We start from the raw sequence: 386,230 nt of genomic DNA on the forward strand, positions 1-386,230 counted from the left end.
CCAGCGTCAGCTATACGTCCCTACAAAAACTATAAGGGTTACGTCATGTCCAAGAAAGTTGCATTTGTCACCGGTGGTATGGGTGGTATAGGAACTGCCATTTGTCAGCGTCTGTCCAGAGACGGATTCATCGTTGTGGCCGGCTGCGGCCCAGATTCTCCTATCCGTACCGAATGGCTGAAAAAGCAAAAGAAGGCAGGCTTTAATTTCATCGCGAGCGAAGGCAATGTTGCAGACTGGGACTCCACGGTCAAAGCCTTCGACAAGGTGAAAAAAGAAGTTGGCCCGATTGATGTGCTGGTCAACAATGCCGGGACTGCCTGTAATGTCCTCTTCCGCGATATGGTTCCAGGTGACTGGCAGACGGTTATCGATACCAACTTGAACTCTCTGTTTAACGTCACCAAACAGGTCATTGATGATATGACCGCAAGGGGGTGGGGCAGGGTGATCAATATCTCCTCTGTCAACGCTCAGCTGGGCCACGTCGGTCAAGTAAACTACGCCACTGCTAAATCTTCTATCCGGGGTTTCACATGTGCTCTCGCCCGCGAAGTCGCAGCACGTGGCGTTACTGTAAACACCGTTTCGCCTGGATACATTGCCACCGCACGCTTGAAAGCAATTACTGAAAACGAGCGCATGGACAAGGTGATTCAAGACATCCCTGTTAAACGGTTGGGCACGCCTGAGGAGGTGGCCTCAATGTGTGCCTGGTTGGCATCGGAGGAATCAGCGTTCGCAACGGGTGCTGACTTTGCTATTAACGGCGGCCTACATATGAGCTGAGTAACCAGTTCGGCAGTAATAGCTTATAACAATTACAATGTTGCTTCGGAGATAACAATGCTGTCCATTCTTGGCTACGGCATGATCATCACATTTATGTCGTTGATCATGACCAAGCGACTTGCGCCATTGGTGGCGATGACGACCATACCCATCATCTTCGCCATGTTGGGCGGCTTTACGGGCGACATGGGCCTGATGATGATTGAAGGGTTACGCAAAGTCGCCCCGACTGCAGTTATGGTCATGTTCGCAATTCTGTACTTCGGCATGATGTTTGATACCGGGTTGTTTGACCCCGTTATCCGCACCTTCTTGAAACTGATCAAGGGTGACCCTGCCAAGGCAGTGCTCTTCGCCACACTGCTGGCAGGAATGGTTTCACTTGATGGTGATGGGTCGACGACCTACATGATCACGGTTACTGCGATGCTGCCGTTGTTTAAACGGTTAAAAATCAACCCGCTTATATTGCCCTGCGTGGTTATCCTCGCTGCGAGTGTCACGAATCTGCTGCCGTGGGGTGGCCCACTCGCACGTGCTGCCGCATCGCTTCAGGTGGAAACCACAGAGCTGTTCCTGCCATTGATACCCGCGATGGTAATTGGCTTCCTGAGTGTCCTGGCATTGGCCTTTTATCTGGGACTGCAAGAGCGTAAACGGCTGGGGACACTGACGCTTCCGGGTGATCCGCGCCGGCATGCGAGCGTTTCGGATGATGACATCAGCGACCTGCTCACTCTCAGCGATGAGAATGCAGAGCTTCGTCGTCCTAAGCTGTTCTGGTTGAACGCGGTACTGACTATCGCGTTGATGGGCTGTCTTGTTGTTGAGTTGTTGCCGCTGCCCATCCTGTTCATGCTGGCTTTCTCGGTGGCCTTGGTAATTAACTATCCAGGTATCGACGATCAGCGCCGACGGATCGCGGCGCATGCGCCAACAGCGCTGAATCAAATAGCCATTTTCCTTGCCGCAGGCATCTTCGCCGGGATCCTTTCGGGTACCGGGATGGTCAAGGCAATGTCTGAAACGCTGCTATGGGCTTTGCCGGATAGCTGGGGCGCATACCTGGCGCCGATCACGGCAATCATCAGTATCCCCGGTACGTTCTTCATGTCTAACGATGCGTTCTACTATGGCGTGCTGCCTGTTCTGGCGCATGCTGCCGAAGCGTATGGGATCAGTGCGGCGGAAATCGGGCGTGCGTCGATGGTTGGCCAGCCGGTTCACTTGCTCAGTCCATTGGTAGCATCGACCTATCTGCTGGCAGGCCTTGCGGGCGTGGAATTCAGTGACCACCAGAAATACACCTTTAAGTGGTCGTTGCTGCTTTGCCTCGTCATCATGGCCGCATCGATGGCGTTCGGGTTGTATCCTTGGTACTCCACGGCAGCGTGATCGTCTAATGGTTAGCAGGGCTCTTGTCGGCGTGACATGAGCCCTGACTTCCGGGGGAAGTGAAGCATCCATCTTTGCTATGGAAAATACGATGAGCGCGCTGTGGGAAGGGTGAAAATCAGCCATAACGGCTGAGGTACGCTCTCGCGTATACTGACGGGCGTCGCAGCCGATTGATGGCACATTCGGCCTTCTCCCCTTTCGGTTTACATGCATGACATCCAGTTCCCTCGTCCAGCGAATCGTCACTCAAATTCGGCACCGAATTCAATTTGGCGACCTTGTCCCTGGCTCGCATTTGAGCGCTCAGAAAGTAGGGGATGAATTCCAGGTTTCGCGTTCACCTGCGCGGGAAGCACTGACTCTTCTGGCAGAGCAGGGCGTCGTTGAACAAATCCCAAATCGAGGTTTTTTTGTAATTGGCATTGCCAATGCTCTTCAAGGGCCGATCGATGAGGTAACCTCGCTTGAAGAGCCTGAGGAGTATTACCAGCTTTCAGAGGATTGGCTGAACGATGCGATACCTCCCCAGGTCACTGAAAAATACCTGCGAGAGCGCTACAACCTGACTAAATATCAGGTGACCGACATCCTTAACCGGGCCGCGAAGGTCGGTTGGGCTGAGCCTAAGCCTGGCTATGGATGGCGCTTTCTCGACGTAGCCAAAACGCCTGAGGCCTTGGAGCAAATCTATAAGGTGCGTGCGTTGATTGAGCCGGCAGCGTTGCTGGAGAGCGATTTTCATCACGATCTGGAAATACTGGGGCGCTTGAAGAGAGAGCAGCAGGACTTGTTATCGGGAGGGATCGAAACGCTGCCAGCGGACGCCCTACTGAAGTCCGGCATTCGCTTTCATGAAGAGCTTATCAGCCTCTCAGGTAACCCCCACTACCTCTTGATCCTCAAGCAACTGAACAACATGCGGCGATTGATCGAGTATCGCGCGATGATCGATCGCAAGCGCATGTATGGTCAGTGCGCCGAGCACCTGCGGATGGTGGAACTGGTCGTCGAGGGCAACAACCTGGAGGCAGCACATCTCATGAAGCGCCATCTCAGTGGCTCATTTGCGCGCAAATCGCCGATCCTTGGCCTTCGCCCGAAGGTCGAAAAAACGCTGAAGACCCTGTGAGGCTTCCAGAGGAGTGATCCTTCAAGCCGTTACCCGGATCCTTCATCATTCTGTTCATGGCCTTCTTGGGCCAGCCAGCGTTTCAAAACGGGTTCCGCGCATACCATGACGACCACCAAGCGCATGATCTGCATGGCTGTTACCACTCCGGCGCCAAGGTGTAGCGCCTCTGCTGTCAGGTACATCTCGGTGCTGCTACCAGGCATCATTCCCAGTGCCATGGTCAGTTCTGGAAGGCCAGAGAGTGCTCCGAAGCCCCAGGCGAACAGAAACGTTCCCGCGATCATACAGAGAGTGAATATGACCACTTTCAGAAGATAGGCCGGCGATCTGCGGAAGAACGCCCTGTCGAAAAAACTGCCTAGAGCGCAACCGATCATCAGCTGACCGTATTCGCTCAGCTCGACGGGTAAGGCTGTACGCAGATCGAATGTCGCGGTCAGCAGGGCGCACAAGGCCATGGGGGCGAACATCCATGGGTTGGGCAGTCCCACCCGTTTCCACAGCAGGGCTGCCAGCACACCGCCGGCCAGCATGGGACCGAGCCATATCCAGTCTGCAGGCAGGCGGTCTTGAACTGAGTCGGCGGGTGAAAGGTGTAAGAGCAGAAACATGGCCGGCGGTACGCTCAGCACTATCAGCACCAATCGAATACTGTGGGCCGCAGCGATTTGACTGACGTCGGCCTTGTAGTGCATGCCCAGTTGAATCATCTCGGCAAAATTCGCCGGCATGAAGGCGAAATAGGCTGTGGTGAGATCCATGCCTTGCCGTCTCATGAAAGCGATACCTGCAAGCGCCAATATCAAGGTGAGGAAGGCGGCAGCGAGCATGAGCAGAAAATGACTGAAAATTTCTTGAGCTACCGGCTGGGTAAAATGCAGGCCAATGGATGTAGCAATCAGCCATTGGCCTGATTTTCGTCCATTCGGGATTTCCGCGATCAACCATCCAGAGCAACGGACAACGATCACGGCTAGCATCGATCCGACGATCCAGGGAAGAGGCCAGTTTGCGATTACAGCGAGGAGGGCTCCACCGATACCTATCAGAGGTGTAGCCCACCATTGCTTCAAGCTAGCTTGCATTTGACGGTCACTTAAGTGGGTAGAGACGGCGGATTTCGGCGATGTTCTCCGGCGTCAGCGTCCGGAACTTGTGCTGGAAGATAAGCAAAAACAGCCTTGCTGTAGCTTCAAGTTCTTCTGTCGCGTCGACTGCAGCGCTCAAGCTTGTACCTGCTACAACCGGCCCGTGATGTGCTAAAAGCATGGCGTGATGATTGCTGGAGAACGAGCGTACCGCAGCAGCCAATGCGGGGTCGCCAGGTGCGTAGTAGGGCACTAGAGGTAGCTTCCCGACCCGCATGGCGTAATAGGCGGTAATCGCTGGCAGCAGGTCGTCAGGATCAAGCCCTTCGAGCACTGACACAGCAACTGAGTGAGTCGAGTGAAGATGCACCACTGCGCCGCTATCGGGGCGCTCTTGATACATGGCGAGATGCAGTATCAGCTCCTTCGACGGTTTATCACCGCTAATATGGCGACCATTCCAGTCCAGTTTGCTCAGTCTGGCAGGATCGAGGCGGCCAAGCGCAGAGCCCGTAGGGGTGAGTAGCCAACCATCGTCAAGGCGCACACTGATATTCCCGGTTCCCCCATGAGTCAGCCCTCTGTCGTACATGGATTTACCCAATAGCACGATTTCTTCGCGCTGCCTGTTCTCATTCATGGTGCTAACTCCAGCGCTTTGGAGAAAAAGTCGCGGGAGCCGAAATTCCCAGATTTCAGCGCAAGGGCTATAGGGTAATCACCCGTGCCTGTCGTCCAGGGCACGCCTGGGTCGATAGGATCACCTATGCGTAGGGCGGTTATACCTAATGCTCTCACTACAGCCCCGGAGGTTTCTCCTCCGGCGACTACGAAAGCGTTGACTCCCGCGTCTCGTAAGCCCACTGCAATCTGGGACAAGGCGTGCTCAACTATCTCGCCAGCTGCCATGGCGCCTAAGCATGTCTGAATGTCTTTCACTTCTGCAGGTAATGCGCTTGCGTAAATGAGCACAGGCCCGCCCACAAGCAGAGGCTTTGCCCACGCCAAAGCTTCATTAATCTTGTCGTGGTTCTTTGCGAGAAGCAGTGGATCAAGTGCCAGGTATGGCCGGCCAGTGCATTTCCAGTGCTCGACCTGGTCGAGCGTTGCTTTGGAGCAGCTCCCCGACAGCACCGCTGCATATCCATCAACGTGTGAAGTGAGCGATGCTGCGCAAGTATCAGCGAGCAAACCCCGTCGTTGGAAGTTGCCCGGAAGCCCCATAGCGACACCAGATCCACCGGTCACAAGCACATGGTCGCTGGCTGCCTCACCTATTACCTGAAGATCATGGTTGCTGATTGCATCGACGACCGCATAGGTGAAGCCATCTTCTTGCGCGTTGGCGAATGCCTGGCGCACAGCTTCGGCGCCCTGTTGGATAACGGAATGATTGATCAAGCCAACCTTTCGCGCGGTCTGCTGTTGGAGCACGCGCACAACGTTGCTATCGGTCATCGGCGTAAGTGGGTGGTCGCGCATACTGGACTCGCTGAGCAGCGTTTCACCCACGAACAAATGGCCGTTGTACAGCGTTCGATGATTTTCGGGGAAAGCCGGGCATACTAGTGCGAATGAGAGGCCGAGGGCGTCAATCAGTGCATCTGCGATGGGGCCGATATTGCCTTGGCTAGTAGAGTCAAAAGTGGAGCAGTATTTGTAAAAATACTGGCGGCAGCCCAGCTTTCGGAGCCACGCAAGCGCAGCTAGCGACTCGTCGACTGCTTCGTCGGGTGGCATCGTTCTTGTTTTAAGTGCAATAACCACGGCATCGACGTTCGCATCGAGCGGCGTTTGAGGTACACCGATCACTAGCACAGTCCGCAACCCACTCCTGACCAGCATGCTTGCGAGGTCTGTTGCGCCTGTGAAATCGTCAGCAATGCAGCCCAGTAATACTTGACTCAAAGCCCAATCCTCCAATGCCATGCTCAAGCGCTCACGGCTTGAGTCAAGGCGTAGGTAAGTAAATGGAGCGCCGCTTCCTCCCGTACTGGCGCACCCTCGTGTGCAACATCGTTCTGCTAGCCAGAGATGGCCTGCGCGACGGCCGTGCCAAAGGCACGGCACCCGAGTTGGCCACCCAAGTCAGCGGTGCGGTTGGAGGGGGTTTCCAATATGGCGTCTACCGCTTGCTCCATCGCTGTACCTGCTTCATGCAGCACCGGCACACGATGATGCTCCCCCATCCACTGGAGTAGCATTGCAACCGAGAGGATCATCGAAACCGGGTTAGCGACATCCTTGCCTGCAATGTCGGGTGCTGAGCCGTGCTGGGCTTGAGCGCAGCAGTGGCTATCACTGGCCATGATCGAACCCGCTAGGCCGAGGCTGCCGGACAGCTCGCTAGCCAGATCGCTGATGATGTCCCCGTAGAAATTCGTCGCAACCACTACGTCGAAGCGCTCGGGGTTACGCACCAGATGAGCCGTTGACGCATCGACCAGCAGGTCGTCGAGCTCGACCAGGGGAAACTCTTGGGCGACATGGCGAACGCATTCCAGGAACAATCCATCGGTCATGTGAAAGCTATTGGCTTTGTGAATAGCGGTCACTTTACGGTTGCGCTTCATCGCTAACTCGAAGGCGCGACGGGCTATGCGTTCGCTGCAATGTCGCGTGATTTTGCGGGTTGAGAGTGCCATGTCAGGGGATGGCATGACCTCACCCCAGCCACGAGACATGTTGCGGTCAGGATAGAACCCTTCGGTGGCCTCTCGCATGATCACCAGGTTCATCGCCTTGCCCGGCTTCATGTTCGATTCAATAAACGGGCGTGTGCGTGCTGGGCGCACATTGGCGTAGAGATCCAGCCCGATGCGAAATCCTGCTGAGACGTTGCGACCACCTTTTTCTGGCGCCGGGTAATCAGCGTGGGACTGGGTACCTAGGATTATTCCGTCATAGGTTTTCGCTTTTTCGAGCACCTCATCTCGCAGGGTAGTGCCGTATTTGTCCAGGCTCACAAAGCCTACGTCGTCGTAGTCGAAGTGAAGACCGAGATTGAATTTCTGATTGGTAGCGTGCAGTACGCGCATCGAGGATTCAATGATTTCGGGGCCAATGCCATCGCAGGGAAGTACCAAAATCCGCATCACACTCTCCTTGAGCCAATAGGTAAAAGTCCAGCAGAACAAGCGGCTTTTGCATGCCTTCGGCATGTTCCAAGCGCGAAGGGGGCCTGCTCGCTTCTCGCAGACAAGCCAAATTCACCGAATAGGTTTTGGCTTCGCACGATTGCATTTTATTGCATTCAAATCCAATATGTGCAAGATTTGATTTTCCACTGACAAAACCAGAGCTGCCCAATGAGCGAAAAAACCACGGATTTATGCGACCGAGTGGGTACAAGGGCCAAAGCCCTCGCTGATCAGGGTTGGGCGGGTGTGTTGGTAAACGGATTTGTTCGCGATAAGGGTGTGCTGAAGACATTGCCGCTTGGCATCAGAGCGCTTGGGGTCATCCCGATCAAGTCGGTGAAGCGTGATGAAGGGCAGATCGGATTGAGCATCAGATTTGCAGGTCAGCTCATACAGCCCGGCGACATGATTTTTGTCGACGAGGATTGCATTGTGATTTTGAGCGAGGAATGTTGATGAGCGCGAATGCTGTAGGCCGAAAACGTATTTTCCTAATTCATGCAACGCCCTTGGCGGTGCCTCCAATCACCGATGCATTTGCTCGCCTTTGGCCTGAGGCGGAGCTCTGCAATCTACTGGAGGATTCACTCTCCAGGGACGTGAGTGTCGCAGGCCGCGTTACACCTGCGTTGGAGGGACGCTTCTTGAGCCTTGCGCGTTATGCGCAATCTGCAGGGGCAGATGCAATCCTGTTCACCTGCTCTGCTTTCGGAGGCGCCATAGATTTGTGCAAAGCCGCCCTCTCTATTCCGGTGCTTAAACCTAATGAAGCCATGCTAGAGGAAGCCTTGAGTTATGGCTCGCGAATTGCGCTCTTGGCCACATTTGCGCCATCTATCAGTTCCATCACAGAGGAAATCATGGAGGCAGCTGAGCGCTGCCAGCTGAAGGTTCGTGTCCAATCTGCCTCTGCGCCGGCAGCTATGGCAGCGCTCCAGGCTGGCGATATAGCGAGGCATGACCAATTGGTGAGTGAAAAAATTGCCTCGATCGCCGACGCAGACGTGATTTGTCTTGCTCAATTTTCTATGACCACAGCGGCGTCGCGCTGCATGAGCCTTACCGATAGGCCCGTGCTAACCACTCCAGAGAGTGCGGTCAGGAAGCTCCGTCATATCTTGGGGGAGGGCGATCAAAACCGTGATCTCCTCTAGGGAAAGCCCCTAAAAAATGTGCAGCTGCCTAGGCCTGGAAGAAAACGGCTCGGCCTGTAAAAGCACCGAGCCTAAGAGGGATGCAGTTACATCAAAGGAGCTTGAACCCTTTTTCGATGACCATGTCGCGGAGGTCTTTACGGCCACCCATGTATTCCATACTGGTCATGGAGTTGTGCAGAGCCCCTTTCCAGGTCTTCGGTGTCATTTTCTGCTGCGTGCGGAAGTCTTGGCTTGCCTGCTCATAGCCGTCCATGTAGTCACGGTAGCCTTCTTGGTTGTAACGGTTGTAGTGCAGAACTAAAGGTTGAGCAGGGCGTGGGCGGATCGCACTGGTGCGGCCTGGATCAGGATGACCCAGAGCCATGCCGAAGCTCACGAAAGCGTGCTCTGGCAGGTTGATGATATCGGCAAGATCCTTGGCAATGTTGCGCATGACCCCTAAGAACACGATACCCAGACCCATCGACTCGGCTGCCAACGAAGCATTTTGCGCCGCAAGTGTGGCGTCGACAGATGCCATCAGGAACGAGTCGAGGTAATCCAGAACGAACGGATCATCACCCAGCTCGCGGGTAATGCCTGCCGAGCGAGAAGCGTCTGCGATCCAGAGGAGAAGTGCCGGTGCTTCCAGGATCCAGGGGATACGGTCAACTTTCACTTCACGAGCAAGGGTGTCATGAATTTCTTTTTTGAGGGCCACATCAGTGACTGCTACCAAGCTCCACTGGTTGAGAGCGGAGGAGGTGGAGGCAGACTGAGCGGCAGCCACCATCGTCTCGATGGTACCTTCAGGCAGCGCGTCTGGAAGGAACGTCCGGACTGACTTGTGACGCAACATGGCCTCAACGACGGGGGTCATGATGATTTTTTCAGGTTTGACCTGGTTACCATAGCGTTGCTGAACCAAGTCAGCTTGTGCGTGATTAAGCTCAGTCATCTGAGGTCTCCTAGTAAGAGTGGCCACAGAATAGCGCTCTAAAAGGCCAAGATAATCCACCAAAAGCCGACTACATAATTCACCTGTGTGGACAATCAATGTGATAGGAATAATATCTGGAGATGGATCATTTAACGTCAATTCGCGCATTCCAACGGATCGTGGAGACTCGCTCATTCACCAAGGCGGCGGCTCATTTGGGCATGCCACGCTCCTCCGTGAGCAAGGCTTTGCAAGAGCTTGAGCAACACCTCGGCACCAAGCTGTTGCAGCGCACTACTCGCGCGGTCACGCTGACGATGGAGGGGGCTGAGTATTATCGAAAGGTCAGCCAATTGGTTGCTCGACTAGACGAAGCTGAGATCAACCTGCGTGATATGGGGGCTGCTTCTCGTGGAAGGCTTCGCGTCGATATGCATTCGTCGCTGGCTCAATTCATTTTGATTCCACTGTTGAGCGAGTTCAGGGGGCGTCACCCTCAGATCCAATTGGCGCTCGGGATCAGTGACCGCCCTGTGAATCTGATTGAGGAAGGTGTCGACTGCGTGATTCGTGCTGGTCAGTTAGCAGATTCCTCGTTGGTGGCGAAGACTCTTTTCAAGGACAAACTGGTGACCTGCGCGAGTCCAGGTTATCTGGAGCAATACGGTATACCAGCAACCCCATCAGACCTGGACAATCACTTGCTCGTCGGTTACTTCAGTGCCTCGAACGGTGAGGTCTGGCCTTTACGTTTTCGCAAGCGCGGAGGAGAACACCTCATCTCTCGTTACGATGTCGCTGCGAATGACAGTGCCAGTCAGATTAGTATGTTGGTGAATGGTCTTGGTATTGGACAGACACATGCCACTGTAGCGGCTCATCTTTTTGAGACAGGAGCGCTCGTCCCGATCCTCGAAGATCACACCAACGCCAATATCCCAATCTCGGTCATTTACCCCCCAAACAAACAGTTGAATGCTCGCGTGCGCTTGTTCGTTGATTGGATCGTTGAGCGTCTTTCCGAGCATCCATGACGAGGAGAGGGGCTTTGATCAAAATCGGGCGGGGGTAAGTGGTTCGTCTAGGAACGCGTTGAAGTCTTGCATGGGCATGTCTCACTGTTCCACCAATAGGACAAACTAACGCATTTTTGCCTCCTTATCAGCTATTGATCTCCCCGGTAGGATTCTCTCCATCGTGATCGCCCACTGGCGCGGTCTTCAATCACAGGAGAGTCCCATGAAACTGTTGCACATCGATTCGAGCATCCTGGGCGACAATTCCGCCTCCCGCCAACTGAGCCGTGAAGTGGTCGAGGCCTGGAAAGCCGCCGACCCGAGCGTAGAAGTGGTTTACCGTGACCTGGCCGCTGACGCCATCGCCCACTTTTCCGCCGCCACTTTGGTTGCTGCTGGTACCCCGGAAGACATGCGCGATGCTGCCCAGGCGTTCGAAGCCAAGCTGAGCGCAGAAACCCTGGAAGAATTCCTGGCCGCTGATGCTGTGGTCATTGGCGCGCCGATGTACAACTTCACCGTGCCGACCCAGCTCAAGGCCTGGATCGACCGCGTGGCCGTTGCTGGCAAGACCTTCCGCTACACCGAAGCGGGCCCGGAAGGCCTGTGCGGCAACAAGAAAGTGGTGTTGGTTTCCACCGCCGGTGGTCTGCACGCAGGCCAGCCGACAGGCGCTGGGCATGAAGACTTCCTGAAAGTGTTCCTGGGCTTTATCGGTGTCACTGACCTGGAAATTGTCCGCGCCCATGGCCTGGCCTATGGCCCGGAGCAGCGCAGCCAGGCAATTGACGCTGCACAAGCGCAGATTGCCAACGAGCTGTTTGCAGCTGCCTGATGGTAAACCCGGGGCCCGTCAGGGCCCCATTGCCGGCAAGCCGTCAGGCGACCTGAATACTCGGATCGGCCGCCGCCAAGGCTGCTGCACGATCAGCCGCTGGCGGGTAGATCCACATCGAGTTGATCTGCGATTTAAGCGCTTTGGCCTCGGCCTTGTCCTCCGGCGGCGCCACCGTACGCTCCCACCCTTCGGTATACACCGCGCCCCAGGCGCCCAGGTCCAGGCAGGTCACATACTTGGGTTGGCTGTACGTCATCGGTGCCACGCCAATCAGTTCGGCCGCTGCATTGTTGCCCGCATAGCGCCCCAGTGGAATCGCGTGCTGGCAGGACATCACCGCGTAGTTGCCAAGCTCATCGCAGGCGGCGTAGGCCACATCACCGGCCGCATATACCGCATCATTACCCTTGACCTTCAGGTTGCCATTCACATGCAAGCGGCCCTGGCGGTCGCGCTCGCCGCTGATCTGCCCGGTGAGCGGGTTGGCCTTGAATCCCACCGTCCAAACCACCGTACTGGCATCGATGCGCTGACCGTTGTCCAGCAGCACGCCGGCAGGGTCTACCGAGGCCACCGTGGCACCGCAGATCCATTCCACGCCTAACGCCTCGGATGCCTGTTCGATGGCTGGGCGAATGCCTTCGCCCAAGGCTGCACCGATATTTGCAGCGCGGTCGACCACTACCACGCGTAACGCTGCGTCTTCACCAAGGATGTTGCGTAGCCGTGCTGGCAGTTCGGTTGCAGTCTCGATGCCGGTAAAGCCGCCCCCGGCCACTACCACGGTGTTGCGTGCCGGTGTGTCGGGCTTGTTGGCCAGTGATTTCAGATGGGCTTCCAGGCGTGCGGCGCTGTCGATCTTGTCGACATCGAAGACGTGCTCGATGCCGACCATGTCAGGCCGGTTGAGCACACTGCCGCAGGCCATGATCAGGCGGTCGTAGGGCAGGGCGCACTGGGTGCCGCTGGGGGTGCGGTAGCTGACCCGCCGGGCGGCTTCATCTATGTGGAATGCCGTGCCTTGCACGAAGCGGACGTTGACCGCATCGAACAACGCTTGCAGTGGCGCGGCCATTGTGTGTACGTCTGGTTCGTAGAAGCGTGGGCGCACCTGCAACTCGGCCTGGGGCGCGAGCAAGGTAACCTCGATGTCCTTGCTGGCGCTGAGGTCAAGCTGGCGGATGGCGCTGAGTGCGCTCCACAGGCCGGCAAAGCCTGCGCCGATGATCAGGATCTGCTTCATGTTTTCGCTCCTTTTCAAGTTCGGTTAACAAGGTAGACCGTGTTGCGGGTCAACGGTGTTACGAGCGCCTGCAGGAGTGCTTCAGAATGTTGGCGGTGTGATCACCTGGTTTACCAAGACGGACCGCATTCGCACTTCGCACAGTAACAGTGGCACTGTTGCGCAACCCTTGGCCACAACTGTGCTGGTCCCTGCCGAAGGAATAGCCTTATGCTGTAACGAAATATGTCTAGAAAGCCTGAAGAAGGAAGCCGCAATGCCGCTCAAGGACCTGCTGATCGCCCTGGTGGTGATTGTCGCCTGGGGAGTCAACTTCGTGGTCATCAAGGTTGGCCTCGAGGGCTTGCCGCCGATGTTGCTGGGGGCATTGCGCTTCTTGTTGGTGGCGTTCCCGGCGATCTTGCTGGTCAAGCGGCCCAAACTGCCGTGGCGCTGGTTGATCGCCTACGGTGCGACCATTTCGCTGGGCCAGTTCGCGTTCCTGTTCCAGGCCATGTACAGCGGCATGCCGCCAGGGCTGGCCTCGTTGATCCTGCAGTCGCAAGCCTTCTTCACCCTCGGTTTCGCTGCGTTGTTCCTTGGTGAACGGCTGCGCCTGGCCAGCGTGCTGGGGCTGCTTGTAGCGGCCTGCGGCCTGGCACTGATTGGCAGTGAAGACGGCGGCCATGTGCCCCTGCTGGCGCTGGTGCTGACCCTGTGCGGCGGTGCGATGTGGGGCTTGGGCAATATCATCACCCGGCGGTTTGGTTCGGTTGACCTGGTGGCGCTGGTTATCTGGGGCGGGCTGATCCCGCCATTGCCGTTTCTGGCGTTGTCCTGGTGGCTGGAAGGCCCTGAGCGCATTGGCCATGCCTTGGTCAACATCAGCTGGAGCTCGGTGCTGGCGTTGGTGTACCTGGCCTTTGTCGCCACCATGCTTGGTTACAGCTTGTGGAGCACACTGTTGTCACGCCACCCAGCGGGCAAGGTGGCGCCGTTCTCGTTGCTGGTGCCGGTGATTGGCTTGAGTTCGTCGGCATTGCTGTTGGGCGAGCGGCTGACCGCCATCCAGGGCTGGGGCGCATTGCTGGTCATGGCCGGGTTGCTGGTGAACGTGTTTGGCGCTCGGCTTGGCCTGCGCTTGCGCGCGGCCAACGCGTAAAGCCCATCCATCTGCTGGACTGCGCTCTGTTAGAATCGGCCTCTTTTGCCAGGCCAGCGGAGCGCACCCATGATCATTTCCACCACCAGCCAGCTTGAAGGCCGCCCGATTGCCGAATACCTGGGCGTGGTCAGCTCCGAATCAGTGCAGGGCATCAACTTCGTGCGTGATTTCTTTGCACGCTTTCGCGATTTCTTCGGCGGCCGTTCGCAAACCCTGGAGAGCGCGCTGCGCGAGGCGCGCGAGCAGGCCACCGAAGAACTCAAGGCACGGGCACGGCAGTTGCACGCCGATGCAGTAGTGGGTGTGGATTTCGAGATCAGCATGCCGTCGGTACAGGGCGGCATGGTCGTGGTATTTGCCACCGGTACGGCAGTGCGCTTGAAGTAGAGCGCTCTGCCACTGGTCGGCTGCCGGGATCTTGTCCGGGCGGTCCGCAAATGACCAGCTAGTCTCATTTTCACAGGCCGCGTTTCCTGGGCAGCTCTTCTGGTTGCCGACGTGACCGCCACTGGAGGGAGACAGGGCATGAGCGAATCCTTTTTCGAAGACCTGAACGATGCGTTCCCGATCAACAGCCAGGTGCGTTGCGGCCAGGCGGCCTTCCGCCTGGGGTTCGCCCACATGACGCTGGATGATTCCGAACAGCTCCAGCCTGCACACCTGCAGCGCAGCAAAAAAGGCCGCTTCATGCCGCGGGTTCCGCTGAAGAAGTGATCCCGCCCCAGTACATGACCCCGCCGAATGGCGGGGTTTTTATTGCGCTTTGTTGATCCGCCTCATGGCATTGCCGGGTAGCACTCGCCGGCTGGCCGAGGTTGTGGTTTTCTGGCGGGGCATTCCAGTAACGGAGGATTGAATGCTCATGCGAGTCAGGGAACAGACCTATTGGCAATGGGCCGACGCACAGCTGCACAGCCGCAGCCACGATGAAGCCCTCAGTGATGGCACCACGCTGGATGTGCAGGTGCGCCTGTCACGTCTGGGGGCTACCCAGTTGTTTTTGGGGTTGTACGCTGAAGATGGGCGCGCTTTGCTGGAGGAGTACTACCCAACACGGCCGGGTGAGACCATGACCCGCGCCCTGGTGTGGGGCGTCGACCGTGCCCGGGCGATGGCAACCGGTGCCTTGCCCTTGCCAGAAACCCGCAACCAGCTGCGCCATGCATGAAAAAGCCCGGCCAAAGTGGGCCGGGCTCAGGTAAAGGCGGGAACCCTCAGTTAAGCGGTTCGATCACCTTGACTGCCTGCTGCTCACGGGCAGCGGGCCATTCTTGTTGCAGGGTCTGCAGCACGCGGCCAACGAACTCGGTGTCGGCGGCGGCCTTCTTGCCAACGTAGCCTTGGCCACGGCGGTAGACCTTGAAGCGGGCACGCATGCTGGGCAGGTGCTCTTCAAATTCATCTTCGATGGTGTTAGGTGGCAGGCGGTCGAGGCGCACTTCACCGGTTTGGCTGACCCACAGCAGGTGGTCGTCAAGGCTGTCTTTGCGTACGGCGAACAGCTGGGCCAATTGGTCGATAGTCGGATTGTTGTTCAAGTTCATCATAAAGCCCCCATTACCCATTCGTAGGTGATTTTCACAGTTGGCGCTACACGGTGTAGCGCACTACCAAGGCTGCTACAGCAGCATCGCAACAGGGGCTTTCTCACGCTGCCTTTTGGACAGTTTCCCTCTCCACGGACGGCCTGCGTTACCGCGCAGGCCGTCTGGAACACCCTTGCCACCGCTCCCGATCGGGGAGACGGCTTCATCATGCACAAGGGCGATGAACGGCGTCAACCATTTTGTAGTGAATATTTTCTGGCACTACATTTCTGTCGTTTTGTTCGACAATCGCTGCTCGCACTACAGTCCGGACAGTATCTCGAAGGCGGCGCGCACCCGCGCTTCGTTCGGGTAGTTTCGATTGGCCAGCAACACGACAGCCAGCTGTTCGGAAGGCACGAACGCGGCGTAGGCACCAAAACCGTTGGTTGAACCGGTCTTGTTGTACCACGCAGCCGGCTGGGCGGGCAGGGTCGGTTGCAAGCGTGTGGTGGCTTGCGGTTCACGGATCAGCCGCGGGCTGTTGCCATCGACCAGCGTGGCCAGCGTTACCGGGTAGGGGTAGCGCTCCCAGCCCAGCCCCTGCGTCATGGCGCCGACCTGGAAGTAGCCCTGTTGGGTGATGGCGGTGGCTGACGCCAGTGCCGGTGGCAGGCCCTGCGGCTGCATGTGCAGGCGCACATAGCGCAGCAGGTCGCTGGCACTGGTCTTGATGCCGTAAGCCTCGTCGGCGTAAGGGCCAGGGCCGACGCGCACCGGTTTGTCGGTGGCGTCGTAGCCCTGGGCATAAAGCCCTTGGGCACTGGCCGGGACGTGCAGGTAGGTGTTTTCCAGGCCCATCTTCGGCAGCAGGCCATCGGTCATCAGCGTGGCGAACGGTTGATGCTGTGCGCGGGCTGCAAGGTCGCCGAACAAGCCCAGGCTAGGGTTTGAGTAGCAACGTTGGGTGCCTGGTTTGGCACGAGGCTGCCAATGGCGGAAGAAATCGACTACCTGCTGCGGCGTCTGCACGTCGTCCGGGAACTGCAACGGCAGGCAGTCGGCGCTGTAAGCACCCAATTCCAGTACGGTCGCGTTACCGATAGGGGATCCGCCCAGTGCCGGGTGATAGCGCTTGGCCGGGGCCTCGAAGTCCAGTTGGCCCTCGGCACTGGCCAGTGCGGCCAGGGTGGCCGTGTAGGTCTTGCTCAGTGAGCCGATCTCAAACAGCGTGTCTCGGCTAACCGGCACGTTCTCGGCCTTGCTGGCAACGCCGTAGCTGAAGTAGTGCGCGTGGTCGCGTGCGTAGATCGCCACCGCCATGCCGCTGATGCCTTGCGCCTGCATCAGTGGACGGATGATGCGGTCTACCTTGGCTTGCAGCTGGTCGTCGGCCTGGGCGCTGGCATGGCCCAAGGTGAGGGTAATGGAGGCCGCAAGCGCGGTCAGGCGGGAGAGGGGCATGGAGGGGGCCTTTTGTGGAGCATGTCCGTTGAGCGATACCGCTGGGCGTTCCGGCGTTAGCGGCGAGAAACCAAAGACCTTATCGTCCCCCCTTGCACAATGACAAGATGGACACAGTGATGAAGTATTTGCGCATGTTATTCGACAATTTCACCCTGGCCTTGCTCGGGGTGGTGCTTATCGCCAGCGTGCTGCCTTGCTCGGGCGACGGCGCGGTGTATTTTGGCTGGCTGACCAACCTGGCCATCGGCCTGTTGTTCTTCCTGCATGGCGCCAAACTGTCGCGCGAGGCGATCATCGCCGGAGCCGGGCACTGGCGCCTGCATCTGCTGGTGTTCTCCTGCACCTTCGTGCTGTTCCCATTGCTGGGCCTGGCGTTCAAACCGCTGTTCGTTCCGCTGGTGGGCAACGAGCTGTACCTGGGCGTTCTGTACTTGTGCGCCCTGCCGGCTACCGTGCAGTCAGCCATTGCCTTTACCTCGCTGGCGCGTGGCAATGTGCCGGCGGCCATTTGCAGTGCGGCAGCGTCCAGCTTGCTGGGCATCTTCCTGACACCGTTGCTGGTGATGATGTTGCTGGGCGCCAGTGGCGACACCGGCTCAGGTCTGGATGCCGTGCTGAAGATCACACTGCAACTGCTGGTGCCCTTCGTAGCTGGGCAGGTTGCACGGCGCTGGATTGGTGCCTGGGTCAAGCGCAACGCGCGCTGGCTGAAGGTTGTGGACCAGGGCTCGATTTTGCTGGTGGTCTACACAGCTTTCAGTGAGGCCGTGGTGACCGGGTTGTGGCACACGGTGTCGCCGCAGCACTTGGCAGGGTTGTTCGCGGTGTGCGGGATTTTGTTGGCGGTGGTGCTGTTCGGCACCCGCCTGCTTGGCAAGGTGCTGGGCTTTGACCTGGAAGACCGTATCACCATCCTGTTCGCCGGCTCCAAGAAGAGCCTGGCGACCGGCGTGCCGATGGCCCAGGTGCTGTTCGTGGGCAGTGGCATTGGTGCGATGATCTTGCCGCTGATGCTGTTCCATCAGATCCAGCTGATGGTCTGCGCGGTGCTGGCGCAGCGTTATGCCAGCCGAGAGCTAGCAACTGAAGAGGCTTCGGTGGCGTCCTGACAGGGCCCTATCGCCGGCAAGCCAGCGCCCACAGGAACTGCACAGGGCTCAGGCCTGTGAGCGTCCTGTGGGCGCTGGCTTGCCGGCGATGGGCTGCAAAGCAGCCCCATTCCTACCTGGCTTGGCCTGAAGCGCGTTCGCGCAGTGCCTTGCCCACCTCGGCCTCGATCTTGTAGGCCGGCCCCTCCAGGTCGTCGTAATTGCGCGTATAGCGCCGGGCGAACTCATCCACGCCCAGTTCCTGATACTGCTGCACATGCTTGAGCTCATGTGCCCACAGGGCCACGTTATCTTCGGCATCTTCGGCATCTTCGGCATCTGCGGCCCGGCGGAAGATGATCGTGTCGATCAGCGTCACAGCGTTCACGTCAGGGTTTTGCAGCAACGCATTGGCTGCGCTCATCTGTTGTTCATCACCCACCCGGAAGCGCGCTGCGTCGAGCACGGCAAAGTCGTACCAGGGCTCGAGTTGCGCCCGGATATGCAGCGGGATTGGCTCGACGCCTTCGGCGGTGGCCTCATCCCTGGCCTGGCGCAAGGCGAACGTCAGGCTGGACGACGCCATGACCTCCACATCCTTGAGAATCTGGCCGGCCTGCCCAGGGTCTATCGGCGCACAAAAACACCCCATCAGGCACACTTGATATTGCCCGGGTGGGCACGCTTGTTCGGCAAGCACAGGCAGCGCCAGCGTGACGCCTAGCAGCAGGCTAATCCGCTTCATGCAGGGCCTTTTCGACAAACTGGCGGCTTGCGTCCAGCACCTGCGACTGAACGTGTTCAGTGGCTAGCATGCGCCCGACCATCAACGCACCGACGCATTGGCTGATCAGTACCCACGCCAATTGCTCATCCTCCAGGGTCGTGCTCCAGGCCTGGTGCAGTTCGACCAGCCAGTGCTCGGCCACTTCACGTACCGGTGCTCCGGCCCGGGCAATTTCCACCCCCAGCGGCGGCAGTGGGCAGCCACCCTCGGCATTGTGCAGGTGGGCCAGGCTCAGGTACTGCTGCAGGCAGCGGCCAAGCCGCTCGCGGCTTGCGCCCGAATTGGCCAGGCGTGCCAAAGGGCTGTTGCACAGCTCCTGGTGCACCACTTCAGTGAACAGGTCGTCTTTTGACGGGAAGTGGTTGTAGAAGGCGCCGCCGGTCAGGCCGATCGCTTTCATCAGCCCGGCCACGCCGGTGCTGGAAAAGCCACCACGCTTGGCCAGCGCGCCGCTGCTGGCCAGCAGCCGCTCGCGGGTTTGCTGTTTATGTTCATTGGAATAGCGCATTCACATGCCTCTGCGGGCGGGCTTGACGATGACCGTGATCTTAACATAGCGTTCGTTTACTAAACGATCATTCACCAATGGAGGCGAGCATGGCAGAACAACAAAAAGTAGTGCTGGTGATCGGTGCGGGCGACGCCACCGGGGGCGAGATTGCCAAGCGCTTCGCCCGGGAGGGCTATGTCGCATGCGTGACCCGGCGCCAGGCGGAAAAGCTGCAACCGCTGCTGGATGAAATACGCGCCGCGGGCGGCCAGGCGCACGGTTTTGGCTCCGATGCACGCAAAGAGGATGAGGTGGCGGCGTTGGTAGAGACCATCGAACGCGATATCGGCCCGATCGACGCTTTTGTTTTCAATATCGGTGCCAATGTGCCTTGCAGTATTCTTGAGGAGACCCCGCGCAAGTACTTCAAGATCTGGGAAATGGCCTGCTTTGCCGGTTTTCTCACCGCTCAAGCGGTTGCCCGGCGCATGGTCCAGCGTGAGCGCGGCACTATCCTGTTCACGGGTGCCACCGCAGGCACCCGTGGTGCGGCAGGTTTCGCGGCTTTCGCCGGGGCAAAGCACGGCTTGCGTGCCCTGGCCCAGAGCATGGCTCGCGAACTGGGGCCGCGGAATATCCATGTCGCGCATGTGGTGGTGGACGGGGCCATCGACACCGCCTTCATCCGCGACAGCTTTCCCGAGCGCTATGCCCTCAAGGACCAGGATGGCATCCTCGCCCCGGCGCACATTGCCGACAGCTACTGGTTCTTGCACGCCCAACCGCGTGACGCCTGGACATTCGAACTGGACCTGCGCCCCTGGATGGAACGCTGGTAAGCCCCTCTCACCAAGCAAGGACCGAGACCCATGCACAAGACTGTCGATTTCTATTTTGACCTGGGCAGCCCGGCCAGCTACCTGGCCTGGACACAACTGCCGGGCCTGTGTGCTCGCCAGGGTGCGACTCTGCGCTACCGGCCAATGCTGCTGGGAGGGGTTTTCCAGGCGACTGGCAATGCTTCGCCGGCCATGATCCCGGCCAAGGGCCGCTACCTGTTCACCGACCTGGCGCGCTTTGCAGCACGTTATGGCGTGCCGTTCGGCATGCCGCCGGGGTTCCCGATCAATACGCTGAGCTTGATGCGCGGCGTGATGGGCATCCAGTTGCATTCACCGGAGCGGTTCGAGTCATTGCTGTCGGCGCTGTTCAATGGGCTGTGGGCGCAGCGCCGCAACCTTGGCGACAGCGCCGTTCTGGATGAAGCATTGACCCAGGCAGGCTTCGATCCGCAGGCGTTTCATGCACTGACGGCTGACAGTGAAGTGAAGGCGGCGCTCAAGCACGCGACCGAGGCGGCAGTGGTGCGTGGCGTGTTTGGTGCGCCGACCTGTTTTGTGGGTGAAACGATGTTCTTTGGGCAGGACCGACTGGATTTTGTCGAGGAGGCGTTGAGTCAAGGGGCTAGCAGCTTTTCCAGCTGAGTGCGTTCCCACAGGCTGAGCAGGTCGACCGGGTTGGTGCCGTAGCGCTGCCAATCTTCGAGCCCGGCTTGCTGGCCGTCCGGGGCCTGGCAGTGAGCGCAATGTGCAAGGCCTTCGGCATCCAGGGCCAACGTCAATCGCCAACCTTGAATGCTCACATCGACCAGGCTATCAGCGTGGCGTGCACCCACTTCAAGTACATGCACGCCCAAGGCTGCGCTGCGCAGGCATTGATAAATGTCGCGCGTGTTCAGCGAAGCCCGTTCCGTCAAGGTCAGAAATTCGCCGGTGTGTTGGCGCTGATGATTTCGGCCTCGTCCGGGCCTATGTTCTTGAAGCTGTGCGGCAGGGTGGTGGGGATGTAGTACCCATCGCCCGAACTCAGCACGCTGACCTGGCCGTCTACCCACAGCTCCACGGTACCCCGGGTGACCAGGCCACATTCTTCGCCCTCGGCGTGCACGATTGGCTCGCCCGAGTCGGCGCCGGGCGCATACAGCTCACGCAGCATACGCATCTGCCGGCCTTCGACACTGGCACCGACCAGCAGCATGCGCAGGCCGTTGCGGCCCAGGTCTGGCTGTTCGCCGCCACGGAATACAAAGCGCTCCTCGCGCACCGGCTCGTCGAAGCTGAAAAACTCCGCCAGGCTCATCGGGATGCCTTCGAGCAGTTTTTTCAGGGAACTGACCGAAGGGCTGACGCGATTCTGCTCGATCTGCGAGATCGTCGAATTGGTCAGCCCGCTGCGACGGGCCAGTTCCCGTTGGGAGAGGTTGTTGCGTTCACGCACCAGTTTGAGTCGCGTCCCCGTGTCCATAGCCGCCTTGTAATCAGAGGTGTCAATAATAATGAGCGATGCGCATTAAAACACACTCTGCGCGCTTGCGCGCTGTGCTTGTCAAAGCCGCTGATCACGCGGCATCGGCCACAGCCCGACCAGCAACAACAGCGCGGCCACGGCCAGGAATGGCAAGCGCGGATCGAGGGCATACACCAAGGTACCAGCCAGCGGCCCGATCACGGCGCCCATGCCTTGTGCCGCGCCAATGGAGCCGGCTGTAGCGCCTTGTTCAGAAGCCTGCATGGCATTGGCCGCCAGCGCTGAGAACGACGGGAAGACAAAACCCATGCCGGCTGCCGCGACGAAGTAGCAAGCCCATAGCCAAGGTGCGGTAGCCGCGAGCGAGCCGCAGGCGAAGCCTATGGCCGAAACCGTGGCGCCTACCCGGATCATTTTCAGCGGCGGCCATTCCAGCTTGCGCAGCAGTATCTGCGACAGCATCAGTGCCACGCCTACGGTCGTCAGCGCGATGCCAGCGGCCTGGGCAGCTTCTGCGGGGCCCAGGTGCAGACGGTCGAGGGCGAAGAAACCGACGACGATCTGCGACACGGTGACACTGAGCATGGCACTGAATGCCACCAGCAAGGGCCGGCGCAGGCGCGGGTCGCTTAGTCGCACCGGGCTGGGAGCATGGCTGTGGGGCAGAGCCTGCGGCTTGAGGGTGAAAAGCAGCACAAGGAAGGCGGTGGCCGGCAGCAGCGACATGATATGAAATGGCAGGCTAAGGCTATGCCGTGCCAGTAGCGCTGCCAGCGCCGGCCCGACCACCAGGCCGACGGCGTTGGCAGCCCCTAGCGAGGCCATGGCCCGCGCGCGCCGTTGCGGTTCGACATGGTCGGCGATCAGTGCGTTGCCGCCCACCGGGATGGCGGCATAGAAGGCGCCGATGCAGCCGCGCGCGACCATCAGGCCGAAGAAGGCCAGGGTCGCCCCTGGCATGAAGCGCAGTGCACCTTCGATGAACAGGCACAGCAGCCAGTAGGCCAGGGTGAAGCCGGCAGTGCCCAGCAGCAGAATGCGCCGGCGGCCCAGGCGGTCTGCAGCACGGCCCCAGGGCCGGGCCAGCAACACCCAGACCACGCCGGCCACCGTTACGGCGGCGCCGGCCTGCCAGGTGGCCATGCCGAGTTGGCGGGCAATCGGGCCGATCAGGGCGACGAAGGCCATCATCGACATGGTACAGGCCATGTTGGCCAGCAGCAGTGGGCGTAAGTCCAGCGTGCTGGCAGGTAGAAGGGTTGCAGGATCCTTTGCGACGTTCATGGGCAGTCCAGGGTAGTGCGGCAAGTAAAAGCCGATCTTATTAAGAATCATTATTGCTTGTCGAACCCCTGGGCAGCTTCAGATCATTCGCTGCGACGCAGGGGGCCAGGCCACATGCTACGCAACACGCCGTCGCGGCGCACCCACGCGTGCATCAAGGCCGCAGCCACATGCACCAGCACCGTGGCGAACAGCAAGTAGCCGGCCCAGCCATGGGCCTCGCGCAGCACGGCATACAGCTGCAGGTTGTGCGGTGCGATGGCGGGCAAGCCCAGTGGGCGAGGGTAGTCGCCGGCCGACAGCATGGCCCAGCCCAGCAGCGGCATGGCCAGCATCAGGCCATAGAGCAGCAGGTGCGAGGCCCCGGCGGCCCAGCGCTGCAGCGTTGGAAGGTCGTGCGGCAGCGATGGATGGGGAACGACCAGGCGTACAGCGATGCGCAGCACCACCAGTACCAGCAGGGCCAGGCCGGTGGCCTTGTGCAGGCCGACAAGCACGGGGTGGCGCAATGACAGGTCGGCGACCATGCTTACGCCGATGAATAACATGGCCAGGATCAACACGGCCATCAACCAGTGCAACAAGCGGGCGAACGGGTGGAAGGCTTCGGGTTTCATGGCTGGGCTCCGGTGCTGAGTGACTCGCGGCTGCGGCGATTGAACGATTCCGAATAGGCGGCGGAACGGGCGGCGAGGATCGGGTCGCCTGACGCTTCGATGCCGCGCGGCAGGATCAGCGGGTCGAAGTTGAGGTCGCGGCAAGCCCCCTGTTCCGGGGCGTCGACCTGTTCCAGCACCAGGGTGCCGGCGTCCACGCTGCGCCGCTCGGCGGGCCAGGGGCGGGCAGGATCGTCCACTGCATCGCCCGGGTCGGCCAGCACCAGGCGCAGTGTCCAGCGCAGTGGGCCTTGGGCCAGTCGCTGCTGCAGGTCGTGTTGCAGGAACTGCTTGTCATCTACCTGGGCGGGTAACGCGGCAAACGCGGTTTGTGGCTCGAGCTGCCAGCGCACCGGGTGGGCCACCCCGGCGGCGTCGATCAGGCTGAAGGCATTGATGCTGTGGTATTGCGTGCTGGCGAAGCTGTCGCTGGGCTTGTAGCTGGCCGCCCATTGGCGAAACGCCGCGCTTTCCGGGTGGGCGGCGAAGAACGCCTGCATCTTGGTTGGGTCCGGTTTGCCGGTGGCCGGATCGGGTGCGCCTGCCAGTACTTGTTCATAGAACCCTTGCGGCGTGCTGATCGCCAACACCGATGGGTTGTTCATGCCGGTGCGCCAGACTTGGCCGTCGTCGGTGCTCAGCTGAATGGCCAGGCTGCGTACTGGTATGCCGGTATCCGGGGCAAACGGGTTGGCACCGCCGATGGCGAAACGGCCGATAACCGGCACGCGCGCCTGGCTGAATACACGCGCGGTGGACAGGTTGGCGGCCTGCCCGCTGGCCTGGAAGTAGCCACTGACGCACAGGCCTTTTGCGTGGTTCTTGCGGTAGCCCGGGTAATGCCCGGCCTGGGCTTCGAAGGTGTCAATGATACGCTGCGGCGTCAGCCGGCTTTCGCCAAGCCAGCCGGCGGCATAAGCAAAGCCGGCGCCTGCGGCCAGCATCACGGCGCCGATGGCGGCCAGGCGCAACGCTTTGGCCGGGCCGTGCAAGGATGAGTTCATGGTCATCGTCCGGTTGGGTGAATGTGCCGGTACGACGGCGCAGGGAAAAACTTATTCCATCGGTGGGAATAGAATTTCCTGGTGGGCGTCTGCCTTTTACACTGACAACCTTAAAGGCCGGGACTTTGCCATGCACGATCTGGACGACCACCAGTGGCGCGAGCTGCTGGCCCGCCTGCGCCGCTTTGCCGTGTGGCTGACCCGCGAGCCGGGCAGCGCCGACGATCTGGTGCAGGCCACGGTCGAGCGGGCCTTGAGCCGGCGCGACCAGCAACGCGACGCCGAGGCGTTGCGGGCCTGGCTGTTTACCATTCTCTATCGCCTTTTTCTCGACGGTAAACGCCGCGACCGGCTGCATGCTCGCTGGCTGTCCTGGTTTGGCCGTGGCGAGCGCGAGGATGAGCCCGTGGGTGGCAACCTGGAGGCCATCGCGTTGGCACAGGCTGACCTTCAGGCGTTTGCCCTGCTAACGGCCGAGCAGCGTGCCTTGTTGCTGCTGGTGAGCATCGAAGGCTTGAGTTACAAGGAGGCCGCCCAGGCCTTGGGCATCCCCATCGGCACTGTGATGTCGCGCCTGTCGCGCGCGCGCAATGCCTTGCGCGAACTGACCGAGGGCACCCCCCAGCCCCCGGCCTTGCGGAGACTGAAATGACGCGCCTGATCCCCAGCGAAGATGAATTGCATGCTTATGTCGATGAGCGCCTGGAGCCTGTGCGCCGGGCCGAGGTGCAGGCCTGGCTGGCGGCCAACCCGCAGGCGGCGGCACGGGTAGAGGGCTGGCGCGCCGATGCCCGTCGGCTGCGAACGGCGCTGGCCGGGTTTGGTGAAATGCCCGGGGCGGCGCAGCTGGACCTTGGGCAGTTGCACCGGCAATTGCGCCAGCGTCGGCAACGCCGTTGGGCCGCGGCAGCGGTGGTGATGCTGGCATTGGGTGTGGGAGGGCTGGGCGGCTGGCAAGTGCGCGATGCGACCCTGGCGCGCGTCGAACTGCCCATGGCCGATGCCGTCCAGGCGCACCGCTTGTTTGCCGACAGTCAGGCGCTGGATATCCAGGCCAGCGACCCGGGGCAGTTGCGCGACTGGCTGGGGCGGCACTTCAATCGCGTGGGTCGATTGCCGGATTTGGCGGGCTATGGCTTCAAACCGGTGGGCGCGCGCTTGCTCAGCAACGAGCAAGGGCCGGCGGCGCTGCTGGTGTTTGAAGATGGCCAGGGGCAGCGCATCAGCCTGTTCCTGCGTTCACCTGGCGAGCTTTATCGGCGCATGCCGGACGGGCAGCGGGTCGATGGCCAGTTGGAGGCGCGGTATTGGTCACATGGGGCTTACAACTTTGCCCTGGTCAGCGCGGCGGACGATGTGCGCGGGGCGGGGGTGGGGGAGGCGTTGCGGTTGGGGTTATAGCAGGCGTTTGCAGGAACACTGTGGGAGCGGCTTTAGCCGCGAACACCGGCGAAGCCGGTGCCATCCACCGCGCTGGCTTCTTCGCGGGTGAACCCGCTCCCACAGGTGCGGTGGTGGCTGCTGATGAGGCTAAACGCCCCTGACGATCAGCTCAGTTCCAGCCAGATCGGCGCATGGTCCGACGGCTTTTCCATCCCGCGCAGTTCATAGTCCACGCCCGCTGCCTTGATCCGTGGTACCAACTGCTGCGAGGCCATGATCAGGTCGATGCGCAGGCCACGCTTGGGGTCGTCCTCGAAACCACGGCTGCGGTAGTCGAACCAGCTGAAGCGGTCGGTGACATCCGGGTAAAGGTGACGGAAGCTGTCGACCAGGCCCCAGCCCTTCAACCGCGCCATCCACTCACGCTCTTCCGGCAGGAAGCTGCACTTGCCGGTCTTCAGCCAGCGCTTGGCGTTGTCCGGGCCGATGCCGATGTCGCAGTCCTGCGGCGATATGTTCATGTCGCCCATCACCAGCAGCGGCTGGTCGTTGCGGAACTGGCCTTCCAGCAGTGCCTGCAGGTCGCTGTAGAAGCGCTGCTTGGCCGGGAACTTGGTGGGGTGGTCGCGACTTTCGCCCTGGGGGAAGTAGCCGTTCATGATGGTGATCGGGCTGCCATCGGCATCGGCGAAGGTGCCCCAGATAAAGCGGCGCTGGGCGTCTTCTTCATCGGTGGCAAAGCCTTTGTGCAGGCTAAGCGGCGCCTGGCGCGACAGCAGGGCCACGCCGTAGTGGCCTTTCTGGCCGTGGTAGTGCACGTGGTAACCCAGTGCCTGCACGTCGGCCAGCGGGAACTGATCGTCGCTGACCTTGGTTTCCTGCAGGCCGATCACGTCCGGCTGGTGCTTTTCGATCAGCGCCGCCAGCTGGTGCGGGCGGGCCCGCAGGCCGTTGATGTTGAAACAGACGATCTTCATCGAAAGACAATCCTGGTAAAAGGCGCGATGCTAGCCGACATCGCCCGTCATCACCAGCGTGGCGGCCAAGCGAACCTGCTGCTAACGTGCTGGTGGGGGTGAACGAAGCGCGCAGGGACCCCTCCAAGGCACTGTACGCCCATTCCAGGAGGTCTGCCCGCAATGCCCGATACCAACGCCGCCCCGGCCCGTGTCTGCCTGCTCGATGATGGTTACAGCCGCGAGGCGCGTTCGCTGCTGTACAACGCCTACCGCCATGAACCCACCTTTGCCTATATTTTCGAGGCTCAGCGCCCAGGATATGAGCGGCGCCTGCGGGTGATGGTACGCGAATGGGTGCGCCAGCATTTCTATCTGCAGTTGCCTGCCATCGGCCTGCTGGTGGAGGATCGCCTGATCGCCCTGGCCCTGATCGTGCCGCCGCTGCGCCGGCTGGGTGTGGCCGACAGCTGGGCCTGGCGCCTGCGCATGATCCTGGGTACGGGCCCGCGCTGCACGCGGCGCTACATGGACTACCAGGCCGCGCTGGCTACCTGCCTGCCCACTGACCAGGTGCATGTACTGCCGTTGTTGGGCGTACACCCGCAGTTCCAGGGCAAGCATTACGGTGAGCAATTGTTACAAGCTGTGCACGACTGGTGTGCGGACGACCCAGGCACCCAGGGTGTGGTGCTGGACACCGGCAATGAGCACTACCTGGCTTTTTACCAGCGTCAGGGTTATGAGGAAATTGGTGAGGTGGCTGTAGGACCCATTCGGGAAAGGGTGTTCTTCCATCCGAATCCGGTCTCTTCAAATTCCGCTTTTGCCTGAACAGGCTGCCAGGCGGCTCCCTTGAGCGCCTGGCTCTGGTAGCATTCGCCGCATGACGTATTCAGGAAGATTGACCTGGGGCCTGGTTTTCTGGGCCGCCAGTTTCGCAGCATGGGGCCAGAGCGAGTTGCTGGTGAAGGTAAAACCGGCCAACAAGGCGCTCAAGGCCAATGTCGAAGGCTATATAGGCACTTTGGGTGACCGCGATGAAGAAGCGCTTTTACGCTTCAGTCGCGGGGCAGAGGAGCAGGCGCGCAAAGCGGCGCAGGCACTTGGCTACTATCAGGCGCAAATCGATACCGAGGTCAAGCCCGCCAGTGACGCTGACCATTCCCCACAACTGATCATCCGCATTGGCCCTGGCGAGCCGATTCGCCTGCGTAACGTGACGGTGCGCATCGAAGGCCCGGCCAGTGAAATGAAGGCCTTCCGCGTTCCCGACAGCAAGGCGTTGCGTGCAGGTGAGCAACTTAACCATGGCCATTACGAGGATGCCAAGCGCCTGATCCAGAACCAGGCATCACGCTACGGCTTCTTCAGCGGCCGCTTTACCCGTCAGCGCCTGGCGGTCGACCCGCAGGCCGGCGTGGCCGATATCGAACTGGTCTACCAAAGCGGACCGCGTTATCGCCTGGGTGCCGTCACCTTCGGTGGTGACACGCCACTGGATGACGACCTGCTGCACCGCATGGTGTCGTTCAAACCGGGCACCCCCTACGATTCTGAACTGATCGCCGAACTGAACAATGACTTGCAGTCGAGCGGCTATTTCGAAGGTGTGCGCGTGGACGCAGCGCCCACCGCCGCTGTGGGCGAAGAAGTCCCGGTGGACGTGCGCCTGGAAACCCGCAAACCCCGCACCATGGGCCTGGGGCTGGGCTTTTCGACCGACGTCGGGCCGCGCGGCAAGGCCAACTGGACCCGCCACTGGGTTAATCCGCAGGGCCACAGCTACGGCTGGGAAACCGAACTGTCGGCGCCTCGACAGAACGTCGGCCTGTGGTACGACATCCCCCTCGACCCGCCGCTGACCGACAAGCTGCGCTTCGCCGGTGGCTACCAGAACGAGGAACTTGCCGGTACCGACACCCTCAGCAAGCTTTTGACGGTGGGCCCCGAGTGGCACAGCAAGCTGCCCAGTGGCTGGCAGCGTGTGATATCGCTCAAGTACCAGCGCGAGGAATATCGCCTGGGTGACGACTCCGGGCTGAGCAACTTGCTCATGCCTGGCATCAGCTATTCCTTCCTGCGCAGTGACAACCGTATTGACCCGCATAACGGCTACCGCCTGCAGTTCGATGTACAGGGGGCCAAGGAAGGGCTGGTTTCCGACACCAACCTGTTGCACGGCAACGTGCTGCTCAAGGGCCTGACCACGCTCGGCCACAACCACCGCTTGCTCGGTCGCGTGCAGTTTGGCGGCAGCGCGACCAATGGCTTCAAGAACAACATTCCACCGTCGCTGCGCTTCTTCGCCGGTGGTGACCAGAGCGTGCGTGGCTACGACTACCAGACCCTATCGCCGAAAAACAGCGACGGCGACCGTATTGGCGGGCGCTACCTGGTGGCCGGCAGTGTCGAATACCAGTATTCGCTGGCCGAGAAGTGGCGGGTTGCGACGTTCATCGACCAAGGCAACTCGTTCAACAACCTGGAGCTGCCCAGCCTCAAGACCGGGGTTGGCTTTGGTGTGCGCTGGGTGTCGCCGGTCGGGCCGCTGCGCCTGGACCTGGCCAAGGCGCTGGATGACGAAGGGGGCATTCGCCTGCACTTTTCCATGGGGCCCGAGCTTTGAAACGTGTAACCAAATACATTCTGTTGGGCTTGCTTGGGGTAGTCGCGAGCCTGGGCTTGGCGCTTGGCCTGCTGTTGGGTACCGAGGCGGGCAGCCGCTGGGTACTGGGCAAGGTGCCTGGGCTTGAAGTGACCGATTTTCAGGGGCGGCTGGTGGGCAGTTGGCAGGCCAGCAGGCTGCGCTGGGCCGATGGTGGCAGCACCGTAGAGGTGCAGGCACCGCTGCTGGCCTGGTCGCCTGTGTGCCTGATGCGTTCCACCCTGTGCATTGACCAGTTGCAGGCACAACGCATCGACATGGTCTTTGCTCCAAGTGCCGAGCCGGCCGACAGTGGCCCGCTGCAGTTGCCCGCGCTGCGCTTGCCGCTGGCCATCGAGCTGGGTGAAGTCAAGGTCGGCCAGCTGCGGTTGGATGGCAGTGACCTGCTGGGCGACTTGCAACTGGCGGCACACTGGACCAGCACCGGCATGCGCATCGACAGCCTGCACTTGCAGCGTGATGACCTGAAACTGGCCCTGCAGGGTGACTTGCAGCCCGAGGGTGATTGGCCGCTCCAACTGCAGGCACAGCTGCAGTTACCTGCAGTAGAGGGCAAGCCCTGGCAGCTGGCGCTGACCGCCACCGGCGATTTGCAGAAGACCCTGAAGCTCGCAGGCACCAGTAGCGGTTACCTCGACGCCACGTTGAGCGGGCAGTTGCAGGCGTTGGCCGAGCACCTGCCAGCGACCTTGCAGGTCCGTTCCGAGGCGTTCAAACCGGCGGGCGCGTTGCCTGACACTTTGCAGTTGAACCAGCTCAAGCTCGATGCCAAAGGTGACTTGCTCAAAGGTTATCAGTTGTCGGGCACGGCCAGCCTGCCGGCTGAACAGTCGCCGATCGCCTTGGCCTTGTCCGGCCTGGTCGACAGTAAAAGCGCCAGGCTCGATGCCCTGGAATTGACCGCCAGTGACAGCCAACGGGTCAAGCTGCAAGCCACGGCCAACTGGCAGCAAGGCCTGAGCGCCGATGCGCAACTGGACTGGCAGGACTTCGCGTGGTTGCGCCTGTATCCACTGGAGACGCCGCCCCAGGTTACGCTCAAGCGCTTCAATACCCAGGTGCATTATCGCGATGGCAATTATCAGGGAACCTTCAAGGGCGACCTCGACGGCCCAGCGGGGGCATTCAGCGTGGCCAGCCCGTTCGAAGGTGACCTGAGTCAGGTGAAGCTGCCACAGTTGGCGCTGACCGCCGGCCAAGGCAAGGCCGCCGGCAGTGTCGCCGTGCGTTTTGCCGACACGCTGGCCTGGGATGTCGACTTGCAGCTTTCGGCGCTTGACCCTGCCTATTGGCTGGCCGAACTGCCGGGCACGCTGGCAGGGCCGCTGCGCAGCAAAGGCGAGCTGAAAGGCGAGGCGCTCACCCTTGACGCCCAACTTGACCTGAAAGGCCGTCTGCGTGGCCAGCCGGCAGTGCTCAAGGCCGAGGCGCAGGGGGCAGGGCAGAGCTGGACGCTCGGCGCACTGGCTATCCAGCTGGGTGACAACCGCATCAACGGCAGTGGCAGTTTGCAGCAGCGCCTGGCGGGGCGAGTCGACCTCGACTTGCCGCGCCTGGGCCAGCTGTGGCCAAGGCTGCAAGGCCAGGTCAAGGGTCGGCTGGATGTCGCCGGCACCTTGCAGGCCCCGCAAGGCACGCTGACCCTGCAGGGCCAGCGCCTGGCCCAGGCCGAAAACCGGCTGCAACAACTGGACCTGGATGCCCGCCTGGACAACGCCCAGCGCGGGGTGATCGAGCTCAAGGCCACTGGCATCCATTTGGGTGATACGGCATTGGGTTCGCTGCAGGCCAATGGCAAAGGCGACATTCGCCAGCAAGCCATGACCCTGGCGCTGGATGGCCCGCAACTCAAGCTCGACCTTGGCGTGGATGGCCAGTTGAGCAAGGGCGACTGGCGTGGGCGCCTGGCCAGCGGGCGCATCCAGGCTGGTGGCCAGGACTGGCAGTTGCAAGCACCGGCACGCCTGCAGCGCCTGGCGAGCGGCCAACTGGATTTCGGCGCCCATTGCTGGCGCTCCGGCCAGGCCAGCCTGTGTGGTGACGACCAGCGCCTGGCGCCTGAGCCGCGCCTGCGCTATCACCTCAAGCAGTTCCCGCTCGACAGCTTGGCTCAATGGCTGCCAAAGGACTTCGCCTGGCAAGGCCTGCTCAATGCCGATATCAACCTGGATATCCCGGCCAGTGGCCCTAAAGGCAGCATTGTCATTGATGCCAGTGGCGGCACCTTGCGCGTGCGGGACAAAGGCCGTTGGGTCGATTTCCCTTACCAGGCCCTGCGTGTGGACAGCACGTTGGCCCCACGGCGCATCGATACCCGGCTGGCCTTCCGTGGTGAGCGCCTGGGCGAACTGAGCGTCAACACCCGGCTCGACCCGCTGGGCAAGAACAAGCCTCTGTCCGGTGACTTCCGCCTGGCCGGGCTGGACCTGTCGGTAGCCCGTCCGTTCGTACCGATGGTCGAACGCCTGGCCGGGCAGCTCAATGGCAGTGGCCGGCTTTCTGGTACGTTGCTGGCGCCGCAGGTCAACGGCAACCTGATGCTCAGTGGTGGCGAAGTCAGCGGCGCCGAGCTGCCGGCCAGCCTTCAGGACTTGTCATTGCAGGCGCTGATTGCCGGCGAGCAGGTGCAGCTCAACGGCAACTGGCGCAGTGGTGAGGCAGGGCGTGGCCAGTTGAGCGGCAACCTCACCTGGGGCCAGGCGCTGGGCATGGACGTGCGCTTGCAGGGCCAGCAATTGCCGGTCACGGTCGAGCCCTATGCCACGCTGGAGGTTGCTCCGGACCTGACCTTGCGCCTGATCGACGACAAGCTGGCGGTTACCGGCAAGGTACAGGTGCCCAAGGGCAAGATCACCGTTCGCGAGCTGCCACCGTCCACCGTCAAAGTGTCGGATGACACGGTCATCGTCGGCCACCAGACGGAAGAAGGCAAACCACCCATGGCAATGGCCATGGACATCGACGTCGAAGTGGGGCGCGACAAGTTGTCGTTCAGTGGCTTTGGCCTGACCGCCAACCTGCTTGGCCATGTGCACATCGGCGATAACCTCGACACGCGTGGCGAACTGAGCCTGGCAGACGGCCGCTACCGCGCTTACGGCCAGCGCTTGACCATCCGCCGTGCGCGGCTGCTGTTCGCCGGCCCGATCGACCAGCCGTACCTGGATATCGAAGCCATCCGCACGGTTGACGATGTGATTGCCGGTATCCGCCTGAGCGGCAGTGCCGAGCAGCCGACCACCAAAGTGTTCTCGGAACCGGCCATGAGCCAGGAGCAGGCGCTGTCATACCTGGTATTGGGGCGGCCATTGGGCACTTCTGGCGAAGACAACAACATGCTCGCCGAGGCGGCCTTGGGCTTGGGCCTGGCGGGTAGCGCCGGCATTACCGGCAGCCTGGCTTCGAGCCTTGGGATTGACGATTTCCAGCTGGACACCGAGGGCTCGGGCAACGCGACCAGCGTGGTCGCCAGCGGCAATCTCACCGAGAAGCTGAGCCTGCGTTACGGCGTGGGCGTGTTTGAGCCTGCCAACACCATTGCGTTGCGTTACAAGCTAAGCAAGAAGGTGTACCTGGAAGCAGCCAGCGGGCTGGCCAGCTCTCTGGACATTTTCTACAAGCGCGATTTCTGAAGGGGGAGCGGGGCGGCCGTCAACGGACGGTGGCGGCCTCGATGAACTCATTGGTGTCGGGTGAGGGCGGCGGGGCGGGAGCACGTACCGGGACAATCAGGCTGGTGTATTCCTCGATCAGCCGGTTCAGTGCCTCGGGTGGTTCGCTGGCCTGGAACTGCATGCGTATCTGTACTTCGTCAGGGTCACGGCTGTCACCCTGGCGGCCCTGGCCGCCGATCGTGACCTTGAAGCTGGCGGCCTTGTTCTCACTTGACGTCAGCAGTGCCTGTTGCGCTTCAGTACCTTTGACCCGCACCGACAGGTCGACCTGCATACGCTCCAGGGCCAGGCCCTTGGGTGACACCAATGCAAACAGAGGAACGCGCATGATGTGCTGGCCGTCCATCGCCACCTCGACCATCTTGGCTTTCATGGGGGCGCCCAACGCCTCGGTGTCGCATTCGAAAAACTGGTCGAACAGGTTGATGTACTGCTGTGCAATCAAGCTGTTGGTGGCGCTGGCGGCTTCTTGCAGGCCACGCGTGATTTCGCGCAGGTCGATGGAGGTCATGGGGGCGGGGGGCTTTTGCAACGATTCGACTCCTCAAGCCAGGTGGTGCCCCTCCCGTTGCGGGCAGCAGGGGCTATCGAGTGAAGCTCAAATGCCTTACGGGACCGGCGGGCCTTCAGGCTTGGGCCCTTTCAGGGTATCTGCCTGGGAAATCTCGTCCGGGCTTTCCAGTGCGGCGGTTCTGACAACGGTTGGCTTGGTCGCGGCGTCCGTCAGGAACTCGATCACCCTCATCATCGCTTCGGGCGGCTCCTGGCGCTTCAGGGTGGTGTTAAAGGCATAGCGGGCGCGTGTATCCGTCTTGCGGGTTTGCGTGGACTTGTGGCTGACGCTGCCTTTCACATTCAGCTTGAACGGCCCCCAGCCCAGTGAGCCGGTCGCTTCTGCGTTCATGTCCTTGCTGGATGTATCTTCCGACATCTGGTTGATCACCAGTTCGAACTCTACGTTGCCCTCTTCGATAGAGATGTTCGGGTGGGTAATGGCTGCCAGCAGCGGCACTTTCATGGTCTTGCTGACCACGCCTTTGTATTCGCCCTGTTCATCGACGATGGTTTCGTCGTAGTCGAACTGGATGGCGACCGCCTTGCCATCCTGGACGCACACCTGCATCAGGAAGTCGGCGTACGATTTGCTGGCAGTTACCTGCGCCTGGACCATGGCCTGCAGGGGGCCGGCGATCATGCGGTCCATCGGCAGGGCATTGATGACGGAGCCAATAAGGCTGTTGTCTATCGACATATCGGGATGCTCTTTCTAGTGGGGTAAGGAAGCCGCCAATGGCGGCCACGGAACAGGGGTGTCAGCGAGCGCAAGGCTCCTGGCGACGGATGTTGCCGATCTGGCGCAGGCTCAGACCGTACTTGTTGGCCAGCAGGCTGCGGGACAAGCCGTTGGCGCTTTCCTTCTGGATCTGCTGGTTGCGCAGCTGGCGCAGGAAGTGGTCAGCTTTGGGGATCTCCAGGGCGACCCCGGCAAAGCGCTTGATCAGCGCGTCGAGCGCATCCGCCGGCAGCACGTCGGCGAGCTTGGTACGCTCGCGGTGCTTGGGGATGTACTTGGGCCTGCCACCAAAGGCGCAGGTCAGCTGGTAGGCGTTTTCGATGCCGATGCAGTCGATCAGGGCCTGTAACGAGTGGGGCAGTTGGCTGATATCGATCTGGCTCAAGTCTGGCATTTGCATATGGCGCTCCTTCGGGATGGGTGGGATGTGCGACCCGATCACCCGCGGCGGTATGTCGAAGGTGTGAGCAAATTCTGTGCGACAGCCAAGGCGCATCGCTAGGCGGCATAGGGGTTGAGGGTTGTAGCTTCGGTGAACAGGTTTTGCAGGCAGCGATATCCGGCGCTGTAGGAAATGGCATCGACATTTGGCTGTGCCTGGTGATTTCTCATCTGGTCATTCCCATTGTTGCGGGATGGGGCCGGCAACCCTCACTCGCACGGATAGCTGCTCAGCAGGCTGGCGCTACTCAGGTAGGCTTGAGGGGTGGCGTGCATGCCTTGGGGCAATGTGCGCCAATCAACCAGCAGGCACAGCGCATGCAGCGGTTGGCCGTTGCGCTGGCCAATGACCTGGCCGGCAAAGGTGCGGCGGTACAGGGCCTGGGTCTGTCGCAGCGCCTGTACCTGGTCGGCCTGGGCCAGGGTTTGTCGGGCCAGGTCGGGTAACCGGGCCGTAGGCACGCTGAAATGCACCGGCGCAGCATGGGCTTGCAGGTACCCGGCCTGACGCACGCGTTGCCACAATTGTTGCCATTGGCTGCTACCCGCATGGGCGGCCAGCGCGCGACCCAGTTCGAGCAGGTGCTCGGTGGGTGTCTGCCGGGTGTCCAGCGCATGAAGGGAAACGGGGGTCAGAAACAGCGAAGCGAACAGCAGGGGTTTGTACATGGTGCCTCCGGCATGGGTGCTTGGGAGCCTCATGCTTTCAGGCTGGCTCCGCCCCACCCAGCAGGAAATGCAGCGCCGGGGGCGGTGGCCGTTGTATCATTGCCGCGGCTCGTTGCGAGCCATTTGCCCCTGATGTTGCAAGGAACCTTCGATGACACATGTGCAGCGCCTGAAATATTCCCTTTTGATCATCCTGGTTGTACTGGGCCTGATGCTGGGCCTGTCCCACCTGCAGAAGCAGGGCACGATCAGTGAGCAGACCTTCCAGATGCTGGCCATTGCCATTGCTGTGGTGGTCGTGGTTATCAATGGCATCCTGCGGCGCAAGGTCAAGCCCTGACCTGTGCGGGCCGGCCAGGTCTGGCCGGCCGTACGCTCAGCGCAGGGGCGTTTGCTCCAGTACGGCGCGGGCCTGAGGGTTCAAGCTGTAGCACTTGTCGCTACCCAGCTGGATGACGCCTTCGGCGCAAAGGCGCTTGAGCACTTCGCGCACGCTGAGGAACGACAGCGGGATATCCAGCTGTTCCAGTTGGGCGTGCACGCCGCGCACGCCAATGCTGCGGCCATTGCGGTCGGCGGCGTGCAAGGCGTCGATTACCTTGAGCCGGATCAGGCTGGTCCGCAGGCCGAAGGTGCGTAGCAGCTCGCGGATCTGTTCGTTGCCGATGCGTTCTTCAGAAAAAACGTCCTGTCCGTTGGGCGCTTTGCCTGGGACGCGCCCGGCGTGAGTCGAGGGTTGCGGGTTGTACATCTGAATGCTCCTTTTCGTGGACGAACCCGAAATGTGGTTGCCTCACTTACTAGGACGAATGAGAACGCAAAAACTGCAACCCACTCGTGAAAAAAATGCCTGTTTCTCATCAAGACGTTCCACCGCCTTGTAAAACGTAAAATTTTCATCTGGCCATTCGTCTGATCGGGATGACCCCCGAATCCGAGGAGTGCCCGTGTTTACAGTTTCCCGTCCCATGACTTGCGCTGGCCTGGCCGCTGCGCTGGTGGCCTTCAGCGTTAGCGTTCAGGCGCAGCCCGACCTTGATGCCAGTGCGCAGATCCGTCGAACCAGTTACGCGGTGCCGCACATCGTGGCCAAGGATGAGCGTGGTCTGGGCTATGGTGTCGGCTACGCCTACGCGCAGGACAACGTGTGCCTGCTGGCCAACGAGGTGCTGACCGTGAGCGGCGAGCGGTCACGCCATTTCGGTGCCAAAGGCAAGACCCTGGAACAGCGTGACAACCTGGCCAGTGACCTGTTCTTCACCTGGCTCAACAGCCCGGCGGCGGTCAGCGCGTACTTGCAAGCGCAGCCTGCGCCGGTGAAGGCACTACTGGAGGGTTATGCCACTGGCTACAACCGGGCCTTGGCTGAGCGCCGCAGGCAAGGTTTGCCTGCCGAGTGTGGCAATGGCGAGTGGGTGCGGCCCATCAGTAGCGAGGACCTGGTCAAGTTGACCCGTCGGCTGCTGGCCGAGGGCGGTGTCGGGCAGTTCGTCGAGGCGCTGGCGGGGGCGCAACCACCTACGCAGGCCCGCCAGCAGGCGCCAGCGAGCTTCGCCGCTGCATTGGCGAGGCAGGAACGCTTCGCGACGGAGCGCGGTAGCAATGCCGTGGCGGTAGGCGCGCAGCGTTCGGCCAATGGTCGCGGCCTGTTGCTGGCGAATCCGCACTTTCCGTGGATGGGCGGCATGCGCTTTTACCAGATGCAACTGACTATCCCCGGTCAGCTCGATGTGATGGGGGCGGCGTTGCCGGGGCTGCCGATGATCAACATCGGTTTCAACCGGCATCTGGCCTGGACGCACACCGTCGATACGTCGAATCACTTCACCCTGTACCGCTTGCAGCTTGATCCCAAGGACCCGACCCGTTACCTGCTCGATGGCAAGTCGCTCCCATTGGCTCGGCAAACCATCCGCGTTGCGGTCAAGGCTGAGGATGGCAGCCTGAGCCAGGTGGAACGGCAGGTCTACAGCTCGCAATTCGGCCCGGTGGTGCAGTGGCCTGGGCGCCTGGATTGGGATGCACAGGCGGCCTACAGCTTGCGCGATGCCAACCTGGACAATACCCGGGTGCTGCAGCAGTGGTACCAGATCAACCGTGCCGACAGCCTGGCCGCGTTGAAAGGCTCGGTCGAGCAACTGCAGGGCATCCCATGGGTCAATACCCTGGCGGTGGACCAAGGCGGCCGGGCGTTGTACCTGAACCAGTCGGTGGTGCCATATGTGGATCAGCCACTGCTGGACGCCTGCAGCAACCCGAAAGGGCAGGGGCGCCTGGTGGTGTTGGATGGTTCGCGCAGCGCATGCCAGTGGAAGGTCGATGCACAGGCCGCGCAACCGGGCATCTTCCCCGCGCGGCTGCTGCCGAACCTTGAGCGCGAAGACTTCGTGCAGAACTCCAACGACCCGGCCTGGATGGCCAACCCGGCGCAGCCGCTGACCGGTTACTCACCGTTGGTCAGCCGCAATGACCAGCCGTTGGGCATGCGCGGGCGCTTTGCCCTGCAACGCCTGCAGGGCACGGCAAAGCTGGGCGTTGATGACCTGCAGCGCATGGTGACCGACGACGAGGTGTACTTGGCCAGCCTGGTGCTGCCAGACCTCCTGCAATGGTGCAAAGGCGCAAGCGCCGATGTGCAGCCCGTGTGCAGCAGCCTGGCGGCCTGGAATGGCAAGGCCGACCTGGACAGTGGCATCGGCCTGGTGCATTTCCAGAACCTGTTCACTGCCCTGGCCGAGCACCCGGAAAGCTGGCGGGTGGCCTTCAACCCGGCCGATCCGCAGCACACCCCGCGAGGCTTGGCAGTAGAGCAAGCGGCCGTGAGCAAGCTGGTGCACGAGGCTGCGCTGGCTTCGCTCAAGCAGGTGAATGAAAGCGGCGTGGCGGGTGAGGCGCGTTGGGGGCAGGTACAGCAGGCGCTCGATGGCACACCGGTGCCGGGTGGCCCACAGGCGCTGGGCGTGTATAACGCGATGTACAGTGTGCCGCACGGTCAGGGCAAGCGGCTGGTGGTGAGCGGTACCAGCTACCTGCAACTGGTCAGCTTTACCGACAAGGGGCCAGAGGCTCGTGGGTTGCTGGCGTTTTCCCAGTCAAGCGAAGCAGCTTCGGCGCATGCCAGTGACCAGACCAAGGCGTTCGCGGCCAAGCAACTGGCGGTGATTCCGTTTACCGAGGCGCAGATCAAGGCTGATCCGGAATATCGGGAAGTGCTGATCAGTGAAAGGGACAAGGGGGGAGTGGCACAGCAGTAAGGCATGCCGGCCTCTTCGCGGGTAAACCCGCTCCTACAGGATTTACGCGTCCGTTGTAGGAGCGGGTTTACCCGCGAAAGGGCCGGCCCGGGCAACCCTGCACACTCAGGAAAACTCGAAAGGCGCCAGTTGAAACCCTTGCTCATCCACCTGCAAGGCCCAGCCCCGGCGGTCCCAGTCCCCCAGCACGATACGCCGTGCCGGCTGCCCATCGACCACCAACTTGTGAATTGCTGGCCGGTGGGTATGGCCATGCACCAGCGTACGCACGCCATGCGCTGCCATCACCTTGGGCACTTCATCCGGTGTGACGTCGACAATCTCGGTAGACTTCATCCGCGTTTGCGTGCGGCTTTCGCTGCGCAGCTTGCGCGCCAGCTTGTAGCGGGCCGACAGCGGCAAGTGGCGCAAGATCCACAAACTCAGCGGGTTGCGCAGTAAACGGCGCATCTTCATGTAGCCCAGGTCGCGGGTGCACAAGGTGTCGCCATGCATCAGCAGCACCTGCTCGCCGCCCAGCTCGATCACGCTGGGGTCGCTCAACAGCGTGCAGCCTGCTGCGTCGCAAAAGGTCTGACCAATCAGGAAGTCACGGTTGCCGTGCATCAGGTAGATGGCCGTGCCGCTGTCGCTCAGCCGGCGCATGGCCTGGCAGATCGACTGCTGGAAGGGCGTCATGGCATCGTCGCCGATCCACGCTTCGAAGAAATCGCCAAGGATGTACAGTGCCTTGGCGTGCCGGGCACGACCGTCGAGCAGATCAAGAAACGCCCGGGCAATGTCCGGGCGTTCTTCTTGCAAATGCAGATCGGAGATCAGCAGTATCACCCAATGATCTCGGCTTTCTCGATGATCACGTCTTCTTTCGGTACGTCCTGGTGGCCGGATTTGGAACCGGTGGCGACCTTCTCGATAGCGTCGACCACTTCACGGCCTTCGATCACTTCGCCGAATACCGCGTAGCCCCAGCCCTGCACGTTCTTGCCGCTGTGGTTGAGGAAGTCGTTGTCCGAGGCGTTGATGAAGAACTGCGCCGAGGCAGAGTGCGGCTCCATGGTGCGGGCCATGGCGATGCTGTACTTGGCGTTTTTCAGGCCGTTGTCAGCTTCGTTCTGGATGCTGGCACGCTTGTCACGCTTTTCGTTCATGCCTGGCTCGAAACCGCCACCCTGGATCATGAAGCCCTTGATCACACGGTGGAAAACGGTGTTCGAGTAGTGGCCGGCTTCAACGTAAGCCAGGAAGTTGGCAACGGTCAGCGGGGCTTTTTCGGCGTTCAGTTGCAGGACGATGTCGCCGTGGTTGGTGCTCAGTTTGACTTTGGACATGCTGAAATTCGCTCTTTCAAGGCATTTTGGAATCGGGTGCACAGATGCGCGTATTGTCACCTGACGCAGGATCGGGCGACCGCGACACACAGGCGCGGTGGCCATTTTGCCAGGCTGCGGCAAAAAGCCGTGATAAATCACGCCAGTTTGTCCGGCCCCGGCTGTCAGCAGCTTGACTGCTTCGGCTATGATAGGCCCTTTGATTCAATCGGCCTACCCAGGCTGGACACATGCATTCAAGGATCCTATGAGCAAGCCCACTGCCGACAACGCGCCCAACGCCGCTGCCAAAGGCGCCCCCGCTGTCCCTGCGAACTTCCTGCGGCCGATCATTCAGGCCGACCTGGACTCGGGCAAGCACAGCAGCATCGTCACCCGTTTCCCGCCGGAGCCCAATGGTTACCTGCACATCGGCCACGCCAAGTCGATCTGCGTCAACTTCGGCCTCGCCAAGGAATTCGGGGGCGTCTGTCACCTGCGTTTCGACGACACCAACCCGGCCAAGGAAGACCAGGAGTACATCGACGCCATTCAAAGCGACGTCAAATGGCTGGGCTTCGACTGGGCCGGCGACGTGCGTTATGCGTCCAGCTATTTCGACCAGTTGCACGACTGGGCGGTCGAGCTGATCAAGCGTGGCAAGGCCTATGTCTGCGACCTGACCCCTGATCAAGCCAAGGAATACCGCGGCAACCTCAAGGAGCCGGGCAAGAACAGCCCGTTCCGCGAGCGCAGCGTGGAAGAAAACCTCGGCCTGTTCGCCCGCATGAAAGCCGGCGAGTTCAAGGACGGCGAGTGCGTACTGCGGGCCAAGATCGACATGGCCTCGCCGAACATGAACCTGCGCGATCCGATTCTTTATCGCATCCGCCATGCCCACCACCACCAGACCGGTGACACCTGGTGCATCTACCCTAACTACGACTTTACCCACGGCCAGTCGGACGCTATCGAGGGCATTACCCACTCGATCTGCACCCTGGAATTCGAAGGGCATCGTCCGCTGTACGAGTGGTTCCTCGACAACCTGCCGGTGCCGGCGCACCCGCGCCAGTACGAGTTCAGCCGCCTGAACCTGAACTACACCATCACGTCCAAGCGCAAGCTCAAGCAGCTGGTTGATGAAAAGCACGTCGACGCCTGGGACGACCCACGCATGTCGACCCTGTCCGGCTTCCGTCGCCGTGGCTACACCCCGGCATCGATCCGCAATTTCTGCGAAATGATCGGCACCAACCGCTCCGACGGCGTGGTCGACATGTCGATGCTCGAATTCAGCATCCGTGACGACCTCGACCGCACCGCACCGCGTGCCATGTGCGTGCTGCGCCCGCTGAAAGTGGTCATCACCAATTACCCTGAGGGCCAGGTCGAGCAGCTCGAACTGCCGCGCCACCCGAAGGAAGACATGGGCGTGCGTGTGCTGCCGTTCGCGCGCGAGCTGTACATCGACCGCGACGACTTCATGGAAGAGCCGCCGAAGGGCTACAAGCGCCTGGAACCGGCTGGTGAAGTGCGTCTGCGTGGCAGCTATGTGATCCGCGCCGACGAGGCCATCAAGGACGCCGACGGTAACATCGTCGAGCTGCGCTGCTCGTACGACCCGGACACCCTGGGCAAGAACCCTGAAGGCCGCAAGGTCAAGGGCGTGATCCACTGGGTGCCGGCCGAAGGCAGCGTCGAGTGCGAAGTGCGCCTGTACGACCGCCTGTTCCGCTCGCCGAACCCGGAAAAGACCGAAGAGGGCGGTAGCTTCCTCGACAACATCAACCCGGATTCGCTGCAAGTGCTCAGTGGTTGCCGTGCCGAGCCGTCGCTGGCCCAGGCGCAGCCCGAGGACCGCTTCCAGTTCGAGCGTGAAGGCTACTTCTGCGCCGACCTGAAAGACAGCCAGCCGGGCCGCCCGGTGTTCAACCGCACTGTCACCTTGCGTGACTCCTGGGGCAGCTGAGGAAACGCCGTGCTTACCATCTACAACACCCTGAGCAAAGCGAAGGAAACCTTCAAGCCGCTGGATGGCAACAAGGTGCGCATGTATGTGTGCGGCATGACCGTGTACGACTACTGCCACCTGGGCCATGGCCGCAGCATGGTGGCCTTCGACCTGGTCACCCGCTGGCTGCGCAAGAGCGGCTACGACCTGACCTATGTGCGCAACATCACCGACATCGATGACAAGATCATCAACCGGGCCAACGAGAACGGCGAAACCTTCGACGCCCTGACCGCCCGCATGATCGACGCGATGCACGAAGACGAGCGCCGCCTGAACATCCTGCCGCCAGACCAGGAGCCGCGTGCCACCGACCATATCGCCGGCATGCACGCGATGATCCAGACCCTGATCGACAAGGGTTACGCCTACGCCCCGGGCAATGGCGACGTGTATTACCGCGTTGGCAAGTTCGTCGGCTATGGCAAGCTGTCGCGCAAGAAGATCGAAGACCTGCGCATCGGTGCACGCATCGAGGTCGACGAAGCCAAGCAAGACCCGCTCGACTTCGTACTGTGGAAAGGCGTCAAACCGGGCGAGCCGAGCTGGGAGTCGCCATGGGGCCCGGGCCGTCCGGGCTGGCACATCGAGTGCTCGGTGATGTCCACCTGCTGCCTGGGCGAGAGCTTTGACATCCACGGCGGTGGCAGCGACCTGGAGTTCCCGCACCACGAGAACGAGATTGCCCAGAGCGAGGCCGCCACTGGCAAGCAGTACGCCAACGCCTGGATGCACTGCGGCATGATCCGTATCAATGGCGAGAAGATGTCCAAGTCGTTGAACAACTTCTTCACCCTCCGTGACGTGCTGGAAAAGTACCACCCGGAAGTGGTGCGTTACTTGCTGGTGGCCAGCCACTACCGCAGCGCGATCAACTACTCCGAAGACAGCCTGCGTGACGCCAAGGGCGCGCTGGAGCGCTTCTACCACGCCCTGCGCGGCTTGCCACGAGTGGCAGCCAAGGGTGGCGAAGCGTTCGTCGAGCGCTTCAGCGTGGCGATGAACGACGACTTCGGTACCCCTGAAGCCTGCGCCGTGCTGTTCGACCTGGTGCGTGAGATCAACCGCCTGCGCGACAGCGACCCGGAGGCCGCTGCTGGCCTGGCTGGCCGCCTGCGCGAGCTGGGTGAGGTGCTGGGTGTCCTGCAACTGGAGGCTGATGACTTCCTGCGTGCCGGTGCCGAAGGCAAGGTCGATGCGGCCGAGGTTGAAAGCCTGATTCAGGCGCGCTTGCAGGCACGTACCGACAAGAACTGGGCCGAGTCGGACCGTATTCGCGACCAGCTCACCGCCATGGGTGTGGTGCTGGAGGACAGCAAGGGCACCACTACCTGGCGTCTGGCTGACTGATCGGTGTAAATGGGGCTGCTTTGCAGCCCCAGCTTTTACTTGGCTAGCCCCGCCAGTGGGCAATGCAGCACTAACTTCGCCCCACCCAACTCACTTTCTCCAATCTCCAGCCCGAACCCGTGCAGGTCGACGATCGCCGCAACGATCGACAAACCCAGCCCGAACCCGGCATGGCGATGGCCTTCATCGCTGCGATAGAACCGCTTCAGCACCGCAGTCCGCTCTTCTTCGGGAATACCCGGCCCGCTGTCCTCGATGGCCAGGTGCACGCCGGTCTCGTCCTGTGTCGCGCAAATCCGCACTTGCCCACCTTCGGGCGTGAACTTGATTGCATTGCCCACCAGGTTGGCCAGTGCCTCGAACAGCAGTTCGCGGTCACCGTGCAGAGCCGGCAGCTGCGCGGGCTGGTGCAATTCCAGATGAATACCACCATCTTCGGCCAACGGCAGGTAAAAGTCGTGCAGTTCGACCAGCAAATCATGCGGGTCCAGCTGAACGAAGCCGGCCCGGCGCTGGCGATCTTCCAGCTCGCTGATGCGTAACAATCCGCGAAAACGTGCCATCAGGGTGTCGGTTTCGCCGATGGCCTGGTCCAGTGCCTCGGCTTGCGCAGAATCCACATCGCTTTGCTGGCGAATGCGGTACAGCTGGGCGCGCAGGCGGGTGAGCGGAGTGCGCAGGTCATGGGCAATGTTGTCGCACACGCCCTTGACCTCATGCATCAGTCGCTCGATACGGTCGAGCATGGCGTTGACGATGGCTGCCAGCATGTCCAGCTCATCGCGCCGGGTCGACAACGGCAGGCGGTGGGTCAGGTCGCCAGCGACGATCAGCTCGGCCTGGGCCTGGATCGCGCGGATACGCTTGAGCGGCCTGCGCCGCAGCAGATACCAACCGGCAAAACCGGGGATCAGGGTGAGCGAGATGCCCCAGAGCAGGGCATGCAGGATGATCCGGGTAACCACGAACAGCGAGCCGTTGTCACGTACCAGTACCAGCCAGCGGCCATCCTGCACCTTGATCGCCACCGCGTCGCAGCTGTCGCGGGGCATGCGTGGGTCGTCGGCATCCAGGCAGCGCTTCAGTTCATGGACCTTGCCGTCCAGGCCAAGCTCTGCAGGCAGTGTGCGTACGCTCCCGCCGAGCGGGTTGAGCTGGCTGTCGAACAGGCCGTAGGCGTCGAAGCTGCGATCTTCGAACGCTTGGCTGGCGACCAGTGCGTCGTCCAGCTGCTTGCCGCTCATGTGCGCGAACAGGTGCTGGCGTTGCAGCATGGAGTGGCGGGTGAGTTTGTTCAGGTAGCTGGATACCTCGAAATACAGCACCCCCATGAGGATGCTGCTCCAGGCCACGAACAGAAAGCTGTACAGCGCCAGCAGGCGGCTGGTAGACGAGCTCCAGCCTTTAGACGGGTTCAGCAATGGCATAGCCGGAGCCCCGTACCGTACGGATCAGCGGCGACTGGCCGGGAGAGTCGATTTTCTTGCGCAGGCGGCCGATGTGCACGTCGATCAGGTTAGTGCCCGGGTCGAAGTGGTAGCCCCAGACTTCCTCGAAAATCATCATCCGCGTGATCACCTGGCCGCTGTGGCGCATCAGGTACTCCAGCAGCTTGTACTCGGTGGGCAGCAGGTTGAGGGTGTTATCGCCGCGGCGTGCCTCGTGGCTGATCAGGTCCAGTTGCAGGTCGGCGACCTGCAGGCGGGTCTGGGTCATGGGCACGCTGTTGCGGCGCAGCAATACCTCGACCCGCGCGGCCATCTCGTCGGAGGCAAACGGCTTGGTCAGGTAGTCATCACCGCCGGCACGCAGGCCACGCACCCGCTCATCGACGTCGGAGAGGGCGCTGATCATCAGGATCGGCGTGGCGATCTTGAGGCTGCGCAGGGTGGTGACGATGGTCAGGCCATCGACCTCGGGCAGCATGCGGTCGAGTGTGATCAGGTCGTAGCCGCCGGCAATGGCTTTGGCCAGGCCTTCACGGCCATTGTCGGCCCAATCCACGTCCAGGCCGTGGCTGGTAAGTTCGGCGACGATTTCCTGGCCGGTGACGGCGTCGTCTTCGATGGTCAGTACGCGAGGCATGCTGGTTCCTGGGCATCTAATAGAGATTTGATTGTGCCAAAGAATAGACAACCGGCGATTTAAGAAAAATTCATCTAGCGTGCGCCGATACCCTCGGCATGCATGATCTGCGCGATGATCGGCACCGGGGTCATCAGGTGCGAGCGCATCATGGCGCTGGCGCGCTTGGCGTCGCGGGCGAGGATCACCTCCACCAGTGCCGCGTGCTCTTGGCGCTTGAGCTCCAGCGCCTGTTCGGAAAACACCGTCTGCGTCAGCCACAGGTGGCGGTAGCGCTCGGCCTGGTCGAACAGGTAGGTGCGCGCTTGCAGCAGGTGCTTGGAGCCGCAGCCCGAAGCGATGGCGGTATGAAACGCTTTGTGCCGCTCATCCCACACATCCAGGCGCTGCTCGCGGGTTTTGACCTCCACTACCTTGGCCAGTGTATGCGAGTGGGCCAGCACGGACGCCTCCCAGGTGTCATCGCCGCGCTCGATGGCCAATGCAATGATCATCGCTTCCAGGTTGGCGCGGGCATCGTAGATGTCGTTCATCTCGTCCAGCGACATGGGTGCCACCCGATAGCCCTTCTGGCTGATCGCGTTGACCAGGTGCTCGGCCACCAGTTGTGACAGTGCTTCACGCAGCGGGCCCACGCCGAGGTCGTAGCGTTCCTTCAGGGTGCTCATCAACAGTTTTTCACCCGGCTTGAACACGCCACGGATGATGTCCTTCTTGAGCCTCTCATACCCGCTGAATGCTGAGTTTTGTCGGGGGGCGAGCGCTTCCAAGATCCTGTTCCTCAAAACGTTTTGGCGATCATACCGAAACCGTCTGCTGACGAAAAACAATGGACAATCACGGTCAATGGCTACGAAATATAAAAATGTAGACATTTTGCGTGAGTGGCGATATTTTTAGCTCGCCCGCACTGATCCAGGTCACCACCTGGCGGCGCCAACCACCTTTTTTTGCCAGGACACTGCCATGAACGCCTTTACGCAGATCGACGAACTTGTGATGCCGCTGCCGCTCGAACCGCGTGGTTACACCATCGCCCCCTCGAAACAGTCGCCGCGCCTGCTGGAGCTGACCTTTGCCCGCGAAACCGTCGAAGCGTTCGTCCAGGCCGTTGCCCAATGGCCGGTGCAGGCGCTGGAGTACAAGTCGTTCCTGCGTTTCCGCCTAGGCGAAATCCTTGATGAGCTGTGCCAGGGCACCTTGCGCCCGGTGCTGCTCAACACCATCCTCGACCGCGCTACAGGTGGCATGCTGATTACCCCGCTGGGCCTGGACGACGTGAGCCAGGCGGAGGACATGGTCAAGTTCACGACCGCCTGCGCCCACCTGATCGGCCGTTCCAACTACGACGCCATGAGCGGTCAGTTCTATGCGCGCTTCGTGGTGGTCAACACCGACAACTCCGACAGCTACCTGCGCCAGCCGCACCGGGTCATGGAGCTGCACAACGACGGCACCTTCGTTAACCAGATCACCGACTATGTGCTGATGCTGAAGATCGACGAAAAGAACATGGAAGGTGGTAACTCGCTGCTGCTGCACCTGGACGACTGGGAGCAATGCGAGGAATTCTTCCGCCACCCGATGGCACGCCGCGACATGCGCTGGACTGCGCCGCCGAGCAAGAAGGTTGCCGAGGACGTCTTCCACTCGGTATTCGACACCGATGCCGAAGGCCGCCCGACCATGCGCTACATTGACCAGTTCGTGCAGCCGGAAAACTACGAAGAAGGTATCTGGCTGAACGCCCTGTCCGATTCGCTGGAAGGTAGCGAGAAGAAGGTGTCGGTACCGGTGGGTGTAGGCAGCTTCTTGCTGATCAACAACCTGTTCTGGCTGCATGGCCGCGACCGCTTCACCCCGCACGAGGGCCTGCGCCGTGAACTGATGCGTCAGCGTGGTTACGTCGCCTTCCCCAAACCGCTGTACCAGCGCGGGCAATAATGACAGGGCGCAGGGCGGGCGCCCGCCCATGCGCCTTTGCACAAAACGATGCCACCAGGGCCCGCGCGGGCCTTGGTGAGCCAGCCAGGCAATGCCTGCGTGTGAGGTAAGGTTGTGTACGATTTCATCATTATTGGCGGTGGCATTGTGGGCATGTCCACGGCCATGCACCTGATCAAGGTCTACCCGGACGCGAAAATTCTCCTGCTGGAGAAGGAATCCGGCCCGGCCCGCCACCAGACCGGCCACAACAGCGGCGTGATTCACGCTGGCGTCTATTACACTCCGGGTAGCCTCAAGGCGCGCTTCTGCCTGGAAGGCAACAAGGCCACCAAGGCCTTCTGCACCCAGCACGGCATCCGTTTCGATGAGTGCGGCAAGTTGCTGGTGGCGACCAACGACCTGGAAATGCAGCGCATGAAGGCGCTGTGGGAGCGTACTGAGGCCAATGGCCTGGAGCGCTACTGGCTGTCGGCAGACGAGTTGCGCGAGCGCGAGCCCAATATTGTGGGAATGGGTGGCATCTTCGTGCCGTCCAGCGGCATCGTCAATTACGCCGAAGTTACCGCCGCCATGGCCGCGGAATTTCAGCGTGCCGGTGGCGAAATCCGCTATGGCGCCGAAGTGGTCGGTTTGCAGGAACAGGCTAGCGAAGTGATCGTACGCACACAGCGCGACGAATTCCGCAGCCGCTTCCTGGTGACCTGCTCTGGCCTGATGGCCGACCGCGTGGTGAGCATGCTGGGCCTGCGCACCGAGTTTGTCATCTGCCCGTTCCGTGGTGAGTACTACCTGCTGCCCAAGCAGCACAACCAGATCGTCAACCACCTGATCTACCCGATTCCCGACCCGTCGATGCCATTTTTGGGCGTGCACCTGACCCGCATGATCGACGGCACCGTCACCGTCGGCCCGAACGCCGTGCTGGCGATGAAGCGCGAGGGCTACCGCAAGACCGACGTCAGCCCCAGCGACCTGTTCCAGACCCTGACGACCCCCGGCATTCTCAAGGTGCTGGCGAAGAACTTCCGCCCGGGCCTGATCGAGATGAAGAACTCGCTGTTCAAGGGCGGCTACCTCAAGCAGGTGCAGAAGTACTGCCCGAGCATCACCAAGGCCGATCTCACCGCTTACCCGGCCGGCGTGCGTGCCCAGGCGGTGTCGCGCGACGGCAAGCTGATCGACGACTTCCTGTTCGTCAACACTGCGCGCAGCGTCAACGTGTGCAACGCACCGTCACCGGCCGCCACCTCGGCCATCCCCATCGGCGCCTACATCGTCGAGAAAGTGTGTGAGCAGGTCAGCCTGCAAGGGGGCAACTTCCCCAAGGCAGATCGTGCAGCCCGCCAGCGGGCTGCCAGCTGACGCACCCGTAATACCTCTGCGGTTTCGTTTTACTCAACCCGAACTGCCCTACTCACCATTTAGGGCAGGGCGGGCTTTTTCGCGCCTGCGTCGGTGATCGTGCAGCCGACGGCCCCTGCGTGGGCAAGACAAAAACAACAAGGTAGTGCCATGCAAACCCACAAGAACAATTTGAGTCATGGATTGAAATCACGGCATGTCACCATGCTGTCCATTGCCGGCGTGATCGGTGCCGGGCTGTTCGTTGGCTCTGGTCGTGCTATTGCTGAAGCGGGGCCGGCCACCATTCTGGCCTACATCCTGGCGGGTGGCCTGGTGGTGCTGGTGATGCGCATGCTGGCCGAAATGGCCGTTGCTTCACCAGATACCGGTTCGTTTTCCACCTACGCCGACCTCGCCATCGGAAAATGGGCCGGCTACACCATCGGTTGGCTGTATTGGTGGTTCTGGGTGTTGATCATCCCGATCGAAGCCAACATCGCCGCCACTATCATCAATTCCTGGGTCCCGCAGATGGAGATCTGGGTGTTGTCGTTGGTGATTACCTTGTTGCTGACCGCCACCAACCTGTTCAGCGTGAAGAACTACGGCGAGTTCGAGTTCTGGCTGGCACTGGTAAAAGTGGTGGCGATTGTCGCTTTCATTGCACTGGGCGTGTGTGCCATTTTCGGCCTGCTGCCTGGCTCCGGTGTCAGCGGTGTTTCGCGCCTGTGGGAAAACGGCGGCTTCATGCCCAATGGTTTCGGTGCGGTGCTGAGCGCCATGCTGATTACCATGTTCTCGTTCCTCGGCGCCGAGGTGGTAACCATTGCCGCTGCTGAATCGGATGAAGCGGGCAAGCACATTTCCAAGGCCACCAACTCGGTAATCTGGCGGATTACCTTGTTCTATATCCTATCGATCTTCATCGTTATCGCGCTGGTGCCGTGGACCGACCCGCGTCTGGCCACCGAGGGATCCTACTTCGCAGTGCTGGACACCCTCGGCGTGTCGAATGCCAAGGCCATCATCGATTTCGTGGTACTCACATCGGTGACCAGTTGCCTCAACTCGTCGCTGTACACCGCTTCGCGCATGGTCTACTCGCTGAGCCGTCGTGGTGATGCACCGGCCTGCGCCCAGGTGACCAGTCGCAGTGGCACGCCCGTGGTGGCTGTGTTGCTGTCCACCGGCGCAGCGTTTTTGGCGGTGATCGCCAATTACCTGGTCCCGGCCAAGGTGTTCGGCTTCCTCATGGCCAGTTCCGGCGCCATCGCACTGCTGGTCTATCTGGTCATCGCCATTTCCCAGCTGCGCCTGCGCCAGCGCTTGACCGCGCAAGGCAAGACCCTGGATTACCGTATGTGGTTGTTTCCGTGGTTGACCTGGGGTGTGATCCTGTTCATCAGTGGCGTGCTGGTACTGATGCTGTTCCGTCCGGATCACCGGCTGGAAGTGGTATCGACCATGGTGCTGGCGGTGCTGGTGGTGTGCTCCGGCTTGCTGGTCACGCGCCGCCGGGCACGTGGGGTACCTGTGCGCAGCGTAGGGCAGGGCGCCTGACAAGTCTGGTCTGAAGACAGACGAGCAAGTCGCATCCGGCTGTGAGAGGATGACCACCAATCACAGCCAGGACCCTGAACGCAGCCTGATGAAGACACCCAAAAGAATCGAACCCCTGATCGAAGACGGCCTGGTCGACGAAGTATTGCGGCCGTTGATGAGTGGAAAAGAGGCCGCCGTGTATGTGGTGCGCTGTGGCAGCCAGGTACGTTGCGCCAAGGTCTATAAAGAAGCCAACAAGCGCAGCTTCCGCCAGGCCGCCGAGTACCAGGAAGGCCGCAAGGTACGCAACAGCCGCCAGGCCAGGGCCATGGCCAAAGGCAGCAAGTACGGCCGCAAGGAAGCCGAAGACGCCTGGCAGAACGCCGAAGTGGCGGCGCTGTTCCGCCTGGCCAGTGCGGGCGTGAGGGTGCCCAAACCCTACGACTTCCAGGACGGCGTGCTGCTGATGGAGCTGGTCACGGATGCTGACGGTGATGCGGCCCCACGCCTGAATGACGTGCACCTTGAAGCTGAGGAAGCCCGCACGTTCCACGCCTTTGTCATCCGCCAGATCGTGCTGATGCTGTGTGCCGGGCTGGTGCACGGCGACCTGTCCGAGTTCAACGTGCTGCTAGGCCCTGACGGGCCGGTGATCATCGATTTGCCGCAGGCGGTGGATGCGGCGGCCAACAACCATGCCTTCAACATGCTGCAGCGCGATGTGGACAACATGGCCCACTATTTCGGGCGCTTTGCCCCGGAGCTGAAAAGCACGCGGTATGCGCAAGAGATGTGGGCGCTGTTCGAGGCTGGTGATTTGCTGCCCGACAGCCCATTGTCTGGGGTGTTCGAGGATGACGAACATGAAGCTGATGTAACGGGAGTAATGCGCGAGATCGATGCAGCCCGGATGGATGACGCCCGCCGCCGAGCAGCGCGCGTCGAAGCCGAGCATGGGCCGGCCAAGGCTGAAGAGCCGACGCCACCCTGGCTTCAGTAACCGGTCACCTCTACGCGGGCACGCCCGCGTAGAGGCCTGCACAGGCAAAACATGGCCATTGCCATTGACGCAAGACACTATCTCGTCAATTGGCCTTTTCACTGGCGCGTGACAGGCATAAGGTATACGCCGTTCAAAATGCCCTGGAGCTGTCATGTCCAACCAATTCCCGTCCGTTCGCCCCCGCCGCCTGCGCCAGAACGAGTCCCTGCGCACGATCTTCCAGGAAACCGAATTCCGCCTGGAAGACCTGATCCTGCCAATCTTCGTCGAAGAGGGCATCGATGACTTCGTGCCGATCACCAGCATGCCCGGTGTCAATCGCATCCCCGAGAAGCTGCTGGCCCAGGAAATCGAGCGCTACGCCCGTGCCGGCATCAAGTCGGTGATGACCTTTGGCGTATCGCACAACCTGGACGCTGTCGGTAGCGATACCTGGAACGAAAACGGCCTGGTTGCGCGCATGTCGCGCATCTGCAAGGACACCGTGCCGGAAATGGTGGTGATGTCCGACACCTGCTTCTGCGAATACACCAGCCACGGCCACTGCGGCGTGCTGCATGACCACGGTGTGGACAACGACGCCACCCTGGCCAACCTCGGCAAGCAGGCGGTCATCGCCGCCGCTGCCGGTGCCGACTTCATCGCCCCGTCGGCGGCGATGGATGGCCAGGTACAGGCTATCCGCAGCGCGCTGGATGGCGCGGGTTTCCACGACACGGCGATCATGGCCTATTCGACCAAGTTCGCCTCGTCGCTGTATGGCCCGTTCCGTGAAGCCGGCGGTACCGCGCTGAAGGGCGACCGCAAGAGCTACCAGATGAACCCGATGAACCGCCGCGAAGCGGTGCGCGAGTCGCTGCTGGACGAGCAGGAGGGGGCGGACGTGTTGATGGTCAAGCCGGCCGGCGCCTACCTTGACGTGATCGCCGACATCCGCGCCGCGTCGCGCCTGCCGCTGGCGGCGTATCAGGTGAGCGGCGAGTACGCGATGATCAAGTTCGGCGGCCTGGCCGGCGCCATCGATGAAGGCCGGGTGGTGCGTGAAAGCATTGGCGCAATCAAGCGTGCCGGTGCTGACCTGATCCTGACCTACTTCGCCATGGACCTGGCCCGCGAAGGTATCTGACGCCAAGCCCTCAGGTATGAAAAAGCCGCTGCATGTGCAGCGGCTTTTCTTTGCAAGCGGCGGCTTTTACAGTGCTGCTGCTTCCTGCAGGCTCATCGACTTGGTCTCGGGTGCCAGCACCAGCGACACGGCCAGCCCCAGCATGGTGATCGCCGCTGCAGCGAACATCGTGTTGGCGATGCCGTAGTGCTCCAGCGAAATCGGTACCAGCCAGGTACCGATGGCCGAGCTAAAGGCAGCCAGGGAGGCGCCCATGCCCACCGCGAATGCGCGGATTTCGGTGGGGAACAGCTCGTTCGGGTAGACGAACTCCAGCACTTGCGCGCCGCCAATGAACAGCGCGTAGGCGCCGAACAGCGACAGCACCACCCAGCCCTGTGCATCCGGGAACAGACCCAACCCCAGTAGCGCCAGCCCCGACCACAGGAAGCTGTGGAGGATGATCGTGCGTCGGCCCAGGTAGTTGATCAGCCAGGTGGCGATGATGCAGCCCAGTACCAGAATCAGGGTGATACCCATCGAACCGTAGGCGGCCAGGTTGCCGGTCAGTTGCAGTGCCTGGAAGAGCTTGGGCACGAAGGCATACACGGCGAACAGCGGGATCACTGCGCACGCCCAGAACATCACCACGAACAGGATGCGCTTGCCGTAGCCGGCGCGCAGGGCGCCGATGAACGACATGGCCTCGCCCGAGGCACTGTCATCGCTGATGTTGCGCAGCGAAAAGTCACGCCCATACACCTTGCGGATGACGTGCTCGGCTTCTTTGTGTCGGCCTTTGCTCAGCAGCCAGCGTGGTGACTCTGGAGTACCCAGGCGGGCCAACAGCAGCAGGCCGGCAATGATGGCCGGGCTGGCCATGACGGTACGCCATTGTTCGGGACCTGCATCAGCCAGCATGAAATTGCCGGCAATATAGGCCAGCGCGGCACCGACAAACCACAGCACGGTCAGCAACGACAGCCGCGAACCCCGGGATTTCTGCGGAATGAACTCGGTCAGCAGCGAACCGGCGGCGGTGTATTCGATGCCGACCGCAAGCCCGCACAGCAGGCGAAGCACCGAAAGGGCCAGTGGGTCCTGGACCCACAGCATGCCGACCGACGACAGCATGACGATGGCCGGGGCAACGAAGAACAGCTTCTGCCGGCCCATGCGGTCGGTCAGCCAGCCGCCGAAGAAGCCGCCGGCGAATACGCCGAGCAGGGCCATGGCGGCGACCATGCCTTGCCAGAACCCGCTCAGTTGCAGCGAGGCCGACATGGGAAGGGTAGCCACGCCGATGATGCTGAGGATGTAACCGACCATCACCCAGCCCAGCCCGGTACGCAGGGTGAGCAGTTGATGGAAGCTGTTGATTTCAACGTCGTCGATCATGACGGGTTGGGCAGTGGAACGCATGATTTTCTCTTGATCTGGTAATAATGCAACGCAAGGCAGATGGCGGGCCTGGTAGCCCGCGTGGTCAGACTTCCAGGCCGGCGCGGAACTGGCCCCACTTGAGCACCGAGTTCACGCCAATGGATAGGAATGGCTGTGGCGGGGTCTTGTTCGGGCCTGGCGACGACAGCAGGAAGTCGATGTGCTCGTTACGTTCGCCAGCCAGCCAGTCGGCCAGCAGCTTGCCGGTGGCGGTACCGCGGGTGATGCCCAGGCCGTTGCAGCACAGCGCGCCGTACACGTTCGGTGCCAGCTGGCCGAAGAAGCCTTCGTGGTTTTCCGACAGGCAGATGGCGCCACTCCAGGAGTATTCGAACTCGACATTCCCGAGCATCGGGAAGCGTCGCTCGAACGATTTGCGATGGGTCGGCAAATGGCTCTGCAGGGCGTTGGCGCGTGGGCGGCCGTCCGGGTAGAAGTTGAAGCTGTTGCGGATCAGGATGCGGTTGTCGGCAGTGCGGCGCACGGTGCTGCCGAACGGGTGCGCGGGGATCACGCCCCAGACCGGCTGGCCACCCAAGCGGGCTTGCTCTTGCTCGGTCAGTTGGCGGCTGAGGCTGGCGTACAGGAACGTCGGCAGCAGGCGGCCCTTGAGGAAACCGAATGCCGAGGCAAAGCCGTTGTTGGCCAGGATCAACTTGTCGGTGACGATGGTGCCACGGTCGTGCACCAGGGTGATCTTGTCGCCCTGCTCGATCGAGGTGATCGGCGTGTGTTCGTACAGGGTGACGTTGGCCGGCAGGTTGTCGGCCAGGCCCTTGACCAGCGCCGATGGCTGCAGCAGCAAGGTGCCGGGGATGTGCAGGGCCTTTTTGTAGTACGAGGTGCCGATGTGTGCGGGCAGGTCCTGCTCGTCGATCAGGGTGGAGCTGCAGCCGATTTTCTCCAGGCCACTGCGGTAGGCCTCAAGGATGGCAATGCCCTTGGCGCCGACGGCAGCCTGGTACTTGCCGGAGTCGGACATCTGGCAGTCGATGCCGTTGCGCTCGACGATGTCGCGCAGGTAGTCCTGACCGAGGGTATTCAGGCGCAGGATCTTGGTCGCGACGGTGACGTCGCCGATGTAGTCCTTGGCGCCGATGTCATGCGGCACATCGATGGCGAAACCGGCATTGCGGCCGGCGGAACCAAAGCCGACTTCCTGGGCTTCGACCAGCACGATCTCTTCATTGGGGAAGTTCAACGCCATCTGGCGCGCCGCTGCCAGGCCGGTCAAGCCAGCGCCGATGATGGTCCAGCGCGCTTCCTTGCGACCCGAATGGCCCGGGCGCGGCTGACGCTTGGGGCTGGTGTGGTACCAGCCCGGACGGGCGTCATCGCCAGGCAGCGAAGTTACTTTTTGCATTTATCTACTCCGGTTAACGATCTTGCACGGTGGCATGCCGCAGGCGGCACATCGGCCGTCGAGTGCGACATTTTGTCATTGTCTATCTGCATTATACAAATTGTCTACTATTCGTTTTTGCAGATCTGTTCGCAGCTGATCCGGCTGCTACAGGTACGCCGTGGCACTGGCGGCCTCGGAGATCAAGGACGTGCGAAAGCTGCCGCAGGCGCAGCACGGCAACTCAGAGCAGAAGATAGAGGGCATCGACGCGCAGATCGTCGAGCAGAAGGCCAGGCGCAAGGTGCTGGCGTAGCAGCACCCATGCAGCGAGTCGTCAGCGAGGCATGTAGCCGCGCTGCCAGGCGCGCGGGATGAAGCGCGATACCAGGGCCAGCACACACGCCAGCGCGCAGCTGCCGGCCAGTGCCTGCAGGCCCAGGTGTTGTTGCAACCAGGCGCCGAGCGCGGCCCCCGACAGCATGCCGGCCCAAGGCACCAGCTGCACCCGCCAGCCGTTACGCCGCTCGCCCAGCAGCCAGCGCCCCAGGCCACGGCCGAAGCGGGACAGGGCGCCAGTAACGTAGGTCAGGCCGATGGGCAGGCCGTTCACCTGTTCGACCACGGCATTGATCATGCCCATGGCCAGTGTGGCGGCCAGTAATGCCGGGAAGGTGGCTGCCAACGGCCACACGGCCGCGAACCCCAGCAGTGCGGCGACCACCAGCAACACGGGCCAGGCCCGGCGGTGAAAACCGCGCGCCAGCAGCACGCCCAACGCATTGCCGGCGACAAAGCCCAGTACGGCGCCACTCAGGCGCAGCATCAAAGCCAGGTCGGCTTCACTGATGGCCACCGCCAGGCGCGTGGTGTTGCCGCTCATGAATGACACGAAGTCACCCAGCGCCAGCAGGCCAATGGCATCGGTCATGCCAGCCAGCACCGACAGGGCGGCGACCAGGCCGAGGCCGACACGACCACGCAGGGTTTGCAGCCGCAGCCGCCTGGCCGTGCGAGCGGGGAGGGCATTGGGCAGCATGTGCAGGCCTCAGGGCAGTGGTTTTTCGCGGGCCAGGGTGCCTTTGATGGTGCGCTCCACCACATCGACCAGCACCATGGTCTGGTGATCGACCTCGATATTGAGCAGTTCGCCGGCCTTGTAGCGGGCAAAGGTGGTCTGGCGCAGGGTTTCCGGTATCAGGTTGATGGTGATGACATTGTCGTCGACATCGGCGACGGTCAGGCTGCAGCCGTTGACACCGATGAAGCCACGCGGGAATACATACTTGCCCCATTCGGGTGGCATGCGGAACTTGATGAACGCGCCGGTTTCCTTGATCGACAGCTCGACGATTTCGGCCGTCGTGGCGATGTGGCCGGCCATCAGATGGCCGCCGACTTCGGCGTTCATTTTCGCCGAACGTTCGATATTGACGCCTTGGCCGGCCTTGAAATTACGCAGGTTGGTGCGTTCGAGGGTGGCGTTCATGGCGTCGAATTTGACGTGGGTACCGGCGATTTCAGTGACTGACAGGCAGGTGCCTTCGACACTGACGCTGGCGCCAATCTTCAGTTCGTCGAGCAGTTCGGGGGTGAGGTCGAGGGTGAACTGGTTGTGGCCCGGGTAGGTGGTCACATCAAGCAGAGGGCGGACGGCCTGGACGATGCCGGTGTACATGGTGTTGCTCCTGGGCACAAAAAGAAATCACCCGAACGCTATGCCTCTGGCGCTTCAAAATCAAGGTCGGCCTCTTCGCGGGGTTACCCGCGACAGGGCCAGTGCCGCTTTACAAATACCCGCTGCTGTTGACGATCCGCAGGCACAGCGCCTCGTACGGGTCCAGGTTCACCAACAGGCGCCCATCCTCGGTCAGGTCGCCCTCGACGGTCTCGTTGATCATGTCCACCACCGGCCCCGGCGTGAACCCGGTCAGTTGCAGCTCCTCCGTAATCACTTCCTGGCCAAAGTTCAACGCGCTGATCTGGATACCGCGCCCGGCCGGCAGTTCATGCACCATCACCAGCAACCCCGGGCTGCTGACTTCAGGCACCAGCACCTGGCGGCTGGTGGCGATGCCATAGGCCTGACGTACTGCCAGCAGCTTCTTCACCTTGCAGGCAAACGAATCGCCATTTTCCAACTGGCTGTCAAGGCTGCCATACAGGGCCTGGGCACGGGGCATGCCGCGCACCGATTCCTCGGCCTGCGGGTCGAGCCCGGCCAGGTCGTAACCGCCCCGGTGAATCCAGCGGGTGTCGCCATCGAGCATGCGTTCGGCAACCGCGTCGGCGGGCAAGGGCAGGGCGCCGACCAGGTCCCAGCCGGACAGCGCGACCACTCCGGGCTGCATGGCGTTGTACATGACCAGCAGCAGGTGCAGCTTCTGAATCTGTTCGATTTCTGCCGTACCGATCTGCTCAAGATCGCGGATGCCCAACGCTGCGGCGATCAGGCTGACTGTGGTACAGGCGATGCCATTGGTGACGAAGCGCAGGTTGTAAGGCGCATGTTCTCCCGACAACCGTTCGTAAATCTCTTCTCGGATATGCTCGCGCAGGATGCTGCCCGGCAAGGTCTGCCCCTTGTAGAGGTACATGTCATGGGCGTGCAGGGTCCAGAAGTGCACCAGCTCTACGGTCAGCTCGTCGTGGTTCTGCAGGGCATGGATCAGCGAAGCCGGATCGATGCCGAAGGCGTGCATTTCCTTGAGCATCAGGCGCAGGAACTCGGTGTCACCCGTCAGCAGCGCATGCTGACAGGCCGGTCGGGTAATGAAATCGTAGGACAGGTCGGCCCCGCCCTTGGACATCTGCGCGATGTCGTCCAGAGTGAGGTTGAGCTCCTGGAAGCTGAAGCCGCCGGCCTTGCGGATCATGCCGCCGATCAACTGGTTGCCGACAAGCGACAAGGGATGGCTTTCCGACCAGGCCGTGCCGCTGGCGCGTGTTTCCACGCCGAGAAAGCCGTTGGCGTCCAGGCGCAGGCCTCGGGCGCCCAGGCAGTCCAGGGCGTGCAGGGCATCGCCAATGATCATTTGCTGGGCGGCGAAGGTTGGGTCCAGCCAGTTCAGCGACGGCTGGCCTTCCTTGAAATAGTGCAGGTACACCCAGCGCCGAGTCTTGCCGTCGACACCGGTAACCGGTGGCGTGGCGCTCCAGTCGGTTTCTTTAACCCCCGGCTCGAAGAAGATGACACGTTGCAGTTGGCCGACGATGTAATGGCGGGCCTTGAGCTCGTCGCACTGGGCCGGCAGCAGGTTGACCGCGTCACGACCGGCGGGCACCTCTGGCAGCAGCGGCCAGTCTTCCTCGCGAATTTCGACCATGTGGTACAGCCCCGGGTAGGGCCCGTGGGCCATCTCGGCCAGGCGGAAGTCAGCACCCTTGCCGGTGTGCGAGGGGATCAGGTCGTCAATGGTCACGGCGTTGTGTGCAGCGGCCATACGGCTCATCTGGATCAGTTCCTGCTCGCTGCCATACAGGGGGTCGATATCGAAGCTGATGCGGTCGAAGTTGCCGTCCACGCTGGGGGTGAGTTCGCGACCGCGAATGCCGCCGGACAACTTGATCGGGCCGGTGTGCAGGCCCTGGATGCCGATATCCGACAGGCGCTTCCACAGCGCTTCGTGAGCCAGGGCGCCGAGCACAGAACAGCCTTGCGGGGCGATGATGGCGTCGGGGTAGACGGTCAGCCAGACCGAGGCGATTTCGGTGGCGCGGCGGGGCTGAGCTTCGGCGTACGGCTGTTGCCACAATCGGGATTGGCCTGAATACAGGCTGGCGCGTGTCTGGGAGGCCTTGAGCATGGCGCGGTCTTCGAGCCATTTGACGTATGACGGGTCGGGCGGGGTCATTTCGCGTCCTCTTTGCGTGTCGGCACCGGCTCAGGTTATGACGGCATTGTTGCCTGATCGTTCGGCTGGGACCTGCAAACCTAGGCTCAACGCCGCGCCGACAACTGCTGCGGCGCCAGAAACGCATCATGAAAGTAATTGCGCAACGCCTGCATCGCCGGGCTGAACGCCCGCTCCCGGTGCCAGGCCAACCCAACGCTCATCGGCGTAACCGGGTCGTTGATGGTCACTGTCTCGATACGTTTGCCCTCCAGCGACCAAGGCCGGTGTACCAGGTCCGACAGGATTGCCACACCGCTGCCATTGGCGACCATGCTGCGCACGGCCTCCACCGAACTGGTCCGCACCCGTACGCTTGGCTTTTGCCCGGCCTGTTCCCAGTAGCGCATGGCGCTCTGCTCGGCTTCGTCCACGGTCAGCAGAATGAACGGCTCACAGGCCACATCGGCCAGGCTCACCGACGAGCGCTCGCACAGCGGATGGTGGCCGGGCAGCCATAGCCGGCGCTCGGAGTTGAACAGCGTCTCCGAGACGATATCGGGGTGGGTGAGGTTGGCGGTGAGCACTACCGCCATGTCGAAATGCCCCTCCAGCAAGCCTTGCTCGATGGCGCTGCGCTCTTGCTCGTAAAGTTCCAGGGTCACGTCCGGATGCCAGTGTTCCAGGCGCTGCAGGTGGTGGGGCAGGAAGTAGCCGATCACGGTGTAGCTTGCCGCCAGGCGCAGCAGGCCGCTTGCACGCACGTTCGGCAGCGGGCTGTTCAACGCGTCATCGACACTGCGCAGAATCACATAGGCGCGGTTCAGAAAGTGCCGGCCAGCCTCGGTCAGGTTCATGCCCTGGGCCGAGCGCTGGAACAGCAGCACGCCGAGCATGGCTTCCAGTTCCTTGATGGCCGTGGTTACCGCTGACTGGGAGATATTCAGGTGGATCGCTGCCTGGGAAATCTGGCCGATTTCGGCGGTTGCGACAAAGTAGCGGACCTGGCGCAGGGTCAGTGACACGGTTGGCTCCTGTGGTATCTGATTTTCCGAAGACACCCTATCTGTTTATAGATCTTCCCAAGGGGGTGTGGAGAATCTAACGTGGCTTGCATGCAGTCACAAGCGCCAGGAGAGACAGTCATGCAGGTGGTGGATTTCAACTCGGACATGGGGGAGGGTTTTGGCCCGTGGACCATTGGCGATGGCGTCGACAACGAGCTGATGGGCTACATCAGCACGGCCAACATCGCCACGGGCTTCCATGCTGGCGACCCCGGCACCATGCGCCGCACCGTAGAGCGGGCCAAGGCCCTGGGCGTTGCGGTGGGTGCGCACCCGGGCTTCCGAGACCTGGTCGGCTTTGGCCGCAGGCATATCAACGCGCCTGCCCAGGAGCTGGTCGACGACATGCTTTACCAACTGGGCGCACTGCGTGAAATTGCCCGGGCCCAAGGCGTGCGCCTGCAGCACATCAAGCCGCACGGTGCGCTTTACATGCACCTGGCGCGTGACGAAGAAGCCGCGCGGTTGCTGGTGGAAAACCTGCGGGTGATCGAGCCGGAACTGTTGCTGTACTGCATGCCGGGGTCGGTGATCTGCCGCATTGCCCAAGCGCTCGGCCAACCGGTGGTTCGCGAGTTCTACGCCGACCGCGAGTACGACCTGAGCGGTTCTATCGTATTTACCCGCAATGTGCGTGGCTACGACCCCAAGGCTGTTGCAGAGCGGGTATTGCGCGCTTGCCAGCAAGGCGTGGTGCGTACGGTCGAAGGCCAGGACCTGGCCATCGTGTTCGATTCCATCTGCCTGCACAGTGATACCCCCGGCGCGCTCGACCTGGTAGAAGCCACGCGCAAGGCGCTGGACGCGGCCGGTATCGTGGTGCGTGCGCCGCGCTGAGTTCGTGAGGTATCCGGCAGGCACAAGCCGGAGCCCGTGCATTTTGTTTTCGCCTGCCTTTCTATAAAGATTCCAAGAAAAGGAACAGTCATGGCCGAACCGCTTGCTACAACCCCGATCCGCTACAGCTTCGGCGCCGACGAGCACCTGTTTGCCGAAGTCAGCGACAGCATGTCGCTGGAAGCCTTTTTCAAGGGCATGGCCGTCACCCGCGCCGTGGAGCGGTTGGCCCTGGATGGCGTGCTGGACGTATGCCTGGCCAACGCCTCGTTCCAGATCCGCTTCGACCCGGACCGTATCGCCCCCGACGCGCTGCTTGAAGCCGTGCGCGGTGCCGAGGCGCAGGCTATTGCCGAGCGCTCGTTGCAGACGCGAATCATCGAGATCCCGGTGCTGTACAACGACCCCTGGACCCATGAAACCCTGATGCGGTTCCGTGACCGCCACCAGGACCCGGACAGCACCGACCTGGAGTACGCGGCGCGTATCAACGGCCTGGCCGACGTCGATGCATTCATCGCGGCGCACAGCGGCGCGCCGTGGTTCGTGTCGATGGTTGGCTTCGTTGCCGGCCTGCCGTTCATGTTCCAGATGGTCGAACGCGAACGGCAGTTGCAGGTGCCCAAATACCTGCGCCCGCGTACCGACACACCCAAGCTCACGCTGGGCCATGGCGGTTGCTTCGGCTGCATCTACTCGGTACGCGGGGCAGGGGGCTACCAGATGTTCGGCGTCACCCCGGCACCGATCTACGACCCGCAACAGACCTTGAACTACTTGAAGGCGCACATGGTGTTCTTCCGTCCGGGGGACATCGTGCAATTCAAACCCATCGACCGTCGCGCCTATGACCAGGCCGTGGCGGAGGTTGAAGAAGGCCGCTTCGACCTGCGCATTCGCCAGGTGGCGTTTTCCCTGGACGCCTTCCTCGACGACCCGGTCGGCTACCCCAAATCGCTGCAGGAGGTATTGGCATGATCAAGGTACTCAAACCGGGCCTGGCGACGTCGGTGCAGGACTTGGGCCGCGAAGGCTACTACCACTTGGGTATCCCGCCGTCAGGTGCCCTCGACCAGTATGCCCTGAGTGCGGCCAACCACCTGGTGGGCAACCCGGCCGGCGCCGCAGGCCTGGAGTGCGCGCTGGTGGGGCCGGAGCTGGAGTTCCTGCAGGACGCACTGGTGGCCGTGTGCGGTGCCCAGATGCCAGTGTTGCTCGAGGGTCGCGAGCAGCGCCCGGATACGGCCTTTGCCGTACGTGCTGGCCAGGTGTTGCGTTTCGGCTTTCCCACCGCAGGCGCGCGGGCTTACCTGGCGGTGGCCGGCGGTATCGATGTGCCCGAGGTACTGGGTAGCCGTTCCACCTACGCGTTGGGGGCGCTGGGCGGCTTCCAAGGGCGAAAACTGATGGCGGGCGACCTGCTGCCGGTCGGCATGCCCAGCGGCAAGACCCGCGCGGGTGCAAGCCTGCCCATGGCCCTGCGCCAGGCCTTGGGTGGCGAAGTGGTGTTGCGGGTAGTACCAGGGCTGTACTTTCACCGCCTGACCGAAGCCGCAGCGCAAAGCTTCTTCACCCAAGCCTGGACCGTCGGCTCCGAAGCGGACCGTATCGGCTATCGCTACAAAGGCGGCAGTGCCTTGAGCTTTCAGCCGCGGGAACAACCGTTTGGTGCGGGGTCGGATCCGTCGAACATCGTCGACAGTTGCTACCCGATCGGCTCGATCCAGGTGCCGGCAGGGTTGGAGCCGATCATCCTGCACCGCGATGCTGTGTCGGGTGGCGGCTACGCGATGATCGGAACAGTGATCAGCGCCGACCTGGATCTGATCGGCCAGATGCAGCCCAACCAACAGGCACGGTTCCTGGCGGTGAGCCTGGACCAGGCGTTGGAGGCGCGGCGCTCGTACAAGAAGAAGCTGGCTTGCGTTGCCAGGCTATTCGCCTGAGCGTGACAGATGTTGGCGCCCACAGTACTCGAACAATGCTGTGGGCGATTCTAGGGTTTTTGCCACGCTTCAAGCGGCCTTCTTTTGGTGTACGCACCTGCTTTTGAGCAGGCCGTTCCTACACCGACCGCGTTGACGTGCTGATTTGCTTGCCAGCCTGGGAGGCGACTTCAAGGGCCTGCCCGTCCCGTTGCTTGCCCTGGCGTGCAAGGCCTTCGAGCTGTGGTATCAGCATGCCTTCCGGCAAATGCCGCCAGAACCGCCCGGGCATGTGCAGGCGCAAGGCGTTCGGGTTGAGGCGGGCAGGGTTGAACGTATGGCGGTAATAGGTACGCCACAGTTCGGCGCCGGGGTCTTCGGCGTTGCGTGCCCATTGCTGCCAGTGTTCGGGACACTGGCGTTGGTAATCGAAAACCTGGCCGTCGAAGCGAATACCCTCCTGCGGCGTGGCGATCAACCAGCGTAAACGCCCCAGACGGTCTGCAAAATGGGCGCTGGCGCTTTCCAGAATGTCATGCGCGGGTTCGTGATAGGCCACCAGATCCAGTTGCAGGCGATCAGCCAACGCCTCTGGCAACGGTACGAAGCGCACAAAGGCATGCAGGTGATGCGCTTCGCGGGTGACTTGCTTGATGCGCCGGTGCAATTCGCTACCCAACCGGTCACCCGCCAGCATGGCGGTGCGGTCGCCGTGGGCCACCCGCCAGAGCACTTCGTAGAGCAGGTTCCAGCGCTGTTCGCCACGATAACGGGCAGCCTGCTCCAACTGGCTCAGCAGCGCTGCCGGGACTTTGGCACGAAAGGGGCCGGGGCCTTCCGGGGGGGCTTTCGGTACTGCCAGCAGGTCCGCCATCGGGCCTTGCGACCAGGTGACCGCCGACGGGTCGATACCATGCCCCAGCAACCGCCTGGCCTGATCACGCCAAATGGCGAACTGGTCATCGCAGTCGAGTGCAATCATCCCCACAACCCCATCTGCACTGGCGCCTGCGGCTCACGCAAACGCGCCCGTAGCAGGCCACTGCGCAGCTCGGCCTGGGCTGGGCGGTAATCGCTGGTGACGATGAACGGCCGTGCCTTGTCCAGCACGCAGCGCAGCTGGATGAGATCGTCATAGCGAATACGCCGTTCCCGACGCAGCGCGACCAGGCGCTGCACGCTGCGCAGGCCGATACCGGGGATGCGCGCCAGCAACGCAGGTTCGGCGCGGTTCACATCCAGTGGAAACACATCGCGATTGGCCAGCGCCCAGGCTAGTTTGGGGTCGATGTCCAACGCCAGGTTGCCGCTTTGACCCAGCAGCTCGCCCGCCTTGTAGCCATAGCCACGCAGCAGGAAGTCGGCTTGATACAAGCGGTGCTCGCGCAGCAGCGGAGGAGCAGCCAGTGGCACGCTGCCTGGGCTGTCGGGGATCGGGCTGAAGGCGGAGTAGTACACGCGCTTGAGGCCGTAGCCTTGGTACAGCGACTCGGCATTGCGCAGCAGGGTGCTGTCATCCGTGCTGTCGGCACCGACGATCACTTGCGTGCTTTGGCCGGCAGGGGTGAAGCGCGGCGCCTTGGGCTCGTTGGCCACGGCTTGTTGGCCCTGATGGATCACCCCCATGGCCTGACGGATGGTATGCGCCTGTTTTTCCGGTGCCAGGCGCTTGAGGCTGGCGTCGGTGGGCAGCTCGATGTTGACACTGAGGCGGTCGGCCAGGCGCCCGGCCTCTTCGATCAGCAGCGGGTCGGCATCGGGGATCGTCTTGAGGTGGATGTATCCGCGGAAGTTGTGCTCTTCGCGCAACAGCCGGGCGACCCGAATCAGTTGCTCCATGGTGTAGTCCGCCGAACGGATGATGCCGGAGCTGAGGAAAAGGCCACTGATGCAATTGCGCTGGTAGAAATCCAGGGTCAGGCGGACCACTTCCTCAGGGCTGAAGCGCGCGCGTGGCACATTGCTGGAGCGGCGGTTGACGCAGTACTGGCAGTCGTACAGGCAGAAATTGGTCAACAGCACCTTGAGCAGCGACACACAGCGGCCGTCGGGGGTGTAGCTGTGGCAGATGCCCATGCCGTTGGTGGCGCCCAGGCCGTCCCCGCCGCGTGAATTGCGTTTGGGCGCACCGCTGCTGGCGCACGAAGCGTCGTACTTGGCGGCGTCGGCGAGGATGCCGAGTTTGGCAATGAGCTGCATGGGGCTGACTCTTGATACTGAATATTCATACAGTATTTTGAGAGTCCATGAATTGCAAGGGGCATAAAGCCCTGGATTGCACATACCCGAGTAAATCCGTCAGCTAAGCTTGTACTGGACTAACGGACAGCAACGAGGCACGGGAGAGGTTATGAAGATCACCATCAAGCCGGAACTGGCGTTGGCCGGGCTGGCCTTGGCATTCAGCATGCTCAATGCCCAGGCTGCGGAAACCAGAAAGGTGGATGTCATGCTGGTGGGCGGCGGCATCATGAGTTCTACCCTGGCCATCTGGCTCAACGAACTGGAGCCGGGTTGGTCGATGGAAATGGTCGAGCGCCTGGACAAGGTCGCCGAAGAAAGCTCCAACGGCTGGAACAACGCCGGCACTGGCCACTCGGCTTTGGCCGAACTCAACTACACGCCTGAGAAAGACGGCAAGATCGACATCAGCAAGGCGGTGGAGATCAATGAGTCGTTCCAGGTCACCCGACAGTTCCTGGCTTGGCAGGTGAAGCAGGGCGTCCTGAAGAACCCGCATTCGTTCATCAACACCACCCCGCACATGAGCTTTGTCTGGGGCGATGACAATATCCGCTTCCTGAAGAAGCGCTACGAGGCACTGCAGGCCAGCCCGTTGTTCAAACCGATGCAGTACTCTGAGGACCACGAGCAGATCAGCAAGTGGGTGCCTTTGATGATGGAAGGGCGCGACCCCAACCAGAAGCTGGCCGTGACCTGGACGCCGATCGGCACCGACGTCAACTTTGGCGAGATCACCCGGCAGTATGTGAGTTACCTGCAGACTCGGCCGAATTTCGACCTCAAGCTGTCGAGTGAGGTGCAGGAAATCACCCGCAACGACGACGGCTCCTGGCATGTCGAGTACAAGAACCTGAAAGACGGCAGCAAGGCCGCCACCGACGCCAAGTTCCTGTTCATTGGTGCTGGCGGTGCGGCGTTACCCCTGCTGCAGAAGTCGGGTATCGACGAAGCCAAGGACTATGCAGGCTTCCCGGTCGGCGGCTCGTTCCTGGTCACTGACAACCCCACCATTGCCCAGCGCCACATGGCCAAGGCCTATGGCATTGCCGCGACCGGTGCACCGCCGATGTCGGTGCCGCACCTGGACACGCGGGTGCTCGATGGCAAGCGCATGATCCTGTTCGGGCCGTTCGCCACGTTCTCGACCAAGTTCCTCAAGCAGGGTTCGCTGCTTGACCTGCTTGCCAGTACCAGCGTGCACAACGCCTGGCCGATGGTGCGGGTGGGGGTGCGCGAGTTCGACCTGGTGCAGTACCTGATCGGCCAGGTGCTGCAATCTGACAATGATCGCTTCGAAGCGCTGCGCACCTACTTCCCCGAGGCGAAGAAGGAAGACTGGCGGCTGTGGCAGGCCGGTCAGCGGGTGCAGATCATCAAGAAAGACGAGGCTTTGGGTGGCGTGCTCAAGCTCGGTACTGAAGTGGTCACGTCCAAGGACGGCAGCATCGCCGGGTTGTTGGGGGCCTCGCCAGGTGCTTCGACCGCCCCCCCGATCATGCTCGATGTGCTGAACAAAGTGTTCAAGGACAAGGTGGCAACACCGGAGTGGCAAGCCAGGATCAAGCAGATCATCCCGTCGTACGGCATTCGCCTGAACGACCACCCGGACCAGGTACAGAAGGAGTGGGCCTACACCAACGAAGTGTTGCAGCTCAATCCTCCGGCGCCTTAGCCCAGGAGAAACGGTAGACGTGGTTGGGCGCTGCGCTCTGGCATTGGCCGTTGTCGGCATCGGCGCCAACCACATACCATTCGGCCCGAGAAGTCTCGCCCAGCTTGCGGGCCTTGTCGGCACTGAAGCAGTGGCCCAGCTGCGTGGCCGGAATCAACGCGAAAGCCGTGGGGTGCTGGCGCAGCCAGTAGGCCGCCGCATCCGCACTGGGTTGGCCGGTGAAGCCGAAATGCACGATGGGTTGCCGGGCAAACAGCCAATGCCCCTCGCGCCAGCTCACCAGCACCAACGTTGCGCCATCGGTAGCGCGTTCCGCTTCGCTCATTAGCGTCTCATGCGGGTTGGGGCCTTCCTTTAGCGGCTCGACAAAGCCGCGCGCGAACCACAGGGCGAACCATACCAGGGCTACGGCAGTGAACGCCTTGCGCCAGGCGGGACGGCGCTGCAACCAACGTTTGAGCAGCCACGGCACCAGCGGCGCCATGGCCAGCACCAGGCCCGGCAGCGCCGGGAAAATGTACAGCTTGCGCTTGCCACTACTGAGGCTGAAGAACAGCAGCACCAGTGCCACCCAGCCGAGCAGCAACAGAAAGCGCCCATCGCGCTTTTGCAACTGCCGACGCCAGGCGGGAACCAGCCAGGGCAGGGCGAGGATCAGCGGCAACCAGTATTTGGGGATGACCTTGACGAAGAAGTACCAGAACGGCTCGCGATGGTCCCAGGCGTTGGCATAGCGGCTGGCGGTCTGGCGCAGCAGGATTTCTTTCAGGTAGGCCAGTTCCGCCGCACCACCGCCATGGGCAATCGACATCAACAAGGGCAGCAGCCACACCGCGCAACCGGCCAGTAACCACAGCAGCCCCAGGCTCCAGCGCCAACCCTGGCCAGGCATGGCGACTACACCTCGCCAGCGCTGGCGCACCGCCCACGCATAGGGCAGCAGCATCAGCAACGGGACAAAGCCGACGCCTTTGCTGATGATGCCCAGCCCCATGGCCGCGCAGGCCAGGTAGAACCACCCCCACGCCGGCCCCAGCAGCAGGTGGCGCACCATGCCGTAAAAGCCCAGCGCCACCCACAAGCACAGGAAACTGTCGATCTGCCCCGTACGCAGGATGCTGTAGCTCTGGTAGGTGGCCAGGAACAGCAAGGCAGCGATTACGCCGATGCGCCGGTTCCACAGGCGCCGCCCGAGGTCATGCAGCACCCAGGTGATGGTCGCCGCCGACAGCAGCCCCGGCAGGTAGAGGGCTGTCTTGGGCGAGCCGGTCAGTTGGCTGAACAGGGCCACGGTCCACATGAACAGCGGCGGCTTGTCGCCGTAGATTTCCGCTGCCCGGTGGGGGATGAACCAGTTGCCGCTCTGCAGCATTTCCAGGGCGACGCCAAGAAAGCGCTCTTCGTCCACATTCATCGGCTGGCGCCAGCCAATTCCGGCGCCCACCAACAGAACTGCGAGGGCAATCAGGGCCAGGCGTTCGGCCCCAAGTGTCTTGAACCTGGGCAAGGGTTATTCCTTCTGTTCCTGATGGCGGGCGATGAGTTGCAGGTTGCGCAGATAAACCAGGAAGCCGAAGCTCTGGCCGATGATGAATACCGGGTCCTGGCGGTAGATGGCGTAAGTCAGCAGCAGCGCGCTGCCGAGCATGCTCAGGTACCAAAAACCTACCGGGATCACGCTGCGGCGTTTGAACTCGCTGTACAGCCATTGCAGCACGAAGCGCCCGGTGAAAACGGCCTGGCCGGCGAAACCGATGATCAGCCACAGGGTTTCGCGGGTCATCCTTCAAGTTCCTGCGGCAGGCTGCCCAGGCGGGTGCGGCGGATCAGCCACCACACCCCGAACAGGTCGAGGATGCCGACCAGTGCGCGGTCCAGGTTGCCATATTTCGACACCCCGGCATGGCGTGGTCGGTGGTTGACCGGGTGCACCAGCATGCGGCCGTTGTGGCGCAGGATCAGCGCTGGGATAAAGCGGTGCATGTGGTCGAAGTAGGGCAGGCGCAGGAAGGCTGCGCGTTCGATCAGTTTCAGCCCGCAGCCGGTGTCGGGTGTGGCGTCCTTGAGCAGGCGGCTGCGCAGCCCGTTGGCAAAGCGCGAAGCCCAGCGCTTGCTGGCGCTGTCGCGACGGTTGACCCGGTGCCCGGCCACCAGCTTCACACCGCCGTCCAGGTCTTGATTGGCACGCACCAGAGCCAGCATAGCGGGGATGTCTGCCGGGTCGTTCTGGCCGTCGCCATCGAGGGTGGCCAACCATTGGCCGCGAGCAGCCTGCGCGCCATGCCACAGCGAGGTGCTCTGGCCCAGCGAACGGTCGTGACGCAGGATGCGCAATTGCGTGTAGCCTTGGCTTTTCAGGCGCTGCAATACGCTCAGGGTGCGGTCGCTGCTGCCGTCGTCGACCACCAGCACTTCATAGTCTTCTGTCGCCAATGCGGCGCGAATTTCCATCAGCAGTGACGGCAGGTTGTCGACCTCGTTCTTGGCGGGTATGAGCACCGAGAGGTCAAGTGGATCTGTCATGAGGTTACCTGTGATTTTGTTGTGATTGCGTCGCTCAACCCAGGTAGAAATCCCGGTACCAGCCAACGAAAGCGTTAACGCCGTGTTCCAGCGACGTGCCCGGAGTGAAGTCGATCCAGCGCACCAGTGAGCCCACATCGGCCCAGGTCTCCAGCACGTCACCCGCTTGCAGTGGCAAGTAGTGACGCTGCGCCTTGATGCCCAAGGCGTCCTCCAGGCATTCGACGAAATGCAGCAGGCGCACGGGTTGGCCGCGGCCGATGTTGAACAGCTGGCAGGGCGGTAGTCCTTCGCCAGGCTGTGGTGGCTTCAGGCGCAGTCGCAGGATGCTTTCGACGATGTCATCGATGTAGGTGAAGTCGCGTCCCATCAGGCCGTTGTTGTACACCTCGATCGGGCGGCCTTCGAGCATGGCGCGGGTGAATTTGAACAGCGCCATGTCGGGGCGGCCCCAAGGGCCGTAAACAGTGAAAAAGCGCAGGCCGGTGGTGGGTAGCCGATACAGGTGCGCGTAGCTGTGAGCCATCAGTTCATTGGCCCGTTTGCTGGCGGCATACAGCGACACCGGCTGCTCAACCGGGTCGTCGACGCTGAACGGTAGCTTGGCGTTGGCACCGTACACCGAACTACTGGAGGCATAGATCAAGTGGCGGGGCGGCTGCTGGCGGCAGGCCTCGAGGATATTGAGAAAGCCGACCAAGTTGGTCTGGCCGTAAACGCCAGGGTTGTCCAGCGAATAGCGCACCCCGGCCTGGGCTGCCAGATGGATGACTTCGGTGAACGCCTGCTCAGCGAACATCTGCTGCAACCCGGCCGGGTTGGCAATATCGAGGATCTGGAAGCGGAAATTGGCATAGCCGACCAGTTGCTGCAGGCGCGCACGCTTGAGCTCGACGCTGTAGTAGCCGTTGAGATTGTCGATACCGACCACGTCGATGCCAGCCTCGCACAGGCGGCGCGCGACATGGAAGCCGATGAAACCGGCCACGCCGGTAATCAGTACGGGCATGCTGTCTGCACCTGGCCACGGCCAATGCCGTAGTAAGTCAGTCCGGCGGCGGCCATGTGTTCGGGCTCGAACAGATTGCGCCCGTCGAACACCACCCGGTCGGCCAGCAGTTGCGGCACCTTGTCCAGGTTGAGCACACGGTAGTCCTGCCACTCGGTGACGATGACCAGCGCATCGGCCCCCTCCAGTGCATCGTCCTTGCAAGGCACCAGTTGCAGGTCGGCACGCGGGCCATAGTGCCGCTGGATTTCCTCCATCGCCTGAGGGTCGTGGGCCTGTACCCGTGCGCCAGCGGCCCACAACGCTTCCAGCAGGACCCGGCTGGAGGCCTCGCGGATGTCATTGGTGTTGGGCTTGAACGACAACCCCCACAAGGCAAATACCTTGTCCTGCAGGCCACCCGGATAGTGCCGCTGGATCTTGCTGAACAGCCGGCCCTTTTGATGTTCGTTGACCGACTCCACCGCACGCAGCAATTGGGGCTCGAAACCCTCAGCCTCGGCGCTGCGGCGCAGGGCTTGCAGGTCCTTGGGGAAGCACGAGCCGCCAAAGCCGCAACCGGCATAGATGAAGTCGTAGCCGATGCGTGGGTCCGAGCCGATGCCACGGCGCACCATTTCGATATCGGCCCCCAGGTGCTCGGCCAGGTTGGCGATTTCGTTGATGAACGAGATCTTGGTCGCCAGCATGCAGTTGGCCGCGTACTTGGTCAGTTCGGCGCTGCGCGCATCCATCACCATGAGTTTTTCGCGGTTGCGGCTGAACGGCAGGTACAGCTCGCGCAGCAGCTCCACTTCGGCCGGTTCCGCGCCGCCAATGATGATGCGTTCCGGGCGCATGCAATCCTCTACGGCAGAACCTTCCTTGAGAAACTCGGGGTTGCTGATGACCTGGAAGCGACCCGTTTCGGCGCCGACCTGGGCGATACGCGCCTTGATGCGGTGCACCGTGCCGACCGGCGCGGTGGATTTGTTGACGATCACCTTGGGGCCTTCGGCATGTTCAAGGATGCTGTCGACCACGGCGAAGACATGCTTCAGGTCGGCGCTGCCATCGGCTTGTGGCGGTGTGCCGACTGCGATGAACTGCAACCTGGCGTACTTGGCTGCTTTCCCGGCATCGGTGGTAAAACGCAGGCGACCGCAGGCCAGGTTTTTCTCCAGCATTGGTGCAAGGCCGGGTTCGAAGATCGGGCAATGGCCTTCATTGAGCGTGGCAACCCGCTCAGCGTCGACGTCCATGCACAACACTGAGTGCCCCACCTGGGCCAGGCACACTGCCTGGGTGAGGCCGACATAGCCGGTACCGAAAACCGTGACCTTCATCATTCAGCTCCTTGATAAGAAAGCTGAAAAAAAATGTCACATTGTTGTTTAGGAATTGTTACCTGATGGATGAATTCAACGGCTATGTAGCCTGGATCCCGTTTCATCCGGGCAGACGATCTAAACTTACCAACAGCGCGCGGTAACGCGCTGTACCGCGAGCCCAAACCCTTGAACCGACCACCGCCTCCCCGGAGCGGACATCCCTCGCTGGCGATGGCCTTCTTGCAGAGGAGGGCAGGTCATGGACGAGGCAAGGCTTCATGATTTCATGGGCAAGCTGGTGGGCGACATGGGCGCCGCGGCGACCCTGGCAAATGTCATCCTGGGCGACGAGCTGGGCCTGTACCGGGCCATGGCTGACAGCCAACCGACCACGCCCGAAGCACTGGCGGCGAAGACCGGCTGCCACCCGCGGCTGGTGCGCGAATGGCTGAACGCCCAGGCAGCATCGGGCTACATGACGCATGACAAGGGCCTTTTTGTATTGCCCGAAGAGCAGGCGATGGCGCTGGCGCTGGAGGACTCCCCGGCTTACATGGCCGGTGGGGCGGCAGTGGTCGCGGCGCTGTTCCATGACAAGGACAAGCTGGTGGCGGCCATGCGCGGTGATGGCGGGCTTGCCTGGGGCGACCACCACCCGTGCATGTTCAGTGGTACCGAACGGTTCTTCCGGCCGGGGTATCGCACTTTCCTGGTGCCTGAGTGGCTACCCGCGCTGGACGGTGTGGTTGCCAAGCTGCAATCCGGTGCAAAGGTCGCGGACGTGGGGTGCGGGCACGGCGCTTCGACGCTGGTCATGGCCCAGGCGTTTCCGGCGTCGTCGTTCGTGGGCTATGACTATCACGGGCCATCGATCACCACCGCCAACGAACGCGCGCGCGAAGCGGGGCTGGCGGAGCGGGTGAGTTTTCAGCAGGCCAGCGCCAAGGATTACCCAGGGCATGACCATGACCTGGTGTGCTTCTTCGATTGCCTGCATGACATGGGCGACCCGGTGGGCGCAGCCAGGCATGCCTACCGTGCATTGAAGCCTGACGGTACGGTGATGCTGGTAGAGCCTTATGCCGAGGATTCGCTGGACGGTAACCTGAACCCAGTCGGGCGGTTGTTCTATGCAGCGTCGACATTTATCTGCACGCCGAATTCGTTGTCGCAGGAAGTGGGCTTGGGGCTGGGCGCGCAGGCCGGGGAGGCACGGTTGCGGGCGGTGTTCGAGGAGGCTGGGTTCAGCCGGTTCCGGCGGGCGACGCAGACACCGTTCAACCTGATTCTGGAGGCCCGCAAGTAGGGCGTAATCCTGTGCTGGCCTCTTCGCGGGTTTACCCGCGAAGAGGCCGGGCCTGCAAAAGTAGAGGGGGCGCCATATTGGCGCCCCCTCACTCTTGCTGCTTAGGCTTCAGCGTCCCAAGGACGATCGCCTTTATCATCTTTGACGCGGGTCGGCAGGCCCATCACGTCCAGCGCCTTGAGGAACGGCTCGGCTGGCAGCTCCTCGACGTTGACCATGCGTTTGGCATCCCACTCGCCACGCGCAACCAGCAGGGCGGCGGCCACTGGCGGTACGCCGGCAGTGTAGGAAATGCCTTGGCTGTCGGTTTCGGCGTAGGCTTCTTCGTGGTCGGCCACGTTGTAGATGAACACTTCGCGCGGCTGGCCATCCTTGGTGCCTTTGACCAGGTCACCGATGCAGGTCTTGCCGGTGTAGCCAGGGGCCAGCGAGGCCGGATCCGGCAGCACGGCCTTCACGACCTTCAGCGGTACCACTTCCAGGCCTTCGGCGGTTTTCACCGGTTGCTCGCTGAGCAGGCCCAGGTTTTTCAGCACGGTGAACACATTGATGTAGTGCTCGCCGAAGCTCATCCAGAAGCGCACGTTCGGCACGTTGAGGTTCTTCGAAATCGAGTGAACTTCATCGTGGCCGGTCAGGTACAGGTTTTGCGAACCGACCACCGGCAGGTCGTCGGTACGCTTGACCTCGAACATGGTGTTGCTGGTCCACTGGCTGTTCTGCCAGCTCCACACCTGCCCGGTGAACTCGCGGAAGTTGATTTCCGGGTCGAAGTTGGTGGCAAAGTACTTGCCATGCGAACCGGCATTGACGTCGAGAATGTCGATCGAATCAATGCGGTCGAAATACTGCTGCTGCGCCAGCTTGGCGTAGCTGTTCACCACACCCGGGTCGAAACCGACACCAAGAATGGCAGTGATGTTCTTTTGTTGGCACTCTTCGAGGTGTTTCCACTCGTAGTTGCCGTACCACGGCGGGGTTTCGCAGATCTTGCCCGGCTCTTCGTGGATGGCGGTGTCCAGGTAGGCGACACCGGTATCGATGCAGGCACGCAGCACCGACATGTTGAGGAAGGCGGACCCCACGTTGATCACGATCTGCGATTCGGTTTCGCGGATCAGTGCCTTGGTTGCCTCGACATCGAGGGCGTTGAGCGAGAAGGCCTGGATGTCGGCGGGTACCTTGAGGCTACCCTTGGCCTTGACGCTGTCGATGATGGCCTGGCATTTGGAGATGTTCCGTGACGCAATAGCGATACGACCCAGTTCGTCGTTATGCTGCGCGCACTTGTGGGCCACCACCTTGGCGACACCTCCTGCACCAATGATAAGAACGTTCTTCTTCAATTTACCTTTTGCTCCTTACTTGGAAAGCCGGTCTTACGACAGGCTGGAAACGTAGTCTTCGAAACCAAACTCGCGAACGACTTCGACGCTGCCGTCGAGTTGCTTGACCACGATGGAAGGCATTTTCAGACCGTTGAACCAGTTTTTCTTGACCATGGTGTAACCCGCCGTGTCGACGAACGACAGGCGATCGCCAATGGCCAACGGACGATCGAATTGATACTCGCCGAAGATGTCACCGGCCAGGCACGACTTGCCGCAGACCATGTAGGTGTGCTCGCCGTCGTTGGGGGCCATCTTGGCGTTGAGGCGGTAGATCAGCAGGTCGAGCAGGTGCGCTTCGATGGAGCTGTCGACCACGGCCAGGTGCTTGCCGTTGTACAGGGTGTCGAGCACGGTCACTTCCAGCGAGGCGCTGTTGGTGATGGCCGCTTCGCCCGGCTCCAGATACACCTGCACGCCGTATTTCTCCGAGAAGGCCTTGAGGCGCGCGCAGAAGGCGTCTACCGCATAGTCTTCACCGGTGAAGTGGATGCCGCCACCCAGGCTGACCCACTCGACCTTGTGCAGCAGGTGGCCGAAGCGCTCTTCGATGTGCGTGAGCATCTTGTCGAACAGGCCGAAGTCGCCGTTCTCGCAGTTGTTGTGGAACATGAAGCCGGAGATCTGCTCGATCACCTGTTCGATCTTGGCCGGGTCCCATTCGCCCAGGCGGCTGAACGGGCGGGCCGGGTCGGCCAGCAGGTAGTCGGAGCTGCTGACTTGCGGGTTGACGCGCAGGCCACGCACTTTACCTTCGGACTGTTCGGCAAAGCGCTGCAGCTGGCCGATCGAGTTGAAGATGATCTTGTCGCAGTTCTCCAGCATCTCCTCGACCTCGTCGTCGGCCCAGGCCACGCTGTAGGCGTGGGTTTCGCCGGCGAACTTCTGGCGGCCGAGCTTGAGCTCGAAGAGGGAGGACGAGGTGGTGCCGTCCATGTATTGCTGCATCAGGTCGAAGACCGACCAGGTGGCGAAGCACTTGAGGGCAAGCAGCGCCTTGGCACCGGAGTGTTCACGCACATAGGCGATCTTCTCCATGTTGCTGAGCAGCTTGGTTTTATCGATGAGGTAATACGGCGTCTTGATCATTTAAAGGCCCCCGGCCAGGCCGGCCAAAAAAAGGACACGCATTGTGCCTTCACTTGCCGCAGACCGAAAGGGTGCGATACGCATTTCGTCAGGGTTGACGCCGTTGCGAGGGCATTTTTCGGGTAGCGGCGGGCTTAGTAGATCAGGTGCATGTGACTATCGTAATCACCACCGACGGGTGGCTGGCCTCATCGCCGGCAAGCCAGCTCCCACAAGTCCTCCACTGGAAAGCAGAAAACTTGTGGGCAATGCGATCGGTGTGGGCGCTGGCTTGCCGGCGATGGGCGGCAAAGCAGCCCCAATAATCACCCCAGAGCCGGGGTGCGCGGCGGGATCATCCGGCGCGAGCCGGTCGCCTCGAAGGCGGCACCAAAACTCAACAGTGCATTGTCGCTATACGCGCGCCCGGCGAAGGTAAGCCCCACCGGCATGCCGATATCGGCCATCACGCCCATCGGCACGGTGACGGTCGGCACGCCCAGGTGACGGATTGCCAGGTTGCCGTTGGCCACCCAGATACCGTTGCTCCAGGCGATGTCTGCCGAGGCCGGGTTGACATCGGCATCCGCCGGGCCTACGTCGGCCACGGTGGGGAACAGCACCGCGTCCAGGCCCAGGTTGTCCATCCAGTCCTCCAGGTCCATCTTGCGGGTCTTTTCCAGGCCACGCAGGCCGTCTGGCAGGGTCTCGATCTGGTCCCAGGTCTTCAGCCCGCGCTTGGCCATATTGACGTACTCGTCCATGCCGGCAGCCAGGTCATCCTCACGGTTGGGCAGGGTGCCCGGGTCGTGGGGGAAGATCTGTGGGCCATCGACATCGGCCAGCCGGTTGAGCTTGGGGTCGTCGTTGGCGCGCAGGAAGTCGTCGAAGCCCCAGCCCGACAGCTCCCACAGTTCGTCATGCAGGAATTCCTTGCTGACAATGCCACGGTTGTAAACAGTCGGTGCGCCCGGGCGGTCGCCCTCGCAGTTGGACACCAGCGGGAAGTCCACTTCCAGCACTTCGGCACCGGCCGCTTCCAGGGCCTGGCGTGCCTGCTGCCACAAGTCGATCACCGTGGCGCGGGTGTTGATGCGCTGGCCGGTCGGGCCGCCGATGCCCGGCTTTTCAGAGGTGCCGGCTTCGGTATCGGCATTGATGTACATGCGCGGCACGCCAAAGCGCTTGCCCTTGAGGGTGCTGGCATCCACTGCCAGGTCAAGGTACGACGCAGGGCGCACCGTCGACGCTGCCGGGATCGGCACCCAGGGTTGCAAGCGCCACAGGTCGCCGCGCTTGTCAGCGTCATCGGCTACCACCACGTCGAGGATTTCCAGCAGATCGGCCATGGTGCGGGCGTAAGGCACCACCACGTCCATGGTCGGGGTCAGCGGCCAGTTGCCGCGCACCGAAATCACCCCGCGTGATGGGGTGTAGGCGCACAAGCCATTGTTGGACGCCGGGCCACGGCCGCTGGACCAGGTTTCCTCGGCCAGGCCGAAGGCACTGAAGCTGGCGGCGGTGGCGGTGCCGGCACCGTTGGACGAGCCCGAGGCGAAGGGCGCGGTCAGGTAGTTGGCGTTGTAGGGGCTTTCGGCGCGGCCGTACACGCCGCGCTGCATGCCACCGTTGGCCATGGGCGGCATGTTGGTCTTGCCCAGGCACACGGCACCGGCGGCGCGCAGGCGCTCGATGGTGAAGGCGTCGCGCTGGGCGACCAGGTCCTTGAACGCGGGGCTGCCGGAAGCAGCGGTCAGGCCTTTGACCAGGTAGCTGTCCTTGGCGGTGTAAGGGATACCGTCCAGCGGGCTCAGCACCTGGCCTTTGGCTCTGCGGGCGTCAGAGGCCTCGGCTTCTTTCAGCGCCTCTGGGTTGCGCACTACTACGGCGTTGAGGGCAGTAGCAGTGCCGGCGCCATCGTAGGCGTCGATGCGCGCCAGGTAGGCTTTGACCAGCTCGACCGCCGTCGTGCGGCCCGACTCGAGCGCGTCGCGCAGCTCGGCAATGGAAACCTCGGTTACCTCGATCATGCGTTCACCAAAAAATGTGCAGGTGGGGGCTAATGCGAGGAGTGTACAAGAAGGGCTTGACGGACGCAGGTTTGCGCGGGGGCAAATGGTTTTATGCAGGCGGGCATTGTTGGGGTCGCGCAGCGACCCCGGCTAGCCCTCAATCCAGGTCTGCCGCGCAATGCCGCTCCGGCACCTGGCTGCCTTCATCCCCCCAGGTCCGATTCACCCGGGTACCGCGCTGCACCGCCGGACGCAGGGCAATTTCCTCGGCCCAGCGCTGCACGTTGGGGTATTCATCAACCGCCAGAAACTCCGCCGCGCCATACAGGTTGCCGCGCACCAACTGGCCATACCACGGCCACACGGCGATATCGGCAATGCTGTACTCATCGCCACCCAGGTAGCGGCTTTCGGCCAGGCGGCGGTCGAGGACATCCAGCTGGCGCTTGGCTTCCATGGTGAAGCGGTTGATCGCGTACTCGTATTTTTCTGGCGCATACACATAGAAGTGGCCAAAGCCGCCGCCCAGGTAAGGCGCTGCGCCCATCTGCCAGAACAACCAGTTCAGGCTTTCGGTGCGTGCAGCCGGCAATTTCGGCAGCAGGGCACCGAATTTGTCAGCCAGATAAAGCAATATCGAACCCGATTCGAACACCCGCACAGGCGGCTCGACGCTGCGGTCGAGCAGGGCAGGGATCTTCGAGTTGGGGTTTACCTGGACGAAGCCACTGGAAAACTGGTCGCCCTCGCCGATGCGGATCAGCCAGGCATCGTACTCGGCACCGCAATGGCCCAAGGCAAGCAGCTCTTCAAGGGCAAGGGTGACCTTGACGCCATTGGGCGTGGCCAGGGAATACAGCTGCAGCGGGTGTTTGCCCTGCGGCAGATCCTTGTCGTGCGTCGGGCCTGCAACCGGGCGGTTGATGCTGGCGAACTGGCCGCCGGACGCTGCGTCGTTGCGCCAGACCTTAGGTGGCACATAGGCGGGCTTGCTCATGCATGAATCTCCTTCAAGGGCGCGAAACGGTCACATAAAGACGTTGACCTGCATCTATGCCACGCGTTCGGCGTCATGCGCAAATGCATAAGGCGCACACGCAACCTGCATGACGAGGGTTTCATCCAGTTTTCATCCGGTTGTGGCCAGGCCGGCTCTATGCTGGGCTATCGCTTCGCCCTGCAAGGAACCGCCGGCCGATGACCCTTCCACGCTGCATGTTGGCACTGGCTCTGCTCGGCAGCCTGCTGGCCCACGCCGAGGCTGCTCCCTGGGTGGCCGGCCTGCACCACATGACATTGGCCGACCCGGTCGACAACCGGCCAATGCAAGCGCTGGCTTTTTACCCAGCCGTTGGCAAAACCCATAGCAGTCGTATTGATGGCTATCCCATCGACGTGGCTGAAGAGGCACCCGTTGCCATGGGTCAGTTTCCGTTGCTGGTGTTGTCCCACGGCAATACCGGCAGCCCGTTGGCCCTGCATTACCTGGCCACGTCCTTGGCGCGCCAGGGGTTCGTGGTGGTAGCGGTCGTGCACCCGGGGGACAACGCCCGCGACCACAGTCGCCTGGGCACCTTGAGCAATCTTTACGGCCGGCCACTGCAAGTCAGCGCTGCCATCGGTGCTGCCCGTGACGATGCATTGCTTGGGCCTTACCTGAATGAAGGCAAGGTCGGCGTGATCGGCTATTCGGCCGGCGGCGAAACTGCGTTGATCCTGTCTGGCGCGCGCCCCGACCTGGACCGCCTGCGCCAGTACTGCCTGGAGCGCCCGAACGACACCGATGCCTGCAAAACCCACGGTATTCTGATTGCCGACCGCAGCGAACTGGCACCGCAGGCAGACCAGCGGGTGGGGGCGGTGATGCTGATGGCACCATTAAGCCTGTTGTTCGGGCGTCATGCCTTGGCCGGGGTACAGGTACCCGCCCTGATCTATAGCGGTGACAGCGACCAACTGGTGGCTGTGGACCGTAACGCTGAAGCATTGGCCCGCAAACTGCCGGTCACACCGGATTACCGCCTGTTGGCCGGCGCTGGTCACTTTGTGTTCATGGCCCATTGCGACGCCGAGCAGTACGCGCGGATGCCCGCGCTGTGCAAAGATGCCGAGGGCGTTGATCGCCGCCATATCCATCATTCGCTGGAACGGGAAACGGCGGCGTTCTTCAGCCAGGCGCTGGGCGCACCGCAGGTAGGCGAACGGTCAGCCGAGGCGGGCGCGACGCGACAGCAACAGCGTTAGGCCTACCCCGGCCAGGGCCAGCAGGGCCGCTACGCAGAAGATCGAGGCATAGCCCAGGTGCACGGCCACTGCGCCCATCACCGGCCCGGCAATGGCCAGGGCTATGTCAAAGAACACCGCATAGGCCCCTAGCCTCGCGCCACGGCTGCTGCTGGGGACCTGTTTGATTGCTTCGACACCCAGCGCCGGGTACACCAACGACAGCCCGAAACCGGTAAGCCCAGCGCCGACCAGTGCCCAGGCCGGGGAAGGCGCCAGCCATAGCAAGCTCAGGCCGAGCACTTCGGTGGCCATGCAGGCGACCGCAACGTTGTAGCCACCAAAGCGGTTGACCGCATTGACGAACAGCAGCCGCGAAATGATGAAGCACACACCAAACGCACTCAGGCACCAGGCGGCGCCGGCCCAGCCGCGCTCAAGGTAGTACAGGGTGACGAAGGTGGTCAGGGTGCCATAGCCGATCGAGGCGAGGGTCAGGCCCAGGCCACACGGGGCGACACGGCCGAACGCGGACCAGAAAGGCAGGCGCTCGCCACGCACCACTACCACGTCAGGACGTTTGCGCAGCACCAGCAGGGCGATTACCGCCAGTACCAGCAAGGCTGGCCCCAGTACGCTGAAGTCCAGCCCGTCCACGGCCAGTACGCCCAGTGGGGCACCGATCGCGATGGCGCCATAAGAGGCGATACCGTTCCACGAGATCACCCTGGCGGTGTGTTCGGGGCCGACCTGGCTGATACCCCAACTCAAGGTGGCCACACCAATCAACCCCTGGGCGATGCCCAGCAGCAAACGGCCCGTGAGCAGCAACGCCAGGCTCAGCAGAGGCAGCGTCAGGGTCCAGGCCGACAGCAGGGTCAACACCCCACAGCCGGCAATCCCCAGCAGGCCGAAGTGAATGGCCTGCTTGCCCCCAAGCGTATCGGCAACGCGCCCGGCAAACGGGCGGCTGAGCAAGGTGGCCAAGTATTGCAGGCCTATTGTCACCCCGGCGATCACCGCGCCAAAACCCAGCTGGTCGTGCACATAGCTGGGCAGTACCGCAATCGGCAGGCCGATGCAGAGGAAGGCAATGAAGGTGTAGAAAACGATCGACAGGATCTGCAGGGTGATGTGCAGAGTATTGCTGGTGGGGGCGGGTTGTTGCGCGGTCATGGGCTCTTTCGCGGGCGGGCGGTTGGGCGTGGTTCCATGATGGCTGTTACAGGAAGGAAATGAAAGCAGGCTAACGAATTATTCGTCGGGTTGTGCAAGCCTGTGGGGTGGCGGCAGGTTCTTCGCGGGTGAACCCGCTCCCACAGGGCCCCTGCAATATTCGAGGCATGTAGAAATCCTGTGGGAGCGGGTTTACCCGCGAAGAGGCCGGCCCAGCCATTGCAAATGGCCGGGCCCTTACGCTTCAATCAGACCAGCACACCCTGGCTACGCAGGTAGTCATCGTAGGTGCCGCTGAAGTCCACCACGCCATCCGCCGACAGCTCGATGATGCGCGTGGCCAGCGACGAAACGAACTCGCGGTCGTGGCTGACGAACAGCAGGGTGCCCGGGTAGTTTTCCAGCGCCAGGTTCAGTGCTTCGATCGATTCCATGTCCAGGTGGTTGGTCGGCTCGTCCATCACCAGCACGTTCGGTTTTTGCAGGATCAGCTTGCCGAACAGCATGCGACCTTGCTCACCACCTGAAATCACCTTCACCGACTTGAGAATCTCGTCGTTGGAGAACAGCATGCGTCCCAAGGTGCCGCGGATCACCTGCTCGCCGGAGGTCCACTGGCCCATCCAGTCGAACAGGGTCATGTCGTCTTCGAAGTCGTGGGCGTGGTCCTGGGCGTAGTAGCCCACTTCGGCGCTGTCGGTCCACTTGACCGAACCTGCATCCGGGGTCATTTCGCCGACCAGGGTGCGCAGCAGCGTGGTCTTGCCAATACCGTTGGGGCCGATGATTGCAACGCGCTCGCCTGCTTCGACGGTAATGTCGAAGTTCTTGAACAACACCTTGTCGTCGAAGGCTTTGGCCATTTTCTCGACAACCACGGCCTGGCGGTGCAGTTTCTTGGTCTGTTCGAAACGAATGAACGGGCTGACACGGCTGGACGGCTTGACCTCGGCCAACTGGATCTTGTCAATCTGCTTGGCGCGCGAAGTCGCCTGTTTGGCCTTCGAGGCGTTGGCCGAGAAGCGGCTGACGAAGGTCTGCAGCTCGGCGATCTGGGCTTTCTTCTTGGCGTTGTCCGACAGCAGTTGCTCACGCGACTGGGTAGCCGCAGTCATGTACTCGTCATAGTTGCCCGGGAACAGGCGCAGTTCGCCGTAATCCAGGTCAGCCATGTGGGTGCAGACGCTGTTGAGGAAGTGTCGGTCGTGGGAAATGATGATCATGGTGCTGTTACGCGCCGTGAGGATCGTTTCCAGCCAGCGGATGGTGTTGATGTCCAGGTGGTTGGTCGGTTCGTCGAGCAGCAGCACGTCCGGGTCCGAGAATAGCGCCTGGGCCAACAGTACACGCAGCTTCCAGCCCGGTGCCACTTCGCTCATCGGGCCGAAGTGTTGCTCCAGTGGGATACCCAGGCCCAGCAGCAGTTCACCTGCACGGGATTCGGCGGTGTAGCCGTCCATTTCGGCGAATTCGGTTTCCAGCTCGGCGACGGCCATGCCGTCTTCCTCGGTCATTTCCGGCAGCGAGTAGATGCGGTCGCGCTCGGCCTTGACCTTCCACAGTTGACCGTGGCCCATGATCACCGTATCGATCACGGTGAATGCCTCGTAGGCGAACTGGTCCTGGCGCAGTTTGCCCAGGCGGGTGTTCGGCTCGAGCATGACCTGGCCCCCGGATGGCTCCAGGTCACCGCCGAGGATCTTCATGAAGGTCGACTTGCCGCAACCGTTGGCGCCGATCAGGCCGTAGCGGTTGCCGTTGTTGAATTTTACGGAAACGTTTTCGAACAGCGGCTTGGAGCCGAACTGCATGGTGATGTTAGCGGTGGAGATCAAAGGGCTTACCTATCAGTAACTTACGACGCTGGGCTTTCAGCTGATACCGATTTGATACCAATCTTGAGCTTTTCCAGCTCGCTCCAGTCGGAGCTTGAGTTAAGCCAACGGGCATACGTCGACAGCAGCATCTGAACGCTGTGACCCAGCTGTTGGGCGATAAATGCGGGGTTGAGGCCGGACATTGAGCGTATTGTCGCATAGGTGTGACGGCAGTTGTATGGGGGGCGACGCCTGATCCCCAATTCATTCTGCGCCGGCATCCACTGTTTGTGTCGGTCGGAGGTCTGTTTTACGTACTCGGCGTTCTTCGACGGCGGGAATGGGAACGGGGCTTCGGTCACCGCTCCTTTGCCATCGCTGCGGCGATCCGCGTACCGCCAATGCCTCCGGCAGCCGGAGGCCGGTGAAGAACATGAACTCGTACAGAGCGGCATAGATCAAGCTAGGCCAGTGCTTATGCTGGTACAGCGTGTTGATGATTGTGTTGGCTTGCGCCTGCGTGAACGGATCGATCTCCTTCTTTGGCCGCCCTGGTAGCTCAACCAACTCAGCGGGATTCTTGCTCACGGGTGGCTGCCGCCAGGATGGTTGACAACCTGGTGATTGCATTACGGTTCTCGGTCGCATCGATCATGGCTTTTCCATGCATTCGCCACCCTCGCCGGGGAGGACGTCCGAGACGATTACCAACGGGATGAGTCGGGAGAATTAGTCGCACGATATCGAGTGGTTATCGAGACGGCGATGGAGGGAAGTGGCTCTATCGCCTGGACAAAACAAAAAATTGACCGATGATGTGGTCCCGGCCTCGCCTGAGTGGCGCGCTCAAATAAGGGTGAGATTCGGGAACTAGGCCATAAAGACTTCATGACCAATTCAGGGGGGAACATGGAAGCGTTGAGAGAAGAATTCACGAGAGCCATTGAAGAAGCCATCGAGGAATGCCACAGGATTAAATACAATCCGACCACATGGGAAAGGATGAACAGGCAGCATGGCGCTGTTGAGGCAGCCGTCAGACTTGTTACGTCAGGGGATTTCCAGGCTGGGCTAAAGAAATTACTCGCAGAGAATCGGCCTGAGCTCACTGTCGAAGCACATGTGTTGCAACCACGATTTTCTGCTCTTTTTGATCGCCGGTTGATTGAGCTTGCCCAGTGGCGCTTGGACAACGCACATAGGTAGGGCGGCCCGGTTTACATCAATGGCAAGGAAGGGCAGTTGAAGAAGTTCAACGAGAACTACTTCGAAGCCAAGGGCGGCGGTGTGACTATCTCGCTGTCGATCAACCCGGGCGGTTCTCCGAGCGTTTCCTATACCAGGAAGAATCGCGCCAATGGGATCTGCCAGGTGAAAAGCGAAGGCGCTTGAGGCTCTGGCGGATCAGGCTGGGCCCGTAAGAGGCAGCTGCACCTGAGCGTGATCGACTGCGCCGGCAGGGCGAACAGTGTTGAACCCGCTCTCTACTGCCCCTAAGGCCTCTATCCAGGAGCCTTATAAACTCGACATTGCGCTCGGCTTCACGCTCGGGTGTGGCCTGCCGAAGAGCATTCGAGCGCCGCCAGCAAGCCAGCATGCAAACTGCCCTTGCGCCGCGCTCGATGAAACGCGACCCCTTGCCTAGTTCGCGGGCAAGAGGATCACGAAGTTCTTCTTCATGTCTTCCAGCACAGTCCATTTGCCCTTGGCGCCCGGTTCGATAATGAACGTGTCGCCAGCGGCCAGTGTGATGGGGGCGCAACCCTCAAGCTCGATGACGCAGCATCCACTCAGGACATGGCAGAACTCCCAAACTTTGTAGTCGATGCGCCACGCTCCGGTGCTGGCTTCCCATTCTCCGGAAATGCGACCTTGCTGCTCATCGTGATAGTACTTGGACGTCAGCGTATGAGGGGTGCCTTCCACGACCTCTTCAAAAAAGGGAAGGTCGCGCACCGGTTGGATATCCAGTTCGCGGAATACGGTCAGTTTGTTGTTCATGGTGTTTTCTCGAGCACGTTGTGGGTAGGGCGATACATCAAATAGGCTTCACCGGTCACGCCAAGCATCGGGTGCGGAACGATCTGGCAGGTTTTAACAATCTGAAAACCGTGACGTTCGTAGAAGCGGCGTGCACCGTGGTTTTCTGCATAATCGATCAGGCACAGTCCATCCAGGCCAGAGTCCTCTGCGCGCTGCTGGGCGTGGCGAAGAAACTGGACGCCCAGCCCCTGACTGCGCCAGGCCTCATCCAGGGCCAGGCCTCATCCAGGGCCAGGCTGGATATGTACAAGGTGTCGGGTATTTCCATGTCGGAATAAGGCGCGAGGACCGGGTCTGTCTCGACAGGCCTGTCAGGGGTCTCGCGCAAGGCATAGCTATGCATCATGCCGATGACGCGCCCTTCGAAAGTGGCCATCAGGCAGTTCTTGTAGGAAAAGTCGCCCTGTTCCCTGGCATAGCGAGACGCACCGACACTCAGCAATGTTTCCCCAGGTGCGGCAAGCTTGCTCCATATGTAATCGGCCATGCCCTCCGATGTCAGTTGAAAGAAGCGCGCAATATCGTGCGCGTCCGAGGCTTGAGCGGGCCTGAAGTCGATAGGCATGTACAGTGCTCCCATGGGATCGGGTGGTTATTTTTCAAGGATTACGCCTTTGACAGGGGGCAGGGTAGGCGGGTTGAACGGTTCCCATCATGCTCTGGGCGAACACCGTCAGCACGACGTGCGACGCTCCATGCTCAAAGGCACATGGCGGTCTAATGGCTCAGGTCTGGGGAGACGATCGTGCAGTCGATTTGCGGTGATGAGAATTGGATCTGCACCGCTTAGTCGTCCGCTCTTCGTCACAAGCGCAAAGACCTGCTCAATTGCGGAGTGTTATCCTTCCGTACTTATCAGAACAGGGAGCGTGATGATGAGCTTGCGAGAACGGCACAAAGCGTTGCAGCGCTGGCTTACACCAAGGCGCAGGCGTCGTATTGGCGGGACGGTGATGGCCGCTTGGGCGATTGGCGTGGTCGTGCATCCAGGCCAATACCTGCTTTATGTAGCAATAACCGGGGTAATCATCCTGATGGGAGGTTGGCAGTTCGTGCCAGAGTCCAGGCGGTGAGGTGCGAGCAGCTAACGCTGCATTGCTTTAATACGGCGCTGGAACAGGAATTGCTGAAACCCTGAGACATTGATCATGCGGGGTACGCAGAAATGACTCAGGATGACCGCTATTACATGATTTTCAGCGTGGTGGCTGTGCTGGTACTGGACCTGGCGGCGACTTATGTGTTTCTCCATGCCATATCCTGACCCCGGTTGTGGGGCACGCCATACGCGTAATCGGGGCCAACCGCTACATGAAACCTTGCGTGGAAGATGACCAGCGGCTTGCGCCTGCCTGAACATCCCGATCGAGTGCGGTCCAACGTAAGCAAGCTTTGGCTTCGCTTGTCGGAGGTACGCACATGAAACGCAAGACTGCATGGGTTGTGGTGTTGTCTGGTTTGCTGCTACTCAGTGGCTGCTGGCCGTACTGGCATGACGGTCGCCATCACCGCCATTATCATGACGGCGATCGTGGCGGGCAGGAGTACCGTCGCTACTGATGGAGGGCGAGAGGGGACACACCGAAATCCATATAGCAAACAAACCTAATGCCTGATCGCCCTCGCGCAGTAACATGGGCGCACGATAACCAAAAAAGGGGCGGCTGCCTGGTAAAACTTTCCCGGTTTCTGATGGGGTAACAGGCGCGTGTCGCGTGAAGAGCTCAACATCGCTAGCGGGCGCAATACTTGTGTCCGGGTTCGCCACGTTGTTCATGGCAGGCTGCGCACAACACCCTGATGTGCGAGACAGCCACGATTACACCGTTGGCAGTACAGCGAAAAGCCCACCCGTGTATCTGGGGTGCGTCAAAAACGAACTTCAAGGAAATGTGAAAACCTATGAAGTCGAGGGCGATAACTCGGTCAGGCTGTTCATCGAAAGCACCGACCCCGACAAGGCGGAGGGGCTTGTAGAGTTGCGGGGCACGGGAACTCAGCGCCAGTTCACGGCTTATCAACGTGATGCCTGGTACGACCATGGCAGGTTGCTGGACGCCGCATTGATGTGTTCAAAGGCTTGATTGATTGGCACCAGAAAACACAAAAAGCCCGCTGTTGAGAGCGGGCTTTTTGCATTTGCGGGTCACCGCCGCAATAATCCAGGTATTTGGAAGGAGAATCGCGTGTGGAAGCAAGAAGCGTTGTCGCAGAAATGTTCATTGGAATCCCGACGCATTTCTGGGTGTTACCCGTTGCAGGGCTGGTTGCGTACTACGGCTTGAAGTGGTCCGCCAGATCCAGCAATCGCGCTACCCTGCTGCAAGCCTCGACTTATCTGTTGCTGCTGGCGCTGGCTGTGCTGCCCAACGGCTTTTATGCGTTGTTTCCCCCCGCGCCCGACCCGGATGTGCTGTTGAATAACGCACCGTTGCCCAACTATGCCGGGCGCTTCTACCTGGATGCGTTCTATGTCTTCGGTGGTTGGGCACTGAGCAAAGTGGTGAAGCTCAAGTTCAGCTGAGCCGCTGCTCGGGTAGCGGATGCGCTGGCTGGAACGGTAATTGCTTTTACCCTTTCAAACCGGCGCATTTTGGGGATACGGCAATGCTTCCTGAAGACCTGTATGTAATGTTTCTGTTTGTCGCCAGCGTGTTGGCCCTGGATGTCGCAGCCATCGTGTTGTACCGGGGAGCCAAGCCCTGACCCGCGTTTTTGGGGGGCTGGCACCCTGAACCGGGTAGACCGTCACGGTAAGGAATGGATTAACCAGGCAAACCAAGGCGATTTCCAGGCTGTGAAGTCACTCAGCAAGCGCCTTCAATGTCGTCGATTCTTGCGGCGACAGAGCGCAATTCGTCCGCAACCACATCGATGGACTTGATGTGCGCCGCAACATCCACCTCGCTCTGCGAGCTACCGCGCGCCGCCATGAACCTGGCGTGGCCACTCATGGCCTGACTGAGCTGGTCCAGGTGATCGGCTGTTCTGACCAGGTCTGACTTGATGCTATGAAGCGTTTCCATTGTGATAACGGCCTTCCTTGTCGGTTGCTTCAACGGGCCTGTGAGCATCGCCTCAGGGCAGGGTGAAACGCAACCGATTTGTGGAAGGCGCTTTCTCGCCCAAGCCCGGAAAAGCGTGTGCGATCTTTGCTGGAGCCTCGGAGCGGCGCCAAGGTTTCAGGTTTTGGTCTGCACCTGCAGTACCGAACCCATCGTGTCCGTCATATAAATTCCGCTGGTGTGGTTACCGTCTGATTGTTGCTCGGCAAGTGGCACATCCGAGTGGCGAAAGATGCTACGGTTCTGTTCGCCGGTTTTAAGGGTGATGAGTTTGCCATTCTGATAGAAAAGAAGTGTTTTGTTGGCGCTAGTTTGCATTGCATAACTCCTTGCCGACTTGTGAATTGACCCCTTTACTGTCGCAGCCTCTACCTGCTCACGCTACTGGCAGAATTATCAGGTGCTTACTGTCGAGCCCTGCCTGGCCTCATCCAGGCGCGCGCTATCGCTGTGTCAATTGCGCGAAAGCCTGCAGCGAGACCTTGGTTGATTAGTAACTCGGCGCAACCCCCGTTAGAATGCAGCGTATCCCTAACGGCCAATTGCAAATGCCTACTTTTCGTATCTTGATCACTTCTGCGTTAGTCGCCAGCCTTGCTGGCTGCGCAACCCCCGGCAAACCCACTGCCAGCAAACTGACCAAAAAAACGCCGCAGCAGTACGCCGCCTGTGTCCTGCCTAAGTGGCAGGCACTCGCGCCCCAGGCTACGCAGAAGTCGATAGCCCACGGCTACCGGCTAACGGCGCCCAGTGCCGTAGCGAGCGACGATGTGCTGGACGTGGTCGATTCTCGCGAAGGCAGCCGCGCTACGTTCTACAAGGGCAGCTTCCTGTCGGGCGATAAATTGCGCCAGGCTGCCAGAGAATGCCTGGACTGAGTCAGTAACCCGAGCCGCTTGAGCCGCCCATGCTGGGCAGGCGGGCCTTGTGCTGGGCATTGCTCCATTCGGCGCAGGTCATGAAGGCGGTCTTGTCCACCTTGCCGCTGCCGTCGAAACTGACGCTGTAGGGTTGCCGGTTTCCGGCCTTGGTCAGCAGGTAGTCGAAGCAAGTGCCGGGCACCACGGTGCGTTCGGACTCGGCATCAGGTTTGCCGCCTATTTGCACGACCTGGTCTTTGCTCATGCCGGTATCGACCTTGGCCACCAGCGGCTGGTCGTGGTACAGCGCAGAGCTGGATGAACAGGCAGCAAGTGCTGCCAGGGTGAAAAGCAGCGCGTAATGGGGTTTGTTCATGGCATTGCTCCAGTACAGGGCAGTACGCCACATCATCAATCCGCTCGGCTTTTCATCATACGCCTGTACTGCCTTACCCGCAGCAATGTGCAGCCTTGCTCCAGCAACAAGGCGCGCAACGGTGACGCGTGGGCCTTGGGCTGGCTGCCTGCTGCCAGCCGGCGCATCTGTAGCTTCACCAGGGCCATGTACGCCAGTGCGGCAAACGCCTTGCGCTTCCAGCGAATCGGCTTCAGCTCGGCGCTGGCTGTCGCCTCGCCGTTGTGCCAGCGCCGGGGTAGGCCAGGTTCGACAGCCAGCGCCGTAGCGATGCCGGCCATGGCCACGCCACTGGCGAGCACCTGTTCGACCACCTGCAGCCGGCGAATACCGCCGGTGACCATCACCGGCATCTTCGCGATGGCAGCGATATCCCGGGCAAACTCCAGAAAGTAGGCTTCGCGGGCCAAGGTGCGGCCGTCGCGCGCATCGCCCTGCATGGCCGGTGCCTCATAGCTGCCGCCAGACAGTTCCACCAGGTCCACTGGCAGCGCGTTCAGCCATAGCACCACTTGGCGGGCATCTGCAGGTTCGAAGCCACCGCGCTGGAAGTCTGCCGAATTCAGCTTCACTGCCACGCCGAAACCGGGCGAAACGACCTCGCGCACGGCCTTGACGACTTCCAGCAACAGCCGCGCGCGGTTTTCCAGGCTGCCGCCCCAACGGTCCTGGCGCTGGTTGCTCAACGGCGACAGAAACTGGCTCAGCAGGTAACCGTGGGCGGCATGTATCTGCACGCCACTGAAGCCGGCCTCTTCGGCCAGCGCTGCGGTACGGGCGAAACGCTGGATCAGTGCGGCGATCTCGGCTTCGTCCAGCGCCTTGGGCAGGGGGAACAGCCTGGACAGGCCGCCCATGTCCAAGGCCACGGCCGACGGCGCAACGGTGGGTTGGCCAAGGTTGGCCTGCATCTGCCTTCCCGGGTGGTTGATCTGCATCCAGAATTGCGCGCCATGGGCGCGGCCGACATGGGCCCAGTCGCGAAAGCGTTGCAGCGGCTGGCTGGCATCGAGCATTACCCCGCCTGGGCCGGTCATCGCGCTGGGGTCGACCATCACATTGCCGGTCAGCAACAACCCGGCACCACCTTCGGCCCAGGCCTGGTACAGGCGCAGCAATGAGTCGGAAGGGGTCTGGTCGGGGTTGGCCAGGTTTTCTTCCATCGCCGCTTTGGCGATGCGGTTGGGAATGACGCTGCCATTGGGCAAATGCAGCGGCTGGAACGGTGTCATGGCGATCTCCGGACAGGGCTACCACGCATCGGTTACTGACCGCGTGGGCTAGGTTGCAGAGAAGGCTAAGGTTAAAGTCAACTTTAAGGTCAATAGGGAAAGGACAGTGAAATGAAAATTGGTGAGTTGGCGCGACGCACGGGCCTCAGTGCATCGCGTATCCGCTTTTACGAAGCCAGCGGGCTAATTGCCGCCCGACGCCTGGGCAACGGCTACCGGGACTACCCGGAGCAGGTCGTGCGGACGCTGGAGGTCATTACCTGTGGCCAGCAGGCGGGGTTCAGCCTGGATGAAATGCGCAAGCTTACCGACGCGTCCGGGGCCGCTCCGGGTGATCATGGTGTGTTGCTGGCTAGCCTCAAGCGCAAGGTGGCAGAGATCGAGGCGATGCAGCAACGGCTGGCGCAGAACCGTGCTCAGTTGCTGGCGGTGATTGCCGGTATCGAAGGCAAGCCACAGGGGATGGACTGCGAACAGAACGCCCAGCGTTTGCTTGCCGGTTGGCAAGCGGTTGAGGCCACAGGCGCTTGACCCCGGGTGGGGCGGCCTTGGCATGGTTCATCCCAGCTCACCACGCTTGTTCATCTGCTCGCACTGCACCTGCGCATCCGTCCTGCTCGGGTAGCTCGGCTTGAGCCGCTCCTTCACCTGGTTATCGTAAATGTCGAACCCTCCACAAACGGTAGCGGCGTAGTAGCGGCTGCCCATGCGGAACGACTCCTTTTCGATCGGCACAGCGGGAACGATAACGAATCTTGGTTGCATGTTTCGTGCCTCCCCAGGCAGAGACTTAAGTATTAGTCTCGCCATGGATAAGCATCAAGCAGGCTCATCAATAAAACGGCGTTCATGCAGGGCAGGGCGACGATCGCGCTGTCATCAAATGAAAACCGGCTGTCGTCCGATGCGAAGCACCCCGAAAGCCAAGGGCATACAGTCCAGTCATCCAGAACTGACGCCAGGCGTCCAGATCGATGAGTGGAGAGACAAGCATGTCCAAAGTCGTACGTTTCCATCAGACAGGTGGCCCCGAGGTGCTGCGCTACGAGGATGCCGAGGTGGGCGAGCCCGGCCCGGGCCAGGTGCGTTTGCGCCAGGTGGCGGTGGGCCTGAACTACGCCGACACCTACTTCCGCAATGGCACCTACCCGATCCCGCTGCCCAATGGCATCGGTGTGGAAGCTGCCGGGGTGGTAGAGGCCGTGGGCGAGGGCGTGACTCAGGTGAGGGTCGGTGACCGTGTCACTTATACCGGCTTCCTCAATACCCTGGGTGCTTATTGCACCGAGCGCCTTATCCCCGCCGCTGCACTGATAAAACTGCCGGAGACCATTGCCTTCGAGACCGCTGCCGCCATGACCATGCGCGGCCTGACCTCGGCCTACTTGCTACGCCGGCTCTATGACTTCAAGCCAGGTGACAGCGTGCTGCTGCATGCCGCTGCTGGCGGGGTGGGCCTGATTGTCGCGCAGTGGGCGAGGCTGTTGGGGCTGAACGTGATCGGCACCGTATCCACCGAGGCCAAGGCTGAAGTGGCCCGCGCCCATGGCTGTAACCACATCATCAACTACAGCGTCGAGGACGTGGCCAGCCGCGTGCGTGAGCTGACCGACGGGGCAGGGGTGAACGTGGTGTTCGACAGCGTTGGCAAGAACACGTTCATGGGCTCGCTCGATTCGCTCAAGCGCCGTGGCCTGATGGTGTGCGTCGGCACGGCGTCGGGCGGCATCCCGCCGTTCGACCCGCAATTGCTGGCGATCAAGGGTTCGCTGCAGCTCACCCGCCCGGCACTGGCCGATTTCATTGCCGACCCGGCAGAAAAGGCCGACCTGGCCGGCGAACTGTTCGACCACGTCAGCAGTGGGCGCATCCGTATCGAAATCAACCAGCACTACGCCCTGCAGGATGCCGTTCAGGCCCACCGTGACCTGGAAGCCCGCAAAACCACCGGTTCGTCGATCTTCGTCATCTGAAGAGGGCAACAGCATGCACATCGAACAACTGACCTGCGCGATCGGTGCCGAGGTAAGTGGCGTCAACCTGGCCGACGCGATTCACGATGATGACCTGTTCGCCCAGCTGCGCCAGCAGTTGCTCCAGCACCGTGTGCTGTTCCTGCGCGACCAGCACTTCAGCCGTGCCGAGCATGTGGCCTTCGCCCGTCGCTTCGGCGAACTGGAAGACCACCCGGTGGCGGGTAGCGATCCTGAGCACCCAGGGCTGGTGCAGATCTACAAGCGCCCGGACCAGCCCAACGACCGCTATGAAAATGCCTGGCACACCGACGCCACCTGGCGCGAGGCGCCCCCCATGGGCTGCGTACTGCGCTGCGTCGAGTGCCCCCCGGTGGGCGGCGATACGATGTGGGCGAACATGGTGCTGGCCTATGAAAACCTGCCAAGCGACGTAAAGGCCAAAATCGAAGGCCTGCGCGCCCGCCACAGCATCGAGGCCAGCTTCGGTGCCGCCATGCCGCTGGACAGACGCCTGGCACTGAAGGCGCAGTTTCCCGATGCCGAGCACCCGGTGGTGCGCACCCATCCGGAAACGGGCGAGCAGGTGTTGTTCGTCAACGCCTTCACCACCCATTTCAGCAATTACCACACCCCGCAGCGGGTGCGTTTCGGCCAGGACGCCAACCCAGGTGCCAGCGACCTGCTGCGTTACCTGATCAGCCAGGCGTACCTGCCCGAGTACCAGGTGCGCTGGCGCTGGAAGCCCAACAGCGTGGCGATCTGGGACAACCGCAGCACTCAGCATTACGCCGTCATGGACTACCCGCCGTGCCACCGCAAGATGGAGCGCGCCGGGATCAAGGGCAGCCGCACGTTCTAAGCCTGTCGCCGTCACTGGCGGCAACCGCACAATAACAATAGCGAGGACTACAGCATGCAATTCTTCGACGATTCGTTGCACCCGGAAAACATGGAAAAGGTGGTGATCACCGTGGCCCCCTATGGCCCGGAGTGGATGCCCGAAGACTTCCCTGAAGACATTCCGCTGACCATGGACGAGCAGGTGCAGAAGGCCGTCGACTGTTACGAGGCAGGCGCCACCGTGCTGCACTTGCATGTGCGTGAACTGGACGGCAAAGGCTCCAAGCGCCTGTCCAAGTTCAACGAGCTGATCGCCGGGGTACGCGAAGCCGTCCCGGACATGATCATCCAGGTTGGCGGTTCGATTTCCTTCGCCCCGGAAGGCGAAGGCGAAGCGGCCAAATGGCTGTCGGACGACACCCGGCACATGCTCGCCGAGCTGACGCCGCGCCCCGACCAGGTGACCGTGGCCATCAACACCACGCAGATGAACATCATGGAGTTGTTGTACCCCGAGTACCTCGAAGGCACCTCGCTGGCCAGCCCGGCAATCCATGCTGCCTACAGCGAAATGACCGTGCCGGCCGGCCCGGCCTGGGTCCGCGAACACCTGCGCCGCCTGCAGGCCAGCAATATCCAGCCGCATTTCCAGCTGACCGGCATGCATGCCCTGGAAACCCTTGAGCGCATCGTGCGCCGGGGTGACTACATGGGCCCGCTGAACCTGACCTGGATCGGCATTGGCGGCGGTTTCGATGGCCCCAACCCGTTCAACTTCTTCAATTTCATCCACCGCGCACCGGACGGCTGCACGTTGACCGCCGAATCGCTGCTCAAGAACGTGCTGCCGTTCAACACCATGGCCCTGGCCATGGGCCTGCACCCGCGCTGTGGCAACGAAGACACCATCATCGACCAGCACGGCAAACGCTTCACCTCGGTGCAGCAGGTCCAGCAGACCGTGCGCGTGGCGCATGAGCTGGGTCGCGAGATTGCCACTGGCAAGCAAGCACGCGCGATTTATCGCATCGGGCAGCAGTACGACAGCATCGAGCAGACGCTGAAGGCCAATGGCATGGCGCCAAACCGCCAGCCGGGTGTGAAGGGGGTGCCGCAGCGTACCTGAACGGCAGGCCCGGCTTCTTCGCGGGCAAAACCGCGAAGAGGCCCGCAAGAGCAACATCAGTTCTGGCTGTTACCCATAACAACAAAAACAACACCCAAGCCCCATACCCAAGGAGGCAACATGGCCACCTATCTCGCCAGTGCCGACGACGCCGGCACCGACTCCGTTCACAGCGTCCCCCGGCGTTATGCCTGGGTGGTCTTTGCCTTGACGTTTGGCCTGTTGATCTCCGACTACATGTCGCGCCAGGTTCTCAATGCGGTGTTCCCGCTGCTCAAGGGTGAATGGGCGCTCAGTGATGGCCAGTTGGGCCTGCTCAGCGGCATCGTCGCGCTGATGGTCGGCCTGCTGACCTTCCCGCTGTCACTGCTGGCCGACCGTTTCGGCCGGGTACGCAGCCTGGTGCTGATGGCGGTGCTGTGGAGCCTCGCTACGCTTGGCTGCGCCATGGCGGAAAACTACCCGCAAATGTTCATTGCGCGTTTTCTGGTCGGGGTCGGTGAGGCCGCTTATGGCAGTGTCGGCATTGCCGTGGTGGTCGCCGTGTTCCCCCGCGACATGCGCTCGACCCTGGCCGGTGCGTTCATGGCTGGTGGCATGTTCGGCTCGGTGCTGGGCATGGCCCTGGGTGGTGTATTGGCCCAGCACCTGGGCTGGCGCTGGGCATTCGCCGGTATGGCACTGTTCGGCCTGGTGCTGGCGATGCTCTATCCCATGATCGTCAAGGAAGCACGCATTGCGCCCAAGTGCGCGCAGCAGGCACTGGATAAGCCCTGCCGCCCGCTGCGCAGCTTGTACAGCAGCCGCTCGGTCATCGCCGCTTATGTCGGCAGCGGCCTGCAACTGTTCGTTGGCGGTACATTGATTGTGTGGATGCCCAGCTACCTGAACCGTTATTACGCCATGGGCACCGACCGCGCCGGGGCGATCGCCGCTGTCATCGTGTTGTGCAGCGGCATCGGCATGATCCTCTGCGCCATGCTCTGCGACCGCCTGGGGAGGCAGCGCCCGGACCGCAAGATCAGCCTGGCCATCGGCTACTGCCTGGGCAGTTGCATGCTGCTGAGCATTGCCTTCGCGCTGCCCGCTGGGACTGCGCAACTGGTGTTGATCTGCCTGGGCATGATGATTGCCGCCGGCACCAACGGCCCGTCCAGTGCCATGGTTGCCAACCTGACCCACGCGTCGGTACATGGCACCGCATTCGCCACCCTGACCCTGGCCAACAACCTGCTGGGCCTGGCGACCGGGCCGCTGATTACTGGCCGGGTATCCGACCTGATCGGCCTACAGGCCGCATTACAGCTGGTACCGCTGACAAGCATCGCGGCGGCGGCTGTGTTCTTTTTCGCTAAACGTCATTACCACCGCGACATGGACTGTCTGCGCTCCAGGAGTTGAAACCGTGAAACAGCTGTTGTCCGTCGAGGTGTTCTTCGATTTTGTCTGCCCCTGGTGCCTGATTGGGCAGCGGCACCTGCAGGCGGCCCTGTTGAGGTTGCAGCGTGAGCAGCCCCAGGTGGAGGTGCAGGTGCACTGGCAGGGCGTGCAGTTGCTGCCTGGGCTGCCTGCCAATGGGGTGCCGTTCAATACGTTTTACCTGCAACGTCTGGGCAGTGAGCAAGCGGTGCGCGAGCGCCAGGCCCAAGTGCGCGCCGCCGCCAGCGCGGTGGGCGAAGATATCGATTTTTCGCGCATCCGCCGCATGCCCAATACTGGCAATGCGCACCGCTTGATGCAGCGGGCCGGCAGCCTGCTCGGTGCACCACAACAGGAGGCGTTGCTGGCGCGGTTGTTCATTGCCTATTTCCACCAGGGCTGTGACCTGGGGGACCGCGGCACCTTGCTCGGTATTGCCCAGAGCTGTGGGTTGCAGGCTGCACAAGTGGTCGACTGCCTGCGTGACGACGGTAGCCCGTTTCTTGATGGGGCAGGGCGCGCAGGCAGTGCCGTGCCACGCTACCGCTTCAATCAGGGGCCGTTGATTGCAGGCGTGCGGCCAGCCGAGGCGCTGTTCGCGGCCATGAGCGACGCCTTGCAGGAGGTGGCGCAGGCATGAAGCGGCGTATGGCATTGCTCCCCAATCAAGTACCGGAACGCAACGGGCGGGTGCTGTTGGACCTTGAGGGCCACAGCGTGGCCTTGTTCAACATTGCCGATTCGCTCTATGCCGTCGACGACGGTTGCCCGCACCAAGGGGCATCGCTGTGCGGCGGTCGCCTGGAAGGTCGCGTCATCCAGTGTTGTGCCCACGGGTTGCGTTTCGATCTGGCCAGCGGTTATCTGCAGAACTCCACTGCGCTCAAGCTGAACACATACCCTGTCGAGCGCGAGAAGGGTGAAGTGTTTATCGTCATCGATGAGCCCGCAACGGGCTGTTAATGCAGCTGCCCATTGTGTTGCGCGCGCCAGTTGGCCGGCGGCATGCCGTACTGGGCAATGAACCAGCGGGTGAATGAGCTGGGCATCGAATAACCGAGCATGTCGGCAATACGCCCCAGCGAATAGCTGGGGTTTTCCAGGTAGCGCATCACCAAGTCGCGGCGCACGCTGTTGATCAGGTCCTTGAAGGTCAGCGCGTTCTCTTCCAGCCGCCGCTGCAGGGTGCGCACGTTCATGCCTTGGGTCTGCGCCACTTGCTCGATGGTGGCACGACCCATGGGTAACAGCAGGTAGATGGTTTTGCGCAGCTCCAGTTCCAGCGACGGTACGCCGCTGGCCGGCAGGGTGTCCAGGTAGCGACGCGCCAGCCGGGCCATGGCCTCGTTGGCCTGCGGGCTGGCACTGTCGAGGTCGGCAGCGGGGCAGACGATGCCGTTGAATTCGCTGCCGAACACCAGTGTGCAACCGAAGATGCGTCGGTGAATGGCGAGGTCGGCAGGGGCCGCGTGGGTGAAGTTGGCACTGATCGGGTGCCAATGGGCGCCCAGCAGCGCCGCGCACAGGCGCATCATCACGCCGATGGCCAGCTCGGTGGCCTGGCGGCTGCAGGGCGCACGCTCGTTGATCACCTCTTCGCGAATGACCACGGTCTTGCCGGCTTCCTCGATATGGATGGCCAGCGCGTCATTGAGCAGGTGGCGGTACTGCACGATCACCTGCAGCGCATCGCGCAGGTTGCGTTGGTGGCTGAGCAACAGGCTGATTTCGCCAAAGTCCGACAATTGACGCAATTCGGCCATGCGCAAGCCAAAGCTTTCACACTTCGTGGCGCTGGCAGAGGCCTCCAGCAAACTGATGACGCTGGCCACCTGGATACGCCGGTTGGGATCGTCGAGCAACGCGGCGCTCAGGCCAACCTGTGCCAGCAGCGCATGGGGGTTTAGGCCCAGGTGGCGGGACACTTCCAGGTAGTTGGTCAAGCTGGCGGCACGGACAAGAGCAGGCATTTTTTATTGTTGTCCCTAAAGCACGGGGTTTGCAGGTCCACTGGTTTTATAGCCTGCGTGTCATCAATTGAAAAGCAAAGCCCTGTTTTGGCCAGTGTCATCAAATGAAAAGCGCCTGACGCCCAATGTAAAGCACCTGGGGGGAGGCCTGTTTACTGTGACCTTCAAGCGCTACATCGCACATGAGGTTCACCGTGGAAAAATTGCAAACCACAGCCACCGTGCTGATCGTCCCCGGCCTGCGCGACCACGTCGCCGAACATTGGCAAACCCTGCTGGCCGGCCGCCTGGCCAAGGTGCGCAGCGTACCGCCGTTGCAGGTTGACGGCCTGTGTTGCAATGCCCGGGTCGAGGCGATCCAGCGCGAGCTCGACCAGATCGAAGGTGAGGTGATCCTGGTAGCACACAGCGCTGGTGCACTGATGGTTGCCCATTGGGCGGCACGCTACCAGCGGGCGATCAAGGGCGCGTTGCTGGCTGCCCCGCCGGACCTCAACGCCCACTGGCCAGCGCATTACCCAAGCCCGGCCAGCCTGGCCGAGAAGGGCTGGTCACCGCTTCCGCCCACGTCGCTGCCATTCCCAAGCATTGTCGCGGCCAGCAGCAATGACCACCTCGCCAGCTACGCCGCTGCGGGTGAAATGGCCCGGCGTTGGGGAAGCGAACTGGTCAGCCTGGGCGCCGTTGGCCACCTCAATCCGGCCTCAGGCTTCGGCCCCTGGCCGTTGGCCGAGGCCCTGATCCGCCGACTGGACGCAAACCTGCAGTAACGCATGGACGCCCCAGCCACGCCCGCAGCAGACGGGCGGCGTAAAAAACAATAACAATACGTGGAGCCATCGTAATGCCAGAACACCACATTCACCGTGCTGTGAAGCCACAGCGCTGCCTGCTCGCCTGCGCCATCGGCCTGCTCACGCTGCCCGGCGCACAAGCCTTCGAAGTCGATACCGGCCATGAAGACTGGGCCGTGCGCTTCGACAATACCGTCAAGTACAACTACGGCGTGCGCACCGAAAGTGCCGACAAGCGCCTGCTGGGCACGCCCAACAGCAACGACGGCGACTACAACTTCCGCAAGGCCGGCACCAACATCACCAACCGGGTCGACCTGCTGACCGAGTTGGACGTGGTGTATCAGGGCAACAGCGGCTTTCGTGTCAGCACTGCCAGCTGGTACGACAAGGCTTACGACAATACCGGCTCCAACAGCAACCCGTTCATCAACGGCAACGGTGAACAGTCGGGCATCAACCCCAGCCTCAATGGCCTGCCGGGTACCGGCATACCGCTGGGCGGTCCGCACCTGAGCAACTATGCGCAGCGCTATTACAGCGGCCCCTCGGGCGAAGTGCTGGACGCCTTCGTGTTCATGAGCCGTGATGTGGGCGAAGCATCACAGGTCAGCGCCAAGCTGGGCCAGCACAACCTGTTCTGGGGTGAAACCCTGCTCAACCCGGTGCATTCGCTGAGCTACGGCCAGTCTGGCCTGGACCTGGCCAAGCTGGCGGCATCGCCGGGCACCGAGGCTAAGGAGCTGTTCGTGCCGCGTAACCAGCTGTCGACGTCGTTTCTGGTCAATTCCGAGCTCACCTTGGGTGCCCAGTACTTCTTCGACTGGGACGCTGCCCGCCTGCCGGAAGCCGGTACCTACTATGGCGGCTCGGATGTGGTAGGCGAGGGTGCGCAGAGCTTCCTGCTGGGCCATACCGGCACCCCGGGGCTGATCCCGGTGCGTGGCGCGCTGACCACCCTGCGCCGTGGTCATGACCTTACCCCTGGCAAAAGCGGCGACTGGGGCGTCATGGCCAAGTGGTCGCCGGAGTGGCTGGGCGGTACCCTCGGTTTCTACTACCGCAAGACCTCCGAGATCTTGCCCCAGGCCTGGCTCGATGCGCGTGGCATGACCGTGGCCAACGGTCCGTTCGGCAACCCGCCGGGCAGCCGCCAGGGCGCGGTCGGCAACCTCTACAACTCACTGCAAAGCACCACTTATCAGTTCGCCTACGCCGACAACATCGACATCTATGGCCTGAGCCTGTCCAAGGATGTGGCAGGCATCAGCGTCGGCAGTGACCTGAACATCCGCCACAACATGCCGCTGGCGAGCATCCCGGCTATCGTCAGTGCCCCCGGCCAGGCAGGCCTGGGGGGCGGCTTCGGCCTGCTACCGGCGCGCCTGCCCAGCAGCGGCGTGGTCTACGACGTGCCCAAGGACGGCGACAGCCTGAGCGCCACCGGCGACACCCTGCACTTTACCCTCAATGGCCTGATGACCATTGGCGACACGCCATTGTTCGATGCCGCAACCCTGCTCGGCGAGCTGTTCTACAGCAACCTGCTCAAGCTCGATGGCCACAACGAGGCTTTGTACAAAGGCAAGAGCAGCTACCGCGGTATCGACAAGGCCACCCGCGACAACTGGGGCATCGCCGTCAACTTCACCCCCACCTGGTACCAAGTGGTGCCGGGCATGGACCTGAGCATGCCGCTGTCGGTCAACGTCGGCATCGACGGGGTATCCCCGGTGCAGGGCGGCGGTGCCGAAAACACCGGCAACTACGCGGTGGGCGTAAGTGCCGCGATCTACAACCAGTACTTCGTCGACCTCAAGTACGTCGACAGCTTCGGTGAGACCAAGGCCTGCAAGGACGGGCAGACCGACGGCAGCACCCCCAATGCCCTGGACGGCGAACAGGATTACACCTGCTACGGCGGCGGCTATGCCTCCTTCTCCGGTGGTGGTGCCACCACCGAGGACCGTGGTGCCCTGTACCTGACCGTCAAGACGACCTTCTGAGTCATGTTTCCTACCGCCTACACAGGAAGACAACCATCATGAATTTCGTACATACCCTGCTGGCCTCGTGCCTGTCGCTGGCCGCGCTCAACGCCGCCCAGGCCGCCGTATCCCCTGACCAGGCTGCACACCTGGGCACCAACCTGACCGCCATCGGCGCAGAAAAGGCCGGCAATGCCGACGGCTCGATCCCGGCTTACCAGGGCGGCTTGCAGACCCCGCCGGCCAGCTACCAGCGTGGCGCCAGCATGCGCCCAGACCCGTTCGCCAGCGACAAGCCGCAGTTGGTCATCGATGGCAAGAACGCTGATCAATACAAGGGCCAGCTGACCGCCACCACCCTGGAACTGCTCAAGCGTTACCCCAGCTACCGCGTCGACGTGTACCCGACTCACCGCAGCGTAGCGCTTCCGCAAGCAGTGCTGGACAACACCCGCAAGAACGCCACCGGTGCCAAAAGCCAGGAGGGCGGCACGGCGGTGGACAACGTGCTGCCGGGCATCCCGTTCCCCATTCCGCAAAACGGCGCCGAGGCCATGTGGAACTTCCTGCTGCGCTACCAAGGCGTGAGCATGACCGCCAAGTACGATTCTTGGAACGTCGATGCCGCCGGCAAGCCGTCGTTGTCGACCACTGGCCAAGCCAACATCAGCTACCCGATCTACGAGGACATGGCCAAACCGATCGGCGCAAAGGACACCTACTACCAGATGAAACTGGTGTACACCGGGCCCGCGCGCCGTGCCGGCGAAGCCATGATGCTGCGTGACGCCGCCAACCCCCTGGTGCAGCCACGTAGCGCCTGGCAGTACCTGCCCGGCCAGCGCCGGGTCAAGCTGGCACCGAACCTGGCCTACGATACGCCCAACCCGGGCACCTCAGGCTCGGGTACCTACGATGATGTGTTCGTCTTCAATGGCGCACTGGACCGCTACGACTGGACCTTGGTCGGCAAGCAAGAGATGTATGTGCCCTACAACACCTACCCGCTCACCTACAACACCGACGTCAAGCAACTGATCACCCCCAACCACCTGGCACCGCAGTTCGTGCGCTGGGAAAAACACCGCGTGTGGGTGGTGGAAGGCAAGCTCAAGGACGGCGCTCGCCACATCTATCACAAGCGCCGCTTCTACCTTGACGAAGACAGCTGGATCGCCCTGGCCTCGGACCAGTACGACGCCCGTGGCCAGCTGTACCGCGGCTCGTTCGCCTTCCTCACCCAGAGCTACGACAAGCAGACCCCGGACGCCACGCCCTTCATGATCTACGACCTGATCGGCGGCACCTACAACCTCAATGGCGTGGTCGGTGCCTACGGTGGCATCCGCTATATCGACCCATTGTCGAAAACCCAGTGGTCGCCCGAGTCGCTGGCCGGCAATGGCATTCGCTGAGCGCATGGAGCAGAGGTTGCCTATGTCTGTCTTCAAACGATGCAGCGTGGTGATGCTGGCCCTGGCCGCGCTGCACGGCGCGGCCCATGCGGCGCCGTTCACCGATGTGCTGGATGTGCCCGCCATGCCCAGCGCTCTGGCCGCCAGCAGCGCCTTACGCGATGTAACCCTGGCCGGGCAGCGCCTGGTGGCGGTGGGCCCGCGTGGGCACATCCTGTATTCCGATGACCAAGGCGCACACTGGCAGCAAGCCCAGGTACCGGTCAGCGCCGACCTGAATGCGGTGAGCTTCGCCACGCCTGAACTGGGCTGGGCGGTTGGCCATGACGGTGTGGTGCTGCACAGCCGCGATGGTGGCGTGCACTGGCAGAAACAGCTGGATGGCCGCGTGCTGGCCGAGCAGTTGCCAGCGGCAGCCACCGACAATGCCTTGCTCGACGTGTGGTTCAGCGATGCCCGCAATGGATACGCGGTGGGTGTGTTCAACCTGCTGTTGCGCACCCTCGATGGCGGGGAGCACTGGCAGCCTTGGCTCGACCACAGCGACAACCCTCAAGGCCTGCACTTGACCAGCCTGGCGGCGGTGGGTGACGACTTGTTCATCACCGGCGAGCAGGGCCTGCTGCTGAAGTGGGACGGCGAGCGTTTCAGCCGCGTCGAGACACCTTACGCCGGTACCCTGTTCGGCGCCGTCGGCAAGCCAGGCGTGCTGCTGGTTTATGGCTTGTGCGGCCACGTCTACCGCAGCACCGATGGTGGCCAGCAGTGGCAACCGGTCAATACCGGCATCAATACCAGCTTCACTGCCGCTGGCATCGACCGTGATGGCCAGCTGTGGTTGGCCAGCCAAGCCGGCGACCTGCTGCTCAGTCGGGATGACGGCGCCAGCTTCAGTCCGGTGCCGCAAAACGCCCGTGGCCCGGTGGCGGCGCTTGCCAGCGACACCGGCAACGGCCTGGTGCTGGTGGGCGAGCGGGGCGTGCGCAACCAGGCTGGCAACCCCACGCTACACCCATAACAAGAGAAGACCCTGATGGCCGCTACCCGCCAAGATACCCTTCCGGTAATTCGTAACCTTGCCGACTTCGACCCGCGCTCGGGCAATGGCCTGGAACGCCTGGTGTTCAACCACCGCCTGCCATTTCTATTGTGCATGCTGTTGGTGACGCTGGTGTTGGGCTTCATGGCGCTGACCCGCCTGGAACTGCGCCCCAGCTTCGACAAGATGCTGCCGCAGAGCCACCCCTACATCCAGCATTACCTGGAGAACCGCACCTCGTTGCGCGGCCTTGGCAATGCGGTTCGGGTAGTGGTAGAAAACACCCAGGGCGACATCTTCGACCCGGGCTACCTGCAGACCCTGCGCCACATCAACGACGAGCTGTTCCTCAGCCAGGGTGTGGACCGGGCCTGGGTGAAGTCGCTGTGGAGTCCGGCGGTGCGCTGGACCGAGGTCACCGAGGAAGGCTTCCAGGGTGGCCCGGTCATGCCCGACGGCTATCAGGGCGCGGCCGGCGATATCGAACAGCTACGGCAGAACATCGAGCGCGCCAACATCGTCGGCAGCCTGGTGGCGCGCGACTTCAAGTCGAGCATGCTGGTGGTGCCGCTGCTTGACCAGGATTCGGCCACCGGCAAAGGCCTGGACTACCATGCCTTTTCGCAAAAGCTCGAACAGTTGCGCAGCCAGTACCAGGCCAGCGGCCAGTACCGCATCCATGTGATTGGCTTCGCCAAACTGATGGGCGACCTGATCGACGGTTTGATCGAGGTAATGGCGTTCTTTGCCCTGGCGGTGCTGACCAGCCTGGTGATCATCTACTGCTATACCCGTTGTGTACGCAGCACGTTGCTGGTGGTGCTGTGTTCGCTGACGGCGGTGGTATGGCAACTGGGTATCGTCGCCTGGCTGGGCTATGCCATCGACCCGTACTCGATCCTGGTGCCGTTCCTGATCTTCGCCATTGGTGTGTCGCATGCCGCGCAGAAGATGAATGGCATCCTCCAGGACATCGGCCGCGGTACCCACCGGCAGATCGCCGCCCGCTATACCTTCCGCCGCCTGTTCGTGGCCGGGGTGACTGCCCTGCTGGCCGATGCCGTGGGTTTTGCCGTACTGATGCTGATCGATATTCCAGTGATCCAGGACCTGGCGATTACCGCCAGCATTGGTGTTGCGGTGCTGATCTTTACCTCACTGCTGTTGATGCCGGTGGCACTGTCCTATGTCGGTGTAGGCAGCAAGGCCGCCGAGCGGGCGCTGCGTATCGATGCCCGCGCAGCGCAGCACCGTGGTTTTGGCCGGCTGTGGGACCTGCTCGACCGCTTCACTGAGCGCAAGTGGGCCAGTGCCGCTGTGCTGGCAGCCCTGGCCTTGGCGGCCCTCGGCATCTGGGGCAGCCTGCAACTGAAAATCGGTGACCTCGACAGCGGCGCCCCCGAACTGCGCGCTGATTCGCGCTACAACCTCGACAACGCCTACATCACCCAGCATTACGCACTGTCCAGCGACACGTTTGCGGTCATGGTCAAGACCGCTCCCGAAGGTTGCCTGCAGTACCAGACCTTGATCCTCGCCGACCGCCTGGCCTGGGAACTGCAGCAACTGCAGGGCGTGCAGACCACGGTGTCGCTGGCCAACGCCGTGCGCCAGATCACCGCCGGTACCTACGAAGGCAACCCGCGCCTGAACAGCCTGCAACGTAATCAGGACGTGCTCAACTACGCGGCCCAGCAAGCCTCGGTCAACGCCCCGGAGCTGTTCAACAACGACTGCTCGCTGATGCCGGTGATCGCTTACCTCAAAGACCATCGCGCCGACACCCTGGCCGAGGTGGCTGCCGTGGCCGAACGCTTTGCCCAGGCCAACAGCAGTGCCGAGCACCAGTTCTTGCTGGCCGCTGGCAGCGCCGGTATCGAGGCCGCCACCAACGTGGTGGTGCGCGAGGCCAACCACCGCATGTTGCTGCTGGTCTACCTGGCGGTCACGTTGTTCTGCCTGGTCACCTTCCGCAGTTGGCGCGCAACGCTGGTGGCGATCCTGCCGCTGATGCTCACCTCGGTGCTGTGCGAGGCGCTGATGGTGGCCATGGGTATTGGTGTCAAGGTTGCCACGTTGCCGGTGATCGCCCTTGGCGTGGGCATCGGCGTGGACTACGCGCTGTACCTGCTCAGCGTACAGCTGCACTACCAGCGTGCGGGGCTGAGCCTGGCCCAGGCCTACCAGAAAGCCGTGGCCTTCACCGGCCGAGTAGTGGGGCTGGTCGGTATTACCCTGGCGGCCGGCGTGGTCGGCTGGGCCTGGTCACCGATCAAGTTCCAGGCCGATATGGGCCTGCTGCTGACCTTCATGTTCCTGTGGAACATGCTCGGCGCACTGGTGCTGATCCCGGCGCTGTCGCACTTCCTCCTGCGTGGCCAGGCCGCCCCGGCAGCCGCCGAAGCCCAGGCCGCAGCTCATTCGCAAACCCAAGAAACCGAGTGTTCGCCTCATGTCTGATTACCTTCCGCCACTGCGCGACATGGATTTCCTGTTCAACGAAGTGTTCGACATCCCGGCCTGGTGGGCGCAAACGCCCGCCCTGGCCGAGCAGGTCGACGGTGACACCGCCCGGGCCGTGCTCGAACAGGCCGGCAAGCTGATTGCCGAACGGGTGGCACCGCTCAACCGCAGTGGCGACGAGCAAGGTTGCCGCTGGGAGGCTGGCCAGGTGCGTACCCCCGATGGCTTCGCCGACGCCTACCGGGCCTTCGCCGCTGACGGTTGGGTGGGTGTGGCCGGCGCCCCGGAATACGGGGGCATGGGCATGCCGAAAGTGATCGGCGCCCAGCTCGAAGAAATGCTCAATGCCGCTAACCTGTCGTTCGGCCTGTACCCAATGCTTACGGCCGGAGCGTGCCTGTCGCTGCTCAACCATGCCAGCGAGCCGTTGAAGGCGCTGTACCTGCCGCCCATGTACCAAGGCCGCTGGACCGGTTCGATGTGCCTGACCGAGCCGCACGCCGGCACCGACCTGGGACTGATCCGCACCCGCGCCGAGCCAAGCGCCGATGGCCGCTACCGCATCAGCGGTACCAAGATATTCATCACCGGCGGCGAGCAGGACCTGACCGAGAACATCATCCACCTGGTGCTAGCGCGGCTGCCGGATGCGCCCGCTGGGCCCAAGGGCATTTCGCTGTTCCTGGTGCCCAAGGTACTGGTCGACAGCGACGGTGTGTTGGGTGAGGCCAATGCGGTGAGTTGCGGCTCGATCGAGCACAAGATGGGCATCAAGGCCTCGGCCACCTGCGTGATGAACTTTGACGGCGCCGTCGGCTACCCGGTCGGTGAGCCGAACAAGGGGCTCAATGCCATGTTCACCATGATGAACTACGAGCGTCTCGGCGTGGGCATCCAGGGCCTGGCTTTGGGCGAGCGTTCCTATCAGGGGGCCATCGCCTATGCCCGTGATCGCCTGCAAGGCCGTGCGCCGACGGGCGCCGAAGCACCGGCGCAGTATGCCGACCCGATCATCGTCCACCCGGACGTACGCCGCATGCTGCTGACCATGAAAGCGCTGAACGAAGGTGGTCGGGCGTTTTCCACCTATGTGGCATTGCAACTGGACGTGGCCAAGTACAGCGACGACCCGGCTGCGCGTGCTCGGGCCGATGCCAAGGTGGCGTTGCTCACGCCGGTGGCCAAAGCCTTCCTCACCGACATGGGGCTGGAGACCACCGTGCACGGCCAGCAGGTGCTGGGTGGCCATGGCTATATCCGTGAATGGGGCCAGGAGCAGTTGATCCGCGACTGCCGCATTACCCAGATCTACGAAGGCACCAATGGCATCCAGGCCCTCGACCTGGTGGGGCGCAAGCTGTTTGGCGATGGTGGTGAGGCGTACCTCGGTGTGTCCGATGAACTCACCACCTTTGCCGAAGCGCTGCCCGCAGCATACGCCGAGTTCAGTGCGCCGTTGCTTGCTGCCGTGCGCAACCTGGATGAGCTGAGTGCCTGGTTACTCGACCGTGCCCAAGGCAACCCGCGCGAGCTTGGCGCGGCGGCGGTCGAGTACCTGCAGGTGTTTGGCTACACCTTCTACGCCTACCTGTGGGCGCGCATGGCCGTGGTGTGCCAGGGCCATGCGGCACCTGAGCCGTTCCACCTGAGCAAGCTCGGTACCGCGCGCTTTTACTTTGCACGCCTGCTACCACGCATCCATTCGCTCAGTGCCAGTGTCAGGGCCGGCAGCGACAGCCTGTACCTGCTCGAGGCCGAACAACTGTGATGGCCGCTAACATGACCACGACTCGCATCATGCCCGCAGCCGAGCAGGCGTATGCCTACCCGCTGCTGATCAAGCGCCTGCTGCTGTCGGGCGTGCGCTACCAGCCCAGCCAGGAAATCGTCTACGCCGACAAGCTGCGCTACACCTACACCGTGTTACTTGAGCGTATCCAGCAACTGGCCAATGTGCTGACCGCAGCCGGGGTCAAACCCGGCGATACGGTGGCCTTGCTCGACTGGGACAGCCACCGGGCATTGGAGTGTTTCTTTGCCGTACCGATGCTAGGGGCGGTACTGCATACGGTAAATGTGCGGTTGTCCAGCGAGCAGATACGCTACACCATGAGCCATGCCGAGGACCGGTGGGTGCTGGTGCATGACGACTTCCTGCCACTGATGCAGCAGCTACAGGCCGACCTGCCGACAGTCGATGGTTTCATCCGCCTCAGCGATGGCGCTCCCGCCGCGCAGGGGGTGCCTTTGCTGGGCGAGTATGAGGCCATGCTGGCAGCTGCCGAGCCCCAGTTCGACTTCCCGGACTTCGACGAGCATTCGCTGGCCACGTTGTTCTACACCAGCGGTACCACCGGCAACCCCAAGGGCGTTTACTTCAGCCACCGGCAACTGGTGCTGCATACCCTGGTCGAGCAGGGCACCCTGGCTGCGTGCGGCGAGGTACCGCTGTTGCGAACTGGTGATGTGTACATGCCGATCACGCCCATGTTCCATGTGCACGCCTGGGGTGTGCCCTATGTGGCCACGGCGCTGGGCATCAAGCAGGTTTACCCTGGGCGCTACGATCCCAACCGCCTGGTACGTCTTTATCGCGACGAAGGCGTGACCTTTTCCCATTGCGTGCCCACGGTGTTGCAGATGATGCTCGACAGCGAGCAAGGGCGCTGCACCGACCTGACCGGCTGGAAGATGCTGCTGGGCGGCAGCGCGCTGACCTTGGGCCTGGCCCAGCGGGCCAGCGAGCGCGGCATCAGCGTGCATTGTGGCTATGGCATGTCGGAAAGCTGCCCGCTGCTCAGCATTACCCACCTGAGTGCCGACCTGCTGGCACAGCCCATGGCGCAACAACTGCCACTGCGCATCGATGCCGGTGTGCCGATTGCGTTGGTGGACCTGCGTATCGTCGACAGTGAGGGTAGGGAGGTGCCACATGATGGCGAAAGCCTGGGCGAAGTGGTGGTGCGCGCGCCGTGGCTCACCCAGGGCTACCTGCACGAACCGGAGCAAGGCGCTGCGCTGTGGCTGGGGGGCTGGATGCACACCGGTGACCTGGCCTGTATCGATGCAGCGGGCGTGGTGCGCATCCGCGACCGGATCAAGGATGTGATCAAGACAGGTGGCGAGTGGGTCAGCTCGGTGGCGTTGGAGAACCTCATCAGCCAGCACCCGTCTGTCACCTCGGTGGCGGTCATCGGTATTCCTGACCCACAGTGGGGGGAACAACCTTTAGCCCTGGTGGTCTGTTGTGACGGTGTGCAGCTCGACCAGCCGGCATTGGCCAGGCACCTGCAGCCGTATGTAGACAGTGGGCACCTGAACAAATGGGCGATACCACGGCAGCTACGTTGTGTGGCCGAGATCCCCAGGACCAGTGTCGGCAAGATCGACAAGAAGCGAATTCGCCAGGCTGAAATCTAGATTTGGCTTGCGATTTCCGGGGGCGCAAAGCGCCCCAAGACCCCGCCAGACAAGGGAATGGCGGTTGACCAACGTTCAGCCAGGTAAAGTTAGGTAAAAGCGGCCACGGCATATACAGGGATCAGTATTGTGGTTTGTACGGTCCACTCAAAGATGCCATTGATGAACACACTTCCGTCGCAGCCAAGCGCTGAACGCGGGGCGTTCTCCAGTTTCGAGGCGTGTCGCAACACCCAGCAGGGCCCCGTGGTGATCCTTGCCTCCGGCGCTTCTGCCAAGCACTTTCCGCTGGGCGAGTTCGCGCATTTGCCCATCATCGCCATGAACGGCTCGGTCGCCATGACCGCCGAACACGGCATCAATCCGTTTTTCTATGTGTGCACTGACAAGAGCTTTTGCCAGCAGCAGCCGGCCTTGTTTGCCACCGCCTTGCGCGACAGCGAACGCCTGGCACTCTGGCCCGAGCAATATGTCAGTGCCAATGTGCCTGCCAGCACCGAGCGATACACCCTGCACAAGGCCGATACCCCAGGCCTGCTGGACGGTTTGCGTGGCCACGGTGACAACTGTGTATGCAACCGTGCCCTGTGGAGCAAGCGCACCCGCTCGATCGCCTTCAGCAAAGACTTGGCATATGGTTTTTTCGACGCCCGCACCGTGGCCTATGTGGCCCTGCAGCTGGCGTATCACCTGGGCTTTGAAGAGGTGTTGCTGGTAGGGGTGGATCTGGACCAGACGGTGGGGCGCTTCTATGAAAACGGGCAGGGCCAGTGTTCGCCGTGCGGGCTCGACCAGCACTGGGACAGCCGCATCCTGCCGTCGCTGACGCTGATGGCGCGGGAGGTGGTGAACGAGCATTTTCACGTCTACAACCTGTCGGCAACCTCGCGCATACCCGCCGAGCTGATTCCCAAGGTCAACCTTAACGAAGCGCGGCGGATTGCCGGTTGTGCAATTACCTGAGCAAGAAAGCGGATGCGTACAGGGCTGTGGATGCGTACAGTACGCCCATCGCAAACAGGCAGGTAAACGCTTATGTCCAGCGCATTCACCCTCATGCAGTCGCCCGTCGGCACCTTGACCCTGGTGGCTCGCGGTGAGTGCCTGGCAGCCGTACTGTGGGAAGAGGAACGGGAAAACCGCGTTCGTCTCGGCGACCTGTACCGTGACGACCAGTGCCCGGTGCTGCTGGAAACTGCACGACAGCTTGGTGAGTACTTTGCGGGTAAACGGCAGCGCTTCGAACTGGCGCTGGATTTTGCCGGCACCGAGTTCCAGCGCCAGGTATGGGCCGCGTTGCTGGCGATACCCTTCGGTGAAACCCGCAGCTACAGCGACATCGCTCGGCAGATCGGCAACCCCAACGCGGTACGGGCGGTAGGCGCTGCAAACGGCCGCAACCCGATCTCGATCATCGCCCCGTGCCACCGCGTGATCGGTGCTTCGGGCAGCCTGACCGGTTTTGCCGGAGGCTTGGCGGCCAAGCAATACCTGCTGGCGCTGGAGGGCCGGGAAACCCTGGCGCTGGGCCTGTAAGGCGTCAGCTGAACCCGCTGGCGACCAGGCAGGCCAGTGCGGTCACTACCGACCCGGCGATCAGGGTGTAGCGTCGGTGGGCCCGCCGTGCATGGGGCCTGACCTCGCGCAGGTACTCGCCGGGTGTCGGTGCATCTGGCCGATGGCGCAACCCTTCGGCCACATCGGCAAGCTGGCCCTGGATCAGCAGGCCGACCAGGTAGTAAGTGCAGCCGTAACTCAGTAACACCAGCAAAACGTAGATCATGCCGGAGGTGGGTCCAAGGGCAGCGCCATTGCGCTGGCATTGGCAGTGTCCAGCAAGATCAGCCCTTCGCTGCGGTCATCCAGGCTGGCCAGCAGGCGCCCTTGGCTGTCCCACGCTGCCGAACCGCCGGCACCGATGAAGGTGTCGGCCGGCCCCACGCAGTTGGCCATCAGCACCGGCATGCCCAGTTCACGCGCCACTTCCGGGTAATGCACATAGCCTTCGCGGATGCCCTTGGCCGTTTTCGCCACGCTGACCAGATAAAGGTCGGCACCGCGCTCGCGTGCGGCGGCCGCGTGCGCCATGAACATCGATTCGTAGCAGATCGCCGGTGCCACTCGGTGTTCGCCGACTGGCAGCAGCAATGCCTGGTCGCCTGGGGTGAAGTAAGGCAGCTCGTCCTCATGCAGGCGCCGTTTGGCATAGGCCTGGCGCGGTGCCCCAGGGCTGAAGATTGGCATGCCGATGCGTATGCCGTCGGGCGTTGGCAGTGGCAGGCCCACGGCAACGGTGATACCCAGGCGGTCACAGGCTGCCTGTAGAGGATTCAGCCGCGTGGAAGTGACGGGCAGGGCAGCCTGGCGTGCCAGGCTGGGTTCATAGCCGGTCAGCGACAGCTCGGGGAACACCACCAGTTCGGCGCCAAGGGCCACAGCCTGCTCGATGCAGGCCAGGTGGCGCTGGAGGTTTCCTGCCAAATCGCCTTTGAGCGACGCCAGTTGTACGGCGCACAATTTCATGAAAACCCTTCCCTGGTACAGGTTGAAGGACCGAGCATACTACCGGCGCCAACACCTGTACCAGTGAAGGGTTTTTCAGGTTGCCGGGTGCGCGGCGAAGCGCTGGCGAAACCAGTCGTTGAGCATGGCTTTCTCGGCATACAGGCGGTCGCTGCTGCTGGCGACCCGACCCGGGCGGCTGAGGTACATCTTGTCGCTGACCCGCTCTTGCACTTGCTGGGCGGGTTTGCCCGGCTGACTGAGGGTGTAGGTCAGGTCGATCGTCGGCCAGGTGATCTCGCGCATGAAGCGCACATCGTAGGCCTGGCTGTGCCAGGGCTCGAAGCGCCCGGCCAGGTCGATATCGCGGATGTCGATGACCAGTTGCTGGCCCGGTTGCAGGTAACGCTGTCCGAGCTTCTGCAAATACTGGGTAAGGGTTTTCATCACATAGTCATCGGCGCCACGCTCATAACCGTGGCTGTCCAGGCTGGCATCGCGGAATTTTTCCGGGTGGTCGAAACGCACCTCGACCTGCGCGGCCGGGGCACCTTGTGCCATGCTGTCCAGTGACAGCGCCATGAGCACGGCACACACGAGGGCGGTACGCATGATGCACCTCCGGGGTAGAGTGGGGTGCTTCCATTTTACGCCTGCCATGGCGCCACCAGCAGAGGAAGATTGTAATGGGACGGTTTCGGCGGTTGCTCGCCAATATCCGGGGGCGGGACCTGGCCGTGGGGGATATCCATGGTCACTTCCAACGCCTGGAGAAATGCCTGGAAACGGTGGGGTTCGACCCGGCCGTGGACCGCCTGTTCAGCGTAGGTGACCTGGTCGACCGAGGGCCGCACAGCGAGGCCGCATTGGAATGGCTTGCGCGGCCATGGTTTCACGCGGTGCAAGGCAACCATGAGGCGCTGGCAATCACCCGCGTGCGAGGGGGGCGGCTTGACCTCGACATGTACCGTGCCGCCGGGGGCGAGTGGTTTCTTGAGCTGCCACGGGTTGAGCAATTACGTTTCGTGGAGCGTTTCGAGCAGTTGCCGATTGCGATAGAAGTGGAAAGTGCGGATGGCCTGGTTGGCCTGCTGCATGCCGACAGCCCATTTGCCGATTGGGCTGTATTACGGACCTGGCTGGAACTGGATGACGATCCCAAAGTGCGGGAAGTGTGCCAGTGGTCGCGCCGGCGGCTGAAGGAAGGCAATACCGAACCGGTGCAGGGCCTGCGTGCCTTGCTGGTGGGCCACACGCCGGTGCTGGAGGCCAAGCAGCTCGGCAATGTCTGGCACCTGGACACGGGGGGCTGGGCCAGTGGCCATTTCACCTTGATGGACATGCGGACGCTGAAGTTGGTCAGCCCCGCGCCAGATGCAGCATCAACACTGCCGCCAACAGCACCAGCATGACCCCCGATGCCCGCTCCAGGCACGGCAGGCTGCGGGCGAAACGCCTTAGCACCCGCTGGTTGCCGATGGCCACTGCGACCAGCAAGTCCCACAGCAGCACGATGCTGAACATCCACAGGGCGTAGGCTGCTTTCCAGCTGTCGCTGGCACTGGCGACCATGCTGGCCAGGCTGGCGTAGAACAGCGCGTTCTTGGGGTTGAGGATGCCAGACACGAACCCCATGCCTAATCCCCGCCACCAACCTTGTCCAGCCTGCTTGCCAGCGACCGCACCCAGCGGGTTTTGCCCGGCATGGCGCAGGAACAGCACGCCGATGTACAGCAGGTAGCTGGCACCCGCCAGTTGCAGGGTGGTGAACAGCAAGCTGCCCTCCTGCAGCACCGACAGACCGGTGAACGCCATGGCGATGAACGCGCCATTGGCCAGGGCGATGCCCAGGCAGGCACCGCTGGCGATGCGCCAACCGCTGCTGATCGAGGTGCGCGCAACCAGGAAGAAATCCGGGCCGGGTGAGAGCAGGGCGAGGAAGTGGGCGAGGGCAATGATCAGGAACTGTTGCATGGGGAAGGCTGCTCTGCGAAAAAAAACGCAGTCTGCTGCCGGGCCTGTCAGGCGTATTGAACAATATTGCAAACCCGGTCGGCGGGCCTTCAACGCCCTCGGTACTGCCCAGGCGTCACCCCCACATGGGCCTTGAACACCCGCTGGAAGTGGCTCTGATCGGCAAACCCGAGCTGGTAGGCCACCTCCGCCAGCGCCGCCCCTTCACCCAACAGCTGCCGCCCGCGATTGATTCGGGCATTGAGCAAGTAGGCATGCGGTGTGAACCCGGTAGCCGCACGAAACGCACGGATCAGCTGGTAGCGCCCAAGCCCTGCCTGACGTGCCAGTGCTTCCAGGCTCAAGTGCGACGGGTCTTGGCCCTCGATGCGCCTGAGCAACCCGCCAAGTGCGTTTGCCTCAAGGGCGGGGGCAGCGGATAGCGTCGGCTGTGTTGAGACGTCCAGATCCCCCAGAAAGGCAATCAGCGCTGCCTCCTTCTCACCGTTGCTGGCACGGGAAAACAACAGGCCGTTCAATTCGCAGAACTGACGATACACCTGCGGTTCCCGGCAGATACGCGCCGGTTCGCCAGCCCCGGCGCCGCTCAGCCCCGACTCCAGACGCAACTGCGTCAGCCACTCGGCATCCACATGCAGCATCTGGTAGCTCCAGGCCTGCCCGGGCGCGGGATTGCAGGCATGTACGCGGTGGGCCGGGACAAACACCAGCGTGCCGGGCGTCAGGCGTTCCTGCCCGTCGGCAGCCCCGGTGAAATGGCTGTTGCCAGCATCCACCGCACCGATGGAAAACGTGGGGTGACTGTGGGCCTTGTAGCAGGCCCGGCTATGGCAGGCGCGGCGGCTTTCCACATGCGCAAGTGCCGGGTTGCGCCATAGCGCGGCGTGGGAACGGGGCATCACAGGATCCTCGGTTTCGCCAGCAGGGTAACAGCTGCCGCGCACCCGTACAGTTTTTATCGCTGGCTGTAACTTGACCGCAAAGCCCGGCACCCGCCGAAATAGACACCTGTTGCCAAAGGAAAACAAGAATGGACCTTTCAAGCCTGCTGCTCTTCATCCCTGCCTGCTTCGCCCTGAACATGGCGCCGGGGCCAAACAACCTGCTGTCGCTGCACAACGCCAGCCGTTACGGGTTGCGCACCGCCTGCGTGGCGGGGGGCGGGCGCATCCTGGCCTTCAGCGGCATGATCGCCCTGGCGGCCATGGGCCTGGCGGTGGTGCTGCACACCAGCGAATACCTGTTCCTGACCATCAAGGTGGTGGGCGCGGCCTACCTGTTCTACATCGCCTGGCAACTGTGGCGCGCACCGGTGGGCGAGGCCGTGGTGGCAACGGATCACCCGCGTGGTACCTGGCGCCTGGCGCGTCAGGAGTTCTGGGTGGCGGCCGGCAACCCAAAGGCCATCCTGATTTTCACCGCCTTCCTGCCGCAGTTTGTTTCGGTCGGCAGCGCCACTCCGGTGAGCGAGCAGTTCCTGTGGCTGGGCGTGCTGTTCCTGCTGCTGGAATGGGCAGCCATTGCCATTTACTCAGGCTTGGGCGCCTACATGCAGCGCTGGTTCAGCCAACCCGGCCCACGCCGTCTGTTCAACCGGGTCAGCGCTTCCCTGCTGGGCTGCGCTGGCGTCGGCTTGCTGGCTGCGCGTCGCTAGAACTGCCAGCGCACGCCCAGGTTCACGCCGCTGGCTTCCTGCTGGCGGCTGTCCAGATTGGCGGTGTACTGCACGCCGCCATGCAGGCTTAGCGCTTGGTTGACCTGCGCCACCACGCCGCTCTCCAGTTGGACTGAGGTATAGCGGTAGTCGGTCTTGATCTTGTCTACCTCATCGAAGATAAGGGTGTCGCGGCCGCCGTCGCCATGCCACAGGCTGGCCTGTGCATAGGGCTGTAGCAGGCGCCCGCTGCTTCCCGCGAACGCGCCCTCCAGGCGTACGCCCAGGCGGCCGGTCAGTTCGACCTGGGCGTCATGACTGACGCGAGAGACGCTGTCGCTGGCGCTGTCGAGCGAGACCTTCTGCGCAATCAGCTGGGCTTGTGGCTCCAGGGTCCAGCGTTCGGACAGGGCGATGGGGTAGCCAGACTCAAGCGAAGCCGTCCAGGCGTGGCCGTCGATGTTCAGCTTGTCGCCACGGTCGGAGCGGGCCCGGCCATCCAGGCGGGTGTACTGCAGTACCGCATCCAGGTAGGCGCCTTGCGGCCCGACCAGTGTCCAGTAGGTGCCCACGCTGTCTCCGTCGAGCTTCAGATCACCCACACTGCGGTCCTGCTCGGCCAAGGCGAAGCCTTTGACATCGGCATCCAGGCGGCTATGGCTGACGTAGATACCGACATGCTGGCGATAACCGCTGTCGCCAACCTTGACGTACAGGTCCTGGCCCACCTTGAAACCGTACAGGTCGCCGTCCAGGCTCGGGCTGACCGTACCGCTCCATTGCTGGCGCAATGTGCCACCGTAGGCCTGGCCCCAGCTGGCGGGCAGGGCGCCTTCAGCTTTGAGCAATTGCTGGTCGCCCTGACGTTGGTGGAAGGTGCCTAACGCCTGGCGGGCGATGATCGCGGCGCCTCGTGGGGCCGCGGCGTAAACCGGGACTTCCGGGCGGTACAGCGGCAAGCTCTCGCCTTGCACAGGGGCGGGCAAGTCGACCTGACCGGGGGCTGGTGCTGCAACCGGTGGCGTAACGGCAGGCGCGATCACTGGGGGCTCCCCCGGCTCCGTTGGTTGGGTTGGCGCTTCGGGTACAGGGGCCGGGGCAACCACGGTTGAGCGCAGGTACCAGCTGTTCTCGCTGCCAGCGGTTACGCCGCCTTTGAACAGGCGGTAATCGTAGGCGCCAACCGACAGCGTCTGTGTCTGCACGAAGGCAGTGGCAGTACTGGTGGCGCCGTCCCGGGCTTCGACGACCTGGATACCATTCTGAGTCGTCGCTGCACCCGCGCCATTGAGGTTGTTGATGAGCAATTGGGTAGCGCCGCTAATGGCGCCACGGCTGACTACCAAGCGGTCGGATGCGGCGCCATCGCCCGCCAGCACGCTGTTCAGGCGCAGGCTACCGTTGTTGCTGGTGTAATCGCCCTGGATGGTCAGGCGGCCCTGGGCGTCATTACCACGGCTCAGGTCGATGGTGCCGGCGTTTACAACCGATACCTTGTTGCCACTCTGGATACTGACGATGCTGCCCAGGCGGCTGATCAGCGAGCTGCTCGCATCAATTTGCAAGGTACCGGTGCCCGTGGCAGGGATGACGCGTGGTTGGTCGGCGCCCAGATCTCCCAGGGTGAGGGTGTCGTCGAGGGTCAGCTGGCTGCCTTGTTTGAGGTTGATGCTCTCCCAGTTGGTGTACAAGGCACCTTTGCCGACCTGACTCTGCTCGACAGAAAGCGTGTCCGTGCCGGTGCCGCCGTCCAGGATAACGGCCGAGTTGCCGAGGTCGAGGGTGCGGACAGTGGCCGTGTCATTCCCATTCTCCAGGATGACTCGTTTCCCGATCTGACCGCCCGACCAGGTGAACACATCATCGTCATTGCCAGTGCGTATTTCGCCTTTTAGCGTACCGCCACTGATGGTGATCTTGTCTACGCCGCTACTGGTGCTGATATCACCGCCGATGGTGCCACCGGTCATGGTGATCGTGTCATTGCCAAGCCCACTGACGACGTTGCCGATAACGCGGGTTTCAATCCCAAGATTCTGGGAAATATTGAGAATGTTGTCAGCAAGCTTGAGATCTATCCGGCCAATGCTGCCGCCCTGGAAGTCGGCGATGTCACCATCTTCAAATGCGCCCGTGATAGTCCCGCCGGTCATGGTGAACGTGTCCATGTCACCCCCCTGGTTCAGCGACCCCAACGTACCGCCAGACATGGTGAACGTGTCTTGGCTATTGCCTTGCTGCAACGACAGAACCGTGCCGCCGTCGATGGTGAACGTGTCGGCAGCATTCGTCTGCACAAGGGCACCCAGATTGTCACCGGGTGAAACGCTCAGGGATTCAGCGTGAGCCAGCAACGGCAGGGTAAGCAGGGGGAATGCGGCAGGCAGCAGCAACCGGTGGCAACGCATAGGCAGGTCTCCGTGTCCATTGAAGGGTCCACTACCTGAAGCGTTGCTTCGGCCCTGCCTGTGTTTTATGTAATGTGCAGTGACGGGACAACTGGCAGAAATGCCAGGTGGCCCGATGCTATTAATCGCGGTAGAAGGTTTGCACCAGGTGATAGCCGAACTTGCTCTTGATCGGCCCATGCACCACGCGCAGCGGTTTCTTGAAGATCACCTGGTCGATGGCGCCAACCATCTGGCCTGGACGGACTTCGCCCAAGTCACCACCGCGCTTGCCCGACGGGCAGATAGAGCATTTCTTGGCGAGCACATCGAAAGCCTCGCCGTTGGCGATGCGCTGCTTGAGCTTCTCGGCTTCGTCAGCAGTCTTGACCAGGATATGGCGGGCTTGGGCTTTCATGGGGCTACCTGTGCATCGGGAAAAAGGGCGGCATTATGCCTGCTCGCGCAATTCCACGCGATCTCGAAACTGTTCCAGTGCCTCTGGGTTGGCCAGGGCATCGGTGTTCTTCACCGGCAAGCCATGCACCACATTGCGAATCGCCAGTTCCACCAGCTTGCCGCTGATGGTGCGCGGAATATCGCTGACCTGGGCAATCACCGCCGGTACATGACGGGGCGTGGTGTACTGGCGGATCACCTGGCGAATGCGCTGGCGCAGGGCTTCATCCAGTTGCAGGCCGTCGTGCAGGCGCACGAACAGCACCACCCGCACATCGCCGTTCCAGTCCTGGCCGATGGCCACGCTTTCCAGCACCTGTTCGACCTTTTCCACCTGGCGGTAGATCTCCGCCGTGCCAATGCGCACACCGCCCGGGTTGAGCACGGCGTCGGAGCGACCGTGAATCACCAGGCCCCCGCTGGCACGCTGCTCGGCATAGTCGCCCTGGGCCCACACCCCCGAATACTGGCTGAAGTAGGCATCGTGGTAACGGCGACCGTCCGGATCGTTCCAGAACCCCAGCGGCATCGAGGGGAAGTTGTGCGTGCATACCAGCTCGCCTTTTTCGTCCAGCACGGGTTGGCCATGTTCGTTCCACACTTCCACCGCCATGCCCAGGCCCTTGCACTGGATTTCGCCACGGCGCACCGGCAGGACCGGGTTGCCCAGCACGAAGCATGAGACGATATCGGTACCGCCGGACATGGACGCCAGGCACAGGTCTGCCTTGATCTTGCCGTACACATAGTCATAGCTGTGCGGTGACAGCGGCGAGCCGGTAGACAGCAGCAGCCGGAGGCTGGCCAGGCTGTGGCTGGCTGCGGGCTCAAGGCCCGCCTGTTCCAGTGCTGCCAGGTACTTGGCGCTGGTGCCGAAGGCGTGGATGCCCTCGGCGTCGATCAGGTCCAGCAAACGCTCGGGGCCCGGGTGGAAAGGCGAGCCGTCGTACAGCACCAGCGTTGCGCCAACCGCCAGGCCACTGGCCAGCCAGTTCCACATCATCCAGCCGCAGGTGGTGTAGTAGAACACTGTGTCATCGGCCTTCAGGTCGTTGTGCAGGCCGTGTTCCTTGAGGTGTTGCAGCAACACGCCACCCGCACGATGGACGATGCACTTGGGCACGCCGGTGGTGCCACTGGAATAGAGAATGTACAACGGATGGTCGAACGGCAGCGGGGTAAAGCGGGGCTCGCCACCCGGCTGGTAGAAGTCATCCCACAGGCTGACGCGTTTTGCGTGGAATTCGTCGGTATGGGTACCGCTGCGGGTGTGGGGCACCACGATCAGCTGTTCCAGGCCTGGGAGCTGCGCGCATACCTGGTTGACCTTGTCCACCTGGTCGATGTTCTTGCCGGCGTACTGGTAGCCGGCGCAGGTGATCAATACCTTGGGTTCGATCTGGCCAAAACGGTCGATGATGCCGTGCACGCCGAACTCGGGTGAGGAGGTGGACCAGACTGCGCCGAGGCTGGTGCAGGCGAGCATGGCAACCAGTGTTTGCCAAGTGTTGGGCATCACGGCGGCCACACGGTCCCCCGGGACGATACCTACGGCCTTGAACGCCGTTTGCAATCCGGCTACCTGGGCAGCCAGCTGTGCGTGGGTGAACACCTGGCGGTGGCCGTCTTCGCGTACGGTGACCACGGCCGGGCGGTCGTCGCGGCGGCGTAGCAGGTGTTCGGCGAAATTCAGCGTGGCGCTGGCGAACCACTGCGCATCCGGCATCTGCGGCCCTTCGCTGAGCACCTGTCCCGGCGGGGTATGCCAATGAACCTGGAAATAGTCGGCAAGGGTTTGCCAGAAGGCAGGCCGCTGTTCGATGCTCCAGCGGTGCAGCGCCTGGTAGTCGTTGAGCTGCAGGTTGTAGCGCAGGTTGACCCGTCGGCGGAAGGCATCCATCCGACTGGCCTCGATCTGCGCCGTGGAGGGGCGCCAGAGTACATCGTTCATGCCGAACCTCCTGTTACTGCCAGCATATGCTAGCCACTGTGGAAGCGGGCAAGCCCACTCCCACAGTGGCCGCGCAAGCGGTCAGATGTCGAGCAAGGCCGTGTTTACTCTACTTTAGCCTTTTGCACGTCCTGCGATGCCGACCACACGCGGTAGCGCACTTCGACATCCTTGGGCACATACACCACCACCGGCAGCTTGCTGTTGTAGCGCAGCAGGAAGCCATCACCAACCACCGGCACGAAGGCGTCGGTCTTCTTGCCATCCGGGCAGGCCATCAGTGTGCTGGCCGGGCCGCTGACCTTGTCCAGGCGGTAGTAGTTGTAGCCCCAGCCTTCCAGGGTGCGCTCTTCCAGGCTGCCGCCCAGGCGTTGGCGATTGCAGTCTACCTGCAGCGTCTTGCCGGCGAGGATTTCCAGTTTATAGGCCGACTCATCGGCCTGTGCTGGCAGGTGGATCACCTGCCGGGTGAAGCCTTTTTCCGCCTCGGGGTAGGGGGCGACGTCCTTCAGGCTGGCAGCCATCGCAGGGGCTGCGGCAGCCAGGGTCAGGGCCAGAATCGCGGTCATCGGGGTAGGGCGCATAAGGCCTCCTTGCAAATAATCGAATGCGAGACCACCGCCAGGCCCAGGCCGCCCGTCACTGGGCCAACCAGCCACCATCGACGTTCCAGGCGGCGCCGCGAACCTGGCTTGCGGCCTCGCTGCACAAGAATAGTACCAGCTCACCCAGGTGTTCGGGGGTGACGAACGCCAGTGATGGTTGCTTCTCGGCCAGCAAATCATGCTGTGCTTGCAGCGGGTCGCCACCGTTGGCAGCACGGTCGTCGATCTGCTTATGTACCAGCGGGGTCAGCACCCAGCCTGGGCAGATGGCATTGCAAGTGACATTGCTGGTGGCCGTTTCCAGCCCGACTACCTTGGTCAGGCCGACCACACCATGCTTGGCCGCCACATAGGCTGCCTTGCCAGTCGAACCGACCAGGCCATGTACCGAGGCGATGTTGATGATGCGCCCCCAGTTGCGCGTGCGCATGCCTGGCAGCGCCAGCCGCGTGCCATGGAACACGGCCGACAGGTTGAGGGCGATGATCTTGTCCCAGCTTTCCTGCGGGAACTGCTCCACGGGCGCTACATGCTGGATGCCGGCGTTGTTGACTAGGATGTCGACGCCACCGAATTCGCGCTCGGCCAGGGCGAACAACGCTTCAATCTGGGGCACTTCCGACAGGTCGGCCGGGTGGTGAACGGCCTTCACCCCGTGCCGGGTGATCTCGGCCAGCGCTGATGCCGGGTCGCCAAAGCCGTTGAGCACGATGTTGGCGCCCGCGCGGGCCAGCACCTGGGCGATGCCCAGGCCTATGCCGCTGGTGGAACCGGTGACGAGTGCAGTCTTGCCTGTGAGGGTCATGCAAAGCTCCTTGTCATGTAAAGGCAGGTCTGGCCTCTTCGCGGGTAAATCCCGCGAAGAGGTCGGGCGTGAAAATTCACCCTCGGGGATCAAACGCTTCGCGCAAGGCATCCCCGATAAACACCAGCAATGACAAGATCACTGCCAGCGCGAAAAACGCGGTAAAGCCCAGCCACGGCGCTTCCAGGTGTTGCTTGCCCTGAGTCACCAGCTCTCCCAACGAAGCACTTCCGGCCGGCATGCCAAACCCGAGAAAGTCCAGTGCAGTCAGGGTAGTGATCGCCCCGGTCAGCATGAACGGCACATAGGTCAGCGTGGCATTCATGGCATTGGGCAAAATATGTCGCAGCATCACCTGGCTGTCCGGCAAGCCCAGCGCCCGGGCGGCCTTTACATACTCCAGGTTTCGCCCACGCAGAAACTCGGCACGCACCACATCGACCAGGGTCAGCCAGGAGAACAGCGCCATGATTCCCAGCAGCCACCCGAAGTCCGGTTCGACAAAGCCGCTGAGAATGATGAGCAGGTACAGCACCGGCAACCCCGACCACACCTCCAGCAGTCGTTGGCCAAGCAGGTCGACCCAGCCGCCGTGGTAGCCCTGCAGGGCGCCGGCCACCACACCGACAAGCACGCTGACCACAGTCAGGGCAAAGGCGAACAGCAGCGATACCCTTGTGCCGTACAACACCCGCGCCAGCACATCGCGGCCCTGGTCGTCGGTACCCAGCCAGTTGCTCGCACTCGGCGGGCTGGGGGTGGGTACCTGCAGGTCATAGTTGGGCGTATCGGCACTGAACGGGATTGGCGCGAACAGCATCCAGCCGCCTTGGTCCGCGATCAGTTGGCGCACATAGGTACTGCGGTAGTCAGGCTGGAACGGCAACTGACCGCCAAACTGCTGTTCGGTGTAGCGCTTGAGCGCGGGTACATACAGCTCGCCTTTGTAGCCCAGCAGCAAGGGCTTGTCGTTGGCCACCAGCTCAGCGCCCATGCTCAACAGCAACAGACCGGCGAACAGCCACAGCGAGACCCAGCCCAGGCGGTTGCGGCGAAAGCGTTGCAGGCGACGGCGTGAGACGGGGGAAAGCATCAGTGCGCCCTCGTATCAAAGTCGATGCGCGGGTCGAGCAGGGTGTACGACAGGTCACCGACCAGACGGATCAACAGGCCCGCCAAGGTGAAGATGAACAGCGTGCCGAACACAATCGGGTAATCCCGCGACACCGCTGCGTCATAGCTCATGCGGCCCAGTCCATCGAGCGAGAAAATCACCTCGATCAGCAACGAGCCGGCGAAGAACACGGTGATCAGCGCCTGCGGCAGCCCGGCCACCACCAGCAGCATGGCGTTGCGCAGTACATGGCCATACAGCACCCGGCGTTCACTCAGGCCTTTGGCCCGGGCGGTGACCACATATTGGCGGGATATCTCGTCAAGGAAGGCGTTCTTGGTCAGCAGGGTGAGGGTCGCGAAACCGCCAACCACCAAGGCTCCGACCGGCAGTACCAAGTGCCAGAAATAGTCGGCCACCTTGCCCAGCAGGCTGAGCGCTTCGAAGTTGTCCGAAACCAGGCCGCGCACCGGGAACCAGTTGAGCGAGGTGCCGCCGGCGAACAGTACGATCAACAGCAAGGCGAACAGGAACGAGGGCAGCGCGTAGCCGACCACGATCAGTGCGCTGCTCCAGGCATCGAAGCGGCTGCCGTGGCGCACTGCCTTGCGAATGCCCAGCGGGATCGACACCAGGTAGGTGATCAGCGTGGCCCAGAAGCCCAGCGACAGGGTGACCGGTAACTTGTCCAGGATCAGGTCAGTGACCTTGGCGCCGCGGAAAAAGCTGTTGCCGAAGTCCAGCCGGGCATACTGGCCCAGCATCAGCCATAGCCGCTCGGGGGCGGATTTGTCGAAACCGTACTGGCGTTTGATCTCCTCGATCAGTTTCGGGTCCAGGCCTCGGGTGGCGCGGGACTCGCCGTGCACCACGTCGGCCCGTGCACCGGGTGCGCCGCCGCCAAGGCCTTGCAGGCGCGCCACGGCCTGCTCCACCGGGCCACCCGGCGCCGCCTGGACGATGGCGAAGTTGACCAGCAGGATTGCCAGCAGGGTCGGGATGATCAACAACAGACGGCGCAGGATGTAGGTGGTCATGGCGAGGACTTCCGGCGTTCGGCCATCTGCACGTTGGTCAGCGGGGTGGGGCTTATCTCCCACCAGGTGTCGAGGCCTTCGTCATAGGCCGCCTGGACCTTGGGCAGGCCAAAGCGGTTCCACCAGGCGGTGGAGCTACCCGGTGGGTAGTAGTTGGGGATCCAGTAGTAGTTCCATTGCAGCACCCGGTCCAGGGCTCGGGCGTGCTGCAGCATGTCGACCTGAGTGTCGGCACGTACCAGGCCGTCGATCAGGCGGTCCACGGCCGGGTCCTGCAGGACCATCAGGTTGTTCGAGCCAGGGTCGTGGGCAGCTGCCGAACCAAAATAGTTATACAGCTCGGCGCCCGGCGACAGGGTAACCGGGTAGCCGGTGACGATCATGTCGTAGTCGCGGGCCATCAGCCGGTTGACGTACTGGGCCGAATCGACGTTGCGGATGTTCAGGGCCACACCGATCTGTGCCAGGTTGCGCTTCCACGGCAGCAGCAAGCGCTCCATCCCCGCTTGGCCATTGAGGAAGGTGAACGCCAGCGGTGTGCCGTCGCTATTCACCAGACGGTCGCCTTCGGGGTGCCAGCCAGCTTGTTCAAGCAGGGCCAGGGCCTGCAACTGCTGCTTGCGGATGATCCCCGAACCATCGGTGACCGGGGCGGTGAACACGGCAGTGAAGACTTCGTCAGGTACATTACCACGCAGCGGTTCAAGCAGCTTCAGCTCGCCGGCATCAGGCAGGTTGCGCGCCGCCAGCGGGGTGTTGGAGAACACGCTCTGTTGGCGGATGTACATATTGCGCATCATCTGCCGGTTGCTCCACTCGTAGTCCCACAACATGCCCAGCGCCTGGCGCACACGGCGGTCCTTGAACTGCGGCTGGTCGAGGTTGAACACGAAACCCTGGGCCACCTGCGGCTTGGCCGGGCCCAGATGGGCACGCTGCAAGCGGCCGTCGTCCAGTTGCGCGCCGTTGTAGCCCAGGGTGTAGGCGGTGGCGGAAAACTCGCGGTTGTAGTCGTAACCGCCGCCTTTGAGCACTTGCCGGGCCACTTCGGTATCGCCGAAGTACTCGATGCGCAGCTTGTCGAAGTTGTAGCGGCCACGGCTGGCCGGCAGATCGCGCGCCCACCAGGCCGCATCGCGCTCGAAGGTGATGCTGCGGCCATTGTCGATGCGCCCGATGCGGTAGGGCCCGCTGCCGACCGGCTTGTCGAAGCCGGCACCGTTGGCGAAGTCGCGCTGCTGCCAGTCGTGCTCGGGTAGCACCGGCAGGCTGGCGAGGTCCAGTGCCAGGGTGCGGCCGTGCTCGGGCTTGAAGTCGAAGCGCACGCTGTGTGGGCTTTCCACGGTCACCCCGACCACATCGGCGAACTGGGTGCGGTACTTGAGGCTGCCCTTGCTCATCAACAGCTCGAAGGTGAAACGTACGTCCTCGGCGCGCACGGGCTTGCCATCGGCGAAGGTGGCACGCGGGTCGATGTTGAAACGCAGCCAGGCATCGTCGGGGCCGCGCTCCATGCTGTGGGCGATCAGACCATAGACGGTGTAGGGTTCATCGAACGCGCGTACGGCCAGTGGCGCATACAGCAGGCCATCGACTTCGCTGACGCCGATGCCTTTGTCGATGTACGGCAAGATGTGGTCGAACTGGCCGATCTCGATCGCTGAGCGGCGCAGGATGCCACCTTTGGGGGCGTTGGGGTTGACGTAGTCGAAGTGCTGAAAACTGGCGTTGTAGCGGGAGGCTTCACCATAGACGGTGAGGGCGTGGGTGGGGGCGGCGTGGGCCGTCAAGCCCAAGCACGAAAATACAAGCCCCCACAATACTTGTGGGAGCGGGTTTAGCTGCGAATGCGTCGGAGCAGGCAACGATGTTGTCTGATCTGGCCTCTTCGCGGGTAAACCCGCTCCCACAGGGGGGCTCATCACCGGGAAGGATGAATCAATCCTGGCGGCTGGTCACTTCCAGCAGGTGGTAGCCGAACTGGGTTTTCACCGGGCCTTGCACGGTGTTGACCGGGGCGCTGAACACCACGGTGTCGAATTCCTTGACCATCTGGCCTGGGCCGAACGAGCCCAGGTCACCGCCCTGGCGGCTGGACGGGCAGGTGGAGTTGGCTTTGGCGATTTCAGCGAAGTCGGCGCCTGCTTCGATCTGGGCTTTGAGTTCGTTGCACTTGTCGATGCTGGCGACCAGGATGTGGCGGGCGGTTGCACGGGCCATGGATACTGCTCCTTGGGGTAAAAAGGCAAGCCTAGCGCACTTGCTTGGGGTATGTCTCGCCAGGCTTGCAACCTTCGGCTTACAGTTTTTGTGCCGCTTCGCGCAACAGGGTTTCGGTCGAGGCCCAGCCCAGGCAGCCGTCGGTGATCGACACGCCGTACTTCAGTGCCCCCTTGCCCAGCGCCTGGCAGCCATCGAACAGGTGCCCCTCGATCATCACGCCAACGATCGAGCGGTCGCCGGTCAGGCGTTGCTCCAGCACATCGTTGAACACCGCTGGCTGGCGCGCCGGGTCTTTGCCGCTGTTGGCATGGCTGCAATCGACCATGATCCGCGCCTGCACGCCAACCTTGGCCAGTGCCTGGCGGGCCATGGCGATGCTGTTGGCATCGTAGTTGGGGCCCTTGTGGCCACCGCGCAGGACCAGGTGTGTGTCTGGGTTGCCCAGGGTTTCGATGATCGCCGGGTGGCCCTGTGCATCCATGCCGAAGTGGCGGTGCGGGTGGGCGGCGCTGCGCATGGCGTCGCTGGCGATGGCGATACCGCCGTCGGTGCCGTTCTTGAAACCGACTGGCAGCTCCAGGCCACTGACCATTTCCCGGTGTATTTGCGATTCTGTGGTGCGTGCGCCAATCGCGGCCCAGGCCAGCAGGTCGTCGAAGTAGCCGGCGGCCATCGGTTGCAGCAGCTCGGTGGCAACCGGCAGGCCACGTTCGATCATGCTCAGCATCAGCCCACGCGACAAGGCGATGCCCGAGTGCATGTCGTCGCTGCCATCAAGGTGTGGGTCGTAGGCCAGGCCTTTCCAGCCCACGGTAGTACGCGGTTTTTCGACGTAGGCGCGCATCACCAGCAGCAGCTTGTCTTCGACTTCGCGGCTGAGGGCGGCCAGGCGGTCGGCGTATTCCAGGGCCGAGCGGGGGTCGTGGATCGAGCAGGGGCCGACGATGACCAGCAGGCGCGGATCACGGCCTTCGAGGATGTCACGGATGGCCTGACGGTGGGCATGGACTTGCTGGGTAAGTTCGCTGGACAGCGGCATTTGCTGCTTGAGCAGGTGCGGGCTGGGCAGGCGCTTGCTGACGGTGGTGTTGGCTGCTTGCGGCTGGGTCAGGGGCAGTGCGAGGTTGGAGGCTTGCATGGCGTTTTTTCCCTGGGCGGACGGCGGGTTCAAGCCCGCGTGGTCGGCCCTATCGAGGTGTTCGACAAATCGTTGAATGCGTATTGGCTGCTGTATTGCCACCTGTGGAAGACCGGTCGGAGGCGGCAGGCTGGCCCGAACGGAATTGGCTAAATCGCCAGGCATAGGTGTTTGCGTAGTAATAAGTGGCGTAGTTCATGAATCTGTCCTCAATGTGAATCGGTGTTGTTCAAAGGCCTGAAAAGCAAAACCCCCGGTCGGGGAGCCGACCGGGGGTTTGAGTATTCTCATGTTCGGCGGCCCCTCGAAGGTGGGCGCCGTGTGGGTATCGGCGCCTAGTGGCTAAACCAATACCCAAAGTAATAGCTGGCAGGTGCCACGCAGCCGGCAACGGCCAGCACTGGGCGCAGGGTGCGGCCGGTGTGGTTGGCGTGGTTGCAGGTGTGTTTCGGCATGTTGCTCTCCAGTGAATGAGCCCGAGCTTACTTCAGTTTGGTCGGGCCATTCAATGGATAAATGCTATGGGGTTGATCATTTGTTTTTGTACTGGTTGGTTCAATGGCCGTAACGCCCCACCAGCGTCTGCGCCCCCAACGCGTGGCCTTGCAGCAACTGCAAAAGGCCGCTGCGGTCCAAGCCCTCGGGCAGGGTGCCCAAGGGTAGGTCGGTGGCGATCACGGTCAGTGCGTAGTGATGCGGGTTGTCGCCGGCGGGCGGGCAGGGGCCCCGATAGCTGAGGGTGCCCCGCGAGTTGCGCCCTACGGTCAGGTACTGCCCGCTGACACCCGCCGTGCCTTCCTTGAGCCCGTCCTGCTCCGGGTCGATGTTGTAGGCGACCCAGTGCACCACGCCGATACCCTTGCCGCCGTCCGGGTCGAACATGATGAGTGCCAGCGACCGGGTACCGATGGGCAGGTTGTCCCAGCTCAGTTGCGGGGTGCGCTCTTCACCGGCGCCGCAGGCCGGGTCCGGGCCGACCTGCTGCAGGGCGATCACGCCGCCATCGGTAAATGATGAGGAACTGATCGACAGTGCGCCTTGATTGCTGCTGTTGGCCAAGGCCGTGCAGGGCAGCAGGGCGGCGAGCAGCCAGGGTTTGAGGTTCATGGCGAATCCTTGGCGGGCTTTGCGGCGCAGTGTAGCCCAGGCCAAACAAATGGGGCCGCAAAGCGGCCCCTGGGATCAATGAGATTCCGATCGCTGTGCTGGCGCCGGGTTTTCTACCGGCTCCAGCGGCGGATGCTCCTGCGCAGCATGCATCAGGTCTTCGGTCACCCGCAGCTCGGCGCCGGTTGGCGAGAAGGTGGTCGAAGCCGTGAACGGTGCCGGGTGCTCCGCCGCCGGGCGTTTACCGCGACGCCACATGAAGAAGCACACCATGCCCAGGTTGACCACGGCAAAGGCCCAGAACAGGCCGGCCTCGCCAAACTCGGTCATCATCGGCGACATGGCGACCGGCGCCATGGCCGAGCCCAGCGAGTTGATCAGCAGCAGGCCTTGAATCATCGGTACCAGTGCATCGGACGGCGCCCGGTCGGCCGCATGGCTGACCGCCACCGGGTACAGGGTGAACACACCACCACCCAGCAGGAACAGCATGGCCGGCAGCAGGAACGAGTCCGACGGCAGGAACACCGTGACCAGCGACAGCACCACGCACAGCGCGGCCAGGGCGATCAGCACATCCTGGCGGTCCTTGCGGTCGGACCAGCGCCCGACCGGGTATTGCAGCAGCATGGCGCCGAGGATCACCCACGCCATCATGTTGCCGACCTCGCCCACCTCCAGGCCGATGCGCTGCAGGTACAGCGGCAGCAGGGAATAGATCCCGGCAATGGCCACGCCCGAACCAAAGCAGCCCACCAGGCCCGACGGTGCCACACCCAGCAGTTGGCGGGGCTTGAGCGGTTCGACCTGGTCCAGCAGCGGCGATACGCGTGGAAGAATCACGATGGGCAGCACTGACAGGGCTGCAAGCACGCCAGCCAGCATGAAGGGGGCGGTGTCGCCAAGCTGGGTGATTTCGCCAAGGCCTGCCTGGGCGATTACCCCGGCGCCGTAGAAGGCGATCATGTACAGCGCCAGCAGGCGGCCGCGGATCTTGGCGTCGCCGGCCAGCAGCAGCCAGCTTTCGATCACCAGGAACACGCCGACCGCTGCCCAGCCGTTGATCAGGCGCAGCACAGACCACCAAGTGACGTCGTAGAACAACCCTTGCAGCAGGATAGTCGCGGCGATCAGCGAGGCGAAGCTGGTGTAGGCGCGGATATGGCCGATTCGCAGGATCAACCGGTCGTTGAAGATGGCACCCAGGGTCAGGCCGATGAAGTAGGTCGACGAGACAATACCGATGGTGGTGGCTGATTCACCGGCAGCGCCCAGGCGCAGGGTGGTCAGCGAAGACATGAAGCCGTTGCCCAGGGCAATGATGAACAGCCCGAGCAGGGGCGCCAGCGCCATGGCCAGCAAACGCGGAGACATATGTACCTCTAGTTGGATGAGCGGAATGAGCGCCTTCTCGGACGCGCACACCGGCTCGACCCGACAAGGGACGAGTGGCTACACGGATGCGACCTGGGCAAGACTCAACCGCTGGGCCCTTTGGGAAATGGGCCGTGCGGGGAGGGTTGAGCCTATTTCACATGTGCGTTCATGTGTTCAGGCACGGACTCTGTCATTGCTGCCGGTTGCCACCGTTCAAGGCGACGGGCGAAAAGGAGGCGCGATTCTACGGGCTTGCGCGGTTTTGCCCAAGGGGCATTGGCGTGCGACGAGACGCCGCAGTCTGCGGGCGACATGAATATGTCTGTGACAGACAAGCCGTGGCTGCAACGCAGCCCTGGCAATCCATTCCTTATCTTGCAACTGCCAACCTTGACGGGTCAGCACCATCGCCCGGGTTTCTTTAAACGGTGTGTCATGAGCACAGGCCGTTGTCTGCAGGTAGTCCACTGGCTTCAAGACTCAGAAATCAACGCTGGCCGACAAGCGCAAAACGCGTGGGGTACCTTGGGTCAGGTAGTTGTTGGAAGTCGACGCCGACGCCCAATACGCTGTGTTCGCCACGTTCTCCACATTGGCGCGCAACGTCACCTGCTTGTCATCGACCTTGAAGCGATAGCGCCCGCCCAGGTCCACCCGGGTCCAGGCCGGGATGCTCAGGCTGTTAGCCGCGTTTACATACTGGCCACCCGTGCGCAGTACCCTGGCGCTCAGCGCAGCACCTTCAAGGCCTGGCACGCCCCAGTCGGCACCCAGGTTGTACTGGAAGCGTGGTACACCGGCAGCCCGGTTGCCGTCGTTGCTGCCATAGGCGGTGTTCTTCTGTTCGGTGTGCATGAACACTGCACCGGTCAACAGCCGCAGGCCGTCCACCGGTTCACCGAACAGGTTCAGTTCTACACCCTTGTTGACCTGTTCGCCGTCCATGCTGAAGGTGTCCTGCTGCGCCCCGGGTGCGCGGTAGGTGACGCTGTTGGGCTGTTCGATACGGTATACACCCAAGGTGGCGCCAAAGCTGTTCCAGTCCAGCTTCACCCCGGCCTCGACCTGCTTGCTGCGCTTGGGCGGGAACACTTCGTTGGCGTTGGTGACGCTGGAAGGCGCGGTCGGGCCCTGGGCCAACCCCTCGATGCGGTTGGCATAGAACGACACATGCTCCCAGGGCTTGATCACCAGGCCATACACCGGGGTGGTGATGGACGCGTCGTAAGGCGTGTTGCGCGCACCGGTACCGGTCACCCAGCTGTCGACGCTGATCGATTGCCGCCGTACACCCACGGTCAGCAGCACACGGTCATCAAGAAAACCCAGTGTGTCGGACACCGCGACACTTTTGTTGCGGTTTTTACCGACAATGCGCGGGTCATGCAGGTCGCTGCCGAAGTAGGTATCGGTCGGGCGCGGTACCTTCACCAGGTTGTACAGGTTGCTGTCGTAGCGCTTGGCCGCAGCCAGCGCCTCATAAGCGGAACGTTGCTCACCCCACATACCCGACAGGCCAAAGTTGACTCGGTGGCTGACCGGGCCGGTGGCAAAGCGGCCATTGAGCCCGGCGACGGCGCTCTTGTTGTCCTCGTCGTGGGGGGAATAGAGAAAGCCACCGCGCGCGGTGCCGTTGGCGTCGCTGACGTACAGCGAGGAATACTCGCCATTTTCGCGGGTGTGCTTGGCGCCAGCACCGGCGTACAGCATCCAGTTGTCGTTCAGGTCGTACTCGGCGTTGACCATGCCGTAGGTATCTTCGAGTTGTGACCAGCTCCAGTCCTGCGAGTAGTTGTCACGCGCCGATGGGGCGTGGGGTACTTTGCTGCCGGTGGGGTAGATCACCGCGCGGCCCTGGTTGATGCGCTCTTTCTGGTAACCCAGGTCGGTGGACAGGCGCAGGCGTTCGCCTTGGTAGTCCAGGGCCACGGCAACCAGGGTGGAATGCTGGGCTTCGTCGTCGACGCCCGTGCCGCCGTCATGTTGGGCCAGGTTGATGCGTGCGCCGAAGCGGTTGTCTTCACCAAAGCGATTGCCCAGGTCCAGGTGGCCACCGCTGTTGTCGCCAGTGGCGTAGTCGAGTGTGACATGGCGCGTCGGGGTATCTTCGGCGCGCTTGGGTACCAGGTTGATGGCCCCCCCAATGCCGCTGCCTTGTGGCGCGACCCCGTTGAGGAAGGCACTGGACCCTTTGAACACCTCGACCCGTTCGAGCGCCTCGGTGGTCACGATCTGCCGTGGCAGCACGCCGTACAGACCGTTGTAGCTGATGTCGTCGGTGTTCAGCGGCAAGCCGCGTATGGTGAACACTTGCGAGAAATTGCCGAAACCCGCCGACTGGCGCACCGCCGCGTCATTGAGCAACACATCACCCAGGGTGCGGGCTTGCTGGTCGGCGATGGTCTTGGCGGTGTAGCTGGTGACGCTGAACGGCACGTCGCTGATTGCCTGGTCGCCGAGCACGCCCAACTTCGCGCTACGCGCCACCTGGCCGCCTTGCCAGGTATCGCTGCTGGCGGCCAGGTCGCTGTTGATGGTGGTCGCGCCCAGTTCCAGTGCATTGCCCAAGTCGACCGTCGGCGCCAAGGTGTAGCCGCCGCTGTCGGTGGTTATCAGGCTGTAGCCACTGCCGACCAGCAGACGGGCGAAGCCTTCCGGGATGCTGTAGCTGCCTTCGAGGCCTTGGCTTTGCACGCCCTTGAGCAAAGCCGGGTCGAACGACAACGGCACCCCGGCGCTGACGGCGAAGCGCGCCAGTACATCGGCCAGCGGGCCGGCGGACAGATGATAGGTGCGCGGGGTGGCGTCGGTTGCCATTGCCACAGGGGCTGTGGTGGCGATGGCAATGGCGAGACTCAGGGCCTTGAAAGGCAAGCGGTACGGCTGGCAGGGCGTCATGCGAGGGTCCTGTGGGTGCAGAAGATGAAGGTTCTGCACTCATCACCGGACGACGCAGGAAAAGGTATCACTGAAACATTCACGGTCCTGCCGGGATCGCGTCAGCTTAGCGGCTCCACGGTCACCCAATAGCGCGACAGGCCTTGGAGGGTAATTGGCAGGGTGTCGCTCAGCAGCTGAAGGCTGGCATCGGTGTCTGTCAGCGGGAAGGCGCCAGATACCTTCAAATGGCGCACCGCCGGGTGGCAGCGCAGCACACCAGGTCGGTAGCGGCCCAGCTCCTGCAGCAAATCGGCCAGGCGCATGTCGCGCGCCAGCAGCATGCCGTGCTCCCAGGCCAGGTCGCCGGGCTCCAGCGGTGAGGCAGGCAGTACGCGCTCGGCATCGAAAGCGCTGCGCTCGCCTGCCTTGAGCAGCAGGCCGCCGGTGGCGTGCAGGGGGTGGGTATCGACTACGCCTTCAAGCACGGCTACCCGGGTCAGTGCGCCATCGATGCGCACGCTGAAGCGTGTGCCCAGCGCAGTCGCCTGCCCCTGCAAGGTGCGCACTAACAGCGGCCGCGCCGGGGTGGCAGGGTCCTTGGCGCTGGTGAGCAGAATTTCGCCTGCCAGCAGATCGATGCGGCGTTGTCGGGCGTCGAAGGTGATATCAATGGCTGTGTCGGTGTTCAGCAGCACCTGGCTGCCGTCGGCCAGCGTCAACGTGCGTTGCTCACCCACCGCTGTATGTGCATCGGCAGCCCATTGCTGCCACGGCGTTTCGCGCCAGGCCAGCCAGGCTGCGGGTGCGGCCAGCAGCCACAACCCCAGGCGATGCAAGGCCTGGCGGCGGCTGACCGCACCGTTGCGGCTGAGCCGGCGCAAGGTTTCGCCGGTCACCGGCGTGGGCAGGCGGCGGAAGTCGCCCAGAATGGCCTCGGCCCGCTGCCAGGCCTGGGCGTGCTGGGCGCTGCGCTGGCACCAGGCCTGCACCGCTCGGTGGTCGTCTTCGGTGGCAGTGCCCGACTGCAACTGCACCAGCCAGTCGGCGGCCTCACCGAGAATCAGCGGGTCGATGCGTGGCACCATCAGTCGATGCTCAGGCAGGCGAGAAAAGCGGTGCGCATATCGCGCTTGATGGTAATCAGCGACACCTGCAGTTGTTCGGCGATTTCTGCGTAGGTCAGCCCGTCCAGCTGCGACAGCAGGAACACCTGGCGCACCCGGGCTGGCATGTCGCGCAGCATGGCATCGACGCGGTGCAGGGTTTCGAGGATCAGCCAGCGTGTTTCCGGTGAGGGCACTTCGGTTTGCGGCAAGTGGGCGATGGCCTCCAGATACGCGCGCTCGACATCCTGGCGGCGCCAGCGGTCGACCACCAGGCCCTTGGCAATGTGGGTGAGCAACGCCCGGGGTTCACTGCCAAAATAGCTGCTGCCCTGGCGGCTCAGCAGGCGCACGAACGTGTCATGCGCCAGGTCGGCGGCATCGCAGGCATTTCCCAGTTTGCGCCCTAGCCAACCCTGCAGCCAGCCATGGTGCTCGGTGTACAGCGTCTGGACCTGCAGGTTGAGAGTAGGGTCGGCGGGCGGCATGGCAGGCGCGAGGTTCCGGGAGAGGGGGGCAATTAAGAATTGATCGCATTCTAAGCCTCTGCCTGGAACCTGGCAATGCGCGCTTTTACAAGGCCTTGGCCAAAAACGCCGCTGTGCGGCTTTCGGCACATTCAGCCACCACCTGTGGCGTGCCACTGACCACCACCTTGCCCCCGGCATCGCCGGCACCCGGCCCGATATCGATCACCCAGTCGCTTTGCGCCACCACGCGCATGTCATGTTCGACCACCACCACGCTGTGCCCGCTTTCAACCAGGCGGTTCAGTTGCACCAGCAACCGGTCGATGTCTTGCGGGTGCAAGCCGTTGGTGGGCTCGTCCAGCACATACAGCGTTGCCCCGCGGGCCATGCGTTGCAGCTCGGTCGCCAGCTTGATCCGTTGCGCTTCACCACCGGACAGTTCGGTAGCCGGTTGGCCCAGGCGCAGGTAGCCCAGGCCGATGTCCTGCAACACTTGCAGGCATCGCCGCGCTGGAGGCTGTTCGGCGAAAACCGCCAGGGCTTGGTCAACGGTCAGTTGCAGCACTTGCGCAATGTTCATGCCTTGCCAGCTCACCGCCAGGGTTTCAGGGTTGTAGCGGGCGCCATGGCAGGTCGGGCAAGGGGCATAGACGCTGGGCATGAACAACAACTCGACGCTGACGAAGCCCTCGCCCTCGCAATTGGCGCAGCGGCCCTTGGCAACGTTGAAGGAAAAACGCCCGGCGTCGAAGCCCAGCGCCTTGGCCTGCTCGGTGGCAGCGAACAGCTTGCGCACATGGTCGAACAAGCCGGTGTAGGTGGCCAGGTTGGAGCGGGGCGTGCGACCGATCGGCTTCTGGTCGACCTGCACCAGGCGCTTGATGCTATCCAGACCGGCGCTCACATGCCCGCTGCCGGTCTGCTCAGGTTCGTCCTCCAGGCTCTGTTCTTCGGTCTCGCTGCGTTGCGCTGCATGGCCCAGGTGCGTCCCTATCAGCTCCAGCAGGGCCTGGCTGACCAGGCTGGACTTGCCCGAGCCGGAAATACCCGTAACGGCGGTAAAGCAGCCCAGCGGGAAGGCGGCGCTGAGGTTGTCGAGGTTGTTGCGGGTAATGCCTTCAAGCGTGAGCCAGTCTCGGGCCTGGCGTGGCGCATGTGCGGCCCGGGACTGGGCATCGAACAGGTAGGCGCGGGTGCATGATTGCTCGACCTCGGCCAGGCCTGCGGGCGGCCCGCTGTAGAGGATGGTGCCGCCATGCTCGCCAGCAGCCGGCCCGACATCCACCAGCCAGTCGGCGCGGCGCATGGTGTCCAGGTCGTGCTCCACCACATACACCGAGTTGCCCGCGTGCTTCAGGCGCTGCAGGGCTTCGAACAACGCTTCGCTGTCGGCCGGGTGCAAACCGGCCGAGGGCTCGTCGAGCACATAGATCACACCGAACAGCTGTGAGTTGAGCTGGGTGGCCAGGCGCAAGCGTTGCAGCTCACCCGAGGACAAGGTGGGGGTGCTGCGTTCCAGGGCCAGGTAGCCGAGGCCAAGGTCGAGCAGGGTATCGATGCGTTCGAGCAGCTCGTTGGCGATGCGTTGTGCCGCCAGGCGCTTTTCCAGGGTCAGGTCGTCTTGCGGTTGCGTCAGATAGTCAGCTGCCGCCACGTTGCGGAATACCTCGGCCAGCGCCTGCAGCGACAGGTGCGACAGTTCGGCGATATCCAGGCCGGCGAACGTCACGCCCAGCGCCTCGCGCTTCAGGCGCTTGCCCTGGCACAGCGGGCAGGGGCTGGGGCGCATGTACTGGGCCACGCGCTTGCGCATCTGTGCGCTCTGCGAGTGCATGAAGGTATGCAGCACATAACGCCGGGCCCCCATGAACGTGCCTTGGTAGCTAGGCTCCTGCTTGCGCTTGAGTGCGGCGCGGGTCTGCGCGGGCGTCAGGCCGGCATAGACCGGCGCGGTGGGTGTTTCTTCGGTGAACAGGATCCAGTCGCGTTGCGCCTGGGGCAAGTCGCGCCAGGGGATATCGACGTCATAGCCCAGTGTTACCAGAATGTCGCGCTGGTTCTGCCCCTGCCAGGCCATCGGCCACGCCGCCACCGCGCGTTCGCGAATGGTCAGCGACGGGTCGGGGACCATGGTCGCTTCGGTCACCTCGAAGACCCGGCCCATGCCATGGCACTCCGGGCACGCGCCCTGGGGCGTGTTTGGCGAAAAGTCTTCGGCGTATAGCATCGCTTGCCCGGCCGGGTAGTGGCCGGCCCGCGAGTAGAGCATGCGGATCGAGCTGGACAAGGTGGTCACGCTGCCCACCGAGGAACGGGCACTTGGCGTACCGCGTTGTTGTTGCAGGGCCACGGCGGGTGGCAGGCCTTCGATGGCATCCACATCTGGCACGCCAACCTGCTCGATCAGGCGCCGGGCATAGGGCGCCACTGATTCGAAATAGCGGCGCTGGGCTTCGGCATAAAGCGTGGAAAAAGCCAGCGAGGATTTGCCCGAACCGGACACGCCAGTGAATACCACCAAGGCATCACGCGGGATATCGACATCGATGTTCTTCAGGTTGTGCTCGCGGGCTCCACGGACGCGAACAAAACCCGTTAGCGAGGCAGGGCGTTGATGCATGCGGCGATCCTTAATCGTTTGTGGCATTGACGTTAAGGTATCAATACGCGTGGGGTAATGGTTCCTTTAATGAGACCTGAGAGTTTTTGCGCTTTGGGTCGGCGAATAAAGTGGCCTCGCGAAATAATGATAATTCGGAGGTAAAAATGCACCATTCGTTACCCGGCACTACACGGCGCCGCGACTTGACTCACAGGAATACAGAGCGGGCTGAGCGCGTGTATTCGCCTTACGGCTTTGGCAGGCGACAGGCCGACAGTGTGTTGGGTTTTGCCGGATACGTCAGCGCGTTGAAGGGTGATTGCTATTTCTTGGGCAATGGTGCGCGCATGTACAACACCCAGTTGATGCGGTTTCACAGCCCGGATAGTTTCAGCCCATTTGGCCGTGGAGGGTTCAATGCCTATGCCTATTGCGCGGGAGACCCCGTGAATCAGATAGACCCGGATGGGCATTCGCCGGTTTCTGTAGTAGGCAAAGTACTATGGGCTACCGCGTGGGGAGCGGATACGGTGACATCGGTGGATGCGGCAGCTAAAAGAATTCTCCACCGATCGATCCAGAAGATGAAAGGGCGGCGTGTGCCGCCGATGAATGGAAAAAGATGTCGAGGGAACGAGGCATTGATTAACGTCGGAACGACGGGTGCTATGGCCGGGTACAACGTGCCGGATTTGTTCATGGAATCGTTGACGACGTTGGGTCCTTTCAAGGAGAACCTACTTAACGGGTTTACGGGGCTCGGCGCTGTGACGGCCACCGTGGGCAAGGCAACAAGGGCGTTTCGTAAAGTCCAGCAAACTAATGCGCTGGCCAAGAAGCACAACTTTTCGCGGCCGAAGCTTTTGTGGGAGGCTGTAAAAGAGGCTTACGGATGGAATCTGCTGCGTGGTAACGAGTCGGCTATCCTCGAACCACGCGACAGAACGATCGTGTTGCAAATTGATGGACTTGGAGTTCCAACGGGAAATTACATCAGGAACGGCAAACCGATTTTTGCTTCCCCGGCGTGAAACCGCATCCATTTCCGGCAGAGCGGAGGCACGCACTGGTCTTTTCGCGGGCAAGCACAAAGCGCTGCAGGGTGTTACTGGCCTTCCCGAAACCCGCTAGGGCTTACCCCCGCATGTTTGCGAAAGAACCGGCTGAAATACCCCACATCGGCAAACCCCAGCTCATGGGCGATTGCTTTCACACTCAGGCTTGAATGCCCAAGCATGCGCTTGGCCTCCAGCACCAAACGGGCATTGATCACGCTCATCGGCGTCATGCCCAGGTGCTCCTGGCACAGCCGCCCCAGCGTAGCCAGGGTCATGCCCAGTTCGGCCGCGTAGTCCGCCAGCGGCAAGTGCGAGCGGTAGTGCATGTCCACCCGCTCGCGAAAAGCGGTCAGCTGCTGGCTGCGCCTTGACACAGGGCGTTGCTCACCCTGGGCGACGTGCGGTTCATGACGCAGCACCTGGATCAACAGCGTCAGTAACAGTGCCATGCTGCTGGCCACATGTTCGCGAGCGCGGTTGTGGTATTCCTCGTGCAGGGCTCGGCACAGTGGCAGCAACGGGTCCTCATCGCCTGCCCAGTGCGGCAGGGCGATCACCTGAGGTTTGCGCAGATGCGCCAGCAGGCCGGGTGCCAGCACCTGGGCGATGCTCTCCAGTGGGTGCTGGGCCGCCGTGATCACCTGGCCCTCGACCTGGCCCGCCCAATGGAAACCGTGCACCACCTGCGCCGGCACATACACCACGCAAGGCGCCTGGACCTGCAACCGCTCACTGTCGAACAGCACCTCGCCGCCACCGCTTTGCAGGTACAGCATCTGCAGCAGGCCTTCGTGACGGTGCGCGGCGATCTCCCAGTTGTGTGCGCCTGAGCGCTTGGAAATTCGCTCCACATGCAGGGCTTCGTGCCACACCGGCTGCGCGGTTTCACCGTACAGGGCGTAATTGGGGATCTTGTTCATCTTGTTGTAATTGTTCTGTTCTGTACCTGGCTACTGTGCCACAGCTGCACACGGGCATCAGGGCGTAGCAGGAAAATTGACGGGAATGTGAGGCGGGTTGCACGTTTTGTCCATTCTGCAGCTGTGCCTGCCGGCCCTAGGCTGTTGCCCAGAACAAGCGAAACTCTGGAGAGCAGCATGCATAACAACAAGATCCCCTCTCAGTGGCTGGGCCTGGACTCGGCTGTATGTGTGGTCACCGGCGCTGCTGGCGGCATTGGCGCGGTACTGGCCGCTGCCCTGGTAGAGCAGCAGGCCCATGTGGTGCTGCTGGACCGCGACCTGGACAAGTGCCGCGAACTGGCGGCCACCCTGGGTGAGCACAGTGCTGGCGAAGTCAGCGCCCTGGCCTGCGACATTGCCGACCCGGCCAGCGTGGAGCAGGCGGCTGCGCAGGTTCAGGCGCTGCATGGGCGCTGTGATGTCCTGATCAATAACGCCAGCGTGCTGCGCCCCGGCGCGCTGGACTCGCTGAGCCTGGACCTATGGAACCAGGTGCTGGCGGTCAACCTCAGTGGCTACCTGTTGTGTGCCCAAGCCTTTGGCCGTTCGATGCTGGTCCGCGGCCAAGGCCGTATCGTGCATGTGGCCTCGATCGCTGCCCATTACCCGCAACCCAACAGTGGTGCTTACAGCGCGGCGAAGGCCGGCGTCAGCATGCTGTCGCGGCAAATTGCCGTGGAGTGGGGGCCACGCGGTGTGCGCAGCAATGCGGTGTGCCCGGGGTTGATCCGCACGCCATTGTCGGCGGCTTTTTATGCCGACCCGCAGGTGGAGCGTCAGCGTTGCGCCATGACCGCCAACCGGCGCATTGGTGAACCGCAGGATATCGCCGAGGCTGTGCTGTTCCTGGCCAGCCGCCGCGCCGACTACATCAATGGCGCAGAACTGACCGTGGATGGCGGCCTGGAGAGCATGCCCATGGCACTGATCCCGCGCCCGGGCTTCGAGGGGGCAGGCCAATGAACACGCGCAACTGCGATGTACTGGTGATCGGCGCAGGCGCTGGCGGCCTGGCGACAGCCATCACGGCGAAAAAGCTCGGCCTGGATGTCATCGTCATCGAAAAGGACGACTGTTTTGGCGGCACCACGGCATTTTCGGGTGGCGTGTTGTGGGTACCGGGCAACCGGTACGGGGCCAACGACAGCTACGAGGCTGCCATGACCTATTTGCGCAACGAAGCCGGTGCCTGCTTCGATGCGGCGGGGGTCGAGGCCTTCTTGCGCCACGCACCGCAGATGGTGGCGTTTTTCGAGCGTGAAACGGCGGTCAAGTTCGTGCCCACGTTGTACCCCGACTATCACCCGCAGGTGGAGGGCGGCGTCGATGTGGGCCGCTCGATACTGGCCGCACCTTACGACATCCGTGGCCTGGGGCCCGACATGGCGCGCCTGCGCCCGCCCCTGAAGACCATCACTTTCATCGGCATGATGTTCAATTCGTCGAATGCCGACCTCAAGCATTTCTTCAATGTCACCCGTTCGCTGACCTCGTTCGTGTATGTGGCCAAGCGGCTGATGACCCATTTGAAGGAGCTGGCCCTGTACCGACGCGGCACCCAGGTTACCAGTGGTAATGCGCTGGCGGCGCGGCTGGTACGCTCGGCGCTGGACCTGGGCATCCCGATTCTCACAGGTACCCCGGCGCGGCAGTTGCTGCGCGAAGGTGAGCGGGTGGTGGGCGCCCTGGCCGGGCAGGGCGGCAACGAGCTGCGCATTCAGGCCCGGCGTGGGGTGGTGCTGGCCTGTGGCGGTTTCTCCCATGACTTGCAACGGCTGCGCCAGGCCTACCCGCATGTGCGCCGTGGTGGCGAGCATTTTTCGCCGGTGCCGGCAGGTAATACCGGCGATGGCGCGCACATGGCCGAGGCGCTGGGGGCCAAGGTCGATATCCGCTTGCAGGCAGCTGCAGCCTGGATGCCAGTGTCCAAGGTGCCGGTGGGAGGCGGGCGGCATATTGCCTTTCCGCATTTGCTCGACCGCTACAAGCCGGGGGTGATCGGCGTGCTGCGTTCGGGCCGGCGTTTCACTAACGAGTCGAACGCCTACCATGACGTGGGTGCGGCGCTCATCGAAGCCTGTGCCGACCAGGCAGAAACCGCCATGTGGCTGGTGTGCGACCGCCGCACTTTGGCCAAGTACGGCCTGGGTTTTGCCAAGCCTGCACCAATGCCGCTGGGGCCATTGCTGCGTAACGGCTACCTGCTCAAGGGCAAGACCCTGGCCGAGCTGGCGGGCAAGGCTGGTATCGATGCGCAAGGGCTGGAGCGGACGGTGCGCGAGTACAACCTCGGCGCGGTCCACGGCGAAGACCGCCAGTTCGGTCGCGGCAGCACCTGCTTCAACCGCTACTTGGCCGACCCGCAGCAACAGCCCAATCCGTGTGTGGCGCCGGTGGGCGAGGGGCCGTATTTTGCCGTGAAGGTCATCATGGGTGACCTGGGCACCTTCGACGGGCTACGCACTAGCGTGGTCGGTGAAGTGCTGGCAGCTGACGGGCAGGCCATCGACGGCCTGTATGCGGTAGGTAACGACCGCGCCAGCATCATGGGCGGCAATTACCCCGGTGCGGGTATCACCTTGGGGCCGATCATGACCTTTGGCTACATCACCGGGCGTCACCTGGCGGGTGTCGAGCAGGGGCTGTCGGCTGCGGGCAACACACGCGAGGTGGCGTGATGGACAAGCCCGTCGTCGACCACCGCATCTACACCATCCGCCCGCGCTGCATGGTGGCCTTCCTCGAGGCCTTCGACCAGTTGGCAATGCCGATCCTGCTGCGCCACCTCGGCGTCCCCCTGGCGCTCTACACCAGCAGCATCGGGCCGTTGAACCAGGTGGTGCACTTGTGGGGCTATGACAGCCTCGATGATTTCGAGAAGCGCAGCGCGGCAAGGGATGCCGACCCGGACTTTGCCGCCTATCTGCACGCCACCCGTGATCTGGTGGTGGCGCAGGAGACGCGCATCATAAGGCCTGTGCGCTTACCCAGCCTGGGCTGAAACACCGTCATAAAAACAACAACAGGTGATACCCATGAACAACAACACGCTCGACGTGCGCCAATTGATCGACCAGCAACCCATAGGCCATTACCAGAAATGGGTGGTGTTCCTCGGCTTCCTCATCATTGCACTGGACGGTCTGGACGTCGCCATCATCGGCTTCATTGCCCCACAACTGAAAAGCGACTGGGGGTTGGGTGCACAAAGCCTGGGCCCGGTATTGAGCGCCGCGTTGATCGGCCTGGCCCTCGGTGCGCTGATTGCCGGGCCCCTGGCGGACCGCTATGGGCGCAAGGCGGTATTACTGTGCAGCGTGCTGCTGTTCGGCATCTGGACCTTGGCCTCGGCTTTCTCCCCCAACCTGGAAACCCTGGTCGCCCTGCGCTTTCTTACGGGGTTGGGGCTGGGCGCTGCCATGCCCAATGCCAGCACGCTGGTCAGCGAGTACGCCCCGGCACGCAGCCGCTCACTGCTGATCACCCTTGCATTTTGCGGGTTCTCACTCGGCGCGGCGGCCGGTGGCTTCGTCAGCGCCTGGATGATCCCCAACCTTGGCTGGCGCAGTGTCTTGGTGTTGGGCGGGGTGTTGCCGTTAGTGGTCTTACCGCTGTTGTACTGGCGTCTGCCAGAATCGGTGACCTTTCTGGTCAGCAAAGGTGCGGACCGCCAGCGCATTCTGGCCATCGTCCGCCACTTGGCCCCTGATCAGGTGAACGACGACAGTACCTTTGTCATGCCTCGGAAAACCCAGGCTGCCGGCGGTGCGATTGGCACCATCCTCTCGCCACGCTATCGCTTTGGTACATGCATGCTTTGGGGCGGCTATGTGCTGGCACTGTTTCTGGTTTACCTGTTCAGCGGCTGGCTGCCGACGCTGGTGAAAGAGGGCGGTGGTTTTTCGGTAGCCGAAGCCGCCATCGTCACGGCCTGTTTTCAGATTGGCGGACCGGTGGGGGCAATTTCGGTAGGTTGGGCCATGGACCGTCACCCAGCGCAACGTGTACTGGTGCTGACGTTTCTGTTCAGCGGTGCGGTGATTTTTGCGATCGGCCAGGTCGCCACAGACTTCGCCTGGCTGTGCGCGGTCGCGAGTGCCGCGGGCTTTGGCCTGAATGGGGCCAGTGTTGGCATGAATGCGCTGGCGGCGGCTTTCTACCCGACTGAAGCACGGGCGACCGGGGCCAGCTGGATGAGCGGCATCGGGCGAATAGGGGCGATCCTCAGTGCTTTTGCCGGGGCGCAGATGCTGGCATTGGGCTGGAGCTTCGCCCAAGTGTTCGCTTCGCTGCTGTTGCCGGCCGGGCTGGCGGCCTTGGCGATGTGGCTGCAAGGTTGGCATGCTGCACGGCAGCTTAGCGCTCCAGGCTGTACATCCGGCATTCTGCCAACAACGCCAACAGGTTCGGCTCCCGCTCCCGCGCCTTCAAGAACACCACACCAATATGCTGCTGCAAGCGATATTGCGGCTTCAAGGCAATCAACCTGACGCGGTTTTCGTATACCGCCGCGATGCGCCCGGGCAGCAGGGCGAAGCCCACGCCCGAGCTGACCATGCTCAGCAGGGTGAAGATATCGTTCACCTGCATGGCCACCTTCGGTTCGAAGCCGGCCTGCTGGAACACCCGTGCGCCATCGCGGTGGGTGGCGAAGCCCTGGGTCAGGGTAATGAACGTGGAGTCGGCGAGGTCGGCCAGGTCCACCTCGTCTTGCCCGGCGAAGGGCGAGTCGGTGGGGACAGCGAGGAAGATGTCGTCGGAGAACAGCGGCAACTGCTCGCAGGCCGGGTCGCTGACGCTTTCGTCGAGGGAGACCAGGATGGCTTCCAGTTCGTGGTTCTTCAGGCGTTGCAGCAGGTCGACGTTGGAGCCCAGGGTCAGGTCGATGTTCAGTTCGCTGCGTCGCAGTTTCAGGCCCATGACCAGCTTGGGCACGGTCTTCACCGTCAGCGAATAGAGTGCGCCCAGGCGGAAGCGCTCGGCATAGAAGCCGGCGGCTTCGCGGGTTTGGCGCACCATCTGCTCAGCGTCCTGAATCAGCTGGCGGGCTTTCTTTTCCAGTACATAGGCACTTTCCAGCGGGATCAGCTGGCGGCCTTCGTGCTTGAACAGCGGGCAGCGCAGGGCGCTTTCCAGCGAGTGGATGGCGCGATGTACGCTGACCGCGCTGGTAGACAGCTCGGCAGCGGCGCGGCCGAGGTTGCCGGTGCGCATGAAGGCGAGGAAGGTTTCCAGCTTTTTAAGCGTCAGTTCTTCGTCGATCAGCATGGGCGGCCTTGAGTGGTCATTGCATGGACTCGATCAATGCCCACAATGCCGGCTCATCGAAGTCATTCACAACCAGCCCAGCCCCCGCTGCCAGCAACCGCTGCGGCGTCTGAGTGGTGGCCACGCCCACGGTGAAGATCCCTGCTGCACTGGCCGCCGCCACCCCTGGTAATGAATCCTCGAAGGCCAGCGCTTGCGCGGCTTTGGCGCCCAGCCGCTGCAGCCCGGTGAGGTAGGGCAGCGGGTCTGGCTTGGGCCGTGCCAGTTCCTCGGCCACCAGCACATGCTCGAAGCGCTGGCCAAGGCCCATGGCGTTCAGCATGTGCTCGGCGTTCAGCCGGGGTGCGTTGGTGACCACGCACATGCCGATGTTGCGCGCCTGGGCATGTTCCAGCAAGCGCAGCAGGCCCGGCATTGGCTCAAGGGATGGCGACATGTCGCGGAACAATGCCTCCTTGCGGTCGGCCAGCGCCTTGCACTGTTCGGCACTGGCACCGCTGAACAGCTCGGCGAACAGCTCGCCGTTGGCGCGACCGCTGACCTGGGCATCGAACTGCGCCTGGCTCAGCGCGCGGCCATCATGCTCATGCAGCAGCTGTCGAAAGGCCTGCAGGTGCAGGGTATCCGTGTCGGTGAGGGTTCCGTCGAGGTCGAACAGCAGGGCGGTCAGCATGGGATATCCAAATCAAAAAAACACACGCCAGGGGATCATAACCAAAGCTGACGACGAAGGGGGCTGTTCAGTGTGCTCCGAAAAGAGTACAAATGTGCTCCATGGACAATCTTACCCCCAAACGCCGCGCCATTTTCGAATTCATTCGTGAGCGCATTGCCGACCATGGCCAGCCGCCAAGCCTGGCCGATATCGCCACGCGCTTCGGTTTTGCCTCGCGCAGTGTCGCGCGCAAGCACATCACTGCCCTGTGCCAGGCCGGTTACATCGATGTCACGCCGAACCAGGCGCGGGGCATTCGCCTGGCCGAACCACTGCGCCGGCCAGAAATCCTCGAAGTACCGGTGCTGGGCCAGGTGGCGGCAGGTGCCCCCATCGGCCCGGACCTGGGCATCCACGAACAGTTGCTGCTCGACCCCAGCCTGTTCCGCCGTACACCGGATTACCTGCTGAAGGTGCGTGGCGATTCGATGATCGACGACGGCATTTTCGACGGTGATCTGGTTGGCATTCTTCAGCAGGCCGACGCCCGCGATGGCCAGATCGTGGTGGCGCGCCTGGATGGGGAAGTGACCATCAAGCGCCTGCAACGCAAGGGCAGCCATTACAGGCTGTTGCCACGCAACCCGGCCTATGCGCCCATCGATGTGAAGCCTGAACAGGAATTTTTCATCGAAGGCGTGTTCTGCGGCTTGCTGAGGCGTGACTGATGGGCGCGGTGGTCGACCTCGACAGGCTGCTCGACCAGCGCCGGATATGGCGCGGCCGGCAGGCCCTGGCGCGGCCACTCGGGTTGCAGCCCACAGGCCATGCGGCCCTCGACGAGCGCTTGCCGGAAGGCGGCTGGCCAGCGTCCGCACTCAGCGAGCTGTTGCTGGCCAGCCCCGGTTGTGGCGAATTGCAGTTGTTGTGGCCAACCCTGGCCCGGCTGAGCGCTGAAGCCAGCCGGGTGGTGCTGGTGGCACCGCCGTTCATTCCGTATGCACCGGCCTGGCAGTCGGCCGGGGTGGACCTGCGCTGGCTGGTACAGGTGGATGCCGAACCTGCCGATGCCCTGTGGGCTGCTGAACAGTGCCTGCGTTCGGGCAGTTGTGCGGCGGTACTGTGCTGGCCGGCGCGTGCCGATGACCGCGCCCTGCGGCGTTTGCAGGTGGCCGCCGAAACCGGCCAGGCGCTGGCCTTTGCCTGCAGGCCACAGCAGGCGGCGCACAACCCTTCACCGGCAGCACTGCGCATTGCCGTCGACACTCGCCCGGCGCAATGGCGCGTCTTGAAAAGCCGTGGCGGCATGCCGCCGGCGCTGCCCATTGCCTGCCCGGGCCGGGGCTGATGCACCATGCTCTGGGCCTGCATACTGCTGCCGCAGCTGGCGCTGGACACCGTCCTGCGTGAGCGTGACGCCCCTGATACGCCTCTGGTGCTTATTGGCGGGCCAACCCCGCGGCGTGTGTTGCAGGCAGTCAACCCGGCGGCCGCTGCACTTGGCTTGCGGGCCGGGCAAACCCTGACCGCAGCGCGTGCCCTGGCGGATGGCTTCACCTGCGTCGAGTCCGACCCGAAGCGCATCGAGCAGGTGCAGCAGTTGCTGGCAGCCTGGGCCTACCGCTTCAGTGCCCAGGTCAGCGTGCATTACCCGCGCGCGCTGTTGTTGGAAGTGGGCTCCAGCCTGAAACTTTTCGGCCCGTGGCCCTTGTTCGAGGCGCGCTTACGCCAAGAGCTGGCAGACCTCGGATTGCGCCAACGTATCGTCCTGGCCAGCAACCCAGTGGCGGCACGGATGCTCGCCAATGGGCACGACGGCTTGGCGGTGAGCGATGCCGATGCAACCCGCGCCGCATTGCTGGGCATGCCCATCACGCGAGTCGGCTTGCCGGCAGAGGCTGCCGAAGCCTTTGCCCGCATGGGCTTGCGCCAGCTGGGGCAGGTATTGGCCTTGCCGCGCGAGACATTGGCCAGGCGCTTTCCGGCCCAGGTACAGCTGCACCTCGACCAGTTGCTCGGCCTGCGCAGCCTGGGGCTGGACTTCTACCAGCCACCGGACCGCTTCGAAACCCGGCTGGAACTGAATTTCGACGTTGAATCACACCAGGCGCTGCTGTTCCCGCTGCGGCGCATGCTCAACGACCTGGCTGCATTTCTCGCCGGGCGCGATTGTGGTGTGCAGCGTTTTTGCCTGCATCTGGAGCATGCAGAAGGGCCGGATACTGTGCTCAAGGTGGGCCTGCTGGCGGCCGAACGCGATGCAGCAATGCTGTTCGAACTGGCCCGTGGGCGGCTGGAGCCGCTGCGCATACCCGCACCGGTGCGCAACCTGCGGTTGGTCGCCGAAGACCTGCCGCCCTTCGTGCCGCAGCATCAGCCGTTGTTCGACCCACGCGCACAACAGGCCCAACCCTGGGAGCAATTGCGCGAGCGGCTGCGCGCCCGCCTGGGGGATGAGGCCGTCAAGGGGGTGAGTGCAGCGGCAGATCACCGCCCTGAATGCGCCTGGCAACTGGCAGAGCAGGGGGCACAAGGCAACATGCCGGTTGCCCCGGGCAGCCGCCCTGGCTGGCTACTGCCAGCACCGATGGCACTGGATGACACCGGCTATCGGTTGCAGGGTTATGCTGAACGCATCGAATCAGGGTGGTGGGATGGCGGCGATGTGCGCCGCGACTACTACCGCATCGAAACCCGTGACGGCCTGCATGGCTGGGCCTACCGCGACCTGAGCGAAGCCGGGCCTATGTGGCTGCAGGGCTGGTTCGCATGAACACTTCGGGTTATGCCGAGCTGCATTGTCTGTCCAACTTCAGCTTCCAGCGCGGTGCATCGAGCGCCGAGGAGCTGTTCCGTCGCGCGCGAGAACAAGGCTATCAGGCTTTGGCGATCACCGACGAATGCACCTTGGCCGGTATCGTGCGCGCCTGGCAGGCCGCCAAGGCGCATCAACTGCGGCTGATCGTCGGCAGCGAGGTGCAGTTGCAGGACGGCCCCAAGCTGGTGCTGCTGGTCGAAGACCTGGCCGGCTACCAGAACCTGTGCGCACTGATCACCCGCGCCCGTCGGCGGGCAGAAAAGGGTGAATACCAGCTTTTTCGTGACGACCTGCCGCTGCACGGCCAGGGCCTGCTGGCCTTGTGGGTGGCCGATGACAGTGACGATACGGCCACCGGCGAGTGGCTGCGCAGTGTGTTCGATGAGCGCCTGTGGCTGGCGGTGCACCTGCACCGTGGCCACGACGATGCCACGCGCCTGCTACGCCTGCAGTCACTGGCGGCCGATGTGGGGATCCGCGCCGTGGCCTGTGGCGACGTTCACATGCATGTACGCGGCCGTCGTGCCTTGCAGGACTGCATGACTGCCATTCGCCAGCATTGCCAGGTGGCCGAGGCCGGGCGCTTTCTGTTTGCCAATGGTGAGCGGCATGTGCGCAGCCTGGCACAACTGGGCGAGTTGTACCCGGTCGACCTGCTGGCCGAAACCCTGGCCATTGCCCAGCGCTGCCAATTCGACCTCAGCGAGTTGAAGTACCAGTACCCGCGCGAACTGGTGCCCCAGGGCCACACCCCGGCAAGCTGGTTGCACGAGCTGTGCGAGCAGGGCTTGCCATTGCGTTGGCCGCACGGGCCAAGTGACAAGGTGCGTGATGTGCTGGCCAAGGAACTGGCGCTGATCGAAGCGTTGGGTTACGAAAGCTACTTCTTGACCGTGCACGACATTGTCGCCTTCGCCCGCAGCCAGCGCATCCTGTGCCAGGGCCGCGGTTCTGCCGCCAACTCGGTGGTGTGTTTCGTGCTGGGCATTACCGAACTCGACCCCATGGAGCACCGCCTGCTGTTCGAGCGTTTCCTGTCGCGTGAACGCAACGAGCCACCCGATATTGACGTGGACTTCGAGCACGACCGGCGCGAAGAAGTGATCCAGTACATATTCCGCCGCTATGGCCGGCACCGTGCCGCGCTGACTGCGGTGGTCAACACTTACCATGCTGCGGGTGCGGTGCGGGATGTGGCGCGGGTGCTGGGCTTGCCGATGGATCAGGTGGATGCCCTGGCCAAATGCTGTGGCCGCTGGAGCGACCGCATGCCCGATGACCAGCGACTGGCAGAGGCCGGCTTCGAGGCCAGTAGCCCTTCGTTACGCCGGGTGCTGGTGCTGGCGGGTGAGCTGATTGGCTTCCCTCGGCACCTGTCGCAGCACCCGGGTGGTTTCGTCATTTCCCAGCAGCCGCTCGACCAGTTGGTGCCGGTGGAGAATGCGGCAATGGCGGAGCGCACGGTGATCCAGTGGGACAAGGACGACCTGGACATGGTCGGTTTGCTCAAGGTCGACGTACTGGCGCTGGGTATGCTCAGCGCCTTGCGCCGCTGCTTCGACCTGCTGCAACGCCACCGGGGCCGGCAGCTGACCCTGGCGACCATCCCCAGCGAAGATCCGGCCACTTACGCAATGATCAGTCGCGCCGAGACCATGGGTGTGTTCCAGATCGAATCGCGTGCGCAGATGGCCATGCTGCCTCGGCTAAGGCCCCAAACGTTCTATGACCTGGTCATCGAGGTGGCTATCGTCCGCCCCGGGCCGATTCAGGGCGACATGGTTCACCCTTACTTGCGCCGGCGCCTGAAACAGGAGCCCGTCACTTACCCGTCGCCGCAGCTCAAGGAAGTCTTTGCGCGCACCTTGGGCGTGCCGTTGTTCCAGGAGCAGGTAATGGAACTGGCCATGGTCGCAGCCGACTACACGCCAGGCGAAGCCGACCAGCTACGCCGCAGCATGGCGGCCTGGAAACGCCACGGCGGCCTGGAGCCGCACCGTGAGCGGCTGGTGCAAGGCATGCTGCGCAACGGTTACGAGCTGGCGTTTGCCGAGCGCCTCTTCGAGCAGATCAAGGGCTTTGGCAGCTATGGCTTCCCGGAGTCTCACGCGGCCAGTTTTGCCTTGCTGTGTTATGCCAGCAGCTGGCTGAAGTGCCATGAACCGGCAATCTTCACCTGCGCGCTGGTCAATAGCTGGCCCATGGGCTTCTACAGCCCTGACCAGTTGCTGCAGGAGGTGCGCCGCCAAGGTATCGAGGTGCGGCCAGTCGACGTTTGCCATAGCGAGTGGGACTGCACCCTCGAGCCTGATGCGCTAGGTACATTGGCCATTCGCATGGGCTTGCGGCTGGTGCGTGGTTTGGCCGAAGCCGATGCCAGGCGCGTGCAGCAGGCGAGGGCGCAACGGCCGTTGCGAGACGTCGAAGACCTTTGCCTGCGCGCCGGCCTCGACCCACGCGCCCGTGCCCGCCTGGCCGATGGCGGGGCACTGCGCGCCTTGGCCTGCGACCGGCATCAGGCACGCTGGCAGGTGGCGGCGGTGCAGCCGCAACTGCCCTTGTTTGCAGAGGTGGAAGCGGTGCCTGAAACTGCAGTTGATTTGCCTGTGCCCACCGTGGGTGAGGATCTGATGGCCGATTACCAAACCTTGGGCACCACGCTCGGGCCGCATCCACTGACCCTGTTGCGTTCACGCCTGAGGGCGCTGGGATGTCGCAGTTCGAGTGAGCTGCAAGGTGTCGCGCATGGCGACACCATTGCCGTGGCCGGGCTGGTAGTAGGCCGCCAGCGGCCACAGACTGCCAGTGGGGTCACCTTCGTCACACTGGAGGATGAGTACGGGATGATCAACGTGGTTGTGTGGCGGGAGCTGGCCGAGCGGCAACGGCGGGCGCTAGTGGGTTCGCAACTGCTGAAGGTCAGTGGGCGGCTGGAGCAGGAGGAGGGCGTGAGGCACCTGATTGCGCGGCGGCTGGAGGATGTTAGCCCACTGTTGCAAGGGCTGGACGTGCGCAGCCGGGACTTCCATTGAGCGATTGGGGCCGCAACGCGTCCCCAAATGGCTCAAGGCTGGGGGTTACACCATTGCCAATCGCTGCTTGCGGGTAGGCGCCGGGAGCACCCGGTCGATCGCCCGCAGGTCTTCACGGGTCAAGGTCAACGTCCCTGCGGCAGCATTCAGCCGCACATGCTCAGGTGTCACGGCTTTGGGGATGGCGATCACCCCGTCATTGCGGGTCACCCAGGCCAGGCTGACCTGGGCCGGCGTGGCGCCATGGCGCTCGGCGATTTCTGCCAGCACGGGGTGCTGCAACAAGCGCCCGGCCTGGGCAAGTGGACAGTAGGCCATGGTCGGCAATGCGCGCTTCTCGCACCACGGCAGCAAGTCGAATTCGATGCCACGCTGAGCCGGGTTGTACAGCACCTGATTGGTGGCACAGTCTGGGTTGTGCAGTTCGCGCAGGTCGTCTACGTCGAAGTTGGACACGCCCCAGCGCTTGATCTTGCCTTGCTCGCGCAAGCGCTCGAAGGCATCGACGGTTTCTTCCAGCGGGTGCTGGCCACGCCAGTGCAGCAGGTACAGGTCAATGCAGTCAGTCCCCAGACGTGTGAGGCTGCGCTCGCAGGCAGCTGCCATGCCGCGTGCGCTGGCATTGTGCGGGTACACCTTGCTGACCAGAAACACCTGGTCGCGGCGCCCCGCAATGGCCTGGCCAACCACTTCTTCAGCCCCGCCTTCGGCATACATCTCAGCCGTGTCGAGCAGGGTCAGGCCCAGCTCGATGCCCTGTTGCAAGGCCGCCACTTCTGCCGCTTTGCGGCCAGGGTCTTCCCCCATATACCAGGTGCCTTGGCCAATGGCCGGAACACTCGAACCTGCCAGTTTCACATAACGCATGTCACCTCCGGGATCCGGGTATTGGAATGCAGAACCTCAAGCAGCGCCTGCGCTGCGGTGGAAAGCTTGTGTTCGCTGAGGGCAATCACGCCGATACGCCGCTCGACCGTTGGCGCCACCAAGGTTACGCAGCGGGCGCCCAGCTCTTGCATCTGATTGATGCACAGCGCCGGCACGGCACTGACCCCAAGGCCGCTGGCGACCATACGGCCGATGGTCGCCAACTGGTGGCTCTCGAAGGCCACGGCCAGTTTCCCGTGCTGGGCCGCCACATTCTGCTCCATCAGCAGGCGTACCGCCGAAGGGCGTTGCAGGGCGACGAAGTCTTCGGCCATCAGCTGTGCCCAGCTCACTTCGGGCAGCAGTGCCAGGGGCGAATCGGCAGGGACCACCGCGACGAAACGATCCATGTACAACGGGTGGAAGTCCAGCCCGTCGATGTTGTCCGGCTCGAAACCGATGCCCAGTTCGACGCGACGATGGCGCACCAGTTCCTGCACCTGTTCATTGATCACGTCATGCACGGTGACGTTGACCTTGGGGTAGCGTTGACGAAACACCTTGAGCGAGTGAGGCAGCAGGTTGCCGGCGAAGGCCGGCATGGCCGCCACCGACACGCGACCCAGTTGCAGGGTAAAACGCTGGCGCAGCATCTCTTCGGTGTCATCCCAGTCGGCCAGAAGCCGCCGCGCCAGTGGCAGCAGCACTTCGCCTTCGGCGGTCAGGCTGACGCTGCGCGTGGTGCGGCTGAGCAGGGCGCCGCCGAGGTTTTCTTCCAGGGCCTTGATGGTCAGGCTCAAGGCGGGTTGCGAGACATGCAGGTGCTCGCCGGCCTGGGCAAAGCTCTGGTACTTGGCCACGGCGACAAAGGCACGCAATTGCTTGACGTTCATGACAGGCCCGCCATTTGTTTTGTAAAAGTTATTAATCGATGACGAAAACAAAATTAACAAATCAGTCGCTTGCGGTGAAGATGTCTGCACACGCTCACCGACAGCCTCGTCGGTTCAACAACTACAAAAGGCGGATCAGCATGGCCGGACTGGACAAGCGCGTTGCAACCTATGAACAGGCCCTTGAAGGCCTGACCGACAACATGACGGTACTGGCCGGTGGCTTCGGCCTGTGCGGCATCCCGGAAAACCTCATCAGCGAAATCAAGCGGCGTGGCGTCAAGGGCCTGACCGTGGTTTCCAACAACTGCGGCGTCGACGGCTTCGGCCTGGGTGTACTGCTGGAAGACCGGCAGATCCGCAAGATGGTCGCCTCCTATGTGGGCGAAAACGCCGAGTTCGAGCGCCAGTTGCTGAGCGGCGAGCTGGAGGTTGAACTGACCCCGCAGGGTACCCTCGCCGAGAAAATGCGCGCGGGCGGTGCCGGTATCCCGGCGTTTTACACTGCCACCGGCTACGGCACCCCGGTTGCCGACGGCAAGGAAGTACGCGAGTTCAAGGGCCGCAAGTACATCCTCGAGGAGTCCATCACTGGCGACTTCGCCATCGTCAAGGGCTGGAAGGCCGACCACTACGGCAACGTGGTGTACCGCAACACCGCGCAAAACTTCAACCCGCTGGCGGCCACCGCCGGCAAGATCACCGTGGTCGAAGTAGAAGAAATCGTCGAGCCCGGCGTGCTGCTGCCCAGCGAAATCCACACCCCGGGCATCTATGTGGACCGCGTCATCGTCGGCACCTTCGAAAAACGCATCGAAAAGCGCACCGTCAAGGCCTGAGCGCCATCCACCCGAACAACAAAGAGATCCTGACCATGGCACTGACCCGCGAACAGATGGCGCAACGCGTTGCCCGTGAACTGAAGGACGGCTACTACGTCAACCTGGGCATCGGCATTCCGACCTTGGTGGCCAACTATGTACCCGCCGACATGGATGTCATGCTGCAATCGGAAAACGGCCTGCTCGGCATGGGCGAATTCCCTACCGAAAGCACCCTTGATGCCGACATGATCAACGCTGGCAAGCAAACCGTCACCGCCCGCCGCGGTGCCTCGATCTTCGATTCGGCGCAGTCGTTCGCCATGATCCGTGGCGGCCACGTCGACCTGACCGTGCTGGGTGCTTTCGAGGTGGACGTGCAGGGCAACATCGCCTCGTGGATGATCCCGGGGAAATTGGTCAAGGGCATGGGGGGGGCCATGGACCTGGTGGCCGGCGCCGATAACATCATCGTCACCATGACCCACGCCTCCAAGGACGGCGAGTCCAAGCTGCTGCCGCAGTGCAGCCTGCCACTCACCGGTGCTGGCTGCATTCGCAAGGTGCTGACCGACCTGGCCTACCTGGAAATCGAAGACGGCGCTTTCATCCTTCGCGAGACCGCGCCAGGGGTGAGTGTCGAGGAAATCATCGAGAAAACCGCCGGCAAGCTGATCGTGCCGGATGATGTGAAGGAAATGACCTTCTGAGGTATCACGCGACTCTACCCTGTGGGGGCGGTTTCACCCGCGAATGCAACAGCTGAAAGGGCTCTCAGGCTTGGCGTCAGCTTTTAGACGCGTATCATGGCGGCTTCAGCCTGGGAAGCCCGCGTCACATGTCTATCCGATTGAAACTGCTGCGTAAGAAACTGGGTATGACCCTGGAAGTGCTGGCCGAAAAGACCGGTATGACCAAAAGCTACCTGTCCAAGGTCGAGCGCGGCCTTAACACCCCCTCGATCGCAGCCGCGCTTAAGCTGGCGCGGGCGCTGAACGTCAATGTTGAAGAGCTGTTCGCCGAAGAACAGACAGGGCCGAGCCGCTACAGCCTGGTGCGCCATGGCGAACGCCAGGCTTTGGTAGGCGATGGTCAAGGGCCGGGGTATGCGGCCCTCACCAGTCAGGTGGGGCAGCGAAGCCTCTTGCCGTTCCTGATTCAACCGCCTTCCGAGTTCAGTGACCCCACGTTCAAGGAGCACCAGGGCGAAGAGTTTCTGTTCGTGCATGCCGGCCAGGTAGAGGTGGACTTCATGAACGAACGGGTGCTGCTGGAACAGGGCGATGCCCTGCATTTCAACGCCCAGACACCGCACCGGCTACGCTCAGTGGGCGCGCAGCCGGCGCAGTTGTTGGTTGTGGTTCACCACGCAGACGAATGAAAAGCAGGGGGCACGGTACGCCCCCATGCGTTCTTTCGCGTAGAACGCAGCCTTCATCACGACAATGCCTCGCTACACATTCTGCGTGTCGATATTTTGACTATATCGCCCATCTCCCATTGAATTTTATTATGGTGTCGGATCATTGACGTAGTGTCATTGTGCCCATAAGCTCAGTTCAACAGCGAAACAACTCCCGCCACACCGCGCCAATAACTAATTGATTTTCCTGTTTTTAGGAGGGGCGTATGCGCACGACTCTGATTATCAAATCGATGTTTTTGCTGGTGTTGCTGAGTGGTGCCGCTCGCGCAGCAGATTCGTATGTAAATCAAAACAGTATCATTCCTGTTTCAACCGCAGGCTGGTTGATGGCATTTGCCGTTGTTGGCTTTGTGCTGGTGGCCAACAGAAGAAAAATCTGAGACCGATCAGCCCCTCTCAGAAGTGGGCACTGGTTGTCGCAAGCCCGGGGCCCGGCTTGTGAATTTCCCAACCGTTGCTATATTCCCAGTAGCCCAAGAAGGCCCGAGATCGCAGGGCGTTGCACCCCAGGTCACAGCGTCAAGGTAAAGGCCTCCAGGAAGGTCGAGGCCATCGCGGCGGGTATAGGCTGCGAAGCGGAGCGAGAGTTGGTGTGCTGTTCTCATTCAGTGCTCTTTGTCGGGCCATTTGGCCGGAGGGACCCTCATGAAGCGTTCATTGATTGCTGCATGCTGCATGCTGACGGTGTGGTCGGGTGTAGGCAACGCTGACCAGAACAGTGCGGCTTACCTGCTCAGCCCTGGTGATGTCGTCATGGTTTCGGTGTGGCAGGAAGACAGCCTGCGTCAAGAAGCCACCGTACTACCCGATGGCAGTATTACCTTCCCCTTGGCCGGGCGCATCGATGTTGCCGGGCTGGATGTAACGGCAGTTGAAAAGCAGGTGGCTGCCAAACTCGAAAAATTTCTCCCCGACCCGAACGTCAGTGTTGTCGTCAAGAGCATTGCCGGCAACCTGGTCTATGTCCAAGGCAAAGTGATCAAGCCGGGCCCGGTGCAAATGGCAGGCCCTACGGCGGTGCTTCAGGCCCTGAGCATGTCGGGCGGCCTGGACAAGTTTGCGGACGAAAGCGATATCAAGGTAGTCCGTGGTACCGGCGCTTCCCAAAAGATCCTGCCCGTGCGATATAAGGACCTGGTGTCTGGGCGGGACATGTCCACCAACATCCAACTTCAGGCTGGCGACACGCTGGTCGTTCCTTGATCTTGCCTTTAATAAGAACATTTAATGCCTCTTCTTAGAACAACACGCATTGCAACGGCAATCTTGGTCTTGCCGTTTACGGACGCGGTCCTGGCGGCAAATTGGCAGTCTACGGTGGTGGTACCGACATCCGTCGAATACGACAGCAACCCCTTGTTGCTGACGTCGGGGGAAAAGGGCATAACGCGCACGATCATCGCGCCGAACTACACCCTGATCGGTACCTTCGATCGTGACGAACTGAGGTTGGGGTTGGGCATGAATGTGTTGCGCTCATCCGACACGGACGTGGTCGATGATCGGGAAGACCCTGACCTGAGCCTGGGCTGGCAACGCACGACCGAGCGCGGGCGTTTTGGCCTGGTAGCACGCTACAACGAAAGCTCGACCCTGTCGGGGACAGTGCTGGACACTGGCGTGATCACCACCGATGGTACGCAAAAGCTGTATACGCTGACCGGCAACTGGAGCCAGGCGGTTACCGAGCGCAGCACCCTGAGTAACGAAACCACCTACAACCGTGCCCGTTATGACATCAGTACGCTGACGGGTTACGACGAATTGGCGAACGTCTTTACCTGGACCTACGCCTGGAGCGAGCGGGCTGATCTGTACACCCGTTTTGGTGCGCGGCGGTATGAGCCCGAGCAAGACCTTACCGCGACAGCGTCCAACAGCTACACCCCGGCGGTAGGGGTCAAGTATCAATTGTCCGAGCGCCTGAGTGCCGATGCGCATGTAGGCGTCAACGAAGTGTCCGGTGACGAAGGCGGCCGGCGCGGGGAGGGCGGCCTATCGCTGCTTTACACCGGTGTACGGGCCGATGCCAGCTTTACCGCCGAACGCAGCACGGTGGCCAGCGCCGAAGGCGGCTTCGCCGAGCTGGACCAGTTACGCGGTGTGTGGAGTTACGCGGTCAGCGAGTTGAACCGGGTAGGTGCGGACGCGGCCTGGCAAGACAGCAAGGGGCAGAGCCCCAACACACTACAGACTTACAGCGTATGGGCCAGCCGCCAGTTTTCGCCGTACTGGGACCTGCGCCTGTCGCTGATGTACAAGGAACGGCAGCAGGACCATGTAGCGGACGCAACCGCTACGATCGTTGGTTTGACGTTGACGTACAGGTACCCCGACATCTGAACTTCAGGCAGGTGGCCCCATGAAGTCTGACTACGAACTCTCCCTCAGGGATTACATCGCCATTATCAAGGACAGGGCCCTGGTTTTAGGGGTGAGTGCCGCAGTCATTCTTGCCGCGACCGTGGCCGTCGCGTTGATGGTGCCGCCGATCTACCAGTCGACCGGAACCATCCTGGTGGAGTCGCAGCAGATTTCGCCCGAGCTGGTGTCCACCAACAACACCAGCTTTGCCGATGAGCGTATCGAGGTGATCCGCCAACGGGTGATGACCCGTGAGAACCTGCTGCGCATCATAGGCAAATACGATTTGTTCGCCGACAAGCGCCTCAGCGAAAGCGACAAGATCGACCAGATGCGCAATGCCATCGTGGTCGAAACCCTCACCACCTTCGTGCGTGGGCGTGGTGAAGCGACCGTGGCGTTCAATGTGTCTTTCGAGCACAAGCAGGCGCAGGTGGCCAAGGAAGTGGCCGACGAACTGGTGACGTTGTTCCTCAACGAAAACCTCAAGCAGCGCACCGAACGGGCCAACGAAACCACCGAATTTCTCACCCAAGAGGCCAACAAGCTGGGTGCCGAGCTGGCCAGCCTGGAGAACCAGCTGGCCGACTTCAAGCAGGCCCATGCCAACGCCTTGCCCGAGCACCAGACCCTGCGCATGAACATGTTGTCGCGTTCTGAGCTGGAGTTCCGTGAAGTCGACCGTGACTACAAGGCTGCCCAGGAAGAGCTGCGCTACCTGGAGCTGGAGTTGTCTGCGGCCAATGCCGGCTTGGCCACCAAGGCTACCGAAGGCAGCAAGTCAGCGAGCGCCGACCAGCCTGAGGACTTGCCGAGCCTGAAGGCTGAGTACGCCCGCTTGCTGACCCGCTACAAGGACGCCCACCCGGATGTGGTGGCGATCAAGCGCAAGATTCAGGCGCTCGAAGCCACCGGCGGTCGCACGGCAGCGGCGTCTACGGTGAGCCTCGACGTCGCCCGTGTTCGCGCCAAGATGAGTGCAGCCCAGGAGCGGATCAGTTCGCTGGCCGAGCAGAAGCGCGAACTGACCAAAAAGATGGAAGGCTACGAGGCCGAGATCCTCGAAGCACCGCAGGTCGAGCGTGGCTTGGTGACCTTGATGCGCGACCACGACAACGCGCGCAAGAAGTACGAAGAAATCCGCGCCAAGGAAATGGGCGCGAAGATTACCGAAAGCCTGGAACAGGAAAACAAGGCCGAGCGCTTCGTGCTGCTGGAACCACCGTTGATGCCAGAGAAACCGATCAAACCCAACCGCAAGAAGATCGCGGCCCTGGGCCTGGTGCTGGCACCGGCAGGCGGGGGTGCGTTGGTGATGCTGCTGGAAATGCTCAACCAGCGTGTGCGCGGCGTCGGCGCCCTGGAAAACCTGCTGGGCAAACGCGTGCTAGTGGCGTTGCCGTACATCGATACCAAAGCGGATGTGGCCAGGCGTAAACGCTGGCGTAACGGGCTGATCCTGGCGGCGCTGGCACTGGCGGCTATCATGGTAGTGCTGGTGCACGTGTTCTACATGCCACTGGATGTGCTGTTGTTCAAAGTCATGTCTCGGTTTGCATAGGGAAAGCAGTGATGGACAGGATCAAGCCGTCTGTTGGCAATAACGTTCACCAGGTGACGCCGGGAACTCCCCAGGCCTTGTCACCTGCCCCGGGGACGGCGCTGGCGGAAGTGCCTGGCCTGTTCGACTATGTGAACACCAAGGTGGTGCCGTTGCGCGCGGAACACCTGGAGCGCCACCGCATCGTGGCCTACAACAAGAACTCCAGCATGAACGGGCCAATCGACCTGCTGCGCACGCAGGTAATCAGGGCGATGGACGAAAACGGCTGGCGAACGCTGGCCATCACCTCGCCCACACCTGAAGCGGGCAAGACGGTGCTGGCGATCAACCTGGCCATGAGCATCGCCCACCACACCACGAAGACCGCGCTGCTGGTGGACTTCGACCTGCGCCGGCCCAAGGTCGGCAGCAGCCTGGGCCTGCCCATGGAACAGGCGCTGAACGAGTTTTTGACGGATAAGGCCGAGCTGCAGGAGTGCCTGGTCAACCCGACCCTGCCACGCTTTGTGGTGCTGCCTACGCGGGTACCCGTGCCATTGTCGACCGAGATGCTGTCTTCGCCGAAGGTGAACAACCTGATCAGCGATTTGCGTAACCGCTACGAATCGCGCATCTGTATTTTCGATTTGCCGCCGTTGCTTAGCTCTGACGATGCGATCACCGTGATTCCCAAGTTCGACTGTGTGTTGCTGGTGGTGGCCAACGGGATGAACAACAAGAAGGAAATCGAGGATTGCTTGCATCACCTGGGGCAGGTGAACCTGATCGGGACCGTGCTGAACAAGGCTGACGAGCAACCGCGGACCTATTATTGAGGCAGAAAATCAAACCATTGGGGCCGCTTTGCGGCCCCAATGATGTCAGCCTTGCCGCGTAGTCCAGGGATACTGCAACTCCCACTGCCACGCATGCCGCACAATCTGCTCCAGCGATACAAACTCCGGCCGCCAACCCAATACGTTGATTGCCTTGCCGGCATCCGCCACCAACCGGGGCGGGTCGCCGGCGCGACGTGGGGCGTCGATTACCTGGATTTCCCGCCCAGTCACCGCACGGGCAGTATCGATCACCGCCTGCACTGAAAAACCATGGCCATTGCCCAGGTTGAACGCCGTACGCTCGCCACCCGCCAATAGATAATCCACCGCCAACGCATGTGCCGTCGCCAGATCGGCCACATGCACATAGTCGCGTATACAGGTGCCATCCGGCGTGTCGTAATCCCGGCCAAACACCGTCACCGCCTCACGTCGGCCCGAAGCAGCCTGCAGGATCAGCGGGATCAGGTGGGTTTCCGGTTCGTGGCGCTCTCCCAGCTGGCCTTCCGGGTCAGCGCCTGCCGCATTGAAATAGCGCAGGCAAACTGATTTCAAGCCATAGGCCCGGTCGAAGTCCTCAAGAATCTGCTCAACCATCCATTTGCTCAGCCCATACGGGTTGATTGGTCCTTTGGCATGCGCTTCATCGATCGGAATATAGAGCGGATTACCGTAAACGGCCGCGCTGGAAGAAAACACCAGATGCTTGATGCCGGCATTCACCATGGCCTGCAGCAGGCTAAGGGTGGCCGCGACATTATTCTGGTAGTACTTGCCAGGCGCGCTGACCGACTCACCTACCTGGATGAACGAGGCAAAGTGAAAGACGGCATCAAAGCGGCACACGCCAAACAACACATCCAGTGCGGCCTCGTCAGCGATGTCCAGCCTGGCCCACTGAACGCCAGGCGCAGGCGCAACCAGGTCCGCCACCACCACCTCGTGGCCGGCCGCGAGCAGGTGCTTGACCATGTGCGAGCCAATATAGCCGGCGCCACCGACAACCAGGAACTTCATCCGCACCTCCTGTGACCTGCTGTTTTACAGACGCAGTGAACCGTCCCTGAAAAGTACAGGTGAGTGGGCCAGCTACAGGTGACTTGAGCGTAGATGGCCAGATGCCCTATTTCAAGAACAGCCAGTTGGACATGTAGTTACTGTCGAACGTAATGACGTAATGCCCGTCCTTGTATGTTGCCGGCAGTGGTTTGAGTTGTGCCTGTGCATCCCGGGCGAACAGTTTCAGCCCGGCGGGCGCCTTGATCGTCAGGCTGCCTTCCAGCGGTTCGACGTTGAACGGCGTCTTGTCGTCGGCCTTAGGCACGGCGCGGGTACCCAGTGATAGCAGCAGCTCACGCGACTGGCCCAAGGGTTTGCCGTCCAGGCTCTGCACCGCGACACTGGCGTAAGGCGTTTTCGTTTGCACCTGGACGGCGCTCAAGCTGATTGCACGGCCTCCCAGCCAGCCGGTGGCAGCCTGGGTCAGCGGTGTGTCGATGGTGTAGATGCCTTGCTGCCAGTTGCGCTTGAGTTCGCCAGTGTCGGTCACCGACTCGGTGGCATCAGCGGCCAGCAGCGATTGCCCCGGGTCTTGCAGCACTTGCGCACCCGCGGGAATGACGGCCGGCTTCAGCCACGGCAATTCAGGTGTTTTCGGCAGGGCAATCTGCAGTTGGCCCTTCTCCATGGCTGTGCGCAACAAGGGTGAATTTCGCGGGGTGATCTCTTGGTTGTACAGGGTGGCGGGCGTCGGTGCGAATACATAATGGGTGGTGGCAGGCTTCACATCGGCACGGCGATAGAGCAGGGCGGCTGCGGGCAGGGTGGCGATCATCGCCGGGTCGTTGTAAGCGTGCCAGTTATCCGCTGTGCGCCAGCCCGGGTTGAAGCCCTGCTGGCTGTAGGCATATTGCATCAGGGCATCCCAGCCTTGGTGGCTGGCAGTACCGGCCACATACAGCGGCAGCGAGTGGCGGTCGGGCAGTGGGAAAGGCTCGGCGTTCCATTCGGTGACGGTCAGCGGTTTGCCCACTACCTGGGCGGCGGCGATCCAGTCGATCATGCCGTCGCTGGTCAACGGGTTCTTCTCCAGTTGGCCGATGGCGCCGTAGCTGTGGGTATCGACGACATCACCTGCGGTCAATGCCGGCAGTGCGCTCAGGCCATTGCCACCCCAGGTGCTGGTGGTGGCGATCGGCACTTTCACACCCAGGCTGCGCAGGTGGGCGATCATGTCGGCGTTGAAACGCTGCTCCAGGTCGTTGAGGAACAGCTTTGACGGGCCGTGCTCCCAGGCACGCCAGGTGAGGTCTTCGGGCAGGTCGTATTGCCTGGCGAAGGCCTTGGCCGCCTTCATGTAGCGCTCGCTGTGGAGCGGTACATCCTTGTTCGGCATCAGGGCGTTGCCGTAGTGCTGGGTAATGTCGTTTTCGTTGGTGATCAGCACGGCGGCGATGGCCGGGTCGTCCTTGTAGGCAAGGCGCGTGTATTCGTTCACATGGGTCAGGTACTGCTCGGCAAAGCGCTTCATCGCCTGTTGAATACTGGTGTTCACATAGGCGTAGCCTTTCAGGTCTACGCGGTCCTCGCCTTTGGCCAGCTCTTTGAAACCGTCGATGCTGTCATTGGCGGTGAGTGCACGCTGTACATGCATGTCCAGCCAGATGTAGATGCCTTCGTCCTTGAGCGCCTTGATCCACACGTCCAGCTTGCGCAGCGACTCGGCGCTGAGCTGCTGGGTATCGCGCACCAGCGTGCCGTCGCCAAATACGTTGGGGCTGACCCAGGGCGAGTCGTGGTGATGCAGGCGCACCAGGTTGAAGCCCAGTGCTGACAGGCGCTTGGCCTGTTGGCGAATTTCTTCGTCGGGGCTTTTGAACAGCGAGTAGGCGGACAGGTTGGTGCCCCAGAAGCGCACCGGGGTATTGTCTTCGAACATCAGCTGTTCGCCGACCGCCTTGACGAACCCTCGCTTGCCGGCGGGCTTTTCCGCCGCGTTGAGGAACGACAGGTCCACCGGCGAGGTGCGCCAGTCCAGCTGGTCATCAGGCCAGCTGGCGGGGTCGGCCAGGCCGAAGCGCTCAGTGGGCGTGGGCCCCAGCTCGATGTCGCCGGTCACGTTGAGTACAGCCTTGAGTTGTTGCTTGCCAGCGCTGATCGGGTCTTTATAGAGGAACGCACGTAACTCGGATGGGTTGCCACGCTCGAAATACACCTTGGCCAGTGGCGGGTCGAAGCGCATCTCGATGCGCCGGCCTTGGTCAGCCTTGCCCCAGGACCAGCCGCGATTGTCGGCCAGCAGCTGCGGAGCGCCCATATCGCCAGCGATTTGCGCCGGGTCGAACTGGAACACCATGCCGCCACCCATCACACCGGCCTGGCGGCTATGGGCGTCCAGGTCGAAGGCCCAACTCAGGGTTTGCGCCTGCTCCTTGCGGATATCCGCCGCCAGGTCGAAGTCCAGTTCCTTGTTCTTGCCCCGCAATGTGTAGTGATAGGGGCCATTGACCTTGAAGTCGGTATAGAAGCCAGTCCAGCTCCAGTTGGCGGCCCAGAAGTCGAACTTGGCCTTCATCACCGGGCCACCGCCATGTGTCACGGTGGGCAGGCCATTCTGTTCATCGACGCTGACCTGCCAGCCGGAGCCCCAGCCGGCCAATGGCAGCAAGGCAAGGCCGGCAATGGCCGACAGGCGCACGAAAGGACGCAGCGAAAGCACGTTCATGAACATTACCTGGGTTGTAGGCCGGGTTCGGCCAGTTCCATGGCCTGGCTGTCGTCCAGCCGGCGAACCATCTGGATGTAGGCCACGCCCAACCCGGCGATGGACCAGTACACCACCGGGATGAAGGTGATGCTGCTGACGGTGAAGATGATCACCAGAATGCCGATCAGCGTTGCCAGCAACACCCGGCCGAGCTGCCGTCGTTCGTCGTCCTTGTCGGCGAAGCTGAGCATGGCCCTGCGGATCCCGCGCAGCACCACGGCAAAGAACGCCACGAACAGGCCGAGCCCCACCAGCCCAACCCGCAGCGCCAGGTTGATGTAAGTGTTGACGATGTCGATGATGCCTTCGCCCTGGATCATCGACTGCATTTCCGGGGTGTTGCGGAAGTCGAACGAGCCGAACAGCGGGTTGCGCTGGATGACGATCCACGCGTTGTCCATCAGTCGCTCGCGGTAGGTGATGTTCTCTTTTTCCAGGTTGCCAATGAAGGGCAGCAGGTCCAGCACCTTTTCGCCACCCGGCACGATGGTCAGCAAGGGCAGGGCGAGCATGCCGGCCGCCGCCAGCAGGGTCAGGCGCTTGATAGCCCCTTTTCCCAAGGCAATGAACACCACCACGATGACTACCACGCCGATCCACGGGCCGCGAGACAACGGCGCGAACAGCCCGGCGGCCAGCAGCAGGGCGCCCATGGCCCTGTGCAGCGGGCGTTGCACATAACCCTGGACGAACAGGAACAAGCCGATGGCCACGCTCATCACATAGCCCAGGGCAATCGCCTGGCCGGTGGTGACGCTGGCACGCAGCGCGCCGCCGCGGCTGAGGTAACCCGACATGCTCCAGGGCACGCCCATGGCGTCGACCAAGGCGCTGTACAGCAGCCAGTGGCGCACATATTCGGCCACGGCGATCAGCGCCATGACGAAGGAGGTGAGCACGAAGGCCAGCATGGCGTCCTTGAAGTCGCTTATCTGGCGCAGCCCACGGCTGGCCACGTAATACGGCAGGAATACGTCGACATACAGGTACAGCGCCTGGCGCAGGGTGTCGGTGGGGGTGGTTTCACGCAAATACAGCACGCTCATCAGCAGCAGGCCGGCCGCCAGCAGCTTGTCGGCCCAGGTACGGCCAAAACGCAGGGTGTCAGCTTGACGGCGTAGCTGCAGCGCGGCAGGCAGCAGCACGCACAGGGTGAGCAGGCGGATATGGTTCAGGTCGACCAGGTAGTTGACCACGCCAAACCCGGGCACCTGCACCGACGCGGGCGGGATGAGGAACAGCAGCATGTAGAACAGCGCCATGGGGTTGTGCTCACGGCGCCCGGCAAGCAACAGGATGACCGCGCCCGCACCCAGGTACAGCCAGAAGCTGTGCGAGGCAAAGGCCAGCAGGGTCAGCAGGAACCACAGATTGCGCCGGCGCTTGTAGTCGCTGAGCGGAATCAGGTCGGTAGCGGGCCGCCGCGCCAGCAGGAAGACCACACTCGCCAAAAACAGGATGACGATCAACGCACGAAAATGTTCAGGCATCGGCTATGTACACCTTTCCCTCGGTGGGCAACGGCTAGCATCGTGGCTAATTGAAACTATAGTGACTTTTAGCCAATCAGTCAGAGATTGAAGTCATGCCGGCGATTGATGTGTCAGCCACCGCGAGTCTGCGCAAGCGGGCCCTGAGGGCCGGGTCGTGGAACCTGGTCTCGCAGGTGGCTTCACAGGTCATGCGCCTGGGCGGCAATCTGATCATGGCCCGCTTGCTGCTGCCGGAAATGTTCGGGGTAATGGTCATTGCCACCACCGTTTCCATATTGCTGCATCTGCTTTCCGATGTCGGCCTGCGGCAAAACATCATCCAGAGCCACCGGGGTGACGACCCGGACTTTCTCAATACCGCCTGGACCGTACAGATCATCCGCGGTTTCGTGCTGTTTGCCCTGACCTTGCTGCTGGCCCTGGGTGCCTGGTTGGCCCAACTGGCCGAACTGTGGCCGGCGGACTCCACCTATGCCGCACCTGTGCTGCCCATGGTGCTGGCGGTGACCGGGTTGTCGGCCGCCATCTGGGGTTTCCAGTCCACCAAGATCGATGTGGCTGTACGCACGTTCCAACAAAAGCGTGTGGTGCTGGTCGACCTGGCCTCGCAGGTAGCCGGCCTGGTGGTGATGCTGGTGCTGGGCTTGCTGACTCACTCGATCTGGGCGTTGGTGATTTCTGGCCTTGTTTCGGCGGTAGCCTGGACCGTGTTGGGGCATACCGCCCTCGAGGGGCCAAACAACCACCTGCGCTGGGACCGTACGGCACTGACCGAGCTGATCGTGTTTGGTCGCTGGATCCTGTTGTCGTCGATGGTGGGCGTGCTGGCCATGTACGGGGACCGCATCTGGTTCGGCGCCAGTATGTCGGCAGCGCAGCTGGGGGTCTATTCGATTGCCGTGCTGATCCTTGGCGCGGTGCAGACAGCGTTGATGAAAATTGTCGGGGCAGTGGCGCTGCCCGCCTTCAGCGAAGCAGCCCGGGCCGACGACAAGGAGCGCCTCAAGGCGCTGTATTTCCGCTTCCGCTTGCTGGTCGACCTGCTGGTGCTGTTCATCTGTGGTGGCTTCCTGACTGCCAGCCCACTGCTGATTGGCTGGATGTATGACGATCGCTACCGCGAAGCTGGGCCGATGCTGGCAATTCTTTCGCTCTCGTTCATCGTATTGCGCTATACCTTGGCTCATCAGGTGTGGATTGCCTTGGGGCTGACCAAGTATCAGGCCATGGACAACATCATCCGCCTGGTCTCGCTATGGGGGCTGCTGCCGTTGTTGCTGGCGATTGGCGGCGTGGAGTGGGCGATCTGGGGCGTCGCCCTGCATGCCGTGCCGACGTTGGTGCTGGTCATTTATGTGAATTGCAAACTGGATATCTTCAGCCTCAAGCGTGAGCTGCTGGTGTTGCCGATGCTTCTGGTCGGGGCGCTGTGCGGGTCATTGCTGACAAGCTTTTTCAACTGGCTGTAGTTCGGCCGGCTGAGTGAAACATTCATGGGGACAGGGCGCGCAATCATGGGGAAGCTCACTTTTTGTTCTGGGCAGTTAGGGCGTAGAGGCTTTCTCCAGAGTTGTGTCTTGCTGGGCGCAGGCAGCGCGATGTTCGGCGTTTCTGCAGCTGACGCGGGCAAACCTGCCGAAAAAACCGGGTTCGTGGTAATCAACGGTTGGGTATTGCCGTCCCGCTACTTTCGGAACGAACACGCATGATCAAGGATTATCAACAGCAGAAGGCGCTGCGTGACCATTACGATTTTTGCATCATTGGCGCAGGGCCGGCAGGCATCACCCTTGGCCTTCGCCTGGCCGCAGCAGGCTGGAGCGTGCTGCTCGCCGAAGGCGGAGGGCGTGAGTACTCGCCGCACTCGCAAGGCTTGTATGCCTGCGCGTCCACAGGCCTTGAACTGTATGCCGAGGAAACCCGCCTGCGTTACCTGGGCGGCACTTCCAACCACTGGGCAGGGCGCTGTCGGCCATTCACGCCCTCCGACTTTTCCATCCCTCCGCCAGGCGACCTGCCTGGCTGGCCTATTGCCTATTCGGAGATCGAGGGTTACCTGCCTGCGGCCATGGATATTGTCGACCTGCAGCCCGGGTCGGATTTTCGCGCAATGAATACCGGCCTCAATGGCGGGGACTTCGAGCCCGATCGCTTTCTGCTTAGCCCACCCACGCGTTTTGCGCAGAAGTACGCCACGGCCCTCGAACAAACCAAAGGCCTGGACGTGTTCATCAATTGCAACTGCGTGGACCTGGAATTCGACAAGGCTTCCGGGCACCTGGCCGCCGTGCTCCTGTCCGACTACGAGCACAATCGGCAGCGCCTGGTGGCAAGCAACTTCATTCTGGCCACAGGTGCCATCGAGAATGCCCGGCAGTTGCTCAACAGTGAGACCTTGGTGGGCGCGGGCGTGGTGAGCAAGGAAGGGCTGGTCGGTGGGTGTTTCATGGAGCACCTGAACATCGACCTGGGCACCTTCATCCTCAAGTCCGGGCAGGACCCGGAGCCGCGCCAGTACTACACCACCGATGCCTTCGTCGACGAGTACAAGGCCGGCAAGGGCAATGTCACGGCGGCCTTGCTGGCCGACGTGCAAACCTATGGTCGTACCGCCGAGGTCAAACATTTTCTCGAAAACCTGGCCTGTGACTGGGGCGTTGCCAGCAAGGTAGCGTTCGTGGCCAAGTTCAGCTGCCCCGGTGACGGCGTGATCAGCACGATGATCGAGCAGTTCCCCAACCTGCACAGCCGCATTTCGCTGCTGGACGAGAAGGACGCCCTGGGCGTGGCCAAGGTCAATGTCAACTGGGCGCTGAACGCCGATGACCGGCACACCATCAAGTGCATTGGCAGCGAGCTGGCCAAGCAGTTCGCCGAGATGGACCTGGGTTTCGTCAAGCTCAACGACTTTGTCTACGACACGTCGATACCGCTGAAGATGGCACCGCATGCCCATCATATGGGCACCACGCGCATGGCCGCCTCGCCGCAGTACGGTGTGGTCGATCCCAACTGCAAGGTGTTTGGTACAGAAAACCTCTACGTCGCCGGCAGCAGTATTTTCGCCAAGGGCGGCGCCTCCAACCCGACCATGCCGCTGCTGCAGTTTGCCGTGCGGTTGGCCGACCACCTCAATGCCAAGATGACGGCGGCCCGAGGCGCCGTGGCATGAAGCATGTTGTACATGGGTTGAGTGCGCTGCGGTCAGCACCCAGAAGAACGAGACCGGAACGCCTCAGGGATACTCCAGATGGTTTTGATCGCGAGGCCAAGCAGTATGAAGGGATGGATACGCAAGGCAGTGGCGCATTATGCGCATGCAACCGGTCGGGGAGGCACGTTCTACAGGCGCTTCTGCAGGCCATCAGGGCTTGAATGGGGCGCCTACCTCACCCGCTGGGGCAACTTTCACTCGGTCGGCACCAACTTCTTCGTCAACACAGGCTGCAAGTTCCTCGACCCGTCGCTGGTGCGCATCGGCAACAGCGTGGGCCTGTCCGACTGCACGTTGATCGGTCATGACGGGGTGGTATTGCTGATCGAGCATCGCTTCGGCAAGCACCTGGATTCGGTCGGGTTTATCGATATCAAGGACAACTGCTTCATCGGCCACGGCGCCATCATCATGCCCCGTGTGACCATCGGGCCGGAGTCGATCGTGGCGGCAGGCGCGGTAGTGACCAAGGATGTACCGCCAGGCACCGTCTACGGTGGCAACCCGGCTGAATTCATTTGTACCACCGAACAATTGATCAAACGGGTCGAGGCGCGTTGCGAAGCGTACCCGTGGATTGATCTGGTCAAGCAGCGTAATGGCGCCTACGACCCGGAAGTGGAGCCGCTGCTGATGGCGCAAAGGCGCCAGTATTTCTTCGGGGACAGCAAACATGGCTAGCAAACCTGTGGATGTCATGGTGGTCAACTTCAATACCGCCGGGCTGCTGCAGCCGATGTTCGATGCGCTGCGCCGGGCCGACAGCGAGCGGCTGGCCAGCTACCTGGTGGTGGACAATGCCTCGCGTGATGACTCGGTGCAGCGCATGGCCCAGGTGTGCCCCGAAGCACTGCTGCTGAGCAACCAGCAGAACGTGGGTTTCGGCCGGGCCAACAACCAGTTGCTGGCGCACCTGAAGGGCAAGTATGCCTTGCTGCTCAATACCGATGCCTTCGTTGCCACCGACTCCCTGCAGAAAACCCTCGATTACATGGATGCCCACCCGGAGTGCGGCGTGCTGGGCGTGCGTCTGGAGGGGCGCGATGGCGACCTGCAGCCGAGTTGCCGCTACTTTCCCACCCCGCTCAACGTGTTTGTCGGGCGTACTGGGCTGGGGCGGTTCTTCCCAGGGTTGAAGATGGTCGACGAAATGAATTGGGACCACGCATCAGTGCGCGAGTGTGACTGGTTGCCCGGCTGCTTCTACCTGGTACGCCGCGAAGTGCTCGACAAGGTAGGCCTGTTCGACCCGCGCTACTTCCTTTATTACGAGGAGGTGGACCACTGCAAGCGGGTGAAGGAGGCAGGCTGGAAAGTGGTGTTCTACCCGCATACCACGGTGGTGCACATCGGAGGCGAAAGCTCCAAGTCGGTAGCGGAGCTGGAGGCGGCCAGCCGGCAGATTTCGTCCTACCAGATCGAAAGCGAGTTGCTGTACTTCCGCAAGCATCACGGGGTGTCGGGGCTAGCCCTGCACATGCTGCTGGTCACCCTTGGCGACCTGGTGCTGGCACTCAAAGCGCTGTTGAGGCGACGCGGCTGGGGCGCGATTCAGGCCTGCTGGCGTCATTGCCGGGCGACCTGGTCATTGTTGTTCAAGACCCGGTACGCCAGCCAACCGACAAGGTAGGTGGAGCCATGTTCGAGAATATTCGTGCCGACCTTCGGGCCCATGGCGGCGACTGGGGCGCCCAGGGCTTCTGGGTGCTGCTGGTGTACCGTTTCGGCCGCTGGCGTTACAGCGTGCGCCCGGCCTTGCTGCGCAAGCTGTGCTCGCTGATCTACAAGGTGTTGTTCAAGTTCGTGCAAATCATTACCGGTATCGAGCTCCCATGCGAGGCGGTGATCGGTCGTAACTTCGTCATCGACCATTTTGGCGGCATCGTTGTCAGCGGCTATGCCCGTTTTGGCGACGACTGCCGCATCCGCAACGGCGTGGTGGTGGGCTTGAAGAATGTCGATGAGCCGATTGCCCCAGTGTTCGGCAACAACGTCGATATCGGCACCGGGGCCAAGATCCTGGGCAGTATTCGCATTGGCAACAACGTGATCATCGGTGCCAATGCCGTGGTGCTGGTGGATGTGCCGGACAACTCACTGGCAGTGGGTGTGCCCGCGATCATCAAGGCCCGGCAACCGGCCGCGATGGCGCCTGTCGAGTGAGGCCTATGGCAACGGTAATCGGCGTGGTGGTGATCGGCCGCAATGAAGGCCAGCGCCTGGAGCGCTGCCTGCGTTCGCTGGCGCAGGGTGCGGACAAGGTCATGTATGTCGACTCGGGCTCCACCGACGGTTCGCTGCAGCTAGCCAGCAGCCTGGGGGTGGCCGTGCTGGCACTGGACATGACGATTCCGTTCACCGCTGCACGTGCCCGCAACGAAGGCTTTACCGCCTTGCAGCAGCTTTTGCCAGCGATGCAGCGGGTGCAGTTCGTCGATGGCGACTGCGAGGTGGATGCCCGCTGGCTGGCCACGGCGCAGGCGTTTCTTGACGACCACCCGGGTGTGGCGGTGGTGTGTGGGCGCCGGCGGGAGCGCTTCCCTCAGCGCTCGGTGTACAACTTGCTGTGCGACCTGGAATGGGACACCCCCATCGGTGAGGCCAAGGCCTGTGGCGGCGATGCGCTGATGCGCGCAGACGCTTTTGCCGCAGTTGGCGGCTTCCGCCCCGACCTGATTGCAGGAGAAGAGCCTGAACTGTGCGTGCGCTTGCGCGCCAACGGTTGGAAAGTCTGGCGCCTGGCCGCCGAAATGACCCTGCACGACGCCGGCATGACCCGTTTCAGTCAGTGGTGGCGGCGGAGCCTGCGTGCCGGGCACGCCTATGCCGAGGGCGCCTACCTGCATGGCAAGCCACCCGAGCGGCACTGGCTGCGTGAGTCGCGTCGGGCCTGGTTGTGGGGGTTGGGCATCCCTGTGGTGATCGTGCTGGCCTGCCTGCTGTTGGGTGGTTGGGGCCTGCTGATGCTGTTGATCTACCCGCTGCAGGCCGTGCGTCTGGCGCGCCGTGGCGGCAAGTCGGCGCGCGAGAACTGGCTGCAGGCAGTGTTCCTGGTGTTGGGCAAGTTCCCCGAAATGCTCGGCCAGCTCAAGTTCCTGCGCCACCGCCTGGCAGCCGGAAAATCGGCTTTGATCGAGTACAAGTGAGAGAGACCCATGATGCTCGGCACCCTCGTGAGAAGCGTGTTTACCCTGCAACCGGGCTATTCGTTGCGGGCGTTGAACAACAAGTACAAGTTGGCCCGGCAGATTGCCAGGCAGTGGCCTGCGTTGAACGCCTTCATGCAGCGCATGACAGCCGCGTTGGGCCAGCAAGAGTTGCAGCGGCTGGGCGTCGATTGCATTGGCGTCGTGCAATGGCCCTACATCAGCCAATGCTGGGAAGCCCCACAGCGTCTGGATGTGGTGGCGTCGCACTTTGAGTTGGTGGCCGGGCAGTTCCCGGCGCTGTTGCTGCTGGGGCGCGACGAAAGCCTGAAACTCTGCGACCTGGCCAGCCATTCGCCGGGTTGTAGCCTGGTGCTGGACCGGCCGATCTGGTTCAAACGTGAAGGTGAACTGGTGTTGAACCTGTTCCAGGGTGACCTTCGCGTGGCATCGCTGGCATTTACCCTGAGCCGCAGCCAGGGGCAGCTGCAACTGTTTGTGGGGGCTGTGCAAGGCATTCACAAAGGTATCGACAGTGAAACCTCACTGGCCATCTACCGCGACCTGACCAAGGACTTCGAGGGCCTGCGACCGCGTAGCCTGCTGCTTGAAGCGCTGAAGTACCTGGCCAGGGCGTTGGGTGTGACGCAGCTGTATGCCGTGAGTGATGCCTGCCGGCACCATCGCCACCCTTATTTTGGCCGCGACAAGGGCCAGGACTTGGCGGCCAATTACGACGTGATCTGGCAGGAGCACGGCGCCACGGTGTCTGACCGTAAGGATTTCTTCACCTTGCCGCTGGCCCCGGCGCAACGGGCGGAAGCCGACATCCCGGCGAAGAAGCGGGCAATGTACCGCCGCCGCCAGGCGATGCTCGATGATGTTTTTGCACGCTTGCAGGCAGCATTGCCGGGCAGTGGTCACAACCTTGGACTACAAGGAAAACAGGGGGATGCATTTGCTGTGAGTGCATCGGCAGTAGACAGACCATCCATAGTCGACAGCCTGAAGTGAAGGCTGCCAGGGACGGTAGGTCATCAAGCGGGTTTGGATCTGGATTCATATGCGCATTGCTTACTTCATCAATCAGTACCCGAAGGTCAGCCACAGTTTCATCCGTCGCGAAATCCTGGCGCTGGAGCGCCAGGGTGTGACGGTACAACGCATTGCTCTACGCGGATGGGACGCCGAGTTGCAGGATGCCGAGGACGCGACTGAACGGGACAAGACCCGTTATGTGTTGCAAGGCGGCGTCAAGGGGTTGCTGTCGCCTACGTTGCAGGTGCTGCGTGCGCAGCCGGGGCGCTTCTTCCAGGCCTTGTGGCTGGCGATGCGCCTTGGTCTGCGTGCCGACCGTGCGTGGCCCTACCATCTGGTCTATCTGGCCGAGGCTTGCCAGGTGCTGCAGTGGTTGCAAGCAGGGGAGGCCGAGCATGTGCATGCACACTTCGGCACCAACTCCACCGAGGTCGTGATGCTTGCCAACCTGCTGGGCGGGCCAGCCTACAGCTTTACCGTGCACGGGCCGGAAGAGTTCGACAAACCGCAATTTTTGCACATGGGCGAGAAGGTGCGGCGTGCCGCCTTTGTTGCGGCAGTGAGCTCGTACGGGCGCAGCCAGCTGTTTCGCTGGGTGGAGCACGAACATTGGGCCAAGGTGAAGGTGGTGCATTGCGGCCTGGAGCGTGGCTTCCATGATGTGGCGGCGGTGGCTGTACCTGCTGCTCCGCGCCTGGTGTGCGTTGGCCGTTTGTGCGAACAGAAGGGCCAGTTGCTGCTGCTTGAGGCTGCGCGCAGGCTCGCCGCCCAGTCGATCCGTTTCGAGCTGGTGTTGGCAGGTGACGGCGAAATGCGCGGGCAGATCGAGAAGCTGATTGCCCGGCACGGTTTGCAGCAGCACATACGCATTACTGGCTGGATCAGCAGTACTCAGGTGCGCGAAGAAATACTTGCCGCCCGGGCACTGGTGTTGCCTAGCTTTGCCGAGGGCCTGCCGGTGGTGATCATGGAAGCCATGGCCTTGCGCCGGCCAGTGCTGACCACCTATGTGGCGGGTATCCCCGAGCTGGTGCGCCCAGGCGAAAACGGCTGGCTTTTCCCTGCTGGCGCTGTCGAAGAGTTGGCTGACGCCATGGCCGAGTGCCTGTCCCAACCGACCGAGGTGCTGCAGCGCATGGGCGAGGCAGCCTACCAACGTGTGCTGCAGCGGCATGATATCGACACCGAAGCGGCCAGGCTGGCCGGTTACTTCAAGGCATCCGCATGATAAGTGTATTGAGTGGGTTACTGGGCCTGTTGGCGGTCATCGTCCTTGTGCCCGTGTCCATATTTTTTGTTCAGATGCTGCTGGCATGTCTGCCGCCGCGCTCGCCGCCCTTGGGCCATAGCCAGCGCCCCCGGGTGGCGGTGCTGGTGCCAGCCCACGATGAGGCTGCGATCATTCGTGCAACGCTGGCGAGCATTGCCCCGCAATTGCTTGAGGGCGACCGCTTGCTGGTGGTGGCCGACAACTGCTCCGATGATACGGCGCAGCTGGCCCGTGAGGCCGGTGCCGAGGTCGTGGAACGCTTCGATTCGGCGTTGCGTGGCAAAGGCTATGCGCTGGACTTCGGCGTACGCCATCTGGCCGAACGGCCGCCCGAGGTGGTGATTGTGGTGGATGCCGATTGCCAGGTGGGTGAAGGGGCGATTGACTGCCTGGCGCGTCGTTATCACCAGGCCCAGTGCCCGGTACAGGCACTGTACCTGATGCGCGCACCCATGGGGGCCGGGCTGAAAGTGCAGGTTGCCGAGTTTGCCTGGCGGGTGAAAAACCTGGTGCGTCCGCGTGGCTGGGCGCGGCTGGGGTTGCCGTGTCAACTGATGGGCGCGGGCATGGCATTCGGCTGGCACGATCTGGCCTTGATCAATCTTGCCAATGGCCACCTGGTGGAGGACGTGAAACTGGGCCTGGACCTGTGCCAGCAGGGCAAGCCTCCGGTGTTCTGCCCTGAGGCATTGGTCACCAGCCAGTTTCCTGCCAGCCAGCAAGGCCTGAACAGCCAGCGCACCCGTTGGGAGCATGGTCATCTGGGGTTGATGCTGGCCGACGCGCCCAAGCGTGCGCTGGCCGCTTTCACCCAAGGCAACGGCAGCCTGCTGGCGATGACCCTCGACTTGTTGGTACCTCCCTTGGCGTTGCTGGTGCTGACCTTGCTCGGCCTCAATCTGGTGGCCTGGCTGGCGTACTTGCTCTTCGATATCGCTGCGCCAGCGTGGATCGCCCTGGTAGCGTTGGTCATGTTGAGCCTTGCCGTTTTGCTGGCTTGGGCACGCTTCTGCCGTGAGCTGATCCCGTTTTCCGTATTGCTTTACGCACCGTTCTACGCCGCAAGGAAAATCCCCTTGTACCTGGGGTTTCTGATCAAGCGACAGGTCGAATGGGTGCGTTCAAAACGGGATGATGACTGATGGCGCAGTGGCAATGGCAAAATCGCTGGCAACGCATAATCGACACGCTTGAGGTGGTCCCTGACAGCGGCGCGGCGCAACGCCTGCTTGACAGGCTGGCTGCCCCGCAATCCCCGACCGTGCTGGGCTTCGTCAATGCCCATGCGATGAACCTGGTGGTGCGTGACGGCGCCTATTGCCAGGCACTGTCGGCAGCCGACGTGCTGCTGCGCGACGGCTCCGGCATGGCCATCCTGTATCGTCGTCTGGGCCTGGAGCCCGGCTTGAACATGAACGGCACTGACTTCATTCCCAGGCTCATGGCCGCTTACCGTGGGCGCAAGGTCGCCTTCTGGGGGACCCGAGAACCCTACCTGAACCAGGCTGTGCAGCGGTGTGAAGCCGACTTTGGCGTAGTACCGGTGTCGGTCCATGATGGTTTTGCCAGCCTCGAAACCTACCTTCAGCTGGCCCATGACCAGCAACCCGAGCTGATTGTGCTGGGCATGGGCATGCCCAAGCAGGAGGCGGTGGCGGCCAGGCTGGCAGCCGTTGGCGGGCCGTGCCTGATCGTGTGTGGTGGGGCAATCCTGGACTTTCTCGGCGGCAAGGTCAGCCGGGCACCGCACTGGCTAAGGCGCCTGGGGGGCGAGTGGGCCTACCGGCTGTTGCGCGAGCCAAAACGTCTGTTCATGCGCTATGTGGTGGGCAACCCGTTGTTCTTGTTGCGCACTCTGCTTCACCGCAAGGCCGTCGATTCGGCCAGGGGCACCGTATGAATCGGCCAAAATCCGCCCTGATGGCGGGTGGCTGCTACAGTGAGAGCAGTGGCTTGGGGGCTGCACGATCTTGCTGATCTGGCGTTGTACACGCTGTTTTCAAGACTCGATGCTTGATGGAAGGCACTGGCTACGCTCACACAGATGAGGTCTGAAATGGTTTTCGAACCCAGAAGCAGTCGTTCCTTACTCCAGAGAAGAAGCAGCGTAAGTAACGCCATTCAGGCAGGGCTCGATGGCATTGCAGTCACCGGTATTGCCTGGTATCTCATCTACGACCAGTTTGGTTACATTACCTCCGATTATGTGATCATGCTGTTGTTGCTCATTGGCTCGCTGGCCGTCATTTACGACCATTATGCGATCTACCGCACCAACGTCGGCCTTTCGATAAAAGCGTTCCGTTTGTTCAAGGCGTGGTCGGCAACCTTCTGTTTCCTGGTGGTCATGGCTTTTTTGACCAAACAAAGTGAAACCTACTCACGGCTGTTGGTCGTGCAGTTGTTCGTGATTGGCTATGTTGCGCAGCTGTTTCTGCACTTTGCTGTCCGTGAGCTGCAAAAGCGTTTCACAGCCCATGCGCGGCTGGATAATGCCCTGATTATCGGCAACGGTGATCTGGCCAATTTCCTTTATCAGAAAATCAGCAACAACCCTTGGTTTGGCGAGCGGGTATTGGGTTGCGTGTTGCTCGACAAGGCCGGTGAGCAGGCGCGTGACAGTACCGAGGGCAAACAGCGCCTGCCTGTGCTCGGGCACATTGCAGAGCTGGATGAGATCATTGCCCGGCACGGTATTCGTACTGTGTACCTGGTCACCCCGCTGGGCGGTTCTGAAGTCATCAACGAGGTGTACTTCAAGCTGCTTGACAAGTGCATTGCCGTGAACTGGGTGCCGGATATCTTCTCGTTGCGACTGATTAATCACAGCGTGCGGGAAATTGCCGGTATCCCTGTACTGACGTTGTCTGAAACACCGCTGACGGGTATGAGCCTGTTTCTGAAAAATCTTGAGGACAGGGTGTTGGCGGCGCTCATTCTACTGTGCGCATCACCCGTATTACTGTCTGTCGCGCTGGCCATCAAACTCACCAGTCGCGGCCCTGTGTTCTTCCGCCAGGAACGCACGGGCTGGACCGGCGAATCGTTCCGTATCTGGAAGTTCAGAAGCATGCACGTTCATCAGCCGGACAATGGCGTGGTCAAACAGGCGCAGAAGAATGACCCGCGATTGACCAGGATTGGTGCGTTCATCCGCCGTACCAGCCTCGATGAATTGCCGCAGTTGTTCAACGTATTGACCGGGGAAATGTCGCTGGTAGGGCCACGGCCGCATGCGTTGCAACATGACACCCTGTATTCGCAGGACATCGTTGATTACTTTGCCCGCCACAACATCAAGCCCGGCATGACCGGTCTGGCGCAAGTGCGCGGTTTCAGGGGCGAAACCAAGGATATCGAACAAATGATCCAGCGGGTGGACTCGGACATCGAGTACATCAACAACTGGTCTCTGTGGCTGGATTTCGTGATCCTGGTGCGCACCCTTAATGCCTTTACCGGCAAGCAGGCTTATTAAGCTGGAACAGTTGCTTCCCTTGCGCATCAAACCATGGGATGCAACTCCCTGAACCCCCGCGCTTCTTCCACCAGCCAGTCATGCACCGCGCGTGCCCCCGGCTGGTTCAACCCGCCTGGCGGGTAATGCACCACATAGCGTTTGTGGTTGGCGATCGGCACGCCGAACGGAACGATCAACGCGCCGCGTTCCAGTTCGTCATTCAGCAGTGTGCGCCGCGCAATCGCTACCCCGATACCGGCGATGGCTGCTTCGATGGTCAGGTGGTTGCGGTTGAACGTATGTCCACGGCGTACATCCAGGCCTGTGGCGCCAATACCCTCCAGGTAAAACTCCCACTCTGCATATTCCGAACTGCCGCGCCAGGCCGTGATGTCGTGCAGCAGCGGGTAGTGTGCCAGGTCCGCGGGCCCATGCAGCGGCGGGCGTCCGCGTAGCAGAGTCGGTGAGCACACCGGAAAGATCTGCTCGTCCAGCAGCGGTGTCGAGAGCATGCCAGGGTAGCTGCCATCATTCAGGTCGATCGCCAGGTCGAAATCGCCCAGGGTCAATGCTTGCGCGCTGTCTTCGGCCACCAGGCGCAACTCGATGTCCGGGTAGCGTTGCTGAAAGCGTGGCAGGCGCGGGGTGAGCCACTTGGCCAGGAATGACGGGATCGAGCGCACGCGCAGGGTGCCGCGGATTTCGCCCGCGTCCAGGCGCAGCAGTTCAGCCTCGATGCTGCCGTAGGCCTCGGCCACCGTCTGGGCCAGGCGTTGCCCTTCAGCACTCAACTCCACGCCACGCGCCCGGCGCAGGAACAACCGGTAACCCAGGCGCTCTTCCAGCTGGCGCATCTGCTGGCTGACCGCGCCTGGGGTGATGTGCAGCTCTTCGGCGCAGCGGGTGAAGGACAGGTGCCGGGCTGCGCAGGCGAATACATGCAGCCAGACGAACATCTGGCCATTGAGTTGTCGTCGCATTGTTTAGTACCACTAAAGCCTTGCTTAGAAAGATTCGTTGGTCATTCATGAGTCAGCACGTCAGTATCGCGCAAAATCGCAATACCGCTCAATTTCTTCAGATAACCGTGCTGTGGATTCATCTCAGGGTACGGTCAGGCATTAGCATGGCTATCAGTGTTTTCGACCTTTTCAAAATTGGCATCGGGCCGTCCAGCTCCCACACCGTTGGCCCCATGCGGGCAGCGGCGACGTTTGCCCAGGCACTGCGTGAGCAGGGGCTGCTGACTCGGGTAACGCGTGTCGAAGTGCGCTTGTATGGCTCGCTGTCGGCTACCGGGGTTGGCCATGCCACCGATCGCGCCTGCCTGCTGGGCCTGATGGGCCAGTGGCCAGACCGGATCGACCCCGCCACCATCGAGTCGCGTATCGGCCAGGTGCTGCAGGAGCACTGCCTGATGCTGGATGGCAGCCACCCGCTGGCCTTCGAGTACGACCGTGACATGTTGCTGCTCGACGAGAACCTGCCTTACCACCCCAATGCCATGCGCCTGGAAGCCATGGACGGGCAGGGCGGCCTGTTGCGCCAGACCTACTATTCGGTTGGCGGCGGCTTCATTGTCGAGCAGGCCGAAATCGATGCCCCGGCAGCCGAAAGCAATGCAGTGGTGCTGCCGTATGAGTTCGACAGTGCGGCCCAGTTGCTGGCCTTGTGCAAAACCCATGGCTTGAGCGTGGCGCAACTGATGATGGCCAACGAGTGTGCCTGGCGCCCGGAAGCCGAAGTGCGTGAAGGTTTGCTGCGTATTTGGGCGGCCATGCGGGAGTGCGTTGATAATGGGCTGCGCAACGAAGGCATCCTGCCTGGCGGGCTGCATGTCAAGCGCCGTGCTGCGCGGCTGCACCGCAGCCTGCAGGAGATAGGCAAACCCAACGTGATTGGCTCCACCCTCAGCGCCATGGAGTGGGTGAACCTGTTCGCCTTGGCTGTCAATGAAGAGAACGCCGCCGGTGGGCGCATGGTCACTGCACCAACCAACGGTGCAGCCGGCATTATCCCGGCGGTGCTGCACTACTATATGAAGTTCAACCCCAGTGCTAATGACGCGGATGTGGTGGACTTCCTGCTCGGCGCCGCCGCGGTCGGTATTCTGTGTAAGAAAAACGCGTCGATCTCCGGGGCTGAAGTCGGTTGCCAGGGCGAGGTGGGCTCAGCGTGTTCGATGGCCGCTGCCGGCCTGGCCCAAGTGCTGGGTGCGACACCGCCACAACTTGAGAACGCAGCCGAGATTGCGCTAGAGCACAACCTCGGGCTGACCTGCGACCCGGTCGGTGGCCTGGTGCAGGTGCCGTGCATCGAGCGCAATGCGATTGCTGCGGTAAAGGCGATCAATGCCGTGCAGATGGCGTTGCGTGGGGATGGCGAGCACTTTATCTCGCTTGACCGGGTGATCCGCACCATGCGTGATACCGGGGCGGACATGCATGCCAATTACAAGGAAACCTCGCGCGGCGGCCTGGCTGTAGCGTTTGTCGAGTGCTAGTGGTGCAATGAAGTATCGGTGCAGGAGCGGGTAAACCGCTCCTGCACGCCAACATGTATCGGACTTAACGGGCTTTCTGCTTGGCTGCCAGGAAGCTCGCACGCATGTCTTTCGCCCAACCATCGAGCACTGGCTTGACGTCATTCAAGGTCAGCTTCTGGGTATCGTTCTCCAGTTCCTGGCCCGTACCTTTGCGCACCACCTGGGCCAGCACCTTCTGGCTGCCACCATCGAGGAACGCTGCTTCCACGCCAACATCCACTTCCTGATCACGGCCGCCCATCGCGGTGTTCACGCCTGCCGAAATCAGCGCGATGGGGATGACCTCGTAAGGCTTGAGGCCTTCGTTGCTGGTCGACACCGCTGTAATTGCCGGGCGTACCACGATCACACCCGGGCCAGGGCCCTTGGCCAAGGGCATTACGCTGCCCATTTCACGGCGCAAGGCTTCATTGAAGTAACGGGTGATTTCTTGCAGCGTCTGCTGTGAGATAACCGCCGTTGCCTGTGGCTTGGGGTAGAACTGGCTGGGCTCGATGAACACCTGGCTGTACTGGTTGACGTTAACGTTGGGGTCGATCCAGCGCATCACCGGGTCACCCGAAGGGCTCTTCGCTTCTTGCAGGCGGCTGTAATCCTTGAGGAAGCCGGAATAGTCCTTGGGGTCCACGCTTTTGCTGGAGCAGGCGGCCACGGCAAGCAGCGCGGCGCACAACAGGGTAATGCGGGGCAGTGATTTCATAATGGAGGCGCATCCATGAGAGGTCGGCCAGAACAACGCTAGCAGGTGCGCGACAGTTGGCCAGCGAAGGCGTTCAATCTGTTGCGACAGCCAGTACGGCAGTCGGTCCTGGCCGCATCGCAAAATCCTACAAAGCCATCGGAAGCGGCTGGCTTTAGCTTTGTTAACGCTCTTGGAAAACTATGCCCGTTACGGGTATGGTTAGAGGCAACTCATGGAGATCTTCAAGCGCAAGGATTTCGCGCGCTGGCAGGCGACGCAAAGGCTTACGGACGAATGCTGTGCCGGGCAGTAGACGAGATGCGAAAAGGCCTGGTCGATGCAAGCCTGGGTGGCGAACTGGTCAAGAAGCGTGTGGCAGCACAGGGTACGGGCAAGCGTGGTGGTTATCGAACCTTGCTTTCGGCCAAAATCGGAAATCGATGTGTTTTCCTGCATGGCTTCGCCAAAAGTGACAGGGTAAATATCACGCTGGAAGAACAGAAAGCGTTGAGATTCGCAGGCAAGGTCTTTCTGGATTTATCACCGCAGGCGCTTTGTCAGGCGATGCAGGCGGGCGTATTAATGGAGGTCTGCTGTGAGCAGCAAGCTGGTTGAATCGTTACGTGAGGACCTCGTTGCCCTCCATGAGGTCGGGGCCATTGGCAAGGTTACCCTTCGGGCTTATGACGCGCTGTGTCCCGCGCCGGTAGTGGACTTCAGTGCGCTGGATATACGCAGGTTGCGTGAGGCACTCAATTTCAGCCAGCCGGTCTTTGCAATGCATCTGCATACGAGCCCGTCAACGGTGCGTAAATGGGAGCAGGGAGAAACACGACCCTCAGGGCCAGCCTTGAAGTTGTTAAATGTTATAAAAAACAAGGGCTTACAGGTTATTCTTTAAGTAGTTTTTAGCTGAATAAGAAAGACGTATAGATCAGTTTCTGAATGGATGAATTAAGATTCTGGTTGATGTTGGCTTGGCATGTGCAGTCGCCTCCAGCCAAGCTGCGACTGCACACGCAGCACCTGAAGTCTGGTTAACCCAGCGCTTCACGCAACCGGTACCACAGCATACCCAGTGCCAGCAGCGGCGAGCGCAGTGCCTTGCCGCCGGGGAAGGTCAGGTGTGGCACGGCGCTGAACACATCCAGGCCATGGCTGTGGCCGAGGGCAATGCTTTCGGCCAACAGTTTCGCTGTCCAGTGCGTTACGTTCAGCCCATGCCCGGAATAGCCTTGGGCGTAATACACGTTCGGATACTGGCTCAGGCGCCCAACCTGGGGGAATCGGTTGGCGGTGATGCCAATCATGCCGCCCCACTGATAATCGATGCGCACATCGGCCAGTTGGGGGAACACCTTCAGCACCTTGGGCCGCATGTAAGCAGCGATGTCCTTGGGGTCGCGTCCGGAATAGTGGCAGGCACCGCCGAACAGCAGACGGCGGTCGGCGGTGAGGCGGTAGTAGTCCAGGCCGACCTTCTGGTCGCACAGCGCCATGTTCTGCGGGATCAGGGTGCTGGCCAGCGCCTCGGGCAAGGGCTCGGTGGCTATCACATAACTGCCGGCCGGCAGTACCTTGCCGCTCAGGCGTGGCTCCAGTTCATCGAGGTGGGCGTTGCATCCCAGTACCAGGCTGCTGGCCCGCACCTTGCCGCGGGCTGTGTGCAGGGTCACGCTGGGGCCATGTTCGATGCGTATCACCGGGCTCTGCTCGAACATGCGTACGCCTAAGCCGTGCGCGGCGCGGGCTTCGCCCTGCACCAGGTCGAGCGGGTGAAGGTGGCCCGAGCCCATGTCGACCAGGCCGCCAGCATACTGGTCGCTGGCAACAATCTCATGCAGTTGCCCGGCGCCGACCAGGCGCGTTTCATGGCGATAGCCCAGCGCCGCAAGGTCGTCCTGCTCGTCCTTGAAGGCAGCGAACTGGGCAGGGGTATTGGCCAGTTCGCAGAAGCCCCAACGCAGGTCGCAGGCAATGCCGTAGCGGGCGATACGCTCGGCCACCAGCGCCACTGAATCGATGCCGGCTTGTTTCAGGTAACGCACGCCGTCCTGGCCAACATGCCGGGCGAAGCCGCTGACATCATGGCCAATACCGCGAATCAGCTGGCCGCCATTGCGCCCACTGGCGCCCCAGCCGATGCGCCGGCCTTCCAGCAGCACCACCGAAAGGCCACGCTCGGCCAGCTCCAGGGCGGTATTGACCCCGGTCAGCCCGCCGCCGACCACGCATACGTCAGCCGTTAGTTCGCCGTCCAGGCTGGGGTAGGGTGCCGCATCGCGCGCCGTGGCGGCGTAGTACGAAGCGGCGTGTTGAGTATTGAAAGACATGGGCGTTCTCGACTCAGCGGTTGGACTTGATCTTGCTCCAGGAGCGGGTCATGACGCGCATGATCTTCGGGCTCGGGGTGCTGGAGATGTACAGTTTGTCCAGCACGTCCTGGGGTGGGTAGATCTCAGGATTGCTGACCAGCGATGCATCCATGTAGGCCTTGGCGTCCGGGTTGGCATTGGCATAGCCGACGGTTGCGCTGACCTTGGCGATCACTTTGGGGTCGAGCAGGTAGTTGATGAATGCCAGGGCCTGCTCGGGGTTGCTGGCGTCCTTGGGGATGGCCAGCAGGTCGAACCACAGGTTGCTGCCTTCCTTGGGAATGCTGTAGGCCACTTTCACGCCGTTCTTCGCTTCCACGGCACGGTTGGCGGCCTGGAACACGTCGCCGGAGTAGCCGAAGGCCACGCAGACATCGCCATTGGCCAGGTCGGAGACGTATTTGGATGAATGGAAGTAGGTGATGTAGGGGCGCAGCTCCAGCAGGCGGGCTTCGGCCTTGGCGTAGTCGGCCGGTTTTTCGCTGCGCGGGTCCATACCCAGGTAGTTGAGCATGGCCGGGAACAGTTCGTCCGGCGAGTCCATGAACGCCACGCCGCATTGCTTGAGCTTTTTCAGGTTCTCGGGCTCGAACAGCACCGCCCAGGAATCGATATGGTCAACGCCCAGTGCTGCCTTGACCTTATCGACGTTGTAGCCAATGCCATTGGTGCCCCACAGGTACGGCACCGCGTACTGGTTGCCGGGGTCATTCTGTTCAAGCTGCTTGAGCAGTTTGGGGTCCAGGTGCTGCCAGTTTGGTAGCTTGCTGCGATCCAGCGGCAAGAAGGCGCCGGCCTGAGCCTGGCGGGCGAGGAAGTGGTTCGACGGCACCACCACGTCATAACCGGTGCGCCCGGCCAGCAGTTTGCCTTCGAGGGTCTCGTTGGAGTCGAACACGTCATACACCACCTTGATCCCGCTGCTGGCCTGGAAATCGGCCAGGGTGGTGTCACCAATGTAGTCGGTCCAGTTGTACACGCTGACCGAAGGGTTGGCGTGGGTGGTGGTGGCGAACAGCAGGGTGAATGCAGCGGGGATCAGGGCTTGCAGATGACGCATGGGAACACCTCGTAGGTCTTGTTCTTCGAATTCGGTGCAGAGGGGGGCCAAGCCCCCCCAAGGTGGGTCAAACGCTGAGCATCAGGAACTCACGCTCCCACGAGCTGATCACGCGTTTGTAGTTCTCGTGCTCGGCCCGCTTGACCGCCACATAGCCCTGCACAAACTGCTTGCCCAGGTACTGCTGCACGGTCTCGCAGTCTTCCATGTGCTGCAGCGCATCCTCGATGGTGATCGGCAAGCGCAGGTTGCGCCGCTCGTAGGCACGGCCCTGTACCGGTGCACTGGGGTCGATCTGCTCGACCATACCCAGGTAGCCGCACAGCAGGCTGGCGGCAATCGCCAGGTACGGGTTGGCATCGGCGCCCGGCAGGCGGTTTTCCACGCGCATTGCCTCGGGGCTGGAGGTGGGCACACGCAAGCCAGCGGTGCGGTTTTCTTCGCCCCACTCGACGTTGACCGGCGCCGAGGTGTCCGGCAGGAAGCGGCGGAACGAGTTGACGTTGGGCGCGAACATCGGCAGCAGCTTGGGGATGTACTTCTGCAGGCCACCGATGTGGTGCAGGAACAGCGGGCTCATGCTGCCGTCTTCGTTGGCGAAAATCGGTTTGCCGGTGGTGATGTCCACCACGCTCTGGTGCAAGTGCATGGCACTGCCCGGTTCGTCGGTAATCGGCTTGGCCATGAACGTGGCAGCAACGTTGTGCTTGAGGGCGGCCTCGCGCATGGTGCGCTTGAACACGGTGATCTGGTCGGCCAGGTCGAGCGCGTCGCCGTGGCGGAAGTTGATCTCCATCTGAGCCGGACCGTCTTCGTGGATCAGCGTATCGAGGTCCAGGCCCTGGATCTCGCACCAGTCGTAGACGTCTTCGAACAGCGGGTCGAATTCGTTGGCGGCATCGATCGAGAACGACTGACGGCCGCTTTCGGCCCGGCCAGAACGCCCCAGCGGCACTTGCAGTGGCAAGTCCGGGTCTTCGCAGCGCTTGGTCAGGTAGAACTCCATCTCTGGCGCGACGATCGGCTGCCAGCCCTTGTCGGCGTACAGCTTGAGCACTTTCTTCAACACGTTGCGCGGCGACAGCTCGATGGGGTTGCCTTGCTTGTCGAAGGTGTCGTGGATCACGATCGCGGTCGGCTCGATCGCCCACGGGATCTGGTACACAGCGCTTGGGTCGGGGCGGCAGACCATGTCGATGTCGGCGGCGTCGAGCAGGTTGTAGTAGATGTCATCGTCAACGTAGTCGCCGGTGACCGTCTGCAGGAGCACACTTTCTGGCAGGCGCATGCCACGTTCGTGGAGGAACTTGGCGGTGGGCGCGATCTTGCCGCGGGCGATGCCGGTCAGGTCGCTGATCACGCATTCGACTTCGGTGATGCGGTGTTCTTTCAGCCAGGTGTACAGCTGATCGAAGGGGGCGTTCATACAGACCTCTTGGTTGGGTTTTTGTGTAGGAGCGGGCAGCTGTTACAGGGCTTGCAAGGCGTACCGCTTCCCAGGTGACGCGCTGGAGACTATCTTGGTCGCAGCCCCCGGGGCCGATCTATCCATTTTATCCGGCAAGGAACGCACCAAAAGAGTGCGACTAGGATCTCGCGTGACAACGCCCAATGCGCTGCAAGTCCAGGCTTTCCATACCACCGATGTCACTGAACAAGTGCGTGCTACCCCTGGCTGGCAGCAGCAATACCGGCAGATGTCGCCCGGGCATTTCAGTGGTGAGCTGCGTTGGCTGGGCATGGACGGCGTGGAGGTGTACGAAGAGCGGCTGAACACCCGAGTGGAGCAGTTTTTCCGGGCACCGAGCGGTTCACTGGCGTTCTGCTTCGACCGCAGTGAAAACAGCCTGTACTTGCTGAACGAGCAAAGCCGCAATATCTGGATCACCCCGGAGAACTACCAGGAAGTGGCAGTGGTGTTCGACCAGGCCTTCCTGGCCCGGCATGGGCTTGACCCGCAACGCCTCGAAGGGTTGTTCATGGTGCCGCTGGGCAGCGGGCAGAACGCGCTGTTTGGCAGCTGGCTAAGCGCTACGCTGACCCGTCTCGGGCAGGCCGACTGCCCATTGCAGGGGCAGGCCCTGGCGGAGCAACTGCTGGAGGATTGCCTGTTCATCCTCGACAACGCCAGCCATCGCCTGCAGGGCTTGGCCTTGGGGCGGCGCGATGAAGAACGGGCGATCATGCGTCGGGTCAGCGAGTGGGCGGCAGATTGCCCCGAGGAGACCTTGAACCTGATGGAGCTGGCCGGTGTTGCAGGTGTCTCGTTGCGCCAGTTGCAGCAGGCGTTCAAGGCATTCACAGGCATGCCACCGGCGCAATGGTTGCGCTTGCGCCGGCTGAACGGCGCGCGGCGCGACTTGTTGCGCGGTGGTGGCGTGACCGTGGCCGAAGTGGCGATGCGCTGGTCATTCTGGCATTTGGGAAGGTTTTCAGAGAGTTACCGGCAGTTGTTCAAGGAGTTTCCCAGCGAGACATTGAAGCGGGGCAGGGGTTAAACCCAGCATTCCATACTGAAAGTTGCTATCGTGCCGCCCTGTTTCCACCCGAGGTGCCGATGTTTTACCTGCCTTTGCCCAGCGACCAGGCCGACCGCCTCGCCAGCGAGCCCAACACCGACTTTTTCATCACTGCCTGCGTGCTCGACGCCGCCGCGGTGTTGTTCGTGCAGAACCTCCCACGCCAGCCCGGCACCGCTTCAGCGGATGCGCAGGAGCGGCGTTTTGCCGAAATCGTGCGCATCGCCAACGACGTCGAAAGCGCTGCGCCCGGGCGCTTCCAGGGCCAGGTGGCGCAGCACTTCGATCGCGAAGCCTTTGCCATGGGCCTTGGCATGCTGGGTGAAAACGGCATTGCCCTGCTGTCGGCTGAGGTGAAGTACACCGCAGACGAGCTGCTGGATGCCGAAGGCCAGTGGAGTTTCCAGTTCGCAGACACCTACCGCCAGCGGGCCACACCGCTGCACCAGGTGTACTTGCCGTCCCTGGCCAGTGACCTGATGCTCAGCGACCAGCAGAACCGCCTGCTGCGCGAGTTTCTCAGTGGCATAGACGAGTCGGTGGCCGTGCAGGGCTTCGCCGGCACCGGCAAGACCTTCCTGATTCACCAGTTCGCCCGGCTGCTGGAGCCACAGCGCACGTTGCTGCTGGCACTGACCGAGGGCCAGTTGCGCGCCCTGCAGGCGCGGGTCAAGGACGCCGCCGCCTATACCGCACTGACCTTCGGCCAGCTGGCAGACGAGCTGCTAAACCGCGACCTCACCAGCAACGGCTGGCGCCTGCGCGACCCGTACCGCACCAAGCTGTCCTGGCGCCCGCAGGACGCGCAGGTGGTGCGCTGGCTGGCCATTCCCGACATCGGCCCGCTCGCCGCGCGCGACGTAGTTGCCTTGTGCGTTCGCGCCGTGCGCACGTTCTGCCACAGTGCCGACACCCAGCTGCAGCTGCACCATCTGCCATGGGCCGGGCCGGGCACCTCGCCGCTGGACCAGGAGGTGCTGCTGGAAAAGGCGAGGCTGTACTGGCAGCAACTGATTCGCCCGTCGGCACGAGAAATCCAGCTACCTGTGCGTGACTACCACCGTGTAAAGCTGCTGTCACTGACCGACTATGTGATCGACAGCCGCTACACCCACGTCATCGTCGACGAGGCCCATGAGCTGTCGGCACCGATGCTTGCCGTGCTTGATCGCAGCCCGCAGTCGATCATTGCCCTGGGGGACGAGTTGCAGAACCTCAACGGCCTCAGCCCGCACCATGGCGGTTTCATTCGCCAGCGCTGCATCGACCATTCACTGCGTGCCGGGCCGGCGATGGACAATGTACTGAACCCGCTGATTCAAGCGCACCCGGCGGCGATCCAGGCGGCCTTCAGTGGCAGTGCCGAGCATTACACCCGGGTCAGTTTCTTCGATGCCGTAACGGTGCCGGAACAGCCCACGGCGCTGATCGTGGATGACGAATGGGGCCTGTTTGGCTGGTTCCAGCGCCTGACGCACCAAGGTGTGCCATTCGTGCTGCTGAAAAGCGCGCGCAAGGACTTCGAACTGTTCGTCGAGGACTGCATCGAGCTGTACCGCTATGGCACCCGGCCGCGCCACCCGATGTTGTTCCGCTATGCCAGTTGGCAGGCGCTGGAGCAGGACAAAGGTGATGACATGGCGTTCATTGCTGTGTCCAACATGCTGCGTAAAGGCTATACGCCGGAGCATTTTGCCAAAGCCAAGAGCCGTTACCGTTGGGACAAGGCGCCCAAGCTGTTCCTGGGGCGGGTAAGGGACGTGAAGAACATGGAGTTCGCCCGGGTGATGGTGTCGCCGGAGCTGATGGTGGCGCCACAGGTGGCGGGTAACCGCAATGAGCGGGCGCGGATGCTGGCGGGCTTGTATACCGCCTGTTCGCGGGCGCGGCACGAATTGATCGTGCCGGGGGGGATGCTGGACTGGGTCAAGGACCAGGTTCGGGATTGAGATTTTTGGGGGCCGCTTTGCGGCCCCCATTTACAAAATCAGTTACGGTCCAGCCACACCGTCTGGGCATTGGTGAACTCGCGCACACCAAAGTGTGACAACTCACGCCCGAAACCGCTCTTCTTCACGCCGCCAAACGCCACGCGGGGGTCGGATGCGCAATAACCGTTGATGAACACGCCACCCGTATCCAGTGCCGCAGTCATGCGCTCGGCCAGCGCATAGTCGGCGGTGTAGATGGTCGCGGCCAGGCCGAACTCGCTGTCGTTGGCCAGTTCCACCGCATGATCGGCATCACGGGCAGTGATGATCGCGGCCACTGGCCCGAACAGTTCTTGCTTGAACGCAGTCATGTCCGGGGTGACGTTGGCGAACACGGTTGGCGCGTAGAAGTTGGCCACGCCCTCGACCTTGTTGCCGCCCAGCAGCAGGGTGGCGCCTTCGGCGAGGGTCGCTTGCACCTGGCCGTCCAGCTCGTCGCGCAGGTCGTAGCGGGCCATCGGGCCAATGTAGGTGTCGTCTTCCAGTGGGTTACCGACCTTCAATTCGCGAGTGGCTTCAACGAACTTGTGGGTGAATTCGTCAACGATGCTTTCTTCGACGATCAGGCGCTTGGCTGCAGCGCAGACCTGGCCGGTGTTCTGGTAGCGGCCGATGACCGCAGCCTTGACGGCGGCATCCAGGTCGGCGTCGGCCAACACGATGAACGGGTCGGAGCCACCCAGTTCCAGCACGCACTTCTTCAGCGCGGCACCGGCCTGGGCACCGATCGCCATGCCAGCACGTACGCTACCTGTCAGGGTCACGGCGGCGATGCGCGTGTCGTTGATGGCGCGGGTGACACCCTCCGGGGTCACGTTCAGCACTTCGAACACGCCCTCAGGCAGCCCGGCGTCTTTGAACAGTTCGCCCAGCAGGTAGGCGCTGCCCATCACGTTCGGCGCGTGCTTGAGCACATAGGTGTTACCCGCCAGGATTGCCGGCACGGCGCCGCGCAGTACCTGCCAGACCGGGAAGTTCCAAGGCATCACGGCCAGGATCGGGCCAAGCGGGCGGTATTCGATACGGGCTTTTTCAACCTGGGTCGGCTCCGGCGCGAGCATGGCCGGGCCGTGTTCGGCATACCAGCGGCACAGGCCGACGCACTTGCTGACTTCGCCACGGGCCTGGGCGACTGGCTTGCCGATTTCACGGCTGATCATCTGGGCGAAGGCTTCGGCCTTGGCTTCGAGGGTGCTGGCCAGGGCGAGCAGGTACTCGCTGCGCTGACCCAGCGACACTTGGCGCCACTGGCGGTAGCCAACCTTGGCACGTTGCAGCGCCGCTTCCAGTGCGGCGTCGGTGTCGAACGGGTAGGCGCCGATCTGCTCGCCGCTGTACGGGTCGAGGGAGATGGCGTGGGTCAGGCTGCTGATCGCGCTCATGGCGGACACTCTCGTTGTTGTTAATCAGTAACGCCAGACTAGTGGGCTATGGCTTTAATGAAAACTGAATAATAATGAGCGAAACATTCACGTTTGGAGAAAGGCTGTGGACCTGGTGCAACTGGAGATCTTCAAGGCCGTGGCAGAGCAGGGCAGCATCAGTGCCGCCGCGCAGCACATCCATCGGGTGCCGTCGAACCTGACCACGCGCATCAAGCAGCTGGAGGAAGACCTGGGCGTTGAACTGTTCATTCGCGAGAAGAGTCGCTTGCGCTTGTCACCTGCCGGTTGGAATTTTCTCGAATACACCCGGCGCATTCTCGACCTGGTTCACGAGGCGCGGCTGACCGTGGCCGGTGAAGACCCGCAGGGCACCTTCGCCCTGGGTTCGCTGGAAAGCACGGCAGCCGTGCGCATCCCGGCGTTGCTCGCGGCGTACAACCAGCGCTATCCCAAAGTTGACCTGGACCTGTCTACCGGCCCTTCGGGGACCATGCTCGAAGGCGTGCTGTCTGGTCGCCTGGTGGCGGCGTTCGTCGATGGCCCGGTGCTGCACCCGACACTGGAGGGCATGCCCGTGTTCGAGGAAGAGATGATGGTCATCGCGCCGCTCAACCATGCCCCGGTCACCCGTGCCCAGGACGTGAACGGGGAAAGCATCTACGCCTTCCGCGCCAATTGCTCCTACCGCCATCACTTTGAAAACTGGTTCGTGAAGGACCAGGCCGTGCCGGGCAAGATCCACGAGATGGAGTCGTACCACGGCATGCTGGCCTGCGTCAGTGCTGGAGCTGGCCTGGCCATGATGCCGCGCAGCATGCTCGACAACATGCCCGGGTGCAGCACAGTCAGTGCGTGGCCGATGTCGGAGGATTTCCGCTACCTGAAAACCTGGCTGGTATGGCGCCGGGGTACGGTATCGCGCAGCTTGAGCATGTTCGTGAAGTTGCTTGAGGAAGCGCGCACAACCTCCTGATATACATATAAATGTATGTTCGACTGATGAGTTAGTGCCGAATATCACTATGGCAGCCGCCTATCGGCACGAACACCGGTACGCCTGAAGGATCAGATACTAGGTAAGCCATCCTCGAAAGGAGGGTCGTACCATGCGTAACCATCACTATGCCCTAGGCGCGGCACTGCTGGTCGCCTTGGCCATGCCATGGACCTTGGCTGCCGCCGCCAACCTCAATGCCCCCATCGATATGCAGGCCGTTCAGCTGCAACCTCAGGAACAGAACGGCGTGCACTTTCTCCAGGGAGGCATCGGCCAGGATGAGGCCAATGCCCTGCGCAAGACCCCGGGCTATGACTTGCATGTAGAGCTTTCTACCGGCCCGGAAGGCAAGTTCCAGAGCGGTGCCAATGTCGATATCCAAAGCGCTCAAGGCCAGCCGGTGCTTAGTGTGACGGACGCCGGGCCACTGCTGTATGTGCAACTGCCTCCTGGCAAATACAAAGTCACCGGTAACGCTCAAGGGCAGACGGTACAGCAAATGGTGACTGTTAACGGAAAGGCTCCTACGACAGTGAGCCTTAACTGGCGTTAATGGATAACGGGCAGGAGTACATATGTGCTCCTGCTTGGTCGGAGCACATCACCATGAGCCTGAGCCATCAACTGGAGATGCTGGACGAGCGGGGTTATGTATTGATCCCGGATGTGCTCGAACCCCTGCGTATCGCTTTGTTACGCTGCGCCATCGATGACCTGCAGCCGATCCACTGGGATTACCAAGGGCTGCTGGAACACTACAAATGCGTGTTCAACCGCAACCCGTTGTGGTTGCCTTTTCTCGACCTCCCACCATTGATCGCACTGGCTGAAGCGTCGCTGGGTGCTGATTGCCATGTCATTGGGCAAACCGCCTGGCGCAGCCATCCGGGTTACCCGGGCATGCCCTTGCACCTCGACCATTTGCCCATGCAATTGCCCGGCTGGCTCAGTGAGCGTGGTGACTTCACCCAACCCGCGCAGATTCTGACGGCACAGTTGTACCTCAGCGAGATTGATCACGGCATAGGGCCGACCTGGATCGTACCTGGCAGCCATCACGCCGCGCGCCCTCCGCAGGCGGGTGAGAACCATTGGCAGGGCCGCGAAGCCCAGCCGGTGCTGTGCAAGGCGGGCGACGCGCTGGTGTTTCGCAGCGATGTCTGGCACAGCGCCGGGGCCAATTGCAGCCAGGCGCGCGAGCGCGACATGCTGCAAGTGCACTACGGCCGGCGCATGGTGGCGCAGAAGTTTGCGCCCTACTTGATCTGGCGTTTCAACCCGCAGGTGCTGGAGGAAGCCACCCCCCGGCAAAGGCGCTTGCTGGGCGAACATGAAGAAGCGGAATACGACTGAAACCCTGTGCACGGCAAGGCACATCTTAAAGAAGCGAATGAGCCAATAGTGGCAATTCACTTTCAACTTTCTGATTATCTGGACAATAATCAAAAAATCATTACTTCGTGTGACCGGCCGGGATGCGCCGGGCACCGCATAAGATCGAGGGGCTCAAGCCCCCGCTTGCCGTGTAGACCATCAGGAGAGTCGTTGATGAAAACCCGTCTAGCAGCATCGCTGGCCGCTGCAGTGCTGGCCTTTGCAGGGGCCAACCTGGCCCAGGCCGCGCAGGTGTCCGGTGCCGTTGGCGCCACCGGCCAAGGCGACATGACCTACCGTATTGGTATGTCGTTCGACTGGGACAAGAAATGGCTGGAAAGCAGCACCGGGTATCTGAGCGGGTATTGGGACGCTGCCTACACCTACTGGGAGGGCGGGGACGCCAGTGGTGCTCATTCGCTTTCGTTCAGCCCGGTGTTCACCTATGAGTTCAGCGGTTTCACCTACACGCCGTACATCGAGGCTGGTATTGGCCTCGCGGCGTTTTCCAAGACCGACGTGGGCGATCAGCGCATGGGTTCGGCAGTCAACTTCGAAGACCGCGTCGGCTTTGGCTTGAAGTTGCCGGGGGAGCAGAAGGTGGGGATCCGTGCGATGCATTACTCCAATGCGGGGATCAAGCAGCCTAACGACGGGATCGAGTCGTACTCGCTGTTCTACAGCAAGGGCTTCTAGAAGTATGGGGCCGCCAAGCGGCCCCACACCTGTCAGAAAGTATACGAAACCCCAGCCTGCACTGTCCGAGGCGCCCCCGGATACACATAGCTGTTGAACGCCCCCTCGTCATAGCCTTTGTTGAACACGTTCTTCACATCCAGGTTCAGACGGACGTGTTCGTTGACCTGGTAGAAGCTTAGCAAGTCGACCACGGTGTATTGCTCCATGGTGTAAGTCGTCGCGGCGGTCTGGCCTTGACGATCATCCACATACTTTACGCCAACGCCCAGGCCCAGCCCCTTGGCCAAGCCATCCTGGAATTCATACATGTTGAGCAGGCTGAAGCTGTTGCGCGGGATGTTTGCCAGGCGCGTGCCGGTCGGCAGGCTGGTGTCCTTGGTGACTTGGGCATCCACATACGAATAGCCACCAATCACCCGCCACTCAGGCGTGATGTTGCCAGCAACGTTGATGTCCAGGCCACGGCTGCGCACTTCGCCGGCTGCGATCTTGTAGGTGCCGGTAGGGTCGTTGGGATCGTTGGCCAGCACGTTTTCCTTGACGATGTGGTAGATCGCCGCGTCAACGCTCAACTGGCGATCAAGTGCCTCCCATTTCACACCCAGCTCGTAGGACTTGCCTTTCTCGGGGTCGAAACCACGCCCTGTTGCACCGGCAGGCGCGCCACTGTTGGGCTTGAATGAGCGTGCGGTGTTGGCATAGACCGCGACGGTATCGGTCAGGTCATACAGCAGGCCGAACCGCGGGGTTACACCGTTCTCGCCTTTATCGAAGCCTCCCGCACTGTTGAGCTTGTTGACATAGTCATGTTCAAAGCGTTCAAAGCGCACACCTGCCAAGGCTTTAAGGCGCTCGGTCAGGGCTACCTGGTCCTGAACGAAAAATGCCCAGGTTTTGAGGTTTTCCTTGTCATGGGTGGTGGGTGTACTCAATAGTGCTGGGCGAGACTGGTCATATACCGGATCGAAAAGGTCGATTGGATAGGACGTTGGAGTGGTGGCCGAACGCTGGATGATCGAGTTGTAGTCGTAGTCTTCGTACTCGACACCTGTAAGCAGCGTATGGCTGAAACCACCGGTGTCAAAATGCCCGGTCAGGTTGAGCTGGTAGTCGCGGTCGCGCCATTCCAGCTTGCGGTAGTTGAAGTTACGCCCCAGGGTCCGGCCATCGGCCTGCAAGCGGTTGGCCTCGATGGCGTTACCCTTGAGGGTACCGTCCAGCCACTGCATGCCGCCGCCCAGGGTCCAGTCATCATTGAGCGCGTGCTCGAAACGCAACTGCGCCATGTTGTTATCGTTGTGCAGCATGTTGTCGCTGCCTTTGCCCCAGATGTTGGTATCGCGCGAGGCGCTGCCAGCCTGGTTGGTGTAATGCGTCAGGCCGCGGTCAAGCGGGTGGTTGTTACGCATGAAGTCGCCTTCAAAGACGATTTTGGTCGCATCGTTCACCTGCCAGCTCAGCACCGGCGCGACGTCGTAGCGTTCGCTTTCGACGTTGTCGCGGAAGCTGTCGCCACCTTCACCCAACACATTCAGGCGATAGGCCAGGCTGCCGTCCTGGTTCAAGGCACCGGTGGCGTCGAGGGTGGCGCGGTGCATGCCCTGATCGTCGAGCTGGCTGCCCAGGGTTACCTGCTGTTCAGCCTGCGGCTGCTTGGTAACCACATTGAAGGTGCCGCCGGGGTCGCCACGACCGTACAGGCTGCTGGCCGGGCCGCGGATCACTTCCAGACGCTCGACACTGTTGGCATCAGGCGCATTCGGGTAACCGCGGTTCATCGGAAAGCCGTTGCGGTAGTACTCGCCAGTGGTGAAACCGCGGACAGTGACCGTGGTCAGGCCCTGCCCGCCAAAGTTGTTGGCGCGGCCCACGCCACCGGCATAGTCCAGGGCGTCTTGCAGGCGGGTGCTGGCCGTATCGGTCAACACGTCCTTGGGCACCACGCTGATCGACTGCGGCGTTTCGTGCAGCGCCGTGTCGGTGCGGGTGGCGCTGGCCGAGCGCGTGGCCTTGTAGCCAACGACCGGGCCATCGGCGCGTTCGCTGTCGGCGTTGCTGGTGATGTTCAACGCCTGGAGTTCAATCTGGGCAGGGTCGCTGAGCGGTTCGGGCTCGGCAAAGGCCAGCGGGGAGACAGCATGAAGCACACAAAGCGAAACGAACGTGCGACGCATCGACGGTACGATCCTGGAGTAAGGCGCTGAGGGAGAGGGTGGGGAAGCGTCGCGAAATTACTACGAATCATTATCAAATGCATTCTTTTTGTGTGGTACTGGTGTACCAAATACCAAACCCTGAAATACACGCCGATCTCTACGCGGGTAAACCGCTCCCACCTTTGATATCCCTGAGGGAGCGGGTTTGCCCGCGAAGCGGCCGGTTCAGGTATGCCAGAACTCAGTGAACGGCCTTGATCGCCAGCACATTACACAACGGATGCTCCAATACATGCGCCGTGGTCCCGCCCAGGAACGTTTGCATCGCGTCATGCCGGTGGCTGCCCATGACGATCACGTCGGCCCGGCTGTGGCCGACGAACTGGGCAATTGCTCTGGTCGCTGCGCCCTCCAGGAAATGCCTGCGCTCCAGTGGAATCTGGTGATGGTCACCCAGGCGGTTGAACGCTGCCCGTTGCGCGGTACGCACGCTGCTGTCGAAGCCAGGCATGGTCACCGTGCCCGCTCCAAAATCGGCGATATGGGTCTTGGCCGCATCGCACACATGCAACAGGTGCAGCTCGGCGTTGCATTGCAGCGCCAACGCATGGGCACTCTGTATGACCTGTTCATCCAGGTGCTCACCTGCACCGTGGCTGTTCAGGTCCACCGCTGCGGCAATCTGCCGGGGCAGGGGCAGGCGGATGTCGCTCACCAGGTGCACGGCGACCGGGCTGTCCTTGAGCAGTTGCCAGTCCAGTGGCGTGACCAGCAGGCGTTTGAGCACCGGTTCGTGCTGCACGTCCTTGACCAACAGGTCGCAACCCAGCCGCTCGACCCGTTCCAGCACACTGCCCAGCGGGTCGCGGGTCAACAACAGCTCGGTGGACACATCCAGGCCGGCATCGCCCAGCTGTTCGGCCTCGTCCGCCAACCATTGGCGGTTGTCACTGAGCAGCCGCTCACGTTCGCGACCATCGCTCATCAAGCCAAAGGTGTCGACATCATCGACGAACACGTTGATATCCAGCAGTGCACCGCTGGACTCCGCCAAAGCCGCTGCGCGTTGCAGCGCGGGCGTATGGCGCATTTGCGGGCCGAGCATGACGAACAAACGCTTGAACTGGCTCATCTCACACCTCCACGTGTGGCAGCCCCCCCGGTGCTCTGGTCTTGTTCAGTCTAGTTCGCCTTAGGCTGCATGAGCGGCAGGCTGGCGATGCACGATGTGTCGGGTATGATGCGGCCCCTAATCATTGTCCTGAGGCCGTCCCATGTCCCTGAGTGCTGAACAGATCGGTGAATTCCGCACCTTCGCCGAGCAGCTGGCCGATGCCGCTGCTGTGGCGATCAAGCCTTATTTCCGTGCCAGCCTGGATGTCGAGGACAAGGGCGGGCGTTTGTACGACCCTGTCACCGTGGCCGACAAGGCGGCCGAGGACGCCATGCGCGAACTCATCCAGGCCCGCTACCCCGACCACGGTATTCTGGGTGAAGAAGCGGGTGTGGCCGTCGGCAGCAGCCCGCTGACCTGGGTGCTCGACCCGATCGACGGCACCCGTGCCTTCATCACCGGCCTGCCGCTGTGGGGGACGTTGATTGCCCTGAACGACGGCGTGCGCCCGGTGGTTGGCGTGATGAACCAGCCGTTCACCGGCGAACGCTTTGTCGGCACACCTGAAGGTGCCTGGCGCAGCGGCACGCCACTGAAAACCCGTGCCTGTACCGACCTGGCTGCGGCCACGCTGATGTGCACCACGCCGGACATGTTCGATACCGTCGAGCGCAAGGCGGCGTTCGAGGCCGTTGCCGGTCAGGCGCGGTTGATGCGTTATGGCGGTGATTGCTATGCCTACTGCATGCTGGCTTCGGGCTTTGTCGATGTGATCGTCGAGGCCAGCCTGCAGCCGTATGACGTGCAGGCACTGATGCCGATCATCGAGGGGGCAGGCGGGGTGATGACGGCCTGGGATGGTAGCTCGGCGCAGCATGGTGGTTGCGTGGTGGCGTGTGGTGACCCGGCGCTGCATGCGCAGGTGGTGGAGATGTTGCGCCACGCCATGTGATTGATGCGTCGACTGTACGGGCCTCTTCGCGGGCTTGCCCGCGAAGAGGCCCGTACAGGTCGCCACTAATCCCAGCCACCGCACTTTTTCCGATTTCCGGGCTCTATGCTTGGCCAGGCTGCTCTGATCCCCAATGCAGCCGCCGAATATCGACCCGGTGCCGATGGTTGCAGGCTATCCAAATTTCCTCTCCCGCCTGCTGCTGACAGGCGCCCTCACTTGCCTGTGCGCCTGCACCCAGGAACAAGGCCGCGATATCGTCAGCCAGTTCGGCAACGGCAAGCCCAGTGAGCTGTTCCAGACCAGCGTTGACCGTTTGGCGACGCTGTCGATGCGCGACAACTTGCAAAGCCTGTACCTGCTGATGAACAAGTTGTACCTGCGCAACCCCAACCAGTGGAAGATGTCGGGCTATGTGGATGCTGCCACCGCCGAGCGGCAGATCCGCTTGGCCATCGAACAACGCCAGCCTCTGCCACAGCTCGGCAACCGCCGTGACCTGGCAGCCTTGAGTTATGCGCTAAGCCCCGAGTTTCGAGGTGATCGGGTGGGTGCCTTCATCTACGCCATCGGCAGCATGCTGATCACCGCGCATGGCGGGCGTACCGAGTTCTACATGACCGATACCATCGACCCTTTGTTCGTCAACAACGCAGCGCGCAATATCGAGAAGGCCACCTGGATGCTCAGCCAGCGGCAAGATGCCAATGGCGTTCTGCTGCTGTTCTCCAATGAAATCTCGGAAGAGGGCAGTAACCTGAGTTTTGCCGTGGAGTTCGGCAAAATCGTGGCGCGGCTGGATCTGCTGGCAGAGTTGCTGGATGAGCGCTATCGGCGAATTGGTTTGAACTACGCTCAAAGCCTGCTGTTGATGAATTTCCTGCCCGTGCAGTAAACAGGGCGACACCATAAACGCGCTCATTGGCTACGTAACGATTCCAGCAACGGCTGAAACTCATCCAGCAACCAGTCCCGCAGCCGCCGGCAGCTGGACTCGTGCTCTTTGTCTTCATTGAACGCCAGAAAGTGGAAGGTATCCTTGAGCACCAGTTCCTCTTCCACCGGCCTCACCAACAGCCCCTGCGCAACCAGTGGTGCGACCAGATGGTGCCAGCCCAGCGCTACACCCTGGCTGCCCAGTGCCAGCTGCACCAGCAGGTTGTAGTCATTGGCATTGAAAAAATGTGGCGCGGTGTTGGCGCGGCTTTTCAGGTCGATGTCATGGAAGGCCAGCCACACGTTCCAGTCCACATGTTCGGCCACCTGCGAGCGGCCATAGGGGCTGAGGTTCAGCAAGGTGCCATCACGTAGCCCTTGCAGGGTGCGTATTTCGGGGTGCTGCGCCAGGTAGTGCGGCGTGCACACCGGGTAGATCACGTCATGGTTGAGCGGGTGCGAGCTGTAGCCCGCCTGCACCTTGCCGATTTTGGTGATGTAGATGTCCGGGCGCACCCCAGGCTCCATCGACAAAAAGTTCTGCGTGGTCACCAGGTTGATGTCGATGTCCGGGTTTTCGTCGAAGAACTTCGGCATGCGTGGCCCCAGCCACAACGCGGCAAATGCCGGCGAGCAGCACAGGGTGACCACATGCTTGGTGTTGGTGTTGCTGCGGATACGCTCGGCCGCCTGGGAGATGTTGACGAACGATAACTGCACAGCATCGAAAAAGATCGAACCGGCCACGGTCAACTCCACCGCACGCCCCACACGGCTGAACAGCTCGGCGCCCAGGTAGGTCTCCAGCTCACGGATCTGCCGGCTGACTGCGGCCTGGGTTACGCACAGCGCCTCGGCGGCGCGGGTGAAGTTCTGGTATTTGGCGGCGGCGACGAAGACTTTGACCGCGCGCAGCGAGGGCATCTTGATCAGTGTCTGATCGGGTTCGGAGTGTCTGACCATGGGGTAGGGGCGAGGTCCTTCGTCTAGCCAATCGGATCACTCTAGCCTGTTGTGCGCCTGCGGGTAAATGCGCAGGGGCTCTGCTGCCAGGGTTGGCGCTCGATTGATAACTTCAGGTAATGGTTAGCGCCATGCAAATGTCGTTGGACCCGCTCTGGCGCAGGGCCTAACGTTAAACCCACGGCGCGACATTCGAGACATCGATGTCGGATAACTTTTTGAAGCAGGACATTCTGCGTGCCGGTTTTGACTCACGTTCGAATTTGAACGGACTGCCAAGCGTACTCGCACTGATCTCTACCCGCCTTATTGAAAGTGCGATGTTGAAAGATTGGTTAATAAGCATAATAAAGAGGGTCGTATGAGCCATGCCGATGAGATTCTTTCGGTAAAAAATATCTTCAAGGTGTTCGGTCCCAACCCGGACATGGCCATGGAGATGCTCCGCAAGGGCGCCGACAAGAACGAAATCTTCAGCAAGACCGGCCACGTCGTCGGCGTGTTCGATGCAAGCTTTTCCGTCAAACGTGGCGAGATCTTCGTCATCATGGGCCTTTCCGGCTCGGGTAAGTCGACCATGGTGCGGTTGTTCAACCGCCTGATCGAACCTACCTCCGGCAGTATCCACCTCAACGGCAAGGAAATCACCGGGCTCTCCGACAAAGCCCTGCTGGACGTGCGCCGCAAGGAAATGGGCATGGTGTTCCAGTCCTTCGCATTGATGCCGCACATGAGCGTGCTGGAAAACACCGCGTTCGGCCTGGAAATCGCCGGCGTGGCGGAAGCCGAACGCCACAGCCGCGCCCGTGAAGCCTTGAGCCAGGTTGGGCTGGCCGGCCACGAGCACAGCTACCCGCACCAGTTGTCTGGGGGCATGCAGCAGCGCGTGGGCCTGGCCCGGGCGCTGGCCAACGACCCGGCCATCTTGCTGATGGACGAGGCGTTCTCGGCCCTCGACCCGCTGATCCGCAGCGAAATGCAAGGCGAGCTCATCCGCCTGCAGGCCGAGCAGCAACGCACCATCATCTTCATTTCCCACGACATCGAGGAAGCCATCCGTATCGGGCATCGCATCGCGATCATGGAAGGCGGCCGCGTGGTGCAGATCGGCACCCCGCAAGAGCTGATCAACCAGCCCGCCAACGATTATGTGCGCACCTTCTTCAAAAGCTTCGACAGCTCAAGGGTGCTCAAGGCTGGCGATGTGGCCAGGTTCGACCCTGCCGTGGTGTGCAAGGTCAACGGCAAGGCCCCGAGCTTCCAGGCCGGCGTGCCGTTCGGCTATCTGGTCGATGACCGCGGGCAGTTGCTGGGCGTGGTCGACACCGACGCCAACGGCGCATCCGCCAGTGACCGCTACAGCCTGCACGAGCAGTGCCCGGTGTACACCGACACGCCGCTGCACGAGGTGCTGGGCATTGCCGCCGACCTGCCGTACCCGGTCCCGGTGCTCGACCGACAAGGTGCCTTCAAGGGCACGCTGTCGAAGAACGAGCTGCTGCAGACCCTGAGCCGTCACTAAAACAAGAAGCGCTCGCAGCGTTTACTAGAAGAGGTAAGCCCTCATGTCCGAATTCAGCCTTCTCGACCCGTTCCAGGTGGCCACCATCCCCTTGGGAGACTGGGTCACCGCTACCCTGAACTTCCTGGTGCACAACTTCCGCGAGGTGTTCCGCGCCATTCGCTGGCCGATCGACCAGGTACTCAATGGCATCGAGTTCACCCTGCAGAGCATTCCGCCCACCATCGGCATCATCCTCTCGTCGTTGCTGGGTTGGCAGTTGGCGGGCAAGCGCATGGCCTTGCTGTGTTTCGTCACCTTGACCCTGCTGGGCCTGATCGGTGTGTGGGCCGAGTCGATGACCACCCTGGCGCTGGTGCTGACCTCGGTGTTCTTCTGCGCGCTCATCGGCATCCCGCTGGGCATCCTGTGTGCCCGCAGTGACCGGATGGAGCGGGTTATCCGCCCGCTGCTCGATGCCATGCAGACCCTGCCGGCCTTCGTTTACCTGGTACCGGTGGTGATGTTGTTCGGCATCGGCAACGTACCTGGGGTGCTGGTGACCATCGTGTTCGCGTTGCCGCCACTGGTGCGCCTGACCAACCTGGGCATCCGCCAGGTGCCGGAAGACAAGATCGAGGCCGCCCGCGCCTTTGGCTGCACCCCACGGCAGATGCTGACCCGCGTGCAACTGCCGCTGGCCACCTCGACCATCATGGCCGGCCTCAACCAGACCTTGATGCTGTCGCTGTCGATGGTGGTGATCGCCTCGATGATTTCGGTTGGCGGCCTGGGCCAGATGGTACTGCGCGGCATTGGCCGCCTGGACATGGGCCTGGCCACGGTTGGTGGCGTGGGCTTGGTCCTGCTGGCGATCTTCCTCGACCGCCTGACCCAGGCCATGGGTGCCCGCACCAGCGCCGACCCAAGCCTGCGCTGGTACCACACAGGCCCCGTAGGCGTGGTGATGCGCCTGTGTGGCGCAGGGCAACCGCAAGGGCGGCGCAAGACCGCCTGAGCACAGCAAGACTTTTGAGACGTTCGATCTGCCGCACTTGAAGATAAAAATCAGAAGAAGGTAAGCGACGATGTACGAATCCAAGTTCTCCCGCAGCATCCTCAAATGCGCCACGGCGCTGACGCTGGTAGCCGCAGCACTGGGCGCCCACGCCTCGGCGGAAAAGCCAGGTGATGGCGTGAAGGTAACGCCCATCTTCCCCTCCATCGCTGAAGAGCGCTTCCGTGGCGAAGTGGCCATGGAGGGCCTGCGCGAGCTGGGCTACAAGGTCCAGGAGCCGAAGGAGACCGAGTACGGCGTGATGATGGTGGCCCTCGCCAATGGCGATGCCGATTTCACCGTGCACCTGTGGGACAAACTGCACAACCAGTTCTACCAGCAGGCCGGCGGTGACGACGTGATGGTCAAGACCGGCGACATTCTGCCGGGTGTGGCACAGGGTTACCTGATCGACAAGAAAACCGCCGACCAGTACAACATCAAGTACATCACCGACCTTAAAAAGCCTGAGATCGCCAAGCTGTTCGATACCGACGGTGACGGCAAGGCCGACATGACCGGTTGCAACCCGGGCTGGGGTTGCGAGTTGGTGATTGCCCACCACATGAAGGCCTACGACCTGGACAAGAGCATCACCGTCAACCAGGGCTCGTACTTCGCGCTGATGGCCGACACCATCACCCGCTACAAGGAAGGCAAGCCGATCTTCTACTTCACCTGGGTGCCGCAATGGATCGCCAGCGTGCTGGTCGAGGGCAAGGACGTGGTCTGGCTGGAAGTGCCCAAGACCGACCTGCCGGATGGCAAGAATGATGTCGATACGATGTACCACGGCAAAAACCTCGGCTTTGCCATCGACAAGGTGGTGGCCGTGCTCAACAAGGACTTTGCCGAAAAGAACCCGGCGGCGCAGAAGTTCCTGTCGCTGGTGCAGATCAGCACGGACGACGAGAGCAACCAGAACCTGAAGATGCAGCAGGGCGAAAAGAAGCCTGCCGACATCACCCGCCATGCCAAGGAATGGGTTGCCGCCCACCGTCAGCAGTTTGACCAGTGGCTGCAAGCTTCGCGTGACGCTGCGGCCCAGGCTGGCAAGTAACCTGATCCATCAGCGTTGGTTTCTTCGCGGGCTTGCCCGCTCCCACAGGTCCGCCACAGGTTTTGAAACTGTGCAAGGCCTGTGGGAGCGGGCGAGCCCGCGAAGAAACCAACGCGATTTCCGCTGTTGAGTTAAGACCATGAGCCACTTCGAAAGCATCCTCAAGAACACCAACCTGGCCCACCTGGACCCCGCCTTGCGCACCTCGCTGTCAATGCCGTGCCAGCGCGTGGCCTTCGTCCTGCGCGAGTACTTCTCCATGATGGCCTTCACCGCCGCCATGGACAGCCTGGTCACCGCCAACCTGATGAGTGCCACGCCGTTGTTCCAAGTCCAGGTGGTGGGTGAAGGGGCCCAGGTGATGAGCGACCTGGGGATCGCACTGCCAGTCACCACCCAGTTGGCCGACCTGGAGGTACAAGGCCTGGACTGCCTGCTGGTGTGTGGTGGCTTTCGCGTGCGCCTGGAAACCGCGCCGCAGCTACGCGCCAAACTGCGCCAGGCTGACCAGCACGGTTGCCAGCTGGGCGGGTTGTGGAACGGCGCTTACTTCCTGGCCGAAGCCGGCTTGCTCAACGATCACGACTGTGCCTTTCACCCCGATGGCCGGGCGATGATGAATGAACTGTTCCCCAAAGTGCGTATCAGCCGTCAGGCCCACATACTGGACCGTCGCCGCATGAGCTGTGCCGGGGCCAGCAGTGCGCTGGACATGATGCTGGCGCTGCTCGAACACTGCGGTGGCGTGCCGTTGCGACGGGCGGTTGAGCAGATGCTGGCCTGTGACCGTTCGCGGGTAATGAACGACGCACCGGCCAGCGCACCGGAAATCGACCCCAGCCTGCCCAAGGGCGTACGCTTGGCGTTGGAATTGATGCACGCCAACATCGAAGACCCGATTGGCATCGATGAAATTGCCGAGCATGCCGGGTTGTCCCGTCGGCACCTGGAACGGTTGTTCCGCCGCCATGTACAGGCCACGCCGCCACGCTATTATCTGGAGCTGCGCCTGACCCATGCGCGGCAGTTGTTGCAGCACACCAGCAAGTCGTTGACGGAGGTGGCTGTGGCCAGTGGGTTTGTCAGCTTCCCGCATTTCTACCGTCGCTTTCGTGAACTCTTTGCGATTGCCCCGCGGCAATTCCGGGCGCGGAGCCAGGGGTGGGTAGGGCGGCAGGAAAATACTGTTCGATAACCGAACACATTGATCATCCTCACTGTCCGCTATCCGCCCATCCATTGCCAAAGCCGCATTGCCCAACCCCCGCCTTTTTGCTGTAGTGTGCCTATCCACCGGTTGTCACCTGCCCTCATCACCCCACAACCGGCCCGATAGAATGACCGTGACGACCGCGACCACAGCCCACAAGGCCGTAGGAAGCGGCGACCAGAACAATAACGATACCGAGTGCCTTGCCTATGGAAAGCCGCCTGCTGAGCGAGCGCAGTAGCGTGTTTCATCACGCCGACCCCTATGCTGTGTCCGATTATGTGAACCAGCATGTAGGCCAGCATTGCATCGGTCTGTCCCGCACCACCCATCCCCAAGCCAGCCTCAGCCACCGCAAGTTCGCCGAACTCGACCTGTGCCGCATCAGCTACGGCGGCAGCGTGCGCGTTACCTCACCGGCGCTGGAAACCATCTACCACCTGCAAGTGCTGCTCAACGGCAACTGCCTGTGGCGCGGGCACAAGCGCGAGCAGCACCTGGTGCCGGGCGAGCTGCTGCTGATCAACCCGGATGACCCGGTTGACCTGACCTACTCGGAAGACTGCGAGAAGTTCATCCTCAAAGTGCCTACCCGGCTGCTCGATTCGATCTGCGATGAACAGCGCTGGCACCGGCCAGAAGGCGGCGTGCGGTTCCTGCGTAACCATTACCGGCTGGATGAACTGGACGGGTTCGTCAACCTGCTGGCCATGGTTTGCCACGAAGCGGAAGTGAGCGATTCGCTGCCGCGCGTGCAGGGACACTACAGCCAGATCGTCGCCAGCAAGTTGCTGACCCTGATGAGCACCAATATCCGCCGCGAAAGCCTGAGCGCGCCGCAGGCTGGCCTTGAGCGCATTCTCGATTACATCGAGCGTAACCTGAAGCTGGAGCTGTCGGCTGAGGTGCTGGCGGAGCAGGCCTGTATGAGTTTGCGTTCGTTGTATGCGTTGTTTGATCAGCACCTGGGCACCACGCCCAAGCATTATGTGCGCCAGCGCAAGCTGGAGCGGGTGCATGCATGCCTGAGTGACCCAACTTGTGGTGTGCGCAGCGTGACAGAGCTTGCTCTGGATTACGGATTCCTGCATTTGGGGCGGTTTTCCGAGGTTTATCGGCAGCAGTTTGGAGAGCTGCCTTCGCAGACGTTCAAGCGGCGGGGATGAGGCGCGCCAGCTTGGGCACCTGATATTTCTGCCAGTTGTTTGCATTTCATGGGCAAGCCACCCTTGGCTTTATCTCGGGTAAAGGGTAGCAATCATGCCGACTTCATTGCAGTACACCGTTTATGGGCACGATGGATGTGACCAGTTCGCACCAGTGCTGCGCTTCAGCGGGCAGAGAAGAGAATATGCCACAGGGCACTATCTGCTGGGGAATGGATATCGTGCTTTCAGCTCTGTCTTGATGCGATTCAATGCGCCTGACAGCTTGAGTCCTTTTGCGCAAGGAGGACTGAATGCATACAGCTACTGTGGGGGTGACCCTGTGAACAGAAACGACCCAACAGGGCATAATTGGCGGGCATGGCTGACGGGCCGAGCTCGTAGCTCAAGCACTGCTGGAAATACGCGGCCAACCTCGCACAATGTCATCACCACTGCAACATCAACAGAACAGAAGCAGTTCAACCAGAGGATGAGCAACAAACTGAAGCAGCACAACGCAACGGTATCTGCGCCAAGCCCAAGCTTCAAGGAAGGACTTGCTTATCAAGGCAGAGACACGGGTGAAAGAGTCCAAGTGATAAGCGAGGCGAGCAGTTGGTCGTTCAACGATCATGTTTTAGTAGAAGCCGCTGCAGTCAGTTTGACCAGAGATTATCCAAACAGTTCCCATTCTCCGGAATTCCGGAAGCTGTTCGAAAACACCGTAGCCCTAGAAACTAAGATTAGGTCTGCTCTACCAGCCAACGCGAAGTTATATCCTGATGCAAAATGGCTGCTTGATGAAGACCGCCACCAAATCCGCGTAGCTGGATAGCACTCTGCACAATCCGGATAGTCCCCCGCCAGTCGTCTCCCTAACCTGACCAGGTCTAAACAATAACAAGGGAGACCCTGGCCATGTCCCTGGGATTCGACTACCTCAATGCCATGCTCGAGGACGACCGTGAAAAGGGCATCTACCGCTGCAAGCGCGAGATGTTCACCGACCCACGCCTGTTCGACTTGGAGATGAAGCACATCTTCGAGGGCAACTGGATCTACCTGGCCCATGAAAGCCAGATCCCCGAAAAGAACGACTTCCTCACCCTGACCATGGGGCGCCAGCCGATATTCATCGCGCGCAACAAGGACGGTGAGCTCAATGCCTTCCTCAACGCCTGCAGCCATCGCGGCGCCATGCTCTGCCGGCATAAGCGCGGCAACCGTTCCAGCTACACCTGCCCATTCCATGGCTGGACCTTCAACAACAGCGGCAAACTGCTGAAGGTGAAAGACCCGAGCAACGCCGGCTACCCCGACAGCTTCAACTGCGACGGCTCCCACGACCTGACCAAGGTGGCGCGCTTCGAGTCGTACCGAGGCTTTTTGTTCGGCAGCCTGAATGCCGATGTGAAGCCGCTGGTAGAACATCTGGGCGAGTCGGCCAAGATCATCGACATGATCGTCGACCAGTCGCCAGAAGGCCTGGAAGTGCTGCGCGGTGCCAGCTCGTACATCTATGAAGGCAACTGGAAGCTCACTGCCGAGAACGGCGCCGACGGCTACCACGTCAGCTCCGTGCACTGGAACTACGCCGCCACCCAGAACCAGCGCAAGCAGCGCGACTCGGGCGACGAGATCAAGACCATGAGCGCCGGCTCATGGGCCAAGCAGGGCGGTGGTTTCTACTCGTTCGACCACGGCCACCTGCTGCTGTGGACCCGCTGGGCCAACCCGGAAGACCGCCCGGCCTACGAGCGCCGTGACCAGCTGGCTGCCGACTTCGGCCAGGCCCGTGCCGACTGGATGATCGAGAACTCGCGCAACCTGTGCCTGTACCCGAACGTGTACCTGATGGACCAGTTCAGCTCGCAGATCCGCGTTGCCCGGCCGATTTCGGTGAACAAGACCGAAATCACCATCTACTGCATCGCGCCCAAAGGCGAGAGCGCCGATGCCCGTGCAAAACGCATTCGCCAGTACGAAGACTTCTTCAACGTCAGCGGCATGGCCACCCCGGACGACCTGGAAGAGTTCCGTTCGTGCCAGACCGGCTACGGCGGCGGCACCGGCTGGAACGACATGTCGCGTGGCGCGAAGCACTGGGTCGAAGGCGCCGATGAAGCCGCCAAAGAGATCGAGCTCGCGCCGCTGCTGTCTGGCGTGCGCACCGAGGACGAAGGCCTGTTCGTGCTGCAGCACAAGTACTGGCAGGACACCATGATCCAGGCCCTGAAGGACGAACAGCAACTGATCCCTGTGGAGGCCGTGCAATGAGCCTGTATGAGACCGTGCGCGACTTCCTCTACCGCGAAGCGCGCTACCTGGACGATGCCCAGTGGGACCAGTGGCTGGAACTGTACGCCAGCGATGCCAGCTTCTGGATGCCGAGCTGGGACGATGACGACACCCTCACCGAAGACCCACAAAGCGAAATTTCGCTGATCTGGTACGGCAACCGTGGCGGCCTGGAAGACCGCGTGTTCCGCATCAAGACCGAGCGCTCCAGTGCGACCGTGCCGGATACCCGCACCTCGCACAACATCAGCAACATCGAGATCGTCGATCAGGGCGAGGGCAGCTGCCAGGTGCGTTTCAACTGGCACACCCTGAGCTTCCGCTACAAGACCACCGACAGTTACTTCGGCACCAGCTTCTACACCCTCGACCTGCGCGGCGAGCAGCCGCTGATCAAGGCCAAGAAGGTGGTGCTGAAGAACGACTACGTGCGCCAGGTCATCGACATCTACCACATCTGATACTGGGTTTTACGAGCGCTACCCGGTGCGTCCTGCGACGCGCCGCGGACCGGCTCGCCCGCGAGGTGCAACATGAGCTACCAGATCGCACTGAATTTCGAAGACGGGGTTACCCGTTTCATTGAAGCCACCGGCCATGAAACCGTGGCCGACGCTGCCTATCGCCAAGGCATCAACATCCCGCTGGACTGCCGCGATGGCGCTTGCGGCACCTGTAAATGCAAAGCCGAATCCGGCCGCTATGACCTGGGCGACAACTTCATCGAAGACGCCCTGAACGAAGACGAAATCGCTGAAGGCTATGTGCTGACCTGCCAGATGCGCGCCGAAAGCGACTGCGTCATTCGCATTCCGGCTTCGTCGCAGCTGTGCAAGACCGAACAGGCCAGCTTCGAGGCCGCCATCAGCGATGTTCGCCAGCTGTCCGCCAGCACCATTGCCCTGTCGATCAAGGGCGAAGCCCTCAGCCGCCTGGCCTTCCTGCCGGGGCAGTACGTCAACCTCAAGGTGCCGGGCAGCGAGCAGAGCCGCGCCTATTCATTCAGCTCGCTGCAGAAGGACGGCGAAGTCAGTTTCCTGATCCGCAACGTGCCGGGCGGCCTGATGAGCAACTTCCTGACCAACCTGGCCAAGGCCGGTGACAACATGAGCCTGGCGGGACCGTTGGGCAGCTTCTACCTGCGACCGATCCAGCGCCCGCTGTTGCTGCTGGCTGGCGGCACCGGCCTGGCACCGTTCACCGCGATGCTGGAAAAGATCGCCGAGCAGGGCAGTGAACACCCGCTGCATCTGATCTATGGCGTGACCAATGACTTCGATCTGGTCGAGCTGGATCGGCTGCAAGACTTTGCAGCGCGTATCCCCAACTTCACCTTCAGCGCCTGCGTAGCCAGCCCGGACAGCCAGTACCCGCAGAAGGGCTATGTGACCCAGCACATCGAGCCGCGCCACCTGAACGATGGCGATGTGGACCTGTACCTGTGCGGGCCGCCACCGATGGTCGAGGCGGTGAGCCAGTACGTGCGTGAGCAGGGCATTACCCCGGCCAACTTCTACTACGAGAAGTTCGCGGCAGCGGCCTGACAGCTCCCAATTATTCCAAGCAATACGCCGACCCTGTGGGAGCGCAGGCTTCAGATTGGAGCAAGACAGTTGCTTCCACAGGGGCTATTGCGAACCGGAGATTTGCATATGAACAACAGATTCCAAGGCAAGGTCGCCCTGGTCACCGGTGCCGCTCAAGGCATTGGCCGGGGCGTGTGCTGGCGGCTGAAGGCCGAAGGCGCGCAAGTGGTGGCGGTTGACCGCTCGGAACTGGTCCACGAACTGGCCGGCGAGGGCATGCTCACCCTCACCGCCGACCTGGAACAACACGCCGACTGCGCCAAGGTGATGGCCAGTGCCGTAGAAACCTTCGGCCACCTCGACATCCTGGTCAACAACGTCGGTGGCACCATCTGGGCCAAGCCTTTCGAACACTACGCAGTGGAGCAGATCGAAGCCGAAGTGCGCCGCTCGCTGTTCCCCACCCTGTGGTGCTGTCACGCCGCGCTGCCGTACATGCTCGAACGCGGCAGCGGCGCCATCGTCAACGTTTCGTCCATCGCCACTCGCGGCGTCAACCGGGTGCCCTACGGTGCGGCCAAGGGGGGCGTGAATGCGCTCACTGCGTGCCTGGCCTTTGAAACCGCTGGCCGTGGCATCCGCGTCAACGCCACCGCACCCGGCGGCACCGAAGCGCCACCCCGGCGCGTACCGCGCAACAGTGCCGAGCAAAGCGAGCAGGAAAAGCACTGGTACCAGCAGATCGTCGACCAGACCCTCGACAGCAGCCTGATGCACCGCTACGGCAGCATCGACGAACAGGTGGGCGCCATTCTGTTCCTCGCTTCCGACGAAGCCTCGTACATCACCGGTGTGACCCTGCCAGTAGGGGGCGGCGACCTCGGCTGAGCAGTCCCCAAAGGCAAAGAGCTTTCTCTCACAACAAAAACAAGAGCGACAGATGCCATGCGAACCCTTGACGTACACCCGATCATCGATAATGCGCGCTTTACCTCGTTCCACTGGATGGTCATGGCCTGGTGCGGCCTGCTGTTGATCTTCGACGGCTATGACCTGTTCATTTACGGCGTAGTACTGCCGGTCATCATGAAGGAATGGGGGCTGACCCCGTTGCAGGCCGGCGCGCTGGGCAGCTATGCGCTGTTCGGCATGATGTTCGGCGCCCTGGTATTCGGCAGCCTGGCCGACCGCATCGGGCGCAAGAAGGGCATCGCCATCTGTTTCGCCTTGTTCTCGGGGGCAACCATTCTCAATGGCTTCGCCAGCAGCCCGAGCGAGTTCGGCATTTACCGCTTCATCGCGGGCCTGGGGTGCGGCGGCCTGATGCCCAACGCCGTGGCACTGATGAACGAATACGCCCCCAAGCGCCTGCGCAGCACGCTGGTGGCGATCATGTTCAGTGGCTATTCGCTGGGCGGTATGCTGTCGGCGGGCGTGGGGATCTTCATGCTGCCGCGCTTTGGTTGGGAGTCGATGTTTTTCGCTGCCGCAGTGCCACTGTTGCTGCTGCCGGTCATCCTCTACTACCTGCCGGAATCCATCGGCTTTCTGGTGCGCCAAGGCCGTAGCGAAGAAGCGCGCAAGCTGCTCAAACGGTTGGACCCGGACTGCGATGTGCACGCCGATGACGAGCTGAAGGCCGCTGACCGCAAAGGTGGCGGGGCGTCGGTACTGGAGCTGTTCCGCAACGGCTTGGCGATCCGCACCTTGGCGCTGTGGCTGGCGTTCTTCTGCTGCCTGCTGATGGTCTACGCATTGAGCTCGTGGCTGCCGAAGCTGATGGCCAATGCCGGCTACAGCCTGGGGTCGAGCTTGTCGTTCCTGCTGGCACTGAACTTCGGCGGCATGGCGGGGGCAATTCTCGGCGGCTGGCTGGGTGACCGCTACAACCTGGTCAAAGTGAAAGTGGCCTTCTTCATTGCCGCCGCGCTGTCGATCAGCCTGTTGGGGGTGAACAGCCCGATGCCGGTGCTTTACCTGCTGATCTTCATTGCCGGCGCCACCACCATCGGCACGCAGATCCTGTTGTATGCGGGCGCTGCGCAAATGTACGGCCTGTCAGTGCGCTCCACCGGCCTGGGCTGGGCCTCGGGCATCGGTCGCAATGGTGCCATCGTCGGCCCGCTGCTGGGCGGCGCGCTGATGGGCATCAACCTGCCGCTGCAACTCAACTTCATCGCCTTCGCCATCCCTGGCGCAATCGCTGCGCTGGCCATGGCCGTGCACCTGGCCAGTGGCCGTCGGCAAGCCCAGGCCGTAGCGGCGCAGGCCTAACCCGAAGAACAAGCGCCGGGCACCGAGCCCGGCCAATGCCTTGCCAGAGGTGCCATGAAAACCCTGATCAAGGACAGCTCGCTGTCCGCCATCGTCGCCGGCTGCATCGCCACGATGATCTCCTACGCAGGCCCGCTGGTGATCATCTTCCATGCCGCCGAAGCTGCCGGCCTGTCCCATCAGCAGTTGTCTTCCTGGGTCTGGGCCGTGTCCATGGGCAGCGCGGTGCTCGGCGCGCTGCTCAGCCTGCGCTATCGGGTGCCGGTAGTGATCGCCTGGTCGATCCCAGGTTCCGCGCTGCTGGTCAGCGCCCTGCCGCAACTGGGCCTGGAGCAGGCCGTGGGCGCCTACCTAGTGGCTAACCTGGTGCTGTTGCTGATCGGCATCAGCGGGGCCTTCGACCGCATCATCGCGCGCCTGCCAGGCTCCATCGCTGCCGGCATGCAGGCAGGCATTCTGTTCAGCTTCGGCATCGAAGTGTTCCGCGCCTTGCCGGTGCAACCGCTGCTGGTACTGGCAATGTTCACAACCTATGTGCTGATGCGCCGGGTACAGCCACGTTATGCAGTGGCTGCGGTGCTGTGCGTGGGCACCGTGGTGACTGTGGCCAGTGGCGCGTTCCGCAGTGACGCACTGGTGCTGGAACTGGCTTCGCCACAGTGGGTCACGCCGCAGTTCAGTCTTTCGGCGGTATTCAGCTTGGCCTTGCCAATGGTGCTGGTGGCGCTGACCGGGCAGTTCATGCCAGGCATGGCGGTACTGCGCAACGCCGGCTACGTCACACCCGCCAGCCCGTTGATCAGCGCCAGTGCCCTGGCCGGAGCACTGCTGGCGCCGTTCGGTTGCCACGGGCTGAACCTGGCGGCGGTTACCGCCAGCCTGTGCACTGGCCATGAAGCCCATGAAAACCCACGCCGGCGCTATGTGGCGGCGGTCGCTGGCAGTGCGCTTTACCTGCTGCTGGGGATTGCCGGTGCCACCTTGATGTCGCTGTTCGCCGCCTTTCCTGTTGCGTTGATCGCCGCCCTGGCCGGTCTGGCCCTGTACGGCGCCATCAGCGAGGCACTCGCGCGCAGCCTGGCAGAACCGGCCGAGCGCGATGCCGGGCTGTTCACCTTCCTGGTCACCGCTTCGGGGGTGGCTTTCCTGGGCCTGTCGGCGGCGTTCTGGGGGCTGCTGTTCGGCCTGCTGGCCCACGCGCTGCTCAGGCTGCGCCTGCCACGTTCCCGGGAGGTGCTGCGCCGTACCCCATGAACTGCCGTGTTCCCAACGCTTTACCCATAAAAACAAGATCAAGAGAGCTTCGGAATGAATCACACCCCTTGTGTCGCCCTGGGACTGACTTTGCTCAGCCAACCACTGCTGGCTGCCGAAGGCGGCTTCTTCGAGGATTCGAAGGCTACCCTGAGTGCCCGCAACTATTACTTCAGCCGCGATTTCTCTGACATCGTCGGGGCCAACAAGCAGTCCAAGGCCGAGGAGTGGGCCCAGGGCTTTATCCTCGACTTCAAGAGTGGCTACACCCCGGGTACGGTCGGCTTTGGCGTGGATGCCCTGGGCCTGCTGGGCATCAAGCTCGACAGCAGCCCCGACCGGGCCAATACCGGCCTGCTGCCGGTGCATGGCGATGGACGTGCCGCCGATGAGTACAGCCGCCTGGCGCCCACCTTCAAGGCCCGCCTGTCGAAGACCGAGCTGCGCTTCGGTGAGCTGCAACCCAACCTGCCGGTGCTGACGTTCAGTGATATCCGCCTGCTGCCACCGACTTACCAGGGCGCCAGTTTGAGTTCGTCCGAAATCGATGGGCTGACCTTGCAGGCCGGCCACCTGAGAAGCACTCACCTGCGCAACGAAGGTGGCGACGGGAAGATGAACGCCATGCTCGGCCATGTGCCGATGCGCCAGGCCGAAAGCGATGCCTTCAACTATGTGGGCGGTGATTATGCGTTCAATGCCAACCAGAGCAGTGTCAGCCTGTGGTATGGGCAGTTGGAAGACATCTATGAACAAGGCTTTGTCGGCCTGAAGCACAGCAAGCCCGTGGGGAACTGGGTGCTTAGCGCCAACCTGGGTTACTTCACCGCACGCGAGGATGGCGATGCCTTGCTGGGGAATATCGACAACCAGGCGTTCTTCTCGATGTTCACCGCCCGCCATGGCGGCCACAGTTTCCATGCCGGCTACCAGGGTATCTATGGCGACAGCCCGTTCCCTCGGGTTTTCGCCAACATCTCGCCACTGGGTAACGAGGTGCCGACCTACGAGTTCGCGTATACGGACGAGCGCTCGTACCAAGTGCGATACGACTACAACTTTGCCGCCATGGGCGTCCCAGGGCTGACGGCGACCGTGCGCTACATAACCGGTAACAATGTCGATACCGGGCTGGGTTACGAAGGGCGAGACCGCGAGCGTGACCTGGACATTGGCTATGCGGTGCAGAGTGGGGTGCTGAAGGGCCTGGGGATTCGTGTGCGTAATGCCATGGCGCGCTCCAACTACCGCAGCGACATCGACGAGAACCGCCTGACGCTGGTGTACACCTGGCAGCTGTTCTGAGCCAACCAAGGGAATTGCGCATCAGGGGCGTATGAAGGTAGCTTCCGGAAACGATTCCTTCAGGAGCGCGACCCTTGGACTCCATCACCCAAGCCGTACTCGGCGCCGCGCTGCAAGGCACCCTGCTCGGTCGCATCCAGGGCCGCCGCTCGCTGTTGTACGGCGCGGCGCTGGGCACGCTGCCCGACCTGGACGTGATCATCCGCTACGCCGACCCGGTGTCGCAGATGACCTACCACCGTGGGTTCTCCCACTCGCTGTTCGTGCTTACCGGGCTGGCCTTGCTACTGACCTGGCTGGTCCATAAATGCTGGCCTGGCAAGGGTTACACCTTGCCCAGGTTGTTCGTGGCGTTCTGGCTGGTGCTCATTACCCACCCGTTGCTGGATGCCTTCACGGTTTACGGCACGCAGTTGTTCTGGCCTTTGCAAACCACCCCGCAAAGCTGGGCAGCGGTGTTCATCATCGACCCGGTCTACACCTTGCCGCTGCTGGCGGCGGTTATCTACGCCATCTTCATGGGGGTGACTGCAAAGGCGACACGTCTGCTCACCCTGGCGCTGGTGTTCAGTACCGCTTACTTGGGTTTCGGACTTGCCGGGCGCATGGCGGCGGAGCAGCGCTTCCAGGCGGCGCTGGATCTGCAAGGCATTGTCGTCAGTGAAGTGCGCGCTGTGCCGATCGCTTTCAATAGCCTGGTCTGGCGAGTACTGGCCAAGACCCCGGAGGGTGATTACTACGAGGGCATCAGCAGCGGGTTCGACCGCCAAGCGCCTGAAATGCAGCGCTTGCCGCGTAATCTGGAGCTGGCGAAAGCATTGGCCGGAAGCCCTTTGCACCAACGTTTGCGCTGGTTTACCGATGACTGGCTGCGCTACGACCAGGTGGGCGACGCGCTGGTGGTGACCGACCTGCGCATGGGCATCCCTGGCAACTACACCTTCCGTTTCAACATGGCCCACCGTGACAGCCAGGGCCACTGGGTTGCCGATGTACCTTCGCGGTGGCAAGGCAGCGGGCCTGGCTCGATGTTCAACGGTGATGACCTGCTGTTGATCTGGCGACGTATTGTCGACCAGCAGCCACCACTGCCATTGGCCACCTGGACGGACGCGTACATGAGGCCAGCCCCGAGCACGCCCTAGCCAGCCTGTGGCCTTGCATTAGCTGGCATCGGCCCCATTTATGCCGGTTCGATGACTCCAGGAACCCGCTCATGGAACCCAACCGCTTCGGCGACATTGCCGCTTTCGTCAGCGCCGCGAAGGCTGGCAGCTTCACCGCTGCCGCCGCCAGCCTTGGCCTGACCCGATCGGCGGTAGGCAAAAGCATCGCTCGCCTGGAGGCACGCATGGCGGTGCGCCTGCTCAATCGCACCACGCGCAAGCTGAGCCTGACCGACGAGGGCCTGGTGGCATTCGAGCGCTGGCGGCAGATTCTGGATGACCTGGACGAGGTGGAAAGCACCATGGCCCAGCGCCGTGGCAAGCCTACGGGTACCCTGCGCCTGACCGCACCGCTGTCTCTCGGCCAACGCCATGTATTGCCAATCCTCGACCAATACCTCAAGCAATGGCCCGAACTGCGTGCGGACATTCGCTTCACCGACCGCTTCGTCGACCTGGTCGAGGAGGGCGTTGACGTTGCTGTGCGCATCGGTGCCCCCAAGGAAGACTCACAACTGCTGACTCGGACAGTGGCCTGGCAGCAGTTCGTGACCTGTGCATCGCCTGCCTACCTTGAAAAGCGTGGCGTACCGCAAGTGCCAGGCGACCTCTATGGCCACGACAAGATCGCCTTCCTCGCAGGCGAAAAAGCCATGCCCTGGCGCTTTCACACCGAAGCCGGGCTGCACCTGTGCGAAGACCCCGGGCGACTGAACATAGACAGTTCCGAAGCCATGCTGGACGGCGCCCGGGCGGGTTTCGGGCTGATTCACCTGCCCACCTACATCACCGGTGACGACCTGCGCGCCGGCACGTTGGTGGAAGTGCTGCAAGCCTACCGGCCACCGGCAGACCCGATCCGCATCGTCTACCCAAGCAAACGTCATTTGTCCCCGCGCGTACGCGGCTTTATCGACTTGTTGGTGGCCAGTTGGGAACCGGGCGTGCCTTGGGAGTACTGATTGGGGAATACCAGGCCCCTATGCCGGGCCTGAAGCCGGGTTTATCGCTGGCGGCGCAGCAGGGAAACTGGCAGCCACTGATAATCCCTCTGGAGACCCCATGACTGCACTGTCCGTACTGGATCTGGTCATGATCGGCGAAGGCAAGACCTTCGCCGACGCGATCGAAGAATCCCGCCAGCTGGCGCGGCATGTCGAGCAACAGCACTACAGCCGTTACTGGATCGCCGAACACCATGACATGCCGGGCATCGGCTCGGCGGCCACTTCGCTGGTGATCAACGAAGTCGCCAACGCCACCCGGCACATCCGTGTTGGCGCGGGTGGCATCATGCTGCCCAACCATGCGCCGTTGGTGGTGGCCGAGCAGTTCGGCACCCTCGATACCTTGCACCCGGGCCGCATCGACTTGGGCCTGGGCCGCGCGCCTGGCACTTCCGGGCCGACAGTACGGGCCTTGCGCGGTGCTGCGCCAGAGCGTGATTTCAGCCAGGACATCGCCGAACTGCGTGATTACCTGGCCGACAACGGCAAACGCCGGGTGCGTGGCGTACCGGGTAGCCACGATGTACCTGTGTGGATCCTTGGCTCCAGCCTGTTCGGCGCTGACCTGGCAGCGAAGCTGGGCCTGCCTTACGCCTTCGCCTCGCACTTTGCACCGCGTTACCTGCTGCAGGCGATTGCCCATTACCGGGCCAACTTCCAGCCTTCGGCGCAGTTGGCCAAGCCTTATGTGATGGTGGGCATGAACCTGTTCGCAGCTGCCAGTGATGCCGAGGCGGATTACCTGGCCAGCTCCCATCGCAAGTGGATGCTGGACCTGCACGTCGGGCGCTTTGGTTTGTTGCCCAAGCCGCAGGAGGGTTATGTGCAAAGCCTGCCTGAGCATGAGCGCGCAGTGCTGGAACAGGTGATGGCCTGCACCGTCGCGGGTGGGCCTGAGCGAGTGAGGGAAGGGCTGCGCTCGCTAATCGAGCAGACCGGGGCGGATGAGCTGATGATCGATTGCCGCATCCATGACCCGCTGGCGCGGCAGCGGTCACATGCCTATGCGGCTCAGGCCTTGGCCGAACTGGGTTGAAGCGACTGGCCTCTTCGCGGGTAAAACCGTGAAGAGGCCAGCATTGGCAACAAAAAACGGGAGCCCATATGGGCTCCCGTTTCTGCATCAAGCCTGCTTCAGGAACGGATAATCCGTATACCCTTCAGGCCCGTTGGCATAGTCGAACTGCGCCCGGTGTTCGTTCAACGGCGCTTGCAGCCGCAGCCGCTCCACCAGGTCCGGGTTGGCGATGTAGCTGCGCCCGAACGCCACGGCATCGATCAAGCCCCGCCCGATCAGGTCTTCGCCTTTCTCGGCGGTGTAAGCACCGGCCGCGATGATCACGCCCGGGTAGGCAGCGCGGATTGCCTGGCGGAATTCGTCACGCAACGGCTTGCCACCCGCCCAGTCAGGCTCGGAGAGGTGCAGGTAGGCAAGGTTGCGCTTGGCCAGCTCGCGGATCAAATAGAGGCCGGCGGCTTCCTGGTCTTCGCCATTGTCCACGCCATTGAAGCCACCCAACGGGAACACCCGGATGCCGACGCGCTCGGCGCTCCAGTTGGCAACTGCCGCGTCCACGGCCTCCAGCACAATACGTGCGCGGTTTTCGACGCTGCCGCCGTAACGGTCTTCGCGCTGGTTGGCACTCGGGGTAAGGAACTGGTGCAGCAGGTAACCGTGGGCCGCATGCAGCTCGATGAAGTCGAACCCGGCTTCACGGGCGTTGATCGCGGCCTGGCCGAAGTCGGCAACGATACCGGCAATTTCCGCTTCGCTGAGCGCCCGCGGCGCGGAGGTTTCCACGCGCACCAGGTCGCCTTGCTCGTCACGCAGGGTCGTGCGCGCACCTGCCGGCAGGGCCGAAGGGGCCACTGGCGCTTCGCCGCCAGGTTGCAGTGAAGTGTGTGACACCCGCCCGGTGTGCCAGACCTGTACGGCGCTGTGGCCGCCATCGGCATGAATGCCTTCGTTGATGTGCTTCCAGGCAGCGATCTGTTCGGCGCTATGAATACCGGGCGAGCCCGAATAGCCCTTGGCCTGGAAGGAGATCTGCGTGGCTTCAGTGATGATCAGGCCAGCACTGGCACGCTGGCGGTAGTACTCGCCCATCAGCGTAGTGGGTACATCACCCGGCTCCAGGCTGCGCAGACGGGTGAGGGGCGCCATGAAGACACGGTTGGGCAAGGTGAGGGGGCCAATTTGCAGCGGTTGCAAGAGTTTCATTGCAGCTCCAGAGGTGGAAAACCAATGGTGCGCACGATACCGGGGTGATTGGGGAAAGGGGGGACCGGGAGCCCGGCGCAGGGCTCCCCAATGCGTCAACTGCGCGCCAACCGCCCACTCACATAATGCGCCACATCATTGAACCCTGGCGTGGATGCATGCCCCGGTGTCACCAGGGAGTCGATGAAGGCCTCATCCTCCGCCGTGATCTTCACCGCCAATGCACCGCCATAGGTGTCCCACTGCTCCTCGGTGCGCGGCCCGACAATCGCCGAGCTCACCAGCTGGTTATTCAGCACCCAGGCAATGGCGAACTCAACCATTCCCACGCCCTTGGCCTCAACGTAGGCCTGGATCTTCCGGGCGATGGCCAACGACTCCTGGCGCCACTCCACTTCCATGATGCGCTTGTCCTGGCGCCCTGCGCGGCTGCCAGCATCCGGCACCGCACCCGGCGCGTACTTGCCACTGAGTACGCCACGCGCCAACGGGCTGAACGGCACCACACCCAGGCCATGGGCGGCGGCGGCAGTGAGCTGCTCTGGCTCGGCCTGACGGTTGACGATGTTGTACAGCGGCTGGCTCACCACCGGCCTGGGCACCCCGAGGCGCTCGGCAATGTGACAGACCTCGGCAATGCGCCAGCCACGGAAGTTGGACACGCCCCAGTAGCGGATCTTGCCTTGGCGCAGCAGGTCGCCGATGGCCTGTACGGTCTCTTCCAGCGGTACCTTGTGGTCTTCGCGGTGCAGGTAGTAGATGTCCAGATAGTCCATGCCCATGCGGTTGAGCGTGGCTTCCAGAGCATTGAAAACGTGCTTGCGCGACAGCCCGGTGCGGTTGGGCAGGCCATCGGCCGGGCCGAAGCCCACCTTGCTGGCGACGATCCAGTCGTGGCGATGGCGTGCCACCGCTTCACCGACGATTTCTTCCGACCGCCCGGCGTTGTACACGTCGGCGGTGTCGATGAAATTGATGCCCTGGTCCCAGGCCTTGTCGATGATACGCAAGGCGTCCTCGGTACTGGTCTGCTCGCCAAACATCATGCTGCCCAGGGTCAGGGCGGAAACCTGCAGGCCACTGTGGCCGAGGGGGCGGTAGATCATGCGCTTGGGTCCTTTTGCAGATGAGTTGATCTGACTGTTTTACACGCGACGGAAGGCCATTGAAAGGTAGGGCGCGAATCGGGTGCCACCTGACATTTCTGTCAGTAGGCCGCTGGCAAAGAACACTCTATTGTTTGGCGCATACCGGATTGGTTCAAAGGAAAATGCCCCCATGGCAAACCATCAACAAAGGCGCCTCTATACCCCTTATGGCTATGCCCCAGATGATGCGGGGTACATATTTTCAGGGTTTAATGGGCAATACTTGGATCTGTGCGTGATGGGCTATCCACTCGGGCAAGGCAAACGGATTTATGCTCCGGCGCGAGGACGGTTTAACACGTCTGACCCGCTAAGCCCATTTGGGGGAGGTGGGATCAACTGCTATGCATACTGCGAAGGGGACCCAGTGAATTTTACCGATCCATCAGGGCTGGTACGCAGCCGAGTTAGCTCGCTTGGGAGTGCTCCGTCCACTCGACGCCGTCAACCACCACCATATTCTGCTCATTCCAATAACAAGCGAGTTGCTTCACCAATTGATCGCAAGGTTTTACCACCGCGTTACACAGAGAGTGACTATACTGAACGGCCCCCAGCTGGTGATCCGCCACCTTTATATTCTCCAGCCCATGGAAGGCGGATGATTAATTATCTAAGAAACCTGGGTAAAAAACCGTCAGCCGAATCCTTCTCCAGGCATGTAAAGCTTGTCGAAACGGCAAGGCCAGATAGCGCTGAATCAATAGATGCCGCGCGCCGTGGGCTTGCCAGTGATATCTATATACCTCAGCAATCCCGGCTTTCAGCGTTTAAGTGGCGGGCTATTACCGTTGGAGGAGCGATTTTTGGCCTTGGTCTGGTAGCCCTGCCAATAATCCTCTCCGAAATCCGTAAGGACGATTGAGCGTTAAAAACCGAGGGCCGCAATGGCCCTCGGTATATATCAATCGGTAGAGCGCGCAACGGTCAAGGCACCAGCCCGCGTTACCCGCAAGGCCACCACGCTCCCCAGCACGATCAACGCCGCCAGCGAATACAGTGCGGCATCAGTCGAGCCCGTCTGGTCCTTGATGAACCCCACCAGGTACGGGCTGAGGAACCCCGCCATCTGGCCAACCGAATTGATGATGGCCAAACCTGCCACAGCGGCACCGGCGCTGAGCAGCGCGGTGGGCATGGGCCAGAACATTGGCAAACCGGTCAGGGCGCCCATGGTGGCGATCGACAGGCCAAGAATGGCAATGGTCGGGTTGCTGGCGAAGTTCACCGCGATCAACAGGCCGATGGCGCCCATCAGCATCGGTACCACAAGGTGCCAGCGGCGCTCGTTGCGCAGGTCGGCCGAGCGCCCGCACAGGATCATGAACACACCGGCCAGCAGGTACGGAATGGCGCTGAGCCAGCCGATCAGCAGCGGGTTGTCGTAGCCCATGTTCTTGATGATCGACGGCAGCCAGAAGTTGATCGCGTACACACCGCTCTGGATGCAGAAGTAGACAAAGCCGAAGGTCCAGATCAGCGGGTTGGTCAACACGGCGAGCACGCCATCACCCGTGGTGGACGGCTTGCTTGCGGCGTCGGCCTCCAGATCAGTGGCGATCAGCTCGCGTTCGGCCGGGCTCAACCAGGAGGCTTTCTGGTAACCGTCGCTGAGCAGGAACACTGCCAGCACACCCAGAACAACGGTCGGCAGCCCCTGGATCAGGAACATCCACTGCCAGCCGGCCAAGCCGTGTTGGCCGGCGGCGAAGTGCTGGAGGATCCAGCCAGAGAACGGCCCACCCAGTAAGCCCGACACCGGGATCGCCGACATGAACAGGGCCATGATGCGCCCGCGACGGGCCGCAGGGAACCAGCGCGAAAGGTACAGCACCACACCCGGGAAGAAGCCGGCTTCGGCGGCACCGGTGAGCAGGCGCAAGGTGTAGAACTCGGTGGGGGTGGTGACGAACAACAGGCAGGTGGAGAGACTGCCCCAGGCGATCATCATCAGCGCAATCCAGCGCCGAGGGCCAAAACGGTTGAGCGCCAGGTTGCTTGGCAAACCGCACAGTACGTAACCGATGAAGAAGATGCCGGCGCCGAGGCCGTACACCGTTTCGCTGAATTTCAGGGCGTCGAGCATCTGCAGCTTGGCAAAGCCGACGTTGACGCGGTCCAGGTAGTTGAACAGGTAGCAGATGAAAATGAACGGAATCAGCCGCACGGTGATGCGCCGGTACAGCGCGTTGCGGGTGGTGTCCGTGCCTTGGTCAGGGGCGGGGCTGTGTGCCATGATCGGGTTCTCTTTTGTTATGGTTGTCGCCGCGTCGCCTGTGCCGGCGCTCGCCATGACGAGTCTCGGGGACTGCGGCGTGCCTGTCTTTGTGCTTTTGCACAGTGCTTGAGTCAGGCTGCTGTGCCCGGGCCCAAAAAAGCCTGACACCCAAAGGACCCTGCAATGTTCGAACTCGACCATGACCTGGCACAGGATATCGTTGACCGGGCGATGGCCATTCTGCCGTGCAACGTCAACGTCATGGACAGCCAGGGCTTGATCCTGGGCAGTGGTGAGCCGGAGCGCATCAACACCCGCCACGAAGGCGCGCAACTGGTCCTGGCCAATGGCCGGATCGTCGAGCTGGACGTAGATGCGGCCAAATGCCTGAAGGGCGTGCAGCCCGGGGTTAACTTGCCGTTGATGCTCGATGGCCGGCTGATGGGTGTGCTGGGCCTGACGGGTGACCCACAACAGGTGCGCACCTATGGTGAGCTGGTGCGCATGACCGCCGAGATGCTGCTGGCCCAGCGCCATTTGCAGGCCGACCAGCAATGGCGACGGCAACGCTGTGACGACCTGCTGGCCCTGTTGCTAGGCGGCAGCGGCGACTCGCCACGCTTGCTCGACGAAGCCCGGCAACTGGGCCTGAAGCCGCAGCTGCCACGGGTGCCTTGCCTGTTCGAGCTGGCCTCGGGGCCGCCCGCCGAGGCGCTTGCTGCATGGTTACTGAACCGCTACCCAGACAGCTGGTGTGTCAGCCCGGCACGCCAGTCATTGCTGTGGTGTCGGCCCGCGGGTGTGACGCTGGATGAGCCGCGCCTGCTCGAGCGTCTGCAACGCCACGGTTGGGGTGTGGAGCGGCTGGCTTTGGGCAGTACTGCGCAGAGCCTGGAGCAACTGCGCCGGGGTTATCGCCGGGTGCGAGACTTGCTGGCCTATGGGCGCGAGGTACTGCCCAGCGAGCGCTTGCTGAGCCTGCAACGCTACCGGCTACCGGCGCTGCTGTGGCGGCATCGCAACGATGACGCGCTGGATGAACTGCTGGAGCCGTTGCAGCGCATTCGCGCCAAGGACAACAGTGGGCAGTTACTCACCACCCTGCGCGCCTGGTGTGCCCATGACGGCCAGAGCCAAGCCTGTGCCGATGCCTTGGGGATCCACCGCAACAGCCTGCGCTACCGCCTGGAACGGATTGCCGAACTGGGTGAGCTCGACCCACTGCGCATGGAGGGGATGCTTAGCTTGTACTTGGGGTTGCAGCTGTTGCCTGCGGATTGACGCGATGCCTGCAGGCACAGCCACGAAGGCATCTGCCCAAACAACCCGCCCGGCGCTTTGTGCATTTGACCGAGGCCACCTTGGCGGCCACCTGTCAGCATACCGCTCATCAGGACAGGAGAATCCCCATGAAGATCGTCATTGCCCCCGACTCGTTCAAGGACAGCCTTGATGCTGCCGGTGTCGCCCGTGCCATCGCTGCTGGCCTGAGCGAGGCGTGGCCGGACGCAGCCTTGGTCGAGTGCCCGATGGCCGACGGCGGCGAAGGCACCATGGAGGCGATCCTGGCCGCCAGCCACGGCGAACTGCGCCGCCAGGCGGTGCGTGGGCCATTGGGGCACAGCGTCGAAGCCGGTTGGGGGTGGCTGCCACAAAGCCGCACGGCCATCATTGAAATGGCCCAGGCCAGTGGCTTGCAACTGGTGCCAACCGACCAGCGTGATGCGTGCCGCAGCAGCACCTGGGGCACCGGCGAGTTGATCGCCGCCGCCTTGGCCGCCGGCGCGCAGCGGGTGGTGCTGGCCATCGGTGGCAGCGCCACCAACGATGCGGGCAGCGGCATGCTGCGCGCGCTTGGTCTGCGCCTGCTGGATGCCGACGGGCAAGCGCTGGAAGAGGGCGGCCTGGCGCTGGCGAGGTTGGCGCGGATCGACGCCAGTCACCTCGACCCGCGCCTGGCCGAGGTGCAATTTGAAGTCGCGGCGGATGTCGACAACCCGCTGTGCGGCGCCAACGGCGCATCGGCGATTTTCGGCCCGCAGAAGGGCGCCAACCCGCAGCAGGTGCAGGCGCTGGACCAGGCGCTGGGTCATTTTGCCGACCATTGTGCACAGCTGCTGAGTGAAGATGTGCGCGACTACCCTGGTTGCGGCGCTGCAGGTGGCATGGGCTTCGCTGCTCGTGCGTTCATGGGTGCACAGTTCCGCCCGGGGGTAGAGGTGGTAGCCGAACTGGCGGGGCTCGACGCCTTGGTGCAGGGCGCGGACCTGGTGGTGACGGGTGAGGGGCGGTTCGATGCCCAGACACTGCGTGGCAAGACGCCGATGGGGGTAGCCCGGGTAGCCAAGCGCCATGGCGTGCCGGTGGTGGTGCTGGCCGGCACCTTGGGTGAGGGCTACCAGCAGCTGTACGCCCATGGGGTCGATGCTGCATTTGCGCTGGCCAGCGGGCCGATGAGCCTGGAGCAAGCGTGTGCCGATGCTGCGGGGCTGCTGCAGGCCCGGGCTTGTGATATTGGACGGCTATGGCGCTGCGCTGCGCGCGCCTGATCAAAGCGCTTTCGCGCTTTCGAACATGGCAATGAAGTTGGCCAGCGCAGGCGAGGCATTCTGGGCGTTCCATTTCATGTACAGGCCGATACCTGGCGCGGATTGTGCGTCAATCGGGCGGATCGAGCAGAACTGTACGCGCTCGCGCGGGGTGGAACGGGCGAATGAGGCCGGTACCAACGCCACACCAAAACCACAGGCGACCAGCCCTAGCAAGGTATGAATCTGTGCGGCTTCTTGAACCACCCGAGGGTAGAAGCCGGCCGACTCGCACAGTGCAATCAACTGGGCATGGTAGCCGCCGCCCAACGCTTGTGGGGTGAACACAAAATCTTCACAGGCAAACTCGCGCAGGTCGACGTCGCCCTGTTGCGCTTTCGCATGGCCGGTGGGCAACGCCATGACAATCTGCTCGTCAAGCAGCAGCCGTGACTCCAGCGTACCCACCGGCAGCGGTAACCGGCGCATGAACCCGACATCCGCCTCGCCGGCCAGCAGCGCCTTGGCCTGCGTCGCTGACGGCATCTCGCGGAGGGTCAGCTGCACGTTCGGGTAAGTCTCGCGAAAGCGCCGCAAGCTGTTGAGCAGCGAGTCGTAATAGGCGATGGAAATGGCCGTGATGGTCAGTTTTCCGCTAACGCCTGCCGATACATTGCGAGCGTACTCGATACCCTGCTCCAGCTCGGCAAGTGTACGGTAAGCGGTATCGAGAAAGGCTGAGCCAGCCGGCGTCAGGCGCACCCCGCGCGTATTGCGCAAAAACAGGCTGAAACCGAGCTTTTCTTCAAGGCGGCTGATTGCCTGGCTCAGCGGCGGTTGCGCCATGTGCAGGCGCTCGGCGGCCTTGTGAAAGTGAAGCTCTTCGGCCACGGCGATGAACTGCCTGAGCAAACGTGTCTCGATCAATCAAGCATTCCTTCAAAGCGGCGACACAGCGGTGATATCCAAGAGATATCAAAGTTGCATGCTTTTAATATTAAGTCATTGAATTTTTTGTTGTTATCGTAAAAAGGAGAATCGAAGGTAGCCAGAAATGCCCGTTACAGAGCCTTTCCACAACGAAGTTGCGGCCATCACCGATGCCGCACAGGGCCTGGGCTTGGCCTATGGCATGGGGCTGGCCGAGCGATGGCCCCGCATCAAGGAATGCAGCTGCGTGCCCGTCAAGGTCGCCAATACGCGCGCCGACTTGGGCGAAAGCCTGGTCTGGGATGCGCGTAACGACGCGTTGTACTTCATCGATATTTCGGGCGGGCGCATCAACTGCCTGACGCCTGAAGGCGACGTCGAGAACCTTTACGCGTCAGCCGCGCGCATTGGCGCCCTGGCGCTGACCGACCGGGGCAACCTGATTTTCACCGAAGATGCCAGCGTGGCCATCTTCGATGTGCCTGCGCGTAAAGTGCGCCAGCATTCGGCATCGGTCCATCCGCGCTCGACCTACCGCTTCAACGACGGCGCCTGCGACCCGCAAGGGCGCTTCGTTACCGGGTTGATGGACGATGCCCTTAGCGGCAATACCGGGGCGCTGTTCCGTTTCGACGGGCAGTTGAGCGACGAGGTCATCCACGACGACATGGCCTTGCCCACCGGGCTTGCCTGGTCGCAAGACGGCCAGACGGTGTACTTCGTCGATTCGGCGGCGCGCGCCATCTATCGTGGCGAGTACCTCGTTGAAGGACGGCTGGGCACCGTTACGCTGTTTGCCGAAACCCCTGCCGAACTGGGGCGGCCGGATGGCCTGGCGCTGGACCGCGAAGGCGGGCTGTGGGTGTGCCAGTACCATGGCAGTTGCCTGCTGCGCTACGACCGCCACGGCCACCTGACCGATCAGGTACTGATGCCGGTACCGTGCCCCACCAGTTGCTGCTTTGGCGGGCCCGGGATGAATACCTTGTACATCAGCACCGCGCGTTTCGACATGAGCCCCGAAGACCTGCACCATTACCCGGATGCTGGCGACCTGTATGCCATCCACCTGACAATTGGCGGTGTCGCCCGGCACAGCTTCAAGGAATAAGCGCTTGGGCCTGGCTTGCCGGTAACACGGCCAGTTCGCCAAAGCGCTGCGCCGAGTCGATGTAGCGCAGCGCCGACTTGGCGTCTTTCCAGCCCACATAGCTCATCAGTGATTTCAGTTCCCAACCATTGGCCGTGGCCCAGGTGGCAAAGCCACGCCGTAGCGAGTGGCCGGTATACAGCGCCGCCGGTACCCCGGCACGCTCCAGCATGCGCCGCAGCAGGCCGACCAGGCTGTTGCTGTTGAGCGCGCTTTCGCCGAGATTGCCCCAGCGGTCAAGCTTGCGAAACACTGGCCCGTGGGCAATGCCGGCAACTTCCAGCCATTGCAGGTAGGCCGTTACCGGGCACAGGGCCTTGAGGGCAGGGGTGCGGTGCTGCACGCCCAAGGCTTCGCGGTCGCCCTTGCTGCGGGGCAGGAACAGCGTGATACCGACACCGACTTCGGCCTGGATATGTTCGATGCGCAGGCGTGCCAGTTCATCACCGCGAAAACCACGCCAGAAACCCAGCAACAGCAACGCGGTATCGCGGCGTGCCCGGCGCAGGGCGGCCAGGTCGTGGTGTTCGCGGGCCTGGCGGGCCTCCTCTTCAAAACACGCCACGGCGGTTTGCAGGTGTTGCAGCAACAGCGGGGCAGCCTGCTTGGGCGGCGTCGGGTGCAGGGTGCGGATGCCGCGTAGCACCTGACGCACCAGCGGCGCCTTGGTCGGGTCGGGGAAACCTTGGGCGACGTGCCATTGACTGAGCGCGGCAAGGCGCTGGCGCAAGGTACTGACGGCGTGGTGTTCGGCGTGCTCCACCAGATAGCGGGCAATGCTCTCGGCGGTGGCCGGAAGAAAGCCGCCCCAGTGGCTTTCGAAGTGCTCGATGGCGGCCTGGTAGCTGCGCCGGGTGTTGTCACGGGTGGCGGCGCGAAGGTAGCGCTCGATATCGGTCATGGTGCGGCTGTCGGTGGGTGATGGGCACACGATAAACCGAAATCCCAAGACAAGCACCTAATGCTGCGTCGGGGCAAGTTCGTCCTGCCAGACCGATACCTGCCCGTGGGGATCGTGAGAGGCCTCAATGCCGTTGAAGTGCGGGTAGTCGCGCAACTGCGCCGGCGACAGGGGCCGACTGAAGTGATAGCCCTGGGCAATATCGCAGCCCGCCAGTTTCAGGCACACCACCTGCTCACGGGTTTCCACACCCTCGGCCACCACTTCCAGGCCCAGGCGTTTGGCCAGGATGATGGTGGAGGACACGAGCGGGCTGTCGTCATGGCTGTTGGACAAGGGGGCGATCAGCGAGCGGTCGATCTTCAGCTTGCTTAGCGGCAGCGAGTGCAGGTGGGCGAAGCCGGCGTAGCCGCGGCCGAAATCGTCCAGGCTGACGCCCAAGCCAGCGCTGCGCAGGGTGTGCAGGTGCGCCACTGCCGTACTTTCGGGGTCGAGGATGCTGGTTTCAGTGATTTCCAGCTCCAGCCGCTGCGGCGCAATCGCATGCTGTTGCAGTTCGTTCAGCAACCGCGTAGCGAAGTCGTCCTGGCGCAGCTGCAGGGCGGAGACATTGACCGCCAGCCGCGTCTCTCGGCCTTGGGCGTCCCACCCCGACAAGGCCTCGCAGGCCAGGCGCAACACCTCCCAACCCAGCTCGACAATGAAACCACTGCGTTCTGCCAGGTCGATGAAGCGGTCCGGGTACAGCAGGCCGAACTCGGGGTGATCCCAGCGCACCAGCGCTTCGTAGCCCAGTACTTGCTGGGTGTCGAGGCGAATCTGCGGCTGGTAGTGCAGCACGAACTGGCGCTCGGCCAGGGCACTGCCGAAGGCCTGTTCGAGGGTGAAGGCCTGGATGTCGGCCAGGTTCAGCGAGGGGTCGAAGAAGCGATATTGCGCGCGCCCGGCCTGTTTGGCCGAATACATCGCAGCGTCGGCACTGCGGATCAGGCTGTCGATGTCCTGGCCATCACGGGGGCAAATGCTTACGCCCACACTGGGGCTGGTGTTGACCTCCTGGCCGTCCAGGGCATAGGTGGCCGACAACCGCTGGACCAGTTCACGAACCCAGGCATTGATCTGTTCCTCGCTGCGTTCGCCCGCCAGCAGCACCACGAATTCGTCACCGCCAAAGCGCGAGGCTTCGTCACCAGGGTCCAGAAGGCGCTGGATGCGCCCGGCCACAGCCTGCAGCAGCAGGTCGCCAATCTTGTGCCCGAGCGAGTCGTTGATTGACTTGAAACGGTCCATGTCGATGAACAGGATCGCCATCAGCCGGCGCTTGCCCCGTTGCCGGGTAAGCGCCTGGCCAGCCACCTCGACGAACTGACGGCGGTTGTGCAACCCGCTGAGGTGGTCGGTGGCGGCGGCATGGCTGCTGCGCCGGTGTTCGTCCTCAAGGCGACCAATTAGCTGCTGGTTGACCTGTTGGGCCTGCTCCAGTGCGTTGAAAGCCTCCTGGTGCTTGCGCAGCAGGCGCAAGGTACACAGCAAACTGCCGAGGATCAGCAGGGTCATGCTCAGGTTCAGCCAGAACTGCCGGGAATAGGGCGATGCCGAGGGGGCAGACTGGCCAAGCCCGCACGCCGGGTGGGCGTTTACGGAGGGGACGTGCAGCCCCCAAAGAAAGGCCAGGGTGGCTGCACACAGCATCAGGATCAGCAGCCGCAAAAGGCTGGTGGATGAAAGCGAACGGCGAATCACTGCTGATAGTTCCCGACCCTGGGCGATGGTCGAAAAATACGACAATAAGATGACAGGGTCATGACCGATGGCAAATTGCCTTTAAGGGTTTCCTGTGTCTGCCAAGGGCGCTTGCAGGCGTGCGGTTTCCTCCTCGATGTAGCTCATCAATGCGCTGACTTCGGTATCGCCCAGGCGCATGTTGGGCATGGCCAGGCGGTTGTACTGCTCGTACAGCAGCATGGCCAGGGGGTCTTTCTCTGCCAGCATGCGGTCGGGCTCTTTCAACCAGCGGGTCAGCCAGTTGGCATCACGCTGGCGGGTCACACCCAGCAGGTCGGGGCCTATACCCGGTTGTCCCGGCTCGGTATTACCCAGCGTGTGGCAGGATGAGCAACGGGTGCGGAAGATCTGCTCGCCACTGCTTGGCGGACGTACTTCGGGGGCTTGAGCGTAGTCATTGTTCATGGCACTGGCCTGCTTCCAGTTGTGCAGGCTGTTGCCCAGGCGATCGGCGAGGATGTAGGGGCTTTCGAAGGGCGAGGCTTTCATCCAACGGCCAGTGGCCTGGTTGCCGATGATCAGGCTCAGGTTGTGGTCCTTGGAGCGGCCGTTCTCCAGGCCATCGATCCACAGCCCCAGGCTACGGCGTAACGTTTCAATGTCGCTGGGCTCGCCGGTAAGCAGCGTCCAGCCAGGGCCGATGCCGAACTTTTCGGCGTAGCGCTTGAGGGTGGCCGGGGTGTCGTTGTAAGGGTCGATACTGATGGAGTAGAGGAAGATGTCCTTGCCGACCCGGTCGCCAAGAATCTTCTGCACCTGGCGCAGGCGTGCGGTCTCTACCGGGCAGGAATCGGAGCAGCCGGTGAAGATGAAGTTGATGGCGACCACCTTGTCCTTGATCAGGTCGTCGAAGAAATGCACTTGCTCGCCGTCCTGGGTGAGCAGGGGGATGTTGGGGAAGTAGTCGGCACCCCAAGGGCTTTCAGCTTCTTTGGCCACCCGTTGTTGCGGCTGCAACGGCCAGAACGGGATGCTGGCGGCGAACAGCGCGAGCACCAGCAGGAAACGCCATGAGCCGGACATGATGCGGTCCTCATCGGTTGGCAATGGGGCCGCGTAGCGGCCCCCGCCTTGCACTCACTGATACCTGACAGGCGCCGTCACGGTCTGCCCCAGCGCCGACTTCACGGTAACCGTCGCCGGTGTGGCCGGGCCGAAGCCGGTGGTGGTCACCGACACTCGCCAGCGGGCACCGGTGGTCGTGACGGTCAGCGTGGCGTTACCCAGGCTTACCGGGCCGCCGGTGGTTGCTGCGGTCACACTGATGCTGTTGCCTGTGGCCACCGTGGTCGTCCCCTGTACATCCCAGGTGAAGCGGTTACCGCTGCGCACCTGCACCGTGGCACTGGTGACCTGGATCTGGTCGACCGCTGCCGCCTGGCTCACCGCGATGCTGACCGTGGCCGGGTTCACCGACTCGGCTCCTTTGGCATCCCGCGCCGTGTAGTTGAAGCTGGCGGTGAACGGTGTGGCGACCGTGGCCGGCGGGGTGTAGGTCACCGTGGTGCCATTGGTGCTGGCGCTACCCTGGCCGGAGTCCGGTTGGGTCAGGCCGACGACGGTCAACGGCAGGTTGCCTTCCGGATCAGTGTCGTTGGCCAGCACGTTCAGGGTGATCGGCTTGCCAGCGGTGGTTGCCGCACTGTCGTTGGCCGCGACCGGCGGTTTGTTGGCCGCGTCATCGTTGTCGTCCTTGGCTTTGGTGCGGAAGGTCGGCAGGCCCACCGAGGCCATGTACTGCACGCCATCCCAGCCGGGTAGCGGGGTCGGCATAACCTGGAACTGCCCCGGATGTTCAATGTCCCAGCGCAGCAGCATCGACGAGTCTTCGTGCTGGGTGTTGTGGCAGTGCTCCATGTAGGTACCGGCGAACTCGCGGAAGCGGATGGCCATTTCCACCTCTTCCGACGAATCGGCATCCGGCCCGATGCGGTACACGTCCTTGCGTGCCCATTTCTCCCATTCTGGCGGCGCCTTGCCGTCGCGGCTAAGGATCACACCTTCCTCGAAGTGCACATGCACCGGGTGGCTCCAGCCATTGCCGCCGTTGACGATCTTCCACACTTCCAGGGTGCCGTCACCGCTGAAGCCCCCGTCGGTGGACTGTTGGGCCAGTTGTGGTGCAGCACTGATGCGCCGTGGGTCCATGCTGTAACCGAAGCCCCCGTCAGTCTTGATGGTCCAGGGTTTGGTATCGGTACCGTCAGAGCGGCCAAAGATGAACTCGCGGTGGCGGGCATCCTTGATCTTGGCCTGGTCGGCGGCCGAATTGCGGTCAATGGGCAGCGGGAGCATTTTCAGGCCTGCGGCCTTGCCGGGTTTGGCCGGTTCGTAGGCCACCGGGTCCATGCTCACGTCCTGGCCGCTGTAAGGCTGCACGATCAACTGCAGGAACTTGCCGACCAGCGGGTCGCCGTTATCCCACTGCGGGCCCTTGCTGGTCTGTTTGATCACTGCCTTGTACTTCTCCGACAGCACGTCGGCCAGCGAAATGGCACCTTCCGGGCCCTTGCCGGTGCGGTGCTCCTCAATGTTGACGAAGTACAGCTTGTCGCCCACCTTGATGCCATTCTTGGCGAAGTTGATGATGATGTCATAGCGCTCGGCAATGCCTTGCAGCGGCAGGATGCCGTTGTTGTCCTGCAGGTTGCCGTCGCCGTTGAGGTCCATGGTGCCGTCGAATGGCACGGCGTGCTCCATGATGTTGCCGTCGTTGGCAATCATGTGGAACGGCACCCGCGCATACGACACGTTGGAGCCGGATGGTCCCTTGAATTCGCCGCTGGTCCCGGCAATTTCACGCACGACTGCAAATTTGAAGTAGCGGGATACCGAGCCGTTGAGCAGACGGAAGCGATAACTGCGTGCACGCACCTTGAGCTTGGGCTGGTACTGCCAGTTGACCAGCATCTGGTCGCCAAGGAAGCCATCGGTGTTGAACGGGTTGAACCACAGTTGGCCGTTGGCATCCCAGGCCTTGTCGGCCATCACCAGGTTGACGTCATAGTCGCGGTTACCCCACGGCATACCCGAACCGCTGGGGAAACGCAGGTTGACGCCATCCTGAATGGCCTCGTTGCCGCGGTCCAGGGCGCTGTAGTAGTTCATCATCACGGCGTTGCCTTTGTAGACGTTCTGCGCCGTGAAATCCATCATGTGGTCGTGGAACCAGTGGGTGCTCATGGTTTCGCGCCAGTCACCGCGAATCTTGATGCTGCCGTTCTGGCAGGTTTTCAGCCCTGGCGAGCCGTCATTGACGAACAGGGTTTCACCCGGTGAGCAAGGGAATGCGGCACGCGGGTCTTGTGCGCGGGTGTTGATGGTGTCGTAACCGGCCAGTTGCACCGGCCAACGGTAGTCATAGTACTGGCCGGGGAAGAAGTAGGCGTTGGCGAAGCCGTCACTTTCGGCCGGGGAATGGCCGTTGTGCTCGTGGGTCGAAATGGTGTGCAGGCCGAAACCGCCGTTGGCCGAAGGGTCGATCGGCAGGGCATTGTAATGGCGCATCAGCACTGGCTGGCCGTAGCGCACCATCAGCAACTTGACCGGGAAGGTGCCATCGAACGTCCACAGCGACTTGTGGTTCTGCAGCGGCATGTTCGGGTGGAAGCGGGTGTCGATGCCCTTGGTGGTGCCCAGGGTAGTCGGGATGTCGGAGGTCTGGTAGTACAGCCCGCCCGGGGCGAATTCACCGACCGCATAGTTGTGCAGTTGCTTGCGGTCGCGCAGGCCCTGGTTGATGCGCGCGCCGGCTTGCGCGGTCTTGAACGCAGTCTGCGGGTAAAACTCGTTCCAGCGCTGGTGTGACCAGCCTTTTCCTGGTGGACGGCCTTCGGCTGGGGAACCGACGGGTTGGCGGTTGAGGAACATTTCAATCTGCGCCTTCCACGGGTTGCGGTCCAGCACATTGGAAAACTGGGTCGGGAACGGGTACAAGCCCGGTTGTTTGAGGAAGGCCTCCAGGGCAGTACCACTGGGGCCACTGCGGGCCACCACGTTGGGGTCCTGCGCAGGTGCAGCGCCCAGGGTGGGCACCGGGAAGGTCAGGCTGGGCGGCGGCAGGGTAGGGTCGAGCTTTTCCGTGCCGAATTCTTCGAACAGCAGCAATTGCTGGGTAAATGGCTGCGCACCGTACAGCGGGCTGGGCTTGCCGTTGGTGGGGTACCTGTCCGAAGTTTGCAGGGCAGGCGGCAGCACGTTGTCGGTGCGCACCGTGTTGCGGTCACCATACACACCATTGGTCAGCTCCAGCGAACCCCGGTTGGCTTCTGGCAAGGTCTCCAGGTTTAGCAGGGCCGGGGTCGGATCGGCCGGTTGGTCGGTGTAGGCGGAAGGGTCGGTTGGCGGCGGCGGGCTGTTATCGTCGAGGGGGGCTGCTGTGACCGTGATCAGCCCAAGGCTGAGCATCAGCGCGGTGACGGTGGACAGCTGGAATGCGTGCCTAGCAGGGTGGATCACGGCAGGTGTTTTCATTGCCTTGTGCCTCGCTCGCGGCTGTATGGCTTACTGCCTTCAATGGCGTTTTGCCTGGTATATGGCCTTGAGCAACGGTTGTGCCAACCGATCTTTCAGTAATGCTTTGTTAAACAAATCCTTGACACGCCTAGGGTGCGCTAAATAACGGGGCGTCAAAAATGGGGCTATGTCCCCACTAGCGGGTCACCCATTGCCCGCATGTTTGGGCCTGTGGGTAGTGACAGCACCGTCGCCCTGGGGTATACCTGAGCGCCACCAAGGGGAGCCCGGCAACGGGCTGAGAAACCGCTGAACGCTGCAGCGCGGTGACCCTTCGAACCTGATCCGGATCATGCCGGCGAAGGGATGGGGCTTGTTACCTGCCTTTTTGCCGGCCTCACTGCGAGGCCCGTCCATGCCAACTGCCAAGGTCTCGCTGTCACCCTCATCAAGGACAGCAACATGACCGAACGTTTCAGCCAGTCCCTGCGCCGCCAGAATGAGCCAACATGGTCGGCGGCCGTTGGCCACCGTTTCGTGACCCAATTGTGCGACGGCAGCCTGCCAGACCCGATCATGGTCGACTACCTGGTGCAGGACCATCGTTTCCTCGACAGCTTCCTGACCCTGCTAGGCGCGGCCATCGCTACCGCTGACACGTTCGAGGCCCGCCTGCGCTTCGGCCGCTTCGCCGGGATGATTTCCAGCGACGAGAACACCTACTTCCTGCGCGCTTTCGACGCTCTGGATGTAAGCCCGGCGCAACGCACTGAACCGACCGACACTGTGCCAACGGCAGGTTTCAAGGCGATCATGCGCGAAGCGGCGGCAACCCGTTCCTATGCGGCGGCGCTGGCGGTGCTCAATGTTGCAGAAGGCCTGTACCTGGACTGGGCGCTGAAGGCGCCCAAACCCATGCCGGACAATTTCGTCCATGCCGAGTGGATCACCTTGCACGATAACCCGGCCTTCCAGGCCTTCGTTGCCTTCCTGCAATCCGAACTGGACCGCGTCGGCCCGCAGGAAGCCGCACTGGCCACTGACTTCTACCAGCGCACCGTAGCGCTGGAACTGGCCTTCTTCGATGCCGTGTACCCGGAGGGCAAATGAGCATGGACATCTTCGAGCGCCTCAAGGCTGCTGCCTCGCTACAGTGGAACAGCTATGTCGACCATGACTTCGTGCGGCAGATGGGCGAGGGCACGTTGAGCGAAGAAGCATTCCGGACTTACCTGGTGCAGGATTACCTGTTCCTTATCCAGTTTGCCCGTGCCTGGGCGCTGGCGGCTTACAAGAGCCGCCGCCCGGCCGACATCCGCGCTGCGCAGGCCGGGCTGGCGGCGATCCTGGATGAAACCGAACTGCACCTGCGCCTGTGCGCGCGCTGGGGGCTGACCCAGGCCGATATCGAAGCTGCGCCCGAGCACCAGGCCACGGTGGCCTATACCCGCTATGTACTGGACTGCGGTGCCGCCGGCGACCTGCTGGAACTGCATGTGGCACTGGCGCCTTGCGTGATCGGCTATGCCGAAATCGGCCGGACCCTGGCGGAACGGATCGGCGATTTGAGCAACCACCCGTACCGCGAGTGGATTGGTGAATATGCCGGGGAAGGCTACCAAGGCGTGGCGGCGGCAGCGCGCAAGCATCTGGATGAGCTGGCGGCGCGGAGCATGACCGAGCAGCGCTTTGCAGAGTTGGTGGGGATTTTCGGGCAAGCTTCCAGCCTGGAGGCAGACTTCTGGCAGATGGGGTTAAACGGAGGCTAATCTGCACCTTTGAGCGAAGCCCTCGACAAGGAGAAACACCATGAACATTGTCAACGCACGGCTGCGCGGCAAACCTGGCCTGTTCCGGATCGAACTCAGCGGCGAGCACATCGCCGCCATTGTGCCTCAGGCCGATGGAGTGGCACCGTGCGCGGGTGATGATCTGGACGCTGGGCAAAACCTGGTGGTGGCGCCTTTTGTCGAACCGCACATTCACCTGGACGCCACGCTGACCGCCGGCGAGCCGAAGTGGAACATGAGCGGCACCCTGTTCGAAGGCATTGAGCGTTGGGCCGAGCGTAAAGAAATCACCACACGCGATGACATCAAGACCCGCGCGAAAAAGACCATCGGCATGCTGGTGGACCACGGTATCCAGCATGTGCGCACGCATGTCGATGTGACCGACCCGAAACTCACTGCGCTCAAGGCCATGGTCGAGGTGCGAGACGAAGTGCGCGCACGGGTCGACCTGCAGATCGTCGCCTTCCCGCAGGAGGGTATCGAGTCGTACGCCAACGGGCGGGCGCTGATGACCGAAGCGGTGGCCATCGGTGCCGATGTGGTGGGCGGTATTCCGCATTTCGAGAACACCCGTGAGCAGGGCGTTTCGTCGCTGAAGTTCCTGATGGACCTGGCCGAACGTACCGGTTGCCTGGTGGACGTGCACTGCGACGAGACCGACGACCCGCAGTCGCGCTTCCTTGAGGTGCTGGCCGAAGAAGCCCGTGTACGCGATATGGGCGCTCGGGTGACGGCCAGCCATACCACAGCCATGGGTTCCTACGACAATGCCTACTGTTACAAGCTGTTCCGCCTGCTTAAGCTGTCGGGCATCAACTTCGTGTCGTGCCCGACCGAGAGCATTCACCTGCAAGGACGCTTCGACAACTACCCGAAACGGCGTGGCGTCACCCGCGTGGCCGAGATCGACCGCGCCGGCATGAACGTGTGCTTTGGCCAGGATTCCATCGTCGACCCGTGGTACCCGTTGGGCAATGGCAACATCCTGCGCATCCTCGAAGCCGGTCTGCACATCTGCCATATGCTCGGTTACGAAGACCTGCAGCGCTGCCTGGACCTGATCACCGACAACAGCGCCCGCACGCTGAACCTGGGCGAACGCTACGGAATTGAGGTGGGGCGGCCGGCAAACCTGTTACTGCTGTCGGCGCCTGACGACTACGAAATGGTGCGTAGCCAGGGGCATGCGCTGGTGTCTGTGCGCAATGGCAAGGTGCTGATGCGGCGCACGCCGGCGCAAGTGCAGCGTTTTCTCTGACGTTGCTTCAGCCTCGGCCCAGGGTGCTGGGCCGAGCGCTCCGCTCCAGGGCCTGCGTCAGCCGTTGATCAGTTCCAGCACCTTGTCGGGCTCCAGTATCGGTAACGGTAATACGATGTAGGCCCAGTAGTAGTACCCGTCGTCTTTCGTCACATCTTTAGCCAGCAGGACAGTGAACGGGGTTGGCTGGCTTGAGGCCGGAGAGAACACGCCGTTGCTATCAACGTTGCCATTGCCCGCAATGCGAACCCACTGGGTATTCGCGGCACTCACCTCGATGGGCGTGGTAGCGCCCCATTTGGTATACCACATTACCAGGCGCACTTTGCCTGAAACCAGGTGCGCCTTGAAAAAGTGCGTTTCAGGAATGTACTGGGTCAGGAATGTCGACGTTGCCTTTTGACCAGCTGAAGTAGCATTGATCACGTCGGCATAAAGAGGGTGCTCCAGATCTGCCTTCAATGCCGCAGGTACATTGGTCTTGTTGTTTGGCTCGAGCGTGGCTGCAGGGGTTAGCGGGGGTGGCGGGTAATAGAACCGGTTGCCGTTCTCGTTCTGAAGGCTTCCTACAGAGGGGCCGTCGAATGCCCATTGTGCGTTGGCGTTCGAGGGTTCAAGGGTGAGTGCCTGCTTCTCGTCACCAGGATATACCTGCCGCAGCAAGGGTGTAATCGATGGTTTCTGTGCCGCCAGGGCGGCAGAAGCTGGGGCGCTGAATGCGCTCCGCAAATAGAACTGAGCAGCATAGTCATGCGCTTCGGGAAGGTAGACTCCACTGGTTAATACAGCATTTTCATTTGGCACAAATAGGGACAACGCGCAGTTCATATCCTGGGGGGGCTTATTTTGAGCTATCTCGGGAAACGCATCTTCGGAGAACCTGATGTTGATAGGCATCGATGTCGTTGGCTCAGCGAAAGTTTTGGCGTCAGCGACCATCCGAGACTGGCATGCGTCGAACCCAATTACCCTTCCCAATCCATCTTCTGAGAACTGACCTATCAATTCGCCGCGCAGTGCTCCAGTCGGCGGGGAGGCATCAGGCAGGTGTATCCCATTTTGCTTCTTCAAGTGCTCTATGAGCAGGGCGCTGTCGTAGCCACTCCCCACGGTTTCAATGCTTGTGCCCTTGGACAATAGCAGCATGAGCTTTCCGTCATCGGCAATGTAAAAATGTACCGGGTTATCAAATAACCGTAGTTTGACGGTCAGTTGCGCATCTACCGAAGGGAAACGTTGATGAGCCTCCCACACACGCTCGCTTGAGGACCCGGCCAGTCTGCGGGTTCTAAATCCTACATCATGGAGCACGGGTGCGTTAATGAGGAGATCACGCTCATGAAAAACCAGCCAAGCACTGCCGAGGTCGATGGCGCCAAATTTCCAGTCTCCGTTATTGACGGGTTCCTCATAAGTTATTTTCTCACTGACCTGACCGGTATCACTACTGCGATAGCGGTCCCAGTGAAGGTTAAGTGTTTCTCTTAAGCAGTACATCCGAATAGGCGTATTGAGCGACTGGTGACGCGCTGCCTCATCAGGGCCTTGTTCGTTTTCAATGGGGTGCTTCATTTCCGACCTCCTGCCCAGTTGACGTGCACGAGGCTGGATTTGAGCACAGGGTATGGTCTCGTACACCTGGCAGAAATAACAGGTGCCTGCCCACAGCTGATTGGCTGCTTTTTCACCTGTCACATTCGATAAGCCGTGATTATTCTTCCTGAGGAAACGTTTGCAGGTGCGCGCTGTTATCGCCATAATCGGTATGTAATTACATGTTACATAACACAGTACAAAATTGTAGGAGCACGCATGGCCCGGGGCGGTATCAACAAGGTGGTGGTTCAGCAGGCACGTCAGGCGTTGATTGCCCGCGGCGAGAACCCCAGCATCGATGCCATACGTATCGAGCTGGGCAATACCGGCTCGAAAACCACGATTCACCGCTATCTGAAGGAATTGAACGGCCAGCAACCCGTGGCCTCCGAAGGAGGCGCTGCGCTGAGCGATGTGCTAAGCCGCCTGGTCGGGCAATTGGCAACCCAGCTACAGGATGAGGCCGACCTCAAGATCGAGCAGGCCGAAAGCACCTTCACTCAACAGCGAGAAACGCTTGAGGCTCAGCTGGAAATCGCCCAGCAGGCCCTGGCGGCGGCGCTTCAGCAACATAAGATCGATGCGTCGGCTTTGGCCGACGAGACGGAAAAACGGTTGACCACACAGAGCACGCTGCAAGCCGAACAGCTGCGCAGCGCCAGCCTCAACCAGTCGCTAGGTGAATTGCAGGTGCGTCTGGCCGACAAGGACGAACAGGTGAAGTCACTGGAGGACAAACACCGCCATGCCCGCGATGCCCTGGAGCATTACCGCAATGCCAGCCGTGAACAGCGCGAGCAGGAGCAACGCCGCCACGAAGCACAACTGCAGCAGATGCAGGTGGAAGTACGTCAACTGCAACAAGGCATGATCGTGAAGCAGGACGAGCTGACCCGCTTGCACCGCGATAACGAGCGTTTGCTGGGTGAGCACCGCCAAGCCGCCAGCGAGTGCCGGGCGCAGGACGAGTTGCTGGAGCAACGCGATGCGCAGATTCAGGGCTTGCGGACGATCCTGGCCCAGGCCCAGGGCGCCAGCGAAGAAATGCGCCGCCAGCTGGATGTGCAAGCGCAGCATCTGGAAACCAGGCGAGACGTGTGCGCGGAACAGGCGCGGCAGCTGCTGCGGTATGAAGAGCAGCTAAAAGAACGCGATGAGGCATTGGCGCAATGCAGGGCACAACTGCCTGCACATGGAGAGTGACGGGCCGTCTAATGATCGACGTAACGGCGCATCGCACAACGATCAGTGAGGCCATGTGCACGCTCATTGGCCAGGATTTTCCGCAACCACGGGTTCAGCAGCCGCTCATCGAGCACCTCGAACCCGAACCGAGCATAGAAGGGCGCATTCCAGGGCACCTTGGCAAAGGTGGTCAACGTGAGCTCGCGCAGGCCTGCGTCACGCGCGGCATCAGCCACCTGCTGCAGCAAACGCCGTCCCACGCCTTGCCCTTGAACCGCCTGGCGCACCGATATCTCATAAAGGTGCAGCGCGTGCCCTTCACGCCGGGCACAGGCAAAACCGGCGACGCGCCCAGTATCGTCTTCGGCCACCCAGCTACCGCCCGCCTGGACGAAAGCCCTGTGCGCAACGCAATCCATCACATCACCTTGCGCCAGCCAGGCCAGCGCCGGCCAGTCGGCAAACGCTTGGGCCGCCGAACGCTCTACGTCCGGCAGGTCTTGAATATCGCGCTCAAGGGTAGGGCGGATACGCATGCAACACTCCTGTTTTACTAATCCGCTGCCAGCACCTGCGGCTGCAATTGCCAACGCACCGAGCTTACACCTTTCTCCAGGCTTACCCGGCTGACCAGCCGCTCCAGTTGCGCTGGCGCCTGCGCGGTACCCAACAGCTCTGCGCGTACTTCCAGGCGCGCCGGGCTCTCAAGGTCCTGGCTTTGCAGTGACTGCAGCCGCAGCTGCGGATCGCCCAGGCTATGCAGCATCAAGCTGCGCACCTGGATCTCGTCCTCGGCGCGGCAGACGATACGCACTTCGAAGTGCTGCTCCACCTCGCTGGCCGGCACCACGTCCTGACGGTCCAGGCGCTGAGCGATGTCGCGTAGCAGGATATTGGCGCACAGCACCACCAGACTACCCAATGCCGCCTCCGGCAGCAGCCCAAGGCTGCACAGCACACCGACCGCCGCTGTGCACCACAAGGTAGCGGCGGTGTTCAGGCCGCGTACGTTGAAGCCGTCACGCATGATCACTCCGCCACCGAGAAAGCCGATGCCCGACACCACATAGGCGGCGACGCGCGACGCATCGGCAGGTGCCATGCCTGGCACCACCTGGGTCATCAGCACGAACAGGCAGGCACCGGTGCTGACCAGTGCATTGGTGCGCAACCCGGTCAGGCGTTGGCGCAATTGCCGTTCGGCACCGATCAACGCCCCCAACAGCAAGGCAATGCTGACGCGCAGCAGAAATACTTTCCAATCCATAGCACACCTCTTCCGCAGGCATACGCCCACATGAACGCCATCAGTTGGCGCGGTTGAAAACCAGAAAAATGCGCAGGACCACAAGGAGGGGAGGAAAAGCGGGGTTACAAGAAACCACCGTCTTGCCAGGGCGGCCAGACAGTGCAGGACACTGCCGGGCTAGCGCGCCATGTGGGCCTGTCGCAAGCGACTGGGGCTACTGTCCAAGGCAGGTCTCCTGTTGAGGAAGGCAAAATTGCGTCGCGGACCATACGCCGCGTGGCAGAGCAGGTCAAGGGCGAAAACATGACAATGGCTTCATCCTTGAATGGCCTGCAGCCGGTCACGCCCGCATGGAAAAAAACCTGGGCAGCCGGTACCCTTGCGCCTCCCTTTGCCATCACCCGGACCGTTCCATGCTGTTCAATCTCGCCGTATTGTTCGGCACCCTGGTGGCCATGGAGGGCGTTGGCACGCTGGCTCACAAGTACATCATGCATGGCTGGGGTTGGTGGCTGCACCGCTCGCACCATGAGCCACAGCTGGGCATGCTCGAAACCAATGACCTGTACCTCGTGGCCCTGGGGTTGATCGCCACGGCGCTGGTAGCGCTGGGCAAAAGCGGTTATGCGCCATTGCAGTGGGTGGGCGGGGGTGTGGCTGGGTACGGGGTGCTGTATGTAGTGGCCCATGACGGTTTCTTTCACAGGCACTGGCCGCGCAAGCCACGGCCGGTCAACCGCTACCTCAAACGCTTGCACCGGGCGCATCGGTTTCACCATGCGGTGAAGGGGCGCACGGGGAGTGTGTCATTCGGCTTCTTTTATGCGCCGCCACTGAAGGTGTTGAAGCAGCAGCTGCGCAGCAAGCGCAGCCAGCAGTGACAACCTCAACGGGCCTCAATTCACCGTTTCGCCTTCGGGCTGCGCCGCCACATGCCCACGGCTTACCCACCAGCCAAACCCCGCTGCCGTAAAGAACATGATCAGGCTATACAATGCCGCCGGCACCGCCATGGTCGCGTTGTTCAGCAACGAAGGGCTCAACGCCAGGGCAATGGCCAAGGTCCCGTTATGGATGCCGATCTCCATGCCGATGGCAATTGCCTGGCGCTTGGGAATATTCAGCAGACGCGGCACCCAGTAGCCCACCGTCAGGCTCAGCAGGTTGAACAGCAGCGCCGCCAGTCCCACCACCGGTGCGTATTCGAGCACGGTCTGCCAGTCCTTGGCCAGGGCCAGGACGATGGTGAAGGCCAGGAACAGCGCGGCCACCAGCTTCATTGGTTTTTCCATGCGCGCAGCGAAAACCGGGGCGAAATGGCGAATCAGCATGCCCAGCGCCACCGGCAGCAGCACAATGGCAAACACCTGCATCACCTTGGCAAACTGCAGCGGGATGGCCTGGTCCGAGGCCATGAACCAGCTCAACGACAGGTTCACCAGCAATGGCATGGTCAGGATCGCGATCAGCGAATTGACCGCTGTGAGGGTGATGTTCAGCGCCACATCGCCATGGGCCAAGTGGCTGAACAGGTTGGCCGTGGTGCCGCCTGGTGAAGCGGCCAGTAGCATCAGCCCCACCGCCAGAGCCGACTCCAGGCCGAAGCCGTTGGCGATCAGGAAACACACCAGCGGCAGCAGCAGGATCTGGCAGGCCAGGCCCACCACCACCGGTTTGGGGTATTTCACGACACGAGCGAAGTCCGCCAGGGTCAGCGACAACCCAAGGCCGAGCATGATGATGCCCAGGGCAAGCGGCAGAAAGGCAGTGAGCAAGGGCGAGGCAGTCATGGGCGGTCTCTTGGGCGAAGGATCTCGAAGAGTGTAGGCGGGCGCTGATTGATAGCTAATTGCAAAGGGCCAGCGCTTGGTAACCGATTGTTACCAAGCGCAGTGGCTGGCAAGGCTGCATACCGCGTTGCAGTGGGCCTGCAGGCGCAGTAGCATTCCTGTTTTTACCGAGGATTAGCCTGTCATGCCGTTCCAGCAAGGTCTGCTTGCCAACCCGGTGCCGGCCCACGCCCGTCACCTGTTCTTCACACTGCAGTCGCCCGAGGCGTTGCCTGCTGCCCTCGATGCCTTGCTGCCGCAGGTCGATGGTGAACAGTTGCTGCTCGGCATCGGCGCCCCTCTGGCCAAGGCCTTGGGCCGTGAAGTGCCAGGCCTGCGCGCCTTCCCGCTGCTGGATGCCGCCGTGGAGAACCCCAGCACTCAGCACGCCCTGTGGCTGTGGTTGCGGGGGAGCGAGCGTGGCGACCTGCTGCTGCGCGCCCAAGCCCTGGAGCAAGCGCTGGCGCCGGCCCTGCGCTTGGCTGACAGCGTTGATGGCTTCCTGCACCGTGGTGGCCACGACCTGACGGGCTACGAAGACGGTACCGAGAACCCGGTGGACGAGGATGCGGTGCAAGCAGCCATTGCTGCCGATGGTTCCAGCTTTGCCGCTTTCCAGCTGTGGAAGCACGACCTGGAGTACTTCAAGTCGCTGCCCCAGGCCGACCAGGACAACATCATCGGCCGCCGCCTGAGCGACAATGAAGAGCTCGACGACGCGCCCGAGTCCGCTCACGTCAAGCGCACCGCCCAGGAAAGCTTCGAACCCGAGGCGTTCATGGTACGTCGATCGGTGGCCTGGGCTGACCAGCGCGGTGCCGGCTTGGCCTTTGTCGCGCTGGGCCACAGCTTCGATGCATTCGAGGTACAGCTGCGGCGCATGAGCGGCCTTGAGGACGGCATCATCGACGGCCTGTACCGCTTCAGCCGGCCACTGACGGGTGGCTATTACTGGTGCCCGCCGATGGGCGATGCGGGTGTCGACCTGAGCCAGCTACTGCAGGCCTGATCACCCAACTGCCGAGGACAAGTACAAGACGACTGACAGGCGCACCAAATAAGGCTCCACTGCTTATTTAACGCCACCTGTCCGAACCCGTCGCAATAAACCGAATCCCCCGATATGGCCGAACTCACAACCTGTGTACGGCAAGGTGCCGTGCACATCCCAGTCATACGAGGTTTCAAGACCATGGCCAATAAAGACAACAGCCGTACCGGCAATCAACAAGGCAGCCAGGGCGGTAGCAAGAACCCGGGCAACTTCGCCAATGACCGTGAAAAGGCCTCCGAAGCCGGGCGCAAGGGCGGCCAGTCTTCGGGCAGCAATATGCCGCACGATCGCGAGTCGGACCGCAAGGGCGGCCGCTCGTAAGTGACCGAAGCGCAGTGCCGGGGCGACCTGGCACTGCAATGAGCCGGGGGTTTGCAATTACCCAAGGTTGGCCGACAATGGCGGCGCCCCTTGCAGCCACCCGGAACCACCTGCTCCATGATGCTGATCAAGCAATTCCCTGACATTTCCCTTGAAGATACGCTATTCGTCTTTGCCCTCGAGGCCGAGGCTGGCGATGTATTCACCCAGGTAACCACTGTGTTCACCGGCATTGGCAAGGTCAATGCTGCCATTGCCCTGACCAAGGCCATTGCCGCGCGTAGGCCAAAACTCATCGTCAACCTCGGCTCGGCGGGTAGCCAGCGCCATGGCAAGGGCGAGGTGGTGTGCTGCAGCCGCTTCGTGCAGCGCGACATGGACGTGACCCCATTGGGCTTTGCCCGTTATGAAACACCGCTGTCGGACATTCCGGTGGTACTGGAGCACGGCACCGTAATCCCTGGCCTGGCGCTGGAAACCTGTGGCAGTGGAGACAACTTCGAGACCCATCATGGCGATGCGCCTTATGACGTGGTCGACATGGAAGCCTATGTGCTGGCATTGATCGCACGCGACGAGAGCATTCCGTTTGTATGCCTGAAGTACATTTCCGATGATGCCGGCAGCGACGCTGCAGATGACTGGGCGGTACAGGTGCACCTGGCGGCCGAGGCGTTCAAGCGGGTGCTGTTCAGCCAGGGGTGACGGCCCTTGTCAGGTCTGGGCGGGCTTTTCAGTTGCTTTGAAAGTGCGACCGGTGCTGTCTGCCCGGGGTTCAGCACGCATGACCAGCGGAAAAGGCTGATGTCGGGTTGAACTTTGCGGTGGCTGACGTTTCCACCGCATACACGCCAAGACCCAGGAATGACCTGCCTACCCTGGAGGCAAAGATGGCACGACATATCATTCATTTCACCGGGCCGATCAACTCGTCCACCTGTGGCAACCTCATCAATACCTGCTCTCGGGCGTTGCAGCAGGGAGCCGAGGTGCTGCAATTGAACATCGCCAGCCTGGGTGGCGAGTGCAGTTATGGGTTTACCTTGTACAACTTCCTGCGGGCGTTGCCGGTCGAGGTGCATACACACAACCTGGGCACGGTGGAGTCCATGGGCAACATCCTGTTCCTCGCCGGTGAACGGCGCACGGCATGCAGTTTTAGCAAGTTCTTGTTCCACCCGTTTCATTGGACCTTGCATGGCTCGGTGGACCATTCACGGATGGCCGAGTATGCAATGAGCCTGGATTATGATTTGCGGCTGTATGCGCAGATTGTCGCCGAACGGACTGCTGGGGCGACCGAGGTGCTGGATGTCCCACGTTACCTGATGGCCTATCCGCGAATATTGGGGCCTCGGGAGGCGCTGGAGAACGGGATGATCCATGCCATTGATGAAATGCCAATCGAGGTGGATGCGGTTCAGTGGAGTGTGCACGCCTGATGGGTTATGGGTTCCAATTGTTCGACAAAAATTTGAATTATCTGGCCATGACCGAATCAATCTGGTTGTCATCCATGGAGAAGAGGAGGCCCCCTGCGATGCCTATCCCACAACTGTACATCATCGATTACCAACTGCATGGCCAGCCGCGCAGTTTCATCATTCGTCTGGAGCGGTTGGACAATGCCGAGGCCTGGCATTGGGCAAGTTGCGATGCGGGCATCGGCATCATTCCCAAGTTCGGGCGCGAAAAGATCAGGAAGATCAGCCGGCCCATGGCCGAGCGCTACGGGATTACCGCCGTGACTTGGCGGATTTCGGGGAGCAAGCCAAACCAGTCGGTGGGGGATCCGGCAGCGATGGTTTGATGCCACACGCGAAGCTGGCGGCGACTTCGCGGTTGAACCCGCGAAGTGGCTGCCAAGGTCAGTCCATCATTCAGGCTGCTTCAGCACCAAGGTCAGGATGTCATAGCTGGCCACCAGCTCACCCAGCTGGTTAGTCACTTCGACATCCCACGCCACCACACCCTGCGGCTGGCCCAACGGGCTGGTCTTGCCCTGGTCGATCTTGCGCTTGCAGGTCAAGCGCGCCTGAATGGTGTCGCCAATGCCCACCGGGTTGATGAAGCGCAGGGTATCGAGGCCATAGTTGGCCAGCACCGGCCCGGCGCCCGGCGACACGAACAGGCCGGCCGCCGCCGACAGCACGAAGTAGCCATGGGCAATGCGCTTGCCAAACTGCGATTCCTTGGCCGCGATTTCGTCGAAATGCATGTAGAAATGGTCACCCGACAGGCAACCGAAGTTCACCAGGTCGGCTTCGGTCACGGTGCGACGGTGGGTAAGCAGCGACTCGCCGATGCGCAGCTGCTCGAAGTAGCGGCGGAACGGGTGCACTTCGGTCTCGATCACTTCAGCACCGCGCACATACTCGCCGGTAACCGCCGTGAGCATGCTTGGCGAGCCTTGTACGGCAGCGCGTTGCAGGTAGTGTTTGACCGCACGCAGGCCTCCTAGCTCTTCGCCGCCGCCAGCGCGGCCCGGGCCGCCGTGCTTGAGTTGCGGCAGTGGCGAACCATGACCGGTGGATTCTTTTGCGGCTTCACTGTCGAGCACCAGCAGGCGGCCATGCCAGGCCGCCGCCACCGGAATGGCTTTGGCCGCCACGCTGCGGTCGGCGGTGACCAAGGTTGCCACCAGGCTGCCTTTACCACGTGCGGCCAGCGCCAAGGCTTCGTCCAGGTCGTCATAGGCCATCAGCGTACTGACCGGGCCGAACGCTTCGATATCGTGGGCACCGCCTTCAGCATGCGGGTCGCGGGCCTGCAGCAGGGTGGGCGCGAAGAAGGCACCCTCTGCCACGCCTTCACCACGCGGGGCGAAGCCGTCGCTGGCGCCGAACAACTGGTCACAGCTTTGCAGCAGGCTGCGTACCCGCTCCGCCACGTCGTGCTGCTGGTCGTGGGAGGCCAGGGCGCCCATGCGTACGCCTTCCAGCGACGGGTCACCTACCACCACCTTGCTCAAGCGCTCACGCAAGCGCGTGGCGACCGCATCAATGTGCTTGGCCGGCACGATGGCGCGGCGGATGGCGGTGCATTTCTGGCCGGCCTTGGTGGTCATTTCCCGCACCACCTCTTTGATGTACAGGTCGAACTCTTCGCTGTCCGGGGTTACGTCCGGGCCAAGGATGGCGCAGTTCAGCGAGTCGGCTTCGGCGGTGAACGGCACCGAATTGCGCACCAGGTTCGGCGTGACGCGCAATTTGGCGGCGGTATCGGCGGAACCGGTGAAGGTCACCACGTCCTGGCCTTGCAGGCGGTCGAGCAGGTCGCCAGTGCTGCCGATCACCAGTTGCAGGCTGCCTTCCGGCAGCAGGCCGGAGGCGTTCATCAAGCGCACGACGGCTTCGGTCAGGTAGCTGGTGGAGGTCGCAGGCTTGACGATACACGGCATACCGGCCAGGAAGGTCGGCGCGAACTTCTCCAGCATGCCCCAGATGGGGAAGTTGAACGCGTTGATGTGCACCGCAACGCCCGCGCGCGGCACCAGGATGTGGCTGCCGGCGAAATGGCCTTGTTTGCCGAGCGCAATGGCGGGGCCTTCGTGCACCAGGTTACCCGACGGCAGCTCACGGCTGCCGATGCCGGCATAGGCGAACAGCGTGGCGTTGCCGCCCTCGATGTCGATCCAGCTGTCGGCACGGGTAGCGCCGCTGTGGTGCGACAGGGCGTAAAGCTGTTCCTTGCGTTCGGCAAGGTACAAGGCCAGTGCTTTGAGGCGTTGGGCGCGCTGCTGGAAGTCCATGGACATCAAGCTGGCCAGGCCATGGGCTCGGGCGTAGTCCACGGCTTCGGCAAAGTCCGGGCGCTCTTCATGGCTGTAGGCGAGCACATGGCCGTCGAGGGCGCTGCGCAGGGCTTGGGCGCCGTGCTGGCCCAACCAACGGCCGGCGATGAAGCTTTGCAGAGTAGGGGCGGCAGACATGCTGTTCTCCATGCTGTTCAAATGTAGGGGGCGCTGTTACCACAGCGCCACGGTGTAGCCGATGATCAGGCGGTTTTCGTCCACGGCGTTGGTCAGGCCATTGCCGGAACGGAAGGTGACGTTGCGCCAGCGCAGGCTGACGTCCTTGAACGGGCCGCTCTGGATGACGTAGGTGATGTCGGTGTCGCGCTCGCGCTCGCGGCCATTGCTGACGGTGGCGGTTTCAGCGTGGCGGCCGTCGGTATAACGGGTCATGAAGCTCAGGCCGGGGATGCCCATCGCGACAAAGTCGTAGTCATAGCGCACTTGCCAGGAGTCCAGCCCGGCGCGGGTGAAGGTGTTGTAGGTCACCAGGTTGACGGTGAACGGGTCGCCGCCGTTGACGAACGGGAAGGCACTGTCGCCCGACATCTGTTGCCAAGTGGCCGTGAACTTGTGCGCCCGCACGCCGAGGGTGAACATGGCGTTGAAGTTGCGGTTATCGATGTTGCCGGCACGTTCGGCACCGTCGTTGCGGCTGTCGAAGTAGCGCAGGTCGCTGCGCAGGCTAATGCCTTCGCTCAATGGGCGGGTGTCGATCAGGCCGACGAACTGCTGGCGGTAGATATCCTCGAGCTTGGCGTAGTAGTAGCTGACACTGGTTTGCGGGGTGATGGCGTAGCTGCCACCGCCAAAGTCCAGGTGGTCACTGCTGGCAGCGCCATAGCCGATGTCGTCACGGCCCGAAGAATCGCGCAGGTTGGCCTTGGTCAAGCGGCCGGCGTTGAAGGTGAGGCCATCGACATCCTGGCTGGTCAGCAAGCCGCCCTGGAAGGTGGACGCCAGCAGGCGGGTGTCGTTGTAGACCACTACCGGCAAGATTGGCTGCAAGGTGCCCAGGCGCAGGGTGCTCTTGGAAACCCGTACCTTGCCGGTCAGGCCCAGTTCGCTGTAGTCATCGACCGGTTCATGGCTGTTGGGGCCGAAGGGCAGCAGGCCGGTATTGCGGCGATCGCGGCTGGAGTCGAGCTTGATGCCCAACTGGCCCATGGCGTCGACGCCAACGCCGACCGGGCCCTCGGTGAAGCCCGATTCCAGCTTGGCGGTAAAGCCCTGGCCCCATTCCTCGGCCTTGGCCTGCGGGGCGTTGCTCTGGCGGAAGTCGCGGTTGATGTAGTGGTTGCGCAGCTCCAGGCGTGCGTGGCTGTCGCCGATGAAGTCTGCCATCGCTGGCAAGGGCAATGCGAGGGTGGCCAGCCAGGCAGCTGACATGAAGTGCGAGCGGTTCATTGTTGTTGTTTTACCCGACATGGTTGTTCGTCCTTGAAGTCAGTGCTTGCTGGCGCCGGCAGCGCCGATACCGGTCATGGAACGGATGAACTGGGCCAGGTAGCGGCCGCGCTCTTCAGTGGCACGCTCGGAGCTGTCGGTAACCGAGAACACCCAGGCACTCAGGAAGGCCAGGCTCATGGAGAACAATGCCGGGTTGCTGTAGGGGAACAGCGCTTTTTCGTTGTGCAGTACGTTGACCCATACTGCCGGGCCCAGTACCACCAGCAGCACCGCAGAGGCCAGGCCGGCCATGCTGCCGCACACCGCGCCACGCGTGGTCAGGCCTTTCCAGAACATCGAGAGCAGCAGCACCGGGAAATTGACCGAAGCGGCCACTGCCAGCACCAGGCCGGAGAGGAAGGCAATGTTCTGCGACTCGAACATCAGGCCGAGCATCACCGCCAGCAAACCGATCAACAGGGTGGCGATACGCGAAACGCGCATCTCTTCCTGCTCGGTGGCCTTGCCTTGACGGAACACACAGGCATACAGGTCGTGGGACACAGCCGACGCGCCAGACAGTGCCAAGCCAGCGACCACGGCCAGGATGGTGGCGAAGGCCACGGCCGAGATGAAGCCAAGGAACAGGTTGCCACCGACGGCCTGGGCCAGGTGCACGGCGACCATGTTGCCGCCACCAATGATTGCGCCAGTGGCATCGCGGTAGGACGGCTCGGTGCCAACCATCACGATGGCGCCAAAGCCGACAATGATCAGCAGCAGGTAGAAGTAACCAATGAAGCCGGTGGCGTAGAACACGCTCTTGCGTGCTTCCTTGGCATCACTGACAGTAAAGAAACGCATCAGGATATGCGGCAGGCCAGCGGTGCCGAACATCATGCCCAGGCCCAGCGAAATGGCATCTACCGGATTGGACAGCAAGCCGCCGGGTGCCATGATCGCCTGGCCCTTGGCATGCACGGCCACGGCGCTGGCGAACATCGCCTCGGTGCTGAAGCCGAAGTGCTTGAGCACCATGAAGGCCATGAAGCTGGTGCCCGACAGTAGCATCACCGCCTTGATGATCTGCACCCAGGTGGTGGCAAGCATGCCGCCGAAGGTGACATAGGCAACCATCAGCACGCCGACCAGCATCACCGCATACAGGTAGCTGATACCGAACAGCAGCTCGATCAGCTTGCCGGCGCCGACCATTTGCGCCACCAGGTACATCAACGCCACCACCAGGGTGCCGAATGCCGACGTCAGGCGCACCGGGGTTTGTGCCAGGCGATAGCTGACCACGTCGGCAAAGGTGTACTTGCCCAGGTTGCGCAGGCGCTCGGCGATCAGGAACAGGATGATCGGCCAGCCGGCCAGCACGCCCAGGGCATACAGCAGACCATCGTAGCCGTTCATGAACATCATGGCTGAGATGCCCAGGAAGGAGGCGGCACTGATCATGTCGCCCGCGATCGCCAGGCCGTTCTGCATACCGGTCAGCCCCCCGCCGGCGGTATAGAAGTCGCTGGCCGAGCGGGTGCGCAGGGCAGCCCAGCGGGTGACCAACAGGGTAAAGCAGACAAACACCATGAACATCGAGATGGCTGTCCAGTTCATTGTGCGCACTCCTGCTTGACCTTGTCGTTGAGCGGGTCAAGTACGTTGTTGGCACGATGTACATAGATACCGGTCAAGGCGAAGGACAGCAGCACCATCAGCACGCCCACCAGCATGCCGACGGTGGTCACACCGCCGCTGAGGGATTGGCCAAGGGTGCTGGGGGAGAACGCCACCAGCAAGACGAAGCCGTAGTAGATCACCAGCATGGCCAGGGTGAGGCTGCCGTTGAGGCGACGTTTGCGCCGCACCAGGTGCTGGAAGTCGGGGTGGTTGGCGATGCTTTCTATGCGTTCGGGTGTCATGGCAAGCGATCTCTTGGTGTTGTAATTGTTTTGTTGAGGTCACGCAGGTGTTGCGGTGTTGCTCAGGGCCTCTTCGCGGGTTTACCCGCAAAGCAAGCGCCGCGGTCTTAAAGCTGGTCGAAGTCGAGCACCACCTTGTCGCTCACCGGGTAGGTCTGGCACGAAAGCACATAGCCAGCCGCGACTTCGTAGTCCTCCAGGGCATGGTTGCTGTCCATTTCCACTTCGCCTTCGATCACCCGGCACTTGCAGGTCGAGCACACGCCGGCCTTGCAGGAGTAGGGCAGCTCGGCGCCGATGGCGTTGCCAGCGTCCAGCACGTTCTGGGTGTTACGAGGAAGGTCGAAGGTGAGGGCGCGGCCGTCGCTGATCACGGTGATATGGCTAAGCGCCGAGTCCACCTGGCGCGCAGCCTCGCGGGCCTCACGACGCGTTTCGCTGCCGGCAGCAGCAAACAGTTCGAAATGAATGCGCTCCTTGCCCAGGCCATTGGCCTGCAGGCTGTCGCGCACCGTTTCGGTCATCGCCTGGGGGCCGCAAATGAAAGCTGCGTCCAGGCCGGGAACGTTTAGCCAGCGCGAGAACAGTTGCCCGCACTTGTCGGCGTCGATGCGACCGTTGTACAGGTCGACATCCTGCTGCTCGCGGCTGAACACGAAAATCAGGTTCAAGCGGTCGAGGTAGCGGTTTTTCAGGTCTTCGAGCTTGTCGCGGAATAGCGCACCCGAGCTGGAACGGTTGCCGTACAGCAAGGTGAAGCGGCTGTGCGGCTCACTGTCGAGGGTGGTGCCAATGATCGACAGTATCGGGGTGATGCCGCTGCCGGCGGCCACGCCCAGGTAATTGCCCTGGCGGGCAGGGTCCAGCGGCACGAAGAAGCTGCCCGATGGCGGCATCACGTCCAGTTGCTGGCCGGCTTTGAGCACATCGTTGGCAAACGCCGAGAAACGCCCGCCTGGCACGCGCTTGACGGCCACGCGCAGCTCGCCATCCTGTACGGCACTGCAGATGGAGTAGGAACGGCGGACTTCTTCGTTGTCCAACTGGGTACGCATGACCAGGTACTGGCCCTGAGTGAAGCGGAACTGGTCCTGCAGGTGATCGGGCACCTCGAAAGCAATCGACACCGCATCACGGGTCTCGTTGCGCACTTGCTTGATGGTCAGGCTGTGAAACTGGCTCATGGTGTTCTCCACGGCTCAAATGCATTTGAAATAGTCGAACGGCTCCAGGCACTCGCGGCAGCGGTACAGCGCCTTGCACGCGGTGGAGCCGAACTGGCTGAGCAATTCGGTATGCGCGCTGCCGCATTGCGGGCAGCACACTTGGGGCACCTCACCGAGCAGGCTGCGCTTGTTCGCGCTGCCGTGTGGCGGCGCGATGCCATAAGCCCGCAGGCGCTCACGGCCCAACTCGCTGATCCAGTCAGTGCTCCAGGCCGGGGTCAGCCGGCGCTCAAGGTCTGGCGCGGCAAAGCCGGCCTGCTCCAGCGCTTGGCGGATATCACCCTCGATCACCTCGGTGGCCGGGCAGCCGGAGTAAGTAGGGGTGACCACCAGGTGAAGGTGGCCGGCGCGCCAGTCGAGGCCGCGCACGATCCCCAGGTCCACCACACTAACCACCGGCACTTCCGGGTCCATGACCTGGGCCAGTACCTCCCAGGCCCGGGCCAGGTCGTCGCCGCGTGGCGCCCGCGCGCCACGGTCGCCGGCAATCAGCTCACCAGGTTGCATCGGGGTAAGCCCTTGGCAGGAACTGCATCTCGGCCAGCAGCAGGCCCAAGTGCTCGGTGTGCAGGCCTTGGCGACTGTCCAGGTAGAAGTGGCTGGCAGCCTTGGGCAGCGGCAGCTCGACCGAAGCGAAGGTCTCGCTCACCTGTTTCAGCCAGGCAGCACCCACGGTGGCCGGGTCGGCGGCGATCCCCACTTCGGCCAATTGCACCTCGTTGTCGCTGGCGGCTGTCAGCTCGACGGTGAAGCGCCACAGGGCCGCAATGGCGGCGAGCATGCGTTGGCGGCTTTCTTCTGTGCCGCCGCCCAGGCGCTGCACCCACTCGCTGGAGCGGCGCAGGTGGTAGGTGACTTCCTTGAGTGCCTTGGCGGCGATACCGGCAATACGCTCGTCGCTGGACCCGGCCAAGCCCTGTAGCACGGCGAAGTGCCAGGCGTCGTAGAGGAACTGCTTGGTCATGGTGACGGCGAAATCGCCGTTGGGTTGCTCGACCAGCAGCAGGTTGCGGTAGGCCCGCTCGTCTCGGCGGAAGGCCAGGGCGTCGGCGTCGCGGCCGTCGTCAAGCAGCTCGGCGGCGTATTCCAGCCAGTTGCGCGCCTGGCCGACCAGGTCGAGGCCAACGTTCATCAGGGCCAGTTCTTCTTCGATGGCAGGGGCGTGGCCACACCATTCGCAGAGGCGCTGTCCTTGTACCAGGGCACTGTCGCCAAGCAGCAGCAGGTAGGGGATAAGGGTTTCGTTGTGCATGGCCAACCTCACATGTGTCCGACTTCGTCGGGAAGCTCGTAGAAGCTGGCATGGCGGTAGACCTTGTCGTCCGAAGGGGCGAACAGCGGGTCTTTTTCGTCGGGGGAGGAGGCAGTGATCAGCGCCGAAGGCACCACCCACAGGCTGACACCCTCGCTGCGACGGGTGTAAAGCTCGCGGGCATTCTCGATGGCCATGGCGGCATCGGCGGCGTGCACGCTGCCGACATGCTTGTGGTTAAGGCCGTGCTTGCTGCGCACGAACACTTCGTAGAGGGTCCAAACAGACATTTTCGATCTCCGCATCAATCGCCGCTCAGGCGGCGTTCTTGTTCTGTTGCTTGCGCGCGTAGGCCACGGCGGCCTCGCGAACCCAGGCGCCGTCCTCGATGGCCTTGCGCCGGGTGGCGACACGTTCCTGGTTGCACGGGCCATTGCCCTTGATCACTTCGTAGAACTCGTCCCACTGGATTTCGCCGAAGTCGTAGTGACCGCGCTCGGCGTTCCACTTCAGCTCTGGGTCGGGGGCGGTACAACCGAGCAGCTCCAGTTGCGGCACGGTCTGGTCAATGAAGCGCTGGCGCAGTTCGTCGTTGGTCTGGCGCTTGATCTTCCAGGCCATGGACTGAGCGCTGTTGGGAGAGTGTTCGTCGCTGGGGCCGAACATCATCAGCGATGGCCACCACAGGCGATTGATGGCGTCCTGCACCATGTCGCGCTGGGCCTGGGTACCGTGGCGCATCATGGTCAGGAGGATTTCGTAGCCCTGGCGCTGGTGGAAGCTCTCTTCCTTGCAGATACGGATCATCGCCCGGGAGTAGGGGCCGTAGGAGGTACGTTGCAGCACCACCTGGTTGACGATGGCGGCGCCATCCACCAGCCAGCCCACTGCGCCCATGTCGGCCCAGCTGAGGGTGGGGTAGTTGAAGATGCTCGAGTACTTGGCCTTGCCGCTGTGCAGCTTGGCGATTTCTTCGTCGCGGTCGGCACCCAGGGTCTCCATGGCGCTGTACAGGTACAGGCCGTGGCCGGCTTCGTCCTGGATCTTGGCCATCAGTTGCAGCTTGCGCTTGAGGCTGGGGGCGCGGGTGACCCAGTTGCCTTCGGGCAGCATGCCGACGATTTCCGAGTGGGCGTGCTGGGAGATCTGCCGGATCAACGTCTGGCGGTAGGCCTCGGGCATCCAGTTCTTGGCTTCGATCTTGATTTCTGCGTCGACCTTTTCCTGGAAGTTGCGTTCCTCGGGGGACATTTCTTCCAGCGATTTGACGCGCTTGACTCCGGTTTCCACGAGCTGTGCATACATGTGCTGTGACTCCTGCTAAGGCATGAGTCATTTGTAAGCGATACAAAACATAACGTCAAACAGTTTTATATGTATCGAATGCGAATTATGTATCGCTTTCGGGCCTCTTCGCGGGTAAACCTGCTCCCACAGGGATCGCGCGCACCTGTGAGAGCGAAAAAAACGCAAAAAAAAGCCCCGGACCAAGCCGGGGCCGAAAAGGCAGCCGAATGAATCAGCTGGCCAACCGTTTGTCGTACACATGGCACGCTTTGCCCTCTGAACGCTTGAGCGTGCCACAGGGCTGCAGGTGCACTTGGGTGCTGATGCCGATGTAGGTCTTGATCTGCTTGCTCAACTCCCCGATAACCAGCTTGCGCTGGCCTTCATCGAGGTGCTGGCACTCTGCACGCAACTCAACATGCACCTCGACACTGTCCAGGTTTCCATTACGATACAGATGAATCTCATACAACTCAGAAAGCTGTTTTATTTTTAATACTTGCTCCTCGATCTGGGTCGGGAACACGTTGACGCCGCGAACGATCAGCATGTCGTCGCTGCGCCCGGTGATCTTGCCAATCCGCCGCATCGGCCTGGCGGTGCCGGGCAGCAGGCGGGTTAGGTCGCGCGTGCGGTAGCGCACCATCGGCAATGCCTCCTTGCTGAGCGAGGTGAACACCAGCTCGCCCAGCTGGCCGTCTGGCAGAACCTCTCCGGTAACCGGGTCGATGATCTCGGGGTAGAAGTGGTCTTCCCAGATGGTCGGGCCGTCCTTGGTCTCGATGCACTCCATCGCTACCCCGGGGCCCATGATTTCCGACAGGCCATAGATGTCGAGGGCATCGATGCCCAGGCGCTGCTCGATCGAGCGGCGCAGTTCATCGGTCCATGGCTCGGCACCGAAAATGCCCAGACGCAGCTTGAGGTCATGCGGGTCGATGCCCTGGCGCTCGATCTCGTCCGCCAAATTGAGCATATAGGACGGCGTGACCATGATGATGTCGGGCTGGAAGTCGCGAATCAGCTGCACCTGCTTCTCGGTCTGACCACCGGACATCGGGATTACCGTGCAACCCAGGCGTTCGGCACCGTAATGCGCGCCAAGGCCACCCGTGAAAAGCCCATAGCCGTAGGACACATGCACCTTGTCACCTTTTCGCCCGCCGGCTGCGCGGATCGAGCGCGCGACGACGTTGGCCCAGGTGTCGATGTCATTCTGGGTGTAACCGACTACCGTCGGCTTGCCTGTGGTGCCGCTGGAAGCGTGCAGGCGCACCACCTCTTCCTGGGGCACGGCGAACATCCCGTAAGGGTAGTTGTCGCGCAGGTCGCTCTTACCGGTGAACGGGAACTTCGCCAGGTCTTCAAGGCATTTGAGGTCGTCGGGATGGGCGCCGCACTCGGCAAAGCGCTTGCGGTACAGCGGCACGTTGTCATAGGCGTGCTTCAGGCTCCAGCGCAGACGCTCCAGCTGGTGCTGGCGCAGGGCATCGACGCTAGCGGTTTCCATCGGGTCCAACAGGGCACGATCGGCATCATGGTACATGTTCATGGCTTCACTCGAATTGTTCTTGTACGCCGCGAGGCCCGGTTGCAGGCCGCGCGGTGAGTGTCATGAGCGCAGCATATACGGCTGCGTTCGGTTCGGTAACAGGCGGATGGTCTGATCCGCTCAGAGGCGCTCGATGACCATGGCAATGCCTTGGCCAACCCCGATGCACATGGTGCACAGGGCATAGCGCCCGGCGGTTTCTTCCAACTCGTGCAGTGCGGTTGTAACCAAGCGGGCACCGCTCATGCCCAGCGGATGACCGAGGGCGATGGCACCGCCATTGCGGTTCACTCGTGGGTCGTCGTCGGCCAGGCCCAGTTCGCGCAAGACCGCCAGGCCCTGGGCCGCGAAGGCCTCGTTGAGTTCGATGACGTCCAAGTCGGCCAGCGACAAACCGGTGAGCTCAAGTACCTTGCGGGTTGCCGGCACCGGGCCTATGCCCATCAGCCGGGGCTCGACCCCGGCCACGGCCATGCCGACGATACGGCCGCGCGCTTTCAGGCCATGCCGGCGGGCAGCGGCGCTGCTGGCCATCAACAGTGCGCAGGCGCCGTCATTGACGCCGGAGGCATTGCCCGCTGTAACGCTGCCACCTTCGCGGAACGGCGTTCCGAGCCGGGCCAGTTGCTCCAGCGTGGTGTCGCCGCGCGGGTGCTCGTCATGCTCGACCACTGTTGCCGGGCCTTTGCGTTGCGGGATTTCGACCGGCACGATTTCTCGGGCAAGGCGACCGCGAGCCTGAGCTGCGGCCGCCTTGTGCTGGCTGCGCAGGGCGAAAGCATCCTGGTCGGCGCGGGAAATGCCGAACTGTTCAGCTACGTTCTCGGCCGTTTCCGGCATAGAATCGGTGCCGTAGGCAGCCTTCATCAGCGGGTTGACGAAACGCCAGCCGATGGTGGTGTCGAACAGCTCGGCCGCACGACCGAATGCCTGCTCCGACTTGCCCATTACAAATGGCGCACGCGACATCGACTCCACACCACCAGCCAGCATCAGCCCAGCTTCGCCACAGCGCAGGGCGCGGGCCGCATTGCCGATGGCATCGAGGCCGGAACCACACAGGCGGTTGATCGTGGTCCCCGGCACTTCGAGTGGCAGCCCGGCCAGCAGGCTGGCCATGTGTGCCACATTGCGGTTGTCTTCGCCGGCCTGGTTTGCACAGCCGAGGATGACGTCATCGACAGCTTTCCAGTCCAGTTCGGGGTGGCGCCGGATCAACGCCTTGAGCGGGATAGCGGCGAGGTCATCGGCACGCACGCCGCTCAAGGCCCCGGCATAGCGGCCAATGGGGGTGCGCACGGCGTCGATGATCAAGGCATCGAGCAGGGTGTGTTCAGTCATCTTGCGTCTCCTGCGCCAGCACGGTGCCGCGCACTTTGTAGGATTTGCCATGGAACATCGCCACCAGCTCATTGCGCTGGTTGTGGATGCGCACGTCGTACAGGCCGGTACGGCCTTTGCGGCTGACTTCGCTGGCGTGGGCGGTGAGCACGTCATCGCGTAACGCCGGGGCCAGGTAGTCAATGCTGCAGCCCAGCGCCACGGTTGCCTGGTCATAGCTGTTGCAGGCGAAGGCAAATGCCGAGTCGGCCAAGGCGAACAGGAAGCCGCCATGGCAGGTGCCATGGCCCTGGATCATGTCGGCATGCACTGACATACGCAGGCTGGCCCGGCCAGGGCCGGCATCCAGCAGGCTTATACCCAGGCGCTGTGTGGCAGCGTCGCGGGCGTACATGGCGTCGGCACAGGCTTGTGCCAGTTCCACGTCAGTCATGTAGGGTGCCTCCTTTGGCTTCACAGCGGCGTAACAGCAGGGAAGGGCGGTAACGGCTCTCGCCGTAGCTGCGCTGCAGGTTGTCGAGCACGCGCAGGGTTCGGGTAATACCTATGTGCGCGGCCCAGGCCAGCGGGCCGCAGGGGTAATTGACCCCGGCGCGCATGGCCAGGTCGATGTCGGCGGCGCTGCCGACGCCCTGCAGCACAGCATCGGCGGCTTCGTTGGCAAGCATTGCCACGGTGCGCAGCACTACCAGGCCTGGCAGGTCGGCGACCGCAGTGACCTTGAGGCCAGCCCGCTGAAGCAGGGCCACAGCTTGGTCGCGTGCGCTTTCGGTAATGTCAGCCGACCAGCTGATGGCTATTCGCGTGGCCGTGCTGTAGTCCAGCGCAAGGTCGAGCAGCACCAAGTTACGCAGGCCGTCTTCACGGGCCCGCTGGCTGGCCAGGCGGCCGTCAGACAAGGCCAAGGTGGCATCGCCCACCTGGATCAGGCCATTACCAGCGCGCTGGGTTACGGTAATGCCGCAATGGCGCAGGCGTTCGACCAGTGGCTGCAGCACACCCAGATGCCCCTCGACGGCGCACGCATCGGCGCTCGCAAGGCTACGCAGCTCGGACGGTTTGGGACGTTCGGCGCCTTCTGCATAGCTATAGAAGCCTTGGCCAGTCTTGCGCCCGAGACGGCCGGCATCCACCAGCTCTTTTTGCACCAGTGAAGGCTGGAAGCGAAAATCTCCGTAGAAAGCATCGAATACCGAGCAGGTGACGGCGTAGTTGATGTCGTGCCCGATCAGGTCAGTGAGCTCAAACGCACCCATGCGGAAACCACCGGCATCACGCAGCAGGGCATCGAGGCTGGCGCAATCGGTTGCACCTTCTTGTAACAGGCGCAGGCTTTCGGCATAGAAAGGCCGTGCCACACGGTTGACGATGAAGCCTGGGGTCGAGCGCGTGTGCACCGGCTGTTTGCCCCAGGCCTGGGCGGTATCGTAGATGCATGCAGCCACCGCTGGATCAGTGGCCAGACCCGACACCACCTCGACCAGCGCCATCAGCGGCGCCGGATTGAAGAAGTGCATGCCAACGACTTGCTGGGGGCGCTCAAGGCCGGCAGCGAGGCTGGTGATGGATAGCGACGAGGTATTGCTGGCGAGGATGCAGTCTGCAGTGCAAAACGTTTCCAACTGTTTGAACAACGCCTGCTTCACCTGCAGGTTCTCGACGATGGCCTCGATCACCAGGCTGGCATCAGCCAATGCTTCAAGGGTATCGACCGGGCCCAGGCGGGCGGTGATTGACGCGTGCTCAGCGGCCCGCAGTTTGCCTTTTTCCACTAGTCGGGCCAATTGCCGATCGATGCCTGCCACTGCCTGGGCCGCAGCGCCCGGGCGGTTGTCGTAGAGTTTTACCGGGTGGCCGCCCTGGGCTGCGATCTGGGCGATACCAGCCCCCATGGCGCCGGCACCGATTACCGCCACCTGCGCGTTACTTGCAAGTGCCCCCATGTTCAGCACCCCTTGAAGTCTGGCGTGCGTTTGTTCATGAAGGCGCTCACGCCTTCGCGGTAGTCCTCGCTGCGCCCAGCCAGGCGCTGCAGGTCGCGTTCCAGCTCCAGTTGCTCATCGAAACCGTTGTCGAAGCTGACATTGAGGCTGCGCTTGATCAGGGCCAGACCATAGGTGGGCTGAGTGGCAAGCTGGCGGGCGAGGGTGAGGGCCTCGTCACGCAGTGCAGCATCGTCCACCACACGATGGATCAGTCCCCATTGCTGGGCCTGCTCGGCGCCCAGGCGCTCGCCCAACATGGCCAGGGCCTTGGCCCGTGCCATGCCGACCAGGCGCGGCAGCAGCCAGGTTCCGCCAGAATCCGGCACCAGACCGATCTTGCAGAACGCCTGAATGAAGCTTGCAGAGCGGGCAGCCAGTACCAGATCGCAGGCCAGCGGTATGTTGGCACCGGCTCCAGCGGCCACGCCGTTGACCGCACAGATCACCGGCAGCGGCAGGTCTCGCAGTGTGCGCACCAGAGGGTTGTAGAACTTGTCGATCGACTCGCCCAGGTCTGGCATTTCGGCACCTGGGGCAACGTTGCGGTCAGACAGGTCCTGGCCGGCGCAGAAGCCACGGCCTTCGCCTGTCAGCAGCAGCACCCGTGCATCACTGCTCTGGCGTACATGCTTGAGCGCCTCGCGCACTTCCAGGTGCATGGCGGTGTTGAAGCTGTTCAGTTGCTCGGGGCGGTTAAGCGAGAGGAGGGCGACGCCGTCCTCGATGGAAAACAGAATGTGCTGGAAAGTCATGACAGACTCGCTCCGTCGGTCGAGGGAAGGATGATCAGCGGCCTTGGAAACGGGCCTGGCGCTTTTCCTGGAATGCCCGGATGCCTTCATCGCGGTCGGTGGTGCCGGCAAGCAGGGTGAAAGCGTGGCGTTCGAAACGCAGCCCACTGGCCAGGTCGGTATCACCGGCCTTCAGTAACGCCTCCTTGGCCAAGCGAACAGCCAGAGGCGCCTTGGCAGCGATGCTGCGGGCAACCTGCAAGGCGCGCTCCACAGTGAATTCAGGCTGAGTGACTTCGCTGACCAGGCCGGCCTGCAAGGCGTGGCGGGCGGTGATCGCTTCACCCGTCAGAACCATCTGCATGGCCAACGGCTTGCCGACTGCGCGCAACAGGCGCTGGGTTCCACCAGCGCCGGGGATGATGCCGAGGTTGATTTCCGGCTGGCCAAAACGGGCGTCGGTGCCGGCGATGACGATGTCGGCGCACATCGCCAGTTCGCAACCGCCACCCAGGGCATAGCCGTTCACTGCTGCAAGCAGCGGCTTGGGGAATGCGCCGATGTTTTGCCAGTGGACTACGCGAGGGTCGTTGAGAATGCCGACCAGATCGCGCTCGGCCATCTCGCGGATGTCTGCACCTGCAGCGAATGCCTTGCGGCTGCCGGTGATCACTACGGCATGTATCTGCTCGTCGTCCCCGGCAACCTGCAGCGCAGCAGCCAGTTCTGCCAGTAGCTCGGTGCACAGGGCATTCAACGCCTCGGGCCGTTGCAGGGTAATGAGCTGAACACCGCGTTCGGGCGCCTGCACATCGAGATATCGCGGCATGTCGGGTTCCTCTGGCTACACGCACGGCACATCGTGGCGCCGGCATTTCTTGGAATTATTTTCAGGGGCGTGATGCTGGATCACGACCATGTGCAGCAAGTATATGCATCATGCGATACATTAATGCAATCAGTAAAATTGTTTCATGTATCCCTTTATAGAGATCCAGACCCTGCTGAAAGCGAGCATTACCGCTCAGTTAAACGTTTCATCTAGGTTCTTAACGACTAGAAAGCCAGAAATTACCTAATTGACCATACCCACGAGAAGCGATACAGGATTGACTACCAGGAGGAATGTAATACAAGATTTATCGGCATTTAAAATCATTTCAGGAGTGTTTCCATGCCTTGCTATCGACTGGACGGCCTGACGCCCGTGGTACATCCGTCAGCCTATGTGCACCCCAGTGCAGTGCTGATCGGCGATGTCATCGTCGGCCCCCGTTGCTACATAGGCCCATTGGCTTCGCTACGAGGTGATTTCGGCCGCATCGTGCTGGAGGAGGGTGCCAACCTGCAGGACACCTGCGTAATGCATGGTTTTCCGGGCGGCGATACAGTGGTCGAACGCAATGGGCATATCGGACATGGCGCCGTGTTGCACGGTTGCAGAGTGGGCGAGGACGCCTTGATCGGCATGAACGCGGTGGTGATGGACGGTGCGCATATCGCACCCCGCTGCATTGTTGCGGCTACCGCGTTCGTCAAAACCGGCTTCGAATGTGAAGCTCAAAGCCTTGTAATGGGCTCGCCAGCCGATGTGAAGCGGCGCCTGAGCGAGCAGGAGTTGGCCTGGAAGCAACGCGGCACGACGCAATACCAGCAGCTGGCGCAACGCTGTATGAACACCATGGTCGAATGCCCACCACTGGCCGAAGCCGAACCGGGAAGGCCGCGCATGGAAGATAGCGGCGTCAGGCCCAAAGGCCAGGCAACGGCATGAGCCTGGTAGCGTCACGCAATGGTCAGGCGACCCGCCGTGCAGGTATAGTCGGTGCTTTATCCGTGCACAGTTCGCCCATGAGCAATCTTGCCCCACTGAACAACCTGATCACTCGCTTTCAGGAGCAAACGCCGATCCGCGCCAGCTCCCTGATCATCACCTTGTACGGCGATGCCATCGAACCCCACGGCGGGACCGTTTGGCTAGGTAGCCTGATCAACCTGCTGGAACCAATCGGCATCAATGAACGGTTGATTCGCACGTCGATCTTTCGACTGACCAAAGAGGGTTGGCTCACCGCTGAAAAGGTTGGACGGCGAAGTTACTACAGCCTGACGGGCACGGGTCGCAGGCGCTTCGAAAAAGCGTTCAAACGCGTCTACAGCCCAAGCCAACCCGCTTGGGACGGGGCCTGGACGCTAGTGTTGCTGTCGCAACTGGAGGCAGGCAAACGCAAGGCCTTGCGTGAAGAACTGGAATGGCAAGGGTTTGGCATAATGGCGCCGAACCTGTTGGGTTGCCCACGGGCAGACCGTGCCGACCTGGCTGCCACGTTGCGCGAACTCGAGGCCAGCGACGACAGCATCATCTTTGAAACCCACACCCAGGAAGTCCTCGCGTCAAAAGCCATGCGCGCCCAGGTGCGGGAGAGCTGGCGTATCGACGAACTGGGGCAGCAGTACAGCGAGTTCATCCAGCTGTTCAGGCCGCTGTGGCAGGGGTTGAAAGAGCAGCCGCTGCTCGACGCACAAGATTGTTTCCTGGCGCGCACACTGCTGATCCATGAGTACCGCCGTTTGTTGTTGCGCGACCCGCAACTGCCAGAGGAGTTGCTGCCAGGGGATTGGGAGGGAAGGGCCGCACGACAGTTATGCCGCAACCTCTATCGGCTGGTGTTTGCAAAGGCAGAGGAATGGCTGAACGCAGCACTGGAGACGGCTGACGGTCCATTGCCGGATGTTAACGATAGTTTCTACAAACGGTTTGGTGGATTGGCATAAGCGCAGAGCGCTGGCATTTATCGGCCATTTTATATAACTACGCTAAATGACTATTTAGTGTAGTTAACGGCCAAAATTAACCAGATTTTCTCTATCTTTTAGAAAAATAGCCCACCTTGCGGGGATTATTCGCAAGACTAAGCCTCCGCCGCATGCGTGAATGGAGCAGGCGGCGTACTCTGGATTCCCAACAACCAGTCGCAGTAGCGGGCCACGCCTTGCTGGACTGTCAATGTTTGTGCCTTGTACCCGGCAGCGCGCAAGCGCTCGAGGTCGGCACAGGTAAAGCACTGGTATTTGCCACGCAAATGATCAGGAAACTCGCAGTACTCCAGCACACCCTCGAACAAGGCCATCTCAAGTGACAACGGGGGTTGGTCTTGTCGATCACGCAGCTGATTGATCACGGCCAAAGCAACGTCATTGAATGGCTGGGCGCGACCGCTACCAACATTGAAGATACCGCTCAATTGTGGGTGATCAAGGAAGAACATATTAACCTTGACCACATCATCCACAGAGACGAAATCCCGCAGATGGCCACCGCTGGGATAATCTCCATATCGGCCGAACAGCGTCACTTTTCCGTGGGCCTGGTACTGGTTGAAGCAGTGCAGGGCCACTGACGCCATGGCACCTTTGTGCTGCTCATGGGGGCCATACACGTTGAAATAGCGCAGGCCGACGATCTGGCTGCGTGCTGCAGTCAACGCCCGACGCACCTGTTGATCGAAGAGAAATTTGGAGTAGCCATAAACGTTCAGCGGGCGCTCGCATTCGCGCTGTTCGCGAAAATCCCGTCCTGCACCGTATACAGCCGCCGATGATGCATATAACAGCGGAATTTGCTGATGCTGCGCAGATACAAGCAATTCATGGCTGTACCGGTAGTTGTTATCCATCATGAAACGACCATCAGCTTCCACGGTGCTTGAGCACGCACCCTGATGCAACACTGCGCGAACCTTGCCAAACTGACCACGAGCAAAGCGATCGAGAAAATTGTCCTTGTCCAGGTAATCAGCGATTTCACTGTCGGCCAAATTGCGAAATTTGTCGCCATCGGTCAGGTCATCGACCGCGATAATTTCCGTTTCGTTACGTTGGTTCAGCGCCTGGACAAGATTGCTGCCGATGAAGCCTGCGGCGCCGGTTACGATGATCGTCATGCCAGATTCCGCGTAAGGGTGCGTAGCCCGCATTTTAATCATGGCAACCTGAGCCAACCTTAACCTGGATCAACGATTGTGCCCGTAAGGATGAAGTAGGCGCTTGCGCTGGCTTAACATCTGGCCGCCCACGGCGCCGTGCGGATATTCAATGTGCCCCATAATGCATATTATGTTAAATCATGTATTGGGATTCCTCTCTAATAGGTGTTCATTTTCACGATCCTGTGAGCTTTCTACCAAAAACCTGTGTTCCCTTCAGATTCATAGGCCTGCGGTGCACCTCTCTCGTCTAGTCTAGATCCACATTTCGGAAACCTGTGTGGGCTAAGGAGACGCGTCTTACCGGCTACAATCTCTAGTAACTGCACAATTTTACGATGCTGGTGCCCCGCATGGTGTCGCCGTTTGTCCCTTTTCCGATCTTCTGCCCGTACGACCAATGGCGTCCAATTGGGCTCAGTCAATTTCCTGAAAATACCGATGTGACGGCCAAGCTTGAGGATGTGGTGTCATCTAGTCTCCCATTCATCAGCGTCTGGTACTGTCAGCGTTACCTTGCCTGGCTTGCACATAGCTGGAGACCAGAGCAAGCTAATGAGGCGTATTACTTCGAAACCATTCACCTTGAGCGCTTGTTGAACTGGTGCTTCTCTCAAGGGCTATCGCTGCTGGATCTGAAGCCCCTCGAGATCGAGCGTTATGTGGCATTTTTTTGCAATCCACCTGCTAGCTGGTGTTTGCCGAGTTCCAGTTTAAAGTTTCTGCCAAATCCACTGCTGAATTACGGAGCTTGGCCAATAAACCAATACTGGCGCCCATTCTTATCAGCGTCTCGCGATGTTTCACGCCAACTGGGCTTCGCTCAGATCGTGATCAACCGTTTTTATAAATTCTACTATCAAGACGTCTCAGTTCTTGAATTTGAGCCTGCGCTTACAGGCTTGTTTGCTAAGCATAAGCCGAATTTCAAAAAAATGACTGAATTTGAAATGGATTGGTATATGAATAGCCTCGCGCATCTCCCATATGGTGAAAAATACAAGCTCATCGCTATGGTGTATTTCGCACTTGCTAGGTATTCACGAAATTCAAGAAGGCGCTTAATGGGAAGCACTAGAAGCCCTGGGCTACTAAACCAATTTTATAGAAATTCCGCAGGCGAATGGATCGAGACACTGCCTAGCGGCTCATCTCGAGCTTTAGGAGGTCAATTTAAGCTAATTTTTGAGCAGTATCTCATGCATTTGGAGCTGGATCCCGAAAAGCCCTTACCTCCTGTCAGGCTTTTCGCAACCTCTCCAGAAGGGAAATTTGCAAGAAAATGCCGCGTAAATTTGGTAGAGCTTGCTATGGGAACTGGCGACCCAAGGGTTAGAGACGCAGTCGAAAAATACCAGAGGATTTCTTTTTCGACCTTGCGTAAGTCGTCAGTTATAACTCCAAGAGGTGACCCCAGAGGGTGGTTGTTCTGAATAGCGCCAGACGAGCTCTGCGCTTTTCATATTCCGCAGGCACAAAGAGGAAGGCGTGCGCCCTCCTCTTTGCTAAGGTCGTGAGCCTTCAGCTCTTTTTGAAGAGCTGCTCGAACTCTTCAGTCGACATTATCTCCACGTCCGAAATAGGTTTCAGGGCGCGTAGGTTTGTCTGCTTCATGAGCATTGACTTCGAGACCTTGTGAAAAACAGATTCTATTTTCCCGCGCGATTGCTTAAGACGATTGGAGGGCTGAGTGATTTCAATCCCCGCTTCTAGGGCCATTTGCTTAATCCGTGCAGACGTAAAATCGTGACCCAGATCAAGCTGGAAGATATGGTAATCGTTGCTTCCATTTCCTCCATCATTATGACCATGCACAGCCGAATCTAGCGCATCGGTCAAAGCATCGACCTCTACAACTTCTTGATTGCCAGCAAATGAAACGGCGCTTCCAAGGACGGTACCAGAGGTGATATGGGCGACGACAGCTACTAACGGGCGAACAACTGAGCCGTCATCCCTTTGAACCAACTGATCCACTTGCATGCTGTCAATAATCGCCGTGACGTCCGCGGCTGGCTTGACTTCCCTCAAGATCAATCCAGATCGGCCAGCTTTTGCATGAGTGAGCAGCACATCGATTTTCTGAAGCTCAGCGTCCGACGCGATGCTCTCCAGTGATACTTCAGCATGGACGTGCCATAAGCGACGCGCTTCCCAGATTGGCTCATAAAATGAAAGGCGCTGGCCAAGGCTGAGCTTGTAGCTCGAGCGCCAATCTGGCCCGAGGTGCAATCCCTGTGGCGGACTATTTGTCAAAGCTGCGATTACTGCGCTGATGCCATTACGCTCAAGGTAAGCGTCCACGCTTGGGAGAACCTGAGCTGGCAGGCATTCCTCCAGCGCCGCGATGCACGTGGGCAGCATCTTACCTGGGAGCTCGAACAGCTCAGCTGCCCGGCATTCGCCAAGCTCCTGGTGGAGGACGATGAATTCTGCGTCGGACAGATGGTGCTCAAGATCTTGATCATCCTCTTCGAGTTTGAGTGCCCTGTAGGTTTGGTAGCCAAGGAGTGCAGCCAGGACTTCCTGAAGTTTCGCGTGTCCCACTTCGATGCCCGCAGCGAGAAGTTCCGCTTTAGCATGTCGAGCAGCATGGGTAAGAATGTTGGCCATCTCATGATCCTCAATCACTGCCTTTGCTGCTGGTCGCTTTATCTGTCGCAAGACAGCTAAGTCACAAGATGTTGGAAGGAAGTGATGGGTGAAGAACCTCTTTGAGTCGACCAGAGCTGAGGTGAGGCAACCTTGATTAACCGTAGTACAGAGGTTGGTCTGACCACGCAGTCGCCGACGGGCGGAATTTGGCTGCAGGCCCTTCAATCATCTAAGATCAGCCCCCGCTCAACTCAGCCACGAGGCAACTTGCGTTATGAACTTCATGTTTCGTATCTGGAATTTCCTCTTTCCTGATCGTAGGTCTGAAGCCGAGATAAGGCGTGAGCGCGAATTCATCGAGGCTGTTAACAAGCTTAAAACGCTAAGGGTCGAGCGTGGTGTGATGTCGATCGATCCGGAAGAAATCCGTGACCAAGTCTTGCGGAGCCGTGAAGCTGCGAAGCATTTGGTGGATCCTGCGCACCGAAAGCGCTCAAGAACAGGGGCTGAGGACTGACAGCCTCATCAGCACCCTACCCTAATTGCCCTCTTTTAGCGTGCCCCAACGGGGCCGGCTGTTGTGAACCAAGCCACCGCTAGGCGGCCGTCTTGGCCCTTCGGGCTGCCATCCTCACGCCTTTGGCCGTAGGCCTGCGCGCTCCGCTTGCGCGGTGAATAGATATTCTTCTCGTGGCATCTGCCACCTTTAGCAACGATATGTGAACGGAGCAATCGCTGAATTTCAAATTTAATTACGGCTCACGCGGTCAATCCAAATGTTCTTTATACGGTACACGAAGCTATTTCCCGTACCGTATAAGTAACACTACGTTGCTCTAGAGTTTTTGTATTCGCCTGTCGCTGGGTGAGACTCGACTTGTATCGAGTTTTTAGTAGTAGCAGTTATGCTATCTTGCTGAGCGTTAATGCGCGCCGTTATCTAAGCCCACTTTATGCGCGCAGCTCAAAATTACTGCTTGTTGAGACCTTATGGCTTCTAATCACCCAACATTCCAGATCTTCAGCGGCACCGACGATACTAGCTGCATCTGTATGCCGCAAAACCACCTTGCTTCCACGCTCTACATGCATCAGGTACACACACTGGCGTCCAACCTCGAGAAATTTTCGGCCGACCCTGCCAAGGCACGCGCCCAATACCCATGGGCGATCCGATTCGCCATGGGTCATCCCCTCGCCCCCTGGCAGCGGCCGGCTGTATGGATAGACGAGCAGAAGGTCAGGTTCATTACCTCGATTTGGATGGGGGCAGACCTTGGCTCGTACCTCGTCAATGAGTGGTATGCGTATGCCGATCGCACTGGAGCGTTTGCGATCAATAGTGAGGTGCTGCTGGACGGCCAACAACGCCTTACCGCTCTAGAAGGTTATCTGCTTGGGGAGTTTGGCGTGCCCGATGCCCTAGGCCAGGTGAGGTTCTGGTCTGAGTTGGGCAATGCAGAGCGCCGGCGATTCCTCAACATGCCTTTTGCCCAGGCCCGGGTGCACTCGGATGATGAAACGGCGCTCAGACAGGCCTACGATCTTAGGGCGTTTGGTGGCACGCCTCACACCGAAGACCAGCGAGCATCTGCATAACCGGTCTCAGCTAAACAGAGGGCTCCAGCAAGGGGCCCTCCTTTTGATCTCCAATGCCGCCGCTTCCCGCGCGGCCAGAGATCATCAGCCAGTCCGGCAGGCCTCACCTAAAGCTGCCTTTGGAACGCTGTGCCAACGAATCGACCTTCCGTTGACCTCCCACGTCCTGTGCTTCAGAACGAAGGCTGCGCGTGCTAGCCCGAGATACAGCAGCTCTACCTGTGTCAGAGATAGTTGGTGATGCGATTCCCCCAGCTCGAGTTCAAATTCATCCTGCTGGGTGACCTTGATGAAGACGACGTTCTTCGGATAATCAGGATCCTCGCCCTCACCCTCATAAAGCCAACCCATCGCAAGAAACTTCACGTCTGTGAAATCGGCTGATCTCACTTCACTCACACCGAATTTGTTTGATTGAGGCGCGCTTGTGAGGGTCACTGATTCAACCTGGTGCTCTGCCCAAGGTGTGACGGTGTCCGCTCCTGATCGCAAAGCGGCTTCGTAAAGGCTTGATGCAAGCGCGTCTGCTTGTACCGCGGAGAGATCGTAGCACTCGCCCCCAAGCGTCAAGGAGATACGGTTTCCATCTGATGTGTGTACCGCTGGCAGCGATGAGTCGTTGCACGATTCGATCGGTTGGGCAGGGTCGATTTTTGAAGGTGATGCGGTGGTTTGATCAGTCAAGCTACCAGTCTCGATTTAGAGGTCTTCACTACAAAAACGGTACAAAATCGCGAAAACTTTAGCCGGACTGGCAACTTTTTTGATTGGATGGAGCGGTTCAAGTGGTCAGGGTTCCCAGACCGGCAGAGTCGACTTGCCCGGCTTGTCGATCACGATTGCAAGGCTCTGCTTTGCGCGTGTTGCAGCGACATAAAATGCGGCTGCAGAGGTGGCTTCGAGGCAGGCTCCCTTCTGAATGAAAGCCGTGATTGGCCCTGTGGGTACGACTAGCACACGCTCGAACGTCGCGCCCTTGGAGACCTTGAAGTTCATATAGTCGAGGGCAAACTCCTTGCCGGATGCTGCCATAGCACGAAGGCATTGCGGTCGGTACTGTTGAACGTATTGGTCAACGTGCTTTGAGTGCACCAGGAACACACCGTCATGGTCTGAGACCTCGTGGTTTTCTGAGGTGGTTCCAGGAAAACCCCACGATGCATCAAAAATGGTGTCAGAGAACGTTGCAATCTCCGTTCGACAGCGATAGGTGACTGTCGCGTAGTTAATGCTCAACAGCCCTCCTTGCTCGCGTTCCTGGAACCATTCAAGAGCGCCGGCGTAACCATATTGCTTATTCTTCTGGCCTCTCGGGTTGGTCGACAGCACGGCCTGGCGAACATCACCGACCATGCGAACGTCGATTCGAGATTGCAGCAGATCATGGATGATCTCCCAGTCGTAACCACTCAGATCCTGAACCTCGTCGATCAGAATCTCGTCGTAGAGATGCTCCAGGCGGCGAAGCAACGCAGGTGTTGCAGCCATTAGCTCGCGCGCCAGGCGGCCGAGCTCGCAGCCGTAAACCTGGTTGCTTCCGTCCATGAATCTTTGCTTGCCCTTGGCGAACCTGTAGGGGCGCCCTTCGAAATTGAAGCCCCCTACCCGTTCACCGGGAAATTTCACCGGCAGGAACGGCTTCGCAAAGTGGCGAAGTAAAAACGTGTACCAACCCAGCACCTCGATGTTGTGGAGATCACCAGCCTGTGCTCGAAGCCGATGGGAAAGCTCTTGCTGATTTGTCTGGGTAAACGTGGCGACAAGGACGCGGCGATCACTGGGCAGACCTTTGCAGTGATCTACGAGGCCTTGGGTTTTTCTCCCTCCGGCGACCGCCAGGGTCAGATGGTTAGGCATTGTGAATGAACTCCGCCGCGGCCTTCATATAGGGAGGTGGGCTGAGGGCTTCGTCAGACTCGGCAATTCGAATCGCCCCCTCCGTTTTCTCACGTGTCATCCACGTCGCCAGGTTAGCTGCATCGGTGATGCCGAGGGTCTTGCGCAGTTGAGGCTCGCCATTGGCAGTAATGAGTTGAGGCTCAAGAGTCGCGCCGTCGGCTACCTCCCCAATGAAGAGATCTCTGCGCTTCGCTTCCAGCCATTGCTCAACTGGTTTACGGAGCTCAGTCGGGTCAATGCCATCGTTGTCTCGCATTACGGCGACCGGCTTGTTGATCGCAGCACAAAGCTCTAAGCACCGAGCCAGTGCTAGCCCGCGCATGCTGATGACATCAATGCCATGGGCCATCGGGCGAGCCCCGTACAGATCCTTATAGACACGCTCGAAGATGATCTCATCGGATGGCCCCTCAACCAGGACGACCTTTTTCGCTAGCACGAGACGGAGGGTGTCGTAGCCTGGAAGCTTTTGGAAGTAGCTCACCGTTGTCGGATCGAGCTCCGTGATCTTGGCCGCGCTGTTACGGTGGAGTAGTAGCAACGCATTGAGGCCAAGCCGGTTCAAAACGTAGGTGCTGTGGGTAGAGATGAAGAGCTGCTGCTCCTCCGTGGCCAGGTCTTCAATACGATCGAGCAGTGTCGTTAGGCTGGTGTGTGAGAGGTGGTTCTCCGGCTCCTCTATCATCACGATTTTCACGCTTGAAGAATGCCGTTTCATCGCGAGAGAGATCTTGATAGCGGCTTGCTGTCCTTGGCCGGCCATCGCGAATGGGAGGCCATCGACGTGTGGAGTGACCACGCTATCCCAGGATGTACGGGACGTTTGATCCATTGCTAGCGCCATAGGCTCAGACTGCAGGGCAGCACCAAGACCCTCGAGGCGCTTGTTCACCGGCGCCAGCGCTCCTTCAGTCATGGATGCTTTGACGCCTCGATAGTCCAGCGAGATTTGCGCCTTCTCAGCTGGCTCCAGGTGATCGCTCAGAATTTGTCGTAGGTGATAATCAACCCCAGCAGCGGACTTGACCGTCCGAGAATCGATCGTGGCCACCGAAAGCGCCCGCGGGCGCCGAGTGAGCTCGTTGTCAGCAAACGACCGCCATTCATAGGTGTAATACTCAACGGGCAGCAGGGGTGACGGATCCTTGAGCCACTGATCCAGCTCATCCTGGTATTCCTCGTTCGGGAAAATGGAGAGGAATACCCCCGGACACACGTTGGTCGGCACGTCCGCATTCACTGCACCGAGTAGCACCTGCAAATCGGCTACATCTTGCAGATAAAGCTCAATCAGGATCTCCGGGAGCTTAGGCGTCTTCCCTGCGTCCCGTAGGGCCAGAAACTCAGCCACCATTTGAGTGTTGAACCAGTGTGGGTTCAATTCTTCGAGAATCCCTCGCCCACCTATCCGGCCGTTCAGCGCCAGCGAGATGGCCTCCATCAATGTGGACTTCCCTGCGTCATTGTCACCGACGAGGATGTTCACGCCCGGGTTGGGTTTAAGCTCGAAATCTTTGTAGATGCGGTACCCACGGATGCGGATTTTTGTGATCACAGTCGACATTCCTTGGCGAAGTGCTTTTGTATGGCGCTTTGATGGCCGTGTGGCCTGATGCTATAAGCGAAGCGCTAACGTTGTCGACTCCGTCACGTTCCGTACGTCCCTCACCACTCCTTCCGGCACTCCACGCACAGGATCTGCGTATGACTACTCCTTACTACCCAAGCCGCAAAGCGTTCATAGAGTCCTTGGGGGCGACGTGTAACAACTGGACTTGGAGCTGGTCGTTTGTGAATCACCAGGAGCGCAAGATCATTTTTGGCGCATGGGATATCCACATAAGTGGCGGTCGTTCGCTCATCCTCAGCGAGGATTGGGAAATCGAGAATGGGCGTCGCAATCATGGTTACTCGCAGAGCGTCGAGCATCTCAGGTTGGTTGGAGAGGAAAGATACGAACTCTATACGTTCAAGATTACACACTCGGATGAGCGCCAGGATGAGGACGGTGCTGGCCCTGCAAAGATCAAAGATTCTGAGCGCTCCATCACGCGTAAATGGCTATTGAAGCAGGATGGCGACTGGTTTGCGTACGACGAGCTGCCGATGCCTGCACTCCCTGAGGAGGTCAGTCAGCCCGAGTTATACATTGAGGGCGCTGTCCGAGAGGTAACGGTTAATGCCTATGAGCGTAGCGCTCAGGCTAGGGCTGCATGTATTGATCACCACAAGGCGGTTTGCGCTGCGTGCGAATTCGACTTCGGACTGGTTTACGGCGAGGTTGCCGAGGGGCTTATCCATGTCCACCACATCGTTCCTTTGAGTACGATCGGCGGAGAGTACAAGCTTGATCCAATAAAGGATTTGATCCCGCTGTGCCCGAATTGCCATGCGGTGGTGCATCGTGGATCGGAGGTTATGAGCATTGCGAAGCTTAAAGAACACCTGGCTGAAGCAAAGAGGCGCTCCGCCCCTGTGGCTTGATCTCATGGTTTGTAACGCGGTTTTTGGAATGTAACGTGGTCGACGTTACATTCCAGAAATTACGTTACAACCCCCAAGCCTCGGGCCTCTAAGCCTATTCGTCAGCCATCGCTGCGAGGTTTCCGGCGAAGTGCGATTAGCACGCGGTGATAGAGAGAGGCGCTTGCAGATGGTGCATTGCTCTGAAAGTACGCAGAAGCGATGAACTCGTAACCTCTCTACTCCTGGAAGACAGCTACCGCCTCATGGGCGCCAGGGCGGAGATGAGAGAGAGCCTACGCAGCTGTCTGAGTTGGCGCTCTCGTTTAATCAGGCCGGGCATGGTCTACTCCTCCCTCTGCCCGGCTTTCGCCTGGTTGGCTTTGATAGCTTTTGCCGCTGCCTTCCCTCCTCGCTTGGTAAGGTCAATGCCGATGACCTTGATGTCGGCTACGTTTGGATATTTAGGGGCCAAGGACTGCCATTCATCCTGCAGTGCCATGACGAGCTCGTCAAAAGCTAATCGGCCCTTCGGTGTCTCCCAAGTTCCTCTGCCTCCTTGATTCACTACTAAGAATATCCCGCAGCTAGAGCGCGTGTCGCGCAGGTAGTCTCCGCCCAGCTGATTCTCAAGTCGCTCGAACAACCGCGACCCAGGCCATTTGTCAGCAAGCTTAAGCTCGATAGGCACTGGCCCATCGAATCGGCTGCTATGCATTCTGAAGTCCGGGCGTTTGTCATCTGCGAGCTGCTCCTCCTGCGGAATGACGTAGCGTGCGCCCGCACGATCTCTACACCAGTTTCCGATATATTTGCGAAGGGCAGTCTCTTGGTTAGCGAGCAGCAGGATTTCCGCAATGCTCGAGTCTCCATTTTCGAGGTCATGCTTCAAATCGTGGAGGCGGTCAATCGCAAGGCTCCATAGCTCGCGGTGGTTAGCTGGTGCCTTTTCAAGTTGGTTTTGGAAGTCGACTACATCCGCGGGTTCCCAAGGCGAAGATTTTGAATCTGCAGTGGCTCTTTGCTCCGTGTAAAACGCGCTCCAGGCTCGTAGACGTTGTGCTGGATGTTCAAAAGCAATTTTCTCGAGTGCGAGAAAAGCTTCATGTCCAGAGGTGTCCCGAATGATGTTTAGGAGACCATTTCTTACGTCCTGAGCGTCATCGCGCAGACCAGGCGAGTAGACGCCCTTTCCTAGGCGGTCGATATCATCTTCAACTCGTATGTACTTGCTGGCCAGTAGATACAAATCCGCAGCTTGCTCAGGGGCTTTGTACTGTTGACGGCAGCGGCTACCGTTGCGGTTACCTGCAATAACCGTCAGGCAGAGCATCATGAGTTTTGTCTTGTCCTCCTCAGATGTCAGTGCTTCGAGGTATTGCGCTAGAGCCGGGATTGCAACGATTGGCTGCGTCCCGATCCAAGCAGCAAACCATGTGGCTGCTATCTCAGGCGCGCTACTGGGGAGAGCCATCACACTGGCCAACCTCGAAATCGCGTCATCAGCAATGGACGAATCATTCAAGATGCTCAGCGCCAGCTGAAGACCGGCGACGCTTCCGAGTGGTTTCTCCAGCCGCGAGATGAGTGACGGGGTGATATGGTCGGACATACAAGCGCCACCCCTTCGCACCTTTTCTAATATGCAGTGGTGGTGCAACTCACCTGGAGCAGCACTGAGTTCGCTCTCAATCTCCTGGAGAGCGAGTCCCGCAACGGCACCAGGATGGTAAGAGAACAGGTTCGATAGCCAAGTCGGGAAGCCGAGATCGAGCAAGCCAAAACGCGCCGCTATGTCAGCCTCGGCGACGGTCATAAGTGAAAAGAGATCTGGCTGTTCTGTGGTCTCTATCGCGAGTCCAGTTAGGCCGAATGATACAGTCGCTGATGGTACAAAGGCGTGCCCTCCTTCGCTCGGTAACTTCTGAGGCGCAGTCCTCCAAAACCTGATGGCGCCTTCTCGGAAGGCCTTAGCAATTGGTTCTCCAAACTCTGGAATCAGGGAAGCCCAGTCACCCTGTGAGCTCTTGCCTGTGCCTGTCGCCAGTGAGCGCCTCTTGCGATCAAGAGTATGTTGGGCGTTGGTGATAGCGCCTGGTGTGGAGGAGCCAAGCAAGCATGCGAGATTTCCGGCTAAACCCTCTTTCCAAGATTGCCACTCTGCTTGCTCCTTGGCCTCTCGACGTTCCTGCTTCTCCTTCAGCTCCGCTTGACGACGCTCAAACTTAGTCATCTCGCTCGACTGAGGCTTGCTAAGGGACTCCAGCTTTGAAAGGAGCTCCAGACGCCCCCCACACGAGGTTTCAAGTTGCTCGGGCCAGGTCGCAGGACGACCAGCTTCCTGGTAGATGTGAAACGCCAGACTCAATGCCATGAGCTGATCATCGAGTTCTGTCTTCTGTGTAATGTCAGCGCATGCACGCTCAAAATTTTGGGTGTTGTATGTCCATAGATGCCGGAAACCGCCGAGATCCCAGGTGTCGGCAATAGCCTTCTCCGCGCTTTTGCGCGTTTCGATGACATCATGCCAGAACAGTAGATGATCCATTTCGGGCCAAATCGGCACGAGCTCCCTCACTTCCGTGATCGCATTCCTGTCGGCAAGGTCGTTGTAGCTGTCTAAGCGAGAAAGCTTTCGCAGTACAGACAGCACGCGCGGCTCCATAGCCTTCGCATCTTTGGATTTCAGGAGGCGCAGCGCGGCCTGAGCGGCGGGTTCTGCCAACCAGGAAAAGCGTTTAGAGATCTCGCAGTAGCCGCGATCAATTGCGGGAGCCTTATCAAAAAGCTCATCCACGCCTTCAAGAAATAGATGAAGGAGCTCTGTTGGGGATGCGTCCACGACGTCCGAGATCGCGAAAGCGAGCTCATCGCTGCTGCTGTAGCTGGGCTTACGTGCAGAACGTGACAGAGAGTCTATAAGCCACCGAATCCACACCTCATCCATCGGGAGGTTTTCTAGAAGCTCTGCCAAGCAGTCACGCCCGAATTTGGAGGTTCGCGCCAGCATTTCTATTCGCAGGCTAGCGAAGTCATCTGCAGAACCTGCCTCTTTGACTGCACGGATCGCAGCCACCTTGACACGGTTATCTTTGGTGTTAAGTGCGTATTGCACTGCGTCAGGAACCACAGCGATCATCCTGGCCTGGGCAACCATATCAAGCAGAAACGAAACGATGTGGCTCTGGTCGCGATATTCGGCAAGGAGCTCATTTACGACTTCCGCAAGGTCAGTGTGCGCGAACAACTGAACAGCCGTGTGCTCAGTGACTGTCCAATCGTGTGCAGGCCGGGCCAGCGTCTTACACACTTGCCGGAGAATTACACGCCGCGAGTCGCTCGGGAGATGCCTAGGATCACCGTCCTCGAAGAAAATCTCCGGAGCGACACGGATAGCTCGTTCCCGGATGCGTTCATCAAACAATGCGAGCCATGGCAAAACAGGTCGCATCGTTGGCTCTATGACCTCACGGCCGTAATGCGTCTTGAAAAAGAGGCCTTCAACCCTGGCACGCGAGGCTTCGCTTAGGATTTGATGGTGTAGCCACTCTGCAGTGAGGTACTCCCTTACTGAGCGATGGTGAAAGCGCGTGGTGCCATAGATTCCTTCATCGAAAATAGGCCGGCTGAGCAAGGCCTCGCATTCGACCTCAGTCCAATCACCGAGAATTCCATCTAGCGGCATCCCTCTAGTGTTTCGGTTTCCATCAGGGATCCGAATAGCGGACGTTTGAGCCAACGTAGTAGCCAGGGCAGCCAGTCTTGCTCCGTGGCGGAGTTTATTGGGAGCTATCGGCTTGGCATGTGATCTGTTCGTATCATGCTCCTGGAGCCGCCGTTCAATGCTGCTACGCATCAGGTCGTAGCGAGATCCAATCTTTCCCTGAGATTTCCAGAAGAGGACGAGTTCAAGGAAGTCCAACGGGCGGGTTGTGAGCCCGTTCGCTTCGGTTCGCTCAATAGCAGCTTTGAAGCTATCCACGTCCTCAACGCCGTTAGCTCTCAAGAATGTGTCAATTTGCTCCCCCTGGATGTCGTCCAAGGTGACCAGCATGAAGGGGCCTGCAGTGTCTGTGCCTTCTGCTGCATCACCGGAGCCGGGTGCGAACGGAAACTCTCTTTGGCACAGCGCAAGATCAGTTTTGGGGCGCCAGGCAGAAAGCCTACTGGTGATAACGATGTGAGCATTGTCACCTACCTTCTTTGCATACAAGCCGAGCTTACGTATGGCCACCTCAAAGTCGAGCGGGCTTCGCAGCTTCGCTTCATCAACTGAATCCATAAGGATCCAGCCTTCTGTACCCGAGCTGCACCAGGTGATGAATTCATCGTGTGTACCTTCTTCAAATGCGCCTTCGAAGAAGTCTTTGATGTGCTCAATTCGGAGAAAAAATGCTGGCTTTCCTTCACCCCGGAGCTGTCGAGCGACATTCCTGATCTCTTCAGTCTTACCTGAGCCTGCCTCGGATAGCAGGATTACGCGGTGATGGCTCAACAGGTCAGGCCAGAAGAGTTTTCCTGCTCTGTTGTGTCTGGCGTTTAGGTCTGCGTCGTCGTCGATATCTGCATCGAGGACGATTTTGGAGAAGGTACGATTGAGTTGAATGAAGGCGTCCGAATGCCCAGTCATAAAAGGATCTCAAGCAGGTCAGGTACAGGCCCGAGATGGGCCGCAGATGCCCTGCAATCCTACCTGAAACACAGCGCTCACCGGCGGCTTGTACCCAGGCTATATCTAACCATCGAGCGCCAACACGCGCGATGAAATCTCATGTGCCGTGAGTCTTGCTTCGCGGTGCAGCAGATACGAGCCGGACGTTCCTTTCCAAGTTGGAGGGTGCTCGAGCAAGCATCACGTTGGACAAGCTCGAACAGGTGAGTCAACGCCTGGAGTTGAGTCCACTGAGCATACTGACCCTCTCCCTGAGCGAGCAGACCGGTAGGCCTCCAATGGATCTCATTAACAGCCTGCGCTGCGAAATCGAGCACCTGCAAGGTGATGGCGGTGTACCTGGGCTGGACATTGCTTCCGATGGCCACTCTCGTTCCAGACTTCAGCCTTCCCCTCGCTGCGAGGGCGAAGCAAGATGAGATTCGCTCCCCTGCCCTATAGCTGCGCGACAGTTCGTCTGTGCGGTGGATTACTCTGATGATTCAGGGCAGACGATCAGAGCAATCAGCTCAGGAACCAACGCGCGCGCATCCTGCTCGTACCCTTCCCGCCACCGGTGCGACCAATCTTGAGGGGATCCGTCCTGCTCCCACTCGGCCAAGGCAAGGGCATTGAGGATCTCCATCTCAAACCAGAGGGCCTGCCACCCTTCTCCATCTGTTACCAAGGCGGGGTGTTGCCAGACGAATTCAGTCTGCGCCACGAAGCGCGACCAGCTCATCAGATCTTGAGGTGCTTCATGAGCCAGTATCCTTAGCGCCGAAAATGTCAGCACGAGTTTCCCCCAGAGAAAACGAACACACTACTCTGCATCCTGCCAGAGAGAGCGCTTTCTTCACGATCTCTCCCTTTCGCATGGCTATCCCATACGGTGCCATGCCAGCATGGCGCAACCCAAGCAACGTAAGCCAAGGAAGGAGAGTCAATGAAGAACGTCAGGCTGATACGCCACGGCGAGAGCGCCGCCAACGCTGGCGAGCCAACTAGGGATCACGCAAGCATTCCTTTGACGGCGAAAGGCCTCGAGCAAGCCGGCAACGTCGCGCAGTCGATCACCAGCGCCCCAGGGCTCATTCTCGCCTCATCGTTCCTTCGCGCCCAAGCTACCGCGCTGGCCACCACGGCACTCTATCCCGATGCTGCTTTCGAAACTTGGCCGGTTCACGAATTCACCTACCTGGCGCCAGCACGCTGTGTAGATACGACGGTCGCACAGCGGCGGGGTTGGGTCGAGGCTTTCTGGCAGAGATCAGATCCTGCCTTTTCGGACGGTGTAGGAGCAGAGTCTTTCCATGATCTCGTGGCCAGGGCTGTGCATTTCCTTGACCTAATCGCAGAACACTCGGCCAATGAGATCGTGGTGTTTTCGCATGGTCAGTACCTTAACACCGTGCGCTGGCTACTCGAGAAAAAGCCGCAGGTGATTGACGGTGAAGCAATGCTGGATTGGCGTGAGTACGAGATAGCGAACCATATCCCGAATTGTCAGGGGTTCTCGCTCAGCCGGCATACGGACGGAAAAAACTGGGCTCTCGGTCGTTGAATACGTCAACTACGAACGTCAGCTTTTTGCTGACCTTATCTTCACGCCCTTTTTACATGCGATGCCTGCTCGAGCAGTTGGTCAATCGTCTCATTCCACTGTTGGAGCGGTGAAATGTCCGGTGCGCCATACCGTGCAGCTAGCTCCGACTGAGCATTGGTTGTCGTGTGAATCCTCCAAATTAAGACGAAATATCTTCGTCTGAGCGCCAGCTCAGCGCTCTCCATAATGATCCCTTTTGGGATCATTAACCCCTCAAAACGCCCTTAATTTTCCCATATGGGATCATTACGCGGGGCGTTGCTGAAGGGGCCGTTTTCCTCGACGAATGAGTTCCAGAAGGGGAAAATAGGTGGGTTATCGACTTAACGATAATGGCAACAGAGACGTACCCTGCCCCATGAATTCTAAGGTTCTCCAGTTACCGAAAAATCTCCACGGTCGTGACTTTGTAGTCGGAGACATCCACTTCAAAATCACAGACCTCCACCGCGGGCTGCACGCATTGGACTTCGATAAAGCTAAGGATCGGCTGATCGCTGTGGGCGATCTGATTGACCGCGGGCCTGGTGTATTGGATGGGCTGAAGCTGCTCGGCGAGCCTTGGTTCTTCAGCGTCCAAGGCAACCACGAGCGAATGCTGATCGACGCTTATGAGGCTAATCCCAACGCTCGCTATTCTGCGCATGGCGCGGGCTGGTGGATGACGATTGCTGATGAGTCCAAAGCGATGATCATTGGGAAGCTCCGGAGCTTGCCGATCGCCATTGAGGTTCAGTCGGATCGGGGTGTTGTGGGTGTCGTGCATGCAGATGTGCCGGCGGGCATGGCCTGGTCGACCTTTCTGGAGCAACTCGAGAATCCAGCAATGGAGGAGATCGCCCTGTGGGGGCGAGATCGGATCGTTAAGCACCATCGTGAAGGCGTACCTGGAGTGTGGCGGGTCTGTACCGGCCATACGTGGATTCCGCGTCCGTTGAGGTTAGGCAATGTGCTAGCGCTGGACGTCACCGGTGGCGCCGACGGCTCGTTGGCCATCTACAGCATTCAGGAAGACAAAATCTTCATTGATGGTGTTGCTACCTCTATCGACCAGGCTGATTGCCTGAGCGAGCAGCTCCAGGAGCTTGAGCGGCGTGCCGGGGCTCTCAAAACGACGGTGAACAGTAACAAGCTCATCGAGACGCAGGTAATGGCGGCGGAGCTGGAGTCAGTTGCGAAGCTGGTCAATTCGATGTGGCAAGACGTTCGCGAAGGTGTTGAGGAGCAACAACGGCTGGTAAACGCGCTGCATGGGCTGAGCCTTGCGACTGGTGAGCTCCGGGGCGCCAAGCTCGACGAACTATGTGCTAGGCATGAGAACACTCAGGTCGAAGCGCTTCTTCGACGGTTGTTAGGTTGAGAGGTTTTCATGGAGTACGTGATGAGCATTAGCCAGGCGCGTCGACGTTTTCGTCGTGTGCTCAAGCTCGCAGAGAAAGGCAACACGTTCATTCTGACAAGGTGCGGCAAGCCGGTATGTCGGCTTAAGCTCTACGAATAGGTATCTCGAGCATTTCTGTGCGTGCCCGTTGGGTCGGCTCTCGTGAACCAAGCCGCCCGCTTCGCATTCGTCTTGGCCCGGAGGGCTTCGATCCTCACGCCTCGCGCGCTCCGCTTGCACGTCAGGAAATTCCAAATTTCTAGTGGAGTGCTAGAGCTCTGAGCAGAAGCGCAGACCATTTGATTGAGTCATAAACTAAGGCGTTGATGACTGGTTTGGTACCGTGTACATCGCCCATGTCTGATCTCAGCTTCTGCATGACAAATGCGGCTTGATTCAGCGATCCCTCGAGGTTACTGGCGAGTGGCTTGTAGTCAGCATCAGACCAGCCGATGTCCACTAACTCTTGAACCAGGCGGTTCTTCACATTTAGCGCATCCACGGATCGCTTCACTCTCTCTTGGAATGACGCCTTGTTAGGATCACCCAAGTTACAGATAGAGTAGATATCTGCAGTCACTGAATCCAAAGCCCCACAGGCAGCCGAGAGCGCCCCACTGAGGTCACCATCACGGAGCCTACTGGACGCTTTCTGGATGTCCGCCCTCGCCTGTTCAGGGATCGAAGCTAGATCTGCTACGTCAAAAATGTCCACTGGAATGAGGGTTGTTCCAGAAAACTTCCATCCGATTCGGCTGAAAACGCGCTCCAATTCCTCAACCACATCAGCTTTACGCCGCATCATCTCTTCGCAACAGATGGAGACAAAAGCTCCGCGATCGGCTTCACCCATCGCTCCAACCTGCTTGTCGATCTCACTCAGCAGTTGGGATTTTGTAGCGCCATTTTGTTGCCTCTGCTCCAGATGCGCTAATCGGGACATATCGAGATTCCCGTATCCCACGATCTGTTTGATGTCACCGAAACTGAATTTTTCTATGAGCGTGGAGCGAACGGGGCTCCAAGGAATCGAGCTGCTTTTGATCATGAGGGATCTCGATGATTTGCGAGGTTGCCAATATGAGAAAGCTAGATAGTACGAAGGAACCGCAAACTCGATTTCAGCCGCTGAATGATGCTGGAACGGTCAGGATGGTGCTTCGCCTCCAATCGCTGAATTTTCGAGATCATTCTCACGATGCTTTCCCTTGCGCGCTGCCGACTTCCTGTCCTTTTCATTGGTGCCTCGAGTTGGGGTGGATGGCGTCCCGCAGGCTTCACCCTAGCATTTTGCAAAACGAAGCGCCTACCCCTGGCAGACGCAAGAAAGTACGCTACCCAGTCTTGCTGTACATGCATACAGTATTAATTTTTTCTCGGTTAATTGGGCACCCAGAGCACGCTCCCGTCTCATAGCTGTCCAGAAAAGACAGTCTGGTAAGCATGGAAGGCCCGTAATCAGGGGCTTTCGAGAAACTATTGGCTTCGTCGGATTCGCCTGCTGCGTGCTGGTAAACCAGGCACATTTGCTCAATTGGTATGCGTTCCACCGCGATGCATATGAGCACTGTATGCATATACAGTCATCTTGAGTCTCTCTCTCGACCTGAGCGTATTGCTGGTCGCCCCCCATCGCACCAGTGCTCTGATTTGCTGGGATCTACGCAAGTTGAGTGATGAGCGGAGTGCGTCCCAGTCCTTCGGGTCGTATCTGTCTTAGCGCCAGCCGGTTTTCTGGACATTTGTGCGACTCTTTTCCAGCTCTGATGCCCTGCTCATCGCCATCACGCAATGACCTCATGTGTGGGCTCGGGTAAGCTCGAGTGAAGCGAATTCCAGGACATCTCAATGCCCCTCAGTACCGTCGTTAAGCTGTTGCAGGAAGCAAAGCACGTTGTCATTTTCACCGGCGCCGGCGTATCCGCTGAAAGTGGAATCCCAACGTTCAGAGATGCATTGACTGGTCTCTGGTCTCAATTCGACCCTGCTCAATTAGCGACAGCCGAAGCGTTCCGTGCGGATCCTGAGCTGTGCTGGGGTTGGTATGAGTGGCGTAGGTTGAAAGTGCTCCAAGCGCAGCCGAATGCAGCTCATCTCGCGATAGCAGAACTCGCTAAGCACGTCCCTAAGCTGACCGTCGTGACCCAGAATGTGGATGACCTGCATGAACGGGCTGGGAGCCAGGACGTGATTCATGTTCACGGTAGCCTTCATTCACCTAGGTGCATTGACTGCGGCAATGCCCACATAGCGCCCCTTCCTTCTGATGACTTACCCGCGGATGGTTGCCGTCTTGAGCCACCTCGGTGCGATGCATGCAACGGATACATCAGGCCTGGAGTCGTATGGTTCGGAGAAATGCTTCCGGACGCAGCCTGGAGTGCGGGTTTTGCTTCCTCAGGTGCTTGTGATTTGTTCTTCTCGATCGGTACGTCCGGTGTCGTGTATCCAGCCGCGGAGCTGCCCCTACGTGCGTTAGGAGCAGGCGCGAAGGTCATACACGTCAATCCTGCTCGTGTAGAGGTCTGCAGCCAGGAGCTTTGGCTCCAAGGTTCGGCCGCAGACATGATGAAAGCACTCGTTGAGCAAGCTTTTGGATGATGCGTGTACGACGCTTATCCTCCGGTCTGCAGCGTAGGGTAAGTCTACAGAGACTCTATCGTTTCAGACGCCCAGGTCATCATCAATTCGCCTCCCCACCAGTTCACGAGGGAGGACGTCAGCGGGCACTAGCAGCAAGAGACGGTCTGCGAGGTAATCGCTGTAGCACGCCAGGATCGTAACGCTATTGGGCAAATCGTCCGGGCCTGGCGCTTCGATGCCCGCCTCCACCTGAGCGCTCTTAACTATCCTGAGAATGTCCTCGCCTAGCCATTGCCGTTCGAGATACTCCCTTTGGCTGCGGGTGGGTTTCGGCCCGAACGAACGCAGCAGATCAGCCACGGTTTCGAGAAGTCCTTGGGGGCCCAGGTGTTCCAGCGCAGCCTTCCAGAGCATTCCTTCTTGAGGCATCGTGAGTCGTTTACGAAGCATTGGTAGTACAGGATCCTTCTGATGAGACTTTTTCTAGATTGCGAATTCACGCGGCTCAACGCCACAGCAAAACTGATTTCGCTGGCGCTGGTAGCAGAGAACGGCAGGGAATTTTATGTCGAATTGCTCGACACATGGCACCTGGACGACTGCAGCGATTTCGTAAAAGAGATCGTGCTCCCTCAGCTGTGGGGTGGCGACTATAGCTGCCCCATGCTCGACGCCCGGGACAGGCTGCTGGCGTTTCTACGCTCATTCGACTGCATGACTACAGTGGTGACTGATGCCCCGGAGTACGATTGGGAGCTGTTCTGCGAACTCGCGTACTACGAAGGTAAGTGGCCGCAGAATGTTTATCCGGCGCCAACCAATGCACTCAGCCTTGAGCCACTTAACGATGGATCAGACCTTCCGCATCATGCGTTGCTCGATGCTCGGATCATCGCCGGGATGTTTGTCCCGAAAGCCAGTGGCTAGAGACTACCTGCTTGCGCTGACCTTGTGACTAAGCCAAATACCACCCCAGGATGGCGTGACAACTTGTGAAGATCTAGCGAAGGGTACATTTGTAATCCTGGCCTCAGGGTGTGATCGAGATGTCAAATACCCACAAAAAAATCAGGCTTATTTGTATGCTATTTGGCTGCAAAAGCAAGCTGAGGGCCTTGCAGGCCCCAAAGAGGCGACGATCGTTCGTGCGGGCATGGACACAGTCAATTTCCTCAAGATTTACCTTTGAAAATGATCAAGAAGTCGCATCGCAGTAGATCAAGTGCAAAAAAGCCAAAGAACTGCCGTGCAGGCCAGCTCTATCTGGCGGGTTGAGAGGTGGTAGTGACGCCGCTGCTTTGCTTTTGAAAACAAACAAAAGAACTCCGTTTTTGAATTTTTGATTCAAGGTTAGCCCTCAAAAAATGTCGTTTTCTTGATAGAATTGACGCATTTACGACATTTGCTGCAATGCAGAGCGATGCCATTTGGCACAAATCCATTCCTGGTTATAAGGGAATGGCGGATCGCTCGACCTCTGGTTTGAGATGCTCAGGCATGTTATTCGCGACGTTCAGGTCAACCGGTATGCCCAGCATTTCCTCAAGGGCCGACTCGAGCTCCATAATGTCGAAAAGTGAGATCCTCCCTTCCCAGTCGGCTGGTATGGTCACGAGAAGATCAAGGTCGCTCCCGTCAACGTCGTCACCGCGGCAAGCGGAGCCAAAGACTCTGACGTTAACGAACCCGTAGGCCTCTACTGCCTTGCGGAGCATGTCGCGTTTGCCTCGAATAGCCAGAGATGGTTTCACGGCTTGCCCTTCTGGTTGACCGACGCGATGTCCCGCTCTTAAGACACTCAAGTACGTGAACACGAATGAGGGAAAAGATTTGTGGTGAGTGATGATAAACAGATCACTCACCACCAAACGATCACTGCCTGTAAGAATCAGTCGCCGAACAACGTCTTCAGAATTGAGGAGGCGAAGGGAATCGCGGCCAGGCCTAAGAGTGCGGTCTTGAACTCTCCCAGTTGCTGCCAGGTGATTTTTCCTGCAACGAGCCCGCCGACAATTACGAAAGCTACAAATGCCGGCCACGCTCTGATAAACAGCCGCAGAAGACCCGCTTTCGTAAGGGAGGCGCTGATACGTGGAAAGGCCCGGCGATAGTCCGTACCGATGTAGGCAACATACAGGCCTGCAGCCGCAAGGATACCTACGAGCACTGACGCGCTCACGTTGACGGTCGACAGTCCCCAGAAAAGCGCCAGCAGCTTGCTACCCAGCCAGCCGAGCCGCTTGATGTACTCGTTGGCGGTTTTCATCTCAGGGATGGGGAATCGAGGGTCGTATGATGATCCGAACATGTGTGTTCCTTTTATTCCGGCGAGCCCCGTGCCCGCATTACGCCCATCGTAAGGGTGTAGAACTCTTTCACCTAGCCGAAACGAGCCGTTGAAACTCAGCTGTTTGGTACGGAGCACTTCTCTCACGAGGATGCTCTTCATCGGCTTCGGATTGACAGGACTGAAGGCATGAAAAATAGTGGCAAAGTGACAGTCTCACACCTCTATCGTTTGCCGCTCTCAGAATCGGGACTGCCCTCACCCTTCCTCTGCTTACTAGGACGTAATGATGCAGACCGAGCCAAAACCCCTTACTTCCGGATCTCGTTGGCTTCGATGGGATCCTCACGTACATGCCCCAGGTACGCTGTTCAACGACAATTTCAGGGGTGATTGGGACGGATACCTGAAGGCCCTTGAGGAATCATCCCCCCAGATCAGCGCGATCGCAGTAACTGACTACTACCTGCTCGACACATACAAGCAGCTGGTTGAGCATAAGCAGTCAGGCAGGCTCCCAAACTGCGAGCTCCTTTTTCCTAACGTAGAGATCCGCTTTGATGTTGGGACGGCGAAATCATGGATCAATGCCCACTTATTGGTGTGTCCGGATGATCCGGATCATCTGGACGAGCTGGAGCGTTTTCTCGCCTCGCTGTCCTTCAAAGCCTTTGAAGACGAGTTCCGATGCACACCCAGTGATCTGAGGCGGCTAGGGAAAAAAGCCAAGCCTGAGATAGTCGATGATCGTGCTGCATTGCGACATGGCGCTGAGCGATTCAAGGTGTCATTCCAGGAGCTTAGGGACAAGTACAAGCAAAGCCAGTGGGCGCGAGATAACTTGATAATCGCTGTAGCGGCCAAGCAGAACGATGGTACCGCTGCTTTGCAGGACGGCGCCGATGAAGTTCTCAGGCAAGAAATCGAGCGCTTTGCACATGTCATATTCGCTTCGAATCCCAATCAACGTGAGTTTTGGTTGGGGCGCAAAGGGCTGTCAGCAGCAAGCCTGGTTGAGCGGTACAACGGTCTGAAACCATGCCTTCACGGAAGTGATGCTCACCAAACTTCCAAGGCCGGTGCGCCCGACGAGAAGAGATACAGCTGGCTTAAGGGTAGTCCTACCTTCGATACGCTTCGACAAGCGTGTATTGACCCTGGTGGGCGAGCCTTCATTGGAGAAGAACCGCCTCCCTATGGTAACTCTTCTGAAGTGATTGCTCAGGTCGACATAACCAATGCGCCGTGGCTCACCACACCTTCTCTCGAACTCAATCCCGGCCTGATTGCCGTGATTGGCGCCAGGGGTTCTGGAAAAACAGCGCTAGCCGACATCCTCGCTGCGGGATGTGAAGCGCGAGGCAATGCTATCACTGGACATTCATTTTTGGTGAGGGCGCGCGAACACCTACAGGATGCTGAGGTAAACATCACCTGGTGCAATGGTGAGGCCGAATCTAGCCCGCTCAGCCAAACAACCGACGACGATTTCGTGTATCCCAGGGCTCGATACCTATCGCAACAGTTTGTTGACGAGCTCTGCTCTGCTGATGGGATGACTGATGGATTGCTGACTGAGGTTGAGCGAGTCATCTACGAGTCCCACTCCTCAACAGAGCGTGAGGGTGCAATCAACTTCAATGACCTGAGAGAAATCAAATCCGAACGCTATCGCGAGGCCCGGCGCCGGGAAGAGGAATCCTTGGGTAGCTTGTCAGAGCGTATCAACATTGAGTTCGAGAAGCGCAGCTTAGTACCGCAGTTGAAAGCTCAGGTACAAGAAAAGGACGCCATGGTTGCCAGGTTGACCGAAGACAGAAGCAAGCTCGTCGCAAAAGGGTCAGAGAGTAGGCTGGCAAGGTTGCAAGCTCTGACAACTGCCTCAGAAAAGATCGCTGGTTATGTCAGACACTTCAAAGCCCAGGAGCAGCAGGTTCTGCTGATGCAAGATGAGGTGGGTAACATCCGCCGTATTGTTGCCCCCAGCGATCTTCGTGAAATCCAGGCTCGCCATGCGGCCAGCGGCTTGGGTAGTGATGAATGGGGGGCATTCTTCCGGGATTACAAAGGCGATGTCGACGCCATTCTGTCCGGCATGCTGCTCAATGCAAGGGGAAACAGGGATGGTTGGCTTGGTGTGCCTCCTGCGAAGCAGGAAGACGTTGAGGCCCCTTACATTGATGACGCCACCGACCTTGACCAATGCAGCTTGGCTCAACTGCAGGCAGAAATTGCTCGATTACAGCAATTGGTGAGCATTGATCAGGAAACCACGAAGCGCTTCAAGGAGCTTTCGACCAAAATCACGACAGAGTCGGAGCTGTTGCGGGCTAGCAAAGAGAAGCTGGCCGACCACGAGGGGGCAGCCGAGCGCCTTCAGAGCTTGCTCAACGAACGCAATAATTCCTACAAGCGCGTGTTTTCAGCCTTGGTGGCTGAGGAGCGTGTACTGCAAGAGCTGTACTCACCGATCAAAGCGCTTCTGGAGAGCGCTCAAGGCACGCTGAACAAGCTGTCGTTCTCTGTTGCGCGCACGGTGGACATCGACGCCTGGGCTGAAGAAGGAGAGTCACTACTCAACCTCTCAAAGAAAGGCCCATTCAGAGGTCGAGGGACATTACGCGAGAAGGTACTTGAGTCACTCAATACACCGTGGCTACAGGGTGACGAAGACACCGCGCTGGCGGCGTTGAAGGAGTTCATCAAAACCTATCAGGAGCAGCTGCTTGAGCACTCCCCAGTAGCTGCATCCGACCTTGCCGAGTACCGCCGATGGACAAAGCGGCTTGCCCAGTGGCTCTATGGCACCGACCATATCTCCGTCCGATACGCTGTCAATTACGATGGCATTGAGATTCAGAAGCTCTCCCCTGGGACGCGAGGGATTGTACTGTTGTTGCTCTACCTTTCCCTTGATGGGAATGACAGTCGACCGCTGATTATTGATCAGCCTGAAGAGAACCTTGACCCAAAATCCATCTATAACGACCTCGTCCCATTGTTCATGGCTGCGAAGGCTACTCGTCAAGTCATCATGGTGACTCACAACGCCAATTTGGTCGTGAACACAGACGCAGATCAGATCATCATCGCCGAATGTGGCCCGCATGTGCATGGTCAATTACCACCAATTACCTACCATTCGGGCGGGCTGGAAGATCGAACGATTAGAGAGCGTGTATGTGACATTTTGGAGGGTGGCGAGACCGCATTCAAGGAGCGAGCTCGCAGGCTGAGGGTTCGGCTCTCGCGATAGATTTGCAGCCTGCTTAGCGGAGTAAAAACCGCTAAGCAGGCAGTCCCTCGGGCAGTCTCACTTGGCTTAATCTCGCCTCTACGTGCACATCTGCTGAGCGTCCACTGCAACGAGCATGGTTGAGGCCATCCAGCTAGGGGCTAACGACCTCTGCTACACACTTGGGCGCAAGGCCTGCCCTAAGCCCTGGACTCGTCAGACCAGACTTTCAGCTTCTGCCCAGCCATTGATTCCTGGCTAAAACCGGTGCGAAGATCCTTGAGGAGGCACGCCAATGGATGACCTGACTTGAGCAAGCCATCCATCATGTGCGCCTGGGTCATGTAGTCATGGGGCTTATCCAGCTCCTTTGCTTTCAGCTCATGTAGCCCGTCAAGCGTGCAGCTTACAATCCCACAGCAACTGGCAGCGTTTAAGCTGTTGGCCAACCCCTGAGGATCGGTGTCTGGGAAGTAGTACACGTTCGGAGTCGCTTTAGCCAAGGCTGCAGCTGACGCGATTGAAAATTGTGGTGACCCTCTAAATACCCAGGGTGCACCCACCAGTTCTGCCGGCACTTGGTAGAGGTGTGCTTGCAAGAGAACCTCAAGGTTTTCGATCATGACGAAACAATCGAGCCCAGCTACGAGATCTGCAGGGATAGCCAGTGAGCCGCCTTTAGGAATCTCATACTGGCGCTCAGCCAAGACCACCTTACCCTCTGGGCTGCTAACCAGTACCAGGTTTCGGCTGATGACCTCGTTAGATGCCTTCTCTACCCGAGAGCGGCCGGCGAGCTCTATCCTTGAACCCTCAACCTTCCTTGCCTCAATGGGATCCCACTTGGCTTTATCGATCAGCAAGTTCCTGAGTGCTTGGCGATCAGCAGGACTTAGCAATAGCTTGCTACCACTGATCTCACCGACTCCGTAGTGTTGATGAATCGTCTTCCATAGTTTGCCCAACCCAACCCTGCCATGCCCCACGCGCACAAGTGTGCTGATCATTTCAATGCTTCGCTTGCTGCGTAAAACGCTGTGGTCACTCATTCGCCGCGTCTCTTGATACGTAGGGTTAGGTCAGTCACTACCTGGTTCGCGATACCTCTCGCCATGGGCTCAGCTACAGGTTCGAGCACATATCGCAGTGGCTTTTCAGTCTTTTCCGCAACGACCACAAGGTTTCGATAGTAGGCATCCAGTGCGTACAGCCATACGTTCACCCCGTACTCTCGCTCAGCATTACCCTCCCAATAGCGGCTGGCGCTCTGAGGTGTGCGTTGCTCCTTCAACCTCGCAAGCATTGCCTCCAGATGTGGCTGCGCAAACGGAACCGGGGCCTCGACAACCTCCAGCTCTGTTGGGACTACCCGCGCTGCCGGCCTAGTCTTAGGATCATCCACGGCCTTTCGCACCCTTGGAGCGGGTAAGGCGTGGATGAGTAGTGCCATGTCGTCGATTGCTTGCGAGTCTTCCACCGCAGGGTGTAAGTAGCCTCCGATGGACAAAGGTGAAGCGCATGGCCATTCCGCGGCGTCTGCCCGATCCAGGATGCCGTCCAGCTCCGGCATGTTGCCAGCTTGAATCCAGCTTTCGACTGCCAATACGACTTGGCGCATGCGGTTGCGCTTTCTTACGGTTACGCCAAGTTGGTCGAGCCTGGTGATCAAGTCACCTAGCCGAGTGCGCTGTCTCATGATTGCGCTGTGGAGGGTAGTCAGCAGCAGACGACGAAGCGTCCTGTCACTCTGACACCAACTCCATAGCTTCGTGTACTCAAAAGCATCCAGCGTTTTAGCTAACCGCTCCAGACGCTCCACGGCTTGCCGGATGTCTCTAAGACGGTCTTTGAAACGAGGAGAAAAACCGTAACGGCCTTCTATGAATTCAGTTGTTGCGCGATGCTCATCCCGAAGGTGGGTCACGACCTGGCGTACCGCCAGCCAGATTGTTCGCTGCTCTTTTTCAGCCTCAGCTAACGAGACGTCCTTTGCAGACAGGTAGCGTTCACAAGCCTGCTCGATCTTGACCAGCAACTCCTGGAGATCGGGTGCGGACAATTCGAAGCGTTGCGAGCTGATCCGTACACCAAGGTCAATCAGGAGAGACGAGGGATGAAGGCTGCCTTCAAATTCATCCACCAGATGCTGTTTGATCAGCCACATAATGCCCTGGGTCATGATTTCCGGCTTGCTAGCGCCCTCCTCATCCGCCTGGACTATGGACTCTAGCGTTGTGGCATTTGCGACCAGATGCTTACCTAGTGTTGCCCAATCTTCTGCTCTCACAGGATCAACTCGCTCTGTGTGTCGCTCGCTGCATCGCTCTCATCTTCAGGCACCAATTTCTGGTGTTCGACGATCCAGGACATAGCACGATAGAGGTAGGCCATTTTACCTGTAGCAACATAAATGGATGATGCAGCCCCCTTCCTAACCAGAAAACCTTCCTCCTCCATGGTCTTGAGGACGACTGACAGCTTGTCACTGTGGCTCTCACCTCGCTTGGACTTGCGGAAGAAGGTATGACCCGCAAGGTCGCGCAACTGGTCTGCACAAATCGAGCTGTTTTCAACCTGAGTCAAAATTTCCGCGGTATGCACCTCCTCCCCGGGCGCCAGGCAAGCGTCGCCTCTGCCAGCCCTGGCGCATAGCTGAATGAATTCAACCACTGGCCAGATCGCGTCACGGATATGCCTGAATTCTTCTGAGGCCGCGGCCCGATCATTCGCATTGGATAGGTTGACGAAGCGTGAAAAGAAAGCGCTTGGCTGCTCAAGACTACCCAGCCAGCCAAGCGTCCTACCTAATGGCTGCAGTGCCTGCTCGATTGCACGTGCATAGCTGGCGCTACACAGCTGGTTGTAAAGTTCTGGCGCCGAGTAGCGGCAAATAAAGCGACCCGCCAGGAGGTTTTCGAGGGCATCTCTCATGCGAATGCCTCCATTTCGTCATCGAGTTCAAGCTCATCATTCAGCTCCGCGAGCCTGTCAGTTTCCGGAGCTTGGTACTGCTTGACGTAGACCGCCCCAGACGGTCGGCGGTCAAGCGCGTAAAGGTGTGTGAAGTGACGAATGAGCTCGGGGGCACCGCCAGGGAAACCAAGCATCAGCTGGGAGTTTCGAGCGTTGAAGTATTTGAGCAATGTATATGCGTTGTTCACATCAAGCTCCAGCGCCTCATCAATCGGCAGGAGCAGATCGAAGTCAGCGTCACGTCGAATGAGCTCAAAAAGGGCCTGGTAGATCATTCCGACGATGATTTTGAGTTGGCCTGTACTGAGTCCATCGCCGAGGTCTGCAGTGTTGAAGGCAACCCTTTGAGCCCCATTGACCATCCAGCTCAACGATACGTCGAAGCAGTCCGCAAGTTTTGTTGAGAGCAAGCCGCCGGCTTTCATTCGTCGCTGCATGGCCATCAGTCGTTCGTTGAGCGCGTCTGTTGGAATCTCACCAGCTGGCTTAACGCGCCAGCGATTGTATTGCTCTACCAGCCCGTCGATCTCGTCCCAAGCGCTTATGTCGTGAATTCGGGAGACCACGCGAAACTCGAAATTAGTGAACTGAGGAAACGCTGTCAGCACTTCAGTCACTTTCTTGGTCGCCTTCCGCCCGAGATCCTGGATGGCACGATGGAGGCCATTGAGGACTGATTGGTTTTCGGAGACTTGAGTGCAAAGCGTCCTGACACGCGTGATCAGCTTGCTGCGCTGCACGTCGTGCCCCTCTGCCATGTAAATCTGCAGTTCAGGCGTGGCATGGAACCATGCACGCTCGCCAGTGGCATCTGCCTGGCGTGCTCGTAAAGCGATATCTTGAATGGCATCGTATTCAGCAGTGTCACGCGGGCCTGCCATAATGCCCATTTCGATCTTTCTGAAAAGGCTGCGCCCCTCATCCCGCTGACCATTCGCATCACGATGTAGGCGCCCTACCTCAGCTTCAATGTCGGCAGGGGTGAGCTTCCGCAAGCTATCTAGGTCTGAGTTCACAACAGGAGTGTTCTCTAGGCGCTTCAACACCGATGTCAGGATCACTAGCTTCCCTTCAACGACAGACTGGCGCTCCGTAAGCAATGCTTGGGCTGCTTTGAAGGCCCTCAGTTGCTCACTCCTTGCCTCTTGGAACAGCCGTACCTCATGCTCAATACGGCTTGTGGCTTCGGAAGCTTGCAGGCGCGCGGCTTCAAGCGAAGGGAGCTTGGGTAGATCATCCTTGAGCCACAGTTGATAGTTCCGGATGTCTGACAGGTGTTTACTAAGGGTCGCGAGCTTCGCCCTGATAGTAGCGATCTCTGCTTCAAGCTTTTTGATGGCGCCAGAATCAACTCCCGCATCTGTGAGTTCATCGATTCGCGCAGACGTATAGGCATGAAGCTTGTCGATTTGCTCTCGGTCAAGGGCACTGAGGGCAACCTCCTTCAAGCGCTCAATTTCTGCCAGCTGAGCCGACGTTTCTTCCCTGACTTCCTTCACGATGCCTTTAAGATTAGCAAGATGGGCTTGTTGAGAGTTTCTCAGCTCTTGAGACTGGGCGACATGGGCATCGTGACAGCGCAAGGCTTCAGCCACCGCCTGAGCGCATTGGGCTCGCGCTTGTGCGATCTTGTCCTTGCCCTCTTCCTCTAATGTTGTGATCAATCCTTGCAGAGCTTTGACATTCTCTTGGTGCTTGTTCTGTCGCCCAAGAATCTCTGCCAGCACTGACTGATGCTGCCTACGTTGGTCGAGCAACACGGCGGTTTTACGGGTCAGTTGCTGCTGTTCATCCTCAATCTCAATCAGATGCTGGTTCGCTATTGCCAGGCTCGATTCGATTACTTCCTTATCAGCTTCCGATACAGGTTGAAGTCTGTGGAGATCGAGGTGAACCCCAAACAACCCTGAGGATTCGAGCGTGCCCGAAGGAGACAGGTCAGTCCGCATCAGTAACCCGGGGTTAATGACTCTGCCAATGGATTGATCCCACCCTGGGCACTCAGACCGCAGAAAGGCCAGCAATGTGTCTTCACCTGGGTTGAGCTGACGGCTTAGCTTTTCGACCTCGGCACGCAACTCCTCCCGCCGGCTTACGAGGATTTGTTGCTCACCTGCAATTGCTTGCTGTTCTGCAGTGAATCTACGCTGCTCAGCATCGTGTCCGGCGACTTCGGACGTAGCCTTGTCTAATTCTGTACGTATAAGCTCAATCGCTCGTTGCTCGGTCTGGATTGCCTCTGTGGTCTCTGGCAAGAATCGAAGCGTATCCAAGAAAGCTGCCCGACTCTGAAGATCTGTCAGTGCAGTGGCCAGTACGGTGTTTTTCTTCTGATGATCCTCAAGTTCGCTAGCATGCTGATTGCGGGCAGATTCGGTCTGGAGCTCCAGTTGATCCAGCTGATCCTGGGCTTTCACACGGATCTCTGCCTGCCGGGTATCAGACTCCTGAACACGCTTTTGTTTACGTTCTAACACTGAGCGAACTAGCTCTGTCTCAAGCTTTTCGTACCGGTTCTGGATTCCCTGCCCTTGCTCTACTAGGATTGAGTGCTCTGCTCCTAGTGCCCGCAGGCCCTCCTCAAGCGCGGGCATTGAGGCATAATCGGCCATCAAGGAAGGTACGATGCTTTGATCAAACAGTTGCTTTTGATTGATCAGATCCTGGACATCTCTCACAGCGTCTTTTTCTGCGCGACGCGCGTTCCCTAACCGATCCTGAAGAGCTTCATTTTTTTCGTTGTGAGTCTCAGTCGCCATGAATTCGAGTTTTCGGGCCTCATCAATCTCCTCCTGAACGGTCTTCTTGGCGCCCTGAGCGTCGTTCAGTTGATCAGCTGCAATTCGCTTGAGCCGCCCCTGCTGCCCCTCATTGGCCACGAGTCGAGGATGCAGCTCAGATAGACGATCAATAATCGGGCTGATTTGCCTCTCCATGATCAAATAGCTTGTGCGACTATCGACCGCTCCAGTGAAAGCGCCTAAATCCATTCCGGAGAGATCTACGCTCTCAATGCCGGTCTCCTGTTGGAGGATTTCTTTCATGGCCGATTTCATGGAGTCAAAGGTGCCTTTCGACTCGAGAAGCGAGAACATCAGGTTGTCGATGCCCCCAAAGTGATGACGCAGTGGTGCTAGTGAATAGGTGCGGCGAAGCGCGGCAATCATCCGTTTGCGGTCAACGGAATTGATGCCCTCTAGATCTGCTAGGCCAGTGTTGTACTGGATGACCCTAAGGTAGTCGCGTGGAGTGAGCTCCGGAGTGCAGTCGATTCGCATATTCGCAGCACGACGCTGTAGACTGCTCGGCTCGACTAAAAGCCCAATGGTTTGATCTACGTACAAAAGCTCGGCATCCCATGGACTGCTTACCAGGCGATACGCGTACCCTGAAGAGGAGCGATGAAGCACTGCACATCGCGGCACATTCTCATGATTCAAGTACTCAAAAACGATGTAGCTAGTGAAGCTAGGCAGATAGTGGTCGGCAAAGCTGGATGTGTTTGTCCCCGCCTTGACCATCCTGCCGGCGCTGGCTCCGTAGAAAAGTGGGATGAGCTTCAGAAAGGTCGATTTACCGATGCCATTGGTACCTGTCAGGCAGGTATTGGCATCAACAAGCACTTCGGCCTTGTCGCCGGCACAAAGAGAGTCAATCAGAACGATGCGGAGCAAACGTGACATAGCAAACCTCTGAGGAAGGAGTCACATGGCGCGCGTACAAGCGATCAGCTAAAATGAGCGCCACTAGAGATCATAAAGATCTTGTGCTTGGACGATAACGATCCCGGCGCAAGCTTGCAACTGAGGTTTTATACAGTGAGTTCGACCGAAGAACTTCCGGAGCTGTCGCAGAAACAGCGCGATCGACTGGCTTTCATCGAGCTCCAGGCGTGGTTTTGTGGGGCAGTCTCGCGCCAAGACATCGTTCAGCGTTTTGAGCTACAGACAGCTGCAGCCACTCGTGACTTGGCGCTTTATCGGCGATTAGCCCCAGAGAACCTGACTTTTGATACCCGTACGAAGGCCTACACGCCGGTCGATGATTTCAAGCCGATTTTTGAGTTCACCTCAGAGCAGGTGCTCACCTGGGTTAGTCGAGGGTTTGGTGATGCAGAGCCATCCACCTGGACTCCAGGCATCCCTTGCCTAGCTCAACCACAGCTCGCGAAGCCGCGGTTAGACACTCTTGCATCCATTTGCCGAGGGATTAAGCGTGGGCACGCGGTGAGGATTGAATACGAGTCCCTGCGTGAGAAAAGCGAACGGGAGTTTGTTCCGTATGCGCTGTTCGATAATGGCCAGAGGTGGCATGTGCGCGGATTTGATCGGAAGAGCGGTCAATTCAGGGATTTCGCGATCACTCGTATTACGGGTGTGCGCGCGGTTGAGGGGGCTGTACTCCCTCACGAGCAAATGGATGAGGATGATCAATGGAATCATCGAGTAGAGCTGGAGCTTGTGCCTCACCCCCAGCTCGAGAGGCCAGAGACCGCTCTGCTCGACTATGGAATGGATGAAAGCGCTACGCTGAAAATTCGGCTCCGCTCTGCTGTAGTCGGTTATGCCCTCCGCCAGTGGTCAGTTGACTGCAGTCCTGATCACTCTCTCAATCCACTTGAGTTTCGTCTCTGGTTGAAAAATCCATTGGCACTTTATGGAGTCCATAACCTCGAGTTGGCTCCTGGCTATCCTCGTAACGATTGGAAGTAATGCTAGGGAGGCGCAGTCTCATGATTGCTCTGCGCATTGAGCTGCTGACCTAGGTTTGGGCCCGCCCACCATCTATGAGCTCAAGGCAATGTCAGCAACATTGCCTTGCAGACCTATGGCCAGCCAGCCTGGCGCTGAGTGCTCATACCGATGCAAGCGCCTTCTCGACCTCCTTGATGGGTGCATTACTCCAAGCAACCCCAGCATGGAATAAGTTTTTACTGCTTAGGGCGCTAGCGATCGGGGTCGTCAACTTCCTTGGCGGTACGGTAGGTGCTGAGCTCCGCTTCAGCTTCTTCAAGCCTTTTGACCAATTCGCTTTCTCGCTGCTGGCCTGCTGTAGCATCCGATCGTACGTCGATTACTTCCTTGCCTTTCGCCTCCAATTGCTGTGTCAAAAGCTCCTTGGCGCCTTCGCCTCGAGCAATTGCTGCGTTGGCGATGCCGAGATCTCCTTTCAAGCGCTCGAGAGCATCTCGCTGCTGCGCAACCTCTTTGGTCTGCTGGCGACTCTCGCCAATCAATCGCTCATTGTCACGAATGAGTCGACTGATCTCCTCTTGCTTGACCATTAGCGTCCGCTGGATGACTGTCAGCTCTTGCTGCATCTGATAGACCTGGGATTCATGGCGGCTCAGATCCTGGTCTCGCTGCTCCTTAACTGAAGCACGATAGTGTTCGAGGGCCTCCCGGGCGTGCGTATGCTTTTGCTCCAAGGACTGGATCTGCCCATCCTTCTCTAGTACCCGCACCTCTAAATCAGTGCAGCTCTGGCTCAGCCTAGCGTTGCGCGTGATCTCAGTCTGCAGTGTGGACTGAGTGGTTTTGAGCTCTTCAGTTTGAGCAGCCAAAGCATCCCCCTGCTCCCTGAAACGGAGCTTGAGTTCATCGAGTTCGTTCTCAAGTGCCTCGGCTCGGGTGACCAGTAGCTTGCGCTCGTGCTCGAACTCTGCTCGTGCCTCAAGAAAGGCCTGGCTGCCCTCCTCCTGGACTTGATCCAACAAGCTTTCGACGACCCCGCGCAGCGCGCCGCTCATGCGTTCACGAGGGTTCGCTTCTGATCCTGGTGACTCCAGCTGCTTTAGATACCGAGCGATCGTGGTCTTTGAACCCGTATTTCCAATCTCCACCCGGACTGCATCAATGCTGGGGTACACACCACGCATAAGCAGGCTGTTCCGCGCCTTCTGCACCACCGCTAGGTTAACGCCGCCACGCGCCATATGCCCTCCGAACAATTTCGTGTCATGTCACATGTCATGCAATTACATAATACGAAAATGCTTTAACTTGCTGGGAATTTGCCGACAACTGGCAAGATATAATCGAGATTTATAGCTTGTTAGCCCTTTGAACAGGGGTAAAATGCTCCGAGAGGCGGTACAACTGGCCAAAGCGAGTCACCGAAGACTCAAATCGGGGAAATCAGGTGGTAGAACTGGTGAGCAAGGCAGATAGGTACCTAGAGGCGAGCGTTCGTCAGAACACGTCGAAAAGCTATGCGGCCGCCCTCTCCCATTTCGAAGTCACCTGGGGCGGATTTCTGCCCACCACCACTGAGTCCGTTGTGCGCTACATCGCTGAGTACGCCGACCAGTTGGCGCTTAGCACGCTGAAGCAACGCCTGGCCGCGCTCGCAAACTGGCACCAAAGCAACGGCTTCCCTGATCCCACCAAAGCCCCCAAGGTCAGGCAGTTGCTGAAAGGCATCCGGGCGGTACACCCCGTGCAGCAGAGGCAAGCAGCTCCTCTCGCGTTACTGCACCTCGAAAAGGCAGTGGCGCACCTGGAGGATGAGGTTGATCAAGCAAGGGCCACCGGCAACATGGCCGCCCTTCTCAAGGCGACCCGCGACATCGCCTTGCTCACCATTGGCTTTTGGAGGGGATTCCGAGGAGATGAACTAGCCAAGCTCACGATCGAAAACACGCATGCGGAGCGGTACGTCGGGATCAGGTTCTATCTTGGGTCATCCAAAGGAGATCGTCAGAACATTGGCCGTGAGTACAGGACACCATCGCTGAGCAAGCTCTGTCCGGTCGAGGCGTATCTGAACTGGATCGAAGCTGCCGGCCTAACACGCGGCGGTGTGTTCAGGGGCATTGATCGCTGGGGGAACATCAGCGATCACCCTCTTGCCGCCCATAGCCTGATTCCCCTGCTTCGCGACATCCTGGGGCGGTGTGGTTTGCCGTCCGAGATCTACAGTGCTCACTCTATCCGGCGTGGCTTCGCCACGTGGGCGGCAAGCTCTGGCTGGGATATCAAGACGCTCATGGAGTACGTGGGCTGGAGTGACATGAAGTCAGCGTTGCGCTACGTAGAGCCCGCACAACAATTCGGTGGGCTCATTAGAAAACTGGAGTAGTGAGGTAGCCGGGCCTGGCGGAGAGTGCGTGGGATTGTTTGAATACTCTGCCGGGTTTCGGCGAAAATATTGACAAAGCGTGACCACGAATGGAGTCGTAAATGATCTGCGCCTACTGCAAGCAAGAAGCTCCAGCCACTCGGGAGCACGTGATCCCAGCCTTTATCTACCGTTTCCAGAAGCAGCTCGAAGCCAACGTCATTGGCTGGAACGAGGTCGCCAAAAAGATGGTCGGCGGTGAGCACCAGGTAAAGGATGTCTGTGGAGCCTGCAACAGTGGCGTGTTATCCAGTCTGGACGCCTACGGTAAAAGCTTCCTCACTTCCAATGGATTCCTAACTCAGAATTATTCCAAGCTCTACGCAGAGCTCACCTTCGACTATGATCAGCTGGCACGTTGGCTATTGAAAATTTCTTTCAACTCAACCCGTACCGATCGTGGCCACAGCCACTTGTTTGAGCGATTTATCCCCTTCATTCTTAACGGCGCCCCTGCCCCCTCAAAGGCTGACTTCGCAATCGTGTCGACATTAGCGGCGCCGCTGACCATCAAGCAGCTGAAAGGCGACTATGAGGCGCTGCAGAACTTGGCTGATCAGGATGGACGAGTGAATCCATTCTTCATGCGAATTGCGTATGGGCCCGATACGTACAACACGTTCACTCTGCGGGTAGTTATGTTCGGCCCACTAACGTTCTTTTTGCTGATGTATCTGCCGGGCGTACCTGCAGGTTCAATCGCCAATGAAACCAAGCGTCTTCTCAAGGACATGGCAGGCTTGACCCTTTTGCAACCAGGTAGCACGAAAGCATTTCTGACAGCTGGCCCAGCATCCTGGATGGACTACTATGCGGCTCAGATTATGAGAGTAAAAAACCTTGGGGCTTATCATCCCTAAGGCTATTCAAGGGCAGCAAGCAACATCTGGCATCTGGACGCAAGCGAAGGTGTAGGCGAAGCTCACACTCGCAGAGCCTAAAGGTAGTATTGAGTGCCGTTTTCTGGATTGCTGTGGCGCCATCTTCCAGCAACTTAGTGGAGATAAGGTGCTTCCCAAGCCAGCTAGGAAACTCTTACAGAAGTCGACCTAACTGGAGGCGCCAATGCACAAAGCCATGTGAGTACCTTAAATATCTCAATTATCTATTTCGCAAAGCCTCAAGCCTTTACCTCGATGCGTTTCAATTCGAGTAGATGAACCCAATGCTAGAAGCACTTTGCGCAAGTAATTTAGTTGCACTTCAATTCGCTTGGTTCCAGGATCAAACTGGAAACCCCAAACATTTTGAAAGATATTTTGTCGGCTGACTATGACGTCAGCATTACTCACCAGCAACATAAGTAGGCGAAAAGAAGTCCCCTTAACCACTACCCGATTGTCATTGCAGATGGCTTGGCGCTGATGGACATTCAGATTTAGGTCAGCGAAGGTAAGATCATTCATTATGGTAGGCCTGGATCTCATACCAATCCCCAGAGCACAGGGGAGAATTTGGCCTTTTCTCTGGATGCCCATCGAATCACGATCTCTACATCATGGTCACGTGTCAAAGGGCCCGAAGAAGCGGCCAAACTGAAGATACAGTGATCAGTCATGTGCAACCATTGAGAAAAATCGAAGAAACGATTCATTTTCTGCATCGCAGGCCTGTCTCCCACCCTCCTCATTCGACGGAGTTAATCTCTCTCCAGCCTGTACCTGTGCAGCGCCACTTCTGATTGTTTCCCATTAAGCTAGAGCCAGAAATTGCGTGACGACTCAGCACTCACGACTCTTGGAAAGTATTTGCAGCAAATTGGCTGAACACATCACCTAAGATACAGAGAGAGGGCTCTAAAATTATCGCTATTTTATGAGCGTGCGGTGTTGCGTGGAGTCTCTTGCCTCGTCGAAGAAAAAGATCGTCAGCAAAAAAAGCTCGCAAATCTCTTAATGTATTACTAATGGCGGGCTGTGAAACACCTAGCATTGCCGCAGCGGCGCTTGCACTCCTTGACCTGTAGACGGCAATGAAGACGACTAATTTATTTAGATCCAAGCGCCGCAATAGTTTCGGATCAAATGAATCAAGCCCAACCAAAAAAATCTCCTGTCGTTAATCTTTTAAAGCCGACATGCAAGGACTCAAATCGCTATCACGATATTTTGCGATGCTTCAGCCTCAAAGAATCCATGAAAAAACTAAACTGATATTTTTAGGCTACAGGCACTACCATCAGACGACAATTTTTTATTGTGGAATCAAATTCCATAATGCTTGGAATTCAAGGAGGGTTATCTGAAGTGGTAGCACGCGTATCTTTCTCTGATTAGCGCAACGGAGCGCATCATAGAGAGATCATCATGAGTTCACTTTTTTCGCCCTTTACCCTGTCAGGTCTTCCCTTGAAAAATCGCGTCGTGATGGCACCTATGACTCGCGCACGTGCAGAGTCAACGGTGCCAGATGAGCTGACCGTTCTGTACTACCAGCAACGTGCGGGAGCCGGGCTTATCATCACTGAAGGCGTGCCGGTTTCTTTGCAGGGGCGCGGCTACCTATTCAACCCCGGGCTTTACACTGAAGAGCAAGTCGAGGGCTGGAAAAAGGTTAACGACGCCGTTCACGCTGCTGGAGGAGCGATCTTTGCTCAGTTGTGGCATGTGGGACGGGTTTCTCACAAGACATTGCAACCAGGCGGCGAAGCGCCCGTATCCGCTAGCGCTAAGATAGCCGCTAACTCAAACACTTATGCTTATGATGAGAATCGTCAGCCTGGCCCAGTTCAAGCCAGCAAGCCACGGGCTCTATCAGTCCCAGAGATCGCAGATATCAAGGCTGACTTCGTCCGAGCTGCTGAACGAGCCATCCAAGCGGGCTTCGACGGTGTAGAAATCCATGGCGCAAATGGCTATCTCTTTGAGCAATTCATCAATCCTACCGTCAACGACCGCACAGACGAGTATGGAGGATCGATTGAGAATCGAATCAGGCTCCTTCTCGAGACGATCGATGCGGTCGCAGCGCAGATCGGCCGCGATAAGGTAGGCGTCCGTATCTCCCCATTTGGACGGCTGTTTGACATGGCGCCGTTCGTAGATGAAGCCGAAACATGGGTTGCGGTTGCAACGGAACTGCAGAAGCGGAACATTGCTTACGTGCATCTTAGCGACCAATTGACAATCGGCGCCGAGCGGATGCCAGAGGGATTCGCCGAGTCGTTCAGGGAGTCGTACCAGGGGACGCTCATAGCTGCCGGGGGCTTTGATCGTGTTTCCGCTGAAGCAGCGCTTGAAGCTGGGGCACTCGATCTGATCGCTTTCGGCCGCCCCTTCATTGCTAACCCTGACTTAGTCGAGAGGATGAAGAACGGATGGCCCATCGCGATGCCTGACCGCGAGACCTTCTACGGTAACAGCGGTGCAAAAGGCTATGTCGATTATCCCTTTTACGCCCCGGCACAGTGACGCTCTCCGGCTAGAAAATCCTCTCCACTGACGGCGCGGCTAGCCGGGTTGCTATAGGCCTGATCTGTCCCATTGGAGGGAGAAATAGGCTTAGCCATCCCGGCTGAGCCTCCAGCACAACCTGGTAAGACACTCCCTAAGCGCCGCCTATTCATGTCTGCGGCACAGCCCCCTTCCTCAAACCCTGGTCGACCAGAAGCCCCTCAGGCTCAACTCTTCTCTCTCTCCCTAGCTGCGCACTCACCAGCCAGGCTTACGGCTTTGCTAAAAGTGTATTTGTCAGTACACTTCTGCGCCGCGCGACTTTTTGCACCAATTCCAACAGCCGACTCCTCCGGCTAGACCCTGTCTGCACTGTGGAGGAGGCATACAAAAAAGGTACACCTGATGGATCAAAAGAATGCTTCTTGGCGAACCTGGCCGGCGATATTCGGCTGCTGCCTAACTATTTTCGCGATCGCCTTACTCGTGGGCGGATTCACCCTGGCGAGACTCGGCGGTTCCTGGTACTACCTTATCGCCGGCGTCGCTTGCCTTGCTGCTGGGGGCTGGTACATCAAAGGGAGTCGCAAAGGAATTTGGGCATATGCAGCCCTATTCGTAGGAACACTGCTCTGGGCATTCTGGGAGGTCGGGCTCCAGTTCTGGGCCCTAATCCCTCGTCTCTCCGGCGTGGTTGTTCTTGCTATCCCCGCTTTGCTTCTGGCTCCGCACATGAAGGGGGCAGCAACCTCTGCAAGACCCTGGCGACTGAGTGCAGCTCTGATTGCACTGGTAGTGGTTGTATCAGGGATTGGCATGTTCAGAGAGCATGGGGTCATCACTTCTCACGCCCCAAACGTACAAGCGAGCGCACCTGAAGATTCTCCAATTGGCGATTGGAATGGGTACGGTCGATCTCCTGCCGGCACCCGGTTTGTGCCTGCAGACCAGATCACCAAACGAAATGTCTCAGAGCTGAAAGTCGCGTGGACATTTCGCACTGGAGAATTGCCCGAGCTAGGCTCCGAGAATCAAAACACGCCGATCCAAGTGGGCGATACGATCTATGCCTGCACTCCGTTGAACCAAGTTATCGCGCTGAACGCTGATACCGGCGTAGAGCGTTGGAGGTTCGATCCAAAAGTCGTGCCTAACGGTAAGTGGCACCGCTGCCGCGGGGTCAGTTTTTACGACGAGTCGCCCCGAGCAAACCCGCTCTATCACGTCGTCACTGGCGATGGTGCTCAACCCGTCAATCAAACCTGCTCCAAACGAATTGTCACTAGCACGATCGATGCTCGGTTGATCGCCCTGGATGCGGCCACCGGCAAGCCTTGCGAAAACTTTGGTGAGCATGGCGTAGTCGACCTGAAAAGGGGCCTAGGCGAAATCAAGACCGCGTACTACGTACCAACTTCGGCTCCTACAATTGCTGGCGGCGTGATCATGGTTGGCGGATGGGTATTCGATAACCAGGAAGTAAGTGAGCCTTCAGGGGTGTTCCGAGCTTTTGATGCTAAAACTGGCAAAATTGCGTGGGCTTGGGATGTAGGTAACCCAAACCTTCAGACGCCTCCACCTGATGACCATGTCTACACCCGTGGCACACCGAACGTCTGGAGCACACCCGCTTTCGATGAAAAGCTCGGTTTGGTTTACCTGCCTACAGGCAATGCTACTCCAGATTACTATGGTGGAAAGCGACGGTCGTTTGACGAGGAGAACTCTTCCTCAGTCGTCGCGTTGGAGATCGCCACCGGCAAGGTTAAATGGCGATTCCAAACCGTTCACCACGATCTCTGGGACTACGACGTTCCTGCCCAGCCAGCACTGTACGATATCCCTAATGCTGACGGCACCAAGACACCTGCGCTGGTACAGATCACAAAGCGCGGGCAGATTTTCGTACTCGACCGACGCGACGGTACGCCGGTACACCGCGTAGTTGAAAAATCCGTCCCACAAGGCGCCGCACCAGGTGATTGGTTGTCACCGACTCAGCCTTACTCAGTCGAAATGCCTGTAATCGGTACCAAGCACCTGCAAGAGTCGGACATGTGGGGCGCAACGATGTTCGACCAACTGCTTTGCAGGATTGAGTTCAAATCATTGCGATACGAAGGGGAGTTCACCCCTCCTCGGCCAGACTCCTCTGCGCTGCAGTTCGCTGGTAACTACGGTGGCATGAACTGGGGAAGCGCTTCGATTAACGAGGATACCGGGACTTTGATCGTCAACGATATTCGCCTGCCCCTCGTGACAACGCTGGTCGCTCCTCGAGCATTGGGTGATTCCCAAGGCGGCACTGACGCACATGGTGGGAAAAACCTTTATGCACCTCAGTCAGGACTACCGTATGGCGTTGTGACAAGCCCATTTATGTCTCCGCTTGGTATTCCATGCATCGCCCCGCCGTTCGGTACCATTTCAGCGGTCGACATCAAGTCAGGAGAACTTCAGTGGCAACGCCCTGCTGGCTCTGTGAAGGAAACACGCCTGCTCGGTGTGCGAGTCGGTTTGCCGATTCCAATGGGAATGCCGACTTTGGGTGGGCCGTTCACTACCAGGTCTGGACTGGTCTTCTACTCGGGCACCCAGGATTATTATCTGCGCGCCTTCGATCAGAGTACCGGAGAGGAGCTCTGGAAATCGCCTCTGCCCGTGGGCTCTCAAGCGACACCGATGAGTTATGTATCGCCTGACACAGGTCGCCAATATGTTGTGGTGACTGCCGGAGGTGCACGACAGTCGCCGGATCGAGGTGACTACATCATTGCTTACGCATTGCCTGGCAAAGGCGACAAGTAGAGTGACGAGGCGACCCTGTTGGGTCGCCTTTTCGTATGACACCGCCGAACATCAGTCAGGTCGGAAAACCTTCGCGTCTCGCTGCGCCAATTCTAAGAGCGCATCGACAATCATCCTTACCTTTGGCTGAATGTAGCGAGTCCGCGGCCAGATCACATGAATAGGCATTTCCGCTCCCTCGTATTGCTGAAGGACAGGAATCAATAGGCCCTGCTCAACCTGATCTTGTACAAGCCAGGTCGGCAATTGAGCCAACCCGCCCCCTGCTAGGGTCATCTCCAACAGCATCTCGCCGTCGCCCATCTCATGCTTCACATACACTTCCTGCTCAATGACATGACCCTTCTCGTCCAGCAGCATCCAGGTTTTTCGAGTGCCGTTCCGCCATCCAACAATACAGTCGTGCGCCAGCAAGTCTTCTCGAAGCTGGGGGGTTCCCCGTCGCTCGAGATATTCCGGTGTAGCGCAGATCAGCAAACTTTGACTGCCAAGCTTCCTGGCTACGATTTCTCCGTCATCTTTGAGCGTTCCGATCCTCACCACCAGGTCGACTCCATCATTGATGATGTCTACGAGGCGCTCGCTAAAGCTCACAGATAGATCCAGCTTCTGGTACCGAACTGAGAGATCGATCAACGTAGGGAGGATGTGCCGGCGACCGAAGGCAGCCGGGAGGTCAACGCGAAGTCGACCGACAGGTTCCTGCTGTCCAGTGGTGAGGAAGCTTTCTGATTCTGTCAGCTCGTCAATCGCTCGAAGGCAGCTGGCCAGGAACGCCTCGCCCTCGCTAGTCAAAATTAAACGTCGGGTTGTGCGATGAAGTAGTTTGACACCTAGACGGGCCTCTAAACGGGTTACGCTCTTCCCCACCGCCGAGCTCGTCACCCCGAGCTCAAGCGCAGCTGCAGTAAAACTGAGGGTATGGGCCGAGGTGACAAACTCCCTGATCCCGTCAAAAGTATTTACCGACATTATGGAATCTCAAGATCAAATTCGAGGCGTTTCTACAACAAAGCAGTGGAATTATACACCAATAGCCTTCGGCCTTTGGGTTTTTATAGAATGACATGGCGGCAGGGACGAACTTTCCTCCATGAACAGAGCGCCCCCGGTTCATCAGCTGATGACAATGAAAAGAATGCTGGCATTGATTCGTAAAACACATCACCAGGCTGCACGAAGCAACGCTTGGTATCGTGGCCTACTCTGCAGACCGGCATGATTTAAGGTTCCCGGACAGAAGGTAAGCAAGCGATGACCCGACCACGACCAGCATCAAAGCGGAAGCGCTTACGAACCCGAATAGATCAACTGCGGCACCCATCGCGATGATTCCGATCGCGCTTCCCAGGTAACCGGCTAGGTAGAAAAGCGACCCGAGTGCCGCGCGATGCGCGCTCGGAGCTAGGGTAGTGAATACCCCCATAGCACCTACGAAAGTCGCGCCGTAGCCAATACCTGCGAGCATTGTAAAAAATACGAAGATCAAGGGTTGATGCAAGTAGAGAGCAGCAAGACAACCTAGCCAAGCTACACAGAGCAACGCACCGCCACTTCTCATCGCATACGAAGGACTGACGCGCCGGCAGACAAACTGGGTCATCCCAGCGGTCGCCTGAAAAGCGGTAACAAGCAGCCCAGCAGAGGCATGGCTTCCTAATGACGCACTGCTCATGGTGCTGATTATCATTGAAGGCCCGAGCGCAACAAAGACAGACCCCACTGACCAAGCAACCACTAGGACGAAGGAAATCCGGGTGAAGGCCGGCCAATTGCCCCGCATCTGCTCACTAAAGGCTGTCCTTGGCAAACCACTGTCAGCTGTCTTGCCCAATGGCTGAACGACTTTTTCGTTCCACTCCAGGCGGCATAAGCCGATTGCAGTCATAAGAGCCAAGCTAGCATTGAAAATGAAAGGGCTAAGCGTTGGGTAGAGCTCCAAACCCAAGGCGATCGAACTAAGCACAGGGCCAAGCGCTGCACCACAAGTGAATGAAACAGTCGCCAGTACCGCTGCATGGCGTTTGCGATCTTGGGCATCAAACCCTACAAGAGCAGCATTTGCACTGCCAGTGAGTGCTCCAGTCCCGACTCCAGCTAGAAATCGTCCCAGAAACAGCCCCGATAGCTGTTCTGAAAAGGCGAATACCAAAGAGCCTGCCGCCACGACGAGCAATGCCGGCACAATCACGAATCGTCGGTCATCCAATCGATCTGACAGCTTGCCTAGAATCCCCAGCGCAAGCAGTACGCCGATCGCATACACAGCAAAAAGCGAGGTCAACGTAGTCGATGAGAAATGAAGATTGGCCTGGTAAAGACCATACAGCGGAGACGGGGCGGTGCTTCCAACGAGGGCGCTGAGTATAGCCATGGAAACGAGCCACCGAGCCTTGGCTAGAGATTGATGCGCAGGCACGAGTAAACCAGTTTTCTACTGAGGGAAAGCCCACTATACCGATGCTTAGCCTGCTAAGCGTTGCCCTGAAGGTTAATTCTTCACTGGTGGTACGACTAGCTCCCTCACCACGCACAAAAAGACATTGGTGATGGCGGCCCCTGTCACAGAGTGACCGTAGGCAAAAAGAAGGCGCCAAATGGCGCCTTAAAATACTCCCACCAAAGGAGATCGGAGTTACTACTGCTGAGCTACGTCTCGGCTCGTTTGAGGTGTAGTCCACCCTCCCCCGAGCGCTTTGTAAAGCTGCACTTGAGACGTGAGTTGAGCGAGACGATCAGTCAACAATTGCTGTCGCGCGGACAGCAATTGACGCTGCGCATCCAGCAGGGCCAGGTAGCTATCTACACCTTCGTCATAGCGCTGCTGAGCCATCTGGTTATATTCCTCAGAGGTTCGTACCAGGTCTCGCTGGCTTGTTATCTGTTCATCCCAGGTACCCAGGGCAGCCAGGCCATCGGCTACTTCTCGGAACGCGGTTTGGATTACAGATTCATAGTGCGAAACCTCGATCTCTCTCTGAATTTTTGCGTAGTCCAGGCTCGCTTTGAGACGTCCGCCATTAAAGATGGGCAGATGGACTTGAGGCACGAAGCTCCAACTCTCGGAGCCAGAGTCAAACAAACCGCTCAATCGACTGCTGGCTGTCCCTACTCCTCCGGTCAGCGTAATACTCGGAAAAAAAGCAGCCCGAGCAGCGCCAATATTTGCATTGGCCGCAATCAGTTGATGTTCAGCAGCCCGGATGTCCGGACGCTGCTGCAAAAGCGCCGCGGGCAGCCCTGCGGGTATTTCCGAAAGCACGGCATCATCTAGATCCGAGGCTCTCAGGTTCGCAGGAATGTTCGTCCCGATTAAAAGCCTTAGCGCATTCTCATCCTGAGCAACCTGCCGGGTGAATGCATACACCTGCCCTCGCGCGCTATCGACAAGCGTTCTTGCTTGACGCACATCTAGGTCTGAAGCGGTACCTGCCTCGCTACCGGCTTGAACCAGCTCCAAATTGTGCCGGTAATTTTGGAGTGTCGATTGCGTAACCTCCAAAAGCTGCTGATCGGTACGCCACGTGAAATATGCAACAGCGACATTAGCGACCAATCCCAATTGCACGCTACGCTGAGTGTCCTCGCTTGCGAGGTACGTTTCTAGCGCGCTCCGATCCTGGCTTCGCACTCGTCCCCAAACATCCAGCTCGTAGCTAGTCAGCCCCACTTGAAGGCCGTTGTCCCCTGTTGTGGCCTTGTGTCCGCTGCTCGAAAGATCGCCCGGGGTTCGAGACCGTCCAGCCCTTCCGTCAATCCCGAATTCAGGTAGCAAGGCTGCACCCTGAATACGGTACTGAGCACGGTATGCATCCACGTTCAAAGCGGCTTTTCGCAAGTCACGGTTGTTGACGAGTGCCAGATCCACTACTTTGTGCACGGCAGGATCTTTGAAGAAACTCTTCCAATCGATCTGCGCAGTATCTCCCGAAGACCGGGCCGCATATGCAGCCCCCTCTGGAAAGGTGCTCGGTACAGGTGCTTCAGGGCGCTTGTATTCCGGTATGAGGCTGCATCCACCTAGCGTCATGGCCAGGAGCAACAGGAGAGGCTTATGCGTCATGATGGGCTCCCACGTGGATAGCCACACTTACAGCCCCACGTCGCTTAGATTTGAACAGATTTGTGATGGCGACGTAGAACAACGGCACGAAGAAAATAGCCAAGAAGGTTGCTGCGAGGGTGCCTCCGACAACCGCTGTGCCGATCGAGTGCTGACTCCCACTGCCAGGCCCGAAAGCTCGAGCCAAGGGAAGCGTCCCCATCACAAATGCGATGGAGGTCATGACGATCGGACGCAGGCGCAAACGTGCGGCCTCGGTCGCCGCCTCCACTAGAGTTCGGCCTTGGTTTTCGTAGAGGTCTTTGGCGAATTCGACGATCAGAATTGCGTTCTTCGCCGCCAGTCCCATCGTGGTCAACATCCCAACCTGGAAGAAGACGTCGTTGGACAGCCCTCGCCCAAGGGTTGCAGCTACTGCCCCCAGGATACCCAGCGGTACAACAAGCATGATCGAAACAGGTACTGACCAACTCTCGTAAAGCGCTGCAAGACAGAGGAATACCATCATCAGCGAGAGCACGTAGAGCATGGTTGCTTGAGAGCCTGCTGCACGCTCCTCGTACGAGAGGCCAGTCCAGGCCACTCCAAATCCATTAGGTAGGTGAGCGGAAATGCGCTCGATAGCTGCCATGGCATCACCAGTGCTATAACCTGGAGCGGGCTGCCCCAGAAGCTCAACAGACGGAATGCCACCGTAACGCTCAAGCTTCGGAGATCCGTAAACCCACTGACCGGTAGCGAATGCTGAGAACGGAACCATTTGCCCAGCGGCATTGCGTACGTACCACTTGTCAAAGTCTTCCGGGGAGATACGCGAATCCATTTCCCCCTGCACGTATACCTTCTTCACACGGCCCTTATCGATAAAGTCGTTGACGTAGGTAGAACCCCAGGCCACCGACATGGTGTCGTCGATCGATTCAATCGTTACCTGCAGCGCACGTGCTTTTTCGTCATCGATCGTGACCTGGTACTGGGCCTCGTCATCGAGGCCGTTGGGCCTCACGATGGCTAACGCGGGTTCCTTTTCCACCAATTTCATCAGCTGGTCGCGAGCAGCCATCAACGCAGCATGTCCGTGGGCACCATTGTCCTGCAGGAACAGATCGAAACCTGTTGCGTTACCCATTTCCATGATGGCCGGAGGCACGATCGAAATAACATTGGCATCGCGAATGGTGCTGGCGAAACGGGTTATACGCTGAGCAATCGCAAACGCTGAGTTTTCACTGGATTTGCGCTCCTCGAAAGGCTTGAGTCGAACCCAGATCACCGCTGAGTTCTGTCCGCGGCCAGCGAAGTTATAGCCACTGATGTTGAATGCCGAGACCACCCCTTCCTTCTCATCCTCCAACAAATACTGTCGAACCTTGTTAAGGACAGCCTCAGTGCGCTCAGCACTGCTGTTTGCGGGCGTCTGGATCTGCACCACCAGCAGTCCCTGGTCTTCATCAGGCAGGAAAGCCGATGGCAGATTGCGGAACATCAGGGCAACACCGAGCAGCAGCAAGCCATAGATCACAAAGGTTCGCTTAGGGTTACGCAAGATCGTGGAGACCGCCGACTCGTAGCGATCAGTGTTTCGCTCGAAAACACGGTTGAACCAAGCGAAGAAGCCCCTCGGCTTTTTCACTCCACCCACATGTGCTTTGAGCATGGACGCGCAAAGCGCCGGCGTGAAGATCAGTGCTACCAGCACAGATAGCCCCATAGCAGTGATGATCGTGACGGAGAATTGCCGGTAAATGATCCCCGCAGATCCTCCGAAGAACGCCATCGGCATGAACACGGCACTGATAACCAGGCCGATACCCACCAATGCGCCAGAGATCTGCTGCATCGATTTGTAGGTAGCTTCACGTGGATTGAGGTGCTCCTCCTCCATCAGGCGCTCAACGTTTTCTACGACCACGATGGCGTCATCGACAAGCAGACCAATCGCGAGAACCATGGCGAACATCGTCATCACGTTGATGGTGAATCCGCAGGCATAAAGCACACCGAACGTACCCAGCAATACAACCGGTACAGCCAGAGTAGGTATGAGAGTCGCACGGATGTTCTGCAGGAACAGGAGCATCACCAGGAACACCAAGACAATGGCTTCGAACAGCGTATGCACCACCGAATCGATTGAGGCTTTCACTGACGGGCTGGTGTCGTACGGGTAAACCACCTCCACGTTGGGAGGAAGGTTAGCTTTGAGCTGGTCGACATTGTGTTTAACGCGCTCTACCGTTTCCAGCATGTTTGCACCAGTTGCCAAGCGCAAAGCGATACCTGCTGCAGGTTTGCCGTTGTAGTTGACGTCGTAGGAGTAGGTCTCATTGCCAAGCACCACCTCGCCCAGATCCTTCAGGCGAATCTGTGAGCCGTCCGGCTGAACCTTGACCAAGATTTCCTTGAATTCGTCAGCTGTTTTTAAACGAGTCTTGCCAATTACCGTAGCGCTTAATTCAACCCCTTTTCGAGTTGGTAGCCCGCCTATGGAGCCTGAAGAGACCTGTACGTTTTGAGCAGAGATCGCAGCGGTGACGTCACTAGGCATCAGCTGATAACTGTTGAGCTTGGCCGGGTCGAGCCATATTCGCATCGCGTTCTGGAAGCCGAATACGAAAAAGTCTCCTACGCCCTGGGTGCGGGATAGCGGATCTTGGAAGCTCGATACGATGATATTTCCGAGGTCGCCGTAGCTTAGCTTCCCATCCTTCGAGTAGATGCTCACCAGTAGCATGAAGTTAGCCTGGTATTTAACTACTCGAATACCCTGCCGCTGCACCTCGGCAGGCAGATTAGGAGTTGCAAGCTGAAGCTTGTTTTGAACCTGTACCTGAGCGATGTCAGGGTTTACGCCTTGGTCGAATGTAACGGTGATCTCAACACTGCCATCGCTGTTAGCGGCAGAGCTGATGTAACGGAGACCGTCCAGGCCGTTCAACTGCTGCTCAATGACCTGTACCACCGTGTCCTGCACCGTCTGAGCAGAAGCGCCGGGATACGTTACGGTGATTTGAACAGCTGGCGCTGCGATATTTGGGTACTGGTTGACCGGAAGGCCGTGAATAGCCAAGGCCCCACCTAGCATGATCGCGAGTGCGATCACCCAGGCGAAGATCGGGCGGTCAATGAAAAAACGAGACATCATCAACCTCTCAGTTTGCAGTCAAAGCAGTGTTGAGTTGCACGTTCGATGCTGGTTCTGCCTCAACCACAGAATCCGGTTGGACGAACTGAAGTCCCTCGGTAATCACTCGCTCGCCCGGTTGTACCCCACTGTCGACCAGCCACGCGTTCCCAACGGTACGAACTGTTTCAAGGTCTCGCTGCTCAACATGATTATCTGAAGTGATCACCCAGGCGGTTGCCACTCCTCTGCTATCTCGGACGACTGCCTGTTGAGGAACGAGCAGTGCTTTGTCACGCACGCCTTCCTTGACCTGCGCATGCACAAACATCCCCGGTAGCAGTGCACGCTCTGGGTTGGGGAAGACTGCGCGCAAAGTCACAGAGCCAGTCCCTTGATCAACACTGACCTCAGAGAACTTCAAGCTGCCGGTTAGTGGGTAGGCGCTGCCATCGTCCAGCGTAAGGGACACCTCCGCCTGGTCAGTACCGGAGTTTTTCAGGTCGCCCGCTTTGAGTGCTCGCTTGAGAGCAAGAATGCGTGTGATTGGTTGAGTCACGTCCACATATATGGGGTCAAGCTGATTGACTGTGGCCAGCGCGCTGGTTTGGCCCTCAGTCACTAGCGCACCTTCAGTAACAGCGGAGCGTCCGATTCGGCCTGTTACTGGAGACAGCACTTTTGTGTACTGCACGTTGATGTCCGCTACACGCTTATCAGCTTCTGCCTGGCGCCATCCTGCCACGGCATCATCATACTGTTGCTGACTGACCGCCCTGGCTTTGAGTAGGCGCTCGTATCGATCTGCAAGGTTGCGCGCACTGTGCAGATTGGCCTCTGCTCGAGCCTGTTGTGCCAGGTAAGTCCGCGGGTCAATTTGATAGAGCTGCTGACCCTTTTTGACTTCGGAGCCCTCTACAAAGAAGCGTTGCTGAAGGATGCCGTCGACCTGTGGACGCACCTCTGCTACACGGAAAGCGGACGTCCTGCCAGGGAGGTCGGTGCTCAGCGTCAACGACGCTTCCTCGATCTCGTAGTAGCCAACCTTAAGGGCCGCTGGCCGTGGGCGTTGCTCCTCTGATGGACTGCAAGCTGCCAGCAATAAAGCCGACATTGGCAATACCGCCAGGGTGGCCCATGAAAACGATCTGTTCATAAACTCTCCGCTACATGTGTGCTGACACACACGTGCTCGCGCAAGCCAAGTTCAAAAGGCTCGCAACGGTAGGTATGTGGAATAGGACTCGATTTTGAGGTTTGAGAATCTAGCTCTCATCGCCGTTGCAGGAATTTTACGGCTCATCCTGAGATTGATTAATTAGGTGCAATTCCATTCATTTGATCTTCAAATTCCATAATTGACCCTGCATTCGGGTCGGAACAAAGTCAACAAGCGCAGCTCGTTGCGATGAGCTAGGCGAAGGTGTCTGAAAATAGGCGGACTGCAGGAGGGAGAAACAGCTTGAAAAAGCAGGAATGTGATCAGCAGGAAAATCGACAACGCCCTGCACAGACTCTGGGAATGCCTAATGCGCTTTGGGGCGCTTGATACCGTAAATGGCACAAGGTTTGGAGAGTGGGTAACGAGAGACGTAGCCGTAACGCAGGCGTGGCTCCTGATCACTTAACCGTAGTTTCTATTATCGGTGGTGGTCTGTAATCGCACTTTTGAAGCACTACCAGCGTGCTTTGTAGACCACACCTAAGGCTGGAAAGGTTGAATACACAGATTAGTAGAGGGAGGCTGGCTCCGGAATTTCGACCTGGTCAACGGTTGGCAGTGGCTTTGCGGCACTGTCAGAGAGGTGCAGGCGTACGTTGCGGATTTGAGCGTCCTTTCCAACGACGCTCACTATGGCATCGTATGCTGAGCTACCCTCGGGAGCAGCAGCAATGGCGCTTATTTGCAGGACTTCGTATCCCAAAGCAGCGCACAGAGCGTCATCTGCGTCGGTGATTCCACCAAGCGCAGCATGTAGGCGGGAAAGCACGCGATTTGTTGCCCAAGAGGTTTCGTAGCTCACCCTTCTATTCGGAAGAATCGGCGTTTTATCGAGAGCAATGAAGCGCGGTGCCTCCGGCGCGAAATCTATACGGGTTTCATAGCTGATGATGGATCCCTGCATTCGAGTCTCGCCCGGGGCTTGGTAAGCGACAATCATGTCCAGCAAGCCATCGCCGTTAGCGGCCAGGGAAAAATTGGAGTGAATGATGTGATGCGAGCTGACCAGATCAGGCACAGCAGCAAACCAGGCCTTCAAGGAGTCATGGTCGTCGGCAAAAATGTGGTTCACCCGATGACCTGAAAGCTGAACATTTGGGTGAAACATCGTGAGGTGCCGCATCATATCCCCACCCGGGGCCTCCAGGTAGGCAAACCAGCGATGAGCTAGAGACAGCGCAATGTGATTTGCTTTGGACATTGGTGCTACGGAGGCCGCTAAATCGAGCTTAGCCATGGTTTTTCCCCTCCAAACTTTCAGCTGCCAAAGGCGTTTCGAGCGCTTGCCCTTGATTCGCCATCGATCGGGTGAGGCTGTCGATGGCGTTAAGCCGGGCCTCTTCACCTGGCATCATAAGGTTGATCATTACCTCGTCGGTTCCGTACGCCGCAGCAAGCTCACATAACTGCGACAAGACGTCACCTGCAGTGCCATAGACAAGGCGCCCTTTATTCCGCATTCGAATCGCCAACTCCTCAGAAGACCAGCGATGACCTCGAGTGGTCTCGATTGATGGCACACGATCAAACGGATTAGCGCTCTCCGCGTACGCCAGCCAGAGGTGGAACGCGGACGCATATTCCTCAGCTTGCTCGGTCGTTTTTCCGATAGCAACGAAGACTGCGACCACCACAGATGGCGCGCTGGAAAAATCGGTCTCCTTGAAAGCCTCACGATAAGCCGCAGCTGCTCGAGGCCCATCTCCACGCGGATTGATAAAATGAGCGAAGGTAAAACCTAGTCCTGCATTAGCGGCTACCTCAGCAGTCGAGCCCGATGCGCCCAACACAAAGGGATGAGGCTTTTCCAACGTCATGGGATGCGCACGCATGCCGTTGTAGCGGGAGTTCTCCTTGTGATTACCCGTCACAAAACCAAGGAGATCTTCGACCTTCTGCCCGTAGGGAATCGCCCCGCTTTTCTCATCATTGAGTGCCATGCTCGTACGGCGGTCGGCACCTGGAGCACGACCGAAGCCAAGATCAATCCGGCCAGGAAACAGTGCTTCGAGCAACTGGTAGTTTTCAGCAATTTTCAGGCTGCTGTAGTTGGGGAGTAAGACCCCACCCGAGCCAACCCGAATTTTGTGGGTGGCCGATGCAATGCGCGACATGAGTATTTCAGGTGAATTGCTCGCCGTCGCAGGAGCACCGTGGTGCTCCGAGACCCAGAAGCGCTGGAAACCATTCCTTTCCGCGCATTGAGCCAAGCGAACGCTGGCAGCCAATGCGTCAATGGGATGAAGGTGTTCATCGACTGGGGAGTAGTCGAGGATACTGAGTTTCAACGAGTTGGCCATGCTTCACGCTCCCGTCACCGAGTCTGCAGATTCCTGGGGCTCGCTACGCTCTGGCCAAACCACCTCAAGACGAGTGCGGGTGATTCGCCATTCCCCATTGATGCGTTTGTACTCATCGGCATAGAGGCCAAGCAGTAGCAACGGATTCGGGTCTGGCTTCGATGCGGTTTCAAAGTCGATCAGGTAGCAGCGGCCTTCAGCTGAGTCCGGCCCGGTCAGTTTGATCCAGTGATTGGTGATCGCATGCATGAAGGGATAGCTGCCCTGCCGATCACGGTCGAAGAGCTTGAAGGCATCCTTCAAACCTGAGCGTATGGCATCGATACCCTCCATCTTTCCCACGGTAACCTCTACCACCGCTTCGTCAGCAAATACTTCGTCAAGCGAATCGATGTTGTTGCTATCAAGATGATGGGCATACAAGGTTCTGAGGTTACGAATTTCTTCTCGATCAACGAGACCTTTGATAAGGCTGTCCATGGGCATTTCCTCTGTAATCAGTAAGCTGTGGAGGTTCGCAGCGAGCTCGCAGCTGCTTGTCGCTTCCCCCTTGAGAGCCTACTTTAATTACGAAAGCAGAAAAGATAATCGCCTTTTGATTCCATTCATTTTGGAATTTTAGGATGAAATAAAAGGCAGCTCGCGCGCCACACAACCTTCAGCGGGCGCTAGCGAACTGGAGAGTATTCGGGAGGATTGGAAATAGAATGGAGCAGCCCCGCTATGCGGCGAGGCGACTCTCACAGGAGAGGCCCACCCCAAGACCCGGGGTGGGCTTTGGATTGCTACTGCTTCTTCGGCAGTGCGTATGCAATCAACAAATCGCTTCGATCCATGGAGCTACGAGCCCCGCCAGCGCTGACTACAACAAACTGGCGATTGCTCGACGGCGATACGAAAGTCATCGGAGTAGCCTGAGATCCTACAGGCATGCGAGCTTTCCAGAGCTCGTCACCAGTGGATTGATCGTAAGCCCGCAGGAAGTAATCTTGGGTGCCGGCAAAGAAGACCAGGCCAGACCGTGTCGATACCGTGCCACCGATAGTCGGCATGCCAATAGGGAACGGTGCTCGGACTTTCACGCCAGCAATAGCTGTGTCCTGAACAGTACCTGCTGGTCGCTGCCAAATGATCTGACGTGTCTTCAGATCAATTCCTGTCACAGTGCCGTAGGGCGGCGCTTGGCATGGCACATCCATCGGAGAAACGAACGATGAGTTGGTCACGACAAAGGGTGTACCACGCATTGGCGCGAATTCAGAGTGCGGCTTGCCGTTGCCACTGGTTTCGTGGTGTTCACTTGGGATCAGCTGCACGCGGAGCGGGATACGGATGTCATTGACGACCATCGTTCCAGTGTCTTCGTTGATCGATACACTGCCCCAGTTCATGCCCCCGAAATTACCTGGATGCTGCAAGCTAGCAGTAGTACCAGGTGGAGTGAATGCGCCATCGTAACGCAGGGATTTGAATTGGATCCGGCAAAGCAACTGATCGTAAATCGTAGCGCCCCACATGTCAGATTCTTTCAGTGCTTCCTGACCGATGTAAGGCATGCCCACGGAGAACGGCTGCGTCGGCGCAGTTTTATCGCCCGCCAACTCCTGCTGCGGTACACCACGCTCGACCACATCAGCAATCGGCTTGCCGGTTTCGCGGTTGAGCATGAAGATGTTGCCGGTTTTGGTCGTTTGGATCAGTGCCGGGATTGTTCCACCATTGCCATCTGGTACGTCATAGAGGGCAGGCTGAGCCGGAATATCGTAGTCCCAAATGTCATGATGCACTGTCTGGTAAGCCCAGCGCTCACGCCCAGTTTTGTAATCGAGCGCTACCACTGACGACGCGTAGTGGTTGGCTGCCGCGGAGCGATGGCCACCCCAGAAGTCTGGGGTCGAGTTTCCCAGAGGAATGAATATAAGGCCACGGTTCGCATCGTAAGCGGCTGTAGACCACATGTTGGGTGTGCCGCGGGTGTAGGTCTGGCCTTCCGGTGGATACTTGGTGATCGCTGGACTACCAAGATCCCATGCCCACTCCAATTCTCCGGTCGCAGCGTTGAACGCTCGAATAACCCCTGACGGCTCATTGACTTCAAGGTTGTCATAGACCCAACCGCCTACGATCAGCAGATTGCCGGCTACCGTGACCGGTGAGGTGCCCATATAGTAGGTCGGCTTGATCTCACCCATGCCTTCCTGAAGGTTTACCTGGCCATTATTACCGAAGCTCTGGCACTGCTTGCCAGTCTTGGCGTCCAGGGCAATCAGGCGAGAGTCCAGCGTCGAGAGGATCACGCGTTGAGGGCAGTCCTGAACCACGGCAGATGCGTTACGGACATTATCAGAAACCTCCGTGGAGTCGTAGAAACTCACTCCCCGGCAACGATTCCAGACCTTGTTGTTCTGCACTTTGGCATCGAATCGCCAAATCTCCTTGCCGGTGTTGGCATCGATGGCAAACACCTTGTTCAAAGGGGTGCAGATAAACAATGTGTCTCCAACCTGCACCGGCGTGTTCTGGTTTTCAGAGCCTACATCCGCGATTTCGCCCGTGCGGAACGTCCAAGCGACCTCCAAGTCGGTCACATTGCCAGGCGTAATCTGCTCCAGTGGCGCGAAACGCGTTCCTGTTGGGGTGCGGCCATAGTGCTGCCAGTTTCCGTTCACAGCTTTGTCAGGGGCGCCTCCTGCCACAGCTGGCCGAGCTACGCCCTTGATCACACCATGAGGGAAAAACATCGCAACGAAGCCAACGATCAGCAAGGCTGCGGTGATCCCGGAAGCACCAACCCAAGCTTTTCGGTTGGCAAAACCTACCTTGGTAGCCAGCAAACAGACTGGAATCAGCAAAAGCAGGATGCCGGCAAGTCGTGGTACCAAGGGCCAAAATTGAAAACCAACCTCGTAAACTGCCCATAGACTGGTAGTGCCGACCAGAAGCAGATAAGCCACTACACCAAGCTTCTGCCTTTTAAAGAACCCATATGAGGACGCTGCAAGGACTACAGCAGTGAAGAGGTAGAACAGCGAGCCGCCCAGCCAGGCTAGATAAAGCCCACCAGCCATGAGGGGTAAGGTAAGCAACAGCAATAGCCCCCCGAACCAGAGCGGAAGTTTAGACAGGGTTAGGGTATTCACTTCTTCAGTGACGTCTTTCTGAAATTGCATTTTCTGCGCACCTATTGTTTTTTTTCGCGCTTGGAGAGCTTACGCAGCGAAAGGCCCCCGGGCTCATCACGAAGTGATGCTCCAGGAGCCGCGTGCTGTGTCGTCGTATGTAGCCCGGGCAAGCAGGTTCCCGGGCAACAGGTATTAACTCTTGAGCAGAACTGCTACCGACTTGGTCTCGGTGTAATGCTCAAGCCCATGAAGGCCCATTTCTCGCCCAATGCCAGACTCTTTGAAACCACCAAAAGGCAGCGAAGGGTCGATCTGGTTATGGCTGTTCACCCAGATGATGCCCGCACGGATACGAGCAGCCAGCGCATGTGCTTGGCTAACGTTCTGAGTCCAGATACTTGCTGCAAGGCCGTACTCGGTGTTGTTGGCCTCGCGCGCGAGGTCGTCCAAGCTCTGATTCGAGATCTTCATCGCCGAAATCACAGGGCCAAAAATTTCCTCGCGATAGACCGTCATTCCGGGCTGAACATCTGCGAGTAGCGTGGGCTGATAGAAGAAGCCATCCCCGCCAATCTCACTGGCGCCACAGACGACCTTGGCCCCCTCCTTCACTCCCGCGCGCACCAGCTCACTCACTCGACTCAGCTGGCGCTGGGAAATCAGTGGCCCCAGTTGCGTGGCACGGTTCAGGCCGTGACCAAGCTTCATCTGCGATACGAATTCAGCGACACCATTGATGACATCGTCATAGACGTCTTCATGAATATAAAGACGCGAGCCTGCAGTACATGCTTGACCGCTGTTCAGCATGACCGCTTGAGCTACGCCTGGAATGGCAGTCGACAAATCAGCATCCGGGAAGACGATCACTGGGCTTTTACCCCCAAGCTCGAGAGTGACACGCTTCAAGGTTTTTGCTGCTGCCGCGGCAATGGCTTTGCCAGTGGCAGTGCTGCCAGTGAATGCGATTTTGTCTACAAGCGGACTGTTGACCAGAGCAGCGCCACAGCGGCCATCCCCCGTGATGACATTCAATGTCCCTGGTGGCAGACCGGCCTCCTCGCAAATTGCAGCAAGGCGCAGTGCAGTAAGTGGAGTGTCTTCAGCCGGCTTAAGCACGATCGAGCAGCCAGCCGCGAGCGCAGGAGCCAGCTTCCAGGCAGCCATCAGCAGTGGGACGTTCCAGGGGATAATCTGGCCGACCACACCAACTGGCTCATGAGTGGTATAGGCATGCCATTCACCTGCAAGTCCGACAGGCACAGAAAGCCCATTCAGCTTGGTGCACCATCCGGAGTAATAGCGGAAATGCTCCGCAGAGTTACGCACGTAGGCGTCTTTCACGATGCCGTATGGCGAACCTTCATCAAGCACTTCAAGCTCAGCCAACTCCTGCGAGTATTTGTCTATCAGGTCTCCAATACGCCACAGCACCTTGCTTCTTTCAGAACCCGACAGCTTGCGCCAAGCACCACCATCGAAAGATTTTCGAGCAGCCAGGATTGCCTTCTCGACGTCTTCCTGGTCGGCGTCGGCGACTTCCGCAATGACCTGCCCAGTTGCGGGGTCATACACTTTCCTTCTCTGACCGCTTCGCGCTTCAAGCCACTGACCATCGATGAAAAGACGATGGGAGCTACCCAGGAAGCTCGTGGCCTCTGCTGAAATTGCGGGACGAGAGAGGTCGATCAAATGTTGCGCAGGCATAGCGTCTAGCTCCGGCTTTTGAGGCTTTAGAGAAACCTCATGTTGTATTTTGAGTGCCGCTAACGAACCTAAACAATCCTGCGATGCTTGGCCAATGGAAAAACTGCGCCATTCGATGCAAAAATCAAATCGCACAACCTCGTTTGCTCCTGCGTGCGTCAATAGAGTCGAAAAAAAGCAGCGGGTCTTCCGACCGCGCTGCTTTCACTGCTCAATAGTCCTTAGTGGGCCATCACGCTGGTTGGGCTACGGGGTAGTCGATGTAGCCTCTGTCGCCACCACCGTAGAATGTCGAGCGATCAAATGGTGTTAACGCGTAGCCGCTCCGAAAGCGATCCACCAGATCCGGGTTGGAGATAAAGGGCCTTCCAAAAGCAGCCAAATCGATAAGGCCCTCGTCCAACATTGACTGAGCAACCTCCAGCGTCAGAGAGCCTGCGAACATCACAGTACCTTGGTAGGCGTCGCGCAGCTCCCTGACAAACGAGCGATTGAGGAGGTTTCCACAAAGAGAATCCTGATCGCTAAGGTGCAGGTATGCGAGGTTTCGAGAGCTCAAGGCCTTCGCTGCAGCTAACCAGGTTTCTCGCTCATCGGGGAACGCAGGCATCGCTGAAAGGCGACCGAAAGGGGCAATACGTAAACCGATACGATTGCTGCCAATCGCTTGCGACAATAGGTCTACAGTCTCCAGGAGGAATCGAAGCCTGTTTTCAATGCCACCGCCGTACTGATCAGTACGGGTGTTGAGACCACCATTGATGAACTGCTCGAAAATGTATCCGTTGGCTCCGTGAATTTCGACGCCATCAAAACCCGCCTTGATCGCATTTTGAGCAGCCGTTACAAAATCATTGGATACTCGAGCGATTTCTTCGGTGGTCAGCGCGCGTGGCTTGGTGACCTGCACCTGCCCAGGCTCGCCGTCTGGGCCATAGCCATAGCAAGTGGTGTTTTCTGCCAAAGTGTCTACGGAGGACACGGGTGCCTGTCCAGATGGCTGCAACGATGTGTGCGAAATACGACCGACATGCCAAAGCTGAATGAAGATTCGTCCACCCTCTTCATGTACTGCCTCGGTAACCTTGCTCCAACCTTCTACTTGAGCCGGCGAAAAGATCCCTGGTGTAAAAAGGTACCCTTGGCCCTCTTGGCTGATCTGCGATCCTTCAGTGATCAACAAACCTGCACTGGCGCGCTGGCGGTAATATTCGGCAGTGCTGGCGTCAGGGACGGTATCTTTCGCGCGAGAGCGGGTCATTGGCGCCATCACTACGCGAGAACTGAGCGATAATCCTGCAAGGTCAAACGGAGTTAGCAACGTCATTTCTACCTCGACTGTCAATTCTTTGATCAGAAATCACCAAGATTCTTTCTTGAAGGACGCTTCAACCCAACCCGCTGACCAAGGAGACGACTGCTCGATCGTTCCTGTCATCGACTGGAACAACCAATCGCCCCCCACTTTTATCAAGTGATCGGTATAGTTTCCGGCAAGCAAGAATGCCTCACCCTGGGGTGCATTTTCGGTACTCATCGTTAAGAGGCAAACGAGATTGAAGTGAGCAATTGCGCGATCGCCCTGCTCGCTTATTTCTATTCGAGGAGAGAATATATCGTGTTGACTCCAAGATATTTGCCTACTCAGATTACTACAGTGCCCTCTAATTGCGGCTCGCCCCTTCACATCACCACCAACACCTTTGATGATCCACTCGCCATCCTCAGCAAACAAATCCGCAATATGCTCAGGACTGTATCCGTTATCCAAGTGAAAAGCATACTTGAATTTAAGCTCCTTAATTTTCTCTCGATCTTCCAGTCGTTGCAGGCGCTGTTCTAAGGTGAAATTTTGTTGCGACATAGATGGCTTTTCCTTTTTGTTATTGACCCAGCAATGTGCAGTGTGGCGCAGCCAGACGTACCGTCCTGGAGAAGTGGCTGTACTGCCCCCCTCTCGCGCACTGAGGCAACCCTAGCCATGGAAGCGATGTTTGACTAATGGGTTTTTTTGCTTTATTGATACGCAAATCGAATCACATAAAAACAATGTCGAAATGCCATGAATCAGCTACCTGCCAATCCAAGCACCAAAACTCATAGTCTTTTCAAGCGCTTAAAGTATCGACATCTCTACATGCTAGTCACGCTGGGGGCCAGTCAGAACCTTCATCGCGCAGCAGAGACCTTGAACATGTCGCAGCCAACGCTCACGCGAATGTTGCAGGAAGTGGAAGATGCCTTCGGATGTGCTCTTTTTGATCGACAACCTCGAGGGGTGGTGCCCACTCCAGTTGGTGAGGAATTACTCAAATTTGCGCACTCCGCTTTGAACAGCCTTGATCGCTGCGTCGAAGATCTTACTGCACGAGCTGAAGGAGGGTTTGGTCATCTAGCTGTCGGGGTCGTTATGGGTGGCGCTCTAGATCGTGTTGTTACGACCATAGCCGCTCTCAAGCAAATTTCTCCTCACTTGGGGGTAAGGATGATGAGCGACACCAGTGACTTGCTTATTGAAATGCTGGAACAAGAACGACTAGATGTCGCGATTGCTCGCTTGAGTGCGCCCAGTGATCGTTCGCGATTTGAGTTTGAGCCATTAGGCAATGATCGCCTGGTAGTCGCTGTTCGTAGCGACCACCCGCTCGCAGGGAAACAACCTACTCACATGGAGGAAATGGTTCGCCAATGGACATGGCTGTTACAACCAGCCGCTAGCCCAGGCCGTAAGGCTTTGGAGCGATGGTGGGCAGATCAGGATTTATTACCTCCAACAAAAACAATTGAATGCTCATCCATCTGGGCGATGTTGCAATTGATTCAATTGACAGACTCGATCATGGTTCTAAGCGAAGCCGTCATCCATGACCATGTGCGTACCGGACTGATCAAGGTGCTACCGGGCCACGTGATAGAGGGTCTCCCCCCGTATGGAGTCATTCTGCGCAAGGGCACGATGCGCAGCAGGGAGCTGCAGAGCTTCTTAGCGCACCTACAAACTACAACCCTGCAGCGCTAGCATTAAACGAAAGCGGCAAGCTCAATGCTTCCCGCTTTCAGCCGCAAACTTGCTAGAAACTCGCACGTATCATCAGCCCCATTACAAAGGCATCATCGACCTTATCCACACCTCCTGGGTGGACTATGTACTGCAGATTTGGCCTCACAGTAAGCCAGTTTGTAACCTTGACGCCGTAGTAAAGCTCACTGCTGTACTCATCTGTTTGCACTGGCATGTAAATGGGATTATCAAAATCAGAGATTCGATTATAGTTATTGACTTCGCGTTGGTACTTTGTGACATTTGAAGAAAGACTGAGTCCACCAACAGCGAGTCCGATGGAATCTTGTGGTCTTGATGCGAACGGGCCTTTTATGATTACACCAATATTATAGTGATTCGCAACCGCCCCTGTATCTCTATCATTCCAGAACCCCTCTGAAAACACCTCAATGCCGCGCTGAGGATCTTCATCGATCGCCCCGACCGTCTGCCGGATTACATACCACCAGCCTTTTCGACCGCGGTGAGATTCGAAGCGACTATCAGGCTCATATGCATGCTCTCGGCCATCACTGTTGTAACGAAGGTCATCCGCATCTGTGGTATTGTAGAATGCGCCCAATCTAAATTCTCCAGGGCGTCCAAAAAAAGCTTTCTTTGGTGACCAGATAACCTCAAACGGAATCAGTGCACCTTCAGCGCCGCTCATATTAATTTTGAACGCATTATCATTTTCTAGGAGTGTAGGGTTCTGTTCGAACACTCCGATTTGGAAATCCACGCCATCTTGTATCTTGAGCTTCAACGCGGTAGCCCATTGTCCGATTGGGAAATTATACCAATCATCTCCGTGCCAGTTTCCGCCTGAATTTCCACAAAAAATTAGGTTTTGAAAATCGCAATCAAATTGCCCAAACTCTTCAGGGCCGAATCGCCCAACTCGAAAGTAGGAAGATGGCCTCTGAATCTCCAGTTCGTAATACAGCTGCGATAGCCTTGTGACACTGCCGCGACCGTAAACATTTTGCGTCTGAGTCAAAGAACCTGAGCGAGGGTCGGTCAAACGCTCTTTGGCAAGCTCCTGTCCGTTCCGATCTATCAATGTCAGGACTGCCTTACTAGGGCGCGCTCCTAAAATTTTGCCGAGATCAGCTGCAACAGAAAGCATGTATTGGTCAGCATAAGCAACTTTTTTGTTTTTATTGTAACCGCCAGAGGCGTTATAGGCGCTATCGCTCCGATAGTTAATATCAAAATCCAACCCCTTACTGTGGAGCTCGTCCCTACCCCCCTGCCAATTACCCAGCATCCATGGTGAAGTAGATTGATCAGCGGCGTACGAAGTAAGCGGGTTGGCAGAAAGCAGAATGCATGCAAATGATGCACGCATATAAAATGGCGCAGAACTAGGGTTCATTTTTATTTTTCCTTCCCTGATGACACCCTGGAGGTGTCACTTATTATTTTTAAGATAGGAGATTTTTGGTGGGTCGTAAAAAACAGCAACCACCAAGCAGGTGGCCGCCGTTTGAGAAAGCTCAGAGTCTTCTGATTAGACCCTCTTGTGCTACAGACGCAACCAGCTTCCCATGTCGATCGAACAGGAGACCTCGCGCTAGACCACGACCTGCGCCACTCCATGGGCTATCTGTTGAATACAACAACCAGTCGTCAACATAACAATCGGAATGGAACCATATAGCATGATCGAGGCTCGCAACTCGCATGTCATCTTGCATATCTGACACGCCATGAGGTAGCAACGACGTGATCAACAATGCAGTGTCACTGGCATAAGCCAGCAAACTACGATGTACATCCGAATCGCGAGTTTCGATAGATCCACATCGAAACCAGAAACTCTTATTGGGCGCATGCTTGATTGGGTTACTGGGATCAATCGGTTCAACCGGACGTATTTCTATAGCCTCGGCCACCTCATAGCGCGAACGGATTTCGGCAATCAGCTCCCTTTTACCGTCCAAGAGCTCCAACTCGGTCGGCAGGCTCTCAGGTGGAGGAACCATTGGGGCAGCATGCTGGTGATGCATGCCCTCCTCCACAATATGGAATGAACCATCGCCCACGAATATGACCTTGGAATCCTGCCAGGCAGTCAGTCGTCTGCGGCTGAAGCTCCTCCCATCCTGGATGGTTTCAACTTCATACATCACAGGTGCGTTAGCACGTCCTGGCCTGACGAAGTAGCCGTGGAGTGAATGCAGCTTTTTGTCCGCCAGGACGGTGCGGGTCATGGCCATAGCGGCTTGGCCTAGAACCTGTCCGCCAAATAGCTGAGGCAATCTCAGATCTTGGCTTTCACCCCTAAATACATTTGCCTCCACCTCCTCCAATGCGAAGATGGCGGCCAAGCTCTCTGCAGGTGTACTCATCGACCCTCGCCTCAATAAGGTGTTGCTCAAGCACTGGCGGCAGTGGAAATTGAATAAGCCGCCGCCAATGCACCTGCAACGAAGGTGACATCCCCTTCTCTATTGGCCCTTATAGGCAGGCTCACGCTTCTCAGTGAATGCAGCTATGCCTTCCTTGAAGTCTTCACTCATGAGGATTCTGCGGAAAGCCGTGCGCTCAAGCTCAAGAGCTGCATCCAACCCACAGTCAGCGCCGCGGCGGATTACCTGGAGCGACGCACGAACTGCCAGTGGGCCGTTTTTAGTAATGCCGTGGGCGATTTCCATCGCTCTGGACAGTAGGTTTTCAGAGGAAGTGAGCTCACTTACCAAACCGTCGGCCAGTGCCCGCTCAGCAGTAATCGGTTCCCCAGTGAGCACCATGTGCGTAGCTAGCGCGCTCGGAACCACCCTGGATAGGCGAGTAACTCCGCCGGCACCTGCGATCACCCCCCAACGTGGCTCTGGAAGTGCGAACTTTGCGTAATCCACCGCAATTCGCAGGTCGCATGCCAGAGCAATCTCAAGCCCGCCAGCATAGGCCAGCCCATTGATGGCGGCGATGATCGGCTTGGTGGTCGGAGAACCGCGGTTAATGCCGCAGAAATCGCCATCATCGATTTCCTTGAGCGCCCGCTCCCGCAGGTACGGCAAAAACGTCCCAATGTCCGCTCCCGAACAAAACGCTTTGGATCCCGCACCCGTCAGTACGACAACGTGGATGTCGTCATCCTGATTGATCCTTGACCAGATTTCGCGGAAGGCGAGGTGTGTGTTCAGGTCGATTGCATTCATGGCCTGGGGGCGGTTGATCGTAACCAGCGCCACTCGGCCTTGTTTTTCAAAATCGATTGCCATAATCAGCCTCAGCCTTGTGGCTCAAAACGTTGACGGAGTTCACGCTTGAGAATCTTGCCGTTATGGTTGAACGGCATGTCTGAATAAGCGATGAATTCAACCCGCTTAGGAAGCTGATAGCTCGCCAAGTGCTCCCGAGCGTGAGCAACAAGCAGTTCAGCACTGCCAACCACGCCATCGTGCAACACAACGATAGCGGTGACTTCCTCACCCCAACGCTCATTGTTCAAGCCGATGACAGCTACCTCGCGGACGTGCTCATGCTTGGCCAGCACTGCTTCAACTTCTTGGGAATACACGTTCAGCCCGCCGGTTTTGATCATGTCCTTCAGGCGATCGTAGAAGTACACAAAGCCATTCGAGTCCATGTGCGCCAGGTCGCCAGTGTGCAACCAACCGTCCTGATCGATGGCGTCCGCTGTTGCGTCTGGACGATTGTGATAGCCAAGCATCACGGTTGGCCCACGAAGTACGATCTCACCGATTTCACCCGGTGGCGCCACATTGCCTTTGTCGTCGACGATGGCCACCTCAACGTTCTGAAAGGCACGACCGATCGAGCCACGGGCGCGCTCATAGTCCTCTTCTTTCAAGACCGTAGCGATCGGGCCTGCCTCCGTAAGGCCGTATTGGTAGTAGATTTTCACGCCTGGGATGCACGCTTTCATTGCGCCACGATCATTTGCAGTCAGAATCCCGCTGCCCACATACCAACGGGTCATGGAGCTCACATCCAATTCCTTTGCGAGAGGATGCAGGACGAATTCACGTGCCAATGATGGAGGCATGAAGGTGTTGGTGACGCGCTCTTTGTTGATGACTCTCAACACGTCTTCGGTGGCATATTTTTCCAGCAAGGTTGCAGTAGCCCCCAGATACAGATGCGGGAGGAGCCAGCAATTGAGTGCTGCAGAGTGGTGCAAAGGAGTCGCAATCAAGGTGTTGTCGCCCTCCTCCATGTCGGTGTCGATAATCTCGTTCAACGAGTTCCAGAAAAGGTTCGAGTGGCTGAGCAGTACACCTTTCGAACGACCTGTAGTGCCACCGGTGTATAGAATTACGGCAGGATCATGCTCGCTGAGCGCCTCTGCGGCATGAGGCAGGTTGGTGCTGTTACCTTTGAAGGCACTCAACGACTCGAGTCTCACGATAGGCAGTGCCAATGACTCCAGGAGTGGGCCAAATGCCTCTACGTGCTGTTCAGACACGAACAAGACTTTTGAGCCGCTGTCCTCCAGCATCATCAGAATCTGCTCAGGCGTCTCTCGATAATTCAGCGGCACAGCGACTGCACCGATCTTGACGACACCATAGAACGCTTCAACCCACTGACGGCTTGAGCTTGCGAGAAACGCTACCTTGTCGCCATGAACCACGCCTTGTGCCAGGAGCGAGTGCCCGACCTGGTTAGCGCCCGACTCGAACTCCGAATAGGTAGTCCGACCGGCCTTGTCGATGAGGGCCACCTTCTCTGGAAAGCGCTTGGCGTTATGGGTGATGTGACCACCCAGCAGCATACGGCTAGACATGAAAAATCCTCTTGTAATTGTTTTGAAGCCCCAAGCGCGCAGATGTCCACGCAGCGTCCGAGCTGTCTGGACGCCCAGAATAACTAACCTGCGTTAGTTTGCAAGAGGGAAAATGCAGGGTTTTTAGAACGAAAAGGCCTACGGGAAGGAGCGGCCCGGTGCAAAATTCAGAGCATGAATCGCCTGCAGGCCTTGTAATTCGACCTAAAGGGGCTAAAAATAACGAGCGTTAGTTTCCTATTCCAAAAACAAGACGAGGACTCACCATGCTTGACCTTTCACTACGCCTTGATGATGCAATCGTACTGATCACAGGGGGCGGCCGAGGGAATGGCGCATCCCTCGCCCATGGTTTTGCTACAGCGGGGGCAACCGTCATCGTGACCGACATTGACATGAACACTGCCTCAGGGACAGCCAAAGCCATATGCGACAAAGGTGGTAAGGCTCATGCATTCGCCCTCGATATCTGTGACGAGGCTGCTTGTGCCGCCCTCTCGGAACTCGTAAAGCGTGAAATCGGCAGTATCACGGCGCTGATCAACAATGCTGGCCTGCTCTTCCGCGCTCCATTCGCCAGCGACAAGAGCCCTGAGCAGTGGCGTCGAACCATGGCAGTGAATGTAAACGGCATGTTCAATGTCACCCATGCCTTCCTACCCCATTTAAAAGAAACGAAAGGCTCAGTACTCAACATCGGCTCCATCCACAGCTTCACATCCGGCCTGGCCTCACTATCCAGCTACGTGACATCCAAAGGCGCAGTCTTGCAATTTACTAAGGCTCTGGCATCTGAACTGGCCGTTGACGGGATCCGTGTAAATGGTCTCGCTCCAGGCTCGTTCCCGACAGCTATGTCGCAAGAGACACGGCAAGATCCTAGCAAGCTTGAGGCATTCCTTAGTCACGTGCCTATGGGGCGTACGGGCGAACCGCACGAGCTGGTAGGGCCGGCAGTGTTCTTGACCTCACACCTGGCAAGCTATATTACTGGCGCGATGGTTCCTGTGGATGGTGGCTATCTGACCCGCTAAGCCGCCCTCCCATTCATATAGAGACATTTACCTGATGCGACCCGTAGGCGCGAAACGAGAAGTCACCGAATTAGCCATTCACACCGCCGGCGTGGAGTTGATTGCCAAGTACGGCTACGAGGCGATGACCCTGAGAACCCTTGCGGAGCAGGTGGGCATCAAAGCTGCCTCCCTCTACAACTACTTCAGCAACAAGCAAGAGTTCTTAGCTACCGTCCTCAAGGCCGTGATGCGTGATCTCCTGATGGAGTTCACCGAAAAGGTGGATCTTCAGCCATCCACATACCAGCGTTTTGAGGCCATGGTAGGTGTGCATCTGCATTTCCATACTGAGCGCCGCAAAGAGGTCTTCATCGGCAACATGGAGCTTCGCAGCCTGGATGAGGATAATTACCGCATGGTTACCCGCTTGCGCTCAGAGTACGAGCGTCGGGTTCGTCAAATCATCGAGGATGGTGTGAAGGAAGGAATCTTCGATGTCTCTGACTGCAACCTCACAACCAAAGCACTGATCTCCATGCTGACCGGCATCTGCACCTGGTATCAGCCGGGGGGCAAGCTCGGACTTGAGGAGCTGGAGCGGCAGCACATCGAACTGTCGCTCAGAATGGTAGGATTTAAATCCAGCTGAACCAAAAACCCCACCTTGAAGGTGGGGTTTTTTACATCTTGCTTGCGTTACGCCTTTTTGTAGCGGCCCAAGCTGCCACCGTGCATGACCTTGCCCGGCAGCTGACGACCGAAGATATCCTCTGCAAGATTTGCGACTTCGATCAAGGCGTCGAGATTGACGCCAGTTTCGATCCCCATCTCCTCACACATGAACACGAGGTCTTCGGTGCAGATGTTTCCTGCAGCGCCGCGATGGCCTGCGAATGGGCAACCACCCAGGCCAGCACAGGAGCTATCGTATTTCGCAACACCCAGCTTGAGCGCCGCATATACATTCGCCAAGCCTGTACCCCGGGTGTCGTGAAGGTGGAGGCCTAACGCCAGGTCAGGCCACTTCTCGCGAACGGCGCCAATCGTCCTTTCCATCATCAATGGATTTGCCCAGCCAACGGTATCAGCAAGGTACACACCCTTGAGCTGTACATCCGCTTCGGTCGCCAGATCCAGCACCTCTCCCACCATTCGGACAACCTGGGGGATGGGCATATAGCCTTCATAGTTGCACCCAAAAGCAGTCATGACGTAGCCCCACTCAACCGGAACATCATGCTCTGCGTACGACTTCAGCCATGCGCGCTGCTCATCGAGCGTCTGCTCGATGTTCTTGTTCGTGTTGTTGACTGAAAAAGCTTCCGACGCTGTTACACGGATAGCCCCGATGATATCCAGCTGAGATTTGTAAGCGCGCTCTAGCCCCTGCTGGTTCAGCCAGAGACCTGTGTAGCGTACGCCAGGCTTCTTGTTGATAGCAGCAGCTAGCTCATCAGCATCAGCCATCCCTGGAACGCGTTTCGGATTGACGAACGAAACGCAGTCAATTTGCTTCAGCCCCGTCTCAGCTAGAGCCTCAATCAGCTCAGCCTTTCGATGCAGTGGGATAGGATTGGCTTCGATCTGGAACCCCTCACGTGGCCCCTCTTCGTTGATCCAAATTTTCTTTGGCAGGTCGCTCATTTGTTTACTCCAGATTCTGACCAGCGTGTACGCCTTCCAGGAACTTGTTCGGGCGAAGGAAGAAGGAAAGCACCAGCGCCCCATTCGGCGAACGTGCCAGATGCTGATTGCCACGAGGGCGCCAAACGAAGTCGCCTGCGACGACCTCACCCTCGTCATCTACGATGCTGCCCTCCAGTACGTAGGTTTGCTCCACCTCGACATGCTCATGCAGAGGCAGCCGGGTTCCAGGAGCCCAGCGGAACAGCGCAGTGAGAAGCCCGCTCTCCTTATCCTGCAGGAGAATTTTCATGTCGATGCCGGGTGTGGGCGTGGGCTTCCATGGGAGTGATTCAACGTTGATATAGCGCGATGCCAACTCAGAGAGGCCTTCGATGCCCGGCACGTTGGGTGTGGTAACAGCCATGACGATCTCCTCTTAAGCTGGTTGTTCTGCTGCGACAGCGAACAGGCTTTCGCTGTGCTCATCAATGAAGCGAGTGTGAACCTTTGCCTCGAGATAGGCAGGCTCAGCCAACACGCGGAGCAGGAACTGGCGATTGGTTTTGAGGCCAGAAATTTTGAGTTCTGTGAGTGCTTTTTGGAGGCGCGAAACTGCCTCTGCACGGTCTTTGCCATGCGCGATGATTTTCATGATCATCGGATCGTAGAAAGGCGTGATTCGATCACCAGCTACGAATCCGCCATCAATGCGAACACCCTCTACCTGAGGCACCTCAAGCTCTTCGATCAGGCCTGGAGCAGGCATGAACTTCTTCTCAGGAGACTCCGCGTAGAGACGGGCCTCAATGGCGTGCCCATGGCGCTGGATCGACTGCTGCTTCAGCTCAGCCTCCACGCCCTCCCCCAGCGCATGACGAATTTGAGCCTCAACCAGGTCTACCCCAGTCACAGCCTCCGTGACAGGATGCTCTACTTGAATGCGCGTATTCATCTCAAGGAAGAAATACGATTTCGATTTGTCGTCGTAGAGAAACTCTACGGTACCGGCACCATCGTATCGGCAGAGTTTGGCGAGGTTTACGGCAGCTTCCGCCATGTGCGCTAGAACATCCGACGGCACGTTCGGCGCGGGAGACTCTTCAAGCACCTTTTGGTAGCGGCGCTGGATCGAACAATCGCGCTCAAAGAGGTGCACAGCCTCACCATTGCCAAAACCAAATACCTGCACTTCGATGTGGCGAGCACTTTCAATCAGCTTCTCCAGAAAGACGGTACCGTCGCCGAAAGCACGCTCAGCCATGCGCTGTGTTGCAGCGACCGCCTCAACCAGGTCAGCAGGCGAATGAACAGGTTTCAGCCCGATACCGCCACCTCCCGCTGACGCTTTAACCAGGAGCGGGTAACCCACCACTCGGGCGGCGTTGATCAGCGCCTCTGGATCTTCGGCAGTAACGTTTTCTGCCGCAGGTTGCACAGGTACGCCCGCCTTGATGGCCAAGTGACGGGAGCGCTGCTTGTCCCCCATTGCCTTGATCACTTCTGCGGTTGGGCCAATGAAGGTAATACCGGCAGCAGCGCAAGCGTCGGAGAAGTCGGTGTTTTCAGACAGGAAGCCATAGCCGGGGTGTACCAGCGTTACACCGTTCTCTTTGGCAACGCGTAGCACCTTCTCCGCATCTAGATAGCTTTCCGCCGCTTTGGACGGGCCAATGAGAAACGCCTCATCAGCAGCCTTCACGTGCTGAGATTCGGCATCTGCTTCGGAATACACCGCAACGGTAGGAATTCCGAGAGCTTTGGCGGAGCGAATCACCCGGCATGCGATCTCGCCGCGATTCGCGATCAGTAGTTTTTGTTCTGTCACGATCATCTCCTAAAACTAACAGTTGTAAGTCACTAGCATCGATACGTCCGTCTCTGCTTGCGCGCCGCTATCTATGGGCATCGCGACGGAAAGCTGAAAAACGACGACCAGGCTTGTGCTGGAAACAAAGCCTAGCTATATTCTCGAAAACTAACAACGGTTAGTAAAACAAAAAAGGAGAATCCCTTGAGCACAACGCAGCTCCTGGTCGAGCGCCAAGGCCCACGCGCTACCATCATCCTGAGCAATCCTGCCAAGCGAAATGCGATTGCCACCGTGACTGCCAGCAATCTGGTCGACACGTTGATACAGCTGGACGGTGAGCAGGACATCCGAGTCATCGTCATCACAGGTGAAGGCGAGTGCTTCTCCTCCGGCGGTGATCTTGACGAATTTCTTTCCACTGTTGACGCAGGCGGTACTCAGCTGTGGGAAACAGGTGAACCTTGGCAGCGCCTATTCAGCGTAATTCCGACCCTGAGCAAGCCAGTAATTGCCCGCGTCGTCGGCCCCGCAATGGCTGGCGCTTGCGGCTTGGTCGCTGCCTGCGACTTTGCCTATTGCACCGAAGGCGCCAAGTTCGGCTCTCCGGAAGTGAAAATTGGCCTCTTCCCCCTTTTCATTCTCCCAGCGCTTCTGGGTCGTTTGGGAGAGCGCAACGCTCTGGATTTGGCCCTTACCGGCCGCACTATTGATGCTCAAGAGGCCTATCGCATGGGCCTCGTAAATCAGGTTTCCACGGCTGATGAAATTGACGCTTTGGTAGACCAGCTGGTGAAAACCTTCACACATCTGGAGCCTGCCACTGTCCGTCGGGGCAAGCACGCATTCAACAAAATCTCGTCCGTTGGCCTGATTGAAGGCTTGGAGCTGGCCCGCGGCCTGCGCCCTGCGTTCATGTGCTCCGAAGAGCTACGTCGCGGTATCGAGAAATTTTTTGCCAAGAAAGAGGTGAAGGCATGAGCGGTTACGAAAACGTAAAAGAATTGCAGCGCCGCGTCGAAATCGCACGCGCCGGCGGTTCGGACAAAGCAAAAGAGAAGCACCAGGCTCAGGGCAAGATCTTGGTTCGCGATCGTCTCAACATCCTCTTCGACAACGGCGAATACCTTGAGGACGGTCTGCTGGTTGGCGCATCTCGTGGCATGCCTGGCGACGCGGTGGTAACGGCAATTGGCAAGATCAACGGCCAAGAAGTCGCTGTCATCGCAAACGACATGACAGTCAAAGCGGGCACCTGGGGCTACCACACCTTCCGCAAAATCGTCCGTATGCAAGAAATTGCTGTCGATGCCAAGATGCCAATCATCTACCTGGTGGACAGTGCTGGCGCTCGTATCGACAGCCAATTTGACTGCTACCTCGGGCGGATTGCATGGGGCAACATTTTCTACACGCAAGTGCAAATCTCGGGTGTAGTGCCCCAGGTCTGCGTAATGTTCGGCCCATCACCTGCCGGATCTGCCTATGTGCCAGCATTGTGCGACCTGGTCATCATGGTCGACAAACAGGCAACTGCTTACCTGGGCTCTCCGCGCTTGGCTGAAGCAGCAATCGGCGAAAAGGTAACCGAAGAGCAAATGGGCGGTGCTCGCATGCACTGCGCCATGAGCGGGCTCGGCGACTATCTGGCTCAAAATGAAGAAGAAGCGCTCAAGGCAGCTGCTGACTACCTCCGTTTCTTCCCAAGCCACAACAGCCAGCTTCCTCCTCTGCGCGAACCGAAACAGCCTGCCTCCAAACGATCGATTACCGAAATCGTTCCAGCAGACCAGAACCGTCCGTTTGAGGTAAGGGAACTCATTGAGTCGCTAGTCGATGAAGGCTCGATCTTTGAGATGAAGGCACTCTTTGCCAAAGAGATCTACACCGCGTTCGCTTACCTGGGCGGCCGCCCTGTCGGCATTATCGCGAACAACTCGAAGAACAAAGGCGGTGTCCTGTTCAACGACAGCGCCGACAAAGCTACCCGTTTCATCTGGGCGTGCAACGCCTTCAATATTCCACTGCTTTTCCTGCAGGACATCAGTGGCTACATGATCGGTAGCGCCGTAGAGAAGGCGGGGATCATTCGTCACGGCGCGAAGCTGCTGCATGCGGTCTGTGAAGCGAAGGTGCCGCGGATCTCCGTCATGGTTCGCAAAGGTTACGGCGGTGGCTACCTTGGCATGTCGGGCGGCCCGACCATGCCAGACGCACAGCTCGCCTTGCCTGGTGCAATGCCCGCCCTGATGGGCCCAGAAGCTGCCATCAACGCCATCCACTACAACGAGATCCAGGCCCTGGAAGGTGAAGCGCGAGCTGCGTTCATTGATGAAAAGCAGAAGGCCTACGCCAAGGACATCAACGCGTTCGATCCTGCTGATCAATTCTCCTTCGAAGCGGTAATCGATCCGGACGATCTGCGTGACGAGCTGATCAAGCGCTTTGCCTTGTACAGCCGCCGTGAAATTCCTCGTATCGATCGCCGCAACGGCATCTACCCGGTTTAACCCCAGATAATTAGAAAGGATTTAGCTGATGAGCGAAATCAAAGCACCAATGGCCGGAAACATTTGGAAGATCAACGTCCAGGTGGGCCAGGAGGTCAACTTCGGCGATGAAGTCATCATCATGGAATCCATGAAGATGGAGATCCCGGTAGAGGCCGATGACTCGGGCGTCGTTAAAGAGATCAAGGTCGTAGAAAACGATACCGTCGACGACGGGCACGTTCTCATTGTCCTGGGTTAATCCTGAGAGATTTTGTCCATGAAAATTGCATCCTTCATGTATGACGGGCGCAGTTCGTACGGTGTCGTCAGTGGCGACACCGTTTCGGACGCTGGCGCAGTGCTCGGTCAATGCTATTCCGACTTGCGCTCCGTTCTAGAGTCCAGTGACGGTTTAGCTGAACTCGCTGCGCTGCGCGACGCACCGGTTCTGAGCGTAGAACAGGTTCAATGGCTTCCAGTCATTCCAAATCCCGACAAGGTTCTGTGCGTTGGCCTGAACTACCTCAAGCACATTGTCGAGACTGGCCGCGAAGTACCAAAGCACCCCACCCTGTTCACGCGATTCGCGAGCGCCCAGGTTGGTCACGACCAGCCACTCATCCAGCCCAAGGCATCCACCGCTTTCGACTTTGAGGGCGAGTTGGCGATCGTGATCGGCAAAGCGGGTCGGCACATCTCAAAAGAGAACGCTCTGCAGCATGTAGCTGGTTACAGCCTCTTCAATGACGGATCCATTCGTGACTGGCAGCGACACACCCTTCAGTTCACTGCGGGTAAGAATTTTGTCGGGAGCGGTAGCTTTGGCCCTTGGCTCGTCACCAAGGAGGAAATCACCGATATCAACAGCCTCGTCCTGGAAACGCGCTTGAACGGCGAGGTGGTACAGCGTGAAGGTCTTGACGATCTGCTTTTCAAAATTCCTGAGTTGATCGAGTACATCTCAACCTTCACCCAGCTCCTGCCGGGGGATGTGATCGCGACTGGAACCCCGGGTGGTGTGGGTGCATTCCGTACCCCGCCACTCTGGATGAAACCTGGTGATGTTGTTGAAGTTGAAGTGGAGGGAATCGGAACACTCAAAAATACCGTCAAAGCTGAGTAAGACCTAAATGGTGAAAGGCGTCCACGCGCGCCTTTCATTCGAAGTCCGCACAATAACAACACTGGACTCACCATGAAATCGACGATCGACGCCTCCAGCTGGAGCCTTGCTGAAGCAAACGCAATCAATCGTGTGCTTTTTCGAAAAATAGCACTGCGCGTCATCCCTCTGATCTTTGTCGCCTACATCTTCGCCTTCCTTGATCGGGTGAATATCGGCTATGCGAAGCTTCAGATGCTCCCCGACCTAGGCTTGACGGAAAGCCAATACGGCTTTGCGGCCGGGATCTTTTTTATTGGCTACGCCCTGTTTGAGATCCCAAGCAATCTGCTGCTAGACAAGATAGGCGCCCGAAAAACCATGACGAGAATCATGGTGCTCTGGGGGCTTGCATCGGCCGCCACCATGCTTGTCACCACCGCTCAGCAGCTCTACATCTTGCGTTTGCTGCTTGGGATCTTTGAAGCTGGCTTCTTCCCTGGCGTGATTCTCTACCTAAGCTACTGGTTCCCAAGCTATATGCGTGGTCGAGTGACCGGCACCCTTCTGCTTGCCACGCTTGTTGCCCCCATCCTGGGCGGCCCAATTTCAGGCATCATCATGGAGTCAATGAATGGTGTTTCTGGCCTGGCGGGATGGCGGTGGCTCTTCTTGCTGGAAGCTGTACCAATCATCTTCATCGGGATCGCATGCTTCCTTTTGCTTTGCGATAAACCCGAACAGGCGCACTGGCTCAGCACCGAGGAGAAGGCTCTACATCAAGAGCTGATGGCTCATGACAAAGCAACCCTCGACCCAGAAGCAGTCAACCCACACAGTGGCGAGGCGATATTCAGCGCTCTCACCGATCCGAAAGTGTATGTCCTGGCATTCCTCTATTTCAGCTCTGCTCTCGGCACCTACGCGTTCAATTTCTGGCTGCCGACTACTATCCAAAAGCTCGGCGTTTCCAGCATCACCCATATTTCGCTCTACGCAATGATCCCCTTTACCTGCGCCGCCCTTGGGATGATTTTGATCGGTCGCAGCTCTGACCTGCGACGCGAGCGACGAATGCATTACTGCATCAGCATCTTGTTCGGGGCAGCAATGCTATCCCTCTCTACCCTTTCTACCTCCCTTCCCCTGTCCTTAGCCCTATTGGGTGGAGCAGCGTTCGGGTTCAGTGGGGCAATCATCGTCTGCTGGGCAATTCCAGCGACATACCTCAAAGGCAAAAGCGCGCCGGCTGGGATTGCATTGGTCAGCTCGCTAGGCTCGCTCTGTGGTTTTGCAGCGCCCTCGATCATTGGCCTCGCGCGCGAACTGACGGGTAAGGATCACGCGGGCATGTATGCGATCAGCCTGATCATGGTGATAGCAGCCCTCTTCATGCTCACGCTCATGCCTAAGCATGCCCTTGCTGTCGGTAAACCTGACTGACAGATTTCCCATCCAGCAGCCGGGAAGGCACATAGCCCCGGCTCCTTTGCAACCATAAGAAGCCCAGGAGAGTAGGATGTTTTTGAACCTATCCGAAGAAGAGCAACTGTTCTGCGATGCAGTGGAAGGTACTATCAAGCGGGTTGCACCTGTTGAGCATGTACAGAAGCTGGATAATGCCAAGAAATTTGATTTCGACCTGCATAAAGCACTGGCTGAGCTCGGCGTCTGGGGCGTGGGTATCGGCGAAGAATTTGGAGGATCCGGTGGTACGCCCAAGCTTCAAGTTCTGACCTTGGAGGCGCTAGGTCGGAGGGCAACCTCCATGGCAGTCTTCGGCGTCGTTCAGTTCATGGCTACTCGACTCCTCAGCCAATACGGGACGCCACAGCAGCAAGATCAGTACCTGGCGAGACTTTGCGCCGGCGAGATCAAAGCATCGTTCTGCCTGACTGAAGAAAGTGGTGGCACTGACATCCTGCAGGCAATGCGCACCAAGGCCAAGCGAGTCGATGACGGTTGGCGACTAACCGGTGGCAAATATTGGATCAGTGGCGCGATCCACGCAGACCTGCTCATTGTCCTCGCTCGCACCGGCGAGCACCGCTCGCGCGGCGTAACCATGTTCCTCGTCGATAAGTCAGCACCTGGCGTTTCGGCAACAGAGATCAATACCTTCGCTATCAACAGCTACGACACCTGCTCTGTTGCTTTCGACGACGTGAAGCTCTCGGATGACGCAGTGCTGGGCGAAGTAGATCAGGGTTTCATCCAAGTCTTGAGCACGCTCAACTCTGAGCGGCTGAACGCCGCTGCGGTTGCTGTTGGCATTGGTCGAGGCGCTCAACAACTGGCAGTCGAGTACGCCAAAGATCGTAAAGCATTCGGACGACCCATCGGTCAATTCCAAGCGCTGCAGCATCGGCTGGTATACGCCGGCGTTGCACTCGAGCAGGCTTGGCTTACGACCCAAATGGCTGCGATTGCGGAGGAGCAAGGTCATCAGAACATCGAGGTTTCCAGCGCCATCGCAAAGCTTGCCGCCAGTAAAGCTGCCAACGAAGCGGTAAGGGTTGGCATGGAGTCAATGGGCGGAGCAGGCTTTGATCTGGAATATCCGATGCAACGCTACTATCGAGATATCCGCCTCTACTCTTTTGCACCACTGACCGATGACATGCTTGCAAACCTGCTGGGTGAACGCTGGCTCGAGTTGCCTCGATCATTTTGAGATCAAAACCTAGCTTTTGGTACTAGAGCGTCGTTACTCCAACCTCAATGCCGCAGGCATGCTCGCATGCCTGCATTAATAATGCGCACACACTTATGGATTAGCAATCTCAAGCGAGTTTTCCTGACCAAAAATATCCTCATAAAAATGCGTTACCTCTCCAAACAACAACAATAAGGAAGGTACATAAGATGTCACGCCATTGCGCAATGCTGATGGGCGCTCTCTGCATCTCATCATTTCAGGCAACTGCAGCGGAAAATTCAATATTTGATGACGCAAAGCTCCGGCTTACCAATAAGAATTTTTTCTTCCATCGAGATTTCCGTAACGGCAGTTCTAGTGCCACCGGGACAAACGCCTTCAAGCCGGTTAACGAAAGAAATGGATACGCACAGGAGTGGGCCCAAGGCTTTCTTCTGGATTTTCAGTCCGGCTTTACACCCGGAGCAATCGGCCTCGGGGTAGATGCCAATGCAATCTTAGGCCTCAAGCTGAGTGCAGGAGGCGGTACCGCAGGCTTGCGACTCCTACCCATCGACGGCGATGGCAAGCCTGGCGATGAGTATTCCAGGGTTGGTGCCGCTCTGAAGCTTCGGGCATCAAAGAGTACGCTGAAGTATGGCGAACAGATGCCAATGACACCTGTACTGGCGGTGAATACTGTTCGGCTGTTTCCCAGCGCCGCGACGGGGCTTCAGTTGAATGTCAACGAATTTGACAATTTCACTCTGGAGGCAGGCCACTACACGAAACAGACCGGAGTTGACTCCTCAAACACTGACGATAAGTTCACAACCGACTATGCCCTAAAGCGTGGAGGCACTGCGATCACTTATGACTCGGCTAGTTTTATTGGAGGCCGCTACCAGCAAGGGAATCTATCGCTAGCCCTCTATGCAGGCCAGTTGGAAGATGCCTGGCATCAATACTATGGCAACACTAAGTACACCTACGCCATTGACGAAGGCCAAAGAATAGCTTTCGACTTCAACATTTACCGTACGTTGAACTATGGCAGAAGCCTCGCGGGCCCCATAAACAATACCTCCTGGTCATTTTCCACTGCCTACACCACCGGTGGCCATACACTCTCAGTCACTCACCAGAGGATCAACGGTGACGAGCCCCTAGACTGGATCGGCTTTGGCACCATGGGCGGCACCATCACCATTGGCAACGCGGTTCAGTACGCAACGTTCACAGAAGCCAACGAGAGGTCGTGGCAACTGAGATACGACTACGACTTCGCAGCTCTAGGCATACCAGGGCTTAGCTTCATGACCAGGTATGTCAGGGGGGATGGAATGGATAACTCGCACAGTCATAACCCCTATTACACCGCTCGCTACGTGTATGACACCGACAAGGACAACAAGCATTGGGAGAGAAATTTCGACATCAAGTACGTGATCCAGTCCGGGCCGGCGCGCGATATGTCGTTTCGCCTGAGGCAATCAACTCACCGGGCTACCAGCGGCTACAGGTATCTTGACATCGATGAGGTCAGGCTGATTACCGAGTTTCCAATCAACATTTTCTAAGCTGGGGCGCCATAGGCGCCCAAGCCATTCAGGGGTTCGGTCAGCAGCTATACAGTCGATCTGCATGTGCACGTCCAGTGACGACGCGCCACCTCACCGCGGTCTGATGTTCTCTCTCTCACGGTGTCATGGCAGACTTATCGCTTCCTAGCCTGGAACATGACCGTGAGTAAAGAATTTACCCCACCAACGCCCAAAGGGCGCGAGCGCCTCGACAGCTTCCTGACGGTTTCAACAGATCTGTTTTTAGAGTTGGGGTATGACAGCGTCACGCTGGATGATGTGATTGCGAAATCTGGAGGGTCTCGAGCGACGCTATACCGAGCTTTTGGCGGTAAGCAACAGCTGTTCGAGGCCGTAGTTCAAGACTTTTGCGCAAAATTTTCGGCCGAGCTATGCCAGATTTCCTACGCCAACCTGGACTTCTCTACAGGGTTCTACAAGCTTGCTAGGGGCTACGTCACTCTTGCGCTAAGCGAGCGGCAGGTGAGCTTTTACAGGATCGTTATGGGGACTGCCGGGCGCTTTCCAAGCGTCGGCGCACTTTGGTATCACCAAGGGGTGAACGCTGTTTCACAGGTCTTTTACGACTTCCTGAGATCCCACATCTCGGTAACTGACGCCTCGGATGAAGCCGTAAAAATGCTCGCGGACAATGTCCAAGGATCGCTAGTATTTTGCTTGTTGAATCAGGCAGCGGTTCTTCAGAAACCAAGCGATACAGAAGTCTCAGCCACGATTGATGCCGTCGCAGCTCTCGCTTCTCGTGCTTTTGCAGAGCTAACTGAGTGATCGCAAACCCATGGCGAACGTTGAAACAGCGTTCTGTTAACCTGCGAGAAGGCAGTGGGCAAGGGCAGATGCTGTTTTCATGCACATTCTGCGCTGGTCGATTTGTTTACTTGCGCGTAGCCAAATTGGTCATTATGGTCGCGCCCAGTAACAAAGCACCGCTGGTGAAGAATGTAGCCTGGTACCCAAACCCGTCGTATAGCACGCCGCCCCCGGTCGCCCCGAGGGTAATAGCCAGTTGGATGACCGCGACCATCAACCCGCCGCCTGCCTCAGCATCCCGCGGCATGGCCTTGGTCAGCCAGGTGAACCAGCCGACTGGAGCACATGTAGCGACTAGCCCCCACAACCCAAGCAATACACCAACAGATATAACCCATGTCCCCGCCTCCACCACTGCAATGGCGAGACCAGTCATGATCAGGGGTATGCCCACGAGCACCCGGTTTAGGCTTCGGGTCACTAGAGGGCCCACCAACATCGTTCCAAGCAATCCCGCTGCACCAATGATCAATAACAGCAGTGACAACGTAGGGACATCTACGTGCGTTACCGCCTCCAGGAATGGTCGCAGGTAGGTGTAAAGCATGAACTGGCCCATGAAGAGCAGCGCCACCGCTGCCATGCCCAAAGCTACCTTGCTGTTTCCCAATAAACGCAAAGGGCCGCCATCCGATCCCGCTCTCCGTTCACTGGGCATTGCCGGCAACGTAAAGGCTTGCCAGAGCAGCGCGACAGCAGCAAGTGGCAGCACGCAGAGGAATGCTCCTCTCCACCCTATCAAGCCACCTAAGTAACTCCCTACCGGTGCAGCGATCGCCGTAGCCAATGCAGTACCCCCCTGCATTACGGCAATCGCCTTGGGGACGAGCGTTTCGGGCGCAATTCGCATCATGACTGCAGTGGACATCGCCCAGTATCCACCAATGGCAATTCCCAACACTGCACGCCCTACCATCAACGTCAGATAGTTCGGGGCAAAAGCCACCATGCCACCGGATAAAAGCATCAGCGCCGTGGTCGCGAGGAGAACGGGTTTACGGTCGAGCCCCTGCGTAAACCTCGACAGAAGCAAACTCGTCACGACGGCGAAGAAGCCCGAAATAGAAATGGCCTGTCCGGCCTGGCCTTCGGTAAGTGAGAGATTCGTGGCAATCGGCGTGAGCAAGCTCACTGGTAAGAATTCCGAAGCTACCAACGCGAAGGCACAGAGCGACATTGCCAGGATTGAGCTCCAGACATGTCGGTTTGAATGCTGAAGAGGTATTGCCGAGCTGCCCATAGCGGTTCTCAATTTGCCATTTTTAAAGACGCAAATGCCCAGGCCCAACAGATGTGCTGCGCCTGAGCAATCAGCGAGGTTACTCAAGGTTTTCGTGGAAGAACGTGGCCAGCTTGTTGAATGGGATCAACTCCACGCGGTCGTAGAGATCGACATGGCCGGCACCTGGCACGATCACCAGTTCCTTGGGTTCACCGGCCAGGCGGTAGGCCTCTTCACTGAATTCACGGGAGTGAGCGTTTTCTCCCGCAATGAAGAGCATCGGACGTGGCGAGATCGTCTCGATATCGTTGAACGGATAGAAATTCATGAATCTGACATTACTGGTCAGTGTGGGATGCGTAGTCAGCAGAGGCGACAGGCCCTTCGGCGTGAATTCACCCCGAGGCGTGCGGTAAAAATCGTAAAACTCTCGCTCAATGGAATTAGAGTTCTCGGTCAGCTTTTCGACAGTGCCGCTAGTGTACTGGCTCTCTCCACCCGCAAACTCAACATCTCTTTGAGCGGCCGCAGTAGCGATTGCTTGCTTTCGCTGCTCCACCGTCACGCCATGCTTAAGGCCGTTACGGTTTGCGGCGCCCATGTCGTACATGCTTACCGTTGCAATCGCTTTCATGCGTGGGTCGATCTTAGCCGCGCTGATCGCAAAGCTGCCGCTTCCGCAGATGCCTAGAACACCGATCCGGTTGCGATCAACAAAGCCTTGAGACCCAAGGTAGTCGACTGCCGCACTGAAGTCCTCGGCGTAGATGTCTGGCGAGACCAAGTTGCGCGGGCGCCCCTGACTTTCACCCCAAAAAGACAGATCAATCGCCAGTGTCACGAAGCCCTGCTCGGCCAGCTTCTGCGCGTACAGATTGGAGCTTTGCTCCTTCACGGCCCCCATGGGGTGACCCACGATGATGGCGGGATATCGGGTCGAGGGGTTCAGGTTTTTTGGAATAAACAGGTTCCCAACCGTGTTCATCTGAAACTGATTTTTAAACGAAACCCGCTCGAGTGAAACCTGTTCACTCTTGTAGAAATTGTTGGCTCCATGGGACATGTCGGCGGCTCCAGCAGTGAGAGAACTGGCCATCAAGGCAAACGCTATGATCAAAGACTTCATGCATTTCTTCCTGTCTGCTCGAAATGGATTAGGTGTGAGTTGCGAACGCTGCGAGGCAACGTAAACCTCCCAACTGCCGCCCATCTTCCTGGCTGACACCGCTGGATCAGTAGAGTAAACGGGTAGTTTTCTTGCCTAAATCTCCAAGACTTGCTGACAGATCGTGTACAACCGTCGTGCGAGGCGTACTGTGTTGGGACGAGAAGATTGGAAGCTTGCCCATGTCCACCACCCTAAAAACGCCACTCCTAGATAACCCTATGGGCACGCTCTGCAGGGTGATCGGAGCGCACGCAAAAATCGCAGGTGACTTCCCTACAGCCATTGCAGACCTCAGCGTTTACCGGCGCAATGAGCCTGCCCCTCCGATCACATGCATCGTCGAGCCAAGCATTGTGTTGGTCGCACAGGGCGCTAAGGAAATGGTCATCGGAGGAGATGCCTTCCCCTACGACACAACTCGATTTTTGGTCACCTCGCTGAGCATTCCCGCACACTCTTCGGTAACGATTGCTAGCGAAGACGCCCCTTGCCTGGGTCTGGTGTTCAAGCTCGATCTCCGGACACTGGCTGAATTGATCGCGCAAGATGGCCGGCTTCCTTCGAGTGGGCATGCCCTCCAAGCAAGTGCCGGTGTAGGTACAATGAGCTCTAAGCTGCTTGAGAGCTTCACTCGTTTGATTGAGCTCTTGGAGGAGCCCGATGCGATACCCGTCCTCTGGCCCTTGATCCAGCGTGAAATCCACTACCGACTGTTGCAGGGTGACCAGGCACCGCTCCTGAGGAACATCGCCTCGGTCGGAAGCAAGGGGCATCGAATTGCGAAAGCGATCGACTGGATGAAGCTGAATTTCTCAGCACCACTGCGAGTAGATGAACTGGCTTCTCAGGTTCAAATGGGGCTCTCAACCTTCCATCAGCATTTTCGTCAGCTCACCGCGATGAGCCCCCTTCAGTATCAGAAGTGGCTGAGGCTGAACGAGGCTAAGCGGTTGATGCTGAATGAGAACCTGGATGCTGCCACTGCAGCCTTCAAGGTCGGCTATGAAAGCCCCTCGCAGTTCAGCCGCGAATATGGCCGGCAATTCGGGATGTCGCCAAAGCGTGACATTGTCGAACTTCGCCGCCGCACCGTTCAATAGTAAACCTAGGCTTCAGCCAGAACTCAAAGATGCGCCGCTAACCCTTCTAAAGGCCGGCCCTGTCGAGCCAGTTTGCATTCGCTATCAACTTGCTCAAAGTTCAGGCGACCCTGAGATTTTCTTTCTGGTAGAGTGCTGGGCCAGCGAGCAAGCTCTAAAAGTGCACCAGCAAACATCCAACTTTCTCGGGGACATCAAGAAGAATGAAGAGCTGACAGTTGACGCAAGCGTGCATTTCGCGCGCGGGGAATAACCTTCTGAGTAAATTTAAGTCCTGAATCGTACAAGTAAAACTAACTGAGTTTTCTGGACTGCAGAGGGCTCAACAAACTCCTCACTTTTCCCCCGCACAGGCGCTCACTCGTTAGCGATTTATGCAGAACCACCCAATAAAGAATAAAACACCCTACGCTGATCGTGAGTGATGCCCCTATCTGACGCCTAGTATTCAGCGCTTCCACACCCAGGAGCTTATGGCTCGACGCACAGTTTCTGGTTGAGTTGGTCAAAATACTCGCAAAGTGCACCAGCAGCGTGCGCATGGCACTCCTAGCACATGAAGCCATTGAGGCTGAAAATCATTCAGCGTACTTATTCATTGTGCGCGTGCATTTGAGTATAATATTAAAGATACCAACTAGCTTTAGACCAAGCCGTTTGAGATTGACCGACCTTTCAACCACACAACCGGAATGCGGAGCACACTCGATGGACGATGCTGAATTTTCATACCAATCCTCGGAGTTTTACTTGAGGCACATGAGTGATGCTATTGAAGCATCACAGTCTGGTGACGTACCAGCGGTAGGAGTTGCAGTGTTCAGCTTTTTTAGCGGGACTGAATACCAACCCGGCACTACTGCCAATCTAGAGTCGTACCATTTTATGTGTGTGATTCATTCCGATGAGCTATCTTTATTTATTAGCATACAACCAACCTTTTTGCTTAAGTGGATACAGGTACTATTTCACTATTGTCGAAGTATGGCAGCAATGTCAGAGATCGTAGAAACCGTCTGGCCTGTGGCAGCCAGAATGGTAGAAGGGCTAAAAGGTCATTTTGAAGTCGAGGGAATGCTGGCTTCATCGCAACTGGCAGCCTGGGATTATTTTTACGGCAAAGCCAATCACCCCAGCTATCTGGAAGGGATAAAAAAGTGGAAAGTAACGCACCCAAGAGCAGTCGCCTATAGAAATCTTCTTTGTAGCACAGCAATAAATCGGGACAATCCAGACTTCAAGGATTATGTCCAAGGGTGCTACTTGACTAAAGATTGCTACACCCATGAAAACCAGGCCATAGCGATCCTGAGCTATTATTGCCACATTGAGGAAAGTGAGAGCATTCTGAATGAGCTGTTGCACCTTATCCGCACTGAAGATATGAAAGTTTTGACCAAATCCGGAAACTGCGATTTCCTGAAAGGTATAATCGGGCACTTTTACGACCACAATGACTATCAGTCGTTGTTCAAGCTTCTGTCATCAATGAAAAATGTTGCGCCTAACGCCATTCCCGGGCATGGCTTTGTCTTGAGCAATGGTCGAACATTGACCGCCATGACTGCAAGCTCAAGGATTGATTTTCCGGCAGAGGGAAACTACCCAAGCTATGAGCGACTGATCAATATTAGGAATCAATTGCTTGGTGTATACGTTAGCCTTTTGGGTACGCCTAGCCAAGATGCCAGATTCTTTGACGCCGATCGTAGTGGCACCCCTGCAGTGGACGATGATTTATCCTCCTACAGGGATGTTGTGATTGAGCACTTTCGGTTGAATAACGATATCTACGACGAGGTGAGCTCAATCACTTTAGCCCCCTCTCATGACTTTCCAATTCAAGCGGCTAGATTTGGATTAGGCAAAAATGCGCCCTGGATATCTGCTAGCCTTGAAGTAATGGTAGACGATCCGGACGAGCACTCCTTTGTATTTATGCTTGCCAGCCATACTCACACCGTGAATGTTGAGCAAGCATTCATCCGAGCCCACTTCGGCGCATCCGCTGAAATCTACATAGACCCAAGCGTCGAAATATTCACAGAAATTTTTAAGAGCGAAAGGCATAGTGTTATCTACATTTCGGCTCATGGGGCGTATAACCACTGGGGCAGCGGCAAGGAAGATCATATTTTATTTTCAGATGAATGCATTATTCCCGGCAATGTATTGCACTCGTGCATTCCTAAATCGCTCTACGCCAGAAACGTGATTCTGAACATTTGTAATGGTGCCACGGTTGAAATAAGCTGTAACCCATACTCCAGAGGACTTGCAGCCTCAATCGCGAGAGGAAACCAAAGGGTGGTTTCGCACCTCTGGCCGGTAAATCCAATTTATGCCGCCTCCTTCGGATTGCTAGTTCTTCACTATCTCAGTGAACGCGACCTCCTTGCTGCAAGCAGGGAAGCTTTTGCTGTCCTAAACCAAGAAAAAGACAGCATCATTCAGATGGTTCGCTCACTGGGGGAAAACTGTGATGCTCTATCCGACCACCTCGAGAAAACCGAATTTAGAATGAACGCATTTAAAAACATTGGAAGCATTGCTGTATACAGCTAGCAACCAATAACCTAGGCCTTCGGTAACGAAGGCCTTTTGTTATAATAAAGATTTATAGATAGCATTGCACACACTGGCCAGTCCTCCTCAAACCCTGCTTTTCAAAGTAAACAGGTGAGGTGTAGGTGACTCGGCCATATGACGATGACAGCAGGCGAATTACGCCTAGCCGAAGCGCTTTTGAAACCTCGCCCACGCATTCGCTAGGTAGGGCCATTCATCCGCTAAATCACCTTTTGAAGCGTTACCATCGAAGTGGCCGATGACACCACTCAGCTGAAAGTGGGAAATTTCGCATCGAGCCTTGATAAGACTGAGAATCTCGTCCCTCAAACCCATCATGCTAGGTCGCTCATCAGGATCAACTGACAGCGTCCGCTGAACTAGGCTGATAATATCCGAAGTCAAATTGACTTCCGTGTGTAGGAGACACCCACGTGCTATCCATTTCTGCCATTCCTTAGAGCGAGTCCATTTGGTCGAGTGTCCTGGCTTAGCGGATGGCCAGACATCATCAGTGCGAACACCTACCGGGTGAACGCCGCTGGTGAGAAGCTCATATAGAATGATGCCTAGGGCAAAAACATCTGTCTTTTCGGAGAGCTGGGTTCTACCCCACTGCTCCGGAGCCATATACGGCCTTGACCCTTCGAAAACCGCAGGTGTCTTCAAGAAAGCGTTAGCGAGTCCAAAGTCGGCAATCATCGCCACCTGATAGATATCAATGTTTCTGAGTCCATTGATGACTTTTTCGAAATCACGCACAAAAATATTGGCTGGCTTCAGATCTTGATGGCAAGCAAGGCCACGGCTATAGCAGTGTATTAACCCCGAGCAACAGTAGGCGATCAGAGAAAGTTGCCTGATCTCGCTTTGCCCCGACATGTAGTCCAGTAGGTCTCCATCCCAATATCGAAACAGGGCAACTGGCGCGCCTAGGACTTCCCGCAGGTCGAAACACCAATGCACAAATGTGTGATGCGAAAAACGCAATTGAAGAGCCAATTCCTGAACGAAACGCTTGTTTGCTTCTACAGCAGGAACCGTCTCAAGCTTGCGGGGCACCTTGGCGCACACGTAACGAGGATTAACCGACTCTCCCTGATCCATGACAAAGATGTCACCGCACACACCGTTTAGTCGCTTGACGACTACACCGCGATTACCTAATGCGGCCGCAAGCAGGAATTCCTGCTCGTCCTCGCTAAAGTCGTAGAAAAACGGGAGTTCCATGTTTGTGTGTTCCGTCACTAGAGAGCGCTCCACCTGCCACACCTTACCCACCTATGAGCGAGCGATGAGCAATAAGGTGCCTAGTGTAGCGTTAACGCAACGGAGGTTGCTGCCTCGCGTTCGGCTAGCGTCAAGCACGGACGCGATCAGGCCCGTGGATTAACAGGCCTTCCCTCCTCCTTGAACGGCGGCACAACATTGGCGTGGTTAAGACTCTTCAACCGGGACATCGCCTACTAGCATGGGTACGACATCAGGCTCACGCGCACGATCATCAGCAGCCATGCTGGTGACCATCAATAGCCGTGGAAAGGGTGATCATTCCGCTCCGCACTAGCCAAACCATCTTGAGGCTTCAGATCGGCCAGGGAACTTCATGGATGGGACTTGCCACGTATGCCATTCAGATTTGGCATGCGTAGGGCAAAACGTTAACCACTGGGTTTGAGCGGCTGTAGAGGCCCGTGCTGAATTCAGCAATGCGCACTGAATGGTGATTGCTTAGCGCGTTTTCATGGCTAATACGCCAAATCTAAACCTTTCTCTCACCAACACGTCGTTGGTTGTCATGGCAATCTGCTGGCAACTGAAGCCGCTAGGATTTAGCATCTGGATCAGCCAAAGAACATCACCACCCTGAGCAGAAGACACGGGAGTCTGACACACCTGGCAGGCCAGGTGATGCCCAATTGAACAAGGAGAGCTTCAATGAGTTTGAGCGATGCCCACGACGTTGCGACTGAGGCGCTGGAAACCTTTCACAAGATTGAGGACGGTGCGGCGCGGCTTCTAGCGGCACGTAGCGGTGAGGCGTCCGACGCCCTGGCAGTGATCAACACGTTCACCAACACTGCAGCAGTAGCCAAAATCGCATCTATTGGTGACGACACCACCAAATCGTTGCTCAGCCTCGTCCGCGAGCCTGCGATCTCACGCGTGGTTGCCGAGACAGACGAAGGCAAGGTCGTCACTTACTATATCTGCCGCACTACCAACATTACGGTCAAAGGGACGATGCTGGCTGGCTACCGTACCCCTATCGGTCGTCTGGCTGTCTTCGATGTCGGTGAAAGTGTCGAGCTTGAGGTTGCGGGGAGGCAGAGAGGCTATCGGATTCTCGAAAAGCTTGAGCTGAAGCCTCTAAAGAGTGACGACCTTTGGGATGCCACCGACAGCATTTGGCGCCGCCGGCGTACAACCCCACAGACAATCCCTTCACTTCGAAAGCTTGTTCAGCCCGTCGACGACAACGCATTCCTAGCGATGCTGGGCGGCGACTCTGAGGCAGACAAAATCCTGGAGGGTGTAGTGCATCAAATACGCAGAGCCATGGCTTTGCGTGACCAGGCAATTCTCGACAAGATCCAGGACGAGATTTTCCGGTTGTCGATTGATCATCAGCTGATCATCCTCGGCCCTCCAGGTACCGGCAAAACCACAACACTGATCAAACGCCTTGGTCAGAAACTCGATGTGCAGGCACTAAGCCCAGACGAACAACGGCTGCTAGGCCCAGCGACCAACCGCCAACGCTGGATGATGTTCACACCCTCCGACCTGTTAAAGCACTACGTCAAAGAAGCATTCAACCGGGAGAATGTTCCCGCGTCTGACGACCACATCAAAACCTGGAACAAGCGTCGGCATGACCTGGCGAGGTCAACATTTGGCATTCTGAGAACCGGTAATAGCGGCAGCTGCATTCTCAAGGAAGATCGCCGCTATTCCAGCTTTTCGGTCAGTGATGATCCTCGGCAATGGTTTGCCGACTTCAAGGCGTATCACCAAAACCGTCTGCTCACCTCTCTCAGAGAGGGCGCAGGCTTGCTGAAAGACTCGGCGCCGAACCTCTCGGATCCGGTCGTGAAAGAGCTGCTCACCACAGTAGGTGAACTGAGCCCCGAGGGGCTGCTCGGGGCCTACGCGATCTGGAGCAGAATCGAGTCGCGAATCGAGCCGTTGCTCAAAACGAGCCGAGGGACAACAGACAAGCTTATCCAGCAGCAAGGCAGTCTCCTCTACAACAAGAACAACGCTGTTTTCGTTGAGCTCGCTACCTTCCTCGAAAGCCTGGGGCAAAGCGAGGATGATATCGACGACGGTGAAGAGTTCGACGACGACACCGGCACCGATGGCACGAGCACCCCTAATCACACGGCGGAGCGCAGGGCGTTTCAGGCGTATCAGCAGTTCCTGCAGAGCCACGCGCGCACCCTGTATCGTAACGGCAGCCTTGGGAAGTCGAGTCGGGCAGCCCGGATTCGTGACTGGCTGGGAGATAGGGTTCCGCCAGCTGAATGGCTGAAAACGCTGGGTCGCGAAATGTGCTTCCAGAACGCTCTACGGCGGTTCAGGAATGCCTGGAAACGTTACGTTCTGGAAGTCCCCACGAGCTATCGCGCGTTCCGCCGAGAGTGTCTCGCACTCGAACTCTATGACTACCGGAAGCCTGATACCCCCGCGCACATCGACGAGACCGAGCTGGACGCCATCCTGCTCCTGATGCTTCGGTCAGCGCGCGAACTCATTCGGCAAGAGTTCGTCAGGCGACACCTTGATGATCCACGCTTCACAGAGCTAGCCAAGATTTCTGACCAATTCCTCCACCAAGTGCTGGTCGATGAAGCGACTGACTTCTCTACCCTTCAGCTTGCCTGCATGGAAAGCCTGACCGACCTCTCGACCGAATCGTTCTTCGCGTGTGGTGACTTCAACCAGCGAATCACCGGACATGGCCTGAAACGAATTGACCAGCTTGAGTGGATTTCCCCGCGCCTCAAGCCCCGGCGCATTAACACTGTCTACCGTCAAAGTCAGCTGCTGAACACCTTTGCCATCAAACTTCTCGACCTCATGCAGGGAGATACGGAAGCTGTCGGCACCCTGCCAGAGCACTCCAACCACGAAGGCGTCCAGCCCGTGCTAGGTGAGCACCTGAGTGAAGACGACGCGTCCACTTGGGTCGCGGATCGCATCATCGAGATCGATGCGCGGATGCGTTCCAAAGGCGAGGACATTCCGACCATCGCGGTACTGGTCACCTCAGAAGATCACGTCCGACCGATGGCGGATACGCTTACCAAGAAGCTGGAACAGATCAGCCTGCGAGCCACTCCATGCGCGGACGGCCAATCTTTGGGCAATCAATCAGACATCCGGGTATTCGACGTCCAGCACATCAAGGGCCTTGAATTTGAAGCTGTGTTCTTCGTCGGAGTCGATGCCCTCGCTGAGGCCAACCCGGGGTTGTTCGAACGCTTCTTGTATGTCGGGGCTACCCGGGCGGCCACATACCTAGGCATGGTGTGCCATGAGAAGCTACCGGCAAGACTGGAAAGTATCCGTCCGTTGGTAGCCACGCACTGGTGGTAATCGTGGGCTAAGCCTGATAGCCCATTCCCTACAGATGGGCTAAGAGGTCACCTTAACTTTGAGCGATGAGTCTAGGCATCAAAACAAGAAAGCCATCGCTCATGTGCCCAGGGCATCGCAATGCCGCAATCCATGGGCTTACGATCCTTGGGTTAGCTCTCACGTCTAAACCAGGCTTTCCTGTTTTTCCACCCACTCCATCATCAATTCGCCCCATGCAATGTCAGCTTGCATCGCTGCTTTCGCATCGGCCAAGTCTCGCTTGTGCAAAGCCTGAAAAATCTCGAAATGCTTGTGTTTTGAACTGGCGAGCTCGCGGGTGAGTACCTCAGCCATGCTCCCCCCTGAGGGGGCTCTCAACAACCCCGACTTCATGCAACCAACCCAAGGCCTGAGCCATAAAAAAGCCTCCCGAAGGAGGCTCTTGGTGCTGAGCGTCTTACTGAAGCCAGTTCTCAACAGTGTCCGAGCCGTACTGGCTTTTCCACGCTTTCAACACCGAGTGGTTCCCGCCCTTGGTTTGAACGAGCTCGCCGTTATGTGGGTTTTTGTAGGTCTTCACCTCCCGCGGTTTGCGAGTGCCGGTGGCGGTTGCAGCAGCGTTCAACTGGCGCACACCTGCCTGTGGATCCAGGATATTGATGACATCCCGCAGACTGAAACCATAAGTAGCAAGCAGATCGCGGAGCTTGGTCTCAAATTCAATCTCTTGCTGGAGTTCGGCGCTCCCTTTCAATGCTTCCAGCTCGGCGAGTTGAGCTGCCAAGGACTGTTCGAGCTTGCGGAATTCAGCCAGGCGCGACATATGATCTTTTCCTTTCGTGATGGTTTTGCAGGCTACGGATCCATTCTAAACGATACTGACTTGCATGGGTCGAGTTCTGAACCAAGTCTTTTTTTGGGTCTCTCTGGCCGCACGTCCTACTCAAACCTCAACCCGGCGCTAGACGATATCACTAGCACCAAGCGGCCTTGATTCATTCGGGGAGACAATGAAACGCATAAGATTGGTTCGTCACGGTGAGAGTGCTGCAAATGCTGGGGCCGCTTCTCATGACCATGCAAGCATTCCTCTGACAGAGAAAGGACTACAGCAGGCTCAGCGGGTCGCGAATTCCATCGCGCAGCGGCCGAGCTTGATCATCGTGTCGCCCTTTTCACGGGCGCAAGCAACCGCGGCTAGAAGCGCATCGTTGTTCCCTTCAGTTCCCGTCGAGATCTGGCCCATCGAAGAATTCACCTACCTGGAGCCTTCTAAGTGCGCAAACACCACGGTGATAGAACGCAAGGCCTGGGTCGAACAGTACTGGGCTAACGCGGATCCGGGCTATGTCGACGGATTTGGTGCAGAGTCGTTTCTGGAGTTTGTCGGTCGCGCTCAATCGTTCTTGTATCAGCTGGCTGAGAACCCGGCAGTGGGTATTCTGATTTTCTCTCACGGCCAATTTCTCAACCTAGTAGCTTGGCTCATAGAGCGTAAGCCAGTCGAGATAGATGGCCAGGCGATAACCGAGTGGCGCAGGTACGAGATCGATAGCCATGTCCCAAAAGGCTATGGATACATAATTTCGCTTGCTCATGCTGATTCACCCTGGGTGCTGGATGATTCAATCGGCTTGGAAGGCTCCGTTAGGCCCAGTGGTCTCGCCAGTTCCATCTGACCAGCGCGGGCACAGTCTGACCCTGTCGCGTGCAGTCCTGGTGCTCCTGCTAGCGGAGCGCATCCGCGGATCCGACGCGGCATCCGTAAAGCCGCGAAGAACATCGTCAAAAAGCTGCCCCGCAGCAAGCGTGATGTCATCTGGGACATCATTGATAGCCAGAGCCCTCGAGAAATCGTGCGGCACATCGCCAAGAAACTCGACAGCTGATTGTTCAACATGCACAGTCGAGCATAACCGACGCTTTGCATCAGCTTACCGGCTCATGGAAGCAATGCTTCGTCCACAAAGTCAGGATGATCAATGAGCAAGCTGCCCTCCAGCACCGACGACTCTGGAACTCTCGCCTGGTTAGGTCAATTCAGCCCTGGCGATCGCAAACTCGCGCAGCAGTTACTGGATGCCTTTGTTTTGGTGTCCCGCGATGACTTCATCGAGCACATGCGTGCGCTAATCCTCGCTCAAGCTAGCCGCATCGATGGCCCTATTGGCTTGTACGCAGAGCGCGAATTACCTCACAGATTTGGTGTTCCGCATCGCTTGTTTAAGGAAGCGCGCACAGTCCATCGTCGCGCCTATGGAGCATTAGGGCCACAAGCTGTTAAGCCTACCAAAGCCTACGATCCGTCAGTAGGAAGCGAGGGCATCGTTGCGCAGATGATCTCTGAACTGTGCCGCGAATTCCCAAAAACGTTTCTAAACCATCCTGGGCCAGACCAATATCGTCGCAAACAAGTACGCGCCATGTGGGTGGTGACCGATCTCATTGGTAGCGGGGATCGCGCCTGGCGGTATTTGGAAGCAGCTTGGCGAGTTAGAACGGTGCGAAGCTGGTGGTCTGGGGGGTTTGTTAAGTTCTCTGTAATGGCCTATGCAGCAACGCAGAGTGGCGAAATTAGCGTGAGGCGCCATTCATGCAAGCCTGACGTACATTTCGTCATTCCCTGCCCCACAATTGACACCTCATTTTCCCAAGCACAATCGTTAAAAATGAAAATGCTATGCACCGCCTATGATCCAACGCGGGAAGAGGTTGCTAAAGATCCATGGGCATCACATGCGCCTAGCCTTGGGTATGGGAATGCCGGCGCTATTTTGGTGTTCGCCCACGGGGCTCCTAACAATGCTCCGCTTATGTTTCATAAAGCGTCCCGGAGTAAGGCAAACCCTTGGGTGCCACTATTTCCTTCAAGGGTGTCTGCAGGCATCAGCAAGGAAGCATTTGGCGTCGAATTGACCCCTGAAAAAGTTGAAGCGCGGCTGCGTAACCTTGGGCAACACAGCTTGGCAAAATCGAAGGCTATCGTGAACCCAGATCTGCTAACCGCACATATCGTCTTGGTGTTAGCCGCTCTGTCCCGACCTCCTCGCCTCAATGACAGAGTGCTTGCCGCTCGAACGCAGCTTCCATATCACCAACTGTCAAAATTGCTGCGAGAGATTGAAAGCTATGGCTGGGTTGACTCCCAGCGGAGGCTGACCGATCAGGGCGCCACTCAGCTTGCTCATGCGCGGAAGCAACTGCAGCTGGCAACTGACGTTGCGCCTGTTGGCAAGCGTGAGCAAGATCCGTACTATCCCTCTTCGTTGAGGCGACCAATCTAGATTCTAGCTACGGCGTATGTTCCTAGAACGATGCCGCCGAGATGAGCCGAGTTTTTGCAGCTTATCTACCGGGCGCAGATTACTGCTGCCCTATGTCCTAGCCCCCGCTTACGGTTAAGCGCTCCCACCACAGCCTACGTGGTGTAGCCTTCTGCCTGCGGCGGGAGCACTCACCCTGCGGGTGTCAAAGTAGATGAAGGATTGGAAGCCTCAGCACTATCTTCGCACCCCAGGTGCGAGTGAAGCACCTGCGTCAGTATTGGCCGCAGCAGTGGCCACGGGCGAAAAAATTATCGCTGTACACCCGTCACTACCGCCGATACTGACTCTCAAGCATCTTGCTCATTTGACTCGAGTGCCCTATCCGTCGCTTCGAGAATACGTCACGCGTCAGGTAGACAGCTATAAAACCTTCCGTGTTCGCAAACGATCCCTACCGGGCAAGCCAACCGGGTTTCGAGTCATCTGCGTACCTCCAGCCGATCTCAAGGCGGTTCAGCATTGGATCGCTCAGAATGTTCTGGCCAAAGCAAAGCCCCATCATGCCAGTACAGCCTTTGCTCCCAATTCCCGGCTCGTTGACGCTGCTGCACCTCACTGCTCAAGTCGCTGGCTCATCAAGATCGATGTCCAGAGATTCTTCGAATCGATCTCGGAGGTCGACTGCTACCGAGCATTCCGCAGCTTGGGTTATCAACCCCTTGTGTCATTGGAGCTTTCCCGGCTGTGTACCCGAGTCGGCAGATTGAACCGCAAGAGCCAAACACTGAGGTGGTACCGCAAACACCCCGCCTCTAAATTCAAAATAAGATCATATTCCGTGCCTAGGCTAGGTCATCTTCCCCAAGGAGCAGCAACCAGCCCCATGCTCGCGAATCTGGTGATGAAAGAGGCTGACGAGCTCCTCACTGCGCTCGCGCGTCGACACGGATTGACATATACCCGTTATGCAGACGACCTCACCTTCTCCACCGGCGATCGAGGATTTAAGCGAGAACTTGCTCGCCAAGCAATCTGGGAGGTTTATGGGATCCTGAGACGCTTTGGACTATCACCCAACCTCGCCAAAACAGCGATCGTGCCTCCCCGCAGTCGTAAGATCGTCTTAGGGCTCCAGGTCGATCAGGAAATGCCTCGACTGAGCCGCGCTTTTAAGATGAAAATGCGCATGCATCTACATTATCTGGAGCGCGAAGACGTAGGCCCTGCGAAACACGCGGAGCACAGGGGCTTTTCTGCCGTAGCTGGAATGCGAAACCATTTAATGGGCCTTGTTGCATACGCCATCCAGATCGAGCCCAACTACGGCGCCGAAATCAAGGCGAGGCTTGAGCGGGTGAAATGGCCTATATTATATTGACTATAGCTTCCTTGACAGATAGGGGCGCTCTGCTCGTCCTTTTTTAGCCGTTGGCTTTCTCCCCTGATCTCAATGCATCATGCTTATCATGGCAAGCATAATGAGAACTCCTAACCATTTTTCGCTGTATCAAGCGCAATCAAGCTTCTTCCAAGGATCATCGCGTAACCGGACATGACATGCAATAGTTCTTCATGGCGATTAAGTGAAATCCGGAACGCTCCACCCATGAGCTCCTCTTCTACAAGTACAATCACTCCCTCGACACTACCAATACCAATAAACCTGCGAATTGCACTTTCGGCTTCAGGCCTGCGAGCTCTGTCGGTGAGCAAACTAGAGTTTTTGAGTATGGATTCTATGAGGGTATCTGGATTCAAACAGCGCCCTGCTCTATGCACAATAATATGCCTAAATTTCTCGATCATAAAAAGATAGAATCGCAAATCTTTTTGCATTTTGTTTTCTTGCTCTGCCTTAGCAAGGTCTGGCACCATCGTCCTGAAATTTCTGATTATGTCGCTGCTTTTTTTCTTTAAACGCTCTTTTGAAAGCTGCCGCTGTTGATCTTCTCTTATTCTAAGTTCCGAGTGAGCATCCGCAGCAAGCTCGTAAATATCCACCACGTAATCCTCAAAAGCCTCAAAGGCATCCACCAATAAAAGCTGACAGATCTTGTTATGGTGTATATGCGCCTCTCGAGCCCGCTCGGCCAATGTGTGTGAGGCGCCTTTGTGCGGCTGGAGCTTTCCAGTATAGGGATTGTGAAATGTGAACACTTCACGGCTCTTGCCAAGCAACTCTTGCTGCTCCTGACTGAGATCTGAAAGCGCCTCATGCTGCGACTTGTACTTCAAAACAACCTGATCTTTAACCCTACTCGCTATTCGCTGATGCATTTGCACTGAGGAGAAGTCGTTCAGCAACGCCTCAAAGCGTGCATTTACTTTTGCTAGATCCATAAATTAAACCTTGGGGTTGTTTGTGCGCAGAAGCAGCTTGCACTATACGTTTCAGACAAGCAAGATGGCAGTACCAACCAATAATATCGTAAAACAACTTGCGACACAGAACTCGATTCACTCATGGTAAGAAAGCGTTCTTGTGGCACTGCTGAATGGTCGCCCTCCCGCTTACAGCGGCATCGAACCGGGGTCTAGAGCGATATGGCAAGACCGGAGGTATTATACTCCACCGACCTCACGTAATCAGTTTACAAAGCTTGGCACCCACAAACGCGAGCTGTTGGGATTGCATGCCGTTTACCTGATAAGAACAGGCTTCTCCTCGCCAACAGCAATCAGTCCCGAGCTACGCGATTCACTAATTTAACTTCATCCTAGGCGATCGTTAAATTGCACGAGGATGAGGTGTCACGCCTTACCCTCACCCAAAAATCTCTTCCACTTCATCTGAGTGTCGAACACCCAAAAAAATCACGGACTCTAAACTCATAGACTTGCTGATTTCACCGGCCAAAATCTCAGAATAACGCTGAAACTTATTGCTGCCTAGCGCTTTAGGAATCGCCCCAAAAATATCCCTACAAACGGCTATAAACTCACGAGATTTCGATATAAACTCTTCATCCAAGTGGGTAACTTCTATATGGGCAACTGGCGAACCATCCTCGCCACCATTGAAGACTTTGTAGTTGTGCGCAGAAACATTGCGTGCAAGCCGCAGCTTATCTACAGCATCACACAAGCTTGACGTAAGTATCCCATTTTCTTTAATGTGCTCGATGTGCGTAGAGAAGTTCGGTGTAATCTTACCTCTTCTGCCATTTGCTTTTTTAGGTCTCACACGCTCTCCCCAAGACTTTCTGAACTCAGGTGTCGTCAGGCTTTTCTCGCTGAGGATAGTCACCATTGCTTCAATATAGGTCGAGATCGCAATCACCTGCGCCCGCTTATCAAATGTATTAAGATCCATGCTATGAAGGGTCAATTTTTCTTGAGTTTCGAGCTCCTGATCGCTCAAGTCGAACATATTTGCCTCAAGCCTCAGGAAGTGCGGAACGCTATCCTTGCTACCGGCCAGCTCGAACATTAGGTGGAATAATTCCCAACCGGTGCTCTCGTCGCGTGAATAGTTTACAGTAGTAAACGGGTGCCCAAAGGCCTTAAGTAGCCCTTCAGTCATCGGAATATCAATTTTGACCTTGTCAGATTCGTAGTACCCTTCGAGTTCGGTGGTGCAACCTAAAGTACATATAAAAGCAATAAATCCCCCAAGAGCTTGGGCATCAAGCTCTCTTGTCTCAATCAGATTTATCGCACCAAGTCTTTTGATCTCAAAAGATGATAAGTTTGCACCGCGCTCGATGTCTATTTTATGCCTAAGCAGATCTATGCTCATTTACTTTCCTTGTCTAGTTGTGCGCCTGAAGGAAACATGCCCCTATTAAGCCTTATTGCTGCTCAAGAGGCAGTTTTACTTGGCTTCCTTCAATAAGATTTGACTGCTTTAATGGAGGGCGTCCGGCCAAATTTGGCAATCATCGCTGGCCATAATGTAAGAACCTTAGAAATACTGAGATGACGTAATACCCTCAGTGATCAACCTTGCGGATTCATGGCGTCACGAATAGCACATAATCAGGGGGGACTGGGCTGGAGACCCCAACAGCTTGATACTTTCCTCAATGACCCAGGCCCCAACCGGCCACATCATTTGGAGCACGAGCAGAATAGTGAAGCTCAAGAATGCCCGAAGCAGATACTCATGGGTCATTCTGATACCGGTCACCTTCTCGTTTACCAGTGAGTAGTTATGTAGGACGGCGCGAGCGAGCTGCTTGGCTAAGCCCGCTTTAGGCGAGCTTTCTTTCCAGGTATTGGCTAGCTCACCTGGGCCAAGCTGAGCGAATCCGGCGACTTTGAGCGTTCTGAACGCCCAAGCCCCTGCGCGGAGCAAGAAGGCTACTGCCAATCCGAATAGGATGAGTCCAATACAGCCCAGCCATTTGTTCGACTTGTCGCTCCAAAGGGTTGGCAGAAGGGAAGCCAAGACTGGGATCAGCGCCGTGATCGCGGCCAGGTAAATACCCGCCTTCGCGTCTGCTCCTCTGCGACGGTCAACCTCCGCATCGAAAATACGCCGCGACTCGTCCAGCACCACGTCGCTGTCTGTTGACCAATCCCCGTCTCGAACAGATTCGACAATCCCCTGCCTCCATTCCGCTTCATCTGCCTGCTCAGTAGGTGACAGTGGTATTAAGGTCGGCCACACCCAGTGGAGCCAGTCTTTAAGCTTAAGCAATGACGTTCACCGCCAGCTCGTCCACGATCGCGGCAGCAATAGGATAGCCTGTTAGGTTCTCGATCCAGGCCCACTGCCCGTTCGGGTTGATCTCCAAGAACCACAATTTTCCGGATCTATCGCACACCAGATCGATAGCGCCGTAACGGAGGCCTAGACGCTGCACGAGCTTCACGCACTGACGTTGAACGCGACGCTCGAGAACAATTTTCTCGTGTCTAAGATCAGGACGACTACCCTTGCGCCAGTCGGTTTCAGTTTCCTCGTTATCTTGCGACCAGATCGCCGTAGCAAACACCCGCTCGCCCACGACTGTCACTCGGACATCGTATTGCTTCAATATCTCAGACTGCACAATGAATGGGGTCAGCCTAATCGCTTCCGCCTGATCATCCTCAATCTCAGCGAGCCGAGAGGTGAAGATCACGCGTTCCGTCTCGCCCGCTAACACTGCTTGCCGAAGGGGCTTACCAATCGCCGTGCCGAGCGCATTGATAGCTTGAGCACATGCAATGTCATTCGTGACAAATGCCTGAGGTACTTCAAAGCCGATCTCCTGCGCGAGGAGGAGCTGCATCGGCTTGTCTTCAGCCAAGAAGATCTTCGTAGGTGAATTAAGCCACCGCCCCTCCAAGCGGGAGTAGAGGCTTTTGAGAAAGCTGCTCCACTCCGCCTCGATGTACGCCCTCTCTCCAGGATCCGTTACAGCATCCGGTACAACAGGAGCTCCCGGTCTGCGGAAATAGGCTGCCGTTATCTGCGAACCACGGACAACCACCCCGTCCATTGAGATTGACCAAGCGTCCCTGGGAAATCCTGCCATCGAGCACAACGCTTCGGGCAATTGCTCGGTGTTTAGACGGACAAAAGGCTGGCCGCGCCGGCGGAGCTCAGCAACTACGTAGTCCATCGTGATATCGCGACGATTTGTCACCAACAACAGCATGCGATGCTTCCAGATCAGTCTGAGTAATATCGGGTGTCCAAGCCGAAGGTAGGATCACCATTGTCATCACGCTCCAGCTCGACACTGGTCTTCGTGATCAGCTCAAGGATGTGGTTGGCATTGCATCGATCGTCGCGCTCAGTGATCGCATCGGTTTTGGTCACGAGCTGCAGAAGGTGGTTGCTCGAGTCGAATTGGTGCAGGTGGCTGGAGTCATTCGATTGACCTCGATAAGGACTGGGATCGTCATCATCGCTCTCGACCTTCTGGTAGGTCTTGGTCAACAGCTCTATCTGCCAGGATGCCTCGTCATCTTGCTCTGCGTTGACCTTGGTCTTGGTCATCAACTCATTCAACGCCCCGTTAGCGATGACTGGAACTACTCCATCAGGAGCCTCGACGGCCCACATCTGGAGCTCCGGGGAGTAGAAGCCCGGGATACTGGCCTCTCCTGTTCTAGGCGTCGCAAATCTAGATAGAAAGGGCGACGTTTTTTGCAGAGCTCCCAAGCTGGCGTCTCCTGTGCCGGCGAGTCGCGAAAGGCGACAATGCCTGGACAATACCATTTCGCCAGCATTACGGTAAACGACTGCGGCCAGCGTGGGAAGCCAAGCGCAATGCTCAATCGGTAGAGTCGTTACGCCTACAAACCTAGCCCTCATGGAGAAGGCAGGGTATGTTTTGAGCAACCCCCTAGGTAATGGGCACGATGAAGACATCGACCAAATACACCCTGCACGCCAGTGAAGGCCATGAACTCGAACTGCCTTGCGGCAAATGTTGTTCAAAGACGTTTCACCGCGTGGTTTGCTCAGCTTGTGTCGAGTCCTCTCGCGAAGACCAGCACAATTTCCATGAGTGGTGGGTCGACAATCAGATCGTCCAATGCCAAGGCTGCAAAACGTATTCGTTTCGCATGGCCTCTGGCGATTCAGAAGACTGCGATTATGATGACGATGGACAGTTGCAGCCGTCTGTCATAGAAAATCTCTTCCCACCGCGGATGGAGGGGGTCGGCAGGCTTGGACTTGACCTCTGGTGGCTTCCCCCCTCTCTCAAAGCTATCTATGACGAATCTCTGAAAGCACTTTCTGGGGGGCTGCCCGTATTAGCCGCGATTGGGATGCGTGCCCTCCTGGAAGGCGTATGCAAGGAGAAGCAAGCCGAGGGGAAAACCCTCCACCTTCAAATTGAAGACTTGGCGTCCCGAGGAATTCTGAACCCTCAGAACGCGAAAATCCTGCACAAGGTGAGAGCGCTGGGAAACGAGGCTGCACACGAGTTGACGGCACAGAAGGCTTCGCAGCTAGGCTTGGCCATGAACATTCTTGAGCATCTCCTCAAAGATGTTTACATCAACCCAAGGCTTTACGAGCAGGAGTTCCCCGCCACTCCTACACCGTGACCACTGCCTCAACGCTTCACCAGATTTAAGCTTGGCGAAACGATCAGGGCTACGTCCTCGGTACCGTCTCCCAAAATGGCCCCGAGACATACTTGAGCATGAACCACCAGGCGTAAACGGTCGACTCTGCATAGATTTGGTCGTCATCAAGCAGCCCATGAGCAAAGGTGTTTCTGAGGTTTGGGCCATATGGGCTGCAGAACACCGCTCGGATTTCGAAAGCTACGTCATCACCCAGCAGCTCTGATACGCCTTCGACATCCATGAGGGTGCTCAATCCATTTTCGGTAACGATACCGTCAGCGCTGGACGTCGAGGTATTGAGACCTGCCTCCTTCATTCGATGTCGAATCAGTGCCTCCATCTGAGGAATGAGGAAATGTGCGGCCATGCCAAAATCCCCTACGAACCCCCAATACAACCCCTTCCCCACCATGTGCACTCGATTTGGAGGCACGAGTGCCGATGCTTTGGCCAGCTCAACCATGTCGACTTCCTTGACACAGTGTGCTTCCGAGATGATCGCAAGCGCCGGCAAAACCCCACCCCTTACCGAAAGTCTGATGGTGTGCAAGTGTTCGCTGACCATCTTGGCCTGGACTGTGTACTCGTCTTCTTCAGTCAGTTCGGTACCGAAGGACAGTGGCGGTCGCTTCGCAATCACTCTGCCAGTCTCATCAAAGAAAACTGCCTCTGTCAGAGAGCTGACTATCCCTGTACGCAGTGACTTCAGCGCTCCCTGACGGGATTCAGCGGGCGAGCAAAACGGGTACATATTGGCGAGATGATAGAGGGCAGTACCAAAGGACTGACCTTCGATTAAGCGCTTGGTACGCTTTACCAGTTTCGTGATGTCTGTCTGAGTTGAGATCAAACTCATCTGCTCAACCACCCGTGCACCTGCCTCAGCAATTCTCTTACGCAGTGCAGGCAGAACCGTGTCGACAGCTAGTTCGGCGCGATATGCCCCCGGAACTGCTCGGTAGGTCTGAAGAGCATTTTCCAAGGCGTTTTGCGCCACAATCGGGTGCGTCTGCTCCCCTCTCACCTCGGCCTCTGATACCCATGTCTCAGCAATGGCCACTGTCATTTTTGCAGCCTGTAGGTGACGCTTAAACAAGGCAAAACCTTTACACGCAGTGTCGAAACACTGTCGGGCCCTAAAGATATCCTGCTTGCTCACGAAGCAGCGACCGAGCTCAGCCACCTTTTCTGGTAACGCGGAGACTTCGGGATGTTCAAGCTGATAGTCCATGACCGTCTCGACCAACCCAACGGCAAATGGAAGTTCCTGGTGAATCGCCCGCTCGATTGCATCCATGATTGCCTGGGTAAGGTTCGAGAGCCGCCCCTCATCTCCTCGGCCAATCATCTTGGTCAGGGACAACGCTCTCTGGAAGCACTCTCTACCTTCTTGGTACCAAATCTCATCATTCAGTGGCACCGTCGCATAGCCATCGATGGCGGCTCGGGCGTGGCGAATGTGCTTGAAGCCAGGAGTGATCCAGAGGAGATCGGAGACCCTCGCCTTCAACAGACCTTCTGGGAGGCTTTCGACCAAGTCCTTGAAGAACAGGTAATCCTCGTCGACCATGCTGGCCGGTGACATTGAGTGCCGGTCGCCAATGAGTAGATAGGGCCTAAAAGGCTCATTTCGGTTGGCAGTGTCCAGCATCATCATGCAGAGATCAGCCAACAGCCACCAGACCCTCGCTGCTTCATATTTCTGGGCCTCCGAGGCGGCTTTTGCCAATCCCGTCAGCGCGCCAGAAAGGGCGGTATAGGTTGGCTCAATGCCGGATGTGGCCTGGTTGAAGTCGGACTTGCAAAACGCACCAACACTTAAAGGTGTGTCTTCAGGATAACGGGGGTTATGCTCCGACATGACGCTCTCTCATGGAACAAAAGGAGCGAGCTTTTTACGATGAACTACCCACAAAAGCAAAACTGTGAGATTACCCCTACATGTCGACGCTAGAGGGGCCCGCGCCCCGTCGGCTGACGGAGAGTGTTTACAGGCCCGGCAGAGCCTAGGCATTCTGTGGCTCGGTTTATGACAGCCGTCCGCCACGCGGCAAGTTCAGCACCAAAAGAAATTGCTAGTTGACGAAACGTCGCTGCGTTGCGCACTATCCCGTTGCACCTCTTCGCAACGGATCACCCATGATTCCTGACATTGACAACATGCTGACTGCCAAGGGCCCATCCGCCCAAGCATGCGCATGCGTGTCCGTTGCTAAGAAATCCAAGAAACAGCCGCTCATTTGACCGGGGCGCTGTCCCGTCAGATGAGCTGACAGGACAGATAGCGCTAGGTCTCCTCCCCGCTTGATTCCCATCCCCTCCTCTGACGTCGACTAATCGGTCTGCTTGAGGAGTAATGCATGTCTAATTTTCGCGGTATCTGGGTTGCACTGGTCACACCTTTCCGTTCGGGACAGGTCGATATCCATGCCCTTCAAGGCTTGGCCAAGAAGATCCTCGCTGACGGTGTGAGAGGCCTCGTGGTATGCGGTACCACGGGCGAGGCCGCAGCCATGAGCAAGGATGAGCAACTTGAGGTACTGGATGCAGTTCTGCAGATCGCCCTGCCTGGCCAAATTATCATGGGGCTGTCGGGCAATAACCTGTCGGAAGTCCTGACATTCCAGCAAAAGATCCAGAGCCGTGACATCGCCGGCGTCCTGGTTCCAGCTCCCTACTACATACGACCTTCGCAGCAAGGCATCGAGTCTTTCTTCCAAACGGTTGCCGGCGCCTCCTCTGTCCCAGTGGTGCTCTACGACATCCCCTACCGAACAGGTGTGAGGATTGAGCGAGAGACGCTGAGAAGGATCGTGCGTCACCCAAAAATCGCAGCAGTGAAGGACTGCAGCGGTGATGTCGAAACCACCATGGCACTGATCGCCGACGGAAACGCAGAAATACTGACTGGCGAAGATATCCAGATCTTCAACAACCTTGCCTTGGGCGGCGCCGGCGCAATCTCGGCGTCAGCACACATTAGTCCCAAGCTATACGTTCAGATGATGCAGGAGATGGATAGCGGCGACCTCATCTCCGCCAGAGCCACGCTCTATCGACTCCTGCCCTGGATAAGAATGGCATTCATCGAACCCAACCCTGCTGTCATCAAAGCAGCTCTGAGCGTCCAGCGCGTAATCACCAACGAACTTCGCGAGCCCATGCAACCTTGCTCATCTATGACGATTGAACGTCTAGGATCTGTGCTTTCAGATTTGGTCTGCCAGAGTGCATAGGTCGCGTTGTGGCCGCTGGGTGTGGTGCTCCAACCAAGAGTCACCACATCCCAGGGCCTTCGGATCGCTGCTTCGGTGAGTAAAGTCGCATTACGGGCAACGGCTGCAGATACGATGCCATCGAGCAGCTCCGGTTAGGCCAAAAAATCCGAAAATTTCTCTCTTCTGAAGAGCACTAAAATCATATCAATACCAGATAAATAGGGGCATTCACCGAGTCCTAAAATTCGCAAAAAAATCCGCAGCTATTCTGGGGTGGAGATGTATGAGACGCCCGTCTAGAACCCGAATGACAATGCCCGAACCTTGCTCCTTCGCGGGGGCATCTCTAATCGCCTTGTGTGAAGCCTGACCACAACAGGGTGCGAAGCACTCCCCATCGTGAGATGGCTCATATCCAGCTCAGAGATAAAATCATGCGTAACGAATGACACTGGAAACTTACACGCGACACCTCCAGAGAAGCACAGTTACAGTACAAAAAACAAACTTTTCGCTAAAGTTTCTTTCGCAACAACCGTTTTAATAGTTAATACACTTTTTAGGAGCTCGCACTACATGAAAACCCCCTTGAATGAATTTCTAAAACTTCATCATCCAAACCATGTACTAGACATCGCATTCTTTTCAAATCCAGACTTGCCCGAGGCAGCTTGCTCGACTAGCTCAGAGAGCTATCTCGTAATGGTCAACCGTGAGAATGCCAAAACGATACTGCTTAACATGGAAGGCACAAATTTCAGACTCACCAATGCGCAGGCCAGCGTGCTGGGATCAAAGCTATTCGAGATGGCGAGCCCTGATGCCTCATAGCAAAAGCGTGAACGCTACCGAGTATCAAAACAAACATGAAGCCTCGCGAAACCCGTAAACCGGATGCAAGCAGAGCGCGCAGGCCGAACCGGCCGAAGGCGTGCGGGATGGAAGCCCGAAGGGCCGAGACCCGTGAAATGCGGGGCTCGGTTCACGACAGCCTGGCCGCGCAGCGGCACGCCCAAGCTACCAATCTCAGGCAAGATCGCTTACTTATGGAGCTTACTGAAACGATCAATCACGACGCTCGGAGCAACGCTCGGCCAGGCTTCCAGATTTGCTGACTTACGCCAAAAATCAATTGCACACCACAGGAAGAACACCCCTGGAATTGCTCCACCCAACATTGAATAGCTGTGCAGAACGGGTATAGCTCCCGTCGTAGGGTGTTTTGCGAGCACTGGTAGAAGCGCAAGAAGAAACACAGCCACGTAAGCTACCGCGAACCAGATAGCCCCATAAACCATCATGTACACCGGCGTCGCCAAGCGAAGCTTCGTCAGGCTACGGATCCGTCCACCCTCTTCTCTGAACGCATAAACCACGCCGGTATTCTTCAGCTTATTCCTAGATTTTTTGTAAACACAGTAAAAATCGTAGTGTTTGCCCGCCTCAATCTCTTCGTAAAGCTTAATTGGAATGTCAGTATTCGGAATGAGGACACCATCAATTTTCATGATCACTCGAACATTTGCTACTTTGTGCTCGAAGACTCGAATATCCTCTAGCTTTCCAGAGACCTTGATGTAATCAGCAATTGCCACGACTTGTAACTCCTGTCAGAAGAATTTCCAGCGCCTGAAAAAAGGCAAAGAAATAGCATCAGCGGCATCCTCAGGAAGCCGCTTTTTATAAAACAATCTTTCAGTGCAAGCGATTAGGGCTCACAAAGAACCCCTTTGACCCGACCTTCAGAAATTCCTGCAGCCCTGCCCGGCCACCGCCCCTTCTGAACGAAGCAAGGACGTACCTTGAGTTCAGCGTGGTCGCAACCCAAAACCGCCCTTCTTTCTGAAGGCTTTGGATGTCAGACGTGCGAAGGTAATGACCATCGGCGAATCGTCCGATCGGGCTGGCGGCATGCACATGGCCGAAAACTACGCCTACAGCGCTGCAGGCCATGATCTGGACATTTACCAGGAACGCAGTCACGGGCAGCGGGTACCCCTGGCCCACGGCACGAGCGATTCGCAAGAGATCAAAGTCTGAGTACCGCCGGCTGTGCAGGTCGACGGCATACGTATTAGAGGCAGCCAAAGAAAAGCTCCTTGCTAAGGACATGCATTAGATTGGGAGGTCTAGACCCGATCAGACTGGCGCTCGATAGAGCTCCCTGACCTTAGTGAGGGAGGCTGGATCGAAATTAGCGTCGAAGGAGTCGTTGTAGACCTTCCCACTCTCGACCTCGAGAAGACACACAGCGCAGTCACTCTTGTCGAAACCAAGCGAAAGACAATTCAGCCGCTCCATACGCCAATGCTCACCACCGTTCAGCCTTCCAGGGGTGACGACCTGGACATCATCAACGATGAAATGCTCATTCTGTGCTTTCAGCATTTCGTGCAAGCGGGGCTCATCGTTAAGCATCTCCTCGCCTCGCACGAACCTTCCTTCAACCCAACGCCTTACGCTGACGTGGTACCAATGCGTCGACAGCGCTCTCGACACACCATGCCAGTGTGCTAGGCCATCACCAAACATACCTGGAACACCTGCAAGCTCAGTGGTACTGGTTCTAAACATCAGTCGGATAACTCAACCGCGAGCTAGGGCTCGTCAACGTCAATAAAAGGAAAAAATTGTCTTGAGCGAAGCAGTCTGCTCCGCACCTTTGCCCACCAAAACGTAGACAGTGTTCCTCGTTTCGAAGAAATGACCATCTACCAGTGCTACACCAATGCTGGAGCGTACCCAGTGACCAGGCTCAAACCGCCCTGCACTGTCCAGAACCACGTGGTGGGCGAAAAGGAACAGCGGGAGATGCCCCGCGGCTGCCACCTTTGCCAGCTCGGGCTCGGTCAGCGCCGCTCGAAACAGCGTCCACTCACGGACGAGGCAGTAGGCCTTTCCCGGGTAGCGCTCTTGCACCATCTCAACAAGCTGATCCAATTCTCCGCTGGCGCCTTCGCGCCAAACGGCCGCTTCCTGAAGCAGCTCAATTTCTGAGGTATCCACCTAAAAAGCCCTTGGTTGGTGCTCCTGCAGAGAAGACGCAGTGGCGTCCTACCACCCTTCTCTCACCTCGATGCCAGCTCCGTGAGCCTCGACGACTACGAATAATACACTGTTTTGACGTTTATTCGTAAAGCCTGGATGTGGCTATATCCTGACTTTTGAGCAAGTCATGGATCTCAGAACCGCTTTCGCAGGGGTGCTGCGCGCACTCCGTCTCGTTCGTGGCGCCCGGTACGCCGATCTCTCGGATGCCACGCACCGCCGCAAAGTCGCTGAGCTCGAGAACGCTCAGACGAGCATCACTCTCGAGCAGTTCGACGCGCTCGCAGAATCCCTAGGTCTAGATGCAATCTCTCTGATGGCGCTTTGTGTGGCGCAGCGAGAAGGAGTCGTCGCTCGTGTGCGGATTGGGGTGTCGATGGCCAAGCTCGCTGACTTCGAGACCGCCGGCGGAATGGAGTTGATCCAGGAGCAATTCGACGACACTGGTGCTCTGGTGAAGAGATCCCGTGGTCGGCCGTTGAACGCTGATAACGAGAAGGCAGTTCTCGCTCTCAAGGCTGAGGGTCTTTCGCCTCAGCAGGCAGCGACTAGGCTGGGGTTGGCGCTGACGTCTGTGATGGAGTATTGGAGGAAGTGAATCAGCAAGACTCATTTAGCCTTCGTGCTGGCGATAGCTTGCATTGTTTCTGCACGGCCTGGATCTATAAGCCGGACTATATCAATAGCAGTGAACTCGTAGGTCTCGGAAAGTGAATCCAGTTCAGCTAAAAAAGAGACCGCTTTTGATACCTCGGGATCACGCAGCAGAGGTAGTAAAACCTCGTATTCCTTTGTAATTCGGTTCGTGATAGAGAGGAGCTCTTCAATACGATCCATTCGTTTCACCCTTTAAATTTAAGACTCAAGGTGCTCGGCTGCAGGGCGCATTGAATACTGGACGGAATCAGGCTTCTGCCTTATATCAACCGCGCTGCCCTCATCAACAGCCTGAGTGCATATATCAACCAATTCCTTTAGGGCTCTAGTATTTACTGCTGTCAGACCACTTGACAGCATGTCAATTGATCCTACATATCGCCTCAAAAGCAAGTCAGCAATCTCGCTATAAGAATAGCCATATTTGATTTTAAGATCCTCAAATCTTCTAAAGAACTCAAGATCCTGAGCATATTCAGGCTCCTTCCTTCGTTCCTCGAGTCCTCGGAAGACCTTTTCAAACTCGTATTCTAACCGCCGGGCCTCGATGAGAGGATGGGAGCGCGCCATGATAAAAACCTTTCCGTTCGACTATACCTTTGATCTAGTGTAGCCCAAATGCCATGTCGAAACAGAAACGCTGGGGCGCCTGTCAAATAAAATTTACGAAAGATAAACCCCCAAAAATCAATAGGTTAAGTAAAAAATCAGGCATGAAGCTTGGGAAACAAGCTACCGCCAGTCCGATTTTATGAATGCGCGAGCATGGGCGATTTTCTGGTGAAATCCGCTCATGAAGCGATCAATCACGGATTCGATTTTTTACTGAACCGGTAACGATCACCCATTCGACGTCGCAGGTCATCCGCCGCTTCAACTGGCAATAAATCGGATTTAATCGAACGATCGAGAGCGCTTTGCTCAGCATGTCAATTTTCAATAAATGTTTAATATTCGCCAACCCCATATATATAGATAATTGCCTTCCATAAGCGTCTATTGTCTTCGTGAACATTAGAAGTTGGCATCATCAGTAGATAGCCTTCAATAAGGCAGGAAGCGCTCACTCTTAACTACTTCAATGCCCAAACGACCTGCTCCAATTCCTCAGCATCGAGAGTACGATATGCCAATGCAGTCAGTTCCTCCCTCACTCGTCTAGCGTGTACACCAAGCCCCACGCGCCTGATCTCATCGCGATCAACCGGAAACGGTAGAGAATATGGCCGGCATACGTCACGTATCGTCTGAGCTTCACTGAAAGAGATTACATTGAAAGCCACTCCGAGCATCCAATATGCAACCGCTATCTGACGTGGAGTTGCCCAGGTGTAATGAGGAGGTGCATCTGCGAAAGACGTATCTGGAGTGAGATTAGCGCTGTTGCCCTTACGCTCAGGAAAGAAGAATGAACAGGCAAATCCTGGAGCAGTTCGCCAGGCAGGATCACAAAGCCACATGCCGAGTAAAAACTCCAGAACGGCCTTAGACGGCTTTTGAGTCTGGATCAGTGGGGTATCTTCTAGTATCCAGTTCTGAACCCTAGCAGTGATCCTCAGAAGCATTTTATTATCCGCGATGCCCTGCTCACCATTACTGGTGAGAGGAAAGCTGACAAGCAACCGAGAGCTTGGGCTACTCACATACTCAGTGTACGCACGCCATGCCTTGTCCAAGGGTGAGTAGTGAGGCGTAGAAAGGCTGACCAACATCACCGGAAAGTCATGATCACAGCAAATACACATGCCGAGCTGGCGCCAAGCAGAACGCCAAGCCGGCAAATCAACTTCCTTGATATCATTTTTCAGACACTCTGGGCAGTAGTTAGTGCTCTGATGAAATGGGAGATAGGCATCAATGGAAAACCTGAAGTCCTTAAAAATATCCTCATAACGATCGCCAAAGCAGCTACGTATAGCCAGAAGCTCATGCAACGAGTCGGGGTCTACCGACAAACGAGCGCATTGGTGTGAAAAAATTTCATAAGCGTTTAGCTCTGAGCTGCTCAGCACCTCGACGGACATTCTTCCCATCCACGAAGAAAACGATTCACCGTTAACAGGGAATAGCTGCCCATGCTCCAAATTATCAGCCTCATGAAAATCCAAAACACCAGCGTCTGCCAAAGATAAATGCACCAACCTGGATGCACAACCAATAAAACCCTTAGATTTGAAATGAATTGATTCTATCTCTTGCTGTGACAACTCCAAGCCTTGGTCAGCACCTAATAGCAACTTGCCCCGCACATCCCGAATGAAATTTTGAAAATTGCGATTATTTTTCATCGGGGACAGCTCAAATGTGCGCACCATCTTATTAGCCAGAGAAATAGCGCGCTTAATTTCCAGCACGGTAGCTTGCTCCGTAAATATAACTACTGGAATAGTCGGGCAGCGAGCAACAAGCTCCTGCATTGCCAATAAAGATTGAGATGATGACATGAGTTTTGGCAAGACCCACTCGTGCGCATCACGAATAATTATCACGTCGTAGCTTCTATCGGAAAGCAAATGCCAGTAGGCCTCATCAAGAGCTGATTTAGCCCTATGCTGCCTAATCTCTTCGGAAACTTCTGCGGGAAGTTTCAGTGAATATGCAAGATCCGACGAAAATAAGGTAACTGATTTCTGTGGGTGACGTTCGATTGATAAAACCTTCTGCCGCCGAGACGTCAACTGATTTTCGAGTTGATAGGATAGCGCAGACAACCCCGAGCCCAGCACCCCGCCAATCAAATATAGCGAGGAGTGGCCATCATCATTTTCAACGGGTGTACTGTTGCAAATAGAGCTTACCAGTTCGGAAAGAACAGCTTCGTTTCCCGACAAATTCGACCACTGGAAATCAGTAAGCACGCTTAAATTCTTCAGCATAATGAAACACCACACCGCTTAAACGAGACTATTGAACTACAGTATAGCGATCCAGGTAAGATTTCGTATCCATTTGACTCTTCAGAACGACATTGGCCATTTCCAGGCTCTGAATATCTATATACTCGAGGCCGGACTCGATTGCCATGCGAGATGCCTCCTTGAGAATCGTGACAACAGACCTCAACGGAGAATATATCACCTTAATATCATCAAGTGTAACCGTTATGGCAGACAACTTCAAAAGCTTCTCACAGAAAGCATTATCGATGATGGATTCTTGTCGGAGTGGCATTTTCGCTACAAAACCTTTTACAAAGGCGATAAATGAGTGATTGCACTTCAGGTCGGAAAGAGTTGCTGAGCGCAAACTAAAACGACTGTTAATCGTATCATCCGCATCGAGAATTAGGTCGAGGTTTTTCTGGTCTGCAAGCAAGCAAAAATTTAACCCCCAGTACGGGCCAGCAAACCCTTTAACTGCTGAGAAGTTGAGCTCACGACCGCGGGCGGTGAACCCCTTATAGAGAAGCTGAGCTTCATCCAGCACAACTCCGCCTACATTATTTTCTCGAATCAGCCTCTGCCCCTTCGCGATATCGTGGTAGCTAAGCGTGAGCGGTTTCTTGCGCTCGCCGAATTGGATCCCTATCTGCATTTGTATCAACTTAGTCAGATTCAAATTAGCAGAATTACGAACCAAGTCGATGTAAATAGCTTTCCTTGCCCAGCCTGAGTTCGGCGCACAGCTCTGTTGTGCCATAACTGCACCAAGTGTACTCTTGCCCTGACCAGATCTTGCTGTGATTGACATCCCCGGATTGTCAGTGAGTCGGGGAAGAGCAAGAAGCTTCTTATAGCTATCCATTGCGATCATGGCTTCTGGACGCATTATAAAAACCTCACGCATGCAGGAGGTCATGCGCTCTTTAGCTGATTGCTCAAGGAGGCGATCATGGTCAGTTGTCATAGATCAAATCCTTCTAGCGGTTTCACATCCGTAGCGTCGATAACAGGATCGTTCTTTGGTTGTGTGTTAGAGATTTTAGGTGTAGCGTTAGCAAAAGGCCCAACCATTTCACTTTGCTTAGCGTTTGCAGCATTACGAGCTCGATCCAGAGCTTCCTTTTGTAACGCTTTCTTGTAGTCTTGCTGACCGAGATGGATTTGTTCACCTGCCAGAGTCAACTCCCCTGCTTTAGGTTGCTTATAGAGCTTAGCTTTCCATGCAAGCATGGATATGGGGCCCCATTTACTAGAAGGAGGAACACCTTCGAAGGGTCTGAGGTCGTCCAAATCTGGCCCAAGGCGCTCAATGGGTATCCATTTTTCGTTATGCAGAACCCATGCTCGATCAATATCTGAATAATCAACTTTAACCCTTACGTGCGCTCCAGCTAGCCCGTAGTAAGGCCCAGGGTGATAACGTAGGCCTCCATGAATAATTATAGCATCTTTGCGGACTTTTACCCGGTGCTCATGATACATACCGATTATAAAATCTAACGGATCTTCAAATCTCGGAGGTGTCCGAATTTCTCCATCATGTTCGCCAAATTGGCTAAGCCATAGCTCGTTAGACGTCTTCCCATCGTATCCAAATTTTTCGTGCCTCCGACAAATTTCAATTACCACCATCTTAAATATTTGATCAAGAAAATATATTGCGGTTTTTTCAATTTTTTTCCCGCGCGGCTTTTTCCCTGAAGGTGGCACAGCCCCTTCTAAGGTCTGTATGAAATAACGATTTATTATGCCGAGCCCTCTCTCGATCGATCCACCACTTTGCTTCCGCTTTCTTCGCATATGCTTCACATTGTGGAGCTCACAAGCGGCCTTGACCGTTTTGGCGTTGAGGTCTGACCCTCCATCAACCATAAGTGCAGAAAAGCGCCCATACTGGATCCATCTATAAAGATTCTCATCCAGGCCCAAGGCTCTGATTAGATCTTCTTTTGGCTTGATCGCCATGTCTAAGGCTTGTGCTAACGTCCATCTACTTGGCGCCCCAAAATACAAAGCAAATCCGAGACAGGATCTACTCCATTTATCTTTTATAAGCATGAGATAAGGTCGGCCAAGCAGCATACCCGTTTGCCTGCATCTTGCGTGCATATCCAAAGGACTTCCGTCAGCCTCAACCACCTCAAGAGGCCCGGTTACTTTCAGCCCAAACGGAAAACTTCCACATTTATCCTGCTTTGCTTCTTCTCCTTCTTTAACCCTGATTCGTTCACGGTCATCGATAATTTTGCGCAATCGCCTGCGCAAGGTGGTTCTTGATGGAGAATTCGCTCTCCCTAGAGTTGAAATAATAGAATCAATTACCCGCTCTTCATTCGCCCCTGGGCCTGTGTACTCTGCGTCGGCCGTTGACACAATCAACTCTTCTACATAAGTTGAAAACTTAGTATCCCCCTTCTTGCGACCTGACTTGCCAGGAACGAAAGCTCTCCAATCACCTATAACAATGTACTTATCCTTTAACCTTCTAATCATCGATATTTCAATTTCAAGCTCAGCCTTGACATACTCCACACCTTTCCTACCGGCCATCCACTCGTCAAATACTTCCTGGCGATTTTTTGCAAATACAATTTCCGCCGCAGTATATGGCGACTCATCCACCACGTCCCCTTCAAAAACTGGAAGCGCGGCCAGAGTTTCGTCCCGTAGTTTATTTAGAGCCTCTTCTGAAGCGGTCGCCACATTCTCTTCAAAGGTTTCAACAACATTACCTGTTGCAGAATTCATAACTATCAGAACATTTTTCAGAGCATCAAATTTTTGAACCATGAACATTCCTGGCCTATCTCTCAAGGCAACAAGAGTGTTAGGTTTATACTTCATCGGTAGCAGACCCTGTGTCTGAAGCACGAACCGATTTATTGCTGATGCTTATCAACCGACTCTTTACAAGCGATTCTGATGGGCTATCCATACCAAGCTGATAGCAAAACCAGCTAACGTCCTGAAAAAATACGTCGAACGAACGCCCGTACTCTCCGTTATCTTGCTCACTAAGAACGATGACCAAGAAATTCAATACACCATCTAATGCATATATAGAACCATTTCTGAGCGCGCATTCGACATACTCAGTCAAATACTCTGCGAAGTTTGAGAACGCTGGTTTTTTCTCGCCGCCTGGCGCTTTCTCTTGATCAATAACTCCTCGTACATGCTCACGAAAACGATCTGCAGGCCGCACTTCAGCAATGACGTGCTTTGAGGGTAACCAGCACGCATGGCCGTCCAATAGACGGCAGATACGGAGCTCGTCTTTTTTGGAGTTAGATCTCATGACGTAGCACAGATCCGCGCTGCGGGTCGTGTGGACAAAGGCGCCGATGCTCAACATGATGCCTACCTTCGAGAGTTACCCTCCCTTAAGCCTAGGCAGGATGCTTGGCCCGACCAGCACCACTTGTCTAAAAAACCACAGATATGTAACCTATTGATTTTATTAAAGGTCGTTTCATAAACATATGGTTTTTTGGCTCCAAAAAAACATCGAAATTTGATTCTCAATAAAAAAAAGCATTAAATACAATAAGTTATGATGTGCTCACCGATTTAAAAAAATGTACAATAGGCCTCCGCCGGCGCTATCGCCGGCTTATGCGCACAGAATGCAAACATCTGAACATCAGTAGTCATGCAGGTGTTTTTTCAGAAAAGCCCGGGTGCGTTCTTGAGCTGGACTTCTCAGCATCTCACTGGGTGCACCTTGCTCTACAACAACCCCGCCATCCATGAACACGATCTGATCGGCCACTTCACCGGCAAAGCGCATTTCATGCGTAACGATCAGCATGGTCATGTGTTCGGCCGCCAGCTGTTTCATTACCAGGTTTACTTCTTCCACAAGCTCGGGGTCCAGTGCCGAGGTCGCTTCATCGAACAACATGACCTTGGGCTGCATGGCCAGTGCCCGGGCAATGGCTACGCGCTGTTTTTGCCCGCCGGACAACCGCGACGGATACTCGTCGATCTTGTTACCCAGCCCGACTTTCTGCAGGTACTCCAGGGCCAGCTCCCTGGCCGCACTTTTCGAATAGCCTTTGAGCTTCACAGGCCCTATCGCGATGTTTTCGCAGACCGTGAGGTGCGGAAACAGATTGAAATGCTGAAACACCATACCCATCTGCTGGCGCACCTTGTTGATATGTTGCTCGAAGGCGCGGCCTTTCAAGGGTTGGTTGACCTGAGCGCCGTCAAGCCAGATTTCACCACCATTGAGCACTTCGAGATGATTGATTGAGCGCAGCAAGGTACTTTTGCCTGAACCACTCGGGCCAATAATGGCGAAAATCTGCCCGCGCGACACCGACAGATCGATCCCCTTCAGTACCTCAAGTGCACCGTAGGCTTTGCGCGCCCCCTTCACTTCTACCATAGCGTTGTTGTTCATCGTGACATCTCGACCCTTGCTTCAATAAGATGCAGCCCAGCCTCGAGCACCAGGTTGGCCATGTAGTAGATCACCGCGACGGCGATGTAGAACTCAAACGGGCTGTACGTTTCGCTGACTGCCAGCTGGGCGCTGTAGACAAGTTCGGCAATACCGATGATCGATACCAACGACGTGTCCTTCAGCAACACGATGAGGTTATTTCCCAGCGGCGCGATGGTTTTTCTGAGCGCCTGTGGAACAATAATGTAGCGCTGGGTCATTGCCTTGCTCAGGCCTATCGAGCGCGCGCCTTCTATCTGGCCCGGGTCAACCGCTTCGATACCAGACTTGACCACGTCGGCGTTGTACACGGCAAAATGCAGGCTGAGCCCGATTATTCCCGCAGCCAGCGCTGGAATATCGATACCCACCTGAACCAGCCCGTAGTAGATCAAATACAGTTGCAATAACAACGGCGTGCCCATCAACAGCCAGGTCGTGAAGCGCACAGGCAGCGCCATGGCTTTAGGCGCATACAAGTCGATCAGGGCAAATAGCACACCCACGGCGAGGCTGATGACACTGGAACAGAGAAACATGACAACCGTCCACCACAGACCGGTTGCCAGCATTTCATAATAAGGTGTGATGACACTCAGGTTCAGTCCTTCCACTGGCACCCCCTTATTTGGTCGCGTATCGCTTGTCTAGCACTTCCACCAGGTACTTGACCGTGTAGACCATGACGATATAAAGCAACGCCGAGACCATGAATATCTCGAATGGTTTGTACGTTGAACTGATGAAACGCTGCGCGGTGTATGTCAGTTCTACCACCGAAATAGCCGACACCAGGGCAGAGCCCTTGATCAGACCGATGGCATTGACGCCAAGCGGCCTGATCATAAGTTTTAGCGCCTGGGGAATGATGATGAATAACAACGTCTGCCTACGGCTGAAACCAATCGACCGAGCACCCTCCTCCTGGCCAGGGTCGACGTTGTCGATTGCCCCTCGAATGGACTCCGACATATACGCCGCGATGTTCATGCCCAAACCGATCACCGCTGCAGCGAACGGTTCCAGCTCGATTCCTATTTGTGGCCCGCCGAAATAGATAATGAACAACTGCACCAGACAAGGTGTGCCGCGAAACACACTGACGTATAGGATTGCCGCCCACCGCAGGATCATGAGCGGCGATAACCTGCACGTCACCAACACAATGGCGAGGACCAAGCCAAGTAATAATGAAAGCAACGAGATCTGCACAGTGACCCAAGCGGCTTCCATGAAAAACGGGTAGGTACGATGGATTAATGACAGGTCCATAAAACCACTCACAAAAAATCTTCCAACCCGGCCCAACCTGCCGGCCAGGCCACTCTTGGTGCGTTTCAGCGAATGTCGCTACCTACCCACTTCATTGAAATTTCCTTGTAAGTGCCATCTGCCAGAATGTCATCCAAGGCCTTCTGCAACTGGGCCTTGAGTTCCGGATTGTTTTTGCGGATGGCAATGCCCAGACCTTCACGGCCACCCTGCTCGTCCGGCAAACTGATGATCCGCACCTTCTGCCCGGTCTCCTTCACCGCAACCATGACCGGGATGCTGTCCATCACCACGGCATCGATACGACCGGCATCCAGGTCGACCAACATTTCAGGCAAGCCTTTATAGGTACGCACTTTAAGGTTGCCGCGAGCACGCACCCATTTGTCATGCGAATCACCCAACGTAACGCCAACAGTAACATCCTTGAGATCATCGAGCCCTTTTATCGGGGAGTTTTCCTTTACGCCGATGGTACGGCCTGCATGGTAATAAGGCCCAACGAAATCAACGGCTTTCAGGCGCTCGGGCGTAATGGTCATTGAGGCGATGACAGCGTCGTACTTCTTGGCCAGCAGCCCTGCAATAATGCCGTCAAAGGGTGTAGTAATAATTTTTATGTTCACGCCCAGACGCTGGGCAAGTGCTTCTCCGATGGAGGCGTCGAAACCAACAATTTCATTCTTTTCATTGGCAAAACTGAAGGGAGAGTATTGCCCGCTCATTGCCACCCGCAGCACGTTTGACGCTTGAACAGCCTGCAAGTCATCGGCGCGGGCCATGCCTTGAGAGAACAAGGCAACAGCCGCTACCGCAGTGGAAGCCAGTAGCATCCTGGTTTTTTTCGCCAGCATCGAGGCACTCCTTGGACGTTTGTATTTTTTATTGTTCCGGGTTCATAGGACCCAACCTTCATTGAAAGCTTTGCACACTGAAACCCTGAAATCACCCTGCAAAGTGCGTGTACGACTGGCACATTGCCGGAATCGGCCGACATAATGCCGGCGCTACTTCGACCCTTGGAGAAACTGGAGTAGTGTCTTGTCATGCACAAAAAAGAAGCAAGTGGCTAACTTACCCCTGCACTTTATTGGGTCGGCCGGCCATTTACCGGTGTTCAGACGGAGGTGTCAGCATTGCGCGAATTAGACGTCAAAGATCGGGAAATCCTCGAAATACTCTCCAAGGAAGCACGTGTCGCACTCAAGGCACTCGCGGCAAGAATCGGTCTGTCAAGAAGCGCGACCAGCGAACGGGTTTCACACCTGGAGCGCAGCGGAGTCATTCGAGGGTATCGCGCAGACATTGGTGAAATTGATGCCAACGTCATACGGGCGATCATTCTGGTATCACTAAAACGTACACCAGCGCTTGGTCTGCTGGACCTGCTGGCAGAGAACGCCCAAGTGAAACGGGTTTCATCGGTTAGCGGGCAACTTGACCTGGTGGTCGAGGTCGAGGCACGGACAATTGATGATTTGAACCGGGTACGAGACGCCGTAGCGTGCCACGACGCTGTAGACGACATTACCACGGCAGTAGTGCTGCGGCGTGACATTGACAGGCAGAAAGCCTGAACGAACGACACAGGGCGTGTCCGTCGGCACGCCCTGTGTCGCCAAAACCGTTACTTCAGCGCCGCGATGAAACTGTCTTTCAGCACTTCAAGAAGGAAGTCCGCATGGACCCGGCTGAAAATCATTGAAGGACGCATTTTCAGTACGTTGTCATGCGGGCCTTCGGTACCGATCAACACGCCGCGCTCCCTGGCGCCATCTGCCACTTTCCTGGCCAAGGCCGTGGCCGGAGCCTTCGACTTGCGGTCAGTGACCAACACGATGCCGAGGAACAGGCCCAGCCCGCGTACATCACCAATCACGTCGAATCGCTGCTGAAGTTTGCGGAAACCCTCGAGCAGGTAATTGCCGACGTTCAAGGCGTTTTCTTTCAACTGATCGCGCTCGATTGCATTGAGCACCGCCATGCCTACCGCGCACGACACGGGGTTGCCGGCAAAGGTATTGAAATACTCCATGCCGTTGTTGAAAGCATCGGCAACCTCGCGCGTGGTCACCACCGCCGACATCGGATGGCCGTTACCAATCGGTTTGCCCATGGTTACAGCATCCGGCACCACGCCTTGGGTCTCGAACGCCCACCAGTGGCTACCGACGCGACCAAACCCGACCTGCACCTCATCGGCCAGGCACAGCCCACCTTCGGCGCGAACCATGGCGTATACCTCCTTGAGGTAATGCTCGGGCAGGAACACCTGCCCCGCCACGCTGGGGATCGACTCGGCAAGGAAGAATCCGGGGCCCTTGCCGGCTTTGCGCATGGCGTCCAGCTGGTCTGCCACCGACTCGGCAAACCGCTTCCCGTGCTCTTCCAATGGCCAGTGCTCGGGGGCGTAGTAGCTGTCTGGAACCACCGCCTCGTATACATGCGCCGCCCTGCCCTTGCCGGCTTTGCGCTTGTACTTGTAGGGGCTCAGGTCGATGAGTTCTTGCGTGGTGCCATGGTAAGCCCAGTCCAGCACGATCGCCTGGTCGCTACCTGTGTAGTTGCGCGCCATCCGCAGCATAAGGCTGTTGGCTTCACTGCCCGAGCAGCCGAATGACGCAACGCAAAGACCCTCTGGCAACGTGCCGGTCAGGCGCTCGGCATATTCGACGATGTTGTCGTGCAGGTAGCGGGTGTTGGTGTTGAGTCGCGCAGCCTGCTGCGTCAGGGCTTCGATCACGTCGGGATGGCTATGGCCCAGGTGGCAAACGTTGTTGAAGCAATCCAGATAAGCCCGCCCGAAGTTGTCGATCAGCCATACCCCATCACCGCGCACGAATTTGATCGGGTCGGTGTACGAAATTGACAAGTTCGGTAGCAGCAGCTCTTTACGCTTGGCAATGATCTGGGCCTTGGTCATCCCCTGCTGGTTGTAGGTCTCTGGCGGGATACCGGCCAAGGTCGAGGCATCAGGGAACAGGTCAGCCCACACTTCGCGGTATTCTGGCTCGCCAACGCCAATGACCTCGCTTGCGCTCAGCTGGGTATCGGTGGTCATCTGCAGATGCAGGTGGGGAATCCAGCCGCCGTTTTCATCATCGGTGCCCATGTAGCCCACCAGGTCGCCAGCTTCGAGCTTGTCACCTGCTTTCAAACGGCTAAGCGCCTCATGGGCCATGTGCCCCCACAAGGTCAGGAATGGCGGGCAACCTTGCGGGGTGTGCTCGATCATCACCAGGCCACCATAACCCAGCGGGTCTGGCTCAACCTCAATGCTTTTGATGGTGCCAGCGACCGGTGCGTACAACGGCGTACCCGCAGGCATCACCAGGTCGACCCCCACATGCAGGGTGCGGCGCTGCCCCTTGATGAAGCGGGACTCGAAGGCGCTGTCCGTATAAATGGTACGCAACTCACCCCATGGCCCGATGGCCAGCGGCACTTTGTGCGCGGCAGAGAACTCGTCCCACCAGCGCGTCGCATCTGCAGGCCGCTGCTCGGCTGAGGCGATGGTCATTTCGTGGCGGGCATCGCCAAACGGCGCGATCACCTTGTTAAGGATGGCGGCTGACGGGCGCACCAGGTCGGCAAATGATTTGTGGTTATCGGCAATCCAGCGGCGCACTGCACCCGCACCCTCGATGGCGTCGAAGCCGCAAGCCTTGCGCAGGATGCCTGTAGCCAGCCGTGGACTCATCGAATCAAGCTGTTCCAGCAGGCGCCAGGCTGGCGCTTCACTGATCGCCAGGTACGGGTTGTCTTCTGTCTGATCCTGCCGTGAAGCGGAAAAAGTAACGCTGATGACCAGGCGCATGGCAATCAGGTTGAACAACACGTCAAGCTCTTGTGCTTGCAATGGGTACTTTTCATGGAAACCAGCCACCAACGCAGCAGCAGCGCCGATCGGGTCGTCCATGTCGAGAATGGCGTAAGCACAGGCGATCGCGACCTCGGCAACCAGCACGGTATGCACGGCATCCCCAAAGTCGATGAAGCCGGTCACATTGCTGGTGGTTTCGGCATCGACCAGGATGTTCCAGTCGTTGGCGTCATTGTGGATCACCTGCGCCCTGAGTGATGCCAGCCTGGGCTGTACAGTGTGTTCGAACCGGGTGATGAAACGCTCGACAATGGCCCGGCGCTCGGGGCTTTTGATGTGGTGCACGCGCGAACGGGAGCGTGCGGCATGGCGCAAGTCCCAGTCCAGGTCACGGACGGCACCAGGGTGCATGAAGCCCTGCAGGGCACGGTCAAGTTCACCGAGTGCCCGACCGAAGTTCCTCATCAGCGCGAAAGAGCGCTTGGCCTCGGCAAGCGGCGTGCCGGCCAACCAGCTGACCAGCCGCACAGCATGCTTCTCACCTGTGGCGCTGGCCACGGATGGCAGGTAGTCGCCAGCCACACTGGCCCGAAGGTGAGGCACACCCAAGTGCGCGCCATACACGGCCAGATGATCGAGCAGCGCGGTTTGAAACTCGCTTTCTACCCGGGGCTCGCTGGCATTGACGATTTTCAGTATCCAGCCAGCGTCGACGCCAGTATCCAACCGGTAATTGCGATCACGCTCCCCGTCCAGGGGAGTCGCTGTACCGGTAATGTTGAAGAAATCTTTTGCGAGGCCCTCTGCATCGCTTGCCGAAAACCGAGGTGCCGGGTGGGAAAGGTCTGTCATATCATCACGTTCCGAGCGAGCAAATTGTTTTTCAATAGCTTGTCATGCACTGCCGAAACCGACACCCTGCATACGGTCGGGATCGACAGGCATTATGCCGGTACCGACCGGCATAATGACGGCGAGCTTATTAGGTGGCGCAATGCGTGAACTGGACGCAAAAGATCGTGAGATTCTTGAAGTACTTTCGAAAGACGCGCGCATTGCGCTGAAGGCATTAGCCGGCCGCATAGGCCTTTCCAGGAGCGCCACTACCGAGCGCGTCGCCAACCTTGAACGCAGCGGGGTCATTCGTGGTTATCGTGCGGATATCGGTGAAATAGACGCCAACGTCATACGCGCGATATTGCTGGTGACGTTGCAGCGCACCCCTGCCATGGGGCTGCTCGACCAACTGGCAACGGACGCACGCGTGCGGCGGGTTTCCTCGGTAAGTGGCCAGCTTGACCTGGTGGTTGAAGTGGAAACCCGGACAATCGACGATCTTAACCAAGTACGCGACAACGTGGCACGTCACGAATCGGTGGATGACATAACCACATCGGTTGTACTGCGCCGTGACATCGACCGCCAAGGCGCCTGATAACCCACGCATTGTTGTCCAGGCCGGCCTTGGCGCCGGTACAGCTCGCGCAGCGGCGCACGAGCACTCAACGTGTTAGAAGTACACGGTCAATCTCGCCAACCACCTGCCGCGTTGCGTCCTCGATGGCCCCTTCATTACGGCACAACACCCAGCCGTGCTTTACAAGCGCTCGCTCGAAAGCTTCGGTACAGGCTACCTGTTCGTCCAGGTTGTGTATCACCGTACTGCCCAGACCACGCGTGCGTGCCGCAGCCCTTGCCCACGAGGTTTCAGGGGCAGTGACAACCCCGACATGCAAATCTGGCACTTGCACGCTGAGTTCGAGGTTCAATCGCAAGATCTGGTCAAACGGCACCGTGCGGCGAAACGCGGCGTCAGAGGGGTACCAGCGATCAATCAGGACGATGCTGTCAGCTGGCTGTTTGGGCAGTACATGCCGGGAAATCCAGGCGCGGCTTTCAGCGAAGCGCTCGCACACCCTGAGCTCCAGGTCTCGGCAAGGGTTTCTGGCGAGCTTGTTGACCAACGCCATGGTTTCGCTCCGGTAGGGATCGCTCTTTTTTTCGCAAAGGCGGATCACCTTTTTCCCGTCCACCCTCAGGGCTTGGGTGACGGCCTCCAGCAGCGTGGTCTTGCCGGTGCCTTTAGGCCCATCGATGGAAACAAACAGCGGGCGGATCATCGTTCACTACCAGTTGGCTCAGGTGCGGATGAGACCATTGATCGCAGCTTGCCTTCAAGGCATATCGAAAAGAGCACATCTGTACTCCCCAGGTAAAAGGTTGCGGTTTGCTGATGAACGAGGGGACAACCCGTCCCAGCCCTGTACGTCCCTTTTCGCCGCGCCATGCCCAACATTGCCTGCTAGGCTGACGTTGGCGGCCCTGCTGGCAGCCTCATCTTCCCCCCACAGGCGCGGCCAATGACATCCAACCCCCAAGTAAACCTGACCAACTGCGACCGCGAGCCCATCCAGATACCTGGCAGTATCCAGCCCCATGGCTGCCTGCTGGCCTGCGATGCCTCGGCCACCGTCGTTCTGCGTCATTCGGCCAATGCCCCACACATGCTTGGCGTAGCAAGCGATATCAACGGCCAGAAGCTGCATGCGGTGCTCGGTGACGAGGTGGCGCATACCCTGCGCAACGCGCTGGCCCGCACCCGGGAAGCCTCGCGGCCAGCGCTCAGCTTTGGTGTGAAGCTGCCCAACGGCGAGGCTGTCGACATCGCCGCCCACTTGTTCAAAGGCACGGCTATCCTCGAGTTCGAGCCCGCTGGCGCGAGCATCGCCGAGCCGATAGAGCTGGCCCGCACGCTGATCGCCCAACTGCGCGAAATCGAGCAGACCGGCAAGCTGTTCCGCGATGCCGCCCGCTTTGTCCGGGCCGTGCTCGGTTACGACCGGGTGATGATCTATCAGTTGGGTGCCGACGGCGCCGGTAAGGTGGTTGCCGAGGCCAGGCGCAGCGACCTTGAAAGCTTCATGGGTCAGTACTTCCCCGCCTCCGATATCCCCCAGCAGGCCCGCGCGCTTTACCTGCGTAATCCGATCCGGGTGATCTCGGATGCCCAGTTCAAGACCGTCGCCATCGACCCGGTGCTCGATCCCTCCGGCGAGCCGCTCGACCTTTCCTACGCACACTTGCGCAGCGTCTCGCCGATCCATTGCGAGTACCTGTGCAACATGGGTGTGGGGGCCTCCATGTCGATTTCGGTCATCGTCAATGGTGAGCTGTGGGGAATGATCGCCTGCCACCACTATGCACCGCGCACGCTGGCCATGGGGCAACGTGTGGCGGCGGAGATGTTCGGTGAGTTCTTCTCCCTGCATATCGAGACCCTGCGCAGCCGGCAAAAGCTTGAGGCCGCTGTGCAGGTCCACAAAGCGCTGGACAATATGCTGCGTGACGCCAACCAGGCTGCAGACATCGACGGATTCTTTCACGCACGCCTGCCGCGGTTGATGTCGCTGATCCCCTGCGACGGCATCGGCATGTCGCTGCAAGGCCGCTGGTCATCCGCAGGGCTGACACCCCCCAAATCGGCCGTGCCCGATCTGCTACGCCTGGCAGACATGGTCAGCTCGGGCCGAACCTGGGCGTCCAACCGCCTGTCGATGGTGCTGCCAGCGGCCCAGGCGTACTTCACTGATGTGTCTGGCGTGCTGATCATACCGATGTCGCAGCAGCCGAGGGATTACCTGATTTTCTTCCGCAAGGAAGTGGTCGAGACGCTCGACTGGGCCGGTGACCCGAACAAGACCTATGACAGCGGCGCACTGGGCGACCGCCTGACACCCCGCAAGAGCTTCGCGATCTGGAAAGAAACCGTTCACCAGCAGTCGCTGCCCTGGACCGAGCAGGACCGCCAGTTTGGTGACGCGATCCGTACCGCTATCGTCGAGGTGGTGCTGTATAACAGCGAATTGCTGGCCAGCGAGCGTTCGAAGGCAGAAGTGCGCCAGCGCATCCTCAATGAAGAGCTCAATCACAGGGTCAAGAACATCCTCTCGCTGATCGGCGCGCTGGTTGCTCACCCGACCTCGGAAAGCCAGACACTGCAGGACTATGTGGCAACACTGAAGGGTCGCATCCAGGCGCTGTCCCTCGCTCACGATCAGGTGGTACGTGGTGACGGTGGTGGGCGACTGGCCAAGCTGCTGGAGGCAGAGCTTTCACCCTACCGTACCGCCGCCGGCGTGATCGAACTGCAGGGCCCGAACGTTATCCTTGATGCCCGCGCCTATTCGGTCATGGCCTTGGTGCTGCACGAACTGGCGACCAATGCTGCCAAGTACGGCGCGCTGTCGCGGGCGAGCGGCAAGCTTGCGGTGAGCTGGGCCATTGACGCCAGCAACGGCTGCACCATTACCTGGCGTGAAAGTGGCGGGCCAACGGTTCGCCCGCCCAGCCGCAATGGCTTTGGCTCGGTACTGATCGACCGGAGCATTCCCTTCGATCTGGGCGGCACCAGCGCTGTGGAATATCACGCCGAAGGCCTGCAAGGGTTGTTCAGAATTCCTGCAAAACACCTGTCCGTCGCCGAAGCGGCCGACCCCGTGAGCGCAGCCGCGCCTGTCACCCGTGCAGCCGATGCCTTCGCAGCCCGGACGGGCCTGCGCGTACTGATCCTCGAAGACCAGCTGGTGATCGCGGTTGGACTAGAGCAGATTCTCAACGATGCACAAATCAAGGATGTGATCACCGCCAACGCCGAGGATGAGGCAATGCGCTTGATTGCCAGCCACACACCGGATGTCGCGATACTGGATGTCAACCTGGGAACAGGGACGTCGATTTCCGTTGCCGATGAACTGCAGCGCCGGCAAGTACCGTTCCTGTTTGCTACCGGCTATGGTGACGGCATCAGCATTCCCGAGCACCTGAAGGATGTGCCCGTAACGCGCAAGCCATATGACGCCAACAGCATCCTGACCAGCCTGCAGGCCCTGGTTGATCGCTGAGAGAAGGGATTTCTGAACGGAAGGAGGGAGCGCAAGCCGCTCCAGGGTACGGCGCCAGCCTTGAGGTGGCGCCGTACCTGTCAGGCGTTACACCGCCAGTGCGCGCTCACGCAGCTCGCTGTTGAGGATGCGGTCGTTCTCGCTGTAATCGACCGGGCAGTCGATCACATGCACGCCGGGGGTCTTGATGCAGTGCTCAAGCAACGGCAGCAGGCCTTCGGCGCTTTCCACACGGTGACCGTTGGCACCGTAGGCTTCGGCGTATTTGACGAAGTCCGGGTTGCCATAGTCCAGGCCGAAATCGGTGAAGCCCATGTTGGCCTGCTTCCAGCGGATCATGCCGTAGCCATCGTCACGCAGGATCACCACGGTGATGTGCATGCCCAAGCGAACTGCGGTTTCCAGTTCCTGGCTGTTCATCATGAAGCCGCCATCGCCGCACACCGAAATCACCGGACGGTCGGGGTGCACCAGGTGCGCCGCCATGGCCGAAGGCAGGCCGGCACCCATGGTCGCCAGGGCGTTGTCCAGCAGCACGGTGTTCGGCTTGTGCGCCTTGTAGTTGCGGGCGAACCAGATTTTGTAGATGCCGTTGTCCAGGGCAACGATGCCTTCGGACGGCAGTACGCGACGGATGTCGGCCACCAGGCGCTGCGGGTAGACCGGGAAACGGTTGTCGTCGGCGCCTTCGGCGATCTGTGCTTCGTTGGCTTCACGGATCGCCATCAGGCGGGTGAAGTCCCAGTGCGCGGTGTCGTTCAGCGCTTCGCTGATCTGCCATACGGCGTTGGCGATGTCGCCGATCACTTCTACCTGCGGGAAGTACACGGCATCGACTTCGGCGGAGCGGAAGTTGATGTGGATGACTTCGGTACCACCACGCACCATGAAGAATGGCGGCTTCTCGATCACGTCGTGGCCGATGTTGATGATCAGGTCGGCCGCTTCGACAGCGCGGTGAACGAAATCACCCGACGACAGTGCAGCGTTGCCCAGGAAGCGTGGGTGACGCTCGTCGACCACACCTTTACCCATCTGGGTGGTGATGAACGGAATACCAGTCTTGTCGATCAGTTGCTTGAGGACCTTGGCGGTCATCTTGCGGTTGGCGCCAGCGCCGATCACCAGGATCGGGTTACGGGCGTTCTTCAGCTTCTCGACAGCAGCTTCGATGGCCACATGTTCGGCCAGCGGGCGGCGGTGCAGGCTGCGCGGAATCGGCAGTGCGTCGGTCTGCTCGGCGGCGATGTCTTCTGGCAGCTCCAGGTGTACCGCACCCGGCTTTTCTTCTTC

At 59.4% G+C, this 386,230-nt stretch carries 346 protein-coding genes, 9 pseudogenes and 1 riboswitch; of the genes and pseudogenes, 172 read left to right on the forward strand and 183 right to left on the reverse strand.

What is annotated here, in order from left to right; all coding sequences use genetic code 11:
• Positions 1 to 45 precede the first annotated feature (45 nt).
• The 3 genes from phbB (at position 46) to QQL85_RS10630 (ending at position 3,319) form a co-directional block, all read left to right on the forward strand.
• Positions 46 to 789, forward strand: coding sequence for an acetoacetyl-CoA reductase (phbB, locus tag QQL85_RS10620; protein WP_284353776.1), 744 nt, complete (start codon positions 46 to 48; stop codon positions 787 to 789).
• A 57-nt stretch (positions 790 to 846) separates the two neighbouring features.
• A complete protein-coding gene (locus QQL85_RS10625; protein ID WP_284353775.1) occupies positions 847 to 2,187 on the forward strand; it encodes a CitMHS family transporter in 1,341 nt (446 codons plus the stop codon).
• 214 nt (positions 2,188 to 2,401) lie between these two features.
• Positions 2,402 to 3,319, forward strand: coding sequence for a GntR family transcriptional regulator (locus tag QQL85_RS10630; protein ID WP_284353774.1), 918 nt, complete (start codon positions 2,402 to 2,404; stop codon positions 3,317 to 3,319).
• Positions 3,320 to 3,348: 29 nt separating this feature from the next.
• Here QQL85_RS10630 and QQL85_RS10635 read toward each other — a convergent pair whose 3' ends face one another.
• From QQL85_RS10635 to QQL85_RS10650, 4 genes are all read right to left on the reverse strand, one after another.
• Positions 3,349 to 4,407 carry an AbrB family transcriptional regulator gene (locus QQL85_RS10635; protein WP_284353773.1) on the reverse strand — a complete coding sequence of 353 codons (1,059 nt, stop codon included), beginning with the start codon at positions 4,405 to 4,407 and terminating at the stop codon, positions 3,349 to 3,351.
• Between the two features lie 7 nt (positions 4,408 to 4,414).
• Positions 4,415 to 5,050, reverse strand: coding sequence for a 3-oxo-tetronate 4-phosphate decarboxylase (otnC, locus tag QQL85_RS10640; protein WP_284353772.1), 636 nt, complete (start codon positions 5,048 to 5,050; stop codon positions 4,415 to 4,417).
• Positions 5,047 to 6,339, reverse strand: coding sequence for a 3-oxo-tetronate kinase (gene otnK, locus QQL85_RS10645; RefSeq protein WP_284353771.1), 1,293 nt, complete (start codon positions 6,337 to 6,339; stop codon positions 5,047 to 5,049). The genes otnC and otnK overlap by 4 nt, the downstream gene beginning before the upstream one ends.
• Before the next feature lie 95 nt (positions 6,340 to 6,434).
• The gene (locus QQL85_RS10650; RefSeq protein ID WP_284353770.1) at positions 6,435 to 7,505 is read right to left on the reverse strand and encodes an isocitrate/isopropylmalate dehydrogenase family protein; all 1,071 of its coding nucleotides are present in this window, start codon (positions 7,503 to 7,505) and stop codon (positions 6,435 to 6,437) included.
• Positions 7,506 to 7,718: 213 nt separating this feature from the next.
• Here QQL85_RS10650 and QQL85_RS10655 point away from each other — a divergent pair, with 213 nt between their 5' ends.
• Both QQL85_RS10655 and QQL85_RS10660 read left to right on the forward strand, forming a co-directional pair.
• Positions 7,719 to 8,006, forward strand: a complete 288-nt coding sequence (locus QQL85_RS10655) for a hypothetical protein (RefSeq protein ID WP_284353769.1) — start codon at positions 7,719 to 7,721, stop codon at positions 8,004 to 8,006.
• Positions 8,006 to 8,704, forward strand: a complete 699-nt coding sequence (locus QQL85_RS10660; protein WP_284353768.1) for an aspartate/glutamate racemase family protein — start codon at positions 8,006 to 8,008, stop codon at positions 8,702 to 8,704. The genes QQL85_RS10655 and QQL85_RS10660 overlap by 1 nt, the downstream gene beginning before the upstream one ends.
• Before the next feature lie 91 nt (positions 8,705 to 8,795).
• Here QQL85_RS10660 and QQL85_RS10665 read toward each other — a convergent pair whose 3' ends face one another.
• Positions 8,796 to 9,644, reverse strand: coding sequence for a nitroreductase family protein (locus tag QQL85_RS10665; RefSeq protein WP_284353767.1), 849 nt, complete (start codon positions 9,642 to 9,644; stop codon positions 8,796 to 8,798).
• A gap of 122 nt (positions 9,645 to 9,766) precedes the next feature.
• On the opposite strand from QQL85_RS10665, the gene QQL85_RS10670 reads away from it, so the two are divergent.
• Complete coding sequence (locus tag QQL85_RS10670) at positions 9,767 to 10,660, forward strand: LysR family transcriptional regulator (RefSeq protein WP_284353766.1); 894 nt, start codon at positions 9,767 to 9,769, stop codon at positions 10,658 to 10,660.
• Between the two features lie 205 nt (positions 10,661 to 10,865).
• A complete protein-coding gene (locus QQL85_RS10675; protein WP_046616615.1) occupies positions 10,866 to 11,477 on the forward strand; it encodes an FMN-dependent NADH-azoreductase in 612 nt (203 codons plus the stop codon).
• Positions 11,478 to 11,520: 43 nt separating this feature from the next.
• Here the strand turns inward: QQL85_RS10675 and QQL85_RS10680 are convergent, their stop codons facing one another.
• Positions 11,521 to 12,723 carry an NAD(P)/FAD-dependent oxidoreductase gene (locus QQL85_RS10680; protein WP_284353765.1) on the reverse strand — a complete coding sequence of 401 codons (1,203 nt, stop codon included), beginning with the start codon at positions 12,721 to 12,723 and terminating at the stop codon, positions 11,521 to 11,523.
• 256 nt (positions 12,724 to 12,979) lie between these two features.
• Here QQL85_RS10680 and QQL85_RS10685 point away from each other — a divergent pair, with 256 nt between their 5' ends.
• From QQL85_RS10685 to QQL85_RS10700, 4 genes are all read left to right on the forward strand, one after another.
• Positions 12,980 to 13,864, forward strand: coding sequence for an EamA family transporter (locus tag QQL85_RS10685; RefSeq protein WP_284353764.1), 885 nt, complete (start codon positions 12,980 to 12,982; stop codon positions 13,862 to 13,864).
• Between the two features lie 69 nt (positions 13,865 to 13,933).
• Positions 13,934 to 14,254, forward strand: coding sequence for a YbjQ family protein (locus tag QQL85_RS10690; RefSeq protein WP_008098148.1), 321 nt, complete (start codon positions 13,934 to 13,936; stop codon positions 14,252 to 14,254).
• 138 nt (positions 14,255 to 14,392) lie between these two features.
• Positions 14,393 to 14,581: a hypothetical protein gene (locus tag QQL85_RS10695; protein ID WP_003253897.1), complete on the forward strand. Its 189-nt coding sequence runs from the start codon at positions 14,393 to 14,395 to the stop codon at positions 14,579 to 14,581.
• Positions 14,582 to 14,723: 142 nt separating this feature from the next.
• On the forward strand, positions 14,724 to 15,035 hold the full coding sequence (locus QQL85_RS10700; RefSeq protein WP_284353763.1) for a hypothetical protein: 312 nt from the start codon (positions 14,724 to 14,726) through the stop codon (positions 15,033 to 15,035).
• A gap of 46 nt (positions 15,036 to 15,081) precedes the next feature.
• On the opposite strand, the gene QQL85_RS10705 is transcribed toward QQL85_RS10700, so the two are convergent.
• Both QQL85_RS10705 and ampC read right to left on the reverse strand, forming a co-directional pair.
• Positions 15,082 to 15,414 carry a hypothetical protein gene (locus QQL85_RS10705; protein ID WP_284353762.1) on the reverse strand — a complete coding sequence of 111 codons (333 nt, stop codon included), beginning with the start codon at positions 15,412 to 15,414 and terminating at the stop codon, positions 15,082 to 15,084.
• Between the two features lie 300 nt (positions 15,415 to 15,714).
• On the reverse strand, positions 15,715 to 16,857 hold the full coding sequence (ampC, locus tag QQL85_RS10710; protein ID WP_284353761.1) for a class C beta-lactamase: 1,143 nt from the start codon (positions 16,855 to 16,857) through the stop codon (positions 15,715 to 15,717).
• A 119-nt stretch (positions 16,858 to 16,976) separates the two neighbouring features.
• Between ampC and QQL85_RS10715 the strand changes: the two genes are divergently transcribed.
• On the forward strand, positions 16,977 to 17,969 hold the full coding sequence (locus tag QQL85_RS10715; protein WP_434482129.1) for a bile acid:sodium symporter family protein: 993 nt from the start codon (positions 16,977 to 16,979) through the stop codon (positions 17,967 to 17,969).
• Between the two features lie 112 nt (positions 17,970 to 18,081).
• On the opposite strand, the gene QQL85_RS10720 is transcribed toward QQL85_RS10715, so the two are convergent.
• A complete protein-coding gene (locus tag QQL85_RS10720; RefSeq protein ID WP_284353759.1) occupies positions 18,082 to 18,693 on the reverse strand; it encodes an eCIS core domain-containing protein in 612 nt (203 codons plus the stop codon).
• A complete protein-coding gene (locus QQL85_RS10725) occupies positions 18,680 to 19,243 on the reverse strand; it encodes a TetR/AcrR family transcriptional regulator (protein ID WP_284353758.1) in 564 nt (187 codons plus the stop codon). Before QQL85_RS10725 ends, QQL85_RS10720 begins: the two co-directional genes overlap by 14 nt.
• Positions 19,244 to 19,332: 89 nt before the next feature.
• Here QQL85_RS10725 and QQL85_RS10730 point away from each other — a divergent pair, with 89 nt between their 5' ends.
• Positions 19,333 to 20,064, forward strand: coding sequence for an SDR family oxidoreductase (locus tag QQL85_RS10730; RefSeq protein WP_284353757.1), 732 nt, complete (start codon positions 19,333 to 19,335; stop codon positions 20,062 to 20,064).
• 30 nt (positions 20,065 to 20,094) lie between these two features.
• Positions 20,095 to 20,709, forward strand: a complete 615-nt coding sequence (locus QQL85_RS10735) for a 2-hydroxychromene-2-carboxylate isomerase (protein WP_284353756.1) — start codon at positions 20,095 to 20,097, stop codon at positions 20,707 to 20,709.
• Here QQL85_RS10735 and QQL85_RS10740 read toward each other — a convergent pair.
• From QQL85_RS10740 to QQL85_RS10760, 5 genes are all read right to left on the reverse strand, one after another.
• On the reverse strand, positions 20,682 to 20,981 hold the full coding sequence (locus QQL85_RS10740) for a DUF7693 family protein (RefSeq protein ID WP_284353755.1): 300 nt from the start codon (positions 20,979 to 20,981) through the stop codon (positions 20,682 to 20,684). The genes QQL85_RS10735 and QQL85_RS10740 overlap by 28 nt on opposite strands.
• A 2-nt stretch (positions 20,982 to 20,983) precedes the next feature.
• A complete protein-coding gene (locus tag QQL85_RS10745; RefSeq protein WP_016500000.1) occupies positions 20,984 to 21,529 on the reverse strand; it encodes a cupin domain-containing protein in 546 nt (181 codons plus the stop codon).
• 81 nt (positions 21,530 to 21,610) lie between these two features.
• The gene (locus QQL85_RS10750) at positions 21,611 to 22,816 is read right to left on the reverse strand and encodes an MFS transporter (protein ID WP_284353754.1); all 1,206 of its coding nucleotides are present in this window, start codon (positions 22,814 to 22,816) and stop codon (positions 21,611 to 21,613) included.
• Positions 22,817 to 22,899: 83 nt separating this feature from the next.
• Entirely contained in the window at positions 22,900 to 23,433 is a 534-nt protein-coding gene (locus tag QQL85_RS10755; RefSeq protein ID WP_284353753.1) for a cytochrome b, read from the reverse strand.
• Positions 23,430 to 24,482: a catalase family peroxidase gene (locus tag QQL85_RS10760; RefSeq protein WP_284353752.1), complete on the reverse strand. Its 1,053-nt coding sequence runs from the start codon at positions 24,480 to 24,482 to the stop codon at positions 23,430 to 23,432. The genes QQL85_RS10755 and QQL85_RS10760 overlap by 4 nt, the downstream gene beginning before the upstream one ends.
• A gap of 124 nt (positions 24,483 to 24,606) precedes the next feature.
• Here QQL85_RS10760 and QQL85_RS10765 point away from each other — a divergent pair, with 124 nt between their 5' ends.
• On the forward strand, positions 24,607 to 25,128 hold the full coding sequence (locus tag QQL85_RS10765; protein ID WP_284353751.1) for a sigma-70 family RNA polymerase sigma factor: 522 nt from the start codon (positions 24,607 to 24,609) through the stop codon (positions 25,126 to 25,128).
• The gene (locus QQL85_RS10770) at positions 25,125 to 25,877 is read left to right on the forward strand and encodes an anti-sigma factor family protein (protein ID WP_284353750.1); all 753 of its coding nucleotides are present in this window, start codon (positions 25,125 to 25,127) and stop codon (positions 25,875 to 25,877) included. Before QQL85_RS10765 ends, QQL85_RS10770 begins: the two co-directional genes overlap by 4 nt.
• A 146-nt stretch (positions 25,878 to 26,023) precedes the next feature.
• On the opposite strand, the gene xthA is transcribed toward QQL85_RS10770, so the two are convergent.
• Positions 26,024 to 26,836 (reverse strand): exodeoxyribonuclease III, encoded by an 813-nt coding sequence (gene xthA / locus QQL85_RS10775; protein ID WP_284353749.1) that lies wholly within the window; start codon positions 26,834 to 26,836, stop codon positions 26,024 to 26,026.
• A 162-nt stretch (positions 26,837 to 26,998) separates the two neighbouring features.
• Here xthA and QQL85_RS10780 point away from each other — a divergent pair, with 162 nt between their 5' ends.
• The 3 genes from QQL85_RS10780 to QQL85_RS10790 are packed head-to-tail and all read left to right on the forward strand — an operon-like array spanning position 26,999 to position 33,115.
• Entirely contained in the window at positions 26,999 to 27,649 is a 651-nt protein-coding gene (locus tag QQL85_RS10780; protein ID WP_019097051.1) for a GNAT family N-acetyltransferase, read from the forward strand.
• 52 nt (positions 27,650 to 27,701) lie between these two features.
• A complete protein-coding gene (locus QQL85_RS10785) occupies positions 27,702 to 29,444 on the forward strand; it encodes an autotransporter assembly complex protein TamA (RefSeq protein WP_284353748.1) in 1,743 nt (580 codons plus the stop codon).
• Positions 29,441 to 33,115, forward strand: coding sequence for a translocation/assembly module TamB domain-containing protein (locus QQL85_RS10790; protein WP_284353747.1), 3,675 nt, complete (start codon positions 29,441 to 29,443; stop codon positions 33,113 to 33,115). The genes QQL85_RS10785 and QQL85_RS10790 overlap by 4 nt, the downstream gene beginning before the upstream one ends.
• 19 nt (positions 33,116 to 33,134) lie before the next feature.
• On the opposite strand, the gene QQL85_RS10795 is transcribed toward QQL85_RS10790, so the two are convergent.
• The 4 genes from QQL85_RS10795 to QQL85_RS10810 all read right to left on the reverse strand — a co-directional run bounded on the left by QQL85_RS10795 (position 33,135) and on the right by QQL85_RS10810 (position 35,561).
• Complete coding sequence (locus tag QQL85_RS10795; protein ID WP_284353746.1) at positions 33,135 to 33,689, reverse strand: DUF2589 domain-containing protein; 555 nt, start codon at positions 33,687 to 33,689, stop codon at positions 33,135 to 33,137.
• A gap of 75 nt (positions 33,690 to 33,764) precedes the next feature.
• Positions 33,765 to 34,409, reverse strand: coding sequence for a DUF2589 domain-containing protein (locus QQL85_RS10800; RefSeq protein WP_019097047.1), 645 nt, complete (start codon positions 34,407 to 34,409; stop codon positions 33,765 to 33,767).
• 61 nt (positions 34,410 to 34,470) lie between these two features.
• Positions 34,471 to 34,851, reverse strand: coding sequence for a Mor transcription activator family protein (locus tag QQL85_RS10805; protein WP_284353745.1), 381 nt, complete (start codon positions 34,849 to 34,851; stop codon positions 34,471 to 34,473).
• A gap of 251 nt (positions 34,852 to 35,102) precedes the next feature.
• Positions 35,103 to 35,561, reverse strand: a complete 459-nt coding sequence (locus QQL85_RS10810) for a hypothetical protein (RefSeq protein ID WP_284353744.1) — start codon at positions 35,559 to 35,561, stop codon at positions 35,103 to 35,105.
• Between the two features lie 151 nt (positions 35,562 to 35,712).
• On the opposite strand from QQL85_RS10810, the gene QQL85_RS10815 reads away from it, so the two are divergent.
• The gene (locus QQL85_RS10815; RefSeq protein WP_003248064.1) at positions 35,713 to 35,901 is read left to right on the forward strand and encodes a hypothetical protein; all 189 of its coding nucleotides are present in this window, start codon (positions 35,713 to 35,715) and stop codon (positions 35,899 to 35,901) included.
• A gap of 36 nt (positions 35,902 to 35,937) precedes the next feature.
• On the opposite strand, the gene QQL85_RS10820 is transcribed toward QQL85_RS10815, so the two are convergent.
• The gene (locus QQL85_RS10820) at positions 35,938 to 36,312 is read right to left on the reverse strand and encodes a fe2+ zn2+ uptake regulation protein (RefSeq protein ID WP_284353743.1); all 375 of its coding nucleotides are present in this window, start codon (positions 36,310 to 36,312) and stop codon (positions 35,938 to 35,940) included.
• A 196-nt stretch (positions 36,313 to 36,508) separates the two neighbouring features.
• Here QQL85_RS10820 and pvdQ point away from each other — a divergent pair, with 196 nt between their 5' ends.
• Positions 36,509 to 38,815 (forward strand): bifunctional acylase PvdQ, encoded by a 2,307-nt coding sequence (pvdQ, locus tag QQL85_RS10825; RefSeq protein WP_284353742.1) that lies wholly within the window; start codon positions 36,509 to 36,511, stop codon positions 38,813 to 38,815.
• Positions 38,816 to 38,920: 105 nt separating this feature from the next.
• Here pvdQ and QQL85_RS10830 read toward each other — a convergent pair whose 3' ends face one another.
• On the reverse strand, positions 38,921 to 39,643 hold the full coding sequence (locus tag QQL85_RS10830) for a UDP-2,3-diacylglucosamine diphosphatase (protein ID WP_284353741.1): 723 nt from the start codon (positions 39,641 to 39,643) through the stop codon (positions 38,921 to 38,923).
• Entirely contained in the window at positions 39,640 to 40,143 is a 504-nt protein-coding gene (locus QQL85_RS10835) for a peptidylprolyl isomerase (RefSeq protein WP_234225084.1), read from the reverse strand. The genes QQL85_RS10830 and QQL85_RS10835 overlap by 4 nt, the downstream gene beginning before the upstream one ends.
• A gap of 247 nt (positions 40,144 to 40,390) precedes the next feature.
• Here QQL85_RS10835 and QQL85_RS10840 point away from each other — a divergent pair, with 247 nt between their 5' ends.
• Together QQL85_RS10840 and cysS are read left to right on the forward strand one after the other, a co-directional pair.
• On the forward strand, positions 40,391 to 42,094 hold the full coding sequence (locus QQL85_RS10840) for a glutamine--tRNA ligase/YqeY domain fusion protein (RefSeq protein ID WP_284353740.1): 1,704 nt from the start codon (positions 40,391 to 40,393) through the stop codon (positions 42,092 to 42,094).
• 9 nt (positions 42,095 to 42,103) lie between these two features.
• On the forward strand, positions 42,104 to 43,486 hold the full coding sequence (gene cysS, locus QQL85_RS10845) for a cysteine--tRNA ligase (RefSeq protein WP_284353739.1): 1,383 nt from the start codon (positions 42,104 to 42,106) through the stop codon (positions 43,484 to 43,486).
• Positions 43,487 to 43,521: 35 nt separating this feature from the next.
• Here cysS and QQL85_RS10850 read toward each other — a convergent pair whose 3' ends face one another.
• The 3 genes from QQL85_RS10850 to csiR all read right to left on the reverse strand — a co-directional run bounded on the left by QQL85_RS10850 (position 43,522) and on the right by csiR (position 46,341).
• Positions 43,522 to 44,913, reverse strand: coding sequence for a sensor histidine kinase (locus tag QQL85_RS10850; protein WP_284353738.1), 1,392 nt, complete (start codon positions 44,911 to 44,913; stop codon positions 43,522 to 43,524).
• On the reverse strand, positions 44,891 to 45,571 hold the full coding sequence (locus QQL85_RS10855; RefSeq protein WP_016714103.1) for a response regulator transcription factor: 681 nt from the start codon (positions 45,569 to 45,571) through the stop codon (positions 44,891 to 44,893). Before QQL85_RS10855 ends, QQL85_RS10850 begins: the two co-directional genes overlap by 23 nt.
• Positions 45,572 to 45,645: 74 nt before the next feature.
• Positions 45,646 to 46,341, reverse strand: coding sequence for a DNA-binding transcriptional regulator CsiR (csiR, locus tag QQL85_RS10860; RefSeq protein WP_284353737.1), 696 nt, complete (start codon positions 46,339 to 46,341; stop codon positions 45,646 to 45,648).
• Between the two features lie 196 nt (positions 46,342 to 46,537).
• Here csiR and glaH point away from each other — a divergent pair, with 196 nt between their 5' ends.
• The 5 genes from glaH to hemB all read left to right on the forward strand — a co-directional run bounded on the left by glaH (position 46,538) and on the right by hemB (position 52,533).
• On the forward strand, positions 46,538 to 47,515 hold the full coding sequence (glaH, locus tag QQL85_RS10865; RefSeq protein ID WP_284353736.1) for a glutarate dioxygenase GlaH: 978 nt from the start codon (positions 46,538 to 46,540) through the stop codon (positions 47,513 to 47,515).
• 114 nt (positions 47,516 to 47,629) lie between these two features.
• A complete protein-coding gene (gene lhgO, locus QQL85_RS10870; protein WP_284353735.1) occupies positions 47,630 to 48,880 on the forward strand; it encodes an L-2-hydroxyglutarate oxidase in 1,251 nt (416 codons plus the stop codon).
• A gap of 150 nt (positions 48,881 to 49,030) precedes the next feature.
• Positions 49,031 to 50,422, forward strand: a complete 1,392-nt coding sequence (gene gabP, locus QQL85_RS10875; RefSeq protein ID WP_284353734.1) for a GABA permease — start codon at positions 49,031 to 49,033, stop codon at positions 50,420 to 50,422.
• An 88-nt stretch (positions 50,423 to 50,510) separates the two neighbouring features.
• Complete coding sequence (locus QQL85_RS10880) at positions 50,511 to 51,404, forward strand: PA4780 family RIO1-like protein kinase (RefSeq protein ID WP_284353895.1); 894 nt, start codon at positions 50,511 to 50,513, stop codon at positions 51,402 to 51,404.
• A gap of 154 nt (positions 51,405 to 51,558) precedes the next feature.
• Positions 51,559 to 52,533 carry a porphobilinogen synthase gene (gene hemB / locus QQL85_RS10885; protein ID WP_013972900.1) on the forward strand — a complete coding sequence of 325 codons (975 nt, stop codon included), beginning with the start codon at positions 51,559 to 51,561 and terminating at the stop codon, positions 52,531 to 52,533.
• Between the two features lie 66 nt (positions 52,534 to 52,599).
• On the opposite strand, the gene QQL85_RS10890 is transcribed toward hemB, so the two are convergent.
• Together QQL85_RS10890 and QQL85_RS10895 are read right to left on the reverse strand one after the other, a co-directional pair.
• Positions 52,600 to 53,934 (reverse strand): MFS transporter, encoded by a 1,335-nt coding sequence (locus tag QQL85_RS10890; RefSeq protein WP_284353733.1) that lies wholly within the window; start codon positions 53,932 to 53,934, stop codon positions 52,600 to 52,602.
• 64 nt (positions 53,935 to 53,998) lie between these two features.
• Complete coding sequence (locus QQL85_RS10895; RefSeq protein WP_284353732.1) at positions 53,999 to 55,318, reverse strand: NAD(P)/FAD-dependent oxidoreductase; 1,320 nt, start codon at positions 55,316 to 55,318, stop codon at positions 53,999 to 54,001.
• A 160-nt stretch (positions 55,319 to 55,478) separates the two neighbouring features.
• Here QQL85_RS10895 and QQL85_RS10900 point away from each other — a divergent pair, with 160 nt between their 5' ends.
• Complete coding sequence (locus QQL85_RS10900; RefSeq protein WP_284353731.1) at positions 55,479 to 55,613, forward strand: hypothetical protein; 135 nt, start codon at positions 55,479 to 55,481, stop codon at positions 55,611 to 55,613.
• A gap of 21 nt (positions 55,614 to 55,634) precedes the next feature.
• On the opposite strand, the gene QQL85_RS10905 is transcribed toward QQL85_RS10900, so the two are convergent.
• The 4 genes from QQL85_RS10905 to QQL85_RS10920 form a co-directional block, all read right to left on the reverse strand.
• Positions 55,635 to 56,336: a YoaK family protein gene (locus QQL85_RS10905; protein WP_284353730.1), complete on the reverse strand. Its 702-nt coding sequence runs from the start codon at positions 56,334 to 56,336 to the stop codon at positions 55,635 to 55,637.
• A 9-nt stretch (positions 56,337 to 56,345) separates the two neighbouring features.
• Positions 56,346 to 56,975 (reverse strand): riboflavin synthase subunit alpha, encoded by a 630-nt coding sequence (locus QQL85_RS10910; protein WP_284353729.1) that lies wholly within the window; start codon positions 56,973 to 56,975, stop codon positions 56,346 to 56,348.
• A 109-nt stretch (positions 56,976 to 57,084) separates the two neighbouring features.
• Positions 57,085 to 59,151: a maltose alpha-D-glucosyltransferase gene (gene treS, locus QQL85_RS10915; protein WP_284353728.1), complete on the reverse strand. Its 2,067-nt coding sequence runs from the start codon at positions 59,149 to 59,151 to the stop codon at positions 57,085 to 57,087.
• Between the two features lie 86 nt (positions 59,152 to 59,237).
• Positions 59,238 to 60,155: a LysR family transcriptional regulator gene (locus tag QQL85_RS10920; RefSeq protein ID WP_284353727.1), complete on the reverse strand. Its 918-nt coding sequence runs from the start codon at positions 60,153 to 60,155 to the stop codon at positions 59,238 to 59,240.
• A gap of 120 nt (positions 60,156 to 60,275) precedes the next feature.
• Between QQL85_RS10920 and QQL85_RS10925 the strand changes: the two genes are divergently transcribed.
• From QQL85_RS10925 to QQL85_RS10935, 3 genes are all read left to right on the forward strand, one after another.
• Positions 60,276 to 61,034 carry a 5-oxoprolinase subunit PxpA gene (locus QQL85_RS10925; protein ID WP_284353726.1) on the forward strand — a complete coding sequence of 253 codons (759 nt, stop codon included), beginning with the start codon at positions 60,276 to 60,278 and terminating at the stop codon, positions 61,032 to 61,034.
• A gap of 90 nt (positions 61,035 to 61,124) precedes the next feature.
• A complete protein-coding gene (locus tag QQL85_RS10930) occupies positions 61,125 to 62,012 on the forward strand; it encodes a 5-oxoprolinase subunit B family protein (protein WP_284353725.1) in 888 nt (295 codons plus the stop codon).
• Positions 62,009 to 62,980 carry a biotin-dependent carboxyltransferase family protein gene (locus tag QQL85_RS10935; RefSeq protein WP_284353724.1) on the forward strand — a complete coding sequence of 324 codons (972 nt, stop codon included), beginning with the start codon at positions 62,009 to 62,011 and terminating at the stop codon, positions 62,978 to 62,980. Before QQL85_RS10930 ends, QQL85_RS10935 begins: the two co-directional genes overlap by 4 nt.
• Before the next feature lie 118 nt (positions 62,981 to 63,098).
• On the opposite strand, the gene QQL85_RS10940 is transcribed toward QQL85_RS10935, so the two are convergent.
• Both QQL85_RS10940 and QQL85_RS10945 read right to left on the reverse strand, forming a co-directional pair.
• Positions 63,099 to 63,947 (reverse strand): TIGR03915 family putative DNA repair protein, encoded by an 849-nt coding sequence (locus QQL85_RS10940; RefSeq protein ID WP_284353723.1) that lies wholly within the window; start codon positions 63,945 to 63,947, stop codon positions 63,099 to 63,101.
• The gene (locus QQL85_RS10945; protein ID WP_284353722.1) at positions 63,938 to 65,158 is read right to left on the reverse strand and encodes a putative DNA modification/repair radical SAM protein; all 1,221 of its coding nucleotides are present in this window, start codon (positions 65,156 to 65,158) and stop codon (positions 63,938 to 63,940) included. The genes QQL85_RS10940 and QQL85_RS10945 overlap by 10 nt, the downstream gene beginning before the upstream one ends.
• Positions 65,159 to 65,309: 151 nt before the next feature.
• Between QQL85_RS10945 and mqo the strand changes: the two genes are divergently transcribed.
• Positions 65,310 to 66,875 carry a malate dehydrogenase (quinone) gene (mqo, locus tag QQL85_RS10950; RefSeq protein ID WP_284353721.1) on the forward strand — a complete coding sequence of 522 codons (1,566 nt, stop codon included), beginning with the start codon at positions 65,310 to 65,312 and terminating at the stop codon, positions 66,873 to 66,875.
• Here the strand turns inward: mqo and QQL85_RS10955 are convergent.
• From QQL85_RS10955 to QQL85_RS10975, 5 genes are read right to left on the reverse strand one after another with little or no spacing between them, the layout of a single operon-like run.
• A complete protein-coding gene (locus tag QQL85_RS10955; protein ID WP_284353720.1) occupies positions 66,856 to 68,382 on the reverse strand; it encodes an ArnT family glycosyltransferase in 1,527 nt (508 codons plus the stop codon). The genes mqo and QQL85_RS10955 overlap by 20 nt on opposite strands.
• 3 nt (positions 68,383 to 68,385) lie before the next feature.
• Complete coding sequence (locus tag QQL85_RS10960; protein WP_016486575.1) at positions 68,386 to 68,658, reverse strand: lipid-A-disaccharide synthase N-terminal domain-containing protein; 273 nt, start codon at positions 68,656 to 68,658, stop codon at positions 68,386 to 68,388.
• The gene (locus QQL85_RS10965) at positions 68,655 to 69,398 is read right to left on the reverse strand and encodes a glycosyltransferase family 2 protein (RefSeq protein ID WP_284353719.1); all 744 of its coding nucleotides are present in this window, start codon (positions 69,396 to 69,398) and stop codon (positions 68,655 to 68,657) included. The genes QQL85_RS10960 and QQL85_RS10965 overlap by 4 nt, the downstream gene beginning before the upstream one ends.
• A gap of 34 nt (positions 69,399 to 69,432) precedes the next feature.
• Positions 69,433 to 70,407 carry an NAD-dependent epimerase/dehydratase family protein gene (locus QQL85_RS10970; protein ID WP_284353718.1) on the reverse strand — a complete coding sequence of 325 codons (975 nt, stop codon included), beginning with the start codon at positions 70,405 to 70,407 and terminating at the stop codon, positions 69,433 to 69,435.
• Complete coding sequence (locus QQL85_RS10975; RefSeq protein WP_284353717.1) at positions 70,395 to 71,732, reverse strand: UDP-glucose dehydrogenase family protein; 1,338 nt, start codon at positions 71,730 to 71,732, stop codon at positions 70,395 to 70,397. Before QQL85_RS10975 ends, QQL85_RS10970 begins: the two co-directional genes overlap by 13 nt.
• A 244-nt stretch (positions 71,733 to 71,976) precedes the next feature.
• Between QQL85_RS10975 and QQL85_RS10980 the strand changes: the two genes are divergently transcribed.
• A complete protein-coding gene (locus QQL85_RS10980; RefSeq protein WP_284353716.1) occupies positions 71,977 to 73,023 on the forward strand; it encodes a class I SAM-dependent methyltransferase in 1,047 nt (348 codons plus the stop codon).
• A 101-nt stretch (positions 73,024 to 73,124) separates the two neighbouring features.
• On the opposite strand, the gene QQL85_RS10985 is transcribed toward QQL85_RS10980, so the two are convergent.
• The 4 genes from QQL85_RS10985 to yghU all read right to left on the reverse strand — a co-directional run bounded on the left by QQL85_RS10985 (position 73,125) and on the right by yghU (position 78,488).
• Positions 73,125 to 74,369, reverse strand: coding sequence for a saccharopine dehydrogenase family protein (locus QQL85_RS10985; protein WP_284353715.1), 1,245 nt, complete (start codon positions 74,367 to 74,369; stop codon positions 73,125 to 73,127).
• A 33-nt stretch (positions 74,370 to 74,402) separates the two neighbouring features.
• Positions 74,403 to 75,500 (reverse strand): carboxynorspermidine decarboxylase, encoded by a 1,098-nt coding sequence (gene nspC, locus QQL85_RS10990; RefSeq protein ID WP_016715639.1) that lies wholly within the window; start codon positions 75,498 to 75,500, stop codon positions 74,403 to 74,405.
• A 305-nt stretch (positions 75,501 to 75,805) separates the two neighbouring features.
• Positions 75,806 to 77,509, reverse strand: coding sequence for an amidase (locus QQL85_RS10995; RefSeq protein ID WP_284353714.1), 1,704 nt, complete (start codon positions 77,507 to 77,509; stop codon positions 75,806 to 75,808).
• 139 nt (positions 77,510 to 77,648) lie between these two features.
• A complete protein-coding gene (gene yghU, locus QQL85_RS11000; protein ID WP_284353713.1) occupies positions 77,649 to 78,488 on the reverse strand; it encodes a glutathione-dependent disulfide-bond oxidoreductase in 840 nt (279 codons plus the stop codon).
• Between the two features lie 200 nt (positions 78,489 to 78,688).
• Between yghU and QQL85_RS11005 the strand changes: the two genes are divergently transcribed.
• Entirely contained in the window at positions 78,689 to 79,735 is a 1,047-nt protein-coding gene (locus tag QQL85_RS11005; RefSeq protein WP_284353712.1) for an alpha/beta hydrolase family protein, read from the forward strand.
• Here the strand turns inward: QQL85_RS11005 and QQL85_RS11010 are convergent.
• From QQL85_RS11010 to QQL85_RS11020, 3 genes and pseudogenes are all read right to left on the reverse strand, one after another.
• Positions 79,697 to 80,890, reverse strand: coding sequence for an MFS transporter (locus tag QQL85_RS11010; RefSeq protein WP_284353711.1), 1,194 nt, complete (start codon positions 80,888 to 80,890; stop codon positions 79,697 to 79,699). The two genes, QQL85_RS11005 and QQL85_RS11010, sit on opposite strands and share 39 nt — an antisense overlap.
• A 248-nt stretch (positions 80,891 to 81,138) precedes the next feature.
• A complete protein-coding gene (locus QQL85_RS11015) occupies positions 81,139 to 82,725 on the reverse strand; it encodes an ABC-F family ATPase (RefSeq protein ID WP_284353710.1) in 1,587 nt (528 codons plus the stop codon).
• 20 nt (positions 82,726 to 82,745) lie between these two features.
• A pseudogene (locus QQL85_RS11020) lies at positions 82,746 to 83,341 on the reverse strand (site-specific integrase); the annotation flags it as partial.
• Positions 83,342 to 83,616: 275 nt separating this feature from the next.
• Here QQL85_RS11020 and QQL85_RS11025 point away from each other — a divergent pair.
• Both QQL85_RS11025 and QQL85_RS11030 read left to right on the forward strand, forming a co-directional pair.
• Positions 83,617 to 83,913, forward strand: coding sequence for a hypothetical protein (locus QQL85_RS11025; protein WP_284353709.1), 297 nt, complete (start codon positions 83,617 to 83,619; stop codon positions 83,911 to 83,913).
• Positions 83,914 to 84,099, forward strand: a pseudogene (locus tag QQL85_RS11030) (hypothetical protein); the annotation flags it as partial.
• A 249-nt stretch (positions 84,100 to 84,348) separates the two neighbouring features.
• On the opposite strand, the gene QQL85_RS11035 reads toward QQL85_RS11030, so the two are convergent.
• Both QQL85_RS11035 and QQL85_RS11040 read right to left on the reverse strand, forming a co-directional pair.
• Complete coding sequence (locus QQL85_RS11035) at positions 84,349 to 84,708, reverse strand: cupin domain-containing protein (protein ID WP_284353708.1); 360 nt, start codon at positions 84,706 to 84,708, stop codon at positions 84,349 to 84,351.
• Positions 84,705 to 85,330, reverse strand: a pseudogene (locus tag QQL85_RS11040) (GNAT family N-acetyltransferase). The gene QQL85_RS11035 and the pseudogene QQL85_RS11040 overlap by 4 nt, the downstream one beginning before the upstream one ends.
• Before the next feature lie 839 nt (positions 85,331 to 86,169).
• Here QQL85_RS11040 and QQL85_RS11045 point away from each other — a divergent pair.
• The 3 genes from QQL85_RS11045 (at position 86,170) to QQL85_RS11055 (ending at position 87,274) form a co-directional block, all read left to right on the forward strand.
• Positions 86,170 to 86,310, forward strand: coding sequence for a hypothetical protein (locus QQL85_RS11045; protein ID WP_284353707.1), 141 nt, complete (start codon positions 86,170 to 86,172; stop codon positions 86,308 to 86,310).
• Between the two features lie 155 nt (positions 86,311 to 86,465).
• Positions 86,466 to 86,834, forward strand: a complete 369-nt coding sequence (locus tag QQL85_RS11050) for a hypothetical protein (RefSeq protein ID WP_284353706.1) — start codon at positions 86,466 to 86,468, stop codon at positions 86,832 to 86,834.
• A gap of 131 nt (positions 86,835 to 86,965) precedes the next feature.
• Positions 86,966 to 87,274 (forward strand): hypothetical protein, encoded by a 309-nt coding sequence (locus QQL85_RS11055; protein ID WP_284353705.1) that lies wholly within the window; start codon positions 86,966 to 86,968, stop codon positions 87,272 to 87,274.
• 283 nt (positions 87,275 to 87,557) lie between these two features.
• On the opposite strand, the gene QQL85_RS11060 is transcribed toward QQL85_RS11055, so the two are convergent.
• Both QQL85_RS11060 and QQL85_RS11065 read right to left on the reverse strand, forming a co-directional pair.
• Entirely contained in the window at positions 87,558 to 87,776 is a 219-nt protein-coding gene (locus tag QQL85_RS11060) for a hypothetical protein (RefSeq protein WP_284353704.1), read from the reverse strand.
• A 156-nt stretch (positions 87,777 to 87,932) separates the two neighbouring features.
• Complete coding sequence (locus tag QQL85_RS11065; RefSeq protein WP_284353703.1) at positions 87,933 to 88,133, reverse strand: hypothetical protein; 201 nt, start codon at positions 88,131 to 88,133, stop codon at positions 87,933 to 87,935.
• Between the two features lie 200 nt (positions 88,134 to 88,333).
• On the opposite strand from QQL85_RS11065, the gene QQL85_RS11070 reads away from it, so the two are divergent.
• Positions 88,334 to 88,693, forward strand: coding sequence for a hypothetical protein (locus QQL85_RS11070; RefSeq protein WP_284353702.1), 360 nt, complete (start codon positions 88,334 to 88,336; stop codon positions 88,691 to 88,693).
• Between the two features lies 1 nt (position 88,694).
• Here the strand turns inward: QQL85_RS11070 and osmE are convergent, their stop codons facing one another.
• Positions 88,695 to 89,051: an osmotically-inducible lipoprotein OsmE gene (gene osmE, locus QQL85_RS11075; RefSeq protein WP_284353701.1), complete on the reverse strand. Its 357-nt coding sequence runs from the start codon at positions 89,049 to 89,051 to the stop codon at positions 88,695 to 88,697.
• A 35-nt stretch (positions 89,052 to 89,086) separates the two neighbouring features.
• The gene (locus QQL85_RS11080; RefSeq protein WP_284353700.1) at positions 89,087 to 90,322 is read right to left on the reverse strand and encodes an NADH:flavin oxidoreductase/NADH oxidase family protein; all 1,236 of its coding nucleotides are present in this window, start codon (positions 90,320 to 90,322) and stop codon (positions 89,087 to 89,089) included.
• Positions 90,323 to 90,433: 111 nt separating this feature from the next.
• Between QQL85_RS11080 and QQL85_RS11085 the strand changes: the two genes are divergently transcribed.
• On the forward strand, positions 90,434 to 90,853 hold the full coding sequence (locus tag QQL85_RS11085; protein WP_284353699.1) for a MerR family transcriptional regulator: 420 nt from the start codon (positions 90,434 to 90,436) through the stop codon (positions 90,851 to 90,853).
• Positions 90,854 to 90,880: 27 nt separating this feature from the next.
• Here QQL85_RS11085 and QQL85_RS11090 read toward each other — a convergent pair whose 3' ends face one another.
• Positions 90,881 to 91,087 (reverse strand): hypothetical protein, encoded by a 207-nt coding sequence (locus tag QQL85_RS11090; protein ID WP_284353698.1) that lies wholly within the window; start codon positions 91,085 to 91,087, stop codon positions 90,881 to 90,883.
• 227 nt (positions 91,088 to 91,314) lie between these two features.
• On the opposite strand from QQL85_RS11090, the gene QQL85_RS11095 reads away from it, so the two are divergent.
• The 6 genes from QQL85_RS11095 (at position 91,315) to QQL85_RS11120 (ending at position 96,646) form a co-directional block, all read left to right on the forward strand.
• Positions 91,315 to 92,295, forward strand: a complete 981-nt coding sequence (locus QQL85_RS11095; RefSeq protein WP_284353697.1) for a quinone oxidoreductase family protein — start codon at positions 91,315 to 91,317, stop codon at positions 92,293 to 92,295.
• A 13-nt stretch (positions 92,296 to 92,308) separates the two neighbouring features.
• Positions 92,309 to 93,157 (forward strand): TauD/TfdA dioxygenase family protein, encoded by an 849-nt coding sequence (locus QQL85_RS11100; RefSeq protein ID WP_284353696.1) that lies wholly within the window; start codon positions 92,309 to 92,311, stop codon positions 93,155 to 93,157.
• A 54-nt stretch (positions 93,158 to 93,211) separates the two neighbouring features.
• Positions 93,212 to 94,264 (forward strand): 3-keto-5-aminohexanoate cleavage protein, encoded by a 1,053-nt coding sequence (locus QQL85_RS11105; RefSeq protein WP_284353695.1) that lies wholly within the window; start codon positions 93,212 to 93,214, stop codon positions 94,262 to 94,264.
• 120 nt (positions 94,265 to 94,384) lie between these two features.
• On the forward strand, positions 94,385 to 95,665 hold the full coding sequence (locus QQL85_RS11110; RefSeq protein WP_284353694.1) for an MFS transporter: 1,281 nt from the start codon (positions 94,385 to 94,387) through the stop codon (positions 95,663 to 95,665).
• Positions 95,666 to 95,669: 4 nt separating this feature from the next.
• Positions 95,670 to 96,323 carry a DsbA family oxidoreductase gene (locus QQL85_RS11115; protein ID WP_284353693.1) on the forward strand — a complete coding sequence of 218 codons (654 nt, stop codon included), beginning with the start codon at positions 95,670 to 95,672 and terminating at the stop codon, positions 96,321 to 96,323.
• Positions 96,320 to 96,646, forward strand: coding sequence for a Rieske (2Fe-2S) protein (locus QQL85_RS11120; protein WP_284353692.1), 327 nt, complete (start codon positions 96,320 to 96,322; stop codon positions 96,644 to 96,646). Before QQL85_RS11115 ends, QQL85_RS11120 begins: the two co-directional genes overlap by 4 nt.
• Here QQL85_RS11120 and QQL85_RS11125 read toward each other — a convergent pair.
• On the reverse strand, positions 96,643 to 97,653 hold the full coding sequence (locus QQL85_RS11125; RefSeq protein WP_284353691.1) for an AraC family transcriptional regulator: 1,011 nt from the start codon (positions 97,651 to 97,653) through the stop codon (positions 96,643 to 96,645). The genes QQL85_RS11120 and QQL85_RS11125 overlap by 4 nt on opposite strands.
• Before the next feature lie 194 nt (positions 97,654 to 97,847).
• Between QQL85_RS11125 and QQL85_RS11130 the strand changes: the two genes are divergently transcribed.
• The 9 genes from QQL85_RS11130 to QQL85_RS11170 all read left to right on the forward strand — a co-directional run bounded on the left by QQL85_RS11130 (position 97,848) and on the right by QQL85_RS11170 (position 110,308).
• Complete coding sequence (locus tag QQL85_RS11130; protein WP_284353690.1) at positions 97,848 to 98,423, forward strand: RBBP9/YdeN family alpha/beta hydrolase; 576 nt, start codon at positions 97,848 to 97,850, stop codon at positions 98,421 to 98,423.
• A gap of 74 nt (positions 98,424 to 98,497) precedes the next feature.
• Positions 98,498 to 100,453, forward strand: coding sequence for a DUF1302 domain-containing protein (locus QQL85_RS11135; protein WP_284353689.1), 1,956 nt, complete (start codon positions 98,498 to 98,500; stop codon positions 100,451 to 100,453).
• Positions 100,454 to 100,491: 38 nt separating this feature from the next.
• Positions 100,492 to 101,850: a DUF1329 domain-containing protein gene (locus QQL85_RS11140; protein ID WP_284353688.1), complete on the forward strand. Its 1,359-nt coding sequence runs from the start codon at positions 100,492 to 100,494 to the stop codon at positions 101,848 to 101,850.
• 22 nt (positions 101,851 to 101,872) lie between these two features.
• On the forward strand, positions 101,873 to 102,868 hold the full coding sequence (locus tag QQL85_RS11145; protein ID WP_284353687.1) for a WD40/YVTN/BNR-like repeat-containing protein: 996 nt from the start codon (positions 101,873 to 101,875) through the stop codon (positions 102,866 to 102,868).
• 15 nt (positions 102,869 to 102,883) lie between these two features.
• A complete protein-coding gene (locus tag QQL85_RS11150) occupies positions 102,884 to 105,349 on the forward strand; it encodes an efflux RND transporter permease subunit (RefSeq protein WP_284353686.1) in 2,466 nt (821 codons plus the stop codon).
• Positions 105,342 to 107,120: an acyl-CoA dehydrogenase C-terminal domain-containing protein gene (locus QQL85_RS11155; protein WP_284353685.1), complete on the forward strand. Its 1,779-nt coding sequence runs from the start codon at positions 105,342 to 105,344 to the stop codon at positions 107,118 to 107,120. The genes QQL85_RS11150 and QQL85_RS11155 overlap by 8 nt, the downstream gene beginning before the upstream one ends.
• 11 nt (positions 107,121 to 107,131) lie before the next feature.
• Positions 107,132 to 108,772: a fatty acid--CoA ligase gene (locus QQL85_RS11160; RefSeq protein WP_434482128.1), complete on the forward strand. Its 1,641-nt coding sequence runs from the start codon at positions 107,132 to 107,134 to the stop codon at positions 108,770 to 108,772.
• A 162-nt stretch (positions 108,773 to 108,934) separates the two neighbouring features.
• Complete coding sequence (locus QQL85_RS11165) at positions 108,935 to 109,735, forward strand: lipopolysaccharide biosynthesis protein (protein ID WP_284353683.1); 801 nt, start codon at positions 108,935 to 108,937, stop codon at positions 109,733 to 109,735.
• Positions 109,736 to 109,807: 72 nt separating this feature from the next.
• Positions 109,808 to 110,308, forward strand: coding sequence for a methylated-DNA--[protein]-cysteine S-methyltransferase (locus QQL85_RS11170; protein ID WP_284353682.1), 501 nt, complete (start codon positions 109,808 to 109,810; stop codon positions 110,306 to 110,308).
• 4 nt (positions 110,309 to 110,312) lie between these two features.
• On the opposite strand, the gene QQL85_RS11175 is transcribed toward QQL85_RS11170, so the two are convergent.
• From QQL85_RS11175 to QQL85_RS11185, 3 genes are all read right to left on the reverse strand, one after another.
• The gene (locus QQL85_RS11175) at positions 110,313 to 110,555 is read right to left on the reverse strand and encodes a hypothetical protein (RefSeq protein WP_284353681.1); all 243 of its coding nucleotides are present in this window, start codon (positions 110,553 to 110,555) and stop codon (positions 110,313 to 110,315) included.
• Positions 110,552 to 111,295, reverse strand: coding sequence for a carbon-nitrogen hydrolase family protein (locus tag QQL85_RS11180; RefSeq protein WP_284353680.1), 744 nt, complete (start codon positions 111,293 to 111,295; stop codon positions 110,552 to 110,554). Before QQL85_RS11180 ends, QQL85_RS11175 begins: the two co-directional genes overlap by 4 nt.
• Before the next feature lie 75 nt (positions 111,296 to 111,370).
• Positions 111,371 to 111,886, reverse strand: a complete 516-nt coding sequence (locus tag QQL85_RS11185) for a DUF3016 domain-containing protein (protein ID WP_284353679.1) — start codon at positions 111,884 to 111,886, stop codon at positions 111,371 to 111,373.
• A 74-nt stretch (positions 111,887 to 111,960) separates the two neighbouring features.
• Between QQL85_RS11185 and QQL85_RS11190 the strand changes: the two genes are divergently transcribed.
• Positions 111,961 to 112,686 (forward strand): metallophosphoesterase, encoded by a 726-nt coding sequence (locus QQL85_RS11190; protein WP_284353678.1) that lies wholly within the window; start codon positions 111,961 to 111,963, stop codon positions 112,684 to 112,686.
• Here the strand turns inward: QQL85_RS11190 and QQL85_RS11195 are convergent.
• A complete protein-coding gene (locus tag QQL85_RS11195) occupies positions 112,634 to 113,248 on the reverse strand; it encodes a LysE family translocator (protein ID WP_284353677.1) in 615 nt (204 codons plus the stop codon). The genes QQL85_RS11190 and QQL85_RS11195 overlap by 53 nt on opposite strands.
• Before the next feature lie 89 nt (positions 113,249 to 113,337).
• On the reverse strand, positions 113,338 to 114,147 hold the full coding sequence (locus QQL85_RS11200) for a helix-turn-helix transcriptional regulator (RefSeq protein ID WP_284353676.1): 810 nt from the start codon (positions 114,145 to 114,147) through the stop codon (positions 113,338 to 113,340).
• Positions 114,148 to 114,278: 131 nt separating this feature from the next.
• Here QQL85_RS11200 and QQL85_RS11205 point away from each other — a divergent pair, with 131 nt between their 5' ends.
• Positions 114,279 to 114,902 carry a LysE family translocator gene (locus QQL85_RS11205; protein WP_284353675.1) on the forward strand — a complete coding sequence of 208 codons (624 nt, stop codon included), beginning with the start codon at positions 114,279 to 114,281 and terminating at the stop codon, positions 114,900 to 114,902.
• Here the strand turns inward: QQL85_RS11205 and QQL85_RS11210 are convergent.
• The 16 genes from QQL85_RS11210 to QQL85_RS11285 all read right to left on the reverse strand — a co-directional run bounded on the left by QQL85_RS11210 (position 114,899) and on the right by QQL85_RS11285 (position 136,178).
• Positions 114,899 to 117,310, reverse strand: a complete 2,412-nt coding sequence (locus QQL85_RS11210) for an autotransporter outer membrane beta-barrel domain-containing protein (RefSeq protein WP_284353674.1) — start codon at positions 117,308 to 117,310, stop codon at positions 114,899 to 114,901. The two genes, QQL85_RS11205 and QQL85_RS11210, sit on opposite strands and share 4 nt — an antisense overlap.
• A gap of 121 nt (positions 117,311 to 117,431) precedes the next feature.
• A complete protein-coding gene (locus tag QQL85_RS11215) occupies positions 117,432 to 117,707 on the reverse strand; it encodes a peptidylprolyl isomerase (RefSeq protein WP_201163475.1) in 276 nt (91 codons plus the stop codon).
• Positions 117,708 to 117,740: 33 nt separating this feature from the next.
• Positions 117,741 to 119,699, reverse strand: a complete 1,959-nt coding sequence (locus QQL85_RS11220) for an acetoacetate--CoA ligase (protein ID WP_284353673.1) — start codon at positions 119,697 to 119,699, stop codon at positions 117,741 to 117,743.
• 104 nt (positions 119,700 to 119,803) lie between these two features.
• On the reverse strand, positions 119,804 to 120,283 hold the full coding sequence (gene eco / locus QQL85_RS11225; protein ID WP_284353672.1) for a serine protease inhibitor ecotin: 480 nt from the start codon (positions 120,281 to 120,283) through the stop codon (positions 119,804 to 119,806).
• 55 nt (positions 120,284 to 120,338) lie between these two features.
• Positions 120,339 to 121,109, reverse strand: a complete 771-nt coding sequence (gene hbdH, locus QQL85_RS11230) for a 3-hydroxybutyrate dehydrogenase (RefSeq protein ID WP_284353671.1) — start codon at positions 121,107 to 121,109, stop codon at positions 120,339 to 120,341.
• Positions 121,110 to 121,185: 76 nt separating this feature from the next.
• Entirely contained in the window at positions 121,186 to 122,202 is a 1,017-nt protein-coding gene (locus QQL85_RS11235; protein WP_284353670.1) for an ABC transporter permease, read from the reverse strand.
• Positions 122,202 to 123,260, reverse strand: coding sequence for a microcin C ABC transporter permease YejB (locus tag QQL85_RS11240; RefSeq protein ID WP_284353669.1), 1,059 nt, complete (start codon positions 123,258 to 123,260; stop codon positions 122,202 to 122,204). Before QQL85_RS11240 ends, QQL85_RS11235 begins: the two co-directional genes overlap by 1 nt.
• Positions 123,257 to 125,056 carry an extracellular solute-binding protein gene (locus QQL85_RS11245; RefSeq protein ID WP_284353668.1) on the reverse strand — a complete coding sequence of 600 codons (1,800 nt, stop codon included), beginning with the start codon at positions 125,054 to 125,056 and terminating at the stop codon, positions 123,257 to 123,259. The genes QQL85_RS11240 and QQL85_RS11245 overlap by 4 nt, the downstream gene beginning before the upstream one ends.
• A gap of 142 nt (positions 125,057 to 125,198) precedes the next feature.
• The gene (locus tag QQL85_RS11250; RefSeq protein WP_284353667.1) at positions 125,199 to 125,480 is read right to left on the reverse strand and encodes a peptidylprolyl isomerase; all 282 of its coding nucleotides are present in this window, start codon (positions 125,478 to 125,480) and stop codon (positions 125,199 to 125,201) included.
• A 79-nt stretch (positions 125,481 to 125,559) separates the two neighbouring features.
• Positions 125,560 to 126,621 carry a 3-deoxy-7-phosphoheptulonate synthase gene (locus tag QQL85_RS11255; RefSeq protein ID WP_284353666.1) on the reverse strand — a complete coding sequence of 354 codons (1,062 nt, stop codon included), beginning with the start codon at positions 126,619 to 126,621 and terminating at the stop codon, positions 125,560 to 125,562.
• A 555-nt stretch (positions 126,622 to 127,176) separates the two neighbouring features.
• The gene (locus QQL85_RS11260) at positions 127,177 to 127,728 is read right to left on the reverse strand and encodes a YbhB/YbcL family Raf kinase inhibitor-like protein (RefSeq protein ID WP_284353665.1); all 552 of its coding nucleotides are present in this window, start codon (positions 127,726 to 127,728) and stop codon (positions 127,177 to 127,179) included.
• Between the two features lie 75 nt (positions 127,729 to 127,803).
• The gene (locus tag QQL85_RS11265; protein ID WP_016715588.1) at positions 127,804 to 129,102 is read right to left on the reverse strand and encodes an MFS transporter; all 1,299 of its coding nucleotides are present in this window, start codon (positions 129,100 to 129,102) and stop codon (positions 127,804 to 127,806) included.
• Between the two features lie 483 nt (positions 129,103 to 129,585).
• Positions 129,586 to 132,003 (reverse strand): TonB-dependent receptor, encoded by a 2,418-nt coding sequence (locus tag QQL85_RS11270; protein WP_284353664.1) that lies wholly within the window; start codon positions 132,001 to 132,003, stop codon positions 129,586 to 129,588.
• A 101-nt stretch (positions 132,004 to 132,104) separates the two neighbouring features.
• On the reverse strand, positions 132,105 to 133,070 hold the full coding sequence (locus QQL85_RS11275) for a FecR domain-containing protein (protein ID WP_284353663.1): 966 nt from the start codon (positions 133,068 to 133,070) through the stop codon (positions 132,105 to 132,107).
• Positions 133,070 to 133,576 (reverse strand): sigma-70 family RNA polymerase sigma factor, encoded by a 507-nt coding sequence (locus QQL85_RS11280; RefSeq protein ID WP_284353662.1) that lies wholly within the window; start codon positions 133,574 to 133,576, stop codon positions 133,070 to 133,072. The genes QQL85_RS11275 and QQL85_RS11280 overlap by 1 nt, the downstream gene beginning before the upstream one ends.
• A gap of 85 nt (positions 133,577 to 133,661) precedes the next feature.
• Positions 133,662 to 136,178 carry an excinuclease ABC subunit UvrA gene (locus QQL85_RS11285; RefSeq protein ID WP_284353661.1) on the reverse strand — a complete coding sequence of 839 codons (2,517 nt, stop codon included), beginning with the start codon at positions 136,176 to 136,178 and terminating at the stop codon, positions 133,662 to 133,664.
• A gap of 146 nt (positions 136,179 to 136,324) precedes the next feature.
• Between QQL85_RS11285 and QQL85_RS11290 the strand changes: the two genes are divergently transcribed.
• Positions 136,325 to 137,191 carry an RHS repeat-associated core domain-containing protein gene (locus tag QQL85_RS11290; RefSeq protein WP_284353660.1) on the forward strand — a complete coding sequence of 289 codons (867 nt, stop codon included), beginning with the start codon at positions 136,325 to 136,327 and terminating at the stop codon, positions 137,189 to 137,191.
• A gap of 74 nt (positions 137,192 to 137,265) precedes the next feature.
• Here QQL85_RS11290 and QQL85_RS11295 read toward each other — a convergent pair whose 3' ends face one another.
• A complete protein-coding gene (locus QQL85_RS11295) occupies positions 137,266 to 138,138 on the reverse strand; it encodes a helix-turn-helix domain-containing protein (RefSeq protein ID WP_284353659.1) in 873 nt (290 codons plus the stop codon).
• A 177-nt stretch (positions 138,139 to 138,315) separates the two neighbouring features.
• Between QQL85_RS11295 and QQL85_RS11300 the strand changes: the two genes are divergently transcribed.
• The 4 genes and pseudogenes from QQL85_RS11300 to QQL85_RS11315 all read left to right on the forward strand — a co-directional run.
• Positions 138,316 to 139,143: an SDR family NAD(P)-dependent oxidoreductase gene (locus QQL85_RS11300; RefSeq protein WP_284353658.1), complete on the forward strand. Its 828-nt coding sequence runs from the start codon at positions 138,316 to 138,318 to the stop codon at positions 139,141 to 139,143.
• Positions 139,140 to 140,858: an FAD-dependent oxidoreductase gene (locus tag QQL85_RS11305; RefSeq protein ID WP_284353657.1), complete on the forward strand. Its 1,719-nt coding sequence runs from the start codon at positions 139,140 to 139,142 to the stop codon at positions 140,856 to 140,858. Before QQL85_RS11300 ends, QQL85_RS11305 begins: the two co-directional genes overlap by 4 nt.
• Positions 140,858 to 141,181, forward strand: coding sequence for an NIPSNAP family protein (locus QQL85_RS11310; RefSeq protein ID WP_284353656.1), 324 nt, complete (start codon positions 140,858 to 140,860; stop codon positions 141,179 to 141,181). Before QQL85_RS11305 ends, QQL85_RS11310 begins: the two co-directional genes overlap by 1 nt.
• 34 nt (positions 141,182 to 141,215) lie before the next feature.
• Positions 141,216 to 142,601 (forward strand): annotated as a pseudogene (locus QQL85_RS11315) (MFS transporter); the annotation flags it as partial.
• Here the strand turns inward: QQL85_RS11315 and QQL85_RS11320 are convergent.
• Both QQL85_RS11320 and QQL85_RS11325 read right to left on the reverse strand, forming a co-directional pair.
• The gene (locus tag QQL85_RS11320) at positions 142,537 to 143,448 is read right to left on the reverse strand and encodes a LysR family transcriptional regulator (RefSeq protein ID WP_284353655.1); all 912 of its coding nucleotides are present in this window, start codon (positions 143,446 to 143,448) and stop codon (positions 142,537 to 142,539) included. The pseudogene QQL85_RS11315 and the gene QQL85_RS11320 overlap by 65 nt on opposite strands.
• 16 nt (positions 143,449 to 143,464) lie before the next feature.
• Positions 143,465 to 144,121 carry an HAD family hydrolase gene (locus QQL85_RS11325; protein ID WP_284353654.1) on the reverse strand — a complete coding sequence of 219 codons (657 nt, stop codon included), beginning with the start codon at positions 144,119 to 144,121 and terminating at the stop codon, positions 143,465 to 143,467.
• A gap of 92 nt (positions 144,122 to 144,213) precedes the next feature.
• Between QQL85_RS11325 and lexA the strand changes: the two genes are divergently transcribed.
• Genes lexA through QQL85_RS11345 form a run of 4 tightly spaced genes read left to right on the forward strand, consistent with a single transcriptional unit; the run spans position 144,214 to position 149,953 of the window.
• A complete protein-coding gene (gene lexA / locus QQL85_RS11330) occupies positions 144,214 to 144,831 on the forward strand; it encodes a transcriptional repressor LexA (RefSeq protein WP_019099080.1) in 618 nt (205 codons plus the stop codon).
• On the forward strand, positions 144,831 to 145,451 hold the full coding sequence (gene imuA / locus QQL85_RS11335) for a translesion DNA synthesis-associated protein ImuA (protein WP_284353653.1): 621 nt from the start codon (positions 144,831 to 144,833) through the stop codon (positions 145,449 to 145,451). Before lexA ends, imuA begins: the two co-directional genes overlap by 1 nt.
• A gap of 6 nt (positions 145,452 to 145,457) precedes the next feature.
• Positions 145,458 to 146,876 carry a Y-family DNA polymerase gene (locus QQL85_RS11340; protein ID WP_284353652.1) on the forward strand — a complete coding sequence of 473 codons (1,419 nt, stop codon included), beginning with the start codon at positions 145,458 to 145,460 and terminating at the stop codon, positions 146,874 to 146,876.
• A complete protein-coding gene (locus QQL85_RS11345; RefSeq protein WP_284353651.1) occupies positions 146,873 to 149,953 on the forward strand; it encodes an error-prone DNA polymerase in 3,081 nt (1,026 codons plus the stop codon). The genes QQL85_RS11340 and QQL85_RS11345 overlap by 4 nt, the downstream gene beginning before the upstream one ends.
• Before the next feature lie 45 nt (positions 149,954 to 149,998).
• Here QQL85_RS11345 and QQL85_RS11350 read toward each other — a convergent pair whose 3' ends face one another.
• Both QQL85_RS11350 and QQL85_RS11355 read right to left on the reverse strand, forming a co-directional pair.
• Entirely contained in the window at positions 149,999 to 150,820 is an 822-nt protein-coding gene (locus tag QQL85_RS11350; protein WP_284353650.1) for an aldo/keto reductase, read from the reverse strand.
• The gene (locus tag QQL85_RS11355) at positions 150,808 to 151,713 is read right to left on the reverse strand and encodes a LysR family transcriptional regulator (protein ID WP_284353649.1); all 906 of its coding nucleotides are present in this window, start codon (positions 151,711 to 151,713) and stop codon (positions 150,808 to 150,810) included. The genes QQL85_RS11350 and QQL85_RS11355 overlap by 13 nt, the downstream gene beginning before the upstream one ends.
• A 140-nt stretch (positions 151,714 to 151,853) precedes the next feature.
• Here QQL85_RS11355 and QQL85_RS11360 point away from each other — a divergent pair, with 140 nt between their 5' ends.
• The 8 genes from QQL85_RS11360 (at position 151,854) to QQL85_RS11395 (ending at position 158,703) form a co-directional block, all read left to right on the forward strand.
• A complete protein-coding gene (locus QQL85_RS11360; RefSeq protein WP_284353648.1) occupies positions 151,854 to 152,552 on the forward strand; it encodes a CoA transferase subunit A in 699 nt (232 codons plus the stop codon).
• 35 nt (positions 152,553 to 152,587) lie between these two features.
• A complete protein-coding gene (locus QQL85_RS11365) occupies positions 152,588 to 153,244 on the forward strand; it encodes a CoA transferase subunit B (RefSeq protein ID WP_004576290.1) in 657 nt (218 codons plus the stop codon).
• Between the two features lie 128 nt (positions 153,245 to 153,372).
• Entirely contained in the window at positions 153,373 to 153,915 is a 543-nt protein-coding gene (locus QQL85_RS11370; RefSeq protein WP_119370054.1) for a helix-turn-helix domain-containing protein, read from the forward strand.
• A 248-nt stretch (positions 153,916 to 154,163) separates the two neighbouring features.
• Positions 154,164 to 154,340 (forward strand): EPS-associated small membrane protein EppA, encoded by a 177-nt coding sequence (gene eppA / locus QQL85_RS11375; protein WP_284353647.1) that lies wholly within the window; start codon positions 154,164 to 154,166, stop codon positions 154,338 to 154,340.
• Between the two features lie 265 nt (positions 154,341 to 154,605).
• Positions 154,606 to 155,163, forward strand: coding sequence for a polysaccharide biosynthesis/export family protein (locus QQL85_RS11380; protein WP_284353646.1), 558 nt, complete (start codon positions 154,606 to 154,608; stop codon positions 155,161 to 155,163).
• 24 nt (positions 155,164 to 155,187) lie between these two features.
• Positions 155,188 to 156,303, forward strand: coding sequence for a hypothetical protein (locus QQL85_RS11385; RefSeq protein WP_284353645.1), 1,116 nt, complete (start codon positions 155,188 to 155,190; stop codon positions 156,301 to 156,303).
• Positions 156,304 to 156,322: 19 nt separating this feature from the next.
• Positions 156,323 to 157,885, forward strand: coding sequence for a GumC family protein (locus tag QQL85_RS11390; RefSeq protein WP_284353644.1), 1,563 nt, complete (start codon positions 156,323 to 156,325; stop codon positions 157,883 to 157,885).
• An 11-nt stretch (positions 157,886 to 157,896) separates the two neighbouring features.
• Entirely contained in the window at positions 157,897 to 158,703 is an 807-nt protein-coding gene (locus QQL85_RS11395; RefSeq protein WP_284353643.1) for a CpsD/CapB family tyrosine-protein kinase, read from the forward strand.
• Between the two features lie 45 nt (positions 158,704 to 158,748).
• Here QQL85_RS11395 and galE read toward each other — a convergent pair whose 3' ends face one another.
• The 3 genes from galE to QQL85_RS11410 all read right to left on the reverse strand — a co-directional run bounded on the left by galE (position 158,749) and on the right by QQL85_RS11410 (position 163,962).
• Entirely contained in the window at positions 158,749 to 159,723 is a 975-nt protein-coding gene (galE, locus tag QQL85_RS11400; protein ID WP_284353642.1) for a UDP-glucose 4-epimerase GalE, read from the reverse strand.
• 106 nt (positions 159,724 to 159,829) lie between these two features.
• Complete coding sequence (locus QQL85_RS11405) at positions 159,830 to 162,430, reverse strand: cellulase family glycosylhydrolase (RefSeq protein ID WP_284353641.1); 2,601 nt, start codon at positions 162,428 to 162,430, stop codon at positions 159,830 to 159,832.
• 5 nt (positions 162,431 to 162,435) lie between these two features.
• Positions 162,436 to 163,962, reverse strand: a complete 1,527-nt coding sequence (locus tag QQL85_RS11410; protein ID WP_284353640.1) for an O-antigen ligase family protein — start codon at positions 163,960 to 163,962, stop codon at positions 162,436 to 162,438.
• 95 nt (positions 163,963 to 164,057) lie between these two features.
• Here QQL85_RS11410 and QQL85_RS11415 point away from each other — a divergent pair, with 95 nt between their 5' ends.
• From QQL85_RS11415 to QQL85_RS11465, 11 genes are all read left to right on the forward strand, one after another.
• Positions 164,058 to 165,434, forward strand: a complete 1,377-nt coding sequence (locus QQL85_RS11415) for an oligosaccharide flippase family protein (RefSeq protein WP_284353639.1) — start codon at positions 164,058 to 164,060, stop codon at positions 165,432 to 165,434.
• A 236-nt stretch (positions 165,435 to 165,670) separates the two neighbouring features.
• Positions 165,671 to 167,137, forward strand: a complete 1,467-nt coding sequence (locus QQL85_RS11420) for an FAD-dependent oxidoreductase (RefSeq protein ID WP_284353638.1) — start codon at positions 165,671 to 165,673, stop codon at positions 167,135 to 167,137.
• A gap of 105 nt (positions 167,138 to 167,242) precedes the next feature.
• Positions 167,243 to 167,860 carry an acyltransferase gene (locus QQL85_RS11425; protein ID WP_284353637.1) on the forward strand — a complete coding sequence of 206 codons (618 nt, stop codon included), beginning with the start codon at positions 167,243 to 167,245 and terminating at the stop codon, positions 167,858 to 167,860.
• Entirely contained in the window at positions 167,853 to 168,809 is a 957-nt protein-coding gene (locus QQL85_RS11430) for a glycosyltransferase family 2 protein (RefSeq protein WP_284353636.1), read from the forward strand. The genes QQL85_RS11425 and QQL85_RS11430 overlap by 8 nt, the downstream gene beginning before the upstream one ends.
• 8 nt (positions 168,810 to 168,817) lie before the next feature.
• Positions 168,818 to 169,342, forward strand: coding sequence for a serine O-acetyltransferase (locus QQL85_RS11435; RefSeq protein ID WP_284353635.1), 525 nt, complete (start codon positions 168,818 to 168,820; stop codon positions 169,340 to 169,342).
• A gap of 5 nt (positions 169,343 to 169,347) precedes the next feature.
• Entirely contained in the window at positions 169,348 to 170,325 is a 978-nt protein-coding gene (locus tag QQL85_RS11440; protein ID WP_284353634.1) for a glycosyltransferase family 2 protein, read from the forward strand.
• A 9-nt stretch (positions 170,326 to 170,334) separates the two neighbouring features.
• Positions 170,335 to 171,339 (forward strand): VirK/YbjX family protein, encoded by a 1,005-nt coding sequence (locus QQL85_RS11445; RefSeq protein WP_284353633.1) that lies wholly within the window; start codon positions 170,335 to 170,337, stop codon positions 171,337 to 171,339.
• Positions 171,340 to 171,388: 49 nt separating this feature from the next.
• A complete protein-coding gene (locus QQL85_RS11450; RefSeq protein WP_284353632.1) occupies positions 171,389 to 172,591 on the forward strand; it encodes a glycosyltransferase family 4 protein in 1,203 nt (400 codons plus the stop codon).
• Positions 172,588 to 173,775 carry a glycosyltransferase family 2 protein gene (locus QQL85_RS11455; RefSeq protein WP_284353631.1) on the forward strand — a complete coding sequence of 396 codons (1,188 nt, stop codon included), beginning with the start codon at positions 172,588 to 172,590 and terminating at the stop codon, positions 173,773 to 173,775. Before QQL85_RS11450 ends, QQL85_RS11455 begins: the two co-directional genes overlap by 4 nt.
• On the forward strand, positions 173,775 to 174,533 hold the full coding sequence (locus QQL85_RS11460) for a WecB/TagA/CpsF family glycosyltransferase (protein ID WP_284353630.1): 759 nt from the start codon (positions 173,775 to 173,777) through the stop codon (positions 174,531 to 174,533). The genes QQL85_RS11455 and QQL85_RS11460 overlap by 1 nt, the downstream gene beginning before the upstream one ends.
• Positions 174,534 to 174,689: 156 nt before the next feature.
• A complete protein-coding gene (locus tag QQL85_RS11465) occupies positions 174,690 to 176,111 on the forward strand; it encodes an undecaprenyl-phosphate glucose phosphotransferase (protein WP_284353629.1) in 1,422 nt (473 codons plus the stop codon).
• Between the two features lie 26 nt (positions 176,112 to 176,137).
• Here QQL85_RS11465 and QQL85_RS11470 read toward each other — a convergent pair whose 3' ends face one another.
• Positions 176,138 to 177,073, reverse strand: a complete 936-nt coding sequence (locus QQL85_RS11470) for a LysR substrate-binding domain-containing protein (protein ID WP_284353628.1) — start codon at positions 177,071 to 177,073, stop codon at positions 176,138 to 176,140.
• Positions 177,074 to 177,219: 146 nt separating this feature from the next.
• Between QQL85_RS11470 and QQL85_RS11475 the strand changes: the two genes are divergently transcribed.
• The gene (locus tag QQL85_RS11475) at positions 177,220 to 178,596 is read left to right on the forward strand and encodes an L-serine ammonia-lyase (protein WP_284353627.1); all 1,377 of its coding nucleotides are present in this window, start codon (positions 177,220 to 177,222) and stop codon (positions 178,594 to 178,596) included.
• Positions 178,597 to 178,660: 64 nt separating this feature from the next.
• On the opposite strand, the gene QQL85_RS11480 is transcribed toward QQL85_RS11475, so the two are convergent.
• On the reverse strand, positions 178,661 to 179,338 hold the full coding sequence (locus tag QQL85_RS11480; RefSeq protein WP_284353626.1) for a DUF3313 domain-containing protein: 678 nt from the start codon (positions 179,336 to 179,338) through the stop codon (positions 178,661 to 178,663).
• 45 nt (positions 179,339 to 179,383) lie between these two features.
• On the opposite strand from QQL85_RS11480, the gene QQL85_RS11485 reads away from it, so the two are divergent.
• Positions 179,384 to 179,935: a type II toxin-antitoxin system RelE/ParE family toxin gene (locus tag QQL85_RS11485; protein WP_434482127.1), complete on the forward strand. Its 552-nt coding sequence runs from the start codon at positions 179,384 to 179,386 to the stop codon at positions 179,933 to 179,935.
• Positions 179,916 to 180,221, forward strand: coding sequence for a helix-turn-helix domain-containing protein (locus tag QQL85_RS11490; RefSeq protein ID WP_284353625.1), 306 nt, complete (start codon positions 179,916 to 179,918; stop codon positions 180,219 to 180,221). The genes QQL85_RS11485 and QQL85_RS11490 overlap by 20 nt, the downstream gene beginning before the upstream one ends.
• Before the next feature lie 136 nt (positions 180,222 to 180,357).
• On the opposite strand, the gene QQL85_RS11495 is transcribed toward QQL85_RS11490, so the two are convergent.
• The 3 genes from QQL85_RS11495 to QQL85_RS11505 form a co-directional block, all read right to left on the reverse strand.
• Positions 180,358 to 181,653 carry an NAD(P)/FAD-dependent oxidoreductase gene (locus tag QQL85_RS11495; protein WP_284353624.1) on the reverse strand — a complete coding sequence of 432 codons (1,296 nt, stop codon included), beginning with the start codon at positions 181,651 to 181,653 and terminating at the stop codon, positions 180,358 to 180,360.
• Positions 181,654 to 181,666: 13 nt separating this feature from the next.
• The gene (locus tag QQL85_RS11500) at positions 181,667 to 182,755 is read right to left on the reverse strand and encodes a polyamine ABC transporter substrate-binding protein (protein ID WP_284353623.1); all 1,089 of its coding nucleotides are present in this window, start codon (positions 182,753 to 182,755) and stop codon (positions 181,667 to 181,669) included.
• A 67-nt stretch (positions 182,756 to 182,822) separates the two neighbouring features.
• The gene (locus QQL85_RS11505; RefSeq protein ID WP_284353622.1) at positions 182,823 to 184,181 is read right to left on the reverse strand and encodes a glutamine synthetase family protein; all 1,359 of its coding nucleotides are present in this window, start codon (positions 184,179 to 184,181) and stop codon (positions 182,823 to 182,825) included.
• 172 nt (positions 184,182 to 184,353) lie between these two features.
• On the opposite strand from QQL85_RS11505, the gene QQL85_RS11510 reads away from it, so the two are divergent.
• Together QQL85_RS11510 and QQL85_RS11515 are read left to right on the forward strand one after the other, a co-directional pair.
• Positions 184,354 to 185,253, forward strand: coding sequence for a helix-turn-helix domain-containing protein (locus tag QQL85_RS11510; RefSeq protein WP_284353621.1), 900 nt, complete (start codon positions 184,354 to 184,356; stop codon positions 185,251 to 185,253).
• A gap of 59 nt (positions 185,254 to 185,312) precedes the next feature.
• Complete coding sequence (locus tag QQL85_RS11515) at positions 185,313 to 187,223, forward strand: AAA family ATPase (RefSeq protein ID WP_284353620.1); 1,911 nt, start codon at positions 185,313 to 185,315, stop codon at positions 187,221 to 187,223.
• A gap of 38 nt (positions 187,224 to 187,261) precedes the next feature.
• Here the strand turns inward: QQL85_RS11515 and QQL85_RS11520 are convergent, their stop codons facing one another.
• On the reverse strand, positions 187,262 to 188,647 hold the full coding sequence (locus QQL85_RS11520; protein WP_284353619.1) for an aldehyde dehydrogenase family protein: 1,386 nt from the start codon (positions 188,645 to 188,647) through the stop codon (positions 187,262 to 187,264).
• 106 nt (positions 188,648 to 188,753) lie between these two features.
• Between QQL85_RS11520 and ptrR the strand changes: the two genes are divergently transcribed.
• From ptrR to QQL85_RS11540, 4 genes are all read left to right on the forward strand, one after another.
• Positions 188,754 to 189,623 (forward strand): putrescine utilization regulator PtrR, encoded by an 870-nt coding sequence (gene ptrR / locus QQL85_RS11525; RefSeq protein WP_284353618.1) that lies wholly within the window; start codon positions 188,754 to 188,756, stop codon positions 189,621 to 189,623.
• A gap of 133 nt (positions 189,624 to 189,756) precedes the next feature.
• Positions 189,757 to 190,200, forward strand: coding sequence for a carboxypeptidase regulatory-like domain-containing protein (locus QQL85_RS11530; RefSeq protein ID WP_284353617.1), 444 nt, complete (start codon positions 189,757 to 189,759; stop codon positions 190,198 to 190,200).
• Between the two features lie 53 nt (positions 190,201 to 190,253).
• A complete protein-coding gene (locus QQL85_RS11535) occupies positions 190,254 to 191,000 on the forward strand; it encodes a phytanoyl-CoA dioxygenase family protein (RefSeq protein ID WP_284353616.1) in 747 nt (248 codons plus the stop codon).
• Positions 191,001 to 191,195: 195 nt separating this feature from the next.
• Positions 191,196 to 191,717: an acyloxyacyl hydrolase gene (locus QQL85_RS11540; protein ID WP_284353615.1), complete on the forward strand. Its 522-nt coding sequence runs from the start codon at positions 191,196 to 191,198 to the stop codon at positions 191,715 to 191,717.
• Between the two features lie 32 nt (positions 191,718 to 191,749).
• On the opposite strand, the gene QQL85_RS11545 is transcribed toward QQL85_RS11540, so the two are convergent.
• The gene (locus QQL85_RS11545) at positions 191,750 to 193,894 is read right to left on the reverse strand and encodes a TonB-dependent siderophore receptor (protein ID WP_284353614.1); all 2,145 of its coding nucleotides are present in this window, start codon (positions 193,892 to 193,894) and stop codon (positions 191,750 to 191,752) included.
• A 223-nt stretch (positions 193,895 to 194,117) separates the two neighbouring features.
• Positions 194,118 to 195,008, reverse strand: a complete 891-nt coding sequence (locus QQL85_RS11550; RefSeq protein WP_284353613.1) for a universal stress protein — start codon at positions 195,006 to 195,008, stop codon at positions 194,118 to 194,120.
• Positions 195,009 to 195,150: 142 nt separating this feature from the next.
• On the opposite strand from QQL85_RS11550, the gene hisN reads away from it, so the two are divergent.
• Together hisN and QQL85_RS11560 are read left to right on the forward strand one after the other, a co-directional pair.
• A complete protein-coding gene (hisN, locus tag QQL85_RS11555) occupies positions 195,151 to 195,942 on the forward strand; it encodes a histidinol-phosphatase (protein ID WP_284353612.1) in 792 nt (263 codons plus the stop codon).
• 133 nt (positions 195,943 to 196,075) lie between these two features.
• Complete coding sequence (locus QQL85_RS11560; protein ID WP_434482126.1) at positions 196,076 to 196,837, forward strand: hypothetical protein; 762 nt, start codon at positions 196,076 to 196,078, stop codon at positions 196,835 to 196,837.
• A 23-nt stretch (positions 196,838 to 196,860) separates the two neighbouring features.
• Here QQL85_RS11560 and QQL85_RS11565 read toward each other — a convergent pair whose 3' ends face one another.
• Complete coding sequence (locus QQL85_RS11565) at positions 196,861 to 197,841, reverse strand: LysR family transcriptional regulator (RefSeq protein ID WP_284353611.1); 981 nt, start codon at positions 197,839 to 197,841, stop codon at positions 196,861 to 196,863.
• Between the two features lie 361 nt (positions 197,842 to 198,202).
• Here QQL85_RS11565 and QQL85_RS11570 point away from each other — a divergent pair, with 361 nt between their 5' ends.
• The 16 genes and pseudogenes from QQL85_RS11570 (at position 198,203) to QQL85_RS11645 (ending at position 215,683) form a co-directional block, all read left to right on the forward strand.
• A complete protein-coding gene (locus tag QQL85_RS11570; RefSeq protein ID WP_284353610.1) occupies positions 198,203 to 199,363 on the forward strand; it encodes a quaternary amine ABC transporter ATP-binding protein in 1,161 nt (386 codons plus the stop codon).
• Positions 199,364 to 199,406: 43 nt separating this feature from the next.
• Positions 199,407 to 200,360, forward strand: coding sequence for a glycine betaine/L-proline ABC transporter permease ProW (gene proW, locus QQL85_RS11575; RefSeq protein WP_284353609.1), 954 nt, complete (start codon positions 199,407 to 199,409; stop codon positions 200,358 to 200,360).
• A gap of 70 nt (positions 200,361 to 200,430) precedes the next feature.
• Positions 200,431 to 201,459 (forward strand): glycine betaine/L-proline ABC transporter substrate-binding protein ProX, encoded by a 1,029-nt coding sequence (proX, locus tag QQL85_RS11580; protein WP_284353608.1) that lies wholly within the window; start codon positions 200,431 to 200,433, stop codon positions 201,457 to 201,459.
• A gap of 139 nt (positions 201,460 to 201,598) precedes the next feature.
• Positions 201,599 to 202,654 (forward strand): GlxA family transcriptional regulator, encoded by a 1,056-nt coding sequence (locus tag QQL85_RS11585; protein WP_284353607.1) that lies wholly within the window; start codon positions 201,599 to 201,601, stop codon positions 202,652 to 202,654.
• Positions 202,655 to 202,878: 224 nt separating this feature from the next.
• Entirely contained in the window at positions 202,879 to 203,835 is a 957-nt protein-coding gene (gene benR, locus QQL85_RS11590) for a benABC operon transcriptional activator BenR (protein WP_284353606.1), read from the forward strand.
• A gap of 103 nt (positions 203,836 to 203,938) precedes the next feature.
• Positions 203,939 to 204,184 (forward strand): annotated as a pseudogene (locus tag QQL85_RS11595) (RHS repeat-associated core domain-containing protein); the annotation flags it as partial.
• Between the two features lie 551 nt (positions 204,185 to 204,735).
• Positions 204,736 to 206,094: a benzoate 1,2-dioxygenase large subunit gene (gene benA / locus QQL85_RS11600; RefSeq protein ID WP_284353605.1), complete on the forward strand. Its 1,359-nt coding sequence runs from the start codon at positions 204,736 to 204,738 to the stop codon at positions 206,092 to 206,094.
• A complete protein-coding gene (benB, locus tag QQL85_RS11605) occupies positions 206,091 to 206,576 on the forward strand; it encodes a benzoate 1,2-dioxygenase small subunit (protein WP_284353604.1) in 486 nt (161 codons plus the stop codon). Before benA ends, benB begins: the two co-directional genes overlap by 4 nt.
• A 72-nt stretch (positions 206,577 to 206,648) precedes the next feature.
• Positions 206,649 to 207,659 carry a benzoate 1,2-dioxygenase electron transfer component BenC gene (gene benC / locus QQL85_RS11610; RefSeq protein WP_284353603.1) on the forward strand — a complete coding sequence of 337 codons (1,011 nt, stop codon included), beginning with the start codon at positions 206,649 to 206,651 and terminating at the stop codon, positions 207,657 to 207,659.
• A 108-nt stretch (positions 207,660 to 207,767) separates the two neighbouring features.
• Positions 207,768 to 208,529 carry a 1,6-dihydroxycyclohexa-2,4-diene-1-carboxylate dehydrogenase gene (locus QQL85_RS11615; protein ID WP_284353602.1) on the forward strand — a complete coding sequence of 254 codons (762 nt, stop codon included), beginning with the start codon at positions 207,768 to 207,770 and terminating at the stop codon, positions 208,527 to 208,529.
• A gap of 57 nt (positions 208,530 to 208,586) precedes the next feature.
• Positions 208,587 to 209,915 (forward strand): MFS transporter, encoded by a 1,329-nt coding sequence (locus QQL85_RS11620; RefSeq protein WP_284353601.1) that lies wholly within the window; start codon positions 208,587 to 208,589, stop codon positions 209,913 to 209,915.
• 54 nt (positions 209,916 to 209,969) lie between these two features.
• Complete coding sequence (locus QQL85_RS11625) at positions 209,970 to 211,169, forward strand: benzoate/H(+) symporter BenE family transporter (protein WP_284353600.1); 1,200 nt, start codon at positions 209,970 to 209,972, stop codon at positions 211,167 to 211,169.
• Between the two features lie 54 nt (positions 211,170 to 211,223).
• A complete protein-coding gene (locus QQL85_RS11630; RefSeq protein WP_284353599.1) occupies positions 211,224 to 212,474 on the forward strand; it encodes an OprD family porin in 1,251 nt (416 codons plus the stop codon).
• 74 nt (positions 212,475 to 212,548) lie between these two features.
• Positions 212,549 to 213,619 (forward strand): metal-dependent hydrolase, encoded by a 1,071-nt coding sequence (locus QQL85_RS11635; protein WP_284353598.1) that lies wholly within the window; start codon positions 212,549 to 212,551, stop codon positions 213,617 to 213,619.
• A gap of 71 nt (positions 213,620 to 213,690) precedes the next feature.
• Positions 213,691 to 214,602, forward strand: coding sequence for a LysR family transcriptional regulator (locus QQL85_RS11640; protein WP_284353597.1), 912 nt, complete (start codon positions 213,691 to 213,693; stop codon positions 214,600 to 214,602).
• A 100-nt stretch (positions 214,603 to 214,702) separates the two neighbouring features.
• Entirely contained in the window at positions 214,703 to 215,683 is a 981-nt protein-coding gene (locus tag QQL85_RS11645; protein ID WP_284353596.1) for an LLM class flavin-dependent oxidoreductase, read from the forward strand.
• Between the two features lie 87 nt (positions 215,684 to 215,770).
• On the opposite strand, the gene QQL85_RS11650 is transcribed toward QQL85_RS11645, so the two are convergent.
• Both QQL85_RS11650 and QQL85_RS11655 read right to left on the reverse strand, forming a co-directional pair.
• Positions 215,771 to 216,868, reverse strand: a complete 1,098-nt coding sequence (locus tag QQL85_RS11650) for an alkene reductase (protein ID WP_284353595.1) — start codon at positions 216,866 to 216,868, stop codon at positions 215,771 to 215,773.
• Positions 216,869 to 216,963: 95 nt separating this feature from the next.
• Complete coding sequence (locus tag QQL85_RS11655; protein WP_284353594.1) at positions 216,964 to 217,974, reverse strand: aldo/keto reductase; 1,011 nt, start codon at positions 217,972 to 217,974, stop codon at positions 216,964 to 216,966.
• Between the two features lie 172 nt (positions 217,975 to 218,146).
• On the opposite strand from QQL85_RS11655, the pseudogene QQL85_RS11660 reads away from it, so the two are divergent.
• Both QQL85_RS11660 and QQL85_RS11665 read left to right on the forward strand, forming a co-directional pair.
• Positions 218,147 to 218,398: pseudogene (locus tag QQL85_RS11660) on the forward strand (RHS repeat-associated core domain-containing protein); the annotation flags it as partial.
• A gap of 219 nt (positions 218,399 to 218,617) precedes the next feature.
• Positions 218,618 to 218,881, forward strand: coding sequence for a hypothetical protein (locus tag QQL85_RS11665; RefSeq protein WP_284353903.1), 264 nt, complete (start codon positions 218,618 to 218,620; stop codon positions 218,879 to 218,881).
• Between the two features lie 39 nt (positions 218,882 to 218,920).
• Here the strand turns inward: QQL85_RS11665 and QQL85_RS11670 are convergent, their stop codons facing one another.
• A complete protein-coding gene (locus QQL85_RS11670) occupies positions 218,921 to 220,252 on the reverse strand; it encodes an MFS transporter (RefSeq protein ID WP_284353593.1) in 1,332 nt (443 codons plus the stop codon).
• Between the two features lie 165 nt (positions 220,253 to 220,417).
• On the opposite strand from QQL85_RS11670, the gene QQL85_RS11675 reads away from it, so the two are divergent.
• Together QQL85_RS11675 and QQL85_RS11680 are read left to right on the forward strand one after the other, a co-directional pair.
• Positions 220,418 to 221,515: a sugar diacid recognition domain-containing protein gene (locus QQL85_RS11675; RefSeq protein ID WP_284368769.1), complete on the forward strand. Its 1,098-nt coding sequence runs from the start codon at positions 220,418 to 220,420 to the stop codon at positions 221,513 to 221,515.
• Positions 221,516 to 221,643: 128 nt separating this feature from the next.
• Positions 221,644 to 222,783: a glycerate kinase gene (locus QQL85_RS11680; RefSeq protein WP_284353591.1), complete on the forward strand. Its 1,140-nt coding sequence runs from the start codon at positions 221,644 to 221,646 to the stop codon at positions 222,781 to 222,783.
• On the opposite strand, the gene QQL85_RS11685 is transcribed toward QQL85_RS11680, so the two are convergent.
• Positions 222,784 to 223,689 (reverse strand): LysR substrate-binding domain-containing protein, encoded by a 906-nt coding sequence (locus tag QQL85_RS11685; protein ID WP_284353590.1) that lies wholly within the window; start codon positions 223,687 to 223,689, stop codon positions 222,784 to 222,786. It abuts the gene before it with no gap.
• Between the two features lie 205 nt (positions 223,690 to 223,894).
• On the opposite strand from QQL85_RS11685, the gene QQL85_RS11690 reads away from it, so the two are divergent.
• Positions 223,895 to 224,803: an SMP-30/gluconolactonase/LRE family protein gene (locus QQL85_RS11690; protein ID WP_284353893.1), complete on the forward strand. Its 909-nt coding sequence runs from the start codon at positions 223,895 to 223,897 to the stop codon at positions 224,801 to 224,803.
• Here QQL85_RS11690 and QQL85_RS11695 read toward each other — a convergent pair.
• The 4 genes and pseudogenes from QQL85_RS11695 to QQL85_RS11710 form a co-directional block, all read right to left on the reverse strand.
• Positions 224,793 to 225,743, reverse strand: a complete 951-nt coding sequence (locus QQL85_RS11695) for a site-specific integrase (protein WP_284353589.1) — start codon at positions 225,741 to 225,743, stop codon at positions 224,793 to 224,795. The genes QQL85_RS11690 and QQL85_RS11695 overlap by 11 nt on opposite strands.
• A gap of 57 nt (positions 225,744 to 225,800) precedes the next feature.
• Positions 225,801 to 227,348 (reverse strand): annotated as a pseudogene (locus QQL85_RS11700) (putative bifunctional diguanylate cyclase/phosphodiesterase); the annotation flags it as partial.
• 219 nt (positions 227,349 to 227,567) lie between these two features.
• Complete coding sequence (locus QQL85_RS11705) at positions 227,568 to 228,551, reverse strand: SCO family protein (protein ID WP_284353588.1); 984 nt, start codon at positions 228,549 to 228,551, stop codon at positions 227,568 to 227,570.
• Between the two features lie 54 nt (positions 228,552 to 228,605).
• Positions 228,606 to 232,001, reverse strand: coding sequence for an Ig-like domain-containing protein (locus tag QQL85_RS11710; RefSeq protein ID WP_284353587.1), 3,396 nt, complete (start codon positions 231,999 to 232,001; stop codon positions 228,606 to 228,608).
• Positions 232,002 to 232,252: 251 nt separating this feature from the next.
• A riboswitch (TPP riboswitch) is annotated at positions 232,253 to 232,367 on the forward strand.
• Between the two features lie 78 nt (positions 232,368 to 232,445).
• Between QQL85_RS11710 and QQL85_RS11715 the strand changes: the two genes are divergently transcribed.
• Genes QQL85_RS11715 through codA form a run of 3 tightly spaced genes read left to right on the forward strand, consistent with a single transcriptional unit; the run spans position 232,446 to position 235,034 of the window.
• Positions 232,446 to 233,093, forward strand: a complete 648-nt coding sequence (locus QQL85_RS11715) for a TenA family protein (protein WP_284353586.1) — start codon at positions 232,446 to 232,448, stop codon at positions 233,091 to 233,093.
• On the forward strand, positions 233,090 to 233,752 hold the full coding sequence (gene tenA / locus QQL85_RS11720; protein WP_284353585.1) for a thiaminase II: 663 nt from the start codon (positions 233,090 to 233,092) through the stop codon (positions 233,750 to 233,752). Before QQL85_RS11715 ends, tenA begins: the two co-directional genes overlap by 4 nt.
• 40 nt (positions 233,753 to 233,792) lie before the next feature.
• Positions 233,793 to 235,034, forward strand: coding sequence for a cytosine deaminase (codA, locus tag QQL85_RS11725; protein ID WP_284353584.1), 1,242 nt, complete (start codon positions 233,793 to 233,795; stop codon positions 235,032 to 235,034).
• 57 nt (positions 235,035 to 235,091) lie between these two features.
• On the opposite strand, the gene QQL85_RS11730 is transcribed toward codA, so the two are convergent.
• Positions 235,092 to 236,606: a hypothetical protein gene (locus QQL85_RS11730; protein WP_284353583.1), complete on the reverse strand. Its 1,515-nt coding sequence runs from the start codon at positions 236,604 to 236,606 to the stop codon at positions 235,092 to 235,094.
• Between the two features lie 240 nt (positions 236,607 to 236,846).
• Here QQL85_RS11730 and QQL85_RS11735 point away from each other — a divergent pair, with 240 nt between their 5' ends.
• Positions 236,847 to 237,833, forward strand: a complete 987-nt coding sequence (locus QQL85_RS11735; RefSeq protein ID WP_284353582.1) for a DNA-binding protein — start codon at positions 236,847 to 236,849, stop codon at positions 237,831 to 237,833.
• A gap of 8 nt (positions 237,834 to 237,841) precedes the next feature.
• Here QQL85_RS11735 and QQL85_RS11740 read toward each other — a convergent pair whose 3' ends face one another.
• Together QQL85_RS11740 and QQL85_RS11745 are read right to left on the reverse strand one after the other, a co-directional pair.
• The gene (locus tag QQL85_RS11740) at positions 237,842 to 238,351 is read right to left on the reverse strand and encodes a GNAT family N-acetyltransferase (RefSeq protein ID WP_284353581.1); all 510 of its coding nucleotides are present in this window, start codon (positions 238,349 to 238,351) and stop codon (positions 237,842 to 237,844) included.
• A gap of 17 nt (positions 238,352 to 238,368) precedes the next feature.
• Positions 238,369 to 239,082, reverse strand: a complete 714-nt coding sequence (locus tag QQL85_RS11745; protein ID WP_284353580.1) for an MgtC/SapB family protein — start codon at positions 239,080 to 239,082, stop codon at positions 238,369 to 238,371.
• Positions 239,083 to 239,477: 395 nt separating this feature from the next.
• Here QQL85_RS11745 and QQL85_RS11750 point away from each other — a divergent pair, with 395 nt between their 5' ends.
• On the forward strand, positions 239,478 to 239,945 hold the full coding sequence (locus QQL85_RS11750) for a sterol desaturase family protein (RefSeq protein ID WP_284353579.1): 468 nt from the start codon (positions 239,478 to 239,480) through the stop codon (positions 239,943 to 239,945).
• A 15-nt stretch (positions 239,946 to 239,960) separates the two neighbouring features.
• On the opposite strand, the gene QQL85_RS11755 is transcribed toward QQL85_RS11750, so the two are convergent.
• Positions 239,961 to 240,854 (reverse strand): bile acid:sodium symporter family protein, encoded by an 894-nt coding sequence (locus QQL85_RS11755; protein WP_284353578.1) that lies wholly within the window; start codon positions 240,852 to 240,854, stop codon positions 239,961 to 239,963.
• 184 nt (positions 240,855 to 241,038) lie between these two features.
• Between QQL85_RS11755 and QQL85_RS11760 the strand changes: the two genes are divergently transcribed.
• The 5 genes and pseudogenes from QQL85_RS11760 to QQL85_RS11780 all read left to right on the forward strand — a co-directional run bounded on the left by QQL85_RS11760 (position 241,039) and on the right by QQL85_RS11780 (position 244,078).
• Positions 241,039 to 241,902, forward strand: coding sequence for a Dyp-type peroxidase (locus tag QQL85_RS11760; RefSeq protein ID WP_284353577.1), 864 nt, complete (start codon positions 241,039 to 241,041; stop codon positions 241,900 to 241,902).
• A gap of 240 nt (positions 241,903 to 242,142) precedes the next feature.
• Positions 242,143 to 242,268: pseudogene (locus QQL85_RS11765) on the forward strand (general stress protein); the annotation flags it as partial.
• A gap of 117 nt (positions 242,269 to 242,385) precedes the next feature.
• Entirely contained in the window at positions 242,386 to 242,973 is a 588-nt protein-coding gene (locus tag QQL85_RS11770; protein WP_284353575.1) for a nucleosidase, read from the forward strand.
• 185 nt (positions 242,974 to 243,158) lie between these two features.
• A complete protein-coding gene (locus QQL85_RS11775; protein WP_284353574.1) occupies positions 243,159 to 243,710 on the forward strand; it encodes an ATP-dependent Clp protease proteolytic subunit in 552 nt (183 codons plus the stop codon).
• A gap of 98 nt (positions 243,711 to 243,808) precedes the next feature.
• The gene (locus tag QQL85_RS11780; RefSeq protein WP_284353573.1) at positions 243,809 to 244,078 is read left to right on the forward strand and encodes a DUF6555 family protein; all 270 of its coding nucleotides are present in this window, start codon (positions 243,809 to 243,811) and stop codon (positions 244,076 to 244,078) included.
• A gap of 66 nt (positions 244,079 to 244,144) precedes the next feature.
• Here QQL85_RS11780 and paaZ read toward each other — a convergent pair whose 3' ends face one another.
• From paaZ to paaF, 15 genes and pseudogenes are all read right to left on the reverse strand, one after another.
• The gene (gene paaZ / locus QQL85_RS11785; protein WP_284353572.1) at positions 244,145 to 246,199 is read right to left on the reverse strand and encodes a phenylacetic acid degradation bifunctional protein PaaZ; all 2,055 of its coding nucleotides are present in this window, start codon (positions 246,197 to 246,199) and stop codon (positions 244,145 to 244,147) included.
• A 36-nt stretch (positions 246,200 to 246,235) separates the two neighbouring features.
• Positions 246,236 to 247,468, reverse strand: coding sequence for an OprD family porin (locus QQL85_RS11790; protein ID WP_284353892.1), 1,233 nt, complete (start codon positions 247,466 to 247,468; stop codon positions 246,236 to 246,238).
• 39 nt (positions 247,469 to 247,507) lie between these two features.
• Positions 247,508 to 249,076, reverse strand: a pseudogene (locus QQL85_RS11795) (cation acetate symporter); the annotation flags it as partial.
• The gene (locus tag QQL85_RS11800; protein ID WP_012272262.1) at positions 249,067 to 249,375 is read right to left on the reverse strand and encodes a DUF485 domain-containing protein; all 309 of its coding nucleotides are present in this window, start codon (positions 249,373 to 249,375) and stop codon (positions 249,067 to 249,069) included. The pseudogene QQL85_RS11795 and the gene QQL85_RS11800, both read right to left, overlap by 10 nt.
• A gap of 107 nt (positions 249,376 to 249,482) precedes the next feature.
• Positions 249,483 to 250,559, reverse strand: coding sequence for a 1,2-phenylacetyl-CoA epoxidase subunit PaaE (gene paaE, locus QQL85_RS11805; RefSeq protein WP_284353571.1), 1,077 nt, complete (start codon positions 250,557 to 250,559; stop codon positions 249,483 to 249,485).
• A gap of 15 nt (positions 250,560 to 250,574) precedes the next feature.
• Positions 250,575 to 251,108 (reverse strand): 1,2-phenylacetyl-CoA epoxidase subunit PaaD, encoded by a 534-nt coding sequence (gene paaD / locus QQL85_RS11810; protein ID WP_284353570.1) that lies wholly within the window; start codon positions 251,106 to 251,108, stop codon positions 250,575 to 250,577.
• Entirely contained in the window at positions 251,095 to 251,853 is a 759-nt protein-coding gene (gene paaC, locus QQL85_RS11815; RefSeq protein WP_284353569.1) for a 1,2-phenylacetyl-CoA epoxidase subunit PaaC, read from the reverse strand. Before paaC ends, paaD begins: the two co-directional genes overlap by 14 nt.
• 8 nt (positions 251,854 to 251,861) lie before the next feature.
• Entirely contained in the window at positions 251,862 to 252,143 is a 282-nt protein-coding gene (gene paaB, locus QQL85_RS11820; protein WP_004374528.1) for a 1,2-phenylacetyl-CoA epoxidase subunit PaaB, read from the reverse strand.
• Between the two features lie 25 nt (positions 252,144 to 252,168).
• The gene (paaA, locus tag QQL85_RS11825; protein ID WP_284353568.1) at positions 252,169 to 253,158 is read right to left on the reverse strand and encodes a 1,2-phenylacetyl-CoA epoxidase subunit PaaA; all 990 of its coding nucleotides are present in this window, start codon (positions 253,156 to 253,158) and stop codon (positions 252,169 to 252,171) included.
• A 214-nt stretch (positions 253,159 to 253,372) separates the two neighbouring features.
• Positions 253,373 to 254,692, reverse strand: coding sequence for a phenylacetate--CoA ligase PaaK (gene paaK, locus QQL85_RS11830; RefSeq protein ID WP_284353567.1), 1,320 nt, complete (start codon positions 254,690 to 254,692; stop codon positions 253,373 to 253,375).
• A gap of 120 nt (positions 254,693 to 254,812) precedes the next feature.
• On the reverse strand, positions 254,813 to 256,033 hold the full coding sequence (gene pcaF, locus QQL85_RS11835; RefSeq protein ID WP_284353566.1) for a 3-oxoadipyl-CoA thiolase: 1,221 nt from the start codon (positions 256,031 to 256,033) through the stop codon (positions 254,813 to 254,815).
• Positions 256,026 to 256,466 (reverse strand): hydroxyphenylacetyl-CoA thioesterase PaaI, encoded by a 441-nt coding sequence (gene paaI, locus QQL85_RS11840; RefSeq protein ID WP_284353565.1) that lies wholly within the window; start codon positions 256,464 to 256,466, stop codon positions 256,026 to 256,028. Before paaI ends, pcaF begins: the two co-directional genes overlap by 8 nt.
• Complete coding sequence (gene paaH / locus QQL85_RS11845) at positions 256,459 to 257,976, reverse strand: 3-hydroxyacyl-CoA dehydrogenase PaaH (RefSeq protein ID WP_284353564.1); 1,518 nt, start codon at positions 257,974 to 257,976, stop codon at positions 256,459 to 256,461. The genes paaI and paaH overlap by 8 nt, the downstream gene beginning before the upstream one ends.
• Positions 257,977 to 257,978: 2 nt before the next feature.
• On the reverse strand, positions 257,979 to 258,770 hold the full coding sequence (gene paaG / locus QQL85_RS11850; protein WP_284353563.1) for a 2-(1,2-epoxy-1,2-dihydrophenyl)acetyl-CoA isomerase PaaG: 792 nt from the start codon (positions 258,768 to 258,770) through the stop codon (positions 257,979 to 257,981).
• A gap of 34 nt (positions 258,771 to 258,804) precedes the next feature.
• Positions 258,805 to 259,578: a 2,3-dehydroadipyl-CoA hydratase PaaF gene (gene paaF, locus QQL85_RS11855; protein WP_284353562.1), complete on the reverse strand. Its 774-nt coding sequence runs from the start codon at positions 259,576 to 259,578 to the stop codon at positions 258,805 to 258,807.
• 345 nt (positions 259,579 to 259,923) lie between these two features.
• On the opposite strand from paaF, the gene paaY reads away from it, so the two are divergent.
• Together paaY and paaX are read left to right on the forward strand one after the other, a co-directional pair.
• Positions 259,924 to 260,523 (forward strand): phenylacetic acid degradation protein PaaY, encoded by a 600-nt coding sequence (gene paaY / locus QQL85_RS11860; protein ID WP_284353561.1) that lies wholly within the window; start codon positions 259,924 to 259,926, stop codon positions 260,521 to 260,523.
• 77 nt (positions 260,524 to 260,600) lie between these two features.
• The gene (paaX, locus tag QQL85_RS11865; protein WP_284353560.1) at positions 260,601 to 261,524 is read left to right on the forward strand and encodes a phenylacetic acid degradation operon negative regulatory protein PaaX; all 924 of its coding nucleotides are present in this window, start codon (positions 260,601 to 260,603) and stop codon (positions 261,522 to 261,524) included.
• A 137-nt stretch (positions 261,525 to 261,661) separates the two neighbouring features.
• On the opposite strand, the gene rfaD is transcribed toward paaX, so the two are convergent.
• Positions 261,662 to 262,693 (reverse strand): ADP-glyceromanno-heptose 6-epimerase, encoded by a 1,032-nt coding sequence (gene rfaD / locus QQL85_RS11870; protein WP_284353559.1) that lies wholly within the window; start codon positions 262,691 to 262,693, stop codon positions 261,662 to 261,664.
• 395 nt (positions 262,694 to 263,088) lie between these two features.
• Between rfaD and QQL85_RS11875 the strand changes: the two genes are divergently transcribed.
• Positions 263,089 to 264,168 carry a hypothetical protein gene (locus QQL85_RS11875; protein ID WP_284353558.1) on the forward strand — a complete coding sequence of 360 codons (1,080 nt, stop codon included), beginning with the start codon at positions 263,089 to 263,091 and terminating at the stop codon, positions 264,166 to 264,168.
• An 88-nt stretch (positions 264,169 to 264,256) separates the two neighbouring features.
• On the opposite strand, the gene QQL85_RS11880 is transcribed toward QQL85_RS11875, so the two are convergent.
• The gene (locus QQL85_RS11880; RefSeq protein ID WP_284353557.1) at positions 264,257 to 265,348 is read right to left on the reverse strand and encodes a hypothetical protein; all 1,092 of its coding nucleotides are present in this window, start codon (positions 265,346 to 265,348) and stop codon (positions 264,257 to 264,259) included.
• A gap of 256 nt (positions 265,349 to 265,604) precedes the next feature.
• Here QQL85_RS11880 and QQL85_RS11885 point away from each other — a divergent pair, with 256 nt between their 5' ends.
• Positions 265,605 to 265,847 (forward strand): hypothetical protein, encoded by a 243-nt coding sequence (locus QQL85_RS11885; protein ID WP_284353556.1) that lies wholly within the window; start codon positions 265,605 to 265,607, stop codon positions 265,845 to 265,847.
• Between the two features lie 473 nt (positions 265,848 to 266,320).
• Positions 266,321 to 266,929, forward strand: coding sequence for a DUF262 domain-containing protein (locus QQL85_RS11890; RefSeq protein WP_284353555.1), 609 nt, complete (start codon positions 266,321 to 266,323; stop codon positions 266,927 to 266,929).
• An 84-nt stretch (positions 266,930 to 267,013) separates the two neighbouring features.
• Here QQL85_RS11890 and QQL85_RS11895 read toward each other — a convergent pair whose 3' ends face one another.
• The 3 genes from QQL85_RS11895 to QQL85_RS11905 all read right to left on the reverse strand — a co-directional run bounded on the left by QQL85_RS11895 (position 267,014) and on the right by QQL85_RS11905 (position 270,383).
• Entirely contained in the window at positions 267,014 to 267,613 is a 600-nt protein-coding gene (locus QQL85_RS11895) for a hypothetical protein (RefSeq protein WP_284353554.1), read from the reverse strand.
• A gap of 105 nt (positions 267,614 to 267,718) precedes the next feature.
• Positions 267,719 to 268,786, reverse strand: a complete 1,068-nt coding sequence (locus QQL85_RS11900; RefSeq protein WP_284353553.1) for a UvrD-helicase domain-containing protein — start codon at positions 268,784 to 268,786, stop codon at positions 267,719 to 267,721.
• Complete coding sequence (locus QQL85_RS11905) at positions 268,779 to 270,383, reverse strand: ATP-dependent nuclease (RefSeq protein WP_284368770.1); 1,605 nt, start codon at positions 270,381 to 270,383, stop codon at positions 268,779 to 268,781. The genes QQL85_RS11900 and QQL85_RS11905 overlap by 8 nt, the downstream gene beginning before the upstream one ends.
• Positions 270,384 to 270,532: 149 nt before the next feature.
• Here QQL85_RS11905 and QQL85_RS11910 point away from each other — a divergent pair, with 149 nt between their 5' ends.
• The gene (locus QQL85_RS11910; RefSeq protein ID WP_284353551.1) at positions 270,533 to 271,312 is read left to right on the forward strand and encodes an HNH endonuclease; all 780 of its coding nucleotides are present in this window, start codon (positions 270,533 to 270,535) and stop codon (positions 271,310 to 271,312) included.
• A gap of 325 nt (positions 271,313 to 271,637) precedes the next feature.
• Here the strand turns inward: QQL85_RS11910 and QQL85_RS11915 are convergent, their stop codons facing one another.
• The gene (locus QQL85_RS11915; RefSeq protein ID WP_284353550.1) at positions 271,638 to 275,921 is read right to left on the reverse strand and encodes an NACHT domain-containing protein; all 4,284 of its coding nucleotides are present in this window, start codon (positions 275,919 to 275,921) and stop codon (positions 271,638 to 271,640) included.
• Between the two features lie 511 nt (positions 275,922 to 276,432).
• Entirely contained in the window at positions 276,433 to 276,738 is a 306-nt protein-coding gene (locus QQL85_RS11920; RefSeq protein WP_284353549.1) for a hypothetical protein, read from the reverse strand.
• Positions 276,739 to 276,888: 150 nt separating this feature from the next.
• On the opposite strand from QQL85_RS11920, the gene QQL85_RS11925 reads away from it, so the two are divergent.
• Together QQL85_RS11925 and QQL85_RS11930 are read left to right on the forward strand one after the other, a co-directional pair.
• Positions 276,889 to 277,506: a histidine phosphatase family protein gene (locus tag QQL85_RS11925; protein WP_284353548.1), complete on the forward strand. Its 618-nt coding sequence runs from the start codon at positions 276,889 to 276,891 to the stop codon at positions 277,504 to 277,506.
• A 400-nt stretch (positions 277,507 to 277,906) separates the two neighbouring features.
• On the forward strand, positions 277,907 to 278,908 hold the full coding sequence (locus QQL85_RS11930; RefSeq protein WP_284353547.1) for a metallophosphoesterase: 1,002 nt from the start codon (positions 277,907 to 277,909) through the stop codon (positions 278,906 to 278,908).
• Positions 278,909 to 279,188: 280 nt separating this feature from the next.
• On the opposite strand, the gene QQL85_RS11935 is transcribed toward QQL85_RS11930, so the two are convergent.
• Positions 279,189 to 279,977, reverse strand: a complete 789-nt coding sequence (locus QQL85_RS11935) for a hypothetical protein (RefSeq protein WP_284353546.1) — start codon at positions 279,975 to 279,977, stop codon at positions 279,189 to 279,191.
• Positions 279,978 to 280,777: 800 nt separating this feature from the next.
• On the opposite strand from QQL85_RS11935, the gene QQL85_RS11940 reads away from it, so the two are divergent.
• Positions 280,778 to 281,530 carry an SIR2 family NAD-dependent protein deacylase gene (locus QQL85_RS11940; RefSeq protein WP_284353545.1) on the forward strand — a complete coding sequence of 251 codons (753 nt, stop codon included), beginning with the start codon at positions 280,778 to 280,780 and terminating at the stop codon, positions 281,528 to 281,530.
• 63 nt (positions 281,531 to 281,593) lie between these two features.
• Here the strand turns inward: QQL85_RS11940 and QQL85_RS11945 are convergent, their stop codons facing one another.
• Positions 281,594 to 281,962, reverse strand: coding sequence for a hypothetical protein (locus QQL85_RS11945; protein WP_284353544.1), 369 nt, complete (start codon positions 281,960 to 281,962; stop codon positions 281,594 to 281,596).
• Between the two features lie 21 nt (positions 281,963 to 281,983).
• On the opposite strand from QQL85_RS11945, the gene QQL85_RS11950 reads away from it, so the two are divergent.
• Positions 281,984 to 282,439 carry a 3'-5' exoribonuclease gene (locus QQL85_RS11950; RefSeq protein ID WP_284353543.1) on the forward strand — a complete coding sequence of 152 codons (456 nt, stop codon included), beginning with the start codon at positions 281,984 to 281,986 and terminating at the stop codon, positions 282,437 to 282,439.
• Between the two features lie 521 nt (positions 282,440 to 282,960).
• Here the strand turns inward: QQL85_RS11950 and QQL85_RS11955 are convergent.
• Both QQL85_RS11955 and QQL85_RS11960 read right to left on the reverse strand, forming a co-directional pair.
• Positions 282,961 to 283,263 carry a nucleotidyltransferase family protein gene (locus tag QQL85_RS11955; RefSeq protein WP_284353542.1) on the reverse strand — a complete coding sequence of 101 codons (303 nt, stop codon included), beginning with the start codon at positions 283,261 to 283,263 and terminating at the stop codon, positions 282,961 to 282,963.
• Positions 283,264 to 283,400: 137 nt separating this feature from the next.
• Entirely contained in the window at positions 283,401 to 283,820 is a 420-nt protein-coding gene (locus QQL85_RS11960; RefSeq protein ID WP_284353541.1) for a hypothetical protein, read from the reverse strand.
• 268 nt (positions 283,821 to 284,088) lie between these two features.
• Between QQL85_RS11960 and QQL85_RS11965 the strand changes: the two genes are divergently transcribed.
• Entirely contained in the window at positions 284,089 to 287,055 is a 2,967-nt protein-coding gene (locus QQL85_RS11965; RefSeq protein WP_284353540.1) for a TrlF family AAA-like ATPase, read from the forward strand.
• Positions 287,056 to 287,234: 179 nt separating this feature from the next.
• On the opposite strand, the gene QQL85_RS11970 is transcribed toward QQL85_RS11965, so the two are convergent.
• From QQL85_RS11970 to QQL85_RS11985, 4 genes are read right to left on the reverse strand one after another with little or no spacing between them, the layout of a single operon-like run.
• Positions 287,235 to 288,083 (reverse strand): DUF7281 domain-containing protein, encoded by an 849-nt coding sequence (locus QQL85_RS11970; protein ID WP_284353539.1) that lies wholly within the window; start codon positions 288,081 to 288,083, stop codon positions 287,235 to 287,237.
• A complete protein-coding gene (locus tag QQL85_RS11975) occupies positions 288,080 to 289,321 on the reverse strand; it encodes a hypothetical protein (RefSeq protein WP_284353538.1) in 1,242 nt (413 codons plus the stop codon). The genes QQL85_RS11970 and QQL85_RS11975 overlap by 4 nt, the downstream gene beginning before the upstream one ends.
• Positions 289,318 to 289,965 (reverse strand): hypothetical protein, encoded by a 648-nt coding sequence (locus QQL85_RS11980; protein ID WP_284353537.1) that lies wholly within the window; start codon positions 289,963 to 289,965, stop codon positions 289,318 to 289,320. The genes QQL85_RS11975 and QQL85_RS11980 overlap by 4 nt, the downstream gene beginning before the upstream one ends.
• Positions 289,962 to 293,690 carry an ATP-binding protein gene (locus QQL85_RS11985; protein WP_284353536.1) on the reverse strand — a complete coding sequence of 1,243 codons (3,729 nt, stop codon included), beginning with the start codon at positions 293,688 to 293,690 and terminating at the stop codon, positions 289,962 to 289,964. Before QQL85_RS11985 ends, QQL85_RS11980 begins: the two co-directional genes overlap by 4 nt.
• A gap of 87 nt (positions 293,691 to 293,777) precedes the next feature.
• Between QQL85_RS11985 and QQL85_RS11990 the strand changes: the two genes are divergently transcribed.
• Positions 293,778 to 294,719, forward strand: coding sequence for a helix-turn-helix transcriptional regulator (locus QQL85_RS11990; RefSeq protein ID WP_284353535.1), 942 nt, complete (start codon positions 293,778 to 293,780; stop codon positions 294,717 to 294,719).
• A 233-nt stretch (positions 294,720 to 294,952) separates the two neighbouring features.
• Here QQL85_RS11990 and QQL85_RS11995 read toward each other — a convergent pair whose 3' ends face one another.
• Positions 294,953 to 295,942, reverse strand: a complete 990-nt coding sequence (locus QQL85_RS11995; protein WP_284353534.1) for a DNA-binding protein — start codon at positions 295,940 to 295,942, stop codon at positions 294,953 to 294,955.
• Between the two features lie 218 nt (positions 295,943 to 296,160).
• On the opposite strand from QQL85_RS11995, the gene QQL85_RS12000 reads away from it, so the two are divergent.
• Both QQL85_RS12000 and QQL85_RS12005 read left to right on the forward strand, forming a co-directional pair.
• Positions 296,161 to 297,087, forward strand: a complete 927-nt coding sequence (locus QQL85_RS12000; protein ID WP_284353533.1) for a tyrosine-type recombinase/integrase — start codon at positions 296,161 to 296,163, stop codon at positions 297,085 to 297,087.
• Between the two features lie 101 nt (positions 297,088 to 297,188).
• The gene (locus QQL85_RS12005; protein ID WP_284353532.1) at positions 297,189 to 297,986 is read left to right on the forward strand and encodes a hypothetical protein; all 798 of its coding nucleotides are present in this window, start codon (positions 297,189 to 297,191) and stop codon (positions 297,984 to 297,986) included.
• A gap of 237 nt (positions 297,987 to 298,223) precedes the next feature.
• On the opposite strand, the gene QQL85_RS12010 is transcribed toward QQL85_RS12005, so the two are convergent.
• The gene (locus QQL85_RS12010; RefSeq protein ID WP_284353531.1) at positions 298,224 to 298,532 is read right to left on the reverse strand and encodes a winged helix-turn-helix domain-containing protein; all 309 of its coding nucleotides are present in this window, start codon (positions 298,530 to 298,532) and stop codon (positions 298,224 to 298,226) included.
• Between the two features lie 322 nt (positions 298,533 to 298,854).
• The gene (locus QQL85_RS26645; RefSeq protein ID WP_349816521.1) at positions 298,855 to 299,169 is read right to left on the reverse strand and encodes a LysR family transcriptional regulator; all 315 of its coding nucleotides are present in this window, start codon (positions 299,167 to 299,169) and stop codon (positions 298,855 to 298,857) included.
• A gap of 263 nt (positions 299,170 to 299,432) precedes the next feature.
• Between QQL85_RS26645 and QQL85_RS12015 the strand changes: the two genes are divergently transcribed.
• Together QQL85_RS12015 and QQL85_RS12020 are read left to right on the forward strand one after the other, a co-directional pair.
• Complete coding sequence (locus QQL85_RS12015; RefSeq protein WP_284353530.1) at positions 299,433 to 300,536, forward strand: alkene reductase; 1,104 nt, start codon at positions 299,433 to 299,435, stop codon at positions 300,534 to 300,536.
• 387 nt (positions 300,537 to 300,923) lie between these two features.
• A complete protein-coding gene (locus QQL85_RS12020; protein WP_284353529.1) occupies positions 300,924 to 303,326 on the forward strand; it encodes a membrane-bound PQQ-dependent dehydrogenase, glucose/quinate/shikimate family in 2,403 nt (800 codons plus the stop codon).
• Positions 303,327 to 303,377: 51 nt separating this feature from the next.
• On the opposite strand, the gene QQL85_RS12025 is transcribed toward QQL85_RS12020, so the two are convergent.
• The 12 genes from QQL85_RS12025 to QQL85_RS12080 form a co-directional block, all read right to left on the reverse strand.
• A complete protein-coding gene (locus QQL85_RS12025) occupies positions 303,378 to 304,298 on the reverse strand; it encodes a LysR family transcriptional regulator (RefSeq protein WP_284353528.1) in 921 nt (306 codons plus the stop codon).
• Between the two features lie 229 nt (positions 304,299 to 304,527).
• Entirely contained in the window at positions 304,528 to 305,700 is a 1,173-nt protein-coding gene (locus QQL85_RS12030) for an MFS transporter (RefSeq protein WP_284353527.1), read from the reverse strand.
• A gap of 264 nt (positions 305,701 to 305,964) precedes the next feature.
• Positions 305,965 to 307,389, reverse strand: a complete 1,425-nt coding sequence (locus QQL85_RS12035; protein ID WP_284353526.1) for an efflux transporter outer membrane subunit — start codon at positions 307,387 to 307,389, stop codon at positions 305,965 to 305,967.
• Positions 307,379 to 310,531, reverse strand: a complete 3,153-nt coding sequence (locus QQL85_RS12040; RefSeq protein ID WP_284353891.1) for an efflux RND transporter permease subunit — start codon at positions 310,529 to 310,531, stop codon at positions 307,379 to 307,381. The genes QQL85_RS12035 and QQL85_RS12040 overlap by 11 nt, the downstream gene beginning before the upstream one ends.
• A gap of 10 nt (positions 310,532 to 310,541) precedes the next feature.
• Positions 310,542 to 311,669, reverse strand: a complete 1,128-nt coding sequence (locus QQL85_RS12045) for an efflux RND transporter periplasmic adaptor subunit (protein ID WP_284353525.1) — start codon at positions 311,667 to 311,669, stop codon at positions 310,542 to 310,544.
• Between the two features lie 574 nt (positions 311,670 to 312,243).
• Positions 312,244 to 312,972: a hypothetical protein gene (locus QQL85_RS12050; RefSeq protein WP_284353524.1), complete on the reverse strand. Its 729-nt coding sequence runs from the start codon at positions 312,970 to 312,972 to the stop codon at positions 312,244 to 312,246.
• Positions 312,965 to 314,035 carry an LLM class flavin-dependent oxidoreductase gene (locus QQL85_RS12055; RefSeq protein WP_284353523.1) on the reverse strand — a complete coding sequence of 357 codons (1,071 nt, stop codon included), beginning with the start codon at positions 314,033 to 314,035 and terminating at the stop codon, positions 312,965 to 312,967. The genes QQL85_RS12050 and QQL85_RS12055 overlap by 8 nt, the downstream gene beginning before the upstream one ends.
• Before the next feature lie 3 nt (positions 314,036 to 314,038).
• Positions 314,039 to 314,515, reverse strand: coding sequence for a nuclear transport factor 2 family protein (locus QQL85_RS12060; RefSeq protein ID WP_284353522.1), 477 nt, complete (start codon positions 314,513 to 314,515; stop codon positions 314,039 to 314,041).
• A gap of 305 nt (positions 314,516 to 314,820) precedes the next feature.
• Complete coding sequence (locus QQL85_RS12065) at positions 314,821 to 317,205, reverse strand: membrane-bound PQQ-dependent dehydrogenase, glucose/quinate/shikimate family (RefSeq protein ID WP_284353521.1); 2,385 nt, start codon at positions 317,203 to 317,205, stop codon at positions 314,821 to 314,823.
• 144 nt (positions 317,206 to 317,349) lie between these two features.
• Positions 317,350 to 318,999, reverse strand: coding sequence for an aldehyde dehydrogenase family protein (locus QQL85_RS12070; RefSeq protein ID WP_284353520.1), 1,650 nt, complete (start codon positions 318,997 to 318,999; stop codon positions 317,350 to 317,352).
• Positions 319,000 to 319,096: 97 nt separating this feature from the next.
• Positions 319,097 to 320,191 (reverse strand): alkene reductase, encoded by a 1,095-nt coding sequence (locus tag QQL85_RS12075; protein ID WP_284353519.1) that lies wholly within the window; start codon positions 320,189 to 320,191, stop codon positions 319,097 to 319,099.
• A 33-nt stretch (positions 320,192 to 320,224) separates the two neighbouring features.
• Positions 320,225 to 320,728: a nuclear transport factor 2 family protein gene (locus QQL85_RS12080; RefSeq protein WP_284353518.1), complete on the reverse strand. Its 504-nt coding sequence runs from the start codon at positions 320,726 to 320,728 to the stop codon at positions 320,225 to 320,227.
• Positions 320,729 to 320,926: 198 nt separating this feature from the next.
• On the opposite strand from QQL85_RS12080, the gene QQL85_RS12085 reads away from it, so the two are divergent.
• Complete coding sequence (locus QQL85_RS12085; RefSeq protein ID WP_243055273.1) at positions 320,927 to 321,883, forward strand: LysR family transcriptional regulator; 957 nt, start codon at positions 320,927 to 320,929, stop codon at positions 321,881 to 321,883.
• 52 nt (positions 321,884 to 321,935) lie between these two features.
• Here QQL85_RS12085 and QQL85_RS12090 read toward each other — a convergent pair whose 3' ends face one another.
• From QQL85_RS12090 to QQL85_RS12105, 4 genes are all read right to left on the reverse strand, one after another.
• Entirely contained in the window at positions 321,936 to 323,285 is a 1,350-nt protein-coding gene (locus QQL85_RS12090) for a carbohydrate porin (RefSeq protein ID WP_284353517.1), read from the reverse strand.
• Between the two features lie 121 nt (positions 323,286 to 323,406).
• A complete protein-coding gene (locus tag QQL85_RS12095) occupies positions 323,407 to 324,261 on the reverse strand; it encodes an acyl-CoA thioesterase (RefSeq protein WP_284353516.1) in 855 nt (284 codons plus the stop codon).
• Between the two features lie 99 nt (positions 324,262 to 324,360).
• Positions 324,361 to 325,137 carry an enoyl-CoA hydratase/isomerase family protein gene (locus tag QQL85_RS12100; RefSeq protein WP_243055276.1) on the reverse strand — a complete coding sequence of 259 codons (777 nt, stop codon included), beginning with the start codon at positions 325,135 to 325,137 and terminating at the stop codon, positions 324,361 to 324,363.
• Positions 325,138 to 325,145: 8 nt separating this feature from the next.
• Positions 325,146 to 326,666: a class I adenylate-forming enzyme family protein gene (locus QQL85_RS12105; RefSeq protein ID WP_284353515.1), complete on the reverse strand. Its 1,521-nt coding sequence runs from the start codon at positions 326,664 to 326,666 to the stop codon at positions 325,146 to 325,148.
• Between the two features lie 266 nt (positions 326,667 to 326,932).
• On the opposite strand from QQL85_RS12105, the gene QQL85_RS12110 reads away from it, so the two are divergent.
• Both QQL85_RS12110 and QQL85_RS12115 read left to right on the forward strand, forming a co-directional pair.
• Positions 326,933 to 327,700: an SDR family NAD(P)-dependent oxidoreductase gene (locus tag QQL85_RS12110; protein WP_284353514.1), complete on the forward strand. Its 768-nt coding sequence runs from the start codon at positions 326,933 to 326,935 to the stop codon at positions 327,698 to 327,700.
• Between the two features lie 34 nt (positions 327,701 to 327,734).
• A complete protein-coding gene (locus QQL85_RS12115; protein WP_243055279.1) occupies positions 327,735 to 328,331 on the forward strand; it encodes a TetR/AcrR family transcriptional regulator in 597 nt (198 codons plus the stop codon).
• A gap of 47 nt (positions 328,332 to 328,378) precedes the next feature.
• Here the strand turns inward: QQL85_RS12115 and QQL85_RS12120 are convergent, their stop codons facing one another.
• Genes QQL85_RS12120 through QQL85_RS12130 form a run of 3 tightly spaced genes read right to left on the reverse strand, consistent with a single transcriptional unit; the run spans position 328,379 to position 331,133 of the window.
• On the reverse strand, positions 328,379 to 329,326 hold the full coding sequence (locus QQL85_RS12120; protein ID WP_284353513.1) for a hydroxymethylglutaryl-CoA lyase: 948 nt from the start codon (positions 329,324 to 329,326) through the stop codon (positions 328,379 to 328,381).
• Positions 329,327 to 329,330: 4 nt separating this feature from the next.
• Positions 329,331 to 329,732 (reverse strand): cupin domain-containing protein, encoded by a 402-nt coding sequence (locus QQL85_RS12125; RefSeq protein WP_047602701.1) that lies wholly within the window; start codon positions 329,730 to 329,732, stop codon positions 329,331 to 329,333.
• Positions 329,733 to 329,744: 12 nt separating this feature from the next.
• Positions 329,745 to 331,133 (reverse strand): acetyl-CoA carboxylase biotin carboxylase subunit, encoded by a 1,389-nt coding sequence (locus QQL85_RS12130; protein WP_284353512.1) that lies wholly within the window; start codon positions 331,131 to 331,133, stop codon positions 329,745 to 329,747.
• Positions 331,134 to 331,319: 186 nt separating this feature from the next.
• Here QQL85_RS12130 and QQL85_RS12135 point away from each other — a divergent pair, with 186 nt between their 5' ends.
• The 8 genes from QQL85_RS12135 to QQL85_RS12170 all read left to right on the forward strand — a co-directional run bounded on the left by QQL85_RS12135 (position 331,320) and on the right by QQL85_RS12170 (position 339,719).
• The gene (locus QQL85_RS12135; protein ID WP_284353511.1) at positions 331,320 to 332,096 is read left to right on the forward strand and encodes an enoyl-CoA hydratase/isomerase family protein; all 777 of its coding nucleotides are present in this window, start codon (positions 331,320 to 331,322) and stop codon (positions 332,094 to 332,096) included.
• On the forward strand, positions 332,093 to 333,625 hold the full coding sequence (locus tag QQL85_RS12140; RefSeq protein WP_243055283.1) for an acyl-CoA carboxylase subunit beta: 1,533 nt from the start codon (positions 332,093 to 332,095) through the stop codon (positions 333,623 to 333,625). The genes QQL85_RS12135 and QQL85_RS12140 overlap by 4 nt, the downstream gene beginning before the upstream one ends.
• A 28-nt stretch (positions 333,626 to 333,653) precedes the next feature.
• Complete coding sequence (locus QQL85_RS12145) at positions 333,654 to 333,866, forward strand: biotin/lipoyl-containing protein (RefSeq protein WP_243055284.1); 213 nt, start codon at positions 333,654 to 333,656, stop codon at positions 333,864 to 333,866.
• Between the two features lie 18 nt (positions 333,867 to 333,884).
• On the forward strand, positions 333,885 to 334,730 hold the full coding sequence (locus QQL85_RS12150) for a fumarylacetoacetate hydrolase family protein (RefSeq protein WP_284353510.1): 846 nt from the start codon (positions 333,885 to 333,887) through the stop codon (positions 334,728 to 334,730).
• 72 nt (positions 334,731 to 334,802) lie between these two features.
• Positions 334,803 to 336,152 (forward strand): MFS transporter, encoded by a 1,350-nt coding sequence (locus QQL85_RS12155; protein WP_284353509.1) that lies wholly within the window; start codon positions 334,803 to 334,805, stop codon positions 336,150 to 336,152.
• Positions 336,153 to 336,228: 76 nt separating this feature from the next.
• Positions 336,229 to 337,383 (forward strand): acyl-CoA dehydrogenase family protein, encoded by a 1,155-nt coding sequence (locus tag QQL85_RS12160; protein WP_284353508.1) that lies wholly within the window; start codon positions 336,229 to 336,231, stop codon positions 337,381 to 337,383.
• Positions 337,384 to 337,574: 191 nt separating this feature from the next.
• Entirely contained in the window at positions 337,575 to 338,927 is a 1,353-nt protein-coding gene (locus QQL85_RS12165; protein ID WP_284353507.1) for an OprD family porin, read from the forward strand.
• A 165-nt stretch (positions 338,928 to 339,092) separates the two neighbouring features.
• Positions 339,093 to 339,719 (forward strand): TetR/AcrR family transcriptional regulator, encoded by a 627-nt coding sequence (locus QQL85_RS12170; RefSeq protein WP_284353506.1) that lies wholly within the window; start codon positions 339,093 to 339,095, stop codon positions 339,717 to 339,719.
• A 106-nt stretch (positions 339,720 to 339,825) separates the two neighbouring features.
• Here QQL85_RS12170 and QQL85_RS12175 read toward each other — a convergent pair whose 3' ends face one another.
• Positions 339,826 to 341,001: an MFS transporter gene (locus tag QQL85_RS12175; RefSeq protein WP_284353890.1), complete on the reverse strand. Its 1,176-nt coding sequence runs from the start codon at positions 340,999 to 341,001 to the stop codon at positions 339,826 to 339,828.
• Between the two features lie 79 nt (positions 341,002 to 341,080).
• A complete protein-coding gene (locus tag QQL85_RS12180) occupies positions 341,081 to 342,109 on the reverse strand; it encodes an alpha/beta hydrolase (RefSeq protein ID WP_284353505.1) in 1,029 nt (342 codons plus the stop codon).
• A gap of 221 nt (positions 342,110 to 342,330) precedes the next feature.
• Here QQL85_RS12180 and QQL85_RS12185 point away from each other — a divergent pair, with 221 nt between their 5' ends.
• The 3 genes from QQL85_RS12185 to QQL85_RS12190 all read left to right on the forward strand — a co-directional run bounded on the left by QQL85_RS12185 (position 342,331) and on the right by QQL85_RS12190 (position 345,816).
• On the forward strand, positions 342,331 to 343,251 hold the full coding sequence (locus tag QQL85_RS12185; RefSeq protein WP_284353504.1) for an AraC family transcriptional regulator: 921 nt from the start codon (positions 342,331 to 342,333) through the stop codon (positions 343,249 to 343,251).
• A complete protein-coding gene (locus QQL85_RS26650; protein WP_349816522.1) occupies positions 343,184 to 343,504 on the forward strand; it encodes a putative quinol monooxygenase in 321 nt (106 codons plus the stop codon). The genes QQL85_RS12185 and QQL85_RS26650 overlap by 68 nt, the downstream gene beginning before the upstream one ends.
• 455 nt (positions 343,505 to 343,959) lie before the next feature.
• Positions 343,960 to 345,816 (forward strand): hypothetical protein, encoded by a 1,857-nt coding sequence (locus tag QQL85_RS12190; RefSeq protein WP_284353502.1) that lies wholly within the window; start codon positions 343,960 to 343,962, stop codon positions 345,814 to 345,816.
• A gap of 165 nt (positions 345,817 to 345,981) precedes the next feature.
• On the opposite strand, the gene QQL85_RS12195 is transcribed toward QQL85_RS12190, so the two are convergent.
• Positions 345,982 to 347,049: a serine/threonine protein kinase gene (locus tag QQL85_RS12195; RefSeq protein WP_284353501.1), complete on the reverse strand. Its 1,068-nt coding sequence runs from the start codon at positions 347,047 to 347,049 to the stop codon at positions 345,982 to 345,984.
• A gap of 708 nt (positions 347,050 to 347,757) precedes the next feature.
• Between QQL85_RS12195 and QQL85_RS12200 the strand changes: the two genes are divergently transcribed.
• On the forward strand, positions 347,758 to 350,421 hold the full coding sequence (locus tag QQL85_RS12200) for an ATP-binding domain-containing protein (RefSeq protein ID WP_284353500.1): 2,664 nt from the start codon (positions 347,758 to 347,760) through the stop codon (positions 350,419 to 350,421).
• A 165-nt stretch (positions 350,422 to 350,586) separates the two neighbouring features.
• On the opposite strand, the gene QQL85_RS12205 is transcribed toward QQL85_RS12200, so the two are convergent.
• Together QQL85_RS12205 and QQL85_RS12210 are read right to left on the reverse strand one after the other, a co-directional pair.
• On the reverse strand, positions 350,587 to 350,757 hold the full coding sequence (locus QQL85_RS12205) for a hypothetical protein (RefSeq protein WP_284353499.1): 171 nt from the start codon (positions 350,755 to 350,757) through the stop codon (positions 350,587 to 350,589).
• A 103-nt stretch (positions 350,758 to 350,860) separates the two neighbouring features.
• Positions 350,861 to 351,226, reverse strand: coding sequence for a histone-like nucleoid-structuring protein, MvaT/MvaU family (locus QQL85_RS12210; protein WP_284353498.1), 366 nt, complete (start codon positions 351,224 to 351,226; stop codon positions 350,861 to 350,863).
• Between the two features lie 187 nt (positions 351,227 to 351,413).
• On the opposite strand from QQL85_RS12210, the gene QQL85_RS12215 reads away from it, so the two are divergent.
• The 4 genes from QQL85_RS12215 (at position 351,414) to QQL85_RS12230 (ending at position 355,047) form a co-directional block, all read left to right on the forward strand.
• Complete coding sequence (locus QQL85_RS12215; RefSeq protein WP_284353497.1) at positions 351,414 to 352,082, forward strand: histidine phosphatase family protein; 669 nt, start codon at positions 351,414 to 351,416, stop codon at positions 352,080 to 352,082.
• 138 nt (positions 352,083 to 352,220) lie between these two features.
• Entirely contained in the window at positions 352,221 to 352,292 is a 72-nt protein-coding gene (locus QQL85_RS26765; RefSeq protein WP_434489062.1) for a hypothetical protein, read from the forward strand.
• A 93-nt stretch (positions 352,293 to 352,385) separates the two neighbouring features.
• On the forward strand, positions 352,386 to 353,687 hold the full coding sequence (locus tag QQL85_RS12225) for a phosphoribosyltransferase-like protein (protein WP_284353496.1): 1,302 nt from the start codon (positions 352,386 to 352,388) through the stop codon (positions 353,685 to 353,687).
• A 193-nt stretch (positions 353,688 to 353,880) separates the two neighbouring features.
• Entirely contained in the window at positions 353,881 to 355,047 is a 1,167-nt protein-coding gene (locus tag QQL85_RS12230) for a reverse transcriptase family protein (RefSeq protein WP_284353495.1), read from the forward strand.
• A 110-nt stretch (positions 355,048 to 355,157) separates the two neighbouring features.
• On the opposite strand, the gene QQL85_RS12235 is transcribed toward QQL85_RS12230, so the two are convergent.
• From QQL85_RS12235 to QQL85_RS12255, 5 genes are all read right to left on the reverse strand, one after another.
• Complete coding sequence (locus QQL85_RS12235; protein ID WP_284353494.1) at positions 355,158 to 356,009, reverse strand: hypothetical protein; 852 nt, start codon at positions 356,007 to 356,009, stop codon at positions 355,158 to 355,160.
• Between the two features lie 424 nt (positions 356,010 to 356,433).
• Positions 356,434 to 357,408 carry a hypothetical protein gene (locus tag QQL85_RS12240; protein WP_284353493.1) on the reverse strand — a complete coding sequence of 325 codons (975 nt, stop codon included), beginning with the start codon at positions 357,406 to 357,408 and terminating at the stop codon, positions 356,434 to 356,436.
• 222 nt (positions 357,409 to 357,630) lie between these two features.
• Entirely contained in the window at positions 357,631 to 358,311 is a 681-nt protein-coding gene (locus QQL85_RS12245) for a hypothetical protein (protein ID WP_284368771.1), read from the reverse strand.
• Positions 358,304 to 359,257, reverse strand: a complete 954-nt coding sequence (locus QQL85_RS12250) for a hypothetical protein (protein WP_284353491.1) — start codon at positions 359,255 to 359,257, stop codon at positions 358,304 to 358,306. The genes QQL85_RS12245 and QQL85_RS12250 overlap by 8 nt, the downstream gene beginning before the upstream one ends.
• 14 nt (positions 359,258 to 359,271) lie before the next feature.
• On the reverse strand, positions 359,272 to 359,667 hold the full coding sequence (locus QQL85_RS12255; RefSeq protein WP_284353490.1) for a hypothetical protein: 396 nt from the start codon (positions 359,665 to 359,667) through the stop codon (positions 359,272 to 359,274).
• A gap of 299 nt (positions 359,668 to 359,966) precedes the next feature.
• Between QQL85_RS12255 and QQL85_RS12260 the strand changes: the two genes are divergently transcribed.
• Positions 359,967 to 360,662 carry a DUF4145 domain-containing protein gene (locus QQL85_RS12260; protein ID WP_284353489.1) on the forward strand — a complete coding sequence of 232 codons (696 nt, stop codon included), beginning with the start codon at positions 359,967 to 359,969 and terminating at the stop codon, positions 360,660 to 360,662.
• Between the two features lie 49 nt (positions 360,663 to 360,711).
• Here QQL85_RS12260 and QQL85_RS12265 read toward each other — a convergent pair whose 3' ends face one another.
• The gene (locus tag QQL85_RS12265) at positions 360,712 to 362,547 is read right to left on the reverse strand and encodes a DUF4209 domain-containing protein (protein WP_284353488.1); all 1,836 of its coding nucleotides are present in this window, start codon (positions 362,545 to 362,547) and stop codon (positions 360,712 to 360,714) included.
• 499 nt (positions 362,548 to 363,046) lie between these two features.
• Between QQL85_RS12265 and dapA the strand changes: the two genes are divergently transcribed.
• Positions 363,047 to 363,922 (forward strand): 4-hydroxy-tetrahydrodipicolinate synthase, encoded by an 876-nt coding sequence (gene dapA / locus QQL85_RS12270; RefSeq protein ID WP_284353487.1) that lies wholly within the window; start codon positions 363,047 to 363,049, stop codon positions 363,920 to 363,922.
• A 558-nt stretch (positions 363,923 to 364,480) separates the two neighbouring features.
• Entirely contained in the window at positions 364,481 to 364,735 is a 255-nt protein-coding gene (locus QQL85_RS12275; protein ID WP_284353486.1) for a hypothetical protein, read from the forward strand.
• Between the two features lie 209 nt (positions 364,736 to 364,944).
• Here the strand turns inward: QQL85_RS12275 and QQL85_RS12280 are convergent, their stop codons facing one another.
• Positions 364,945 to 365,499, reverse strand: coding sequence for a hypothetical protein (locus tag QQL85_RS12280; RefSeq protein ID WP_284353485.1), 555 nt, complete (start codon positions 365,497 to 365,499; stop codon positions 364,945 to 364,947).
• A 280-nt stretch (positions 365,500 to 365,779) separates the two neighbouring features.
• Between QQL85_RS12280 and QQL85_RS26770 the strand changes: the two genes are divergently transcribed.
• On the forward strand, positions 365,780 to 365,944 hold the full coding sequence (locus QQL85_RS26770) for a hypothetical protein (RefSeq protein ID WP_434482125.1): 165 nt from the start codon (positions 365,780 to 365,782) through the stop codon (positions 365,942 to 365,944).
• Positions 365,945 to 366,043: 99 nt separating this feature from the next.
• On the opposite strand, the gene QQL85_RS26655 is transcribed toward QQL85_RS26770, so the two are convergent.
• Positions 366,044 to 366,301 carry a hypothetical protein gene (locus QQL85_RS26655; protein ID WP_349816477.1) on the reverse strand — a complete coding sequence of 86 codons (258 nt, stop codon included), beginning with the start codon at positions 366,299 to 366,301 and terminating at the stop codon, positions 366,044 to 366,046.
• 216 nt (positions 366,302 to 366,517) lie between these two features.
• Entirely contained in the window at positions 366,518 to 366,910 is a 393-nt protein-coding gene (locus tag QQL85_RS12295) for a DUF6957 family protein (protein WP_284353482.1), read from the reverse strand.
• Positions 366,911 to 367,079: 169 nt separating this feature from the next.
• Here QQL85_RS12295 and QQL85_RS12300 point away from each other — a divergent pair, with 169 nt between their 5' ends.
• Positions 367,080 to 367,550, forward strand: a complete 471-nt coding sequence (locus tag QQL85_RS12300; protein ID WP_284353481.1) for an XRE family transcriptional regulator — start codon at positions 367,080 to 367,082, stop codon at positions 367,548 to 367,550.
• Positions 367,551 to 367,561: 11 nt separating this feature from the next.
• Here QQL85_RS12300 and QQL85_RS12305 read toward each other — a convergent pair whose 3' ends face one another.
• From QQL85_RS12305 to QQL85_RS12350, 10 genes are all read right to left on the reverse strand, one after another.
• Entirely contained in the window at positions 367,562 to 367,789 is a 228-nt protein-coding gene (locus QQL85_RS12305) for a hypothetical protein (protein ID WP_284353480.1), read from the reverse strand.
• Between the two features lie 18 nt (positions 367,790 to 367,807).
• Positions 367,808 to 368,179, reverse strand: coding sequence for a hypothetical protein (locus QQL85_RS12310; RefSeq protein ID WP_284353479.1), 372 nt, complete (start codon positions 368,177 to 368,179; stop codon positions 367,808 to 367,810).
• A 503-nt stretch (positions 368,180 to 368,682) separates the two neighbouring features.
• Positions 368,683 to 370,485 (reverse strand): hypothetical protein, encoded by a 1,803-nt coding sequence (locus QQL85_RS12315; protein WP_284353478.1) that lies wholly within the window; start codon positions 370,483 to 370,485, stop codon positions 368,683 to 368,685.
• A gap of 28 nt (positions 370,486 to 370,513) precedes the next feature.
• Positions 370,514 to 371,455: a TniB family NTP-binding protein gene (locus tag QQL85_RS12320; protein WP_284353477.1), complete on the reverse strand. Its 942-nt coding sequence runs from the start codon at positions 371,453 to 371,455 to the stop codon at positions 370,514 to 370,516.
• Positions 371,452 to 373,281 carry a Mu transposase C-terminal domain-containing protein gene (locus tag QQL85_RS12325; RefSeq protein WP_284353476.1) on the reverse strand — a complete coding sequence of 610 codons (1,830 nt, stop codon included), beginning with the start codon at positions 373,279 to 373,281 and terminating at the stop codon, positions 371,452 to 371,454. The genes QQL85_RS12320 and QQL85_RS12325 overlap by 4 nt, the downstream gene beginning before the upstream one ends.
• 43 nt (positions 373,282 to 373,324) lie before the next feature.
• Positions 373,325 to 373,846, reverse strand: a complete 522-nt coding sequence (locus tag QQL85_RS12330) for a hypothetical protein (RefSeq protein ID WP_284353475.1) — start codon at positions 373,844 to 373,846, stop codon at positions 373,325 to 373,327.
• A gap of 288 nt (positions 373,847 to 374,134) precedes the next feature.
• Positions 374,135 to 374,884, reverse strand: coding sequence for an amino acid ABC transporter ATP-binding protein (locus QQL85_RS12335; protein ID WP_434482131.1), 750 nt, complete (start codon positions 374,882 to 374,884; stop codon positions 374,135 to 374,137).
• Between the two features lie 11 nt (positions 374,885 to 374,895).
• Positions 374,896 to 375,555, reverse strand: coding sequence for an amino acid ABC transporter permease (locus tag QQL85_RS12340; RefSeq protein WP_284353473.1), 660 nt, complete (start codon positions 375,553 to 375,555; stop codon positions 374,896 to 374,898).
• A 10-nt stretch (positions 375,556 to 375,565) separates the two neighbouring features.
• Positions 375,566 to 376,213: an amino acid ABC transporter permease gene (locus tag QQL85_RS12345; RefSeq protein ID WP_284353472.1), complete on the reverse strand. Its 648-nt coding sequence runs from the start codon at positions 376,211 to 376,213 to the stop codon at positions 375,566 to 375,568.
• Between the two features lie 65 nt (positions 376,214 to 376,278).
• The gene (locus QQL85_RS12350) at positions 376,279 to 377,067 is read right to left on the reverse strand and encodes an ABC transporter substrate-binding protein (protein ID WP_284353471.1); all 789 of its coding nucleotides are present in this window, start codon (positions 377,065 to 377,067) and stop codon (positions 376,279 to 376,281) included.
• A 282-nt stretch (positions 377,068 to 377,349) separates the two neighbouring features.
• Between QQL85_RS12350 and QQL85_RS12355 the strand changes: the two genes are divergently transcribed.
• Positions 377,350 to 377,790: an Lrp/AsnC family transcriptional regulator gene (locus QQL85_RS12355; RefSeq protein WP_284353470.1), complete on the forward strand. Its 441-nt coding sequence runs from the start codon at positions 377,350 to 377,352 to the stop codon at positions 377,788 to 377,790.
• 50 nt (positions 377,791 to 377,840) lie between these two features.
• On the opposite strand, the gene QQL85_RS12360 is transcribed toward QQL85_RS12355, so the two are convergent.
• Complete coding sequence (locus QQL85_RS12360) at positions 377,841 to 380,888, reverse strand: aminotransferase class III-fold pyridoxal phosphate-dependent enzyme (protein ID WP_284353469.1); 3,048 nt, start codon at positions 380,886 to 380,888, stop codon at positions 377,841 to 377,843.
• Positions 380,889 to 381,030: 142 nt separating this feature from the next.
• Between QQL85_RS12360 and QQL85_RS12365 the strand changes: the two genes are divergently transcribed.
• Complete coding sequence (locus QQL85_RS12365; protein ID WP_016486802.1) at positions 381,031 to 381,471, forward strand: Lrp/AsnC family transcriptional regulator; 441 nt, start codon at positions 381,031 to 381,033, stop codon at positions 381,469 to 381,471.
• A 67-nt stretch (positions 381,472 to 381,538) separates the two neighbouring features.
• On the opposite strand, the gene QQL85_RS12370 is transcribed toward QQL85_RS12365, so the two are convergent.
• Entirely contained in the window at positions 381,539 to 382,156 is a 618-nt protein-coding gene (locus QQL85_RS12370) for a dTMP kinase (protein WP_284353468.1), read from the reverse strand.
• A 240-nt stretch (positions 382,157 to 382,396) separates the two neighbouring features.
• Here QQL85_RS12370 and QQL85_RS12375 point away from each other — a divergent pair, with 240 nt between their 5' ends.
• Positions 382,397 to 384,937, forward strand: coding sequence for an HWE histidine kinase domain-containing protein (locus tag QQL85_RS12375; RefSeq protein ID WP_284353467.1), 2,541 nt, complete (start codon positions 382,397 to 382,399; stop codon positions 384,935 to 384,937).
• Positions 384,938 to 385,024: 87 nt separating this feature from the next.
• Here the strand turns inward: QQL85_RS12375 and QQL85_RS12380 are convergent.
• The coding region (locus QQL85_RS12380) for an acetolactate synthase large subunit (RefSeq protein WP_284368772.1) at positions 385,025 to 386,230 on the reverse strand (1,206 nt) is incomplete at its 5' end.

The organism is Pseudomonas putida (assembly GCF_030159595.1).
GTDB classification, from domain to species: domain Bacteria; phylum Pseudomonadota; class Gammaproteobacteria; order Pseudomonadales; family Pseudomonadaceae; genus Aquipseudomonas; species Aquipseudomonas putida_AC.

Coding starts and splice junctions, on each gene's coding strand:
- phbB (WP_284353776.1), top strand. CDS start 46: ATGTCCAAGAAAGTTGCATTTGTCACCGGTGGTATGGGTGGTATAGGA.
- QQL85_RS10625 (WP_284353775.1), top strand. CDS start 847: ATGCTGTCCATTCTTGGCTACGGCATGATCATCACATTTATGTCGTTG.
- QQL85_RS10630 (WP_284353774.1), top strand. CDS start 2,402: ATGACATCCAGTTCCCTCGTCCAGCGAATCGTCACTCAAATTCGGCAC.
- QQL85_RS10635 (WP_284353773.1), bottom strand. CDS start 4,407: ATGCAAGCTAGCTTGAAGCAATGGTGGGCTACACCTCTGATAGGTATC.
- otnC (WP_284353772.1), bottom strand. CDS start 5,050: ATGAATGAGAACAGGCAGCGCGAAGAAATCGTGCTATTGGGTAAATCC.
- otnK (WP_284353771.1), bottom strand. CDS start 6,339: ATGGCATTGGAGGATTGGGCTTTGAGTCAAGTATTACTGGGCTGCATT.
- QQL85_RS10650 (WP_284353770.1), bottom strand. CDS start 7,505: ATGCGGATTTTGGTACTTCCCTGCGATGGCATTGGCCCCGAAATCATT.
- QQL85_RS10655 (WP_284353769.1), top strand. CDS start 7,719: ATGAGCGAAAAAACCACGGATTTATGCGACCGAGTGGGTACAAGGGCC.
- QQL85_RS10660 (WP_284353768.1), top strand. CDS start 8,006: ATGAGCGCGAATGCTGTAGGCCGAAAACGTATTTTCCTAATTCATGCA.
- QQL85_RS10665 (WP_284353767.1), bottom strand. CDS start 9,644: ATGACTGAGCTTAATCACGCACAAGCTGACTTGGTTCAGCAACGCTAT.
- QQL85_RS10670 (WP_284353766.1), top strand. CDS start 9,767: ATGGATCATTTAACGTCAATTCGCGCATTCCAACGGATCGTGGAGACT.
- QQL85_RS10675 (WP_046616615.1), top strand. CDS start 10,866: ATGAAACTGTTGCACATCGATTCGAGCATCCTGGGCGACAATTCCGCC.
- QQL85_RS10680 (WP_284353765.1), bottom strand. CDS start 12,723: ATGAAGCAGATCCTGATCATCGGCGCAGGCTTTGCCGGCCTGTGGAGC.
- QQL85_RS10685 (WP_284353764.1), top strand. CDS start 12,980: ATGCCGCTCAAGGACCTGCTGATCGCCCTGGTGGTGATTGTCGCCTGG.
- QQL85_RS10690 (WP_008098148.1), top strand. CDS start 13,934: ATGATCATTTCCACCACCAGCCAGCTTGAAGGCCGCCCGATTGCCGAA.
- QQL85_RS10695 (WP_003253897.1), top strand. CDS start 14,393: ATGAGCGAATCCTTTTTCGAAGACCTGAACGATGCGTTCCCGATCAAC.
- QQL85_RS10700 (WP_284353763.1), top strand. CDS start 14,724: ATGCTCATGCGAGTCAGGGAACAGACCTATTGGCAATGGGCCGACGCA.
- QQL85_RS10705 (WP_284353762.1), bottom strand. CDS start 15,414: ATGATGAACTTGAACAACAATCCGACTATCGACCAATTGGCCCAGCTG.
- ampC (WP_284353761.1), bottom strand. CDS start 16,857: ATGCCCCTCTCCCGCCTGACCGCGCTTGCGGCCTCCATTACCCTCACC.
- QQL85_RS10715 (WP_434482129.1), top strand. CDS start 16,977: ATGAAGTATTTGCGCATGTTATTCGACAATTTCACCCTGGCCTTGCTC.
- QQL85_RS10720 (WP_284353759.1), bottom strand. CDS start 18,693: ATGAAGCGGATTAGCCTGCTGCTAGGCGTCACGCTGGCGCTGCCTGTG.
- QQL85_RS10725 (WP_284353758.1), bottom strand. CDS start 19,243: ATGCGCTATTCCAATGAACATAAACAGCAAACCCGCGAGCGGCTGCTG.
- QQL85_RS10730 (WP_284353757.1), top strand. CDS start 19,333: ATGGCAGAACAACAAAAAGTAGTGCTGGTGATCGGTGCGGGCGACGCC.
- QQL85_RS10735 (WP_284353756.1), top strand. CDS start 20,095: ATGCACAAGACTGTCGATTTCTATTTTGACCTGGGCAGCCCGGCCAGC.
- QQL85_RS10745 (WP_016500000.1), bottom strand. CDS start 21,529: ATGGACACGGGGACGCGACTCAAACTGGTGCGTGAACGCAACAACCTC.
- QQL85_RS10750 (WP_284353754.1), bottom strand. CDS start 22,816: ATGAACGTCGCAAAGGATCCTGCAACCCTTCTACCTGCCAGCACGCTG.
- QQL85_RS10755 (WP_284353753.1), bottom strand. CDS start 23,433: ATGAAACCCGAAGCCTTCCACCCGTTCGCCCGCTTGTTGCACTGGTTG.
- QQL85_RS10760 (WP_284353752.1), bottom strand. CDS start 24,482: ATGACCATGAACTCATCCTTGCACGGCCCGGCCAAAGCGTTGCGCCTG.
- QQL85_RS10765 (WP_284353751.1), top strand. CDS start 24,607: ATGCACGATCTGGACGACCACCAGTGGCGCGAGCTGCTGGCCCGCCTG.
- QQL85_RS10770 (WP_284353750.1), top strand. CDS start 25,125: ATGACGCGCCTGATCCCCAGCGAAGATGAATTGCATGCTTATGTCGAT.
- xthA (WP_284353749.1), bottom strand. CDS start 26,836: ATGAAGATCGTCTGTTTCAACATCAACGGCCTGCGGGCCCGCCCGCAC.
- QQL85_RS10780 (WP_019097051.1), top strand. CDS start 26,999: ATGCCCGATACCAACGCCGCCCCGGCCCGTGTCTGCCTGCTCGATGAT.
- QQL85_RS10785 (WP_284353748.1), top strand. CDS start 27,702: ATGACGTATTCAGGAAGATTGACCTGGGGCCTGGTTTTCTGGGCCGCC.
- QQL85_RS10800 (WP_019097047.1), bottom strand. CDS start 34,409: ATGTCGATAGACAACAGCCTTATTGGCTCCGTCATCAATGCCCTGCCG.
- QQL85_RS10805 (WP_284353745.1), bottom strand. CDS start 34,851: ATGCAAATGCCAGACTTGAGCCAGATCGATATCAGCCAACTGCCCCAC.
- QQL85_RS10810 (WP_284353744.1), bottom strand. CDS start 35,561: ATGTACAAACCCCTGCTGTTCGCTTCGCTGTTTCTGACCCCCGTTTCC.
- QQL85_RS10815 (WP_003248064.1), top strand. CDS start 35,713: ATGACACATGTGCAGCGCCTGAAATATTCCCTTTTGATCATCCTGGTT.
- QQL85_RS10820 (WP_284353743.1), bottom strand. CDS start 36,312: ATGTACAACCCGCAACCCTCGACTCACGCCGGGCGCGTCCCAGGCAAA.
- QQL85_RS10835 (WP_234225084.1), bottom strand. CDS start 40,143: ATGTCCAAAGTCAAACTGAGCACCAACCACGGCGACATCGTCCTGCAA.
- QQL85_RS10840 (WP_284353740.1), top strand. CDS start 40,391: ATGAGCAAGCCCACTGCCGACAACGCGCCCAACGCCGCTGCCAAAGGC.
- QQL85_RS10850 (WP_284353738.1), bottom strand. CDS start 44,913: ATGCCATTGCTGAACCCGTCTAAAGGCTGGAGCTCGTCTACCAGCCGC.
- QQL85_RS10855 (WP_016714103.1), bottom strand. CDS start 45,571: ATGCCTCGCGTACTGACCATCGAAGACGACGCCGTCACCGGCCAGGAA.
- glaH (WP_284353736.1), top strand. CDS start 46,538: ATGAACGCCTTTACGCAGATCGACGAACTTGTGATGCCGCTGCCGCTC.
- gabP (WP_284353734.1), top strand. CDS start 49,031: ATGCAAACCCACAAGAACAATTTGAGTCATGGATTGAAATCACGGCAT.
- QQL85_RS10880 (WP_284353895.1), top strand. CDS start 50,511: ATGAAGACACCCAAAAGAATCGAACCCCTGATCGAAGACGGCCTGGTC.
- hemB (WP_013972900.1), top strand. CDS start 51,559: ATGTCCAACCAATTCCCGTCCGTTCGCCCCCGCCGCCTGCGCCAGAAC.
- QQL85_RS10890 (WP_284353733.1), bottom strand. CDS start 53,934: ATGCGTTCCACTGCCCAACCCGTCATGATCGACGACGTTGAAATCAAC.
- QQL85_RS10895 (WP_284353732.1), bottom strand. CDS start 55,318: ATGCAAAAAGTAACTTCGCTGCCTGGCGATGACGCCCGTCCGGGCTGG.
- QQL85_RS10905 (WP_284353730.1), bottom strand. CDS start 56,336: ATGCTGCCCAATGCCCTCCCCGCTCGCACGGCCAGGCGGCTGCGGCTG.
- QQL85_RS10910 (WP_284353729.1), bottom strand. CDS start 56,975: ATGTACACCGGCATCGTCCAGGCCGTCCGCCCTCTGCTTGATGTGACC.
- treS (WP_284353728.1), bottom strand. CDS start 59,151: ATGACCCCGCCCGACCCGTCATACGTCAAATGGCTCGAAGACCGCGCC.
- QQL85_RS10925 (WP_284353726.1), top strand. CDS start 60,276: ATGCAGGTGGTGGATTTCAACTCGGACATGGGGGAGGGTTTTGGCCCG.
- QQL85_RS10930 (WP_284353725.1), top strand. CDS start 61,125: ATGGCCGAACCGCTTGCTACAACCCCGATCCGCTACAGCTTCGGCGCC.
- QQL85_RS10935 (WP_284353724.1), top strand. CDS start 62,009: ATGATCAAGGTACTCAAACCGGGCCTGGCGACGTCGGTGCAGGACTTG.
- QQL85_RS10945 (WP_284353722.1), bottom strand. CDS start 65,158: ATGCAGCTCATTGCCAAACTCGGCATCCTCGCCGACGCCGCCAAGTAC.
- mqo (WP_284353721.1), top strand. CDS start 65,310: ATGAAGATCACCATCAAGCCGGAACTGGCGTTGGCCGGGCTGGCCTTG.
- QQL85_RS10960 (WP_016486575.1), bottom strand. CDS start 68,658: ATGACCCGCGAAACCCTGTGGCTGATCATCGGTTTCGCCGGCCAGGCC.
- QQL85_RS10965 (WP_284353719.1), bottom strand. CDS start 69,398: ATGACAGATCCACTTGACCTCTCGGTGCTCATACCCGCCAAGAACGAG.
- QQL85_RS10970 (WP_284353718.1), bottom strand. CDS start 70,407: ATGCCCGTACTGATTACCGGCGTGGCCGGTTTCATCGGCTTCCATGTC.
- QQL85_RS10975 (WP_284353717.1), bottom strand. CDS start 71,732: ATGAAGGTCACGGTTTTCGGTACCGGCTATGTCGGCCTCACCCAGGCA.
- QQL85_RS10980 (WP_284353716.1), top strand. CDS start 71,977: ATGGACGAGGCAAGGCTTCATGATTTCATGGGCAAGCTGGTGGGCGAC.
- nspC (WP_016715639.1), bottom strand. CDS start 75,500: ATGATCAAGACGCCGTATTACCTCATCGATAAAACCAAGCTGCTCAGC.
- QQL85_RS10995 (WP_284353714.1), bottom strand. CDS start 77,509: ATGATCGAGGTAACCGAGGTTTCCATTGCCGAGCTGCGCGACGCGCTC.
- yghU (WP_284353713.1), bottom strand. CDS start 78,488: ATGAGCAAGCCCGCCTATGTGCCACCTAAGGTCTGGCGCAACGACGCA.
- QQL85_RS11005 (WP_284353712.1), top strand. CDS start 78,689: ATGACCCTTCCACGCTGCATGTTGGCACTGGCTCTGCTCGGCAGCCTG.
- QQL85_RS11010 (WP_284353711.1), bottom strand. CDS start 80,890: ATGACCGCGCAACAACCCGCCCCCACCAGCAATACTCTGCACATCACC.
- QQL85_RS11025 (WP_284353709.1), top strand. CDS start 83,617: ATGGAAGCGTTGAGAGAAGAATTCACGAGAGCCATTGAAGAAGCCATC.
- QQL85_RS11035 (WP_284353708.1), bottom strand. CDS start 84,708: ATGAACAACAAACTGACCGTATTCCGCGAACTGGATATCCAACCGGTG.
- QQL85_RS11045 (WP_284353707.1), top strand. CDS start 86,170: ATGAAACGCAAGACTGCATGGGTTGTGGTGTTGTCTGGTTTGCTGCTA.
- QQL85_RS11055 (WP_284353705.1), top strand. CDS start 86,966: ATGTTCATTGGAATCCCGACGCATTTCTGGGTGTTACCCGTTGCAGGG.
- QQL85_RS11060 (WP_284353704.1), bottom strand. CDS start 87,776: ATGGAAACGCTTCATAGCATCAAGTCAGACCTGGTCAGAACAGCCGAT.
- QQL85_RS11065 (WP_284353703.1), bottom strand. CDS start 88,133: ATGCAAACTAGCGCCAACAAAACACTTCTTTTCTATCAGAATGGCAAA.
- QQL85_RS11070 (WP_284353702.1), top strand. CDS start 88,334: ATGCAGCGTATCCCTAACGGCCAATTGCAAATGCCTACTTTTCGTATC.
- osmE (WP_284353701.1), bottom strand. CDS start 89,051: ATGAACAAACCCCATTACGCGCTGCTTTTCACCCTGGCAGCACTTGCT.
- QQL85_RS11080 (WP_284353700.1), bottom strand. CDS start 90,322: ATGACACCGTTCCAGCCGCTGCATTTGCCCAATGGCAGCGTCATTCCC.
- QQL85_RS11085 (WP_284353699.1), top strand. CDS start 90,434: ATGAAAATTGGTGAGTTGGCGCGACGCACGGGCCTCAGTGCATCGCGT.
- QQL85_RS11090 (WP_284353698.1), bottom strand. CDS start 91,087: ATGCAACCAAGATTCGTTATCGTTCCCGCTGTGCCGATCGAAAAGGAG.
- QQL85_RS11095 (WP_284353697.1), top strand. CDS start 91,315: ATGTCCAAAGTCGTACGTTTCCATCAGACAGGTGGCCCCGAGGTGCTG.
- QQL85_RS11100 (WP_284353696.1), top strand. CDS start 92,309: ATGCACATCGAACAACTGACCTGCGCGATCGGTGCCGAGGTAAGTGGC.
- QQL85_RS11105 (WP_284353695.1), top strand. CDS start 93,212: ATGCAATTCTTCGACGATTCGTTGCACCCGGAAAACATGGAAAAGGTG.
- QQL85_RS11110 (WP_284353694.1), top strand. CDS start 94,385: ATGGCCACCTATCTCGCCAGTGCCGACGACGCCGGCACCGACTCCGTT.
- QQL85_RS11120 (WP_284353692.1), top strand. CDS start 96,320: ATGAAGCGGCGTATGGCATTGCTCCCCAATCAAGTACCGGAACGCAAC.
- QQL85_RS11125 (WP_284353691.1), bottom strand. CDS start 97,653: ATGCCTGCTCTTGTCCGTGCCGCCAGCTTGACCAACTACCTGGAAGTG.
- QQL85_RS11135 (WP_284353689.1), top strand. CDS start 98,498: ATGCCAGAACACCACATTCACCGTGCTGTGAAGCCACAGCGCTGCCTG.
- QQL85_RS11140 (WP_284353688.1), top strand. CDS start 100,492: ATGAATTTCGTACATACCCTGCTGGCCTCGTGCCTGTCGCTGGCCGCG.
- QQL85_RS11145 (WP_284353687.1), top strand. CDS start 101,873: ATGTCTGTCTTCAAACGATGCAGCGTGGTGATGCTGGCCCTGGCCGCG.
- QQL85_RS11150 (WP_284353686.1), top strand. CDS start 102,884: ATGGCCGCTACCCGCCAAGATACCCTTCCGGTAATTCGTAACCTTGCC.
- QQL85_RS11155 (WP_284353685.1), top strand. CDS start 105,342: ATGTCTGATTACCTTCCGCCACTGCGCGACATGGATTTCCTGTTCAAC.
- QQL85_RS11160 (WP_434482128.1), top strand. CDS start 107,132: ATGACCACGACTCGCATCATGCCCGCAGCCGAGCAGGCGTATGCCTAC.
- QQL85_RS11165 (WP_284353683.1), top strand. CDS start 108,935: ATGAACACACTTCCGTCGCAGCCAAGCGCTGAACGCGGGGCGTTCTCC.
- QQL85_RS11170 (WP_284353682.1), top strand. CDS start 109,808: ATGTCCAGCGCATTCACCCTCATGCAGTCGCCCGTCGGCACCTTGACC.
- QQL85_RS11175 (WP_284353681.1), bottom strand. CDS start 110,555: ATGATCTACGTTTTGCTGGTGTTACTGAGTTACGGCTGCACTTACTAC.
- QQL85_RS11180 (WP_284353680.1), bottom strand. CDS start 111,295: ATGAAATTGTGCGCCGTACAACTGGCGTCGCTCAAAGGCGATTTGGCA.
- QQL85_RS11185 (WP_284353679.1), bottom strand. CDS start 111,886: ATGCGTACCGCCCTCGTGTGTGCCGTGCTCATGGCGCTGTCACTGGAC.
- QQL85_RS11190 (WP_284353678.1), top strand. CDS start 111,961: ATGGGACGGTTTCGGCGGTTGCTCGCCAATATCCGGGGGCGGGACCTG.
- QQL85_RS11195 (WP_284353677.1), bottom strand. CDS start 113,248: ATGCAACAGTTCCTGATCATTGCCCTCGCCCACTTCCTCGCCCTGCTC.
- QQL85_RS11200 (WP_284353676.1), bottom strand. CDS start 114,147: ATGCCCCGTTCCCACGCCGCGCTATGGCGCAACCCGGCACTTGCGCAT.
- QQL85_RS11205 (WP_284353675.1), top strand. CDS start 114,279: ATGGACCTTTCAAGCCTGCTGCTCTTCATCCCTGCCTGCTTCGCCCTG.
- QQL85_RS11210 (WP_284353674.1), bottom strand. CDS start 117,310: ATGCGTTGCCACCGGTTGCTGCTGCCTGCCGCATTCCCCCTGCTTACC.
- QQL85_RS11215 (WP_201163475.1), bottom strand. CDS start 117,707: ATGAAAGCCCAAGCCCGCCATATCCTGGTCAAGACTGCTGACGAAGCC.
- QQL85_RS11220 (WP_284353673.1), bottom strand. CDS start 119,699: ATGAACGATGTACTCTGGCGCCCCTCCACGGCGCAGATCGAGGCCAGT.
- eco (WP_284353672.1), bottom strand. CDS start 120,283: ATGCGCCCTACCCCGATGACCGCGATTCTGGCCCTGACCCTGGCTGCC.
- hbdH (WP_284353671.1), bottom strand. CDS start 121,109: ATGACCCTCACAGGCAAGACTGCACTCGTCACCGGTTCCACCAGCGGC.
- QQL85_RS11235 (WP_284353670.1), bottom strand. CDS start 122,202: ATGCTTTCCCCCGTCTCACGCCGTCGCCTGCAACGCTTTCGCCGCAAC.
- QQL85_RS11240 (WP_284353669.1), bottom strand. CDS start 123,260: ATGACCACCTACATCCTGCGCCGTCTGTTGTTGATCATCCCGACCCTG.
- QQL85_RS11250 (WP_284353667.1), bottom strand. CDS start 125,480: ATGGCCCGTGCAACCGCCCGCCACATCCTGGTCGCCAGCATCGACAAG.
- QQL85_RS11255 (WP_284353666.1), bottom strand. CDS start 126,621: ATGCAAGCCTCCAACCTCGCACTGCCCCTGACCCAGCCGCAAGCAGCC.
- QQL85_RS11260 (WP_284353665.1), bottom strand. CDS start 127,728: ATGAACCTCAAACCCTGGCTGCTCGCCGCCCTGCTGCCCTGCACGGCC.
- QQL85_RS11265 (WP_016715588.1), bottom strand. CDS start 129,102: ATGTCTCCGCGTTTGCTGGCCATGGCGCTGGCGCCCCTGCTCGGGCTG.
- QQL85_RS11270 (WP_284353664.1), bottom strand. CDS start 132,003: ATGACGCCCTGCCAGCCGTACCGCTTGCCTTTCAAGGCCCTGAGTCTC.
- QQL85_RS11275 (WP_284353663.1), bottom strand. CDS start 133,070: ATGGTGCCACGCATCGACCCGCTGATTCTCGGTGAGGCCGCCGACTGG.
- QQL85_RS11280 (WP_284353662.1), bottom strand. CDS start 133,576: ATGCCGCCCGCCGACCCTACTCTCAACCTGCAGGTCCAGACGCTGTAC.
- QQL85_RS11285 (WP_284353661.1), bottom strand. CDS start 136,178: ATGCATCAACGCCCTGCCTCGCTAACGGGTTTTGTTCGCGTCCGTGGA.
- QQL85_RS11290 (WP_284353660.1), top strand. CDS start 136,325: ATGCACCATTCGTTACCCGGCACTACACGGCGCCGCGACTTGACTCAC.
- QQL85_RS11295 (WP_284353659.1), bottom strand. CDS start 138,138: ATGAACAAGATCCCCAATTACGCCCTGTACGGTGAAACCGCGCAGCCG.
- QQL85_RS11300 (WP_284353658.1), top strand. CDS start 138,316: ATGCATAACAACAAGATCCCCTCTCAGTGGCTGGGCCTGGACTCGGCT.
- QQL85_RS11305 (WP_284353657.1), top strand. CDS start 139,140: ATGAACACGCGCAACTGCGATGTACTGGTGATCGGCGCAGGCGCTGGC.
- QQL85_RS11310 (WP_284353656.1), top strand. CDS start 140,858: ATGGACAAGCCCGTCGTCGACCACCGCATCTACACCATCCGCCCGCGC.
- QQL85_RS11320 (WP_284353655.1), bottom strand. CDS start 143,448: ATGCTGATCGACGAAGAACTGACGCTTAAAAAGCTGGAAACCTTCCTC.
- QQL85_RS11325 (WP_284353654.1), bottom strand. CDS start 144,121: ATGCTGACCGCCCTGCTGTTCGACCTCGACGGAACCCTCACCGACACG.
- lexA (WP_019099080.1), top strand. CDS start 144,214: ATGTGCTCCATGGACAATCTTACCCCCAAACGCCGCGCCATTTTCGAA.
- imuA (WP_284353653.1), top strand. CDS start 144,831: ATGGGCGCGGTGGTCGACCTCGACAGGCTGCTCGACCAGCGCCGGATA.
- QQL85_RS11340 (WP_284353652.1), top strand. CDS start 145,458: ATGCTCTGGGCCTGCATACTGCTGCCGCAGCTGGCGCTGGACACCGTC.
- QQL85_RS11345 (WP_284353651.1), top strand. CDS start 146,873: ATGAACACTTCGGGTTATGCCGAGCTGCATTGTCTGTCCAACTTCAGC.
- QQL85_RS11350 (WP_284353650.1), bottom strand. CDS start 150,820: ATGCGTTATGTGAAACTGGCAGGTTCGAGTGTTCCGGCCATTGGCCAA.
- QQL85_RS11355 (WP_284353649.1), bottom strand. CDS start 151,713: ATGAACGTCAAGCAATTGCGTGCCTTTGTCGCCGTGGCCAAGTACCAG.
- QQL85_RS11360 (WP_284353648.1), top strand. CDS start 151,854: ATGGCCGGACTGGACAAGCGCGTTGCAACCTATGAACAGGCCCTTGAA.
- QQL85_RS11365 (WP_004576290.1), top strand. CDS start 152,588: ATGGCACTGACCCGCGAACAGATGGCGCAACGCGTTGCCCGTGAACTG.
- QQL85_RS11370 (WP_119370054.1), top strand. CDS start 153,373: ATGTCTATCCGATTGAAACTGCTGCGTAAGAAACTGGGTATGACCCTG.
- eppA (WP_284353647.1), top strand. CDS start 154,164: ATGCGCACGACTCTGATTATCAAATCGATGTTTTTGCTGGTGTTGCTG.
- QQL85_RS11380 (WP_284353646.1), top strand. CDS start 154,606: ATGAAGCGTTCATTGATTGCTGCATGCTGCATGCTGACGGTGTGGTCG.
- QQL85_RS11385 (WP_284353645.1), top strand. CDS start 155,188: ATGCCTCTTCTTAGAACAACACGCATTGCAACGGCAATCTTGGTCTTG.
- QQL85_RS11390 (WP_284353644.1), top strand. CDS start 156,323: ATGAAGTCTGACTACGAACTCTCCCTCAGGGATTACATCGCCATTATC.
- QQL85_RS11395 (WP_284353643.1), top strand. CDS start 157,897: ATGGACAGGATCAAGCCGTCTGTTGGCAATAACGTTCACCAGGTGACG.
- galE (WP_284353642.1), bottom strand. CDS start 159,723: ATGAAGTTCCTGGTTGTCGGTGGCGCCGGCTATATTGGCTCGCACATG.
- QQL85_RS11405 (WP_284353641.1), bottom strand. CDS start 162,430: ATGAACGTGCTTTCGCTGCGTCCTTTCGTGCGCCTGTCGGCCATTGCC.
- QQL85_RS11410 (WP_284353640.1), bottom strand. CDS start 163,962: ATGCCTGAACATTTTCGTGCGTTGATCGTCATCCTGTTTTTGGCGAGT.
- QQL85_RS11415 (WP_284353639.1), top strand. CDS start 164,058: ATGCCGGCGATTGATGTGTCAGCCACCGCGAGTCTGCGCAAGCGGGCC.
- QQL85_RS11420 (WP_284353638.1), top strand. CDS start 165,671: ATGATCAAGGATTATCAACAGCAGAAGGCGCTGCGTGACCATTACGAT.
- QQL85_RS11425 (WP_284353637.1), top strand. CDS start 167,243: ATGAAGGGATGGATACGCAAGGCAGTGGCGCATTATGCGCATGCAACC.
- QQL85_RS11430 (WP_284353636.1), top strand. CDS start 167,853: ATGGCTAGCAAACCTGTGGATGTCATGGTGGTCAACTTCAATACCGCC.
- QQL85_RS11435 (WP_284353635.1), top strand. CDS start 168,818: ATGTTCGAGAATATTCGTGCCGACCTTCGGGCCCATGGCGGCGACTGG.
- QQL85_RS11440 (WP_284353634.1), top strand. CDS start 169,348: ATGGCAACGGTAATCGGCGTGGTGGTGATCGGCCGCAATGAAGGCCAG.
- QQL85_RS11445 (WP_284353633.1), top strand. CDS start 170,335: ATGATGCTCGGCACCCTCGTGAGAAGCGTGTTTACCCTGCAACCGGGC.
- QQL85_RS11450 (WP_284353632.1), top strand. CDS start 171,389: ATGCGCATTGCTTACTTCATCAATCAGTACCCGAAGGTCAGCCACAGT.
- QQL85_RS11455 (WP_284353631.1), top strand. CDS start 172,588: ATGATAAGTGTATTGAGTGGGTTACTGGGCCTGTTGGCGGTCATCGTC.
- QQL85_RS11460 (WP_284353630.1), top strand. CDS start 173,775: ATGGCGCAGTGGCAATGGCAAAATCGCTGGCAACGCATAATCGACACG.
- QQL85_RS11465 (WP_284353629.1), top strand. CDS start 174,690: ATGGTTTTCGAACCCAGAAGCAGTCGTTCCTTACTCCAGAGAAGAAGC.
- QQL85_RS11470 (WP_284353628.1), bottom strand. CDS start 177,073: ATGCGACGACAACTCAATGGCCAGATGTTCGTCTGGCTGCATGTATTC.
- QQL85_RS11475 (WP_284353627.1), top strand. CDS start 177,220: ATGGCTATCAGTGTTTTCGACCTTTTCAAAATTGGCATCGGGCCGTCC.
- QQL85_RS11480 (WP_284353626.1), bottom strand. CDS start 179,338: ATGAAATCACTGCCCCGCATTACCCTGTTGTGCGCCGCGCTGCTTGCC.
- QQL85_RS11495 (WP_284353624.1), bottom strand. CDS start 181,653: ATGTCTTTCAATACTCAACACGCCGCTTCGTACTACGCCGCCACGGCG.
- QQL85_RS11500 (WP_284353623.1), bottom strand. CDS start 182,755: ATGCGTCATCTGCAAGCCCTGATCCCCGCTGCATTCACCCTGCTGTTC.
- QQL85_RS11505 (WP_284353622.1), bottom strand. CDS start 184,181: ATGAACGCCCCCTTCGATCAGCTGTACACCTGGCTGAAAGAACACCGC.
- QQL85_RS11515 (WP_284353620.1), top strand. CDS start 185,313: ATGTTTTACCTGCCTTTGCCCAGCGACCAGGCCGACCGCCTCGCCAGC.
- QQL85_RS11520 (WP_284353619.1), bottom strand. CDS start 188,647: ATGAGCGCGATCAGCAGCCTGACCCACGCCATCTCCCTCGACCCGTAC.
- QQL85_RS11530 (WP_284353617.1), top strand. CDS start 189,757: ATGCGTAACCATCACTATGCCCTAGGCGCGGCACTGCTGGTCGCCTTG.
- QQL85_RS11535 (WP_284353616.1), top strand. CDS start 190,254: ATGAGCCTGAGCCATCAACTGGAGATGCTGGACGAGCGGGGTTATGTA.
- QQL85_RS11540 (WP_284353615.1), top strand. CDS start 191,196: ATGAAAACCCGTCTAGCAGCATCGCTGGCCGCTGCAGTGCTGGCCTTT.
- QQL85_RS11545 (WP_284353614.1), bottom strand. CDS start 193,894: ATGCGTCGCACGTTCGTTTCGCTTTGTGTGCTTCATGCTGTCTCCCCG.
- QQL85_RS11550 (WP_284353613.1), bottom strand. CDS start 195,008: ATGAGCCAGTTCAAGCGTTTGTTCGTCATGCTCGGCCCGCAAATGCGC.
- hisN (WP_284353612.1), top strand. CDS start 195,151: ATGTCCCTGAGTGCTGAACAGATCGGTGAATTCCGCACCTTCGCCGAG.
- QQL85_RS11560 (WP_434482126.1), top strand. CDS start 196,076: ATGCAGCCGCCGAATATCGACCCGGTGCCGATGGTTGCAGGCTATCCA.
- QQL85_RS11565 (WP_284353611.1), bottom strand. CDS start 197,841: ATGGTCAGACACTCCGAACCCGATCAGACACTGATCAAGATGCCCTCG.
- QQL85_RS11570 (WP_284353610.1), top strand. CDS start 198,203: ATGAGCCATGCCGATGAGATTCTTTCGGTAAAAAATATCTTCAAGGTG.
- proW (WP_284353609.1), top strand. CDS start 199,407: ATGTCCGAATTCAGCCTTCTCGACCCGTTCCAGGTGGCCACCATCCCC.
- proX (WP_284353608.1), top strand. CDS start 200,431: ATGTACGAATCCAAGTTCTCCCGCAGCATCCTCAAATGCGCCACGGCG.
- QQL85_RS11585 (WP_284353607.1), top strand. CDS start 201,599: ATGAGCCACTTCGAAAGCATCCTCAAGAACACCAACCTGGCCCACCTG.
- benR (WP_284353606.1), top strand. CDS start 202,879: ATGGAAAGCCGCCTGCTGAGCGAGCGCAGTAGCGTGTTTCATCACGCC.
- benA (WP_284353605.1), top strand. CDS start 204,736: ATGTCCCTGGGATTCGACTACCTCAATGCCATGCTCGAGGACGACCGT.
- benB (WP_284353604.1), top strand. CDS start 206,091: ATGAGCCTGTATGAGACCGTGCGCGACTTCCTCTACCGCGAAGCGCGC.
- benC (WP_284353603.1), top strand. CDS start 206,649: ATGAGCTACCAGATCGCACTGAATTTCGAAGACGGGGTTACCCGTTTC.
- QQL85_RS11615 (WP_284353602.1), top strand. CDS start 207,768: ATGAACAACAGATTCCAAGGCAAGGTCGCCCTGGTCACCGGTGCCGCT.
- QQL85_RS11620 (WP_284353601.1), top strand. CDS start 208,587: ATGCGAACCCTTGACGTACACCCGATCATCGATAATGCGCGCTTTACC.
- QQL85_RS11625 (WP_284353600.1), top strand. CDS start 209,970: ATGAAAACCCTGATCAAGGACAGCTCGCTGTCCGCCATCGTCGCCGGC.
- QQL85_RS11630 (WP_284353599.1), top strand. CDS start 211,224: ATGAATCACACCCCTTGTGTCGCCCTGGGACTGACTTTGCTCAGCCAA.
- QQL85_RS11640 (WP_284353597.1), top strand. CDS start 213,691: ATGGAACCCAACCGCTTCGGCGACATTGCCGCTTTCGTCAGCGCCGCG.
- QQL85_RS11645 (WP_284353596.1), top strand. CDS start 214,703: ATGACTGCACTGTCCGTACTGGATCTGGTCATGATCGGCGAAGGCAAG.
- QQL85_RS11650 (WP_284353595.1), bottom strand. CDS start 216,868: ATGAAACTCTTGCAACCGCTGCAAATTGGCCCCCTCACCTTGCCCAAC.
- QQL85_RS11655 (WP_284353594.1), bottom strand. CDS start 217,974: ATGATCTACCGCCCCCTCGGCCACAGTGGCCTGCAGGTTTCCGCCCTG.
- QQL85_RS11665 (WP_284353903.1), top strand. CDS start 218,618: ATGATTAATTATCTAAGAAACCTGGGTAAAAAACCGTCAGCCGAATCC.
- QQL85_RS11670 (WP_284353593.1), bottom strand. CDS start 220,252: ATGGCACACAGCCCCGCCCCTGACCAAGGCACGGACACCACCCGCAAC.
- QQL85_RS11675 (WP_284368769.1), top strand. CDS start 220,418: ATGTTCGAACTCGACCATGACCTGGCACAGGATATCGTTGACCGGGCG.
- QQL85_RS11680 (WP_284353591.1), top strand. CDS start 221,644: ATGAAGATCGTCATTGCCCCCGACTCGTTCAAGGACAGCCTTGATGCT.
- QQL85_RS11690 (WP_284353893.1), top strand. CDS start 223,895: ATGGGGCTGGCCGAGCGATGGCCCCGCATCAAGGAATGCAGCTGCGTG.
- QQL85_RS11695 (WP_284353589.1), bottom strand. CDS start 225,743: ATGACCGATATCGAGCGCTACCTTCGCGCCGCCACCCGTGACAACACC.
- QQL85_RS11705 (WP_284353588.1), bottom strand. CDS start 228,551: ATGTCCGGCTCATGGCGTTTCCTGCTGGTGCTCGCGCTGTTCGCCGCC.
- QQL85_RS11710 (WP_284353587.1), bottom strand. CDS start 232,001: ATGAAAACACCTGCCGTGATCCACCCTGCTAGGCACGCATTCCAGCTG.
- QQL85_RS11715 (WP_284353586.1), top strand. CDS start 232,446: ATGACCGAACGTTTCAGCCAGTCCCTGCGCCGCCAGAATGAGCCAACA.
- tenA (WP_284353585.1), top strand. CDS start 233,090: ATGAGCATGGACATCTTCGAGCGCCTCAAGGCTGCTGCCTCGCTACAG.
- codA (WP_284353584.1), top strand. CDS start 233,793: ATGAACATTGTCAACGCACGGCTGCGCGGCAAACCTGGCCTGTTCCGG.
- QQL85_RS11730 (WP_284353583.1), bottom strand. CDS start 236,606: ATGAAGCACCCCATTGAAAACGAACAAGGCCCTGATGAGGCAGCGCGT.
- QQL85_RS11735 (WP_284353582.1), top strand. CDS start 236,847: ATGGCCCGGGGCGGTATCAACAAGGTGGTGGTTCAGCAGGCACGTCAG.
- QQL85_RS11740 (WP_284353581.1), bottom strand. CDS start 238,351: ATGCGTATCCGCCCTACCCTTGAGCGCGATATTCAAGACCTGCCGGAC.
- QQL85_RS11745 (WP_284353580.1), bottom strand. CDS start 239,082: ATGGATTGGAAAGTATTTCTGCTGCGCGTCAGCATTGCCTTGCTGTTG.
- QQL85_RS11750 (WP_284353579.1), top strand. CDS start 239,478: ATGCTGTTCAATCTCGCCGTATTGTTCGGCACCCTGGTGGCCATGGAG.
- QQL85_RS11755 (WP_284353578.1), bottom strand. CDS start 240,854: ATGACTGCCTCGCCCTTGCTCACTGCCTTTCTGCCGCTTGCCCTGGGC.
- QQL85_RS11760 (WP_284353577.1), top strand. CDS start 241,039: ATGCCGTTCCAGCAAGGTCTGCTTGCCAACCCGGTGCCGGCCCACGCC.
- QQL85_RS11770 (WP_284353575.1), top strand. CDS start 242,386: ATGATGCTGATCAAGCAATTCCCTGACATTTCCCTTGAAGATACGCTA.
- QQL85_RS11775 (WP_284353574.1), top strand. CDS start 243,159: ATGGCACGACATATCATTCATTTCACCGGGCCGATCAACTCGTCCACC.
- QQL85_RS11780 (WP_284353573.1), top strand. CDS start 243,809: ATGCCTATCCCACAACTGTACATCATCGATTACCAACTGCATGGCCAG.
- paaZ (WP_284353572.1), bottom strand. CDS start 246,199: ATGTCTGCCGCCCCTACTCTGCAAAGCTTCATCGCCGGCCGTTGGTTG.
- QQL85_RS11790 (WP_284353892.1), bottom strand. CDS start 247,468: ATGAACCGCTCGCACTTCATGTCAGCTGCCTGGCTGGCCACCCTCGCA.
- QQL85_RS11800 (WP_012272262.1), bottom strand. CDS start 249,375: ATGACACCCGAACGCATAGAAAGCATCGCCAACCACCCCGACTTCCAG.
- paaE (WP_284353571.1), bottom strand. CDS start 250,559: ATGAGCCAGTTTCACAGCCTGACCATCAAGCAAGTGCGCAACGAGACC.
- paaD (WP_284353570.1), bottom strand. CDS start 251,108: ATGCAACCTGGTGAGCTGATTGCCGGCGACCGTGGCGCGCGGGCGCCA.
- paaC (WP_284353569.1), bottom strand. CDS start 251,853: ATGCACAACGAAACCCTTATCCCCTACCTGCTGCTGCTTGGCGACAGT.
- paaB (WP_004374528.1), bottom strand. CDS start 252,143: ATGTCTGTTTGGACCCTCTACGAAGTGTTCGTGCGCAGCAAGCACGGC.
- paaA (WP_284353568.1), bottom strand. CDS start 253,158: ATGTATGCACAGCTCGTGGAAACCGGAGTCAAGCGCGTCAAATCGCTG.
- paaK (WP_284353567.1), bottom strand. CDS start 254,692: ATGAACATGTACCATGATGCCGATCGTGCCCTGTTGGACCCGATGGAA.
- pcaF (WP_284353566.1), bottom strand. CDS start 256,033: ATGACTGAACACACCCTGCTCGATGCCTTGATCATCGACGCCGTGCGC.
- paaI (WP_284353565.1), bottom strand. CDS start 256,466: ATGACTGACGTGGAACTGGCACAAGCCTGTGCCGACGCCATGTACGCC.
- paaH (WP_284353564.1), bottom strand. CDS start 257,976: ATGGGGGCACTTGCAAGTAACGCGCAGGTGGCGGTAATCGGTGCCGGC.
- paaG (WP_284353563.1), bottom strand. CDS start 258,770: ATGACTTTCCAGCACATTCTGTTTTCCATCGAGGACGGCGTCGCCCTC.
- paaF (WP_284353562.1), bottom strand. CDS start 259,578: ATGCCGCGATATCTCGATGTGCAGGCGCCCGAACGCGGTGTTCAGCTC.
- paaY (WP_284353561.1), top strand. CDS start 259,924: ATGCCTTGCTATCGACTGGACGGCCTGACGCCCGTGGTACATCCGTCA.
- paaX (WP_284353560.1), top strand. CDS start 260,601: ATGAGCAATCTTGCCCCACTGAACAACCTGATCACTCGCTTTCAGGAG.
- rfaD (WP_284353559.1), bottom strand. CDS start 262,693: ATGACGATCATCGTAACCGGCGCCGCAGGCTTCATCGGCAGCAATCTT.
- QQL85_RS11875 (WP_284353558.1), top strand. CDS start 263,089: ATGGTGTCGCCGTTTGTCCCTTTTCCGATCTTCTGCCCGTACGACCAA.
- QQL85_RS11880 (WP_284353557.1), bottom strand. CDS start 265,348: ATGGCCAACATTCTTACCCATGCTGCTCGACATGCTAAAGCGGAACTT.
- QQL85_RS11885 (WP_284353556.1), top strand. CDS start 265,605: ATGAACTTCATGTTTCGTATCTGGAATTTCCTCTTTCCTGATCGTAGG.
- QQL85_RS11890 (WP_284353555.1), top strand. CDS start 266,321: ATGGCTTCTAATCACCCAACATTCCAGATCTTCAGCGGCACCGACGAT.
- QQL85_RS11900 (WP_284353553.1), bottom strand. CDS start 268,786: ATGCCTAACCATCTGACCCTGGCGGTCGCCGGAGGGAGAAAAACCCAA.
- QQL85_RS11910 (WP_284353551.1), top strand. CDS start 270,533: ATGACTACTCCTTACTACCCAAGCCGCAAAGCGTTCATAGAGTCCTTG.
- QQL85_RS11915 (WP_284353550.1), bottom strand. CDS start 275,921: ATGACTGGGCATTCGGACGCCTTCATTCAACTCAATCGTACCTTCTCC.
- QQL85_RS11925 (WP_284353548.1), top strand. CDS start 276,889: ATGAAGAACGTCAGGCTGATACGCCACGGCGAGAGCGCCGCCAACGCT.
- QQL85_RS11930 (WP_284353547.1), top strand. CDS start 277,907: ATGAATTCTAAGGTTCTCCAGTTACCGAAAAATCTCCACGGTCGTGAC.
- QQL85_RS11935 (WP_284353546.1), bottom strand. CDS start 279,977: ATGATCAAAAGCAGCTCGATTCCTTGGAGCCCCGTTCGCTCCACGCTC.
- QQL85_RS11940 (WP_284353545.1), top strand. CDS start 280,778: ATGCCCCTCAGTACCGTCGTTAAGCTGTTGCAGGAAGCAAAGCACGTT.
- QQL85_RS11945 (WP_284353544.1), bottom strand. CDS start 281,962: ATGCTTCGTAAACGACTCACGATGCCTCAAGAAGGAATGCTCTGGAAG.
- QQL85_RS11950 (WP_284353543.1), top strand. CDS start 281,984: ATGAGACTTTTTCTAGATTGCGAATTCACGCGGCTCAACGCCACAGCA.
- QQL85_RS11960 (WP_284353541.1), bottom strand. CDS start 283,820: ATGTTCGGATCATCATACGACCCTCGATTCCCCATCCCTGAGATGAAA.
- QQL85_RS11965 (WP_284353540.1), top strand. CDS start 284,089: ATGCAGACCGAGCCAAAACCCCTTACTTCCGGATCTCGTTGGCTTCGA.
- QQL85_RS11970 (WP_284353539.1), bottom strand. CDS start 288,083: ATGAGTGACCACAGCGTTTTACGCAGCAAGCGAAGCATTGAAATGATC.
- QQL85_RS11980 (WP_284353537.1), bottom strand. CDS start 289,965: ATGAGAGATGCCCTCGAAAACCTCCTGGCGGGTCGCTTTATTTGCCGC.
- QQL85_RS11985 (WP_284353536.1), bottom strand. CDS start 293,690: ATGTCACGTTTGCTCCGCATCGTTCTGATTGACTCTCTTTGTGCCGGC.
- QQL85_RS11995 (WP_284353534.1), bottom strand. CDS start 295,942: ATGGCGCGTGGCGGCGTTAACCTAGCGGTGGTGCAGAAGGCGCGGAAC.
- QQL85_RS12005 (WP_284353532.1), top strand. CDS start 297,189: ATGATCTGCGCCTACTGCAAGCAAGAAGCTCCAGCCACTCGGGAGCAC.
- QQL85_RS12010 (WP_284353531.1), bottom strand. CDS start 298,532: ATGAATGATCTTACCTTCGCTGACCTAAATCTGAATGTCCATCAGCGC.
- QQL85_RS12015 (WP_284353530.1), top strand. CDS start 299,433: ATGAGTTCACTTTTTTCGCCCTTTACCCTGTCAGGTCTTCCCTTGAAA.
- QQL85_RS12020 (WP_284353529.1), top strand. CDS start 300,924: ATGGATCAAAAGAATGCTTCTTGGCGAACCTGGCCGGCGATATTCGGC.
- QQL85_RS12025 (WP_284353528.1), bottom strand. CDS start 304,298: ATGTCGGTAAATACTTTTGACGGGATCAGGGAGTTTGTCACCTCGGCC.
- QQL85_RS12030 (WP_284353527.1), bottom strand. CDS start 305,700: ATGGCTATACTCAGCGCCCTCGTTGGAAGCACCGCCCCGTCTCCGCTG.
- QQL85_RS12035 (WP_284353526.1), bottom strand. CDS start 307,389: ATGACGCATAAGCCTCTCCTGTTGCTCCTGGCCATGACGCTAGGTGGA.
- QQL85_RS12040 (WP_284353891.1), bottom strand. CDS start 310,531: ATGTCTCGTTTTTTCATTGACCGCCCGATCTTCGCCTGGGTGATCGCA.
- QQL85_RS12045 (WP_284353525.1), bottom strand. CDS start 311,669: ATGAACAGATCGTTTTCATGGGCCACCCTGGCGGTATTGCCAATGTCG.
- QQL85_RS12050 (WP_284353524.1), bottom strand. CDS start 312,972: ATGGCTAAGCTCGATTTAGCGGCCTCCGTAGCACCAATGTCCAAAGCA.
- QQL85_RS12055 (WP_284353523.1), bottom strand. CDS start 314,035: ATGGCCAACTCGTTGAAACTCAGTATCCTCGACTACTCCCCAGTCGAT.
- QQL85_RS12060 (WP_284353522.1), bottom strand. CDS start 314,515: ATGGACAGCCTTATCAAAGGTCTCGTTGATCGAGAAGAAATTCGTAAC.
- QQL85_RS12065 (WP_284353521.1), bottom strand. CDS start 317,205: ATGCAATTTCAGAAAGACGTCACTGAAGAAGTGAATACCCTAACCCTG.
- QQL85_RS12075 (WP_284353519.1), bottom strand. CDS start 320,191: ATGACGTTGCTAACTCCGTTTGACCTTGCAGGATTATCGCTCAGTTCT.
- QQL85_RS12080 (WP_284353518.1), bottom strand. CDS start 320,728: ATGTCGCAACAAAATTTCACCTTAGAACAGCGCCTGCAACGACTGGAA.
- QQL85_RS12085 (WP_243055273.1), top strand. CDS start 320,927: ATGAATCAGCTACCTGCCAATCCAAGCACCAAAACTCATAGTCTTTTC.
- QQL85_RS12090 (WP_284353517.1), bottom strand. CDS start 323,285: ATGAACCCTAGTTCTGCGCCATTTTATATGCGTGCATCATTTGCATGC.
- QQL85_RS12095 (WP_284353516.1), bottom strand. CDS start 324,261: ATGAGTACACCTGCAGAGAGCTTGGCCGCCATCTTCGCATTGGAGGAG.
- QQL85_RS12100 (WP_243055276.1), bottom strand. CDS start 325,137: ATGGCAATCGATTTTGAAAAACAAGGCCGAGTGGCGCTGGTTACGATC.
- QQL85_RS12105 (WP_284353515.1), bottom strand. CDS start 326,666: ATGTCTAGCCGTATGCTGCTGGGTGGTCACATCACCCATAACGCCAAG.
- QQL85_RS12110 (WP_284353514.1), top strand. CDS start 326,933: ATGCTTGACCTTTCACTACGCCTTGATGATGCAATCGTACTGATCACA.
- QQL85_RS12115 (WP_243055279.1), top strand. CDS start 327,735: ATGCGACCCGTAGGCGCGAAACGAGAAGTCACCGAATTAGCCATTCAC.
- QQL85_RS12120 (WP_284353513.1), bottom strand. CDS start 329,326: ATGAGCGACCTGCCAAAGAAAATTTGGATCAACGAAGAGGGGCCACGT.
- QQL85_RS12125 (WP_047602701.1), bottom strand. CDS start 329,732: ATGGCTGTTACCACACCCAACGTGCCGGGCATCGAAGGCCTCTCTGAG.
- QQL85_RS12140 (WP_243055283.1), top strand. CDS start 332,093: ATGAGCGGTTACGAAAACGTAAAAGAATTGCAGCGCCGCGTCGAAATC.
- QQL85_RS12145 (WP_243055284.1), top strand. CDS start 333,654: ATGAGCGAAATCAAAGCACCAATGGCCGGAAACATTTGGAAGATCAAC.
- QQL85_RS12150 (WP_284353510.1), top strand. CDS start 333,885: ATGAAAATTGCATCCTTCATGTATGACGGGCGCAGTTCGTACGGTGTC.
- QQL85_RS12155 (WP_284353509.1), top strand. CDS start 334,803: ATGAAATCGACGATCGACGCCTCCAGCTGGAGCCTTGCTGAAGCAAAC.
- QQL85_RS12160 (WP_284353508.1), top strand. CDS start 336,229: ATGTTTTTGAACCTATCCGAAGAAGAGCAACTGTTCTGCGATGCAGTG.
- QQL85_RS12165 (WP_284353507.1), top strand. CDS start 337,575: ATGTCACGCCATTGCGCAATGCTGATGGGCGCTCTCTGCATCTCATCA.
- QQL85_RS12175 (WP_284353890.1), bottom strand. CDS start 341,001: ATGGGCAGCTCGGCAATACCTCTTCAGCATTCAAACCGACATGTCTGG.
- QQL85_RS12180 (WP_284353505.1), bottom strand. CDS start 342,109: ATGAAGTCTTTGATCATAGCGTTTGCCTTGATGGCCAGTTCTCTCACT.
- QQL85_RS12185 (WP_284353504.1), top strand. CDS start 342,331: ATGTCCACCACCCTAAAAACGCCACTCCTAGATAACCCTATGGGCACG.
- QQL85_RS26650 (WP_349816522.1), top strand. CDS start 343,184: ATGGCCGGCAATTCGGGATGTCGCCAAAGCGTGACATTGTCGAACTTC.
- QQL85_RS12190 (WP_284353502.1), top strand. CDS start 343,960: ATGGACGATGCTGAATTTTCATACCAATCCTCGGAGTTTTACTTGAGG.
- QQL85_RS12195 (WP_284353501.1), bottom strand. CDS start 347,049: ATGGAACTCCCGTTTTTCTACGACTTTAGCGAGGACGAGCAGGAATTC.
- QQL85_RS12200 (WP_284353500.1), top strand. CDS start 347,758: ATGAGTTTGAGCGATGCCCACGACGTTGCGACTGAGGCGCTGGAAACC.
- QQL85_RS12205 (WP_284353499.1), bottom strand. CDS start 350,757: ATGGCTGAGGTACTCACCCGCGAGCTCGCCAGTTCAAAACACAAGCAT.
- QQL85_RS12210 (WP_284353498.1), bottom strand. CDS start 351,226: ATGTCGCGCCTGGCTGAATTCCGCAAGCTCGAACAGTCCTTGGCAGCT.
- QQL85_RS12215 (WP_284353497.1), top strand. CDS start 351,414: ATGAAACGCATAAGATTGGTTCGTCACGGTGAGAGTGCTGCAAATGCT.
- QQL85_RS12225 (WP_284353496.1), top strand. CDS start 352,386: ATGAGCAAGCTGCCCTCCAGCACCGACGACTCTGGAACTCTCGCCTGG.
- QQL85_RS12230 (WP_284353495.1), top strand. CDS start 353,881: ATGAAGGATTGGAAGCCTCAGCACTATCTTCGCACCCCAGGTGCGAGT.
- QQL85_RS12235 (WP_284353494.1), bottom strand. CDS start 356,009: ATGGATCTAGCAAAAGTAAATGCACGCTTTGAGGCGTTGCTGAACGAC.
- QQL85_RS12240 (WP_284353493.1), bottom strand. CDS start 357,408: ATGAGCATAGATCTGCTTAGGCATAAAATAGACATCGAGCGCGGTGCA.
- QQL85_RS12250 (WP_284353491.1), bottom strand. CDS start 359,257: ATGCTGTTGTTGGTGACAAATCGTCGCGATATCACGATGGACTACGTA.
- QQL85_RS12255 (WP_284353490.1), bottom strand. CDS start 359,667: ATGTGGGCCGTCGAGGCTCCTGATGGAGTAGTTCCAGTCATCGCTAAC.
- QQL85_RS12260 (WP_284353489.1), top strand. CDS start 359,967: ATGAAGACATCGACCAAATACACCCTGCACGCCAGTGAAGGCCATGAA.
- QQL85_RS12265 (WP_284353488.1), bottom strand. CDS start 362,547: ATGTCGGAGCATAACCCCCGTTATCCTGAAGACACACCTTTAAGTGTT.
- dapA (WP_284353487.1), top strand. CDS start 363,047: ATGTCTAATTTTCGCGGTATCTGGGTTGCACTGGTCACACCTTTCCGT.
- QQL85_RS12275 (WP_284353486.1), top strand. CDS start 364,481: ATGAAAACCCCCTTGAATGAATTTCTAAAACTTCATCATCCAAACCAT.
- QQL85_RS26770 (WP_434482125.1), top strand. CDS start 365,780: ATGACCATCGGCGAATCGTCCGATCGGGCTGGCGGCATGCACATGGCC.
- QQL85_RS12300 (WP_284353481.1), top strand. CDS start 367,080: ATGGATCTCAGAACCGCTTTCGCAGGGGTGCTGCGCGCACTCCGTCTC.
- QQL85_RS12305 (WP_284353480.1), bottom strand. CDS start 367,789: ATGGATCGTATTGAAGAGCTCCTCTCTATCACGAACCGAATTACAAAG.
- QQL85_RS12310 (WP_284353479.1), bottom strand. CDS start 368,179: ATGGCGCGCTCCCATCCTCTCATCGAGGCCCGGCGGTTAGAATACGAG.
- QQL85_RS12315 (WP_284353478.1), bottom strand. CDS start 370,485: ATGCTGAAGAATTTAAGCGTGCTTACTGATTTCCAGTGGTCGAATTTG.
- QQL85_RS12320 (WP_284353477.1), bottom strand. CDS start 371,455: ATGACAACTGACCATGATCGCCTCCTTGAGCAATCAGCTAAAGAGCGC.
- QQL85_RS12325 (WP_284353476.1), bottom strand. CDS start 373,281: ATGGTTCAAAAATTTGATGCTCTGAAAAATGTTCTGATAGTTATGAAT.
- QQL85_RS12330 (WP_284353475.1), bottom strand. CDS start 373,846: ATGTTGAGCATCGGCGCCTTTGTCCACACGACCCGCAGCGCGGATCTG.
- QQL85_RS12335 (WP_434482131.1), bottom strand. CDS start 374,884: ATGGTAGAAGTGAAGGGGGCGCGCAAAGCCTACGGTGCACTTGAGGTA.
- QQL85_RS12345 (WP_284353472.1), bottom strand. CDS start 376,213: ATGGACCTGTCATTAATCCATCGTACCTACCCGTTTTTCATGGAAGCC.
- QQL85_RS12350 (WP_284353471.1), bottom strand. CDS start 377,067: ATGCTGGCGAAAAAAACCAGGATGCTACTGGCTTCCACTGCGGTAGCG.
- QQL85_RS12360 (WP_284353469.1), bottom strand. CDS start 380,888: ATGACAGACCTTTCCCACCCGGCACCTCGGTTTTCGGCAAGCGATGCA.
- QQL85_RS12365 (WP_016486802.1), top strand. CDS start 381,031: ATGCGTGAACTGGACGCAAAAGATCGTGAGATTCTTGAAGTACTTTCG.
- QQL85_RS12370 (WP_284353468.1), bottom strand. CDS start 382,156: ATGATCCGCCCGCTGTTTGTTTCCATCGATGGGCCTAAAGGCACCGGC.
- QQL85_RS12375 (WP_284353467.1), top strand. CDS start 382,397: ATGACATCCAACCCCCAAGTAAACCTGACCAACTGCGACCGCGAGCCC.